Raw genomic sequence first — 364,657 nt, forward strand, 5'->3', positions numbered from 1 at the left:
TCTTCCATCAATTCTTTCGTAATTTCTTCCGCTTCCAACAACTCTTGATCATCTGTCGAATTCGGATACGTGTTGTCTTTAGATATGTTCAGCACATGATTCGGAATCGCACTTTCTTTTTCTGCTTTCTTATTTTCAGCTGATATCGATCCAGCACTGATGAACATGAAGATCCCAATAAATATGATCAGTCCTAACCATTTTCTTTTCACATCATGGGCCACCTTTCTTTTTTTATATTTTGTGAAAAATGGCCCGGACTATACACAAGGAATCACGAAAGCATCTTGTTCATGGCGTGGTTCGCCTTCCCATCGAAAAACTGAATGAAAGGTCCAATCAAGACAATAATAATGACGGTACCGATTCCAATCGGCCCTCCCAGTGCGACCGCAAGGACAAGCGCAAAAACTTCCGTCAACGTTTTCGCTGTTCGTAAACTAAAACCGAACCTCTTCTGTAAAGCAACCATGAATCCATCGATGGGGTTCAAAGAAAACTTCGGTTGTAAGTATAAAGAAACCCCAAAGGCAATAATGGCAATTCCACCTACCAGCACCGTCAATTGAACCCAGAAAGACGCGAGCCTGAACGTATCAAATACGGATAACATCCAGAAATCAATGAATTGTCCAATGACGAAGATTGTAATAACAGCCAATAAATCCGGTTTTTCTTTTGCAATAATTGCGTTTGTAAAAATCAGCATAGCACCGATCATAATGACCCAGCTACCCACAGTAAAACCGATGGTCTCAGACAGGCCGACATTCACAGCATCCCACGCACCAGCTCCGAGATCTGATTTGATCGTCAATGTAATCCCAAGGGAAATGATGATCAACCCTATAAGATAAAAGAAAGCTTTAATAAAAATATTCCTCATTCCATCTCTCTCCTCTTTCTTTATGTAATGATAATGCCAGACATAGCTGTTGGCATTTCAACATTTATTTCACTATATGGCAGGATTGCGGAAGACTCAGTTTCGAGATTTTTCCGAGGTTCGTTGCCTTGTTAGCGTTGTGGTGGTCGGGAAGCTACTCGCTCTATTCCCCTCCGTCCCCACCTACTCAACAAAAGCCTCGAAACTGAGTCATCCACAAACGGGAGCTTATACGCTAGAGAATCATGCACAAAAAAAGAGCGCTTATCCAAATTTAGGATAAGGCTCTTTCATTTTACTTGCTTAGATGAATGCACTCAAGCGTTTCTTCCACTTCTATACTATTTTGAACCGATTGAACCATAGAACAATTTTTCTGAGAAATATCCAGGTTCTTCAACAACTTATCCTGGTTCAAGTGATACCCTTTAATAACATAATGAAGGTGAATTTTCTCAATACGATTGGCTTCATCAGGATTCCTCTCGACCTCAGCCGTCACTTTAATATCCTCATAGTCCGTCCGTTGTTTATCCAGGATCTTTCTGAAAACCCCGATGCTGCAACCTGCAATAGATGCAACCATAAGCTGATAAGGGCGGAAACCGAACGTCTCATCACCTGAAATGTTCAATTGCCCGTAATCAAATGACGTGCGAACACCATTTTCTTTTAAGTAAAAGTCCATAATTCATTCACTCCTTTGACAATATACTGCGCCTTTAGTTTTATAATAACCGTTTTCAGTAAGGAAATAACCTTCTTATGAGAAAGAAAAACTTGTCCCCTCCTATCGCTTTCTTATACGATAAGGAAGTATGAAAAAAAGGGGGCCGTAAGCTTATGGTATCCAAACAAACAAGATTCTGGATCTTGATAGGTCTCGTAACCATCTCTGGGTTTTCCCAAGGTATGCTCCTTCCATTGATTGCTGTCATCCTTGAACAGAACGGCATTTCTTCTTCTATCAATGGACTGCATGCTACGGGGCTTTACATAGGAATTTTAATTTCCTCCCCTTTCATGGAAAGACCACTGCAGCGAGTTGGTTATAAACCAATGATTATGTTCGGAGGGGCCTTGGTTATTGTATCTCTTGCCTTATTTCCGTTTTGGCAGGCGCTATGGTTCTGGTTCATTTTAAGGGTCACCATTGGGATCGGTGACCAAATTCTTCACTTTGGAACTCAAACGTGGATCACAGCCACAGCTGAAAAACACAACCGTGGTCGAAGTATTGCTTATTACGGCTTATTTTTCAGTGTAGGCTTTACGCTTGGACCGTTAATGACTAACCTGTTGGCTTTCGGTATCTATGTACCTTTCATCATTTCTTCATCGTTAAGTTTAATTGTCTGGTTATTCATGATTTGGGTTAGAAATGAAACACCTGAAAAAGACCTTACCACAGCCTATGGAACAAGTTCAATCAAAAGGTTTGCCAAAGCCATCCGACTTGCCTGGGTTGCTTTTTTACCACCTCTGGCCTATGGATTTCTTGAAGCAACCCTGCATGGAATCTTCCCTGTTTATGGGATGAGGATTGGACATGATGTGAACTTATTATCCTTGATTATTCCGTGCTTTGCTGCAGCAAGTTTATTTTCTCAAATTCCATTAGGTGCGTTAAGTGATCGGATCGGAAGAAAGAAAGTCATTTTGACTGTTGTAGCTGGGGGAATCATTGCCTTCCTTGCCGCAGCTCTGTTCGAAAGCTCTGTAATCGCTCTTTTCGCCACTTTCGCACTAGGCGGTTTATTCGTCGGTTCCTTATTCTCTTTAGGTATTTCATTCATGACAGACTTGCTCCCAAAGGACCTCCTTCCAGCTGGTAACATTTTATGTGGCATGGCATTTAGTGTCGGGAGTATTCTAGGACCTTTCTTGTCCGGTTTTTTCTTGGACCTTTGGCCGAACCTATCGTTTTTCTACGTCATTGTTACCCTCTTAATTATAGTTTTTGCAGCTACCGTGTACAAAAAAGATCCAGATGCTGCAGCATTCCAACACACTTAATACTTGTCTCTTGATCAAGTGTCGTGAAACAGATGCTTCTATATTTTATAATGGTGAATGAAAAAAGCTGCGGACGTTTTGTCCGCAGCTTTTGTTTATTCAGATAAGGCTTGAGTCAATACATCAAGGTTTTGTTCCATCAACGTAAAGTAGTCTTCATCGTTCTCCACATTATCTTCTGTTAGAACAGACAGGTTGTGGAAACGAAGCGCTTCGGCTCCAATTTCATTTTGGATCACTTCTGAAACTTTCGGAGTAATATTCTGTTCGAAGACAACATACTCAAGATGATTTGACTCGGCGACTTGAACGATATTTTCAAGGTCTTTCTGAGAGGGCTCATTTGTCGGGCTTAGTCCGGATACTGCAATCTGTTCAATTCCATAAGCCTCTTCCCAGTAACCATAAGCGGCATGGGAAACAATCACTTTGCTTTTAGCCTGAGATTCTACACCCTCATGAAACTCCTCATCTAAATCCATCAATTTCGCTTGTAGTTCTTTATAATTTTCTTCATAAAGCTCTTCCTGCTCTGGATTCATTTTGATCAACTGACTTTTGATACCTTCTGCCATTTGTGCTGCTCGTACGGGATCTAACCAAACGTGAGGGTCCATTTCACCATGATCGTGCCCTTCATGACTATCTTCTGCATTGGCATGTTCATCTTCTTCATGCGTATCTTCTTCTTTAGCATGCTCATCTTCTTCATGCGCCTGCTCATCTTCTCCATGATTATGAACATGTTCTTTCAGGTCAATATCTGCTGCAGCTTCCAGGATTTCAACACCCTCTGGCTCAATAGATTCAGAAATTTTCTTTGCATAGCCTTCTAAACCAGCGCCATTATAAACAAAAAGATCTGCTCCTGCCATTTTCACCATTTCCTTGGTTGTTGGCTCATAAGTGTGTGCGTCTGAACCCGGAGGCAGAATAGATTGTACGTTTACCGTCTCTCCACCAATTTGTTCAGTGAAAAACTGTATAGGATAAACCGTTGTATAAACACGTAGTGCTCCGTTATCTTCACTTTCTGTTTCGTTATTCTGCTCGGTTGTCGTCTCTTCATTTCCACAAGCAGTAACCACAAGAATGATAAGTATAAAAGATAGTAAGATTGCTAGTTTTTTCATTCGTAGACCTCCTCATCTTCCCAAAAAGATTATATCGTAACCGTTACACTTTGTAAACAGTAACCATTACTTTTTGTAACACACAAAAAAAGATACCCGCGTTCTACACGCAGGTGTCTTTTCATACTCGTGCACAGGTCAATGGCATTGCGGACATTTACCATATATTTCGAACTTGTGGTTTTCCACATCATATCCGTTCAAGTTCTCATTAATACTATCCATCGGGCAGAATTCAATCGATTTTGTTTTTCCGCACGTGGTACAAATGAAATGATGATGATGTCCATGCGTATCACAACCTAAACGAAAATGCTTTTCTCCCCCAAGCTCTGTAGCTTCTAAAATATCAACATCTGTCAGCATATAAAGATTTCGATAAATCGTATCATAACTTACACCAGGGAAATCATTTTGAATTTCTTTTAAGATTTCTTTTGCAGCAATATATTGGTCTTGTTTCACAAAGATTTCTAAGATGCGCTCACGCTGCTTTGTCCTTTTATACCCTTTTTCCTTCAACCTCTTCAAAGCTGTCTCTATGTTCATTATGCTTCACCCTTTATCCATTGTTGAGATCGAACTCGTTTGTAAAGAATCGACATAATTAAAATCAAAATAGCTGTGACTACGATCGTCCCTCCTGGAGGTACACTGAGATGATAGGATGAAACAAGGCCTATCAGTACAGAGGTTTCACCAAAAGCGATGGATAGACCAATTGTCTGCTTGAAGCTTTTGGCAATTCGGATCGCCGATGCCACTGGTAAAGTCATTAAAGCCGATACAAGTAAAATCCCCACTACCTGCATAGAGGATGCGATGACCAGTGCGACCATGACGATAAACAACAAATGAATCCATCTTCCATTTACACCTGACACAGACGCATGCTCCTCGTCAAAGGAAAGGACGAAAAGTTCCTTATAGAACAAAATAACAATGAGAATAACAATAGAGGTAATCACAAGCACTGTCCACATGCTATCACGGCTGACGGCGGTTACACTTCCGAATAAATAACTGAATAAATCCGTATTAAAACCGTCTGCCAGAGAAATGAGAATCACACCGACACCGATTCCGCCAGAAAGAATAATCGGTATAGCAAGTTCTTCATAGTGTTTATACACTTTTCGAAGCCGTTCAATTAAAATCGCTCCGAACACGGAAAAGGCCATTCCCATATAAATCGGATTCCAGTCATTGACAGAGGTCACTCTTTTTTCAAGCAAAAGACTTGCGGCAATCCCTGTTAGCGTGATGTGGGATAAGGCATCCGCAATTAACGACAAGCGTCTGACCACAATGAACACTCCCAATAATGGAGCAACAATTCCGATTAAGATTCCTGTTATAGCGGCGTTTTGTAAAAATTCATATTGAAGAAAGCTATTAATCATTGTGGTTCACCTCATGATGCGTGTGATTATGGGTCAGCTGCTGAACAGAATGACCATAGAGCTGATTAAGGTCCTCTTCACTGAACTCCTTATATTCCTCTGAAGCTCCGTGGAAATGAACCGTTTTATTCATACAAATGACGTGTGACGCATGATCGGTAATCGTCCCGATATCGTGAGTGACCATCAAGAGGGTAATTCCCTGCTCTTTATTCAGTTTACCAAGCAAATCATAGAACTCGGTTACGTGCTTCGCATCTACCCCGACCGTCGGCTCATCAAGAATTAATAAGGAAGGATCACTCACTAAAGCCCTTGCGATAAACACACGCTGCTGCTGTCCTCCGGATAATTCTCCGATATTGGAATAGGCATATTCCTCCATCTCTACGACTCTCAAAGCTTCTAAAGCTTTCTCTTTATGTTTTTTATTGAAAAACTTAAATGCTCCGATACGGGAGACCAGCCCGGTCTTCACAACTTCGATTACAGTCGCAGGGAAACCAGAATTAAAACTATTCGCTTTCTGTGAAACGAATCCAATTTCCTGCCAATCCTGATAGTGCTTTAAGGTTTGACCGAATAAACGAATGGAACCATGGTCCGGCTTAACAAGACCCAGCATCAATTTAATCAATGTGGACTTCCCTGAACCATTCGGGCCGACAAGACCGAGGAACTGGCCGGATTGAATGTCCAAGTTCACGTCTTTGACCACCCATTCTCTATCATATTTAAAAGAAACATTTTTTAACTTTACAATTGTTCGATTTTCCATGGTCAATCCCTCTCGAAATAATAATCATTACGAATTAAATTATAATGGATACGTACGTTAAAGTAAAAAGGTCTGAATTATAGCAATCCCTTTTTGAAACACATGCTAATCAATAATCGTTACGATTTAAATGCACAAGGTCCATCATAAAGGAGGATCCGTTCCGAATCAAGACCATTTTTCATTTCCGTACCAGGTACAAGATTCCTCTTTTACATCTAATAATCAGAATGGTCCCGGGTATGACTTACTAGAGTTCGTTGCTGTTCACGTTGAGCAGTTGCCATATTTGAAATGATACGTAAAGACAAAAAAAAGCCAGAGCTGAATGAAAAGCTCTGGCTTCATCATTTATAGATATCGGTTGTGGCGCTTCTCCAAATAATCTTGAAGAGCCGAAAAAATCATGGTAAGCGGCCAATACACAAGGGCTGCTGTAATATACATCGTCATCGAATCGACTGTTCGCCCTGCTGCGATTTGTGCTTTGTTCAAGATCTCAGGTACAGAGATCATGGCAGCAAGTGATGTGGCTTTCAGCAAATCAAGAAAGACATTCCCAAGCGGCGGGATGGCAATTCTCGTTGCCTGAGGCATGATGATTCTTCTTATTGTCTGCCAATACGTAAAACCGAGCGCGCGGGATGATTCCCATTGACCATTCGGAACACTGTTCAGAGAAGCTCGATTGATTTCTGCAATATACGCTGCACTGTTTGTTCCGAATCCGATGATCGCCGCTACGGTTGCCGGCATTTTTATTCCTACAACAGGAAGTCCGAAATACAAAACGAATAAATACACGAGGATTGGGGTACCTCGCATAAAAGAAATATAAAATCGGGCCGGCCATCTGAGCCAGACAAAATCCGATCCTCTCGCAAGTGCTAAAAAGAACCCAAGAACGAGCCCGAGCAGCATACCACTCAAAGCGACCAGCAAGGTCAGGGGCACACCTTCAAGAATAAAAGGAAGATTCTCCCAGGCACGCTCTGCGTTGAAAAGCTTTTCGAATTGAATCTCGTTTATTTCGATACCTAACATAAGGATCTCCTTACAGGTCTAGACCTTCGATTTCACGGATATCTGCATCTGGCTTTTTCGAAGCATCCTTGCCACCGAAGAACTCTTCAGAAAGCTTCGTAAGGGTTCCATCTTCCCGCATTTCTTGTAGCACAGCATCGATTTCCTCTTTCATTTGAGATGCGTCATTGGGCATAACAATGGCTGAGTTCGTCGGATGGAACTTCAAGTCCGGATGTAACTGAACTTCAATATTAGGCAGTGCTTTTAATGCAAGGGACTGCAAGTAATAATCATTGATAATGAAATCTGTTCTCCCACTTTCAACATCGCGTAAATAAACATCATTTGTTACATTACCGTATGTTTTCGTCTCTGCACCAAAGTGTTCAGCAATTTGGGAGAACACCGTAGTCGCTCCACCACCATGTTTTTTCCCTTCGAGATCTTCCAATTTCTCAATTCCAGATAAGTCAGACTCACGGACAATCATTGTGGAATAAGAATATTTATATGGTTCACTAAACGTAAACTGTTCCTGCCGAGCTTTCGTTACTTCCATGTCGTTGATCACTGCATCAATACGGCCACTGTTGATGGCAGAAAGAAGTCCGTCGACTCCATATTCTTCAAATTTCAATTCAAGACCGAGGCGATCCGCCACCTCTCTCATGATTTCTACATCATAACCAGTCATTTCATCAGAGTCTTCTGGATAATAAGAAGCGGGGAAAAGAGTACCGGAAGTACCAACAACAATCTCCCCTTTTTCTTGAATTTCGCTCCATTTGCTATCGGAAGCTCCTTCGCTTCCATTGCTATCTGAACTGCTTTCTCCTTCATCACTTGAACCACAAGCAGCGAGGAATCCGGCAAGCATAAGCATAAGTATGAATAAAAGACCTTTGCGCATTCGTTTTTCCACCTTCCATATTTTTTTGCACCTGTCTAATATAGCAACTTGACACCTGTAATATCAACTGCCTGGTTTCTTTTTTACATATTCCATTATTTCCACTTGTATTCTCACCTTTTCGTGATATCATAATAATATATATTAAATTAAAATAATTTTAAATAAACACCTTTTTTCTCTGTATTAATTGACTTTCATTCTCAATTAACAAAAGGAGTTGAAAATTGCATGAATCATTCAAGAACCTTATCTTCCATGAAGTGGTGGAAATTACCATCGGTTTCTACCCTTAAGGAACATGCTGAATTAATCGCAGCCATAAGCAGTGGAATGCTTATCTTACTAGCGTGGTATGGCGAGCACCATTGGGCACCTTCTCTCTATATCAGTTTATATTTGACGGCCTTCCTCATTGGTGGTTTTGCTAAAGCCAAAGAAGGGTTAGAAGAAACTGTAAAAGAAAAGTCACTCAATGTAGAATTGCTCATGATTCTAGCCGCTATCGGCTCTGCTTCCATTGGATACTGGACAGAAGGAGCCATCCTCATCTTCATCTTTGCTCTAAGCGGAGCTCTGGAAACATATACGATGAACAAAAGCCATAAAGAGATCTCTTCGTTGATGAGTTTGCAGCCGGAAGAGGCCTTTCTTATTACAAATTCCGGGTATGAATGGGTACCTGTAAAGACGCTTCAGATCGGCGATCAAATATTAATCAAACCCGGGGAGCGTGTCCCTGCAGATGGAAGGATTGTAAAAGGGAGTTCCACCTTAAATGAAAGTGCCATTACCGGTGAATCTCTCCCGGTTAGCAAGAGTGAAACAGGAGAAGTTTTCGCAGGAACAATGAACGTTGACGGCAGTCTTGTCGTCTCTGTCACCAAAGCGTCGAATGAAACCCTTTTTCAAAAAATCATTACCATGGTACAAAATGCTCAAAGTGAAAAATCCCCCTCACAATTGTTTATTGAGAGGTTCGAAAGTACGTATGTAAAAATTGTATTGGCCGTCGTAGGCCTTATGTTATTTCTCCCACACTTTCTATTCGGGTGGTCATGGATGGAAACGATTTACCGGGCCATGATTCTCCTTGTCGTCGCATCTCCATGTGCCCTTGTCGCTTCCATCATGCCTGCAACATTGTCAGCCATATCCAAAGGGGCCCGCCATGGGATTTTGTTCAAGGGGGGCGTACACCTTGAACACCTCTCTCATCTAAAAGCAATCGCTTTTGATAAAACGGGGACGCTTACAAAAGGAGAGCCGGAAGTCACTGACTTTCTTCCGTTAGAATTGGGCATGGAACATTCCATTCTTTCGATCGTTTCTTCCATTGAAAACGAATCCAACCACCCTCTCGCTCAAGCGATAGTAAAGTATGCAAAGGAAAATGACTGTGCTTTTTCTACAGTTGAAAGCGTCAAAGATCATAGCGGTATGGGTGTAAGTGGGCAATATGAGAACGAAGAGTGGAAAGTCGGAAAAGCCGATTTCGTTGGGAAAGAAGCAGCAACAGCGTACAAACATAACTACGCGGAAGTACTGGCCTCGGAAGGAAAGACTGTGATTTTCGTAGCAAAGAGTGAGCAAATCGTCGCCCTCTTCGCCTTGAAAGATACGGTTCGAAAAGAAGCGAAAGAAGCGATTTCAACCTTAAGGGCGCATGAAATTTACACCATGATGTTGACAGGTGACAATGATCGAACAGCAAAAGCCATTGCTGAAGAAGTGGGAATGGATAACTATATTGCGGAGTGTATGCCTGACCAAAAACTCCAGTAAATCAAAACTTTAAAAGAACATTTCTCTCATGTCGCTATGGTCGGTGACGGCATCAATGATGCCCCCGCTCTTGCTGAAGCTGATGTCGGTGTCGCGATGGGAGAAGGTACAGATGTCGCGCTGGAAACGGCCGATGTGGTCTTAATGAAAAATGACCTCCCGAAAATTGGTGAAGCTATTGATGTTTCTAGAAAAATGAACAAAATCATTAAACAGAACATTATTTTCTCCATAACCGTGATCATGCTCTTAATTGTAAGCAATTTCTTACAGGTCCTTGACCTTCCTTTAGGTGTCATCGGTCATGAAGGAAGTACGATTCTCGTGATATTAAATGGACTCCGACTATTAAAATAATGAAGAAAGGCGGAACCTTGGAAGGTTCCGCCTTTTCATATATGTGCTATCCCCATGTCTCTTTCGTCCTACGATGATGGCTCATGGCATTGATCTCCCCTCCCAGAATAATGACGACTCCTGAAAGGTATAACCAAATCATAAGCACAATCACTGTACCTAAACTCCCATATGTCGCAGAGAAATTCCCTAGACTACTCACATAAAAAGAAAACAACAGGGAAACTAACTGCCAGCAGAATGTCGCAAACACTGCACCTGGAACGGTATCACGGTATTTTAACCGTTTATTTGGTGCCATGACATACAAAAAAGACAAGACGATGTAAAAGATGATGGATGAAATGACCCACCTCATCCCATTCCATAACGTCAAAAAGTTTTCAGATAGTCCGAAGACGGAAAACAGTTGGATGCCGATCGTATGACCGAGAACAGGCAGCAGAAAAGCAATCCCGATGACGAAAACCATGGCCACTGTCAGGACTATCGCTATGATGCGCGATACGAAAAACGACCGGTTCTCCCTTACGTTATGAGCACGATTGAATGCGCGCATAATGGCGTTGACACCATTAGACGCGGCCCAAAGGGTCCCTAGTAAACCAATGGATAGTAAACTGCCATTTTCGCTGCTTAATAAGGACGAAACGTTTTCGGTAATCAAATCGAATGTTTCAGGTGGCGCATAGGTACTGACGAAAGCAAGTACTCGTTCTTCGTCAATATGTAAATATCCGAGCAGTGTAAGCAGGAATATCATAAAAGGAAACAAAGATAGTAGAAAAAAATACGACAGTTGAGCTGCCATCCCTCCGACATCATCTTCACCGAAGCGAGTAAACAGCTCTTTGCCAAAATTCTTGATGGTCTTCACAATATTCCCTCACCTCTTGTGATCAAGAAGCTTCTTTTGAATCGTCGACAGCTTTAAGCTGCTCTTTCACTTCTTGATTGATTTCCCCTACTTTATTCAGCATACTCTCCGCCTTGTCTAATAATTCCAGAAGATCTTCCACTCCTTTATTCACCTGGGCAGAAAAAGCCTCATAATTCACTCGAATTCTGTGGATCGCCTCTGAAGGCTGCTTCACAAAACTTTGACACTTCGAACCTGTAGCGCGCGATTTCTCTCCTACATACTGTCGCGTATCTCTGTCCAATAGAGCAGCGATTCCCCCCACCAAAGCTCCGACAAGTACACCTTTCCAAAGTTTACTCTGTCCCATAAACATCCTCCTCAAAGATTATGATCATTTTTTATTTTTTCTAAAAGTTTATAACATCCATCATGGACGAGGTCATACACATATTCAAAATTACCTGTGAAATACGGGTCAGGCACTTCACTTTCCTTCGAATGAGGAACAAAGTCCAGCAGTTTAGCGACCACTACACCATTTTTCTCTCGAATTCCTTTCAAGTCCTGGATGTTTTTATCATCCATCGCAATCAAGTAATCAAAGTCATCCCAGTCAGATTCCTTCACTTGCCTTGCACTCATGCCCTCATAAGAGATGCTTTTCTCATCAAGGATTTCCCGTGTCCCTTCGTGAGGTTCAGCTCCGATATGCCAATGGCCGATCCCTGCAGAATCGACGGTTATTTTCTCATCCAATCCTTCTTTATTCACAAGATCTTTAAAAATAGCTTCTGCCATAGGTGAACGACATATGTTACCAAGGCAGACAAATAATACACGAATCATAACTATGTTCCTCCAATGTAGTATTTCTCATCTGTTTATTTTCTATGAAAGCGTCGAAAATCCTGCCAAACTAAAACAGTTCACCCAAATATCTTCCCTTTTTATGTCGAAATCAACCGTTCTTTTTTAATTTTTGTACGGAAATAACCTTGACATTTGTTTCTAATTTTCGGAATATTTAATATATGGACAAATACTAAATATATGGATAGGGGGAAGATGATGGGTGAAGGTAGTGCACTACACAGTTTTTTAAGTGAATTAAGTGGAATCGTCTGGGGACCGTTTCTCTTAATTTTATTAGTCGGAACAGGGGTTTACTTAACACTTCGTCTCGGGTTTCTTCAATTTAAAACGCTCCCGTACGCTCTAAAACTTGCTTTCAAACCAAGCAAAGAGAAGAAAAAGAATGAAAAGGGGGATATTTCGCATTACCAGGCTCTCACAACAGCTCTTGCGGCAACCATCGGAACAGGAAACATTGCTGGTGTAGCAACGGCCGTTGTCCTAGGGGGACCAGGCGCCGTTTTCTGGATGTGGGTGACAGCTGTTTTTGGTATGGCGACGAAATATGCTGAAGCTGTACTAGCCGTTAAATACAGAATTGAAGGGAAAAACGGTGAAATGTCCGGCGGACCGATGTATTATTTGTCCCGCGGTTTGAAAACAAAGTGGCTAGGACGCCCTCTTGGTTTCTTGTTCGCGATCTTCGGTGCTGTCGCTGCATTCGGAATCGGAAACATGGTACAGTCCAACTCCGTTTCCGATGTAATGGAAGGCACGTTTAATGTTTCTCCATGGGTGACGGGTATTCTGTTGACCCTCTTAGCTGGTTTAGTATTGCTCGGAGGAATTAAAAGTATCGGGAAAGTCACGGCTTTCTTTGTTCCAATCATGGCTATCTTCTATGTCATTGGTGCATTAATCATACTTATTCTCAATTACAATATGGTCATCCCAGCATTCGGAACCATCTTTAACGATGCATTTACAGCGAGCGCTCTTGGTGGCGGTCTACTCGGAACAGTCATTCGTTATGGTGTCGCACGTGGTGTGTTCTCCAATGAAGCAGGTCTCGGTTCTGCGCCGATTGCTGCAGCTGCCGCGCGTACGGACTATGCCGGGCGTCAAGCACTCGTTTCGATGACTCAAGTATTCATTGATACCATTATTGTTTGTACAATGACAGGTCTAACGATTGTCATGGCTGGTCAATATCAAGGCGGCCTGGATGGCGCCGACTTGACTTCTACCTCCTTCCAAATTTTCCTTGGTGATGTAGGAGCATATATTGTTACCATAGGCTTAGTCTTCTTTGCCTTCTCTACCATTGTCGGTTGGTCCTACTATGGAGAAAAGTGCTTCGGCTATTTGACGAAACAGCGATTCATTGGTGTTTACAAAATTGTATTCGTAGCGTTTGTCCTTGTAGGTGCCGTGTCTCAACTTAGCACAGTGTGGGTTTTCGCTGACGTGATGAATGGCTTAATGGCCTTCCCGAACTTGATCGGACTATTACTCCTATCCGGTGTCGTAGCTGCCGAAACGAACAAGTTCCTGAAAGTCGCCAAAAAAGAAAAACAACAAGAACGCGAACAACGGCAAGCCGGTTAACCTTGAATACTAATCTCTCATTCAAAAAGAGCTTACCACACTACGTTGCGGTAAGCTCTTTTTTTAGTGTAAACTCAACTACTGGGAAGCTCCTTATATTAAGTAGGATTAATGAAGGCATCGGAATTACAACTTAACTAATCCACCCACCACCCACAGAATGATCAGAAACGATAACCCTATTCCTATCGGTAAAAGGAAGCTACGATACACAATTCCCCAAGTGAAATGTTTTTTTCTCCTTTTTAAGAACAGATCAACGGCAAAGAAAATAAAAGCCGCCCCCAAGCTGACCCACATAAAAATAAGTCCAAAAAACATATGCAATAAACCTGAAAACAACAATTTTGCTTTGGGCTGTCCAATGATTTTCGCTATATGTCCTCCTGCCCATTCACTCACAAAGGATGCGGCCACTCCGTACGAAAGAATCAATGGAAGACTATACAACAAACCTACGGGTATAAGTAAAGTCACAGTATGTAGGTAAACTACTAAACCACTCTGCCCACTATCGAACGACATGATAAACCCTAGAACAACGGCGTATATAGAACTTGTGATAGAACCGGTTACAAACTTTCTTTTTAACAAATATAATCCTCCTTCTCCGCAAAACACTATTATGGTACTTTACTGGACTTTGCGGAAAAAGAGGTAAATAAATCCATCCAAACTCTACACCTTGCATTTCCATGATTATTTTATTACACACCCTGATTCATCCTTTAGAAATAATCGTTATGCTAGCGGAGCGATGCAGTCAGGGCCTTCGTTTTTAGCTGAGTTGACGTAGTCGCTAACTTCATAGGCACGAAGATCGTCCATTGTCAGTTGTTCAACAAAACCATTGGCATCCGAAGGCGACCATTTCACTGGTTCAATCCACTGATCCTCTTTTCCTTTTGGCAGGATGACAGGCATACGGTTGTGAATCGGAGCCATGAAATCATTCGCATCCTGAGTGAGAATCGTACAGGTGTAAAGGGGGGCTTCATCCCCTTCCCATTGGTCCCACAAACCGGCAAAAGCAAAAAGTGAACGTTTTTCAGGTTGGATCCGCACAGGTTGTTTTCCTGATTCGGTCTTTTGCCACTCATAAAAACTATCCGCTACAATTAAGCAGCGCTTCTGGCTCATCAGCCTTTTGTAGCTGGGCTTTTCATGAGCAGTTTCACTTCTTGCGTTTATCATTTTATAGCCGATTTTAGGATCTTTGGACCACGATGGGACAAGCCCCCACTTCATATAACCTGCGCGCTTTCGCTTTCCATCATGAATGACCGCCAGCACCTTTTGACCTGGTGCGATGTTGTACCGTGGTTGATAACCATCGATCGGTCTTTCGATTCCGTACTCTTTCAATATTTCCGCTTCTTCAGCTAACAACGTGTACCTTCCACACATATCATCGCCTCCTTTTCGTTATCTCATGACCATCTCAACCATTGATGAATATAAAAATTCCGGCGTCATTTAAAATCCGAAACGCCGGTCAATTTTGCTTTGATATTGTTTTAATGCCCCTGATTGGTTCATCTTCCTCTTTTCCATCATCATATCAAAGCGAAGCTTTTTCTCTTTCCATTCCTTTTTATAATGAGCGGATAACATCGGATCTTTAATCTCAGCTAAAAGATCTTCAATTTCTACCATTTCTTTTTTCAGGATCATTTCTTCAGGCAACATGTTAGCATTTTTCAAAATCCGGTAACTGTTTCTAAGTTCTGGAGGCAGATGAGCGAATTCGTCTTTGGGAAGTGGCTTTCCTTTCCCAGGTAAGTTGTCGAAATCCCCTTTTTTCATGGATTGTTTAATCTGCTCCTCAACCAAATGTCCATAATCCATCTTTCTGCCTCCTATCCTTTTTTCGTCGCATAGGCTTTCATTGCATCTAATTCACTATTTCCAATAGGTTCGTGGATCATTGTGATTTCCCTTTGGTTCTTTGGTTTTTCAAGGTCTCGATAAACTTTTTCTGAAAGGGCGAGCCCAACACGACTGGCATCTTCAACGGATTGGGAGTAGATGACTTTTTTTAAATTCGAGAAGTACATAGCGGTGAGACACATCGCGCAAGGTTCTCCGCTCGCATACATCGTACAATCACTTAAATCAATGGACCCCCGTGCTTGTTGAGCTTTCTTAATGGCTACCATTTCAGCATGAGCACTGACATCGGGGTGGAGATGAAGTTCGTTTACTCCTTCGGCAATGATTACTCCGTCACAAACAAGAACAGCTCCGAATGGGTGGCCTCCATCGTTTACATTTTCTAAAGCTAACTGCAAAGCCCGTTCTGAAAAAGGATTCACGCTCTCTTCCTCCTCTCATTTTTGGAGACGTTTGTTCAGCGATTGCTTCAAACCACCGGCCAATGGTTCAACAGCCACAATCCGTCTAATTTCAGTGGCGTTATCTCGATCATGGTAGCGCACCTCATTGACATCATTCACTGTCACTTCATCAGGATGAGGCTCAATTAAGGTCATGTAGTCCCCAGAAGTCACGTTCCCCTCCCGTAACACTCTTAAATAAAAACCCGAGAATCCTTTCTCCATGACACGTGCCGGAAAATCATCAATCCCATGAGTTCGCGCTATAATATAGCACGGCTTTCTGGGCTCAGACACTTGCAGGATGGCTTCTCCTAGCTGAAAAATATCGCCGATGCGGATATCACGTTCGTCAATCCCTTCTACCGTCAAGTTTTCACCGAAAGAAGGAAAAGAAAATTCTTGACCGTAATGATCTTCCCAGTGCCTGTAGTGCTGGGCGGGATAAAGGCATACGGCTTTATCCCGGCCGCCATGATTCTTTTTATCGGCTTGTTCATCCCCTTCAAAGTTCAGACAAGTTAAATGGACAGGACCTTTGACAGGGGTTTTCCGGTAGGCACTGTTCAATTCCCCTTTATCCGTTTCATAGGTTTCCGGACGACCGACATTCAAAGATAAGAGTTTATACTTCACTTAAGGTCCCCTCTTTCCATTGCTTGATCCAAGCTGGGAGATAATCATAACTCCAAGCATCCATCGGATAATCAACAAAAACATCTTCTCCATTTTCATAGAGCGCTTGTATTAACTCATTCATACTTCCGAAATAAAATTGATAGAGAAATTCATAGCTGAACGGTTCCTTTGGCATGTGCTGATCAGCACAAACCTGCGGATCGCTATAGTTCAAATAGGTACGACAAGGAATCGGCCGCACTTCATAAGCCATACACAATTGAGTTTCTGGATCCAACATCGGACAAGGCAGATTCAACCTTTTGTATTCCAGTTTTGTCTCTGGCGCTTCATAATCCATAACCATGGCTTTTTGCAGTTTGTCCTGCTGTTTTTCGTAATAACTTTCCCAATGGTCATAAATCGCTTTTTTTCGATCATCCGAAAAGTTCTCAATGGAACGAAACAGCATTTTCGCTTCCATTTTCGTAATGACAATCGGGAAATAGCAGCAAAAAGCACACCCCATAAAACAATTCGGCTTCATGGAGGTATATTCCTCCATCCGCTCAATTTCGTGGTCAACTTCGGTTAGCAATCGCTGAAAACCACTTAATATCACAGTTTCTGTATCTTGTTCACTGTCCAATAATTCATCAACAATCCCGTCAAAAAATGAAGGGTCGATTTCATACGATTGGTTTATTTTTTCACACCGCTTTATAATTTCTTCATGTTTCAAAAAACTCATAGTAAAACTCCTCTGTCTATCGTTAGTCCCATTATACATGGGGGATGACATATGACACCACTTTCTCCCCGACCACGAATTTCCTGTTGTTCAACCCCCAAAAAAATCCTATGATATGAGAAGACATATAAATAGAATATTTCACCTTTGGAGGTACGTCTACATGTTATCAAACGCAGAAATCGGTATCGATCTTGGTACTGCAAATATACTGATTTATTCAAAATCAAAAGGAATTTTACTTAATGAACCGTCTGTTGTCGCCTACAACACAGAAACGAAAAATGTAGTGGCTGTAGGAAAAGAAGCTAAAGAAATGGTCGGTAAGACACCGAGAAACATCATCCCTGTCCGCCCGTTAAGAGATGGTGTCATCGCTGATTACGATATGACCGCGCAAATGTTGAAGGAGCTTTTGAAAAAAAGTATCCAAAAAATCCGGCATCTCTATGCGTAAACCAACCGTCGTAATTTGTACACCTTCCGGCTCAACTTCTGTTGAACGCCGTGCCATTCATAATGCAGTGAAAAGCTACGGCGCAAAAAATGTGCACTTGATTGAAGAACCAATCGCAGCCGCAATCGGTGCTGACCTTCCAGTCGATGAACCCATTGCAAACGTAGTCGTAGATATCGGTGGTGGAACGAGTGAAGTAGCTATCATCTCCTTCGGTGGTGTTGTATCCTGCAAATCCATCCGTACAGGTGGAGACGTCATGGATGAGGAGATCATCCAGCACGTCCGAAAAGCGTACAACGTATTAATCGGAGAACGCACAGCCGAGCAAATCAAAATGGAAATCGGCTACGCCCTGATTGATCATCCGGAAGTAACGATGGAAGTAAGAGGTCGTGACATGGTCACAGGTCTTCCAAAGACCATCGAACTAAAATCCACGGAAATTCAAGGAGCCCTGAAAGAGTCCCTTGAACAGCTGCTAGAAACGATTCGTGCAACCCTTGAAGATTGCCCACCGGAGCTAAGTGGTGACATCGTAGACCACGGTGTGATCCTTACCGGAGGCGGTTCATTGCTCAACGGTATGCAGGATTGGCTGTCCAAAGAAATATCCGTACCCGTTCACATGGCCCCAAGCCCGCTGGAATCCGTAGCCATCGGAACCGGCCGCAGCCTGAAAATGATTCAGAAACTGCAAAAAGCAAGTAAGTAAGACTGAAGTGTGGAACCACCCCGGGAGACTCGACAAGCATAAGACAAGCGGTGCAGTGGAGCGATCTTCCTCCACGGAAGCGATTGTCTTATGTCTCGAGAGTCTCCCGGGGTGGTGGAACCTATTCAATAAGAAGACAAAACCTCCGGGGTGCCCGGAGGTTTTGTTGTATCATTTCTCACTCTTCCCTCATTAAGAAAATAAACAAATTTAAATCTTTAAATCTCCTTCGAAAGAGAGGATATAGTAGGGAGCGTGTCGAAATAACGCATAAAAGCAGAGATTGATATACACTTTTGAAAGAATGTTTCAAAACAACCCACGGAGTGGAAAAAGAGGGTATAGAGGTCTATTTCCTACTCTCATACTTAAACTAGCAGATCAAACATTAAGGAGCAGATTCTAATGAAACTATCTACGTTACTCAAGTGGTTGACAGGTGGGTGTGAAGCATTCATGGCTATTCCTATAGCAGGAGGAGCATTCATTTTCAGCAATGCCTGGCTGCCGCTTTTGTTCATGTTTGTTTTCCACTTGATTACTCTAGTCGTTTCAGCTAAAGACAAACGCCCCTACCTTGGAAGTGTTCTTGGTATGATTACAAGCGCCATAGGAGCGATTCCTTTTATCGGTTGGGTCATGCACACAGTGACTGCCATCGTTCTTTTGATAAATGCTGGACGGTCCACAAGTCTGGATAATAAATCCTGATCACTTATTTCACCAAGGGGGGATAGCGTTGTTTACAGTCATATGTCTTTTTCGAGTTAAACAAAAAGATTTGGATGAATTCATAGAATTGACCAGAAAATCCGGCAATCTCTTAAAATCCCATGGCGCTCTCGACCATAATATTTATTTTTCAAATAAGTTGACCGGCAGCCAAGGATCCATGGGACTCTTGAATGTGGTAGATGTTGAGGAAGATGAAGAACTCATGCTCGGTCAATCCATATTTAAAAGTGAAGAGCATTACCACGAAATCATGAAAACAGCAGGATTTGACGATATCATCCAGTATTTAGACGACCATATTAAAGATGTTGTAGAGTCGACCAGAATTATTACTTCAAGTTTCACAACAGAACGTAGCAAGGAGTTAGAAGCATAATTTCTTCGGAGGTGTTGGAAATATGAAAATCGTAGTTTTAGGCGCAGGAGCTTTAGGAGCCTATTTTGGAGCACGCTGGCAGGAGGCTGGACACGAGGTCATTAACCTTGTCCGCGAAGGAAGAGCTGAACAGATTGAAAGGAATGGTTTAAAGCTACATAGCGAAATGGGAGATTATGAAGTTTCAGATCCGGTGATTGCTAGGAGTCCAGAGGAGATTGAAAATCCTGACCTGGTTTTTCTTGCCGTCAAGGGCTACCACCTTCATGGCACATTGGAGTGGCTTAAAGCATTGGTAAATAAAGGGGCAAAAGTTTATCCCGTTTTAAATGGCATGGAACACATCAGTATTCTCCAAAAAGAATTGGGAGAGGAAGCTGTCATCGGTGGACTTTCTTACATCATTGCAACCCTTGATGAAGCTGGTCATGTTGTCCATACAAGCCCATTCCATGACCTCGTATTCGGACCGCTTCATACATCTCAGCAGGCCATCTGTGAAGAACTTGCCCTCGCTTGTAACCAGGCGAATTTGAATGGTACGTTAAGTACGAACATTTTAGAGGACATGTGGAAAAAATACATGTTCATTACCGCATTTTCCGGGATTACAACAGCTGTTAATCAACCCATCGGCGTTGTACGAAGTTACCCTCAATCGTTCCGAATCGCAGAACGAATTCTCACCGAAATGAAGGAACTTGCAAACGCTCACCACATTGACCTGACAGATGAACAAGTGCAGCAGGCATTTGAACGCTTACGCGGATTCGATCATGAAATGACATCATCCATGCATCAAGACCGACGAAAAGGACTGCCTTTGGAAGTTGAACACCTTCATGGCGGAGCTTTACGGCTGGGCAGCGAAGTCGGATTGAGTATGCCTTATATAGAAACCATCCATGCAATGATCAAACCTTACGAAGAATATCAACAATGACAAAAAAGGTGCCCTGAACTCAGGGCACCTTTTTTCTATTTATTCTTCATCTGCGTACTCGTCTACTTTCGGTCGTTTCCCTCTTTTTAATTCCCTGATCGATAATCCGAAATCCATTTGCAAATGAGGATAATCTTTGAATTTCCCCCAGTCGCCTCCCCATTCAAACCCAAGACCTTTAGCTGCTTCTGCAATTTCCACCCAATCCGATTTTCCGTTTCCATTTCCATCGTATTCTGTATCCCAAATGATGCGGCCATCTTCGTGCTCAAGCGCAAAATCGATAGCAAGACCATAATTATGATAGGACTCCCCACCCCTCGCATGAGTGACGATTTGCCCACTTGAAGAACGACCTTGTTCATATAGTTTATCCTGTTTCTCAACGGACCGATGACCTTCCGTAATCATGATGTTAATCCCTGCTCTCTTTATCTTTTCGACCAATTGATCTTTGCGCTTTTCTACTGTCGGATGAAGGTTGGTGGGTAACGGGACATCTTTCTTATAAAATACACCTTGAGGAAGTTCCTTTTCTACTTGTGGGACCAACAAGAAAACCAGCAGAGCAAACACGCCAGCGAAAAAGAAAAAGTTCATCAGGTTCTTTAGAATGCGCACTTCTGCTTCCCTTCCATTCATTTATTGATTAATTTGAGAATACCACACGAAGCTGATTAGAGAAATAAATAACTTCCCTTTCATAGTTTCCTATAGTATATTGGCCCATCAAATGCGGCTGGGCAGGCACACAAATCACAGAAGCTGGGGCTAAGTACATCCGCCAAAGTTAATGTACACCAATTAAGAGAATGATATAATGATGTCGAATCGACAAAACCAGGGAGAGAGAAATGACGATGGGACTACAAAACAGAAAATCTAGTAAAACGCTCTACGAATTATTCATGGTCGGTCTTGCAGCCCTATCCGTCGCCACTATTTGGCAGCAAACAGGCTACAATAGCGTAATCGTTTGGACAACATGGTCCATCTTCTTCCTTGACTTCCTTTACCGTTTATATAAAGCCGACAGCAAATGGGGGTTCATAAAAAAACACCCTTTCATTGTCATCGCTGCCATCCCCCTTGATGCGATTTTCCAGTTTGCGAGATTTGCAAGAATTCTTCACCTTTTGAGGTTGAAGTCCATCACAAAGTATTACACGATGCCCTTCATACGTTTTCTTAAAAGGCAGCACCTTTCAACGGTGACTGGAGCTACCTTCATTCTTGTTTTCCTTTTGATCATTCCCTTAAATTTGATTGAAAATGAATTAGACAGCTATGGAGATGCGTGGGTAAGTGCCATCCTATCCCTTACCTTCTTCGGACGATCTGGATTTGAACCAGAAACGATGGCGGGGCATATCATCATCGTGATCTTCACCATCTTAGGTGTCATCATTCACGGGCTGGTGATCAGCACGACGTTTGACTACTTGATGCAAACCCCGCTGTTGCAATCTATTAAAAATAAATTCACCGATAAATAAAGCCGCCATGGATGGACGGCTTTTTTTCATACCTCTATAGCCGGATCAACGTTTAACTCCCTATGCAAAAAGGAATCATAACCGGGACACCCATTTTCTGGAGGTGAAAGAGTTGGCTGATCAAAAACGAAATAAAGTATCTGAAAACGACCAAAGCTTCCAAGAAAAACTAAAAAAAGAACGCTTGATTGACGGTATTCCTGATGAAGAAGTAAAAAAAGAAGAACGTGAACAGGATAAAGGAAGAAAATCCAAGCAGGACTCGGTTACGGAAGATGACTACGATGAGGATCTTCGTCCTTAAAAGCAGAAATGAGGTGAAATGTTGACAAAATTCAAGGCGTATAAAGTCGACCGAACTGATGAAGGTTTACAGGGTTCAGTGCAAGAGCTATCTTTCTCGGACCTCCCTTCCAGTGATGTTTTAATTAAAGTTCATTATTCCAGCATCAACTATAAAGACGGAATGGTTACCCAGCCGGATAACCCCCTCGTCAAAAATTACCCAATCATACCGGGGATTGATTTGGCCGGAGAAGTGGTTCGTTCCTCTGACGAACAATTTAAAGAGGGCGATTCTGTGATCGCTACCAGTTATGAAATTGGCGTCAACCATCATGGTGGATTTAGTGAATATGCAAGCATCCCTTCCGAATGGGTCGTCCCTCTTCCCGAAGGATTGTCGACAGAAGAAGCAATGATTTACGGTACGGCTGGCTTCACCGCCGCTCTTTCCATTCATCGCTTAGAAGAAAACGGTCTGACTACCGAAGATGGCCCTGTCCTTGTGACCGGGGCTTCCGGCGGCGTCGGGAGCATAGCGGTGTCTATGCTTGCTAAAAGAGGCTATAGCGTTGAAGCAAGCACAGGGAGTCCTGAACATGAAGAATACTTAAAAGACTTGGGCGCTTCTAAAATTATTTCCCGTGAAGAGGTTTATGACGGAAAGCTTCGCGCCATAGCAAGCGGTCGTTGGGCTGGAGCCGTCGATCCTGTCGGAGGTGAACAGCTCGCCTCTCTACTTAGTCAATTGAAATATGGAGGCGCCGCAGCCGTAAGTGGGCTGACAGGGGGTACAAAAGTGCCCACACAGGTTTACCCTTTCATTTTACGGGGTATATCCCTTATTGGAGTTGATTCCGTCAATTGCCCAATGAATGTAAGGAAAAAAGTGTGGCATCGAATGGCTAATGATTTAAAAATTAAAGAAGTGTTCGACCGAATCAAATCTGTTCACACTCTCAAAGAAGCCCCCGAAACACTCAAAGATATTCTACAAGGAAAAACACGCGGTCGATCGATCGTCAAACTTATGAATTGATGGTAGTTTCCCAAAACGTACACTATTGACATTTATGAATACAGAGTTTATAATGTTTTGATAGTGCCTTCTAGAGAAGGTAACTCGGAAAAGAAAAGAGTGATTTGTATGAGACTGGCATTCTGCTACGTTTTGATACAACTTAATCACACTGGATCAGCTTCGGAGCTGTAAGGATGCAATAGAGGTAGGGATTGCGTCGTTTAAGTTGCCAAAAACTACCATGTAGAATTTTGAACCGCGGCACTAACATGGACAAAGTTCCACAAGCCTTGCGATAAAAGCAAGTGGAAAACTTGATATTTTCCGAAAGTATACAAAGCGAGAAGGGCGGCCGCCCTTCTCGCTTTTCCAATTTACATAGGTTTAAAGAGAGGCTTTCATGGTAATATAAGCCTTAGACGCATAAAAGGAGGCTTATGAAATGTCCCGGTACTTAGACCGTATCGAACCCGAAGATGTCCGCTTTCTTATGGACTTATCAGAATTCAAAACCATCGTACTCGATATGCTCGGCGATGCTCGTGATTTGGTGAACATACAGATTAACTACGACCTTCTTGATGAGCCTGAAGGAGAGACACTTGTCCGGCCCATGGTGCTTCTCAATGAAATCAGTAATTTCACAGAAGAAGACCGTCATGCATTGTTGCAAACCGGGTTTTCCATTGATGGCGAGCCTTTTGATAACGGAGACTATGCCATGGAACAAATCTTCGGTGCAGAATATACCATCCTTGCAGTTACAGAAGATGAAGACGGTGCGTTTTTTACAATTGAAATACCCTATAGAAACTTTGAAAAACAAAAGAGTCATATATAATCTTAGTTTCTTAGATGTCTATATAATTAAAGAGCCCATGTTTTTGCATGGGCTCTTTGTCATTGCAAGGAAGCTATTCTTAGGAATGTATGTTTTTCACTCGACCGACTTGACCGTCTTCCAGGCGTACTTTTATTCCATGAGGGTGGTTCGGGGACTTGGTGAGGATATCTTTCACTTTCCCACTGGTCAGTGCCCCTGTTCGTTGGTCTTTCTTCAGGACGATTTCTACTTCTGCCCCTATTTTAATGTCACTTCTTTTTTGTCCATTCATTTTGGAACCTCCACATTCAGTCTCCTCCGTATTCTATCACAATTCCCTCCCCGTCACTTATTCAACTAAAGCTCCCTTTTCTTGAAGACTCAGTTTCGAGTATTTTGTTGAGCGGATGGGGGCTGCGAGGAATAGCTCGCTTTCCGCGGGAGCGCGGTGAGCCTCCTCGGACTGCGTCCTGTGGGGTCTCACCAAGCACTTTTTTCCCGCAGGAGTCTCGCCATTCCCCTTCGCCATATAAGTATCTCGAAACCACTTCTGGAATAAGCTGCTTTTGCACGTTGTCATTCGAACGGAATGAACTTCTAAGGACGCCATCCAGCATGCTGAAAGCTTGTGATAGAGCGCTTTATACTAATCACATCAGGATAGTGGGAGACCTTTCAACTTGGTGCAGGGGTTCGTTTCTCTCTTACATCGAAAGGGGTGGTTGGGAAGCTGCGAGACTCCCGCGGGAATGGATTGGCTGGCGAGACCCCGCAGTGCGTAGCACGAGGAGGCTTGCCGTCATCCCCGCAGGAAAGCGAGTAGCTTCCCGACCACCCCTAACGCCCAACAAGGCAACGAACCCCGGACACATCTCGAAACTGAGTCTTCAAGAAACCTGCCATTTAGTTCAATAATACCTCCCCGTTATTAAATCAAACATAAAAAAAAGCACTCGCAGGGAGTGCTTTTTTATGTTTGATTAGCTGCTATAGTTGTATTGATTTTGAATTTTACCTTCTTTGGTATGGATCACCGCTGAAGTTCCTTTGTTTTGTGCGATTTCTTTTGCACGATCAATTGCATCCTGTTTGTTTTCGTACACCTTCGTCGGTTGTTCTGCACCTTCTGCTTTTACAGCCCAACCTTCTTCATGAGAAACTACATGTTCTGCTTGATTTCTACTGTCAGCCACTTTGAATTCCTCCTTGAATAATTATTATATAAGCTATATATCCTGTTACGAAAAGTCTTAAACCTAAGATTCTCCATCTATTGACATTTTTTCCTGAATAGTTCCATCTTTTTTATGAATGATTACTTGTGTTCCTTTGTTTTCAGCAATCTCTTTTGCTCGGTCAATCGCTGTCTGCTTTTGATCAAAAACATCAGACGGTTGTTTCGCATCTTCTGTTTTTACAGCCCATCCATCCTCATGCGCAACGACATGTTGACCTTTTTCCAGGAGCTCAGGGCGGCTCTCTCCCTGCCTTCCTTCCCCGTCCCTTGTCTTCAGGTTTTTATCGCTCATTTGCTTCACACGATTGATTTCTTTCTTATCTGCATTTTCATACCATTCTTTAGCCTGTTCTGTTGCTATAGGTATGGCCTGCCCCTCTTTATACCCTTCGTCAATCATGGCGTTGGCTATATCAATCGCTTTTTTTCTAATAGGTGTTTCCAAGTTTTTGAATGAGCTTGGGTAATCTTCTGTATCCCACGGCATCCCACTCGTCCTCCTCATTTATTAGTTATCTTTTTTATTCCCTTCCACAAAGCGAAACTAAACCAATCGGGGACCTTGGTCGAATTGAAACAACAGGAAAAATAAGATACGATATTAACGTCGTTAAGTTAGAAAAAATGACATACTTTGATATTTTCCTGCCAAATTTAAACGGTTCGTTCACATCATAGCTCATGGATACACATCCACTATAATGGTTTGGCATCCACTACTTTAAAAGTTCATAGGAGGTATTTTATTGAATATAAGCATTCACCCCCTTGGAGATCAGGCTCTCCTTATCGATTTTGGAGAATCTATAAATGAGGAGACCAATCAACAAGTCCGTCAGGCAGCCGCACAACTTGATGAACAAAAGCCCGACTGGATGATTGAATACATTCCAGCTTTTTCTACTCTAACCATTCTATATAACCCCTACTACATAGCTAAACAAACACGTTCACAAGACCTCCTTCCCTTTGAATGGGCAAGAACAAAGGTCTTAGATCTATTATCTCAATCTTCTTCCTATCATTCTGAGAAGAGAACTATAGAAATACCTGTGTGTTACGGGGGGAGAATGGGGACCAGACCTCTCCTTTGTCGCTTCACACAATAGCATAAGCGAAGAAGAAGTCATCGACACCCACATGAAGGGAAATTACTTAGTGTATATGATAGGATTTGCGCCTGGTTTTCCTTATATCGGGGGAATGGATAAAAAAATCGCCGCTCCTCGTCGTGACGATCCAAGGCTGTCGATCCCTTCAGGATCCGTGGGCATTGCAGGAGAGCAAACTGGTGTATATCCCATTGAAACGCCAGGGGGGATGGCAGTTGATAGGCCGAACCCCACTAAAACTTTTCGAAGCTGACAGAGATCATCCTTCTCTCCTTCAGGCAGGAGACCGCATTCGTTTCACACGTATTGATGAAACAGAATATAAACAGTTGAAGGAGGGGGAACAATGATTTCGGTATTGAAATCAGGATTGATGACAACCATTCAAGATACAGGGCGGTACGGTTATCAAAAAGATGGGGTCATTGTAAGTGGAGCCATGGATCAACAGGCCCACCGAATCGCAAACCTCCTTGTCGGAAATTCTACCGATGCAGCGACAATGGAGATAACACTGATGGGACCGGTTCTTGAATTTCAAGAAGATGCTTTCATCGCTATCTGTGGAGGAAACCTTACGCCCATGATTGACGGTGATAGTGTTTCCATGTGGAAACCTTTGTACATAAAAAAAGGAAGCGAGCTTCGCTTTGGGCAACCAAAAAAAGGCTTCAGGTGCTATCTATCCATAGCTGGTGGATTTCAAGTACGGAAGGTTATGGGGAGTTCTTCTACATATCTCCGCGCAAACATGGGAGGTTTTGACGGACGTACATTAGAAAAAGGAGACCAACTTCGATTTGGCCGCCCTGATTCTCCGCTTGAACATTCGAAAGAACAACTTAAAACTGTAGAAAAAACTACATCTTATAATGAAGCTTCATGGTTCGTCGGTCCAGAATTCACCAATTACACGAAGAGCGACCAGCCGATTCGAGTTATGCCCGGCCGTGAATTTGACTTATTTACAGCACAGAGTAAAGAACAATTTTTCAACGATCCTTTTCAAATTGATTCGAAATCAGATCGAATGGGCTATCGTTTAAATGGATCGACCCTGACTCTCGAGAAAAAGAAAGATATCGTTTCAGAAGCCGTTACATTTGGGACCATTCAAGTACCTCCAGATGGAAATCCGATCTTATTATTAGCGGACCATCAGACCACAGGTGGTTATCCAAAAATCGGACAAGTAGCTTCAATCGATTTACCGAGAATTGCACAAATGCGGCCGGGAGAAAGTATAAGTTTCTCCCCTATTACCCATGAAGAAGCTCAACGTCTGCTCTTAGAAAAAGAGAAAAACCTGAAACAGCTACAAAGAGGGATTGAAACGAAACTTCGTTAAGGAGGAGATTCCATGCATATTGTCGACTTGAATTGCGATATGGGAGAAAGTTTTGGCCGCTATACCATCGGTCGCGATGAAGAAATACTGAAATATGTAACATCCGCGAATATCGCCTGCGGTTACCACGCAGGGGATCCAACTATAATGAGAAAAACGGTGCAGAAGGCCTTAGAGCATAACGTTGGAATCGGCGCCCATCCAGGTCTGCCAGATTTAGCCGGGTTCGGACGTCGACCAATGGAGATTTCTGAAGAGGAAGCTTACGATATGGTTGTCTATCAAATAGGAGCCCTCAAAGGGTTTGTGGATACAGAAGGGGGACATTTACAACACGTCAAGCCCCACGGCGCTCTGTTTAACATGGCTGCCAAAGATCCTAAGTTGTCAACCGCCATTGCCAAGGCCGTTTACGATGTGGACCCAGAGATGGTTCTCTTTGGACTTGCAGGAAGTGAACTCGTGAAAGCAGGTCGCGAACATGGACTTAAAACAGCTAGTGAAGTGTTCTCAGATCGCACCTATCAATCAGATGGATCGCTTACTTCACGAAGAGAACCAAACGCGCTTATCACAGACCACGAACAGGCGGTCGAACAAGTGATTCGCATGATTAAAGAAAACAAAGTTCGTACCGTACAGGAGACGGATATCAATATTGATGTTCACACCATTTGTATTCATGGTGATGGACCAAGCGCCATCGATTTCGCCAACTATATTACAAAAGCCTTGAAAGAATCAGAAATCAAGCTTCAATCCATCGGTGAATTTATCACAAAATAAGTAAACAATAGAAATCTTACATCACAATAAACCTAGCAAAGGAGCTACTCCATGAAAGAACAATCGACAAGAAGTCTCTTGTTAGGAGCCGCTTTCCTGATGGCGACGTCCGCCATTGGTCCTGGTTTTCTAACACAAACGACTCACTTCACTCAACAACTTGCAGCCAGTTTCGGATTTGTCATCTTAATCTCCATCATTATAGACATCGGCGCCCAGCTAAATATATGGCGAATCATCGCTGTATCGGAGAAACCGGCTCAGGATATCGCCAACAGCCTACTCCCAGGCCTTGGAGTGTTTTTATCTGTACTTATCGTTGCCGGTGGATTAGCCTTTAATATTGGAAATATCGCAGGTGCCGGTCTTGGTACCAATGTACTATTTGGAATCTCTCCTGAAATGGGGGCATTGTTTAGCGGAATTGTAGCTGTCGCCGTCTTTCTTGTTCGTGAAGCGGGTAAAGTCATGGATCGTTTCGCACAAATTGCAGGATTCATCATGATTGCATTGACTATTTTCGTCATGTTCTCCGCCCAACCACCTGTCGGAGAAGCTGTCACGAAAACATTCGTACCTGATACGATTGATTTTCTCGCCATCATCACACTCGTCGGCGGAACCGTCGGCGGATATATTACCTTCGCTGGTGGCCACCGACTTTTAGACGCAGGCGTGAAAGGAAAAGAAGCACTTCCGCAAGTCACAAAAAGTTCCGTGTCTGCGATTGGAATTGCTTCCGTCATGAGAATCTTCCTTTTCCTTGCTTCCTTAGGTGTTGTAGCCTCAGGTTTCACACTGAACCCTGAAAACCCACCAGCTTCTGTCTTCCAGGCAGCAGCAGGAAATGTCGGATACAAAATCTTCGGTGTCATCATGTGGTCCGCTGCTGTAACGTCTGTAGTCGGGGCCGCATATACATCCGTTTCATTCATTCGTACATTCAATAAAACGATTAACAAGCACCACAAATGGTTCATTGTCGCGTTTATCGTCATTTCAACGACTGTCTTCGTTTTGGTCGGTAAGCCCGTCAAGGTGTTGATCCTTGTCGGATCGTTAAATGGTTTGATTCTACCGATTGCGCTGGGTGTTATGCTGATAGCCGCGTATAAACAAAAAATCGTCGGGGATTACAAACACCCATTATGGTTGACCATCTTCGGAGTCCTAATCGTCATCGCCATGTCCTATATGGGCGGCATGTCACTTATCCAAGGCATTCCAAAACTATTCGGTTAATCCCCTAAGAGCTCAGGCAACCTGAGCTCTTTTTTCATGCACTAAAGCTACCTATACTTGAAGACTCAGTTTCGAGACTTTTGTTGATTGGATGGGGGCTGCGGGGAATAGCTCGCTTTCCGCGGGAGCGCGGTGAGCCTCCTCGGACTTCGTCCTGTGGGGTCTCACCCTGCACTTTTTTCTCTTCGATATCCGATTCCGGCGCCTAGCGGCTAGTGAGACTTCCCTCGCTTCTGTACGATAAGTCAACATCGAATCACTTCGTTCTTCGTGTTTCCTTTATCTCCTCCAGCTCAGTCCAGTCCATACGCCGCTGATCGAGGCGCCTGCACACTTAAGTTAGGAGTCTCGCCATTCCCCTCCGCCCCTTTACCAAATAATATTCTCGAAACCACTTCTGGAATAAACTGCTTTTATTCACATGTTAATTAAAAGGGAATCAACTCCCAATGAAGCTGTTTTGTATGCGGAAGGTGTATTATAGAGCGTTTTATGCTTACAAACACAGAATAGTGAAAGGCATCCTCTCCCACAGTGAAGGGGTTCGTTTCTCTCCTTCTGAAAGGGGTGGTTGGGTAGCTGCGAGACTCCCGTGGGAGAAAGGAGATAGGCGAGATCCCGCAGGACGAAGTCCGAGGAAGCTCGGCACTCCCCCACAGGAAAGCGAGTAGCTTCCCAACCACCCCTGACGCTCAACCCGGTTAACGAATCCCCGAAACATCTTGAAAACTGAGTCTTCAAGAAACCTGCCATATCCTTTAATAAAGAAATGGTGATCTGAAGCACCTTTTTGCTCGAGTTTTTATTGAAGGAGGATTACACTAGAAGAAACTTATACATAAGGAGTGGTTTGATTGAGCAATCTGGAGACTTGGAAGCAAGTGGACCAATACTTCATTGACCAGCTAATTCCCACAGATCCTGTCATGGAGAATGTACTAAAAGCAAACGAAGAAGCAGGACTCCCTTCCATCGACGTGTCTGCCGCCCAGGGAAAAATGCTTCAGCTTTTTGTGAAAATGAAAGCTGCGAAAAATGTATTGGAAATTGGCACTCTCGGCGGATACAGCACCATCTGGATGGCAAGATCCCTCCCTGAAGATGGTCACGTCACTACACTAGAATTCAACCCGAAGCATGCGGAAGTCGCCTCAAGGAATATGGAAATGGCCGGGGTGCAGGACAAGATAGAAGTGATTGTCGGCCCTGCCCTTGATTCTCTGCCTACTTTAGAAGGACGTGAACCCTTTGATTTTATTTTTATCGATGCAGATAAAAATAATAACCCCCACTATATCAAAGAAGCCCTTAAGTTATCTAAGGCCGGAACGACGATCTTAGTAGATAATGTCGTTCGGGATGGAAGACTGCTTGACTCAGAAAGCAAAGACAAGAGTATTATAGGTATACGTGAAATGTTTGACTTATTAAACAACCACCCAAACCTTGAATCCACAGCCTTTCAAACGGTGGGAAGCAAAGGATATGACGGTTTCGTCCTGGCCGTTGTAACATAAAAAACCAAAACTAAGTGTACCTTTTTATAAAAAGGTACACTTAGTTTAATTTTATCCACACCGCTGTTCTGTCATCGATATGGAGAGAATGTTTATTCAGGTGTTCCGTTAATTCATAAACATAGCTTTCCAACCCTACTTCTCCAATTCTCTGATAAGTTTCTTCAAGGGTAAGTTCAGGATGAAATAAACCATCAGAAATAAGCAGGAGACTCCGAATCCCTTTTCTATCGATCACTCCTTGATCAAGGTATTCCATCACTTCAGGCATTCCGTTGGCAACCGTATAGCCACCTTCCACATTCGCAAGCCGGCGGTTATAGCGAAGCCTATTCATGTGTATATCATAGTAACTTTCAGGTGGTATGTTCTCTCCACCCTTTCTTCTTTCGACACGTTTTTGCTTGGCTCTTTCGCTGATCCCTTTGACAGAGTCAGTGGTGACAGTCATAAACTTTCCATCCTCACCCTCTGCAAGAATCATAGAATCCCCCAGCTGCACATAATGAATCTGGTCATCCACGACTTTAACAACAGCTACGCATGTGGACCACCGTTCTTCTCCGAGTTCTGTCTGGACGCCGTACCTTACCATCTCCTCCTTTAAATGTAGGTTGGCTTCTTCTACGGCTTGCACTAGCCTCTCTCCACTCTTTAACCGCTCCATTTTAGTTTTGAAAATTTGCGCGGCAAGATATGCTCCATTATGTCCGGCTTCATCCTCAAAGCAGACAAGAGGAGTAGCCCCATCTAAAACGCCGTAAACACCAGCATGTTCGTTTAGTACCAGCGCATCTTCACATTCCTTTTTTACCGGGCTCTTTTTTTGGATATGTTCCACAACCGTGACGTTCAAGTGATATTCTCCCTTCTCATCCAATCCTCTTTCAGCATTCCATAAACCACATGATCCGTGTATTCATCATAAAGCCGAGCTGCTTGACGGATGACCCCTTCCTGCTTGAAACCCAACCGTTCCGGCACTGCCCGGCTCTTTTCATTCTCAGATGCGGCTCGAATTTCAATCCGGTTCATACCTAGTGTCTCAAACGCATAGTCGAACAGAACGCGACAAGAACGTGTAAGCAGCCCCTTCCCTTTGTAATCAGCTCCCATCCAGTAGCCAATGCTTGTGGCTTTGTTTTTCTCATCAATTTCATGAAAATCGACGACACCTGCAATGTTTCCTTGATATAGAATACAAACGGTCAGCCCGTTGTTTTCTGCATAACGGCGTAAACTCATCTTTATGTAGTTTCTTGTATCTTCCACTTCTTTTGTAAAGTGGATCCACGGCAACCATGTTTTTATATGATCCCTGGAACGATCTGATAGTCGGTATAGCTCCTCCGCATCACGATGGTCGATCATTTTCAGTGATAATTCTTCACCAATTCTTTGTTCAAACATTAGTGTTCTCCCCCTTTTTTTCTGTGGTCATTTGTATTCGACAGAATCCCTTCTTCTTCCTGCAAAAAAAGTACGACAGAACAAGTCTGCCGTACTTTTTGTATGTTATGGCTTTAAGACCAGCTTTCCTTTTGTTTTTCTGGCCTGCATGACCTCATGGACATGAGCCGCTTCCTCTAAATCAAACACACCGCCAACGGTCAACTTCAATTCACCAGCCTTCACCATTTTCAACAAATGGTTCAAACTCTTTTCAAACAGGACAGGCTTCTTCATAATCTGTGGCAAAAAGAATCCAATAACGGATAGATTTCGATTCATAAGCCCGGAAGGATACATTTGCGCCGGCTCTCCACTGGCTACCCCATAGACCACGACTCTTCCGAATGCTCTCATGCATTTGACGGTTTCGTGAAAAATATCGCCTCCAGCCATTTCAAGAGCCACATCGACTCCTCTGCCATCCGTGGCCTCCATTACTTCTTCACGCCACATCGGATTCGTGTAGTTGATGGCATAGTCTGCACCTAAATCACGAGCTAAGTTCAGCTTTTCATCTGTGCTGGCCGTCGCGATTACCTTTCCTGCTCCGAAATGTTTGGCTAGTTGGACAGCAAGGGAACCAACGCCTCCGGCCGCTGCATGAACAAGAACGGTTTCTCCTTTTTCCAGCCTCCCCATCGTTGTGAGAATATGATAGGCGGTTAACCCCTGTAAGGGTAAAGCTACAGCGATTTCATCTGTGACTTCATTTGGGATGGGGATCAAAGTACTCTCATTCGCCTTCACATATTCTGCATAGCCCCCTGAGCCAATGAGCGTCACGACACGATCTCCCTTAGCGACACGGCTCACCCCTTCGCCTACCTCTTCAACGACCCCGGCAACTTCTGCTCCAGGGATAAAGGGAAGTGGTGTGGGTACTACATAAGCCCCCTCACGCCTTGCTGTGTCCGCATAGTTCACTCCGATGGCATGAACTTTGAGAAGAACTTCTCCTTGTTCAAGCTCTGGTCTGTCGACATCCACCTTCTCCAATACAGAAGGCGCTCCATATTCTTTAAACTGAATCGCTTTCATTTTTTCCCTCCTCATTCCCCAACAAAGTTAGGTTTGCGCTTCTCCTTGAATGCCTGCACACCTTCTTTATGATCTTCCGTTGAAACCATCATGGTCTGTGTGATTCTTTCCTGCTCAAGAATCGTAGCTAAATCTGAGCGATCGGCCTGATCCACTATCTTTTTCATCATCCCCATGGCTCTTCCCGGACCTTTGGAAAGTGCAAGGGCATAGTTCATGGCCTCTTCTTCTAAATCCGTCAGTGGAATGACACGATTGACAAGCCCCCACTCGGCAGCTGTCTCGACAGGAATCGGTTCTGCCCGGAATAGCAATTCTTTCGTACGATAAGGGCCCAACAATCTTGATAAAAAGTAATGGCCGCCACCGTCAGACACAAGTCCGACTTGTGCAAAGCTGAGGACAAATTTGCTTTCTTCTCCTGCAAGAATCTGATCACAGGCAAGGGCAAGGTTGAATCCAGCTCCTGCTGCATATCCATGCACCACAGCCACTACAGGCTTAGCTAAATCTTTAATCTTTAAAATCAACCGATTTAGTTCCCCAACGTGGTCATACAATTGTTGAGCATCAGCGGTGCCCATGGACTTCACATCTCCACCAGCTGAAAAAGATCGGCCCGCACCAGAAAGTACTACAACTTTCACTTCATCATTACGTTCAGCTTCAGCCAGAGCTTCCTGCAGACCAATTATCATTTGATCAGAAAAAGCATTTAATGCATCCGGCCTGTTCAGCACACAGGATAAGACCGGGCCCTTTACGTCGACTGTTAAATGATCATTACCTAATTTCATTCTTGTCATCTCCTTTTTCATGATACATACTGACCTGCTGCAATCAATCGATCGGCAAGCTGACGGTTTCTTTCCACCGATCCTTCCCGTTGGTATTCGCTCAATAGCACGGGGATATGACGTAACGTCTGAACACGTTCCGCTCCTTTTAACAACGCGGACAAAAGCCGCGTGATTGAACACTGGACGTTCAATGTGGACTGTTCAATTAACGTGTAGGTCATCATTTCTTTTAATGGAAGACTTGGATCTTTCGCCTGTTCCGCTTTTCTCGTCCTTAAGACTGCGGACTCGACGCGATAAATTTCAATAGCAAGATCGGCAAGCTTCATTAATACTTCCTGTTCTTCCTGTATGGCTTTTCCATACATGCGATAAGCTGCTCCTGCACAAACAAGGTACAAATCCTTCATGAGAGCGATAACTTCCTTACATGGATCAGAATGTTTATATCCACCATTTTTCAGTGAATACTCCGCTTTTTCCATCAGTGATGCCGCATCAAATTCCTCCTTTGCAGCTTTTTGGAAAAAGGCCCCCGGAATCAACAGACGGTTAATTTCATTGGTTCCTTCAAAGATCCGGTTAATTCTTGAGTCTCGATAAGCTTGTTCAATTGGATATTCCTTGATGAACCCCGCTCCTCCATGCAGCTGCAACGCTTCATCTACCACTTCGTCCAGTGTTTCTGATCCGGTAACCTTACAAATCGCAGCCTCAAGCTTATGCTCATTCATCGCTTTAGCCGTTGCTCCTCGATCCTCCGAATCGTAGTGACCGTGAAGAGAAGCTTCAATATGACCAGCTGTTCGATACAGCAGTGATTCTGTTCCATAGATTCGCGCGGCCATTGAAGCGAGTTTTTCCTTCGTAACCGGAAATTCTGCAATGCTTCTTTTAAACTGTTTCCGTTCTTTCACATGGGTAATGGCTAATTGCAAACTATATTTGGCTGCTCCCATAGTGGCAAAACCTAAATTAAAACGCCCTAAATTCAAAACGTTGAGAGCGATCAAATGGCCTTTACCAATATCCCCGAGCAAGTTTTCAACCGGCACCTTACAATCTTCCATCACTACTGAGCAAGTCGAAGAACCTTTAATTCCCATCTTTTTTTCTTCTGGTCCGATTGAAAGTCCAGGGAAATCTTTTTCAACAATAAAAGCGGTAAAAAGCTCTCCGTCTACTTTCGCATAGACAATAAACGTATCGGAAAAAGCAGCATTGGTGATATAAATTTTGGATCCGTTTAATAGATAATGGGTACCTGTATTATTAAGCACAGCAGTCGTTCTTGCGGATAGAGCGTCTGAACCTGCTTCGGGTTCTGTCAGACAATAAGCCCCTATGTACTCTCCTGATGCAAGTTTAGGCAAATACTTTTCTTTTTGCTTCTTTGTACCAAAATAGGTGATCGGTAACGTAGCAATACACGTGTGGTTCGAATGCGCAACGCTATAGCCACTCGCATTTCCTAATGCTTCACCGACAATCCCTTTACTGACCTTATCTAAGCCCAATCCCCCGTAGTTTTCAGGAATGCTGTGACCAAGCAGTCCTAAATCTCCGGCATGACGCATTTTTTCAGCTACAAAATCAAAATCTCCACTTTCGATTCGGTCCCGATTGGGGTGAATTTCCCGGGTAATAAATTGTCGAGCAGTGGCAGCCATCATTTTATGCTCATCGGTCCGGTCTTCGGGTGTAAACACTGAGTCCTCTGAGATCTCCGAAATCAAAAACTCTCCACCTCGAATGTTATGCTGAACTGGTTGCATTTTTACCCTCCTTGATTTGCCCGCTTTCACGGTCATATATGAGTATAGAATCAAATAAACCTTCCTCAGCAACAAAGTCAATTTCTTGAGGGTCAAGCCCGGCATTCACAAGTAATTTTCCAATTTTGCAGGTTCTGAATAATTCCTTTGCAGCGCCACTTCCTTCGTAAAAACCGAGAGCCGCAACCGCTGCATCGGAGAGCCCCCATTTGCTTTTCATTTGCATGTGATAGACTAAACTTCCGACACCATAAAAATCTTCGACGGTAAATTTCCCGCTTGATCCTGCACAGACGAGGACGACATCTTCCCCTTTATGATGCTCTTCCAAATGATCCGCCATCGCTGGATTGTTGAGGAGTGAAGAGGCGTATAGACAAGAGGCCTGCCTTGATTGATGTAAGGCGACCGTTCCGTTTGTCGTCGTCAAAATCAGATGTTTATTCTGAATGATCGACTTCAAATGCGTCCTTAGTGGTGGTTCGAACCCCTCAATCCTTCTCCCCTTATCTTCTCCGGCGATAACGAAAGGATCTTTGAATTGCGCCGCTTTTTTCCGCGCTTCGTCGACGCTGAATACAGGGATGACACTGGATGCACCATCTGCAATCGCTGCTGTAATCGTCGATGTGGCAAATAAGACATCAAAGACGACAACCACTTTCCCTTTTAGCTTTTCCGGGCGTATGTCTTCCTTCTTAAAGATGACTTGGATATCCCCCATCCTAGAGACCTGCTGTTTCTTCCGCATGACGGATTAAATGATTGACGAAAACATGCATCTCCGCGAACCTCGGGTCCTTGGTCTGCCCTTTTTTGTAGCGATAATAGATCTGCTGTACGATTCCTGCCAGCTTAAAATAGGCGAAGGTCAAATAAAAATTAATGCCCTCCACATTACGTCCACTTTTTTCAGCATAGCGGTGAATGAATTCATCTCTTGTATAGAACCCCTCCTGAACAGTGAGAGGCGGCTTCCCTAATCCCGTTTTCAGAAGTTCTGGATCGTCTTTCTGAATCCAATAGCTCATGGCTGCGCCAACATCGGCCATCGGATCACCGACGGTCGTCATTTCCCAATCAAACAAACCTACCATCTGCGAAGGATTATCCTTACTGAACATGGCATTATTCAACTTGTAATCATAATGAATAATGGCAGCTCCTCTGGATGCAGGTATATGGTCGATCAGCCATTTTTTCAAACGCTCCCCGGAAACCACATCATCGGTTCTCGCCTTTTCATAGCGTTTAATCCAACCATGTACTTGTCTTTCCATAAAACCTTCAGGCTTGACCATATCTTTCAAAGAAGTTTCCCGGTAGTCCAGGGAATGAAGTTCTGCCAGCCGGTCGACCATTGTCTCAGACAGCTGCCTCCCTAGTTCCTCTGTCGCGTCCACTCCTTCAGGGTAGGTGGAATCAAAAACGAGTCCCTCTCTCCGTTCCATGAGAAAAAAAGGACGGCCAATCAGATTGCCAGATTCATAGAGATAGGGTTTCGGTGCCAAAGGATAGATCGGATGTAAGGATTGAAGAACTTTGAATTCACGTTCCATGTCGTGCGCCTTTGGAGCGACCGGCCCCATGGGTGGACGACGTAAGACCACTTTCCACTCTTCGCCGACTGACAGTTCATAAGTCAAGTTGGAATGCCCCGCCCCGAACTGCCTGATTTGCATGTCACCCGAAGGAATCTCTAACTTCTCCCTCAAAAAACGCTCAAGCTTGTTTACTTCAAGCTCTTCCCCTTGGCGGACAGGCCTTGTATCTTCTGCGTAAACCATGAAGAACCTCCTTTATTTTGCTACCATTTGATAGGATGACAAAGATTCTTTCATCTCAGGTGTCATAGCAACACTTTGCTGTTGCTCGAAGTCGAATTGAACAATGACAGACAAGCCCTTGGCAACCAGTTCCCCCGTTTCTTTCTCATACATGTCCTGCTCTAAATGAAAGCTTGAGCGTCCAATTTTTACGACATGGCTGTGAATGATCAGCGTCTGATTAAAATACACCTGTTTGATGAAATCACATTTCGTCGAAGCAAGGATGAAGTTCCAATCATCTCCCACAAGCGCCAGATCCTTAAAAAATCGAATACGCGCATCCTCCATATAGACAAAGAAGTTATTATTATTCACATGCCCTAATAAATCAGTTTCACAAAACCTTACATTCACTTCTATTTCATGCATTTGTTTTCCTCCTCAACTTTTCACAGGGCTATCGTAAGTATAAAAACCTTTCCCTGTTTTGCGGCCGAGCTCCCCTGCTTTCATTTTCTCTTCCAAAGTTTTAGATGGTCGGTCTTTTGGATCGCCTGTTTCTTCATACTGTTGCTGCATGACGTAATAGCCGACGTCTATCCCTGATAAATCCATCAATTCAAATGGACCGATTGGATGATTCAGCGCCTTTCTCACTATTTTATCGATATCTTCGTAATCAGCGTATCCACCCTCATACAAGCTCATCGCTTCCTTTTGAATCGCAAATAAAATTCGATTGGCGATAAATCCTGAGATTTCTTTTTGCAAAAGGACCGCTGTACGATTCATCTCTTCACATACCTTCATGGCCACAGCAGCCGTCTCTTCTGACGTATGTTCCCCTTTGACGACTTCCACACAGTCCATAACAAGTGGCGGAAAGAAAAAGTGCATGTTGCACACCTTCTCAGGCCTCGACGTTGCATCAGCAATCAATGAACTGACAATGGTCGAAGAATTGGTCGCAAAAATGGTATGGGATGGAGCACACTCATCCAGTTTTGCAAACACGTCTCTTTTCACATCCAGCTTTTCAACGACAGCTTCAATAACAAGGTCTGTATCTGAGACCGCTTCTTCGAGTTCTGTTGTGAAATGAAGGCGGGAAAAAGCTTCTTCACGCGTGGCCTGAGAAATTTTTTCTTTTTTCACCCACTTATCCATAATCCCTGCAAGCTTCGCCTCTGCCTTTTCCAATGATTCCTGACTGATGTCCTGGAGTTTTGTTTCATAGCCAGCTAATGCACCGAGCATGGCAATCTGATGACCCATGCTGCCTGCTCCGACAACCGCTAGTTTCTCAATAGTCATTGATCTCCTCCTCAATCCCTTTAAAAATCAATCGCATATACAAATCCGTCAAAGTCTTTTCATCCACTTCTCCATCAGGTTCGTACCAAAAATAGCTCCAGTTCGCCATGCCAAGGACAGCATAAGACAACATATCTGCACGCACGTCTTTCTTGAACTCCCCAGCTTCCATCCCTTTTTCCAACACTTTCTGGATGTTTACTTGGATTTGTTGGCGTTTGGGCAGAATGATGGCTGTCTTCTCTTCACTCAGGTGTCTCATTTCTTGAAAAAACACGAGTGCACTGTGCCCGTTTGTCCGAATATTGCTGATCAACAACTCTACGATTCTATACAATTTTTCACAGTTGGAAAGACTCTCATTTGTAATGATTTTCTCTTGTCCATCTAGAAGGTGATCTATAAAAGATTGGTGAATATGAACGAGCACATCCTCTTTATTTTTGAAATAGTAATAGAATGTCCCTTTCGTCACTCCATTCGCTTCAACGATGTCCTGGATCGAAGTGGCCTGGAATCCTTTTTTACCGAATAATTCTATGATTGTGACCATCATTTTTTCTTTCATGTCAACCCGTCCTAACTCAGCAAGATCCATTAACAGGAAGCGTGCATGCCACCGTCGACCACGAGAATGTCCCCGGTGACATAATCCGATGCTCGGCATGCTAAAAATAGAGCGGCTCCTTTCAAGTCCTCCTCGGAACCAAATCGTCCGAGAGGCGTTCGATCAAGTATGAAATCTCCACCGTGCTCAAGCACCCCTTTCGACATTTTTGTCGGGAAGAACCCAGGAGCAAGGGCATTCACCTGAATGTTATGCATGCCCCACTTCACAGCAAGATCCTTTGTAAAAGTGATGACCGCACCTTTACTGGCATTGTAGCCGACCGTCTCCATAAACCTTGGATCCGCTCCACCAAGTCCAGCAACAGAAGCGATATTGATGATCTTTCCTGATTTCTGTTTGACCATTTGTTCGCCGACCTTCTGGGACATCAGAAATGTTCCGGTCACATTAACGTTCATCACCTTTTGGAAGGCTTGCAGTGGCATTTCAAGTGTCGGTGCGCCCCATGTTGCCCCACTGTTGTTGACCAGAATATCAATCGCTCCGAATTTGGCTACCGCTTCATCCACTACACGATCAATATCTTCAGGGTTCGTGACATCACACTCAAGCGCTAGTGTCTCCACACCACATTCATTCTCCAGCCTGAGCGCCGTTTGTTCACACGCCTCTTTTTTTCGGGAACAAACGATAATATTCGCCCCTGCTTCCGCAAGACCTTCAGCAATTTGTTCACCAAGCCCACGTCCGCCTCCCGTAACGAGAGCGGTTTTCCCTTTCAAATCAAAAAGATTTCTGACATGCATGGTCTCACTCCTCATATTTGGATAGTTCAAGTTTAGCGATCTGTCTCCGGTGAACCTCATCCGGCCCATCTGCCAGCCTGAGTGTTCTAGAGTTTGCCCATTGAGCAGCCAGGGTGAAATCATCACTGACTCCGGCACCCCCATGGGCCTGAATCGCCCGGTCAATAACTTTTAATGCCATATTCGGAGCGATCACCTTGATCATGGCGATTTCCGTTTTCGCTTCTTTATTTCCGACAGTGTCCATCATGTACGCAGCTTTCAAAGTGAGCAGGCGCGCTTGTTCAAGTTCAGTCCGGGAATCGGCGATCCACTCCCTCACGACTCCTTGCTCTGATAAAGGACGATGAAAAGCCACCCTGTTTTGAACACGCTTACATAAATCTTCAAGAGCTCGTTCCGCCGCTCCAATCAACCGCATGCAATGATGAATTCTTCCGGGTCCTAGACGACCTTGAGCGATGGCGAACCCTTTCCCCTCTCCCCAAATCATGTTTTCCTTCGGGACACGGACATTATGAAAATCAATTTCCGCATGTCCATGAGGGGCATGATCGTATCCAAACACAGGTAACATACGTTTGATGTGAACCCCCTCTGTATTTAAAGGAACAAGAATCATAGACTGTTGCTCATGACGTTTGGCATCAGGATTCGTTTTCCCCATAAAAATGGCGATTTCACACCTAGGATCTCCTGCTCCTGAAGACCACCATTTCCGACCATTGATTATATAATCATCTCCGTCCCGCGAAATGCTGGATTTAATGTTTGTAGCATCCGAAGAAGCCACATCCGGTTCGGTCATAGAAAAACAGGATCTGATCTCTCCCTTCAAAAGCGGCTCCAACCATTCGTCCTTTTGAGCTTGACTTCCATAACGTGCAAGTACCTCCATATTTCCTGTATCCGGGGCATTACAATTGAAGACTTCGGGACCAATAAGCGAGCGGCCCATCATCTCACAAAGCGGAGCATATTCAAGGTTTGTGAGCCCCGCTCCATATGTATCATCAGGTAAAAATAAATTCCAAAGCCCTTCCTCTTTCGCTTTCGATTTCAGTTCTTCCATGATAGGAGGAACTTCCGAAAAGCGATCCTTTTGTGCATTTAATTGATCTTCGTACACCGATTCATTTGGATAAACGTGTTCATCCATAAACCGCTGCACCTTTTCAAGGTAGCCGTTCACCTTATCGGAATAATCAAAGTTCACCCTATTTCCTCCTTCTTCATAAAACATACCAAACGGTTAGTATGCATTCATTTTATACCTACTATTCTGAAAATTCAACAAAAAGTGAATGATTATTCATATTTTTAAATTATAGTTTTTTTCCATATTAAGAGAAAAGTTCCCGATTGTTGAGGGCTCAGTTCCAAATGGGTTGTGAGTTCGATCAGGGCGTCAGGAGATGACTCGCTTCCTTACGCCCAACACGGCAAATTCAACTACGGAATGCCTCAAAATCGATTCTTCTCCAATCCTGCATTAGGCGTAATAAAGAGAAATAAAAAAGATGCCAGTGTACGCTGGCATCAGACCGTAGGGAAATTTTCCATGGCGTGGTAACCATGAACCTTGAGCTTTCGTGAACACTCAGTACTATAAGGTATGCCTCGATCCTCTTGTTGCCTTGGCATTCACCTAGAATTTTTACAAACTATGAAGATTCTTAGAGTAATAGACACCTATACAAGCACTCTCTACGAGAAGCCATAGAATGTGGAGAATAACAAAGGAGGAAATGTTTTATGAGTTGTAAAGAAAGAGATAACAGCTGCGTGCGCGATCTCCTTTTATTTCTAAAGTGATCTCACGGATATTTTCTCTCTTTAGTGCTTCCTGCTTATTTTATTCCTTTCCAATAAAGAGACTAACGCTCGCAATGATCCCTAATAGTAGGTTGATTAAACGATATCTTTTCATAAAATTAACCTTTCACTACTGGATTTATCCCCCACCATCCGTTTCGTTTTCGGATGGTTACAATCTGTCCGATATGATAAGCGTTATGCATGAATAAATTCGACAACGTTTCCGCCCACATTTCAAGCTTTTCTTGACTGCATGATAAGAGTTCTTGTCTAAACATGGTCAGGACCATTTGGTAGTCAGCCACTCTGGAATGCCATTGCATTTGGCCGTGATTTTGAAACGTATCATAGTGACGCGGGCGTTCCATGACCTCCTCCCCACGGAATCGGCTTAAATACCGTTCGTTGTAAAAATAAAGATGATGCACAATTTCCGCTATAGAATGTGATCGATCATCCAGTTTTTCAACCGCTTGTGGTTCTTCCAATTCTCTTACGGCATAATTGAAACAGACGAACCAGCTATTTTCATCATGAACGGATCTCAACTGCTCTAATAACACTTCTCTTAACGCCATGTTACCACCTCCTCACTTGGATATTCCCTTTTTTATGAACCTTCAGTCAATCCTATTGGAAAAGAGTAGTTCTACCATTTATAATGGGATTAACTGATGATCCTCTCAACCCACTTAAATTGAGGCTCATTTGACAGAGAGGGGCTTGCGAATGGAAATGAACCAAGCTTTACATGACTTTCTTTTGCAAAAAGCTGAAGCTTTAACAGAAGAATGGTACAATTCGTTGAATCAACATGACGTGTCAGGGGTGTATGCAGCTACCGATTCTGCAGTCATTACTCATTTAAAAGCTCAGAACTATGAATTTCACAAATATATGCGCCAGCTTTTCATTTTGGAGCGTGACGAATTTTTCAACCAAATCAACGGGTGGATTATTAATGTCGGCAGAGATCCGCAGCATTTAAACACACCTACCCACGAAATCATCCGGGAGTTCATGCGTGTTCGTGAGCAGTATTTGGATTTCATGGAAGAGTTTATCCTCCAACAGGAAACGCCTGTGTCCCGAGACTTGGAAAATGAATGGAAACGCTTGTTAATTGAAGTCTTTGATGAAATCATGTTTAAAGTGACAGAAGAAAAATCCAATCAATTGAATAAAAAGATTGATCACCAACGTACGGTGATCAATGAATTAAGTTCACCACTTATACAGTTATCCAATGAGCGTGCCCTTCTCCCGCTTGTCGGTAATATTGATACCGAGAGGGCCACAGCTATTCTTGAAAACACCTTGAAAAATTGTACGGAAGAGAATGTCGATGTCCTCTATATCGACCTATCTGGTGTATATCTCGTAGACACAATGGTGGCTCAACAAATCTTTCAATTGATTGATAGTTTACAACTGATCGGTGTGTCATCGACCGTTGTCGGTATACGACCTGAAATTGCTCAGACAGCCGTGCAGCTCGGTGTCGATTTCAGAAATGTCACGACAACTGCGACACTTTCCCAAGCGATGGCCGGCCAATCATTCTAAACGTTAGAACCCCCTTATAAGGGGGTTCTATTTTTCATTACTTCAATCATTCTCTTCAAAAAAGGAATGGTATAAGTTTCATTCCCCCACCATTCTTCAAGCCACTCCAAATGTTTTTCTATCATAACAGCCATGTGGCCCACAGCCTTATCATGCTGCTCCAATGAGATCCAGCCATACACGTTCTCCATCTCCTGAACGTGAGCAGATGGAAGTGCATGCGGGACAGCCTTCAAACCAAGCTGCGCTCGATCCGGTGCGTATTTTTGTAAAAGAACTTTTGCTACATTCAGACCTATATCATTAGCTACCTTTACAGCCCAAAGGTCATTCCCACGATCAGCCGCTTTCTTGTATTGCAGGAAGAAGAAAGCAATGTCATCGACCGCATATAAAAAGTCCTTTTCAGATAAATAGAGATTCTGATGAGATTCATGTTTTTCCATACGTTGTTCCGGATCATAGAGAACACGGAAAAAATCTTTATGTACGAGCGTTTCCTCAGTAACTGTAAAAAGATCGACATGCAGTAAATTTTCATATACAGCAATGATTTGAGGAGCGATAATGAAAATGTCATCGAAAAAAATGATGGGTTGATAGCTTTCGAGATGCTTTTGTCTATTTTTCAAAAAAGCATCCATGTCCACCTCATCGACCAGCACATACAAATCCACATCCGAGTGCTCGTCTTCCTCCCCGCGCCCCATCGAACCCTTTAGAAACACAGCCTTCACGCGTTCATCTTCTTTCAAGCTTTCCTTTATCTTTTCTACTGCATCTCTTTGTCTCATCCAACCCCTCCTATAAATAAAGATTACATCATCATATAATAGAATGAATTTTTTGTAAAAGGAGTCAAAACATGTCTCGAGAAAAATCACTAGAGCTTTTAAAGCTTGAATCTCTTCTTAATAGGATTTCCACCCACCATCCTCTCAGAGAGGAAATAGCAAACCGTCTAGGGCGCTTGTCTGCCGGTCGTTTTGGTGAAGCAACAGCTGATCACTACATGCAGTACTTGCCAGGGAGAAGGATACAGGATGTCAGGATTCACGATGGGATCCAACCTTTTCAGATAGACACTCTGCTTATTTCTAAGAAATGCTTGGTCATTCTGGAAGTGAAAAACTACAAAGGGGAACTCCATTTCGATCTTGACCAACGGAAACTCATAAGAACAATAGAAGGAAAAAGCGAAATATTTCAAGATCCCTTTGTACAAATAGAACTGCAGACATTTCAGTTGCAACGCTGGCTCAAGAGGTCCGGCTTCCCCTCCATCCCCATCTCCTCTTTCATAGTCATCGCTAACTCCAATGCCTCTCTGAAATTCCAAGGAGTAGATCTTAGTAAAAGAAAAAGAGTCATGTTCGTGAAACAACTACCGACTCACCTAACAGGATTCATGGAAAGCTTTGAAGGAAAAAATGTGTGGGCGGACGATCACTTGAATGAATTCTCAACAAGGATTAAATCAGAATATGCCTCCTACGATTCAGATGTCATGAAACAATATGGAATTACTAAAGAACAGCTCATTTGGGGAGTTCCATGTCCTTACTGTCGTATGCTCGGCATGGCGAGACGGCGTGATCATTGGCTTTGTGAACGGTGTGGATCTAAATCAAAAGATGCTCATCTACATTTATTGAAAGATCATCAATTGCTGATTGGAGACACGATTACAAATGCAGAATTCAGTGCTTCAACTGGTATCCGATCCGCAAAGGTGGCTCGTACTCTCCTAAACCAATGTTGCACCCACAACAATCGTCACTCTAAGGCAAGAAAATATACGATAGATTTAGTTAGGTAACTTTCAGCAGTCGTTAAGTCACTTTCCTTACTAGTTAGGTCACTTAAAATTCAGTTAGGGCACTTTGCGATCGCGTTAGGTCACTTTCCCCCACCATTAGGGAACTTTCCTACCCTCTTCAAATACAAAAAAGAAGGGAAACTCCTGAGAGCTTCCCTTCCGCAAAAGAATCTTATCTAATTTGGCCGGTACCCTTCATCAAGAACTTCACTGTCGTCAGTGCAGGGAGTCCCATAGGGCCACGGGCATGCAATTTTTGTGTGGAAATACCGATTTCGGCTCCGAAGCCTAGCGCACCACCGTCAGTGAAACGTGTGGAGGCATTGTGATAAAGAGCGGCAGCATCTACTAGTGCAAAGAATTTCTGTGCTGATTCTGCATCTTCTGTCACAATCGCTTCTGAGTGTTTCGTTCCGTACGTTTCAATGTGTGTGATCGCATCAGTGAAATCGTCCACAGCTTTAACGGCGATGTCTGTGCTCAAGTATTCGCTTGCCCAGTCTTCTTCGCCGGCAAGAACAGAGCCTGGGATGATATCCAGGATATACTCATCACCGTGCACAGCAATGTCGTTTTCTTTCAATGCAGCGATAAGCGCATCTTTATTCTCACTCAACCACTCTTTGTGAACAACAAGTGTTTCTGCAGCGTTACATACCGCCGGGCGGTCTGTCTTCGCGTTCACGAGAATATTGATTGCTTTTTCAACGTCTGCATGCTTATCGACATAAATGTGGCAGTTTCCCACACCTGTTTCAAGTACAGGGACCGTTGCGTTCTCAACAACAGCTTGGATTAACTTCCCGCCACCACGAGGGATGAGTACGTCGATGTGTTCTTTCATTTTGAACAGTTCATTCGTTGCTGCGCGGTCAGTGGATGCGATGAATTGTACTGCTTCTTTCGGAATCTTCGTTTCTTCAAGACCACGGTGCATAACTTCTACGATCGCCTGGTTAGAATTAATCGCAGAAGATCCACCTTTCAATACAATCGCATTACCGGATTTCAACGCTAGACCTGTTGCATCAACAGTTACGTTCGGACGTGCTTCGTAAATCATACCAATAACACCTAAAGGTACGGTTACCTTTTCAACTTGAAGACCATTTTCAAGCGTCCAATCCGTCACTACTTGACCTGTTGGATCTTCAAGTTTAGAAACATCGCGTAACCCTTGGGCAAACTCAGCTACACGCTCTTTTGATAGGGAAAGACGGTCCATAAACGCATCGGTGAAGCCTTTCTCACGACCATTCGCCAAATCTTTCTCATTGGCAGCTAGAATCGTCTCATAATCACGTTCTAGTACATCGGCTAAGTGATTAAGCGCCTGGTTCTTTTCTTGTTCGGAAAGAATCATCAATTTTTTGGAAGCTTTCTTCGCTTCAATTGCTTGTGCTTCAACGTTCACATTAGTTGTTAGTGTCATCAAAGACCTCCTTGATTATTTTAAACACCTACGGGCAGGGCAACGTCTAAGTGGCAGACAAAATCTTTACGTTCGATTGCTGCTTGTTCATATGACTCAAGTTCAGGTTCAGTCAGGCTGATCATTTCTTCCATTTCATCTGAAGAATAATTGACAACGCCTAGACCAATCTCATCTCCATCAAGGTCGTGAATACGCACAACGGCACCTTTTTCAAAACGTCCTTTTACATGGTGAACGTTCATCGGCAGAAGGCTCTTCTTCATTTCAACGATCGATTCTTTTGCACGATGATCGATAATGACTTCACCTTCTGGTCCAGAATTGAAAGCAATCCACTGCTTCTTCTGATCAAGGTTTTCAGAGTCTGTCGTTGTTTCGAAATACGTTCCTGTTGCATTTCCGTACACGGCATCATAAACGATGTTCGGCGTGTTTGCTTTTCCTAAGAAGGAAGAGATGCCGGATGCCATGGAAATCTTGAATGCGTCGATCTTGGACTTCATACCGCCTGTGCCGACTGCACTACCTGGATCACCAGCTGCGGCTTCGATTTCTGGGGTGATTTCGTGGACTTTATCAAGTAGTTTCGCGTCCTCATTTTTTCTAGGGTCTGCATCGTAAAGTCCGTCAATATCGGATAGGATGATTAATTGATCAGCATCCACGAGTCCTGCGACTTTTGCAGAAAGTGTATCGTTATCACCGAATTTCAGTCGATCGATTGTAATCGTGTCATTTTCGTTAACGATTGGGATAATGCCGCGTTCAAGCAGCACATTAATCGTATTACGTGCATTGTTGTAGCGGTCTTCATCAGAGAAGTCGCTGCGAGTAATGAGAATTTGAGAACCCATATAACCGTGGGACAGGAAAAGATCGGAATAAGATTCCATCAACAATCCTTGGCCAATGGATGCGGCTGCCTGTTTTTCAGGTAGAGAGCTTGGGCGCTCGAGGCAACCTAGTTTGCGATAACCTGCGGCTACCGCTCCTGAGGATACGAGTAAAACTTCGTGGCCGTCGTCTTTCAGTTGGACGACTTCATCTACTAATTTTTCTAATTTACGGCGGCTGACTTCACCGTGCATGCTGGTGAGGGAACTACTCCCTATTTTAATAACTACCCTTTTTTTATCTTGACTCAACATATCACTCCTGTTTAACATTTTCGCATCAATTTGCTTCATTTATTTACTGCCTACAAGTAGTCCTTCTAGTTCTTTACTCAATTCTTTTGAACGACTGGCTGCTCCTCTAATCGCTTCAGAAATAGCGTGGCCTCCACCAGCCTCATTTAGAGCGTTAAGCCCTGCAGCTGTTGTACCGTTCGGAGATGTCACATTTTCACGTAGTTCTGTCGGGCTTTCATCACGTTCAAGCATCATTTTCGCTGCTCCAAGCAATGTTTGAGCTCCGATTTCACGTAGAGTTTCACGATCCATGCCTTCTGCACGACCCGTTTCTTCAATGTGTTCCATCAAGTAATAGAAGTAAGCTGGTCCGCTTCCCGCAATCCCTGTAAAGACGTCCATTTTATCTTCTTCAATGACGAAAACTTCGCCAATAGATTTCAATAGTTCTTTGGCAACAAGTACATTGTTCATATCCGCAAAACGTCCTGGCGTGATGGCTGTCGCAGATTCACGAAGCATACTTGAAGTATTCGGCATGACACGGATGACTTGCTGTCCTTCATTTAATCGTTCTTCCATATAAGATGTTGAGATTCCCGCAAGTACAGAAACAAGCACTTGGTTTGCTGTCAGTTTATCTTTCAAATCGGCAAGTACAGCATCAATATCTTTCGGCTTCATCGCCAAAATGAACTGATCGACTTCTGCAAAGTTCAATTCATCTTTTAATACCGTGCGTACGCCGTATTTATGATTGATTTTATTTAAACGTTCTTGATTACTTCTATTGGTCACGATGATGTTCTCAGCTGGAATATTACCGGATTCCACCATGCCTGAAATCATCGCTTCAGCCATTGAGCCTGCACCTAGAAAAGCAATCGTTTGTTTAATCATATTGGGTTAATCTCTCCCGTTCGCATTTTTTGTTCGCTTTATTTAAGACGTTTTTCATCATAACATTGGGCAAATCTTATTCAAGGGGTTTTAGGCAAGTCGGGTCTATATACGCCAATTAGTTAGTGTAAACGGTTTCATGGAGAGGTATTTCCAATTCATCGCTTCTCATCGCAAATAATCTCGTCTCAGACATATATTTGCGGGTTTAATTTTCAAGAAAAGCCGGAGAAAGCAAAATTGAGGGAATTATCAGACTTTATTTTTCGTAAGAACATATAAAAAAACCATCCGTTGAGGATTTCAACAGATGGTCATTTTTCATTAATGAAATGATTCAGTTTTGCCAGTTGCTGGTTTAACTCCCCGATCGGAACAAAGCGGGCTTTGCGGAATAGTTCTTTGCCTTCAGAATAGATCAAAACGGCTGGTACCGTCATGACTGAAAACTCTCCCGCCACTTGTGGGATTTTATCAGCGTCCACATGTCTGGACACAATTTCAGGATAGTCTTTCAACAAGTTTTCGACTTGAGGAAGCAAACCATGACAAACTGAACATCCGGGCCTGGATACATAAACAATCGAAAGCGGATGTTCATGAACAAATCCCTGTAGTTCTTCAATGGTGTTTACGGATTCCACTTTTCTCACCTCTGTTCCATTATATCAAGGAATAGATCAAAATGCCTGCATGGGGACTTAATTCAAACGATCAGGATGAACGTGTTGGTGTTGCTTCGTTTCTACTTCCTTAAATAAATCTTCAGCAGGAGGTTTCGTTGTCGGTATTTGTGTGGCCTGATTTGGGTTTAACATCTGTTTTAACGAAAGAATTTGTTGGTATAAGTCATCGATGTCCTGCTTTGTCGCTGGTCTTTTATGTTCTTTAAACTCATACCCGACCTGCCCGTTTGGTTCCAGGGTCGCCGATTTAAGGTCTGCAATGGAAGTGACGTTGCTCTGCCGTAACTTCATCTCTAACTGATCGACAGTAAAACGCAGTTTCTTTATATTCTTTTCATTTAACTGCCCATTTTCAATTATGGAAACAGACCTGCCTGTGAGGAAACGTTCCATGAAATCGAATTTCACCTGGCTGAATTCCATAACCATCAGAGTAAGGACAAGCACCCCCCCCACGCCGAATGTCACCCATATATTTTCCCCCCGCCACAGGTTGGATGAGTAAGGAACCGATCGCAATCATAATGACCGTTTGTGATAACGTCATCTGTGATATGGATTTCCGACCGGCAATACGAAGAATGATTGTCCCTACAATAATAATGAGAACCGCTTTCCAAATCCAATCCATCATTGATCACCTCTATTTCGTATGTTCACCTAAATAAACCAAGATATTCGCAAGGAAAGGATTGCAAAAGGAAATGCTTTCCGCTATAATCTTTTCAAATATCGAAATTCTAGGAAAAAGAGAGTAGCCACCAGAAACAGACCAGCGACTCAGGGGTGGTGGAAGCCTGAGCAGGATTTCAGTAGTGAAACGGACTTTTGAGAAGCTTTCCTGAATGATGGAGTAGGGAAAAGCCGGGGACGCCCCCGTTAACAACGTCGAGTGGCTGTACGACAGCTATAAGAGTGGTACCGCGAGCACAAACCTCGTCTCTTTTTTAGAGACGAGGTTTTTTTATTTTTATGGAGGTGTCGTTTATGGAAAAACAAATACTAGCCCTGCAAATCGCTCATATCCTTGGGGAGGAATATCCACGGGAGTGGGTGCAGCAACAGATTGAAACCCCTAAACAGTCCAGCCATGGCGACCTGGCTTTTCCTTGTTTCCCGCTGGCAAAGACGTTGAAAAAAAGTCCGCATCTGATTGCTGAGGACGTTTCCAGTCATTTGAAACATCCGATCTTTAAAAAAGTGCAGACAGTAGGCGGCTACGTTAATATTTTTCTTGATCAGGGGTTTGTCGCCGACCATACGTTGAACCAGTTTTACCAAGACCCAGAAGCCTATGGGGCTCACGAATTTGGAAATGGAAAGACTGTCGTCCTTGATATGTCAGCTCCGAATATTGCCAAACCTTTCTCCATGGGCCATTTAAGATCCACGGTCATTGGAAATGCTCTCTCCAACCTTGCTCAAAAATGTGGATATGAAACGGTGAAGATCAATTACATCGGAGACTATGGCACACAGTTCGGAAAGCTATTAGCCGCTTATCTCAAATGGGGGAAAGAAGAAAGTCTCAAGCATAATCCGATTCAAGAATTGACTCGAGTGTATGTAAAGTTCCACCATGCTTCAAAAGAAGACCCCTCCTTCATTGAGGAAGGTAGAGAATGGTTCAAGAAATTGGAGGATAATGATGAGGAGGCGGTTGCCTTATGGAAATGGTTCAAAGCCGTTTCACTGGAAGAGTTTGAGAAGATTTATAATCTCTTAGGCATCACCTTCGACTTGACCCGAGGCGAAGCCTACTATAATGACAAAATGGATACGACCATCGACATGTTGCAGGAAAAAGGGATGTTGGAAAAATCAGAAGGCGCTCAAGTCGTCCGGCTGGATGAGGAAGAATTACCTCCCTGCCTGATTCGAAAAAGTAATGGAACGACGATATATGCCACGAGAGATTTAACGGCTGCGATTGATCGTAAGCAAACGTATGATTTTGATGAAGCACTCTATGTGGTCGGCCATGAGCAAACCCTTCATTTCCAACAGATCAAGCATGTGTTGAAAAAAGCAGGTTTTGCCTGGGCGGATCAATTAAAACATATCTCCTTTGGAATGATGCTTCAAGACGGCAAGAAAATGTCTACACGTCAGGGGAAGACCGTTTTACTTGAACAAGCGCTGCAGGAGGCCATTTCCCAAGCTGCGAATAATATTAAAGAGAAGAACCCTGAATTGAAGGACGCTGAAAAGGTCGCGGAACAAGTCGGGGTAGGTGCTGTCATCTTTCACGACCTTAAACACGATCGTCGCAATGATGTGGAATTTTCTTTGGAAGATATGCTTACCTTCGAAGGCCATACGGCTCCATACCTGCAATACACACATGCGCGTACCGTCTCTTTACTAGAAAAAGGGAACTTTAATCCTAATCATCCTGTAACAGACGTCCACGCAGAATCCGCTTGGCCATTAATAAAAACCATTCGCCTTTTCCCAGAGGTGATTGAGAAAGCCTACAAAGAATATGACCCATCCAAGCTTGCTAGACACCTCTTAGATGTCGCACGTCACTTCAATAGTTTTTACGCCCATACAAAAGTGATTGGAAGTGAAGAGGAACAAGCGCTCCTCACATTGATTTATGCGGTTAATTACCAATTAAAAGAGGGTTTGTCCATTCTCGGGATTCAGGCACCTGAAAATATGTAGCATAGAGAATTTTAGCACTTCCTCCTTTCTTCTATTATAATAATAGTAACAAAAGGGAGAGGAGCGCATCCTATGTACCCGATTTATTACGGACTTGCGATCATTGCCTCGGTAGCTGCCTTGATAGGCACGATCGTTATAGCTAAACATGTAAACAAACCTGAAAACACATCGTCACCCGAAGATGACGCCAAGCAGTTGAAAAACGCCGGGAGTGATACAGGGAGCATTCCGTTACTGACGACCATTTACGCCATCACATTTGTCATAACAGCCATTCTTATGTGGATCTTTATTTTTTAACACAGGTAAGGAGAAGAGGTGCGCCTTTTCTCCTTTTTTTGTTTTCATGATGTAGATTTCACAATAAAATTCGCCTGTCTTTCAGGCTCGACCGTTTCTATGTAGTAATCTTCCGCTTTCCAGTACCGTTCTTTGAATTTATCGATATTCTTTCTCGTTTCCTCCCTTTCTCGTAAGAACCTTTCTTCTCTTGGACACTGGACATAGACCACAAAATCAAAAAAGCTTCGCCACTCTTCCCTTTGTAAAAATACACCCTCCACAATAACCAACCTATTCTCTTTTACCAGCGCTTTAAATAAGTCTTCCTTTAACGCTTTGACATCCCATTGCAGAAAATAATATTCGTACCATTGTTCATACCCAGTATTGTATCTCTTCTCTCTTTCCACAACGTAATCATCGATATGATACGTAACGACTGGAAAAGACGATTTCTGGAGTTCCTTTTCTATTTTCTCTGTAAGCGTCGTTTTCCCTGAACGACTCAAACCATCGATTCCTAATACAAATCTTTTCCCTTCATCTAATGAAGGAATTCTTCGAAGGATCTCTCCCACCACCCTCTCCCCCTCCTTTCGTTATTGTTTTATTAACGTATATGGCAGGATTGTGTAAGACTCAATTTCGAGATGTTTGTGTGCGTGTAGGGGCTCTGGGAAACAGTTCGCTTTCCATGGGGCGGGCGGTGAGCCTCCTCGGACTTCGTCCTGCGGGGTCTCACCTGTCCCACACGTCCCATAGGAGTCTCACCGTTACCCTCCGCCCCTTGGCCGTATGAGTGTCTCGAAATCACTTCTAGAATATGCAGTTATTCAGCTTGATGGGAGTATAAGGATAAAACTCCCATGCCCAGGTATCTGATATCCTGGGAGCTTGATACAGGGCGCTTTATGCTTATAACAGTAGTATAGTGGAAGACAATCCATCTTGGTAAAGGGGTTCGTTTCTCACATTCATCGAATGGGGTGGTCGGGAAGCTGCGAGACTCCCGCGGGAATGGATTGGCTGGCGAGACCCCACAGAGCGGAGCTCGAGGAGGCTTGCCGTCATCCCCGCAGGAAAGCGAGCGGCTTCCCAACCACCCCTAACGCTCATTACGGCAACGAACCACGGAAACATCTCGAAACTGAGTCTTCAACTGAAGGGAGCTTTTATTGAAATCTTAGTTTCGGAACTTCTATGTAATATTCCTTCTCGTTTCACCATGCGGATTCCCTTTTTCAGAAGGGAGGAAAACCCTTTTTCAATGAAAATGCACATAATTTTTTCACCACTGACACATACTCTCGATAAATTCATGTTATCTTTCGAGTAGGTCTATGAATATCTTAATAACAGAATGGTCACTAGCTCATTTGACGTACAAACCCTTTCTTTTGAAAAATTTAAGGAGTTGGCTACTGTGAACCAATCCCATGTGTTTCAAAACCTCACCCATAAAAAGATGAAGTTTGAAGAAGTGTTTTCCCATATACTAACGTTTATGAAAAGTGATCCGATTGGGGATTACAAGCTCATGATGGGAACCGATTCCCAAGTTCATCCCTCCCACACCCTGTTCATTACCGGCATCGTCATCCAACGAGTTGGAAAAGGGGCCTGAGCCTGTTTCCGTAAAGAAGTGGTCCACAGAGAAATGACTACCCTGCATGAACGTATTTCCTACGAGACATCATTAACGGAACAAGTGGCTTCCTTATTTACGGAAGAAAAGAAGAATACCCTCATCGAAGTTGTTCTCCCTTATATCTATAAAGGGGCAACGTTTACAATTGAAGGACACATTGATATCGGGAGTGGAGAGCGAAACAGGACAAGAGTCTATGTAAATGAAATGATGGCCAGAATCGAGTCGCTTGGAATGGAAGCGAAGATTAAACCGGATTCCATTGTCGCAAGTAGTTACGCCAATCGATATACAAAGTAGTGGGCGGTGATTGTTGATGTATCAAAAGGCCGTTACCTCTTGTGTGTTAGGAATGATGTCCACTTTTCTTCCTTTTGTCGGTATCATTCTTGGATGGATCGGTCTCTCTTTGGCAAATAAAGCTCTCGTTGAACTCTCCACAGACGCCCCAGGATACCGGTTCGCCTTAGGGGGGAAGGTATGTAGCATCGTTGGGCTTTGCCTGCAGTCTTGTATCCTTATCTTTATCCTTGCTGCCTATTTCTTTTTCATGAACCTGAATCTTTTTATGTAAAATAAAAAAGCGTCCCCTAAAAACGGAGAGGACGCTTTTTTCTTACGCATTTATTTTTTTCAATTCTCCAAGTACGTCAGATGGCTCGGCTCGATCTTTGTAGTCCGCCTTCGTATAGTCATACACAATCGTACCATCTGTATCAATAATATAAGTTGCGGAGACAGGCAGAGTCCATGTCTCATCGCCATTATGTTTATCCACGTGCAACCCTTTATCTTTGTACACATCTACAAGATAATCTGGTAATTGGTACACCAAATTGTATTGATTGGCCACTTCATTCCCAACGTCGCTCAGTACGTGATAGTTGAGTTCATTTTTTTCATGGGTGGTCAATGACTGATCGGGAGTTTGAGGGCTGATTGCCATTAATTCAGCTCCTTGTCCATGAATCTCATCTAAAATCTGCTGATAGGCTCTCAATTCCATGTTGCAGTAAGGGCACCAGCCTCCGCGGTAAAAAGTAAGGACGACTGGACCACTTTTCAATTGTTCATACAGTTCGACCGTTTTTCCTTTCGCGTCAGGTAAATTAAAGTTTGGCGCTTTCTCACCTGTAGACAAACCATCTCCATCATCCGAAGATTCAAGTTCATCAATCGCCTTCTTCATTTTTTCATGGATTTCATCAGGAGTTGCTTTCTTGAATTTTTCAATGTAATCATGATAATGCTTTCTCATTTCTGTCTTCATGAAAAAACTCCTTTTTCAGTGGATTCACTTTTCATTATATAGAGTTTCGACACTCGAAGAAAATGATTTGCTTTCTCTCGTCATCCATAAAGCCAGCCCAACAGCTAAGAGTCCTGCTGTTAATTTACCCAGCAATACTGGAAAAATCATATCCTTTTCGACACTCGCTACGAAGGCGAAATGACTGCCGATGACGAACGCTCCACTCACGGCAAACGCAGCGTTGACCGTTTTTCCTCGTTCATCCATATCTTTCATCGTCGCTAACATAGGGAGGTGATGCGCCGTGGAAGCAATCAATCCTGTTATAGATGTAGAATTCATGCCTAATCTATCACTCAGTCGTCCTATCCACCTCTCTCCCCGCTGATTAATGAAAGCAACAAGGGGATAAGCGCCTGCTAATGTAACGGTAATCCTTCCAACGATGACCATCCCTTCAGATAAAGGTGCCATCCCCGGGAGGACAACGAACCCTGTTAATGATTCAATGATTATAAGTGCGAGACCAGTGATAATTATGATTTCAATGGTTTTTCCGAAATAAGAAAATAACCGGATGGTTACGTTCGTGAACAACCACAAACCTGCCCCAATACAGACGGAAAGAAGAATAGCTGGTGTTAAATTCCGTAACATCCATACCACTTCATATCCTGCCACAGCCCCACCGACAAAGCATCCGATCGGAACCGTAACCAAACCAGCTAAAATTCCTCTTGAAAAGAAAGGACGATCCTCTTTCTTCACAATCGTAAGCGCAACAGGAATTGTGAAAACAAGCGTCGGTCCCATCATCGTACCGAGGAGGGCCCAGGAAAAGGTGGCCGCTTCCTCTTCTAAGGCTAAGGATTCCGCCAGAGAGTAGGCTCCCATGTCAATAGCAAGCATCATGGATGCAAACATCGACGGATCCGCTCCAAACCATAAAAACACGGGACGGATGGCAGGCGCCAACAACTGGGACAGTACAGGTGCGAGGGAGATGATCCCTACCATCGAAAGAGCCAGTGGGCCCATCATCATAAACGCTTCGTAAAACCGCCATCCAAGGGACAGGCGGTGATTAAGCACGTAGTAATCAAGTGCTCCCAATACCATGAAGAAACACATGACAATCAAGATAGCGTCATTAACCCACAAAAGCCCAGCCCCTTCCTTTTTTGAATCTATGTTTACGGCCACTTCAACATAGGGTAGAAGTTTTTCTATAATGGTTTACTCGCCATTTCCTATTGGACGCTGCCATAGCCTTTCAATATTTTTAAAAAGGGGAATAAGAAATGGTACAAGCTCTGTTCATCGCTGCGGTTATTTTCATTGCAGCAAATCTCGTTTATTTTTTCACAAATAAAACATACAGAAAAAGCTACTTCAGCACAGCCCTATTCTTTCAATTATTTTTTGTTCTCACAGGTGTATTAGTGGGGTTTACGCTCCTTTACTATCTGCTGTCTTTAGATGAAGTCATTCTGGTTACTAGTTTATCATCCCGGGACCCTGTCGACCCAACCTTTTTGGACTTGCTTTACTTCAGTGGGGAAACATTGTTGAGCGTAGGTTATGGGGACATGCTGCCTGTTGGGATGGCCCGATTTTTTGCTTTGCTTGAATCAGGAATCGGCATCCTTCTCCCTACGGCCTATTTCTTAAAAGCGATGGATACGTCCAGGCAAAGCGAAGATTAAATATTAAAAGGACCCTTGTGAAAGGGTCCTTTTAGTTATCCAATGGAGCATGCAGCAGAGCCATGCTTTTGTAAATATTTCTGGTGATGCTCTTCTGCTTCATAAAAAGTTGTTGCTTCTTCTACTTCTGTAACGATTGGGCGTTTAAAAATCCCTTTTTCTTCCCATTCTTTGATTTTTTCTTCAGCAATGTATTTCTGGCTTGCATCCGAATGGAAAATGACAGAACGATATTGGTGACCAACATCGATTCCCTGCTTGTTGCGGGATGTCGGATCGTGGGCTTCAAAGAATATATTCACTAGTTCTGCATAAGTGATGACCGTTGGATCATAGTTCACTTTGACAGATTCCGCGTGTCCACTCTTTCCTGCTTTGACCTGTTCATATGTCGGGTTCTCCAGATGGCCGCCAATGTAACCGACCTTCGTTTCTGTCACCCCTTCGAATTTTTCAAAAAATGCTTCTACTCCCCAAAAACATCCTGCACCGAAAATAGCGGTTGCCATTTAACATCTTTCCTTTCCCTTAACGCAACTTCTATCGAGAGCCTTGACGGTTATGGTGCTTACACGAAAAGACCCCTTTTCTTATCCAGTAAGAAAAGGGGTCGCTAATATCCGCACGATCCTCTCATCTCTTAGAATGTTGATACATTCTACAGGAATTGGCACCGTTCTCGTCAATCCGTAGATTGATTCGATGGTTGCCGGGCATCAAAGGGCCAGTCCCTCCGCCTCTCTGGATAAGAAGTTTCCGTTATTTATTTTTTGTTAGTACCCATAGTACTACGTATTTGTAACGAAGTAAAGGATAACAGATTAAAAAATTCTATTGAATGCACATTGAGTTCTTCTTTGAGTTCATTATATTCAGACCTTAACATGCTCATGCCTGTCTGTAAAAAAATCCGCTCTAGCTCAGCTCTGCCCCGTCGTGTAAACTTCCTCGAAAGGCTGGACAATGACAAATCCATCACCTTCAAACTCCATTTGAATCGATTCGCCGCTTCCCCTGCCGATGAGTGTCTTGAAGCTGATGTCCGTTTTGAAATTCGGCTCTAAGTGCCCGGACCACGCCACAGTAGCATGCGGGTCTGTAATGACAGGTTCACCAGGACGTACGAGCAGCGTCAACGGTTCATAGTGCGAAGTAATCGCGACGCGCCCACTCCCGCTGAGGGTTACGTTGAACAACCCACCTGAAACCATACCGGCTACTTTTTTCATCAGTTTGATATCCCAGTCAATGCTTGGTTCAAAGGCAAGAAGATCGTTGCCATTCACCGTAATCGTTTCATTATCCAGGTCAAAAATAGTAATCTTTTTGCCCTGATCGGCAAGGTAAAGTCGCCCGCGACCAGTGGCCTTCATTAAAGAACTCCCTTCACCGGTCATGGCTTTTTTAAATAAACGACCGACGCCATGCTCGAGGATTCCTTCTCTTTCAAATTTAATGTTCCCATTATAAGAAATCATCGCTCCTGCTTTTGCCCACACTTGATCGAGGAGGTTTACCTCAAGAATTCTCGGGGTCTCCAGCTCAAAATAATCATTCTCTGATTCATCCTGTTTCGTTTTTCTAATAAATTCATCAATAGAGTAGTCGCTCATTGTATGTTCCTCCTAATCATATTCTATAGTTATTTATGCTTCCTCATTGCTTCTATACCACGATGGATCAAAATCGAGTCCTAAAGTTTACGTATCTGTAACTCAGTGGAAATGATTAAAACAGCCTTCGTAATTTTCTATTCAATAAACGCAAATTAATCCCTACTTTAAAATATACATTTTACTGTTCCTCTAGATGCTTTTCAAACCAATCCAGCACCTCAGGAGCATACTCTTTGAAATGCAGCCTCAGGCCGTGATCTCCATTTTCATATTCGACATACCGATGGAGATCATGATTACTTTCCATCAAGTTTGCGAACATTCGCGCTTGTTCAACCGGGACTGTCTGATCCCTTTCCCCGTGAAGCATTAAGGTTGGGACATCAATATCCTCCACCCAATTGATTGGAGCAAGCTCACGATACCAGCTTTGGTCTCCCCCTGGTTCCCCCATTAAATGTTCGATTTGTTTTTGAACAGGTTCTGGTTGTGTTACATACAGCTGCTTCAAGTCGGTAATGCCTCCAATTACAGCGACTGCATTAACCTCTATGTCTTCTTGAACGGCTAGGAAACTCATCCACCCGCCACGGGAATATCCGAGCATAACGGTTCGCTCTTCATCGACATGGTCAAGCTCGGTACCCACCTTCTTTAAATCCAGAACATCCCGGACAAAGTCTTTCCTTTTCGTTGGCTCAAACTTTTCTTCTGCATTTTCCCTGTAGTGAGTCGCTAGTACAACATACCCCTGCTTCGCCCAATAAGATAAGTTTTTAAGTTCTTCCGCATCTGTCAACGCACTTTCTCCCACTCCTCCACGATTGTGAATGAGCAGCGGTAGAGTGCCATCAATATCATCCGGTTCAACCCAAAGCCCCGGAATTTCGATACCACTGCTGTCGTATGTAATGGAATATCCTGTAACACCTGGTACACCAATTTCTACCTCTTCCTGACTAAGGAGAATGTTATCCTCTTTAGCACCAACAAAAAATACAACAGCTCCTATAAAACAAAGGAAAACCAAGAAAGCTCCCAGCAGTTTCTTCACCTAATCCCCCCTGTGAAATTGGAATAATCTGTATGACCTGGTCATGTAATTTTTTTCCTCTTCTTCCCTCTACATACGGAAGGGTGTGTGAAAGGTTTCATTTCTTGAGGTGCTAGGGAAAGAAACTTCTATAGGAGTTGTGATAGACTCGAGATAACTTCACTTGAAAGGGAGAATCTGTATGTATGGCTTAGATGAAAAAAGAAAAGAACTGCTCGATTTTGTAGAAGAAGTTTCAGAGCAAGAAGCATCGGTTAAGCCTGAAGAAGACCGTTGGTCGATCCTTGAAGTTTTAGAACACTTATACTTAATGGAACAACTAATCGTTTATCAAATCAACCAAGCTCTCAAACAGGGAGACACACAACAAGCGACAGAAAAACCGATCCATAAGACCACCAACCGGGATTACAAAGTCGAGGCTCCAGAGGCCGTTCGTCCGAAAGGGGAATTCAAGACCCTGCAGGAAGCAAAAGAAGGTTTGAAGAAGACGCGGGAGGCGACTTTATTCCTTATTCACAATAAGGAGGAAGAGACATTACAAAACCGTGCTTTCCCTCACCCTGCTTTCGGAGATATGAACTTGGAACAGTGGGTAGAGTTTATCGGTTGGCACGAACTACGCCACCTTGATCAAATGAAAGAAGTAAAAGCCCTTATTCATACGTAACACAAAACAACCCCCTGAGTTCATAACTCAGGGGGTTACTCCTACCACTTACTTTTTAAAATCCTCTGGTTTCACTTCCTCACCATTTTTACCGGTGTAGCGAAGTCCCCAGCCTGTCCATGCTGCAATAAACATAACAATCAATAACAACCAACCCTGAAAGACGAACGGAAAGACTTCTCCAGGTCCGACAACAGGTAAGAAGTCGTATTGATCGGCTGCCCCCTGGACTGTAGCCCATGCGAGCAAAACCCCACCACTCCAAGGGAAAATGTACCCAAGTGAAGAGGTGACTGTATCAAGGAAGTTGGCTCTTCGATACGGATGAATATTCATTTCTTTTCCTAATTTACGAACAAACGGTGCTGCAGCAATCTCAGCCGCTGTATTGATCGTAATAAATACATTCAAGAAAGCAACAATTCCGAAAATGGAAAGTTCGGCCCTGCGCACCACATTGTTAATTAACTTTAAGAAAAAGTTCTTGATGACATCCATGGTGCCTGCGACATCCAACAGGTAGGCAGCGGCAAGGATGAATAAAATTAGGATTGCCATATTGAAATAGCCACTAATTCCATCAATTAATGCCCCTTCAATCACTGCTTCACCGGCATCGTTCTTATGGATGTACAGGACATCTTTCAAGGAATGACCGGTAAGGAAAATGAACACGGCAGCGGCAAGGATCCCGTAGGATAGCGAGGTCAATAGATGATGACCGCTTAAGGCTAAGTATAAAACTAAAGCAAAAGGAGCTAACATGAGAAGCCCTTCAGGTGAAACTTCACTTTGAAGCTCACTGACCACTTGCTGACTGCCCATCTCTCCACCACCGCCGAAAATTACAAATAAAATGAGAGCTGGTATGGCTGCTGTGATGGAATATTTAAAGCGTGACCGCACAACTCCTGGTACGTCAGCATCCTGAGTTGTTGCAGATACAATCGTCGTGTCTGATACAGGGGCCAAGTTATCTCCAAAAACAGCTCCACTTAAAATCGCAGCAAGGAGAATAACAGGATCCGCTCCTAGAATGACTCCAGCCGGATACATCAGAACACCAAAAGTCGCTACTGTACCATAACCGGTACCGACAGCTGTTGAAAACAATCCTGCTAGAAGAAAAGTTATGCCAACAAAGGCTCCCCCCTTCCAGTCCGGATTGGAAACCGAACCAAATAAGGCCGTCGACTAATCCACCAGCGGATAACATGTTTGCAAACATCCCTGCCCAAAACCAGGCGATGATGGCAACGACTCCTACAGGTTGGGCCATGCCGGATATTAAGCTCTGTGCATAATCCGACCATTTGGACTTACATAAAAATAAACCGATAGCAATCCCAATGACCATCCCTAGCACTAACGCTTGTTCGGTCACAAGGCCTGTTACACTTAATACAATTGCCCATATGATGAAAAACACCAAAGGAATGGTCGCGGTAAAGACTCCTCCACGAAACTCTAACCTTCCTATTTCTTTTTCACCTACGGCTTCATCAATGACTTGATCTTTTTCATTATCTGCCACTAGATTCCCTCCTCTACCAACGTTAACTGTACAATAGTTTATCATCCCATGTGTATGGATGTAATGTCACGATTTTTTTCATAATTTTTCTAAAGTAGTGTATTATCAAAAAAGTAAGGTTAGGAGAATGACCATGCTTCAATTAATCCCTTTTCAAGAAAAAGATTTTCAAACACTTTTCAATTGGATTGAATCACCGAGATCCCTCATGCAATGGGGAGGGCCGATGTTCAATTTCCCATTAACCCATCAGCAGCTGATGGATTACAAAGATGCAGAAGACCGACGAGCTTTCCAAGTGTATGATCCCTCACTCGATGAAATCGTCGGGCACCTCTCTATAGGACGAATAGATCTTGATAAAAAACAAGGGCGCATTGGAAAAGTCATTGTTTCTCCCAAATATAGAGGGAAAGGGTATGGCCGCCATATGATACAGCTAATATCCATGTACGCCTTTCAACACCTTAAGCTAGAAAAAGTGACATTAGGTGTCTTCGATTTCAATAGAGGGGCCATCCGCTGTTATGAAAATGCTGGTTTCACCATAGACCACTACTTTAAAAAAACATCGCCCATTTGAAGACGAAATTTGGAGCCTTTATGAAATGAGTCTCCATAAATATACATAGCACCTAAGAGGGGAGAACGCGTGACGTTCTCCCCTCTTACTTTTTCATACTCCCCCCATTCCTATTCACCACAACCAATAGGAAAGCTCCAGCATCCTTTTTGCATGTAAATAATTGGGTGACCAGGTCATACATTTTCTTCCAAACAACGCACCTAAGATTTTCATTTTGTGTTTTGTTGGGAAAGAATTTAAAATAATAGAAGTATGTTTATGCATGATTATAAGTTAACGCTTACATGCGTTGTCATTCTTAGACTTGCCATATTTTTCTGATGATTAAAACAGGGTAACTATTGATGGTATCACGGATCTAAGTGTTTGACTATGCAAATTATTCTGATAACATTATGAAACACATAGGCAATTTTATCTTACTTAAATTGATCTGACAGGAAGGTGAAAGTATGACTACTGTAAAAAACACAAACGATCATACAACTCCCTTACGCCGGGACATCCATGCATTAGGGAATATGCTAGGTGATATTCTCGTCCACCACGGCGGAGAGGAACTACTAAACAAAGTAGAAACGATCCGACAATTAACGAAAGACTTGAGGAAGAGTCCAGACCCCTCAACATATAATCAACTGAAAGATGAAATACAAAACCTCGAACCACCGATGCGCTCCCAAGTCATCCGCGCATTCTCAATATATTTCCACCTCGTTAATATCGCTGAACAAAATCATCGCATTCGCCGTCGCCGCGAATACCAATTAGGCGAAGATCATGGTGCTCAACCATTCTCGCTCGAAAGCGCTGTACAGAACTTGAAAAAAAATGACTTTTCTAAAGGTGCGATTCAAGAGGTCTTGAACAAGCTCTCTCTCGAATTAATTATTACCGCCCACCCTACAGAAGCTACAAAGCGGACTGTGCTAGAGATTCAAAAGCGTATTGCAACAATCCTGAAAAAGCTTGACCACCCTCAATTGACGAAGAGCGAACGTGAAAGCTTACAGGACAGCCTGCAAAATGAAGTCACGGTTCTTTGGCAGACAGATGAATTACGTGAACGCAAACCAACCGTTATGGATGAAGTGCGCAACGGCCTTTATTATTTCGACGAAACCTTATTTGACGTGCTTCCAGATATCCACCAGGAGCTCGAGGCTCGTTTGGAAGATCACTATCCAAATGAAGATTGGAACGTCCCGAACTTCCTTCGTTTTGGTTCCTGGATCGGCGGCGACCGAGACGGAAATCCGAACGTAACACCTGAAATCACATGGCAAACGCTTCAAAAACAACGAAAACTTGTTTTGAAAAAATATGATGCGGTACTCGTCGAGCTGATGAAACGATTCAGCCATTCGTCCACACAAGTAACTGTCACCGATGAATTGAAAAACGCAATCGAAAAAGAAGAACCAATGCTTCCAAAAGGTAAGAAATGGCGAGTGGACCGTGAAATTTACCGTCGTAAATTTGCCATTATTCTAGAACGCCTTCGTCAAGTAGGTAAGTCTGATATCGGCTACGGGTATGCGGACGAGCTTCTCAATGACTTGCGCCAAATTCGTGACAGTGCACAAACGCACCAGCCGAACAAACGCGAACTGAAAAAGCTGCGCAAACTAATTCGTCAAGTGGAACTATTCGGCTTCCACCTCGCAACACTCGATATTCGTAATCATAGTGGCGAACATGCATCAGCAGTCTCAGAACTTCTACAAAAAGTAGGAATCGTCGATGACTACTCTTCTCTAGAAGAAACAGAGAAGCTTGAAATCCTACAAGATGTATTGAAGGATCCGCGCCCAATTTCATTATTGAACGAAGACTATTCTGAAGAGACACAAAAAATGTTGAATGTCTTTCAAATGATCCGTAAAGCTCATAAGGAATTCGGTGAGCGTTCGATTGAAGTCTACTTGATTAGTATGACAGAATCTGCAAGTGATCTTCTTGAAGTCCTAGTATTAGCAAAGGAAGCTGGCATCTACCGTCTGCATGCGGATGGCACAGTGGAAAGCAACTTGAACGTAGCACCACTTCTTGAAACTGTCGACGACCTTGTAGCAGGCCCTGATATTTTGAAGACTCTATTCGAAATGGATGTCTACAGCAAACATTTGGACAAGCATGGAAATCATCAGGAAATTATGCTTGGATATTCTGATGGAAGTAAAGATGGCGGAACACTCACAGCTAACTGGAGACTTTACAAAGCCCAACAGGAAATTCACGATATGGCTCACGAATACGATGTTGGATTGAAGTTCTTCCATGGTCGAGGAGGTTCCCTTGGCCGTGGAGGCGGGCCGTTGAACCGAAGCCTGCTTTCCCAGCCAGTGGAGACTCTTGGTGAAGGCGTAAAAATTACCGAACAAGGAGAGGTCCTCTCTTCCCGTTACTTGCTGAGAGATATTGCATACCGAAGCCTTGAGCAAGGAGCATCTACCCTTCTAGAGGGTGCCATGAATATTTCCAAAGAATCCGAACAAGGCCACCATAGGGAAGAACTATGGGAGCAAGCCCTTGAGGACATTTCTGATGTATCCTTGAAAAAATACCAGTCGCTCGTATTCGGTGATTCCGATTTCTTGACTTACTTCAACGAAGCGACACCGTTACAAGAAATCAGTGAACTTAATATTGGTTCGCGTCCTATGAAGCGTAAAGACAGTTCCAAATTTGAGAACTTAAGAGCCATTCCATGGGTTTTCGCTTGGACACAAAACCGACAGCTCATTCCTGCATGGTACGCAGCAGGGACAGGTCTTGCAAGTTATGTTGAAAAGAACGAAGATAACCTAGCCGTTCTCAAGCAAATGTATGAGAACTGGCCGTTCTTCCGCTCTACCATCAACAATTTGCAGATGGCCCTGACAAAAGCCGATATTCAAACAGCGAAAGAATATAAAGCACTTGTTAATGATCAAGAACTTGGGGAACGTATTTTCCAAAACATAGTGGAAGAATACAATCGCACGAAAGATATACTTCTGCAAATCACTGGAGATGCCGAACTTCTTGATCACCAACCGACAATTAAAGAATCCGTACGACTACGTAACCCGTACGTTGATCCATTGAACTTCCTTCAAGTGGAACTCATCAAGGAATTACGTCAAGTCGATGACCATGAGGACATCTTGACAGAAGTTCTTCTCACCATCAGCGGAATTGCAGCCGGCCTTCGTAACACAGGCTGATCAATTAATACCAAAACCGAGTATAACCCTCCGAGGTTATACTCGGTTTTTTTTATTCAACAAAATGGCAGGATTGTGGAAGACTAAGTTTCGAGATGTTTATTAAGTGGTTGGGGCGGAGGGGAAGCTGCGAGACTCCCGTGGGAGAAAGGAGATAGGCGAGATCCCACAGGGCTTTAGCCCGAGGAAGCTCGCCACTCCCCCACAGGAAAGTGTTCAAAAGCGGAATCGCCCTGGTAGACACGACTGGCATAAGCAGAACAGCAACGGAATGTGCTTTTCATTCCTTTGCTGTTCTGCTTATGACGCGAGTGTCTGGGCGATGGAGCTGGACGAGTAGCTTCCCAGCCACCCCTGACGTTCAACCTGGGCAACGAAACCCGAAAACATCTCGAAACTGAGTCTTCAAGTAAAGGGAGCTTTAGCGGAGGAACGAACGCTAGATTTCTTTTAACTATTTGAATCCATATGGAATTCCTCATTTATTTTTCAGTTTTGGACAAAGTAAAACAGATATTAAACAAAGTGAGGGATTCATCATGATCAGTATCCTAATTGGACTCGTTTTACTTATGCTTTTGGCTTATCTTGGATGGTCCATCATCTGGATTGCGCCACTGGTATCAGGTATTGTGGCAATTTTGAGCGGTATGGATATCCTGCCCGCATACACAGATACCTACATGCAAGGTTTTGTCGACTTTGCGAAAGACTATTTTCCGATTTTCCTTTTCGGTGCGATTTTCGGGAAGCTGATGGAAGATACGGGAGCCGCTCAGTCGGTTGCTCATAAGATTTCAAGCGTGATTGGTAAAAAACGCGCGATTCTTGGCATGCTTTTATCGGCAGCGATTCTTACGTATGGCGGAGTTAGTTTGTTTGTTGTGGTCTTTGCAGTGTATCCATTGGCTGTAGCGATGTTCCGTGAGGCGAATGTTTCCAGAAAGTTGATTCCTTCGACGTTCGTACTTGGGGCTTTCACATTTACAATGACGGCACTTCATGGAACACCTCAAATTCAGAATATCATTCCCATCAACACCTTCAAGACAGACACGATGGCTGCTCCAATTTTAGGGATTGTTGCCGCTTTGATCATGGCTGTCGGCGGATATTTTTACTTGAAATTCCGTGAAAAACAACTGAACAACAAAGATGAAAAATTTACAGAGCCTGAAGGTGACAACCAAGTTAAAAGTGTGAACGAAGAAGAACTTCCAAACTGGATTCTTTCCACCATTCCACTAATAGCTGTGGTTTTGACATTGAACGCCTTTGACATTAGCATTTTAGCTGCATTGCTCATCGGGATCATATTAATCATGATCTTTAACTGGAAAGATTATAAAGATTTCATCAAAGCTATTAACGGCGGGGCTTCAGGTTCGGTTATGGCTACCATTAACACAAGTGCTGCCGTAGGATTTGGTACTGTTGTTACGGCTTCACCTGGGTTTGACTCTGTTAAGGAATTGATTTTCAGTATCCCACTAAGCCCGTTTTTCTCCGAAGCTTTTGCCGTCAGTCTGCTTGCGATGATTACCGGTTCGGCGTCTGGCGGAATGGGAATCGCTCTCGAAGCTCTCGGACAGGAGTATTACAATATTGCTGTTGATCAAGGGTTGAGCCTTGAAGCTTTTCACCGTATAACTTCGGTAGCGTCTGGAGCCTCCATACTCCCTCATAACGGTGCTTTATTAACATTGTTCACCGTTACAGGATTGACCCACAAAGATTCCTACAAGGATGTTTTTGTTGTCGGTCTTCTTATTCCGATGATTGCAACCATTGCGATTATCTTCCTTGCTATGATGGGCATCAACTAAGAAAAGCTTCTCTCCTTATGGAGGGAAGCTTTTGTTGTAGATGATACAAATGAAAAACACGTCCCTGATCAAAGGGGACGTGTTTTACTTTTTTATTGAACGGTGTATCCACCATCAATAACCGCTGCTTGTCCTGTAATGCTTTTTGCTTTTTCACTGACAAGAAAAATAGCATAGTCTGCGATTTCCTGCACTTGAAGCAATCGTTTTTGTGGTACGAGTGGGTAAATTACTTCTTCCAACGCTTTTTCTTTTTCGATGTTTCTCGATTTCGCAAGGTCTTCTAACTGGTTTTGGACAAGCGGTGTATCTACATACCCCGGGCAGATCGCGTTTACCGTAACACCGTGGTCCGCGCCTTCTAGAGCAGCTACCTTCGTTAACCCGATGACCCCATGCTTGGCACTGTTGTAACCAGCTTTTCCAGCGAATCCGATAAGTCCATTGATAGAAGCCATATTTAAGATACGACCATAGCCTTGTTCCTTCATGTGTGGAAACGCATACTTCGTGCCGTAGAACGGTCCTTTCAGCATGATATCTAGAATCAATGAAAATTTCTCACTAGGGAATTCTTCAATTGGAGCGACATGCTGGATCCCTGCATTATTAACTAGAATATCAATTTTGCCGAACTTACTGACCGTTTCTTCAATTGCATTTTTCACATCTTCTTCTTTCGCTACGTTGGCAACGACCCCTTCTACTGTATGTCCTTGTGATCGTAGCTGTTCTACTGATTTGTTGAGGGTATCTTCATTGATATCATTAAGCATGACCTTCGCGCCTGCTTTTGCAAATTCTGTGGCGATTTCAAGTCCAATCCCCTGTCCGGAACCAGTAATTAAAGCCGATTTACCTTCAAGCATTCCAACTCCTCCTTTAAATAAGCACTCATTCTTTAATTTTCCCTTTTCTAAGAAAATATGTACAAAAAAACTCAGCCTCGTTAGGCTGAGTTTTTAAACCCTAATAAAGTTTTCCTTGACGGTACATAATTGTAGATAATTTTGTTACGGAGTGGATGTAACAATTTTGCCTCAACGGGAACGGATCTCCGAAAAATTGTGGAAGAATCGTATCCATGGTACCCTTCAGCTTATCGAAGAGTCTTTCGAAAACCTGATCCTCCGTCATGAACTGTGCCTCTCTCCCCTGGACCCATTCGTAGTAAGAAACGATGACACCACCTGCATTGGCTAAGATATCAGGGACAATCAATACACCTTTATCTGCAAGATACCGATCTGCCTCTTCCGTAATCGGTCCATTTGCCCCCTCTACAATGATCTTCGCTTGAATGTCCTTCATATTATCTTTGTGGATTTGATCTTCCAACGCTGCTAAAATCAGAACATCAACATCCATTTCCAGCAAGGCATCCCGCTCTTTAATCTCTGCCACAAGTTCCTGCTCGTTCAATTCTTCTTCCGTTGAAGGCAGATCCCCATCATTCTCTTTTGCAAATTTAACTAGCCCAGGAATGTCCAGACCATCAGAGTTATATAACATGACATTAGCATCGCTCACCGCAACGACACGATTTTGAAGATGGTTGCATTGATAGGCTTCAAGCGCAGCTACAGAACCAAGGTTACCAAAACCCTGGATTGCCATTTTCAACTTTTTATCAGCATGGTCAAGAGCCGTATGGGCAAAAATATTCTCTGTATCGCCTAACCATTTTCTATGTTCATTGACGAAATCATGCATCATATACCGAAACGTATAGTAGACCCCTTTTCCGGTAGCCTCTCTTCTTCCCAGCGATCCGCCATTTACAATGCTTTTACCCGTAAAACTGTTTCGATACGGCTCTCCAGGGTGTATATTTTTGAATTCTCCCATCATCCAATCCATTTCCCGCTCCCCTGTACCGACATCTGGTGCTGGAATGTCTTTGTCAGGCCCGAGGATATCATTGAAATATTGAACATATTTTTTACAGATCAAGTTGAGTTCTTTTACGCTGTATTCCTTCGGGTTGATGACTACTCCCCCTTTACCTCCACCAAAAGGAAGTTCATGCAGGGCATTTTTCAAAGTCATCAGTTTCGCTAAATTCGAAACTTCGTCTTCATCAACCGATTCATGAAAACGAATTCCGCCTTTATACGGACCTACCGTATCACTATGTTGTACACGGAATGACGGAATTCTTACAATCGTTCCATTTTCAGTAGTGATGCGTAGAAAGGATTTGTGGATATGATTCGGAGTCGAAAGCAAGGCGACTAATGAATTGTATGCTTGCTCCCGTGTTTGTGCTTTCAAATCCGGAAGAAAATCTGCATCCTCCATAATGGCTTTTAATGACTCTTCGATAATGGTTTGTTGTCTTTGCATAATCCGATAGCCTCCGTTCTAATGAATTGGTCCTGTGTGGATTTCCTTATCTAAGAGTCCATTCCCCAAACAGAAGCTATAAAACGTTTTCAGCAAAGAAAAAAGCCCCCTGCTCGAGGGGACTTCATCATTAACCTAAAATATTGTAACCCGAATCAACATAGACAATTTCTCCTGTCACTCCGCGTGACAAGTGGCTCATCATGGCAAGCGTCATATCTCCGACTTCTTCCTGCGTCACATTCTTTTTCAGTGGAGCAGTTTCTTCAATTTTGTGTAAAATTTCATTGAAACTTGGGACCCCTTTAGCAGCAAGTGTGCGAACCGCACCAGCCGAAATAGCATTGACTCTGATTTGATTTTTCCCTAAGTCAGAGGCTAAGTAACGGACCGTAGCTTCAAGGGATGCCTTTGCTACCCCCATGACGTTGTAGCCCTCGACCACACGTTCAGCTCCAAGATAACTCATAGCAATCATCGATCCGCCTTCTGTCATATATGGTTGACTTGCTTTTGCTACTGCAATAAGTGAATAAGCACTTGTATCCTGCGCAAAAGCGAATCCATCACGGGAAGTTTCGACGAAATCACCTTTCAAATCCTCCGCATGTGCAAAAGCGATGGAATGACAGACCCCATGAATGACTCCGACTTTCTCGCCGATTTCGGCAAAAGCTTGCTGAATACTTTCATCACTGTTTACATCGCATTGAACGATTGCTTTTGCATCCAATCCACCATCAGCAAGCAGCTTCTCGAGTTTTTTATAACTTCTTTCTTTACGATATGTAAAAATAACGTTGGCTCCAGCCTGATAAAGGGATTTAGCTACTCCCCAAGCAAGGCTTCTCTGGTTCGCCACACCCATGACGACGATGTTTTTATCTTTCATTTGTAAAATATCTTCCATAGTAACCTCCAACATGTGTTTTCTTAGTTATACCTTATTCCAAAGATGCTTGTCTACTCTTCACCAATTTCCACATGAGAAAACCTCCCACCCAGTGTCTCAAATCGCCTTCCTTGCTGAATCACCAAAGGTCTATGAAATAAGGGCCCACCATATACAAATGTGTGAAATTCTCCGTTTTCTCCGCAAGGGTCGATGTCAGGGGACAAGGAATGTAGAAACTTCTGATCATAGAGAGCTCCAGGAATTGTCTCATCCAGCTTTTTCGTATCAACAGTAGTGACCACGGCCTGAAACCCCTTCTCAATGACCTCTTCCGCTACCTTATCTGAACCCATGTTCCATAAAGGATAGACGCCCGCCATTTCATTCTTCCACAGTAATTCGTCACGAAACGCCCGTATATCTGCAAGGAAGAGATCAGCGTAAACCACTTTGCTGATTTTTCTTTCCCTGAATCCTTGTAACATCCTTTTCATTACCTTGTTATAAACGTGATTTGAAGCACTTTCCGGAACGGGGACGATTTCAAGAGGTAGTCCGAGTGCCTCCGCCTGTTTCATCAGCAGATTCTCACTGACTTCATGGACAGGCAGACGGAAAGATTGCTCAGAGATGGTTGAAAAAAGACCCTCGACCTCATAGTTCTCATCATCTATCACCTTTTGCAAGGCAAGGACCGAATCCTTGCCACCGCTCCAAGAGACGATCACTTTTTCAGGCATCTTCCCATCACTTCCTTTTAAGAATGTAAATGCAGCGCCATATGGATCAGGTTATCACTTCTGCCGTTCTTTCGAATGTAATCTTGAAAACATCCTTCCTTTTGAAAGCCGAGGGACTTATAAAGGTGGATGGCTCTTGCATTGGATTCCAATACATTCAACCGGATGATGTCAATTCCATCGGTTTGCCTACATCGTGCCGTCAAGGCCGTCACGAGTTTTCTTCCGACCCCCATGTTCCTTACGTCCCTTTTCACACTAACACCAAAAGTGCCCTGATGTCTTGTGGAAGAAAGAGCTCCCAAATCAAAGTTTAAAAAGCCTACAACATCACCGTCCATTTCGGCGACCAGAAAAAACTCAGGTTCTTCGTATCGGGTGATCCATGCTTTTTCTTTTTCGAGAGAATCATGGAACTCAGAAAGGTGTTTCAATCCATAACCTTCAGATAATATTTCCTTAGCAATCGCCATGGTATGAGCCGCGTCTTCTGGTTTCCCCTTACGAATGACACATCGCGTCGCGGTCATTTCTTCCCACTCCAATAGGCGCCGTCCTCCATGTGAGCAAAAGGGATATCGGTATCTACTTCTCCACTCACCTTTTCTTCTTCAAGGTCCTCTCCATCTAACCATCGGGAGAACTCAAATTCCACCGGTTCTCGATCCCCACCTAAAGCAAACCAGGCTTTGTTTTCTTTTGGTAAGTATCCAGACGTGTGAATGGTTCCAGCCCAATTGCTGTACAACTTAGAAAACACGCCACGATCGGTATCATTCATTAACCGGAAGGCATCATATGCACCTTTGATACTTTCACGATTCGATTGAATGGCATCCAGACGCTTCATAGAATCTACAAGGTGATTACGATTTTCCTTTTTCATAATTTCAAAATGGTTCGTACAAACGTCCGCCTCTCTTACCTCTACGCCCCGTGGAGAAGCCTCCACTACATAGGTCGCATTGCTTTTATCGAATACTGTGTAACTGAATGAATGGCGATGAGGGATCTCGCGCAGCATTTGGACAGCTTCCGTTACGTTTGCGCAAGACTCAAGCACAAGACGTCCAATCATACAGCAGATAAATCCATCCCCAGGACGTTTGCGGTGCATGAAGTTATAGCCCATCACAAGACCTTTTTCATTCATTCCATCCATACGTCCAGTGATCCGCTGCGTTGGTCCTATAATGCTGTATCCCTGGTCAGTCGGTTGAAAAAGACTATACCTTCCCTCATATGTCTTCGGCATGTAATCATAATTCCTAATGAAATAGCCGTCTCCGGTCATAATCGAACATCCACTCCGTTTATAGTCGATGCGATATCCACCGAATTCCATCATCACCTTCTCCATCGGCCATTCCAGCGCATCCCTCAATCCCAAAAGCTCATCCCAGACGCCCGGAGCAAAACGCGAGATCGCTTCCTTCACTTCCTGTTCTTCTACAACAAAACGTGGCTTCCTCACCCGCCATTGTTTTTCTCTATTCTTAACTGTCCACGAATCTTCCAGCAGTTTCCCTTGATAAAATCCAAAATCATAATGCGTGCCTCTAAATTGCAAAAGATCGCTATGTATTTTTTTCATCGTCGTTTCCTTTCTAACCATTTCTGCCTTCAATGTACCAGATTCCACTTCAAAAATGAACTATCCCTTACTGTTATTCAACATAATGGCAGGATTGTTGCAGATTACGTTTCAAGGTGTTTTCAGGATTCGTTTCCCTAGTTAAGCACCAGGGGTGGCTGGGAAGCTACTCGCTTTCCTGCTGGGGAGTGCCGATCTTCCTCAGGCGCTCTGAAGCACTATGGGATCTCACCTGTCTCCTTCTCCCACGGGAGTCTCGCAGCTTCCCAACCACCCCATTCAATGTATGAGAGAAACGAACCTCTTCACTGTGGGAGGGGGATTCCCACTAATCTGGTGTTAAGCATAAAGCGCTCTATACCAAGTTTTCTGCATGCAGAATAGGACCCCTAGGAGTTCATTTCCTTCCAATTACCATTTGCATATAAGCCGCTTATTCCAGAAGTGGTTTCGAGAAACTTCTATGGCAAAGGGGCGGAGGGGGATGGCGAGACTCCTGCGGGAAAAGAGTGCTTGGTGAGACCCCGCAAGGCGTAAGCCTGAGGAGGCTCACCGCGCTCCCGCGGAAAGCGAGTCACCCCCCGCAGCCCCAACCCACCGCACAAAAATCTCGAAACTGAGTCTCCAACAAACGGGACCTTATGTGAAAGAATTTGTTAAGGATGTTTACATTTAGACTTTTAAATATTTACGGATAGGGAATCGAATAATAAGGAAAGATGAGAGAATTTGCTCAATCATTCTAGTTTTTCAGCAGTAATTTTGGTACTCTAAAGGTTGTAGCAATCAGAAAGCGTTTTCGAAAAGGGGATTAAGGAAAAGGTGGTGGAACAAAGATGAAAGAGGTCGTTATTTTAGGGGGCGGCTATGGCGGTATGAACACTTTACACGGGTTGCTCGATCAAATCCCGGAAGATGTACATATCACTGTCGTCGACAGGAATCCTTACCATTCATTAAAAACTGAATTTTACACCATAGCAGCAGGAACGGAGTCCGACCGTCATGCGCGCGTTGATTTTCCAGAACACGAGCAAGTCACTTATGTCTTCGATGAGGTGGAGAAAATTGACACAGAAAATGAGGCCATCATCATCAAAGGCGGGGAAAAAAGCCTTCCCTACGATTATTTATTAATTGGTCTTGGCTGTGAAGATAACTACCACGGAATTGAAGGAGCACGAGAATTCACCGAAAGTGTGCAGACGTTCTCAAAAGCAAGGAGTGCAGGCTTTGCCATCAACAACCTCGGTGCCTACGGAAAGGTGACCGTAGTCGGAGCTGGACTAAGCGGGATCGAAGTCGCTTCAGAAGTCCGGGAAAGCAGACCAGATTTGAACATTCGCTTGTTGGACCGAGGAGACACGGTATTGAAGGCTTTCGATTCCAAAATTCAAGATTATGTAGAGAAGTGGTTTAAGGATAATGAAGTGGAAGTGATCCACGGAGCAAACGTAGAGTACGTCGAGAAAGATGGCGTCTGCAACAATGGTGTCTGTTATTTAAACGACGTGACTGTATGGACCGCAGGTGTCCGACCGAACTTCCTTGTCAGAGAGCTTCCTTTTGAAAAGGATGACCAGGAAAAAGTTATCGTCAATGATTTTTATCAAGTGCCGACACATCAAAATGTCTACGTTGTAGGTGATTGTGCATCCTCTGAACACTCACCGAGTGCACAGCTTGCCGGACAGCAAGGAGAAAAGGTAGCCGATGTACTTAATGCCGTGCTAAGAAACCGTGTACCTGAACGTCCATCTGAGGTTAAACTAAAAGGTGCTCTCGGCTCTCTTGGGAAAAATGACGGATTTGGTAACATGCTTCAAAAACCGATGACAGGTGTTCTTCCTCGTCTCGCTAAATCAGGAGTTCTCTGGTTAAGCAAACGCCACTAAAAAAGATCGATCACATGAATGTGATCGATCTTTTTGTTAAACGAGCGACTTTTGTAAAAGGCTCCCAAGGTACTTTGCCAGCTCAAGCATACCATAAGTTCCAGCTTTAGCTTCAGCATCAGAATTGTAGTTTGTATTCGTGTTAACATCATATGTGTAGAAACGACCTTCTTTATCCTGAATAGCTTCAATTCCAGCTACGTCGATCTTGTTTTCCGCTAAGAACTTTTCATAATCATCAACGATGGATGGACGATAATTTTCAAGAACTTCAAACTTCGCTTTTGGTGTTCGGGGTTCTGCATCCGTCGGGCAATACAAATCTTCAATCGAGCACGCATCTGCAGGGCACAGTTCAAAACCTTCAGAAGTATCGACCTTCACCCCATATACAAATTTTCCGCCTACAAATTCGTGACGAACAATATAGGGCTCTGGAGCTTCAATATATTGTTGAATCAATGTCACCCCATCAACCGGCTCCTCAAAAGATTCACTGTACAAGTATTCACGCAACGCTTCCGTAGAATGGAAAAGCTGAACTCCCTGCCCTTTTCCAGCACGATTGTGTTTCGTTATGAACGATTCCATGTCCAACTGCCGCGCAGCATCGAGGATATTCTCTTTCCCTACAGCCGTAATTGTTTTCGGTGTACGAATGTCCGCTTGGTTTAGTGCCATATATTGATTGACCTTACTAACTTCAAGCCTTAAAGCGCGGCTGCCATTGACAATGGTGCGGTCATGGCGTTCAAGCCAGGCAAGGACAGCTTCAGTAAACTCAGGTGCATAACGGTGATTCCTTGTATGAGAAGATGCACTGATACGGTTGTAAAAAATCCCTTCCGGTGGCTCGCTTGTCAAATCAAGCGTTCCCTGATCTAAATGCCAGAGCTCATATGGAAGATCGAGCTCTTCTAAACGCTCCGTTAAATGATCGGTCCATTCATCGTTCTCATGGAGAATATAAATTTTGCTCATCGAACCGACTCCTTTCCATTACTTCTTGTTACATATCATATCATAAAAAACCGATAAGGTTACTAGGAATAAGCTCATTACAAAGAAATACCAACTTCCACTAACGCTCCCTATTTTTGAAGACTCAGTTTCAAGACTTTTGTTGAGTGGTCCTTACGCCCAACTAGCAACGAACCCCGGAAACATCTCGAAACTGAGTCTCCAACAATCCTGCCATATCTTTAATAAGATGGAAAGGAATAAAAGCCGCTTGGCCTGGGGCTAAGCGGCTTTTAGATTATCCTGCTTTTGAAGTAACGATGGTATCTTCTTTTCTCACTTTCTGTTTAATTACCTGCCATACAAACCATGTAGCAACGACAAGCCAGATGACCGATCCTAAGATCATAGAAGTGGAATACTCCAAACCAAACCCTTCAGGGGCGTAGAAAATATAGGAGCTTACTACAGCTGTCATGAACAGGGCGGGAACACTGCAGATCCAGTGGAACTTGTGATTTTTCAACAAATACATAGCCCCTGTCCAAAGCATCACTGTCGCAACGACCTGGTTGGACCAACCCACATATCTCCAAAGAAAACTGTAATCCATTTGTGTTAATAGAAACGTTGGAATCGCAACCGGAACCGCGAATAGCAACGGTGTCCATTTTCCTTGGAAGTCCTTTTTACTGACCTGACGAGCAAAATCCACAAGCATCATACGTGAAGAACGCAGCGCGGTATCTCCCGTAGTGATTGGCAGGATAATGACACCAAGAACGGCAAGAATCCCCCCTAGCGTACCAAGGGTGGTACTGCTGATTTCGTTAACGACTCCGGCAGGTCCTCCCTCTGCTAGTGCCGTTTGCAGACCTCCTGTATTACCGAAGAAAGTCATACCGGCAGCGGCCCAGATTAAGGCAATAATTCCTTCAGCAATCATGGCACCATAGAACACTTTTCTTCCTTCACTCTCTTTTTTCAGCGTTCGAGCGAGAATTGGACTTTGCGTACTGTGGAAGCCAGATATAGCTCCACATGAAATTGTCACCATCAGCATCGGCCAGATAGGCAGTTCATCCGGATGGAGATTGCTTACCGTCAAATTAGGAATCGGGTGATCAAAGAAGAACATCCCTACCCCTATAGAGACCGCCATGAAAATTAAGATGGCCCCGAAAAACGGGTACACTTTTCCAATGATTTTGTTGATCGGCAGAAGAGTTGCAATAAGAAAATATGAAAAAATGATTACAACAGATGTGAAAAACCCTAGCGGTGTGATTTCTGCCATCAATTGAGCTGGGCCGGCAGTAAAGGCTGCGGCTACTAAGATCATAAGGCCTATAGATAAAAGATTGATCACCGACCTGGCAGGACGGCCTAAGTATTTCCCTACGAGTGTCGGGTATTGAGCTCCGTCATGACGAAGGGAAAGCATCCCTGAAAAGTAATCATGAACAGCTCCAGCAAATATGGAGCCAATTACGATCCAGATAAATGCCACGGGACCGTATAACGCTCCCATCACAGCACCGAATATAGGTCCGAGCCCAGCGATATTTAATAGCTGGATAAGACTCGCTTTCCACCAGCTCATCGGCACATAGTCAAAGCCATCGTTCTTTTCATATGCAGGTGTATTTTTTTGTTCATTGATCCCGAAAATTCGTTCAACCACCTTTGCATAAAAAAGATATCCGACGACAAGTAAAACAATAGATGCGATAAATGTGATCATCGCTGAGCCTCCTTTCAAAATTGAATGTAAGAAGTATTCTAGCGATGATTTTGTCGAATCACAACCCATTTTCTGAATATTTATATTTTTATCTTTTTTTTCTTAAAAATAAAGCGCTCCCAAGAATATTCCCCATAGTTTTCGCCCTCCATCGTTAATATAAAATCTCATACCCTTCCAGAAGATAAGGGAATGTCATTAAAAAAATTGAACATAAAAAACCTCCTGCGAAATTCGCAGGAGGTTCATGTTTGTTATGTAACCTGCCACCCTATAGAAATGGTTAAGTTTCCCGCAGTCGTTACGATTGCTAGGGTGGCATTGATCTTACAATACCATAGCGGCTGTAAGGATTCAATCACTTATCGCCCTATGTACTTTTCATCTAATTTAATTGGAACATTGGTATTGTCTTTGTTCACTAAAACGATTCAATAGATCATCTAATTCTTGTGAAATCCTCAATAATTCATCGTCCGTCGGATTATTGTTATAAATTTCATACATGCGCGTTCTCAATTCTTCTATTTGTTGTTCTAACCGTACTTTATAAGGCATAATTTCATCTCCTTCACTCGTACCTTACCCTAAATAAACTACTTTAAACTATTATTTTGAAATAATTTAAAAAATAATATTCCACCATATTTCTTAACTACTCTACACGTATTATATCGGACAAAAATATATCAAAATAAGTCTTTTTCTCCAATTCCTAGTAGTTTTACGGGGATTTTTTTGATAAGTTGTCGATATTTCCCGGGTAATGAATCTATTTCTCTATCATTAAAATCGTGATAGGATGTATAAAAACCTACATAAAGGAGTGTCAGTCATGTTTGAAGCTGTTTCAACAAAACAAGCACCAAGTGCTATCGGTCCATATTCTCAGGCCACAGACCTCGGACATATCGTTTTTATTTCTGGGCAGATTCCTCTAGATCCCGAGACGATGGAATTTGTTTCTAACGACATTGAAGAACAAACACACCGAGTGATGAAAAACATTCGTGCGATACTTGAGGAAGTGGACCTCTCTTTCAGAAATGTTGTGAAAATGAATATCTACTTAGATTCCATGGATGATTTTTCCTTAGTTAATGAAGTGTATGCCAGCTATTTGATTGAGCCGTATCCTGCTCGCGCAGCTGTAGAAGTTAGTAAACTGCCTAAAGGAGCAAAAGTAGAAATAGAAGCCATTGCTACGCGAAGTTAAACCTTCATTTATAATATTCGAAAATCACAATGTTTTTCTGTCCACTTTTTTCCAAAAGAAGCAGAGCTAAAAAGGCTCTGCTTCTTTTGTTTCTTCTCATTAATCCTCGTCTTTAATATCCGGATCCTCAGGGAGAGGTTCACTCAAATATTCTTGAATCATTTTTCGATAGTTTTCCATCTGTTCCAAATGATTGTGGAATTGATTTTTATTGATCAAATACTGTCGTCCATCATAAATGGCCTTAATTTTATGATTCAAGATCAAATGCCGGAGGTAGTCTTCAGGTAGCTCAAGATATGCTGCGGTTTCTTCAACTGTTAAGTACATGATCCGTCACCTTTCTTTCCCTTGCATTATATCATTTCTTTTTTTACGGAAGTTTCTTTTTTTATCAATGTGGGAAATACATTAAAAACTATACTCACGAAATGAGAGGGATACTATGGCTTCTACGATGACAGCAAACAAAAACAAACGCTCAGAAGCAAGTGAAGAAATCAAACCAGGGGTGCGGAGGTTCGGAAGACTAGGTTTCATGGCCAAGGGGGTTGTTTATGCTCTTGTCGGTGTGTTGACTTTGATGGCTGCTCTTGGAGTCGGTGGGAAAACAACCGGTACGTCAGGAATGCTCCGCTCTCTTGCAGGTGTCGCTTTTGGAGAAATATTACTTTGGATCATTGGTATCGGCTTGATCGGATATATCTCCTGGCTTGCGATTAAAGCCATCATGGACCCTAACAATAAAGGAACGGACGCGAAAGGGTTAATTACTCGAATCGGTTATATTGTAGGTGCAGTTATATATGGTTCCTTGGCATTCAATGCTATTAAAATCGCCCTTCATGCTGGTTCCAGCAGTGGGAATTCAGAACAGACGCTTTCAGCCAAACTTTTGTCCCAGCCTTTCGGTCAATGGCTTGTCGGGATTGTCGGAGCTATTATCATCGGGTATGGTATTTATGAACTTTATCAAGGCAGCACAGGCCGCTTTATGAAAAAGATGAATACGGCAGAGATGGACCGCCATAAAAGGAATGTAGCCGAAAAATCCGGTAAATTCGGATTGTCAGCAAGAGGCATTGTACTCGGACTTATCGGATTCTTTTTCATTCAAACCGCCTTGACCGCAAATCCTGACGAGGCCAAAGGTTTGGATGGAGCACTCTCTGAAATCGCCCAGCAGCCTTACGGGCAGGTATTACTGGGTATTGCGGCCATTGGCTTGATCTTATATGGTGTTTACCAGATGGTCCGTGGACGTTACGCGCGTATGAATTTCGGAAAAAAATAAACCCCATTGAAAAAAGCCTTTCCTCAGTGAGGAAAGGCTTTCGATTTTTGTCGCGAATATACCGACGACCACATTCGTCGTTTAGCTTTATAAAAGCATGTACTTCGTCTTACACAAACAGCTCATCGCTCAATTAATATACCATTGTTCTTCTTCAAATGCAACAAAGCGTTTGATCGTCTCCTTGTGCTATACTAGGGCTACAATAAACACCTCAGGAGGAGCTTATGCTTACATTTGAAGAAAAACTGAACATCATTGAAGAATTTCCTGAACTTGAAAAGAAAGAGATTTCTCTTGGCAGAGTGAATTTTCACTATGAAGAAAGCGTTTATGATAAAAAAATTGTCGTGTACCGACTACACCCGAATGGCAACGGATTTGTATGCAGGTGAAATGGATGATTATGCAACGGACGATAAAGGGATGGTTAATATCAAGGAGATCAGCGCCGGTGAACTCCGCACGTTAATCCGGGAAGCAATCGAATCTTTGTCCCTCTCTCCTGCCGAAAAAAAATCCAGTCATGGAAGAATGGCTGAACGACAACGATCAGTCCCTTGTTCTCATGCGTGAAGAAGATGGTTTCCATGTTTACGCTGAAGAACAGTTGGAAGGTACGTTTAATTCCTACGAAGAAGCCGTCAACTTCCTAGAGCAAGAAGGATTCAGCCGCCTTTAATGAACTCAGAGCCGTTTCATACGGCTCTTTTTTGTATGGTGCATGACTGTCACGCCCCGCCTATTCTGCATAAAGTATTGAAAAAAGGTGGCGTTTTTTATGTACACGTATCCCTATCTATACAGGCAGCAACAGCCCTCAACTACTTCGAATATCCTCTCCTATGCCAATGGGGATGTAAATGGTGACTACATCCAAGACCAAGTTTTTCTTGTCGGCGAGAAAACGCCGGATAGTCCTTATATCACGAACATTACTCTTGTTATTCAGGATGGACAAACGAATCTTTTCTACAGTATTCCTTTAAAAACGAACATGGGATATCAACCACGCCTATTCCTTGGAGACTTCACAGGAGACGGCGTTGATGACATCTTAATTAGCATGGATTCTGGTGGAAGCGGCGGTTACGGATACTACTATTTGTATTCATTTTCAAACAACCAGGCACGAGTCCTCTTTGACTATGAAACGTTCGATGAAGAATATGAATATGACGTCGATTATCAAAACCAGTATAAAGTTGAAGTCCTAAACAAAACGCTCGGCCTTTCTTTTATCATTGATCTCAGTAACAAGGGATCAGAATACCTATCAGACATTTACAATGAGGACGGAACATTAAAAGCACCTCTACAGGGTTCCGTCTCTGGTTTGAACACTCTTTATCCTATCGATTTTGACGGAGATGGTATTTATGAGTTGTTCGCCTTTCAACGGATCATCGGTCAGTATAATGCGGATGGATTAGGATTAGTTCAAACCCCTTTGACATGGAAGGGCAATGGCTTTTTCCCCTTCTTTAATAATCAATATGTGGCTGTCCTGGGTATGAATACAGAAGCTTAAATTTATATATATGAACCTGGCATACTGCTTCTCATAGGGTCCAGGTGCCAGGCATTTTAATCCTTCCCCTGTACCTATAACTACATGCAACCGTTTTGGTACCAGGTATAACGACGTTCCTTGGTACCCCTGTAGCTACAGTAAATTATGATGAAAACTTTCCATAAATCGTTATACTAGGATAAAATGGGGTATAAGAAAAACTAACGAAATGGAAGGAGAACGATATGGAACGATTAAATGAACGTTTAGCCCAATATTTTAATGAAAACCAAACCACTTTAGTAGACGAATTACTCCCCAAAACCTTGGACAAGCTTCAAATCAACTATACTGATCAGGATCTGAATTATCATTTTGAAATGCTTCGTCTACTTCTTGACCGTGTAGCTAAAAGCCTTTTACAGCACCCAGATGAAACAAATGCAGCTGCCATCGGCTATGACACCGAAAATTACCTCTATTCTAAAGGAGTCCTTCTAAAACAGACCGTGGATGTGTTGAGCGTCTTCCGTCTTTCTCTCATGAAGCATATGCGGAATTCAAACTTGATTCAGGAGGCCGAAATCGAAGAAGGTTTCATTGTGGCGGAAGAAGTTGTCACTGCTTTTGACGCAGCGATTCGAGCGACGACAGACAGTTATAACAAAACAAAAGAAAGAGAACATGAAGAAATGGAGAAGCATTTGAACGCTGTTTCTACCCCTGTCGTTCTCATCGACGAATTTCAAGCTGTCCTTCCATTGGTTGGAGAATTTTCAACGGAACGCTTCGATGTAGTCAAAGATCACACGCTACATAAAGTCAAAGAGCACGGTTTGCGGTTATTATTCATCGACTTTTCAGGAATCGCTACATTCAATGAAGTATTCATTAATGACCTGTTCAATTTAACAAAAACCATTAAATTGCTGGGTACAAGAACAGTGCTTACCGGCATTCGTACAGAGATGGCCATTGCAGCGATCCAATCTGAGATGAATTTCGAGGAGCTGGAAACCTTCAATGATCTCAAACAGGCCCTGATTACAATTAATGATAACCAGTAAGGAGCTGAACCGATGATTCGTGTAGCTTTATTAAGCAAGTGGCACGTGCATGCCGTTGATTATGCACGTGAAGCTTCTGAAAATCCCGCTATTCACATTTCAAAAGTCTGGGATGAAGATATAGAGCGAGGAAAAATGTGGGCGGAGGAACTTGGTGTACCTTTCGATGACGACCTCGAGCACGTGGTTTCAGACCCGGAAATCGATGGTGTCATTGTCACCAGCCCAACAAACGTCCACAAGGAAATCATCCTGGCCGCTGCAAATCATGGAAAACATATTTACACAGAGAAAGTCCTCTCTTTTAGTAAAGAGGACGATGAAGAAATTTTCTCTAGCATGGAGAATGCTGGCGTGAATTTTATGATCTCTTTACCTAGATTGACTTCTGACTATTACCTATATGCCCAAAGGATTATAGATGACGGGGTGCTTGGAACTGTAAATATGATTCGCTGCCGTGTGGCGCATAATGGTGCTGTTTCCAATGAAAATCACCCGAATGGTTGGCTCCCTGACCGTTTTTTTGATATGGACCAATGTGGTGGCGGAACATTAATCGATCTCGGCGCCCATCCGATTTATTTGGCGAATCGCCTTGCCGGAAGACCGAAGGCCGTATCGGCTCGTCTTCAATCACTCATGGGCCGGGGTGTAGATGACCACTCTGTTGCCACCGTAGAATATGAATCTGGTATTCTTGCGGTATTGGAATCGAGTTTTGTATCATCCGGAAGCCCGTTTCAGCTTGAGATTTATGGGACAGAGGGAACACTTATGGTTGAAGGAAGCGAAGTGCGGATCAAAAGCAGCACCCATGGGATGAATGAATGGACGTATCCGGACCTCCCAGCATCCATCCACTCCCCTATGCAACAATGGGTCGGAGAAATCCTCAATCAAGAGGAACCGACCATTAAGAAAGATGATGCCCTTCAATTGACTGCCGTCAACGAAGCAGCCGCTCTTTCACACAAACATAACAAAAGAATCACCATGGAATAAAAAAACGCCTGTCCATCATTTTCGTAATGGACAGGCGTCATTTAAGCTCTTTTTTCAATGTTACTAATCGTCTTGATTTACCTCGAAACCATTCTTCTGTAATTTCTCCTGTCGGTACAAATCCGTTCTTTTCAAAAAATCGCAAGCTTCCCTGATTATCCTCATACACTTCCGCAAAAACTTTTTCCATGCCAAAAAGACCAAGGATCTCTGCAAGAAATAAATGAAGAGCCTCTGTTCCAACACCGCAGTTCCTCTTTTCAGCGATCACCATACCGATAAAATTTTTGTCTGGTGTTCGGAACAGTTCCACTTTACCGATTAAACGGCCATCCAAAACCACGGCTTTCATATATAAATTCGGTTTTTCACCATTGAAGTAGGATTCATAAGCTTTAAAAAATTGGTCATATGTACGTGGAACATCCACACCTGTTTGCACTTGTAATTTTTCATCCATTTCCCACTTATGCAACACTTCAATATGACTCCTGTTGATGTCCTTAATGGAAACTTCCATAAATCAATCTCCTCTTTAAATTAAACCTGATTCATAAATTCAGTACCAGACGGAACGCCTGGTACTGTGAATATTCCCTATTCTTTTATTTTGAATCCATTAAATTTCGAATCGTAAATTTGGGAAAGCGAAATACGATAGCTAGAACCCCCGAGAGAGCTAGCAGGATCGGATAAAAACAGAAAGGAACAATACTGACAGGTGAAATGCTTGCTACCCCTGCCACTGACAGAATTTGTGCACCATACGGAAGCAAGCCTTGGACAGAACTGGAGAAGATATCCAATAAGCTCGCTGACCTTTTGGAGTCGATCCCAAACCGTTCTGAAATTTGTTTAGCCAGAGGACCAGCTGTCATGATGGAGATCGTATTATTGGCCGTAGATACGTTCACGGCGCTTACCAATCCTGCAATACTGAACTCTCCACCTCGATTCGATTGAGCACCTCTACTTATTTTTCGAAGAAGAAAATCAATGCCGCCATTTTGACGAATCAATTCAACAAGTCCCCCAAGCAGGATGACCAGCAAGGCCAATTCCTGCATGCCTGCAAATCCATCTCCTAAGAGAGTCACAAATTCCATTCCAGAAAAGTCTCCCATAAAGAGGCCGATGATACCCGCAAAGGCGATACCTCCCATAAGGACGTAGATGACATTGATACCCATGATTGCAAAAATTAGAACACCAAGATAAGGCAACACTTTTACAATGTTAAACGGATGGTCATCTTGAAGCGTGGAAGCTGCATCCGTAGTCAACACACCAAAAATAATAGCCGTAACAATCGCAGCCGGAAGAACAATAAAGAAGTTTGCTTTGAACTTGTCCTTCATTTCTGTTCCTTGTGTACGGACGGCGGCAATCGTCGTATCAGAAATAATGGAAAGATTGTCTCCAAACATCGCTCCACTTACAATCGCTCCCATCGTCAGTGCGACTGCAACATCGGTCTGCTCTGCAATGCCCATTCCCACGGGAGCCAGAGCAACAATTGTTCCTACAGATGTACCCATAGAGATGGAAATGAAACAAGCAATGATAAACAACCCCACGATGAGCAAGTTCCCCGGCAATATACTCAAACCTAAGTTGACGGTTGAATCAACAGCTCCCATCCCTTCTGCGACTGTAGAAAAGGCACCGGCCAATAAGAAGATGATTACCATCAAAATAATATTAGAATGACCTCCGCCTTCCGTCAGCTGTTGTAATTTCACTTGAAAAGCTGTTTTTCTATTCATGAAAAGGGCAACGAGAATAGCGGCAAACACAGCCACCAATACAGGCATTTTATAAAAGTCACCGGTCAGTATTCCAGAGCCGATGAACAACAGAATGAATACCCCGAACGGAATCAATGCCCAACCATTCCCCTTATTCAAATCTTTCGTTTCCATATTAATCCTCCTTAGTCAGGATTCGCTTTAAGCTTTAAATAAAGCAAAATAACCTTGATTAGCTCTTACATACTCTACAACACTCGAAGATGAGATATCAAGTTCTAAGAAGTTTTCTTAGCCTATAGAATGAATAACGAACCAAGCGGATCAAGGAAACTTATCATCATATGCATCCGATCATCCCACCTCGTTACCCGTCCCTGCGTTCTCTATTCCATAAAAAAAGACAACACCTTATCTAAAAGAACCGGCGATGTAAAACCCCCACAAAAATTAAAGGAGGAGCGAAACCTATGCATGTAATGACCTCCCCTATTGTAAATAAATGAGGCGTAGCTGATTATTCAGCTACGCCTTTTTTTCTTCCTTATATAGGAGAAACTCCGATTTCACTTTCATAAGAAACCAAAGCCTCTTCAAACATTTTCAATCCCTCATTAATTTGTTCTTCTGTAACCGTTAATGGCGGGATCATCCGTATGATTTCAGTTTTATTGCCACCAAAATAAAATAGGACTCCACGTTCAAGTGCTTGATCCAAGATTTTAAAAAGCGCTTCACTATCGGGTTTTCCCGTTACAGGATCAACGATTTCAATACCTATCATCAAACCAATTGAACGAATATTCCCAATCACAGGGTGTTTTTCCTGCAACTCTCTTAACTTATGGCTCGCATAAGCGCCCTGCTTTTTAGCATTCTCAAGCAGTCTCTCCTCTTCCATTACATCCAGAACGGCATTAGCCGCAGAACAAGCGATCGGATTCCCACCGAAAGTCGTAGCATGACTACCAAGAGGCCATTGTTGCATCAACTCTTTGGAGGCTACCGTAGCACTCAAAGGCATGCCATTCGCAATCCCTTTAGCAATGGCCATGATATCTGGAACCACTTCGAACGTATGAGCAGCAAACCATTCGCCTGTTCTCCCAAACCCTGTCTGGACTTCATCAAAAATTAGTAAAACACCATACTCATCACATAGTTCTCTAAGCTTTTTCAACCATGCTTTAGGAGGTACAACATAGCCGCCCTCCCCAAGTACTGGTTCTACAATGACCGCAGCGACCTCATCAGAAGTTACTTGATGGTCAAACAGCCGCTGAAAGTCTTTCTCTAATTGACGGACCGTGTACTCTTCCGGATCTTCCCCATTAGGACAATCTTCAATTCTTGCAAAAGGAATGTGATAAGAGCCTTGGGGATGCAGATACTGACGATATTTACTCTTTGAACTTGTTACACTTAAAGCTCCCATTGATCTTCCATGGAAGCCACCAATGAAAGAAACAATGTACGGTCTCTTCGTTACATGTTTCGCTAACTTGATTGCTCCTTCTACTGCTTCTGTTCCGCTATTTCCAAAAAAGAAACAGTCCAGGTTCCCAGGCATAATTTCAGCAAGGCGATCCGCAAGCTTTAGGATAGATTCATAGATAATGACGCCCGAAGGTCCATGTGCAAGACTGTCGGCCCCCTCTTTGATTGCATCCACTACCTTCGGATGACGGTGACCGACATTCGTCGTGGCGATTCCAGACGTAAAATCTAAATACTTCCTCCCGTCTACGTCGTAATAGTAACAACCTTCTTCTTTCACTACTGGCAAATTCGGATGATCTTTAGCCATACTTGGAGCGAGTCTCTCTGACATCCGTTCTAATCGATGTGTCCAATGCTGTGTCATATGTTCCTCCTGATGTTAAATGCAAATTTCATGGTGTTTTTTGTAATTCCTTAATAGGAATGTTTTTTACAAACTTTTGTTTTACGGTTTAAACACTTTCTCCATTCCTGAGAAAATCGTTAAAAGAATAATAGATGAGCCAGCAGAGCGGCAATTGGTAGTGTAATAACCGTACGCTGCAGAAAAATCACAAAAAGCTCGAAGAAGTTGATTGGAATTTTTGATTTAATCAATAGAATCCCGATTTCAGACATGTAAATCAACTGCGTTAGTGACATGACTCCAATAATGAAACGAGTCAGTTCTGATTCAATTCCGCTTCCAACAACAGCGGGTAGGAACATATCTGCAAATCCAACGATCATCGCCGGTGCGGCCTCTGCTGCTTCTGGAATTTGTAACAGTTTCAAAAACGGAATGAACGGGTAGGAAAGCCATGTGAATACTGGTGTAAATTCTGCAATGACAAGGGCGGTGGTCCCAAGAGCCATCACGAGTGGAATCAGGCCGAACCAAATATCCGCTACATTAAAGATCCCTTTTCTCACTATTGATCCAGTACTTTTCACTTGATCAGCTTTAGCTACCGCCTGGTCAAGACCGAATTTGAATGTCGATGTACCTTCTGGGACAATTTCATCAATCTGTTTTCCGACCGGCTCGTGATAGGTTTCTTTTTTCAGGGAAAGCGGCGGAATTCTTGGACAAACGACTGCAGCTACGATTCCACAAATCACTACCGTGAAATAAAAGGGAACAAACATATGGTCAATGGATAAAAATTTAGCAATTACAAGACTGAACGCAATCGATGCAATGGAAAAGTTACTCGCCACGACTGCTGCTTCACGTTTGGAATAGTAACCATTTTCATACTGCTGAGTTGTCAACAACACACCTACCGTCCCACTCCCCATCCATGAAGCCATGGCATCCACAGATGAACGACCGGGCAGCTTGAACAATGGGTGCATCACTTTTCTTACGACCGTTCCAATCAAGTCCATCAGTCCGAACTCCAGCAACAGCGGCATAAATAAACTTGCAAATAGAAACCAAACCATAAGAACGGGAATTAAATCATAGAGGACAACGCCCCCTGTCAGTTCAGAACCGATATAAGAAGGTCCTGCCTCGAGAAGCGTCAGAATAGCAAACGCTGCTCCAAGGAAACGCAAAACGATCCAGAACGGTCCAACATCAAAAACATTCGCTATGAATGGATGATTCCTTATTTTACTACTCACGCCTTTGACCCCGACACTCCCTATCGCTGATAGCGAGATGACGATGGTCATGAACAAAGGTATCCAGGGACCGATGGCCGCTTGGAGCCCATCTGCCATCAAACCAAGTCCGATTGTCACCCGTCCATCAACAGAGATAGGAACGAGGAATAATAAGACCCCGACCAAAGATGGTAGAAGAAATTTCATCCATTGCTTCATTGTATAGGATGTAGATGTTTGCATACTGCTTGCTTTTGATTGTTGAATAGCCATGATTCGTCCTCCTCTGTCATCTTTATGCATAATTAAGTATAAATACACATTTCATGATAGTTAGTAACTATACATTTTCATGCATGAAAATTCAATAGGTTTCAGGAAGTTTTTTAAGACAGTTTATCCAGGTGAAGAAAAAGGAATAAAGAAGATGATGAGATTGCTAGTATAGGAGGCGTTACATAATGACGGTTAAAGTGCCAAAAGACAAGACGATTGATAATACACTCGCTATTTTTAAAGACGGGTACAACTTCATACCGAAACGGGTTCAAAATCATCATTTGGATGTTTATGAAACGAGGGTTTTAGGAGAGAAGGTGGCTCTCCTCAGCGGCATCGAAGGAGCAGAACTGTTTTACGACACCAGTCGTATGAACCGGAAAAATGCCCTCCCTAAGAGAGTCTTGAAAACTTTATTCGGTGAAGATGCCATTCAGACGATGGATGGGGATGCACACACCCATCGCAAATTGCTGTTCATGTCCCTGATGACTCCAGAGGCTCTTCAGGAACTGTATGAAATCACGACGAAAAACTGGGCACGTTTCACAAAAAAATGGAGCAGCATGAAACAGGTCAAACTGTACGACGAGTCACGGGAACTGCTGTGCCGGACAGCATGTGAATGGGCCGGCATCCCATTAGCCGAAAAAGAAGTGAAGAAAAGAACCAGAGACTTGAGTAATATGATCGATGGATTCAGTGCGGTCGGTCCAAAGCACATTGAAAGCCGAAGAGCACGCAAACGGTCAGAAGAGTGGGTGGAAGATTTGATTTTACAAGTTCGGCAGGGGAATATCGAAGCAAAAAAAGGAAAAGCCATTCACGAAATGGCTATGCATGAAGATTTAGAAGGTCGACCGTTAGACGCACGAATGGCAGCCATTGAAGTTCTGAATGTCATCCGTCCACTAGTAGCCATTTCTAAGTTCATCGCATTCGGTGGTGTTGCCCTTCATGAACATCCAGAAACTCAGACACGCGTCGCTTTGGATGATGAATATTTATTCCAGTTTGCACAGGAAGTACGCCGTTACTTCCCTTTCGTTCCTTTTCTCGGAGCAAGAGTCGACCATGATTTCACGTGGCAGCAATACCCGTTCAAAAAAGATCAGCTTGTCTTGATCGACATTTACGGAATCAACCATGACCCTAAAGTGTGGGAGAACCCAGATCAATTTAACCCTGAGAGATTCATAGATTGGGACGGTGGATTGTTCGACTTAGTCCCTCAAGGCGGAGGCGGATATTATAAAGGACACCGCTGTCCGGGAGAATGGCCGACCATTGAAGTATTACAAGCCAGTTTCCGTTACATGACTAAACACTTGGGGTATGATGTACCGAAACAAGATTACAGCTACAGTTTAAAAAAGATCCCAGCGCTTCCGAAAAGCGGCTTTATTATAAGCAACGTCCACTTCAAAAATTGACGATTATATACTTAAAAACGTCCAGGAAAAATCCTGGACGTTTTTTCTATTCAGGGATGATAGAGACGGTAAAAATCATACCCATGCTTCAGCAACACTTTGATTACGGAATACGTAGGAACAGCGATGATCATCCCTACCACTCCATACAACGGAGCTGCCACCACAAGTAACAGAATGACTGTTAATGGATGGATATCCAAGCGTTCTCCAAAGATCAGAGGGGCAACTAAATTCCCCTCTAATTGTTGGACAACAATAAATGTGATGATCACATAAACGGCCATGGATGGTTCCTGCATGAGAGCAACTACAATCGCAGGAATCGCGCCAATAACTGGCCCAACAAAAGGGATCACACAGGTCAACATGACGAATATACCGAGTATTAAGGCATAGTCAAGCCCGATGATGATATAACCGATATAGGTCAAAACACCATCCACAGCAGCGATTGTCGCTTGTCCGATAATATAAGAAGAAACCGTATAATCTAAATCCTTAAGCACCTTTTCCCCGCGGGGTTTATGTTTCTCCGGCAAAGCCCTTTTTAAGAAAGGAACCAGTTTGTGGCCATCTTTCAAAAAGAAAAACAAAACAAACGGAACGATAATTAAGACCGTAGTCGCTCCTGCGATGGTCGAAAAAACACTCATCATGTGTTCCCCGATCTGCTGAGTCAATCCACCGAAATATTCTGTTACTCGCTGCTTAATGGAAACGACGGACACCATCCCCATGTCGTTTTGCTCGAGCTTTTGCCCCGCCTCTTCTGCTGTCTGTTTTATTTTTTCAGGTAACTCCGATATATCCGTAATCTGTTTTTTTATGGTACCTGCTAAAAAACGGATACCTCCATAAATGAGAGCACCGATCACTGCAAAAACAGCCAGGATGGCAACTGGCAGAGGGAAGAATTTTGACCTTGCCATAAAGTGCACGACAGGGCGCAAGATATAAAAAAGAAACCCAGCAATTAGCATCGGATAAAATAACGTTCCGAAGATTGTCTTCACTGGATTCAACAGCTCTAGTTTTTCTAAGAAATAATACAGAATAAGTATAAGTATAGCTGCCGTGGTGTACTTAAAGAATGAGTGTTTCATCCACATGTTCCTTCACCGTCCTTTTACCCCAATAATTCACTAAATGGACGGATTGTAAACTAAAGATCAAACGCCAGCACTAAATTTCCCCATCTTTATTTCAGCCCCTATATGATGAAGACTGAATTTCGAGATCTTTGACGAGTGGTTCTCCTCCTGTCAGGAGTCACCCCCCTACGTTTTCACTTCCTATGTAAAAGAGACCTGAATGGTGTCAAGTCTCCTTAAGAATCATGTTGTATGATGTATCGTAATCCTGCATACGTATTTTTAAATGTTTTCAAACCTTTATCAAAGTATTGGAATGAAAGAGCCAGCTTTGGTGTAATTCCTACCACAAGGCATTCGGTCCCTACTAATTGGAGGGACTGATTCAGTTGCTTCAAGTGTCTGCTGAACTGATCATTGAATTTATGGATTCCACTCAAATCAATCAAGGCATATTGAATGTCACCTTCTGTACATTTTTTCAGTAGAGAAGAGATCAGGTGATCCACTCTTTTTTCATCCAAATCACCAATAAGTGGAACAGCCACTGCATGGTCCCACACTTTTAAGATAGGGATGGAAAGCGATTCAATAAGGTGATCCTTCCGTTCCTCTTCTTCGGCCTTTGTCGTTACATCCATTAACATGATGGTATAGTAACTTGTCTCTCCCTCTGTATTTTTCATCGGGGTAATCACGGTATCTGCGACGAACCTATTCTTTACGTTGATCCTCACTTGATACTTCTTATCCAATCTTCCCTTAAAATCTCGACGTTCTAACGGATTGGCATGAAGCTTGTCCATATTCTCTCCGATTAATTCATCCGAGCTTTTGTAACCGAGTAACGGAGCAATTTCTGTAAAAAGATTTTTGGCCTCATCATTCATCCACACCAGATCATAATTGAGGTCTGCAAGCAAGATGCTTTCTCCTATGCTATTAAGCGCATCTGTCATTGTTAGATCTGAAGTCATTAAAGCCATCCATGCTCCCACCTTATCCAGTATTTTCTTTATTATAATATCTTTTCCTCTCTATAGGTAGAGGTAAAAAAAGTCGAATGCGTTCATGTTATGAAACTTAACAACAAAATTAATTAATGTCAGATTTTCTAACACAATAAGTGACATATCAGATTTTTTCCGCTATTCTATATTCATCAGATAAGAATTGGAGGAGATCATGATTCTTTTTCCACCCCGACGATTCATTGTACCTAAGAAGCAAATATTTAACACTTACGGGAGTGAACCTTAATGAAAAACCAACTGAGGACCGCCGTTGAAAGTATGAAAGAACATTACATTCAAAAACTTATTGATGCAGGGATGTATCAAGCCTCTGATGAAATGCTCCGGTCGTTGACATTAACGGAGCTCGAAGCTCTCGCTTCAAGGGTCGATCGACCATAAGGAGGCGCAACATCAAGGAGGAGAAGTGATGTCATCTTACAAGCACAAAAAAGTCATTTCAATTGGTACGGTCAATGAACTCACAGGACTTTCCCTCAGACAAATACGTTATTATGAGGAGCGTGAATTGATTTATCCAGAACGTACCAAGAGAGGAACACGCAAGTATTCTTTTTCTGATGTTGAAACCCTCTTACAAATCGCTGACAAACGAGAGGAAGGTGTACAAACCTACGAAATCCGTAAAGATTTACAGTCTTCCAACAAAGGGAAGGTGATGGAACGAATGCTTCGCGGGCAACTGAATGCCCATTTTCGAATGAACAAATGAATATACTTACAGGCAGCCCGGACACCCCTAGGTCCAGGGCCTTTTTTTGCACACTTTAAATATCTCGACATAAAATATCTTGACTTCAAAATAAATAGAGCGTATAGTTTTATTTAGAATTCAAACTATTTTATTTCAAAGGAGAATATAAAATGACTCATTTAACATTGGATCAGGTGCACAGCAGCTTGAACTTCCAAATCAAACATATGATGGTTTCAAAAGCCAAAGGTGAATTCAAAACTTTTGACGTGGCATTTTCCGGTGAGCTGAATAATCTACCTTCTGCCCAAGTGACCGTTACCATTCCGGTAACTTCTATTAATACAGGGAACGAACAGCGCGACGGACACCTTCGTTCTGGGGACTTTTTCGAAGCCGATCAATACCCGAATCTTGTATTCCGCAGCACCTCCATCAAGAAGATAACGGATGATGAATTTGAAGTAACCGGTGACTTCACTATTAAAGAGGTGACTCATCAGGAAACCTTCACGGTTGAATATAACGGAACTTCGAAGAGCCCGATGGATGGCAGCACCATTGCAGGTTTCGATGTGAGCGGAAAAATCGATCGTGAAGCTTATGGCTTAACCTATAATGCGGCTCTTGAAACTGGCGGTGTGCTGCTAGGGAAAGAGGTTAAATTCGAAGGAAACTTGGAGTTTGTTGTAGGAGAATGAATTTGCATGACTTAAAAAGAGCCGAGTCTATTTTTATAGACTCGGCTCTTTTAGTAGATTTTCATTCTCTATTTCCAGCCTTGGTTGGCGTTAAGTCACTTTCACATGCCTCTTACCCTCCTTCCAACATAAAAAAATCCGCCCATGAGGATGGACGGTTACATCTCAAAATATAAAGGATAATGCAGGCGGCAGCCTTCATTAAATCCATGCTGGCAAACGGGACATTGAGACGACTTCATATATTCATGAATGGTTAACTCATGGCTGCAGCTTCCACATAGGATCGCACGCTCACCCCATTTGTGCTTTGGCCATTGACTTGGTTCATGGTCTGCTTGTTCTTGATGGCAGGAATAACACGCATAATATTCCCCGCAGCAGTGAAAACGTATGGCGATGACATCGACTTCACTGTGATAGTGCGCACAGCGTGTCTGGTTATCTACCTGATTTCCTTTTACTAGAGTTTTCTTCCCCATTTCACTCTCCCCTTCATATCCATCTTTCTACCAATCATATATACCGATCTTTATGATAGAAAGCATGACCTATATCCCTAGATTATAACACGAGTAATTACCAAAAAAAGTTGTACCAGGTCATCCATAATATGGATGAAAATCACTCATCCATATAAAAAGGGTGGAAGATAAATAGGAGGAGCAGCAGGATGGTTACACTCAATACGCCTGTCCATTGGTAGTTTTCCCACAGGGTACCGACGGCTGTACTTCCGATGGCTACGCCTATGTAATAGCTGATCAAGTAGAATCCTGATGCACCACTTTTATGATGAGTGGCGGATTTACTGACGAGGGCCGCGGCCATGGAATGAGCGACAAAGAATCCCATGCAAATGAGTGAGAGTCCCACGAGTACAAACGTTCCAGATGGTAACGCGGTTAGAGCCGTACCAACAATGAGGACCGCCACACCAGTGAACATCACTTTTTTCAAACCAATCACATCAGAAACTCGGCCGGCAAGTGGAGGCGCGAGGACTCCGAAAACATAAGCAAAATATGTGAAGGCGATCCATTTTAAGGACCAGTTGAATGGGTCCCCTTGTAAATGAAATGGGATATAAGTCCAAATCGCCGTGAAGACGATTTGAAGCAGAACCCCCATCATGAACAAGACGAGCATCGAACGACTCCTCAAATGGACAAGCATCCCCTTCAGATCATCACTGATGGCCTGATCTGTTTTTTCGAAGAAGCGCTCTTTTGGAAAAAGGACTAAAAATAGAAAAGCTGAAAGCAGTCCGAATGCAGCAAATATATATAACGTCGACTCCCAGTCAAACAAATCCGTCACGTACCCACCAACGACCCTTCCTCCCATTCCTCCGAGAGCATTGCTGGATATGTATAAGGTCATAGCCAGACCCAAGTGTTTATGAGCTACCTCTGCCCCTAAATATCCCATCGCCGCCGCAGGGATCCCAGCTAAAAAGAACCCCTGGATAAATCTCACCACAACCATCCATCCAAATGTAGGAGTGAACGGCAAAAGGATGAGGGTTCCTGCTGTGATAAACAAGGAGACTTTCATGACAGTCGCGCGGCCATATCGATCAGCAGAAAAACCGAGAATGAATAGACCAAAGACCATGGCGATGACACAAGCGGACATGAGTAAACTGGATTCCGTTGCCGACACTTGGAATAGGTCTGTAAACACAGGGAGCAATGGCTGAAAAACATATAATGTTGAGAATATGGATAAGGAAGCCAACATTAAGGCAATGGTGACGCGCCAAAATTCACTTTGTCCTGGTGTATAGGGTTGTCTGTTTTTTTGTACGGCTTCCATATCTATCATCCTCTGTTATGAGTTAAAACGGTCCGGAAATGTTGTTAGATCGATTCCCCAAACGAATGGCAGGTAGAAATAAATCGCAATTGTGATCAAAATGACAGCTGCAATATTCAGCCACAGTCCGGCTTTAGCCATGTCTGGAATTCTCAAATAGCCACTACCGAAAACGACGGCATTCGGAGGTGTTGCCACGGGCAACATAAACGCACAGCTTGCCGCTACCCCCGCTGCAATCATCAAGCTGTATGGGTGAACCGAGATAGCGCTGGCCAGTGAGGCCATAATTGGAAACATCATCGTAGCTGTAGCTGTGTTTGATGTAATTTCCGTTAAGAAAATGACTAGTACTGCAACGATAACAACAATCAAAATCAGACTGACGCCCTCTAAAATCGTTAGCTGTGTACCAATCCATTCCGCAAGCCCCGTTTCCTGAAATCCTGCGGCAATGGCAAGACCTGCACCAAACAGAAGCAGGATCCCCCACGGCAGCCCTTTCGCTGTGTCCCAATCCAGGAGGTAATCACCTTTCTTGTTCTTGGAAGGAATAAGAAAAAGGAGGACAGCTGCGCTCATCGCGATCATCGTATCGTTGATATTTTCATTGATGTTTACGAGTAAAAATGACCTGGAAATCCACGCCACTGCTGTCACAGCGAACACGGTCATGACGATTTTTTCTTCTACACTCATGACCCCGAGCGCACGCCTCTCTTCCCCGATGACTTTTCTGCCACCAGGAAGTTCTTTAATCTTCATTGGGAAGGCAATTTTCACTAAATAGAACCATGCGAGCGCTAAAAATAGAATCGTCAACGGAACACCGAACGCCATCCAGCCAGCAAAGCTAATCTCTATTCCGTAGGTTTGTTCAACTACAGCTTTGAAAATCGTGTTGGGAGGTGTTCCAATGAGAGTCGCCAATCCACCAATAGAAGCACTATAGGCGACCCCGAGCATGACAGCTTTTCCGAAATTAAAATTGTCGTGATCGACCGTTTCCCCTTTTTTCTTCAACTGTTCAGAAGCCTGGTAGATGACCGCCATACCGATCGGGACCATCATCATGGCCGTGGCCGTATTGGAAATCCACATTGACAATGTCCCCGTCGCAACCATAAAACCAAGTACGATTTGTTCTGTGCTTGTCCCTACGGATGCGATGATGAACAAGGCCATCCGCTTATGCAGGTTCCACTTTTGCATCGCAAGGGCAATGAGGAAACCACCCATAAACAGGAATATCGTATTATCGCCATAGGAAGAAGCCGTCGTCCCACCGTCTAGTCCTCCGGTGAGAGGAAAAAGAATCAACGGCAGAAGGGAGGTGGCAGGAATCGGAATTGCCTCTGTGATCCACCATGTGGCAATCCAGATGGTACTGGCTAAAACTGCGACAGCACTTTGGGATAATCCATCCGCTTCTAAAAACAACAATGTAAGCGTAAACAAAATTGGTCCTAGAAAAAGTCCTACTTTTTGACGCGTATCAAAGGATGGGCCCGGGTCGTGCCCTTCATCCTTTTGGTTCGTCTGGGTCACCGTCGAAGATCCACCGCCATTTCCTGTTACCGTAAACCTCAATAAATCCTTCGCCTCGTAGTGCATCGTCCAAAGGCGACTCCACACGCCACTTAACATTGATTGTGCACCCATGCTTATTCCCTCACTTTCCATTAGTCAAATATGTATGAATATTTCCAAATTTTATCATAAAATGACCACTCTTGTAATAATTCTGCCTCCACTTAAGACAGAGGACTCAACAACTGACGATAACTGGAAAAAATATACACACCAGGTCATCCATATTATGGATGACCTGGTGTGTCAAATGATCCCATATATCACGTTATTTCTTATAGAGGAGGTAGTGTTTTCTTACTTTGTTGAAGTCTTTGAGCTCGTCTTCCCAACGATCTTTCATGTCTTCGACGGATTCGCCGTTTTCGATCGCATCGCGGATCCATCCATTACCGACTAAAAGATCGAAGAAGGAAACGCCTGCTGAATTTTCCGCACGGAACTCGAAGTCTTCCGGATACATGTCATGAATCGTCTTCACGAGATAGACACCGGTTTCTACAGCATTAAACTCTTCACGATCGATGACATGGATCTGCACACCATGGGTCAATTCCCCTGCATGTTTCGAGAAGGATGGTGTAAAGGATGCCGCTCTAAACCTTACCCCCGGTAAGTTGTAGGCGTTCATTTCTGCAGCTAGATCCGTACTATTAATGAAAGGGGCACCAATCAATTCGAAAGGTCGTGTCGTGCCGCGACCTTCAGAAACATTCGTCCCTTCGATCAAGGCCGCTCCTGGATAAACGAAAGCTGTATCCACAGTCGGCATATTCGGTGAAGGAGCGACAAATTCAAGTCCTGTCTCATCATAGTCCATGCTCCGCTTCCATCCTTGCATTTCCACAACCGTCAAATCCGCACCAATCTCAAATTCGTTGTTGAATAACTTCGCCAGCTCCCCGACTGTCATTCCATGGCGAAGCGGGATCGGATAGTTACCTACGAAGGACTTGAAATCTTCATCCAATACGGGACCTTCCACTTTTTCTCCACCCAGAGGATTCGGACGGTCAAGTACGATGAATGGAATGTTATTTTCCTGAGCTGCTTCCATCGCATAAGCCATCGTGTAGATATAGGTGTAAAAACGTGTGCCTACATCCTGAATATCAAACAGCAGCACATCGACGTCTTCTAACATTTCCGGAGTCGGTTTACGTGTCTTTCCATAAAGACTATAGACAGGAAGCCCTGTTTCTTCATCTGTGTAAAACTCGACATACTCTCCAGCCTGCGCGCTTCCCCTGACCCCGTGTTCAGGGCCATACAACGCCGTCAAGTTGACATCCTCGTCGTTGTGTAACAGATCGACGATGCTGTTTAAGTTTTGATCAACACCGGTCGGGTTTGTAATCAGACCCACATTCTTACCTTCAATCAGATCTTTTTCTTCATCTAAAAGGACTTCTACTCCAAGCTTGAAAGGTTCTGCTTTTTTATCGTGTCCTTTGTGTTTACCAGGATTGCCGTTATGATCCGCGAAAACAACAGAGAATGTCGACCATGTCATGATCAAAACGACTGCAAGCATCAACCACTTTTTCAAAATAACCCTCTCCCTTTTGATTATGATGAAGAAGGGCCCGAAGCCCCTCTTCTTAAAAAAGTTGTATCCTAGTAACTCAGTCCCGTTCCATATTCAAACAATACGCCACCTTCGGCTCCTGGAATCGTTACAGGCAGTTGGCCGGTTGGATTGTTAGTACCGAAAATGGTAGCGGCCGTTGCTTCGAAGCTTGCGTCTCTGAATCCGTACTGTGCGATATAAGCATCCACTTCTGGATAAGCCATAATATCATAAGGGTTTCGAATGCCAACACCGATCACTTCTGCATCAGTGTTCGCCATTACATCCTGCATCAATTGCATTTGTGGATGGGCTGCCGAACGCGTGTACACATTGTACGTGTACGTTCCGAAGATGACTTTGTCCGCTTCTGCTACCATCTGTTCTTGCTCGGCCGTTAATTCACGTTCACCCGTTCTGATCATGGTCGTAGTTGAATGGTGGTCAGATACAGCATCTGCAAGGTCACCAATAAACGAGTTACCTATAACCACAACCTCTTCATCACCTGAGGCTTCTAAAGGAAGGACCCCCTCATTTTTCACAAGTGTAATGGAACGTTCAGCCGCTTCTTTTTCTACAGCTTTATGCGCCTCTGATCCGACGACTTCTTCTGCTTCTGCGATTTTCTCATCCAGCGGTTGTGGAGTTTCTTCTTTAATGATGCCGCGGTTCAATTTCAATGTAAGGATCCGTTCGACAGAGTCTTCAACCGTAGTCATTGGAATTTCCCCAGACTCTACAGCTTCATAGACACCTGAAGCAACTTCTTCGAGACCTACAGGCATGAGCGCAATGTCTGTTCCGGCATTAATTGCACGAATAACGGCATCGACAGGTCCAAAATGGTCGGCGATGGCTTTCATATTCAAAGCGTCCGTAACGACGACTCCTTCATAATTCATCTCCTCGCGCATCAATCCTGTCAGTACTTTTTCAGAAAGAGTGGCTGGAAGTGCAATTTCAGACCCATCCTTCTGAGAAATTACTTTCGTATCATCGATTTTCGGAAACGTAATATGAGCGGTCATAATCGCATCAATCCCTGCATCCATCGCCTTCTGGAACGGATACAGTTCAACTTCCTTTAGACGCTCCAGGTCGTAAGGGACTTCAGGAAGACCAAGGTGGGAGTCTGTCGCCGTATCCCCATGACCCGGGAAGTGTTTGGCCGTTGCCGCTACCCCTTGTTGCTGCAGCCCTTTCGTATACGCCACACCCATGTTTCCGACAAGTTCCGGATCTTCTCCGAAAGAACGAACCCCGATGACAGGATTGTCAGGATTATTGTTAACATCCATGACAGGGGCAAAGTTCATGTTGATGCCGAGAGAGGATAGTTCAGCTCCGATCACGGATCCTACGTCTTCAGCGATTTCTTCCGAACGCGTGGCACCCAGGGCCATGTTTCCAGAGCATGTCCGTCCCCGATTGAAGACGTGTCACAATCCCGCCTTCATGGTCAATGGTCATAAGCAGGCCGTATTTTTCAGAGGCCGCTTGATACTCAGAAACAAGCTTCGCTGTTTGTTCCGTTGTTACAACGTTTTCCCGGAATAAAATGACTCCGCCAAGATGATATTTCTGTACCATCTCTTCAATTTCAGGGAGCATTTCTGTCACGTTTTCGCCTTCCCATTTCCTGAAATCAGGCATGAGCATCTGACCGACTTTTTCCTCCATTGTCATGTTGGCGAGTGCGTGGTGAACGAGGTCATACCGATCCCCTTTCTCCTTCTTAATGGAAGGCTTGAAATCAGGTTTCCCTTTCTTGTCCTTTGAACGATCAGGCTTGTAGTCCAAGGCAATCCTGTCTTCGAAATGGCCATTCGATACCGTTACCCATGCTCGTCCTGGTTTTCCTGTAAATGTGACCGTACCGTCATCCTCGACAGTAGCAACGTTTGAATTCTCCGATTTCCAAACGAGTCCTTCACTCACTTTAGTGAAATGTCCGTCTTCATACACATTCAGTGCGGAAAGAGCAAACTCGTTCCCTTTCATCGCTACATCTGCCTGTGGGACATTCTCAAAGATGATTAAATCTGATAATCCGTCACTTTCAGCTGCCTCCACCTTTGTACCCATCAACCATGACGGCAGCATCATGCCAATGGTCAGTGTGAAGATCAACATCCATTTGCCAGCCAATCTCATTCGCCATTCCTCCTTGATTTATCTATTTGTAAAAGGTGCCTTCCTATCCAAAAAGACCCTTTTGCAAAACATTTTTCGAAAAACAAAGTCCTTCATAATGTCGGTACAGGAGAAATATTGTTGCAAACGTTTACATTTTGTAATAAAAGCGTAACGGAAATAGATATAGTCGTCTATACCACTTAAGGCCCTAATCGTTCTATTTACCTTCATTTTCCAAAGCTTTCCTACTATTCCAATTGACTCATTTTAAAATAATATGTCAGTTTTTTAAAATTTTATTGTAAAAAAAGTACATACAAAAAGGCACCTGAGTCAGGTGCCTTCCCTTCTTAAGAAGCGCTCTTAAATGCTGCTTTTCTTTTTTAACTGTGAATGGACAAGAATTTTGCAGAAAAAGTGTTATCGATCGTAGCGCCCGATCACTTCCATCGCTTCTTCCGAAAGAGAGGTGTCAATCGCATCATTGAAGTCTATATCTCCACTGATGGCGCCGTTCGCGTCATACATCTCGAACTGTTTCTCAATATCGTCGATGAACATTTCCCCGTTCGGATCGAGTCCTGTTACACCAACTTTCTTCCAAACATCAGCGTCTTTCAACGCCGTATGCTTTGTCATGATTTCAATGACTTCACCCAGCCCCTCATCATAAAGGAACGCATCATTGTAATCGCGTACCCCTTTCAAATAAGCAGCCATAAATCGGACGGAAACGTCGGTGTCCTTTTCAATAAAATCAGGAGATCCAAGGACCATCGCAATTTGTGCATCCGGAGCGAAATCTGTGGCGTCACCGAAACGAACGTGCAGGTTCTGCGCTTCCCCTTGAGTGATCAATGGCTCGATTTGAAGAGCGGCATCAATCGACTTGTTGCCCATAGCTGCAAGCATGTTTCCAAAGTCAGACATGAGGACGAATTCTACGTCGTCTTCGGTGAGTCCCGCGTGCTCGAGCATCCGCTGGAAGATATAATCATCCACAGCATTCCTCGATGAAACCGCAATCCGCTTTCCTTTCAAATCACTATACTCTCTGATTTCATCCTGCAGATCTTCACGGATCACAAAGCTGAAATACGAGCTTCCATCAAAATAGTGCCCTTTATCAGCGATGATCTTCACGTCTATGCCCTGGGCGATGGCATTGAAAAAGGAGGCCGTGGAAACGCCGCCGGCAATATCCACTTCACCCGCTGCCAGCGCTGGAAGCATGTCGTCACTATTCGCAAACGTCGTGAACTTAATATCGATGTTGTAATCATCAAAATATCCCTTTTCCTCGGCGATATAAAATCCGGCTCCCGATGCAGCCCCGTCTTCGGCTATGACTACCGTCGCCTTCTTATTTAATGGAGCAAAATCGCCGTCGATGATTTCACCGCCGCCCGTATCCTCCCCATTATCCCCGGAGGCACAGCCGAACAATACGAAGATGATAAACAAAAAAGAAAACAGATGACATACTTTTCTCATCATGGGATTCCAATCCCCTTTCTTCCATTATTTACGCGAACGCTGCACTTCATCCTGAAGATGTTTCCAAATTCCCACAAAATGGTCCGCCATTAAAGGGTCCGCACGTACCTGCTCCATATTCCTCGGCCGCGGAAGGTCAATTTTCTTTTCATCGATAATCTTACCGGGCTGGGAACTCATTAACAGAATCCGGTCGCTAAGTAGGAGCGCTTCATCTATACTATGGGTGATAAATAAAACGGTTTTCTTCGTTTCTGACCATATATTCAGAAGTTCTTCCTGCAAGATGAATTTATTCTGCTCATCGAGCGCGGCAAAAGGTTCATCCATAAGAAGAATTTCCGGATCATTCGCAAATGCCCTCGCAATACTGACACGCTGTTTCATTCCCCCGGACAGCTCTTTCGGGTAGAGCTTGGCGAATTTCTCGAGTCCCACTTTATTCAAGTAATAAGCCGTCCGTTCCTTGATTACGTCTGCAGGCATATGCCTCATCTTCAATCCGAAACTGACATTGCCTTCAACCGTCAACCACGGAATGACCCCGCGTTCCTGAAAAACCATCGACTGCAGTGGACGTTCTTTTTTACTTTTCGCAATCATGAAAGTCCCTCCACTTGGCTTTTCAAGCTCAGCGAGAATCCTCAAAAGAGTCGTTTTCCCGCACCCACTTGGTCCGACGAGACAAACGAATTCCCCATCCTCAATATCAAGCGAGATCCCCTCTAATGCTGTTACGCGGGTCTCTTTTTTGTAAAAAACTTTCGTTAAATCCTTAATCGATATTTTAGCCTCCATCCCTCTCGCTCCTTTCTTCAGTTAGCGCCATGGCAGCAACCTGGCCTGCAGTCCCCGGAGAATGATCGAAAACAAATAGCCGAAAAACGAAATGAGTACAAGTCCAACGAACATTTCTTTTAACAAAAAGGCTTTATACGATGTCCAGATCAAATACCCAATCCCTGAGTTAGCCCCCATCATTTCCGCTGCGACAATTGTCAACAACGCAATTGCCTGCCCCATTTGAATACCTTCAAGCATGACCGGAAGGGAACCCGGCAGAGCAATTTTGAAGAAAAACTGCTTCGAATCCGCTCCATAATTTTTCGCCACATCCAAATAAATGCGGTCAATGTTCACAACACCCGCCACCGTATTAATGACAACAGGGAAAAACACACTCCCAGCAATTGTCACAACTTTGGAAACTTCACCGACGCCGAATAAAATAATGATGATTGGCAAAAGCGCAAGGGTCGGGATCGGCATCAATGCCATGATAAGAGGTGAAAGGAAGTGGCGGATTGGTCCGTAAAGTCCCATCAAAAGACCGATCACCACCGCGGGTATGACCCCGAGCAAAAACCCGGCAAAAATACGAAACAAAGAAATCCCGACATGATGGAACAGTTCTCCGCTCATCCCCATTGCCCAGAACGTGCCGACGATCTCTGTTGGTGGCGGGAAGAAACGCGCATCAATCAGTCCCGTTCGTGATAAAAACTCCCATAGTAATACAATGAAAATTGGCGATGAAATGGTCAGTATCTGCTTGAGGCGATGCTGCATCTGCCGCTTTTTCCACTCTTGTTTTTCCATTTGTAAAGGGTCCGTCATAGATTCCCTTAGGCCATCTTTCATTTTCACCACCTCTACAGCTAATTTATGTGCGAACGCCCAATTGTGTGAAATCGTATCTTTTACATATTATAAAAATGGGTTTTCACAAAAAAAAAAACGCCACTCAGGCGTCTTTTTTACTCTTTATCTTCATTTCTTTCCTCAAGATTCGTCGATAGTTCTTCCAACTTCTGTTCTAAAACTTTCATGAAGGCGACTTTTCCTTCCTGATTGCCAGCAGGCGGAACTTCTTCTCCAAAGATGTACCTCATGTGTTCCTCCATCTGAGAAAAAAACTCCCCTTCTCCGATCTGTTCTAAATAGGGAGGAGATTGAAAAGCAGCCAACTCTCTTTTCAATGCTTCGTTCTCTTTCCTCTGCTTTTCTGATTCGCTACTAAGCTTATTTATTTGTGTGCGCATGCGTTTTGTTTCCACTTGATTAGCAGAAAGAGTTTCTTGTAACCCTTTCACTTCTCCCTTGAAGGTATGACACTCTTTTTTCCATTTATTCACTTCTTTATCGGCGTCTTGTTTCTCTTTCAGCCTTTCCTTTTCAAACTGTTCTTTTTCTTTCCGATAGGTGTTTTCTAATTCTGAATAATCGTCTCTCGCTTTAGTGAGTGAATCGTTCACACCTTTTAATTCTTCCATGAAGGTTTGTGAACGCTGAGTAAGTTCTTCATTCATTCTTTCTAACTCTTCCTTATTCTGCTTCCAAATTTCCGCTGCTTTTGAATGTGTTTGATTGGATTCATCCAATTGTTTTCTTATTGTTATGCATTCCTGTTGAGCTCTTTTTTTCATTTGCTGCTCATTAAGTCTCGCGGTCCGCTCATTATTGAAATGATTTTGTAGAAAAGAAAAATCTCGTTGTACTTGGATGATCATTTGCTTTTTTTGCTCCAATTGCTCGTTTAACTGTCTACATTCAACCTCCACTTTCTCAATTTCACGAGAAAAGCTTTTCTTGCTTTCTGCTATATGTTCTTTTAGTCTATTCACTTCCTCTTCGGCTTCCGATTTAGCTTCCGTAACTATTTGTAGTTTTTGCTGAATTTCTGCATAGCTCCTTTGTAACATGGAAAGATCTTTTTGAGATTGGAAGAGTCTTCTTCTTGTCTCTGCCAGTCCGCCTTCCAGATCCTGAACTTGACCAGATAATTCTTTTTCCTTATTGCTCCACTCGATGGCTGTATTTTGCCAATCCTTTATCTCACTCTTATATTTTCTCTCTTGTTCCTCATAACGGTTTACTTGTTCCTCAAACCCTTGAATTCTTCGCGTTAATTCTCCATTTAAGACAGATTCTTCGTTATTCCATTGCTGAATTGTCTCTTGTAATTCTTCGTTCTCTACTTTTAATTTCTCTAGTTGGGAGTAATGATAATTATCTTGATAATCCTTCACCTTTTTCTTGTATTTGTCCAATTCAGCCCTATAATAAATCAACTTTTGCTGTAACTGGATAGGATCTTTTTTCACACACTCCGCCCCCTTTTAACAGAAAACCGATTGGTCCATTTTATGTTAAGAGTTCACTTTTTATCACTTTCCTTACCATAACCGATTACAGACTTGGATGAGCCGTCTCCATAATGGAAGGACTGCTTATGATATATATAAGAAAGGAGAAGGAAACATGAGAAGGAAAAAGCATCGAGAAGCTTTAAGACAAAAAACACAACAACAAAATAGCGAGATAAACACCACCCAAATATCAAGAAAACGAACTCGTAAAAAATCAGGCGGCTGTGGATGCGGCAAAAAAAAAGAACTAAATCATAAAAAGAGAATGGAAGATAAACTTCCATTCTCTTTTTATGATGGGTCCACTTCTGTATAAGCATTCTGATCAGCAACAACATCCAGTCTTTCAGGTACACGGATATAAAGAGCGGATCCGTTCCAATGGGAAACCATTGTATCCACCCACATCGACCCTTTCTTCCTATCAAACAAGCGGAAAGGAAACTCAGAACCAAACAGTTTGTATCTCAGATCCTTTTTCTCTCCTGGATCTACCGAAAGTGTCCTCATATCCACATTTACTGCTGGCATATATTTCTCTTCCACTTTATACCCATTGATCATCATCGGTGTCTGATAATAGAAAGCCTCCATAGTCTCTGTAAGATCTTCCGTATGCTCCACAAAAATATTGATGCTGTTCACATCATTTTCTATCACTTGAAGAATCAATTGTTCTTCATTAAAAGGAAACGACCATTCATGGATGAGCCACTCTTCCATTTTGTCCATCTTCCCTTGATGAACCGCTTCATAAAATTGCTGAGACTTTTGTTCTTCCTCCTCCTCACTCTCCTGTCCTCGCAATTCAGTGTTTCCAATTGGAAGCGCCAAAAAAATAACCGCTGAAGCCACTAACAGGAAAGTATATCCAATAAGCATCCAGAACCCTGTCTTCCCTCTCCCAAAACCGAATCGGGAACTTTTCTTAATGAGAAGACTTAATGCAATGAAAACCGCAAGCAATATTAGGACTGGCAAGAAAGCTACTATAATCATTGCTTCACCTCCAAACGATTGGAAACGAGGACAGCCAGTGCATAGAAAATGGTCGTAGCAGAGAGGGTCTTAAGTGTAAAAAGCCACGCATTGCTTTCTTCAAAAAAGAATTCAAAGAAGTACACCTGAACTTGTAATCCGCCTCGCGATAATAAAATCATCAAACCCACTACGACAATCGGAAGAATAATGACGAGCATTTTATTCAACTGAACAATCATTCCGGCCAAATAGCCTAGGCTGCTGAACAGAAAAACGATGAGAATGGTCGCAAGAATGCCTTGCAGCCATGCACTCACAGTACCGACTCCCTGGGTAAAAAGCATTTCTTCTCCCGGCAAAACAGCATAGGCAAACAGTTTCAAAGCAAAACTGGACATCAAAGCGGTCAGCGAGCCGATCACACATATCATAAACAGGAAGGCAATCGTTGAAAGTGTACTCGTCTGCCTGTTCGTGACAAATGCGAAATCATCTTCCCGGTAAGCTTTCGTCGTTAATAGAAAAGCCGTCAAAAAGCCCCAGAAAATCGTAAAACCGACGACGATGTCTGCTGTGTAATAGGTGATGTTCACATCGTATCCTGTTCTCCCACTCCCCATCGAACCTGAGCCGTTCAACGAAAACAAAAGTCCGAGAAGCTGAATGACCACGAGAGAAGTGAAGACGCCTGTATATGCCCTCCATTTATATCCGATTTGCCGCTTAACGATTTCAGACGTCTGCACTTCGATCAAAGACATCATCCACACTCCCTTTGCCATTTTGAGATTCAGTCAGGTAGATACATAGATCATTCACTTTAACGGGGGAGACTTGTATCCCTGATTCCTTCAGACGCTGATAGTCATCATCCGTAAGGTCGTTTTTTATCACGGCATAACAAGTATCAAACGTCTGTTCTTTTTTCCATAGAATCATTTTTTCTTTCAGAATAGAATCAACCACATCCTTCTTTCCTGTGATTCCCACTCCATATTCTTTCAAGTCATCCATCGACATGTGCAGCCTCAAGGCTCCCTCATGAATCACGAGTACCTCTTCAAGCAGATCTTCCATTTCTTCCAAGTGATGCGTCGATAATAGAATTGTTCTAGGGTGCACCAAATAATCCTTCAGTAACGCACGGTAAAAGTCTTTTCGGACCGCTGCATCCATTCCTGTCGTTGGTTCATCAAAAATTGTAAGCGGTGATCTTGAAGCAAGACCTATGATCATATTAAACGTGCTTTCTTTCCCTTTGGATAGTTCATTGTGCCGCTGTTTCGAATCAAAACCGAAGTACTCAAACAAACGGAGGGCTAAATCATGATCCCAATGGTGATAAAAACGCTTCCCCTCCTCAAGAATCTCTTTCAAGTTGAGCGCCGCTGGGAAATTCATAGCATCATCGATATAAATCGTATTTGCAGAAACAAACAAATTGTTAAACGGTCTTCTCCCGTAAACTTCGATGACCCCCGATTTCTCCTTTAGTAACCCCGAGAGTATTTTCAGCAGCGTCGTTTTTCCTGCTCCATTTCTGCCGATCACACCGACAATTTTATTCTCATCCACAGAAAAAGAAAGGTCGTTCAGCGCGGTCTTCCGATAAAAACGCTTATTTAAATCCTTACATTTAATTGCCTTCATCCCTTTTCCCCTCTCCAAGCATCCTTGACAAGCTTAATAGTGTCTTCCACTGAAAGCTCCAGTCTTCCGGCTTCTGTGACGAGATCCTCGACTAAGTTTTTCAGTGTCTGATTTTTGCGTTTTTCGACGATGATTGATTTAGCGTTGGTCGAGACAAATTTGCCGAGTCCTCGTTTGTCGTAAAGAATACCTTCTTCAGCAAGCTTCGTCAGACCTTTGGCGGCTGTTGCCGGGTTGATGTTATACAAGTCGGCGAGTTTATATTGTGAATACACTTTCTCATCGGCCTGGAAATTCCCATGCAGGATTTCGCTTTCCAGCCACTCGGCAATTTGAATATAGATTGGCTTTAAGCCGTCGGTATCGAGAATCAATGGATCACCTTCTCTCTGAATGGGTGCATTAGTGTTGTAATGTAGTATATGACTATTTCTAACTTTTGACAAGGAAAAAATTACACTTGGGTCTTGAAATTTCCTCTTCACTGATGGACACTTATTGTGATGGTTGAAAGCGATTACATACTTAGGAGGTTGTTTAGGATGCTTCGAGGAATCACAAATTTTTTCGACCGGATGGTGCAGCGTTTCTTACCAGATGCGTTTTTGTTCGCCATCATTTTGACACTTGTCGTTTTTGGATTAGGGATTTTCTTCACAGGTAGCTCACCAGGACAAATGGTGCAATTTTGGGGAGATGGCTTTTGGAACCTGCTCGCCTTTGCCATGCAAATGTCTTTGATCGTTGTCACGGGATACATACTTGCGAATACCCCTTTAGTTAAATCTGCTTTATCTAAGATTAGTACGCTCGCGAAAACTCCGGGACAAGCCATTTTATTAGTTACTTTCGTAGCTGGAATTGCTTGTGTGATCAACTATGGTTTCGGACTTGTAGCTGGTGCGCTCCTGACCGTCCATGTAGCGAGACGAGTACCAAACGTGGATTATCGTTTATTGATGGCCAGTGCTTATAGTGGATTCATTCTTTGGCACGGAGGGTTTTCAGGATCCATTCCATTGACCATTGCGACAGAAGACCATTTTCTAGTCGATTCGATTGGCTCCATCGCTATTACAGACACCTTATTCAGCAGCATGAATATTTTTATTATCGTGACTTTACTTCTATCTCTTCCTCTACTTAACTTGTGGTTACTGAAATCCAGTGGTGACCTGAGTAAAAACAATCTCGACTTCTTAGAAAACGAAGATAAGGCTGAAAAGCAAATGGCCGCCACAACTGCCGACCTGACCCCGGCCGAACGGATGGAAAACAGCAAAATCATCTCTTACTTAATTGGGGCGCTTGGACTGGCCTTCATCGTCTACCACTTTGTCAGAAACGGTTTTGACCTCAATATTAATATTGTGAACTTTATTTTCTTATTCCTCGGAATCCTTTTTCACCAGACACCAAGAAGATTTTTGAACAGTGTAAACGATGGAGTGAAAAATGCTGGCGGAATCATCATTCAATTCCCTTTCTATGCAGGAATCATGGGCATGATGGTCGCTTCTGGTTTATCTGAGCAAATGTCGAATTGGTTTGTGAGCATTTCAACCGAATTCACGTTTCCTGTGCTCGCCTTCATCAGTGCCGGGATCGTTAACTTTTTCGTCCCTTCCGGGGGCGGACAGTGGGCCGTTCAAGCCCCGATTATGATTCCAGCTGCGATGGACCTTGGCGTAAGCACCGCCAAAACGGCGATGGCTGTCGCCTGGGGGGATGCCTGGACAAACATGATCCAGCCATTTTGGGCATTACCTCTTTTAGCGATTGCCGGATTAAAGGTTAAAGACATTATGGGATTTTGTGTCATCATTCTGCTTTGGAGTTTTATTCCGATTTCGATTGCTTTGCTATTTTTAAACTAAGTTTCTTAAGAAAAAAAATCCCTACCCAACTAAGTTGGATAGGGATTTTTCCTCTTTTCATGCCCACTTTTGTACATCGACACACAATTGCTGATAAGCCTTCGATTCATCCATCATTTGTTTATCTGCATACACTTTTGAAAGCCACCTGAGCGGCTCGGGTGTACTCGGTTTCAGTTCCATTTCCATTTGAAAGCATTCGATGGATTTCTCAAGCTGATGGAATCCATAGTACAGTTCTCCGAGCTCCTGCATACAATCCAGGTCTTCCCTAATTTCGTTCATCCGTTCCACTTTTCTTATAAGCGAACTCTTCTTCGAAAACGACTGCAGGGCGGCATGGACATGTTCAAGCTCCATCGTTTCAAGCAATCTTATAACGAATGCATCCAACAGCTCCCTGGTATGTTCCGGGTTCTGAGCTGTGATCCGTCTCATAAAAGGGAGAAGGTTCTCAGGGTTCTCATGAAAACGATTTTGTTCGAGTAAGGCCTTCACCTGTTTGAATTGTTCCTCATTCAGCATGAGCTCCCGTTCTGTATATAGACGCGCCACTGCACTTATATTTTCATTTACTAGATAGTGCTGGAAAAGATCTTCTGTTACTAATGGAAAGGATGGAATTGTTTGAGACACTTGCTCAAGTAAGAAGGTTCGGCTATCGCAATCAAAATGCCTGGACAGAGAGGCTCGATACAATTGGTAGTTTTCCGGGGTCGGTTGGTTGTAAAAATGAGATAAGAGATGAGAAGACGCTTCAATCCATCGATTTTCTTCTTTTAATAGACGTTGATGGTCTTCAAATGATGCACACGTTTCCTTAAACAGAAGGTCGCGCTCCATAAGCGTGTGCGATTGTTCTAAGTATAGGTCCGCAAAGTCTCGATAAGCGAGGTCGTTGGCCATTTCTTTCACGAATCGATTATTCGGTGCAAAGTCACGCATCACCCGGATTACACGATAAGCTCCGGACATGTTCCCTTCACGACGGTATTGATAAAAGAGAGATTTCATATCTTGGAATAATTGTTTCTTAGGAATGAATGATTCAAAAAAGGTGAGGATTTTCGCCTGTTCCTGTCTGGAATATGGCCGTACGATTTTCTTTTTCAGCTGAGGATAGCTGATTTTATGAAGAGGAGAATTCATTTCAATCAAAGCTTGTAAAAATGGATGCGGGGAGTCATAAACCGTACCTTCCTTGAAAGCACGGGCCACATAAGATTTGAGCTTTAGCCGTGTTGTCCGGACGGCTGTAAGATATTTTTGTTTATAGAAGAAAAGCATGTAACATTCGGATTGATCATTGAACGTTTCAACCAGCTGCATCTGCTCATAAAAGACTATACGGGATGGAACGAGCACTAACTCTTTCTTCTGCTGCTTGACATGAATGGTCATTGGGTTCATCAACATCCGCCTCCCTCTTTTCTTCACTATATCACAACGGACGTTCTGTGGTAAAAATAAGTCTTTTTGTAGAACATTCTAAATAATGCGATTATAATAGTTCTAAAGATCCATAAAAAGGAGTGAGAATACATGGGCGCCCAACTACTGTTTCTAATCGTAAGTACCCTCAGCTGTATCACACTGATGAAATTGATCATGTTTGTGACACGAGGGCAATGGAAACAAAAACTCAATGAAGTAAGTCTCTCGTTCACCCTTGCCCTCCTGTGTGGATTTATCCTGACATGGATTCCCACCCTTGCAATGATGTTTCAAAAATCTATCCCTTTTACCAGCCACTCTTTTTTTCTCTTTGGAAAAAACATTCTAATTTTTACCGTTTTCTTTTTCCTCACTTTCCTGACCATGAGCTTTATCGGAAACAAGAAGTTAAAAGCGGATCCCCTTCAGCAAAAAAATGTGCAAATGCATCTATTCTTAAGCTTGGCTATCAGTCTATTTCTACTTTTCTATACATATATCCTGACGAATGTATATTCCAGCACCCTCATGCTTAGCAAAGAGAATATCGTTTCTTCCTTACTTTTGATGCTCGGCACCATTTATACAGCAACAAGGATTTTTGAACATATTCATATCGAGGAAGTGTTCATAAGAAAAACAAGGTCTTCCTTGACCACGTATTGCAAAAGGAGTCTATCCTCTCCTGAAGGCTTTAATCCCATACTAATCTTTGTAAAACTGCTGTCATACTCGTAAAAAACAGACCTTTCTCAAAAGTCTGTCAACCCAGGTAAACTAGTAAAATATCTATCTGAAGGATTTTTATTCCAAATTAGAGCTTAAAAAGTTTTTTCAAAAATCCCTGAGATTAAAGGGAGAAATGTTCACTTTCGAATCTAACAATCTTCTCTTATTAACTTATGGAAATATCATCCTCCTATGTTACAAAAGTTCAGTGGTACGATGGAGTCGTTCCAAAAAACAAAGGTTTCAAGGAGGAATTTTCAACATGATGAAAAAATCATTGATTGTAACAGGAGCGCTCGCTCTATCCTTACTAGCATCACCAGCCACTTCCCTTGCATCAACAGGTGAAGTACAGCAAAACGTACAAGTAGAAACAAAAACGATTCAAATAGATTCCGGTCAATTGAACAACTGGATCACTGAAAATGAAGAAGCTTTGAAGAATAACAATCTTCAACAGGTAGATTTCCAATCTTTCTTTGATCAGTTCTCGCAAAAATATCAACAAGCACCAGCAGAACAACCGAAACAAGAAGAGCCTAAACAAGAAGAGCCAAAAGCAGAAACACCTGAAAAAGAAGAACCTAAACAAGAAGCACCTGCTCCAAAACCGGAAGCTGAACCAGCTCCTGCACCAGAGCAGCCTGCTGAAGAAGAAGTACAAAAAGAAGAAAACACACAAGAAGAGGCAACATCTGAAGTATCTGCATTTGAAAAACAAGTCGTAGAGTTGACGAACCAAGAACGTGAAAAACAAGGACTAGCTCCACTGAAACTAGACACTGAACTAAGTGCAGTTGCAAAAGACAAGTCTCTTGATATGCAGCAAAACAACTATTTCTCTCACAACAGCCCGAATTACGGTTCTCCATTTGACATGATGAAGTCTTACGGCATTGACTACCGTACAGCTGGTGAGAACATCGCCATGGGACAAACAACTCCAGAAGAAGTTGTCCAAGGCTGGATGAACAGTCAAGGTCACCGTGAAAACATCATGAACCCTGACTTCACTCACATTGGTGTAGGTCATGCCGAAGACGGAAACTACTGGACACAAATGTTTATCGGTAAATAATAGAATGTAAGGCAGTCGCCACCGGGATCATCCCGGTGGCTTTTTTGGTACTCGACCGCTCTTTGGCGCGACTCGACCGCTCTTTGGCGCGACTCGACCGCTCTTTGGCGCGACTCGACCGCTCTTTGGCGCGACTCGACCGCTCTTTGGCGCGACTCGACCGCTCTTTGGCGCGAAAGGTCATCCTCAAATCGGATGACCTTTCGCTTCTCTCATTCCTATGATTCTGGAATATATATTTTCTTAATAACAGTAGGCATTTTTCACAAATCTGTGAACGAATGACTTTTTTTCTTTTTTATTTGTCCAAAACCTATTGCAATTAGTCTGAATATTCCATAAAATCAATCATAATTTAACTATATCAAATCAAAAGGATGTGTTCTTTTTGAATACAAAAACGGTGAGTCATCTTTACAACGTCTGTCCCCTTTGCCATGGAACCGGAGCCTATAAGGAATATGATGACAGCAAAGCGAATATGATCATGGACCACTACAGCCGTGTCAATCATGCGAGTGAAAAGACGGCATGGAAAATGGCAGTTGAAGAAACGAGTTACAGCACGGAATGTGGTCGTTGTCATGGGAATGGTCATGTATTGAATGATGAGGGTGAGGAAATGTACCGCGCTTTGAAGCAATTTGCTTAAACAAAAATCCTGTGTGAGTTTCTGTCACACAGGACTTTTTTCATTTAAAGCAATCCTCCGGTCTTTTCAATTTCCACTACTACAGTCAACTTGATTTCCATCTCTTTATACTCTTTCTCCCAGTCAAGACGTTTCCATTCCTTCGGGTACTTCGACGCTATTTCCATCCCGATTCCTAAAGGGTCACTATGGACTTCCTGAAGGATTTTTATGATTTCCTCCATTCTTTTTGTCAACACTTCGTCTGCTTGTCCTTCCATACCATTGAGGTCTGAATCTCTAAGTGGATTCCCGTTAATCTCTGTTTTGATCTTAAGATCAATAGTGCTCGTAAACGTCCCGTCTTTGGAGAGTTTAGTATTTAGTTCTCTCTCTAGGCCCATGATGGATAACCGATACGTCTTTTGGGGATTTTTCTCATATGGAATAAAAACATCTGCTGTAAAACCTAGATCATCTCGCATAAGCATTAAAAGGGTAGTCTGCTTAGTGTCCAAATCCCTCCCTGTGTATTTGTCTTGATCAAAAAGAGCTAAACCGATGATCTTTGGCATGCCGTCCTCTTTTTCAACGAGGGGGAGGACAGGGTCAATTCTTTCATCACCCATTGTATTCCATAGCGTGAACAAGGTTACTTTTGGAAGGAGTGTGTTCTTTTCTGCTGAACGAACACCGTTCAATACACGAAACGCAATTGGACTCTCGTCATTATTAATACTTAGAACTTCTAATGCTTCCCCTTTCACTACGACCACTTTCGCAGGCAAGTACCCGAGGTTACCGCGATAAAACGTCTCCAGTAATGGACTGATTCCTTCTTTCGAGAGCTCATCGCCTAAAAAAATGATGAATGTTTTCGTAACATCCAGACGTCCAGGCACATAATTCTTAATCTCATGCCCAAGTTCTCCTGTTGTCGGTCCTACCGTCGTTAACAACTCATCTTTCACTTCGATTCTCCCTCCGCCCTGAGATTGAATGTTAAGGGCACGTATGCCTCCCTTAATAAGGTTTGGGTCTTCTTCAGAAAGGTCAAAGCTGATGCCGTTAATGAGGCGCCGGTCGCTTAAATTTTCCTCGTCCCAGCAGCCGGCAAGCAACAATAAAGATAATAAGAGAAGCATCCCTTTTCTCATGTGTTCACCTTCTTCTTTTTCAACAGATAGGATAAGAGAGTGAGCAAGGAAGGAAGAAAGAATACAACAGCATATATGGTGTATTTCAAGATTTGTTCATACAGTTGAAAAGCTTGTTCATCATATGAAGCTGAGACAACCAATAGATAAATGATCCCCCCGCTTATAAAAACGATCCGTTGGAAGGGCTTCCCTTCGTTCGCAAGACTTTTACTGCCCATCAGTAAATAAATAATCACTGATGCCGTCATCGGACTGAGCCACATAAATACAAACAGTAGATCGATACGGTCAACAGTTCGAAATGATAGAGAACGCATCAAATAAAGGACAGGCTCCCTTATCTGCTTCAGGACATCCGCGCTGAAAACCATCACACAAAGAACAATGACAACAAAGTAAATCAGTGTGATCGTAGCGTTGGAGAGTGATACCGTTCGTAATAGTTTTGAATGTTTCATATGTACATACGGCCCGATAAATAACATCAGTTCAAATCCTAATACCGCGAACAAGTCCACTTCAGAACTTTTGATAACCTTAATAAATCCTGATTCTCCAACCGGCATCAAATTACGCATTTCAAGAGGGTTTTGAAATAGAATAAGCAGCAAAAAGATAAAGACTGGTATGAGCACCACAGATAGTACAACTAAATAACGAGCAACGACCGGGTAGTCCTGAACGACTAAATACATACTGAGTGCAATGATCAATAAGGCGATGGCCCATACAGGTGTGAAAGGGAGCAGCCAGTTATTTACCAAATTCACCAGAAGGATCATAGAATACGTCCCAATGATTAAAAAGCCCATATAGTTGATTGTATTGATGGCTTTTCCAATATACGGACCTGTAATAAGCACGGGAATTTCATGATAGGACGTGCCTGGAAACCGTTTGATTAACAGCCAATAGATAATCAATGTAAGTTGAACAAGCACACCAGCAACAAGGACGGGCATCCAGGCATTTTGTTCCACTTCCTTCTCCAATAAATTGGGCAGCGAAAGAAGACCTATTCCCAACTGTGCTTGAATGATCATCAAATAAATCTGAAGTTTTGAGAGCAACCGCCCATTAATCATTGAACTCCCTCCTTGCTTGAAGATGCCCCGTTTTTATTTGATTTACGAAGAATAAAGTCCCCCATTTCATTTGTTCTTAATGGAGCTAAAGGGGCGAAATAAGGTTCTCCAAACGATTCCAGTTTGCACAAGTGAATGAGGATCGCCATTAAAATGATTGCGATTCCAAATAAACCGAACAAAAAGGCCGCAATCATTGAAACAAAACCGAGCAGCCGGGAGATAACAGCCATCTGGTTAAACGGAGCGGCAAAAGAGGCGATGGCTGTAAGGCCGATGATAACGATCATCGTATTCGATACGAGGCCCGCTTCCACTACAGCTGTTCCGATAACAAGACCTCCAACGATCCCGATTGTCTGCGCAATGGGTGAAGGCAGACGAATAGCCGCTTCTTTTAAAACCTCCAAAATAATCTGCATCAGAAATGCTTCCAATATTGGTGGAAAAGGCACATATTCAATAGACGTTCGAATACTGTACAACAGCCCAAGCGGTAAAATTTCCGGATGAAAACTAACGATAGCGATATACATAGCTGGAAGCGTCACGGCAATCAAAAACGAAATTAACCGGAGAATCCTGAAGAACGACCCGACGATCCAATGCATCGTGTAGTCATCAACCGATTGATAGAAAGCAAAGAAGGTCGTCGGCAAAACCAGCACTTCCGGTGTGCCATCGACAATTAGAACGGCTTTTCCCTCAAGCAAATAAGAAGCAGCACGATCCGGCCTTTCTGTGCTTAAGGCCTGAGGAAACGGAGAATGCTTGTTATCCTGAATTACTTCCAACAGACCTGTCGAGGTCTGCAATTCTTGAAGGTCAACGCTGTTTAATTTTTCTTCAATATGATGTAGAACCTTCTGATCAATGACCTCGTCAATGTACATGAGCGCAACATTTGTATCAGTCAAATGGCCAAAGACATACTTTTTCATTTTAAAAGAAGGAGCTTTGATCCTTTTCCTCAAAAGCATCATATTTGTAGTTACCGATTCTCCGAATCCATCGTGCGGGCCGCTAATGATGTGCTCAGAGTCAGGTTCTTTGATCGCACGTTTTTCCTCCACAGGTACAGCAGCTAAAATGGCCTTTTCTTCCCCATCTAATAATAAGGCACAGCTTCCACTTAAAAGTTCAGAAACTAGTGTGTGAACCGTAGTCGTCTGCTTATCCTCAGACACTTGAAGGGATTCAAGGGCATTTTTTTCTTTACTTAATTTGAGCGGGCGGATGATATAATCCATTACCTTATCCTTGGCAACAAGTGAATCAATGTAAAGGAGTTGAGCCTTTTTATGCCCAAAAACAACGGTTTCCACGACTAAGTCTTCTGTGTGATAAAAACCTTGTTGAATAAGCTCGACATTCTGATCCAAATTATCAGTAAGAAAGCGTTCTTTGCTCTCCATCCGCGACATGGGTTCTCCCCTTCCCTTTATAAATTCACTGCTATTAGCTTGTAACGCGAAAGTAAATTTATGCGATAGCCAGGCGGCTAGTATTTTATTTAAAATTCATAGGACGGAGTACCTGAATAGGGTGAAGCTGAGCATTTATTTTGAAGCTGAGATAAAAATCAAGTAACCTTTAAAATAATGATCAGAAGAAAGGTGGATGTTCCTTGTTATTTGATTCCTATAAACTAGACAGCAAAAAATTAGACAACCGATATGTCGTAGCGCCGATGACTAGAATTAGTGCCGAAGCGGACGGCCGGGCGAACGACCGCATGAAAAAATATTACCAGCGTTTTGCCAAAGGTGGATTTGGTGCCATCATTACGGAAGGCATCTATACAGACCAAAGCTTCAGTCAAGGCTATAACAACCAGCCAGGCCTTACGACTGATATTCAAGCAGACGCTTGGAAACCTGTAGTGAAAGCCGTGCAGGACGAAGGTTCGATCATCATCGCCCAGTTGATGCATGCCGGCGGACAAAGCCAGGGCAATGCGTACACGAATGAAACCATCGCTCCTTCTGCAATCGCTCCAAAAGGGGAGCAGCTAGGGTTCTATGGAGGGTCTGGTCCTTTCCAAACTCCTAGAGCGATGGATGACCAGGATTTTGATGAGGTGAAAATGAGTTTTGTCGATAGTGCCCGCCGTGCTAAAGAAGCTGGTTTTGATGGAGTGGAAATTCACGGAGCCAACGGCTATCTTCTGGATCAATTTATAACGGATTACTTGAATAAACGTGAGGATGAGTACGGGGGATCGGTTGAAAACCGCCTGCGTTTTGTGTTGGAAGTCGTTGATGAAATCCTAGCAGAAGTTGGAGAAGACTTCATCATCGGAATCCGTATCTCTCAAGGTAAAGTCGCCGACCAAACTCACAAATGGGCCGGTGGTGAAAAAGAAGCGAAACAGATCTTCGGTGCATTAGGAAAGATGGGACTGGATTACATCCACGTCACAGATGGCGATGCGACAGCCCCTTCCTTCGGTGAAGGATCCAAGACGCTTGCCGGTGCAGCTAAGACTTATGGCGGTATCACAGTCATCGCTAACGGGCAGCTCCAAGAGAAAGAACGTGCCGAAAGCCTTCTAGACTCAGGCCAAGCCGATTTAGTATCCATAGGTACTGGAGCACTTGCTAATCCAGACTTACCGAACAAAGTGAGAGACGATGTTGAACTGAATGCTTTCGATTTTGAAAGGATCCTGCTGCCACAGGCCGAAGTGAAAGACCACGAACTCGATGCACCTATAAGAGAATAAACGTCAAAAGACCCGGTCCTATGCGATATCGACCGGGTCTTTCCTATTTTTCATTCCTAAAATCACTTAATGATCTGTACTTTCCGCACCATACGCCCTTCAATCTCCAACACTTTGAACGTTAGATTCGCTTGTTCCAATACATCCCCTTCGTCAGGGAAATCATTGAATTCTTTGATCAGATAACCCGCAAGGACATCTTCCTCTTCCGGGATTTCTGTATCAAAAATAGAATTCAGACGACGCAAGGTAATTTTCCCATCACAAATCAATTCGGTTTCTGAAATTTTATCTATGATTGAATCTCTCTCTACATCCATTTCATCTTCGATTTCCAAGCCGATCATTGCTTCAATAACATCTTCATGGGTAAGAACACCCTCGGTCCCCCCATACTCATCCAAAACAATGGCCATGTGCTTCTTCTCTTTCGTCATTTTCCTAAACACCCATTCAATCTTATGGAACTCATAGACGACCAGCGGATCTTTATACGTATAATCCATAAATGGTTTTTCCGGTTCCATCGCCCACGAAATCAAATACTTTGAGTGGAAAACACCGATGATATCATCCATATCCTCCCCATAGACAGGATACCGGGTGAATGGATGTTGGACGACCATATCACGGACTTCTTCGAAAGTAGCTTCCTTATCAATGGCAATCATATCAACCCGTGGTGTTTTCAACACATCTTTTACGTTTAAATTATAAAAATCAAGCACACCTTTGATGCGATGGGATTCTGCTTCATTGAACGTCCCCTCGGAGTCCGCAATGTCCACCATGGTACGAAGCTCTTCTTTTGAAATAGAAGATTCACTTGCCTGTCCTTTCGATAATGCATTCGTTATAAATCCTGTTAACCTGTTCAGGACAATAGTAATAGGTTTGAAAAGAATCACAAAAAAACGAATGACTGGGTAAACAGTCAAAGCAATGCGATCCGGAAAAGCAGCGGCCACCGATTTCGGAATGACCTCTGAAAAAATAATAATGATTACCGTCAAGATGGCAGAAGCCACCCCCACACTGAAACCATATTGAATGGCTAGTGTTGTCACAAGTGTCGGCAACAGAATATTAGCGATATTATTCCCAATTAAAATAGTAGTGATGAATTCGCTGGGGTGTGAGAGTAAATCTAGTAACTTACCTGCTTTTTTATCGTCTTTCTTAGCTCTCGATTGGAGCTTCATTTTGTTAGCTGCCGTAAGAGCCGTTTCACTTCCTGAGAAGAAAAGCGACACGAACAGCAAAAAGATGATCGCAATGATCACGGGGCGATTCCTCCTTGAATGATGGACACAAATTTTAAACAAGAGGGTAGAAGATAAGCGTCCCTCTCCTTGTTCAGGTTTTACATTTTTACAAGTTTAAATCGTACAAACGAAATGTCAGTAGCATCTATTGTACACTACATCCTTTTCCCTTAGAAGAAATATGAAAACTCTACCTTCCGTTGCCGGAACAAACGATCTTGAAAAAACCATTGTTTAGAGAAATCACCCTCGCACATAAGCTTTTATTTTATAGAGTCTTCTATGACCAGTTAGAATATTCCGTATTTTACAACATTACACCAATGTCTTGTCACATTCTTTTTCATCTGCTAGACTTTCAAACTATCAACTTCATACGGATTCCTTATATAAATGTGGAAATATGGTCCACAAGTCTCTACCTGGCTACCGTAAATGGCCGGACTATAAGGAAAGATAATTTCAGGCCGTTTTTTATGACCTGTTCTACCTCTTTCCTTTTTACTATGGAAAGAGGTTTTTTATTCACATTAGGTTGTCAGACATCCTACCTCCACAAGAAGGAATCCGTAAACTATTCCAAGGAGGAACACATCATGAACATTCTTACAGGACTACTCTCGTTATTTGTCATCGTTTCTTTAGCTTGGCTGCTCAGCAGCAACCGGAAAATGGTAAAATGGCACACCATTCTTGTCGGTTTAGCTTTGGAGGGTATATTTGTGTACACTATGCTCAATGTTTCGATCGGACAAAAGCTGTTAAAGAAAGCTGCCCTCTTTATTCAAAGCGTGATTGATTACAGCTCTGCAGGGATTGAATTTGTATTTGGTCCGTTATTTGCTCAAACAGATATCAACTTTTTGTTTGCCATCAACGTTTTAGGCGCACTAATTTTTATATCTGCCCTGATTTCTGCTCTTTATCACATCCGCCTGCTCCCTTTGATTGTGAAATTCTTAGGAACAATCATTGGAAAGTTGCTAAAAACATCCAAAGTTGAGTCCTTCAGTGCTGTCGGAAATACATTTCTCGGTGTGGCAGAGGCACCTTTACTCGTTAAGCCATACTTAGCACGAATGACTCGTTCTGAAACCTTTGCGATTATGGTCGGAGGAACTGCCTCAGCAAGTGGAGCCATCCTGGTCGGTTATGTAGGAATGGGTATAGATTTGAAGTATCTATTAATCTCTATTTTCAGCGTACCATTCGTGTCCCTGGTGGTAGCCAAGCTGCTTGAGCCTGAAGTGGAAACATCTGAACTGAATGAGGAAATACAGATGGCTGAATCTGGTCACGCCAATGTATTTGAAGCTATTTCTGATGGTGCCGTAAGCGGAGTGAAGCTTGCGTTAAATATCGGTGGACTATTGATTGCTTTCATCAGTATGATCGCCCTGGTCAACGGGCTGTTAGGTTTCGTCAACACGGATCTATCGACTATTTTCGGATTCTTATTTTACCCATTCGCTATTCTCATCGGAATTCCTATATCAGATGCCTTCCAGGCTGCTTCAATAATTGGAACGAAACTTGCAGCGAATGAATTCATCGCTTATGGCAATTTGACAGAGATGGTTGATCAATTATCACCAAAGACAGTCGCCATCATGTCTGTCGCCCTATGTAACTTTGCTAACCTCTCATCCATCGGTCAATTAATTGTCGGTCTAGGTTCTCTAGCCCCAAACAAACAATCCCAAGTCGCCAAACTGGGACTAAAAGCTATCGTCGGAGGAACACTAGCAAGTTTCATCACAGCCATCTTCGTATCCATGTTTATATAACGAACGTGATATGTAAGAATATGTAAGAATATGTAAGAATATGTAAGAATATGTAAGAATATGTAAGACCTGGTCACCCATTTTATGGGTGACCAGGTCTTACAATTTCATCCAGTATCCAAATTAAATTCATCAAAAAAACCAGACCCTGCAGGGTCTGGTTTTTTTGTTTAGTTTTATAGATTAACTGTAACGTCTGCTTCTTCGCGAAGATTATCGACAAGTTTTTGAGTAGCTTGTCCTTCTTTTTGACGAGTCAGCTGCTGTTCGATCGTTGGTTTTGCTTCTTCATAAGATGGTACTTCTTGTTCCGTATCCATGCTCTCTTGCTGTTCTTTCATTTTGTCATAAGCTTCTTTGATTTCTTCCTCTGAAGGTTTTACATCTCCAGCTTCCTCAGCAATAAGCTTATCAATTTTAACTTGAGTCTGAATTTGAGACCTTACTTCCTTCTCACTCATTCCCTGTTCTTCAAGCGCAGCAAGGAATTCGTCAGCGGAACCAACTTGCTGTTGCTTAGCCAACTCCTCAAGTGTCTGGTTTACTTCTTTTTCAGAAGCTGTGAATTCACGATTGTTCGCTTCCTGCATCAACAGCTCTTGTCCTACCAAGCTTTCTGCTACTTGTTTCTTCAGTTGATCCTGATCAAGTTCCTGCCCTGTCATTTGAGACTGCATCGCTGCTTGTTGGAACTGTCCTTTATAAGTCGTTTCAAATTCTTCTTTTTTAATTTCAGTACCATTTACACTAGCGACTACTTCCGGAACACCTTCAAGATCCGGCTCAGGTGCTTCAGGTTGTTCACCGGATTCTGCTTGTTCGGTTTTCTCTTCTTTTTCTTTCTCTTTTTCCTTATCATCAGAAGCGCCTTCATCGTTACCGCAGGCAGCAAGTAAAGAAACGAACGCTACAAATAGTAAACTTAATAACCATTTCTTATTCAATGTCATTACTCCTTTATTCATCGTTGTGTTAGCCATTGTAACACGGAACCACCGTCTGTAAACACACCCATATCGGTGGTCACACCTTCCCACCTACACTAAACATCTACAGAACACTGTCATGCCAAGGCTTTTTCAAGGAATATTTTGTCTTTCTTACAAATGTGGAAAATTTGTGGAAAGAAAGAAAAGGATTTCATCAGCGAATCACCGGGGGACTTGTACCTTTCATCCAATCGCGAATAAACGGCGCCTGATGAGGGTTGAGAAGACTTTCATGTATCTCCTCTGCATGAAAGAAAGCCTGCCTCTTACTCTCGTGATTCGTCGTTAATGTTCCTTCATAAAAGATGCTGCGAAAGACGATCTGCACACTGAATACTCTGTCTCCGTTCGCATAGGTAGCAAAACCATTTTCACCTGAATAAATGCCGTATAACTCCATTGCCTTCAAGTCTAGCCCGGTTTCTTCCTTCACTTCCCGTTTGACCGCCGAGTCGAAGGTCTCTCCAATTTCAAGAAGCCCTCCCGGAATGCCCCACATTCCATGATCAGAACGCTTTTGCAGGAGAATACGGCCATTGGCATCTTCAATCATTGCACCACAGCCGACAGTCAGCAATGTTTCGTTGCCGATCATTTGGCGCATGGTTTGAATGTAGTCATTCATTAGATGCCCTCCTTTCCTTCTTTTGAGCATAGAGCAGGTGGAGAATCGGATTGAACTGATAGGCTTTCACATCATATCCGTGATTTTCCCACCATCTGATCAAGCGTGAACGATCCGCATAGTACTCATCTTTAATCGCCTCCACCGCTTCTTCGTTTCCTGATTCTTGATAGGTGCGGAGAACGTCCTCTCGATTTGAAGCATCTTTGAACATTAAGTCTGCGATCACCACTCGCCCACTATTCCCTATAACTCTATCGATTTCTGCAAGGGCAAGCTCCTTATCCTCATCCGTTAAATGATGAAGCGCATAGCTGGAGACAACGAAATCCGCCGCTTTATCGTGTAAGGGCAGAGAAAGGAAATGCCCGAGGCGTGTTTGGGTTTGAGGGTGTTTCTCGGTACACACCTTCAACATCTCTTTCGACTGATCAACAGCAATCATAGGAATGCCCTGCCGCAAAAATAGTCCCGTTAAGTTTCCTGTACCTGCTCCGATATCTACACCTCTCTCCCCGTGTGATGCATCCACCCATGCATGGAGCTTCTTAAGAGCCTCATCATAATCTTTATGAACATTGAAATGATAACCCGTTGTTTTAATGTTGTTATCGTAATCTTTCGCTTGATCATCAAAATTCCAACGATCGCGCCAGATGGTTCGCTTTTCTTTCAATCCCTTTAACTCACGTGCCATATCCATCATATGTTCCTCCTCACCTGTTTCCCCACTTTTCTCGATCATACGGTCTACCGTTGTCACCATGTCTCTGATCTGGAGCATTTCCTCATAAAGGAGTGAACGCTGAGTATGTAAATAATCCGTAAAGTCATCATTCTCCGTCATTGCTTTTTTTATCTCGGCCATCGACAGACCGACCTCCCTCAAAGCCAAAATGGTACGCAATCCTCTTACATCTTCGTTTGTATACATACGATACCCATTGCTTGCTTTTTCAGGTGAAATCAATCCTTTTTCTTCATAAAAGCGTATCGTTCTTGGCGTTGTTTCTAATTTCTTCGCTACTTCGGTAATCTTCATAAAGGAATCCCCCTTTTCAAACCCCACTATAAAGGGTAACGTTACGTAAAGGTAAAGTGTATTTTCAAAACTCCCCTCAAAATGATACTCACTCAAAAACGACTAATAATCTAGTTCACATGCTCATAAGCTTTTAGAGGTTAAGGAGAGAGTCATATTTTTGGGATAGTAGTTGAAAATCACTGTGAGCTTTTATAGTATAATGGTAACAAACAGTTTCATAGCTTTGATTTCCTTAGAGGAGTGAGCAAATGTTAAAAGAATCTGACTTTCCAACAGAAGAATTAAGAGACCAATGGATCAAGGTACGGAATAAGAAACTGGAGGAAATGGCCCAGTTCATCCAAAGATACTTCCATCTCACAAAAGTCAGAGAAAACCCGGGCAGTTACGAAGTTCAGGGATATTTCTATCAACCTGGATTTGGTGAAGTCCGTATGGCGTTCGAATTCAGTTACGAGAACGTCGCCAAGTTTACAGATTTATTTGATGAGCCTATTGAGAAATAAGAAATAGAAAAAGACCCATGCCCTGGGTCTTTTTTTCTATCCTAAAACTTACACAAACGCTCCCTTTACTTGAAGACTCAGTTCCGAGATGTTTGCGTGAGTTTCGGGGCTACGGGAAACAGTTCGCTTTCCATGGGGCGGGCGGTGAGCCTCCTCAGGCTACGCCTTCCGGGGTCTCACCTGTCCCACACGTCCCATAGGAGTCTCACCGTTTCCCTCCGCCCCTTATTTTTATAAGTGTCCCGAAACCACTTCTGGAATAAGAAGCTTTCAAGCTTAATGGAAGTGTGGAAGGCAGTCTCTTTGAGCAAAGGGGTTCGTTTTACTCATACATCGAAAGGGGTGGTTGGGAAGCTGCTAGACTCCCGTGGGAGAAGAAGATAGGCGAGATCCCGCAGGACGCAGTCCGAGGAAGCTCGGCGCTCCCCCACAGGAAAGCGAGTAGCTGCCCAGCCACCCCTGACACTCAACCCTGCAACGAACCCCGGACACATCTCGAAACTGAGCCTTCAATAATCCTGCCATATTCTTTTTAACACACCTATGTGTTTACTACATAGCCATCGAACGAGTTAAAAGAGCACTTGCTTCTGTTTTGTTTAACGGCTTGCTGAATACATAGCCTTGATATTCTGCACACCCACGGCTGCGGAGATACTCCAGCTGGACTTCTGTTTCGACCCCTTCTGCGATGACACTTAACCCGAGACGCTCTGCTAATTGAATGACAGTGTCCACAACAGCCCGGTCCTTTTCATTCTCATGAATGGTCTGAATAAATGACCGATCCACTTTCAACGTATCTAACGGAAAGTCTTTCAAGTAACTGAGTGATGAAAACCCTGTTCCGAAATCATCCAAGGCGAGTTGAATCCCCATGTTTTTCATACGGTTCATAACGGGCAGTGCCTGTACGGAATCCTGTACAATACTTTCAGTAAGTTCAATCTCCAAATGTTCAGGTCGGATCTCCGTTTCTTTAACTACACGTTCAACCGTAGATACAATCGTTGGGTCCATGAACTGGATCGCTGATAAATTGACACTGATTCTTTCCAGGTCATGCCCTTCATCCATCCATTGGCGATATTGGTGACAAGCTTCGAACAAGATTCGCTCTCCAAGAGGGACGATTAACTTCGTCTCTTCTGCCAGAGGGATGAATTCGTCCGGGCCTATGAAACCAAGCTCCGGGTGGCTCCAGCGAGCCAGGGCTTCGAAGCCAATAATTTTCCCGGAATAAACGTCTACTTGCGGTTGGTAATACACATCAATACCTTCTTTTTCAACGGCTTTCCTCAGCCCGTTTTCCAGTTGGAGTTTCCGAGTGATGTGCTGATCCATTTCTTCCGTATAAAAACAATACTGTCCTCCGCCCATTTGTTTTGCCTGATACATCGATGTATCTGCGCGCTTGATAAAGAAGATCGGGAGTGGTGCCATCCTCTGGATAGAGACTGATACCTATCGAACCTGAAATATAAAGGTCTCTATCTTCTATTGTAAAGGGAGTGGCAATTTCCTCTATGATCAACTCCGCCACTTCTTTTGCCCCTTCCGCACCTGTGTCGGGGAGAACAATGATAAACTCGTCCCCACTCTGCCTGGCCAGGAGATCTCTTTGGGTCAGGAGGGATTTCACCCGTACAGCCCCTTCATTTAGCAACAAGTCCCCCATCCGGTGGCCATACACGTCATTGACCTGCTTAAACCGGTCAAAATCCAAAAACATGACAGCCAGGTTTTCTTGGACGTCCTGAATATACCCAGCCAATTGTTCATAAAGAGCTCGCCGGTTAGGTAAATGGGTCAGGTCATCTTTGTACACCAATTCACGGATCCGTTTTTCATTTTCGAAACGCTCAGTAATATCCCGGATGATGCCTGTGAAATACGTGCTTTCTTCATCTTCCACTGTTGATAATGAAAGCTCCATTGGAAAGGTCGATCCATCTTTATTTAAACCCTCAAGTTCCACGGTTTTTCCGATCACACGAGCGTTTTTGGTTTGAGTATACCTCTCAATGGCTTGTTGATGCGCCCCTCTAAAATGTGCGGGCATCACTTTTGTTAAAAGCTCACCAATCATTTCATCAGCCTTATAGCCAAACGTTTGCTCAGCTGATTTGTTCCAGGCAAGAACAATCCCATTTTCATCTGAAGTTACAACGGCATCGTTGGCGGATTCCAAAATAGAACGATACATCTCGTTCGCCACTTCAAGACGTGTGTTTGTCGTTTCCATCTCTGTATCAAATTTGATCAACGCAATTAGAAATCCGATGGTTAAGAGAACTCCACCAGCGATCAACCAGGCGAGCATTGTCGGGTCAACAACAGGACCACTTATCGGCGATTGGTTTGATTCCATATAAAAGGTAGCCGATTCCATCCCCGTATAGTGCATGCCACAGATAGCCATCCCCATGAAAGTAGAACTTCCCCACCCTTTTATGTGGTCCCTTTTGTTATCGCCCTTCTCTTTGTGTGCATACAAGGAAAAGAGTCGTAACCCTACAAAAGAAACAGCTAACGCTATAGCTCCGGATGCAGCCACCAGCCATGGATTGTACTCGATCCAAGCATTCATCTTCATGGCATCCATCCCAATGTAATGCATGGACACGATGCTCAAAGCAATCAACAGCGCTCCCGTAAACCGCCAGACCTTCTTATCCAACCCTTTACTAATAATAAAAAAGGCGGTGAAGCTGGAAGCAACAGCAGCTAATATGCTTAAAACAACCAGAGCAACGTCATATACAACAGGCATGCCCATGTCATAAGCAAGCATGGCAATAAAATGCATCGACCAAATGCCACCACCGAAAGTCAGACTTCCTAGTATCAGCCATTTATACCTCGTACGCTGAACGGAGGCCATTCGGTTAACAATTTGTAAAGCTGTATAAGAAGACAAGATAGATACGACTACTGACAAAAGCACCAACCATTCGTTGTATTCACCAACCACTTCCATTGCTTCCACCTCCATCCTTTTTTCGACATCTATATATTTTCCTATTATACAACAACCCGTATGAATGGAATAGAAAAAAGCCTGTACCAATCGTCCCATTGGTCAGACTTCTTCCCTAGTCATGGATCGTCTTATTCGCGTACACAGTTGGAGTTGTCTCGGCCTGAGCAACGAGGACCGGCCACCAGAATGGCGCCCCACGCCAACCATGTTCTTTTTTCCCTTCCTGACGAAGCATGATCAAAGCCGGATATTGTTGAGCGACTTTTCTTGCCACCTTCAGTTCCCCTGTTCCTTTACCTGGGGTATCAGGGGAATTTTCGAACTTTCCATCCTGTTTGAAGCGACGAATCTGCCTGTTCGTTTTTGTAAGTAGCCAGACAAAGGCATCTTCCTGCGCTTCCGAACTCAAGTAATCCAGAACCCCTTCATATTCATCGAGATGAAAATCATAGCCTGTTTCCATTTCCAGCGTGTCATGAACGAGACGGAGTATTTCCTTAGCACTCGTTACTGGAATAAGATAGGCACCATCTTTGGTCGCACGGGCATGATTCACAGTTTTTTTGACTAGCTGATCGATCCTGCGTATCGTTTTTTCGATATGCGTTTTATACCCCGTTTGGAAACCGACTGGCAGCATTCGCTTGTGTGGTTTAATCATCGTAAGGCTTGATAACAATATCTTGTTAGGATTGCATGGCATAATGGTGTCGTTTAGGTCTCTTTGAATAAAAACAACACCTTTATGGTGCCCGCCACGTTCAAAAGCGTTCCTCAGTTCCCGGTCAAACTCATGAATTCGTTTCATAACAGCGTAGATCTTTTGTGTCGTGTAAAAACGAGTGACGGCAAGGTCTGCAGCAGGTCTCGCTCCATACATCCGGGAGTGCTGCAAAACTGTATCCTGTTGAAAAGATTTCGGGTTCCTTCCATAGAAAAAGCCGATCAGGTTGTGAATCGTCACTCCACGGTCGAGGATTTGCCCGCCGATAAAAATGTTCATCGGAGCTCTAAGCTTCAGCTCGCCTTTGTGATCGAGGAGTTCGGTCACATCTTTTTCCGAATTGACGACACTGCTTACCAAATATTCTTCATCCAAAGAATGACGGACCTCTTCATAAACATCGTCAAAAGTAGGAGCCGGTGTCTTTTTCAGTGTGTTCACTGAACGGATAAGGTCGTCATAAGACTCACGGACGAGCCTTTGAAACTCTTCCGATTCCGATCGGGCGGCCTCAATGAGCAACGTTTCGAAACCTTGGATCAATTCGGCCTGCCAGGCGTGTGCATTTTTCCCGCGTTCGGTGTGGATGATAAAGGAATACTTTTGTTCTCTTCGGCCTTTCATCCGTTGCTGAAAACGACGGATGCTCGTTCCAACAATGAAGTTCACAACCGCCCTCCGAATGTTCGTAATATTTTTCTGACTCAACAAACGATCCATCTTCACACGACGACCATCCATTTTTTTCATAACCTCAAGCTCTTTTTCCTCGACTTCATGATAAAGGTAAGAAGCAAGGTGACCGTCTTTCTCACTTTTGTCAAAATAGACACTCCCACCAATATAACGGTCATGTACAGGTACAAGTTCTGTAAACGCCGGGCGGATTGGTTCGAACACTTTCCCTTCATGGACCTTCATTTCTTCCGGCTGCAAATAAAGAGAATAAGGAGTCGCGGTTACTTGTAAAAATGCTGGGCGGTCGAGTGCTTTTCTAAGCTTATTGATTTTTGATGCAATCACCCGCATATGTTTCACATTTTGCTCCCGCTTGTATTCGTAAGCAACACTTGCGAAGTCAGCTTCGTCATCAATGAAAAGCACGCGTTTATTTTGAAGAGATGGGTATTTTCCCATCACTGCCTGCTGCAGGCGATCGAGATTGTGGGTCTCCTTTTTTACGATCAGGGCCAGCTTTTGAGACAATTCGTATTTTCGTAGATTATCAGGCATGTTCATAATATCAAAAACCTGCAGAGCATCCTGCCCGATGGCCCCTTCAAACTCTTCGTGAAGACGGGCATACGTCTGTCTGACCAGCGCATTCGTCCCTTTAGTCAAAAGGATGACCAAATCAAAGCCATGATCATACGCGAGACCCATCACACCGATGAAGGTACGTGTCTTCCCTGATTGGATCTTTCCTAGCAGCATCCCTGGGCGGTGCTCGGTCGTGTTTGTATCTTGGAGCTTCGCCATCGTCCGCATCATACACTCTCGAACAGGCTGCTTATATTGATTCTTTTTATTTAAATACTTGAAAAAGGCTCCATCCGTTTTCAAGTGTTGAAATGTAGCTGTCATTCTATCTTCTCCCTTTTACAAAACACGCTTATTATACATGATTGTGGAACATGAAAAAAGCAAGGAAACCTGGGAACGGTCTCCTTGCTTAGTCTTCTTTCTGTACAGGATCTTCTAAATCTTCAACATCCACTTGGCCGTTAAAGATCTTTAAGAGCCTTGCTTTCGCCTGTTCTTTCACCTGTTCATCAATATGAGAGAGCACTTGATAGACAGCATAAATGATAACAGCACTATCATCTGTAAAACCAACCACTGGAATGAAGTCTGGAATGACATCGACAGGTAAGATCAAATATCCTAATGCGCCGGCAATCGTCAACTTCGCTTTCTTTGGTGTATCAGGGCTTTTGAAAGCATAATACAGAAGCAGGCTATAGTAGACGATTTTAGTACCGATTCGACTGCTGTACGTACGAAGCTTTTCTCCATATTCCTTTTCAGAGAAATAGGCCCGCCCACGCTCCACTGCTTTACGAGGGTCCAGGTTCTTCAAACGATCCTGATAGGTCTTTTGTTTATTCATAGGCACCTTCCTTTTTTCAGTATTATCCTTTTTACGTAAATCCCTTCTTTTAAACTTCCTAAACTATCATTCGTTTTATTTCCCGGGAAATCGACTCTCCGCATGACATCTTTATGGACCAATACATTGTAGAAGAAACACTAGTTTTGTCGAATGGGCGGTTAAAGCTTACAGTTTTTGGCCTATTCTGATACTTTAAGAGTAACAGTGTCAAAGTTTCCTATACTTATATTTCACTGACAAAGGAGAGGTTCGAAATGGATTTAGATCAACTTGAATTGAATGCGACTGTAGATGAGACGGTTAAAACAAAACCCTATTACACGGCTCTAGTCGGCTGGAGTGTGCAGGCCATTGAGGCTGCAGCTCGCATGAATCGTCCATTCGTCGTTGTCGGACCTGCAGAATTCGAAGGATATGCAGAAAAGCACGAGATTCCGTTTGTAGGATGGGACTTTAACAAGCTCAATGAAAGCTCTGATCACTTGTATAAACAATTGAAGGACATGGGTGTCGAGCTTGCTGTTCCTTTATATGAAGAATGTGTGGAATGGGCGGGGGCTCTCAACGCTCGTTTCCGTGAAGATCCTCGTGTATTCAACCGTTCTTTATTGCTTCGTGACAAAGGAATGATGAAACGGAAAGCACAAATATCCGGTATTAAAGTCGGCGTATTTGAAGAAGCCCGTGACAAAGATGATGTCCAGCGTTTCTTGAAACGCGTCAATGAAGCTTTGTTGAAGCTGGAAGGTGATCACCTTGATCCGATACATGTCAAACCATTGGACAAGGCTGGTTCTGTCGGTCACTTAGCGATTTATAACAATGAGGATATTGAACGAATTCAAGATGTTGACTTCCCATTATTGATGGAAAGTCACCTTGACGGACAAGAATTCTCCTGTGAAGCGTTCATCCATAAAGGTAAGGTGCGCTTCCTCAATATTACGGAGTATGTGAAGCTTGGCTATTCCAACTTTGTTCCGGCCTCCCCGAGCTTAGAGGAAAAAAGGCCACTGATTGAACGCGCAGTCCAACAACTGGTCGATGCTTTTGAGATCGAGTACGGCGTCATCCATCCCGAATACTTCATTACCCAGGACGGAACGCTTCACTTTGGAGAAGTAGCAGCCCGCGTACCAGGGGGTCACATTTTCGAATTGATTGAGCGCGCTTATGGATTCAGCGCATACGAAGCTCAAATCCTTTGCAGTGATCCGAATACAACAGAAGAAGAAATCCGCGAATTCTTCCCAGACCCTTACGATTACCAAAGCTATGCCGGGTGCCTAATGGTACATCCGAATGTGGATTATGTTGAAGACTTGAAGATTCCTGAAGAGCTTGAGGATCACCCTTACTTTGAGAAGCATGATATGTTCACACCTCCTCAAGGAAAAGTTGCCGAACGCGTCGGATTCGGAAACCATTATGGAACCATCTTTTTCTATGGCCGTGACAGTGAAGAAATGACCGATTTGCTGAAGACATACGAGCAATACAATTTCTACGTATAAGCGCAAGCAATAGAGAAAGGAGAGGTTTTATGCCTCAAACGACGAGTGCCCTTGTCGAACGTTTCATCTATGCTTTAGATCAATTAGATAAAGCTCCATCCTTCGCCAAATCCAAGTACCAGACAGATGTCTACCAAGAAGCGAACCGCCTGATAGAAGCAGAGGAAGGCTTTGAAAATTTATTTCAACATGCGGGTCGATTGGAAGAAGCCGGGGTGTTTCAAGATGGTCCATGGGAATCAGCAGAGAAACTGCAGCCCCCTCTAGTTGCAGGTTCTTTGAAAGCGAAGGGGCTGCCTATGATCATCGAAGTCCTCAGCGAACTTCGCATGCTTGCCTTGGCAAAAGGACAAGCGACAAACCCGAATGTTTCGCCTGAAATGGCGGAGGAATTTTTGAATGAAGTGATGGTCCTGAACCTTAACCTTCTCTTCCCGGATGCCAGTGAAAGTTCCAGAATCGAGAAGCATGAGAATGATGAAAAAGCAGGGAATTTGTTTCAATTCCTATCCAATCACCTTTCATCAAACGCACTGATCCAAACCCTTATCAATGAAATCAAACGTCTTACTGCCCAACGGCCGATTATGGTGAAGCGAATTGTATCCATGATCAAGATGGCGAAGGAAATGCTCGACCACGATTCGGATGAGCAAGGGAAGAACGAACTGAAACAATTCATCGCAGCCATTGAGGGGCCTTCTAAACTGAGTGCTCAATTTAATGATGTCCATGCGTATCGGTCCCAGTTGAAAACCCTCACGCGTACGGACCTTATTTCTGAAAGTGTCTCACTCGCTCAGTCCATGCGGGAAACAGGACTTGTAGCTCCACATCACGCGACGTTGATTCGCTTTTTGAGCAAAAGAAACCCTGCGCTTCTCGCCTATGCACTGAACTTGAACAGCAAAGGCAGCGCAAACCTTGAAGAGCATCGTGAACTCGTCATCCAGTTGATTCGGGCTTCCATTTTCCCCTGGCACCCGTCAAGCCATTTATGGCCTTTCGATGTTACTTGAGCGTGGGGTATTGTCACACTCCCCTGTCGCACCAGGTCTAAGACGATTGGTCGAGCTTGATATCCGCCCGGATGTACGGAACGCTCTTTATTCAACGACGAATACGGGCGAAGGTGTCACAGCGAACAGCATTCTTGTCGCTGGCACCATCCAAGTGCTCGGTCAACCGCTCGGCGTCGGTCAAGGATTCAATCCGACCTGCCAGGCCGCCCGCGGCATCAGCTTATGGGCACAGCACGCGCCAGGATTTTTACTCGAAATCATCCCGCGTGCGGCACGTGATGGCGACCTTGATTTCACTTTCGAAGGAACACCTATTCATTCCAAAGAGCTAAAAGGCGGACTTGCTCCGGACCTTGATAAAGAGCTCGATCCTGTCTCCCTTGTCCTTGTCCCACATTTGGATAAGATCTACAGTGAAATGATGACGAGGGTTGCTTTGCGAGGAGAAGACGGCCACCGCTGGGTCAACCCGGCTTTTTATGGAAACTGGGTCCAGAAAGGATTCAGTTCCGTGTTCGATCCAATTACCGGATATGTGCTGGATTACAATGGATTCGTTAAACTTTTCTATGCCACACATCATACAGAATACAATGATGACTATGAGTTGATCTATCCAAACCCTGTAGGCATTTTCATCACTAACGTTCACGGCAAGCTGCTCGGGCTCCACGCTGTTTCGATTACGAGAATCGCGAAAGACCCGAGTGGTGAAGAAAGAATCTACTTCTATAACCCGAATAATGATGGCTCCCAAAACTGGGGTCAGAACATTGAACCAAGCGTCATCGGGAATGGCGAAATGGAAGGCGAAAGCTCCCTTCCTTTCCACGAATTCGTTTCTCGTCTATACGCTTTCCACTACAATCCTTACGAACAAGGGGATGCGTATGCAGTGGAAAATTCCATCGTTGATGGCATACGACAGCTTGCTCAGGAAAGCTGGGGAAAAGATTATACGTGGGTGTAAATGGTCAAAAGCCAGACTCTTTATGGGAGTCTGGCTTTTTTTGTTGGGGCTATAGGGGGTGTAGGTTTTATTATCATTTTGCGCAATATATTAGTAGCTTTTGCCCTTTTATTAGCAACTTCTTATTCTATCAGTGACTTTTGTCCGTTTATCGGTGGGTTCTCGCCATTTATCAGTTGGTTTGGCGTATTTATCGGTGGGTTTTGCGCTTTTATCAGTGGCTTTCACAAATTTATCAGTATTTTGCCATAAAAAAAGACTTCCGAACGAGTCGGAAGTCTTTTTAACTTACTTATTTTTGAACGTTAGCCGCTTGTGGGCCACGGTCGCCTTCAACGATTTCGAAAGAAACTTGTTCGTTCTCTTCTAGAGTTTTGAATCCTTCGCCTTGAATAGCAGAGAAGTGTACGAATACGTCGTCTTGACCTTCTACTTCAATAAATCCGAAACCTTTTTCTGCGTTGAACCATTTAACTGTACCTTGTAACATGTTGTTACCTCCTGCGTGGATGAAGATCCACATTGTATTACTATAATTGCTCTGCCTATTCATTCAAGACGAAAGTCACTTTCAAGTTCCTTTAGCTTTCATTCCTAACCGAACAAGAATAATTAACCTTATTATATACCCATATCCACTCCTCGTCAACCTTCGGGGAATCTTATTTACGATCCGAAAGCGGAACGGTTTCCTTACCAAAATACATGCTCAGCAACTGTTGAAGCTTCACCCCGGGGTATTTTGCCTTCAATTTTTCTTCAAAATTCTTTAAAGAAAGTTTCCGTTGTAAATCCAAAGTGTACACACTCACATCCATAAAGTCAGCCAGTGCAGCAAGCTCTTCATATGAAAGCGGGGTCGTGTAAATGGTTCCTGCTGTCTCCCCTATACTTTCATACCGTATTCGGATAGCCTTAAGCACTTTTTCAAAAGGGCCCCTTCCTAAATACTCCACAGCTCCTACTACATTTTTCTTTCTCATCGATCCCTCTCCTCATACTTTTCACATGTTATATAGGTATGGTTTCAGTTAGAAAAATGTCCAGCTTTTCGGCTGATCCGGATGCTGAAAAAGGGCAACCGTACGTCCATCGCTGACAGCCGCTCCACTTCTCAACAGACTTTCGAGCGATACGCAGCCCATGATTAAAGAAGAAAAATGGCCGATATCCATCTCGATCGTCACCTCAGCCTCTCCATTAGTAGCCTCCGGTTTTCCGTTCGTAAACTGCCAGACCGCATCGTACGTTTCATCCAAAAAAAGAATCCTTCACTTTCCAGCCGATCTTGACTGTATCCGTTCCGAAGCTGACCTCACCTATTTTTTCAAGAAAAGCAGGAATATCCAAGATGCGATACATCAACCCCCGGCCTTCTTCACTGACTTTATGGTAGATGGAAAAGATGAGCTGCTCATCCACATGAACAGGGTCATTCAATGAATAAGCAAATTCCTGATCAAATGTCGGGAAATACATGGAGCGCACCTGGTCTTTTTGATTATGTAGATAGTGAATAAGCGCGCGGTAAGCTTTTGTCGACGTGTAAAAAAAAGTTTTTGACAAGGACATCGTTTTGTAAAAAGTGATCGCCTTCCTTGAATTCAAGCGTCACATATCCTGTAAGCCTACCTTGTTCCCTCACTCCAAATGTGTGAAGCTCTTCTTTCTCGAGGAAAGCAAATCCATACGGAGGAATCGCCGTTGCCCCATGATTTTCTTTTGCCCATGTGTCATAACATGCCTGTACTTCATCCTGATGATCCATATTCAAAACTTCGACCTTCTCTACTTCACTGTAGGAAGGAAGCTGTGAGGGATGAAAGTGATAGGTCGACAACCGTGGCCCCACCCCAAACCCCATCCGCTTATAAAAAGACGGCTGAAACGGGTATAGATGGGCGATGATTTGCCCTTTATCTCTAGCTTCTGAGATAAAATGCTGAATGATCCGCTTCGCATGTCCTTGTTTTTTGTAAGGAAGATCGACCGCTACGGTTCCAATTCCACCAGCTTGTACTTGCTCATCATATACATTCATGACGTGGTCATAAGCGATGTATCCACCTACGAGTTGTTCTTTTTCATAAAGACCGAGCGTGTGAATGTCATTCTTCTGAGCCATTTTCCTCCGGTGTTCTGCGTATCTTTCCTGCTCTTCTCGAGTATTCAATTTCATTCCGGGGTAACAGCGTCGCGATAAATTTGTGAATGCTGTGAAATCTTCTACTTTTTGAAACCCCATTCTATTTCCTCCTTTGTGAACCATTCTGTACATCAAACCTAGCATTTTCCAAATATTTCATCTATTCTATTATAAAGAACATTATATAGAACTTGTGCTTAAGTCTGAAGACCTTAGCAGTAAAATCCCTTTCAGGCAGGTGAAGAAAATGGAAAGTTCCATCCCCTGGGCCATGTTAAGCCACACATACGCTCATGCTTTGCACGCGAACATCCCGAAGGCTGTTGAAGGTCATCTACTGGATATGAGCCATTTCAATGAATTTACGGCTTATGTGGAACATTATCCTGAGTACTCTAATCACTTGACTCAGACCTTACATAGATCCTGCAATGCCTTGTTCCTACCAGAAAAAGAGTATGACATGTATATAGAGAAAGATTACGAGGAAGGCGTCAGCGTAGGGGTTGCTTTCGCTGAACGCGATTATTTTACCATAGATTTGATGCTCCACCTGACACACAGCACCCGAATGTGCAGCATCCAAAACGTATTGAAAGCTCTCAAAGATGTGGACTCAGAAATCGATCCCTCTCCATTAATTGAGCGTTTTTTTGATATTACGAATAAGAGGCAGAATTCTTTTTTTCAAGGGTACATAGGAGAGCAAAACAAAAAGCTGAAACAACAAAGCATGAAAGATCCGCTAACCTCGTTGTATAACCGCAGGTATTTTTATCCCTATGTAAAAGAAGAACTGGTAAGAGCTCAGAAAGAAGACTTCCCTGTCACCCTGGTCCTTGTAGACTTTAATAACTTTAAAGAGATCAATGATCGCCGCGGTCATCAGGAAGGGGATCGTGTGTTGAAAAAGTTTGCCGGATGCCTTTCAAACATTCACGAAGATTTTGAGGGCGCTTTCCGGTTCGGCGGCGATGAATTTGTCCTTGTCCTGTCCGGATGCAGAGAAAATGGGGCAGAAAAATTAGCCCCAGGACCTAAATGAAACGATTAAACAGATGGAAAAAGGTGCCTCCATTTCCTATGGCTTGATTCAACTTCCCACGGACACTTTTATTGAAGAGTTAAATTTGGATCTGTATCTCAATCTGGCTGATAAGCGTATGTATGAAAATAAACAATACGCCCAAAAAATAAAGACTCCTGAATAAACAGGAGTCTTTATTTATCATACAGCAGGAGGTCCGAATTTTCCTCTGCGGAAATCGTCATAAGCTTGTTTGATTTCTTCCATTGTATTCATGACAAACGGTCCGTGCGGGACAATTTCTTCCCGAATCGGTGCGCCGGAATAGACGAGCACTTTCGTCCGGCGTTTTTTTGAGACGAGCTTTAGATTGCTCTTTCCTTCTCCTTCTTCATTGAAAGAAAGGGTACCGACGCCGTGCTTTTTCAAGCCCACTTCATTTTCCCCTGCCACAACATCACCTGCAAGGACGTACATAAAGGCATTGTGGTTCTCTGGTAGGTCAAGGGTGAATGCTGCGCCTTCAGATAGGGTGATTTCGCTGAGCGTAATGGGAACAATGGAGTTCAGTGGACCTTCTACACCGCCAACATTCCCAGAGAACACTTTCACGGACCCTCCATCAAAAGGAACGACAGGAGCGTCTTCGCCATAAACATTTTGATAGACGGTTTCGGAGTTCTTCTTATCTTTCGGAAGGTTCAACCATAATTGCAACGTATGCGCGACATCATCTTCCACTCCGTCTTCTGCGTGTCTTGCCGCCCAGCCGGCATTCATATATTGCACGTCACCGGGCTCTAGAATATCACGGCCGCCTGCATTATCAATGTGTTCCAAACGTCCATCGACGACATAGGTGACAGTCTGAAATCCACGGTGTGGGTGATCTGGGAATGTTCCTTTTTTGAACCAATCCTCAGCCATCAGGATAAACGGGTCGAAGTCGCGCCACCTGTCCGCGGGCAGGACCCATCCTTTTTGAATCGCCGGAAATCCCATCTCTTGATACTGGACGTACCAATGATCTTTCACTTCTCTTTGAAAGTGTGCCATTTCAACCATCCTTTCAATTAGTTGCTATATCTACTATTCGGTTAAAAAAAGGGCTCCTCACCCTTCAATGTTGTTTTGCATTTTCGTAAGGAGCCGGTCCAGTTCTTGTAGTTCTTCTTTTGAAATCCCTTCAGTCACAGCGTCATTGAAAGCTTCAGCGACAGGCAAGACTTGCTCTTTCAACTCCCGTCCTTCTTTCGTCAAATAAAGTTCCAAAGAACGTCTGTCTTCTGTGCAGAAATTCCGTTTGATGAACCCCTTTTTTTCAAGGTTCGAAGCCATCCGGGCAATATTCGTCTTATCCTTTTTCAAATGATAAGCCAGCTGATTCTGCGTCATCCCGTCTTTTTCCCAAAGCAGCATCATGATCAAGTTCTGCTCGGGTGCAAGATTGTAAGGCTGCAACTGTGCTTTTACATAGCTCGTAAGCTTCAAATCCGTCTGATGCAGCTTGATACTGATATAATCTTGAAAACTTAAATTCATATGCGATCTCCCTAAATAGTTGCTATACATACTATTATAATCAGACCAAAGTCCTCTGTCAAAAGCTCTGACCATAGATTACCAGAACATGAACCCTGTAGCTATGCTTAACTTTTAGAGAATAGCCGAAAGGAAGTCATAGTTATGGAAATCATCCCTTATCTATCTGCAGGATCACTAGTACTTAACATGAAGAAAGAAGCAGTTAGAAAAGTCATGAACGAACCACCTCAAGAGTTCGTTCGTAATGCCGATCATCCCACTGCTGACCATTACGTAAAGTCAGGAGTTTTCGCGTATTACAAAGAAGATGAAGAAACAATCAACGCCTATGAATTCACAGCTCCCGCTGAGGTTACCTACAAAGGAATTTCTTTTCTCATTATGAAGGAGAGGAAAGCAAGGAAACTCTTCACAAAACTCGATCCAGACTTTATCGACCTTGATGAAACCATTATCTCTCTTCAACATGGGATCAGCTTGTTCTTCATGGGTAATAGGGTCGAGACGGTCCTCATCTTTGAACGAAACTATTATGATGAGCTGTTTGAAGAACTGAAAAAGTTGGATGAGATATAATCGGCCTGGGCTGGACCCTGACCGAATCTCGTTAGGGCGTTGTTACATTCAATCCGTTTAAGTCGCTTTTACCCTGAGTTAGGGCGCTTCGACCTTGAGGTATGTCACTTTCGCCTTGAATTAGGTCACTTTCACCTTTTCAGCACCCCATTCGATCAAGTCCCGCAAAAGGTCCGGTAAGGTTGATCAGATGGTTCAGGTAATTCCGCGTAAGCTTCCTGCTCTTCGGAGTATGCATAAGGATCCGCCAAAACAGAAAGCAGTTGTTTCACACTACTGAAATCTCCCTCTTCCACCGCGGCTTCAAGCGCTTCTTCCACCCGGTGGTTACGCGGAATAACGGAAGGGTTCGATTTTTTCATCAAGGCGTGGACATCCGCTTTCGTGCTTTCCTGACGGTCCAAACGCGCCTGCCACTGTTTGTACCAGTTGGTGAACGCCGGCTTTCCATACAGATCTGTATCATTAGGCCGATCGAGCGTCAGTGCCCGGAAGGTGTTCGTATAATCCGCTTCGTTCTTTTCCATCATCTCTAATAAATCGTCAATTAATGGCTGATCCTGAGCTTCCTCTGTCATCATCCCCAATTTTGCACGCATCCCGTTCAGCCAGTATGTGTGATAGAGCTTTTCATAGTTGGCATGCGCTTCCTGCGCCATTTCTACAGCCGTCTCCTGATTTTCATGGAAAAGCGGTAAAAGGGTTTCTGCAAAACGAGCCAGATTCCAAGCTCCAATTGGGGGTTGGTTCATATAGGCGTAGCGACCCTGCCGATCAATGGAACTGAAGACGGTTTTCGGATTGTAGGTGTCCATAAACGCACACGGGCCGTAATCGATCGTCTCTCCACTTATGGTCATATTATCTGTATTCATTACACCGTGAATGAACCCGATTAACTGCCACTGAGCGATCAGGGACGCCTGCCGCTCGATCACTTTCTCGAAAAAGGCCAAATAAGGATTTTCAGCATGAAGGAAGTCAGGGTCATGACGTTCGATTGCATAATCGGCAAGGGCCTTTAGTTGGGCGTGGTCCTGAAGACCGGCTGCATATTGGAATGTTCCAATACGCAAATGACTGGAAGCGACTCGAGTCAATACAGCACCAGGAAGTAGGTCCTCCCTCTGGACGTATTCTCCTGTTGCCACAACAGCGAGACTTCGATTTGTAGGGATACCTAATCCGTGCATCGCTTCACTGATGATATATTCCCTGAGCATCGGACCAAGCGTCGCCCTTCCATCACCCCCACGGGAAAAAGGCGTACGTCCGGAACCTTTCAACTGGATATCGAAGCGCTCATCTTCGGGGCTGACTTGTTCACCAAACAATACAGCTCTGCCGTCGCCAAGCATCGTAAATTGACCAAACTGGTGGCCGGCATAAGCTTGTGCGATTGGCTCCGCTCCTTCAGGTATTCTATTCCCTCCGAAAATAGCAGGGTCCGGTTCAGTACTTAAGCCCAGCTTCTCTGCGAGCGACTCATTATAAAGAACGAGTTCAGGCTTCTCGACTTCTGAGGGTGTTGTTTTTGTATAAAAAGAATCCGGGAGCTCCTTATAACTCTGCTGCAAATTCCATCCTTTGTGTGTATCCATAAAAATCTCCTTTATCGCTTCATTCGTTGCCTCTACCATATCATAAGTGTTCCCTCGTTTTCTTTCTCTTAGGCACAAGCCGTTGTCTATTCACGAAGACTCTGATTCGAGACCAAAGCGTTTCAAAACCGCAGCAAAGAAAGCCCGCCCCTGACCAGGGACGGGTTTTCTTATATCAGCTTTTCAATTTTAGGAAAAACGCGGCAGGCATTGTTATAAAAAACATCTTCCACATGCTTCGAAGGGATAAAAGCAGCAATAAAATCTGCGTAATCCTTGATCGGAACAAGCGGCCAATCAGATCCGAAGAGCAGCTTGTCGTAATGATCACAATAGGTCAACGCGTGGCGGACATGATCGAAATGATTGTCCACTAGACGAGCATCCAATTCTTTTTTCGTCCCGACGAGCCAGCCGGATAGATCGGCAAACATGTTTCTGTTTTTATAAACGACTTCCGCTCCAGTCAGCACCCAGGGATCTCCAAGGTGAGCCATAACGAAGTTGACGTCTCTCCTAGAGACTGCGACTTCATCTAATGTGAGCGGATGAGAGTACTTTAATAACCCTCGTTCCGAATACGTATCTCCCGTATGAAAAACAACAGGTAGCTCGTAAGCAGCAGCAAGATCATAGACAGGCTGATAGATGTCATCATAGGCGTAGAAGGGATAGTAACCGAGATAGATTTTCACACCAACAGTCTCAGGCTTTTGGAGCTCGGTTTCTAATCGATCCAGTGCATCCTGACCCAAGCAGAAAGGGTTGATTCCTGGACACGCCCCCAATCCCGACGGCAAAACTTCTTCCAAATCAAGTCCCATCGGCGTCGCAACATGGCGGTCCGGAAAGCCTTCTCTACCTTCGGTCACACCCATCCCGATGGCAAAAGCAATGTCCCCACGTTCCATCTCTTCGCGAAGACCTTGTTTTGTATAGTCGACACGGGATAAGTCCTGTCCCGTGTCTCTGAAACTTTGGATACTGGAAAAATGAATATGGGCATCAATGATTTTCATTTACTTCCCCTTGAAAGAAATCCGGTGAAACGGATGCTGCTTCCACGGTTCCTTATGTTCGCCGATGATGAAGAATGTAGGCTCAACAGCCACTACCTTTTGTGAGGGAGCGGACCATTCATGAACAGATGCGGCGAGGAAAACGTCCTGATTCATATACAGTTCGGAAAGCTTCCGCGTCTCGGGGTGAACCATCATCAGGTGGTCACTTTTCCCATCCGAACCAATGACAACAGAAGGACCAGATTCGAGCTCATATTCTTCCACACCAGCATAATACGTATGGAAAACCCCTTCTGTCGGGACTCGAGCAAAGCAAGAGGATAAGCTTTCATCCGGTTTTAAAAAAGCTTCCAGCGTTATGTTCTCAGCTGCAAAGGTACGAGGTGCCCACTGATCGATCTCTGCAAAGACCGCTACGACAGGCACTTCAGGTAATGTCAGGGCGTATTGTTTCAAGGTCAATCCTTTCATCTTTTCATGCTCATGGAAGGTTGTAGAAAGACAAATTCCCGTCCAGTGATTGCCATCCTGATCTTCCTTCGTGATGGATTCCACTTTTGTTTCTTCTTTCATCATCGAAAAAAGGACTCACACCATCCAGGACATAACGCAGCCCTCCGCCCCATGGATTCCACCAGCTTCTCGGACCTGCTTCTGGATATTGGTGATGAAGGAATTCGTGCCCTTGATGACTTAGAGAATAGAACCCAGGAAAATAAGAAGGCGAGGCTGTAAACGTCAGTATTCCGTTATCAACCGTCCATCGGTCTTCTTTTTGGCTGACATTCACCTTTCGATCTCCCCTGGACAAGCTGATAAGTTAAGAAATCAGCGTTTCTTCCTTCCGAACTGAAGGTGCCTGACAAAGCAGCGAAGCCCGGCCGCTCGTGGACGATTGGTACATCAATCGCAGTCAAACCGTCCTCCCGTTTCGCTTCTTTCCTATAGGAATTCCCGTCATTTTCAACTGTCAACGCCCCATACACATGCGGAGTCAGTAAGGAACGGAACGAATGTGTCACTTCTTGTCCTGCTTTTGAAACAAAGCCTTCTTTCGGTACCATCTCAAACACAGGTTTTTCTGGAAGTGGCTCCGCTTCCCCTATGACCATTTCACGCCACTCGGACCAATGAGCGGCAGCATTTACACCGATTTGAATGGGGCCATAACAGCTTTTTTTCCCTGTAGAAAGCTGCTCAATTTGGTACTCAAAAGCGAATCGCCAGTCATCTTTTCTACCCGTCGCTTCTTCCGGCCACGCCATTCCGAACGTATCTCCAGCACGGTTCGTCGTGTAAAGCCATCGTTCTGAAAGATCCTTGTCACGTAGGTATTCTGTAAATGGGATCAACGCTTCCGTACCAATGACCACGCCGTCTTTCTCCGGCAGAGCCAGAGCTTTATACTTCGGAAAAACAGGCTGAAGCAAATGAAGGTTTCCGTAATCCTTCTCCCCGTTATTGATTAGCTCGTGATGAATTTCTACAAGTCCGTCCCCATAAATCTTGTAATAACTGTTCAACAAAATGCCTGCAAAAGCCTCAGACTCAAGCGAGGTTTTCACTACAAAAGCTTCGGCTAGCTCAATATACTCGACCGCCGTCGCCATTTTTTTTGAAAACTCTTCACTGAACGGATGACCAATCTTTGGAGTCATGAGGAGCAGCGGCTCTTCTTTTGACCTGACCGATCCTACAGACACCATATGATTTCTTTTTTCAATTTTTACAAAATAGGGACCGTTGTATCCGTACCAATCCGTATCGGTATCTCCACCAAATTTCCCGCCGAATCCTGGAAAAGCAAGCGCGACCTTTGTACGGAAAGAAAGAGCCTGGCCATCCTCTGTACGTCCCTCCACTTCTACTTCCTCATTCAAAAAGCCATTCCTCAACAATTCCACAGACACAGGAATGGTAGTGCGCCCCTTGCCTTCCACCTCGAATTCCACCGACGGCTCGGACCACTCGACAACTTTTTGTTGAGGCCACTTGACTGACAATACAGCCTTCTCTTCCATACGGCTTTCCACATCCAAATAGAGCGTTCCTTTTTGCTTCGGACGCCAATGTTTCTGAACCGTACGGACATCCAACTTCCCGGCCTGGAGAGGAAAAACACCCGTTCTCAATGGAATGCATTCGCCATTGATCATGAGATCAGCTCCGATGACGGGGTGGGTTTTCCAGGGACTTGGTTCCTGATCAGGTACTTGAACCTGGACACTGGATGATGTACTCCATGTAGACTTCACACTTGCTTCTTCATCGACATTTTCTCTTACAAGGGTGGAAGACTTCCCAGCCAAAGATATTTCCAGTGGTTCACTCGTAAAGTTCTCCACACGATAGGCCACAGGGTAATCTTTATTTTCCAATAGTTTGAAATCAGGCACTTCCATTTCTACCCGCCAGCCATTCGTTTCAATGAGCGTGACACCACGACCCGTACGCTCGAACTGGACACGCACAAACTCGTCACCTGCTTCCCAGCGATATTCATAAAAGGTGAACCCTCTATCCTTCTTTCCATCAGGCTTGATTTCCATAGGTCTTACGCTCGTCGAGTACCAGTCATGCTTCTCGAAAAATGGTTTCAATGCTTCGATTCGAAGGACTTGCGGCATGAAGTTCATTAGATGGGTCGCATCATCCCGGTCCTCCCAGAAGAATCCGCACTTTTTATAAAGTGGCACTGCTTTCGTATTTCCCGGCCATGTAAAAAGATCAAGCCGCGGCCACCCGTATTCGACCGTTTTATCTATGGCTTGAAGAAGCAATTTCTTGCCGATTTTCAATCCTTGATACCCTGGATGGACATTCAAAAGCGGGATGTAAAGGGCTCCTGTATCTTCCTTATATTCCGAAAGCCCGCAGTACCCAACCACATCGTCTTCTACAACAGCAAGAAACAAATGAAGATTCGTAGATTTCGATTCTTTTTCCACGACGTCCTCTGCCGTTGTGACAACTGCATCACCACCCCAGTTATCACGGCTCTCATTCCACATTTTCGCAACAGATGCTGCATACTTGTCTGCATATTCTACAATGCTTACGCGCTCTAGTGTCTTCATAGCATTTCCTCCAACGTATGTAATGGAAAATACTTGCTCATTCACAGTTTATGAGTTTATGACCAGGAAGTAAAGAATATTCAAACAAATCCATATCCTGTAACAACTTAAAAGTAATGACGCCCTGACTCTAGTGAATAGCGACTTAATGCCCCAACTCAACACATGTGATTCAACCAAAAAAAAGCCAGGCATAAGCGCCTGACTTTACTTTCGTATCCGGTTTAAAAACTGCTGGGTACGCGGTTCTTTCGTTTGTTGGAAAATCTGCTCCGGGGTGCCCTGCTCGACAATTTTCCCTTGATCCATGAAAATGACCCGGTCGGCCACTTCTTCTGCAAAGCTCATTTCATGGGTGACCACGACCATCGTCATACCTTCTTCCGCAAGCTCTTTCATGACATCAAGAACATCGCCGACAAGCTCAGGATCGAGAGCCGATGTCGGTTCATCAAACAAGATGACTTCCACTCCCGTCGCAAGGGCACGAGCAATGCCGACGCGTTGTTGCTGTCCACCGGAGAGTTGATGCGGATAGGCATCCAGCTTCTCACCAAGACCGACCTTCGTTAAGATATCCGTCGCTCGTTCGCGTGCTTTCGCTTTGGATACCTTTTGAACAGTCACAGGTCCTTCCATCACATTTTCCAGTGCGGTGAAATGTGGAAAAAGGTTATGGTTCTGGAACACCATGCCGGTCTGTTTTCTAAATTCGACGATTTGTTTTTTCCTCGATGGTTTGGAAAAATCCATCGACTGGTTTCCAATCGTGATTTCTCCCTCTTCCGGCGTCTCCAGAATGTTCAAAGACCGGAGCAGCGTCGTTTTCCCCGAACCAGAGGGACCGATGACAACAACCACTTCCCCGCGGTCGACATCCATATTAATATTCTTCAGTACGTGCAAATCTCCAAACGATTTGTTGAGGTCTTTGACGGTAATCATGGCAGCCTCCTATTTTGCGACATATTGATCCAACCTGTTCTCTACACGATCCTGTACGATGGAAAGCCCGATACAAATGATCCAGTAAATCACGGCTGCTTCAGTATAGACGAGCAGAAAATGATAGTTTGTTGCCGCGATTTCCTGTGCTTTTCGGAACATTTCTGTGTACGTAATCGTCGATGCTAACGATGTATCCTTGATCAAGCCAATGAAAGAGTTGGACAATGGCGGGATCGAAACTCTCGTAGCTTGAGGAAGTACAACTCGGCGCAGCGCCTGGAAATTTGTCATTCCTATTGAGTGAGAGGCTTCCCACTGCCCTTTTGGTATGGATAAAATGGCCGCACGAATAATTTCAGAATTGTAAGCTCCCATATTCAAGGAAAAACCGATGATGGCAGAATACAACGGGTTAATCGTCACTCCGACAGACGGGAGCCCGAAAAAGATGATGAACAACTGCACAAGCAAAGGTGTCCCGCGAATAATCGACACATAGGCACGCGCGATCCACTGGAGCACTTTCATGTTTGAAAGCCTCATAAGAGCGGTAATCACAGCCAACACCAAACCAATAGCAAATGTGATCAACGTCAATGGAATCGTATAATAGAAAGCCCCTTTCACCAAAGGGAGAAAAGAGCTCACGATAATATCAATATATTTTTCCATTTCAGGGTCTGTAAAGATATTACTTAGATACATCTTCACCAAACCACTTCTCAGAAATCTCAAGATATGTGCCATCGTCTTTCATTTCCTGAAGTGCTTCATTGACTGCTTTTACAAGGTCTTCATTGCCTTGACGGAAAAGCAGACCACTTTGAGAAGCATCATCCTGACGGGCAGCAATCTTCACAGGTGAATCCTCTCGGTTGTTTAAATAATCAAGTACGGACAAACGATCGTTGACAGTCGCTTCCACTCGTTTCGTCGCAAGTAGCTGCATAGATTCGTTGAATCCTTCCACACTTGTAATTTCTGCTCCATTTTCACGGGCAATGTCCGCATAATTACTCGTCATTGATTGGGCAGCATTGACCCCTTCCAGATCCTCAAAGCTCTGAATGGATTCATTGTCTTTATGAGTGACAATCACTGCTGAAGATTGAATATAAGGATCAGAAAAAGAATACTCCTCCTGACGTTCTTCTGTAATACCGACTTGGTTTGCAACCATATCGAAACGTTCCGCGTTCAGACCCGCGAACATGGAGTCCCATTTCGTTTCGTTGAATACAGGTTTGACACCAAGACGATCCGCTACTTCGCGGGCAATCTCTACGTCAAAACCAGTCAATTTATCATTTTCATCGTGGAAAGTATATGGACGATACGTGCCTTCTGTACCAATCACCAATTCTCCACTTTCTTGAATCTGTTCAAGCAAGGTCTGCTCAGAAGCATCGGACTCACTTTCTCCCTCGGAAGAAGAAGCCTGATCGTTTTCTTCACTGCTTCCACAAGCCACGAGTACCATCGCTAAAAAACCTATAGATAAAAGCAAAACAAACTTTTTCACTTTAAAATCCCCCTTAATTCCAAGTAAGTTGATATGTTTTAATGACTTTTATGATGTTAAAGGATAAAGGAGAGGATGTCAATATATAAATCTTGTCATAAGAAAACCTGACGAAAGATATCGTCAGGTTCTCATTTCATTCAATGTTTAATGGTTTGAGGGGGTTCCTCCATCCATCCATGTTCAATCATGAGTTTAGCGCCTTTATGAGCATATTCGAAGATATCCTTCATAAATACAGTTAATTTCGCAGGCAGATCATTCCGCAAACTGAACGCCGTTCCTAACGAATTTCCACCTAATGAAAAACTGCAGAATAAGCTCACACAGTACATCATGATTTTATCCGAAAACGGAGGAATCTTAGAAGTCGTAACATTCCCGCCAGCTGTTGCAGGGGTTTGAATATCGTTCTGCAATAAGATCTCACTCATTTCTTTAACCAGGCCTTTCGCTAATTCTCCACCTCTGTAAAAATAATCGCTGGCATCTTTATGAGTGGCCGATTGAGCGAATCCAAAAATCATATGCATCCCTGTAACATTCGATTCGATGGAGTGGTGGATATGTGCGATTTCGACCGTGTTCAACGCCCGCTTCCCTTTTATAGGGTTGATCATCCCTAAGTAATTCGGCCCTTTCGCATGCTCGACCTGCTTTTGTACGGACACATAAGGAGATTTTGGCAGATAACCTTTGGTTAGTAAAAATTGCGTACAATCGTCATAACACTTTTGAGTGATCTGGGTCAGTTCCTGATACAGCAATGTGACATCCGGACGATAAGTCATCGTTAAATTCAATGTGTGCATTCCCATGCTTATTTCTTTCACCAAACGCAAAAACATAATATCAAAACCGTTATCATAAAGCTTCGGTACTCCTTTGTTTACATCGTCATGTGTAAATCCGATGGGAACAGGGACGTCTTCCGCTCGAAACATAGATTCAATTTTTCCAACATACGGCTGAATGGTTGATCTCAAATTCGTCATGATTTGTTTGGCTTCTGCATCATCCGCTTGTTCTATAAAATACTCAAGCATTGTAAGAATCATCGTCTTCTGCTGATAAGTCATCCATAAAGTTCCGATTTCGGATGAGGATAAACGAGGGCTTTCTGGCATTTTGAACTCCTCCAATTTGGATTGCATTCAGTCATTCACTGCAATATCCGTGCTTTTTCCTTAGTCTTTTCAAACTGATCTAATTCATTCATCAATAAGGATGAAAAGTGAGACATAGGGAAAGGATTCTTGGAGAAATTAATAAAGAACCATCAGGAGGAGGATAATGATGAGTAAAAATAGTGAAAGCAGAAAGAAAAACAACCCAAAAGGCAGAGACCGCGGATCAGCTAATCAGAAGCTGCAAGCAGCTCTCGAGGGACGCAACAAAGAAAACGATCATTTATCCGCTGCCTATATGAATAACAATACAGCAGCTGTAGATGTGAATGAAGAACAATAAGAATTAAACGAAAGAAGAGGCCTGTCCCTATATCGGGCAGGCCTTTGTTTATCATCATTTTTAATCTTGTTTACGAGCAAGCATTTCTCTTACCTGATTGTAAGAAAGTCCTGATTGTTCATTTCGACGTTTCACTTCACTCACATTCGTTCCAGAGCGTGCAAATACATCTTTCCCAGGATTGTTCGATCGGTTCATTCGAATCACCTCCTAGCCTTACTTTTCGCTCAACCGGTTTTTCTTATCCTTCGAGCTTTGCAGAAAAATACCCAAGAGCGACTCCTAAAATCGCTCCGCCCAGTACTTCAATCGGTTGATGACCGAGCAGCTCCTTCAGTTCCTTATCACGCTCTACGAAATCAGAGCTCGGAAAATCAACAGAAATCGCGGCAAAGTTATCTTCGAGATCGTTGACCAGTTGAGCGATTTCACCTGTATGACGCCTGATTCCTTGAGCATCATACATGACGATGACACCAAAAATCGTAGCGAGGGCTGTCTCCGTATGACGCGAGCCTTTATTGGCGGCGATATAAGTCGCAAGCGCTGACACTCCAGCCGAGTGGGAACTCGGTTGGCCACCTGTCGTCGCTATCTGCGTCACATCCCATTCCCCGGTCACCTTTTTATGAGTGAAAATTTTCAAGGCTTGTGCAATTCCAATGGCTGATAAGGCTGTAATAATTCCTCGATTCATCTTCTCCATTCTTGACCCTCCAGTTCATGAACATCTATATATGTTCATACCCTCTGTGTATGGTTTTATTCAGAAGGATATAAGAATTATAAAAGCTTCTCTTCCCTTATCAGTTTTAAATGGTTACAATAATTAAAATAAAAAAGCTGACAGGCTCCTCTCACGCCTATCAGCCTTACTCATAATTTAGAATGTATTATAAATCTCATCACATTCGCCCGCGACAGGTTCATAAAAACAGTGGGATTTATACCTTCCGACCTGACTTTGACCATACCATGTCGGAGGACAGTTCCCATCCGGCCTGAAGTACCACAGACTGTACTTCGCCGGCCAGCTTCTATAACCCTTCACATTTTTCCTTGCCAGACGCCTTTCACTTTCCCGGGCTCTTCGGTAGTACATCCCATGCTGCAAGGCTTCAAATGCTTTTGGTTGATTGATCACCGCTGGCAGGGTACTGACACCTTTGAAATCAGAACAGTTCACTCTTGCGCGATTTACGGTTACAGCCCCTACATGCAGCATGCCCTGTTTCCCTTCCCCCACAGCCTCCGCCCGGAGTAATCGTGCCAACATGTCGATATGTTTACTTGGAGCTTTAATTACACCCATGAGATCGCCCCCTTTTTGCTCGCTCCTTTATATCTATTCAAAAAAAGAGTAAGCATGAAAAAAAGAAGGGATTATGACAACCGTTGTCTCCTTCGCTGATGCCATAGTGTCACTTCAAGGGCAGTAAGACAAATGAGAAGCCAGGCTAAACCAAACAAATAACCTGCCACAACATCTGTAAAGAAATGAACACCTAAATATACACGGCTGACACCAATCAAGATTGCGATGAGGGCCAAAACTACATTGATGGTCCACTTCCACTTAGGTTCAAGTTTACTGATCGCGAAAAGATAAATGATGAAACCATAAAAAACGAGAGCGCCCGATGCATGGCCACTCGGAAAACTGGAAGTCGCGCCATGATAATCGCCTTTGAACGTTGGTCGGTCGCGGCTGGAGAATGATTTCAAACCTGCTGTGAGCCCACTGACTCCTCCCATGGCGAGAATGAAATAAACACCTACCCAGCGACTGAATGGCGAAAAGAACAACAAATAGACAGCGAGAATAAGTGAAACAATCACCATAAAAATAACGGAACCAGCCTTTGATATCCCTTTAGCAAGCAGCTCCGCTCCTCCAAAGGAACTCGCCCGCACTAGATCAAAAGCCTGCTGGTCAACGGCAAACTTCTCTTTCTGTAGTATACTGGTGGTCAAATCAATGAAGTAATAAATACTGACCCCGAGTGAAATAAACCCAATTAGAATAAGTAATACAGATGTGATGGATAAATCCGATAATTTCGTTCCAGAAAATAGCATACCTTCTTCACCTTCTTTTTCTTTCGTGATAAACCATTCCCTTGCCTGCTGAAAATAAACGGCCCACCACTGAATTTCTCTTGTTTTCTTCTTATTTAAAAGAGATAAGGGTGAGGATTCCAGATAGGATGCTTTGACTCGTGAACCGCACGTGCATGACCTCCGATAGCGTTGGACACCCGATACGCGCGCGAGATAACCTGGTTCGCGCATTGGATGGTCTAAACGCGCGTGAGATACACACATTCGCACATTGGACGGTAAAACACGCGCTTTTGGAAACAAAAAAAAGGAACTCCCCGCTAAGGAAGTTCCTTTCCTATTATTCACCATCGTAGTTGCTTTCCGGCAGTGTATCCCAAAAGGAAGGATCTGCAGATTCAAGAGAACCATCCGCTAAAGCGTTCAGTGTGGCTTTCATAGCTGTGACCGCTTGCTGGATCAAATACCCATTACTCTTCTGTCCAAGGACATAATCTTCACGGTAATGATCGGCCATGCCACGCATTTCAAATAGCAGGGTAGAGATGCCATATTCGACAGCCAGACCATTACGGCTGATCGTCTGCGCGGTTCCACCAGGATATTTGGAAAGAAGGCCATAGCCTTTGGATTCTACGGCGTCATAAACGACAGCACCCAATTTCTTCGATTGTTCACGGACCTCTGCATCCACTTCTTCATTAGTCGGATACAAAATAGAGCCAGAAACGAGTTCACCTGTATCTCCAAGCGTCGTTTGTGTTCCCTGATGGTGTAAATCGATCATATAGTCAGGGCTGTATTTTTGCAGCACTTCCTCATGCAACGCCTTCGTTTCAGGCTGCTCACGGTCGACGTGGTCACGATTCAAGTCTACACCATTCGCATTGTAGCGCGTGTGTGTGCCTGATACATAATCATCCAAAGAGAAGTTCACATCCCCTTCCGCTCCATCTACATTCAACCGTGGGGCAATGAGGACATTCACATTTTCAAGGATGTTTTCTACGCTCTTGCCATTAGAGGTCAAATACTTGATGACTTGTAAAGCGCCTTCTGTGGTCAGTGTTTCATTCCCATGCTGCTGGGTGAGAAAAAGAACGGTCGGTTTGTCTTCATCCATGGTGCCGAACTTCGCTAAATACAAATCTCTTCCCTTTACGGACTGACCATAGACTTCAAGCTCAAGCGCTTCTGACCGCTGATCCAGCTTATGTAAGAAATCAGCCATTTCTTCATATGAATGCAAACGCTCATTTTTAATGGTTTCATTTCCGTTATAATTCGGTCCATTCGGTCCATTTTCTCCTGCCAGGACCGTGCCGCTTCCTGGAATTAACCCGCCTGTTGTCAAAAGGGCTCCTGTGACAGCTACTGTTAAAAGTTTCTTTTTCATCAAATACCTCCCATTTTATATCTTATTTACCAAATACTTCATCCTTTCAGCAAAAACCTGCTTAAGCAGACAAAATGAACAAAAGTGACTAACTGTTTTTACGATGAAGTCCCATATGTATACATTCCGAACTAGGACCTCCCACCTCTTTCCAATGAAAAAAAGAGTCAGACTCATCCGGTAAGCCGCCTGATCCTTTCTTTACTTATTCTTCATAGGGAATGCCATTCACTTGCTATAGACGTTACAAGGAATAACGACGCTGTTTCCAATGTTTTCTCATACTTTTTTTCACAACATTCCGTTTGCTATATGTTATCCTTGTATGCACTACGAATGATAGTAAGAGCGGTCCATTGTTATAGATTTGGAAATCTTTCATCTATTATGAACACAGGTTTTATATAGACTGATGAATGAGACATCGGAGGAACTAACATGAACATTTTAATCACAGGAGCGACAGGTTTTTTGGGAAAACAACTAGCATTGAAACTGCTGAAAGAGGAACATAACGTCTATGCCTTAGTAAGAAGTCCGCGGAAAGCGGAAAACCTTAGGCAGGAAGTTCCGTCAGACGCCAAGGGAAACCTTCACATCATCGAAGGCGATCTATCTCTTAAAAATGCGGGAGTCAGTGAAGAACAACTCCAGGATTTGAGAGAGAAAATTGACACGGTTTACCATAGCGCAGCCTTCCTATCCTTTGATGAAAATGAACGAGAGAAAACTTTCAAAGTCAATGTAGACGGAACAAAGAATGTTCTTCATCTGGCGAAGGAAATAGATACCGCAAACTTTTATTATGTAAGCACTGCGTACACGCTTGGAATGAAACGATATGCCTCTGAGCAGTTACACGAAAAAGAGCAGACGTTTGTAAATGCTTATGAAGAAAGCAAATGTCACGCCGAACACCTTGTACTAAGCTATAATCATGCGTTAAATATAAAAATCTTCCGCCCATCCATCATTATTGGAGATTCGAAAACCGGAGAAGCGGAAACAAGTTTCGCCTTGTATGGGGTCATTCGCGGCCTTGAAATTCTTAAGAAACGGACGGAACGGAAAAAGGAACTTCAAAAACAAACGTTTAAGTTTCTATGCACAGGAGAGACGAGTCAAAACTTCGTCCCTGTCGACTATGTGGTGGATGTACTTACCGCAGCTCTAAGAACGGATCACTCAAAAGCCATCTATCACATTACCAATCCTCATCCACCGACGAATCGTTTGTTATTTGAAATGATCAAGGAGAAACTTGACTTTCCGAACATCGAGATGGTCCCTTCCGATTACGATGGGGAATTAACGAAGGAAGAGCAGGTATTCAATGCTCCGATGAGCGTATTCCGTCCTTATTGGAATAAAAACATTCGTTTCGATGATACAAACACCCGGGAACTTCTTCATAAGAATGGCATGAATCATTTGAATATGGACAAGGCGATGATCGAAAGGATCCTTTACGGAAACAGGACGCCAGTCAAGCCATAAAACCAAAAAAGACCGAAGAGGCAGTTGCTTTTCTTCGGTCTTTTTCACTGAGAAAAAAGGGATATTCAGGAAATGATCGAATGGTATGAAAGGTACATTACAAAAGACCAGGAGGAATCAATCATGTTAAACTTCCCACAACCCGATGTGGAACAATTTTTTCAAACCTATGGAATAGAGACGTTCGCCATAAGTCCGGATGAATCCCAGCTTGTCTTCAGTACAAACCTGAATGGCAAATACAATCTATGGGCGATGGACCTGCCAAATACATTTCCCTATCCACTAACGTTCCATAATCAAAGCTGTGAGCACATCACCTACGATCCTAAAGGTGAATTCGTCATTGCCGTTGTAGATGAAGATGGTGATGAAAATGGCCAGATTTATGCCCTCCCGCCTCAAGGTGGAACTCTTCAACCTGTTAGAAAAAAAGAAGGCGCACGCCACATCCTCCCTTTTTTATCGAAAAACGAAAAACACCTGTACTATACGTCAACAAAAGACGATGAAACGTTCATGAAGGGCTACCGCTATAACATGGAGACCGATGAGGAAGAAGTCATCATCCACGGAGAAGAAGGACTGACGATTCTCATCGACAAAAGCCCTGAGGAAAAAAACCTCCTCTATATGAAAAGTTTTTCGAATACATACCAGTTGATTTATGTAAAAACAGAAGAGGAAGACCTTCTTCTGACCCCTTCACCTGAGCCACAACACACGGTGTCCGAAGCGGTTTTCGTTTCCGAACAGGAAATCTACCTGCTCACCAATTATGAAAGTGACTTTTCCTACCTTGCCCGCTTCAACCTTGAAACGAAGGATTTTGAAAAAGTCGTTCATATGGAAACAGAGGATTTCAAGCAAATGAAGTACGATCAGACGACGGATTCGCTGTATATCATCAGTAAAAAAGGTGTACGCGACAACCTCTATCGCTTTAAGCGCGGTGAGGAGCAAATTGAACAGCTCGAGTCTCCGGTCGGGGTCATCGAACAATTAGTCATTGCTGAGTCTGGAACGGTCTACCTTCGTGGTGATTCTGAGACCATACCTGCCAATCTATATAAACAGACGGAAAAGGGCTGGGAACCGCTAACGAAATACGGAGTCCCGGGCGTGAAAGATGAGTATTTGATAACGCCTGATTATGTCTCCTATCAATCTTTTGACGGCTTAGAAATTGAAGCTCTCCTCTACCGTCCAAAGCCTGAAAAAGATAACGGTCATATGATTCTCTGGCCGCATGGGGGACCACAAGCGGCGGAGCGTGCTTCCTTCCGCTCTCTCTTCCTGTTTCTCGTCCATGAAGGATACAGCCTGTTTGCCCCTAACTTCCGGGGATCGACAGGATATGGTCAGGAATTCGCAAAAATGATTGAAGGCGACTGGGGACATGCTCCCAGGCTCGATAATGTGGCCGGCCTCGACTGGTTGATTGAGGAGGGATACGCAGCAAAAAATCGCATTCTGTTGATGGGCGGAAGCTACGGCGGTTACATGTCGCTCCTGCTTCATGGCAGGCATCCGGAGTATTTCAAAGCGGTCGTCGATATCTTCGGTCCCTGCAACCTGTTCAGCTTTATCGACTCCGTTCCTGAACACTGGAAGCCGGCCATCGTCAAGTTTGTCGGTGACCCTGAAAAGGATAAGGAAAAGCTACAAGAAGACTCTCCAATCAACTACCTTGATTCGATGACAAAACCGATGCTCGTCATCCAGGGCGCAAAGGACCCACGTGTAGTCAAAGCGGAATCCGACCAAGTGGTTGAAGCTTTGAAACAGAAAGGTAGAGATGTGGAATATATTGTCCTTGAGGATGAAGGACATGGTTTTTCCAAGAAAGAGAATGAAATTTATGTGTACAGGAAAGTCCTCGACTTCCTGCAACGACACACTCAATAGAAGCGAAAAAAGAAGGGCTGACTCTATCGTCACCCTTCTTTTTTATCCTTTCATTTCCACTTCAACACCAACCCACGAATATGCTCAGGCGTCGTCCGGCAGCACCCACCAATGATTGATGCCCCTTGATCAATCCAACGTTCCGAAGCATCATCAAAGCCTACCACGCCCCCCTCTCCGTGCCACGTATTGGAATCTGGATTATACGTTTCGCCGGAGTTCGGATACATAAGCACTGGCTTATCTGTATGTTCTTTCAGGACAGCCACGGCATCTGCAGCTATCTCCATTGGGGCACAGTTCACCCCGATTGCAGCGATTTGTCTGTTGTCATTCAGCTCTTCAGCACAAGATCGAAGAGCCGTCCCGTCGCTGATTTTCTCTCCATCTTTTAATGTAAAAGACATCCAGGCATACGACTCAGGAAATTCTCTTAATAATGCGGCCAAGACTCTCGCCTCTTGGTAAGAGGGGAGAGTTTCCATCGCGAGAAGGTCTGCCCCGGCTTCTACCAATGCTTTCATTCTCGGACGATGGAAATCCATCAACTGTTGATCCGTTACACCATATTTTCCAATGTATTCTGAGCCGTCTGCAAGATAAGCTCCATAAGGACCGATCGAAGCGGCCACTAACGGCTTCACTTTGTTCACAGAAGACGCTTCTTCCCAATATTCGTCTCTTGCGCTCCTTGCAAGCTCCACCGTTTTCTTGATCAACGATAACGATTGCTCTTCAGAAAAGCCTCGTTCCTCAAATCCTGCGATCGTCGCCTGGTAACTGGATGTAATGGCACAATCCGCTCCCGCTTTGAAATATTCTTTATGTACATCCTTAATAGCCACAGGATTTTCCAATAGAACTTTGGCCGACCATAAAGGATCGTCCAAGTCGCAGCCATAAGCTTCAAGCTCTGTCGCTAAAGCGCCATCCAGGATCATGACAGAGTTCTGTTCAAGGATTTGTCTAACAGGATCCATATTCATCATTCATCCTCCCTTTTATCCCGCATACCTTACCTATGCTTTCAGGACCTTTCGACACCGAAACCTTTCATTCCTGCAAAACAAATAGACTGCCCTCCATAAAAAAAGAAAGGCAGTCTCATCGTCATATTTTATGCTTTCACCATTTTCTGTAATTGTTCCTCCGCCATTTTCCCCGTCACCGGTAAATGATACCTTTCCCCCTGGTACGCTTTTACCATCAATACAATCCATAACACCAAGGTAACTGGGGCCATCAATAAGCTTACAAAAAGGCCGATGATCGGAATGAAATTGACGACAAATCCAAAAATGAAAAAGAAACCAAATAGAATCACGGACTGCATCGCATGAAAACGGATGAAGTCGTTTTCCTTTTCAATAAGAAGAAAGACGATGCCACTGATAAAACCGAGCAAATAGGTAAGCAGACCTCCGACGTTTTCCTCTAAACCTGTCGAAGATTTTTTCTCTTCCTCACGGCTTGAATTTTTCGTTTTTGATTCTTGATCCACCTTCCACCCTCCTTTTCAAAGAGATTTAAACCCGTTACATTTGCCCCCTTCCTTTTTACTAATACATATCAGATTGAATAAAGAGTATGACCAGAATGGGGTTAAAACTTTTTTTGATTTCCATGGCAAATCTCTATCTAAAGGTCAATAGTTCTAGTTCCCCTCGATGATCATTCACTTAAGTGAAAACGAATCAAAACACCCCCTCCTTTCATCACAGAAGGAGGGGGCAGACTTTATTCTATTTCTTGTTGTTTCACAAAAACCGCTTCTACGATCAAACGCTCAGGAGCAGAACCGATAAAGTCAAACGGATAACAGGTGGTCAACGTCAAAGTTGGAGAGGATGTTGGCACAAGGAACGAAGTGTCCTCCGAGTCCGCCACCCCTATTTTATGAATTTGGTATTCATACTCGATGTTGTTCTCCGTGAGATAGATGAAATCCCCTTCCACTAAACCATCAAGAGCGGCAAACGCCGTCTCTTTATGACCGGCAAGAGCGGTGTGACCACCTTCAGAAGGGGATGATGTAAACGATGTATCATACATCCCGATTCCTTTCTTTAAGGTGTCTGGATCAGAATCGTAATACACAGGGTACTTTTTTCCAAGCTTAGGAATTGTCAGCTCTTCAACCCCTTCATACGCTTCGAACGTTTCAGCAAAAACATAGTCCATTGTATAGGAAGACTCACTCCCCTGTTCAGAAACCGAAGAAGCTTCGCGCATATCTGTCTGCAATCCGTGATCATAGGAAACGACCTCACCTTGTAACCACCATTGATAACCGTTCCACAAAACCACCAAGAGTCCCATCGTTATGAAGATGATGCTAAGTTTTCGGATCATCAGACTTCATCTCCTTTGCGATCAAGTAGTTTAAATTTCACCGTTCCTTCTTCCGGGCACTGGAATCGAGCCTGCTCCTGTTACGATACATATCTACGAAAACACCGGCCGGGTAAGTGGTATGCTTTCCCACGTTCTCTATCACTTCGCGAAAAGGACTTCCCTTCTAGGACCTATGTTAAATGCTTTTTATTAAGTGAACGATAAGAAAAGGTGAAAGGGTTGTAAAAGAATGTAAATGTGACTGGTATTGAAGCACATATTCGTTAATTTTCCAATTAGATTCCTTATTGTTGATAATAAAAAAGATGCCAAGATCCTAAAGACCTGGCACCTTCCTAGTGGTTTTATTTAATGTTCCATTTCTTTTTAACCTTTACTCAATAACCCGTTGTCCAAACAAACCTCTAACAACAGTTCCTTGTAACCTGCTTCTTCGAATTGGATGCCGATCTGATCACTACCGAATTCCTTAATCATACCAGGACCGAACTTCCGATGATTGATGCGTTTGCCAATCTCCACATCATCCATTCGGAGCAGGTTTTCGTCCGATAAATCAGGAGCTGGCCGCTTCCGTTTTTTCAGCGGCTTCTTCTCCCCTTCCGGCTGAAGGATCCTTCTCACGTTCATTAAGAAGATCGACTCAGTTACGCGTTCGCTGCCTTTGTAGTTGTACGTCAGCAACTCAAGGTTTGTTCTTGCGCGTGTCATCCCGACATAGAAAAGACGGACGGCTTCTTCCATCGGTCCTGCTTCCTTATTGCGGTACGTTTCCATATCGTCCTTCGATGGAATGACGCCATTCACGAGGTCGATCATGTACACTTTGTCATATTCAAGACCTTTGGCACTGTGGAGTGTCGTCAGCGTCAAGGTGCTTTGATTTTTATTGTACTTCGAAGTTTGAAGGAGCTTCTCCAACTCCTTCAAGCGGTCAGCAAATCCTTTCAGAGAGCCTAACCCCTCAGCGATCTTTTCCGGGGTGTTCAAGATATTCATCAAGTGTTCAGCATTGAACCCAAATTTCTCGGACATCTTCTGCAGAGCATGATCGTAACCGAGCTTTTCCCTGATCGTGCGGATCGCCTGGGCGGGCTCCATTTCGTTGATATCTTTAAACAGCTTCTTCGCCTTCTTGATATTCTTTGATTGATAGTCAGGTATGTCCCTCTCCAAAAGCCGATCAAAAACGGAGGCTTGGCTGTTTTTCTTTTTCAAAAAGAAGATCTGTTTTTTCGAAATGTAAGCATTGAACTTCGTATGAATACGCTCGAGAACATCAACACGCCGGTCATTATAGGAAAACCGCATAAAGTTCAGGATATCTTCTACGACCCAGTGTTTAAAGAACTTCGGATCGATGTCTTTCATGTAAAAATTGATGCCTGCCTTATCGAGCTGATCAGCAATCGGTACAGCCGAGGCGTTGTTGCGGTAAAGGACAGCCACCTCTTCGCCCGGGCCTCTATTTTTCAGCTGCTCTGTGAGATACTTCAACTGCTTTTCATAGTTGCTCAAGTTTTTGATCTCGATTGGAGTGTGCGCCTCATTTTCTGTGAACATTTCTTTCGCATACCGCTTCTTATTGCGTTTAATGAACTGATTGGATACCTTCACAATATCCTGGGATGAGCGGTAGTTCTGGGACATCGTCAGCACCGTTCCGTTCGGATACGTCTCTTCAAAATCCAGAAGTTTATCGACATCCGAACCCCGCCACATGAAGATCGACTGATCATCATCCGCTACGACACAAAGGTTGTTCTGCGGTTTGGCCAGCAATTCAACGATTTCATGCTGGACCAACGAGTTATCCTGACTTTCATCCGTCAACATGTACTCAAACTGCTGCTGATATTTGGATAGGATTTCTGCATCGTCCAATAAGATTTGATGACAATACGTAAGCATGTCATCAAAATCAAGCAGCAACTTAAACGGATCTTTCTTTTTGAATGCTTCATACGAATGATAAATAGCTGAGGCCTGTTTCACCTGACAAGAGACACGCTCAAGCTCTTTCCCTTCAATCATCCGGTTCTTCACAAAACTGATATACCTCATCAGCTCGTCCATCTCATCATCCGTCATCTGCACACCATTTGTATCTTCATACAACTTCTTCAAAATGAACTTCTTATGAAGCGGAACTTCCGGGCCGTCCCAGCCTTTTTTCAATTCTTCATCACTGATGTTTCCTTCAATCAGCTGGAAATCCTGACCATTCTTTCGTAACGACTCGCGGACCACTTTGTATGCGAAACTGTGGATGGTGGAAAAGTGGACTTTTTCATTCGTCAGACCGGAAAAGAAACGATCGAAACGTTCCGACATATCCCGGGCTGACGCTTTACTGAATGTGACCGCCATAATCCGGTCCGGGTCCACTTTTTTCTCAAGGAGCAAATAACCGATCTTCATATTCAGTGTCGTTGTTTTCCCTGACCCGGGCGACGCAAGCAAAAGCAGCGGCCCATCCGTATGCACCACTGCCTGCTGTTGGACCTCGTTTAAAAGGACACCCGTCTCTTGCTCCATTCGCTCAAAAAAATCCATACCTGCTCCTCCTTTCTCATTGACGTACAACGAAAAAATAGATGGAAGAAGGCACACACGCTTCTTCCATCTATTTTTTTCAACTTCACTTATTATACATTGGATTTCGTATCGTTTCTAGATGAATTTCTTCCCTGGCATACATGAGAAATTCACTTCCGATTCATAATAAGAAGGAGACGGAGGTGAACAATCATGGCGAAAAGAACAAAGAAACACGACGCTGAACAAAAGAACAAAAAGGGATTTGACCCTAAACAAGCCGACACTGAATTCTCTCAGGAATTCGGCAGCGAAGCAGCTAACGAAGCTCACAAACAAGAAGCTAAAAAAGCACGCAAATCTAAAAAAGCAAAACAAGACAACTAATACAAAAAGGATTCCCTCACGCGGGAATCCTTTTCCTTTTGAAGGCCGTCCCAGTACTCCCGTTAGGTTATACAAGTCAAAGATGACCTTCCATTCTATACCGCCTGCCTTTGGCCTAACTCTTGATCCAACAATAAAATAGCTGATGGATTATCTTGTGCAAGTTTCAACCGGTCCACAATCGTTTGACTCTGAGCTTCTTCATCAATTTGCTCCCTCAAGAAATCTTGGATGATGACGGCCGCTTGGGGATCGGTCTGGTTCGCATAATTGAAAGCTTGGCGGTAAGAATTGGTGACAAATTGTTCATGTTCCAACACCTTCTGGAACGTTTCGAGCGGTGAACCATATTCTGTCGGCTGGGCAGGGATTTGAGACAACTGAACCGTTCCATCTTTATCCACGACATAATCGATCAACTTCAGCATGTGTGTTCGTTCTTCCTCTGATTGAAGACGCAGCCATTTGGCCATCCCTGTATAATTCTTCTTCCCCATATAGGCAGACATCGCTAAGTATAAGGTCGTTGATACGTGTTCAATTTCAATCAGGCGGTTGAATAGTTGCTCCATTTCTTTATTCAAAAACTCCACCTCCCTCGTAAGAATGTTCACCCTAAAAATGTATGACCACGTGTTCAAAGATATACGACGAAGCTCAGCCGGACTTCCTTGTTTTTCTTATCCTCCTCCCTGTACCTGTGTTAAAATAAGAGAACTATAGAACGAGCGAAAGATGAGGAGTGAACGATGGATGGACAAAAAAGACATCGCCGGCATCCGCAGGCAGCTTAAAGTCGAGAACGACCTACTGAAGATCAAGAACATCTTCAACGTCTATATCATGAAAGAAACGACAGAGATTTTTCATCACCAGAGCCAGCCATTTGAAATGCTCGATAAAGACCAGCAAGAGCTCTATATGAACAACTTCAAAAAGCTTCTCACCGGACAGCTTGACGAAAAGTTATTCGAGCTGAAATTTCAGCGTGAAGCCGAAGACAGCAGCCAGCTGATTTTACATAAAGGCCTACTAAGTAATCATGTCGATGACTGGAAGGAACAAATGCTTCAGATGACGGAAAAAATCATCCGTGATCACCCTTATGAGAAGGATGTCGTCATTTCCTTCATACGTGCAGAATATATGAAGCCGACAAGACGCCGCAGTGAAGAATCAGAGGAAAGCAGCCGCGACGCTGTGTATTCAAACCCATTCATCCTCTGCAGCATCAATAAAACCGAAGATCCGAAAAAAAGAAATCCAGTTCGACTATATCGAGAAAGAGTTCAAATATAAAATTGAAGTCGATCCTGTCATTGACTTGAAGAACCCGATGACCGGCTTCCTTTTCCCAGGCATTACGGACGGCGCTTCCGATGTGAACCATATCCTCTACTCTGCCGGAAAAGCCAACGAACCGGACTATCGCTTCATTGAAGACGTATTGAACGGGGAAGAAATCATGACGGCGAAAGAGGATAAAGCCATTTTCGAGGAAGTCATCCGTGATGTTGTCGGGGACCAATTGAGCCCTTCCACCCTTGCCAATGTGTATGGTGAGATCAATCGTACCGTAGAAGAAAACGAAGACGATACCCCGCCGAAGCTCGACTACAGAGATGTCGAGCGCGTTTTGAAATCAAGTGGTGAAGAAGTGGATTCTGAAAAAGTGAAGCACGCGTTCGCACAGATTACCGATAATGAAGGCTATGAGCTGAAAGCAAGCAGTATCGTACCGAAATACAACTCCAAATCGATTAAAATCAATACAAAGATCGCCAATATTTCAATCAGTCCCCAGGACCTGCAGTTTGTCAGACAGGTCAACTACAAAGGGAAACGCTGCATTATGATTGAAGTGGAAGAAGATGCAGAAGTGGATGGATTTAAAATGCTGCCGGAGGCTTTTGGAGAGTAAGGATGACAGCATCTTGGTTGATATTCTCCATTTTCAATTGATATATTTGGATTTTAATTGATATATTCTAAATTCAATTGATATCTCACAACTTCAATTGATATCCTGTACTCTATCTCTATCCTCAGTGATGAAGGCCCGTGCATTCTTTGTTCGGGCTTTTCTCATACGCAAATCAATCCTGAATCACATGACCGACACCTGTGTGCCTTTCCCCTTCGGTCCGGTCGGCTTCGCCGTATTATCCAGCCATGTAGAATGAGGTTTAATTATTTTACCCAGAGGATAATGGCAAACCATACATAGAAAAAGGAGGCTCGACCATGTCCATCATTCAAGGAATCCTACTCTTGTTCATAGGCTTTTTCATCTTCACCCTCGATAAAAAGCAAGAAAACATACCTGTACCTACTGTTCTTGTTTTTATTGGCATCGGTTTATCCTTCGTTCCTTACTTTTCTTCCATCGAAGTAACAGAACATATGATTTACCATGCATTTCTTCCCGCTCTCTTATTTGTTTCCGCCTACCGGTTTCCGGCGGAGCAGTTTAAAAAACATATGGGTTTCATCCTTTTTCTAGCTACTGCCGGACTCTTGTTGACGCTCGGAATCTTAGGGGGGGTTGTTTATGCCGTCAGCGGAACTTTTTTCTCTCTCTCTTTCATCGGTGCTTTACTTCTCGCTTCCATCCTAACGCCCACCGATCCTGTATCCGTTGTATCCATCCTAAAGAACTCTACGGGGAATGAAAAAATAGCGGATGTCGTAGAAGGAGAATCACTTCTTAATGATGGGACGAGTATCGTAATGTTTTCTGTGCTTCTCGGCATCTACACAAGCCGTGAGGAGTTCTCTCTCCTTTCATTTACGGGCGAGTTTCTAGTCGTTTCCTTAGGAGGCGCAGGTTTAGGCATTGTATTCGGATGGTTGATGAGCAAGGGTATCCATTACACCCATAACAAAGAATATCAGGTGATGCTGAGTATCGTTCTGGCCTATGGCATCTTTAACCGGCAGAACACCTTGGAGTATCTGGTGTGATCGCCACCGTATCTGCTGGTCTTATGCTCTCTTTTGAATACGGTCGAACCATAAAAGAAGAACATTTTAAGGATACCTTGGATGGCTTTTGGGGAATCGTTGAAATTTCGCTGCTGTCTCTACTATTCCTACTGATAGGAATCAACTCCGCTCCCTATCTAAGCTCACCTGTCTGGGGGTTCGCTTTCCTGGTCTTTATCCTGTCGATGGTCGTGCGGTTCCTCATTATCGCAGGCACTACAACCCTTTTCCCCCATTGGCGCAAGGAACTTTCCTGGCGTGAATCAGCTGTAATCTCATGGTCCGGCCTTAAAGGGACGATGTCCGTATTTCTCATTTTAAGTTTTCAGGTTCAGCACACGGGTGATCATGAAATGTTTCTATCGTTAGCTTTTGCTACAGTGTTGATCTCCCTCGTCATTCAAAGCCTGGGAGTTTATCCGTTGTCCAAAAAGTTGCTGTAGCAAACTATTTCGAGAGGATATAGGAGAAGTATTGTATGCAAAATAAAAACAGATCAGCTGAGAAGCTGATCTGTTAATTAGGTTACGCAATCTTTCTGCAAGCATCTGCACATTCCTGGCAGGCTTTCGCACACGCTTGGCAATGGTCATATGATCATGCTTGGCACATTCTTTCCCGCAATCATCACAAATCTTCGCACAAACAGATGCGAGTTCCGCTACATAAGGAGTACCTCTTGTAATCGCCGCTTCTAAGTATCCACAAATATCTGCACACTCACGATCGAGACGAATACACTCAGCCATCATTTTCACGTCTTCTTCTTTAAGACAAGCATCATAACAATGATTGCATGCCTCCATACATTCATGTAAAACCTTCAGCGTTTCCTGATACTGCTGGTGAGCCATAATTTTATTCCTCCTTATAATTTTAAGCTTACATATTTATAATACCCAGTACCCGTATAAGTAAACGTGTTTTTTACTTATTTATCCATTTGTATCCGACACCCCAGACCGTCTTCAAGTGGTCATTAATCGGAAATCCTGAGCGCCGGATTTTCTCACGGATGTGACGGACATGGGAATCAATCGTTCTTCCTCCTGTGTCTGATTGAATGCCCCATACGAGATCGAGCAGATCATTTCTATCATAGACATGATTCGGGTGTTTGAGCAGTAGGCCTAAGAGTTGAAACTCTTTCGGTGTCAAAGCGATTTCCTCGTTCCCGAAGCGCAATTCGTAAGTATCACTATTCCACTCCAAGCCATTCACATCGATCGAGGTCTTTGGATTTTCTCTCCTCAATAAGGCTTCTATTCGAGCAATAAGGATTTCTTCATCGAATGGCTTAGTTATGTAGTCATCCGCTCCTGTTTTCAAACCACGAATGACGTCTTCTTTCTGATCTTTTGCAGTCAACATAATGATGGGAACCTTACTGAAAGTACGTATCCGCCGGCATGTTTCCATTCCATCCATATCCTTCATCATAATATCCAGAAGAACAAGGTCATAAGCATAGGTGCGCAGTTCTTCCAACCCTTCCGCCCCGGTTGTTACTTTGTGAGCTTCATATCCGTGAGGGTTCAAATATAGTTCTAATAAGTCTAACATTCGCTTTTCATCATCGACTAAAAGAATTCTTTTCATTATTATCTTCCTTTGGCCAAGTGATCAAGATGGTCAACCCTTCATCATTAAAAGCTTTGACGGTTGCCCCATGCATTTCAATGATTTCCCGTACAATAGAAAGGCCTAGTCCTGTTCCTCCGATTTCTCTGGATCTCGCCTTATCCACCCGATATAACCGTTCGAACAAGTAAGGCAAAGCGCTTTCGGGGACTCCGGGCCCATCATCAGATATTCTGATGACCACGTGCTGTTTTTCTATTCCTGCTGCAATTTTTATCTTTGTTTCTTCTCCACCATAACGGAGAGCATTATCCACGATGTTAAAAAAGACCTGTTTCAATCTCATAGGGTCCGCATATATCCTCGTATTTGATGGAACATCTACGAACAACTGGGCTTTCCTTTCCTCTAAGAGGGGATGCAGGTGATCCTTTACCTCTTTGAGAACCATGGACATGTCAACAGATCGAGGATCAATAGCAAACGCATTTTCATCCATTTTTGCAAGTTGAAAAAGTTGCTGAACCATGTCCGTCAAGTGAGTGGCTTCTTCTTTGATGATGTTCAAGTATTTATCTTTATCTTCGAAGGATGTCTCCTTTTTTGCCGCCACATCGGCATAGCCTTTGACATAAGTCAGAGGCGTCCGCAGTTCATGAGCGATTGCAGATAAAAAATCGTGACGCTCTCTTTTTATTCGTTCGAGATCTTCAGATAATCGGTTGATCGACGAAGCGAGAACCCCCAGCTCATCATTCGGATGTTCATCAAGATACTCTTCCACTTTGCCGGTACTTAAGTTCTCTGTCACTTCTTTCATCCGAATAAGAGGACGCGTAATAAATTTGGACAGAGCGGCAACAATCAGGATCGTAACCAAAATCAGGACGATCATAACAAGAACAAACTGGCGTGTTAAATGACCAATGATGCTGCGAATCACTTCAGAGGGAGAAAACATGATCACATTTCCGATCTGTTCATTCTCCACGATAATCGTGGAGACCGTAGCCACATAGGGCTCCGTTCTCCATTCATCCTCAATGATCCTCTCCTTCTCTTCTGCCTTTCCGTCAATCGCTTCATAGAATACCTCAGGATAGGCTTCTTCATTAAACGATTCCGATAAGATGTTTCCATCCCCATCGGTAATGATCACTTCTGTGACCGCCTCCGATTCCATCAAGGCTACGTGAGCGAGAGTGGATTCATTAAAGTTATTCTCTAACACATCTCGATGACCTGCCCCCCGCGTCAATAACCCCTCCATCACTTCATTGATTCGATGGGAAGAAACGGTTGTATATAATACCGCAAAAAGCAAAAGTTCAATCAAAACCATCGAAATTAAGAAAAGTAACCCTAATTTAATTGATATTTTATGTTTCATATAACCTCTCATTTTCAAGGGGGAAAACTATTTGTTTTTATCCTACCCTCTATTTGTGCAGAAACTGTGCAGGAAATGGAAATCAGGATGCTTTGAGAAGTTTTGCGTTAATCGCTACAATCACTGTGCTCAAACTCATGAGGACAGCTCCAACAGCCGGGCTTAACACGATGCCGACAGGAGCAAGAACGCCTGCGGCCAGCGGAATGGAAAAGATGTTATACCCTGCTGCCCACCATAAGTTCTGAACCATTTTCTTATACGTGTTTTTGGATAAGGTTACGATGGATACGATATCTCTTGGATTGCTTTTCACAAGTACAATATCTGCCGTTTCCACTGCAACATCGGTTCCACTTCCAATAGCGATTCCTACATCGGCAGTCGCGAGAGCAGGCGCATCATTGATTCCGTCCCCGGTCATCGCCACTTTCCTGCCTTCTGCCTGTACTTTTTTCACTTGATCCGCTTTGTGATCCGGCATGACTTCTGCATACACTTCATCAATCCCGATTTGTTCAGCCACCCAGTCCGCCACTCGTTGATGATCCCCAGTGAGCATGATGGAACGGATGCCTCTTTCTTTCAATTCAGAAACCGCTTGCTTCGCAGAATCCCGGACCATATCAGCTAAGGCAATCATACCAATATAGGTGTCATCCCGGAGGACAAAGACGACCGTTTTGCCTTCTTCCGATAAGCGGCTGAACGTGTCCTGATCATAGTCGTGTTCGTTCTCTTTCATATATCCCGGGCTCATGACTTTTACTTCTTTTCCGTCCACCGTTCCTTTCAATCCTTTTCCAGTGACAGAATCGAAGTCTTCCACCTTACCAAGGGAGACCTCCCGATCTTCTGCTTCCTTCAGAATACCTTGAGCCAATGGGTGTTCAGAGTTCTGCTCCGCACTCGCCGCCCAATAGAGAAGGTCCTTTTCATCGTCTTCTTCTGGAATAAGGTCGGTCACACCGAACTCCCCTTTTGTGAGCGTCCCTGTTTTATCAAAAATAACGGCGTCAACGTTCCGTGCATTTTCAAACTGTGTCCGGTTCCTGATGAGAAGCCCCTGTTTTGCAGAAAGGGAAGTAGAGACCGCGACAACTAGAGGGGCTGCTAACCCTAAAGCATGAGGACATGTGATGACCATGACAGTGACCATACGTTCTAACGCTACATCCAAGGAAAAGCCTAAGACAAGCCACACCACAAACGTTGTGATCCCTGCGCCAAGAGCCAGGTAGAACAACCATTTAGCTGCGCGATTCGCGAAATCCTGTGCTTTGGATTTGGAATTCTGCGCTTCTTCCACAAGTGTAATCACTTGCGATAAATAAGTGTCGTCTCCTAACTTTTCTACCTCCAGTGTGAGACTTCCTTCTTTATTAATAGAACCTCCGATCACTTCTTCGCCCGTTTCTTTCTCTACCGGTACTGACTCACCAGTAAGCATGGATTCATCAATCGCTGACTTTCCATCTATAATTTTCCCATCCACCGGAATTTTCTCTCCCGGCTTTACGAGGACTCGATCATTTTCTTTCAGTTCATGGACGGGCACATCTTCGACCTGATCGTCTTCTGTCAGGCGATGAGCCTCACTTGGCATCAGCTTCACCAATTCCTGTAAGGCATTGGAAGCTCCCATCACGGATTTCATTTCAATCCAATGACCCAGGAGCATAATATCGATCAAAGTCGCAAGCTCCCAGAAGAAGTTTCTCCCCGACCATCCGAATACCACGAGGGAACTGTAGGCGTAGGCCACGAATATGGCAAGCCCGATCAAAGTCATCATCCCGGGGTTTTTATTTTTCAGTTCATCGATAGCCCCCGTCAAGAACGGCCATCCTCCGTAGAAAAATACGAATGTAGCTAAAGCGAATAACACGTATTGATCAAACGGAAACGTGAAGCTGAATCCCAAAAGCTCCTGAATCATAGGAGATAGGATGAGAATAGGGATGGTTATGATTAAAGATATATAAAACCTTCGCTTAAAATCATCAATCATCGCCCCGTGATCATGACCTTCGTGAGAATGATCGTGGCCTTCATGAGACTCTTCATGATGATGCTCTTCATGTTTTTCATGAGAATGTTCTTCACTCATCTTTTAAACCTCCATTTCTGTAAATTAAGGCTGATTCGTCTGATTCAGTTCGAAGGGTGAAAAAACACTTTTGTAATCTACTATGGTGACCATGCCACGATCCGCATGGTTATTATCATGACAATGGAATAACCATTCCCCTTTATTGTCCGCTTCGAAATAAATCGTATACGATTCTCCAGGTTTTACGTTAATCAGATCTTTCACTACCGCTCCCCCATCTTCTGCTTCTACTTGAAAACGATGGCCATGCAAATGCATGGGATGATTCAAGCGGCCTTCATTGGCGATATCCACTCTTACGATGTCTCCTTTTTCCACTTGAATCGGCGGTGTATCAGGGAAAACACGATCGTTGATCTGCCACGTCATTCCTTCTCCCATATTCATCCCCATACTGAGATTCATATCGTACGATACGTCCACATCCGGTATAGTCTCAAAGAGCAGATCCTCACTCGCATGGGAGGTCCCTTTGCTGGTTGCCGCATCTTTGGCATTCACTTGTAGATTCTCTCCACCGGAATCTGAAGAGAGGACAGTGATCCGCATATCCTGAGAGTTTTCAATCGAGGGCGTTTCCCCGATGATTTCATCTCCTTCCCCCTTCGTATATAAGACATCGATCCGTTCACCCGGAGCAATTTCCAACACATTGTTTTCACCAGAGCTTTGCACAGGTTCCGCATCGACAGCGATCGTTTTCATCGATCCTTCAGGAAAAACGAGTCGGTGCAGCTGGTATCCGGCATTAACAAAACGAAGTCTCGCCGATTCTCCTTCTTCCATTCTCAAAGGTTCGATTGCTTCCCCAGCTTTACCGTTCACTGTGAAAGTATCGTACATTTCTTTCGTATCTGCTTCACCATCTCCCCTGCATAGAGCCCATCATCATGCCACCCATGTTCGTCCAGTTCTCACGGTCCTGGTGAACCGCCCATTCATCTAAAATGAACACCTCATCATGTTCCGGTTTCTCCCCTTTTTCTTCAACAACAAGTGGCCCATATAACCCTTTGTCTACCTGGAGAGAACTATGTTGGTGTGAATGATACCAATACGTTCCAGGATCATCTGCTATAAACTCATAAGTAAAGGACTCTCCCGGTTCTACGGCATCCTGGGTCACCCCCTGGAACTCCATCCATCCGATTCGGAAGAATAACGCCGTGCCAATGAATGGTGACAGGAACATCTAATTCATTGTGCAGTTCGACCTGGACTAAATCACCCTCTTCAACGCGTAAGGACTCTCCAGGGACCTTTCCATTATAGGTCCAGGCCTGGACAGACTCCCCCTTTTGTATTTCCCACTCGGTTTCTTCCGCCGTTAGTTCAAACTGTTTGGTCGGCCGGCTGCCGGCTTCTATCGGTTGAATTTCGAGAATACTTGTTCCTTCTTCACTAGTGTTTAACTCCCTTGAGCTCTTCTGATCCATAAATGGAGATTGGAAAAACACCCATACTCCTATGGCAATGAGCGCGAGAATCATAAATGAACCGAACCACATCCTGTTCATCTTTTGCACCTCCAACTTCAGTCATCTAATTTCTTTTTCAAGCGGTCGTATTCTTCTTCTGTGATTTCCCCGCTTGCCAGACGTTTCTTCAATACCTCTTTTGACCCTGACTCCCCACGCACTCGATTACTTGAATTCTGCTCTTTTGCATGAGGTTTCATCATCCACCTGACAATGAAAAAAATAGCGATGATCAGAATCAAGAGAATCAATCCAAAGCCGAAAAAGCCCCCGAAGAAGCTGTTTCCCATTCCACTACCGTCCATCATTCCACCCATTGTCATTCCTCCTCCTTTACAATACCTATACCCTGTACTGTATATAAATTAACTTACAGTGTCTATACGTCTATCCCCAGCAATTGTGCAGATTTTATGGATTTTTTATAGACTTTTTCTTCATCCTGTCTTCACCGCTTTATATCCTTAGATTCAATTTATTATTTTTAAGACATTTGTCATTTCTCTACATAAGAAAAATTTGGTATATTGTTTTCCATCATAAAGAAAAGGGAGAAATGCGTAATGAAAAATGGTTATGTCATCACCATCTTGTTCAGCCTGCTTCTGGTTATAAGCGCGTGTGGGAATAGTGAAAATCAGGATCTTGAGAAAAATAGTGAAGAACCTCCGACAGTAGAAGAAACGAGTCAGGATGAAATGAGCAATGGTGAAATGAAAGATGATCATTCTATAAAAGAAGGACATGGTCACAACATGTCCAGTGATGGAAAAGTTCCAGATGGATTGCAGCCTGCCGAAAGCCCTGTCTATAAAGAAGGCGATCAGGTAATTATTGAAGCAGAGCATGCGGAGGGTCATGACCCAATGATGAAGGGTGCAGTGGCTACCGTGACAGGTGCTTTCGATACCACTGCTTATGCCGTATCTTTCACCCCGACCACCGGTGGAGATCCGGTAACGAATCACAAATGGATCATACATGAAGAGCTTAAAAATGCAGAAAATGCTCCTTTCTCAGAAGGAACAGCAGTGACGCTAGCGGCTGATCATATGGAAGGAATGGATGGTGCAAAGGCGACCATCGACACAGCTGAACAAACCACTGTCTACATGGTAGACTTTACAACCGTTGACGGTGAGCAGGATGTGACTAATCACAAGTGGGTGACAGAAAACGAATTACGTGCCCCTGAATAATATAAATACAAAAACGGGGCGGTAGAAGATGACCTTCTACCGCCCCGTTCTTATTCAAACATGGTTACGATTGTTCTTGGGTCTTCTCTTCTAAATAGAAAAGAAGATAGTTAATAAACGAGTAGTGTAAGGAGCGAGATTCCTATCCCTAAGAAGCCTAGCAAAATGCTATATGGCAGATTTCTAAGCACAATCTGATAGGGATTCATCCGTAAAGCTACAGAAGTAATCGTAACAATCAGGCCATAAGGGGCGGATGGTACGGTCGCGATCGCACAGGCAGACAGTAGAATGGTCAGCGTCACCTCCGGGAACGTTCCGATCAACAATTCACTGACACCACCAAAGATCCCCATCGTTGCAAGCGGATGAACACCTAACAGCGTCATCACAAGGAAAGCGGCTTGTATGAAGAGCATGATGAGAAGCGGACTTCCCTCAAGCGCAATCAGAGGATCCTGTAAATACTTCAAGTATGGCGAAGCATTCAACGTCTCTGTTAAAAAGGAAAGCGACAGCAGGAGAACGATGAAGTTGCTCAAGTGGTTCGTCTTCCATTTCCATGTCGGCCAGCCGATCTGAAGGAAACTTCTCTTCCGCTTCACGAGCACCGCCCATGTGAAAGCGAATGGGAAGATCGATACGGTCACAGCAAAAAGAAAGTCCAGCTGGATGACGTTGCCTAAAAATACGACAACCGCTAAAAACAGGACGAGCGCAACAATGAACTGGACCAGTTTCTTCCCGCTTTTCCCTGTCCCTTTTTCTATGGAAGATGTTGCTTCAATCTCGTATTTACGAAACATCATCTTCCCAATGAATGAATCCATAAAGATACCAAGAACGGCAATCAGCAGCATCCAAGGAAGCACCTCTAAATAATTCGCTCCTGTAATGAAAATCGAAGTCGCCAGCAGGATTTCAAGTGGGCTCCATAACAAAGCAAGCGAATACCCACGCAGTGTCGCCATTAAAATGAAGCTGTTCTTCACCTTCGTTTTCACATCTTTCAACTGTTCCTTCAACAAGTCCTGGGAAATGGTTGCGGAAGACAAGTTCAGGAAAGCAGCCAGAGAGACCATGGTGACTTCACTTCGGACATATAAGGAACCTAGTCCTTTGGCGTTACTCCCTAATAAGGATTGCAGGAGTTTGTTATACCTTCCCGCTTTCACGACACTATTCATCCATGGAAGCATGGATAATAGGAAGAGAAGTCCAATGTTCCCTGCAAAGAACGAGGGAATCTCCTGAAAGGTCGTCTCACTCGAGAAAAAGAAAAACGCACCGGCGACTAAAAGCACCATTCCCAGGATCTTGAACACGCGGTCCGAACGAGGAAAACTGATCGCCAGCATGACGATCCCAAGGATTCCTATGATGGTGTACAAAGTAGGATGGTTCCAAAACACGTGAACGACATTCAAGGCGAACACGAAAGAATAGAATATGTATAAGTAGTTTGATAGATGACGCACATTCATTCCCCTATCTCATCGACTGGATTTCTATGTTTGTTTGGGTGCATCGTTTACTAGAATCAATGCTTTCATGCTATACACAATGGGAATATTTTTCAATGAATTTGTATTAGGAAAAAGAAGACTTTTCCTCGAATCTATGCGTACCCATATGCAGGCCTCTTAATAATAGCCCCCGCCTCTCCCCCTCACTGATTCATCAACATTATAGATCTATTAAAATATGATTCACTTACATACCACTTTCAATGAAATAAAATTTTCCAAGCAAATCAGAGGGTTCTTCCTTTCAAAATTCGTCCTTTTTTATTATAATTATAATCTGAGATCGATTATAATTTTTTCACAAATATAGGAGGGTATCATTCATGGACAAAAATGAAATGCATGACAGCCAAGCTGGAAAATGTCCCGTAACCCACGAAAAAACGAAAGAAGAAAGCGCCGTAACGACAACGAAAGTCGGCACAACGAACAAAGACTGGTGGCCCAACCAGCTGAACCTGCATATTTTACGTCAGCATGATAAAAAGTCGAACCCGATGGGAGAAGACTTCGATTATGAAGAAGAATTCAACAAACTCGATTATTACGCCCTGAAGCAGGACTTGCATGAGCTTATGACAGATAATCAAGACTGGTGGCCGGCAGACTATGGACATTATGGTCCCCTTTTCATTCGTATGTCCTAGCACGCAGCCGGTACGTATCGTACAGGAGATGGACGCGGTGGTGGTGCTACAGGAAACCAGCGTTTCGCTCCTCTGAACAGCTGGCCGGATAACGCGAACCTCGATAAAGCCCGCCGCCTGCTTTGGCCGATCAAACAGAAATATGGCAATAAAATTTCATGGGCAGACCTGCTCGTACTTACTGGAAACGTCGCGCTTGAATCCATGGGCTTGAAAACCTTTGGCTTTGGTGCAGGACGCGAGGACATCTGGCATCCAGAAGAAGATGTCTATTGGGGCAATGAAAAAGAATGGCTCGGCGACAATCGTTACTCCGGCGATCGCGAACTTGAAAGCCCACTCGCTGCCGTTCAGATGGGACTCATCTATGTAAACCCAGAAGGTCCAAATGGCAACCCCGACCCGCTTGCAAGTGCACGCGACATCCGTGATACCTTCGGCCGCATGGGAATGAACGATGAAGAAACCGTCGCCTTAGTCGCCGGTGGTCACACCTTCGGTAAAGCGCACGGGGCTGGCGATCCTGACAAAGTCGGTGCTTCCCCAGAAGCGGCTGACATTGAAGATCAAGGCTTAGGCTGGGCGAGCTCTCACGGAAGCGGAAAAGGCCGCGACACGATCACAAGTGGTGTCGATGGTGCATGGACAGCGAACCCGACCGTTTGGGACAACGGCTACTATGACCTTTTATTCGGCTACGAATGGGAATTGACGAAGAGTGCAGCAGGGGCCAACCAATGGGCGCCTGTCAATCCTAAAAAAGAGGACCTGGCTCCAGATGCGGAAGATCCATCAGTAAAAGTTCCTACATTTATGACGACCGCCGATATGGCTCTTCGTATGGATCCTGATTATGAGAAGATTTCCCGTCGTTTCCACCAGAACCCGGATGAATTCGCCGATGCCTTTGCACGTGCATGGTTCAAGCTGCTTCACCGTGACATGGGACCAAAAGCAAGATATCTAGGACCAGAAGTTCCGGATGAAGACTTGATCTGGCAGGATCCAATCCCTACGGTGAATTATGAATTGACGGACGCTGAAGTAGCAGAGTTGAAAGAAAAAATTCTCGACTCCAGCCTTTCTGTCAGTGAACTTGTTAAGACAGCCTGGGCTGCAGCAAGCACATACCGTGGATCTGACATGCGTGGCGGTGCGAACGGCGCACGCATCCGACTCACTCCACAAAAAGACTGGGAAGTGAACGAACCCCAACAGCTTTCCAAAGTGCTTGCTGTCTATGAAGGCATTCAAAAACAGTTCGACAAAGAAGTCAGCCTTGCTGATTTAATTGTCCTGGGCGGAAGCGCAGCTGTAGAAAAAGCGGCCAAAGATGCAGGTGTCGAAGTCACGGTTCCATTCGTCTCCGGACGCGGCGATGCCACACAAGAACAAACGGACGAAGAAAGCTTCGAAGTCCTTGAGCCGATGGCAGATGGATTCCGTAACTATGAGAAGAAGAGATATACGTTGAGCCCTGAGGAACTGCTTGTCGATAAAGCACAGCTCCTTGGTCTTTCTGCACCGGAAATGACAGTACTCGTCGGTGGTATGCGCGTACTTGGTGCCAACTACAAAGACACTGACTACGGCGTATTCACAGACAAAGTCGGCACACTGACGAACGACTTTTTCGTGAACCTTCTTGATATGGGCATCGAGTGGAAGCCGAGTGATTACAATGAATACGAAGGCCGCGATCGTCAAACAGGCGAACTGGTCAGAAAAGCGACACGCGTCGACCTCGTCTTCGGATCCAACTCTGTCCTGCGTTCGCTCGGTGAAGTGTATGCACAGGAAGATAACAAAGAGAAGTTTGTACACGACTTTGTGGCTGCCTGGGTAAAAGTGATGAACGCGGATCGTTTTGATTTGAAGAAAAAGAAAGATTTAGCTTACCATAACGCGTAAGTAAGAAGCAGGAGGCCTCTCGCCTCCTGCTTTTTTCGTTATACGCATCTTAGAAAAAGAAACATGGATGGAGGCCAAAGACCATGCTTTCATAAATATCTGATATCATGGGAGGAAGAAACTGTTTCAAGTATAGAAAACCGTCCCCGCTTACGAAGGAGGCATGCCGTGTGGATCGGAACAATGAAGAAGAAGTGATTCGTAATTATCAAAAAGGCGAAAAAATGATGATTCTGCTTTTTGCCCAGTGGTGCATCAACCATGACTTAGATCCTGTAGCCATTTATCAAGAGGCCTATCCTTATCAAGATAAAAATAAAGAATTGATCGATGCCATGGAGCTGACCGTACCGAAGCAGGAGTCCGATCACATCGACCCTGAGACTCTGCTTGAAGTGTTGTCTCTCTATGGAAATGACGACCTCGCTTTTGTTGTAGCTGAGTTAATAAACCGTCAAAATTTGAAATAATTAAGCAGAAGCAGGAGGCTGATTCAGCCCCTGCTTTTCTTCATTTCCCCTCCTACTCCGCTTCCATGTTTTTCATTTTCGTTTTTATAATGATGATATTTAAAAGGCTTCCGGTTAGTCCTGAAGAATATAGAAAGAGAAGGTTTGATCATGATATAAGACTTAAAGGAGATGACGACATGCTAGAATCTGTAGATCTTTCCTTGAGCATAGACAAAAAGGAATATAAGAAGGAAATGAAACAGTCACAGTTGAAGTTACTCCAGTTGCAGCGATCCATCTACGATCATCAATTAGGCGTCATTGTTGTTTTTGAAGGCTGGGATGCTTCAGGAAAAGGAGGCGCGATCAAGAGGTTAACCAGTGGACTCGATCCGCGCGGTTTTGAGGTACATGCCATTGCCGCTCCTTCCACGAACGAAAAAAGACACCATTATCTCAAACGCTTCTGGAACAAGATTCCCCCGTACGGGAAAATAGCAATCTTTGATCGTTCATGGTATGGCCGCGTCCTTGTGGAAAGAGTCGAGAATTTCGCTTCTGTTTCCGAATGGAATCGAGCCTACAACGAAATTGTTCAATTTGAACATCTCCTTGCTCAAGATCGATATGTCGTCATCAAAGTATGGCTGCACATTTCTAAAGAAGAACAACTGAAACGATTTCAAGAAAGAGAAAAAGACCCTTTAAAAATATGGAAAATCACGGATGAGGACTGGAGAAATCGTTCCAAGTGGGAGATGTATGAAGAAGCTGTAGAGGATATGTTCCAGCACACATCGCATCCAGAAAGTAAGTGGCACATTGTAGAAGGAGAAAACAAACATTATGCCAGAGTGAAAACCAATCACATCGTTATACAGGAGATTGAAAACAAATTAAGGCAACTAAACCCTTCTATCTAACCATGACTGCTTAAAAAGCCCTGGCACTCAAGGAAGTGCCAGGGCTTGATTAAACAACTTAGGTGACCCAACCATGTAAGAATCATCCTTGATCCTACACATTTTTTTTGGATTCCAGACTTTCTCGAAGGACAATTCTACGGGGAATTCGTTTCCTTATCCAGTTAAGTCCAATTTTTCTTCCCATCTTCTTTTTTAACTTCAAAAGAAGAGAGAAAGCACCAACTAAGGGAATGCTCTTTGTTTCCTTACTCAACCCTCAATCTAACTTCAAATGGGAATCGCCTTACAAAGCCTTACCCCACTCCCTACCATCTGTAGATAGCTGTATCACCTGCCCCAATCAAGACTGTTTTTTTCATCCTCATACATCAGATGAACATTCTTTCATCGGCTGTGATTTTCGTTCGTTCGGAAACGAACTCGCGATGGTTGAGCCACCTAAGTTGTTTATTTGTTTTTGTTATCTTCTTTACACTCTTATTATAACACCATTTACCGATTGTATCGAAGTTGGTTGTGTCAACTTTGTAAACGTTTACAAATACCATGATGAATTATCTTGATACATCCATTTTATGATCTTAAGACAACCTCCTCCTCTCCATAATCTTTCTCACACCCTTATTACCAAAGTTTTTGAATTTATCAGTGATCATAATCCTCATATTATGATCAATAATAAAAAACAAATCAATGTAGGTTCCTACCCGCTTCGTACATAGGTGCGCTTTTTGAATGAACCAACTCCTTAATGGACCGTCACCTCCATCTGGGCAATAACGTAAAATTTCATAACCCTTTGCTCTATATCAATACAACACCATTTGGAGAACAGTCTTCTTTTAATACCAAATCATTGAGCAACGTTTTATAATTAAGTTATAACTTAATTAACTTGACACTTAATTAAATGGGTGCTAAATTAAATGCATGATGATCATTCAAACTATACAATCGTTATCGGTACCGACACGTCTAGAAATCTTGGAGCTTTTGAGAGATGAGGAACTAACATCTACTGAAATTGCTTCGCATTTCAGTATTTCAGCCCCTGCGGTCTCTCAACATTTAAAAGTATTAGAAAAATCCGGTTTAGTGAAAATGAGAAAAGAAGGAGTAAGACGATATTATCAAGTAAGAAGAGAAGGCTTTGTAGATCTAAAAAATTTCATTGATCAATTTTGGGAGGACAGTCTTATCCGTTTAAAAGAAGCAGCAGAAGAGGAGGAACGACAACATCATGAAAAAGGAAACGATTAACAAAGAAATATTCATTGAATGTCGTCCTCAGACACTGTTTTCGTTTTTTATTGACCCTGGGAAGATGCAGAAGTGGATGGGCAGACAAATTCTAATGGAGCCCAGGATTCAAGGCAGATTCCGCATTGATATTGATGGAGACAACATCGCTTTAGGAGAGTACAAAGAAATTGTCCAAAATGAAAAAATTGTGATGACCTGGGGATGGGAAGGTTCTGATATCATGCCTCCCGGAACGAGCACCGTAGAATTCCTGTTAGAAGAGCAGGATAACGGAACTTTATTAAAATTAACTCATTATGACATCCCAATCGAAAAAATCCACTCCAACAACGATGGCTGGACCCATTATATGGAACGCTGTAAAGGAATTGCAGAGGGGGTAGACATCGGTGTGGATCCGTGGTCTATTAAAAAATCCTAACTAGAAGGAAGGCAAAAATAATCATGAATAATCAAATTAATGAAGAAGTGCTATTTAAAACAACTCCAGATAAGTTATATGGTGTACTAACAGATGCTGATCAATTTTCTGAGATGTCAGGAGGCGCACCCACAGAGATACAACCAGCTGAAGGAGGTTCGTTCTCCCTATTCGGTGGTATGATAACGGGAAGAACAATAGAGCTTGCTCAAAATCAAAGAATTGTCCAAGCCTGGAGGGCTGGAAATTGGGAGGAAGGGAAATATTCGCTCGTCTCCTTCGTGTTTGAAGTTGTAGAAGAAGGAACACTCTTACAGTTTGAACATATCGGATTTCCAGAAGGTCAAGGAGAACACTTGACTAAAGGGTGGACGGAAAACTACTGGAATCCACTAAAGAACTATCTGGCTAAGTAAAAATACTACATGCTATGGTATCTGGCCCCCACGCTTACCCACACTAAAAAAAAGAGCAACACACTTGATAAGTGTGTTGCTCTTTTTTATATTACTATTGTTGAACTTACACGTCGCGACGTTTTTTAATACTGTAGTTTGTATGAGCAACAACGGTTTTTTCGAAATCTAAATTGCGCTCGTGGAAATCATCCATAATAGTCATGTCGCAAACAACAGAATTTTGTAAATTAGCAGAAGTTACGACAGCTTCAAACTGTTGGCCGTCTTTTTGGAAAGTTATAATATCGCCTACGGTCGCTTTTTCCTCTTCTTTTACTTCCTCTTGTTCTTCTGATTCTTTCTTTTTAAACGCAGCATCAACTAAACCTTTGCTTATATTTTCATCAGCCATGAGAAATTCCCCTTCCTAGTGAGTGAATGTAATGTAGTTTTTGTAGTTTCGCTTTCGTTGGTGTCAAGATTCTGGCCAAGGGTTTCCTTATCTATACCCTTAATCAAGTGCCCTCATTCACCTTAGAGTATTACTCTAACAAGATTCTTTTTTAGAAAAATAGGGACAACGCTTCCTAGTTAACGTACCCTCCACTTCAAAGAATATAACTTATTCTCCTTTAACTTTCCTTTTAAAATAATCGGTTTTTTCCTTAGTAAAAAGTCAAACTGAATGATCAAAGTGCAGATAAAATGCCTGACACCCACCACATTAACACTCTAAAGCAACTAGGTTCAGGCACCGACATTGCTGTTGTTAGTGATTTTTCGCAGCCTGAAAGTTGGGCAGCTAACTTACAGCATATAGATAAGGAGTGGATTTCCATGTAAAACAATAGGGAGATACTAGTGTTTGGTTGCCTCTTCAAACACTAGTACCTCCCCTGCTTTTCTCTTATTCATCCAAACAAATGACTCTTCAAAATACTATAGGGATTTACTTTCTTTCTTCTCTAACCACGTCACACACTCCACATGACTCGTCTGCGGGAACATATCGACAGGCTGAACTTCCTTCGTCTCATACCCGCCATCTTCAAGAATACGTAAATCACGAGCAAGCGTCGAAGGGTTACAGGATACATAAACAATCCGGTCCGGTTCCATATCCAACATCGCTTTCAACAGCTCCTCATCACAACCTTTACGTGGAGGATCCACGACGATCACATCTGGACGGAGTCCCTGGTTTCGCCACCATGGCATAAGCTCTTCCGCTTGTCCAACATAGAACTCTGCGTTATCCATCTTGTTCAGGCGGGCATTCTTCTTCGCATCAGTAACGGCTTCAGGTACAATTTCAACGCCATAAACTTTCTTCGCTTTTTGAGCGAGGAACAAGGAAATGGTTCCAATACCGCAGTAGGCATCAATGACGGTTTCTCCGCCTCTCAGATCGGCATAGTCGAGAGCCTGATCATAGAGTTTCTTCGTCTGGGTCGGATTGACCTGGTAGAACGATTTCGGTGAGATCATGAATCGGATATCGCCGATCGTGTCATAAATGTACTCATCGCCCCAGATGATGTTCGTCTCTTTACCGAGGATGACATTTGTTTTCGCATTGTTGACGTTATGGACGATCGATTTCACGTTTGGAAAGGCATCACGAATCTCATCGATCATTTTTTCTTTGTGCGGAAGTTTTTTCGTCTTCGTGACGAGGACAATCATGATGTCTTTCGTATTCTGACCGGTACGGACCATGATGTGTCTCAGAACGCCGCGGTGAGTCTGTTCGTCGTAGGCATCAATTCCGTGCTTGGATGCGATGCGGCGGACGGTTTCGACCATGCGATCGTTCATTTCGTCCTGGATCAGGCATGTATCCATGTCGATGATGTTGTGACTCCGTTTCTGGTAGAATCCGGTCATCAGTTCACCGTCTTTTTTCTGCCCGACAGGGATCTGGACTTTGTTGCGGTAACGCCATGGATCCTCCATGCCAACGGTCGGGTGGACAGGGACATGCTCGAGATGTCCGATTTTCTTCATGTTGTCTTTCACTTGCTTCTGTTTCATATCGAGCTGCATTTGGTAGCTCATATGCTGAAGCTGACAGCCGCCGCACTGGTAAAACACATCACATGGGGGCTCCACGCGGTCTTCACTTGCTTCTGTCACGTTCACCAGCTTGCCAAAGCCAAAGTTCTTTTTCACTTTGACGACTTTCACTTCGGCCTTTTCACCTGGAAGGCCATACGGTACGAAAAGTGGATAGCCATCGACTTTCCCTACCCCATTGCCTTCGTGGGTCAAATCTTCAAAGCTCAGTTCAATCGTCTCGTTTTTCTGTACCGGCGGTTTCGGTTTCGCCATTGATCATCCGTCCTTTATCTGTATACTCTAACCGTAGTTTATCATATCTCTAAGTGCGGAGTCGCCCCTGTAGGCTATGTACTCCCCCCTAAACAAAACAAAAGAACGCCACTGTCTCATACAGCAGCGCTCCCCATTATTCTTCTTCGTCAGCTTCTTCTTCTTTAAATATGTCTTCCGGAACAAAAAAGTCCAGATGTCTGTATAAATTGACAAATTCCCCGGGCAATAATCCACCGAATTCCCCGTCGATATTCAACTGCATCTTTTCATCTGTCTTCACTTTCACACGGCTCGCGGTCGTGTGGATGAATTTCGGATGATTCAAGTGGTTGCCCTGGATGGCAAGTGTCGCTAAACGGACGAATTCTGCGATGTTCATTTTTTCAATGATCATCAGATCAAAAAGTCCGTCATCCATACGGGCGGAAGGCGCCAGTTTTTCAAGACCGCCGACAGAGTTGGTGTTACTGACGAGGAAAAGCATAATCTCGCCTTCATACCATTTGCCGTCATACTCCATCTCGACGTGTGTCGGACGGATGGATGGCAGCATCTCGATGCCTTTTAAGTAGTAGGCAAGCTGACCGATCATCGTCTTCAGCTTACTTGGTACTTCATAAGAAATTTCGGTTATTTTACCGCCACCGGCGATATTCATGAAATATTGGTCGTTGACACGGCCGATATCGAGCGGATGGCTGTAGCCTTCCAGGATGATATCCACCGCTTTATGAATGTTTCTAGGCACGTGTAAGGCACGGGCGAAATCGTTCGTTGTCCCGACTGGAATGATGCCGACTTTCGGTTTGTGTGGTTTTTCGGCAAGTCCGTTGATGACTTCATTGATGGTTCCGTCTCCCCCTGCAGCGACAACGAGATCGAATTCACGATCGACGGCGTACTCTGCTGCTTTGACGGCGTCACCAGCACATGTTGTGGCATGAGTGGAGGTCTCGTAACCGGACTGTTCGAACCGTTGCAAAATGTCCGGGAGAACCTTGCGTATGACTTCTCTTCCAGAGGTCGGGTTATATATAATTCGGGCACGTTTCATCGTGTATGACCCCCTTTTCTATCCAAGCATGTTCCATTCTACATCATAGCGCTTTTTCCTGGATTTGCAAACCATTTCTATAGTATATGATGACAAGTCCTAAACCATACGAAAGCACGCACCAGCAAGTGCGTGCTTTCTTGAAATTCATGCGGTTAGCGCTTTTCCATTTCTGCAAGGATGATCTTGTTGACCATCGGCGGGTTCGCTTGTCCTTTGGTTTCTTTCATCACCTGACCGACAAGGAATCCAAGGGCTTTGTCTTTTCCGTTTTTGAAGTCTTCGATGGACTGCGGGTTGTTGTCCATGATGCCGACAACGATTTCAGTCAGCTGACCTTCGTCGGAAATTTGGACAAGTCCTTTATCCTTAACGATCTTCTCAGGATCGCCGCCTTTTTCTACAAGCTCCGTGAAGACTTTCTTCGCGATCTTGGAACTGATGGTTCCGTCTTCGATCAACTGAATCATCTTCGCAAGAGATGCTGGTGTCAGCTCAAGCTCATGAAGCTCTTTGTAGTGCTTGTTCATGTAAGCTGAAACTTCACCCATCAACCAGTTGGATGCCTGCTTGATGTCCGCTCCTTCGGCAATTGTTTCTTCGAAGAAATCGGAAAGCTCTTTGTTGTTGGTAAGAACCATCGCATCGTATTCTGGAAGTTTCAGTTCTTCGATGTAACGCTTCTTACGAGCATCTGGAAGCTCAGGAATTTCGGCACGGATGCGTTCTTTCCAAGCTTCATCGATGTGTAATGGTACAAGATCCGGCTCTGGGAAGTAACGGTAGTCATCAGAACCTTCTTTGACACGCATCAGAATCGTTTCTTTCGTCTGCTCATCGTAACGACGAGTCTCCTGAAGGATTTCTCCTCCGGAAAGCAATTCTTTCTGCTGACGCTTCTCTTCGAATTCCAGTCCTTTTTGTACAAAGGAGAAGGAGTTCAAGTTCTTAAGCTCTGTCTTCGTTCCGAACTCTTCCTGACCGATCGGGCGGATGGAAAGGTTAGCGTCACAACGTAGGGAACCTTCTTCCATTTTACAGTCGGAAACGCCTGTGTACTGGATGATGTTTTTCAATGCTTCCAAGTACGCGTACGCTTCTTTCGGTGAACGGATGTCCGGCTCAGAAACGATTTCAACGAGCGGAGTACCTTGACGGTTGTAGTCGACAAGAGAGTAGCCGTCATCACTGTGTGTCAGCTTACCTGCATCTTCTTCCATGTGAAGACGCGTAATGCCGATACGCTTCTTCTTGCCATCGACTTCGATATCGATGTAGCCATTTTCACCGATCGGCTTGTCAAACTGGGAGATTTGATAAGCTTTCGGGTTATCCGGATAGAAGTAGTTTTTACGGTCGAACTTCGTGTCTGTCGCAATGTCACAGTTCAAAGCCATGGAAGCTTTCATCGCGAAGTTGACAGCTTCTTCGTTCAATACCGGCAGCACACCTCGGTACCCAAGGTCGATCGGGTTCACGTTCGTATTCGGATCATCTCCGAACATGTTCGGAGACGGGCTGAAAATTTTTGAGTCTGTTTTCAATTCTACGTGGACTTCAAGTCCGATAATCGTTTCAAAGTTCATTAGCGCGCACCTCCAAGGGACGGGCGTTGTTTATGATAATCAGTCGCCTGTTCGAAGGCATGAGCGGCACGGTAAACGGTACCTTCATCAAAGTGTTTTCCGATGATCTGAAGGCCGATCGGAAGACCGTCCCCAGAGAAACCGCATGGAATCGAGATTCATGGTACACCTGCAAGGTTAACCGGAATCGTCAAAATATCGTTCGCATACATCGTCATTGGATCGTCGACTTTGTCCCCTACTTTGAAGGCAGGTGTCGGTGTTGTCGGCCCGATGATCACATCGTAGTCTTCGAACACTTTTTCAAAATCGTTCTTGATCAACGTACGAACCTGCTGGGCTTTCTTGTAGTACGCATCGTAGTACCCAGAGCTCAACGCGAAGGTTCCAAGCATGATTCGGCGCTTCACTTCGTCACCAAAACCTTCGGCGCGGGAACGCATGAACATGTCGAGCATGTTTTTCGCATCTTCGGCACGCTTTCCATAACGGACACCGTCAAAACGGGCCAGGTTCGCTGATGCTTCAGAAGACGAAATCAGGTAGTACGTAGATAGTGCGTACTTGGAGTGAGGAAGAGAAACTTCTTCCCATGTTGCCCCCATTTTTTCGTATTCTTTAAGTGCAGCTTTGACCGCTTCTTTTACTTCTTCAGAAACCCCTTCAGAAAGGTATTCTTTCGGTACACCGATCTTCATACCTTTCACATCACCAGTCAGAGACTCGGTGTACTTCGGCACTTCAACGTTGGCAGAAGTAGAGTCCATCTTGTCATGACCAGCAATCGTCTCAAGTAAGAACGCGTTGTCTTCGACGCTGCGCGTGATCGGTCCGATTTGGTCAAGAGAAGAGGCGAACGCGATTAGTCCGAAACGGGACACACGGCCGTAAGTAGGCTTTAATCCGACCACACCACAATAAGCGGCTGGCTGGCGGATGGAACCACCTGTATCGGAACCGAGAGAGTAAGGAACTTCTCCTGCGGCTACAGCTGCTGCAGAACCACCACTGGATCCACCTGGAACGTAATCGGTATTCCAAGGGTTACGAGCCGCTGCGTAGCTGGAGTTTTCGTTGGAAGAACCCATCGCGAATTCGTCCATGTTCAATTTTCCGATCGTAACAGACTTGGCGTCATTCAGTTTGTTGACAACGGTCGCATCATACAAAGGATCATCAAGGTTAGACAGGATTTGGCTTCCTGCTGTTGTACGCAGTCCTTTTGTTACGATGTTATCTTTCACACCGATTGGAAGACCAAAAAGCTTCGCATCGTCGTTGCCGCGCTCCTGGTCAAGCTCTGCCGCCTGCTTCTTCGCTGCTTCTTTGTTCAGCGTGATGAAGGCCTGGACTTCTTCATCCACTTCTTCGATACGCTTGTAAGACTCCTCCACTAAGTCCGTGACGGAAATCTCTTTGTTATGTAGCTTCTCTTGAAGCTCACGTAATGTATAGTCAAATAAAGACATCGTCGAACCTCCTTATTCCAATACGGATGGCACTTTGAACTGTCCATCCTGCTTGTCCGGTGCATTTTTCAGTGCATCATCCTGAGAAATCCATTTCTTCGGCTCGTCCTTACGCATGACGTTCTTCAAGTCAAGAACGTGGGTCGTAGGCTCGACGCCTGTTGTATCTAATTCATTCAACTGTTCAGCATACGTGATGATGTCATCAAGCTGCTTCGTGAATGTCGTTGCTTCTTCTTCCGTGATCGCAAGGCGCGCGAGATTCGCGACGTGCTTCACTTCCTCTTTGCTAATTCTGGACATAATGCGACCTCCATTTCGATCTCACATAATATATGATCATACCAAATATCAGAATCCATTTTCAACGTACGGATACACCTTTCTTAGTTTAACACATCAGAAGGACGCTGTCTTATCGTGAAAACTCCCTTATTTGGAAGGGTTAGTTTCGAGACTTTTGTCGGTGGTTATGGTGGTTGGGAAAAAGGTTCGCTTTCCGTGGGCGAGTGATGAGCCTCCTCGAGCTGACGCTCTCCGGGGTCTCATCTACCACGCACTTCCCACAGGAGTCTCACCGTTTTCCCAACCACCATATGTAGTAGCAAATCTCAAAACTCCGACTTCGATTGCCATGTAATGAACCAGTAGAACTCGTCTAGAAAAGATAGCTATAGAAGGACACCCCAGGAAAGATATCCTTTCTCCGACGACCTAGGTCCAACAACAAATAGAAATTAGATATTCCTCATTAACTTTTAAGAAAACAAAAAATTCCCGGCCATAAGACCGGGAATTTTGTAGTGAAGAATTTCTTACATTTTCGTAACTTTATCAAATTCTTCAGCAATATCTTTCGGTGGTTGACCAGTAAGACTGACAAGAATGGAAACAAGACCACCAAGGATGAAACCAGGTACGATTTCATAAAGGTCAAAGATTCCGCCACTCAAGAAGTCTCCCCAAACAACAACGGTAACGGCACCGACGATGATACCAGCAAGGGCACCATTACGTGTGATGCCTTTCCAGAATAGGGACAAGATGATAACCGGACCGAATGCGGCACCGAAACCTGCCCAAGCGTAAGATACAAGACCAAGAACGGTACTGTCCGGGTTACCTGCTAGAAGCACGGCGATCAAGGCGATGCCGGCAACAGCAGCACGACCAACCCATACCAATTCTTTTTCAGAAGCGTTCTTACGGAAAATCGCTTTGTAGAAGTCCTCTGCTAGTGCAGAAGAAGATACAAGCAATTGAGAGTCAATGGTACTCATGATGGCAGAAAGGATCGCTGCTAGTAAGATACCTGCAATAACCGGGTGGAACAGGATCTGAGAGAACGTGATGAAAATCTTCTCAGAGTCGACGAGCATTTGAATGCCGCCTTCTGTCATCACTTCTGCATTGAATGTAGAAAGATCCGCTACATCTGCAGTGTTGATGTAAGCAAGTCCGAATAGACCTGTGAAGATGGCACCGTAAAGACCTAGAACCATCCAGCCGATACCGATCAAGCGTGCTTTTGGAACGTCCTTAGGAGAACGTAGGGCCATGAAACGTACAAGGATGTGCGGTTGACCGAAGTAACCAAGTCCCCATGCAAGGGAGGATAGAATAGCCATGGCACCGACACCTTGAACCATGTTCAAGTGAGATGGATCGATTTGTGCTACTGCGTCTGTTGCAGCATTCCAACCACCAAGTTCAGAAATCGCAACGATTGGTACAGCAATCAATGCAAAGAACATCAGGATACCTTGAACAAAGTCTGTCCAACTTACGGCTAGGAATCCACCTAAGAAAGTGTAAGAAATAGTAACAATTGCGCCTAACCATAGAGCTTGTGTATAACTTAATGCAAAGGAAGCTTCAAACAGTTTCGCACCGGCAACCATACCGGAAGATGTATAGAAGGTGAAGAATAAAAGAATGACAAATGCAGAAATGACACGTAACACGTGGGAGTGATCACGGAAGCGGTTCTCAAGATAGTCTGGAACAGTAATCGAGTCATTTGCAATCTCCGTAAATACACGAAGTCGGCGTGCGACGAACTGCCAGTTTAAGTATGCACCAATAGCTAGACCGACACCGATCCAAGCTGAGGACAACCCTCCAGCATAAATCGCACCAGGCAGACCTAGTAGCAACCAACCACTCATGTCGGATGCACCGGCAGATAGTGCGGCAACTCCTGGACCTAAACGACGACCACCTAAGACATAGTCAGATAAATCACTTGTTAGACGGTACGCGGCAAAACCGATTCCAAGCATACCGATTAAATAGACAATAAACGTTATTAACGTAGCAGTACTCATGTTTTATTATTCGCTCCTCTCAGTGAATAGTGTAATGATGGATAAAATGATTAAAATTGGCATTGGTACAAATAACCAGAACCATGTTGCTCCAGCGATGGTTGTTGATGTTGCAGTAGCGAGTTCAAACACATTTCCACCTCCCAAATGTTGGTTTATACAATCCTATGCAAATCGTACCGACGCATGGTCCTTAAGTCACGAAGACTTAAAAAAACCAAACACAGGTACAACTATATCATAATACTTTTGTAAGAACATTGCAAAAATTGCGTAAATAGGTCATAATTGAATTTTTATTCGTTAATTTAGTATAAAAATACACATATGTGACATTTTTATGATAATCATTCACAAAATTTATTTTAAAAATTTTTCGAGATCATAAAAAAATGGGGAAATGTTCCCTTTTCCCGACAGCATTAGTATGTTCCATATTTCAGAAAAAAATCCCTTTCCACAAACATGTGAATAAGGGATTTTTTGGTCGTTCTATTACAGCATTTCAGACGTTGTTTTTCCTTGCATATGATGAATAAGGTAATCAGGCCCTCCAGCTTTTGAATCGGTTCCTGACATATTGAAGCCACCGAACGGATGATAGCCTACGATCGCTGCTGTACATCCACGGTTGAAGTACAAGTTACCAACATGGAAATCTTCGCGTGCTTTTTCAATATGCTCGCGATTGTTGGAAATGACAGCTCCCGTTAAGCCATATTCAGTATTATTTGCGAACTTGATCGCTTCATCAAAAGATTTCGCCTTCGTGAAGCCTACCACAGGACCGAAGATTTCCTCCTGCATGAGACGTGCTTCTGGATCAAGGTCGGCAAAAACAGTCGGTGCGACGAACCAGCCTTTGCTGTCATCTCCTTTTCCGCCTGTCATCAACCTTCCTTCTTCCTTACCGATTCCGATATAACTCATTATTTTATCGTAAGCGCCCTGGTCGATCACCGGTCCCATGTAGTTGCTGTTATCGGTTGGATCCCCATAGTTCACTTGTTCCTTCGTCTTCTGAACGACTCGATCCAGCAGCTCATCATACACATCTTCATGAGCAATGACACGCGAACATGCGGAGCACTTCTGTCCGGAAAAGCCGAAAGCCGAGTACGTAATTGCATCAGCCGCGAGTTCAAGGTCAGAATCGCTGTCGACGACAATCGTATCTTTTCCGCCCATTTCAATGATGGTACGCTTCAACCACTTTTGACCTTCGTGAACTTTTGCAGCACGTTCGAATAAACGAGTACCGACTTCACGTGAACCCGTAAAGCTGATAAAACGAGTGCGAGGATGATCGACAAGATAGTCGCCGACTTCCTTTCCGCTTCATGGGATATAGTTGATGACCCCTTTCGGCAAGCCCGCTTCTTCCAGCACTTCCATCATCTTATATGCGATGATCGGAGTCGAACTCGCTGGTTTAAGAAGAACCGTGTTCCCGGATACCATAGCGGCAACCGTCGTTCCACACATGATGGCAAAGAGGAAGTTCCATGGGGAAATGACAACCCCTACTCCAAGCGGAATGTAATGGAAACGGTTGTTTTCAATCGGACGGGAATTGATTTCCACGCCTTTATCAATTTCAAGCATTTGTCGCCCATAAAACTCCATGAAGTCGATCGCTTCTGCAGTATCCGCATCGGCTTCTTTCCATGGCTTCCCGCCTTCTTTGACGAGGTGTGCCGTAAACTCATGCTTACGACGACGAACGATCGCTGCAGCACGGAAAAGGATGTCCGCACGGAACTTCGCTTTCGTTTTTCTCCACCAGTCAAATGTCTCATCTGCCACCTGGTGAGCTTTCTCAGCAAGATCCTGATTCGCCTTCGACACATAGCCGATGACTTCTTTCTTGTTAGCCGGATTGACAACTTCGATCTTATCATCCGTCATGATCCGCTCCCCGCCGATGATCAGAGGATACTCTTTTCCAAGGTCCGCTTCTACCTGCTTGATTGCCGCCTGCAGAGCTTTCCGATTTTCTTCCACTGTGAAATCAGTAAATGGTTCGTGTTTGTAAGGGACTACCATAAAAAAACCGCCTCCTTGAAAAGTAAAATGGGAGACGCTATGTAATATTTTGAAAATTACCACATTAAGCGTTTCCACAACTATTCTATCGTAACTATGATTCTAGTTCAAACGATTGAGATGGATTTGAAGTTAAATAATTATATGTAGGCTACTGAATGGCATCCACTGGATTCATACTTGGAAATGCTCGTTTTTAATCATTTTTTGTCGAATTTCGTTTCCTTACTAAACCATATTTTCGCATTCATTATGAAAACCAATCTTCTATTCACCTCTACCTTTGGATATTTGACGAATTTGATACACGCCTATAAAATGGTCATGTCAATATTTTTTGCCTTCATGCAAAAATCAAACTTTCATTCCGAGGTGTGTGTAACTATGATTGAACTTATAAAAGAGTTAAATCCCGTACTACAGGCCCTTATTGGTACCTTATTTACATGGGGCATGACCGCTCTTGGTGCCTCTCTTGTCTTTTTTGTGAAAGGATCGAATCAAAAATTTCTTGATAGTATGCTCGCCTTTGCTGGCGGGGTCATGATTGCGGCAAGCTATTGGTCGCTTCTAGCTCCAGCCATAGAAATGTCTTCAGAAGGACCTGTTCCTTCATGGGTCCCTGCTGCTGTAGGCTTTTTATTAGGTGGAGCATTATTGCTGGTCATCGATCGCATGCTGCCTGCATTAGATACGGATCGTTATTTATATGATATTAAAGATGAGAAGGCTAAAAACCGAACCGCCCTCCTTGTCTTTTCCATGACTCTTCATAATATTCCAGAGGGACTGGCCGTGGGCGTTGCGTTTGGAGCATTAGCTTCTAATGGAACCGAAGCCACGCTAGCCGGAGCAGTGGCACTTGCCATTGGAATTGGTATACAGAATTTCCCTGAAGGAACAGCCGTATCCATGCCCCTTCATCGTGATGGAATGGGGAAAAAGAAGAGCTTTCTGTTCGGACAATTTTCCGGCATGGTGGAACCCATAGCAGCTGTCATCGGTGCCCTCGCTGTAATTGCCATTGAGCCGATTTTGCCTTACGCTTTGAGTTTTGCAGCAGGAGCAATGATTTTCGTTGTAGCTAAAGAAATCATTCATGGTTCACATGAGAAAGGGAACGTCAATTTGGCTTCCATCAGTCTTATGCTTGGTTTCGCTGTCATGATGACGCTGGATGTCGCTCTTGGATAATAGAAGGTTCACATAACAAAGACCGCACAGGATATTCCTGCGCGGTCTTTCTATTATTCATACACATGAACGAATGGTTCCTGCTCACCGGCTTTTTTGACGATCAGACTTTCCGGTTCATCCATGCTGTGGATATTCACTTGGACATTATAATGATCTGCAAACATTTCGTTTACAAGACTGTACACATATTGCGTGAAACCGACAACTTCCGATTCGGATTGGAACTGGATCGGTATTTCAACCGATACTTCGCGAAGTTCGTTATTGACGTAAAAACCATTGGCGATCATGCCTACGAAGTTCGGAAAATAGTCAGAAACTTCTTTTCTGAAGTCCGAGAAGATCTGTGAATCATCGAAGTGATCCTCTTCTGCTTCTTTGGAAGGAAACAGCACGTGTTTTTCTTCGATACGATCCCAACCATTGATGGTCATGTCAGACCCTTTGACGTACGTTTTACTTAAAAACTTACCTGGAACTTTCGAGCTCGCTTCCTCTTCTTCATATAAGGCAAAGACGACAGGAACATCATTGAGCTCTTCTCTTTTCCGAATTCTTTCTAATATTTCATCCGCATATTCTTTCCCTTTTTTGAGGAGCTCCTCCGTCGAATGATCTTCGGATAAGCTTTTTCCTTCTACCGTAAAATTATATACGGTTCGTAAGGAAATTCCGATAGTTAACCCACTCAGTTCCACCTTATTTTCGTCTTTTCGAACTAAGTAATTCTGTTCTATGATGTTGGAAATATAGCGGGGGCTCTCACGGAAATCTTCCTCAGTTGCTTCGTCCTCATTCAATTCAGGATTCAATCCATCTTCTACTTCTTCCGGATCCTGATCTTCATCTACCTGCACGTTTCCATCACGCCCCAACCATGTAAGAAGCGTATCTCCATCTAAGTATTGGCCGGGCTGGAAGAAGTATTTGTCCGGACCGAAGTATTCTTTAGAATGACGGCGCAGGCCGCTTTCGAATTCATCGATGTCCATCCGGTTCCCCATCTGGTTCGTCGTCACAGCACGGGCGGTTGAAACCTTCGGGCTGCTCTCTGTCAGGATCATCCGGTAATCCTGTTCCGACATGTTGTAGTTCGGGATGATGGCGGATTGATTATTTTTTTCATCTTTTGTTTCTTGTATGACTTCTTCTCTGTTGTCAAAAACGGGCGTACACGCGCTTACGACGAGCAATGAACTAAGCAACAGTGCGTGCATCTTCCTCATGCTTTCCACTCCCTTAATGAGACCAGCCGGAGCGTGTATGGTTTCTCACGCTCCGGCTCCTCTTGTATAACCATAAAACGTTTGGTCGATCAGGATAGAGCGTTTTTGAACTGCTCTTCATCCCAGATTTCAATCCCCAAGTCTGATGCTTTCGTGTATTTGGAACCGGCGTCTTCACCAGCGATAAGAAGGTCGGTTTTTTTTACTGACACTTCCTGTCACTTTACCGCCAAGTTCCTCAATCATTTTCTTCATTTCCGAACGACTGTACTCTTCCATTTTCCCTGTAAGGACCACAGTCTTATCGTTGAAAGGAGAATCGATCGGCTGATCACTCTTCTTCGCACCCTTATATTCCATGTTCAGGCCGAGCTGCTTCAATTCTTCTAATAACTGGATGACCTGGTCTTCATCAAAGTAGCTGGCGATCGATTCGGCCATCTTACTGCCGATTTCAGGAATGGTTTCAAGTGCAGCGGCATCCGCCTCTACGAGGGCGTCCATATGTTCAAAATACTGGGCAAGCGTGCTTGCGGCTTTCGAACCGACATAACGCACCCCAAGACCGAACAGCAGTCGCTCAAGGGAATTTTCTTTTGAAGCTTCAATCGCATTCAAAAGGTTCTCCACTGATTTTTCACCCATACGATCGAGCTGCAGCAGCTCTTCACGGTCGAGCTTATACAAGTCTGCGATCGTATGAATCAAGTTTTCCTGAAACAGTTGGGCGATCACTTTTTCCCCAAGACCTTCAATATCCATCGCATTTCTTGAAACGAAGTGGATCAAGCCTTCCCGCAATTGGGCCGGGCAGTTCGGATTCACACATCGTAAAGCGACTTCTTCATCAAGACGGACAAGCTGACTGCCACATTCCGGGCATTCTTCCGGCATACGGTACGGCTCTTCCTCGCCAGTCCGCTGATCTTCAACAACACGAACGACTTCAGGGATGATGTCCCCGGCTTTCTTGATGACGACCGTATCTCCGATACGGATGTCTTTTTCGATGATCAAATCTTCATTATGCAGGGACGCACGTTGTACCGTTGTTCCTGCAACTTTGACCGGATCAAGAATCGCTGTCGGTGTCACGGCACCTGTACGACCGACACTGAGTTCAATGTCTTTGAGTTTCGTAATCGCTTCTTCTGCCGGAAACTTATAGGCCGTTGCCCAGCGCGGGCTTTTCGCAGTAAAGCCCAAGTCTTCCTGTTGGTCGAGGCTGTCCACTTTGATGACGATGCCGTCAATCTCGTAATCAAGGTCAGCACGGTGTTCGACCCAGCTATTGACATAGTCGATGACCTCTTCGATATCGTTACACTTTTTCCACTCCGGATTGGTTTTCAGTCCGAGCTCTTTCATTTTCTCCAGGCGCTCACTGTGCGCTTCGGTCGGATCGTTTTCCCACACACCGATGCCATAAAGGAAAATATCGAGGTTACGCTTGGCCGCGATTTTCGGGTCCAGCTGCCTTAAGGAACCCGCAGCTGCGTTTCGCGGGTTGGCAAAAGGCTCTTCCCCATTCGACTCCTTGGCTTCATTCAGAGCCATGAACGATTTCTTCGGCATATACGCTTCACCACGGACTTCGACGGTCATCGGCTCTTTCAAGCGAAGAGGGATGTTCCGGATGGTCCGCAGGTTTTTCGTAATGTCTTCTCCGGTCGTCCCATCTCCACGAGTCGCTCCCCGTACGAAGATCCCATCTTCATATTTCAAAGAAACCGCAAGGCCGTCGATTTTCAATTCACATACGTAATTGACCTCTGCATCGGTGCCATTTTTGACACGACGGTCGAAGTCGCGCAGTTCTTCATCATTAAAAGCGTTGCCGAGGCTGAGCATCGGGATGTCGTGCTGCACTTTCACAAAAGCGTCGAGAGGCTTGCCGCCGACCCGCTGGGAAGGCGAGTCCGGTGTCTGCAAGTCAGGATACTCTTCTTCAAGCTTGATCAGTTCCTGCATTTTTTTATCATATTCATAGTCGGAAACACTCGGATCATCGAGCGTGTGGTATTCATAGCTGTACTGCTCAAGGTCCTGTCTGAGTGTTTCGATCTTTTGCTTAGCTTCCGTTGCGTTCATATCCATCCACTTCCTTACGCTTTCGTAATCGGAGCAAAACGGGCAAGCAGGCGCTTGATGCCTGTCGGTGCCGGGAAGGCGATATCGAGTTCCATCGCATCTCCTTCACCCTGCACTTTGACGACCGTACCTTCGCCCCACTTCTTGTGCTGCGCTTTGTCCCCAGGCTGCCAGCCAATTTTCTCGCCGCCTGAAGATTTTTTCTCAGGCTTCTTCGCGGCCCGTTTCTTCGGAGCGGCTTGAGGCTTCGTGCCGAACGGCGTGCTTTCCCGGTTTTTATTGAAGAATGGCAGCTCTTCTTTCTGTTCTTTTCCTTCAATCAGTTCTTCCGGAATTTCATGGATAAAGCGACTGATTGGATTCATGTTCGTACGGCCGTAGAGGGTACGCATTTTCGCGTGAGAAATGAACAGCTCTTTCTCTGCACGAGTGATCCCGACATAAGCAAGACGTCGCTCTTCTTCCATTTCCTCTTCATCCATAAGCGCACGGCTGTGCGGGAAGACGTTCTCCTCCATACCGATCAGGAAAACAACCGGGAACTCAAGTCCCTTCGCTGAGTGCAGCGTCATCAACGTCACTGTGTCGACACTACTAGGGTCTTCATTCATAGAATCAATATCCGCAATCAAAGCGAGATCGGTCAAGAAAGCGACCAGTGTCTTATCTTCCGCGTTTTCTTCAAAGTTCTTCGTAACGGATTTGAATTCTTCGATGTTTTCAAGACGGCTTTGCGCTTCGATGCTCTTCTCATTCATGAGCATCTCTTCATAGCCGGTTTTATCAATGACTTCCTGTACCATATCCGTTGCAGAAAGGAATTCCTGCTGCTCAGCCCAAGTCTGAATCATTTTACGGAAGCTCATGATCGCTTTCGCTGCTTTTGCGCTTACGCCGACGAAATCGACTTCAGCAGCGGCTTCGTATAAGGAAATATCATGATCTGCCGCATAGGCAAGCATCTTATCCATACTCGTTTTCCCGACACCGCGCTTCGGTTCGTTGACAACACGCTGGAAGCTTAAGTCGTCGTTCGGGTTCGCGATGAGACGGAGGTAGGCAAGCATGTCCTTGATCTCTTTACGATCATAGAACTTCGTCCCACCGATCATCTGATACGGGACCCCTGCTTTGACAAACGTTTCCTCAATCGTACGGGACTGAGCGTTCGTACGGTACAAAATCGCAACATCCTGATAGCGGAACTTTCCTTGGCGGACGAGGTCTTCAATTTTATCTGTAACAAAAAGACCTTCCTCACGTTCGGTGCCTGCCTGGTGGTAATGGATCTTCTCTCCACCTTTATTGTCCGTCCAAAGACGCTTCGGTTTACGGCCGCTGTTTTTATCAATGACGTTGTTGGCAGCATCCAGGATTAATTCCGTCGAGCGGTAGTTCTGCTCAAGCAGAATCGTACGTGCTTTCGGGTAGTCACTTTCAAAGTTCAGGATGTTTTGAATATCCGCCCCGCGCCATGCATAAATCGACTGGTCGGAATCACCCACCACACAGAGGTTCTGATAACGGCTCGCCAAATGTTTGACGAGTTGATACTGGGCATGGTTCGTATCCTGATACTCATCGACGTGGATGTACTGGAAACGGCGCTGGTAGGATTCCAACACTTCCGGCACTTCGTCGAAAAGTCTTAAGGTCTGCATGATCAAGTCGTCGAAATCAAGCGACTGGTTTTTGCGGAGTTTCTTTTGATAGCCTTTGTAAATTTGGGCGATTTGTTCTTCATGCATATTGCCCGCTTGTTTTTCATAATCTTCTGCGGTCATCAGTTCGTTCTTCGAATTACTGATGGCTCCGAGCATCGCACGAGGGTCCCATTTTTTCGGATCGAGGTTGATCTCTTTCAGCACTTGTTTAATGACAGAAAGCTGATCGCTCGAATCGAGAATCGAAAAGTTGCGGTCATAACCGATCCGGTCGATGTCACGTCTCAGAATCCGTACACACATGGAGTGGAACGTGGACATCCAGATTTTTTCTCCGTCTTTGCCGACAAGAGATTCGACACGCTCTTTCATTTCGCGTGCCGCTTTATTTGTAAACGTAATCGCTAATATATTCCGTGGCGCTACATCTTTTTCACTAAGGAGATAGGCGATGCGGTGTGTCAGTACACGTGTTTTACCACTTCCGGCACCTGCCATGATGAGCAGCGGGCCTTCTGTGTGGGTCACCGCTTCTCGTTGTTCTGTATTCAAGCCTTGAATCAATGCGTTCAATGCCTGTGTCATGAGGGTCCACCATCCTTCATCTTCATTGATTTAACGGCTTCGACCGTTTTAAGAGCAACCTCTAGGTTATCATAAATCACATCGCCGACAACGATGACATCTGCATAGGCCGCCATTTCTGCTGCCTGTTCTTCCGAACGGATGCCTCCGCCGTAGACGAGAGATGTATTTTTCAATTCACGGGCCACGTCTCTGACCAAGCCGGGATTCCCGTATGTACCACTGTATTCCATGTAAAAGACAGGGAGACGGAAGATATGTTCAGCCATCCGGGCATAGGCGAGGACATCGGCATGATCCGGAAGCGAGCAATCGGTTCGTTTGAACACCTTCGCTTCAGGGTTCAGTACACAATATCCTTCTGTGAGCATGTCCTGCCACTCGATCACATCTGCATACTCTTTGATCGCCTGGTGCTGCACATCAATCAACCACTTTTTATGTCCACTGTTCAGGACAAGAGGGATGAAATAAGCATCAAAGCCGGGCGCAATGGCTTCAATGTCCGACACTTCCAGCACAAAGCTGGTGTCGTATGCCTCGATGCGTTCCTGCAAATCCGTGACGTTTTCGAACGTGACGCCGTCTGTGCCGCCGACGATGATCGCATCTGTCCCTGATGTGCATATCTTCTCTAAGTCTGCGTCTGTGATCGTCTTATTCGGATCAAGCTTGAACACATGATCCCACTCGCTTATATTGTACATTTCCGTCCTCCAAAACAACAGTTATCCATCTACCCATTATAGCAAATTTTCACCCCCGGGTTGAGGGGCACACCCAAACAATTCTACGACCATGATAAGAAGAGGGTGTGAAGAGTGGTGGAAATATATGTATGACCCGGTACATCATAAATTGTAAACACACAAAAGCCCGTCCTCTCTCACTCAAAAGAGAGGCGGGCTTTTGGTTCTGGTGCTGTAAAATTATAGATGACCAGGTCATCCATATATTTCCAGGTCACGAGGGTTGTTCGGGGAGGAGGCGGCTGGATGTGAAGGTCATGGTGACGAGTCCGACGCTTAGGATAGTGATAGCGGAGAGCATGAGGGTTTCGAGTGAGAACAGGTAGCCACTGGCACCGATGACAACAGCGTCGATCGCGAGGATAACGAAGCCGACATTGACTTTGCACCAATCGGCGATCATTTGGGCGAGGAGGTCGGTTCCGCCCGTGCTTGTATGGACCCGTAGCATCAATCCAATCCCACCACCCACAAGGGCCCCTCCAATAATAGAGCTGATCGCTGGATCGAGCGGCAGGTGATGGACACGCAACCCTTGTAGTACATCAATAGAGAAAGAAGAAATCAACAAGCCGTGCAGACTGTTGTAGAAATAGGAACGGTAAAAGAACCAGGCGAGCGTAAAAATCGGAATGCTGAAGCAGATGATTGTAAGTCCTACTTCAAGCCCCCATATGTAATTGGCAATCATACCTATCCCAATTATGCCTCCATCTAACACATGATCTGGAATCAGGAAAAAGTTGATGCCGAGTGAAAGTATCATACTGCCGAGAATGATCATGGCGCCTTTTTTCAACATCGTTTTCATCGGACAGGTCCCCTTCCATAGTACTAGCCTATGCCTGTCCGTATTCTCTTAGAATCATGGAAGTCTTTTACCCTCGCCAACAAAAAAAGACTGCCCACAGTGGCAGCCTCTCATCATCTATTCCGTTTGCTTCGCTTGTACACGGTCAAGCGCTTGTGTATAAGCGTCATTACCATAGTTCAAGCAGCGTTTCACACGGGAAATCGTCGCTGTCGAAGCACCTGTTTCGGTTTCAATTTTATGATAAGTGAAGCCTTCACGCAGCATGCGCGCTACTTCCAGTCGCTGAGCGAGTGACTGGACTTCATTCATCGTTGCGAGATCATCAAAGAATTCATAGCATTCTTCTATACTTTGCAAAGATAAAACCGCTTCAAACAGTTGATCGAGCGTCTTTCCTCTCAATTTATCGATCTGCATGCCTTTTCCCTCCTTACTCCGTTTCTACTGCAGCGTTTCATGGAATGATGTTCACCCAGGTCTTCCCTGGTGTAAAGGCCATCGGGCTGCCGTCTTTATAGGGAAGCAAACGTCCATCGACGTTCTTCCACTCTACTTCTTTCATTTGTCCTTTTTGTAAAAGATACCCGTTCCCGCCTGATATGAGATCAATCGCACGACGACCGGCGTTATCGATGATCCGGTGGTCCGTTTCTATGATCCAGACATTCTCTACAGCTACACGTTCTTCATTCAAACGGTCGATGGTCGGCTCTCCATCACTGGAACGCAAAAACTGATCCTTCTCAGCATCATACGTAAAGCTCACATTCGTTCGACTGCCGTAAGTGATCTGGACTTCATCCACCGGCGTTCCATCGAAGGAACCTTCTTCTGCAAAAGGCAGAGCTTCAGGTTCTCCTTCAGCCTTATAGCCTTTACTTGCCACTGCCTGCTCCACTCCTTTTGTTAAAAGATAGGAATTGTGAGGAGCTGAACGATCGGAGGACCGTTCAAATAACCAGCCGTTGTTATCATACATCGCCCCATCCAAATAATCGACACCGCTGCTGGCTACTTTTTGATTAATGGCTGTCGACGCACCGTGATACGTATAAAACGCATCAAATCCATCAGCGATTTCAAAATAGTATGGACGTGCACTTCTTACCGGACCTATTGTATCAGGAATCTCACTATGGAACAAAGCGAGGAAGCGTGTGATCTGCCCCTCTGCCAAAACTTCATAGACGATGTCGGCCTGGCTCAACCCTGATTGAGGCCTCGCTTTCGGGTGGTTGTTCACCATGACGGACAAGGCACGATGGTCTGCTTTATCAGCCGTCGGTTCGCCCGTCAGTGGAAACGTTTCTGTATAGGCTTGTTCGGTTTCTTCCTTTTCATCAACGGTCACGTTCTCTTCTATCTCTATTTGTTCTTCGACCGCTGTTTCTTTCTCTTTCGTTTCTTCAGGTTGTGCAGCCCCTGCTTTCTCATTACAAGCAGTGAGTAAAAGGACGATAAGCAAGCTGAAGAATGTAAGCTTTCTCAATAACAGCACTTCCCTTAATCTGTATTCCCTCTTTTATTTTAACGCATTATTGAAGGAAAGAGTACCTCTTTCTTTTTCACGTCCATAATTCCAAGCGGAGTAATCCGGATGAATGGCAGATGCATGGACGATAAGAAAAGAAGCGTATAGACGGGATCATTGAACGTAAACCCTTGCTCGAGCAGGCATTCTTTTAGTTTCGCTTCTTCCTCCATGAGCTCTCTCATCGGCAGATCGGCCATCACACCGCCAAGGGATAATGGCAGTTCATAAAGGACTTCCCCTTCATTTACCAGCACAATCCCGCCACCGATTTCCTTCATGCGCTGAAAGGCCTTCTTCATATCTTTACGTGATTTTCCTGTCAATATGATATCCCCTGTATTGCTGTAAGAGCTGACGAGGCCGCCTAAGGTCTGTGTGAATCCTTTCAGCATCGTATTGACCATCCATTCCCCTTCCCGGTCCATCAGCATGAGGTAGGATTCTTTATTGTCCTCACTCAACCGGTCGGTGGAAACGTCCGTGTCGATGGCATATGGTTTCATGATGACATCATTCACCATCTCTAGACCGATCGGCATGGAGAACTGCATATCCGCATCCGTCACTTCCCAATCGAGTTCGAGCGGCTTCACACCATTTTTCTCCCATTGGATCGGTGTTTCTTTCTTCAAAACTTCGCCATCACGCTTCATCCATTCGCCTTTAGCGATGATGGAGTGCGGCATCGGATCTTTCGGGTCAGATAAAAAGTTCAGATGAGCGACGCGCCCGGCGTTCAAGCTTCCTACACGATTCTCGATTCCGAAATGACGAGCGGCGTGATACGTAGCCATCATGTACGCATCTATTTCCGGCACGCCGGCGTTCAATGCGGTTTGGATGCAGGGATTGATCAGTCCTTCACGATAAAAGCCAGGCGTCGATCCATCCGTTGTGTACATCATGTGGTCGAAGTGGGTGTGCCCTTTTTCAACAAGACCCTGTAAAATATCCGGAAGATCCGGGCGGATGGATGAATAGCGCAACCCTGTATGATAACCGATTTCCAAACGTTTCAGTACATCATCAGCGGTCATCGATTCATGCTCTGAATCCATGCCGAGCAGGCGCATTTTCACAAGCGTCTGTTCCGAAGCACCCGGAAGGTGAGCTTCCAAAGGCTTTCTAGAGCGTTTAGTCTCCTGCATAAAATGTAGAATTTGCTCGTCTCCATGATGAAGGACATCCGGCCAGGCGGTCAGCTCCCCGCCCTGAATCACCGCATCATGACTGATCCAGTCTGGAATCTGTGAATCGAAAGCATGACGATCTTCATCCCGGAGTACGGACTGCGGGTCAAAACGGGCCCACCAGTACATCGTCGCCGGCAAATCCATGAATTCTTCCAACAAAGAAAACGCTTTCTCTTTTTCCGTTAAAAAAAGCCACATCAAGTTATCGTTGACGAGCGTTGTCGTCCCCGTCTCTGCCGCATATTCTGCGAAGCTCTGGGGATTATATAACTGAAATGGGTGAGCATGCGGTTCAACGTAGCCAGGCACAATATAACTGTCTGAGCCATCAATGATTTCCGTGCCTTCTGTATGAGAAGGAAGCTCTTGGCCGGTGTAAATGATGCGATCATCATACAACCAAATGTGGCCATGCATCCATTTCTTCAAGTAAACATTCAAGTAAGTTGTATTTTTTATTAATTTCGTCGGCGCCGCTTTACCATCAATGATGGCTGCATGTTCACGCAGCTGACGGTTCCGCCAACGAAAACGTGTTTCGTTCATGGAGCGTACCTCCCTGAGATCATTATGTTCTATGGTAACACAGGAACTTCCATTCTGGTAAGGAGGAAGCACAATGAAACCGAATATCGGAATCATCAACAGTATGGTCCGCATCACCGCAGGTCTTAGTATGCTGACCTATTTGACGATCCGCGGTGCACGCAGAGAGTGCGATTCTTCCCATCCGCTTCTGATCATGATGTCTGCATTGAAGGTTGCGGAAGGGATTGTACGCTTCTGCCCATTGACAGCCGTCTATGAAGAAATGTCTACAGAAAAAGACGGCATCGAGCAAAGCTGGCAGCAGAATATTCCGCAGGACCAATAAACGCGGAGGTGTACGGCATGTTTCTTCCGATGATTTTCTTGTTCCGTCGATATTTTAAGAATTTGGCCGATAAAAATAAAGTTTAGCCGATATATCTAGACTTTAATTGATATAGCCAAATTTTAATTGATAAATTTCAATAACCAAAAAAGAGCGGGCGGCCCCGCTCTTTCTTTAAAAGGATGAATCATATGGATTTTATGGAGTACTTCACAGACGTCGGTTTCGTCATCGTCACCATCATCGGTTCGATTGCCGCTCTATTCTATGTCGGCATGCGAAGCCGACGAAGAGACTGATGATCGTCCGATATCTCTTCGATAGAAAAAGTCGCCCTGGTTCTCAAATGGGCGGAGCGATTGATACGTACGGTCCAGCGCTTGCGCCAAGTCTTTTCCTTTATTCCCAATTAAGAGGACGCGCCCGCCGCTGGATACATATTTCCCATCTTCCCAAGCTGTCCCCGCATGGACGACAAAACCGTCTTCATCCACTTCCACCTCAGGTAATGGACGGCCTTTTTCATAGGCTCCTGGATAGCCTTCGGAAGCGACGACAACTCCCGCACAAACTTCTTCCGACCATGTCAGGTCAGGATTTTTTCCATCCAGCACATCCATCATTACTTGTACGAGATCATTTTTCAGTAGAGGTAAAACCACTTGCGTTTCAGGGTCTCCAAATCGCGCGTTGAACTCGATCACCTTCGGACCATCGGATGTTTCGATCAGTCCCGCATACAAGATCCCTGTAAACGGACGCCCTTCCTCCACCATTGCTTCGGCTACCGGCTTGACGATCGATTCGACAGCAAACACGTACGACCAATTATTCAATGCTTGCACAGGAGCGAAGGCGCCCATCCCGCCTGTATTCGGACCTTGATCTCCATCATAGGCCCGCTTATGGTCTTTCGCAGGGATCATTGGATAGACATTCGTACCATTCACAAATGCCATTAACGAAAACTCCTCCCCTGCCAAAAACTCTTCTACGACGATTTCCCGGCTCGCATCGCCGAATTGCCCATTTTCAAGCATGTCTTCTGCTGCTGATAACGCCTCGTCCACAGTTTCAGCTACAACGACACCTTTTCCTGCCGCCAGTCCGTCCGCCTTCACAACAATCGGTGCGCCTTTTTTTCTAATAAAAGCTTGAGCAGCTTCCACACCTGAAAAGGCTTCATATCCAGCCGTCGCAATCTCATATTTGTGCATGAGCTGCTTTGCAAAATGCTTGCTTCCTTCGATAAGAGCAGCCGCCTTGGTCGGACCAAACACCGGCAGGTCCGCTTCCCGGAAAGCGTCCACTAAGCCATCGAGCAAAGGGTTTTCCGGCCCTACCACGGTCAGTCCCACCTTGTTCTCCCGGGCAAAAGCAACCAGCCCGTCAAAATCCTGCTCACTCATATCGATGCATTCAGCTATCTGACTCATCCCTGCGTTTCATGGGGCAGCGAAAATGCGTTCCACCTGATCACTTTCTGCGAATTTTTGCACAAGGCTGTGTTCCCGGCCACCTCGACCGACGACCAATACGTTCATAAGACTCCACCCTTTCGATTAGTGTTTGAAGTGACGCATTTTTGTAAAGACCATCGCAATGCCATGTTTGTTGCAGGCATCAATGGAATCTTGATCACGCTTAGAACCACCAGGTTGGATGATCGCCGTCACACCCGCTTCCGCTGCAGCTTCAACGGTATCCGGCATCGGGAAAAAGGCGTCGGAAGCCATGATGCTGCCTTCCGCTTTCTCACCTGCCTGCTCAAAAGCGATTTTCGCTGCACCGACACGGTTCATCTGTCCCGCGCCGACTCCGAGCGTACGGTCACCTTTCGCTACGACGATTGCGTTTGACTTCACATGTTTCACGACTTTCCAGCCGAGCTTCAAATCTTCAAGCTCCTGCTCGGACGGCTCACGTTCTGTCGCCACTTCAAGCTCCACGTCCTCAAGCGAACCTTCATCGGCATCCTGGACAAGCAGTCCGCCATTGACGGTCACAAGCTTATGAGCCGGACGATCCGCCTTTTTCATATCCACTTTCAAAAGGCGCAAGTTTTTCTTTGTTGTTAGGATATCAAGCGCTTCTTGACTGAAGGACGGAGCGATGATGATCTCAAGGAAAATCTCTTTCAACTTCGCCGCCGTATCCGCATCGACTTCCCTGTTCAAGGCAACAATTCCACCGAAAATCGACACAGGATCGCCTTCGTACGCTTTTACATAAGCGTCATGCAAGTTCTCACCGACTCCGACGCCGCAAGGGTTCATGTGTTTGACTGCGACGGCCGCCGGCTGGTTGAACTCAAGTACAACTTCAAGGGCCGCGTTGGCATCCTGGATGTTGTTGTAGGAAAGTTCTTTTCCGTTGAGCTGTTCCGCTTCGGCGAGAGACGTGCCTTCGAAGTTCGCTTTCTTATAAAAAGCAGCGCTCTGGTGCGGGTTTTCTCCGTAACGTAGGGATTGAACTTTTTCATAAGTGACGGAATACGTCTCTGGAAATGGCTCTTCTGTCAAACCGGAAAAGTATTCCGCAATCATTGCATCGTAATTGGCGGTATGACGGAACACTTTGGCTGCAAGCTTACGGCGGGACTCATAAGAAAGGGCATCGTTCTCGAGACCTTCAATGACCTCCTCGTAATCGGCCGGGTCCACCACGACTGCGACGTCTTCAAAACTCTTCGCTGCAGAGCGAAGCATCGTCGGGCCACCAATATCGATGTTTTCGATTGCATCCGATTCCGTGACATCATCTTTCGCAATTGTTTCTTTGAATGGGTACAAGTTGACGGCAACGAGATCGATGGTCTCGATATTCAGTTCCTCGAGCTGCTTCATATGCTCTTCATTGGAACGCTTAGCGAGTAGCCCACCATGGACCGAAGGGTGAAGCGTCTTCACACGTCCGTCCATGATTTCCGGAAATTCAGTCACCTCGGAAATGGATTGCACCGGGACCCCCGCTTCTTCAATGGCCCGTTTCGTGCCACCAGTAGAAATGAGTTCAAAGTCTAATTCATGAAGTTTCTTTGCAAATTCAGTCAATCCTTGTTTGTTGGATACGCTCAGTAGGGCACGTTTTTTCATTGAGATTCCTCCTTGATGAATAATGATTGAATCACTTGTGGGTAGAGGCGGTGTTCAACCGCTTGGATTTTGTCTTTAACATCATCCGCTGTATCGTTTTCTTCGATATCGATGGCTTCCTGAGCAATGATCGGTCCTGTATCCATGCCAGCATCGACATAATGGACCGTCACACCGGTCACTTTCACTTTTGTCTCCAGCGCTTGACCGATGGCATCCTTCCCTGGGAAAGCCGGAAGCAGAGACGGATGGATATTGACGATACGCCGTTCGTACGGCTCCAATAACGTCGGTCCGATGAGTCTCATATATCCAGCGAGTACGATGAATTCAATTCCCCGCTGCCGGCAGTCATTGAGCACGGCCTGCTCATAGGCAGCTTTGTCCGCAAAACTTTTCGCCCGGTAAACGACGGTATCGATTTCATGCTTTTGTGCCTTTTCGATGACCTGGGCACCGATACGGTCACAGACGAGCAGGGCGATGTTCGCTTCAAGCTCCCCGGATTCCACTTTGCTGACGATCGCATCGAAATTCGAACCCGTACCGGAGGCGAAGACAGCGATGTTGGTCATATCCCCTGCACTCCTTCCTCGTTGGTCACTTTTCCGATGACAACCGCATCGTCACACGCACCGAAAGCGGCGTTCACATCAGAAGGATCAAGCACGACGACCATGCCGATACCCATGTTGAACACACCGAACATTTCCTCATCGCTGATTGTCCCTTTTTCCTGTAAAAAGCGGAATACCTCAGGTACCTGCCAGCTGTCGGTGTCGATTTCACACCCCAGTCCTTTGGGCAGGGTTCGTGGAAGGTTTTCGTAAAAACCGCCTCCGGTAATGTGCGCGATGCCTTTGATGGTGGTGTTTTTCTTCAGCGATTGAATCTCAGGAACATAAATACGCGTCGGTGTCAGCAGGACCTCTCCAAGCGTCCGGGTCCAGCCTGCAGGGACCGTAGCAAGATCCAGGTCTGCGATGAGTTTCCGGACAAGAGAAAAGCCATTCGAATGGACACCCGAGGAAGGTAGACCGACTAAAACGTCTCCTTCTCTGATCTCATCACCTGTAATGATCTGCTCCTTATCGGCCATTCCGACGACAAAGCCGGCGAGGTCGTATTCATCTTCGTCATACATACCGGGCATTTCTGCCGTCTCACCACCGACTAAAGCAGCACCGGACTGTTCACAGCCATCCGATATTCCTTTGACGATCTGCTCAATCCGGGCAGGGTCATTTTTTCCACAGGCAATGTAATCCAGAAACAGAAGCGGATCTGCGCCCTGTGCCACGATATCGTTGACACACATCGCGACGACATCTACGCCGATTGTATCATGCTGATCCATCTCAAACGCGAGTTTCAGCTTCGTTCCGACTCCGTCTGTTCCTGTCACAAGGACGGGTTGTTCATAGCTCATGCCACTGAGGTCAAACAATCCAGCGAAAGAACCGAGTCCTCCCATCACTTCCGGCCGCATCGTGCGGGCAACATGTTTTTTCATCCGTTCGACCGCTTCGTAACCAGCTTCGACATCGACTCCCGCCTGTTTATACGATTGACTCATCTCACTTCCCTCCTATGCTTTTTCATATGGATGCATCGTGTTCGGATAAATTTCTGTCGGGTATTTGCCAGTAAAACACGCCATACAACCGCCGTGTTTCAACGACTCTTCTCCCTGATAAATGCTATCGTTCAACCCCTGTACTGATAAAAAAGCAAGACTGTCGGCGCCGATCTGCTCTTCAATTTCCTCGACGGAGTTATTTGCTGCAATCAGCTCGCCGCTGTTTGAGGTATCAATACCGTAGTAGCAAGGGTTTTTAATTGGAGGAGACGCAATCCTCACGTGGACTTCCTTTGCCCCCGCTTCCTTCAACATCTTGACGATTCGGCGGCTCGTCGTTCCCCTAACGATTGAATCATCGACCATGACGACTTTTTTCCCTTCTACAATCCCCCGGACAGCAGAAAGCTTCATTTTCACCCCTTGTTCACGAAGCTCCTGAGATGGCTGAATGAACGTACGGCCTACATAGCGGTTTTTAATCAACCCAAGCTCATAAGGGATACCGGAAGCCTCCGCATATCCGATGGCTGCAGAAATGCTTGAATCCGGAACGCCTGTCACCACGTCCGCATCGATCGGAGCTTCTTCCGCGAGCGATTTACCCATCCGTTTACGGGAGGCGTGGACATTTTTACCGTCAAGGTTGCTGTCAGGTCTTGAAAAGTAGACATATTCCATTGAACAGAGCGTGCGCTGAATCGGAGCGGAGAACCGTTTTGATTCTATCCCCTCGTCCGATATGATCAGCAGCTCTCCAGGATCGATTTCCCTGTCATACTCGGCACCGACTACATCGAAGGCACACGTTTCTGAAGAGACGACCCATGATTCACCGAGATGGCCAAGACTGAGCGGGCGCAATCCACGCGGGTCATTAGCGACGAACATGCGATCTTCGGTCATAACAAGAAACGCATAAGCACCTTTGATCATCGATAGTGCTTCCATGATCGCCTGCTCGAGAGGCAGATGGCGCGCGCGTTTGATTAAGTGGGCGACAACTTCGGTATCCGAAGTCGTCTGCAAAATGCTTCCCTGTGCCTCCAGCTGGTTCTTCAACGCCTGTGCGTTCACAAGGTTTCCATTATGAGCGAGGGCCAACCCGCCCGTCTGGGAGCGGAAAAGCAGCGGCTGAATATTTTCATAGCCGCCATCCCCTGCCGTAGCGTAGCGCACGTGACCAATCGAAGCATGGCCACTCAAGTCTTCGAGTTGATTTTCAGAGAAAACTTCATTGATCAGGCCGTGCCCTTTAGCAAGTTTCAACTGTTCCCCGTCCGTTGTGACAATTCCTGCACCCTCCTGACCGCGGTGTTGGAGGGCATGTAACCCGTAATACGTCAGCTGGGCCGAATCCTGATGACCCCAGACACCAAAAATGCCGCATTCTTCATTTAAACCTTTGATTTCAGCAAGCATCCGATCGCTCCTTTCCACGCTTCTTTCAGCACTGATGTCTTTTCTTCCAGAACGACGCCTTCCTGCTTGATTCTGTACACCCCGTTTTCCGTCACGGTTCCGATCAGACGAGCGTCTGTGACACTCTGTTCGAACGCTCCCTTTTGTTCCGGCGCGACGGTGACGATAAAGCGTGACTGCGATTCTGCAAACAACGCTGTGGCCGGTTCACCAGCGAGAGTCACTTCACAACCGAACTCGTTTTCAAACAGCATTTCTGCAAGGGCAACCGATAAGCCGCCTTCGGATACGTCATGGGCAGAGACGACATGTCCTGCGCGAATCGCTGTCAGCAGCTGCTTTTGACGGTTATACTCTGTCTTTAAATCGATGGAAGGAGCTTTTCCGAAATGCTTTCCTTCAAGTAATCCCTGTAGTTCACTGCCGCCGAATTCCGCCTGCGTTTCCCCAATGACGTAAATCAAGTCACCCGCGTTCTGAGCATGGGAACGCGTAATGTGTTGGACATCATCAATCAAACCGACCATACCGACGATTGGTGTCGGATAAATCGCCTGGCCTCCGAATGATTCGTTGTATAAGCTGACGTTTCCACCGATGACAGGCGTTTCAAGCAGTCGGCACGCCTCACTCATGCCGTCGACGCTTTTTTCCATCTGCCAAAAAATTTCCGGGTTTTCCGGTGACCCGAAGTTAAGACCGTCCGTAATCCCCAGCGGACGACCACCGGAGCAGACGATGTTTCTCGCCGCTTCAGCGACTGCAATTTTCCCACCGACTTCAGGATCCACATAGAGGTAGCGGGAGTTGCAGTCGGTCGTCATCGCAAGTGCTTTGTTCGTTCCTCGTACACGAAGAACGGCCGCATCGGACCCTGGAGTGACGACAGTATTCGTCTGGACCATAGAATCATACTGATCGTAAACCCATTCTTTGCTGGCGATTGTCGCCTGTTTCAATAGATTCACCAATGTCTCCCGGTAGTCTGTAATTTCCGGAACGTAATCTTCCATCCTTTGAAACTCTTCATAATACGCAGGAACGCTGGACGGTTGATGGTAGACCGGCGCATCCTCAGCTAGAGAATCAACAGGAACATCAGCAACCGTTTCCCCGTGGTGCTCGAGACGGAAGCGTTTCGTATCCGTCACTTCACCGACCGCTACCGCTTCAAGGTTATACTTACGGAAAACTTTCGCAATCTCTTCTTCGCGTCCTTTTTCTACGACAAGAAGCATTCGTTCCTGAGATTCCGAGAGCATCATTTCATAGGCTGACATATTTTCTTCACGCTGCGGGATGTGATCGAGATTCATCGTCATCCCTGTACCTGCTTTACTTGCCATCTCACTTGCTGATGATGTTAGACCTGCCGCTCCCATATCCTGAATTCCAACAAGAGCGTCATGCTGGATGACATCAAGACAAGCTTCGATGAGTAATTTTTCCATGAACGGATCCCCAACTTGTACGGATGGACGCTTTTCTTCGGACTCTTCCGACAACTCTTCCGATGCGAAGGTAGCACCATGTATGCCATCACGTCCGGTTTTGGCTCCCACGTACATGACCGTGTTGCCAACGCCTGCAGCGATTCCTTTTTGAATATCCTTATGATCGATCAATCCCACACACATCGCATTGACGAGTGGATTTCCGTTGTACGCATCGTCAAACTGGACTTCACCACCGACGGTCGGCACGCCGACACAGTTGCCGTATCCGGCAATGCCGCGGACGACTTCTTCAAAGAGATACTTCACACGTGGCTGCTGCAATGAACCGAACCTAAGCGAATTCAGAAGCGCAATCGGGCGGGCACCCATTGAGAAGACGTCGCGCAGGATTCCACCTACTCCTGTCGCTGCCCCTTGATAGGGTTCAACGGCGGACGGGTGGTTGTGGCTTTCAATTTTGAAAACGACGGCCTGCTCGTCACCAATGTCGATGATCCCCGCGCCTTCCCCCGGACCTTGGAGCACGTGTGCACCTTCTGTCGGAAACTTTTTCAAAAGCGGTTTGGAGTTTTTGTAGCTGCAATGTTCCGACCACATAACCGAAAACAACCCGGTTTCCGTGTAATTCGGACGGCGGCCTAGAATCGAGCGGACGGAAGCATACTCGTCATCCTTCAGTCCCATCTCTCTATAGATGTGCTGTTCTTCGATTTGTTCTGGACTAATCTCAAGCATTGATGGCATGGTGTTCCCTCCAGTGTGTCAAAATCGATTCAAATAGACGAAGACCGTCATCATGACCAAGAAGCGCTTCGACCGCCCGCTCCGGGTGTGGCATCATGCCGAGCACATTCCCTTGTTCATTCGTAATACCGGCAATATCTCCGACGGACCCGTTCGGGTTCTGGTCATACGTAAATACGATCTGCTTGTTGTTTTGAAGCTTCTGAAGCGTTTCTTCGTCACAAAAATAATTGCCGTCTCCGTGCGCGATCGGAATTGGGATTTTTTTCCTTTTCCTCGTATTGACGGGTGAACATCGTATCCGCATTCTCGACAGTCAATGTTTCGAAATGGCACATGAATTTAAGTTTTTCATTCGGAAGCATCGCACCTGGCAGAAGGCCCATTTCGAGAAGGATTTGGAATCCGTTGCAAACACCAAGGACTGGCTTTCCTGCCTCAGCCGCTTCCCGGATTTGTGTGATGACATCAGACGTAGAAGCAATGGCACCTGAACGCAGGTAGTCACCATAGGAGAAGCCGCCCGGCAGTAGAATCCCATCATAGTTTGCTAGATTCGCTTCCTTATACCAGACAAGATCGGCTTCTGCTCCAAGCTGATCTTTCACAGCGAAGTACATGTCACGGTCACAATTCGATCCTGGAAAAACGATGACAGCGAATTTCACGTTAACTCGCCTCCTCAATCGTGTAGCTGTAATTTTCAATGACAGGGTTGGCAAGAAGCTGGTCGCACATGCGATCGATTTCCGCTTCGAGGTTGTCACTGTCTTCAACCATCACTTCCATGTATTTTCCTACACGTACGTCCTGGACGTTGTTGTACTCCAAGGATTGAAGTGAATTGTGGACGGCTTTTCCCTGTGGATCTAGGACTCCTTCTTTCAATGTGATGTGGATCTTTACTTTGCGCATATGCTCTCCTCCAGTCGATGTAGTATGTTTGTGTACGTATCGATCAAGTCACCGGTACTTTCCCGGAAGACGTCTTTATCCATTTTCTCGCCTGTTTCATGGTCCCAGAGTCTGCACGTATCCGGGGAAATTTCATCAGAAAGGACGATTGTGCCGTCATTGAGGCGGCCGAATTCCAATTTAAAGTCGACAAGCGTCAATCCTGCCGAGCGGAAAAGCTTTTGAAGTTCCATGTTGATGTCTAACGCTTGCTGTTTAATAAACGTGAGTTCTTGTTCCGTGATGTCCGTCAGGTGATAAGCATGGACATCGTTGATGAGCGGGTCATTCAATTGGTCTTTCTTGTAAAACAATTCAATGATCGGTGGAGTAAAGCTCGTTTTTTCCTCGATCCCGAGCCGGCGTGTAATGCTGCCAGCCGCCTGGTTGCGAACAACGACTTCAAGAGGAATGATGTTCGTTCGTCTGACCAGTTGTTCAGTATCGTTCAGAGCTTTAATAAAGTGGGACGTAATGTTGTGCTGGTGTAAGTATTGAAATACTTTCGAGGTAATCAAGTTATTGAGGCGTCCTTTGCCTGCGAACTCGTCTTTTTTTCTTGCCGTTGAATGCAGTAGCGTCATCTTTATAGGATAAAACGAGCTGATCCGACTCATCCGTCGTATGATACACCCGTTTTGCCTTCCCTTCGTACAATAAAGAACCCTTCATACAGAAACACCTCGCTAAGGAATTGGGATTTTTTGTATGACCTGGTACACCAGTTTCTGGTGTACCAGGTCATACAGTATTTTCCATAATCTTACCGTTATCTTTCCGCTACCTTGTTACAGGCCGATGCGGTCGAAGATGCGGTCGACTTGTTTCAGGTGGTGCTTGTAGTCAAAGCAGGCATCCAGCTGTTCTTTAGACAGGGTGGATGTGATCTTATCATCTGCTTCAATCAGTTCACGGAACGGGATGCCTCGCTCCCCAGGCTTCCATTGCTTTCGGCTGGACGAGGTCGTAAGCTTCTTCGCGCACGAGACCTTCATCGATAAGCGTCAGCAATACACGTTGGGAGAAGATGAGTCCGTATGTTTTCTCCATATTTTCCTGCATCCGCTCAGGGAACACAGTCAAGTTCTTCACGATGTTGCCAAAACGGTTCAACATGTAATTCAAAGCGATCGTTGCATCAGGCAGGATAATGCGCTCGGCAGAAGAGTGAGAAATATCACGTTCATGCCAAAGCGGTACATTCTCATAGGCTGTCAGCATGTTGCCACGCAGGACGCGGGCCATTCCGGTCATATTTTCAGAGCCGATCGGATTGCGTTTGTGCGGCATCGCCGAGGATCCTTTTTGCCCTTTAGCGAAAAACTCTTCAACTTCACGCGTTTCCGTTTTTTGCAGCCCACGGATTTCCACAGCAATTTTTTCAATGGAAGTAGCAACCAAAGCCAATGTGGATACATAATGAGCATGACGATCGCGTTGCAGCGTCTGTGTTGAAACAGGCGCCGGCTTCAGGCCAAGCTTTTCACATACATACTCCTCCACAAATGGATCGATGTTTGCATACGTTCCGACCGCTCCAGAAAGCTTACCGAATTGGATATGCTCCATCGCAAGGTCCAAACGCTCCAAGTTACGCTTCATTTCTTCATAATATAAAGCAAGCTTCAGTCCAAACGTCGTCGGCTCAGCATGAACGCCGTGGGTACGTCCCATCATAACCGTGTGTTTGTGTTCCTTCGCCTTCTCACCAAGGATTTCGATGAAGTTGACGAGGTCTTTGCGGATGATTTCATTCGCCTGCTTCAATTGATAGGAGAGCGCCGTGTCCACAACGTCTGTCGAAGTCAGTCCGTAGTGCACCCACTTGCGTTCTTCTCCAACCGTTTCAGAAACGGCACGAGTGAAGGCTACCACGTCGTGACGGGTTTCTGCTTCAATTTCGTGAATACGGTCGATGGAGAAGGAAGCGCCCTCGCGCAGCTTCTTCACATCATCTTTCGGGATGACCCCAAGTTCACTCCAGGCTTCACACGCTAAAAGTTCAACCTCAAGCCATGCCTGGTATCTATTTTCTTCTGTCCAAATCGCACCCATTTCCGGGCGTGTATAACGTTCTATCATTGTCTTCCTCCTACCGTAAATGGATCTGATTTTCTGTGATGAGTTGGTCGATTTCTTCTAGGTTGTCGCCAACAAAGGTGATGTGCCCCATTTTTCGGGTTTGACGCGCTTCTTTTTTTTCCATAGTCATGAAAATGAAAGCCGTGGTAATATTCAAGACGATCCACCAAAATGCCCCGGTGTTTGCCGAGCACGTTCACCATCACCGCTGCGCCGAACGAATGGACCGGTAACAGCGGGAGACCGCAGATCGCACGGACGTGCTGTTCGAATTGCGATACGCTGCACGCTTCAATCGTATAATGGCCGGAGTTGTGGGGACGTGGAGCCATCTCGTTGATGAATATGTCATCACCCTTCACGAACATTTCAACTGCGAATGTACCGACGACTCCGATCCGCTCAGCCAATACCTCAACAGCTTCACGGGCACGCTCTTCCACTTTTCCAGGAACGGTTGCCGGAACTCTTGACTCATGCAAAATGTGGTTCTTATGGATATTTTCCGCAATCGGGAACGGAATGATACGCCCATCCATTCCTCTTGTGAACACTTGAGAAATTTCAAGGTCGAATTCAAGCCACTGCTCTACAATGTAGGTGCCGCCTTCTTTCATAAAAGAGCGGACCTCTTCGAGATGCGTCTCGTCTTCGATTTTCTGCTGTCCCTTGCCATCATAGCCTCCGCTGACCGTCTTGATAACAGCAGGATAGCCCGTGACTTCCACCGCTTCTTCCACCTCTTCAAAAGTGTTCACGATGCGATACTCAGGAACCGACAGTCCAGCATCGACGGCGATTTCCTTCTCCTTCGCCCTGTTTTGGGTTACCTCAAGCGCAAAGGCTCCTTGCGGCAGCTTCCCTTTTTCTTCAAAAAGCCGGGCCACATGGAGATCGACGTTTTCAAATTCGTAGGTGATCACGTCACTGACTGTACTCAATCGCTCCGCCGCTTCCAAGTCATCGTATGCAGCGACGATGTGTTCCTCGGCAATCGAGGCACAAGGACAGTTTTCTGCAGGATCAAGCACGGCAATTCGATAGCCCATATGTCTTGCAGCGACAGCCATCATCCGGCCGAGCTGTCCGCCTCCTAAAATTCCGATCGTTCTTCATGGTCGAATCACTTCAGCTTTCACGAAGATCCCTCCTCATTCCGTCCACTTTATCTACCATCTGACGGCGATAGTCTGATAGTTTTGATGCTACTTCCTGATCGAAAGCTCCAATTATTTCAGCTGCCAGAAGTCCCGCATTCTTCGCGCCTGCTTTCCCGATTGCAACGGTAGCAACGGGAACGCCCCCCGGCATCTGAACGATGGATAAAAGAGAATCCAGTCCTTGCAAAGCTTTCGATTCTACCGGAACCCCGATAACCGGCAGTGTCGTTTTGGATGCTACCATTCATGGTAAGTGAGCCGCGCCTCCTGCTCCTGCAATAATCACTTTCAACCCTTTTTCCCTGGCTGTATCTGCGTATGTGAACATATCTTCCGGTGTACGATGTGCCGAGATGATTTCTTTTTCATAATTGATCGAAAGCTCATCCAAAACGCTGCACGCTTCTTTCATCGTTTCCCAATCTGAAATGCTGCCCATGATGATGCCTACACTTGCCATCGAATCCCTCTTTTCTTTCGTAGCATTAAAAATGCCTGCTCGACGCCCCTCAAAAAGATGAGAGGAGTCGAACAGGCACACGTGTGTCCGGTCTGAGAAAGCGCTAAAGCTTAAGCTCCCCTCATAGTCCGGAAATTTACGGTTCCCAGGTAGAGACGTACGGGCCATATCCCCGTCATATATGAGGTCGTCTATGCAATTCTGCCTTCATCATATCAATTTCCGTTTGCGGATGTCAACGCAAATATCGAACATTAATAAAAACCTTACAATTGATCGTTCGGTTTTATTCCTTTACTGCATGAAATACGATCGTTTTCCCTACAGGTTCCATCACTTTTTCCCCATTACGAGTTTCTTCACGGAAAACAGGTTCTTCCGCGCGACGGATCGGAGTGTATCCTTCTTTCTTCATGCGGTCGAGACATTGACCGATCGTTTCATTCTCACCGACTTCAAAGCGCTTCTTGTTGTTCTTTTTGGGCATCGCGAATTTTTCCTCTCTTTACGGATTTCACCCAGAATCCACCATGGATCTGCTTCGGTTCATACGCCACGATAAAAGCTTTCGGATCAATATCCCGAATCGTTTCGTACAAGGATAGTTCATACTTCCGAGGCGTCAGAATCTGCATCGCTAAACGGTCACCTTCCATGCCATACGCATACCAGCTTGTAACCCCGTATCCTTTTTCACGAAGTCTGCGGGTGAATTCGATGTCTGGGTCTGAAGATATCACATTAACTGTAATATACCCGAGAGCGAGTTTCTCTTCAATCTTCATCCCGACGATGACACCAAGACCATACCCGACGGCATAAGCAATAACGTTTTCAATTTGATCCAGGCGGTCGAGGACAAGCCCAAGCCCGAAAATGTACGTTACGATTTCGAACATGCTGATGAACGCAGCAAAATACCGCTGCCCCTTCAGTGTAAAAATCATTCGGAGGGTGAAAAACGAAACATAGACAATGTTGACAGCTAAAATGATTCCAATCAGCAATAATGGATTTTCAAGCATATTAGAGAGCCTCCTACGCTAGTGTTTGGCAAAAAACGTGACATTCACCTAGTCGATGTTCTTTGCATACACTATAAACCATGAGAAGAGACGTGCACAACAGATTTATAACGCAATCTATGACATTTTTTGGAGGCCGATGATATGAATCAATTCAAAGATTGGAAAACCAACCTCGACCGCTTCTTCGGGCAGGACTTCTGGGGAGACTTCGACGGCATGATGAAACCCTCTGTTCCGGCCATCAACATGTATCAATACGACAATGAACTGCTTTGCTTCGTCAACATCCCAGGAATGAACCACCCGAAAAATGTTGACGTCCTCGTCGACCATTCAACATTGACTCTGAGTGGAAAGATTGAAATCAACAACCGCGGTGGACATCAGATCAAATCAGAGATCGCCGACGGCTCGTTTGAAAGAAGCATCGACCTTCCTTTTCCGGTAAGGCATGACAAAGTGGAAGCGACGTATAAGCATGGGCTGCTTGTGATCCAGCTTCACCGCTATATTTCGGACTCCACGAAACAACGTCCGATTACGATCCGCCATTTAGAGGATGAATAAAACCGGCAGCCGATTACGGCATGCCGGTTTCTTTTTGCCGATCGTGGCGGGTCGCTCTAGCTTCCGCTGACATATTAGCAGCTTTGGTGCTTTTATTAGCAGGTTCATCGAATATATTAGCGAGTTTTCCTATTCTATTAGCAACTCCACCTTATCGGTGGCTTTGCACCATTTATCGATCAGTTTCACCAGTTTATCAGTGACTTCAGCCCATTTATCAGCGAGTTTCGCTATTCTATCAGTATTTTTACGCGAGGAAGATAAAGTACAGCACAAAAATCACAAACAGGAAGTACATAATCGGATGAATCTCTTTTCCGCGCCCCTTCAACAGCATCGTAATCGGATAGAAAATGAATCCGATGGCAATACCCGTTGCAATGCTGTAGGTCATCGGCATTGCAGCAATCGTAAAGAAGGCAGGAACCGCGATTTCAAACTGATCCCAATCGATATTTTTCAGCGTAGAAGCCATGAGCACACCAACGATGATCAATGCTGGAGCCGTCACTTCCGCGGTAACCACAGAAAGTAGTGGCGAGAAGAAAAGCGCCAAAATAAAGAATCCAGCTGTGACCACAGAGGTGAACCCTGTACGTCCACCAGCTCCAACACCAGCTGTGGACTCAATGTAAGAGGTCGTCGTCGAAGTACCGACAACGGCACCAACGACTGTCGCTGCTGAATCGGCAAATAATGCACGGTTGGCACGCGGCAGTTTATTATCTTTCATAAAACCAGCTTGCGTCGCTACAGCTACAAGCGTTCCGGCTGTATCGAAAAAGTCGACGAATAAGAAAGTTAAAATGACGACAAGCATTTCAATCGTAAAAATTTCACCGAAATGTGTGAAGGCCGCACCGAAAGTCGGCGCAACGCTAGGAGCTGTGCTTACAATTTCTCCAAAGCCAGCCGGTGGAGCAATCAAGCCTGTCACCATTCCTGCGATGGATGTCAGGACCATTCCGTAAAAAATACCGCCTTTCAAGCCCATCGCCATCAGCATGATACTGACAATGATTCCAAAGATGGAAAGCAACGTTGGCCCTGCCGTCAAGTCTCCAAGTTGAACTAGTGTCGCATCACTGTTCTGCACGATCCCGGAGTTCTGAAAACCGATGAAGGCGATAAACAAGCCGATTCCGGCCCCGACCGCTAGCTTTAGGTTTGGAGGGATCGCATCAATGATCATTGTCCGCAGGCCTGTTACAGTTAACACAATAAAAATAAGTCCAGAAGCCAAAACGCCTGCGAGCGCTGTTTCCCACGGAATTCCGAAACCTAAAACGACCGTGTACGCGAAAAATGCATTCAAGCCCATTCCCGGAGCAAGGGCGATCGGATATTTCGCAAACAATCCCATAATCAGTGTACCGACAGCTGCTGCAATCGCCGTTGCTGTGAATACGGCTCCTTTATCAATCCTTGTTACACCTTCCGGAAGCTGCTCAATTCCATCAAGTGCCAGGGTAGATGGGTTGACGAACAAAATGTACGCCATCGCGAGGAAGGTCGTTAAACCTGCCATAAACTCTCTGCGATATGTCGTCCCAAACTTTTCAAACTTAAAAAACTTACTCATAACCATTTCCTCCCCTTTTCCCTCTATTTATCTCACGCCGTCACTCTATTTGTGCCCAGTACGAAATATTGAATTCCCATACACGACAATTCGATCGGCACCGGGTCCGCTTTCTCTTTTTTTCGAACCAGGTACCAAAAAAAAAAGACACTCTTGGAAGCTCCAAGAGTGTCTATATCTATACGAAGGAAACGGACGAAAGGCGCAACCTATAGAGGTCTCCCTTATCGTCTATTCACCAACGTAGTCAGACCGATTTACGGTAGTCTGGTAGAAACTCATGGGCCTTATTCCCAAAATTATACGACGGTGTTGCTTTATTCATTTGTCTCTATCTTACAAGCTTCGACATCGTTCGTCAACCCTAAATCCGAACGTTAATATCTAAATTAAAATTAACGTTCGATTATTCCCACTCGATTGTTGCAGGTGGCTTACTCGTCACATCGTACACGACGCGGTTGATGTGATCGACTTCGTTGACGATTCGTGTAGAGATTTTCTCAAGGACGTCCCAAGGAATACGCGCCCAATCTGACGTCATTCCATCAATGGATGTAACGGCACGGATCCCGATGGTGTAATCATACGTACGCTCATCGCCCATGACTCCAACAGAACGGATATCCGGAAGCACGGTGAAGTACTGCCAAATGTCACGATCAAGACCTGCTTTTTTAATTTCATCACGAAGGACATAGTCTGATTCGCGAACGATTTCAAGCTTCTCTTCTGTCACTTCACCAAGCACACGGATGGCAAGACCCGGTCCTAGGAAAGGCTGGCGCCACACAATATGCTCAGGTACACCCAGCTCTGTTCCAAGCGCACGTACTTCATCTTTGAACAATGTGTTAAGAGGCTCAATCAATTCGAATTGCATATCCTCAGGAAGTCCACCGACATTGTGGTGAGACTTGATCGTCTGTGCTGTCTCTGTACCACTTTCGATAATATCCGTGTACAAGGTTCCTTGTGCCAGGAAGTCGATTTCCTTCAATTTTTCTGCTTCATCATCAAAAACATAAATGAATTCATTGCCGATGATCTTACGCTTCTTCTCAGGATCGGATACACCCGCAAGCTTGCTCATGAAACGGTCTTTGGCGTCAATTTTAATAATGTTCATATTAAATCCGTCTCCAAGGGTACGCATAACATCATCCGCTTCATTTTTACGTAGCAGCCCATGATCGACAAAAATACATGTGAGCTGATCACCAATAGCACGGTGGATCAAAGCAGCGACAACAGAAGAATCCACGCCACCACTCAAGGCACACAACACTTTACGGTCGCCCACTTGTTCACGGATTTTCTCCACTTCCATTTCCACGACATGTTCCATCGTCCAATCATCGGTCGCGTCACAAACATCGAAAACGAAACTGCGGAGAATGTCATTTCCATATTCAGAATGACGGACTTCCGGGTGGAACTGAACACCGTACATGCGCTCTTCATCGTTACTGATAGCGGCTACCGGGCAGGACGCGCTTGTCGCATCGACTTGGAAACCTTCCGGCGCTTCGATGACTTTATCACTGTGGCTCATCCAAACGGTTTGTTCTCTCGGTGTTTTAGCAAAAATCACCGGCTCTTTCGCCACGTTAATATCTGCTTTTCCATATTCACGCTCTTTGGCACGTTCGACTTTTCCACCAAAATGATGGGTCATCAATTGCATGCCATAGCAAATCCCAAGGACTGGAATACCAAGTTCGAAAATCTGCTCGTCACAACGGAAGCTGTCCTCCCCATAGACGCTGTTCGGTCCACCGGATAAGATGATTCCAGTCGGGTTCATTTCTTTAATCTCTTCGATGCTCATTTTGTGAGAGTGAAGCTCACTATACACACCGAATTCACGGATTCTTCGTGTGATCAATTGGTTATACTGGCTCCCGAAGTCCAGCACGAGAATCATGCCTTGTACTTGTTCCATTTGTTCCACTCCTTGATCTATAGACTTTGATTTTCATAAAAAAATGGATGGATCCCCTGCCTCAAACAACGACGACGAAGGCAGAAATCCATCCATGTACATACATGTCACGTGATTCCCACCTTCATAGTCAGGGCGTTTACGGTGCCCCGGTAGAGACTCTCAGGCCATATTCCCGAGGATATACGAAGGAAGAATGCATCTGATAATTTTCATTCATTCTATCAACCGCATGAAAAGGAATCAAGACAATGTCTTTTTGATTAAATTTTCCCATAATTCAGTGACTTTGGGCCACTGTGTACTTTGAGCCTCATTCCTGTAGATGACACGCTCATAATGATTGGTCAACCGCCGCATGTCATTCGACTGATAATGCTGATCGACTGATATCGCAAAATCCCGCAACGTTTGTTCAGGCTTACGCTTGAATCCTTTATGATCAAGCACTTTCAGTAGATAATGGTAAGCTTTTTCGTACGTTTCTTCATCTTTGTTTTTCCGGTACTTACGAATGAGCAACGCTGTCATCCAACGGTACCTTGTAAAATAAAGAAAAATCGCTGCTACAAGGATTGCGCTTAAAAGCCCCCATAACCATGTGTAACTTTGATTGGAAGACCCTGCCGCTCCTGCAGCATCAGAACTTTCTTCCTCTTCCATTTGCTGCGGATTCCCCATTTGATCTTCCGGTGTTTCGCTGTCCTGGGCCGCTGCTGGATCTTCCCCTTCTTCCGTATCCACATCTGTATAGAAGTCTGTGTTGTTCGTGAATCCTTTCGTCGGCTCAAAAGGCACCCAGCCGATCTCAGGGAAATAAACCTCTACCCAGGAGTGGGCGTTCCCGCTTGTGACTTGATATACATTTTGCAAATCATCACTAAGCTCGGTATCCCTTGTGTCTATGCGCTCTCCTCCGGTAAACCCTTTTACCCAGCGGGCTGGAATCCCTTCAGAACGAAGCATGACGACCATGGATGTAGAAAAGTTATCACAGTAACCGAGCTGGGACTCGAATAAGAACTGATCGACATAGTCTTCATTTTCGTCTGGAACGGGAACGTCAGTCGTCGAGTATTCAAAGCCATTGGAAGAAAAGTAAGACTCGATCGCTTTGGCACGATCATATCGATTGTCTTCTGCCTCTACAATTTGATCGGCTAGGTTTCTCACACGGTTTGGTAAACCATCTGGAAGTTGAAGGTACTGGTCACGAATTTCTTGAGGGTCGTTATCTCCCGCTTCACGTAATTGGTTGTATGCAAAGGAAGGATACTCATAATTGGCGATGAACTCATTCACCTTCGCAGGAGAATCTCCTTTCACAGTATCCATCTCCCCCGTGTTCTCGTGGACACGAAGTTCATAATCATTCGGGAACCTGACGAGGGAAGATAACCCATAGGGATAGACCAACTTCCGGAAAGAAGCCTGCCGTGACATTTCAATCATGACCGTCTGTTCTTCCACTTCTACATTGTCCGTAAACAAATCGTAGGTAAGGTTTTGTGGGTCCATATTGGTCACTGGCTCTTCCAGCGTATCTTCCCACCCTTTTCCTGTGTACGTATCCTTCGACTCGATCCGCCAATAACGCTCTCCATCAGCGGTCGCACGGAACACAGGGGTATCATCTTGAATGAAAGATCCGCCCAGCCGGCTGTCATCTTCTCCATAACCGACTTTTTGAACGGTGCCGCTGCCACTTCCACCTGGTCCAGCTCCGCCTGCCGCACTTTCAATATAAGGGACAGGGTCCGGCCATTGCGGATCAAGTTTCGGTGAGGCGTAAGCAGCCGCAGAGGAAAACAGGATGATCGCAAGAAGTGGGAGAGCCCATACTTGCGCTTTTTGCAATCCTTTAAAGGAAATCGATTCTTGATCCATGACTTTTGCGAAACTCGATAAGCCGAGGGCAACCATGCCAAGGATGAACGTTCTAACAATCGCCCATTTCCCATCAAAAATCGTAAACGTATCAACGACTGTGACGTAAATGAGTGTCAATACCACGAAAAAGAACATCCGACGGGCTACGACGAACCAATAATAAAGCAGATAGCTCATCAGCCATAGAAGAATCAAAAACAATAAACTTCGGAAGAGCGGCGTCATCTGCCACCATTCCTGCGACTGGATCATCTGGATGTTGAATAGAACCTGCTCATATAAGACCGAAAACCAGTCACGTGAAAAAATCCGTTCTGCGATATAGAGTCCATCCATGATGAACGCAAGTCCCAGCCCTTTTAAAGGAATGGATAGGTACCACGGCACTTGTAAAAAAGATACGAAAAAGCAGAACGTCGCGTAGATGAAAAACACGCGGACATCATCCGTTTCGGAAATCTGCTCCATCGGACGCATCCATTCACAGAACAATAGAAAACCAGTAATGTAGAGTATCAGTTTATAGATGAACGATTGTCGCTCTTCCATCATGTGTTCACCTCAAATTGTTGTTGCGTCAGCTGTTCCTCATTCAATACGTTGACAACGACGCCCTGAGTTTTCATCTGTTTCACAGCTTGATGATCCTGGAACGACATTTGTCCATGAGGACGCACATAGAAAAAGACGACACGCTTGCTTCTTTTTGCCAGTTTACTAATCGCAACCTGGATTTCCTTGTCCAAATGGTGACTGACAATCATGAGCATCACACCACTTGGAATCAAAGATTTCTCCCGCTCCATCTGTTGCGCGAAAGGAATGCGACCGACAGGACGAATTCTTGCCAAATGCCCTTGCATTTGCTGCTGGTGAGCGTGGTCCTGGTGAAAAGGAAAGTATTTACGTCCGTCACCGAGGGACATAAAGGATAGCGGAGAAGATGTTTTATGGAACTCCTTCATCAAAGAAGCCGTGAACTCCACCGCTCCTTCAAAACTCAATTCACTCATCTCCGGATGATAGACGCCATTCAGGATGAGCATCATGTCGACACTTTTTTCCTGTTCAAATTCTTTTGTCATCATCTCATTCTTCTTCGCCGTCGTTTTCCAGTCCACCCAGGCAAAGCGGTCACCAGGCATATATTCACGGACACCTGTTACCATATTCGTGTTCTTTTCATTCAGTTTGAAAGATGGGCTCGCCCCCTGTTCAAAGCTGTACACCCGGTCTTTCATTTTCACAGGTCTGATATAAGGAAAGACCAGCAATTTGCTTTCGTGATGATAGACGTGCTCTTTTTTTACAAAACCGAAGAAATCACCGGTCTTGATTCGGAGTGCCTTCAATTTATGGTCACCACGAGGGACTTTATCAAGTTGGTACCGGTAAGTAATTGTCTTACTGAACCATGGAAAAACAACCTTTTTCACTTTACGAGATTCATAAAATTGATCCGTTTTATCCATATCCTTGTATTTGTCCAGGTGCTCGTCCACTTTCTTCAGAGATTCCGGTAAGTGTTCTTCGATAATACAGTAATAGATGGGAAAAGGAACTTTCCTCTTCAACTTCACTTCGACATCGATGGTTTCACTCCCCATCGCCATCCGTTTAGAAAGATTCCGTTCGATTTTCCAATTATGGACCGGATAGATGAGGACAGCAGCCATATATAGGAGAAACGGCAGAAATGCATAAAAAAGAAACCAGCTGACAAAACCACCCTGGAACATGGCATAGGAAAAGAGGATGACGAAGAGGATCGCTACGACAAGACTTCTAGCGATGATTCCAAGTTTCCGCCTCATTCACTAATGTTCCTCTTCACTGGAATGGACGTGGAGGATAGCAGGCTGTCAATGATCGACTCAGCCGTCTGTCCTTCAAACCTTGCTTCCGATGTGAGAATCATTCGGTGAGAAAGGACATAAGGAGCCATGAATTGCACATCATCAGGTACGACATAATCACGGTCGTGAATGAACGCATAGGCCTTAGCCGCTTTCATCAATGCCATCGATCCACGCGGGCTGACCCCAAGGTAAACGCCATCATGAGTCCGCGTCCCTGTCACAAGATCGATGATATAACGATTGACCGTTCGATCAACATAAACCTCCAACACTTCTTTTTGTAAACCAACGAGCTCTTCTCTTGTCAGCACAGCGGAAATTTCTTCAATCGGGTGGCCGTTCGAAGTTCTTGAAAGCATTTCCATTTCCTGCTTAGCTGTCGGATACCCCATCTTCATTTTTATTAGAAAACGGTCGAGCTGCGCTTCAGGCAATGGATAAGTCCCTTCATACTCAATCGGGTTTTGCGTCGCCATGACGAAAAACGGATCACTGAGGGGCACTGTATTCCCATCGACCGTAATACTCGTCTCTTCCATCCCTTCCAAAAGAGAGGACTGCGTCTTCGGTGATGTCCGGTTGATCTCATCAGCTAGAACAATATTGCCGAGAATCGGGCCAGGTCTGAATTCGAATTCCATACTTTTTGGATTATATATCGATACACCCGTCACATCAGAAGGAAGCAAGTCTGGCGTGAATTGGATGCGTTTAAAGTCACAATCCAGAGATTTAGCCAGCGTCTTCACAAGCATCGTCTTTCCGACACCCGGAACATCCTCTAAAAGGACATGCCCTTTCGCAAGTAATGCGACAAGGCTCAACATCGCTGCTTCTTCCTTCCCGATCATGACCTTCCTCATATTTTTAAGTACATCCGATATTTTCGGTTGATACAAAAATGTCTGCTGAGTCATTTGGTGTACCCCTTTCTCCCTAAAATACTATTTTTTCTGAAAAATCAAGCTCATTTTAACTATACTATAACGCACAGACATGAACAAAGGTTGTGAACCATTGGATATTATAGGAAATAGCGTCATTTCAGGGTTTATACTTCATAAAAAAATTTGTCGATAGAAGAGGAATAAGATCCTACATGGACTTTTTTCTTTTTTCAAAAAATGGTTAACTTCCATGACTATTTATGGTATCTTGAATTTGAGCCATCTTAATTAAAGATATATAAAGATGATAAGAGACGAAAGTTTGTATAGGTATAGGTGGCGGGGGCCTCAGCGTTGAGCTGAGGCTTTAAATATAGGTGTGATTGTGAATGTATGAGCAGCAAGCACCGCACCGTTGAGGCTATTATGGTGCATGGCACGCATTAGGAATCACCCCCAACTCCGCGCAGAAAAAAAGCGCAAACCATTCGTTTACGCTTGCATTGGCAATGTTATAGAAAAACAGTGCTTCCGGCCGTCTGTTTCCAATTGAATTTGACCGTCATGGCGTTCAACGATCTGTTTACTGATCGAAAGCCCGAGCCCTGAGCGTCCGTCTGAACGGGAGGGATCGACACGATAGAAGCGATCAAAAACCCGATCCTTTTCATCTACAGGGATCGCCCTTCCTTCTCCTTTTACCTCGATCACGTAGGATTTTCCTTCTGTTCTCCCTACGACCTTTACCCCATCTGTACCCTCATGGTAATCCAGAGCATTTCTCAACAGATTGGTGAGAACCTGTTGGAAGCCTTGTCTATTTATAGGGACTTCCGCAGCTTCAATCTCACTCTTCAATCCAATCCCTTTTTTCTCAAATTCCAAATTGAACATCTGTCTTACTTGTGAGATGACCTGTGTCATTTCCTCCTGACTGACCTCCAGTGGCTTGGTGGGTGCCACCATTCTCCAAGATTCCATGTCATCCAGCCGGGATAACAGTTGAGACACTCGATCCGTTTCTTCTGCCAGGGAACAGTATATCGCCTGATCCCCTTCAATTACCCCTTTTTCAAGGGCCTCTAAATACCCCTGCAAATTAGATAAAGGTGTACGCAGTTCATGTGATAGGTCGCGAAGCATTTGGTGACGAGAACGCTCCTGCTGCTGCAAACGTCGGTTCATTCGATTGAAGTGATCGACAAGCTCTCCTATTTCATCATGCGTATGGACATTTAAATTTTCTGGATAAGTCCCTGTTTTCATTGTTTCCATGGCCGAGGTCAACTCTTTGACAGGTACAAGCACTTTCCTTGTCACGGTTGAATATAAAAAAGCACCCATCACGATAACCACTCCTCCGATCACCCAGGCGTAAATGAGCAAGGAGTTGTTGAAGGTCAGCTGGGCTTCACGCTCGACACCTGTAAGATCAGCGGCAAGAAAACACGCCGTCTGATAGAGTGTCATGCCTGTAACGATGACGACTCCAATGAGAAGTGCAATGTTTACGATGGTCATTTTCACCCAAAGTTTTGGTGGCAGGAGCCGTTCAATGAGACGCATATTTATACCCCACCCCTCTCACCGTCACAATCCTCTTCGGAACAGAAGCATCCGCTTCTATCTTCCGACGAAGCTTTTTGATGTGCGCATCGATGGTACGGTCCATAATATCTGCTTCGCCGTACGGATGAATTTGTTCGAGGAGCTCCTCTCTCGTAAACACTTGATCTTTGTGGTCCATCATAAAATAAAGCAGGTTGAACTCATAGTGCGTTAACTCCAGACGTTCACCATCCAACCATACTTCTCCTTTCCGAGGCTTCACTTCAAGCCCTTCGTGAGAGAGCTTTTGACACACATGACCGGTCCTCCGCAAAACGGCTTCCACATGCGCCATCAATTCTTCCGGGCTGAACGGTTTCGTCATATAATTATCAGCACCAAGGCGCAGTCCTGAAATGCGGTCTTCCGTCGTTCCTTTCGCAGACAGCATAATCACTCCAGGCGAATCTTTGCTTTCTTCCTTTACAAAGCGGCATAATTCTTCCCCGCTCCATTTAGGCAGCATCAAATCAAGGATCAGCAGGCAGGGGCGGTGCAGAAGAAAGAGCTCTTTCCCTTCAACCCCGTCATAAGCCTGTTTCACGCTGTACCCTTCATTCGTTAAGTAAATGCTTATTAAATTTGATATCTTCCGGTCATCTTCAACGATCAGTACTTCCGGTTTCATGTAATCACCCTTACATTTCTGCCATCCTTTGCACCATCATATCGTAATTCATCGCCCCGAGCATAACAGAACTGATCTTCCCTTCTTCATCAACAAAAACAGAAGTAGGGACGGGGTTGACCTCATATTGGTTGGCAACGGACACATCTTTATCAAGCAAAATAGGGAACGTCAAGCCGAATTCATCTACGAAGTCCCGGACACCTTGTACACTCGCTTCCGTCTCTGTTAAATTGACGGCCAATACTTGGATGTCTTCGTTTTGAGAGAACTCCTGCATGTCCGGCATTTCAGCCCGGCATGGCGGGCACCAGGTGGCCCAGAAATTGATCATGACTTTTTCTCCACGATAATCGGATAAAGAAACCTCTTCCCCGCTTAGCGTCTTCAGGGTGAAATCCGGCGCTTGCTGCCCTTTCTCCAATCCAATGTCGACTTCCTCCGTGGCCGCGCCCTCAGCGATCATCTTCTCACCTTCGGCAACTGGATCCTGAGTCTCTCCTTCATATACAAAATCATAAACAGCCCAGACAAATAAGGCGGTTACAATGACAATGAGGCCCCATTTCTTCATTCAATCCCCTTCCTTTCTATAAAATAACCATCCCTAGATTGGCAAGCCATGTATCCTGGACCAAATTCAACAGCAACGTCGAAATCCTCGTCATATACCCGGTATAGAGAAACGCACCAGCTAAAATCATCGCAACCCCACCGATTTTCAAAATCCGCTCACTATATTTCAAGATCACTCGAGTTGATCCTATGAAAAAGGAGAATAGGAGAAACGGCAAAGCAAACCCGATGACGTAAACGACGGTGTACAAGATCCCCTGTGTCGGGTTGCTTGCTGACAGCAGAAGAATGGAAGCAAAAATCGGACCGATGCAAGGCGTCCACCCTGCTGCAAAACCCATGCCTGCAAAAAAAAGTTCCCGCCAGGCTCAGTGACGTATTCGGTTTCGTCTGCACCCTTTTCGTTTTCATGAACCAGCCGATCTTCAACCAACCGGCGACGAAAAGTCCCATCAAAATGATGAAAACCCCAGCCAGCCGCTGTAGGAGAAGACCTGAGCTCCCGGTTAAAACATTTTGTACTGCACCACCTACGTATGATGCGCCTATTCCTAAACTGATGAAAATTGAGGAAACACCTAGAAGAAAGAGTATAGAATGCGTGAGTAACCTCTTTTTCACCTCAAGACTACGATTCTCCTTTATCTCTTTCACACTCATCCCGGTAATATAAGATAAATAGGCCGGGAATAAAGGCAGCGTACACGGCGACAGAAAAGAAATGATCCCTGCGCCGAGTGCAAGCCAAAGCGTTACATCAGCCCCCATGGTTCTTACCTCCTTTTTTCAATAAAATCAATGTTAAACTCATCAAAGCGACCACAAGATAAAATACAGGGTCCATTCGATACCCCATCAGATCAGGAGCCCGATAAAGCCCCCCTGCGAGCAACGCCCCACTGAATGCAAAAAACACACTCCATAGACGCTGCTTATGTAAAACAACCATGACAAAGAAGCTGAAAGCGAAAATGACATCAACGAGATGCCCATCATCCAACACGAGCCTCTCTAATAGGGAAAAGCTTACCATACTACTTGCCAGCATAAGGAAATATGCCTGCACGTAGGGCTTATGTACATGACGTTTCCGCCACTCCCACAATACTGTAGCTATAGAAGCGATGTAGAATTCAGCCGTGCCACTCGGATAAGCGAGTACCGAAAGTGGATAGTCCAATAAAAGCTCCCATTGTGTCAATCCTTTCGCTCCTATAAAAAACAGAAGCCATGTGGTGAGGATCGATGCATAGTGATCCATCGGTTTCTTTTTTTCCTTTTGTGAAGAAAGAATCCAAAATACAGCCGGCCCCATGAGCAATGCGATGACCCTGATGACCAGCAGTGGTTGCAAAATCATATGAAACCCTCTTTTCCTTCTGTCTATCCTAAATCACTTGTGTGAAAATATCATGAAAGTCCAGTCTTTCATGATGATTTTTCCATAATAAAAGAAGCCTCTGGACTTCAAAAGCCCCGGCCTCCATAATCTTACACTATTATCCTCTCCGTTGGTTCTCTCAAGATTTTCAGCCGTTTTCAATAAAAGAGAGGACATCTGCCATAGAAAAGGCAGGGTTATGGGGGTGAAGGTGTTCATAAACCGCCTTCATAAACGTAAAATCTTCTATATGATCCAAGGACCAATCATGATGACTGAGGTCTTGATTTTGGACAATCTCCCCAACCGCTGACTCCCCTATTCTCTTCACGATAAACGGGGTGACCTGTTCAAAATCATGAGACGAGCTTGCATTCATGTAGGCATCTTTCAACGCTTCATAAGTAAACACTTCGATATCCATTCCTTTGGGGTAGGTCCTGCGAAGAGTATTGGAAGCGTACAAGGCATTCGGATAATGCTGAAGAAACATTCCAATCGCTTGATCGACGATGGCAGGATCTATAAGAGGGCAAGTTGCAGACAACCGAACAATCACATCCGCTTTATATTTTCGACCCGTTTCATAAAATCGGCCAAGCACATCTCTTTCTGAACCACGGAACGTCTCGACATGTAACTGCTGACACAACTGAACAATTGGATCATCGGTTTCCTTCGTAGATGTGCTGACTACGAGTTGATCAATCCTCTTAGAACACCTCACTCTTTCTATCAAATAGGCCAGAAGTGGTTTTCCACCCACCTTCTTCATGGTCAGTCCCGGACAATCTGTTTCATTCATCCCCGCCTGTAGAACCGCTAAAACGTTCATTTTCTCCCCCCTACCATAATCATCTTATGATAAAAAGGGAAGAATCATTAATTACAGAAAAGCCAAGGTGTCATTCTGCAACACCTTGGCTTTCTTTCATTCGTATTCTTTTTCTATATTCTTCGTACTTCGAACCGTATCAATCGGTCGAACATAATTTTCAATCTCTTCACGCTTCGGCTCAAGCTTCGGCGGCAGAGACAGCTTCTCACCTAAGGTTTCATATGGTTCATCACCCATGAAACCAGGTCCATCCGTTGCCCACTCAAATAAAATCTGCGGGGCAACTTTAGCATATAAAGAACCAAAATAATGACGATTGACGAATCCTGAGTTCCTCAATCCAAACTTCGATAAACGTTCGATCCAGGACTCCAGTGCTTCCTTGTCTTCTACACGAAATGCCGCATGGTGGACGGTTCCATACCCTTGACGGGCCGGCGGGAGAATCGCGTTGTATTCCACAATCACAGAAGCACCATTTCCACCTTCCCCCACTTCGAACAAGGTGAACGCGCCTTCTTCATTCACTTCCTTGAAATTCATGACTTTCTCAAGCATTTCCTTGAAGTATTCCCTATTATCGACTCTCACGTACAAGGGACCAAGACCGGTAATGGCGTACGCCAATGGAATGGGCCCGTTCTGCCATGGTGTACCTGGGGCTACTCCCTCATCGGTTTCATCGGATACAAGTTCATAAGCTTGATCATCGAAATCGACGAACGGAAGCACTTTTTTGCCGAACCGTTCCTGAATTCCTTTGTGTTTCACTTCCAAACGGTTGAACCGTTTTACCCAGTAATCCAAAGCCTCGTCACTCGGTACACGGAAAGACGTTTTCGCAATCTCATTCGTTCCATGGGATCCTTTTGGAATACCAGGAAAGTCAAAGAAAGTCATATCCGTACCGGGATTCCCCTCATCATCAGCGAAAAATAAATGATACGTTTCAATATCATCCTGGTTGACTGTTTTTTTCACAAGACGCATGCCAAGGACATAAGTGAAAAATTCATAATTCTTCTCTGCACTGCTTGTTATGGCGGTGACATGGTGAATGCCTTTTAATTCATTCATTCGATCGCCTCCCATTTATCTATAGCTTCCACGCAATTATCTCAGTTTCAAGATAAATATAATACATCTCCTTTTCCTTGTCAATTTATTGAGTTCATACAATAACCGTTCCACTCATACCTTCTCTAAAGGGAGGCTCCCTTTTTTCACCGTTATTGACTTTTGGATAATGTTCTGCGTTTCAACAAATGAAAAGGAGGTCGTATGAACATGGAAACATTCTTCGTGATCGTCAACATCGCTCTTATTTTTGCTCTTATTTTTGTCCTCATCCGTATGCAGCAAAAACACGTTTCTTTCAGTAAGAGAGTCTTTTCGGGTCTTGGGCTTGGGGTACTTTTAGGTGTGTACTTGCAGTTTGCCTTTGGTACCGATTCCAACATCACCGCGCAGACAACAGATTGGTACAACATTGCCGGTCGTGGCTATGTACGCTTGCTTATGATGATTGTCATCCCATTAATCATGGTGTCCATTATTCAATCGATCATCAATCTCGAAAAAACATCCCAATTAGGAAAAATATCCCTTTGGATCATCGGTGTCCTCGTAGGAACCACGGCTATTGCAGCACTTGTGGGGATCGGAAGCTCTTTTTTGTTTGATTTGGATGCAAGTGAAATTGAAGCCGGTCAAGCAGAAGAAAGCCGAGGATTATATTTAGAAGAACGCCTGACAGAGGTTCAGGATATGTCCACACCACAAAAGATTCTTGAATTCATCCCAGCGAACCCTTTCCTTGACATGACTGGAGATCGCGCGACTTCTACCATCGCCGTCGTCATCTTCTCTGCCATTATCGGAATTGCTGTTCTCGGCGTGCGTCGCAAAAAGCCGGAACAAGCAGAAATGTTTGTCAAAATCGTCAACTCCTTTTACGCGGTCGTGATGCGGATCGTCACCCTAGTCCTCCGCCTCACTCCAATTGGAATTCTAGGACTGATGGCTGTCACCGTAGCGAAAACGGATATAGCCGGAATCCTTGAGTTAGGGAAATTTGTACTCGCTTCTTATGTCGCATTAGGTGTGATGTTCATCATCCACCTTGTTTTGATCGGTATCTTCGGATTAAACCCTTTCACTTACTTGCGAAAAGTACTGCCCGTTCTCAGCTTTGCCTTCACATCAAGATCCAGTGCAGGGACGATTCCGCTTAATATTTCTGCGCAGAAAAACAGCCTCGGGGTTGAAGAAGGTGTCGCAAACATGTCTGCTTCCTTCGGTGCGACTATCGGGCAAAATGGCTGTGCCGGTATCTACCCAGCCATGCTTGCTGTCATGATTGCCCCATCTGTGGGAATCGATCCGTTGAGTCCTGGATTCCTAGTTCAGCTTGTGTTGATCGTGGCTATCAGCTCATTCGGTGTTGCCGGTGTAGGGGGCGGAGCAACATTTGCCGCATTAATTGTGCTCTCTTCTATGAACCTTCCTGTAGCGCTTGCCGGTTTACTTATTTCGGTTGAACCTTTGATCGACATGGGGCGGACAGCATTGAACGTTAATGGTGCGATGACTTCAGGAACGTTGACCTCACGTGTTATGAAGACCTTGAATCTCGAGCGCTTCAACGACAAAAAAGCGATTGAAAAAGATATGACGGTTTAACCCAAAAAAAGGCCTCTCCTATTAAGGAGAGGCCTTTTTCATCTATTCCGCTGTATTCACATCATCCATGCCATTCTGGTTTCCAATTTGCCATGTTCCTAAACGTCGAGGATCTCCGCCTCCGTACATTTGGAGGACATCCCCGTTTGTGCGAATTCCGAGTCCCTGAATTCCACCATAGAAAACAGGGGAATCATGTTCAATAACAGAGTAGCCTTTCAGATCCCTTAAGCGGGCGATTGGCTGCTGCTCGATTAAGTTTTCAACATGGACGACGTTATCTTCTGTGTAAAAACGAGTGCGGCTGATCGCTTCCTGCAAGGTCAGCTGCTCACCAGTGTCTTCATTCCGTCCATATTCGTACTGGATCAAGGTTTGGATCAGCATCGCCGGGATCCTTTTTCCACCTGGAGAACCAATGCCGAGGACCGCTTTTCCATCTTTTTCGAAAATCATCGGTGAGACGAACGAACGGGGGCGTTTGCCTGGTTCATAAGCGTTCATGGAATCCTCCGCTGTATCGAAATTGTTCATTTGGTGATTTAAAAAGAAACCATCGATGTACAAGCCTGAGCCGAAGAATTTCCCCAGCGAGTTGGTCGCAGAAACCATCATCCCGTCCTTATCGACCACAACAAAATGCGTCGTATTGCGGTGATCGGCTTTCTCACCTGGGGCGGTGTACAGATCCGCGGAACTTGTCAGTGCCCCACTACCGACAGAAAATTCCTCCTCAAACAACTGCTCTGTATAATCCGTAGAGGTCAATTTTTCCTGCTCCACTTCTTCAAATGCTGGATCACCCAGTGTGTACACTCGATCGGTATAAACCTTGTCGACGATTTTGTTCACAAGGTGGATATAAATATCTTCATATTGTTGATCATTGACGATTTGCTCCATATTTTCAGGAAGATTTCCATCTAGAAAGGCAGGCCACCCGCCACCAGGCAGGGCATATTCCTCTTCCAGCACTTCATCCAGATTCGCTTCCAACAGTTCCAGCATTTTCAATGCCTGGATGACGATGATTCCTGATGTCGGAGAAGAGCCGGCATACAAGGTCTGGCCTTTGAATTCACCTTTTGGAGCAGGACGTTTACCAACTTCGTAAGCTTCAAGGTCTCCCGGTTGAAAACCTAGTTGACTGGTAAGTGAGTCAGCGATCTCTCCTTCATAGAAAGATTCCGCCCCCCTCTGTTGCAACTTTTTCAAAGTCTCCGCAAGCTCTGCTTGAACAAGGGTGTCATTAATCTGCAACGGACGATCTTCAGGATAAAACATGTTGTAAATGGCCGGGTCTTCATTTCCTGATTGAATGAAACGTCTTGAGTTTTGAAGCTGCTCATTAAAAATCCGCCCGACTTTGATGCCTTCTTCACTGTGAGTGACGGCATCTTCAAGCAGCTCATTCCATTCCATTTCATCCCCGTAATCTTCATAGACGTCGCCCATCCCCTTCACAAAGCCAGGCACAGCAATTCCGCGTTGTGGATGCGCCCCACTGACAGGAGCTGCTTCGCGGTAATCGTACGTGATGGCTCCTTCATCCGGTTCGTGGACAATCATTTGTCCACCCCCGCCAATCCCGGAGCCATAAGGTTCAACGACATTCAGCACAAAGGAAACAGCAATGGCTGCTTCAGCAGCATTACCTCCCTCGTTAAGCACCTTCATCCCTGCTTCTACAGCAAGGGGATGTACAGCACTGACGCCATACACAAAAGCTTCTTCCTCTGAAGAAGTATCCACTTCAACCGTCTCCTCACGACCTTGGACTTCATAAGGTTCACGGAACTGGTCAAACTCTTCTTCAAAATATACATTCCATCCAACTAAGCCGACGAAAATGATGCCGGCTAGTATATAGGTCACTTTCAAATCATTCAAACCTGTGGACCTCCTATCCTTCAATGACGCCAGCTTTTTTCAAATCGATCACAAGTCTGCCGTCTTCCATCCGCCATAGTTCATCATCCAGCTTTTTCCTAAGCGTGCGGAAAATACGGTAATCTCGGAATGGTTTCAAAATTCCATCTGTTTCTCTCGGTCTCGTATCAGATATTTGCATAGGTATGAAGGAAAGTTCCGCTCCCCCATTTTGTAAAAAGTCAAGTTGAGCAAGTGTCGAGTCTTTCGTACGCGACCAGCCCTGGTCGAAGACGAAATTCCCGAGACTGTTCATGACGATCGACGTCTTATCTTCACTTTGTGGGTCATCCGGGTCTCTCTCGATATGTACACGAGTGATGGGCTCAAGTACGTGAGAATGGTGGCCGATGATGACATCCGCCCCCATATCGGTCATCAAATACGCAAGCGTTTCCTGTGTATCATTTGAACCGACTTGGTATTCATCACCCCAGTGTGTATGGACCATAACAATGTCTGCTTGCTCTTTCGCTTCACGAATACGACTTTGCAAAACGCCTAGACCAGCATTCGTCAAAACCCCGCCGACGTATTCACTGGCACTGTAACCTTGTACGAATACATCCGTGAACCCTAGAATCGCGACACTTCTTCCGTTCGCATCGAAGTAATGAATCTTACCTGCATCGGTCAATGTTTCCTCTTCCTCAAACATTCCTTCAGCAGGATCTAGAGCCCGGCCGATTCCCAGCAGATCAAGATCGAGGTCTTCCATATGTTTCAGGGTTTCTTCTAATGAAAGATTCCCATAATCCATCATATGGTTGTTTGCTAGATTGACAGAATCGAAGCCAGCATCCACCAGCGCCTCTTCAGCACCTTTTTCTGCATACAGATGGATGTCTTTATTTCGAAGTTCAAAATCTTCCATGACGGCCTCAACTTCAGGATTCTCTGCATCAATAACCGGGTTTTCGAAATTCCCTGTGACATAATCAGACTCTTCAAAGTATGGAGTCACATAATCAAACACACGGCCAATCGGCTCTCCACTTCTCACAGCGGCATCACGGACGTGACGTCCAAGCATCATATCCCCGACCATCGAAATTCTGAACTCCACATCATCCGGGCGTGTATCTTGCGGCATCTCCGGCTTATCGATCCATTGATGACCGAAGAAAGGCACAGCCAATAGAGCTGCGAGCACCATGGAATGGAAAGGCGCTTTCTTTTTATGCTTCTTTGTCCATACTTTCATCTTATATTTAAGATCTTTTTCTTCCATTGAAAAATCTCCTCTAAATCAAATGGTACGCCGTAATCAATACAAAAGTTGCGAACGCAATAAGGAAAGTGGCACTAAATGTAGGCAGCACGCCCTGCTTTTGTATCGAGTTTGCGATCAATCCGGGCACAATGACTCCGATTCCCCTTAATTCCATGACAGGAAATGGGGTAAGGGGGTATAAATAATCCATCGACATTTTCATCAAAACCCCGACGGTCAACATCGCAGCAAATTTACGACGGCCGTAAAGAACCGTAAATCTTGAGAGAACTTGAGAAACGAGTAAGTATGTAACCAAGCTGATCAATCCAACAGCTAATACGTACATCACTTGATCGAATATCAAAGCTATGTAGCCCGGGACAACCAGACCCGCGGGCACGATTCCTGTTTTCTCTGCATACAACAAACTTAATAAAACACCAATGACAATCGCGATATATAAATCAGTACCGAACACGTGGACTCCAACTCCCTACCATTATTTGTTCGTCTGCAGAACCTTTCGAGAAAAAGATCGGCTCGCTTCCGACTCTTCTATGACATCCCAGCCTGTTTCTTCTCGGGAAGAAGGACGGAATTCAAGCTCCTCGACAGCCGCCGCCACTTTCTCACCAGCTCCGACGATGTTTCCGATTCCGTAAATGACACTATCATCCGGAAGCTCTTTCAGATGATCGACAATAACCTCCGTCGATGCTTTTTCCAAGTTTATAAGATTGAGAGGCCTGATTTTCCCTTCCTCATAAGCTTTGGTAATCGGCCACACACTTTCTCCCATGACAATTAACCGCTCCATTTCGATATGAGGCAGGACATTTTCTGCAAAATCAATCGTCCGCTCTACTCGGTCACTGCGGCAGCTCATGACGACCGTACGCTCCTGATCCGGGTAATCCAACTGTTGAATTCTTTCCCAAATATTCAACGTTGAAGTGGTATCATTCGCTGCGAAGCCGTTAAAGAAGTACTTAGGCGCTTCCTCCTTACCGAAACGGTGGACACGCATCGCCCCTGGATCGACAGGTGCCTGCAGCATCCCTTCGAGCGCCACTTCACGATCGATATCCAAAATTTCCGCAACAGCCATCGCAAGCGCCGCATTTTGAGGGAAAATCATGAACGGGAACTTTTGTAAGTACGCTTCATCAATCCAGCTTTCATCCGCAACGACGACTTTCGAATTCTTCCGACGCGCGACCTTCTCAAAATACTTCTGATATGGCGTTTCCGGTATGATGACATAGCCGTTTTCCGGAATGGTCGAACTGAAAGCTTCCGCAATATCATCCAGAGTCGGGCCCATCACATCCATATGGTCTTCAATGACATTGGCGATAATGGTAATATTCGCCTTCACCAACCGCTCCTGGAAGACCTTCTGATATTCAGGGTTTACAGCCATACATTCACTGACAAAAGCATCCGCACGCCGCTTTACCACTTGTTCCGTAATCTTCAATTGTTCATTAATATTCGGGCCTTGCAGACCACGGACAATCGGTTCTTCCTCATCCTTATCCCAATAAAACATCCGTGCTGACGTCCCTGTCGTTTTTCCAACCACTTTCCGCCCGTCTTGTTTCAGAATTCCCATAACAAGACGAGTGACCGTCGACTTACCCCGAATTCCGTTCACAAGAATCCTGGTAGGAATTTTTTTCAGTCGGCGATCAAGCTTATATTTCTCCCAAAGACCTACAACAAGCACAATAACAAAGAAGATCATCAGGTACGCTAACTCATCCACTAACTTTCACATCCTTATCTAGTTCCAAAGATACCATGAACTCACTCTCTCTAAAACTAACAGATTATTACAACATACGCCACCGCTCGGCATAAGTCCTAGTATTCTACCATACCCTAATGACGAGATTATAATTAGAATTTTCAAAAGATTTTCCGGAAAATTCTACCCACATAGAGTTTCGTCCCCGTGTCTTCTTTTATGACGTAAAAAAGAAGTCCCGCTTCTATTCAATAAAAACGGGACTTCTTTTATTCACTCAACCGTTCTTTCACCCATCGACTACTTACCTGTCCGTTTACTTCATGTCCGCCATCAAAGAAATGAGTTTCCACATTGTCTTCTGCATGGTATACACGGTACACACTTCTTATAGTTTCAAGCGCATCATTAGCGTGAGTTACAGGAAAACAATGATCTTTTCTACCATGCTCAATGAATAAAGGTCTAGGGGCAATGCCACCCAGTAAACTTGGAAGCTCCCCTACTTCTAAAATTCCAGGCAAGTAATTGTCTAGGCAATGATCCGTATGATAGATGCTCCCCTTGAACGTACTCGTGAATCCGGATAAAACGGTGGCAGAGACCCTTTCATCTACAAGAGCAGTAAGAGCAGCGATCCACCCACCCCCAGAGAAACCCATCACACCGAGATTCTCACCATTAAAATGTGCTTGGATGATATCCAGAGTTCTTATCACCTCAAAAACACGCAAACCGGGAAGCGACTTTCCAGTCATCAACATTCTAGCCGCAAGAGCATAACAGGAATTTTCCTTCCCTCTATCTATATCCTCTTTAAGCCGGCGTTCACCGAACCCAATCATTTCTGGGGCAAAGACTTTAATTCCCGTTCTCACAAGTTGAACAGCAAAATGGTGGTGGGAAGAAACATTGGATTCACTTCCTATAACATCTAAGCTCCCATTCCCGTGACCATGTATGGCTACCACACAAGGGATTTCTTTCCCATGCGCCTTCGGTGTCAAAATAAACATGGGGACATGAAGACCTTCAGTAGAAAGAAACTGAACCCTTTCTCTGATATAGTCCCCACAATCTACAGGGTCTTCAATCCACTCGATTCTTTCCTCTTCTGGAAGCGGAAAGGTCCCTAGAATTTCTTTAACTTTACCTTTCCCCTCCTGATTCATTAACATATTTTTTTGAGTGATTTCATCATAAATATTCTGAAGATAATGATCGACTTCCATTAAAATCGCCTCCTACGCTCATGACCGGACTTAAAACCACATACAATGGCTAGGTAGTGGAAAAGCCGTCACATCCAACGGCTTGTCGAATGTGACGGCTTTTTAGTTATTTCAATTCATCCATTTTCACATGATCCATATCTGTAAATGTGTAATTTTCTCCTGCCATAGCCCAAATGAATGTATAGTTATTTGTTCCAACTCCGGAGTGGATTGACCATGGAGGAGAAAGAACAACCTGTTCATTCTTAACGACCAGATGACGAGTATCATCCGGTTTCCCCATAAAATGAAAAACTCGTGAATCTTCGTCCATGTCGAAATACAAGTATGCTTCCATCCGGCGGTCGTGAACATGAGGAGGCATCGTATTCCACATGTTATTCGGGGCAAGTAAAGTCATGCCCATCATGAGCTGACAGCTTTGCAGACCGTCTTCGTGGATATACTTATAAATGGTCCGATTGTTCGATTCCGCATCAGATCCCAGCTTCGTCGGTGTCGCTTCCTCAATTGGCAATTTTTTTGTTGGATATTCTTTGTGAGCGGTTGCAGAAGCAAGATAAAAACGAGCCGGTTGAGATGCATCTACACTATCAAGTTGTATATCTTCATTTCCACGACCGACATAAAGACAATCCCGTTTATTCAACTCGTACGTTTCTCCGTCAACCGTCACTTTTCCTTTTCCATCTGAAATATTGATGATACCCACTTCTCTTCGTTCAAGGAAGAATTCCGTTTTCAAAGTTTCCGCGTCTTCAAGTTTCAGTGGCCTAACCGTAGGCACAGCTCCACCTGTAATGACACGATCGTAATGGGAATAAACCATATTAACTTCCCCTTCAACGAATAAAGACTCTACTAGAAAGTCACTTCTCAAACGTTCACCATCATAACTTTTAAAATCTGTCGGGTTTGTCGCATATCGTACTTCCATTTTCATTCTCCTCCCTATTCGGTATGATTTTAGTTAAGTAGAGTAATAAAACTATGAACTCATCCATCCTCCATCTACGTTTAAAATATGTCCATTCACATAATTCGAAGCATCTGAAGCTAGAAAAACAGCGGCACCTTGGAGATCTTCTGGGCTTCCCCATCTTCCTTGAGGTATCCGTGAAGTGATGTAGGCATTTCTTTCTTCATTTTCCCTGATTGGCGCCGTATTGTCTGTGGCCATGTATCCCGGCGCAATGGCATTTACATTGACGCCTTGACTTCCCCACTCATTCGCAAATGATTTGGTCAGACCTGCCACGGCATGCTTACTGGCTGTATAGGCTGGGACTTTAAGACCTCCTTGGTAAGAAAGCATCGATGCAATATTGATGATTTTTCCAGATTTATTTTCAAGCATGTGATTTCCAATCTCCCTGCATAATTGAAATACTGCATGCTGATTCACGTCAATGACATCAAACCAATCCTCATTCGAAAAGTCTTTTGCCTCAGACCTTCTGATAATGCCTGCGTTGTTTACGAGTATATCCACTCGACCTGTAATCGCAAGGGCATCAGCAGCCAGTTTTTCAGCTGCCCCATTTTCACCGAGGTCTGAAATCAAGGCATGGAAGGTGCCTCCAACACCCTCCACTGCTTCTTTCGTCGATTGCAGAGTTTTCGTTCCAACACCGATCACTTCAGCTCCAGCTTTGGCGAGGCCAACCGATATGCCTTGTCCTAATCCCCGGCTTGCCCCAGTAACGAGAGCGACTTTACCGTCCAAAGAAAATAATGAATTCATAAGAATGAAAAACCTCCTTAAGGTTCAATTTCCTACTCACTTGCGCTTTAATAACAACGTTGTTATTATTGTAAATGTAAAGGCTTTCTTTGTCAACGAAGATCCTCATAAAGAGGAATGCCCTGGAAAAATCAATGGTTTCTCATTGTTTATCGTGTAATAATTTTTTATAATCATGACAGTCATTCAGAAATGGAGGTCCATCCATGGGAGTTACCATCAAGGATATTGCCAAAGCTGCTGATGTCAGCTATTCGACGGTTTCTAAAGCGCTCAGGGACAGTCCGCTTGTCAAAGAACCGACGAAACAAAAAATCATAAGAATCGCGGAACAACTCGGCTACCAGCCGAACGTTGCTGCAAGAAGTCTCGTGTCAAAGAAATCCCACACCATCGGGGTCGTTTGGCCGACCATCGAACGTGTCACACATTCAGCTTTAATTACGGGTTTGAACAAACGATTGGAAGAGCTATCCTACACGACTCTGATTTCCATAAACGATATGAATCATGCCATCAATACATTCAACCGTTATCAGGTCGATGCTATTATTGCTTTTGATGAAAGAAATTCACCAGATCCAGCAAACTCCACCGTCCCAATCATCACGTACGGAATTGCTCATGAAGGATCGCCTTTCCCTACGGTAGACGTCAACCGGAAACAAGCGGTGCGATCAGCGGTTAAATATTTATCCGATCATGATCATGAAGAAATCACCTATATCGGCGGGGTGACAAAAGTTGATCACCTTCAAGAAGAAAAAGTGAACGGTTTTCTTGAAGCCGTACAGGAGAACGGAATCGCAGCTACCTCATCTGTTATTTCTGTCGAAGATTTGGAATCTTACGATGGCTATGAAGCTGCGAAAAAGGTATTTGCAGAACAAACTTTCCCTACAGCCATTATTAGCGGAAGCCATGATTTGTCTAAAGGAATTTTGAGGGCGATCCACGAAAAGGGGCTGTACATCCCCGGGGATGTATCCATCATCAGTTACGACAACATCCCAGCGACAGAAAGCTTCGAAATTCCTTTATCCACTGTAGGTGTCCCTCTTCACACCATTACAGAAAAATTAGCCGATGTTGTCATGCGTTTAATTAATGAAGAAAGTGTAGAACAGAGCATTTACCTTGAACCCGAATTAAGAATCACCGAATCTTGTCAAACTCGGAGGAAGTCATAGATGAAAAAACCAACCATTTTTTTAGCAGGCGATTCAACCATGGCGGATTATCCCTCTTCTTCCCATCCACAAATGGGGTGGGGACAGAAACTTTTCTCTTACTTCACAGATGAAGTGTGCATTATAAAGCTACAAATGGAAGAAGCTCGAAAAGTTTCCTGTCTGAAGGTCGTCTGCAGAAAATAAACTCCTCCTTAACAGAAGGGGACTATCTTTTCATCCAATTCGGACACAATGACAGTAAGCCGGACGAACACCGGCGGACGGATCCATACACGACGTATCAGGAAAACTTATGCACATTTATTGAAGCCGCGCGTTCTAAGGGGGCAACCCCCCGTCCTTCTGACTCCGATCCAGCGAAGAAAGTACCTGGACGAACATACGTTGGAACAAACCCACAGCCATTTCCCTAGTGCGATGAGAGAAGTGGCTGATGCTCACTCTGTCATGCTGATCGACATGACAGTAAAAACCAACTCTCTTCTTCTGGAGATCGGTCCCGAACGTTCCAAAGAACACTTCATGTGGTTAAAACCAGGAGATTCCGTAAACTTCCCTGAAGGTGCTCGTGATGATACTCACTTGAATGAAGGCGGTGCTCAAAAAGTCGCTGGCCTCGTGGCCGAGTCACTGGTTGAGCAAAATTCGCCGCTCAAGCATTGGATAAGGTTCTGATTCAAAACAACACTTGGGAGAAATAAATCGTAAGGGTCACCGTAATCATACTGAATACAGTGGAAGCTAAAACAATTTGAGCGGCTAGCTCTGGTTCATTGCGATATTCCTGAGCGATGATCGCACTGTTCACAGAGCTTGGCATGCCTGAGGAAATCAATAAGGCTTGAGCAAGTAGGCCTTCAAAACCCAGTCCCCAAATAATTAGAAAAGCGAGCGCCGGTCCCAAGATTAAGCGGATGGTCAAGCTTATGTACACGACAAGCAGTTTGAACTTGAAAGTTAGCTGAGCTACTTGGGCACCGAGCGTTATTAAAGCAATTCCTACCATGGCATCAGCCACATATTCTCCCGGCTTAATCAGGAATTCAGGTACATTCACATCTCCAATATTCAGCAGCACCCCAAGCGTCATGGCGTAAATTGCAGGCATTTTCAACAATCCAACCAAAGCCCGCAGTTGTCCTTCCTCTACAGCCCTCAATGAAAAGATTCCGAATGTATAAGAAAAAACATTTTGCAACGTCATGACGATCACCTGAATTGTTGCAGCAAATGGATCTTGCTTGAATGCCAGGTCATTCACTGGAATCCCATAGTTTCCAGAATTATAGAGAACAACGCTATTTGTAAATACACCTCGTACTCCCTTGTTGAAGTTCAATACTCTTGATATGAGTTGAACGATGATATAAAGCGCGCATATGAATAGGGAAAAGAAGAGAACGACTTCCCCCTAACAAATCGATCGAAAAAGAAGATTCATAAAGATTGATAAGAACGAAGCCAGGGCTCAGAAAATAGATATTCAGCTTTGCCAACGTAAACAAGTCAAGCTTGAAGGCTTTATGCATCCCCGCACCAACGCCTATTAAAATGAAGACTGGGACAATGATATTCAAAAATATAAATATGATTTCCATGCGTCACCCCCACCTACTCTTCCAAATAAATAGGCCCCCATAAACTACAGGGACCAAAAGAATGTTTTTCTATTAAGCAGCCTGACTTTCCACTTTGATTTCTTCAATATTTTCAAAGCATTTCAGTCCGATCCACATATTCAAATGAGCAAAAACCGTGAATCCAAAAATTGGAATGAAACCAGGAAAACTAATGAAAAAGTAGTAAGTAGACAACCCGGTAACAATCATCAACATCAAATTTCTAGGTTTTAAGAATCCGATGAGCAACGCTTGTTTAATCGACGCCAGGATCTTTAAATCGTAATGAACGAATACAGGAAGAATGTACATAAGAAGAATGATAAACGTCAGGCAGGAAATGAGCGCGATTGTCGCAAGCACCTCATAGATCACTCCATCGAATTGACGGAAAAAGTGTAAATCATAAAAACAGACGACACCTATGATAGTGAGAAGAAAACCCAGACTGTTCGCACGAAAGAATTCTTTCTTAAACGTGTTCCAGAAAGTGTTTGTGATTTTTATATCGGTCTCTCCATGAGCCGCTTTTCGTGTAACGGTATATAGTGCGATTGTACTTGGAGCGATCCCGAAAACGAAACCACCAAGCAGTGTACATCCGACCCATAATAGGTTCAGTAAGGCGAAGTGTGTCACCCAGTTACATAAAGCAAGAACTCCTGTAAGTAAACGTCCTCCATTCATCATCAAAACCTCCCCTGGTATTAATCTTCTCCTAGACCTTTTCATAGGTGCACAATTCATCCACTATAAGTGGGCTGATGGAATAAATCCTCAATCTGGATCGCCTGCTTTGCTTTCACAGATTTCCATACCGCTTCCCCTGTGGTTACGGCATAAGCTCCGTCTTCACTTCCAGAAAGAACGCTGTAAGGACGAGCGGGGTCTTCTCCCATGAAAATGTCTTCTTGGATAATAGGATCCCCCCCTCCATGCCCCCCTTCCTGCTTCAAGACATGAATTGTTTCTTTTGATCCAAAAAGAGGAAAATACTCGATGGTCTGCTCCGGGACAGGGAACGGCACCCGGGAAGGCGCGTGCCATTCTGTCGTTTCTATCCGTCCCTCGGTCCCGTTGATGGCAAGTCTGTACCCTTCATAAGGAAGGGAAAAGTTAATGGAATAACTCAACAAGGCTCCCCTGGTCATAACGGACCGTCGCAGTGTACGTATCTTCAATTTCAATATCTGAATCAAAGACGCATTGGTCAGGGCGGTAATTGGTATATCCGTCTTTTCTCGCTTCGTCAGAATCAATATGGTCATCTTTCACGACCGCACTGTTACTCCTTGAATTCCACCTGGTATAGTACGGGCACTCAAGTTTAACCTGACAGGTTTTACAATGGCGTCCATCTTCCTTCACTGGATTATGAACACTTTCATCCCCATAGTAATTGAGAGCGCCAAAAGCAAAAACTTCGACAGGCTTCTGATCAAGCCACCAGTTGACCAGATCAAAATGGTGGGAAGATTTATGGATCGATAATCCACCGGAGTATTCTCTCTTTCGGTTCCAACGTTGGAAATAGCTCGATCCATGATAGGTATCAATGTACCAGTTCAGATCCACAGAGGTTACTCGGCCGACCTTTCCTGATAATATCAATTCTTTGATTTTCATATGATAGGGGCTGTAACGATAATTGAATGTAACTGTCACTTTTCCTTTACTTTTCTTCTCAGCTTCCATGACACGGTGACTGTCACGGGCTGTCGTAGTCATCGGTTTTTCTGTAATCACATCAATGTTTTTTTCTAATGCCTTTATAATATACTCCACATGCGTATCGTCCCGGCTTGCAACAATAATCGTATCAGGATTTGTTTCTGATACCATCCGATTGAATTCCTTTTCATCATACTCCGGAACATGTGCGATATTAGGAAAAGTAGATTTACAGACGGCGAAGCGCTTCGGGTCGTTATCCAGAAGCCCGACGAGTTCACTTGTAGAGGCGAACGTGTCAATCATCGGACGAATGAACATATCATTCGCCCGTTTGCTCACTCCGCAAACAGCAAATTTCCTCATGGTTTCAACTCCATTTTTATGAAAATTTATTTTACAACTCAGGGATTAGGTGCTGCATTTCGATACTACAGAGGACAAAGGATCCAACCCCGTGAAGATCGTTCGCTGTTTTCGGTCGATTAATGTAGTGCTCATAGTCTCCAACACCTGTCCCGATACAAATTTCCGGCATGACGAACTGTCCTTCCTCGTTGAATTCCATTCTTTCCAAAAGACCCCGATAGCCTTTAATTGCTTTTTCTTTAAAGCTCTCATCTAAATGCCCGTTTCGAATCGCTCGGGCAATGGTATAAATAAACAAAGCAGAGCAAGAAGTTTCAATCCAGTTATCACTTCGTTCAGGTTTATCAACCACTTGGTACCAAAGACCGTTCTCTTCATCCTGATACTGAACAAGGCTTTCTGCAAGATTTTTAAGGGCTGTCTCAAGCTCAACTCTCGATTCATGGGTTGCTGGTAAAAAGTCTAATATTTCGTTATATGTGATGCCATACCAACCTATGGCTCTTCCCCAGAATTCAGGAGATTTCCCTGTTTCAGAATCTGCCCAGGATTGGACTTTACTTTCATCCCAAGCGTGATGATATAGTCCGGTTTCATGATCCAGCGTATGCTTTCTCATCAACCGCTCCTGCTCAAGCACCATATCCAGAAGCTCAGGCTCGTTATATGCCTTCGCATAGTTCATTGCGAAGACGCCTCCCATATACAATCCATCCAGCCACATTTGGTAAGGATAGTGGTCTTTATGCCAAAAACCACCATCAGATGTGCGGTTCAATGTCGGGAACATGCTGCGTAATTTCTTGGCAGCAACTCTGTATCTTGTGTCTTTTTCTTTATATCTTTCATCCAGTTCAAATAGTAAAAGTCCTGCTTGAATGGCATCCAACTCTTTACGGTTCCAGAGGAAGTTTCCTGTTTTATCGATATTGTGATCGACATACCCTTTAATATAATTCAGGTATTCATCCCCGCCGACGATTTCTTTCAGCTGTCGCATACTTTCAAGAAAAACACCCTGGTGGTAGTGCCATCTACCATCCGGAGGAAGCTCCGATGGGCCGAACGTCGCCATAAGAGAATCACATGCAGCTTTCCCCCACTCGAGGGGGGTTGTCAATTTTTTTACGTGCAGCGGTTTGTTGATTTGATACCATAGGAAATCTCTCCTTTAATATGATTTAAGCTTTCATACCCGTAGAACTGATTCCATCTACTATATAACGTTGGAAGACAAAGAAAATGATGAAAATCGGTAAAATACTTAATGTTGACATCGCGAACATCGCTCCCCAGTTGGTCACCGAGTTCGGGTCTGAGAAAAGTTTCAATGCAAGGGAAACCGGGTACTTTTCTGGTGTGGACAAATAGATGAGCGGTCCCATAAAATCATCCCATCGCCAATAAAACGAGAAGATTGCTGAAGTCATCATAGCCGGTACAATCAGCGGAACGATGATCCTGAAAAAGATATCGAACGTATTACAGCCGTCGATTTTCGCTGCTTCATCCAGCTCCATAGGAATGGTCCGGATGAACTGCATGATCAGGAATATGAAAAACGGGATTCCGAAAAAGGTCGGCAAAATGAGCGGCAGGTAGGTATCGATCCATCCGAATTTGTTGAACATGATATATTGAGGAATCATGACCATTTCGAATGGAAGCATCATCGTAAGCATCATCGCAACGAACCATATTTTCTTCCCGGCGAATTTAATCCGTGCAAAACCATAAGCGATAAATGTCGAGGAAATGATACTCCCTACAGTCGCTATGACGGTTATAATCGTTGAGTTCCAAAAAAATGTCCCGAACGTAATGCCTGCAAATCCGTTCCAGCCGTCAATATAGTTGGCAAAATGCCATTCACTCGGAATCAACGAGTGAGAGTTTACGAATACATTTTCACTTTTTTTCAATGAACTGCTGACCATCCACACGAGCGGATAGATCATCATTAACGCAAAGCTACCCATCAGCACATGCTGTATAGTCTTTTTTGTTATTCTCTTTTTCTTCATTACGCCTGCTCCTTTCTTTACTTCGCATCCGATTCGTAGTGAACCCAATGTTCAGAACTCTTGAAGATCAAAGCTGTGAAAATAGCAATGATGACCAGCATCACCCATGCCATCGCTGATGCGTAACCCATATCGAAGTATTCAAAAGCCCGCTGGTACATATAAAGGACATACAATAATGTACTGTTCACTGGACCACCGTTCGTTACGACAAAACTAGGCGTAAAGGCCATGAAACCTTGAATGACCTGCATGATTGTGTTGAACAGAATGACCGGGGTCAACAATGGAATGGTAATGATGAAGAACTGGCGGATCGGTCCTGCCCCATCAACACTCGAAGCTTCATAGAATGTTTTCGGAATGTTTCGTAGTCCTGCAAGGAAAATCAACATGGATGACCCGAACTGCCAACCATATAATACGATTAATGTCCAAATGGCTGTGTCAGGATCCCCAAGCCACGAGTGAGTCGGTAACCCAATAGAAGCAAGGATAGAGTTAAAAGCCCCATCGTTTCCGAACAACTGACGCCACATAATCGAAACAGCAATACTCCCACCGACTACCGATGGAAGATAAAGAAGGGTTCGGTATAATCCGACCATTTCCACCACTTTATTCAAAGCCAAAGCAACAAGAAGGGCGAATACTAACCGGATAGGAACGGCTACCCCTGCATAAAAAAAGGTGACTTTCATAGACTTCCAGAACGTCGGATCCTCTGTGAACATTCTTTGGTAGTTGTCGAGACCGATCCAATTGGGTGTCCCCATTAAATCAAAGTCTGTAAAAGATAAATACAAAGAATAGAGAATTGGGAATAGAGTCAATGAAAAGAGCCCAATTAGAAACGGAGAAATAAACGCGTATCCTGTGACGTTTTGATTGCCTGTATTGAGCTTTTTGTTTGGTGGTACGGGTTTCATTTTCTTCCTTTTAGGCTTTTTCGCCGGGTGCTGAGGTTCTATCGTTTCATGGATTTCTTCTTTTTTCTTAGGAATCAACGCACTCACCTCTTTTACTTTCATAGAATGGTTTAGTAGAGATCCATCGTTTACATGGCGGATAACGACCTGACAAGACCCCACCAAATTGAACAGAAGAATCTTGGCCGGTCGCCCGCTCTTGTGATTTATTTTTATAAAGAAGAAGATGGCCCTATTCGGAGAGGATCAGGACCATCTTCCCTAGTTATTACCTGCTCATGATCCTTTCAACAGTAGATCTGAACTGTTCGGCTCCTTCTTCAGCAGAAAGTTCACCATACATAACGAGTTCATCAATCTTCGTCAGTTCTGCCAAGATTTCAGATGACTCTGGTGGGAAGTTAGAGTCGATTGGAGAACTGTTTTCCGTCACCATCTCAATGTAGTCAAACACTTTCTGATCCGTCTCACTCAAGTCAGCAGAAAGTTCGCTGCGGATCTCTTCTTTTATTGGTACACCACGGTCAGAACCACCGATTTCATACACTTTTATATTGTTTACAAAGAAGTCTATAAAACGAGCTGCTTCTTCTTTATGCTCAGAATTTTCACTGATCGACCAAAGCATGGCAGGCTTCAAGTACATGCCCTGGCTGTTGTTTTCACCTGGAAGAAGTGTCATTCCGATCGGCTTGTCGCCCGCTGCGCTATCAAGCGCTGTCGCCTGATTGGACCATCGGAAATCAAAAGCAGCTTCCCCACGTACAATCAACTCATCTTCGACCCCTTTGATTTGCTGAATCGTATCGTAATTAGGGATAGCACCTTTTTCTTCAAGCTCCAAATTTCTTTCAAAGTAATCCACAAGTAGTTGGTCATCTTCATACCCTAGACCTGTACCGTCTTCATTGAATAACGTTTTCCCTTTTTCTCTGAGGTAATATTCAAACAAGTTCTTCGGTTCCATTAATCGAGCACCATACTCTCCAGTTGCTTCACTAATGGATGTTGTATATTGTTCATAATCTTCCCAAGTCCATTGACCGTCAGAAACATCCACTCCGGCAGCATCCAACATGTCCTTATTATAGAAAGCTGTAAGAGCATTGGTACCTGTTGGAATACCTAGAAGCTTGCCATTCTTTTTACCTGATTCCATGATCGTGTCGCTTACACCTTCCACATCGATCGATCCATCTTCAACAAATGGAGTGAGGTCAGCTAACAATTCCTTATCGGCATATTGGTTCAAGTATTCACCGAAGTTTTGCTGCATAATATCAGGAAGGTTGTTTCCCGATGCTTGGGCTGCCATCTTTTCAAAATAGCCGTCGAATCCGGTGAATTCTGCTTCGATCTTAATATCTGGATTTTCTTCTTCAAATGCCTTGATAATTTCTTGTGTTTGGTCATGTCGGCTTTGTGACCCCCACCATGTCATCCTTAATGTCGTTACATCACTACCACTGCTGTCTTCCCCGGATGCCTCATCCGAGTTCGAACAGGCGGCCAGAACACTTGCTAACATCAATGCCATTAAACTGAAAACCAGAAATTTTTTCATCAACTTCAAAAGACCTCCCCCTTAAAATTTGAAAGCGCTTTCTATTGCATGTTCCTATCATAAGACGAATAATATTTCTATTAAATAAAATTTTCAGATATCTATGTAGAAAAAACAGACTTGTACAAAAAGCAGGAGTAATCCTGTCACCTCTTCTCCTATTCCATCTCATTTTCAATTAAACATAAGCTCCCTATTCTTGAAGACTCAGTAGATCCCAAAGAACGCATTCCGAGGCAGCTCGCCATTCCCCACAGGATAGCGAGTAGCTCCCCGATCCATCCCTGACGCTCAACATAGCAAACGAACCCCGGTTATCTCGAAATCAAGGCTTACACAATCTTGTCATTTGCTTTTATAACTATTAATCAAAGGCTTCGTGACTAAAATCAGATCATATAAAAAAACTTATAGAACGATGGTCTATAAGTTTTTCACTCTTGTTTTTCATGAATATAGTTTGTGGGAGTCATTCCTGTATGCTTTTTGAAAACCTGTCCGAAATATCTTGGATTGTTTCCAAACCCTACGGCCTCTGCTATATTCGATATTTTCACCTGCTCCTCCTGCTGCATAAGTTCGACAGCTTTTTCCATGCGTCTATGAACGAGAAAACTTGAGAACCGTTCCCCTTTTTCTTTCTTGAAAAGCTTCCCTAAATAGTCTGAGTTCATATAAAGAACATCCGAGGCGATGGATGATAAAGTAAGTTCCTCATCAGATAAGTTTTTTTCCACGTATTTAATGACGCGATTGATAATGTTGCTTTGCGTCTGCTTCGTTCGATTATAATGGTGTTGAGCAATCTCAAAAGCCACCTTCTCTAAGAAGTGCTTCAATTCATGGAACTTATCATACTCTTGGAACATGAGAACCTGCTTAAAATATTCGTTCATGCTTTCACGATCCGCCTGACGAATGATGGACATGAACAATTCCAAGCAATGAGATTTTAATAGACTTACTTCATATTTTTCCTGCCATACTTCCATAAAGAACTCTTCGAGATTTTGTTGGACAAGCGATTCATTTCCACTCCGGATAGCAAAGATAAGGTTTTCATGATCGTATTGTAATTCCTCCATACCTGTATGATCTTTCTTAATATCCTGCATCGTAATGATGCTTCCACCCGATACGTAAAAACGCTGAGTCAAACAGTAAAGTGTGTCATTATACAACTGCCTCAATTGGCTGATGCTGCCTAAATCACTGATAGCGACTGTATATTCTTTCGGATAAAAATCAGAAAATGACTGCTTTGCTGCTTTTATTCTTTCAATAATCTTGTCCCGGGACTTCCATTCGACCAAAATGACAATCTTATCTCCGACCGTGGTCTCCAGTGGAATGTGTTCCTCTCCAACCTCTTCGACCATCACTTTTTTCAAGGCAAGGACATGTTCGTACTCATAGGGAGGGTCCATCTCTATCACAACAAGGTAAAACTCTTTCGAATTCGTATCTATTTCAAAAATACGGCTATAATACTCCCAATCTTGAACTCCGTACTTTTTGTTCGTAATAAACTCTTTCAAGAACTGTTCCTTTGCTTTCGGCATGACTTTTTTCAAATGATCCTGCATACTCTCGAGAAAGGCTTCTTTCTCTTCTTTTTCATTCAGGTCCGCCACTACTTCTTTTAAAGCTTTTTCAATTTTTTGTTCGTTGCTCGGCTTTAAAAGGTAATGTTTGACGTTACACTCCATAGCCGTTTTGGCAAATTCAAACTCATCATGACCTGACAACACAATAAACCGAATATCAGGATATGTTTCGTGGACTTTCCTGATTAACTGTACTCCATTGAGTCCTGGCATTTTAATATCCGTAATGACGATATCCGGCTTTTGCTCCATGATGATATCGAAAGCCATTTGACCATGGCGGGCTTTTGATGCCAACTTTGTGCCACAGCCCTCCCAATCAACAATCATGGCGATCCCTTCCAGTATATTGATTTCATCATCGACCAGTAGAACTTTGTACACTTTCCCTCACCCCGTTATATAAGGTAATCGAATGCTGACTGTTGTTCCTCTCCCAACTTCACTCTCAATCGTAATCCCATATTCTTCACCAAACATCATTTTGATCCGTTCATTAATATTATTCAGACCGATACCTGAGCTCTTCGATCGTATTTCTCCTTGATATATATCATTGAGGAGACTCTTATCAATTCCAGGACCATTGTCACTCACATTAATTACTAAGTCCCCCCTCGTTTTCAGATATGTCCAAATGAATGCGGCACTCATCAATCATTTCTTCCAACCCGTGTTGGATAGCGTTTTCGACGATGGGCTGTATAGAAAGTTTAGGGATTTTACCCATTTCATAGTTCTCTAAAATTGAAAGAGTGAAATTCAACCTGTGATCATACCTGTATTTTTGGATGGTGATGTAGTTTCTTACAATTTCCAACTCTTCTTTGATTGTAATCGTCGGATCCTTCTTGCTAATGATATTGCGCATCATATTGCCAAGAGCATCCGCCATGACCGATATTTTCTCCTGCTTATGCATTTTCGCCAGCCAGTTAATGGAGTCTAGCGTATTGTATAAAAAGTGAGGGTTGATTTGCGCCTGCAGCGCTTTGTACTCTGTTTCTTGAATCATTAGCTGCTTCGTATAATTTTCTTTGATTAGTTCATTAATTCGATTGAGCATCAACTGGAAATTGTCATGAAGTTCTCCTACTTCATCATTGTGATATTTGTTTGTAAGAGATTCACTAAAATCTCCCTCCTCTACTCTTTTCATTTGCGAAGACAATGCTTCGAGGGGCTTCGAGATATTTTTGGCCGCACGTTGGCTTAATAAGATGGTCAGCGACAGCATAAGAACAAAGCAGATAATCATAATAATTTTTATGGCTGTCGTTTGTTTTTTTACGTCATCATAGGGAAGGAGATGATGATAAGTCAGTTGAGAAAATCCGGAGTGTGCGTAAGTCAAGAGGTATTCCTTCCCGTTTATCGGAGTAGTCATGTAACCGCTACCATTTCCTTCAACCGCAAAGTCATTCATTTCCCAATTACTCTCATCACTTTGATAAAAGATTTCATGATTACTTGTGATAATCATTTCCTTATTTTCAGGAGAAAAATTGAGTGTTTCCTCGACAAACTTATCCATATCAATCGAAATGATCAGGGTACCAATATTATTGAGGCTGAGGTTCTCTTTGCTTCGGATTGTTCTTGCAGCAGAGATTCCGTTTTCCCCATCTATCTTCGTCCAAACGTTCGACCCATTCGTTTCGGACAACACTCTTCTGATTTTCCCTTCATCATTTTCAAGCGACGTATCAAACCCTGTCGTATGTTTATCCCCATGAGAATCAATGATCTGCATCGAGGCTATGTATTTCCTAGTGGATGCATAGTGTAGCAATCGTTCCAGCAATCTTGTTTTCGTATCATAAGACTCGAAAGTAAAACGATTTTCATTGATTTTTTTCAAGTAATTTTGAACGAACGTGTCCGTACTAACTTGAAATGAAAGTTCTTCAATCAAGTTCAGTTCCTTATCAACAATAGACGAAGATAATTGAAGCATATCTGCGGATTCTTTATAAATTCTTTTTTCATACAACGAAGTGAAATATTGAAAGGTGACAAGGCCTAACAATCCGAAAATCATCAATAACAAAAGGGAGACGGAAAATATTTTGTTTTTAATTCTATAGTTGCTGTAAAATGGTTTCACATTCGTCCCCCTCTCGTTTTTTAACTCGAATTATATCACAATTCAGAAAAATATAAATGTAAAATCCTTACATCAATTGGATTGTCGCACACGCCTTTCCCCTTTTCCCATCATCCGGAGAACAACTGTCAAAACAATGACAAGAGCGACCAACTCCCCAAGCGAAGTAGCTATTGAACCGTTCACCCCGTTCCAGGAAGGAAAGAAGGTTACAAGTAAAGAGACGGTCACGATGACTGTGATGAGATTAAGGATTTGGGCAATGGCCATCCGCTTTGTCTTTCTATAAAGCATCAGATAACCATTCAAAAAATCCACCCAAGGAAAGACCAGTGTTTTTATAATAAAAAACTTCAATACGACAATCGTGGTTTGAGCCAATTCTTCATTTGCCCCCATAACTTCTCCCATAAACCACGTGCCCGCAGGTGTATAACACAAAAGGACCAGCGCAAGCGTAGGAAGAAGGCTAATATAGATGATGAAGCGGATGACTTTTTGCCTGTTCACTTCATAAAGTTGCAGAACAAGCTGATGGGTGTACATAAAAAAGCTCAGAAGCATTTGTGTAATACTGAAGGCGAGTGCAAAAGAAGCAATTCCCATTTCAATATTGTTCGTTTTCGCTAGAAAAACATAGATGACTGGCACTAAAACCGTTTGAATCACAAAATAAAAGACAAGAGGTACATAAAACTTTGCAATCTCTCCATTTCGTAAATCCTTACTTTTTTTCCGGTATGAAAGTTTTAGAATTCCATGCCCCTTCCAAACACTGATGGCACATTCAATAGACATTCCGACAAGAAATAAAATCGCCCCACTCAAACTCGTTATATAGTCAAAGTAGACAAACGAATAGGCGACTAAAAGCATGATAATCAAGCGGATGACAACCATGATCGTCAACCACTTCGTCTCCAGATGGTTGATGATCACACCCTGATAGAGTCCTCGAACACCAGAAAAAATGATCACAAATAAAATGATCGCAAACGTATCAGAAATCGTATTAACCATATTGGCATCGGCATTGAAGAGATTCATATACACCCAATCTCCAAAGGATGTAAAAGCCATCGTCATACTGAAACCGATAATCAAGACCATAGGAATGACCATGAACAGAGAGAGAACTTTGAACGAATGTACATCCTTTACTAGTGCAGAGCATGTCTGTCTGAACACGATGATGGGACGTTCGATAATTCCGAACAAGGCGAATGCAACGGCATAACATGCAATAATGAAGGCTGCATTTTCTCCTCGGCTGAGCGTCCCATTGATAATTACATGGGTAATAGACGTCAAACTTGCGGAAAAACCTAAAGGGATAAAAAAACTACTGAGCTGTCTATACGACAAATGCCCTTCTGATGCCTTCAATGTCATACCTTCTTTCTTCTTATTAAAAAAATCCTCTAATCATAGAAAAAGAAGAAGAGGGATTCCCCTCTTCTTTCTCTTATTTCACAAGGATTTTACTTTTTGCAGAGAATAGCAATCCAGATGTTAATGTACCGCTCAACACAACTTCCTGCTCACCTTTCTTAAGAATGGAAGCAAGCTCATTTCTTGAAAAATCAATGCGGTATTCCTTTTCACCGTCCTTATCAAAATCTGCGATCACCTTTTTCTTCTGCTTGTCCAATGGCTGCAATACACCGTTCACTTCGATCGAGTCCAGGTCGATGTTTTCTACAGCAAACCCTTCCTGAATGCTGATATAGACCGTTGCTTTCGGTCCCTTCCCATTCTTTGTACCTTTGCCTTTATGTTTTTTAATAACAGGAGGCGTCCAATCTGCTGATGCCGTCAACTCGAACTCCAGTAAATCTCCTCTGACCAAAGTACCATCTTCATTCCTTTCAAAAGGAAGAGTAGGTGTCAAACTCTTGAAGTTGCTCTCATCAAGCACTACACCTGATTTATTTTTACTGACTTCACCATCGAAGAAGAAATTGTTGTCTGCTTCATTTTCTTCAGGGTATTGATCCGCTGAAGCCGCCCCTTGGTGATAAGAAATCAGCCCATCAACGATGAAGTCTTCTTCGATGTTCGCGTATGTGGTTAAAGATACATTACGCCCGCTGTTGCTGAATGATGTAGAGTTCTCTACAATCACACCAGGGTTGCTGTTACTTGTGATTCCATCCGCACCATTATCGAAAGCAAGGCTCCCTCTTAATACATGAGGAACATGGATTCCTTCTCCACCAAGCTTGAATCCATTTTTGTCTCCGTCACCGACCGTGCCGTCAGTGAGTATTCCATTTTCATAAGCAATACTATCTTCTATAAGCACAGCACCAATTGCTCCTGTGCCTGCTTTCGTGTAAAGATCCCATCCATCATCGATGTTGTGATGAGCGACACACCCCCTGAATATGTTGCCTTCTCCAGACGTAAGTTTCGCTGCAAAACCATCAGCATTGTTATCAGACGGGTCACGGTTATCGAACGATTCACTGTTTAAAATTAAGTTATCTGAAGGCCATTCCTCTTTAGCTGCTTCACTGTCCGTCCGGCTGATTTGAAGGCCTGTATCCCCGTTCCCATAAAAACGACTGGCTTCGACAATGTTATGACTACCACCAACGACAAAGCCTTTCGTATTTCCAGCTGATCTAGCTACATCAATTCCTTTCACATACCAGTAGTTGCCACTAAGCACGACACCTTCCGATTTTTTATCAAAATCGATGACCGGTCGGGCTCCATCCGCTGCTAGCAAATATTTCATTTGAGCCTCTGTACCATCATTGTATTTGGAAATTTCAAGTTTGGAATCCCTGACGTAATTTCCGTCTGCCAGGATAATCTTCTGCCCAGGTTGTACGTATTCTACGGCAGTATCGAGATCAAGGGGTTTTTCCACTGTTCCATCCCCAACATTCGTTCCGTCCGCAGTGACATGAATGGTTTCTCCATCTCTGAACGTCCGATTCATAACTGTAAAGTTCTGAACCTGTCGCTCATAATCAGTCAGGAATTGTGTGTCGTCTGGTAAAAACGTCAGGCTGAAGTTCGTAGCCGCATTCGTTTCTATGTCCGTTTCAATAGATAACCTTTCACCAGCTGTGATGGTTTCATTTTTGGAAATGACTTCATTCCCTTGTTTTACACTTACTTCTCCATCTACATTGGACTCGAGAAGCAACTCATACGTTTCTTCAGAAGTTTTGTCTCTTGATTCTACTGTAAACTCCGGCTCGACAGGTTCTTCCGGTGCTTCCACCTTAGGAGGATCTGTTTCCGCTGCTGTCACCGAATAATCGATGTTGCTTACTTCAATATCTGCTAAACGCGCGGTATAAAACCCAACATAAACCTTTGAATCTTGGACATTCAATAGATCAGGATCAAAGAAAATGGCTTCTTCCCCATCATTCAACTGTCCTGTATAGCCACTGTTCGTTTTAGAAAGTGTCAGGCGGTATTCCTGTTCAGGGTGTGTATTGACCGGACCAGGCTTTTCATTTTCGAGCATCACTTTTTGGATACCTTGACTGCCGGCACCATCCGGGGAATTCACCCCTGTACGAATGAAAAGTTGAGTGGCGTTGTCTTCACGTGTTCCACCACTAAAACCTCCAATGGCAGCGATGTTTGAGGCAAAAACACTGGAATTGTCATTTTCCCCAATCGCGTCTCGTGCCATGATGCCAAAAGACTCCTTGCCATCATGATTCGGTGTTTTCGCGTATTCATTCACTTTGATATCCGCTGAAAGGGTGAAGTTATCTTCTACTGCATCAATTTCTGTATAGTAAAAGGTAATCCCGTCATGGTCACCGGTGATCTTCCCGGCTCCCGGCTCTGCGACGATTCGTACTGTATCATCCATTTTTTCTATATAGTTTGTATCCTCACCCGTGGATTGGCCGAATTGAATCTCCTTCCAATCCACCTCTTCTGCATTTCTGACCGTTACTGGGAAGTCTATTGAATCGATACTGTTATCAGTCGGAATGATTTGTATTGTATATACACCGAGTTGATCAGCATTGTATGAAGAATCATCCACTTTGTACATATTTGGATCAAGGAGCTCTTGATCGCCGTTGTCATACACTTTAGATATCGACAATCCTGAACCATCAAACGCTTGTCCAGTCTCATAGGTTGTCTTCGGATATTCGGTCACCTCAATGCCCTGAAGCTCCCTTTTTTTGACATTCACAGTGAAAGAAGTTTCTGATTCCTTATAACTCAGCTCGACTTCTTTATCACCCGCTTCACTCGTATCGAGATCAGACACTTTCAGGTGTTCTTTCATGACTCGAACAGTTTCACCATCTGTATAGGTGGCTTCTACAGACAAACCATCTAAGTCCAATACTTCTCCTAAGAAATACTGCGTTTTAGATGGTGGCTGTACAACGTTCAACGCAGTGACGTCTTCATCTTTCACCTCAATCTCAAATTCGCTGGCCACATCATCATTTTGATTCGACCGAATGGTCACTGTCTGAGTCCCGCTTTTGGTAAGTTGTGTACCATCCTCAATTTCCACTCCTTCTATAAGAAGAGTGTACTGATCTTCAGTTAATGTCTCCTCTAGATATCCATCTTCGTAAACCCCTGTTACTTCCAACCCTTCTGGATCGAAAAAATCATCGACGTAATATTCCGTTTGAGCAGGGTAGTAAAGGATAGACATGTCGGTCAGTTGAAGTTCCCTGATTTGTAAGGGGATCGTCTTTTGGATTCCATTGTAACTGACGATCAAATCGACTTGTCCAGCCTCTGTGCTGTCAAAACCGGTGACAATATAATCCCCCTCCTCAAGGGCGATTGCGCTTCCGTCCTCATGGATACCTTTTACTTCCAGCCCCTCCAACTGCATATGTTCGCCGGTTAAGTACTCTTTCTTCATAGCATCTGCGTTTATTTCAAGATCTTTTACATCTGCCGCTTGTTCTATGTCCGTATCCTGGAATGTAATCGTACCGTTCCTTGCTACAAACACCCCGAGATACAATTCTTCTTCGAATAAATCATCAATGGAAAGTGTCTTTGATTGACCGTTAGATGTCACTTTGAATGTATCCCCTGACTTTTGAATCGACAGTTCATACGCTTCCCCCGGGCCTGGGGCAACATTATCTGAAAATACATCCAGTTTTTCCAATCCACCTTCACTGTAGAAACCTCTCATCGCATCATCCAATGCACCTACGGCAACATAATTAGCAGCTTGTTTCCCGCTATCTCCATCCTCACCGACACCATCTCTCAACATTAATCCGAATGCCCGTTGGCTCTCAGGACTGTATGCATCTGCATAAACCGTTGTTGTCAGTTTAAAATTCGAATTTGCGGATAGTTTCCTATAATAATAGGAAAGACCCTCTTCACTGCTGGCAATTTTCCCACCTGCTGCCTCGATCGTAACTGATCCATCCTCATTGAATTGTGGATCAGGGTTTTTATCCTCCCCTGTATTTGAACCGAATGCACGAAAACTCCACTCTTCCTCACCTGCTCCAGCATCTGCAAAAACATGTGGTGGAAAAGCGGAGAATAAAAGGACCAAAACCGTCATGACTACCCAACTTCTTCTATAAAAGTGCTGCATGTCATTCCTCCTTATTTTTCGGTGAAACTCAATGGGACAAAGCAGAGTGGATGGATGCTTTCATTCGCGCTTCTTCTCTTACCTTCTCAATGTAACTTTTCGCTTCTGTCATTTGATGCTCCTTAGCTTTTTCCATAATGATCTTCACCTGTGGTTTGTATTGCTCCAGCAAAGTCATATACAACTCGTAATTCAACCCCCCTTTTCCAGGAACAACGGTTTTTATTTCTCCATCATTGTTGAGTATCCTGTCTTTGGCGTGGGCGGCAATAATCCGAGAACCCAACAAATGAAAAGCTTCTTGGATGACTTCATCCTGATTAGCGAAATTATCTTCGTGCACGAGGTTTCATGGATCTAAAACGACACCGATATGAGGTGATGGAACTTCATCCAGCATTCTCTTCAACGATGCTGCCGTTCCGATCAAGTGGTCGTTTGCCGGTTCGATCCCAATGTAGACCCCCCATTTCTCCGCCTCTTCCACAAGCTCTTCAAGCGCTGTTTTCAGAATCAGCCATTCATCACCTGTCAGTTCCTTCGTATTCATCTTGCCGACTTCAGCTGCCACCATCGGAGCTCCAAAAAAACGCGCGTGGCGAATAAGTTCTTTGAATCGTTCAATGTTCTCCCGGCGGACGTCCACATCTTCATGGAAAAAATGGAGGTAGCAGGCAAGCACAGAAATCGATACATTATGCTTACCGAATTCTTCTCTGATATCTTCTGCTAACCCAGGACTGAGCAGCCCAGGTTTACTAAAATCATAGTTGTCGAACGCTTTCCATAATGCAAGCTGCACATGGGAGAAACCTTTGCTTCCTACTTTAGATGCTAATTCCTGATACGACATTTTGCCGAATAAATGAGCCAATACACCGACACTCATCAAAAGTACCTCCTATCTTGTGACCATTTTTCCATTGTTCATGTACTGACGAACTTCCTCCTTGGTCGGTGCTCCTTCCCAATCGCCTGAGAATTGTGTTGCTAGTGCACCTGTAATATTGGCTTGTTCCAACGCCTGAGGAAGTGTCCTCACAATGGTTTCTTTATCGAAAAGAGACTTCTCCTCCAACAAAGAATCAAGCAATCCTGCGGCAAAAGCGTCACCTGCTCCAACAGTATCAACCACCTGTTTAACGGTGTGGCCCGGAGCTTCGAAAACATGTCCATTGGTAAATCCGATCGAACCCTCTTCTCCTAACTTCATTGCTACAACGGATGGTCCCATGTTTAAAAATTCTTCTCCGTAAGCGGCTGACGACTTCTCTCCAAGTAAAAATTCCGCCTCTTCTATGCCTGGTAAAAACACATCACAATATGGTATCAAATCAAGCAAGACCTTCCTCGCTGTATGATCATCCCACAGCTTCCTTCTTAAATTAGGGTCGAATGAAACGGTGAGTCCTTGTTCCCGTGCTTGTATCATTGCTTCCTTCGTAAATGCCGCAGTCTCTTCCCCTAACGCGGGTGTAATTCCTGTCACATGCAGGTGACGGGCATCTTTAAACCATTCCGAGCGGATGTGGTCAGAGGAAAAGCGGCTTGCCGCTGATTGCTGACGATAGTAATAGACACTTGGATCACTAGGGACTTTTGCTTCTTTGAAATAAAGAGCGGTCGGATGATCGGGGTCTTTGACTGCATGCGTGACATCCACGCCTTCCCCAGCCAACGTGGCTAGAATCAATTCACCGAAAGGGTCGTTTCCTACACGGCTGACCCACCTCACCTTTCTTCCAAGCTTTGTAAGACCGAACGCAAGATTGGATTCAGCTCCGCCTACTGATTTAGTGAGAAGAGGTGTATATTTAATTCCTCCGCCTGTGTAAGGTTGAAAAAGAACCATGCTCTCCCCAATCGTGACAATATCAGCCATGAACGACACCCCCTTCAATTTTTGACACGTACGATTTTGCTCTCTTCGTAATTTCTTCATACTTCCCTTCAGATACAGATGCCTTATCGACAAGATTCCCTCCAAGTCCAACCGCTTTGACACCGTATTGAAGGACTTCTTCGATATTCTCAAGGTTCACTCCACCTGTAGCGATCATCGAGATATGGCCGAGTGGTCCACGGACATCTTTGATATACTTCACACCGAGCGCACCGGCAGGAAATACTTTGACAGCCGGTGCTCCGAGGTTGGTAGCTCTGACCATTTCCGTCGGAGTCATCGTCCCAGGTAAAACAGTTACACCTTTGGATAAACAATAAGTCACGATTTCTTCATCAAAATGAGGAGAAACGATGTATTCAGCTCCCGCCTCAAGAGCCGTTTCTGCATCCTTTACATTTAGTACCGTTCCTGCTCCAATTTTCAAGTTTTCATCATAAATTCCTCTCAGGCTTCTAATCATTTCCAAAGCCCCCTCTGTATCAAGGGTGACTTCAAGGAAACGAATGCCGCCATCGTACAAAGCTTTGGCTACTTTTTCACCTGTACCAGCAGGGATACCCCGTATGATGGCTATGATTTTATCTTCTTCTAACTGTTCCAGTATGCTTGGACTCATCTCTTTTCCTCCTCATTCAAAGAGTTACTCCTGATTTAAAAATGGCGATTTCCCTGAAATCATTTTTTTCGTTGTTGACGAGTTTACCGCTAGCAACCTTGATGATGTAGTCACGGAAGTCCTCCAGTACTTGTTCTGGAGGTGCCCCTTCCAGTAAGCTTCCTGCATTGAAATCGATCCAGTGTTTTTTCTTTTCATATAATGGGGTGTTCGTTGAAATTTTCATGGTAGGTACGAAAGATCCGAAAGGCGTTCCTCTTCCTGTTGTAAACAAGACGACCTGACAACCGGCAGCAGCAAGTGCTGTCGATGCTACTAGATCATTGCCTGGAGAAGACAGCAGATTAAGCCCTTTCGTTTTTAGTGGCTCCCCATACTTCAACACGTCCATGACAGCAGAAGTTCCCGCTTTTTGAGTACAGCCCAGTGATTTATCCTCAAGTGTCGTTATGCCCCCGTCTTTGTTTCCCGGGGATGGATTTTCATAGATTGGTTGGTCATGCGTAATGAAATATTGTTTAAAATCATTGATTAAATCTACCGTTTTATGAAAGACTTCTTCTTTGACTGCTCGTTCCATGAGTATTTTTTCTGCCCCGAACATCTCAGGCACTTCCGTCAAGACCGTCGTCCCGCCTTGCGCAGCAATATAATCCGATATCCTACCAAGAAGGGGGTTTGCGGTAATTCCTGAGAACCCATCAGAACCCCCACACTTCAAGCCGATTTTCAATTCGGAGAGAGGAACTTCTTCTCTCACATCATCCTTAGCTGCCTGATAGATTTTGTGCAGGTAATTGACCCCTTCTTCAATTTCATCGGAAACATCCTGAGAAGTCAGAAACTTGATTCTGTCCTCATCGTAATCCCCGAGCGACTCTCTGAATTCATCCACATTATTATTCTCACAACCCAGTCCTAACACGAGCACTCCTCCGGAATTAGGGTGTTTGACCGCATTCCCGAGAATCGTCCTTGTATTCACGTGATCATCTCCAAGTTGGGAGCATCCATAGTTATGTTTAAGGACTTGAATGTTGTCAAAAGGCGCGATATCTCCTACTTCGGATTGGAAGATTTTAATGATCTGTTCAGCGATTCCATTCACACATCCGACCGTCGGAACGATCCATAGTTCATTCCGTATTCCTACACGTCCATCCGCACGCTTGAACCCTTTGAATGTCAGGTTTTCTTTTGGATAAGGATTTTCTGCAAACTTCGGTTCGTATTGGTATTCCTGGACACCGTCGAGGTTGGTTTTCGTGTTTTCCGTATGAATCCAGTCTCCTTCCCTCACTGCGGTCTTCAAATGGCCGATCGGAAATCCATACTTCATGACATCGGTTCCTTCACTCATGGACAACAAGGCGATCTTGTGTCCTCTTGGGATATCAGAACTCAAGGTGATCTTCTTCCCATCCACCTCAACTTCTGTTCCAGCTGTTAAATCTTTTAGTGCGACTGCGACGTTGTCCTGTTCATTGATCTTTAAGATACTTTCCAAAGTTGATTCTTTCACTCTTACACCTCCAGGCTTTGGGTTGGGGTCTTGATGCCAATATAATTCGCTGCGTTCCGGTAAGAAATATCCTTGATGATCGGCTCAAGTAACTCATCATCATTCGGGACTTCACCGTTTTCCACCCATGTGGCCAGCAAGTCACAAAGGATACGTCGGAAATATTCATGACGTGTGTAGGAAAGGAAGCTTCTTGAATCTGTCAGCATTCCGATAAACTGACTGAGCATCCCCATATCTGCAAGCGTTTTCATTTGTGAGAGCATTCCTTCCTTTGTATCGTTGAACCACCAGGCCGTGCCAAATTGCATTTTCCCCTGGCACTCCGCCTTCTTGGAAACTTCCGGCAATCGTAGCGAGGACAGGGTTATCTTTCGGGTTCAGAGAATACAAAACGGTCTTAGGTAAGGAGGACTGCTTCTCCAATGAGTCCAATAGCTTGCAGAGTGGCTTTGCAATCTGTCCATCATTCATGCTGTCAAAACCTGTGTCCGCACCTAAACGTTTGAACATTCTCGAATTATTGTTCCGCTGCGCACTGATATGGTATTGCATCACCCATCCATGTTTACAATAAAGTTTGCCTAAATAATTAAGCGTATAGGATTTGTATTTCGCTTCCTCTGCATGACTGACGTTTTCACCGTTCTTCGCTTTTATAAAAATATCTGAGGCCTCTTCCACCGTTGCATCTTCATACACGACTTCATCGAGGGCATGATCGGAAACCCTTCCGCCAACCTCATGAAAGTACCTGACCCTATCATCTAGGGCAGCAAGGAAATCTTCATACGTATCAATGGAAACCTGGGTGGCCTCTTCTAACTGACTCAGCCATCCTTGGTAGCCGTCACGGTTCAATTCCAGTCCTTTATCCGGCCGGAAACTTGGCAGTACCACCGTTTCAAAATCCGAATCCTTCAGCTTCTTGTGATATCGCAAGTCATCAACCGGATCGTCCGTCGTACAAATGACTTCGACATTGGAAGCTTTAATCAAATCCTGTACGCCAAAATCCTTCTGATTCAACTGTTCATTGACCCTCTCCCAAATTTCAGGTGCAGAGTCTTCATCCAATGCGTTATACACATTAAAGTACCTTTGTAACTCTAAATGCGTCCACGTATAGACTGGGTTTCCGATCGATTTCGGTACTGTTTTAGCCCAGGCCAGAAACTTATCGTAAGGATCTGCATCTCCCGTAATCAGCTCTTCATCAATGCCGTTTGCCCGCATTAAGCGCCATTTATAATGATCCCCATCGAGCCAAATATCTGTAATTGTCTTATAAGATTTGTTTTCAAAAATCTCTTTTGGACTAAGGTGGCAGTGGTAATCAATGATTGGCATATCTTTGGCATAATTGTTATACAAACGTTCTGCCGTTTCACTGTTCAATAGAAATGTCTCATCCATAAAGTTTTTCAATATCATCCCATCCTTTTTAGTTTTATGTTTTGGAAGCTTTTCCTTCAGACAAGCTTTCCGTCGTCGTTTTTGCTCCATGTTGGTTTATATCTTCAAAATAGTTAAAAATCATATCCGTATAGAGAGCCAAATCTCTTCCCCATAACTTTTCCTCCCTCAATAATGAGCGCACCTCTTCCTTCCCTTGCTTATCCTTGCTCCAAAAATCAATGAATGCTTCCAGAACGACTTGATCGTCCCGGACCTTGTATTTTTCACCATTATGGACTCCCGTGAAATGACCCTCATGGATCGTGTGAGGTTTGTAATAATGTAGAAGGGACGCAAGCGACAAAGCAATGGATTCCGGCAGTTTCTCATCTTCCGAGATTAATGGAAACACCCGGCTTTTCAGTTTTTGTACGGCATTTTGACCTAAGTCAGAGAGTCTGTGTTTCACAAAAGGATTTTGAAAGCGCTCGATGACAGAGTCTGCGAATTGACTTTTTTCTGTATCATCGAAAGATAGTCGTGGCAGTAGATCTTTATAAAGAACGTGGCGTACATAAGTGGAAACAACGTTATCCGCCATCACTTCTTTCACAGTTCGAAGTCCGGACATAAACCCTACAGAGAAAAGCAACGTATGAGGCGCATTCAACAGGCCGACCTTCAAATCACGATAGGGCTTTACCTCTGCCCATTTCACTTGAAGTCCTGCCTTTTGAAACGGAAGCTTATGCTCTAAAGGTAATTCTGACTCGATGACAAAAAGATGAAACGGTTCTCCTACCGTCATCAGCACATCCTCATACCCGAGCTTCTTCTGCCACTGTTCTACGCTTTCTCCTGGGTACCCAGGGACAATCCGGTCCACTAGTGTGTCGCAGAAAACATTGTGATCATCCACCCATTTCAAAAAGGATGTTGGTAAACTCCATTCCTTAGCTAGCCGAACAACGATGGATTTCAAAAGTTTTCCATTGTCTTCTACTAGCTCACATGGGATAATCTTAAAACCTGATTGAGGATCCCCTTTTGTATGAATGAAACGGCGGTACATGAGAGCGGCCAACTTCCCCGGAAAGGAAAGCGGGGATTCTTTCTCCGGATACTCCTCCTGCATGTACACAAGTCCAGCTTCCGTTGTATTGGAAAAAATAAATTCAATGGAATCTTGTTCTGCAAGCGCAAGAAGAGACTCCCAAGCGTCATAGGGATTGATACTCCGGGCAATTGTTGAGTTCACTTCTACGTGCTGGACTTCTTCCCCGTCTTCCATCCCCTGAATAATCGTTGTGTACAGGTGATCTTGCTTTTCAAGCTTTGGTACAACTTTTCCATGAGGTGTCGGCTGAATGGCCACCGTCCTTCCTTTAAATAATTGCTGTCGGTTCATCCGCTCAAGCATCCAATTCAAATAACCACGAAGAAAATTCCCCTCGCCGAACTGAATAGCGCGAATCGGAAGTTCTTTATTAATCATTGATTTGTTAGAGTCATCTATCGTCGGTAAATGGGCTGCTGTCTCTCGATTCAACCGTTCCATGAGTCAGACCACACTCCTTATATCACAAAATAACAACGTTGTTATTTTGGGGTAAAAAAATATTCCATAGGGGGGGAATAAGGGAATGTTAACAACGTTGTTACTTACTAGTTTATGGATGGTCCTTAACTTTGTCAATGGTTAACCCGTATTATATTCTGAAAATTATGTCGTTTCGGTCTATAAAGATAACCGGGTGAAAATATAGTTCAAGATTTCACCCGGTATCTGCTTTATCTTAAGGTTTGAAAAACATTCTTCACTTTCGGTACAACATAATGACTTCCACCTTCAGCATCTTCAATCATCATCGAAACCATAAGATCCTGACTTTCCGTATCCCAGGCAATGAACCATCCATTTTCCTGACCATCCTCATCCTGGGATTGTTTTAATTCAGCTGTTCCCGTTTTACCAGCAAGACTCAATCCTTTCACAACCGGCTCATGACCTGTCCCTGCTGGATCCTCGACAACAGCTTTCAAATCTTCCCGTATGATTGAAGCCGTATCCTCACTCATCACGTTCTCATGCCAGACCTGACTCTCTTCTCCAGAAGAGACCAACTTTGGTTTCATAATGTCCCCATCGGTCACGAAAGGCGTATAAGTAAGCGCTAAGTGAAGACTGCTCATTTGAATTTCTCCTTGTCCAAAACCCGTGTCTCCAAGTAACGCGTCCCGTTCGAATGCTTCTCCATTCAACAACTGAGAATTTTCAATTGGAAAAGTCAACGGAAGATCTTCACCAAAGCCGAATTCTCGGGCTTCCTGAAGGAAGGTTTCCCCACCAATTTCGAGGATCTTGCGGGCAAAATAAATATTATCTGAACGCACAAGCGCGTCTCTTAAATTCACTTGTTCATCTTCGGCTGCCCCTGGCACTCTTGTCACTGTGTATCCGTTCTGCTCAAACGTCGTTCCTTTAATGGAGAGTTCTTCCTCTGGTGTAATGACCCCTTGTTCCAGACCTATAGATGCTGTGATCGGCTTGAATGTCGATCCGGGAGAATAGGTGCGGTTGAATTTGTTCAAGGTCGACTTTTCGTCGCGACCTAGCACAATCGCATTTGGATCATAAGCAGGAGCACTGACAAGAGCAAGGACATCACCTGTCATCGGGTTTACAGCAGAAGCTGCCCCTGATTCTCCTGACAATTGTGCATGAAGGGATTCCTGCACTTCCGATGATATCGTCAGGTTAAAATCTTCTCCATCCTTCGCCGCTGTTTCAGCTAAGACCTCTTTCGTTTCTTCCGCGTCTGTCTGTATGACGACTTTTCCACCTTCCTCGCCTCTCAATTGATCTTCAAGAACACTCTCAAGTCCTGTCTTTCCAAGTTGATCTGCAGCTGTATAGCCTTCACTTTCCAACTCTTCAAGTTCGTCTGCTTGAATCGGCCCTATATATCCAATTAAGTGAGCAGCAGCTTCTCCCAAAGGATAGCTCCTTGCTTCTTGATCAGCTTGGAATGTGACTCCACGGGGCAGGTCATCATCCTTAAGTGCCTCGATCGTCTCTTCATCATTTTCAGCTACAGCTCCCACAGGTACGAATGTATCTGCCGTAACCCAGGATTGATTCAACTGCTGATCGATGTCCTCTACGGTTGTATCCATAATCTCAGCGACCGCTTTTTTCAGCGTCTCTGTTTCCTCTTCCGTGTGCTCTTCCATCCAACCCGGTACGAGACCAACCTCAAGAACACCTCCATTTACAGCCAGCGGACTTCCATTTGCATCAAAAATCTCACCACGTTCCGGATCCAATGTCCATGCTCTTACCTCGTCTCCGTCTTCCATTTGAGGAAAGATCATCGAAGAATTCCACTGCACTGCCCATCGGTCACTCTCCTCTCCTTCTTCATAGACGAGCGTGGCCGCGTGAGAAAATTCAATCGATCCTCCCAACGAATCCAACGCCCCTTCAAATTCAAAGGAAGGTGTATCTCCTGTTTCATACTCCTGTTCTTCATCTGGAAGTTCGTATGTAAGCGAGAGGTTTGCCATGTCAATTCCTTCATAAATCGTTGTATATCGACTGACAAATTCCTCTTTATTCAAGAGTTGCTTGGAATTCTCACTGAGAGCTTCATACATGTTCCCATATTCTCCATTCTCCCAACTCTCCATATAGGATTGGAAAGCCTCTCCCGGCTTCGGCTGTTCCGAGCAGGATACTAGTAAAATTAACCCAATTCCAACAATTATGAACCGCCACCACTTCATATTTACCTCTCCCCTTTACATATATAGACAAAAATAACCTATTTTCATCATAGTACACTCCGGACTAAATGAACAGAAAGCCACATCCCATATAAAAACCCCTCTTCATAGAATTATGAAGAGAGGTACGGTTTATCTTATATTATTGCTCCATGCACAATCTTCATCAATCATCCGCTTCGCAGCGTAAATGAGGATGAATTGAATAATGATGACAGGTAGACCCATTAACCCTGAAATGACTTCCAGCGGTGCCAATCCACCGATCCTCATCAGAACAAGGGCAAACCCAGTAATAATGGCAGCGATGATAATTCTTAATAGCTTCGGTGGTTCAAACTTACTCATGTCCCTTGTACTTGTGTAGGCGGCTACGGTATACGTGGTCGAATCTAGTGTTGTCGTCAGGAAAATGAGAGCGACAATCATAAAAATAATGATAGCCACTTCACCGAATGGAAGAGTAGAAAGAATATCCGGAATCGCAGCCATTCGGTCATTTTCTTTAACTAGATTCAAAACGGAAAGATCCCCAGAAAGGTAGCGATGGACACCAAGTCCACCGAGCACCCCTGTCGCTATCCAGGAAATCAGTGTTGGCGCGAGCAAGTATGTCAAAATCATTTCCTTGATTGTACGCCCTCTGGAGATCTTTGCAGCAAACACACTGTGCAGCATCGCCCAAGTCGCACTGTACGCGTACCAGAAAACGGTATTACTCTGAATATGCGATGCTTCTCCCTGGTGAACAGAGTCTGTATTCAGCGACATATTCAAATAATTGGATAATAAGAACGATACGCTGTCCGAGAAATAATTGAGAATGAACACACCAGGTCCGCCAATTAAAATAAACACAGCAAAGAAACCTGCAATATACATGTTCCACGTACTCAATCTCTTGATTCCCCTCTCGATGCCGAGATAGGCACTTAACGAGAATAAAAGCACCCAAATAATTGTAACGGTAATCGTCAGGGTGAAGTTCACTTCAATTCCGAACAAGTGAGATAAATTCTGTGTAATAATCGGTGCTCCAAGACCTAACGTTACAGATGCACCTGCAAGAATACTGATTAAAAACAAAACATCCAGCATTCGGCCTCCGATGCCATCTGTAAACTTATCTCCGAACAGCACCCGGCACGCTTCTGAAATTCTCATTAACGGTCGCTTGCGGACATGAAGAATGTACCCCATGGCAGGTGCGATCATGACAAAAATGGCGAATACTTGGAAGCCCCATAAAAACATACTGTAAGCATTTCCCCACAGCAATGCTTCGGCGGAACCTGCTTCAACCCCGGCAGGTGGATCGTTAGCTACAGAAGTCCATTGCAGCATCCCTGTCCGCATGATGGTCGAACCGACGCCCATCGCAATTAAAATGGAGGCATATTCAAATAGTGTAAAACGGGGCTTTTCTTTGGGATCACCTAGAACCACCTGTCCATATTTAGAAAAAGATAAATACAACCCGGCTGCCACTAAAATGACACCATACCAAAGATAACCCCAACTGAAGTTATTCACGATAGAATCAAAAATGGCATTCAGCAGTTCCAGTGATTCTGCCTCATACAAGGCAAATGGAATGCTGATGCCAATCATTATGATTAATGATGGAACAAAAATTTTATAGTCGATCAACTTCTTTCTCATCCAATCCTCCTAAGTTATGTAAGATTCTCCTCCCTTTCTACCCGCTGGAGCCTTATCCATAACTTAAAAGAAACAATTTTCATATCATCATTTGGATGATGATTTTCTTCTATTTCACTCTCTTCAATTCTTGAGCGTTCTCCACACCTTGACCATCTTCTTGTTCCTCATCTTCCTCCTTCTTTATCTGCTCATAACGCTGGCGCTGACGGTATCCATAAGTGGAAGAAAGAACCACCTCTTCTTTTTCAAGTACAGAACCGAGTGCTCCAATAATCGTAGAAACACTCGTTGCGGTCCAGGCGATATAAAAGTAATTGACGTACCCTGCGTCACCCGTTAACTGTGACTTCAACATACCCATTGGAATGAAGGCAACCACCGCAAGAGAAAAGATAAAGAACAGAAGCATATAATACAAACTGACAGAAACCAAAAGTGTCAATACTGTAACCCCGTTATACAGCTTTCGTAAATAGGGTGCTCTCTTGTCGTTCGGTTTTTCCCATAGTTTATGAGCAATGATGATCCACCCGACCATCGCCACTATGGATACAACCGAAAGCATGAACATGCGCCATATGCCGTAATTGTTGCTCAGATTCCATAATGTCGGGAACACCAGGGCATAAGCACCTGTCGTAAAAGCAAAAACGATAACTTTCAGGAAAGCCGGAAACATGGCCCATGGACGATTGGCACGAACCATACCAGTCAACAGCCGCAAAGCGCCACTGATCCGAGACTTCACAGTGAACCGGACATCGATGTTTGAATCCTCTTCGTGAGGGGTTTCTCTCTGGATCGGTGAGAGCCATTCTAACCCCCTTTTCCCCATCAGTCTTGTTGAGCTTTTATTTCTCAATTCTTCATGCTGGTCATCATCTTTCGACTGAATTCTATGTTCTGCCTGCTCGCGTTCTTTGTCAGAACTGCCATAATAGATTTCATTCACAAGTTGTAAAATAGACTCTCTGACTCTTTTAATCATAGGAGTTGATCCAAGACCCGGCAGACTAATCAAAGCAACATGTCCATCTTCATACGCTTCCGCTACAACCGGAAATTTCCCTTTGAATAATGGTAGGTCAGTCAGACATACAGCAAAGTCCCAGTTTTTCTTTTTACTTCTGTCCATCGTCGCTTCCAGAACATCCTCTGAGTTTTCCGTAACTCCTGTAAGCGCATCGACCGTATATTCCACTTCCCAGTTGTAATTGTCTTCCACATAATAGCTGAGGAGCTCAGGAAGTTCTTTTACCAAAGCCTCTCCTAATTCTTTAGGATATCCTGGCGCTGTAATTAACCCCAGTCGTTTTTCTTCTCGTCCCATAGCCTTCCCTCCAAATCCCTACAAAAACGATTTTTTAAAAATATATAACCGTAATAAAAGATTTTAAACGGAAAAACATGACACGATCCATGAAAACATAAATAACCTACAGCCCTTATCAATTGGGGCTGTAGGTTATTTGTGTTCCTACATAGTAAAAAAGATCTCTATTACTCGCCGAATTGTTGTATTTGTTCGAGGAGGCTTGTAAGCTTGTTGGATTCATGTACTTCTTATATGAAGCCATCCACTATTTGTTAAACTCAATAATATTTCCATCTGGGTCACTGATGTAAACCTGGTGCCATTCGGTTTTGTTCTCAGGCTTGTTCAGCATTTCCACACCATGTTCATCCAAGCGGTGAATGAAAGCCTCCATATCCTTCACCCTTACTGCAAAATGTCCATCCCGGGAATCAATTTCTGTTGTTCCACGGAAAGTTCGTCCTTCCTTATGTACAATAAGATGAATCTGTGTGGATCCAACCTGATACCATGCACCAGGAAAACCAAAATCAGGGCGATCCGGACTCTCTTCAAACCCTAATACATTTCCATAAAAGTGCTTCGCTTTTTCGATATCCGATACTAATAAGGACACGTGGTGAATACCTTCGTACATCTCTCTTCCACTCCTTTTTCCTTTTCTATCAGTGTAATCGAAATGAAGACGAGTAGCTACCTGAACCACTCCACCACACCGATCATACTGAGAAGCCCCAGCAAGAAGGAAAAAGTAGCGAGCCTTTCATATCCATGACCATGTGTTTCCGGTATCAATTCTTTATATACAATGAATAACATCGCTCCAGCAGCAAATGCGAGACCGTATGGAACGAGAAACAAAGCGATATGAACCATAAAAAAACCAAAAACACTAGCTAAACATTCAATGGCTCCTGTTAAAAAGGCCATCGCCACCCCTAACCATTTGCGCACGCCCTGATTTAACAAAAACAAGGCGACAAGAAAGCCTTCCGGAGCATTCTGCAAGCCCATTGATAAGGCGACGACCAGGCCAAGATTTTCAACTTCACTCGCCAAACTTGCTCCAACAGACAGACCTTCCGGAATATTATGCAAAGTCATAGCCGCAACGAACATAAGCCCCTGCTGAGGCAGTTTCACATCACTTCGTTCATGATCAAGGTCGATGTGAGGAATAATGTATTCCAATACGTTCAATAACAAGGCACCCACAAGAACTCCAAGACAGAGCACATACAAATTGGTTAACTTGAGCGAAGCAGGAATCAATCCGTAAGTCGAAGCTGCAACCATAATCCCCGCTGTATAAGCAAGGATGCTATCCATGCGCCTGTGTGAAATGCCACGTATGAATAGTACAGGGAGAGCTCCGACACTTGTGGCAAACGCCGACATCACCATTACCCATAAACTCCACTCCATAGCATCCCCCCCCTGTTATGGACAAAGCTTTTTTTCTACCCTATGACCAAGCCCCCCGAATTAGACTCCCCCTAAGCGTGCAGTTCGAAATTTTCACAACGTTCATCTCATAGTTTTAGAGAGAAAGCACCTATTTTTACAGCCTATCGTCACTCGTCCATTCACCTTCGTTAATAGAGACATATAGTATTAATGAGTCAAAAGGAACTTGTCTGAAAGAAAGATAGACTTTTGACAAAAAAATAGAAGGAGTGAACAATATGAGAAAAAACACAGGATGCGGAAATGGTTATGGACAAGGTAAAAAATGTCCATCTCTATCTAGTGATGTAGCTAAATCAAGAAGTTTATCTACAGAAACAGAAGAGTTCTCTACTGATGATAATGAAAAAACAAGAATTCTTGGTGATGTGTTGATCCAGTCTCTTACTGAGGCGGACTTCAAACTACCATCTTATGCTAGAGCCATTAAAAACATCGAGAAGAACGTTTCCTTGACACAGTGTAAAGCGATTCCCGTTGTCGGAAACCCTAGGTACGTGAAATTGTTTGTTGAAGGGGTCGTACACAAAAACATCCAGTATGTGGAAGATGGGTATGGATATGTCAAAGACTACAGCATCGATATCCCGTTTAAAGCGTACGATCAGGTTGAACTTGCAAACGACGTCCAGTATCCATTCGATTTCCCATACAGCGTGAAAGACAACGTCCTCGAACGCCGTGAGCTTGCCAAAGACGGCATGGGCGCCAACCGTTGCGAATTCGGTTCTTTGACATTCGAAATCAACAACGAACCAATCAAATGTAAACTTCTCGCTTCTGCTGTAAACCAGTGGGACATTGTGCATCATTTTGATAACTGGGGACGTTTCAACAAAGTAACGGAAAAAATGGACATTAACCTTGTCATTAAATTGACCCAAAAACAACAAGATCTCGATTTCCCACCAATTCCGCCAAATGGCGATAATGGTGGAGGAGGAGAAGCTCAGGCTTCTACAACTCAACAACAAGAAACGGTTTACAGCCGCTTCCGAAAAATCATCGGTCAATAATAAAGAAGAGAAGCTCCTTGTCGGGGCCTCTCTTTTTTTATAGTAAACAAAACTATATACGTACATATTGTTTTTGCAAAAGGTCATAGAGAATTTGAGCGGATCCTTGAATGTAGAGTTTCCCATCTGTCACAGAGGCATCACTATGACTGACGAAGCGTACACTTTGCGCTTCTACTTCCACCTGTTCAACGAAGGTTTCAACAAACTCATAGTGCACGTTTCCTGTCCCGTCACACTCAAAAGTATATTCCTTCCGATCTGAATACGGAATCTGCGGATCGCTCTTCCAATCTACACCCACTGTCTTCTCCCAAGGTACCGTCTGTCTGAGCTGCTGCAATGATTCACCATTGTCATAAATGACCTCCACCATGAGTACACCGCTAAGAAAAACATAAGAAGATGGCAGAACAACCGTTTCTTTTTGAGAGTGAATAGATAAGTGTATTTCTATGATTTCGCAAAGATCATCAGGAATATTCAACGTTTCCATAAGGTCCACTTCGACCATCTTAGTAGACAATAAGACGGGCACTTTCACGGTCATGTTCCATGAGGAGTTTGACGATTCTTCCACTTCTTCACAAAGGAATTCCAAAGAAGAAGAACTCTCCATTACTTCCTGCTCGTGCACACATAGAGATTCTTCGTCCCCTTCCAGCGTACAAGATGAGCTTTCATCCAGAGGGAGGATTAATGAAGATTCTTCCTCCTCGTAAGACCATTCGATTTTTTCTGACCAGGAACTGGATTCATCCAGCATGGAGCAGACCTCATGACGGAAGTTGTCGGATGGGTGTTCATTCCTTGGCTTTTCTACTGACATGTCTTCCTTTGGATAACCGAAGTCTTTCTCTTCCAAAATGATATTTTTCTGAGCATGGTAGTGATCCTTAAAATCTTGCCGATGGTCCGAGGACTCTTCCATGGAAGACACGATATCCGTCAAGATGGAGTAGTCTTGGCGATCATTTTCTACCATCTCTTGAGGATCGTTCATAGAACTCCAGTCTGGACTAGGATCCTCTTTTAGTAATGCTAGTATTTCCGGAAGGAACGGGTTGTTTTTCTTCCTTTCCCTATCAGACTTCGTGGGAAGATGGTCCAATGATTCATCAAAAAAATCAACCCTGTTACTGGTACCTTCGACTATGGACTTCTGATCTTCCCGGAAGGAGGACATCCGTTTTCGGTTCTCCGCTAATCCATGTTCTTCCGTTTCTTCATCCAAAATTTTGGAAGGTGGGGAAATGACGGGTCGAGGCATTTCTCCACCTGAGTTGTAAGGAGAATAGATTTCATGGTAATTAATGGAAGAAGAGAGGTCTTCTTCGAATTGAAAATGACGGGGAGGGATATCTTTCCCACGCTCTTCCTTTGTTTTCAATGGTTTGGGATGGGATCGTTTCGTCCAACGTGTTTGATTGAACTTGATTTCATCTCTTTTCATATTACTCAGAAAGGTGCTTGCCTTTCAGCATCCTTTCTCCCCTCCTTTCTATCATAGACTTCACTCATCAATCATCATTGGAAGCTGAAGCTACGCGTATTTGCTGGTCCTGGAGAACTTTCAAGTAAATATCAAGCACCATTTTTTCTTCGACTTGAGTAAAGTACCCTTCATTGAATGGTGAAGAACCCGGAAGAGGTTGACGATCGATGGCCTCATCCCATTCGATGATCTTACTGGAAAGAAGCTCACAATAAGGAAGCTCATTATAATATTGGCTGCTCTCCTGGTGATATTGAGAAAGATCACTGCTCAACAGTTCATCCTTTTCAGGGAATCCAGAAGGTAAGGGTTGAGATACGGCAAAATCAAATTCTTCACGCTTATTATTTTTCGGCATGACCGGCATGGATAAGAAGTCTTTGACTTCAATCACCGTATCGAATGGAATATCAACGGTAAACGAATGGAGATCCGAAGCGACCGTCGTATCCGTGCTCATTTCAATTTCGTTCGATGGACTTGCATATTGGATATTTTTACGGACAAATCCTTTAATGAATAGTTTTTTTGTCGGGAGTAGCAAACGACATTGAGTCAAGGCGACTCTTTTCTTAATGTCTTTAATTTCAAGAACAGGTTCTGGAAAAGTGATGGTTTCATTTATGTTCAGCTGGACATTGAGTTCGGCGAGAACGACCGGCACCTTTGTGACGATTTTGCCTATGCTCACATGAGGCTTGCATGGCTTACAATACCCTTTTTCACACTCATAGGAATCGTTATGTTTATCAGACATTCGATGGCCTCCTAAACGAAAGATATCCCCATGGTATGTAGAAGAACTGACAATGTCTGGGCTCTTATCTCGACTTTGAGATACGTTCAAGCCAACAAGCTGAAGGAGGATGAACCATCAATCGCCTATGAAATAAAATAAGAAAACACGATCCCTTATAGGGGACCGTGTTTTGATGTTCAGGAGATTATCCGTTTCCGTTTCCATTTCTGTCTAGTTCGACTTGTTGCTTTTGCAAAACTTTGATGCGGAATCGGACCATCATTTTCTCAACGATGTGGTGGAAGTAGCCTTCATCAACCGGACCGTATGAATGGCGGTCTGTTGCTTCATCCCACTCGATGATGTCACTTGCGACAAGCTCACAGAATGGAAGCTCGTTGTACGCTTGTGTGCTCTCCTGGTGGTACTGAGAAAGATCGCTGGATAGATATTGATCTTTTTCAGGGAATCCTTCACCAAGGTCCTGAGCACGGAAGAAGTCAAATTCTCTTCTTGTATTCGCTACAGGAAGTTGAACCAATCCTTGAAGATCTACAGTCGTCATGCAGTCAAAATGGATTTTAGTCGTCAATGACTTCATATCAGATGATACACATTCGCCTGAAGCACCGTACACCGGGCTAGCATATTGAATGTTTTTACGGACATACCCTTTGATGAACAATGGGAATTCTCCGTCGGTGAAAAGATCGTCGCTGCCTGTTGACGTACGAGTCATCAAACGACATTGAGTGATTACCACTCTTTTCTTAATGTCTTTGATTTCCAGTACAGGGTGCGGGAACTTAATGTTCGCTACAAGATGAGTCGTAACATCATAGGCTCCAAGTTCTACAGGAACTTTGATTGTCAGTTCATCTGCAGGGTTTACCGGAGTATCCGCTTCTGAGTTTGTGCAATTGTCAACTGAGGCTGAAGCATTAAGGTTTACACATTTATCGTGACAATTATCTTTTTTCATCACTATTTTCCTCCTTTATATTAACCTCACTGTATTCTATGCAATCTACTCTATTAAGCATGGTCATTTGAAGGAGTATAAACGTGGAACTTTGACCAAGTCATCTCATTTTAATAGATATCACCTGTAGTCTTTATCTACTTTCATTAAAAGTTTCTTATGTTGTAATCTCTATCTTCTCTCATTAGCATGGTTTACACTCTCTTCGGAACAGTTAACACATCCTTTGGCGCGGTTCGCACTAACTTTGGTGCGATTCGCACTCCCTTTGGCGCGGTCCGCACTCCCTTTGGCGCGATTCACACTCTCTTTGGCGCGGTCCGCACTCCCTCACAGTCTGATTTTTGCAGAGTTCGAGACAGGAAATTGGGTATTCGCACAGGGACTGCCTCTTCTACATAGGTTGTAGAATGAGGAGGTTGAAAATGAACAGAAATAATTTTCTTGCCGTAGATGTCGGAAACAGCTGGTACAAAGCGTTGGTATCCGATCAAGGGGAAACGTTTGATTATCAGATGCCGAACGCAATCGCCTTGTTTGATGAGGAATTTTACGAAAAACCGTACGATGAAGAAGATGTGGATCTTGAGGAAAATTTGATCGTTGAAATCAAAAGCCCTTCCATTCAGGATCGACGCGAGATCTTTTATATCGGTAAGTCAGCGATGCAGCAGAAAAACGTCAGCTTAACATCATTCAACAATCAAAAAGTTGACGAAGAACGCACGTACATCTTACTTTTTGCAACCGCTGCGTATCATGCATTATTGACGAATCCTGCTGAGGGGGACCTGCAATTTACGATTGATCAGCTGGCGGTATCGTTACCTACAACCCAATACAAAGAGAAAAAGAATCAATTCAAACAGCGCTTGATTGGAAATCATACGGTCATTTTTCATAAAGTTCCTGGTATAAGAGAACCGAAGGAAGTCGCGGTCAAAATACAAATTGAAGATGTCATCGTAGGTGCTGAAGGAGCCCTTGCCTACTTAGCTTTGACAAGGGATCAGGAGACGCTCATGATCTCGGACGACTCACTCGTAAAGGATTCTTTCAAAGGCATCCTCATCGGTGACCTCGGTGGAGATTCTGTGGACTTTGTAGGGATCAAGAAAAATAAACCGGTGGCATCTGTCGAAGGTGAGCCATTCGGCATCAACCAATTCCTCGACCATATCATACAAAAAGTAAGTAAAAATGAAATGTACAGCTTCAATTCACGGTCGGAGCTTGAAGAAAAACTCGTGGCCGGACAGTCCGAATGGTATGTTGAACCATTCGCGGGAGTACGAAAAGATATAAGTAAATACATCACCCCACAGATGCGTTTGATGGCTATCAAGTATCTTGAACATTTCGACCGGGTGAGAAGCCGTTCCATCGAAATTAAGGGTGCCTCCCGTTATATTGCGGTTGGTGGCGCCGCTGAAATCGCTGAAAAACATATCAAAGAAGCAGCCGTGAAATGGAATGAACGCGGCCGTCCGATTGAATTACTTTTCCCTGAAAACATGTCGCAATTGAATGTCCAGGGATTGATGATTCTTGCTAAGATGCAGTGGATCAGCAAAAACAAAGAATATGCGGACGATTACGCTTATATCAAAAGTTAGAGGGTGAAGGAATGTCAAACGTATATCACGATTATTTTAAAGAAACCGTGCTTACGATCCCTGATTCCTTCATTGACATAAAGTCAGGAGACCAGCACCCGGTCTCCGCTGAAATTAAAGAGGAAATAGCCTATCATGCAGAAAATAACACCTTGAATCATTTGATTTTCTCTGCCTTGAACCACTACTTTCATAAAGCGGCTGTTTCTCAGCCAGAGGGTACCAATGGGGTCTTGTCTGAATTGCTGGAAATAAAAAGGTTGCTTGCGGGAGGTTCTTATCAAAGACGGAATGGACCACTATCCATCAAGAAACCCACTGGTTCTCAGGAGATGGACCTTCAGGAAATCGAGGATCTGTTAGAAGCTTTCGGAGGGTAAGCATATATGTACAGAAGGTAGGCTGCTGAAGCTACCTTCTTTTCTTTTACCGGTGAACGCATAGGAAAGGTAAGTTAATGTTTCGTCATTTAAAAGAAGACGTGTTTTACAAATGAACCGCTGGCAGGCAGGTAATCGCACAGAAACATGATAAATCCACAGTGATGCAGATGCCGGTTCCGATGAGGTCATTCAAGCTCTTATGGTCTAGTTGATGACAGGCAGACCCGTGCTTGCTGTGACAATTCTTCGGATGCTTTTCTTTCAAGTCTGACTTAAAGTCAAGAAGCTCAAGAACCGCACAATCTTTATTCAATTCTTTGATCTTAAAAATGTGGGTATGGATACACTTGATTTTTTCTTTCTTAGAATGACAGGAATAAGTAGCTACCCCCGTGCCTTTGAAAGGTTCACAACCGCAATATAAAAGGAAAGGAATCGTGTTTTTCTTCACACGCTTCTCTCCTAGAAGCTCATTGATTGATTGCTGGCAAGATGTGTAGCAATCATCTTTTTTCACTTTCTTTTGCGCATAGAGAATCGCCTCTAATACTTCTTCTACACAGTTTTTATAATGTTTCATTTTATGTTGTTTATCTTTTTTTCCACAGCACCCACCTTTAGGGTGGTGATCATAGTCATAGTCATACGCTCGGTAACTCATTTTTTCACTCCTTAATGATTCAGTTACCGTATTATACGTGTGGAGATGATTTTCGTTTGATATGTGCGCCCACAGCAAGGAAATTTCTTCACCTTCAGAAGATGAGGGTTCCTCCTGGTTACACCACCCTACAAAAGTCCCGTTGTAGGACTTTTTCATTATGAGCGTATCGTACCTTGGTTCACTTCTTTCCTTCACTTATACTAAGAATAATAGAAAGGAAAGGTCAGTGATTTTCATGCTTTACATACGGCAGGTTGAAGATATTATTAAGGAGACACTGCTTGAACATCAACTGGACATCAATTATGAAATCAATAATAAACTTCCAGCCCCTATGAGTTATAATGTATCTACAAATACAGTGAATTTTAACTATCTACAAATCAATGGATATATGAGTAAAATAAAAGTAAATGAACCTGAAGAAAACATTGTGAGAATCATCCTCTATCATGAAATCGGCTACTACCTGACATTTAAAAAACATAGACATGATCTGCGCACACTTATGTACGGTGAAGATCAGGAGATTGAAGAGCTGAAGTCAGTCATTGAAACGAATGCATGGAACTATGGCCGTGCATTGGTTCCCGAACATCTGGTTGAAACTTACGACCTTGTTCGGGAAAAGGACGAGAGCCTTCTGCAAGGGTTGAAATAAAAAATTCCTTTATTCTACAAATTATCCTTGAAAATGGAAGGTCATCGGATAGACCTTGTAGAAATAGTTATACAGTCACTACATGATTAGGCTTAATAAAAAAGGAAGGTGAATGGCATGTTCAAGAATCGTTTATTCAAGAATGTCCTATTCCGATGGATGCCACATAAAGAGCAAAGCATTTGTGAAAAGAGATTGGTCAAAGTGGTCAAACGCCTGAAGGTTGAGAATTTCAATTTTAATTGGGACCGTAACAGTTGTTTTGTGGAGTTTACATATCAAGGGGAGAGCTATCGTCTCGAGCATTCCGTTGATAAAGCCAAAGAAAAAGGCATTATTTTAAGGAATGGTCTGGACTGCTTGAACGAATTGACACAGTCACTCGAAGATTTGGGTTTGATTATCGATCGTGGCATGTATGACTTCGACACTTGGATTGCCGGCATGAGACAGTCACCTTCCGTTGAGGAACCGCCTGAAGTGCAGGATGAGTTTCAACTTAAGTATAAATCTCTGGGAAAACAAGCGGGAGAAGAAACAATTGCGCTTAAACCAGAAACTTCTTTTAAGAAATTCGAAGACAGCCATCCAGCATCGAAACGAACGCAAATCAAATAAAAGAATGACCTGACTCTTCTTCCTAAAGAGCAGGTCATTTTTTATTGATCTTTTTCTTGCCGATGTACATCCACATCGCTATATAACTTACAAAAAGCAGGATCAAAAACATGGGTACAGATAAAACATCACGGATCATCACTGCTGCATAACACCCTTTCTATTTTAAACTGTCCAAGGGAAACGGAAAGAATACATAGAAAAGGACAACAATCGGCACGGATACGAGAAGACCCCGGACTGGGTTCTTGTAATGAAGATAAAGGACGACGAATAGTACGGCATTCAACGGAATGTTGAGCCAGTTGTTCCACCCATGATCATAAACGTACATCCCCTTTAGTGAAAACAACCATTCCAATACCGTGTAAAACACGACCCAGACCGTGATATAAATGAACTGGTTGCTTCGCGTTTTTGGAAAACGCTGCAAATAGATAATTAAGCCGACAGGGCAGATGAAAAAAGTGAACGCCATGTTGATGATGGAATGGTTCAGCCACTCCATTGTCACTCCCCGGAATGCCCACAGCGTGTGATTGTAATAAAGGAAATTGTAGGTCATGTTGACAGCAATAAAAAACAGGATCGTCGGATATTGCTTCCCTATCTGCTTCCAATCAACAAATCGATAAGCAAAAAGAATCCACACCACGATGACTAATAATAAATACATCTCCCACCACTCCAAGCAATCGATTTCGATTATCTCCATTCTGGACCCACCTAATATCCTTTATACATAAGCGGTCCATTCCCAGAAATAGCCACACCAGGTCATCCAATATCTGGATGACCTGGTGTGGTAAATAATGTAAGTGAAACACAAAAAAACGCCAGCTTCGTTTCCACTGGGAAGCGGTTGGAAGCAGGCGTTCGTTAAGGTGGTTTACCTTAAATTATTTTTTTATCTTAATAGGCAAGTGCGAATAGTCCCTTGATGTGGGAAAGATAGCGCACGTTACTTGCTTCTTTCATGACAGAAGCTGGAAGACCTTTCAATGGTGTCTGGTTAGCACCGATGAAAGCGACCGCGTCTTTACGGCCAAGGCTTGCAAGTGTACCTGAGTTGACAGGTTCGAACTCTTCAAAGCTCTTGTCTTCAAGGAAGGCATATAGGTTATAACCGACGGTCTCACCCATCTGCCAAGCAATTTGTGCTGTCGGTGGCTGCGGGCGTTCTTCACCTGGTTTGAAGTAAACTGCACTATCACCAACAACAAAGACGTCTTTGTGGGATACGGACTGAAGGTAGTTGTTCACAGACGCACGTCCGCGATTCACTTCAATGCCGGATTCCCCGACAAGTGGGTTTCCTGCAACTCCACCCGTCCAAACGAACGTATTCGCTGTCAGTTTACGGCCGTCTTTCAACTCGATGACGTTTCCTTCTACATTTGTGACAGGAAGTTCTGTCAGGAATTCTACGCCGCGTTTTTCAAGGCTCTTCGTTGCTCTTTCGATCAAGTGATCAGGAAGCATCGGCAAAATTTTCGGCATGGCTTCTACAAGTGTCAGCTTGATTTCATCAGGGTTAACCCCATATTTTTTAGCCATTGCTGGTGTTTCATCAGCCAATTCACCGACAAGCTCGACACCAGTCAAGCCACCGCCACCGATAACGATGTGTGCATCTGCTTCGTTATTCGTCGCTGCATAATCACGAATACGAGCTTCCACATGTTCGCGGATTTTATTTGCATCTTCTGCGGACTTAAGAACCATGCTGTGTTCTTGTAGTCCTGGGATGCCGAAGTAGTTCGTTACACTACCCAGTGCCACGACCAAAGCATCATAGAACAGTTCAGAACCATCTTCCAGTGAAATCTTTTTGTCATTGACAGAAAAGGACTCGACTGTTGCAACCTTAAGGTTGATGTCTTTTCCTTTCAATAACTTTTCAAGAGGAAGCGCGGCCGCCTGCTCAGAAATGTTTCCTGCTGCCAAACGGTGCAATTCTGTAATAATTTGGTGTGTCGGGGTTTTGTTAATGATTGTGACGTTCGCTTCAGAAGCGTCCATGTATTGGCGCACAGACAAAGCGGCAAGAAGCCCGCCATAACCGCCGCCTAGAATGACGATTTCTTTTGACATGTTGATTCCTCCATTTCCTACTCTTTGTGATTGCGTTCAGCAGATACTTTTAAGTATGCGTTGACGAAACGGAACATTTTTTGAGCTTGAGGATCTTTCAACATCTTCATCAAGCCGAAAAGTCCGATGACTTCTGAGCTGCTTTCCGCATGATCTTTCGCTTCGATTGCGTTTTGAGCTACTTCCTTCACGGAATGCTTGAGAGGCTCAGCCACTTCTGACATGAACTCAACGGTGTCCTTTTTCAGAACTTCATCCGTCGCAAGCGCTTGAACGGTGTCGTAGGAGCTTGAAAGAATCTTTACCAATTCGGTAAGCTTCGGAAGCTCTTTCACAAGAACAGTCAAAGATTCCTGTACTTCAGGTTCCAGTAGTTGGTCGAGCAGTTCACGCTCGTCACGAGCAACGTTTGTCTGCCCGTCTTTTTCTGTTGTGAATGAATCTGCCATATCCACTTCTCCTTTTTTGAGCCCTAGGCTCATTTTTTTATAAGTAAATAACTAGTACAAGCAACGAAAGCTCTACCTGTTATAAAACAGTAAGAGTGCTATTTTATAGCTAACGTTACTAGAGTAAAATATAATCTTGTGAAGCACAACACATTCTTTCAAAATAAACGCTTACAATCAAGATTTTTTTCATAATCCCCGTTCTTTTTACAGCATTTTCAATCAAAAAGACGGATTTATCGCTCTTCTTATCATTCGCTAAAGATATTTTCTCATTCTGAATTCTCCCTGTTTTATATGAAGAAAGGTTCTCCATATGAGAAAGAGGCTAACCATGACCCGATTAGCCTCCTCCTCCAACAGATGTTACGGTAAGTCGTTACCAGCAGCTCGATAAAGCTCGTACCATTCTTCTCTGGACAAGACAATATGAGAAGCTTTGGCAATATCCTGCATTCGCTGCGTGTTCATTGTCCCTACGACAGGTTGAATGTTTGCAGGGTGACGCAGAATCCAGGCAATCGCGATGGCAGAATCCGTCACGTCATACTTTTCAGCCAGTTCCTGAAGCTTGGCATTCACTTCTGGAAAAGCGTCATTGCCTACAAAAGGACCCTCAATCATTCCGTGCTGGAATGGCGACCATGCTTGAATGGTGATATCATTCAGTCGGCAGTACTCCAAGACGTTGCTGTCCCTGACGACGGCCGGATCGTTTTGCATGTTCACATTGAATCCGGCATCAATCATCGGCGTATGGACGATACTGAGTTGCAGTTGGTTGACGATCAAGCTTTCTCCCATATATTTCTTCAGTAGTTCCATCTGCATCGGGTTTTGGTTACTGACACCGAAGTAACGCACCTTTCCGCTTTCTTTCAGTGTAGTAAACGCTTCAGCTACTTCTTCCGGCTCCATTAATGCATCTGGACGGTGGAGCAGAAAACTGTCCACATAATCTGTATTCAACCGCTTCAGACTTCCGTCTACAGACTCCAAGATATGTTCTTTAGAAAAATCGAAGAAACCATTGCGAATGCCGCACTTCGTTTGAAGTTTGATGTCATCACGTGACAGGCCGGTCGTTTTCAAAGCTTCAGCAAAGACTGACTCCGATTCGCCTTTCCCATAAATATCAGCATGATCAAATAAGTCGACTCCATTTTCGACTGCATTTGTAATGACTTTAGATGCATCCTTCGTACTCAGTTCACTCATTCTCATACAGCCGAGCGAAATCTCCCCGACCTCTAAATCACTTTTCCCTAATTGAATTTTCTTCACTTTGTTTCCACCTTTCCCCAAACCTATCCTTATCTTATCACTTTCCCTCAAAACCTTAAGAAATAACGCTTACCAGTAAAAGGAGTACCAGGTCATCCAGAATATGGATGACCTGGTACTCCTTTTATTTCCAATTATCTTCATTCCCTTATATAATCCAAGGTAGACAGATCATTTCAGAGGAGGAACTTTGAATGGGGAACATGGAAACACTTCACCAGTCTAATTTTAAAGTAGGTGCCTTTTCGTTTTACGAAGAACTTCGCAGAGATCAACCAATTTTTCCGATGAACAGTGACGCAATGAATCACTCCTGGATGATTACAAAATACGATCACGTAAAAGAGCTGTTGAAATCACCCAGTTTCATTAAGGACCAAAGCAAGTTATTTTCTTCTTCACCTCAAGACACGGACCAAAACGACTTCAATATCTTCCAAAACATGATGCTCGACGTAGATCCACCTGACCATACACGCCTGCGCAAACTTGTCCAACCTTACTTCAATCCTAAGACCATTAAGCAGCTGGAACCGAGAATCCGTGAAATTGCGGATGATCTATTGAACAACATGAATCAAAAACACAAAACGATCAATTTAATTGATGATTATGCATTTCCACTGCCCATCATCGTCATCAGTGAGATGCTCGGTGTCCCCGCAGAGGATCGGGACAAATTCAGAAAATGGTCCAACACCATAGTCTCTGCCTCCAACGAGATGGACCCTGATTTTATGGGTGATGTAGAAGCTTTCACTACATACCTGACAGAGCTTTTTGAACAACGAAAATCAGAACCTCAAGATGATTTGGTTTCCCACCTCATTCAAACCGAAGAAGACGGCGAGCAGCTGACACGGAACGAACTCTATTCGATGATTGTCCTTTTGATCATCGCCGGCCACGAGACAACGGTCAATTTGATCGGGAATACCATGTATGCCTTGTTTGAGCATCCTGAACAGCTGAAAAAAAGTAAAGGCTGACCCTGCTCTCATTCCTGGTGCAATCGAAGAAGGGCTTCGCTATTACAGCCCTGTCGATTTTTCGACCGCTCGCTGGGCAGATGAAGACATCGATTTCCACGGCCAACTCATCAGACGTGGAGATTTCATTATCGCTTCAATCAGTTCAGCTAACCGCGATGAGGAAAAGTTTGATCGGGCCTCCCAGTTTGATATTACGAGAGAAAGGAATGCCCACGTCGCGTTTGGATTTGGCATTCACTTTTGTCTGGGCGCCCCACTCGCCCGACTGGAAGGAAAGATTGCCTTGGAAAAACTGCTATCGACGTTTCCGGATATCGGCCTAAACCGTGATGTACGCTCGCCCGAATGGCGTTCCGTCTTCCTTTTAAGAGGACTTGATTCCCTCCCCGTTTCTTGGTGAATAAAAAAAGCCACTTGATGAACGCATCAAGTGGCTCTTATTTTTTCCTCCATCCATATAAAATGGTGATCACAAGAAGCAGTCCCGCAAGAATAAAAGCAGAGTTCACAACGAGAGGTACATCGTTGCCTTGATTTTTCACGCCGATGCCGATAAACGCCCAGACAAAAACGAGCGGATACACCCAATCATCCTGACTTTTCATAAAGAAGACAGCAAGCAATGTACCCACAATCATCAACAGTATCGTCCATACAGAGGCGGAAATTCCGAATCCGTCCCAACCGATGTAGGTTAAATAATAGCTGATGTTTGCGATGGTTGCGACACTGATCCAACCGAGATAAAAAGAGAACGGAAGCCGGTCGAAAAAAGATGCCTCATTTTTCTGTAAGGTTTGATATAAGCGGATCAAAGTCAACAGCAATCCTATCATTACCAAAACCGAAAGGCCGAAAAATTCATAATGCCACATAAAAATCCAGAGACTGTTCAGCACGCTGCTTAAAACGAAGAGTCCGCTTGTTTCCTGATAGATGGGCAAGTCCCTTCTACTTTTCGGGAACTGCCGGATCACCCAGATTCCTAGTAAAATATAAATGAGACCCCATATACTGAATACATAACCTGCAGGAGTAAATAACACGTTTAAACGGTTGGATATTTCACCTGTCGTCTGACCATTCAAGGGCAACGCATTAGCAAGTCCATTCACAGTGACTACAAGAATGAACGCCAGGACGTTCATGATCCATTTCCCCATGAAAACTCCTCCTCTATACTCCGATTGATACATAGTATTCCTTTTCATGTCCTAATAAAACACGATCTCCTACATCCATAGTAAAAACTCTTCTTCCATTTCAGGTTATGCATGTCCAATTTAAGGGAACAGTAAAAAGGGAAATTTTTCACACTACGAAAAAGGAGTGGAAAACATGAATAACAAGCAATTTGAAAAAATGAAGAACGGTAATGGATTTATCGCTGCGCTTGACCAAAGTGGTGGGAGTACACCGAAGGCGCTGGCAGCTTATGGCGTCCCAGAAGATTCTTATTCTGGCGAGGATGAGATGTTCGACCTTGTTCATCAAATGCGGACAAGAATCATCACCTCCCCGTCTTTCAATGCCGACCATATCCTGGGAGCCATCCTGTTCGAGCAAACGATGGACCGGGAAATCGAAGGTCAATTCACCGCTAATTATTTGGCCAGCAAAGGCATCGTTCCTTTCCTTAAAGTCGACAAAGGGCTTGCGGAAAAGGAAAACGGCGTACAGCTCATGAAACCGATTGATGATCTTGATGAAACATTGCGCCGTGCCAATGAACGTAACATTTTCGGCACAAAGATGCGTTCCGTCATCCATGAGCCAAACCCTAGCGGAATCAAAGAAGTCGTTCAACAGCAGTTCGACATAGGAAAGAGAATTATCGCTTCTGACCTTGTGCCGATCATCGAACCAGAAGTCGACATTCACAGCAGCGATAAAGAAAAATGCGAGGAACTCCTCAAAGATGAGATTTTGAAACACTTGAACGAGTTATCTGAAGAGGAGAACGTGATGCTGAAGCTTACGATTCCAACTCAACCGAATGCATACAAAGAACTCGTCGATCATCCTCGAGTCGTCCGTGTCGTTGCACTTTCCGGTGGTTATTCCCGTGAAGAAGCGAACGAAAAGCTGAAAGAAAACAATGGCGTCATCGCAAGTTTCTCCCGTGCCCTGGCCGCAGACTTGAATGCCAATCAGTCTGATGAGGAATTCGATGCAGAACTTAAGAAAGCTGTCGATTCCATCTATGACGCCTCCGTCAATAAAAAATAGCAGCAAAAAAGGTGCGATCTATAGATCGCACCTTTTTTTATAATTTACTTCTTAATAACCTCATACTATTGAGAATGACAAGTAAAGCTGCCCCTGTATCACTCAACACAGCCATCCATAAAGTCAGGACACCCGGGAAAATAAGCATCAGTGCCGCGAGCTTTGTAACTAAGGAAAACCACACATTCTGTTTGATGATTTTCAACGCTTTCCTACTCAAGCGAATCGTGTGAGGAAGCTGTTCCAGGTTATCGGCCATCAAAACAATATCCGCCGTTTCCATAGCGGTATCCGTCCCTGCTCCCCCCATAGCGATGCCAAGATCAGAGGTCGCTAGAGCCGGGGCATCGTTGATTCCATCCCCAACCATGGCTACACTCTTTCCTTCTGCTTGAAGCTTCTTCACAGCTGAAACTTTATCCTCAGGTAAGAGCTCAGCGAAATAACGATCGACGCCTGTTTCCCTGGAAATCTTATCCGCTGTTCCATTGTTGTCCCCTGTGAGCATCACCATTTCCTGCATTCCAACCTGCTTCAACTTTTGAATCGATTGAACGGTGATCTCCCGAATAGTATCGGCAACAGCGATAAGGCCTAGAACTTTCTCAGAGGTCCCTACAACGACAATGGTGTTGCCCTTTTTTTGCAACTGATCAATCCGTTCTTTTATATCAGAAAGCGGTACCTGCATGTCTTCATACAGCTTCGGACTTCCAGCGAAATATTCTACGCTATCCAACTTCGCCTTCGCCCCTTTTCCTGCAATGGCTTGAAAGTCTTCCCCTTCTATCGCTGCGATGTTTCGTTCGGTGGCATACGTCGTAATCGCCTGAGCAATCGGATGAGTGGAGTGTTCTTCAATGGTTCTTGTCACACGAATCAGTTCATCTTCTCTTATGCCTAGTGCGTAAATTTGAGATACCTTTGGACGTCCTTCTGTTAGCGTCCCAGTCTTATCGAAAGCGATGGCTTTAATGGTTCCGGCTTTCTCAAGAAAAGTACCGCCCTTGATGAGGACACCATTTTTAGCTGCATTTCCAATGGCCGAAACAATCGCGACCGGTGTGGAAATGACAAGCGCACAAGGACAGGCAACCACGAGTAAAGCGAGCCCTTTATACAACCACTCTCCCCATGTACCAAAGCCAACGAGAGGTGGAAGCACCATGACCAACAAAGCAAGTGTGAAAACAATTGGCGTATAGACACGTGCAAATCGGTCGACGAAAGCCTAGGTGGGAGCTCTTTTCTCTTGAGCCTCTTCCACAAGATGGATGATTTTAGCGATGGTTGTATCTTCCACGAGCTTCGTAACTTCAATTTCTAACGATCCACTTTCATTTACTGTACCTGCATAAACAACATCTCCCGTTTGTTTGTCTACAGGCAGGGACTCTCCCGTAATTGGAGCCTGATTGACACTGGATGTGCCTGATATCACACCACCATCCAAAGGAATCTTCTCCCCAGGTTTAACGATGATGAGCTCACCAATTCCAACCTCTTCTACCGCTTTGCGGACGAGTTGGTTCCCTGATTTGACCGTAGCTTCTTTTGGCGTGAGATTGATCAAACTCCTGATCGACTCTCTCGTCCGTTCAATCGATCGGTTCTGAAGGGTATTACCCAATGCGAAAAGCCAGACGACCATGGCCCCCTCAAACCACTCGCCGATCAGGGCTGCACCGATAGCGGCCGATGCCATGAGGACGTTCATATCCAAAGAACCGCTCTTGACTGCATAAAAAGCACTTCTCGCAGGCTTGAAACCACCAATAAGAATGGCTGCCGCATAAAAGGCCACGATGAAATCAGAAGGAACACTTGTGAACGATCCAATAAAGCCGAGACCAAGGAACAGACCAGAGAAAGTCGTCGTTGATATGCCTTTAAGTTTGTTATCCTTCTGATTATGGACGCCTTCCTTGCCTTCCAAGGAAGCTTGAAAACCGGCCCTTCCTACTTCTTTTATGATCTCTTTCGGAGAGGTCGTATGGTGAATCTGCATCTTCCCTGTTGAAAATTGGACTTGAACGTCTTGAACAGCAGGATTTTTACTCAAATGCTTTTCAATTGTCTTGGCACAAGAGCCACAATCCATCCCGTCTATTTTATAGGTTTGCTGATTCTTATGACGATCCACCCGTTCCGCTTCAAAGCCCAAGCGGCGTATGTGCTTCGGAATCTGGTCATAGAGAGATTCATTCTCGGCACCTACTGTCATCTTCCCCGTCCCGTACTGAACACTAATCGATTGGACACCGCTGATTTTCTGCAGGCCTTTTTCAATCGTAGCTGCACACGAAGGACAGTCCATGCCTTTCACATCGAACTTCACAACGTTTGAACCTTCAGGACTGTCTGAGGTACAGCATGAAACATTTTCTTGTTCATTTCCACAACAATCGTCTTGGGAAGCTTCACCACCCTTGGTATCACTAGAACAACACGTTGTGGTTGACTCCGCCTCTTCTGGAGCAGTGGAGCAACAAGATGTCTCCATTTTGTCTCCATCCTTAGCGCTGGAACTGGAACAACAAGTGACTTGCGGCTCCTGTTCTTCTTTAGCACTCGAGCAACAGGACACCGCTTCATCTTTCAAAACCTTTTCCGAACTTGAACAACAGCTCGATTTCTTCTCCTCATTCATTCCTCTCACCTCTGTTTCTCTCTAAATTTCTTTCGAATGTTGAATCGCAATAGAGACCAACTGGTGTACATGTTCGTCAGCTAAAGAATAAAAAACGAGCTTCCCTTCCTTACGGTATTTAGCTAATTTCATATTGCGCAGTAACCGGAGGTGATGCGAAGCAGTTGCTGTCGTTGAACCAATAATGTTCGCTACATCACACACACAGAGCTCGTTTTCGAGTGTCAAAGCATAGGCAATTTTCAAGCGCGTGGCGTCAGACAGGGCTTTGAAAATCAACTCCACTCCAAGAACTTCTTCCACCTTCGGCTGGACTCTTTGGACAAGTTCTTCGTCGTAACAAAAAGTATCGCACGTATCTTTGGGCGTTTTCTTCACAACATTTTCACTCAATATATTCACCTTCATTCAAATAATCGTTTTAATGTTTAAATATAGTGTATGCCCTTTCTTTCAACCTCGTCAATGGTAATAATCAAAGATTCATTTGAATATAAGAATAACTCGATATACCATGAGGCACTGAACAGGATTTCTAACCTTAAATCATCAGCGCGACTCGCACTTTGATCCAAAATAAAAAGCCTTCCCTCAACTGAAGTTGAGGGAAGGCTCCTCTTTACCTGAACAAATCTAACAAGCGATCCCAGAAGCTCTTTTCCTCTTTTTTCTCAGGAGCCTCTTCTTGTTCTTCGTCCTTTTTGATGCTTTCGGTTTTAATGACGAACTGCACCGATCCAACCTTTTCATTCTTCTCGGAAACGAAGGATGTTGGTTCGAAGTCGGATTTATCGTATTCTTCGACCATTTGTTCAATTTCTGAATTCATTTGACCAGGTAAATCACTGGTGTTGGAGGCTAATTCGGATGTACCCTCGTGGAGTTCTGCAGCTCCATTTTCGAGCTCGGCGGTTCCGTTCGTCAGACTTCCAATGCCGCTGTGGATGTCTGCATAAGATCCTGCCAACTGGTCAACTCCACCTGTATAATCTTTGAGTCCTGCGTGGAACTCAGCATATTTTGATGAAAGTGACTGTAATCCTTCCTGCAATTGTTTGACCGATTCACCAATATCCATACTTTCCATACTACTACCGATCTGGCCAGCCATCGTGTTCAGGTTTGTACTCATTTCATTCAATGAACCCGCACTCTGTTCCAAAGCTGGGCCGACGGCTTGATACGCTTCTTTTACATTAGCGTACGTTCCTTTTGCGGTTTGAGCAGCCTGGTATGTTTCTACCAACTTGTTGACGACTTCCGGGTCGGCCCCACTTTCACGCAAGGCTTGAATTTCCTGTTCTGAAATCTGATATCCGGGAATGGCTTCAATGGACTGACTCAATGCCTGATGGGCTTGACTGTACTGATCCTTTAGATTCGTCAATCTTTTTTCAGCCTCACTCAAACCTGCAGCAAGCTGACGCAACCCATCTTCCATTTTGGCAAAGTCACTCACGTTCACTTCACCAGATCCGGAAGCGACAGACTCGTTCATCTGTTGCAGTGCATTCTTGATTGAAGCTGAGCCTTCCACAAGCTCTGATGAACCATCGCTTACCCCTTGGATGCCGCTGTTAAATTGTTCTGATCCGTCATAAAGACTTGCTGCGCCATCATTCAGTTCAGCAATTCCATTTTTGAGCTCACCGACACCTTTGTTGATTTCAGCAGTGGCATTCGATAAAGAGCCCATGTCGTTCTTCATTCCACCAATGTCCGGAGCGTCAATGGACATGGAGGATGGAATCGCTGCAAATTCAATGCTTTCCATCTCCAAATCGGTAACATCCGCGGTCAGAGTGAAACTTCCTTCTTTTTCAGGCATGACGGTGAAGGTCACTTGCCGGTCTTTCCCTGCGTTCGCAACCGTTCCTTCAGGAGCTTGAATGTTTTCATAAACCATGGAATCAAGCTTCATCGTGATCTGCATCAAGTAATTGTTGAAAAAGCTCTCATCCGCCTTTTCATTTTTCCTTGTATCAATGCTTACTTTGAGCTTGCCGTCTTTTCCGACCAGCTCTTCAGGATTCATGGCTTCTCCATCTAATTGATAGGATACATCGATATTCCATGGCAGTGGTTTGCCTTCTAAATTGCCTTGATAGTAATACTCTTCTTCTTTCGCGTGCAATTCGACTTTTTCATTCTGCTGCTCAATTTCAGTGACATCCGTCAAGTTCTGAACACTTGTATAAGGGCCATAATCGACGATTTCCCCAGGCTCTTCGATTGTAAAATTGTTGACGACGTACATTTCTTCTTGATCGCCGGAAGCATCAAGTGTGGTGTACACTACTTCATGCTTTTTCGAGTAGGAGCCTTTCCCTTCCGGCTCTGTTTTTTCGTTGTCTTCTGCCGACACAGGAACGGCCGGCATGACGAGAAGAAATGCTGTGAACATCGCAGTCGCACGTTTGAATCTCATCCTCACTTCTCCTCCTTATAAAAGTTAGCTTTCCAAGTCGTTCTTTTAATCACACCGTCAAAAATGACGAGCAGGGCCGGAAGCACGAACACAACCATAAGGAAAGCAAGTAAAGCTCCCCGCCCTAACAACAACCCAATAGAAGATACAATCGGATTGGAGGATGTGATCCATAAAATAAATCCGACACTCGACAAAATGGCCGCTGATACGAAAATCGCGAAAATCTTATCATCGATCGTTTTCTTAATTGCTTTCAAGGCTGGCATTTCTTTTCTCAAATGATTATAGTTTTCCGTAAATAAAATCGCGTAGTCCACCGTCGCCGCGAGCTGGATGGTACTGATTAAAAGATAACCCACGTAAACAAGAGACGTATCCATAAAGTATGGGAATGATAAGTTGATCCATACGGAAGCCTGGATCGTCACCAGCAGAACGACAGGGATCGAAATCGAACGGAACGTGAGCAGCAGCACGAGCGCTACGGTCACGACCGTCAAAATATTGACGAGCCGGTTATCGTCCTGGACGATATTTTTCATATCATACAAAGTGACACTTTCACCGAGCATGTACGTTTCATCATAATAGCTCCCCGTGGTCTCCTTGATTTCATCTATAAGAGAAAAGGCTTTTTCCCCCTCGGCGTCCGTTTCGGTGTACAGAGTGATCCGTGCATAGTTCTCGGAATAAAAAGACTCCGTGATCGACTCCTCTAAATAAGCAGGCGGTATAGCAGGGCTGACCATGTTGACGTAAGAGATGACACTTGAAACAAGCGGAAGGCTTTCCAACTCCCGTACAAGCTCTTCCTCCTTGGCCCGGTCGCCTTCAGGTACGAGCAGGACCATTGGCATATTCTTTCCGAACTCCTCCTGAATCGCTCTTGCATCCTGGCCTGCCCGTGTGTTTTCAGGGTGTTCTCCTGTTCCATAAATGAAAGAAGTTTCGCTTTGCGCCAGGAAGGCAGGAACGATGATCAAAATGACAAAGATCAAACTCGGAATACGGAATTTCATGACACGTTTGCCGATTCCTTTGAAATCTGGAACAAACGGACGGTGCTGGGTACGATCAATCCAGTGGTAGAACATTAGCGTAAGCGCTGGAAGGAAAATCATCACACTGAGGAAACTCAGTAAAATTCCCTTCAGCAAGTTGAGACCTAAGTCTGCACCGATGCCGAAGTCCATGAAGGTGAGAGCCGTGAACCCGAAGAAGGTTGTCGACGCACTGGCGATAATTGCCGGAAACGACCGTTTCATCGCAAGCAGCATCGCTTCTTTCGGATCGGACACTTCTTTTCGATAATCAGAAAAGCTGTGCAGTAGGAAGATCGCATAATCGAGCGACACCGCGAGCTGTAAAATCGGTGCGACCGATTGCGTGACAAACGACACTTCTCCAATGAAGATATTCGTCCCCTAGGTTGATCAGGACAGAAACTCCGATCGCTGTTAAAAAGAAGACGGGTTCCATCCAAGATGTTGTAGACAAAATCAATATGAGGATAATGATCGGAACAAGCAGTGCTGCCGCATACATCGACTCACTGCCCGCCATCTTCTGAGAGACCGCTGTGTTGACCGCTTCACCTGCGACCGCATTTTCTTCACCAACCAAATCATAAATGGCATCGATCGCTTCCACTTCAAAACCTTCTTCAATCGTCACAGAAAAAAGGGCCGAACGTTTCTGATAATACGTTTCGACTGTATCAGGGTCGGCCATTTCCAGAGGGACTTTCAAGTCGATGACATCATCGAGCCACATCACATTTGTGACACCTTCGATTGAATCGAGGTCTTCTTTATAACTCAAGGCTTCGGTGACGGAGATGTCCTGGATCATGACCCTGGTATTTTCCACCGGCTCATCAAACTCTTCCTCCATCAACTCCATCGCTTCCATTGATGGAGAGTTTTCCGGCAGATAATCGACCATGTTGTAATTGACCGATACCCCGAACTGCGCCACTGTACTGAGAATGGTTAAAATCATAAAAATGATGACAATGCTTTTCTTATGCTTAATTATTCTTGATGCCCAGCCAATAAGGCCTCACCTCTCTTGCAAATGACATTCATACATTCTATCATTTTATTAACACCGTGTTGGATATTCAACAAACAGTTTTTTAACTACCGTCAGTTTCCCAACATAACTTTATTTTGTGTTGGATTGTCACAGAAATGTAACAAAAGGGGCCAGAACGATGAACGAAAAACTCGACCGCAGAAAAAAATATACAAGGAAAGTACTAAAGGAAAGTTTGATCAGTCTGCTTGCGGAAAAGCCGATTTCGGATATTACGGTAAAGGAATTATGTGAGCTTGCTGATATCAACCGTTCGACCTTCTACACCCATTACTCTGACCATTACGACCTGCTCAGCAAAATCGAAGAGGAAATCACAGAAGATATGAACCGTTACCTGCACAGCTATAACTACGAACATGAAGAAGAATCCATTCAGATGACCGAGAAGATATTGGAATACATCATTGAAAACAAACTCATGTTCCGGACCTTGCTTAACAAAGAGGCTGCTCCGACTTTTGAAAAACGAATGATGGACCTGACGCGGGGGTTCATGAGGAACAATTGGATGGACGAGCATGTGACAAATAAGCATGAATCGGAGTATTTAAGCTCCTTCGTCATCAGTGGAGCCATTCATGTGATCAAAGATTGGATTGAAAAAGATATGGATCAATCACCGCGCGAGATGGCCGTCATGATCAATCATTTTATTAATTACGGATTTTCTTATCTTGAATGATGTCCTCTTTAGTGGGATAGCGGGGCAATCATCGTTGTGATTCAAAGATTTCATGAGTGCCCCTTCCTCCTCATGGACTTAAATGTTTCAGCAGCTCTTTTTATATAGATAAATTGAGAAAATGAAAACAGGATAAGGAACAAACTCACTACGAAGGTTTCCAAAAAAGTCCCCCCTGCCATTTTTCCAATGGTGATTCCCAAACCCGACCCCTGAACAGTCGCTGGGTAGAGAATCGCTCTTTTTGTAAATCCTTTCTTCTCATATCTTTTTGAAACAGCTATAGAAAGGATAATCAAGACAATTGTTGCACTGAGGAAAATCCACACATCCAATGCAATTCCTCCTTACAGTAAAATACTCGTCCAGTGATAAATAGCTATAGAAACCAAAGCAACTCCGATTGCTGCAAAAACCATTCTCAATACCCACCAAGGTGCTTCTGGAAGGATCCATTGAGATAAAACCCCTGCCCATTCTTGGTTTTCCCAATCCATTTTTTCGTGTTGTTCCTCGTCATATTTATAAGCTGCGTAAAGCATAAACCACCCTGAATCTATTAATAAAATGGGGCCTGCGATGTTCCAGAACTTCTCTTGAGTCATGATCCTCCCCCTCTCATTCTATCTATCTTTTTTTCTGAACTTAGCTTTTAATAAATCAAAACCACATTAACATTATGAAAGAAAGCAATAAATGAAAGATCACAGGGAATGGATGGAAATGCCTCTGCACTTCCCTCTTCCCGCACTCACCTCAAGTCACCAACAGAAACTTTTTAAACGTTTTTTTCATAAAGGTTGACTTTTATTGGTTTCACCTATATATTTTGCACTAAGGAAACTTTTTAAACGATCATCAATTATTGTCAACTTTCTTTGAGATCCCCCATATAGTAAAAGGACTATTTTTTTACCCAAAAAGTTGCACTAAGGAAAATTAAATGAACAGAACAAATTTTTGTGATAATACGACAAAACCATGAGTATATCTAAACCTTATAAGTCATGGGGATATTCATGATAAAGGAGGAGAAAAGATGGCGAATGCTGCTCTATCCATCAAAAATCTGCACGTTTCGTACTATGGGAATGAAGCGGTAAAAGAAGTCAGCTTAACTGTGAACCCAGGAAATCTCGTTGGAATTATTGGTCCAAATGGTGCTGGGAAATCCACTTTTTTAAAAGCCATGTTGAACTTGATTCCACGGGATAAAGGAGAAATTAGAATTCTTGGAAAAACGGTGAAAGAAGTGAGGAAAAAAATCGCTTATGTCCCTCAGCGGAATGATATTGATTGGGATTTTCCGATCACCGTCCTTGATGCGGTGCTGATCGGTACCTATCCTAATTTGAAAATATTCAAGCGACCAAAAAAGAAAGACAAAGAATGGGCGATGGAATGTCTACGTCGAGTCGGTATGGAAGACTTCAGCAAAAGACAAATTGGAGAATTGTCCGGCGGTCAGCAGCAACGCGTCTTTTTGGCCAGAGCGCTTGCACAGAAAGCCGAGTTGTTCTTCCTTGATGAGCCGTTTGTCGGTGTGGATGCATCGAGTGAAGAGACGATTGTCCGCATTTTGAAAGAATTATGCTCTCAGGGAAAGACGGTCATCGTTGTGCATCACGATTTGAGCAAAGCCAACGATTATTTCAATCAACTCATTCTATTAAACAAAGAATTGATTGGGTTCGGCTCCGTCCAAGAAGTCTTCCAAACAGAAATCATTGAAAAAGCCTACCAAGGACAGTTTGCTTTTATGAAAGAGATAGGAGTGTAAGCCATGGCTTTTATTGAAGCAATTATGCAATATGGATTTTTACAAAAAGCGTTATTGACATCGGTTATGGTCGGAATCATTTGTGGAGTGGTCGGTTGTTTCATCATTCTCAGAGGAATGGCCCTTATGGGAGACGCCATCTCTCATGCCGTCCTGCCCGGAGTCGCGATTTCTTATATGTTCGGAATCAATTTCTTCTTCGGTGCTGTTTTCAGTGGTGTCATTACGGCGGTTGCCATCGGATTCGTCACTCAGAACAGCAGGATCAAACACGACACATCGATCGGCATCATGTTCACCGCGGCCTTTGCTGCAGGGATCATCATCATTACCATGTTAAAAAGCAGCACGGATCTCTATCATATACTGTTTGGAAATGTTCTCGCGGTCAGAGCCTCTGATATGTGGATCACGCTCGGAATCGGCGTTGTTATCCTAGCAGCGGTGTACCTTTTTTACAAAGAACTCCTGGTCACCTCCTTCGATGAAACGATGGGAGCGGCTTACGGTTTACCCGTACGACTGATTCACTATTTCCTGATGACTCTGCTAACGATGGGAACCGTAGCATCTTTACAAACGGTAGGAATCGTTCTCGTTGTTGCGATGCTGATCACACCTGCAGCGGCTGCCTACCTTTTGACGGACCGTTTATGGGTGATGATCTTCCTTGCTTCTGGTATTGGAATCCTTTCGTCTGTCATCGGGCTTTACTTTAGTTTCACCTATAACCTGGCTTCAGGAGCGACCATCGTCATAGCAGCAACGGCTATCTTTGTGCTTGTCTTCCTGTTCTCCCCCTAAACACGGTTGGTTATGGAGAATGTTGAAAGTCAGAAAGAAAAAAGCATCTCTTGTTTAATTTCAAAATTTCCATAGAAAAAAAGAGGAGGAATTTTCATGATTAAGAAAAAGTTTTTATTGTTAGCATCCACTCTATTCACCCTGCTTCTGCTGGCAGCATGCGGTGGAGAGGAAGCGAACGGAAACACGGAGCAGGAGGACGGAAAAGTCCAAATCGTAACTACGTACTCCATTGTCTATGACATTGTAAAAAACATCGGTGGTGATCAAGTCGATATTCACAGTTTAGCGCCTATTGGTTCCAATCCTCACGAGTATGACCCTTTACCAGAAGACGTGAAGAAAGCGACCGATGCGGATGCGGTGTTCTACAACGGCTTAAACCTTGAAGCAGGAAACGCCTGGTTCGACAAATTGATGGAAACGGCAGGAAAAGATGGTGAAGATGCACCTGTTTTCCTAATGAGTGATGGTGTTGAAGCGATGTATTTAACGTCAGAAGGGAACGAAGGTGAAGAAGATCCTCACGCATGGCTGGATGTTCGCAATGGAATCAAATATGCGGAAAATGCCAGAGATGGGCTGATCAAAGTCGATCCTGCGAACAAAGAGGTTTATGAAAAGAATGCCGAAGAATACATTGCTGAACTGAAAGCTTTACACGACAAAGCTGTGGAGCAATTCAATGAAATTCCAAAAGAAGAGCGTGTACTGGTGACAAGTGAAGGTGCGTTCAAATACTTCAGTGACGCCTACGGGTTCCAAGCGGAATACATTTGGGAGATCAACCAGGAAAATCAAGGGACCCCGGAGCAAATCACAAGAATCGTAGATATCATCAATGATAAGGAAATCACCGGTTTATTTTTAGAAACAAGTATCGACCCGCGCAGCATGGAAGCCGTCTCGAATGAAACCAATGTTCCGATCATGGGCGATGTTTTCACCGACTCTTTAGCTGAACCAGGTGAAGAAGGCGATACGTACATTTCCATGATGGAGTCCAATATCAATACAATTAAAGAAGGATTGAGCAAGTAAACATCTTCACTATAAAAGCTCCACACCCTAGGGTGTGGAGCTTTTTAGGTCTTTTTACTTTTGTCCGGCAATCTCCGATGGTGAAGATTCTTGCCCATCTTGATTAACGGTCGTCACGTAATACTGATGTTTGGAAGCTTCTGCATCCACAAAGGTTTTTCGTTCATGTTTGGATATGCTCGCCACCTTTTGAAAATCCTCTCCGTCTTTACTTTTATACACCCTGTATCCCGCTACATAATCCTCCCGAACAGCATGCCAGGTTACGAAAGTACCTTGTACCTGGACTTTGGCCGGAGGAGCGATATCCTTTTGGTCCATTTCCGGTTCCTTCAACTTAGAATAGACGACCAGTCGATCTTGATGCCCGCCGCGTTCACGAACAAATTCCCCCCGTGCAAGTAATGAGGTTCAACCGTTTCTCATTCGTGCTTCCGAAAATCATTTCAATCGGTGACTCTTCCATCGGATAACTTTCCAGCTTTTCCACGATATAGACTTTTTCATCGCCCTCTTCATTCTGGATTTTGATTTCATCACCTTTTTGAAGTTTCTTCAAATCATAAAAAACAGCAGGTCCTGTGCGACTATCGACGTGCCCTGCGATGACAGCGTTCCCTCGGTTCCCTGGCTGTGTACCCGGTTCAAACCAGCCGGATGCCTGCGGATCTTCAGGTACCCCCATTTGTCCATTGTCCAGGATTCCTACATCCTCAACGGATGCATCAACCCCAATGGAAGGGATATGAATGTGAGTAGGTATAATTCCAGGGTCTGATTGTTCTTGGTTTTTAACTACCTTTTCATCATTGAGGTCCTTTTCTTTATTCAATACCGTAAATTCGCCATCTAATATTTCTTTTTTATCATCTGAAGAAGCTTCTTGTACCTGTAAACTTTGAGAGGCATTCTCCACCCTTACAATATCAGGGTTCGTCTCTGTTTCAGATCCCAATGTCCACATATCCATTTCATATGAAACCATCACCATAGCGACCAATCCTACAACTGTAAAATACAGCCTCCATCCGATTTTCATAGTAAGCTCACCTCTATATGATTAAAGGAAGGGAAAAATTTTCTCCCCTCCCTGCCTAATTATTGTTGATTTACTCTTCTCACATAAATAAAGCTTGCCGAAGCAGCAGCCAAGAGACCGAACGCTACCCACAACCAAGTAGAAAGGCCTTGATCACTTGTACCACCAAATCCAGTATCAGGCATCTCTTCAGGCATCATTTCATGATTAAACTGATCCGGCATCTGTTTAACGATGGCATCTCCAAGCGTCTCACCAATTCCGAACATGAATCCATATCCTTCACGGAAAGAAGTGTAAGCTGCCTCATAATCTCCCTCTACATATGCGTCAAACGTTTTCAGCACTTGCTCTTCATGCATCCACACCGCTTCAGTAGCCGCTTCTTCAGGTAGATTGCCTTCAGTTGCAGAACCTAGGAATGCACCAAAATCTTCAGCGAACATCTGCAAACTTTCTTCTGCCATTTTTCTAGCTTCTTCATCTTCTTCAAGTGCAGCGGTAACAATATCAGATTGTGCATTGATGTGGTCTTGCTGCCAGACTTGTTCAAACTGCTCGGCACCTTCTTGTCCGTAAATAGACGCAATCGCTGCTTTGAAATCTTGTGTATGCTGGTTTTCTGCCCATGTAACAAAATCATAGTCCTCGGATTGATTATAACCCTTCTGCATTTCCAATACAGCTAAAGCAAAATGTTCTGAAGCAAGAGCATTCAAATTGGAACGAAGGTCAGCTGCAGGTGCATCTGCTTTCGTATTTTCAAATTGATCAGGCATTTGTGTGACGATCGCTGAGGAAAGAGCCTTACTGATATCAAACATACGCTGGAACCCTTCGCGATAAGTGGCATAGGCTTGCTCATACTCTTCATTCACATAGTGATCGAAGACTTTCACTACATCTTCTTCGTGAGCGGCAAGCACTTCTTTAGCTGCTTCCTCTGAAAGGTTACCTTCCGTTGCCGTTGCTAGAAAGCTTCCGAATTCATTCACGAACTCATCCACTTCCGCTTCTGCCATCTCACGTGCTTCTTGATCATCGTTTTTTGCAGCTTCTACAAAGCCATCCGAATAGTCATTATGCCCACGAAAAATCTCTTCAAATTTATTCGCTGCTTCTTCTCCATATACAGAAGCAATCGCAGGGGTCATGTCTTTTGCATTCTGATCGAGCTTTTCCCAAACCTGGTCCGCGTCTTCTGCATCCTCATAAGATTTCATCATGTATGTCGTTGCTAATACAAAGTGCTCAGATAGTAATTGATCCAAACTTGCTCTTAATTCAGAGGCTGGCGTTTTTACCGTTGCGCTGTTGTTTGCCATACTAACCGAAGGAACAATAAGAACAAGAGCTATCATTAGAACCAGTACTTTTTTCAAGTGTTTCATTTGGTCCTCTCCTTTTTTTACTTTTTATTTGTTATCAACAAGCTAACGAGAGGAAAATGAAATTGGATCACTATTTTCTACATTTTTTTATTATTTTTTCTATAGACCATATAGAAGCTAAAAAACACCATTCAAAAACATTGAACTAAAACCTCCTCCAAACTTCTTTAAAAGGAGTATCTTCCAGCAATAAAAGCTTAACCACTACCCTCATTTAATGAATGGAACTTTTCCTAATTCTTAACCGTATGGAAAAGTATCAATTATAAAGGAGAAATTCAAATGACGACTTTACGCAGGATGTCTGAAGAAGAATTTGTGCAATACATTGATTTTTCAATCGCTGCCTATGCAAAGGAAAAGGTGGCGGCAGGAAATTGGACAGAAGAGGAAGCGCTTGAAAAAGCAAAAACCACCCATGCAGAGCTGCTCCCTGAGGGAAAGGATACGGACGATCATTTTCTTTATACGATCCTGAATGAAAAAGGTGAAAACGTAGGCTGTTTGTGGATTTGTAAACAATCCCCTGACAAAGCCTTTATCTATGACATTCGAGTTTGGAATGATCGTCAGGGGCAGGGACATGGAAAAAATGCGATGAGACTGGCAGAAGAAGAAGCCAGTAAAATCGGGGTTCAGAAAATCGGCCTGCACGTATTCGGCCATAACACGGTTGCAAGGAAATTGTATGAAAACCTATCTTATAAAACGACCAACGTTGTGATGGAAAAAGACATCCAACCCAGACATAATGAAGAATAAACAGAAAAGAACCCTTGATGAAAGGGTTCTTTTAAGTCTATTTTGCATTTTCATCAGGTTGGTGAACACCGAAGATATTTCCTTCCGTATCCAAGTAATATCCCTGCCACGCCATTCCGGGAAGGGCGTATTTAGGAAGAGCGACCTTGCCTCCGTGTTCCATGATTTTAGCTTCACTCGCATCGTAGTCTTCCACTCCGATTGTACAGGCAAAACCATTCACCGCCTGGTTCAATTCTGGCGGTGCACTTTTGCGCTGCATTAAAGCTCCATTGATCCCAAGCTGATCTTCTGCCCCTGTTACCACTCCGAAATAAGGCATCCCTGCGTATTCACTCCAGTCTTCGAATTTCCAATCAAAGACCTCTCCATAAAATTTCTTCGCTCGTTCCATGTCATCGACATGAACTTCAAAATGCACAACTCTTCCCATCATCTCCACCCACTTTTTCAAAGATTTTGATCAAACGTAAAATGCTACTCGCTTACATATTCGCCTAACAATCATCTACTCCTGCTTCTTTATATGATTAAACTATATGGCAGGATTGTGGAAGACTCAGTTTCGAGATGTTCCTGGGTTCGTTTGCCTTGGTATGAGTCAGGGGTGGCTGGGAAGCTACTCGCTTTCCTGTGGGGGGAGTGCCGAGCTTCCTCGGGCTAACGCCCTGCGGGATCTCGCCTATCTCCTTCCTCCCACGGGAGTCTCGCAGCTTCCCATCCACCCCATTCGATGAAGGGGATAACGATCCCCTGTACCAAGTTGTGAGGTTTCCCACTATCCCGATTGTTGTAAGCATAAAACGCTCTGTATCAAGCTTTCAGAGTTCAAGTATCTCAGCGTGGGAGTATTATTCTTATACTCCCATCAAACTGAATAGCTGATTATTAAGTAAGTGGTTTCGAGACACTGATATAGCAAAGGGGCGGAGGGGAATGGCGAGACTCCTGCGGGAAAAAAGTGCAGGGTGAGACCCCACAGGACGAAGTCCGAGGAGGCTCACCGCGCTCCCGCGGAAAGCGAGCCATTCCCCGCAGCCCCCATCCACTCAACAAACGTCTCGAAACTGAGTCTTCAACAAACGGGAGCTTATATGTAAGATGAAAAAGTGTGATTTATAATAAAAAGCTTGCAGGGAAACTAGGGTTCCCTGCAAGCTCATGGTCTATTTCTTATCCTTTGAAGAATCTTTTTGTTCAATCATTTCAATTTCATCAAGGTAACGTAGCAAGTCTCCGTACACGACGGAATCAGATAAGGCTAGTTCTTCTTCTGCCTGCTTGAAGCCAGGCGCGCAAGCCTCTCCTTCTTCGACGGGTTCACCTGTTTCTCTGTCATAACAGTTTCCATTCACACCAACATATTTTTCATTGGCGAAGTTTCCATCTCGTGTGACCATCATTTCGCGACGATCTTCACTGAAGAGGTCCTGTCCAAATTGAACAGGGTTCTCATCTTCGACACCTAAAAGATTCATAAGCGTTGGACGTAAGTCAATCTGTCCTCCAACGGTGTCGTTTTCCTGCGGTTCAATGCCTTCTCCTAAAATAAGCAGAGGCACACGCTGCAATTGGAACTGTTCGTAATCATTGATGTCTTTATCAAGATACTCTCCCATCGCTTCCTTATGGTTTTCGGAGATTCCGAAGTGGTCCCCATAGATCACAAGGATCGTATCATCATAAAGATCGGATTTCTTGAATTCCTCGACGAACTGTTTCAAAGCTTCGTCCTGATAGCGGATTGTCTGGAAATAGCGGTTCAAGGTTTCACTCGACGTATTTCCTTTTTCAACGAATTTCTTATCTTCAGGCAATGTGAACGGATGGTGGTTTGTCAGCGAGATCATTTTGTTGTAGAACGGCTGCTCCAACTGTTCCATCTTATCTAAGGAGTCACTGAAGAAATACTCGTCCAGGTAACCCCAGCCGTAGGACTTCTCTTCGGTCACGTTGAAATCCTTTTTAGAGAAGTACTCGTCATACCCAAGAGAATCGTACATGACATTACGGTTCCAGAATGTTTCATCATTGGCGTGCATCGATGAAGTGAAGTATCCTTGTTCCCCCCAGTACTTCAGGAGTTGCTTGATATTCGTTTCCTGAGTGAGTGAAGAACGCTGCTCCACGGTTCAGTCCATACAATGAGTTATCAAGTAAGAACTCAGAGTCGGAGGTACGTCCTTGTTTGACCTGGTGATAGAAGTTGCTGAAGTAAGCCCCTTCCTCTTTCAGGTCGTTGAAATATGGAGTCAATTCTTCCCCGTTCACCGTATTATCCACAACAAAGGTCTGCGTACTTTCAAGGGACAACGCAATGACGTTTTTCCCCTTCCGCTACGCCTGTCATCTTACTGTTCGGCTCTGTTTTCTGTTCATTGATATAGTTCAAGACAGGTGAAAGTTCGTTACTATCAGCAAATGTCTTCTTCGCTTCTGTCTGACCTTGCAGGACGATATCATACGCGTGGAAGTTCAGGACACCGATATACTTCACGAGCATGTTACGATCAAAAGCTCGCTCCAGTAGTTGTGTACGTTCGGTTGTCGCCCAGCCTAAGTTCACCAGGAACAGAGGAATCGCAATGACAGCCAAGATCAAGCCTTCTCTTCGCTTCGGCATGAAACTTTGGAAGCGTTCCGGTTTCAAATAGAATAGTAGAAACGCAGCAACCAATACATCGACGAATAAGAAAATGTCTGTCACAGATAGAATTTTAGTGATACTGCCCCCCATACCAGCCAGGTTCGCAGCTTGCCCTAACATCGGAATCGTGAGGAAGTCACTGTATTCCCTGTAGAACAGGACGTTTACATATAATAAGAGGGAACCAAATATATACGTCGCCAGCATCCCTCTTCGGCCTGCCAACATAATCCCCACTCCAAATAAGAGGAAAATACTACTCAATGGGTTAAAAGCTAAAATAGCCGCTTCATTGGCGTTTTCAATATCAAGCGTAAAAATACCACCTTGTATGAAGTACATCTTCGCCCAGAAAATCGCCATCACTGCAGCATAAATCATACTTTTCTTCTTAAATGCGGGGTCTTTCATTTTCGTTTTTAATTTTGAAAACATGATCAAACCTCCGTTGATTTAACCTTTATCTATTTTCATCAGTCTTTCCATCATTAAGTCTCGTATACTAGCATTTTTTCATGACGTTGTAAATGAAGACGAAACTTATCATAACACATGTTCCATAGAAATATACCATTATAATTAAACTGTTAAACTCATTTAAAGAGATGACATATCCGTTACATAGAAGATAAAAAACAGACAAAAAATCCCACCAACAATGATAAGGGTTGATAGGATTTCCTAATAAGTTCTTATAAACCTATTCTTTTACGCGTTTCTCTTTAATCATTCCAACCACTTTTCGTCACTCGGATCTGTTTGCTTAAACTCCCTACTCTCGACGAGGAAAAGGAGTGGCCCCCATCCGCCACGGCATGTTCGTCATGATCGTGGCGGAGTACAGCTATAAATGAAAAAAACGCCTGTTCAGACGTTTTTTTCTTCACTTAACTAAAGAAACTGCTTACTTTTTTTAGTGTCTGTTCAACGTCTGAGGATGTTTCGTGAAAAGCCACATGGCCATCAGGTCGTATAAGTAGCGTATGGCCCTTCTTTATACCAAGCTTATTACCCAAATGCCGATGCACGTCGTAAATGATCGGAAGATCGCCACCATTTGTTCTTACCGTCCCACCTTTAGCAACGAGAAAAACCTTGATGAGTCCTCCATATGTTCCGTCGACTTTTTTTGAAAAAATGTGCGCTTCATCAATAAGTGACTGTTCCTGTGCGTCTATATAGATAAAGCAGACGTATCCATACCTCCGTATCAACGGGTACACACTTTTATCATTGGAACCATCAAAGAATAAAAGGTGATCAGGCACCCGTTCGCCTGCTCGTATCGCTTCTTTAGAAAGAGACGAGTCTTGCAACTCCTTGTTTTTGGAGGTCTCGTCATATTCGTTATATATATTGGAAAGGTGGTTAGCAATCTTTTTTTGAACCCAGTCCTGCGTTAGAGCTGCTTTCCCCGTCCAATTCCGTATTTTCCCTTGCGTGCCTTGAAGGTCGATAATTTTAAGCATGCGTGACGTTTCTTTCAATACATCCAATCCAATCGGAGCCCGTTCGTGATGATAGCTGTCGAGGAAAGAATCATCCGCGTAGCCGTTAAGCACGACATCCAGCTTCCAAACGATGTTCGCTGCATCCTGCAAACCAAGGTTCATCCCCTGACCACCAATCGGATTATGGATATGTGCTGCATCCCCAACGAAAAACACTTTCCCCTTCCTGTAGTTGGGCACTTGCCGATGAGCGGTCCCAAAGTAAGAAAGCCATTTAGGGTTCTCTACTTGGTAAGACTCCGACAATACCGTATTCAAACTTTCCTGCAAATCTTCCAAAGTCAACTCTTCATGGTGAGGAAGCCCTTGTCTGGATCGATTCATTCCAACCACCCGGTAACTGCCGTCCTTATATGGAAAGAAAGCGACAGCCCCCCGATCATTCAAGTGCATATTAATATAAATTTCATTCAGGGTAGGAACATCAACGTCCCCAAGGAAAAACGTGTACCCTTCATCCTCCCCTTCAAAAGGCACATTCAAATCCTCGCGAACTTTACTATGAGCACCATCACAAGCGAGAAGGTATTTAGCGACATATCTCTTCATTTCTCCATTATGCTTCGCAGTAACATACACACTCTCGTCGGATTCCATCACTTCCACCACTTCGTGTTCTCTGTTGATCCTCCCCCCTAATGATGAAAGGTGATCTTCTAATATATTCTCGGTTTCACTTTGAGGAATAATAAGTAGATATGGATATTGACTCTCGATATGATAGAGTTCCACCACAGAAGGTTTTTCCCCTCCGAGATGGAGCTTGGATCCTGGCTGGACCTGGATATCCTTTCTTCAAGAATTCCTGATGAACGCCTAACAGTTCAAACATTTCAAGCGTTCGCGCCTGAATGCCGAGAGCTTTGGAGAGTTCTGAATGACTAGATCTCTGCTCTAAACAGATAAAATCCATGTCCCGCTTTTGCAGTTCATTAGCCGCCATAAGACCGGCTGGCCCTGCTCCAATAATAAGCACATCGGTTTCAATTACAGAAGTCATCATTCGTGCTCCTTTCCCCAGTCTTTTATTCACTATTTTATAAAGAAACGTGGATCATTCTTTTTTCGTTCGTCTATGAAATAGAAAGCCTATCATCATACGATACCCGTATTTGGACCTATGATGCACCTATGAGCATGTTCACTGCATTTCTTTTTTTGAAAATTCAACCAAATATCTAATTCAGTAGCTTTGTACATAATTTCTAGACTTTTTTAATCTTAAAAACAAAGTAGAATTTGTCTGTTTTTATCTAAATATTGTAATTTTTAAGAATAAATTGAAAATTTATGGAGTGGTGGGTATACTTGGATGTGTCAGAAGTCCTTAAGCCTAAAAATATTAAGGAGGAGAAACATGTTAGAACAATCCAAAGTGGAATCTTTCTCTGAAAAGATGCGAGGTCATTTGGTGATGCCAGACGATTCAAATTATGATGAAGTTCGGACGATCTGGAATGGAATCATTGATCGCAAGCCAGCTTTGATTGCTCAATGTGTAGGAACAGCCGATGTAGTCAGCGCGGTGAATTTCGCACGTGAAGAAGGATTAGAAGTTTCCGTCAAAGGTGGGGGCCACGGGGTTGCCGGAAAAGCCATCTGTGACAATGGACTGATGATCGACCTTTCCCTGATGAACACTGTCCGTGTCGATTCAAAAGCCAAACGTGTACGTGTAGAAGGCGGAGCAAAGCTTGGCGACATGGACCATGAAACCCAGGCATTCGGCCTAGCCACCACCGCAGGAATGGTGTCTGTCACTGGTGTTGGCGGATTGACTCTAGGTGGAGGTATCGGTTATTTAGGGCGAACTTATGGACTTAGTGCGGATAACTTAATGAGCGCGGATGTCGTTACGGCTGAAGGAAAAGTCATCCACGCAAGCGAAACAGAGAACTCTGACTTATTATGGGCTCTCCGCGGCGGTGGCGGAAATTTCGGGATCGTCACCTCATTCGAATTCAAACTGTATGAAGTCGGTCCCGAAGTGATGACAGGTCAATTATTTTTCCCGATCGAACAAGGAAAAGAAGTGCTCCAGATGTACCGCAAAGTGATGGATGAAGCACCAGACCAACTCACGCTGAACGCCATGGTAATTAAAACTCCTCCTGCAGAACCCTTTCCACAACAGTACCATGGAAAACCTGCGCTTGCGATCGTAGGCTGTTATGCTGGAGATCTTGAAAAGGGCAGACGGTTGATGGAGCCATTAGAAGACTTTGGCCAACCCATGCTGAAAATGGTCCAACCGATGCCTTACAAACACTTACAGTCCAGTTTCGATGCGGCTAACCCGGATGGAGGCCGCTATTACTGGAAATCTCAATTTTTAAAATCAATTCCTGATGATGCCCTTGATACGATTTTAGACTACTCTTTCAAAGCTCCCGGTGCATTTACGGCCACTTTCCTCGAGCCTATGGGTGGCGCCATTAACCGTATAGGAAAATCAGACACCGCCTACCCGCACCGTGATGCCATGTATAATTTAGGGGTTTGTGCCGGATGGATGGAAGAAGAGGATGATGACGCGTGCATCTCCTGGACAAGGGAATTCCATAATAAAATGTCCACTTACTCTACGGGCGGCGTTTACTCCAATTACCTTTCCGAAGGAGAAGAAGAACGCATCAAAGCAGCCTTCGGGGAAAACTTTTATCGTCTGCAGAAAATTAAGAGCAAGTACGACCCTGGCAACTTCTTCAGCAAAAACATGAACATCAAGCCTGTGAGCACGACATAATGAAAGTTAAAGCGGCAGCCTTGAGGCTGTCGCTTTTTCTACATAACAAACACCTTCTCATAAACAAAAAGACAATCCGCCATAACGGCCGATTGTCTTTCATCCAAAACCCTTATGTCAGCGAAGCAATCGCATCTTTCACCGATTGTTCTCCACCTACGACCTGAAACTCTTTGCCAATCGTTGAATCATCCTCCAACGTAGCCAAGATCACCCGAGCCACATCTTCGCGAGAGATTTCGCCTCTTTCGACAGTTTCAGAAGCCTTGACATTCCCGCTTCCCTCATCATTGGTAAGCATACCAGGATGGATGATTGTATAATCCAAATCCGTTCTTCTCAGCCAATCATCTGCATAGTGTTTCGCTACGACATAAGGAGCGAATGACGAAGGAGCGCCCTGAATCGCTTCACGCGTTGTATCAAACGAACTGATCATAACGTAGCGGTCTATGCCTTTTTGTTTCGCTGCTTCTATCGTTTTTACTGCGCCATCAAGGTCAATCATAACCGTCTTATCAGGTCCCGTGTTCGGCCCCGAACCAGCCGTGAATACGACGGCATCCACACCCTTATAAGCTTCGGCAATCGTGTTTGTATCATCTTCAAGGTCGACTAAGACCGTTTCTGCACCGAGTTCCTTGAAATAAGATGCTTGTTCTTCTTTGCGGATCATTGCTTTTGCTTCCATTCCATCCGTTTCTTGAATAAACTTGACGAGATGTTTGCCTACTTGACCATTTGCACCTACAACAAGTACCTTCATTTTTTCATCCTTTCTATGCCTCTTCACTAAATTTTATTCCTACATTAAATGTTACCCAAATCAAAAGAAAGAAAACCGACTTTACGCTTAAAAGGACCTTACAAGAAGGAATCCCCTTTTTCAGAAGCACAACTAAGAGACTATTTTATCCAATGAGAGGTTACAGGTAGATAGAAAGGGTATGAACCTACTAACGGAATCTTAAAGGAGGAAACTTATCATGGATAAAAGAATCATAGGCGGTGTTTTTTCAAAAGTCGGCCATGCAGAAAAAGCGATTACGGATTTACAGCATCACGGATATGGATCGAACGACATCTCTGTTTTTGCAAGAGACAAAAGCAAAATCAATGTGCTGGAGGAAGAAATGGATACCACGGTCACATCTAATCACAGCGGCCGAGGCAAGAAAGCAGGAAAAGGTGCAGGGCTCGGGGCCCTGTCTGGAGGGGCCTTAGGTGGTATTGGTGGACTCATTGCAGGGTTAGGTCTCCTTGCCATCCCTGGAATCGGACAAATTGCTGCCGCAGGCCCCATTGCTGCCGCTCTTACGGGAGCAGGCATAGGCGCTGGTGGCGGTGGAATTGTCGGGGCTCTTGTCGGAGCAGGTATGTCAGAGAAGGATGCCCATCAGTACGAGAACCATTTGAAGGATGGAAAGATCATTGTCATCGTGGAAGCGACGGAAAAATTACAGGACAAAGTCTACCGCACGTTCCTTTCGAATAAAACGGAAAACTCATCCATGTACCCGAACCATTACCAAAACCATGACCACTCCACTCGTCATGATTCTGATATGAGAGACCCTGATCATTCTACACATCATGATTCCGTTTCAAAGGACCATGATTACACTACTCAGCATGATACCGTTTCAAGAGAGCATGATCATCAAAATAAAACAGATGTAGTGAAGGAAAAATTGTATGCCGGCCATTCATCTAAGGATTCAACACCTACTTCAAATACTTCAAATGAAACACGTTCTCGAACGGCCGAAAGACACCGCTCCAACAAACACGACTGATTCAAAAGAGGTTTCTCATCAAAATTTTTGAACCTTTTCCTTCTAATCGTTCGTATAATCAAGTGAAGGAGGAGATCCGCATGTTCAAAAAATTATTAGCAAGTGTTGGCATAGGCGCTGCCAAAGTGGATACACAACTAGAAAAAGACCAATTCATCCCAGGTGAAACCGTCCACGGTAAGGTGGTCATCCAGGGAGGAGACGTCGAACAATCCATCGACTCCATCCATATCTTCCTCATGACCGAGGCCATCCGTGAAGTGGATGATAAGAAAGTAAAAGAAAAAGTGGCTTTGCAAAAGTACCCGATTGCCGGTCAGGAGATGATCAAGGAAGGGGAAACGAAAGAGGTCCCATTCTCCATTCAGCTTCCTTATCATGTCCCTGCTTCGCACGGCAGACTTCCGATCTGGTTCGAAACCGGCCTCGACATTCCGATGGCTCTGGACCCTGAGGACCGCGATCCGATTAAAATCGCCCCACATCCATACATCGATCAGGTATTGCAGGCTTTAGAAAGCCATTTAGGTTTCCATTTAAGAAAAGTCGAAATGGAATACTCGAAGCGCTACGGATATGTACAGGAATTCGAATTCGCCCCTGGTGGAGAATACCGTTCCTATTTAGATGAACTGGAAACCATTTTCTTCCTACATGAAGACCGTATCGATGTCATGCTTGAAGTCGACCGCCGGGCGCGAGGACTCGGAGGGTTATTTGCCGAAGCTTTGGAAATGGATGAAAGCCGCGCGAAAGTGACGTTCACTGACCACGAGCTGAACGGTTCGTTGGAGACAGTAGCTCGTAAGTTGAAGCAGACAATTGATCAATATAAAAAATAAAGAAAGCGGACCCTCTCCAATCTTGGTGAGGATCCGCTTTTTATCATTTCATCCATTAACAATTAGGACTGTTCCCTTTCAGGGTGGTATGTTTTCGTCCAAAGAATGAGGACTGTAAAGAAGACTCCACCAAAGATGAAACCAGCTCTCAACAACGGATGAGATGTGATAAAGAAAGCTGAAAATAAGAAGGAAAACCAAATCATGATGAGCAGCGATACCTTTGCACGAACAGGAATTCCACGGCCAGCCTTATAATTTTTAATATAAGACCCGAACCATTTATTCGAAATTAGCCAGTTATACAGACGATCTGAACTCCGCACATAACAAGCTCCCGTCAACAGTAAAAAAGGGGTCGTTGGAACAAGGGGAAGCACAATCCCCAACACACCCAGGACAAGGGATATACTTCCGATCACGATTAATAACACTCTAACCATTTGTTTCATAGGCGATCTCCTCAACACATCGTTACGCCTTTGTTCTTCCTTGTACATTAAGTAGTTTCAGACAACAAAAGCTCTCTCTTCTTCCAAGCTTACTCCACATACTGTTCATTGTTCAACCAATGGCATTTCATTGAGCCTAATAAGAATGTTTTATAGAAAATTCTGAGGGGTAAACACCCTTTGTTTGTTCACTTTCTACGTAAAAGTAATCCACTCAAACGGTAAATACATAAGGAGGATGTACACATGGTCGTATCTGGAAGAGTCCATTATAAGCATCATCAGATTGATTTTGAAGTCAGAATGAACCATGAAGACATAAAAGAAGGCGAAATTGCCTCTGAAGAAGCAAAGCACGAGTTGATCCATGCTATAAACCGCAAATTCCGAGTGAAATATCCTCTCTCAAGTACCATCGATCCCGTTCATGTCCGTGAATTCTAAACTATTCTTCTATTCTTACTGAAAAAGAGGTCTAACCAATGAATGGTTTGACCTCTTTTTTTAACCTCTATATTTGATCGTTAATCCTTTTAAGAAGTTCCTGGCATACTGATCGCCGAACTGTCTATAATTCTTATGCCCTTCTTTCCTTAGTAAACCACTTAGTTCCCCTTTAGTGATTTTCACGTCCGCTGCATCCATGATATCCATGACATCCTCGTTCGTCAGTTTCAGGGCAATTTTTACTTTTTTCAGCATGACATTATTCACACTGGAGTAATTCTTAATCGAACGATCGGGTTTATTCGATTGACCAGGCTTAGACGGTTGTGGCCCCCGCTTGAATGTGATGAATCCATTCAAAAAGGACTCCAGCATGCTGTTGGTGCATTTGATGTGATCTTCATCTTCATAAACTTCATCATCTTCCGCATCATAACTATCCTCTGACTTTGTGAGGACCTTTTGAACTTCTTCTTTCGTAAGGTCTACTCCGCCAAGCTTGAATATTTCAATCATATCTTGATCTTTAATGTCGAGGGCGTATCGTAGTCGAATCAGTATATCGTTATTATCCATATATAAACCTCCAAACTATAGCTTTCTCACTACAGTAATTTTAAAAACGTTCAAGTTCACATCATAACATGTTCCATTACAAGTTAGTGTAACCGAACGGAATTATTCCTAAGCGGATTATAGAAGAGCAAAAGAGACACTTGAGGAATCTCTTTTATTTTCTAGAATAGGGGCTTGAACAAAAACAATTGGGGTCAACAACGGATGATCTTTCTTTAGTCTCTATTGAAATTTCATAATAGGGTTTGGACTTGACCAGCAAAAGCCACTCCATCTATCAGTCTCTTTCCTCCACCTTGAACAAAGTTAGGTTTACCTCCGCCTTTTCCTTCGATAAGGGGCATCGCTTGTTTGGCTACGTGGTTCATATTACGATCGATGTGATCTCCGCGAGCAAGCACGAACTGCAGTTGTTCTTCCTGTTCACTGATGAGAATCACATACGCTTCAGGAGCTTCTTCGATGATGGCTTTCCCTAGAGACTGAAGCGTCTTGATTGGACGATTGTTGAAAACGCGCTGAATCACTGACTGTTCTTTGGACGCTGAAAGGATCTCCTTCGCTTCATAGTGAAGAAGCTGTTCCTCCAGCTCAGCAATTTTCTTGTCTTTCTCCTTACTTGCCTTGATCAGTTCTCCAACTTCCCCGACAAGCTGTTGTTCCGGCTTCGGAACAATCCGCTTCATTTCGGTCAGCACCAGATGCTTCTGACCGAGCTTTTGCAAGACCCGATTACCGCAAACGAACTCTAAGCGCACCTGCTTCTTGTTTTTGGTCCACCCTAAAAACTTGGCAGCCATGACTTCCCCAGTTGAGTGAGGATGCGTGCCACCGCAGCCGTTGTAATCAACCTCTGGTATGACGACAAGGCGCACATCACCTTGAACAGCGAGTGGTTTGCGAAGCGGATACTTTCCTGCGTCCTCCACCGACATCCACGTCGTTTCAACCGGATAGTTGGAACGGATGATTCGATTCACCTGCTCTTCTACTTTCTCCAGCGTTTCGCCGGACAGGGTTTCCGTATCCAAATCAATGGTCACCGTATCTTTTCCTAAATGAAAGCTCGTGGTCTGCATATCGAATTGATCGTCGAAGACAGCGGAAATGATATGCTGACCACAGTGCTGCTGCATGTGGTCCATCCGTCGATCATGGTCGACCCTACCATGTACGATTTCTGTACCAGTGGGAAGGCTGTCTGCTATGTAATGGCGCACCTCTCCTGCGACTTCTTCAACATCGAACACCACAATTCCATTCAAGGTCCCTTCGTCGTGCGGCTGTCCGCCCCCTGTTGGGTAAAAGGCCGTTTCTTCAAGCACAACAAACAAGCCATGTTCATCTTCATCTATTTTAATTACATTTGAATCAAATTCCATCTTGTAAGCATCTTCATAGTACAGCTTTCTTGTCATTGTACGTTCCTCCTCTAAATTCCTAAGGATATCGTAACATGATTGGGATTGACCATGCTCCTTTGCTTTAGTATGAAAAAACCACCCAATATTTGGATGACCAGGTCTTACATATTATACCATTTCCATCCATGACCCCTCATCTCTGGAATAAACCTCTTCAAAAAAAGAAGGATCAACGTCTTTCACGCTGTCCTTCCTTCTCCTTCTATATAGACATTCTCCCTAATAACTCATACATACCTTCATCAATTTGAGACGTTTGTGAAAAGACATGGTCGAATGCATAGCTCTCAAGGGTATTGTTTTTCAGACCGACGACCTTGCCGGATTCCTTTGAGAGCAGCAGATCAATAGCGTGTGCCCCTAATCGACTGGCCAGCACTCGATCTCTCGCCGTTGGAGCTCCCCCGCGCTGTGTGTGGCCTAGAACAGTGACACGGGATTCAATCCCTGCTTCTTCTTTCAACTTGGCATTGAGATCGATTCCATTCATACCACTACCTTCAGCTACTATGATGATACTATATCTTTTGTCCCTGGAAGGTCCACTTTTGATCTGATCTATAATGGTGTTCATGTCCTCTTTTTTCTCAGGGATCAAAATATTCTCGGCTCCACCAGCAAGCCCTGACCATAACGCCAGATTCCCTGTATCTCTTCCCATCACTTCAATAATTGAGGATTTTTCATGAGAAGACGCCGTATCACGAAGGCGATCAATATAATCAATGATTGTATTTAACCCTGTATCAAAGCCGATGGCCTCAGCTACACCCGGGATATCGTTATCAATCGTAGCCGGGATGCCGACACATGGAAAGTTCTTTTTTTGTAACGAAGCAGCGACTGCTAAGTCTTCTCTTCCACCAATCACAACTAAGGAATCGATTCCTTGTTTGTGCAGATTTTCAATGGCTTTCTCCTGACCTGCATCCGTGTGAATCTCATCACATGTGTAGGATTGCAGGATTGTCCCTCCACGTTGAATAATAGAGCCTACAGATGATGCCTCCATTTTCTCCAACGTTTCATTCAACAGACCTTGAAAACCATACTTGATTCCAACCATTTCAACGCCGTAATAGATTCCTGATCTCACGACTGATCGTATGGCTGCGTTCATTCCGGGAGCATCTGCTCCACTCGTCAACACACCGATTCTATCCATCGTCATCACTCACTTTCCTACGAATCAACACTATATATTCTATACCCTTCCAGTGCTTGCCACAAGTCGACCCTGTCACTCCTAAAGCAATGGCAATAGTTTTGGGAGAGGACCAACACGCCCAGCTATAGAATAACCTTTTCCCAAACCGTTCATAATGAAACTAATGACAGGCAAAGGAGGGATTAGGAATGAAATCGAAAGCCCAAATTTCCAAAGAAAAAAGAAGTACATTAACGAAAGCACAAGAAGTAAAGTTCCAGCAAGCATTTAAAAGAGCGAATAAAATCGTAGAAAACACAAGAATGAAGTAATGGTGCTTACAGCGACTTATCCTTTCTGTCATAAAAAAACACCCAGCATTGCCACACTGAGGGCACTACTGGGTGTTTCATTATGTTATAAATCGCCATTTCTCTACGGCGCTGTCTTTATCTATACTGTTTTCTTCTCACCCACATCGTAGCTGCCCATTTTTCCCCGATTGTGACCGGCGATCCTCCATGCAGGGTTCGTTCATTGATCACAGGATCGGAATAAAAATATTCGAAATAGACGCCCATGCCTTTTTGCGGGGAGACAGATAAATTCATCTGTGGAAAGTACGTTTCTCCACCCTCTTCAACATCGTTTAAATAAAGAACAAGCGTACTGATTCTCGGATTGTTCTTTGCATGGACCTTCGATTTAAAGTAATCATAATGTGCTTTATATTCATGGCCTTGCTTATAATTCAAGATGTGAAGTCCTTCTCCATGTTCAACGGGTACATTCATGATATGCGCCAACCGCCTTTCAATGCGTGTTGTGATATCATCCTCAGGTAAAAATGTGCTGCTGCTTGTCCGAATGTCATTCACTTCATGACGTGACCCGATTTTTGAACGGTTCATCCGGTTTTGAGAAAGACGGATAAGCTCATTGCATTCTGCATCACTGACGACATTTCCCAATATAGCAATCTTAGGATCTTCCATTTTTGCAATGATGGAAATCTCACGGTCTTCCGTCATAATCCTGTTGCCCTTGTGGTCAAAAATGGAAGCTTCTTTCACTGTTAATGTCAACTTTTCATCAACCTCTTCTTGTTTTAATAGAACGCTTTCAAAAACGTATATCCTTGAGGAAGATCGGATATGAGAAATATCTTACCACCTTTTTATGATTTATTCCTGAGTTTTTATAAAAATTACAAAATTGTTCACAAATGGTAAATAGATTACTATTTTTATTCGTCTGACCCCCAAAGAATGGTTGATCTTATTAAAAAAACACTATCTCCCCACGTTTACCACATTGTAAGGAGATAGTGTTTTCACCTAACCAAGATAACTAGGAAAGATGGATGACCTAGTGAACGGCCCCGGCTGGATTCACGAACTTGGTACACTGAATAGCGAAAGAACAACCAAGATAAGTTTCCCTTCCGCTACTACATGTTTTTACTTTGTTGTAGAAGTTTTGACTTTCCTGTCCTTTCCCACTCTTCTACTGTTTCATATGCTTTTTCAGGAGTATATCCCTTCCCTACAAGCAATCCCATTAAGATGAATTCTTGAAGGATGTGCGTAGCATTGATCCCTCTTTTAACATCTTCTAACCCTTCATCCACCAAGTATTCCGTGTACTTCACCCATTCGTCTGGAGTCTTCCCATATACAACGGGATTTCCATTCTCCTGCCCGTTTCCTTCTTCCGCAGCCATGGCATCTGCTTTGGTCACATGAACCGTACCAAATGGATGATTGGGAGGAGCATAGATTGAATAGAGCTTAAGTGGCGTATTCCCTGTATTGGTTACATTGTGCCATGTTCCAGCAGGAATGAAAATGGCGTCATCATCATAGACATTTCTTTCAAAACTTAAATTGTTTTGACTCTCGCCCATTTGAGCAATCCCCTGCCCCTGTTCAATACGCAGGAACTGATCGACACTTGGATGCACTTCTAACCCAATATCTCCGCCTGGAGGAATACTCATTAAGGTTACTTGTAAATTTGATCCCGTCCATAAAGCCGTACGATAGTTTTGATTTTGCGTCGTCGCTTCATTGATATTGATGACGAATGGATTGGATCCATAATCTTTCAGCGTCACCCTGTTATAGAAGCCATATTGTTGGTTAGGTGCAGACCAGTACCCTGCAGGATTTCTGTAACCATACACTGGCTGGTTCACATAATATGGATGCGTATAGGGTCCAACATACATTTTCTCAAATCCCTTCCCATTTGCTGATTTATCCTATGCAGGGAAAGTGAAGAGTGTCCTTGATGTATAGTTTTGTAGGGAGATGAGGTCAAACCAAGTGTTCTCAACGGAAAAAGCCTGCCTCCTTGCGCGAATAGGTTCACACATAGAGAGGCAGGCACCGAATGACATATTTAACTTTTTTCTTCTGCTTTCTTTTTAAAATCGAATTTAATTTTGAAATCTTCATCCAGTGTTAGAGCCGTACTGAACGTCTTCTTTCCCTTAAACCCTTTTAATACCTTCGTACGTTTTTTCTCGCAAAGCGTTTTAATCATATTTGCACTCAGCGACTTCCCTGCCAACCTTTTCGGAAAACTTACCTTACACCCTTTTTTGTATTCGGAACACGCATAAAACTTGTAACGGTCCATAATGGAACCCGTCTGGCAGGCCGGGCATTTGGCAATGGGGGTATTCCACTTTTTCTTTTCACCTGTATTCCGGATTTGAACCTGTTGAATGGAATCAGGGGTCTCCTGGATCAGTTTTTCAATAAACTGGCTCGTCTGCTTGATGAACATTTGTTTCGAGCCTTCGCCACTTCCGATTTTCTTCAAATACGACTCCCACTTGGCGGTCATGGAAGGGCTCGATAACAGCGTCCCTTCGATAGCTTCACAAAGTGTGATGCCTTTAGCCGTGACGTAGACGTTGTTCTTTTTCACTTCAATGTATTTTTGCGCCTTGATCGTTTCAATGATGCTTGAGCGGGTCGCTTCAGTCCCGAGGCCTTCCACCTCTTTCAGGATCTCCACGTCTCCCTCGTCATCCATGAGCTTTCCACACGTTTTCATCATGTTGATCAGCTGGCCTTCGGTATAGGGCTTCGGCGGCTGCGTCATACTTTCTTTAATATGAAGGCGCGCGCCTACCTCTTCCCCTTTTTGAACATTCGGAAGCAGCGCATCTTTTTCCTGTTTCGCTTTCGACGGCTTAGGGAAAAGCTCTTTCCAACCTTGGTGGACTTCTCTCCGTCCTGTCGATTTGAAAGGAAGGTCATGGACATGGGTGAAGATCGTTGTCTCTTCATAGACGTAATCACTATGGAACATCGCGAGCGTCGTCGCTAAGACTTCTGTATATATGTTGCGTTCCTCGCGGCTCAGCCCATTCAGTTTCTTTTCCGTCGGAATGGACTTCGTCGGGATGATGGCATAGTGCTCCTGAACTTTCGTGCTGTCGACATATCGCTTCCTTGGTTTTAAAGAGATAGGGGTGAAAGAAGCGTTAAGTGGATCTTGGTAGGACTTCAGGTTGTTCACTAAATAAGAGAACTCGCTTTCCGTGATGTAATTACAGTCGGTTCGCGGATAGGAGACTAGTTTTTTCTCATAGAGCTTCTGCATCGTCTTCAACACTTGTGACGGTGTGTACTTCCAACGTCTGTTCGCAACACTTTGCAACGTGGAAAGCGAATGCAGCTTCGGGGATTTTTGATGCTTCGTCTTTTTGTCTACACGCTGGACCATCCCCTGGTGGTCTACCTTTTCCTTCAGCCCATGCTTGTCCATAAGCTCCTGGACCTTAGCTTTATCCTTTTCCTTAATTTCAGCCAGTCCCTTGTAGGAACCTTCCTCTGATTGAAAAAGCCCCTCGATTTGGTAAAAAGGCTCGGACACAAAGTTCTCAATTTCCTTGTGCCTCTGGTAAATCAAGTACACCGTCGGCGATTGCACACGGCCGATCGTTAAGTAACTTCCGAAGCCTTTCTTCTGCAAATGCAGTGTGAACAGACGACTCGCGTTGATCCCTACCATCCAATCACTGATTTGACGGGCTTTCGCTTCATCAAACATACGTAAGTCTTTTTCATTGTTTCGTAGATTGTTAAATCCCTTACGCACTTCGTCCTTCTCAAGGGAATTGATCCACAGCCGGCGAACAGGTTTCCCCTTCACGCCTGTTAAACGGAGAATGCTGTAAAAAATGTTCGACCCTTCCCGGTCGACATCGGCCGCATTCACAAGCACGTCCGCTTGTTGGAACAGCCGCTTGACCTCTTTAAACTGCTCCCACTTCCCTTTTGATACTTTTTCAAGAAATCGATCCGGAACAATCGGCAACTGATCAAGCTTCCAGCGCTTCCATTCCGGTTTATAGTCATGCGGTTCTTTCAATTCCACTAGATGACCGACGCCCCACGTGATCGTCGCCCCGTTCGGGAAGGTATCATCCGGTTTAAGTACAATATACGTTTTCGTTTTTTCCTGTATTGTAAAAGCCTCTGCATATGCTTTTGCCTGAGAGGGTTTTTCCGCTAAGATGACCACTCGTGTCATGGTCTCTCCACTCCCTTCATTGAACCCCAAGAGTACTATGGGATGAAGCGTAAAGCAAGGGATTGACGACGTTCTTTTTACTTTGGCGAGGTGCGCTGGACCTTTGGGGCGAGCTACTCTCCGTTTGGCGCGACTCGCTACACCTTTGGCGCGACTCGCCTTGGGGGACAGCGGGGTGATGAGGCTTGAGGCGGTGCTTTAATATTTCCAGATGGACAATGTCAGGTGGGATGGTACGGGGTTTTATGATCATAAGTGAACTCCTTTCCCCTCTATTAAAGTCGATCGCCGTTTTTTTGTCCAGAAAAAAGAGACCAGTCCAGTGGTGGACTGATCTCTATAAGTCTTCTCTTTAAAAATCTACATCCTGCCCATAATAAGCGGCGACAAAAAGCTTTTTCATTTCTTCTACGGATGTTTCACGCGGATTCGTTCCTGTACACGGATCTTCTACCGCATTTTCAGCCATCGTATCCACATGTTCTTTGAATAACTCTTCGGACACACCAAATTCCTGCAGTGTATTTGGTACGTCCATTTCACGATTCAAACTCCCGGACCCATTCAATAAGAGCATCGACGAGTTCCTGATCATTCTGCCCTTTCAAACCGATTCTTTTCGCTAAAGCGGCAAAACGATCTTCTACAACACTTCTGTTGAATTGGATAACATAAGGAAGATAAATCGCATTGGCACAGCCATGCGGTACTCCGAACGTTGGTCCACTCTTATGGGCTAAGCTGTGTACGTTGCCTAATACCGCATTAGAGAAGGCCATACCTGCCATTGCCTGGGCATAGTGGACTTTTTCACGGCTTTCTTTATCTCCTTTATAGGAGGAAAGAAGATGTTCTTTCAAAATTTCGGCCGCTTCTTTTGCAAGCGCATCTGTAAAAGTTGTTCTTGGTTTCGCTACATAGGCTTCAATGCTGTGGGTGACAGCATCCATACCGCTGTATGCCGTTACACGTTTGGGCATAGATTCAACCATTACAGGGTCGATGATGGCTAAATCAGGCGTCAGTTCAAAGCTGGCTAACGGATATTTCACCCCTGTTTCTGAATCGGTAATGACGGAAAGGTTGGAGATCTCCGATGCTGTTCCACTTGTCGTTGGAATACCGATGAATTTCGCTTTGGAACGAAGTTCGGGCAGCTCAAACGGTTTGGTCGCGTCTTCGAAACTTAGATTCGGATGTTCATAGAACAACCAAAAGGCTTTAGCCGCATCCATCGGTGAGCCACCGCCTATACCTATGATCCAATCAGGTTCAAAACTCATCACTGTGTCCAGATGTTCTTGTACAAGCTTCGTGGAAGGTTCTTCTTTTATCCCTTCAATAAGCTTGGTCTCTATATTCGCTTCTGCTAGATTGTTTTCAATCGTTTCGAGGTTCCCGTTTTCTTTAACGGAACCTCCACCAATCACAAGTAAGGCTTTCTTTCCTTCTACAGATTTCAATATATCAAGAGCGTTCTCACTAAAATAAATGTCGCGCGGAATTGTAAAACGGTTCATGATATCTCCTCCCACTTTTTGGTTACACTCGGGAATATTGCCGCTTTCCTTTTTCATCAAACCATTCAGTAGGTATAATCCATAAATTCAGTTCATTTGTAACCCTTATTTAGTGAGAAAGCACTAAACCAACGTGAGCCTCTCGTACTCCAGAAATCCGGCTGTTTTCTCATACCACATCCCTGCAGTCGATCACCCGTGCACGATTCAAGCTAATGAATATGGCTTATGATAAGATATGTAAGGTTAACACTTTGATCTAAGAATGGAGCATCCATCATGGTACAAATCGCAAAACGAGGGTACACCTTATTTATCAGCTTGTATGTCCTCATGCATTTTGTCGTTTATTTTATAGGTGGAGAATCGCTTTCCACCACTCTTTCCTTATTCGGTTTGGCGGCTTTTGTACTGGGTTACTTTTTCCTTCCGGTGAAACAGGCAGCGATCTCCCTTTTGCTGCTCATTATCGCATTGATTGTTCACATTTCTGCAGGGACCTCCCTCATTGAAGGGACCGTATCCGGGTTTACGGTGATGAGCGAACTGATCGCTCTCTTACTGATCGTTCCTACGATCAGTTGGGTACTGGAGGAAAAGCCCTACATCGAATCGGTCATTAACTTCGCTCAAAACTTGCTGAATACAAGTCGTAAGTTCTATTTCGGGATGATGGTCATCACCCAGATCATTTCGTACTTTTTATTATTCGGATCGATTCCGATGGTCTACAGCATGATCAACGACTTTTTGAGCAATCAAAAGGGCGAGGCGTGGGAGAATTATAAAGGAACGGCCCTCTTACGTGCCTTCTCCTTAACCACGATGTGGGTCGTCAGTATTCCAAGCTTTATTTTTGCCGTCGATGCCCTTGGCGCATCCTTAGGCTTATCAATCTTGCAAGGTTTCTTCATCTCATTCGCCGGGATCTTATTATCTGTCTTATTCTCTTATTATCAAGAACGTCATTACGGCGTGGATCTCACGGCAGGCATCCAGGAGCAGCTTCAGAAGATTGCCGAACAAAAGAAACAGGATACGAAAGGGAACCGTGATGCTCTGGAATTCGGCTTTCTTTTCGTAACGTTATTCGGGTCGATTTTTCTTCTTAACGCCCTTTGGGACGTTCAGCTTCTGCTCATTATCCCTATCGTAATTGTGGCCTGGGTCATCCTCTACTTCATCATTCGTAAGAGAAGCAGCGCGATTACCGAGAACGGAAAAACCTATGTAGCCAAAAGCATCCCAAACAAAGCGCAGCAGTTCTCCATCCTGCTGGCCGCTGGATTTTTAATTAACGCGGTGAATCAGTCAGGATATGGCGAGTACATTATCGATGGCCTGTTTTATGTGACGGACGCCGTACCGTTCTTGAACTTCTTATGGGTTCTTCCATTTGTCGTGATTATTCTTGGATTTATCGGACTCGGTCCGTTAACGGTCATCGTCCTCGTCTCTGGAATTTTGCAGGGCGTCGACCTTCCTTACCCACCAGAAATCGTGGTTCTTGGGATTACATCAGGGAGCGTCATTTCGATTATGTTATCTCCGTTGATTCTGCCATCCATCATTTTGAGTTCTGTGAACAAATTGAGCATCATTAAAAACGGACTGATGTTCAATTATAAATACGCCCTGTCCTTTTATGTCATGGTGCAGATTTACCTGCAGCTGTTCGTGCTGTTTTTCTTATAAGAAAATAAAACTTTCGGCGGGCCTGTTCAAGGTCCGCCTTTTCTTTTTTCAAAATCTACAGCGCTCCCCTCCCCCTTCATCTCCAAACAGGGTCGGTTCCGTCTTTTCCCAGAAAGAGAAATGACCATCAGCATTTTTGAATAAGATTTAAAAGAATGTGCTTAGAATTCTGCAGAAACAGGAGGGACACCATGAACACGAATGAAAGTTATATTGAAGTGGCCCCGGGGGTTGAGTTATTCATTCAAGAAACCGGAACTGGAGACCCCCTTGTATTCATTCCGGGTTTTACATTCACAACGGAAGTCTTCTCCGAACAGGTGAAACACTTCTCAAAAACACACCGCACGATCGTCATTGATCCCCGGAGCCATGGCCGTTCAACCATGACCGTCCACGGAAATGATTACGTCACCCATGGGACGGACTTACAAAAAGTGTTAAAGGAATTAAAAGTAGAGAATCCAACGCTCGTGGGCTGGTCTTTTGGTTGCCTAACGGTGTGGGAGTACATCCGCCAGTTCGGAAGCGATGAAATCAAGTCCCTCATTCTGATTGATATGCCGCCAAAATCTTTATCACTGAAAGAAGACGAGGATTGGGTGGAAGGTCCACTTGATGACTTGGCTGCAGCGTATACGAACTACCTCCGTCATCCAAAAGGACAGAGAGAATTCATCTCGGCCTATGCCACCGGGGTCATGGTACAACGGGAACTGAAAAAAGAAGAATTGACTTGGATGGTAGAGCAATCCCTAAAAACCCCTTACTATATTGCGTCCAACTTATTCTCTTCCGGTCTCTTTTCGGATTATCGAAAAGAGGCAGCGCAAAGCAGTGGATCTGTTCCAACGCTTTTCGTTGTTGCCGAACATTGGGGAGAGACAGCGACCGCTTACCTTAACAAGCTGACCCCTTCCGCTTCAGTGAAGACTCTCGGAGGACATCTTATGTTTTGGGAGCATTGTGAGAAGTTCAATCAGATCGTTGAAAGATTTTTAGGAGAATCTGCGAGTAACTGACAACTCCATCAGTAATGAATTTATACCTTCATGAAAAGGAGGCCCCCTTTGAAAAGGCTTGATCCAGACAAACTTTTCGTTGAGTTTAGACCATGTGTTACAAAAACAGAACCTCTGTTAGGTCGGAGGTACACATTAACCCATTCTGACGTGACTGCCGAACTTTTTCTCACTATAGGATGGACGTATGCCTATGACAAGATCACCCCCATGAGAGATGAAGTGCTTGCCGAATGGAGGATAGATCATGGTTCTCCTTATCTCTTTGTCTATGTTTATGTGGATGGACAATATGGATCCAATCAATCAACCATTCGCGATACTATTTTCAGACGCGAATTGCCATTAGCACTTGAAGCGATCAGATATGGAGACCAGTCCCTCTTTAAAGCCTATCCCGAATTGGATCTTGCACCAATTTTCATACGTTTTGACTCTATAAATCCCCGTTACAATCGATATGAGTATTGGGGTACCCCAAAGGATTATCAGTAGATGTATTTTACAAAAGAAAGATTGGGCCCCCTGTCCAAGGTTCATACAATACAGAAAAAGGTTCATCCACTTCACTGGATGAACCTTTTTCTAGTTAAAACAGCCAGTACCTTGGTTTCAGGTATTGGTTATCCTTTCAGCACTAACTTCGCCACGGATTCCACGTGATATGTCTGCGGAAACATATCCACCGGCTGGATTCCTTCCACCTCATATCCGTTCTTCACTAAATACTTCATATCCCGCGCCTGTGTCTCCGGATTACAGGACACATACACAACCTTTTGCGGCTTGAGCTTCACAACACTTGATAAGAACGCTTCGTCGCTTCCGCTTCTCGGCGGGTCCATAATGACGACATCCGCTTTCTGCCCGCGCGCGGCCATGTCGACCATGAATTCGCCGGCATCACCTTGATAAAAACGCGCATTATTCACGCCGTTGCGCTTCGAATTACGGATGGCATCCCGTACGGCATCCTTATTCACCTCTACGCCGATGACTTTACCAGCTTTGCGACTGGCTACAAGACCAATTGTCCCGATCCCGCAGTATGCATCGATCACGGTTTCGTTTCCAGTCAGCTCGGCCATTTCAATCGCTTTTCCATAAAGCTTCTCTGTCTGAACCGGATTGATTTGATAAAAGGACTTTGCGGAAATTTCGAATTCCAGTCCGCACAACGTATCGGTAATCGTCCCCTTGCCGAACAGCACTTTTTCCTGTTCTCCCAGAACAACACTCGTATCGCGCTTATTTACATTCAATAGCATGGTCGTAATCTCTGGATGGGCTTTTCTCATAGCTTTCACAAAATTGTTTTTTCCTTTGAACTCCGAGGAGGCTGCGACGAGCACAACCATGATCTCTCCACTGACCTTGCCGACTTTAATCAGCACGTGCCGCAAGAAGCCTCGTCCGGTATCCTCATTATACGGCTGCATTTTTGAATTTCTCATGTAGTCCTTGATCGTATCTATGATTTCGTCCGCTTTTGGATCATGTATGAGACAACGATCCATCGGGATGATTTCGTGCGTGTGCTGCGCATACAACCCGCCAATGACCTGACGCTTGTGATTCAGCCCGAATGTCGTATGACTCTTATTCCGATAATCATACGGATGATCCATCGTGAAAATAGGCTCCGGCTTTCCGAACGGCTTCATCAGGTGATCGATCGTTTCCTGCTTGAAACGCGCTTGCGCATCGTTACTCATGTGCTGAAGTTGGCATCCCCCGCACTCGTAATAATAAGGACAAGGCGGATCGACGCGCTCTTCTGCTGAAGTGATGACACGCTTTACTTCTGCGTCCAAAGACCGACCCTTTTGAATGATGTTTACCTCAGCCTTTTCCCCTGGCAGCAGCAAAGGGACTTCCAGACGATTGCCCTTCCACTCGGCGATCCCCTTTCCTTCATCGGTCAGACCTGAGCACGTGACCTCTGCCGTTACGGGTTTCTGACCACGGACAGTTTTACCTTTGGATGGTGTATGAGGAGAGGGTTTCTGTTTCCCATATGGCTTTCCAGACCTGTTCGGTTTCTTATTCGTCTTTTTATATCCTTGATTCTTTCGTTTACTCATAGGCACTTCCTGTCTTTGCTTATTTGCCCCTCATTATAAACTACCGGAAGCCGGCGGTAAAACAGAGGGAAGAAAAAAGAGCTTCCCTTTGAGTGGGAAGCTCCTTGTATCAACTCTGTCTAAGTTTTTGAATGAGAAGGAATCCGGCAGCCACCGCGAAAAAGATCAGCAGCAAGCCCGCAAAACCGTTGGTAAAACCCGTACGCTCGATCGCAAATCCGAACAACGGAAAGCTGATCATAATGATAAAACTTTCCATTAAACCGATTAATGAAAAGAAGGTGGATCGGACATTACTTTTTAATAAGTTTTGCACAAACGAGCTGAAGATGGGTTCGAAGAGACTCAACAGCTGCGCAAGGAATAAGAAGGATAGTAGAATGGCCCAGTCCATGGCAAAGATAAATAGCATGAAAAATAACAGGAACAGCCCTAAGCCGTAATATAAGATATTGAAAAACTCAAACCGTTTTTCGACCCTGTAAGCGATTTTCGCCATGAGGACTCCTAAGAGCCCCTCCACTGTAAATACAGCACCTACCACAGCAGAGGAGTAGCCTAACTGGATGAAGTACTCCTGACCGTAAAACACGAGGATCACCATCACTGCACTCGCCAAAATAAACAACACCACAGGCCGGTGGATGACCGAATTCTCCCTCCATACAACCAAACCTAATTTAAATTGATGGACCCACTGGTTATACCAGCGACCGCCGATGTCTTCCGTTTTTTCACGTTCCGGCTCCTTCAATAAAAACAATGGAATGAGAGCAAGAATATGGGTGAAGATCGTTGTTCCATACACCCATCCCCAGCTGATATCCGCCATAAAACCGCCGAGGAATTTGGCAAGGCTTAATGACAATAGAGCAAGAGCCGTCATGCTTCCGATCACCTTCGTATAATCTTTCTCCCGCTTTTCATTTTTTAACGTGTCATAGGCAAACGCCTGCTCAGCACCGGAATGGAAAGTCACCATCATCCCCATCGATAAAAAGGCGAGCGTGAACATTGAAAAAGTATCGCTGATCATCATAAACACACCATAAAGAATGCTGAACACATTGCCGATAACTAAACTCACTTTCCGGCCATACAAATCCGCAATCATCCCTGTAGGAACCTCAAAAAGAACAATCGCCAAGTGAAGAAAAGCTTCCAGCAAACCGATTTGACCAAACGTCATTCCTCTGTCACCAAGGTAGATGACCCACAAGGCCCGGTCAAAAAACAACTGAGCAAAAAAGATATAGAAATAAAGCATATAGATATTGCGTTTTGTTTTAAACATTGTCATTCGTCCTCTCTTATACATAAAAAAATCCACACGTGATCTTTCCCGTGTGGCAGCTTCCGCTATTTGAAGGAAATCATACGTACGTTCACACTATGGAATTCAGCTAAAAAAGGACAGACTTGTCCCTTGGACCGCTGGAATTCCAAAAATAGACATCATGAAAAGCAGATGTTTGTCCTCACTTTTGACGTCTAAGGTGAATGTAGGCATGATTTTCCCTCCTTTATGTACAAGATTCGTTTCCATTATAGTACGCTTTCAAACTTTAGACAACTTGCTCTGGATCAACAGACAACCAGTCTTTTAATAATGAGCATGAATCATAAACGATTTTTTTGTTGTATCCATCCGCAAACAATGATACTATACTATTCAGTAATAGTATGACACATTAACTTAATAACACCACATTAGTGTGACACATTAATCAGGAAGGGATGAAAGGTTGGAAAACTGTACATAAGCCAACGTTTTCATACACTTCCGCTAATGACTAAACGTAAGGGAGATGGATTGTGACGAATCAAGAAATGGTTTATATCGTGTCCGATTCCGTCGGGGAAACAGCTGAATTAATGGTAAAAGCTGTGGCAAGTCAATTTTTTGGTCAGGAAGTTGAGATCCAGCACTTTTCCTATGTAGAGGACGAGCAGGATATAAATAATGTCATCACGGTTGCAAAGTATCGCCCTTCCATCATTGCTTACACCATCGTCCTCCCTGATTTGAAGGATTATCTTGACAAGAGAGCGGATGAAGAACAAATCATTGCGGTTGATTTGATGTATCCTCTCATGAATGCGTTCTCTCAAAAATTCAATCTGCAGCCCAATCGTCAGCCTGGGCAGATGAGAAAGTTGGATGAGAACTATTTCAAACGGGTGGAAGCCATTGAGTTTGCTGTGAAATATGATGACGGACAGGAAGTCAGAGGATTGAAACAGGCAGATATTGTGCTCGTCGGGGTATCGAGGACCTCCAAGACTCCTCTTTCTATGTATCTAGCAAATAAACAATTCAAGGTAGCCAATGTGCCTCTGATCCCTGAGGTTCCGCCTCCTGAAGAACTTTTTGAGATTCCAAGGAAAAAATGCATTGGATTAATCATTTCACCGGAAAAATTAAATGATATTCGCAGAGAACGATTAAAAAGACTGGGACTAACAAACTCAGCCAGTTATGCCTCATTGAATCGAATCTTCGAAGAATTAACGTGTGCGGAAGACATTATGAAAAAAATTGGATGTCCAGTGATTGATGTTTCCAATAAGGCGATTGAAGAGACAGCCGATATCATCCTGGCCATGTTTAATAAAAGGGGGAGCTTTGCCTAATGGAAAACCATTTTGTATTCATGTTTGATCACTCTGAAAAAAACGAGAAAGAACTCCTAGGTGGAAAAGGCGCGAATTTAGCTGAAATGACCCGGATCGGTTTACCCGTTCCTTATGGTTTTACGATTACCACAGACGCCTGCAACGCCTATTATGATGCAGAAAAATCCATATCTCCAGAAGTCGAATCCCAAGTATTACAATCCCTCCAAGTCCTTGAAGAGAAAACAGACAAAAAATTAGGGGATCCAACCAATCCACTTCTCGTTTCTGTGCGCTCAGGTGCCGTCCATTCCATGCCTGGGATGATGGATACCGTTTTGAACCTTGGAATGAATGATGACACGGTTAAAGGAATGGCCGAACTTACGAATAACGCTCGCTTTGCCTATGATTCCTATCGCCGGTTTATTCAAATGTTTGGGAATGTTGTCCTGAATATAGAAAACTACTTTTTCGAACATCGCTTGGAAGAAATCCGCGAAGAAAAAGGGTACCAGTCCGATACAGAACTCACAGCCGAAGATTGGAAAGAAGTAATCGAAGCATTCAAATCGATTGTGCTCAAAAATACGAAGCGAAGCTTTCCTCAGGATCCAAAGGAACAGCTTTTCCTTACAATTAAGGCCGTGTTTGACTCATGGAATAACAAACGGGCCATCCTGTACCGCCGCCTTCATCAAATTCCCGGCCACCTTGGTACAGCGGTCAACATTCAAAGCATGGTTTTCGGAAATATGGGAGAGGATTCCGGCACGGGGGTTGCCTTTACGCGCAACCCATCCACCGGGGAGTCTAAGCTTTATGGAGAATATTTGATCAATGCACAGGGAGAAGACGTCGTCGCAGGGATCCGTACACCTCAGCCGATTGCGACGCTTAAAGATGAAATGCCGGATGTCTATCAACAATTGGTGGAGACCTGTCAGTTATTAGAAGACCATTACAAAGATATGCAGGACATTGAATTTACAGTAGAACGTGGAAAGCTGTTCATCCTACAAACACGGACAGGGAAGCGAACGGCCCAGGCAGCCATTCGAATTGCTGTTGAAATGGTAAAAGAGAAAATCATGGACCAGCGGGAAGCTTTATTACGCGTGGATCCCGATCAGCTCAATCAGCTCCTCCATCACCGTATCGATCCTGAATACAAGAGGGAACATTTAGCTACAGGCTTACCCGCTTCCCCTGGAGCTGCTACAGGACAGGTCGTCTTTGATGCGGATGAAGCAGATATGCTGGCCAAGGATGGAAAGAAGGTCATTCTCGTCCGCCCTGAAACGACACCTGATGACATCCATGGAATCATCGCCTCTCAAGCTACAGTGACAAGCCGAGGCGGGATGACCAGTCATGCCGCCGTTGTTGCCAGAGGAATGGGGAAAGCTTGTATATGCGGCTGTGACTCTATGAAAATCCATTTGGAATCCAAACAGTTTACCGTAGGCGAGACGACTGTAAACCACGGGGATACCATTACAATTGACGGATCGACAGGGGAAATCTTCCTCGGTGAAATTCCAATGATTGAACCAGAACTTTCGGAAGAATTCCAACTGCTGCTTCGCTGGGCAGATGAAGAAAGAAAGATCGGAGTCCGGGCGAATGCGGATAATCCAACAGACGCTGCGAAAGCCCTGGAGTTTGGAGCCGGTGGCATTGGTCTTTGCCGTACCGAGCATATGTTTATGGACAGTTCCCGTATTCCTACCGTTCAAAGCATGATCCTATCTGAAACGATCATGGAACGTAAGGAGGCTCTTGATCAACTCCTGCCTATGCAGCAACAGGATTTTGAGCAGATTTTTGAAACGATGCAAGGACATCCCATCACTGTAAGGTTACTAGATCCCCCGCTTCATGAATTTATGCCGGACAAAGAAGAATTGCTCGTTAATGTGACGAGGTTGCAAATCACTAGTCCCGACTCAAAAGAGTTGCAGGAAAAACAAAACCTTTTACGCAAAGTACGATTATTAGAAGAAGCAAATCCTATGTTAGGCCTTCGTGGCTGCCGCTTAGGCATGATTCATCCCGAAATTTACGAAATGCAAATCATGGCTATTTTCCAGGCGATGTCTACCGTCATGAAAAAAGGAATCACAGTGAAACCGGAAATCATGATTCCGTTAGTCAGCCATGTGAATGAACTGAAAGAAATGCGCCAATTGGTGATTCGAATCAGCCAGCAAGTCCAGACAGAAACTGGCCTGGAATTTAATTATTTAATTGGAACCATGATTGAAACACCGCGTGCAGCACTCACAGCCGATCAGATTGCTGAAGAGGCAGACTTCTTCTCCTTTGGAACCAATGATTTAACTCAAACGACGTTTGGGTTCAGTCGAGACGATGCAGAAGGTAAGTTTCTTCAACAGTATGTAGATAGCGATGTGCTACACAGAAATCCATTCGTTTCCTTGGACCAGGATGGTGTTGGAAAACTTGTAGAGAGTGGTGTCAAACTGGGTAAAGCAACAAATCCTGCCCTGAAAACAGGGATTTGTGGAGAACACGGAGGAGAAAAAGAGTCCATTCAGTTCTGCTATGATTTAGGACTGGAGTATGTAAGCTGCTCTCCTTTCCGCGTTCCATCAGCACGACTGGCAGCCGCTCAGTCAACCATTCGCAGCGAACGGAAAAAGTCGCGAAAAGAACCTCAGTACAATTAATTGAGCTTGGGTCCGTCTCTTATCGTGATATTTTTGTACAAAAAGCGTTCCATCCATTATTTGGATGGAACGCTTTTCATGTTAAAAACAATAAAAAGGAGAAGGCTCCCCTTCATCCATGTACGCTTCACGAGTCATACATTTTAAAGGGTCCTTCTCCTTTTACGTTTTATTTTGTTACAGCTTTGGCATTAGATTTAGGAACGGTTCCTGCATCCGCTGGGTGGACACCGTGCTGGTAGTAATCGGCGTCGATTGGATCGAGCGGTTTACGTCCAAGGATAAGGTCTGCAGCCTTTTCTGCCAGCATCAATACAGGTGCGTGAATATTTCCGTTTGTCACGTAAGGCATAGCAGATGCATCGACTACGCGTACGTTATCAAGTCCGTGAACCTTCATCGATTCAGGGTCTACGACAGACATAGGATCTGTTTCAGGTCCCATTTTCGCCGTACAAGACGGGTGAAGAGCTGTCTCCGCATCTTCTCTTACCCATTCAAGGATTTCTTCCTCGGTTTGTACCGTAGGACCAGGTGAAATTTCACCAGCATTATATGGCTTCATAGAAGGCTGGGACATAATTTCACGGGTGATATTGATGGCTTCGATCCACTCTCGTTTGTCCTGTTCTGTAGAAAGGTAGTTGTAAACCATGCTTGGATGCTCTTTTGGATCTTTTGATTTAATCTTCAAAGATCCACGGGCATCGGAGTACATTGGTCCGATGTGAACTTGGAAACCGTGATCTGTCGGTGCTTTTTGTCCATCGTAACGGACGGCTACCGGAAGGAAGTGGAACATCAAGTTCGGGTAGTCGACCTCATCGTTGGAACGGACGAAACCTCCGCCTTCGAAGTGGTTCGTCGCAGCTGGACCTGTACGTCCAAGCATCCACTGAAGACCGATCCAAGGCATACGGCGCTTCTGGAGGTTCGGCTGTTCGGAAACAGGAACAGGGCAAGCGTGCTGGACATAAACTTCAAGGTGATCCTGAAGGTTTTCCCCTACACCTGGAAGGTCAACAACTGGATCAATGCCAAGAGAGCGAAGGTGTTTCGCATCGCCTACACCAGATAGTTGAAGCAGCTGTGGCGTGTTGATCGCTCCACCGGCAAGGATGACTTCTCCTGCTTCCACTTGATGCATTTTTCCGTTTCGCTTATAGGTCAATCCTTTTGCTTTCGTGCCATCAAAGTCAATGCTCGTAACGAAAGCACGAGTCTTGACTGTCAGATTCTCACGGTCCATGATCGGGTGCAAGTAAGCACGTGAGGCTGACAAGCGCTGCCCTTTGTACACATGCTTATCAAATGGGCCGAACCCTTCCTGACGAAATCCGTTCACATCAGGTGTACGGTTATAACCGGCTTCTACTGCTGAATCAAAAAAGGCCTGGAATAGAGGGTTTTTCGCTGGACCGCGCTCCAATTTAATGGGACCATCGTGGCCGCGCATGTCATCTTCCGGTGACGCCAGCGCATTTTCCAGACGCTTGAAGTATGGAAGGCAGTGAGCCCAATCCCAGTTTGTCATTCCTTCATCGGCACCCCAGCGTTCATAGTCTTTCGGGTTTCCACGTTGGTAGATCATCCCGTTAATGGAACTGGAACCTCCCAGAACTTTTCCTCGGGCATGAGGGATACGGCGTCCATTCATATATGGTTCTGGGTCTGATTCGTACTGCCAGTCATAAAGGTTTTTACCTGAAGGGAATGGCAGAGCCGCAGGCATTTGGATCAATAAGTCCCAAGAATAGTCACTGCGTCCTGCTTCTAGTACAAGGACGCTTTTTTTACCATCCTCACTTAGGCGGTTTCCCATTACTGAACCTGCACTACCGCCTCCAACGATTACGTAATCATATGATTCAATCATAGCCATACACTGTTCCTCCTTGATGTTTAATACGGAAAGAAGGAGCTCGGAATACCCCTTCTCCCTTTATCTGTTTTTGTTCATGAATGTTAAAAATAAATAATTAGCTTAGAACCAGTTGATTTGTTCTGGTTTAAGGTTTTGGAAAATATGCTTCGTTTCTGTATATTCTTCAATTCCTAACTTACCTAGTTCTCGTCCGATTCCGGATTGCTTGTATCCACCCCAAGGCGCGTGTGGGAAGTACAGGTTGAATTCATTGATCCATACTGTACCCATACGCATCTTCGCTGCACAGCGCTCTGCTTTTGCGATATCGTTTGTGAAGACACCGCCGGCAAGTCCGTAGATGGAATCATTCGCAAGTTTTACCGCTTCTTCTTCTTTCGTGAACTTCTCAACTGTGATGACTGGACCGAAGCCTTCTTCATGGACAACCGTCATGTCGGTTGTGCAATCGGTGAAAATGGTCGGCAGGAAGAAGAAGCCATTCTGTAATTCAGGGTCTTCCGGACGTTTACCGCCCACGGCTACCGTAGCCCCTTCTTCAATCCCTGCTTCTACATACTTTTCAACTTTTGCAAGGTGGTCGGCGGAAATCAGTGGTCCCATTTGGGTATCTTCGTCAAATCCGCTTCCCAGTTTGAATTTCTTCACTCGCTCGACAAGTGCGTTGACGAACTCATCGTGAATGCTTTCTTCTACAATCAGTCTTGTCCCAGCAGAACAGATCTGCCCTGCGTGGAAGAATACTCCGTTCAATGCCTGATCAACAGCAAGGTCAAAATCAGCATCTGCGAAAATGACATTCGGATTTTTCCCGCCAAGCTCAAGAGCGAGCTTCTTCACGTTCGAGCTTGCTGCCTGCATGATTTTCTTCCCGGTCACAATACCACCGGTGAAGGAAATAAGATCGACGTCTTCGTTACTGGACAACTCGGCACCTACGGTTGCGCCTGCGCCAAGAACGAGGTTCGCCACACCCGCAGGTACGCCCGCTTCTTCCATCAACTCAAATACTTTGATATGCGTAAGCGGCGTGATTTCACTTGGCTTCATAACTAATGTGTTACCAGTTGCAAGCGCTGGAGCCAGTTTCCAGGACGCTTGAAGTAGAGGATAATTCCAAGGGGTAATCTGCCCACAAACACCAACCGGTTCGTGAACGACTTTACTGATGGAGTTCGGCACTGGAGAATCGATGATCTCGCCACCATTCTTATCCGCAATCTCTGCATAGTAACGGAAGACTCCAGCGATATCATCCATGTCTCCGCGGCTTTCTTCTACTGTTTTACCAGTATCCAAGGATTCTAGATTCGCTAGTTCTTCTTTATCTCTCTCTATCAATTCAGCAATCTTCCGTACAATTGCTCCACGCTCCGTTGCCGGAGTCGTTGGCCATTCGCCGTAATCGAAAGCTTCTCTTGCTGCCGCAATGGCTGCTTGTGCATCTGTTTCGTCGCCTTCTGGAACGACAGCGATCGTTTCTTGATTGAATGGATTGATAATCGTACGCGTATTCTCTGAATTTGCGTCTACCCATTTCCCATTCATGTATTGTTTCAATTTTATATTTACGTTCATTTGATCAACTCCAATTCTGAAGTGAATTAAGTTTGTTAAGAATTTATTTAACGTTTTTAACACTAACACGTCTATTAGAGGCTGTCAAAGAAATACGAACAAAAAATGAGCGGCCTCCTTATCGCAAGAATACTGATTTAAAGCGCAGATAAACGCTTCATCAAAAATAAAAAAAATCAGTCGAAGAAAATTTACTTTCTTCGGCTGATTAACTAACGAATACTGCCCATGTGCCCCATCTCGTCGATAGGCAAAGTGATTTCCATCATCTCATTCGTTCCTTTTCTAAGAATGTATGAATTTATAGCAAGAATACAGAAGGGTAGAGAGAGACAACCATACGAAACTCTCATTTCTACATATAATAATCTATCGACGTATAAGGAGGTGAATGTTATGGACAGTAATAATAACTATGATTGTAGCTGTTGGAAAGAGTATCCTCCTAAAAAAGATGAAAATAGTGTAAATGTATGCAGCTGTTGCGTAACCGGATTGGAAAAAATGATCAAAAAACATTTTCGATGCGGCGATACAATTGGGATCACTTTTTTTGGAGAAAAAGTGGCAGCTATTTATATTGGAAGATTCAGAGGTCTGGAAAACAGTGTAATTGAAGTTGAAGATTTACTTGTACCGGGTACAACTAGTTTTGTACCTTTGTGTGATGTAGATAGTATTGAAAGAGGAATTGCGTTCCAGGAAGCACCAATGCAAATAGGAAGACCATAAGTGCCTATGAAAACTCAGGGATCCTCCTGAGTTTTTTCTTTGGATTCCCTAAGGTTAAACTTACCTTTTCTATTTATGAATGGTATTCATTCAAAAAATGAGGCCCCTACTGCATGATTACTTTTCAATGAAAAACTAGAGATCAAATCCACAAATTTTTTTAGATGAGTACGACATACAAAAAAAGATGACAAGCTAATGCTTGTCATCTTTTTTCAACATCATCATATGCATACCTAGCTAAGAAAATATTATATTCTCACTTAGCAAAGGGAAGACCCGGCACTTTCACAAGAATTATCGTCTCATTCAAAACGGTTCCAATTGACGACACTATCTAAAGGAAGGCGTGTTTTCTGGAAGCCAGCTTTGACTCCTTTACCCAGAGAAATCAACATAACAGACGTATATTCCTCAGGTACATGGAAAGCTTTCAAGAACTGCTCTTCATCGTATCCACCCATCGGTACGGTATCATATCCTTTCGCTTTCGCCGCAAGCATGAACTGCATCGCCACGATTCCACCGTCAATGTGAGCAATTTTCGCAAGACGCTCTTCAGGGAAGTTTCCATAGTTGTCGAAGATGCTGTTGACGTACATGTCTTTCACATCTTCAGGCATATTGCCTTTTTCAGCAATTTGAGAATAGATTTGATCGGCATTCTTATAGGCTTTTTTATCTCCAAGAACCGCGATTACAGCGGAAGCATCCACAATTTGCTGCTGGTTATTCGCAATGGGAAGCAGTCTTTCTTTCTCTTCCTGCTCGTCTATGACAAGGAAACGCCACGATTGCAGATTGGATGAAGAAGGTGCCAGCGTCGCAGTCTCCAACAGTTCTTCAATTTCTTTACGATCAATCTTATAATCCGGGTCATACTGACGTACGGAACGGCGTTCTTTCGCTATGGTCAGAAAATCGGTATCTTCAAGGACTTTCGGAGCTTCCTTCGTCGTATCGATTTCTTTCACTTTATTGAGATATTCTTCTTTGGTCATCGTTTTGTTGGACATGGATCTGCACTCCTTCAACTGTATCTTTAACAATTACAGTATAGGCTGTTAACTGTTGTTTTGTCAAATACAGTTACTTATAAAAAGAAAACGAAACCGTTATCGTTTCGTTTTACTGTTCAATAAGATCAGATAGGGATTTCGTTTGTAACCCTTCCAAAATCCAAGTCTCCATTTCCTTTTGCAGATCACATAGAGACTGTTGGGAAGTCCCTGAAAAACAGTGTTTCCCTTCTGTCTCAAAGTAGTCTTTCACCACGGTTTCAGCACGAATGGCTTCATATACTTCAGAAAGCTTAATGTCTTCCGGCTTTTTACTAAGGGTGTATCCCCCATCACGGCCTTCTTTCGCACTTATGATGCCCGCCTTGACCAAGTGAGTCAAAATCTTACGAAGATAAACAGACTGAGACTCGAGCTTTTCTGCAAGCTTTCCACTCGGACAGCGGCTTTCGTTTTCAGCTAAGACAATCAATGCTTTCAGTGCCATACTGAACCAACGCGCATGATTCATTTTATCTGACATCGTTTCACCTCTTCTATCCAAATTATATTTTGATGCATGTGAAATCAAAAGTCAAAACCATGGAGTAAACATTCTTTGTTTTTCTTCATGTCGTCAAAAAGTGCGGAATCTGCAAAAATGAACCTTTAGTAACAGCTTCTATGAAAACCCCTCAAAATTCATCACGGATCTACCTATGACGAACTATAGATTCGACATCCTCCCTCAATATTCTCCTTTTGCTCATAGGTAAGAAGGATATGGAAAGCCACTATCTCCTCGTTTTATATTAAAAACCAAATAATTACAATTCTGATAAACTACCAATAGTACGGTTCTATTACGATTTAAGAGGAGGAAATTGATTTGTCTAAGAAAGCCATTCCTTTCATGTTAGCCGCTGGATTAGTTTTAGGCTCTGCACCTGCTGTCACTTTTGCTGACCCCCCTGCTCCAAATGAACAAGCCGATCATGCTTTTGATAATAAGGTGATTAAAAAAATCAGTGCCGATCGTCTCTACGAACGGGTAGACCTGTTGTCAAAACAGCCTAGGGAAGCAGGAACACAGGGCGAGTATGAAGCCGTTCAGTACATTAAAAGCGAATTTGAAAGCTACGGTTATGAAACAGAATTGCAACCTTTCACCATCCAAGCGTGGGACGAAGGAACTTCCTCCATTTCAATCAATAGCTCAGACTTTGCTGGTGATGTCCATACCTTTAATGGGTCTGTAAACGGTACAGTCGAAGCCTCCCTGGAGTATGTAGGTCTGGCTTACTCTGAGGATGTCCCGGATACCGTTTCCGGTAAAATCGCGTTGATTGAAAGAGGCGAAATCAGTTTTTATGAAAAAGTCCAAAACGTGATCGATAAAGGCGCTGTAGGCGTCATTATGTTTAACCGTGAAGGAGCAGAAGGCAGCGATTTCGGTTATACATATGAAGGGCAGAACATTCCGGCTGTAGCGATCGACCGGGAAGCTGGACTGTCCCTCGTGAATCAACTTCAGTCAGAAGAAGTCACGGCAGCAGTATCCGTACAAGATGCAGGACCCATCGATCAAACATCTTATAACGTGATTGCCACTATGAAACCACACAAAAATAAAGATACAGGCCAAATTGTGACAGTGGGTGCCCACCACGACTCCGTAGCAGGTGGACCAGGAGCCAACGATGATGCTTCCGGTGTGTCCGGGGTACTGGAATTAGCTAAGATTATGGCGAAAACTCCGACGGACACAGAGTTACGTTTTATGACCTTTGGAGCGGAAGAAAAAGGTCTGCTCGGTTCCTATCACTACGTCAGCACACTGAGCGATGATGAAATCAAACGAATCTCTGCTCATTTCCAAATGGATATGATCGGAAGCCGCGACTCTGGTGACTTGATTATGTTCACTCCGGATGGAGAGAAAAACCTAGTGACAGATTTAGGCGCATCTGCAGGCGCAAGAGTGGCAGAAGTGGTCGAATATGGGCAGCTTGGCCGCAGCGACCATGTTCCGTTTTATGTGGAGGGGATTCCTGCCGCACTATTTATTCATGCTCCCCTTGAGCCGTGGTACCACTCCCCTGAAGATACGTTAGATAAAATTAGTAAAGAAAAACTGAAAGAGACAACGGAGATTGTCGGAGCAGCCGTCTATCAAATCGCAAGACCAGATACACCCGCTCTGGAAAATGCGAGAGTAGCCCCCGGTCCTGTTCATTATGAATTTGATGATCGTCCCCTATAATTTTTATTTTTTCGGTGAGCAGCCAGTCTATTTCAGACTGGCTGCTTTAGATATTTCATAGACTTTGTATCTCCGTAGAATGATAGAAAGAGTGAAACAGGCGTAATCCCCCTCCCCTGCAAATACAATAAAATAAGTCCTAACGATCAAGAGGAGAGATAGGTATGCTGAAGAAGTTCGTGGACCCCCTTCCCATTATGGAGAGCATCCGCCCAACAGGTCATATTCAGAATGTGCCCTTTTATGAAGTGACGATGCAGGAAACCTTTCAGAAACTGCACCGAGACCTCCCTCCGACGAAGGTTTGGGGCTATAATGGGCTGTATCCCGGTCCTACTTTTCACGTGCAGAGACATCAGCCGGTCCACGTGTTATGGAAAAATAAACTTCCTGAATGGCATTTTCTTCCCATTGATACGACTGTACACGGGGCTGAGAAAAGCCAACCGGAAGTTCGGACTGTCGTGCACCTCCATGGAGGGGTGACGCCGGATACAAGTGATGGTTATCCAGAAGCGTGGTTCACCCGTGACTTTCAAAAAGTAGGCCCCCATTTTACCAATAGGCTGTACACGTATCCCAATCACCAGCCCGCGACCAACTTGTGGTACCACGACCATGCCATGGGCCTCACGCGCCTTAATATTTATGCCGGACTTGCCGGCATGTACATCATCCATGACCGGGAAGAAGCCCGTTTGAATCTACCATGTGGGCCCTTCGACATTCCGTTGATTATCCAAGACCGGTCGTTCCATGAAGATGGTCGCCTCTTCTACCCTGATGAACCAGTCCCACCGTTAATGACTCCCCGCCCTTCCGTCATACCAGATTTCTACGGAGATACGATTTTGGTGAATGGCAAAGTATGGCCGCATGTAAACGTAGAGCCCAGACGCTATCGTTTCCGCATCCTGAACGGATCGAATGCCCGCTTCTATCGCTTTTCACTTTCCAACGGGGAACCTTTCATCCAAATCGGTACAGATCAAGGTTTACTCGAAACGCCGATATGTGTCCCTTCGCTTGTACTTGCACCTGCAGAACGAGCGGATGTAATTGTAGATTTTTCTACGTGTTACGGTGTATCGGTCATACTGCAAAACGATTACGAAACGCAAGGGAAGAAACCAGACCCTGAGACGACGGGGAGTGTGATGCAATTCCGCGTGGTCCACCCCCTTACTTCTAGGGATAAGAGTTCCATACCCGCTCACTTGGCACCTGTTCCAAAGCTTACACATCATCAGCATGCACGAACTTTACGTCTGAACATGCGAAAAGATTCCTACGGACGCAACATTCACTTGCTAGACGACCGTTTGTGGTCGGACCCCATTTCTGAGACTCCGAAACTAGGTCAAACGGAAATCTGGAACCTGATCAATGACACAGAAGCGGTCCACCCGATCCACCTTCATCTAGTCCGCTTCCAAATTCTCGACCGCCAACCCTTCGACCGTGATGTCTTCGAAAAGGAAGGACGCATCGTTCCTACAGGTCCACGTGTTCCTCCAGCTTTGAATGAAAGAGGATGGAAGGATACTGTACGGGCACGACCTGGAGAAATAACACGAATCATCATTCCCTTCGGCCCTTACCCTGGACTGTTCGTGTGGCACTGCCATATTTTAGAGCATGAAGACTATGAGATGATGCGTCCTTATATTGTTACTAGATAAAAAAAGGGGGTTCCTGCCTCCTACTTAGAATGCAAAAAAAGTGACAAGCCATTGCTTGTCACTTTTTGATTAGATAGGGAATCTTGTATAACTTCTGAACTGCCACCACCCAAACATTATAGATGATCAAAGGTTCACCTCTCACAGATCAATGTGCCCGTTCTTTTGCAAATTCTGTTTGATTAGGTTATTCCCCTTTGCCTTCTAAGTCTATAAGCCATTTCTTTCTTGCGATACCTCCACCATATCCACCTAATGTGCCGTCACTACGAATCACCCGATGACAAGGAACCACAAGCGCAATCTGATTGGCTCCGTTAGCTCCAGCAACCGCACGTGTAGAAGTTGGCTTACCAATTTCACAAGCCATTTCAGAATATGTACGGGTTTCTCCAAAAGGAATTTCTCTCAATTTTGCCCACACCATTTTTTGAAAAGGTGTCCCCAGCCATTTAATTGGCGTTTTAAATTCAGTTAATTCTCCTTTAAAATACAAATCCAACTCCCTTTCGATTGATTGGATGGCCTCGGTCTTCCCTGGTATGATCGCTGCCTTCGTTTTATTCCTGAGAATTTCGACCTCTCTTTCTAAACCACGACGATCCACAAATTCGAGAAGATAAAGGTCAGTCTCATCTGCTATTGCAATCATTGGTCCCATCCTTGTATCTAACCAAGATACTGTGAGTATGCGATTTTCTTGAACTGACGTAGGGGTTTCTCCCATGATCCGAGAAAAAGCATCTCTAAAACCGCTGCCGGATTCATAACCTGTGTGTAGCTGTGCATCAATAACAGCCTTTCCTGATCGAATTTCTTTCATAGCAAGGCCCATTCTTCTTGCCCGGGCGTATAGCACAAATGTCATCCCAAAACGTTTTTTAAATTGACGGCGGGCTGTTGATTCATCCACAGAGAATTCTCGGAAGTCTTTCTCCCGCCATTTTTTCTCTGGGTTTTCCTCAACCGCCTGCACAAGTTTTTGAACAAGTTCAGAGACTTGATTGGGGTGAGAAAGAGGAGAACATCTCTTGCAAGGACGAAACGAGGCTAGAAGCGCTTCTTGAGGAGTAAAGAAAAATTCGCAGTTCTCAAATTTAGGTTTCCTTGCAGGGCATGTTGGTCGACAAAACACCCCTGTGCTCTTAACTCCTACAAAGAAAGAACCTTCATATTCGGTGTTTCTTTCAAGTAATGCCTGATAGAATTCCTTTTTCTTAAGATCAGTTATCATCTGAACACCTCTTTAAATTTTTTAAAGGTCGTCTACTTCTTTATTATAGAAAGAATATAAATTTTTGCAGCCGATAATCAGGCATTGATTTTTTTCATACCTTTCTTCTCCTTCTATTCGTTAAAATTTTTGCATTCGACTTTCCACCTCAAGTGAAACATCATAAAGGTAACCGCCCCTCGTATTAACACTTTAGCGAATTAGGAAGTCGTTGAGATGGACAGGAACAAATATAAAAAAGTTCCGCTCACAAGAATATCGAGAGCAGAACTTTTTTCATGATGCCGATACATTGATTTTTAAAATTCATTCCGCAACACCGGCAAAGCAAACAATTTCACCAAGCCGATGATCCCTAACAACAGAAAAATCAAACTGTACGTGGAATAAGCCAAAATCCAACCAAACACCGCCGGCCCGAGGATTGCCCCGATATTCAATACGATGATACAGATGCTGAACCCCTGGGCTGGGAACTTCGGAAAGACTTTCGCACTCCAAATTGGCAGATACGCGGCGTATAACATGAAGGAGATCCCAAACGTCAATCCTGAGAAGCATACAAGCAGCCATCCTTGAGATAAGAACAGGACGGACATGCTGAGGGAATAAAGAACAATCGTCATTGTAAAACTCCATCTCATCCCCCATCTGCTAATAAGTTCTCCCCCTAACAATCCGGCAAGACCTCCAACACCTGTGATCAAGAAAAAAATCGCATTGGAATTAGCGATAGAGAAATTATCCTGAACAAAGTCCGCCGAATACGTCCAATACGTAGACTCCGTGAAACCGAACAAGAACGACGCGGCATAGAACGGCTTCGTATATTTCGTGAACAACGGTTGAAGATCCGTGATTCTGATTCGCTTCACACTTGAATTCTCTTTCTTATACGGGACCTCCTTATACGCCCACCAATAAATAAGGTATCCCACAATAGCTCCACCGCCCCAGACCAGTCTCCAATTTCCGTCCAGGAACAAATAAATGGTAGAGATTATAATTAAACCTACCGTCGATCCCGTACTGATAACGGCAAGTGTCCGCTTATGAATGTTCTCAGGCAGGTGCTCATGAACACTTTGGGAGAAAGAAGACCATGTTAGGCCTGGACTGAACCCTGCAAGCAAACAGGCGGCTGCAAAAACGATCCAGCTCCCCGTAAGAGAGGCAATTAACAATCCCGTCGAAGCGGTCATGATCCCGGCCATTATGACATGCCGTGACCCGAACCTTGATACAAAAAGGACAACCGTCAACGCCCCCACTAAAAAGGTGACAAACGTTAGGCTGGAAATCACCCCTAACATGGAAGTAGAAAGATCGAATGCACTCTTAAATTCACTGAACAATAACCCGTATCCGTACCGAAACCACCCAAATATGATCATTAAAGCAAGCAGACCAATCATGGATATGGGTGGTATCCCCTCTCTTTTTGTCATAAAGTCACCCCATTATCTATTAATTGTTTTTCTGAAATAACTTTTCCCCTTCTTTTTTTCGATTAAAACTTAAAAATAAGGAATTTATTTTAACAGCTGGGGATGACTTGTCATTGACTGAAATTTAGAGTGGGTGTAAGTAAACGTGGTGTAGAGAAATCGTTCGAGATTTGATCGATGAATGGATGAAATAAAAAAAGTTGGCCTCTCTTTTCTTGAGAGTCCAACTTTGATTTCAAGAATAAACTTTATTTTAGGAATGGAATACGCGAAAGTGCCTCCCCCGCTCCATCATTGCGGGGCACCATATACTGAACGATCGTTATTACATTTGGTTATTTCTGAATAACTCATCCATTTCCACCGGATAATCAATAAATGGGTTCCGATTCCCCTGAAGCTCAAAAATCGCGTGATTCCGGTGAAATTCATAAACTTCAGGCGGTTCATTACTATGCCACTCAAGCATAAGGTCCACATCGATTTTTTCTCTATGATTTGATTCCAATTCATCCGGATATCTCAGCAAGAAATAAAGCATCGCTCGAGCCACCGTGCCTTTTGCGTATTCCGGTTCAAATAATTCATCCTCTGCTTTCCCGCATTGATCCTCAATTCGAAGAACCCCCACCTCTTGTCCAGCCGGATAATCATGAAAATCATGATAAGGAAAATTACTTCTGATTGAATTACATAGAGGTTCACAAGTGAATAGATGATGCAGGTCCCCCCGCATGGGCTCCTGCGCGTCATACCAGGATTGAGGAACGGCATGTTCACAATTGTATTTAAAGGCGGTAACGGCCTCTGCCATCACGTGCAGCAGATTCTCCTCCTCTTTGTTCGCTCTTATCTTTTGTTCCCGTTTTTGGGAAGCAGCATAATCTTCATGGATGACGTCCTCCGGTTCTCTTACCTCTCCTGAATAGATGCTCTGCAGCTTGCCATCAGGTCGAAGGTCCACCCAAGGATAAACGTATGAGCTCGGGTCGTAGCGCAAATAGTTTTTATGTGTCGACTGGATTAATTCCGTAACCTTTTCTATTGCCGTGCTGTTGGCAGGATCCGAAAAATCAACAGACGCATAATATTCTTGCTTCGTTTTTTTGTTTTTACTTTCATCAAAGTACACCTGTTCATTCTTAACAATTTCTTCTTTATTTTTCTTCGCTTGTTTGATGATAACATCTATTCGTTCCGGGTCCGTAGATACGGAAATTGCCTCGCTGATCATTTTATCCATCCAGAGATCCCTCCTTTAATATATCCCTAAAAAATGTAAGTGTTACTCTACTTTCTATTACACTGTGCATTCTACTAAATCGTTTAATTCCCCTTCTATAGAGGAAACAAAGGCGACTTTAGAGCATGGATCAATACGTTAGAAGGATATATTCATCTTCTATCATTTGATAGCTGACTCCCTCAATACTAACAATGTGAAAACGATATACATTAGTCAATGGCGAAACAGTACGATTGATTATATCCTAAAGAATTACCCAAACGCTGGGCACGTCATTTTCATTTCATATTTGTGTACTAAGCTTCTTATGGATGTATCTAAAACTCCATTAGCTCTTTGAATTTTCCTGTACCCCTTATTTGATTTTTTTGAGCCAGTACATAAGAGAAGTTGGATCCATCAAATACATGAGCAGAATATCCTCAAAGGTATGCTCTCCGGCTTCCAGATAGCCATACTGATACTAATCAACATACAGTATTCGGTAAACACGTTTTTGAGGCCGCCCTTTGACCATCTAACTCAATAATCGCCTCGTTGTCTGGCGGCTCGTACTCTTCTTGGTTCTGCTCTGTTTTAATAAGCACAAATGAGTATTCCCCATTAGTCTTTCGCTTGGTCGCAAGGTCCTTGTATCCATTGAGAGATGAGATTCTACCTCAACAGTAAGAGAATTCATCGTTAGCCTACTCTCTCCTTCCACATAAAAAGCACCCCCGGAGGGATGCTTATAACACAAGATAATTAAGTATAAATAGAACTGGTCCGTAATGAGTTTTTTAACAAACCTAATGACATTTTAAAAATCTATTCTCCATCTTCATTTTGTTTTTTGGAAAAAATATCAGGCAAAGCAAAAGCACCACAAAGCAAAAAAGTCATACCAGTCCCTATCCAAAAGGCAACTCGTATATCCCCATCTGTAAGAGGTACAGACTCATTCATTTGTGGAACAAATGAATAGCTTGAGATAAACATCAATAACAACGAGTATACTACCACTACAAACCATTGTGACTTTTTCATGACAGCTCTTTTGGCGAGAGTGGTAGTAAACTTGTTTAGTGGATCAGGCGGTCCACCCGTAGCGAAAAGGAGCGTATTAAGCATCTGCTGCCTCCCTCTCGTTCCAATCAATTTTAGCAGATATTATCCCTACAATTGACATCACAAGTCCAACAGTTGAGGAGAACGGTCCTAATAAGCCAGTAATGCCAGCTGTAGCAAAAAAACCAACCAACAAAGAACAAAGAGACCAAATTAAAGTATAGTACTTATAAGTATTGAACTTCATTTGCATTACCTCCTCAATCCTTCTCTCGTTATCCTCATTAATTCCATTGTATGAAGGAGCCACTTCCAAGTTGCCAATTAATTCTGTAGAAAAAAGCTCACCTTCTTCTAGAGGGATAAAACTGTCAGTTCCATCTGCTTCGTTATTGGTTATTCTTGGCGAAGTTTGCTCTACTTCTTTATAGTCTCTTAGCCATAAACTGTTATACTTGTCTATACCCTCATTTTCTACCCATTCTCCACTAAAATCAATATTTTTATACTCCAGCTGTTCATCTTCATAATCTTCACTTTTCTCTTCTAGATGATAATTGAGCAAGATCAATTCACCAGAAGGCTTACGATGATAAAGAAATCGCTTCATGGATGAAGAGTCAGAGAAGGTGGTATCAAGATAGGCACTCTTCTTCTTTTCTTTTTCAACCGTTGCCAAACTCATGAGTTACTCATCCTCTCAATTTACTATCAAATCGACCTAGTAAGTCGATGGCATAACCGTGTGCTTCTTGATAAAACTCAGCACTTTCACCCGATTTGACCGTTCTCTGGCTATATACATCAATGTCAAACAGAATCATATCCTTACTTTCTCCCTTCTGGGACCCGGTGGGCATCTCAAAGGTGATTGAAGTTACAGACTCTACTCTTACACTAACATTTAATCGTACATCTCCTCGCACAAAAACGAACTGAATGTTAGGGTGTTCAACTGTTTCTCCCTCGAAAACGTCTTCCATATCCAAAAGCTTGCTCTTGATACATTCCCAAGCTGCTTCAGTAGAAGGAAACTGCTTACCTACAAAGAAACGAACTCCTATCCGGCCAAATTCATCTATTTCTAATTTATTTGAAATTTCATTAATCGTTTGACTGGAAATCTCGACAAATTCCTCATAAGATTCCGGATTATCAATATCAACTGATGCCCTATCTGAAAATACATGACCAAAGTATTCTTTGTTAGGGTTTAGAAGACGCAATGCTCCGTTTCTCTCATCTCTTCCAAACTTGGTAAAGATATGTTTTGATTGTTTTGCAATCTCATTCAGCTGCCTAATCTCATCGAACAGTAAAGATTTATCGTACCTTACTTCAATTAGTACTTTTTCTAAAGTCATATCCAATCGTCTGATGTCTTCACTCATCTAAATAACCCCTTTTATCACTGACACTCTATTAAGAGATTCTATATTATCCCTCAATATCCTTCTAGTTTCCTATATTACATTAAATTGGATATTACATTCAAATTATTACGAATGTTATTCGTTAAGTAGTAGATTTTGTTTACGTGGCAGGAAGTGTTCCTCCTGTGATTTCTACTGCGTTTCGGTGATTTTGTTGGAATTTACATATTGTGGAATACGATTTGTGTCTGAGTAGATTTCGTAGTCCTGTTGGGCCACCTTGAACCAATCCATCTTATAGCACCACTTTCATAATAAGGTCGAACGATAGGTCGGTGAAGGCTCGTATCATCTGCCTGTTGCGTCTTACTACAACAAAAGGTTTGTTATTGCAAAAATGGCCCGGCAACATGGCTACCCGATTGGCATTAAAACCATTCAGAATAGAGTGGGAGGTTGTTAAAATTTGCAGATCTAAACTCAGAGCTAACACCTCAATCATTAAGGCATACGCGCACATCACTATTAGCCGAAGCGGGTGTCTCACTTGAACAAATCATGGATAGGCGTGGCCATTCAGATGATCAGATTACAAAAGATGTGTATCTCCATGTCACGCAAGAAATAAAAAAAGAAGCTTCCCAAAAGTTCAGCGAACTAATGAGAAGCCTCCGTTAAAAAAAACAATGTTAGCAAAATATTAGCATTTCACTCTTATCTTACATAAATCCCCTCTGTATTAAGGGTTGGGCAGGCAAACTTACATCATGCCGCCCATTCACTCAGCTATTTAATAGGACAATAATAAGACCTACAAAACCTAATTATACTATGGTTTCCATCGCAAAGTTAATTTATAAAATACAATAACTTTTAATACTTTATGAACTGTATCCAGTCATAATCCAGTCTCACTAACATCACCTAGATAATTTTTTCATGTCTCTGGAATCAATCTAACACTGCTTTGAGATGAGTACTGTTTGAGTTGTAGGGCGAACTTCCATGACAGTAGAAGTCCTTACACAAGGCCATACAGCCCTTTATAGCACGGCAAATGACTTTATAGCTGAATGCCAAAACAAGGATTAATCCAGTGGATTATAAAGACAAACAAAAGCGCAAGTGAGAGTCACCCATTACCTCACTTGCGCTTTTGTCTGTTTCACCTTTTTTATAATCTGGTTAAGCACTTCCGAGAACACGAGCCCAAATGCAATGGCACCGGATATCATAAAAGCTTTCGCTGCAATAGAGATAGCGGCGCTGTAGTCATTTTGTACAAAGTTCCGCATCGCGTCATAAGCGAGACTTCCTGGTACGAGAGGAATAATCCCTGGTACGCTAAATATAATCATAGGCGTTTTGAATCTCCTTGCCAGCGTCTGGCTGACCAGGGCAATAACAAAGGAGGCGATGAGTGTAGCCGGGACAGTGTCGACTTCTTTCCATACTAAGAATGCGTAAATCATCCAACCAACCATGCCGACGAGACCACATTTGACGAGCGTATTTCTTGGCGCCTGATAGATGATTCCAAAGGCAGCTGATGCAAAAAAGCTTGCTATGGCATATTCAATCCACATAGTCATTCCTCACGATCTCTAAAATAGTGCAAACATAACAGCAATACCTGCCCCAATTGCAAAAGCCGTTAAAAAGGCCTCCGCCCCCCTTGGCGAGTCCTGAGATAAGATGACCTGCCATCAAATCTCTTACAGCGTTGGTGATGAGCAAGACCAGGGACCAACGGCATGATTGAACCGACAACGATCTTATCAACTTCCTTCCCAATACCGAATGAAAAAAGGGAGAAGGCTGTAAAACCGATCAACAACGAAGCAACGAATTCAGCAACGAATTTAATTTCAAATAATCGAATAAAGTTAATCAATGCAATAAACCCCAGTCCTCCTGCTAAGCAGGCTGGCAGGAAATCGTACCAGCTCCCCTGAAACATGATAGTAAAGAAACCACTCGCTAACGTGGCAGAGATGATTTGCATGAGCATGGAATAGTCTGTAGGACTGGTTTCAATCTTTCTGAGCTCTTTATACGCTACGTGAGTAGACATTTCCCCACTTGCAATCTTTCTGGAGACATTATTCGCAAGGTTCACTTTCTCGAGATTTGTCTCTCGTGCCGAAACTCTTACTAATTTTGCATGGGCACCAGGGCTAATCGTAAACATAATCCCAGTAGGTGTTACATAACTTTGGGATTCATCCCGTCCGAAAGATTGGGCAATCCGCGTCATCGTATCTTCCACACGATAGGTTTCCGCTCCATTTTGTTGCATGATCTTCCCCATTAATAAACATAACTCAATCAAGTCCTCTGTACGCTCCACTCGGTCACCTCAATTCGTATTACAGTATGTTTAGTGTATCTATTCCTATACTAAAAGCTTAAAACCCTTTTTAAAATTTCCATAATCTCGAAACTTCTCCACTTTCTTTTGCACGACTGGCCGGATCTTAGCTCCATATTTGTTCTTAAAGGCTTCCCAATGTTGATGTTCATCAAAGAAAATTCATCGTAAAATATTCGTCTCCGTACAAGTACAATACCACATCATCAAGGGCTGTAGTATTGTCAAAAGTTATACATTCTTTACTTTGAACAAAAACTAATAAAAGAACTATAGGAAAAGAGGTGTGCATTCGTCCCTTTCCACACCTAGGTTTCTTGAATGTATAAACCATTCGGCTATGGGACTTTAGATATTAATAATATCTGCTATTTTTTCTGTTGGCGTTCGGAACAGTGGCAGGTGCCATCGTTCACTCGGTTTACGATGGCCAGATGCCCGAAATAAAGTAGAGGGAATTAAAAAACAAATCCTTTTGGAAAAAGTTATTTGGATTGTAACGAAGTTAAATACAGCTCCTACGAAAAGGACTTGTTACTTAGATAGTTTTATCAATCCCCACGAAATATTAGCTCTCATATGGGGCCTCTATGCCTCTGAAATCTATACCAAGCAATTGAGAAACTACATTTTCCTTAATGACACCTTCTTCAACCAAATAATTTAAAAATGCCCTGATTCGTTGTAATTTTGTATTTATCGCTCCACCATTATTACCATAGTTTTGCCACTCTCTTAGAAATGTTTTTACAAGGCTAGAATTTACGGTCTTCTAAAAAACCTGAAATGCAAATTTTAAAAGCAAAAAAGGACTACCTCCTTTATTTAGGAAGTAGTCCTTTAATTACTAACTATTTATACATTACTTGAAGAGTTTCCAGCCAGACTTTTTTGTGTGTTTCAAACTTTTTCTAGAAAAATCCAGTCAAAACTTATTTGTAATGCAGAAAGAAAACCTATTACATAAGTGGTTTGAGCGTTATTACATCATGCCGCCCATTCCGCCCATGCCACCCATGTCAGGCATGCCGCCGCCATTATCCTCTTCTGGATGATCAGCGACTACCGCTTCTGTTGTCAAGAACATAGCGGCTACGGATGCTGCGTTTTGAAGCGCAGAACGTGTAACTTTTGTAGGGTCAACGATACCTTGTTCAACCATGTTCACCCATTCGCCTGTGGCAGCGTTGAAGCCTACGCCGACTTCTTCAGCTTTCAGACGCTCAACGATGATGGATCCTTCAAGACCTGCGTTGTGAACGATTTGGCGAACCGGCTCTTCAAGCGCACGTAGAACGATGCTTGCACCTGTTGCTTCGTCGTCTACTAGGCCAAGGCCTTCCACAGAGTTGATGATGTTTACAAGCGCTGTACCACCACCGGCAACGATTCCTTCTTCTACTGCTGCTCGCGTAGAGTTCAGGGCGTCTTCGATACGTAGTTTACGCTCTTTCAATTCTGTTTCTGTTGCCGCGCCTACTTTGATGACAGCTACGCCGCCGGAAAGTTTTGCAAGGCGCTCTTGTAGTTTTTCTTTATCGAATTCAGAAGTTGTTTCTTCTGACTGTGCACGGATTTGAGCAACACGGGAAGAGATCTGCTCAGGGTTTCCTGCACCTTCAACGATTGTTGTGTTTTCTTTTGTAATGACTGCTTTAGACGCACGTCCAAGCTGGTCGATTGTTGTATTCTTCAATTCTAGCCCAAGATCTTCTGTGATTACCTGGCCGCCAGTAAGTGTTGCGATATCTTCAAGCATCGATTTACGACGGTCACCGAATCCAGGAGCCTTAACAGCTACCGCGTTGAATGTACCGCGAAGTTTGTTCACAACAAGCGTTGCAAGTGCTTCGCCTTCAACGTCTTCAGAGATCAATAGAAGTGGCTTGGATTGTTGGACCACTTGCTCAAGTACAGGAAGGACTTCCTGGATGTTGTTGATCTTCTTATCTGTAATTAGAATGTAAGGATCTTCAAGAACCGCTTCCATCTTATCTTGGTCAGTGACCATGTATGGAGAAGCATAGCCGCGGTCGAACTGCATACCTTCAACCACTTCTAGTTCTGTGTTGAAACCTTTAGATTCTTCGATTGTGATAACACCGTCGTTACCTACGCGCTCCATCGCTTCAGCGATCAACTGGCCGACTTCATTGTCAGCAGCAGAGATGCTTGCTACTTGTGCAATTGAATCGCGGCCTTCGATAGGTTTAGAGATTTTGCGAAGCTCTTCTGTCGCTACAGCTGTCGCTTTCTCGATACCTTTACGAATACCGACTGGGTTCGCACCGGATGTTACGTTTTTAAGACCTTCACGGATCATTGCCTGTGCAAGAACCGTTGCTGTCGTTGTACCGTCACCAGCAACATCGTTTGTTTTAGAAGCTACTTCAGAAACGAGTTGTGCACCCATGTTTTCGAAGTGGTCTTCCAATTCGATTTCTTTAGCGATGGTCACACCATCGTTTGTGATGAGTGGAGAACCGAACTTCTTATCCAATACGACGTTACGTCCTTTTGGTCCAAGTGTAACTTTAACAGCATTTGCTAATGTATCTACACCACGCAGCATAGAGCGGCGTGCGTCTTCACTAAATTTGATTTCTTTAGCCATTTAAAATGCCCTCCTCATTAAAATCGTATCTCTTAAGTATTTTTATAGGAAAGTGACTACTGGATCACAGCTAGTACATCTGATTCGCGCAGAATCAAGTATTCGCTGCCTTCATACTTCACTTCTGTACCTGCGAATTTAGAATAGATCACGCGGTCGCCTTGTGCGACTTCCAGTGCTACTTTTTCACCGTTGTCTGTGATGCGGCCTGTGCCGACAGCAACAACTTTACCTTCTAGTGGCTTTTCTTTCGCAGAGTCCGGAAGTACAATTCCGCTCGCAGTAGTTTGCTCTTCTTCAACTAGTTCAATAACAATACGATCACCAAGTGGCTTTAACAATTAGGACACCCTCCTTGATATGGTTGTTTCAAATTTTTGTCGTTTATTAGCACTCGTTGATGATGAGTGCTAACACAATTATTATAATAAGCAATTCCCTATCGTTTTTCAAGTAGAAACTATAGAAATTTTGCACTTCTTTTTCGACAAAATTCTTACACTGACCCTTATTCCTTACGTCTGGTTTTGAAACTGTGATAGAATACATAAAGTATGTATATTGAAGCTATTAAAAGGTATTTATAAAAGGAGTCGTGCCTTTATGCCGAAACATTATTGGTACATCATTGTGACCTATCTCATCACACAGATTTCTGCCATTGCGGCTGTCCCGGTTCTCGTCAAGGCTGCGGGGATGTCCCGCTTCGATGCGATTGCCGTCTGGTCTGTGTTCAGTTTTACGATTGCCACCATCATCATCCTTCTCCTGCTCCGCCGCGATCCACAGGATGCTCTAGCCCGGAGTGAGGATAAAGCAGGTCCGGGGAAAGTCGTTCTCTGGTCGATTGCCGGTGTCTTTTTAGCCTTGTTCGCCCAAGCCATTGCTGCGACCATTGAACGTGAATTGTTCGGTGTATCGCCGGGATCTGAGAATACGATGGGATTGATGGAAATCGCCCGTGAATCGCCGTTGTTCATCCTCCTTCCTGTCGTGTTTGCACCGATTACGGAAGAGATCATTTTCCGTAAGATCATCTTCGGTTCGATTTATAAGCGGACGAATTTCTGGCTGGCTGTTCTCGTATCCGCTCTCGTCTTCGGAGCGTTCCATTTCGATTTCAGCCACATGTTAGTTTACTTCTCCATGGGAGTCGTTTTCGCCTTCCTTTATGTCAAAACTAAACGAATTATTACACCAATCGTGGCTCATATGGCAATGAACTCGTTTGTTGTCGTTTCGCAGTACTTCCTCACTGAAGAGGATATCCGCCGCATGCAGGAACAGCTGGAGACCATCTTTATTGGAGGCTTTTTATAATATGAGAACATCACCCTTATTCATGGCTTTTCTTTACATGATGATGGGGGTAGCATTCACGTACATCGCCGCACAGTCGGCAGAAGAGACGGTGTGGAATGCGATGACCATCATCCTGGCCATTGTCGCGACATTCAACATTGCCGTAGCGATCCGGCTTATCAATCTACACAACAAGATTAAAAATTCAAAAAAGAAGTAATGTCGCAAAAAAAGCAGGTCCACACTCGTGGACCTGCTTTTTTCTACGCTTCCTACTCCTCTTCATCCTGCACACCTTTTAATATGAAAGAAAACGGAATCGCGATGATCAGCACAATCGCAGATACAAGAAACGCTTCATTGAGCGTCTGCAGGGTGGCGGCCTGCATATCGATATCCGGATTCGCAGATACTTGCGCACGTCTTACTTCATAATAAATGGAGAAAAACACGATACCCAGCGAAGAGGAAATCTGCCGAATGATGTTGTTCATGGCAGATCCTTGAGCAACAAGATGTTCCGGAATGCTGTTCATACCGGATGTGGTCGCCGGCATATTTCCCATTCCCATCCCGAGACCTCTCACTGTGTTCAACAAAAGAATCAGCCAGTACGGGGTGGACAGCTGTAAAAAGCTCAAACCGAGGGTCGCGAGCGCCATAATCGTAAGTCCTGGTGGCACGACGTATTTCGGGCCTTTCTTATCAAGAATACGTCCTCCGATCGACATGAACACCCCGCTCGCGGCTGCGGCCGGTAGAAACAACAGGCCAGTCATCACTTCGTTCAGACCGTACACATTTTGGATCAGTAATGGCAGTAGGAAGATTCCTGAGAACAAGCCAATGGATGCAGCTGAAGTGACGACGATGGAAACGGAATAGGTCGGCACTTTAAAGACGGACAAGTTCAACAGTGGGTCCTCCTGGCGGTTTTCGTAAAAAACGAAAAGGACGATCGCAATCAGTCCACCCACAATCAATGCAATGTTCAAGGGATCGAACAACGTCTCAAGCGTCCTTCCCCTTCCTAAGGCAAACAGCACCGAGCCAATGCCTGCCGCAATAATGATGAAACCGACAAGGTCAAACCGCTTCGCCGGATTCGTTTCCGTACGTTCGAGAAATTTCGAAGATAAAATAAGTCCAGTCAGTCCGAACGGAATATTGAAGGCGAATAACCACGGCCAGTCGAGGTACTGGATGAGAAATCCACCAATAGTCGGTCCGATGGCTGGTGCGACCATAGCGGCGACGCCGTACACTCCGACCGCAAGCCCCCGTTCATAACGTGGAAACGAATTAAAGATGAGTGCCATGGCGATCGGCATCATCAATCCTCCGGCCATACCCTGAATCGCCCGGGATAGGATGACCATACCAAGCGTCGATGAAAAGAATCCGAGCGTGGAGCCTGCAAGGAAAATACAGAGTCCGACGAGGTACACTTTCTTTTTCCCGAACCGGTCACCGAAATAGCCGGTGAGCGGCATCGTCATCCCCATCGATACCATGAAGATCGTCAGTATCCACCCGACCGCGACGGCATCCGATTCAAAAATCTCGATGAACCGCGGCAGGATCGGGTTCAGCATACTATTGTTCAAGATAACCGTGAACGTCCCGAACAGGACAGACACGACCACAAGCCATTTATGAGGCAGTTTACTCATTGTCTCACCTGCTTTCTTTCGATACGCGAACTATTCTTTACTATACCACCTCAGCTGTTCGCTAACCATGATTCCGCATGTTTCGACTGTAAGCGCCTTCTGTGCTGTCAAAGGTTTACGACGTTTCTATAAGGGGGTAAAAGTCATACCAACGACAAAAGGAGGTCTTTAATATGGGACGTTTAGATAATAAAATCGCTGTCGTCACCGGCTCTGCAACCGGGATCGGTGCGGCGACCGTAAAACGATTCGCCAGTGAAGGAGCAAAGGTCATCTGCGGGGATATCAATGTAGAAGAAGTACAGAAAACAGTGGATGAAGTGGAGAGCGAAGGTGGAAAAGCAGAAGCCGTAGAGCTTGATGTTTCCGATGTAGGCAGTGTCCAGCAGTTTGCCAATTACGTAGAAGAGCATTACGGGAAGGTCGACATCCTGTTCAACAATGCAGGCGTCGATCAAGAAGGCGGAAAGGTCCACGAATATCCGGTCGAGCTGTTTGATCAAATCATCGCTGTAGACTTGAGAGGAACTTTTTTGACGAGCAAATACATCCTCCCGCTTATGCTTGAAAATGGTGGCTCTGTCATCAATACATCGTCCATGTCCGGCCAGGCTGCGGATCTCGATCGCTCCGGATACAACGCAGCGAAAGGCGGGATTACGAACTTCACGAGAGCGATGGCGATCGACTATGCGCGTGAAGGGATCCGTGTCAATTCAATTTCCCCAGGTACCATCGAAACGCCACTCGTTCAAGAGCTTGCCGGAACGAAACAGGAAGAAGAAGGCCGAGAATTCCGTGAAGCAAATAAATGGGTCACACCGATGGGAAGGCTGGGGCGTCCGGAAGAAATGGCCAATGTCGCCCTTTTCCTTGCCTCGGATGAAAGTTCCTATGTGACAGGAGAAGATATTACTGCGGATGGTGGCATTATGGCCTACACATGGCCTGGCAAGATGCTGATGGACAAAAGCTGGAAAGAGAATACAGAATAATATAAAAGAAGCTCAGCGTTAGGCTGAGCTTCTTTTATTCTGCGTTCTTATAGTAGATCAAGTTGTCCGTCCACTCCCCAAACTCATGAATGAACCCTTTTCTAGTGCACTCATACTCTAACCCGATACTTTCCGCCAGTTTGATGGAGGGCGAGTTATCCAAGTTGATATGGGCCTCGATTCGGTGGTAATTCAATTGATGAAAAGCGATCTGTAATGCTTCTGCTATTGCTTCTTTTCCAAAGCCCTTCTGCCAATGTTGGTTATGTAAGGCATACCCGATTCTTCCCCACTGAAAGTCATATCTTACTAAGGTAGAGAAATCAATCATCCCCACGTGTGTATGATCTTCCTTCTGAAAAATGCCTAAGACGTACGCGGTATCCTCTACAGCCAGCTGCTGGTGTTTCTCCACCAGTTCACCAAACCATTCTTTCGTACATTCACTCATATCTATCTGTCCTTCATCATGCCGGTGCTTGGACGGGAGCCGACTCTCGAATCCATGCAGCCAGCTTTCATAATCCCTTTTTTCAAGTTTGATAACCAATCTATCTGTTTCTGATCCAACCGTGAACGTTTCCAAATTCCTACCCCCCTAAAAAAACGAGTGAGAAACCAGATGATTTCACACTCGTTTATCTTTCTTATTGGTCTTCTTCCACTTCCCCTTCGTTCAGTGGATAGTGCTTCAGGAAATAGACGAGGGCCTGCAGCTCGATGGCAAGGTCGATATGATGGACCCTTACATTCGATGGCACGCTGATCCTCGCTGGTGTAAAGTTGAGGATTCCTGAGATCCCCGCTTTCACAAGCCTGTCCGCAATCCCTTGAGCGGCAGATGAAGGGACCGTGAGGATGGCAACGGAAATGTCGCCGAGCTTTTCCTCTAAGTCGTCAATGTGCTCGACACCGACGCCCCCGACCTCAGAACCGATTCGCTCCTCATTCGCATCAAAAGCGATTTCGATTTTCGTATTGTTGTTTTTCGTGAAGTTATAGTTTAAAAATGCCGTCCCCAGATTTCCGACACCGATCAAAGCGACACGTGTCGTTTCATCCTGGTCGAGCGTCTTTCTGAAAAAGGAGAGCAAGTACTCGACGTTGTAGCCGTACCCTTTTTTCCCGAGTGCTCCGAAATAGGAAAAATCGCGGCGGATCGTCGCTGAATCGACTTTGACCGCATCGCTCAGTTCTTTCGAAGACACACGCAGTTTGCCCTAGGTATGAAGGTTGTTCAAAAAGCGATAGTAGAGCGGCAGCCGCTTCGCTGTCGCCTGTGGAATCTTCGTTTGTTCGATATCCATTAGCACCGGACTCCTTTATCTGTTTCTCGTGTAGTCGCCGTTCTTCCCGCCCGTCTTTTCTTTCAAGTAGGTCGGGCCGATGACCATTCCTTTATCTAATGCTTTACACATATCGTAAACCGTGAGGGCTGTGGCTGAAGCGGCCGTTAGCGCTTCCATTTCCACCCCTGTACTTCCCTTCGTCTTGACAGAAACCTCGATGTTTAATGTCGGCTGGTCTTCTGTTTCCCAATCGAAGGACACATCGATGCCTTTCAACGACAACGGATGGCACATCGGAATCCAGTCGGACGTGTTTTTCGCTGCCATGATCCCTGCGACCTGAGCCACGGAAAGCACGTCCCCTTTTCCTATCTCATGGTTGGTGATTTTATGATAAATCTCTTCATTCACTTGTACACTCGTTGCTGCCACAGCCGTCCGTACGGAATCTTTTTTGTCTGAAATATCCACCATACGGGCGCGGCCCTGATCATTAAAATGACTGAACTCCGCCATTTTCTTCTACCCCTTTTTGTTAACTGTACTGATTGAAACACTACTCTTATTCTACCAAAAAATCAATCGGAAGTCGTTAAAGATTTCACATACTTCAAGAGCATTGTGTTGCTAGGTGGCGCGCCGATGAGATACACTGATTTTATTGAGGTGAAACGACATGATTCTCATGCAATTGAACCAATTGACGAAGCGTTTCGGCGCCGAGTTGATTTTATCGAATATCAAATTGGAAGTGCAGATGAACGACCGGATCGCCATCGTCGGTCGGAACGGAGCAGGAAAATCGACCCTGCTCAAAATGATGGCAGGTGAAATGAGTCACGATGAGGGCAATATTTTCAAACCAAAAGAAACGACGATCGGATACCTCGCCCAAAATACGGGGCTGCAGTCTGAGGAAACCATTTGGAACGAAATGGAGAAGGTGTTCACCCACCTGAAGGACTTGGAAAAAGAGCTCCGCTCCATGGAAGTGCAAATGGCGGATCCGGACTTGCTTGACGATCAAAAACGCTACCAGCAGCTGTTAGCGGATTATGACCGCAAGCAGGAATACTTCAAGACCGCAGGCGGGTACCAATATGAAGCGGATATCCGCGGTGTATTGAACGGGTTGAACTTCAAAAACTTCAACTGGGATACACCGATCAACTCCTTAAGTGGCGGGCAAAAAACACGCCTGGCACTCGGAAAGCTTTTGCTGACAAGTCCGGATGTCCTGATCCTCGATGAGCCGACGAACCACTTGGACATCGATACGCTGAGCTGGCTTGAAGGTTACCTGCAGGGCTATCAAGGAGCCGTGGTCATTGTCTCGCACGACCGCTACTTCCTGGACAAGATCGTCAATACCGTGTACGAAATCGCGTTTCAATCATCCAAGCGTTACCACGGCAACTACAGCGATTATTTAAAAAAGAAAGAAGCGGATTACGAGCAGGAACTCAAACGCTTTGAGAAACAGCAAGAAGAAATCAAGCGCATGGAAGATTTCATTCAGAAAAACATCGTCCGTGCCACAACAAGTAAACGGGCACAAAGCCGTCGCAAGCAATTGGAGAAAATGGACAAGCTTGAAAAACCGAAGGACGACAACCAATCGGCGAAGTTCAGCTTCCAGACAGCGAAACGAAGCGGTAACGATGTGTTGAAGCTGCGTAACTATGCGTTTCGATATGATGACAGCGACGACTACCTTTTCGATCATGTGTCCCTTGACTTGAACCGCGGAGATTCTGTTGCGCTCGTCGGACCGAACGGTGTCGGAAAGACGACGTTATTGAAGACACTCATCGGCGACTTGGAACAGTCGAAAGGTGAAAAGCTGATCGGTACGAACGTGCAGATCGGTTACTACGATCAGGAACAGACAAAGCTGAACTCAACGAAAACCGTCCTGAACGAGCTTTGGGACGAGTACCCGATGAAGAACGAAAAAGATATCCGCACCATCCTTGGCAATTTCCTTTTCTCAGGTGAGGATGTCCTGAAGCCTGTCTCTGCACTCAGTGGTGGAGAGAAAGCGAGACTGTCCTTAGCGAAACTGATGATGCAGGAAGCAAACTTCTTAATCTTGGACGAGCCGACCAACCACCTGGACCTCGACAGTAAAGAAGTATTAGAAGCAGCGCTTGTGGATTATCCAGGTACGCTCTTGTTCGTTTCTCATGACCGTTACTTTATCAACAAGATTGCGACACAGGTTGTGGAAATGAATCCTGAAGAGACTCGTCTGTTCCTTGGTGATTATGACTACTATGTAGATAAGAAGCAGGAAGAATACGAGTTGCAGCAAATCGAAGAAGCCGAACGACTTCAGAACGAACCGAAGAAGCAGGAAGCTCAGCAGAAGAACAGCTTTGAAGAAGACAAAGCGGCAAAGCGTGAAGAACGGAAGAAAAACCGGCGCATCGCTGAGATCGAAGAAGAAATCGAACAGCTGGAAGCGAGACTCGAAGGAAACGAAGCGCTCCTCTGTGACCCGGACATCTACCAGGACCACGAAAGATCACTGGAAATCACAGAAGACAACAACCAGCTCCAAACCAAACTCGAAGCCCTCTTGGAAGAATGGGAAACCCTCCATGAGTGATCACTGACAGAAAGAGGTGTACCAGGTCATCCATATTATGGATGACCTGGTACACCATTTTTTTCCATATGAAAAGTGTTTGAACGAGTTTTCTCTTCCTTAGAGTGAATCCAAACAAAGGATGATGGATATTCACTTTTTAATAATGCATGCAGGTCCTATGCATAAGCGTGTATGAATGATGATTCAGTATCCACATAGTTTTCAACAGTTGAATAGCGTTATTAACAGTTTTCAACAGGGTTATGCACATTATCCACAAAAAACATTAAATTTATCCACAATTTTGGTACCGTTTTCTTTCCTATTCCTACTTATCCACTGATGAATTATCCACTGTATGTTTATACACATGTGGATAATTATATTTCCTCTAATGAGGCTCTCACTTATACACAACACCCTTTAAAAAGGGAAAAGCCCTCCTTATTTATAAAGGAGAGCTTTGATCGTTCACGTTCACGACCTTATTTTTTTCTTGCACCAAAGAGCTCTAGGTCCAGCCCTGGATTGGCATTCAAATCCCATCCTGCCCGGTGTCCCTGATTGTACGCAACCGCTCCAGCAGCAGCGATCATTGCGGCATTATCTGTACACAAATGAAGCGGTGGAATGAGCAATTCTGTTTCGCTTCCTTCGAACTTCTCCTGAAGCGCAGCTCTCAGTCCTTTATTAGCAGCGACACCACCTGCGACAATCATTTGTTTCACACCATACTCCTCAGCAGCAAGGAAAGCTTTTGTGGATAACACGTCCACCACGCTCGCCTGAAAGCTTGCGGCAACATCCTCAGGTTTCAAGTGTTCATCCCTCTGCTTCGCTTTGTGAAGACGGTTAATCACTGCTGATTTCAATCCGCTGAAACTGAAATCATAGGACCCATCTTCAAGCCAGGCACGAGGGAAATCGATGCTCTCTTCCCCTTCTTGCGCGAGACGGTCGATTTGAGGTCCGCCTGGGTATGGAAGCTTCAGGGTTCGTGCCACTTTGTCATACGCTTCCCCTGCCGCATCATCTCGCGTTTCACCGATAATTTCAAAGGATCCATGCTCATGCATCAATACAAGCTCCGTATGCCCACCAGAAACGACGAGGGAAAGGAGTGGAAATTCAAATTCCTTTTCCAGGCGGTTCGCATAAATGTGACCCGCAATATGATGCACGCCAACAAGAGGCTTCTGTTTAGCAAAAGCGATCGATTTCGCTGCATTGACACCGACAAGGAGAGCGCCGACCAGTCCAGGTCCCTCCGTCACGGCAATGGCATCCATATCGTCGAGTGTCATCCCCGCGTCATCCAGTGCTTCTTCAAGTGTGATCGTCATCTGTTCGATATGGTGTCTCGAGGCAATCTCCGGGACCACCCCACCGAAACGCTTATGACTTTCAATTTGAGAAGCAACAATGTTTGTAATCAGTTCGGTTTCATTTTTAACAATCGCTACGGCCGTTTCATCACAACTCGTCTCAATCGCTAAAATATATTGATCTTTCTTCATTTTAATCCCACCCACATCACTAACGCATCTTCACCGTTGTCCGAGTAGTACCTTTTTCTGATTCCTCCAGGTACCATGCCAAACTTCCGGTACATATGCTGCGCGGCTGTATTTGAAACTCTCACTTCAAGCGACAGCTGGATCGCTCCATGCTCAATTGCTTCGTTACACGTATAACGAAACAAGCGTTCTCCATACTTGTTTCCTCTATGGTCCGGATGAATGGCGATGTTCGTGACATGCGCTTCATCAATGATCAACCACAAACCACAGTATCCAATGATATCGTCCTCTTTTTGTACGACATAATAATACGCATAAGGATTGTCTTCCATCTCTTTCTCAAAAGTTTCCCCAGACCATGGTACGGCAAAAGAAGCCTTTTCGACTTCCATAACAGCTCCTACATCATCCTTCGTCATTCTCCTTATTATCGCCATCTTACTTCTTCCCCTGCTGCTCCAACCATTTTGCTTCCGCCTCAGGAATTCGCAAGTAGTTCGGCACAAGGTCATGCAACGGTCCTGGTTCCTTGTCTTCTGCTACAGAGGCAATGATGGCCGGCCGTGCATAGTGGTAAGGAGCTTTCGGGAGAACCGCCTGATCGCCAAGAATCTCGACAATTTTTTCTTCATGCACCGCTATATCTTGACTGAGGAAAAGTACCGGTTCATTCATTTCCTTCAATTGATAAAGCCAGTCCTCCATTAAGACGTTCGTCTCGTCCATTTCAAGCGTCATATCAGAACGATAGAGACCTGTATAGACGAGTCCCCGTCGTGCATCAAAGAACGGACAGACATATCCTTGGAAAAAGGCTCCCTGCCTCGCTACAGCTTCTAAGCTCGATACACCCACAACGGGAATCCCGAGCGACCATGCCATCGTTTTTGCCGTCGTCAATCCGATCCGCACACCCGTGTAGGAACCGGGCCCATGAGCGACCGCAATTCTGTCCAAGTCGTCCGGCTGCATCCCCGTCTCCTTCATCACCTGATCAATCGCAGGCATTAAACGGATGGAGTGATTCTTTTTGATATTCGTCACATACTC

Annotated in this window: 330 protein-coding genes, 29 pseudogenes, 5 riboswitches and 1 other annotated feature (2 of these 365 cut by a window edge); of the genes and pseudogenes, 103 read left to right on the forward strand and 256 right to left on the reverse strand. The window is 44.2% G+C overall.

The features are described from left to right. From LC065_RS00710 to LC065_RS00720, 3 genes are all read right to left on the reverse strand, one after another. A protein-coding gene (locus tag LC065_RS00710; RefSeq protein WP_226587777.1) for a YfkD famly protein crosses the window boundary here: on the reverse strand, positions 1-212 show its start. The gene continues 583 nt to the left of window position 1, outside the view; the window shows 212 of its 795 coding nt (coding positions 1-212); the start codon lies at positions 210-212; the stop codon falls past the left edge of the window. 62 nt (positions 213-274) lie between these two features. After that, complete coding sequence (locus LC065_RS00715; RefSeq protein ID WP_226587779.1) at positions 275-886, reverse strand: YczE/YyaS/YitT family protein; 612 nt, start codon at positions 884-886, stop codon at positions 275-277. Positions 887-1,181: 295 nt separating this feature from the next. After that, positions 1,182-1,574: an OsmC family protein gene (locus LC065_RS00720; protein ID WP_226587781.1), complete on the reverse strand. Its 393-nt coding sequence runs from the start codon at positions 1,572-1,574 to the stop codon at positions 1,182-1,184. A gap of 155 nt (positions 1,575-1,729) precedes the next feature. Between LC065_RS00720 and LC065_RS00725 the strand changes: the two genes are divergently transcribed. After that, on the forward strand, positions 1,730-2,902 hold the full coding sequence (locus LC065_RS00725) for an MFS transporter (protein ID WP_226587783.1): 1,173 nt from the start codon (positions 1,730-1,732) through the stop codon (positions 2,900-2,902). Positions 2,903-2,997: 95 nt separating this feature from the next. Here LC065_RS00725 and LC065_RS00730 read toward each other — a convergent pair whose 3' ends face one another. The 6 genes from LC065_RS00730 to LC065_RS00755 form a co-directional block, all read right to left on the reverse strand. Next, entirely contained in the window at positions 2,998-4,035 is a 1,038-nt protein-coding gene (locus LC065_RS00730; protein WP_226587785.1) for a metal ABC transporter solute-binding protein, Zn/Mn family, read from the reverse strand. A gap of 138 nt (positions 4,036-4,173) precedes the next feature. Then, positions 4,174-4,584: a Fur family transcriptional regulator gene (locus LC065_RS00735; RefSeq protein WP_226587787.1), complete on the reverse strand. Its 411-nt coding sequence runs from the start codon at positions 4,582-4,584 to the stop codon at positions 4,174-4,176. Further along, entirely contained in the window at positions 4,584-5,438 is an 855-nt protein-coding gene (locus tag LC065_RS00740) for a metal ABC transporter permease (protein ID WP_226587789.1), read from the reverse strand. Before LC065_RS00740 ends, LC065_RS00735 begins: the two co-directional genes overlap by 1 nt. Then, entirely contained in the window at positions 5,431-6,216 is a 786-nt protein-coding gene (locus tag LC065_RS00745) for a metal ABC transporter ATP-binding protein (protein ID WP_226587791.1), read from the reverse strand. The genes LC065_RS00740 and LC065_RS00745 overlap by 8 nt, the downstream gene beginning before the upstream one ends. Before the next feature lie 351 nt (positions 6,217-6,567). Beyond that, positions 6,568-7,260 (reverse strand): amino acid ABC transporter permease, encoded by a 693-nt coding sequence (locus tag LC065_RS00750; RefSeq protein WP_226587793.1) that lies wholly within the window; start codon positions 7,258-7,260, stop codon positions 6,568-6,570. A gap of 10 nt (positions 7,261-7,270) precedes the next feature. Beyond that, on the reverse strand, positions 7,271-8,152 hold the full coding sequence (locus tag LC065_RS00755) for a transporter substrate-binding domain-containing protein (protein WP_226587795.1): 882 nt from the start codon (positions 8,150-8,152) through the stop codon (positions 7,271-7,273). A 231-nt stretch (positions 8,153-8,383) separates the two neighbouring features. Here LC065_RS00755 and LC065_RS00760 point away from each other — a divergent pair. Further along, positions 8,384-10,294: pseudogene (locus LC065_RS00760) on the forward strand (heavy metal translocating P-type ATPase). Between the two features lie 46 nt (positions 10,295-10,340). Here the strand turns inward: LC065_RS00760 and LC065_RS00765 are convergent. Genes LC065_RS00765 through LC065_RS00775 form a run of 3 tightly spaced genes read right to left on the reverse strand, consistent with a single transcriptional unit; the run spans position 10,341 to position 12,002 of the window. Further along, positions 10,341-11,171: a YihY/virulence factor BrkB family protein gene (locus tag LC065_RS00765; protein WP_226587797.1), complete on the reverse strand. Its 831-nt coding sequence runs from the start codon at positions 11,169-11,171 to the stop codon at positions 10,341-10,343. A gap of 22 nt (positions 11,172-11,193) precedes the next feature. After that, positions 11,194-11,523, reverse strand: coding sequence for a YtxH domain-containing protein (locus LC065_RS00770; protein ID WP_226587799.1), 330 nt, complete (start codon positions 11,521-11,523; stop codon positions 11,194-11,196). An 11-nt stretch (positions 11,524-11,534) separates the two neighbouring features. Next, a complete protein-coding gene (locus LC065_RS00775; protein ID WP_226587801.1) occupies positions 11,535-12,002 on the reverse strand; it encodes a low molecular weight protein-tyrosine-phosphatase in 468 nt (155 codons plus the stop codon). Between the two features lie 222 nt (positions 12,003-12,224). Between LC065_RS00775 and LC065_RS00780 the strand changes: the two genes are divergently transcribed. Next, entirely contained in the window at positions 12,225-13,616 is a 1,392-nt protein-coding gene (locus LC065_RS00780; protein WP_226587803.1) for an alanine/glycine:cation symporter family protein, read from the forward strand. A gap of 126 nt (positions 13,617-13,742) precedes the next feature. Here LC065_RS00780 and LC065_RS00785 read toward each other — a convergent pair whose 3' ends face one another. From LC065_RS00785 to LC065_RS00810, 6 genes are all read right to left on the reverse strand, one after another. Next, positions 13,743-14,210, reverse strand: coding sequence for a hypothetical protein (locus tag LC065_RS00785; protein ID WP_226587805.1), 468 nt, complete (start codon positions 14,208-14,210; stop codon positions 13,743-13,745). 147 nt (positions 14,211-14,357) lie between these two features. After that, complete coding sequence (locus tag LC065_RS00790; RefSeq protein WP_226587807.1) at positions 14,358-15,023, reverse strand: SOS response-associated peptidase; 666 nt, start codon at positions 15,021-15,023, stop codon at positions 14,358-14,360. 69 nt (positions 15,024-15,092) lie between these two features. Then, positions 15,093-15,464, reverse strand: coding sequence for a DnaJ family domain-containing protein (locus LC065_RS00795; RefSeq protein WP_226587808.1), 372 nt, complete (start codon positions 15,462-15,464; stop codon positions 15,093-15,095). 11 nt (positions 15,465-15,475) lie between these two features. Then, positions 15,476-15,931 (reverse strand): nucleoside deaminase, encoded by a 456-nt coding sequence (locus tag LC065_RS00800; RefSeq protein WP_226587810.1) that lies wholly within the window; start codon positions 15,929-15,931, stop codon positions 15,476-15,478. A gap of 15 nt (positions 15,932-15,946) precedes the next feature. Beyond that, positions 15,947-16,588, reverse strand: a complete 642-nt coding sequence (locus LC065_RS00805; protein ID WP_226587812.1) for an MOSC domain-containing protein — start codon at positions 16,586-16,588, stop codon at positions 15,947-15,949. Further along, a complete protein-coding gene (locus LC065_RS00810; protein ID WP_226587814.1) occupies positions 16,578-17,321 on the reverse strand; it encodes a YkgJ family cysteine cluster protein in 744 nt (247 codons plus the stop codon). The genes LC065_RS00805 and LC065_RS00810 overlap by 11 nt, the downstream gene beginning before the upstream one ends. A gap of 163 nt (positions 17,322-17,484) precedes the next feature. Here LC065_RS00810 and mreBH point away from each other — a divergent pair. From mreBH to LC065_RS00830, 4 genes and pseudogenes are all read left to right on the forward strand, one after another. Beyond that, a pseudogene (gene mreBH / locus LC065_RS00815) lies at positions 17,485-18,493 on the forward strand (rod-share determining protein MreBH). Positions 18,494-18,898: 405 nt separating this feature from the next. Further along, positions 18,899-19,204 carry a hypothetical protein gene (locus LC065_RS00820; RefSeq protein ID WP_306163682.1) on the forward strand — a complete coding sequence of 102 codons (306 nt, stop codon included), beginning with the start codon at positions 18,899-18,901 and terminating at the stop codon, positions 19,202-19,204. A gap of 28 nt (positions 19,205-19,232) precedes the next feature. Beyond that, complete coding sequence (locus tag LC065_RS00825; RefSeq protein WP_226587819.1) at positions 19,233-19,604, forward strand: DUF1428 family protein; 372 nt, start codon at positions 19,233-19,235, stop codon at positions 19,602-19,604. A gap of 22 nt (positions 19,605-19,626) precedes the next feature. Continuing rightward, positions 19,627-20,547 carry a ketopantoate reductase family protein gene (locus tag LC065_RS00830; protein ID WP_226587821.1) on the forward strand — a complete coding sequence of 307 codons (921 nt, stop codon included), beginning with the start codon at positions 19,627-19,629 and terminating at the stop codon, positions 20,545-20,547. A 39-nt stretch (positions 20,548-20,586) separates the two neighbouring features. On the opposite strand, the gene LC065_RS00835 is transcribed toward LC065_RS00830, so the two are convergent. Next, positions 20,587-21,168, reverse strand: a complete 582-nt coding sequence (locus LC065_RS00835) for a M15 family metallopeptidase (protein WP_226587823.1) — start codon at positions 21,166-21,168, stop codon at positions 20,587-20,589. Between the two features lie 233 nt (positions 21,169-21,401). Here LC065_RS00835 and LC065_RS00840 point away from each other — a divergent pair, with 233 nt between their 5' ends. The 4 genes from LC065_RS00840 to LC065_RS00855 all read left to right on the forward strand — a co-directional run bounded on the left by LC065_RS00840 (position 21,402) and on the right by LC065_RS00855 (position 24,187). Further along, positions 21,402-22,043 (forward strand): hypothetical protein, encoded by a 642-nt coding sequence (locus LC065_RS00840; RefSeq protein WP_226587825.1) that lies wholly within the window; start codon positions 21,402-21,404, stop codon positions 22,041-22,043. A gap of 112 nt (positions 22,044-22,155) precedes the next feature. After that, positions 22,156-22,347, forward strand: a complete 192-nt coding sequence (locus tag LC065_RS00845) for a hypothetical protein (protein ID WP_264187642.1) — start codon at positions 22,156-22,158, stop codon at positions 22,345-22,347. 18 nt (positions 22,348-22,365) lie between these two features. Next, a complete protein-coding gene (locus LC065_RS00850; RefSeq protein ID WP_226587829.1) occupies positions 22,366-23,364 on the forward strand; it encodes an acrylyl-CoA reductase family protein in 999 nt (332 codons plus the stop codon). Between the two features lie 424 nt (positions 23,365-23,788). Next, positions 23,789-24,187 carry a hypothetical protein gene (locus tag LC065_RS00855; protein WP_226587831.1) on the forward strand — a complete coding sequence of 133 codons (399 nt, stop codon included), beginning with the start codon at positions 23,789-23,791 and terminating at the stop codon, positions 24,185-24,187. Between the two features lie 79 nt (positions 24,188-24,266). Here LC065_RS00855 and LC065_RS00860 read toward each other — a convergent pair whose 3' ends face one another. The 3 genes from LC065_RS00860 to LC065_RS00870 all read right to left on the reverse strand — a co-directional run bounded on the left by LC065_RS00860 (position 24,267) and on the right by LC065_RS00870 (position 25,893). Continuing rightward, on the reverse strand, positions 24,267-24,461 hold the full coding sequence (locus tag LC065_RS00860; RefSeq protein ID WP_146815384.1) for a YwbE family protein: 195 nt from the start codon (positions 24,459-24,461) through the stop codon (positions 24,267-24,269). A gap of 688 nt (positions 24,462-25,149) precedes the next feature. Further along, the gene (locus tag LC065_RS00865; protein WP_206948621.1) at positions 25,150-25,362 is read right to left on the reverse strand and encodes a DUF2188 domain-containing protein; all 213 of its coding nucleotides are present in this window, start codon (positions 25,360-25,362) and stop codon (positions 25,150-25,152) included. 63 nt (positions 25,363-25,425) lie between these two features. Next, on the reverse strand, positions 25,426-25,893 hold the full coding sequence (locus LC065_RS00870; protein ID WP_226594096.1) for a DUF2188 domain-containing protein: 468 nt from the start codon (positions 25,891-25,893) through the stop codon (positions 25,426-25,428). A gap of 253 nt (positions 25,894-26,146) precedes the next feature. On the opposite strand from LC065_RS00870, the pseudogene pxpB reads away from it, so the two are divergent. The 5 genes and pseudogenes from pxpB (at position 26,147) to LC065_RS00895 (ending at position 31,411) form a co-directional block, all read left to right on the forward strand. Then, positions 26,147-26,868: pseudogene (pxpB, locus tag LC065_RS00875) on the forward strand (5-oxoprolinase subunit PxpB). Next, positions 26,865-27,866 (forward strand): 5-oxoprolinase subunit C family protein, encoded by a 1,002-nt coding sequence (locus LC065_RS00880; RefSeq protein ID WP_226594090.1) that lies wholly within the window; start codon positions 26,865-26,867, stop codon positions 27,864-27,866. The pseudogene pxpB and the gene LC065_RS00880 overlap by 4 nt, the downstream one beginning before the upstream one ends. 12 nt (positions 27,867-27,878) lie before the next feature. After that, positions 27,879-28,652 (forward strand): LamB/YcsF family protein, encoded by a 774-nt coding sequence (locus tag LC065_RS00885; protein WP_226594088.1) that lies wholly within the window; start codon positions 27,879-27,881, stop codon positions 28,650-28,652. 51 nt (positions 28,653-28,703) lie between these two features. After that, positions 28,704-29,894, forward strand: a complete 1,191-nt coding sequence (locus LC065_RS00890; protein WP_226594086.1) for an NRAMP family divalent metal transporter — start codon at positions 28,704-28,706, stop codon at positions 29,892-29,894. Positions 29,895-30,748: 854 nt separating this feature from the next. Further along, entirely contained in the window at positions 30,749-31,411 is a 663-nt protein-coding gene (locus LC065_RS00895) for an O-methyltransferase (RefSeq protein ID WP_226594084.1), read from the forward strand. A gap of 40 nt (positions 31,412-31,451) precedes the next feature. Here LC065_RS00895 and LC065_RS00900 read toward each other — a convergent pair whose 3' ends face one another. The 13 genes from LC065_RS00900 to LC065_RS00960 form a co-directional block, all read right to left on the reverse strand. After that, a complete protein-coding gene (locus LC065_RS00900; protein ID WP_226594082.1) occupies positions 31,452-32,267 on the reverse strand; it encodes a protein phosphatase 2C domain-containing protein in 816 nt (271 codons plus the stop codon). Continuing rightward, complete coding sequence (locus LC065_RS00905) at positions 32,264-32,821, reverse strand: GNAT family N-acetyltransferase (protein ID WP_226594080.1); 558 nt, start codon at positions 32,819-32,821, stop codon at positions 32,264-32,266. Before LC065_RS00905 ends, LC065_RS00900 begins: the two co-directional genes overlap by 4 nt. Before the next feature lie 105 nt (positions 32,822-32,926). Then, positions 32,927-33,901, reverse strand: coding sequence for a quinone oxidoreductase family protein (locus tag LC065_RS00910; RefSeq protein WP_226594078.1), 975 nt, complete (start codon positions 33,899-33,901; stop codon positions 32,927-32,929). A gap of 11 nt (positions 33,902-33,912) precedes the next feature. Next, on the reverse strand, positions 33,913-34,698 hold the full coding sequence (locus LC065_RS00915; RefSeq protein ID WP_226594074.1) for an enoyl-CoA hydratase/isomerase family protein: 786 nt from the start codon (positions 34,696-34,698) through the stop codon (positions 33,913-33,915). 17 nt (positions 34,699-34,715) lie between these two features. Next, a complete protein-coding gene (locus LC065_RS00920; RefSeq protein ID WP_226594071.1) occupies positions 34,716-36,476 on the reverse strand; it encodes an acyl-CoA dehydrogenase family protein in 1,761 nt (586 codons plus the stop codon). After that, a complete protein-coding gene (locus tag LC065_RS00925) occupies positions 36,457-37,200 on the reverse strand; it encodes a 2-phosphosulfolactate phosphatase (RefSeq protein WP_226594068.1) in 744 nt (247 codons plus the stop codon). Before LC065_RS00925 ends, LC065_RS00920 begins: the two co-directional genes overlap by 20 nt. Before the next feature lies 1 nt (position 37,201). Next, complete coding sequence (locus LC065_RS00930) at positions 37,202-38,263, reverse strand: phosphotransferase family protein (protein WP_226594066.1); 1,062 nt, start codon at positions 38,261-38,263, stop codon at positions 37,202-37,204. Positions 38,264-38,275: 12 nt separating this feature from the next. Then, entirely contained in the window at positions 38,276-38,674 is a 399-nt protein-coding gene (locus tag LC065_RS00935) for an acyl-CoA thioesterase (RefSeq protein ID WP_226594063.1), read from the reverse strand. Between the two features lie 12 nt (positions 38,675-38,686). Next, entirely contained in the window at positions 38,687-39,559 is an 873-nt protein-coding gene (locus LC065_RS00940; RefSeq protein ID WP_226594061.1) for a 3-hydroxyacyl-CoA dehydrogenase family protein, read from the reverse strand. Further along, positions 39,549-40,127 carry a TetR/AcrR family transcriptional regulator gene (locus tag LC065_RS00945; RefSeq protein WP_226594058.1) on the reverse strand — a complete coding sequence of 193 codons (579 nt, stop codon included), beginning with the start codon at positions 40,125-40,127 and terminating at the stop codon, positions 39,549-39,551. Before LC065_RS00945 ends, LC065_RS00940 begins: the two co-directional genes overlap by 11 nt. A 29-nt stretch (positions 40,128-40,156) precedes the next feature. Beyond that, on the reverse strand, positions 40,157-40,936 hold the full coding sequence (locus LC065_RS00950) for an SDR family oxidoreductase (protein ID WP_226594056.1): 780 nt from the start codon (positions 40,934-40,936) through the stop codon (positions 40,157-40,159). A gap of 4 nt (positions 40,937-40,940) precedes the next feature. After that, complete coding sequence (locus LC065_RS00955; protein ID WP_226594054.1) at positions 40,941-42,152, reverse strand: acyl-CoA dehydrogenase; 1,212 nt, start codon at positions 42,150-42,152, stop codon at positions 40,941-40,943. Between the two features lie 718 nt (positions 42,153-42,870). Then, positions 42,871-43,332, reverse strand: a complete 462-nt coding sequence (locus tag LC065_RS00960; protein WP_226594051.1) for a DinB family protein — start codon at positions 43,330-43,332, stop codon at positions 42,871-42,873. Between the two features lie 151 nt (positions 43,333-43,483). Here LC065_RS00960 and LC065_RS00965 point away from each other — a divergent pair, with 151 nt between their 5' ends. Continuing rightward, on the forward strand, positions 43,484-44,320 hold the full coding sequence (locus tag LC065_RS00965; RefSeq protein WP_306163683.1) for an STAS domain-containing protein: 837 nt from the start codon (positions 43,484-43,486) through the stop codon (positions 44,318-44,320). A gap of 14 nt (positions 44,321-44,334) precedes the next feature. On the opposite strand, the gene LC065_RS00970 is transcribed toward LC065_RS00965, so the two are convergent. Continuing rightward, on the reverse strand, positions 44,335-45,114 hold the full coding sequence (locus tag LC065_RS00970) for a nucleotidyltransferase domain-containing protein (RefSeq protein ID WP_226594047.1): 780 nt from the start codon (positions 45,112-45,114) through the stop codon (positions 44,335-44,337). A 71-nt stretch (positions 45,115-45,185) separates the two neighbouring features. On the opposite strand from LC065_RS00970, the gene LC065_RS00975 reads away from it, so the two are divergent. Continuing rightward, positions 45,186-46,139 carry a nuclease-related domain-containing protein gene (locus LC065_RS00975; RefSeq protein WP_226594045.1) on the forward strand — a complete coding sequence of 318 codons (954 nt, stop codon included), beginning with the start codon at positions 45,186-45,188 and terminating at the stop codon, positions 46,137-46,139. 172 nt (positions 46,140-46,311) lie between these two features. Here LC065_RS00975 and LC065_RS00980 read toward each other — a convergent pair whose 3' ends face one another. The 5 genes and pseudogenes from LC065_RS00980 to LC065_RS01000 form a co-directional block, all read right to left on the reverse strand. Then, entirely contained in the window at positions 46,312-47,571 is a 1,260-nt protein-coding gene (locus tag LC065_RS00980; RefSeq protein WP_226594043.1) for a glutamate-5-semialdehyde dehydrogenase, read from the reverse strand. 20 nt (positions 47,572-47,591) lie between these two features. Further along, on the reverse strand, positions 47,592-48,722 hold the full coding sequence (proB, locus tag LC065_RS00985; RefSeq protein ID WP_146815438.1) for a glutamate 5-kinase: 1,131 nt from the start codon (positions 48,720-48,722) through the stop codon (positions 47,592-47,594). A gap of 39 nt (positions 48,723-48,761) precedes the next feature. Beyond that, positions 48,762-49,604: a pyrroline-5-carboxylate reductase gene (gene proC, locus LC065_RS00990; protein WP_226594039.1), complete on the reverse strand. Its 843-nt coding sequence runs from the start codon at positions 49,602-49,604 to the stop codon at positions 48,762-48,764. A gap of 314 nt (positions 49,605-49,918) precedes the next feature. Beyond that, the gene (locus tag LC065_RS00995) at positions 49,919-50,248 is read right to left on the reverse strand and encodes a thioredoxin family protein (protein ID WP_226594037.1); all 330 of its coding nucleotides are present in this window, start codon (positions 50,246-50,248) and stop codon (positions 49,919-49,921) included. 57 nt (positions 50,249-50,305) lie between these two features. Beyond that, positions 50,306-50,921 (reverse strand): annotated as a pseudogene (locus LC065_RS01000) (DUF421 domain-containing protein). 102 nt (positions 50,922-51,023) lie between these two features. Further along, positions 51,024-51,237: a binding site (T-box leader), on the forward strand. A 40-nt stretch (positions 51,238-51,277) separates the two neighbouring features. Between LC065_RS01000 and argS the strand changes: the two are divergent. Continuing rightward, positions 51,278-52,960, forward strand: a complete 1,683-nt coding sequence (argS, locus tag LC065_RS01005; protein ID WP_226594033.1) for an arginine--tRNA ligase — start codon at positions 51,278-51,280, stop codon at positions 52,958-52,960. Positions 52,961-53,032: 72 nt separating this feature from the next. Further along, on the forward strand, positions 53,033-53,263 hold the full coding sequence (locus LC065_RS01010; RefSeq protein WP_220585740.1) for a hypothetical protein: 231 nt from the start codon (positions 53,033-53,035) through the stop codon (positions 53,261-53,263). A 44-nt stretch (positions 53,264-53,307) separates the two neighbouring features. On the opposite strand, the gene LC065_RS01015 is transcribed toward LC065_RS01010, so the two are convergent. Beyond that, the gene (locus LC065_RS01015) at positions 53,308-53,823 is read right to left on the reverse strand and encodes an AAA family ATPase (protein ID WP_226594141.1); all 516 of its coding nucleotides are present in this window, start codon (positions 53,821-53,823) and stop codon (positions 53,308-53,310) included. An 887-nt stretch (positions 53,824-54,710) separates the two neighbouring features. Here LC065_RS01015 and LC065_RS01020 point away from each other — a divergent pair. Beyond that, positions 54,711-55,193 (forward strand): annotated as a pseudogene (locus LC065_RS01020) (ribonuclease H-like YkuK family protein). 316 nt (positions 55,194-55,509) lie between these two features. Here LC065_RS01020 and LC065_RS01025 read toward each other — a convergent pair. Further along, positions 55,510-56,163, reverse strand: a complete 654-nt coding sequence (locus LC065_RS01025) for a peroxiredoxin-like family protein (protein WP_306163684.1) — start codon at positions 56,161-56,163, stop codon at positions 55,510-55,512. A gap of 24 nt (positions 56,164-56,187) precedes the next feature. Next, on the reverse strand, positions 56,188-57,306 hold the full coding sequence (eutH, locus tag LC065_RS01030; protein ID WP_226594029.1) for an ethanolamine utilization protein EutH: 1,119 nt from the start codon (positions 57,304-57,306) through the stop codon (positions 56,188-56,190). 140 nt (positions 57,307-57,446) lie between these two features. Here eutH and LC065_RS01035 point away from each other — a divergent pair, with 140 nt between their 5' ends. Beyond that, entirely contained in the window at positions 57,447-57,851 is a 405-nt protein-coding gene (locus LC065_RS01035; RefSeq protein WP_226594027.1) for an ion channel, read from the forward strand. A gap of 35 nt (positions 57,852-57,886) precedes the next feature. On the opposite strand, the gene msrA is transcribed toward LC065_RS01035, so the two are convergent. The 3 genes from msrA to LC065_RS01050 form a co-directional block, all read right to left on the reverse strand. Then, positions 57,887-58,360 carry a peptide-methionine (S)-S-oxide reductase MsrA gene (gene msrA, locus LC065_RS01040; RefSeq protein ID WP_226594025.1) on the reverse strand — a complete coding sequence of 158 codons (474 nt, stop codon included), beginning with the start codon at positions 58,358-58,360 and terminating at the stop codon, positions 57,887-57,889. Positions 58,361-58,481: 121 nt separating this feature from the next. After that, positions 58,482-58,603, reverse strand: a riboswitch (SAM riboswitch). 168 nt (positions 58,604-58,771) lie between these two features. Next, the gene (locus tag LC065_RS01045) at positions 58,772-59,464 is read right to left on the reverse strand and encodes an AIM24 family protein (protein WP_226594024.1); all 693 of its coding nucleotides are present in this window, start codon (positions 59,462-59,464) and stop codon (positions 58,772-58,774) included. 181 nt (positions 59,465-59,645) lie between these two features. Then, positions 59,646-60,521 carry an alpha/beta hydrolase family protein gene (locus LC065_RS01050; protein ID WP_226594022.1) on the reverse strand — a complete coding sequence of 292 codons (876 nt, stop codon included), beginning with the start codon at positions 60,519-60,521 and terminating at the stop codon, positions 59,646-59,648. A gap of 181 nt (positions 60,522-60,702) precedes the next feature. Between LC065_RS01050 and LC065_RS01055 the strand changes: the two genes are divergently transcribed. After that, positions 60,703-61,191 (forward strand): DinB family protein, encoded by a 489-nt coding sequence (locus LC065_RS01055; RefSeq protein ID WP_226594020.1) that lies wholly within the window; start codon positions 60,703-60,705, stop codon positions 61,189-61,191. A 48-nt stretch (positions 61,192-61,239) separates the two neighbouring features. Here the strand turns inward: LC065_RS01055 and LC065_RS01060 are convergent. Next, positions 61,240-62,725: pseudogene (locus LC065_RS01060) on the reverse strand (Na+/H+ antiporter NhaC family protein). A 133-nt stretch (positions 62,726-62,858) separates the two neighbouring features. Between LC065_RS01060 and LC065_RS01065 the strand changes: the two are divergent. From LC065_RS01065 to LC065_RS01075, 3 genes are all read left to right on the forward strand, one after another. Then, on the forward strand, positions 62,859-63,308 hold the full coding sequence (locus LC065_RS01065; RefSeq protein ID WP_306163685.1) for a GNAT family N-acetyltransferase: 450 nt from the start codon (positions 62,859-62,861) through the stop codon (positions 63,306-63,308). 455 nt (positions 63,309-63,763) lie between these two features. Then, positions 63,764-66,520 (forward strand): phosphoenolpyruvate carboxylase, encoded by a 2,757-nt coding sequence (ppc, locus tag LC065_RS01070; protein WP_226594014.1) that lies wholly within the window; start codon positions 63,764-63,766, stop codon positions 66,518-66,520. 539 nt (positions 66,521-67,059) lie between these two features. Beyond that, positions 67,060-68,346: a GntP family permease gene (locus tag LC065_RS01075; protein ID WP_306163686.1), complete on the forward strand. Its 1,287-nt coding sequence runs from the start codon at positions 67,060-67,062 to the stop codon at positions 68,344-68,346. A 92-nt stretch (positions 68,347-68,438) separates the two neighbouring features. Here the strand turns inward: LC065_RS01075 and LC065_RS01080 are convergent, their stop codons facing one another. From LC065_RS01080 to LC065_RS01105, 6 genes are all read right to left on the reverse strand, one after another. Continuing rightward, positions 68,439-69,215, reverse strand: a complete 777-nt coding sequence (locus LC065_RS01080; protein ID WP_226594012.1) for a 3-hydroxybutyrate dehydrogenase — start codon at positions 69,213-69,215, stop codon at positions 68,439-68,441. Positions 69,216-69,315: 100 nt separating this feature from the next. After that, entirely contained in the window at positions 69,316-70,692 is a 1,377-nt protein-coding gene (locus tag LC065_RS01085) for a Glu/Leu/Phe/Val family dehydrogenase (RefSeq protein ID WP_226594010.1), read from the reverse strand. Between the two features lie 130 nt (positions 70,693-70,822). Then, a complete protein-coding gene (gene fabI / locus LC065_RS01090; protein WP_089653389.1) occupies positions 70,823-71,602 on the reverse strand; it encodes an enoyl-ACP reductase FabI in 780 nt (259 codons plus the stop codon). Positions 71,603-71,655: 53 nt separating this feature from the next. Further along, complete coding sequence (locus LC065_RS01095) at positions 71,656-72,327, reverse strand: Dph6-related ATP pyrophosphatase (protein WP_226594008.1); 672 nt, start codon at positions 72,325-72,327, stop codon at positions 71,656-71,658. Between the two features lie 17 nt (positions 72,328-72,344). Next, complete coding sequence (locus LC065_RS01100) at positions 72,345-72,857, reverse strand: GNAT family N-acetyltransferase (protein WP_226594006.1); 513 nt, start codon at positions 72,855-72,857, stop codon at positions 72,345-72,347. Further along, positions 72,854-73,921, reverse strand: coding sequence for a C45 family autoproteolytic acyltransferase/hydrolase (locus LC065_RS01105; RefSeq protein WP_226594004.1), 1,068 nt, complete (start codon positions 73,919-73,921; stop codon positions 72,854-72,856). The genes LC065_RS01100 and LC065_RS01105 overlap by 4 nt, the downstream gene beginning before the upstream one ends. An 836-nt stretch (positions 73,922-74,757) precedes the next feature. Here LC065_RS01105 and LC065_RS01110 point away from each other — a divergent pair. After that, entirely contained in the window at positions 74,758-75,816 is a 1,059-nt protein-coding gene (locus tag LC065_RS01110) for an NAD(P)/FAD-dependent oxidoreductase (protein ID WP_226594001.1), read from the forward strand. Positions 75,817-75,852: 36 nt separating this feature from the next. On the opposite strand, the gene LC065_RS01115 is transcribed toward LC065_RS01110, so the two are convergent. From LC065_RS01115 to LC065_RS01125, 3 genes are all read right to left on the reverse strand, one after another. Further along, entirely contained in the window at positions 75,853-76,797 is a 945-nt protein-coding gene (locus LC065_RS01115) for an ATP-grasp domain-containing protein (RefSeq protein ID WP_226593999.1), read from the reverse strand. Positions 76,798-77,074: 277 nt separating this feature from the next. Further along, entirely contained in the window at positions 77,075-78,520 is a 1,446-nt protein-coding gene (locus LC065_RS01120; protein ID WP_226593997.1) for a carbon starvation CstA family protein, read from the reverse strand. 390 nt (positions 78,521-78,910) lie between these two features. Further along, positions 78,911-79,078, reverse strand: coding sequence for an aspartyl-phosphate phosphatase Spo0E family protein (locus LC065_RS01125; protein WP_226593995.1), 168 nt, complete (start codon positions 79,076-79,078; stop codon positions 78,911-78,913). A gap of 277 nt (positions 79,079-79,355) precedes the next feature. Between LC065_RS01125 and LC065_RS01130 the strand changes: the two genes are divergently transcribed. Then, a complete protein-coding gene (locus LC065_RS01130; RefSeq protein WP_226593993.1) occupies positions 79,356-79,736 on the forward strand; it encodes a RidA family protein in 381 nt (126 codons plus the stop codon). A gap of 99 nt (positions 79,737-79,835) precedes the next feature. Here LC065_RS01130 and LC065_RS01135 read toward each other — a convergent pair whose 3' ends face one another. Beyond that, positions 79,836-80,066, reverse strand: coding sequence for an excisionase family DNA-binding protein (locus LC065_RS01135; protein WP_226593991.1), 231 nt, complete (start codon positions 80,064-80,066; stop codon positions 79,836-79,838). A gap of 115 nt (positions 80,067-80,181) precedes the next feature. On the opposite strand from LC065_RS01135, the gene LC065_RS01140 reads away from it, so the two are divergent. The 5 genes and pseudogenes from LC065_RS01140 to LC065_RS01160 all read left to right on the forward strand — a co-directional run bounded on the left by LC065_RS01140 (position 80,182) and on the right by LC065_RS01160 (position 84,615). Continuing rightward, positions 80,182-81,030: a DUF1206 domain-containing protein gene (locus LC065_RS01140; RefSeq protein WP_226593989.1), complete on the forward strand. Its 849-nt coding sequence runs from the start codon at positions 80,182-80,184 to the stop codon at positions 81,028-81,030. 227 nt (positions 81,031-81,257) lie between these two features. Next, positions 81,258-81,712: pseudogene (locus LC065_RS01145) on the forward strand (hypothetical protein). Positions 81,713-81,811: 99 nt separating this feature from the next. After that, a complete protein-coding gene (locus LC065_RS01150; RefSeq protein ID WP_226593986.1) occupies positions 81,812-82,561 on the forward strand; it encodes a VCBS repeat-containing protein in 750 nt (249 codons plus the stop codon). 227 nt (positions 82,562-82,788) lie between these two features. Further along, positions 82,789-83,610 (forward strand): STAS domain-containing protein, encoded by an 822-nt coding sequence (locus LC065_RS01155; protein WP_226593984.1) that lies wholly within the window; start codon positions 82,789-82,791, stop codon positions 83,608-83,610. A 12-nt stretch (positions 83,611-83,622) separates the two neighbouring features. Beyond that, positions 83,623-84,615 (forward strand): Gfo/Idh/MocA family protein, encoded by a 993-nt coding sequence (locus LC065_RS01160; RefSeq protein WP_226593982.1) that lies wholly within the window; start codon positions 83,623-83,625, stop codon positions 84,613-84,615. A gap of 37 nt (positions 84,616-84,652) precedes the next feature. On the opposite strand, the gene LC065_RS01165 is transcribed toward LC065_RS01160, so the two are convergent. The 4 genes from LC065_RS01165 to LC065_RS01180 all read right to left on the reverse strand — a co-directional run bounded on the left by LC065_RS01165 (position 84,653) and on the right by LC065_RS01180 (position 89,729). Then, entirely contained in the window at positions 84,653-85,135 is a 483-nt protein-coding gene (locus LC065_RS01165; RefSeq protein WP_226593980.1) for a GNAT family N-acetyltransferase, read from the reverse strand. An 85-nt stretch (positions 85,136-85,220) separates the two neighbouring features. Then, positions 85,221-86,537 carry a Na+/H+ antiporter NhaC family protein gene (locus tag LC065_RS01170; protein WP_226593978.1) on the reverse strand — a complete coding sequence of 439 codons (1,317 nt, stop codon included), beginning with the start codon at positions 86,535-86,537 and terminating at the stop codon, positions 85,221-85,223. Positions 86,538-86,907: 370 nt separating this feature from the next. Beyond that, complete coding sequence (locus LC065_RS01175; protein WP_226593976.1) at positions 86,908-88,227, reverse strand: aspartate aminotransferase family protein; 1,320 nt, start codon at positions 88,225-88,227, stop codon at positions 86,908-86,910. 119 nt (positions 88,228-88,346) lie between these two features. After that, positions 88,347-89,729: a YjiH family protein gene (locus tag LC065_RS01180; protein WP_226593974.1), complete on the reverse strand. Its 1,383-nt coding sequence runs from the start codon at positions 89,727-89,729 to the stop codon at positions 88,347-88,349. Between the two features lie 188 nt (positions 89,730-89,917). Here LC065_RS01180 and LC065_RS01185 point away from each other — a divergent pair, with 188 nt between their 5' ends. Continuing rightward, the gene (locus LC065_RS01185; RefSeq protein WP_226593972.1) at positions 89,918-91,168 is read left to right on the forward strand and encodes a CYP152 family fatty-acid peroxygenase CypC; all 1,251 of its coding nucleotides are present in this window, start codon (positions 89,918-89,920) and stop codon (positions 91,166-91,168) included. Positions 91,169-91,218: 50 nt separating this feature from the next. On the opposite strand, the gene LC065_RS01190 is transcribed toward LC065_RS01185, so the two are convergent. Next, a complete protein-coding gene (locus LC065_RS01190) occupies positions 91,219-92,280 on the reverse strand; it encodes an AI-2E family transporter (protein WP_226593970.1) in 1,062 nt (353 codons plus the stop codon). 218 nt (positions 92,281-92,498) lie between these two features. After that, a complete protein-coding gene (locus tag LC065_RS01195) occupies positions 92,499-93,248 on the reverse strand; it encodes an STAS domain-containing protein (RefSeq protein ID WP_226593968.1) in 750 nt (249 codons plus the stop codon). Between the two features lie 273 nt (positions 93,249-93,521). Between LC065_RS01195 and LC065_RS01200 the strand changes: the two genes are divergently transcribed. From LC065_RS01200 to LC065_RS01210, 3 genes are all read left to right on the forward strand, one after another. Beyond that, positions 93,522-93,677: a Fur-regulated basic protein FbpA gene (locus tag LC065_RS01200; protein WP_226593965.1), complete on the forward strand. Its 156-nt coding sequence runs from the start codon at positions 93,522-93,524 to the stop codon at positions 93,675-93,677. Positions 93,678-93,705: 28 nt separating this feature from the next. Further along, the gene (locus LC065_RS01205; RefSeq protein ID WP_146815517.1) at positions 93,706-94,008 is read left to right on the forward strand and encodes a MerR family transcriptional regulator; all 303 of its coding nucleotides are present in this window, start codon (positions 93,706-93,708) and stop codon (positions 94,006-94,008) included. A gap of 152 nt (positions 94,009-94,160) precedes the next feature. Then, positions 94,161-94,691, forward strand: coding sequence for a YceI family protein (locus tag LC065_RS01210; RefSeq protein WP_226593963.1), 531 nt, complete (start codon positions 94,161-94,163; stop codon positions 94,689-94,691). A 158-nt stretch (positions 94,692-94,849) separates the two neighbouring features. Here LC065_RS01210 and LC065_RS01215 read toward each other — a convergent pair whose 3' ends face one another. The 9 genes and pseudogenes from LC065_RS01215 to LC065_RS01255 form a co-directional block, all read right to left on the reverse strand. Beyond that, on the reverse strand, positions 94,850-95,173 hold the full coding sequence (locus LC065_RS01215; protein WP_226593961.1) for a CHY zinc finger protein: 324 nt from the start codon (positions 95,171-95,173) through the stop codon (positions 94,850-94,852). Between the two features lie 142 nt (positions 95,174-95,315). Continuing rightward, positions 95,316-96,509 (reverse strand): MFS transporter, encoded by a 1,194-nt coding sequence (locus LC065_RS01220; RefSeq protein WP_226593959.1) that lies wholly within the window; start codon positions 96,507-96,509, stop codon positions 95,316-95,318. A gap of 15 nt (positions 96,510-96,524) precedes the next feature. Beyond that, positions 96,525-98,156, reverse strand: coding sequence for an SLC13 family permease (locus LC065_RS01225; protein ID WP_226594136.1), 1,632 nt, complete (start codon positions 98,154-98,156; stop codon positions 96,525-96,527). A gap of 211 nt (positions 98,157-98,367) precedes the next feature. Then, positions 98,368-99,648, reverse strand: coding sequence for an exo-beta-N-acetylmuramidase NamZ family protein (locus LC065_RS01230; RefSeq protein WP_226593957.1), 1,281 nt, complete (start codon positions 99,646-99,648; stop codon positions 98,368-98,370). 68 nt (positions 99,649-99,716) lie between these two features. Further along, positions 99,717-101,826: pseudogene (locus tag LC065_RS01235) on the reverse strand (glycoside hydrolase family 3 N-terminal domain-containing protein). A 402-nt stretch (positions 101,827-102,228) separates the two neighbouring features. After that, on the reverse strand, positions 102,229-103,302 hold the full coding sequence (locus LC065_RS01240) for an ABC transporter substrate-binding protein (RefSeq protein ID WP_226594132.1): 1,074 nt from the start codon (positions 103,300-103,302) through the stop codon (positions 102,229-102,231). 27 nt (positions 103,303-103,329) lie between these two features. Continuing rightward, positions 103,330-104,103: an ABC transporter ATP-binding protein gene (locus LC065_RS01245; protein WP_226593955.1), complete on the reverse strand. Its 774-nt coding sequence runs from the start codon at positions 104,101-104,103 to the stop codon at positions 103,330-103,332. 21 nt (positions 104,104-104,124) lie between these two features. Then, entirely contained in the window at positions 104,125-104,946 is an 822-nt protein-coding gene (locus LC065_RS01250) for an ABC transporter permease (protein ID WP_226593953.1), read from the reverse strand. Between the two features lie 116 nt (positions 104,947-105,062). Further along, complete coding sequence (locus LC065_RS01255) at positions 105,063-106,409, reverse strand: coiled-coil domain-containing protein (RefSeq protein WP_226593951.1); 1,347 nt, start codon at positions 106,407-106,409, stop codon at positions 105,063-105,065. A gap of 157 nt (positions 106,410-106,566) precedes the next feature. On the opposite strand from LC065_RS01255, the gene LC065_RS01260 reads away from it, so the two are divergent. Then, entirely contained in the window at positions 106,567-106,770 is a 204-nt protein-coding gene (locus tag LC065_RS01260) for a hypothetical protein (protein WP_306163687.1), read from the forward strand. Here the strand turns inward: LC065_RS01260 and LC065_RS01265 are convergent. From LC065_RS01265 to LC065_RS01280, 4 genes are read right to left on the reverse strand one after another with little or no spacing between them, the layout of a single operon-like run. Then, entirely contained in the window at positions 106,746-107,453 is a 708-nt protein-coding gene (locus LC065_RS01265) for a hypothetical protein (protein ID WP_226593948.1), read from the reverse strand. The two genes, LC065_RS01260 and LC065_RS01265, sit on opposite strands and share 25 nt — an antisense overlap. Continuing rightward, complete coding sequence (locus LC065_RS01270) at positions 107,450-108,196, reverse strand: hypothetical protein (RefSeq protein ID WP_226593946.1); 747 nt, start codon at positions 108,194-108,196, stop codon at positions 107,450-107,452. Before LC065_RS01270 ends, LC065_RS01265 begins: the two co-directional genes overlap by 4 nt. After that, entirely contained in the window at positions 108,168-109,085 is a 918-nt protein-coding gene (locus LC065_RS01275; protein WP_226593944.1) for an ATP-binding cassette domain-containing protein, read from the reverse strand. The genes LC065_RS01270 and LC065_RS01275 overlap by 29 nt, the downstream gene beginning before the upstream one ends. Further along, positions 109,082-109,459, reverse strand: a complete 378-nt coding sequence (locus LC065_RS01280) for a GntR family transcriptional regulator (RefSeq protein ID WP_226593942.1) — start codon at positions 109,457-109,459, stop codon at positions 109,082-109,084. Before LC065_RS01280 ends, LC065_RS01275 begins: the two co-directional genes overlap by 4 nt. Before the next feature lie 168 nt (positions 109,460-109,627). Here LC065_RS01280 and LC065_RS01285 point away from each other — a divergent pair, with 168 nt between their 5' ends. Beyond that, complete coding sequence (locus LC065_RS01285; protein WP_306163688.1) at positions 109,628-110,962, forward strand: short-chain fatty acid transporter; 1,335 nt, start codon at positions 109,628-109,630, stop codon at positions 110,960-110,962. 57 nt (positions 110,963-111,019) lie between these two features. On the opposite strand, the gene LC065_RS01290 is transcribed toward LC065_RS01285, so the two are convergent. Beyond that, the gene (locus LC065_RS01290; protein WP_226593939.1) at positions 111,020-112,378 is read right to left on the reverse strand and encodes a hypothetical protein; all 1,359 of its coding nucleotides are present in this window, start codon (positions 112,376-112,378) and stop codon (positions 111,020-111,022) included. 1,009 nt (positions 112,379-113,387) lie between these two features. On the opposite strand from LC065_RS01290, the gene LC065_RS01295 reads away from it, so the two are divergent. Beyond that, positions 113,388-114,203, forward strand: a complete 816-nt coding sequence (locus LC065_RS01295) for a CAP domain-containing protein (protein ID WP_226593938.1) — start codon at positions 113,388-113,390, stop codon at positions 114,201-114,203. A gap of 379 nt (positions 114,204-114,582) precedes the next feature. Next, the gene (locus LC065_RS01300; RefSeq protein WP_226593937.1) at positions 114,583-114,855 is read left to right on the forward strand and encodes a hypothetical protein; all 273 of its coding nucleotides are present in this window, start codon (positions 114,583-114,585) and stop codon (positions 114,853-114,855) included. Between the two features lie 44 nt (positions 114,856-114,899). Here the strand turns inward: LC065_RS01300 and LC065_RS01305 are convergent, their stop codons facing one another. From LC065_RS01305 to LC065_RS01315, 3 genes are read right to left on the reverse strand one after another with little or no spacing between them, the layout of a single operon-like run. Beyond that, positions 114,900-115,991: a Ger(x)C family spore germination protein gene (locus tag LC065_RS01305; RefSeq protein ID WP_306163689.1), complete on the reverse strand. Its 1,092-nt coding sequence runs from the start codon at positions 115,989-115,991 to the stop codon at positions 114,900-114,902. Further along, on the reverse strand, positions 115,988-117,079 hold the full coding sequence (locus LC065_RS01310; protein WP_226593935.1) for a GerAB/ArcD/ProY family transporter: 1,092 nt from the start codon (positions 117,077-117,079) through the stop codon (positions 115,988-115,990). Before LC065_RS01310 ends, LC065_RS01305 begins: the two co-directional genes overlap by 4 nt. Beyond that, complete coding sequence (locus LC065_RS01315) at positions 117,076-118,503, reverse strand: spore germination protein (RefSeq protein ID WP_226593934.1); 1,428 nt, start codon at positions 118,501-118,503, stop codon at positions 117,076-117,078. The genes LC065_RS01310 and LC065_RS01315 overlap by 4 nt, the downstream gene beginning before the upstream one ends. Before the next feature lie 203 nt (positions 118,504-118,706). Here LC065_RS01315 and LC065_RS01320 point away from each other — a divergent pair, with 203 nt between their 5' ends. Further along, the gene (locus LC065_RS01320) at positions 118,707-119,804 is read left to right on the forward strand and encodes an NADH:flavin oxidoreductase (RefSeq protein ID WP_226593933.1); all 1,098 of its coding nucleotides are present in this window, start codon (positions 118,707-118,709) and stop codon (positions 119,802-119,804) included. Between the two features lie 62 nt (positions 119,805-119,866). Here the strand turns inward: LC065_RS01320 and LC065_RS01325 are convergent, their stop codons facing one another. Beyond that, the gene (locus LC065_RS01325; protein WP_226593932.1) at positions 119,867-121,087 is read right to left on the reverse strand and encodes a hemolysin family protein; all 1,221 of its coding nucleotides are present in this window, start codon (positions 121,085-121,087) and stop codon (positions 119,867-119,869) included. 347 nt (positions 121,088-121,434) lie between these two features. Then, a riboswitch (purine riboswitch) is annotated at positions 121,435-121,536 on the forward strand. Positions 121,537-121,665: 129 nt separating this feature from the next. Between LC065_RS01325 and LC065_RS01330 the strand changes: the two genes are divergently transcribed. Beyond that, a complete protein-coding gene (locus LC065_RS01330) occupies positions 121,666-122,856 on the forward strand; it encodes a NupC/NupG family nucleoside CNT transporter (RefSeq protein ID WP_226593930.1) in 1,191 nt (396 codons plus the stop codon). A gap of 176 nt (positions 122,857-123,032) precedes the next feature. On the opposite strand, the gene LC065_RS01335 is transcribed toward LC065_RS01330, so the two are convergent. From LC065_RS01335 to LC065_RS01345, 3 genes are all read right to left on the reverse strand, one after another. Next, a complete protein-coding gene (locus tag LC065_RS01335; RefSeq protein WP_226594130.1) occupies positions 123,033-123,806 on the reverse strand; it encodes a SurA N-terminal domain-containing protein in 774 nt (257 codons plus the stop codon). Positions 123,807-123,999: 193 nt separating this feature from the next. Beyond that, the gene (locus LC065_RS01340; RefSeq protein WP_226593928.1) at positions 124,000-124,470 is read right to left on the reverse strand and encodes an NUDIX hydrolase; all 471 of its coding nucleotides are present in this window, start codon (positions 124,468-124,470) and stop codon (positions 124,000-124,002) included. After that, the gene (locus LC065_RS01345; protein WP_226593926.1) at positions 124,463-125,512 is read right to left on the reverse strand and encodes a MerR family transcriptional regulator; all 1,050 of its coding nucleotides are present in this window, start codon (positions 125,510-125,512) and stop codon (positions 124,463-124,465) included. Before LC065_RS01345 ends, LC065_RS01340 begins: the two co-directional genes overlap by 8 nt. A 251-nt stretch (positions 125,513-125,763) precedes the next feature. Here LC065_RS01345 and LC065_RS01350 point away from each other — a divergent pair, with 251 nt between their 5' ends. After that, complete coding sequence (locus LC065_RS01350; protein ID WP_160914068.1) at positions 125,764-126,021, forward strand: hypothetical protein; 258 nt, start codon at positions 125,764-125,766, stop codon at positions 126,019-126,021. A 552-nt stretch (positions 126,022-126,573) separates the two neighbouring features. On the opposite strand, the gene LC065_RS01355 is transcribed toward LC065_RS01350, so the two are convergent. The 4 genes from LC065_RS01355 to LC065_RS01370 form a co-directional block, all read right to left on the reverse strand. Continuing rightward, positions 126,574-127,419 carry a putative bifunctional diguanylate cyclase/phosphodiesterase gene (locus tag LC065_RS01355; protein ID WP_306163690.1) on the reverse strand — a complete coding sequence of 282 codons (846 nt, stop codon included), beginning with the start codon at positions 127,417-127,419 and terminating at the stop codon, positions 126,574-126,576. Next, the gene (locus tag LC065_RS01360) at positions 127,307-129,001 is read right to left on the reverse strand and encodes an MHYT domain-containing protein (protein ID WP_306163691.1); all 1,695 of its coding nucleotides are present in this window, start codon (positions 128,999-129,001) and stop codon (positions 127,307-127,309) included. Before LC065_RS01360 ends, LC065_RS01355 begins: the two co-directional genes overlap by 113 nt. 115 nt (positions 129,002-129,116) lie before the next feature. Beyond that, positions 129,117-131,312 (reverse strand): Z1 domain-containing protein, encoded by a 2,196-nt coding sequence (locus tag LC065_RS01365; protein ID WP_226593922.1) that lies wholly within the window; start codon positions 131,310-131,312, stop codon positions 129,117-129,119. Between the two features lie 88 nt (positions 131,313-131,400). Then, positions 131,401-131,838, reverse strand: coding sequence for a YkvA family protein (locus tag LC065_RS01370; protein ID WP_226593919.1), 438 nt, complete (start codon positions 131,836-131,838; stop codon positions 131,401-131,403). Between the two features lie 257 nt (positions 131,839-132,095). Between LC065_RS01370 and LC065_RS01375 the strand changes: the two genes are divergently transcribed. The 4 genes from LC065_RS01375 to LC065_RS01390 are packed head-to-tail and all read left to right on the forward strand — an operon-like array spanning position 132,096 to position 135,599. Further along, positions 132,096-133,355, forward strand: coding sequence for an ATP-grasp domain-containing protein (locus tag LC065_RS01375; RefSeq protein ID WP_226593917.1), 1,260 nt, complete (start codon positions 132,096-132,098; stop codon positions 133,353-133,355). 29 nt (positions 133,356-133,384) lie between these two features. Beyond that, positions 133,385-134,374 (forward strand): hypothetical protein, encoded by a 990-nt coding sequence (locus LC065_RS01380; protein ID WP_306163692.1) that lies wholly within the window; start codon positions 133,385-133,387, stop codon positions 134,372-134,374. Positions 134,375-134,384: 10 nt separating this feature from the next. Next, positions 134,385-135,347, forward strand: a complete 963-nt coding sequence (locus LC065_RS01385) for a hypothetical protein (protein WP_306163693.1) — start codon at positions 134,385-134,387, stop codon at positions 135,345-135,347. Then, on the forward strand, positions 135,348-135,599 hold the full coding sequence (locus LC065_RS01390) for a hypothetical protein (RefSeq protein ID WP_226593913.1): 252 nt from the start codon (positions 135,348-135,350) through the stop codon (positions 135,597-135,599). Positions 135,600-135,639: 40 nt separating this feature from the next. On the opposite strand, the gene LC065_RS01395 is transcribed toward LC065_RS01390, so the two are convergent. The 5 genes from LC065_RS01395 to LC065_RS01415 form a co-directional block, all read right to left on the reverse strand. Next, on the reverse strand, positions 135,640-135,837 hold the full coding sequence (locus LC065_RS01395) for a cold-shock protein (RefSeq protein WP_089651440.1): 198 nt from the start codon (positions 135,835-135,837) through the stop codon (positions 135,640-135,642). 172 nt (positions 135,838-136,009) lie between these two features. Continuing rightward, positions 136,010-136,330 (reverse strand): hypothetical protein, encoded by a 321-nt coding sequence (locus tag LC065_RS01400; RefSeq protein ID WP_226593911.1) that lies wholly within the window; start codon positions 136,328-136,330, stop codon positions 136,010-136,012. 48 nt (positions 136,331-136,378) lie between these two features. Then, positions 136,379-136,606 carry a sterol carrier protein domain-containing protein gene (locus tag LC065_RS01405; protein WP_306163694.1) on the reverse strand — a complete coding sequence of 76 codons (228 nt, stop codon included), beginning with the start codon at positions 136,604-136,606 and terminating at the stop codon, positions 136,379-136,381. Next, the gene (locus LC065_RS01410) at positions 136,599-136,826 is read right to left on the reverse strand and encodes a hypothetical protein (protein WP_306163695.1); all 228 of its coding nucleotides are present in this window, start codon (positions 136,824-136,826) and stop codon (positions 136,599-136,601) included. Before LC065_RS01410 ends, LC065_RS01405 begins: the two co-directional genes overlap by 8 nt. Positions 136,827-136,848: 22 nt before the next feature. Further along, on the reverse strand, positions 136,849-137,592 hold the full coding sequence (locus LC065_RS01415) for a GNAT family N-acetyltransferase (protein WP_306163696.1): 744 nt from the start codon (positions 137,590-137,592) through the stop codon (positions 136,849-136,851). 148 nt (positions 137,593-137,740) lie between these two features. On the opposite strand from LC065_RS01415, the gene LC065_RS01420 reads away from it, so the two are divergent. Beyond that, the gene (locus LC065_RS01420) at positions 137,741-138,538 is read left to right on the forward strand and encodes a GGDEF domain-containing protein (RefSeq protein WP_306163697.1); all 798 of its coding nucleotides are present in this window, start codon (positions 137,741-137,743) and stop codon (positions 138,536-138,538) included. Between the two features lie 183 nt (positions 138,539-138,721). Here the strand turns inward: LC065_RS01420 and LC065_RS01425 are convergent, their stop codons facing one another. Together LC065_RS01425 and LC065_RS01430 are read right to left on the reverse strand one after the other, a co-directional pair. After that, positions 138,722-139,585: a pirin family protein gene (locus tag LC065_RS01425; RefSeq protein ID WP_371933382.1), complete on the reverse strand. Its 864-nt coding sequence runs from the start codon at positions 139,583-139,585 to the stop codon at positions 138,722-138,724. Positions 139,586-139,633: 48 nt separating this feature from the next. Further along, positions 139,634-140,062 (reverse strand): MarR family winged helix-turn-helix transcriptional regulator, encoded by a 429-nt coding sequence (locus LC065_RS01430; protein ID WP_226593904.1) that lies wholly within the window; start codon positions 140,060-140,062, stop codon positions 139,634-139,636. 144 nt (positions 140,063-140,206) lie between these two features. Between LC065_RS01430 and LC065_RS01435 the strand changes: the two genes are divergently transcribed. Then, positions 140,207-140,641, forward strand: coding sequence for a hypothetical protein (locus LC065_RS01435; protein ID WP_226593902.1), 435 nt, complete (start codon positions 140,207-140,209; stop codon positions 140,639-140,641). A 155-nt stretch (positions 140,642-140,796) separates the two neighbouring features. Here the strand turns inward: LC065_RS01435 and LC065_RS01440 are convergent, their stop codons facing one another. The 9 genes from LC065_RS01440 to LC065_RS01480 form a co-directional block, all read right to left on the reverse strand. Next, positions 140,797-142,242 (reverse strand): protein adenylyltransferase SelO, encoded by a 1,446-nt coding sequence (locus tag LC065_RS01440; RefSeq protein WP_226593900.1) that lies wholly within the window; start codon positions 142,240-142,242, stop codon positions 140,797-140,799. 170 nt (positions 142,243-142,412) lie between these two features. Continuing rightward, entirely contained in the window at positions 142,413-143,261 is an 849-nt protein-coding gene (locus LC065_RS01445; RefSeq protein ID WP_226593898.1) for an amidohydrolase family protein, read from the reverse strand. Beyond that, the gene (locus tag LC065_RS01450; RefSeq protein ID WP_306163698.1) at positions 143,262-143,840 is read right to left on the reverse strand and encodes a hypothetical protein; all 579 of its coding nucleotides are present in this window, start codon (positions 143,838-143,840) and stop codon (positions 143,262-143,264) included. Next, positions 143,746-144,054 carry a hypothetical protein gene (locus tag LC065_RS01455; RefSeq protein WP_306163699.1) on the reverse strand — a complete coding sequence of 103 codons (309 nt, stop codon included), beginning with the start codon at positions 144,052-144,054 and terminating at the stop codon, positions 143,746-143,748. The genes LC065_RS01450 and LC065_RS01455 overlap by 95 nt, the downstream gene beginning before the upstream one ends. Continuing rightward, positions 144,017-146,341, reverse strand: a complete 2,325-nt coding sequence (locus tag LC065_RS01460; protein ID WP_306163700.1) for a GNAT family N-acetyltransferase — start codon at positions 146,339-146,341, stop codon at positions 144,017-144,019. The genes LC065_RS01455 and LC065_RS01460 overlap by 38 nt, the downstream gene beginning before the upstream one ends. A 207-nt stretch (positions 146,342-146,548) precedes the next feature. Then, positions 146,549-147,286 (reverse strand): amino acid ABC transporter ATP-binding protein, encoded by a 738-nt coding sequence (locus tag LC065_RS01465; RefSeq protein WP_226593894.1) that lies wholly within the window; start codon positions 147,284-147,286, stop codon positions 146,549-146,551. Between the two features lie 9 nt (positions 147,287-147,295). Next, entirely contained in the window at positions 147,296-147,994 is a 699-nt protein-coding gene (locus LC065_RS01470; protein WP_226593892.1) for an amino acid ABC transporter permease, read from the reverse strand. After that, the gene (locus tag LC065_RS01475) at positions 147,981-148,811 is read right to left on the reverse strand and encodes an amino acid ABC transporter substrate-binding protein (RefSeq protein ID WP_371933383.1); all 831 of its coding nucleotides are present in this window, start codon (positions 148,809-148,811) and stop codon (positions 147,981-147,983) included. Before LC065_RS01475 ends, LC065_RS01470 begins: the two co-directional genes overlap by 14 nt. 140 nt (positions 148,812-148,951) lie before the next feature. Continuing rightward, positions 148,952-149,938 (reverse strand): DUF3231 family protein, encoded by a 987-nt coding sequence (locus tag LC065_RS01480; RefSeq protein ID WP_226593890.1) that lies wholly within the window; start codon positions 149,936-149,938, stop codon positions 148,952-148,954. A gap of 169 nt (positions 149,939-150,107) precedes the next feature. Between LC065_RS01480 and LC065_RS01485 the strand changes: the two genes are divergently transcribed. Continuing rightward, positions 150,108-150,281 carry a hypothetical protein gene (locus LC065_RS01485; RefSeq protein WP_226593888.1) on the forward strand — a complete coding sequence of 58 codons (174 nt, stop codon included), beginning with the start codon at positions 150,108-150,110 and terminating at the stop codon, positions 150,279-150,281. A 60-nt stretch (positions 150,282-150,341) separates the two neighbouring features. Here the strand turns inward: LC065_RS01485 and LC065_RS01490 are convergent, their stop codons facing one another. From LC065_RS01490 to LC065_RS01510, 5 genes are all read right to left on the reverse strand, one after another. Then, positions 150,342-150,479, reverse strand: coding sequence for a hypothetical protein (locus LC065_RS01490; RefSeq protein WP_226593886.1), 138 nt, complete (start codon positions 150,477-150,479; stop codon positions 150,342-150,344). A gap of 43 nt (positions 150,480-150,522) precedes the next feature. Further along, positions 150,523-150,987, reverse strand: a complete 465-nt coding sequence (locus LC065_RS01495) for a divergent PAP2 family protein (RefSeq protein ID WP_226593884.1) — start codon at positions 150,985-150,987, stop codon at positions 150,523-150,525. A 177-nt stretch (positions 150,988-151,164) separates the two neighbouring features. After that, entirely contained in the window at positions 151,165-151,593 is a 429-nt protein-coding gene (locus tag LC065_RS01500; protein WP_226593882.1) for a cell wall hydrolase, read from the reverse strand. A 71-nt stretch (positions 151,594-151,664) separates the two neighbouring features. Then, positions 151,665-152,645: a phosphatase PAP2 family protein gene (locus tag LC065_RS01505; protein ID WP_226593880.1), complete on the reverse strand. Its 981-nt coding sequence runs from the start codon at positions 152,643-152,645 to the stop codon at positions 151,665-151,667. A 37-nt stretch (positions 152,646-152,682) separates the two neighbouring features. Further along, on the reverse strand, positions 152,683-153,738 hold the full coding sequence (locus LC065_RS01510) for a M14 family metallopeptidase (RefSeq protein WP_226593878.1): 1,056 nt from the start codon (positions 153,736-153,738) through the stop codon (positions 152,683-152,685). Positions 153,739-154,176: 438 nt separating this feature from the next. Here LC065_RS01510 and LC065_RS01515 point away from each other — a divergent pair, with 438 nt between their 5' ends. Both LC065_RS01515 and LC065_RS01520 read left to right on the forward strand, forming a co-directional pair. Continuing rightward, on the forward strand, positions 154,177-155,235 hold the full coding sequence (locus LC065_RS01515) for an SDR family oxidoreductase (RefSeq protein ID WP_226593875.1): 1,059 nt from the start codon (positions 154,177-154,179) through the stop codon (positions 155,233-155,235). A gap of 123 nt (positions 155,236-155,358) precedes the next feature. Then, on the forward strand, positions 155,359-157,143 hold the full coding sequence (locus LC065_RS01520) for a S9 family peptidase (RefSeq protein ID WP_226593873.1): 1,785 nt from the start codon (positions 155,359-155,361) through the stop codon (positions 157,141-157,143). A 50-nt stretch (positions 157,144-157,193) separates the two neighbouring features. Here the strand turns inward: LC065_RS01520 and mmuM are convergent, their stop codons facing one another. The 4 genes from mmuM to LC065_RS01540 form a co-directional block, all read right to left on the reverse strand. Continuing rightward, positions 157,194-158,123: a homocysteine S-methyltransferase gene (gene mmuM / locus LC065_RS01525; protein WP_226594124.1), complete on the reverse strand. Its 930-nt coding sequence runs from the start codon at positions 158,121-158,123 to the stop codon at positions 157,194-157,196. Between the two features lie 137 nt (positions 158,124-158,260). Then, complete coding sequence (locus tag LC065_RS01530; RefSeq protein ID WP_226593871.1) at positions 158,261-158,644, reverse strand: DUF4870 domain-containing protein; 384 nt, start codon at positions 158,642-158,644, stop codon at positions 158,261-158,263. Between the two features lie 236 nt (positions 158,645-158,880). Further along, positions 158,881-159,495: a sortase gene (locus LC065_RS01535; RefSeq protein WP_226593870.1), complete on the reverse strand. Its 615-nt coding sequence runs from the start codon at positions 159,493-159,495 to the stop codon at positions 158,881-158,883. A gap of 369 nt (positions 159,496-159,864) precedes the next feature. After that, positions 159,865-162,054 (reverse strand): ATP-dependent helicase, encoded by a 2,190-nt coding sequence (locus LC065_RS01540; protein WP_306163701.1) that lies wholly within the window; start codon positions 162,052-162,054, stop codon positions 159,865-159,867. Between the two features lie 195 nt (positions 162,055-162,249). On the opposite strand from LC065_RS01540, the gene LC065_RS01545 reads away from it, so the two are divergent. Next, positions 162,250-162,423 carry a hypothetical protein gene (locus LC065_RS01545; protein ID WP_226593866.1) on the forward strand — a complete coding sequence of 58 codons (174 nt, stop codon included), beginning with the start codon at positions 162,250-162,252 and terminating at the stop codon, positions 162,421-162,423. Between the two features lie 95 nt (positions 162,424-162,518). Here LC065_RS01545 and LC065_RS01550 read toward each other — a convergent pair whose 3' ends face one another. Beyond that, positions 162,519-162,995, reverse strand: a complete 477-nt coding sequence (locus LC065_RS01550; protein ID WP_371933433.1) for a ferritin — start codon at positions 162,993-162,995, stop codon at positions 162,519-162,521. Positions 162,996-163,176: 181 nt separating this feature from the next. Here LC065_RS01550 and LC065_RS01555 point away from each other — a divergent pair. The 3 genes and pseudogenes from LC065_RS01555 (at position 163,177) to LC065_RS20310 (ending at position 165,851) form a co-directional block, all read left to right on the forward strand. Next, positions 163,177-164,344, forward strand: a pseudogene (locus LC065_RS01555) (DUF4317 domain-containing protein). A 323-nt stretch (positions 164,345-164,667) separates the two neighbouring features. Next, the gene (locus LC065_RS20305; protein ID WP_371933384.1) at positions 164,668-165,387 is read left to right on the forward strand and encodes a cation:proton antiporter domain-containing protein; all 720 of its coding nucleotides are present in this window, start codon (positions 164,668-164,670) and stop codon (positions 165,385-165,387) included. A gap of 23 nt (positions 165,388-165,410) precedes the next feature. Beyond that, positions 165,411-165,851 (forward strand): cation:proton antiporter domain-containing protein, encoded by a 441-nt coding sequence (locus LC065_RS20310; protein WP_371933434.1) that lies wholly within the window; start codon positions 165,411-165,413, stop codon positions 165,849-165,851. A gap of 82 nt (positions 165,852-165,933) precedes the next feature. On the opposite strand, the pseudogene LC065_RS01565 reads toward LC065_RS20310, so the two are convergent. The 9 genes and pseudogenes from LC065_RS01565 to LC065_RS01605 all read right to left on the reverse strand — a co-directional run bounded on the left by LC065_RS01565 (position 165,934) and on the right by LC065_RS01605 (position 172,287). Next, positions 165,934-166,262: pseudogene (locus LC065_RS01565) on the reverse strand (four-helix bundle copper-binding protein). A gap of 73 nt (positions 166,263-166,335) precedes the next feature. Beyond that, entirely contained in the window at positions 166,336-167,007 is a 672-nt protein-coding gene (locus tag LC065_RS01570; protein ID WP_226593860.1) for a response regulator transcription factor, read from the reverse strand. Beyond that, the gene (locus tag LC065_RS01575; protein ID WP_226593859.1) at positions 166,982-168,379 is read right to left on the reverse strand and encodes a sensor histidine kinase; all 1,398 of its coding nucleotides are present in this window, start codon (positions 168,377-168,379) and stop codon (positions 166,982-166,984) included. The genes LC065_RS01570 and LC065_RS01575 overlap by 26 nt, the downstream gene beginning before the upstream one ends. An 82-nt stretch (positions 168,380-168,461) precedes the next feature. After that, positions 168,462-170,489 carry a heavy metal translocating P-type ATPase gene (locus LC065_RS01580; protein ID WP_226593858.1) on the reverse strand — a complete coding sequence of 676 codons (2,028 nt, stop codon included), beginning with the start codon at positions 170,487-170,489 and terminating at the stop codon, positions 168,462-168,464. 24 nt (positions 170,490-170,513) lie between these two features. Beyond that, a complete protein-coding gene (locus tag LC065_RS01585; protein WP_371933435.1) occupies positions 170,514-171,041 on the reverse strand; it encodes a multicopper oxidase domain-containing protein in 528 nt (175 codons plus the stop codon). A gap of 69 nt (positions 171,042-171,110) precedes the next feature. Then, positions 171,111-171,338 (reverse strand): annotated as a pseudogene (locus LC065_RS01590) (multicopper oxidase family protein); the annotation flags it as partial. Between the two features lie 13 nt (positions 171,339-171,351). Next, positions 171,352-171,618: a multicopper oxidase domain-containing protein gene (locus tag LC065_RS01595; RefSeq protein WP_306163702.1), complete on the reverse strand. Its 267-nt coding sequence runs from the start codon at positions 171,616-171,618 to the stop codon at positions 171,352-171,354. Next, on the reverse strand, positions 171,575-172,009 hold the full coding sequence (locus LC065_RS01600) for a multicopper oxidase domain-containing protein (protein ID WP_306163703.1): 435 nt from the start codon (positions 172,007-172,009) through the stop codon (positions 171,575-171,577). Before LC065_RS01600 ends, LC065_RS01595 begins: the two co-directional genes overlap by 44 nt. Before the next feature lie 17 nt (positions 172,010-172,026). Then, on the reverse strand, positions 172,027-172,287 hold the full coding sequence (locus LC065_RS01605; RefSeq protein WP_226593855.1) for an SHOCT domain-containing protein: 261 nt from the start codon (positions 172,285-172,287) through the stop codon (positions 172,027-172,029). A gap of 246 nt (positions 172,288-172,533) precedes the next feature. On the opposite strand from LC065_RS01605, the gene LC065_RS01610 reads away from it, so the two are divergent. Then, positions 172,534-173,169, forward strand: a complete 636-nt coding sequence (locus LC065_RS01610; RefSeq protein WP_226593854.1) for a YdhK family protein — start codon at positions 172,534-172,536, stop codon at positions 173,167-173,169. Between the two features lie 110 nt (positions 173,170-173,279). Here the strand turns inward: LC065_RS01610 and LC065_RS01615 are convergent, their stop codons facing one another. Further along, entirely contained in the window at positions 173,280-174,653 is a 1,374-nt protein-coding gene (locus tag LC065_RS01615; RefSeq protein WP_226593853.1) for a hypothetical protein, read from the reverse strand. A 365-nt stretch (positions 174,654-175,018) separates the two neighbouring features. Here LC065_RS01615 and katG point away from each other — a divergent pair. The 6 genes and pseudogenes from katG (at position 175,019) to LC065_RS01645 (ending at position 180,731) form a co-directional block, all read left to right on the forward strand. Continuing rightward, a pseudogene (katG, locus tag LC065_RS01620) lies at positions 175,019-177,253 on the forward strand (catalase/peroxidase HPI). 170 nt (positions 177,254-177,423) lie between these two features. After that, positions 177,424-177,723, forward strand: coding sequence for a hypothetical protein (locus LC065_RS01625; protein WP_226593851.1), 300 nt, complete (start codon positions 177,424-177,426; stop codon positions 177,721-177,723). Positions 177,724-177,902: 179 nt separating this feature from the next. Continuing rightward, on the forward strand, positions 177,903-178,628 hold the full coding sequence (locus tag LC065_RS01630) for a polyphosphate kinase 2 family protein (RefSeq protein WP_226593850.1): 726 nt from the start codon (positions 177,903-177,905) through the stop codon (positions 178,626-178,628). Positions 178,629-179,561: 933 nt separating this feature from the next. Next, positions 179,562-179,891 (forward strand): ArsR/SmtB family transcription factor, encoded by a 330-nt coding sequence (locus LC065_RS01635; protein ID WP_226593849.1) that lies wholly within the window; start codon positions 179,562-179,564, stop codon positions 179,889-179,891. Then, positions 179,872-180,315 carry an SRPBCC family protein gene (locus LC065_RS01640; RefSeq protein WP_226593848.1) on the forward strand — a complete coding sequence of 148 codons (444 nt, stop codon included), beginning with the start codon at positions 179,872-179,874 and terminating at the stop codon, positions 180,313-180,315. Before LC065_RS01635 ends, LC065_RS01640 begins: the two co-directional genes overlap by 20 nt. A 23-nt stretch (positions 180,316-180,338) precedes the next feature. Then, positions 180,339-180,731 carry an SRPBCC domain-containing protein gene (locus tag LC065_RS01645; RefSeq protein ID WP_226593847.1) on the forward strand — a complete coding sequence of 131 codons (393 nt, stop codon included), beginning with the start codon at positions 180,339-180,341 and terminating at the stop codon, positions 180,729-180,731. 106 nt (positions 180,732-180,837) lie between these two features. Here the strand turns inward: LC065_RS01645 and LC065_RS01650 are convergent, their stop codons facing one another. From LC065_RS01650 to pruA, 9 genes and pseudogenes are all read right to left on the reverse strand, one after another. Beyond that, entirely contained in the window at positions 180,838-181,125 is a 288-nt protein-coding gene (locus LC065_RS01650; RefSeq protein WP_160913950.1) for a YkvS family protein, read from the reverse strand. A 527-nt stretch (positions 181,126-181,652) separates the two neighbouring features. After that, positions 181,653-183,044, reverse strand: coding sequence for a 23S rRNA (uracil(1939)-C(5))-methyltransferase RlmD (gene rlmD, locus LC065_RS01655; RefSeq protein ID WP_226593846.1), 1,392 nt, complete (start codon positions 183,042-183,044; stop codon positions 181,653-181,655). Positions 183,045-183,180: 136 nt separating this feature from the next. Next, positions 183,181-184,101 (reverse strand): diacylglycerol kinase, encoded by a 921-nt coding sequence (locus LC065_RS01660; protein WP_226593845.1) that lies wholly within the window; start codon positions 184,099-184,101, stop codon positions 183,181-183,183. 155 nt (positions 184,102-184,256) lie between these two features. Next, on the reverse strand, positions 184,257-185,687 hold the full coding sequence (gene gatB / locus LC065_RS01665) for an Asp-tRNA(Asn)/Glu-tRNA(Gln) amidotransferase subunit GatB (RefSeq protein ID WP_306163704.1): 1,431 nt from the start codon (positions 185,685-185,687) through the stop codon (positions 184,257-184,259). Then, a pseudogene (gatA, locus tag LC065_RS01670) lies at positions 185,687-187,156 on the reverse strand (Asp-tRNA(Asn)/Glu-tRNA(Gln) amidotransferase subunit GatA). The gene gatB and the pseudogene gatA overlap by 1 nt, the downstream one beginning before the upstream one ends. 12 nt (positions 187,157-187,168) lie before the next feature. Beyond that, positions 187,169-187,459, reverse strand: a complete 291-nt coding sequence (gene gatC, locus LC065_RS01675; protein WP_089651494.1) for an Asp-tRNA(Asn)/Glu-tRNA(Gln) amidotransferase subunit GatC — start codon at positions 187,457-187,459, stop codon at positions 187,169-187,171. 512 nt (positions 187,460-187,971) lie between these two features. Further along, complete coding sequence (gene putP / locus LC065_RS01680) at positions 187,972-189,483, reverse strand: sodium/proline symporter PutP (protein WP_226593844.1); 1,512 nt, start codon at positions 189,481-189,483, stop codon at positions 187,972-187,974. A gap of 6 nt (positions 189,484-189,489) precedes the next feature. Then, positions 189,490-189,615, reverse strand: coding sequence for a hypothetical protein (locus LC065_RS01685; RefSeq protein ID WP_264187927.1), 126 nt, complete (start codon positions 189,613-189,615; stop codon positions 189,490-189,492). A 363-nt stretch (positions 189,616-189,978) separates the two neighbouring features. Then, positions 189,979-191,529: pseudogene (gene pruA, locus LC065_RS01690) on the reverse strand (L-glutamate gamma-semialdehyde dehydrogenase). Between the two features lie 384 nt (positions 191,530-191,913). Between pruA and LC065_RS01695 the strand changes: the two are divergent. After that, positions 191,914-192,723, forward strand: coding sequence for a ZIP family metal transporter (locus LC065_RS01695; RefSeq protein WP_306163705.1), 810 nt, complete (start codon positions 191,914-191,916; stop codon positions 192,721-192,723). A 53-nt stretch (positions 192,724-192,776) separates the two neighbouring features. Here the strand turns inward: LC065_RS01695 and LC065_RS01700 are convergent, their stop codons facing one another. The 8 genes and pseudogenes from LC065_RS01700 to LC065_RS01735 all read right to left on the reverse strand — a co-directional run bounded on the left by LC065_RS01700 (position 192,777) and on the right by LC065_RS01735 (position 203,128). Further along, entirely contained in the window at positions 192,777-193,952 is a 1,176-nt protein-coding gene (locus LC065_RS01700; protein ID WP_226593841.1) for a CamS family sex pheromone protein, read from the reverse strand. 89 nt (positions 193,953-194,041) lie between these two features. Next, positions 194,042-196,043: pseudogene (gene ligA, locus LC065_RS01705) on the reverse strand (NAD-dependent DNA ligase LigA). Positions 196,044-196,057: 14 nt separating this feature from the next. Further along, positions 196,058-198,292: a DNA helicase PcrA gene (pcrA, locus tag LC065_RS01710; protein WP_306163706.1), complete on the reverse strand. Its 2,235-nt coding sequence runs from the start codon at positions 198,290-198,292 to the stop codon at positions 196,058-196,060. After that, positions 198,289-198,999 (reverse strand): heptaprenylglyceryl phosphate synthase, encoded by a 711-nt coding sequence (locus tag LC065_RS01715; RefSeq protein WP_226593835.1) that lies wholly within the window; start codon positions 198,997-198,999, stop codon positions 198,289-198,291. The genes pcrA and LC065_RS01715 overlap by 4 nt, the downstream gene beginning before the upstream one ends. Positions 199,000-199,255: 256 nt before the next feature. Further along, entirely contained in the window at positions 199,256-199,843 is a 588-nt protein-coding gene (locus LC065_RS01720; RefSeq protein ID WP_226594122.1) for a YitT family protein, read from the reverse strand. A gap of 126 nt (positions 199,844-199,969) precedes the next feature. After that, the gene (locus LC065_RS01725; protein ID WP_146815674.1) at positions 199,970-200,272 is read right to left on the reverse strand and encodes a YerC/YecD family TrpR-related protein; all 303 of its coding nucleotides are present in this window, start codon (positions 200,270-200,272) and stop codon (positions 199,970-199,972) included. 37 nt (positions 200,273-200,309) lie between these two features. Then, complete coding sequence (locus tag LC065_RS01730; RefSeq protein ID WP_371933385.1) at positions 200,310-201,353, reverse strand: DUF3048 domain-containing protein; 1,044 nt, start codon at positions 201,351-201,353, stop codon at positions 200,310-200,312. A 29-nt stretch (positions 201,354-201,382) separates the two neighbouring features. After that, positions 201,383-203,128, reverse strand: coding sequence for an adenine deaminase C-terminal domain-containing protein (locus LC065_RS01735; protein ID WP_226593831.1), 1,746 nt, complete (start codon positions 203,126-203,128; stop codon positions 201,383-201,385). A gap of 73 nt (positions 203,129-203,201) precedes the next feature. On the opposite strand from LC065_RS01735, the gene LC065_RS01740 reads away from it, so the two are divergent. Beyond that, positions 203,202-203,456, forward strand: a complete 255-nt coding sequence (locus tag LC065_RS01740) for a YgaP family membrane protein (protein WP_226593829.1) — start codon at positions 203,202-203,204, stop codon at positions 203,454-203,456. Positions 203,457-203,647: 191 nt separating this feature from the next. Next, positions 203,648-203,755 (forward strand): EYxxD motif small membrane protein, encoded by a 108-nt coding sequence (locus LC065_RS20315; protein WP_335808466.1) that lies wholly within the window; start codon positions 203,648-203,650, stop codon positions 203,753-203,755. Here LC065_RS20315 and purD read toward each other — a convergent pair. The 14 genes and pseudogenes from purD to LC065_RS01810 form a co-directional block, all read right to left on the reverse strand. Continuing rightward, positions 203,717-205,000 (reverse strand): annotated as a pseudogene (gene purD / locus LC065_RS01745) (phosphoribosylamine--glycine ligase). The gene LC065_RS20315 and the pseudogene purD overlap by 39 nt on opposite strands. Positions 205,001-205,018: 18 nt before the next feature. Next, positions 205,019-206,551 carry a bifunctional phosphoribosylaminoimidazolecarboxamide formyltransferase/IMP cyclohydrolase gene (gene purH, locus LC065_RS01750; protein ID WP_226593825.1) on the reverse strand — a complete coding sequence of 511 codons (1,533 nt, stop codon included), beginning with the start codon at positions 206,549-206,551 and terminating at the stop codon, positions 205,019-205,021. Further along, positions 206,548-207,126: a phosphoribosylglycinamide formyltransferase gene (gene purN, locus LC065_RS01755; RefSeq protein WP_226593823.1), complete on the reverse strand. Its 579-nt coding sequence runs from the start codon at positions 207,124-207,126 to the stop codon at positions 206,548-206,550. Before purN ends, purH begins: the two co-directional genes overlap by 4 nt. After that, positions 207,123-208,127, reverse strand: a complete 1,005-nt coding sequence (gene purM, locus LC065_RS01760; protein WP_226593821.1) for a phosphoribosylformylglycinamidine cyclo-ligase — start codon at positions 208,125-208,127, stop codon at positions 207,123-207,125. The genes purN and purM overlap by 4 nt, the downstream gene beginning before the upstream one ends. 12 nt (positions 208,128-208,139) lie before the next feature. Then, the gene (purF, locus tag LC065_RS01765; protein ID WP_226593819.1) at positions 208,140-209,552 is read right to left on the reverse strand and encodes an amidophosphoribosyltransferase; all 1,413 of its coding nucleotides are present in this window, start codon (positions 209,550-209,552) and stop codon (positions 208,140-208,142) included. Beyond that, complete coding sequence (gene purL, locus LC065_RS01770) at positions 209,528-211,753, reverse strand: phosphoribosylformylglycinamidine synthase subunit PurL (RefSeq protein WP_226593817.1); 2,226 nt, start codon at positions 211,751-211,753, stop codon at positions 209,528-209,530. Before purL ends, purF begins: the two co-directional genes overlap by 25 nt. Beyond that, a pseudogene (purQ, locus tag LC065_RS01775) lies at positions 211,737-212,421 on the reverse strand (phosphoribosylformylglycinamidine synthase subunit PurQ). Before purQ ends, purL begins: the two are co-directional and overlap by 17 nt. A 1-nt stretch (position 212,422) precedes the next feature. Further along, complete coding sequence (gene purS / locus LC065_RS01780) at positions 212,423-212,668, reverse strand: phosphoribosylformylglycinamidine synthase subunit PurS (RefSeq protein ID WP_226593813.1); 246 nt, start codon at positions 212,666-212,668, stop codon at positions 212,423-212,425. Beyond that, a pseudogene (gene purC, locus LC065_RS01785) lies at positions 212,656-213,379 on the reverse strand (phosphoribosylaminoimidazolesuccinocarboxamide synthase). The gene purS and the pseudogene purC overlap by 13 nt, the downstream one beginning before the upstream one ends. Positions 213,380-213,495: 116 nt before the next feature. Then, positions 213,496-214,789: pseudogene (gene purB / locus LC065_RS01790) on the reverse strand (adenylosuccinate lyase). After that, a complete protein-coding gene (gene purK / locus LC065_RS01795) occupies positions 214,786-215,862 on the reverse strand; it encodes a 5-(carboxyamino)imidazole ribonucleotide synthase (RefSeq protein ID WP_443135249.1) in 1,077 nt (358 codons plus the stop codon). The pseudogene purB and the gene purK overlap by 4 nt, the downstream one beginning before the upstream one ends. A 55-nt stretch (positions 215,863-215,917) precedes the next feature. Then, positions 215,918-216,409, reverse strand: a pseudogene (purE, locus tag LC065_RS01800) (5-(carboxyamino)imidazole ribonucleotide mutase). Between the two features lie 104 nt (positions 216,410-216,513). Continuing rightward, positions 216,514-216,614, reverse strand: a riboswitch (purine riboswitch). Between the two features lie 81 nt (positions 216,615-216,695). Then, positions 216,696-216,896: an NETI motif-containing protein gene (locus LC065_RS01805; protein ID WP_220585869.1), complete on the reverse strand. Its 201-nt coding sequence runs from the start codon at positions 216,894-216,896 to the stop codon at positions 216,696-216,698. Further along, positions 216,865-217,434: a DUF2179 domain-containing protein gene (locus LC065_RS01810; RefSeq protein ID WP_146815706.1), complete on the reverse strand. Its 570-nt coding sequence runs from the start codon at positions 217,432-217,434 to the stop codon at positions 216,865-216,867. Before LC065_RS01810 ends, LC065_RS01805 begins: the two co-directional genes overlap by 32 nt. 144 nt (positions 217,435-217,578) lie before the next feature. Here LC065_RS01810 and LC065_RS01815 point away from each other — a divergent pair, with 144 nt between their 5' ends. After that, positions 217,579-218,004 carry an Hsp20/alpha crystallin family protein gene (locus tag LC065_RS01815; protein ID WP_206947011.1) on the forward strand — a complete coding sequence of 142 codons (426 nt, stop codon included), beginning with the start codon at positions 217,579-217,581 and terminating at the stop codon, positions 218,002-218,004. Between the two features lie 247 nt (positions 218,005-218,251). On the opposite strand, the gene LC065_RS01820 is transcribed toward LC065_RS01815, so the two are convergent. The 12 genes and pseudogenes from LC065_RS01820 to LC065_RS01875 form a co-directional block, all read right to left on the reverse strand. Next, positions 218,252-219,586, reverse strand: a complete 1,335-nt coding sequence (locus tag LC065_RS01820; protein ID WP_226593802.1) for an NCS2 family permease — start codon at positions 219,584-219,586, stop codon at positions 218,252-218,254. A 224-nt stretch (positions 219,587-219,810) separates the two neighbouring features. Then, positions 219,811-219,913: riboswitch (purine riboswitch) on the reverse strand. A 79-nt stretch (positions 219,914-219,992) separates the two neighbouring features. Further along, positions 219,993-221,531: a glutamine-hydrolyzing GMP synthase gene (gene guaA / locus LC065_RS01825; protein WP_306163708.1), complete on the reverse strand. Its 1,539-nt coding sequence runs from the start codon at positions 221,529-221,531 to the stop codon at positions 219,993-219,995. Between the two features lie 107 nt (positions 221,532-221,638). Beyond that, positions 221,639-221,740, reverse strand: a riboswitch (purine riboswitch). Between the two features lie 34 nt (positions 221,741-221,774). Next, entirely contained in the window at positions 221,775-223,970 is a 2,196-nt protein-coding gene (locus LC065_RS01830) for a transglutaminase TgpA family protein (RefSeq protein ID WP_226593798.1), read from the reverse strand. Further along, positions 223,970-225,235, reverse strand: coding sequence for a DUF58 domain-containing protein (locus LC065_RS01835; protein ID WP_226593796.1), 1,266 nt, complete (start codon positions 225,233-225,235; stop codon positions 223,970-223,972). The genes LC065_RS01830 and LC065_RS01835 overlap by 1 nt, the downstream gene beginning before the upstream one ends. Beyond that, on the reverse strand, positions 225,232-226,197 hold the full coding sequence (locus LC065_RS01840; RefSeq protein WP_226593794.1) for an AAA family ATPase: 966 nt from the start codon (positions 226,195-226,197) through the stop codon (positions 225,232-225,234). The genes LC065_RS01835 and LC065_RS01840 overlap by 4 nt, the downstream gene beginning before the upstream one ends. A 462-nt stretch (positions 226,198-226,659) precedes the next feature. Then, positions 226,660-227,733: a HAMP domain-containing sensor histidine kinase gene (locus tag LC065_RS01845; RefSeq protein WP_226593792.1), complete on the reverse strand. Its 1,074-nt coding sequence runs from the start codon at positions 227,731-227,733 to the stop codon at positions 226,660-226,662. Next, a complete protein-coding gene (locus tag LC065_RS01850; RefSeq protein WP_226593790.1) occupies positions 227,720-228,403 on the reverse strand; it encodes a response regulator transcription factor in 684 nt (227 codons plus the stop codon). Before LC065_RS01850 ends, LC065_RS01845 begins: the two co-directional genes overlap by 14 nt. A 10-nt stretch (positions 228,404-228,413) precedes the next feature. Then, on the reverse strand, positions 228,414-228,977 hold the full coding sequence (locus LC065_RS01855; RefSeq protein WP_226593788.1) for a redoxin domain-containing protein: 564 nt from the start codon (positions 228,975-228,977) through the stop codon (positions 228,414-228,416). A gap of 16 nt (positions 228,978-228,993) precedes the next feature. Further along, positions 228,994-229,747, reverse strand: a pseudogene (locus LC065_RS01860) (cytochrome c biogenesis CcdA family protein). Then, the gene (locus LC065_RS01865) at positions 229,737-230,339 is read right to left on the reverse strand and encodes a hypothetical protein (protein WP_226593784.1); all 603 of its coding nucleotides are present in this window, start codon (positions 230,337-230,339) and stop codon (positions 229,737-229,739) included. Before LC065_RS01865 ends, LC065_RS01860 begins: the two are co-directional and overlap by 11 nt. Before the next feature lie 169 nt (positions 230,340-230,508). Next, positions 230,509-231,195, reverse strand: coding sequence for a glycosyltransferase family protein (locus tag LC065_RS01870; RefSeq protein WP_226593782.1), 687 nt, complete (start codon positions 231,193-231,195; stop codon positions 230,509-230,511). A 96-nt stretch (positions 231,196-231,291) separates the two neighbouring features. After that, a complete protein-coding gene (locus LC065_RS01875) occupies positions 231,292-232,275 on the reverse strand; it encodes a ring-cleaving dioxygenase (protein WP_226593781.1) in 984 nt (327 codons plus the stop codon). Positions 232,276-232,485: 210 nt separating this feature from the next. Here LC065_RS01875 and LC065_RS01880 point away from each other — a divergent pair, with 210 nt between their 5' ends. Continuing rightward, positions 232,486-233,880: an L-cystine transporter gene (locus tag LC065_RS01880; RefSeq protein ID WP_226593779.1), complete on the forward strand. Its 1,395-nt coding sequence runs from the start codon at positions 232,486-232,488 to the stop codon at positions 233,878-233,880. A 42-nt stretch (positions 233,881-233,922) separates the two neighbouring features. Here LC065_RS01880 and LC065_RS01885 read toward each other — a convergent pair whose 3' ends face one another. The 7 genes from LC065_RS01885 to kduD all read right to left on the reverse strand — a co-directional run bounded on the left by LC065_RS01885 (position 233,923) and on the right by kduD (position 241,754). Beyond that, positions 233,923-235,770, reverse strand: coding sequence for a gamma-glutamyltransferase family protein (locus LC065_RS01885; protein WP_226593777.1), 1,848 nt, complete (start codon positions 235,768-235,770; stop codon positions 233,923-233,925). Positions 235,771-235,783: 13 nt separating this feature from the next. Then, on the reverse strand, positions 235,784-237,040 hold the full coding sequence (locus tag LC065_RS01890) for a CapA family protein (protein WP_226593775.1): 1,257 nt from the start codon (positions 237,038-237,040) through the stop codon (positions 235,784-235,786). A gap of 13 nt (positions 237,041-237,053) precedes the next feature. Continuing rightward, complete coding sequence (gene pgsC, locus LC065_RS01895; RefSeq protein WP_226593773.1) at positions 237,054-237,503, reverse strand: poly-gamma-glutamate biosynthesis protein PgsC; 450 nt, start codon at positions 237,501-237,503, stop codon at positions 237,054-237,056. Between the two features lie 21 nt (positions 237,504-237,524). Further along, positions 237,525-238,772: a poly-gamma-glutamate synthase PgsB gene (gene pgsB / locus LC065_RS01900; protein ID WP_226594119.1), complete on the reverse strand. Its 1,248-nt coding sequence runs from the start codon at positions 238,770-238,772 to the stop codon at positions 237,525-237,527. 272 nt (positions 238,773-239,044) lie between these two features. Further along, positions 239,045-240,007: a dienelactone hydrolase family protein gene (locus LC065_RS01905; protein WP_226593771.1), complete on the reverse strand. Its 963-nt coding sequence runs from the start codon at positions 240,005-240,007 to the stop codon at positions 239,045-239,047. Positions 240,008-240,113: 106 nt separating this feature from the next. Then, positions 240,114-240,947, reverse strand: a complete 834-nt coding sequence (gene kduI, locus LC065_RS01910; protein WP_226593769.1) for a 5-dehydro-4-deoxy-D-glucuronate isomerase — start codon at positions 240,945-240,947, stop codon at positions 240,114-240,116. A 51-nt stretch (positions 240,948-240,998) separates the two neighbouring features. Continuing rightward, positions 240,999-241,754, reverse strand: coding sequence for a 2-dehydro-3-deoxy-D-gluconate 5-dehydrogenase KduD (gene kduD / locus LC065_RS01915; RefSeq protein WP_226593767.1), 756 nt, complete (start codon positions 241,752-241,754; stop codon positions 240,999-241,001). 206 nt (positions 241,755-241,960) lie between these two features. On the opposite strand from kduD, the gene LC065_RS01920 reads away from it, so the two are divergent. The 3 genes from LC065_RS01920 (at position 241,961) to LC065_RS01930 (ending at position 243,622) form a co-directional block, all read left to right on the forward strand. Next, positions 241,961-242,944, forward strand: a complete 984-nt coding sequence (locus LC065_RS01920) for a LacI family DNA-binding transcriptional regulator (protein WP_226593765.1) — start codon at positions 241,961-241,963, stop codon at positions 242,942-242,944. After that, positions 242,945-243,130 (forward strand): hypothetical protein, encoded by a 186-nt coding sequence (locus LC065_RS01925; RefSeq protein WP_306163709.1) that lies wholly within the window; start codon positions 242,945-242,947, stop codon positions 243,128-243,130. A 201-nt stretch (positions 243,131-243,331) separates the two neighbouring features. Next, the gene (locus LC065_RS01930) at positions 243,332-243,622 is read left to right on the forward strand and encodes an SGNH/GDSL hydrolase family protein (RefSeq protein WP_306163710.1); all 291 of its coding nucleotides are present in this window, start codon (positions 243,332-243,334) and stop codon (positions 243,620-243,622) included. Between the two features lies 1 nt (position 243,623). Here the strand turns inward: LC065_RS01930 and LC065_RS20325 are convergent, their stop codons facing one another. From LC065_RS20325 to LC065_RS02050, 24 genes and pseudogenes are all read right to left on the reverse strand, one after another. Beyond that, complete coding sequence (locus LC065_RS20325; RefSeq protein ID WP_371933386.1) at positions 243,624-244,208, reverse strand: AEC family transporter; 585 nt, start codon at positions 244,206-244,208, stop codon at positions 243,624-243,626. 409 nt (positions 244,209-244,617) lie between these two features. Next, positions 244,618-245,253 (reverse strand): YesL family protein, encoded by a 636-nt coding sequence (locus LC065_RS01940; protein ID WP_306163711.1) that lies wholly within the window; start codon positions 245,251-245,253, stop codon positions 244,618-244,620. A 56-nt stretch (positions 245,254-245,309) separates the two neighbouring features. Further along, a pseudogene (locus LC065_RS01945) lies at positions 245,310-246,603 on the reverse strand (Gfo/Idh/MocA family protein). Between the two features lie 31 nt (positions 246,604-246,634). Beyond that, complete coding sequence (locus LC065_RS01950; protein WP_371933437.1) at positions 246,635-247,753, reverse strand: glycoside hydrolase family 88/105 protein; 1,119 nt, start codon at positions 247,751-247,753, stop codon at positions 246,635-246,637. Between the two features lie 34 nt (positions 247,754-247,787). Beyond that, complete coding sequence (locus LC065_RS01955) at positions 247,788-248,630, reverse strand: carbohydrate ABC transporter permease (RefSeq protein WP_226593754.1); 843 nt, start codon at positions 248,628-248,630, stop codon at positions 247,788-247,790. A gap of 17 nt (positions 248,631-248,647) precedes the next feature. Further along, a complete protein-coding gene (locus tag LC065_RS01960; protein ID WP_226594116.1) occupies positions 248,648-249,559 on the reverse strand; it encodes a carbohydrate ABC transporter permease in 912 nt (303 codons plus the stop codon). 268 nt (positions 249,560-249,827) lie between these two features. Next, the gene (locus LC065_RS01965) at positions 249,828-251,123 is read right to left on the reverse strand and encodes an ABC transporter substrate-binding protein (protein WP_226594114.1); all 1,296 of its coding nucleotides are present in this window, start codon (positions 251,121-251,123) and stop codon (positions 249,828-249,830) included. A 434-nt stretch (positions 251,124-251,557) separates the two neighbouring features. Further along, positions 251,558-253,114: a response regulator transcription factor gene (locus LC065_RS01970; RefSeq protein ID WP_226593752.1), complete on the reverse strand. Its 1,557-nt coding sequence runs from the start codon at positions 253,112-253,114 to the stop codon at positions 251,558-251,560. 6 nt (positions 253,115-253,120) lie between these two features. Beyond that, positions 253,121-253,327: a sensor histidine kinase gene (locus LC065_RS01975; RefSeq protein WP_306163713.1), complete on the reverse strand. Its 207-nt coding sequence runs from the start codon at positions 253,325-253,327 to the stop codon at positions 253,121-253,123. Position 253,328: 1 nt separating this feature from the next. Continuing rightward, positions 253,329-254,837 carry a cache domain-containing sensor histidine kinase gene (locus LC065_RS01980; protein WP_306163714.1) on the reverse strand — a complete coding sequence of 503 codons (1,509 nt, stop codon included), beginning with the start codon at positions 254,835-254,837 and terminating at the stop codon, positions 253,329-253,331. 72 nt (positions 254,838-254,909) lie between these two features. After that, the gene (locus tag LC065_RS01985) at positions 254,910-256,229 is read right to left on the reverse strand and encodes a multi antimicrobial extrusion protein MatE (protein ID WP_226593748.1); all 1,320 of its coding nucleotides are present in this window, start codon (positions 256,227-256,229) and stop codon (positions 254,910-254,912) included. A gap of 73 nt (positions 256,230-256,302) precedes the next feature. Further along, on the reverse strand, positions 256,303-260,418 hold the full coding sequence (locus LC065_RS01990) for a bacterial Ig-like domain-containing protein (RefSeq protein WP_306163715.1): 4,116 nt from the start codon (positions 260,416-260,418) through the stop codon (positions 256,303-256,305). Positions 260,419-260,446: 28 nt separating this feature from the next. Then, positions 260,447-260,761 (reverse strand): hypothetical protein, encoded by a 315-nt coding sequence (locus tag LC065_RS01995; RefSeq protein ID WP_306163716.1) that lies wholly within the window; start codon positions 260,759-260,761, stop codon positions 260,447-260,449. 6 nt (positions 260,762-260,767) lie between these two features. Then, complete coding sequence (locus tag LC065_RS02000) at positions 260,768-261,307, reverse strand: sugar phosphate isomerase/epimerase family protein (protein WP_306163717.1); 540 nt, start codon at positions 261,305-261,307, stop codon at positions 260,768-260,770. A gap of 12 nt (positions 261,308-261,319) precedes the next feature. Continuing rightward, positions 261,320-262,300, reverse strand: coding sequence for a sugar kinase (locus LC065_RS02005; RefSeq protein WP_306163718.1), 981 nt, complete (start codon positions 262,298-262,300; stop codon positions 261,320-261,322). Continuing rightward, positions 262,293-262,940 (reverse strand): bifunctional 4-hydroxy-2-oxoglutarate aldolase/2-dehydro-3-deoxy-phosphogluconate aldolase, encoded by a 648-nt coding sequence (locus LC065_RS02010; protein ID WP_226593741.1) that lies wholly within the window; start codon positions 262,938-262,940, stop codon positions 262,293-262,295. The genes LC065_RS02005 and LC065_RS02010 overlap by 8 nt, the downstream gene beginning before the upstream one ends. Positions 262,941-262,956: 16 nt before the next feature. Continuing rightward, positions 262,957-264,447 carry a UxaA family hydrolase gene (locus LC065_RS02015; RefSeq protein WP_226594111.1) on the reverse strand — a complete coding sequence of 497 codons (1,491 nt, stop codon included), beginning with the start codon at positions 264,445-264,447 and terminating at the stop codon, positions 262,957-262,959. 17 nt (positions 264,448-264,464) lie between these two features. Further along, positions 264,465-265,890: pseudogene (gene uxaC, locus LC065_RS02020) on the reverse strand (glucuronate isomerase). A gap of 22 nt (positions 265,891-265,912) precedes the next feature. Beyond that, positions 265,913-267,418: a tagaturonate reductase gene (locus LC065_RS02025; protein ID WP_226593737.1), complete on the reverse strand. Its 1,506-nt coding sequence runs from the start codon at positions 267,416-267,418 to the stop codon at positions 265,913-265,915. 233 nt (positions 267,419-267,651) lie between these two features. Further along, positions 267,652-269,646: a penicillin-binding transpeptidase domain-containing protein gene (locus LC065_RS02030; RefSeq protein WP_226593736.1), complete on the reverse strand. Its 1,995-nt coding sequence runs from the start codon at positions 269,644-269,646 to the stop codon at positions 267,652-267,654. A 132-nt stretch (positions 269,647-269,778) separates the two neighbouring features. Beyond that, a complete protein-coding gene (locus LC065_RS02035) occupies positions 269,779-271,308 on the reverse strand; it encodes a BCCT family transporter (protein ID WP_226593734.1) in 1,530 nt (509 codons plus the stop codon). A gap of 109 nt (positions 271,309-271,417) precedes the next feature. After that, the gene (locus tag LC065_RS02040; protein WP_226593732.1) at positions 271,418-272,641 is read right to left on the reverse strand and encodes an MFS transporter; all 1,224 of its coding nucleotides are present in this window, start codon (positions 272,639-272,641) and stop codon (positions 271,418-271,420) included. A 250-nt stretch (positions 272,642-272,891) separates the two neighbouring features. After that, on the reverse strand, positions 272,892-273,263 hold the full coding sequence (locus tag LC065_RS02045; protein WP_226593730.1) for a VOC family protein: 372 nt from the start codon (positions 273,261-273,263) through the stop codon (positions 272,892-272,894). A 56-nt stretch (positions 273,264-273,319) separates the two neighbouring features. Next, on the reverse strand, positions 273,320-274,051 hold the full coding sequence (locus tag LC065_RS02050) for a ZIP family metal transporter (protein WP_226593728.1): 732 nt from the start codon (positions 274,049-274,051) through the stop codon (positions 273,320-273,322). A 260-nt stretch (positions 274,052-274,311) separates the two neighbouring features. On the opposite strand from LC065_RS02050, the gene LC065_RS02055 reads away from it, so the two are divergent. Beyond that, the gene (locus LC065_RS02055) at positions 274,312-275,109 is read left to right on the forward strand and encodes a CsxC family protein (RefSeq protein WP_306163719.1); all 798 of its coding nucleotides are present in this window, start codon (positions 274,312-274,314) and stop codon (positions 275,107-275,109) included. 52 nt (positions 275,110-275,161) lie between these two features. On the opposite strand, the gene LC065_RS02060 is transcribed toward LC065_RS02055, so the two are convergent. The 3 genes from LC065_RS02060 to LC065_RS02070 all read right to left on the reverse strand — a co-directional run bounded on the left by LC065_RS02060 (position 275,162) and on the right by LC065_RS02070 (position 278,325). Then, complete coding sequence (locus tag LC065_RS02060; RefSeq protein WP_226593723.1) at positions 275,162-276,562, reverse strand: hypothetical protein; 1,401 nt, start codon at positions 276,560-276,562, stop codon at positions 275,162-275,164. A 67-nt stretch (positions 276,563-276,629) separates the two neighbouring features. Further along, the gene (locus LC065_RS02065; protein WP_226593721.1) at positions 276,630-277,361 is read right to left on the reverse strand and encodes a CsxC family protein; all 732 of its coding nucleotides are present in this window, start codon (positions 277,359-277,361) and stop codon (positions 276,630-276,632) included. Positions 277,362-277,548: 187 nt separating this feature from the next. Further along, the gene (locus LC065_RS02070) at positions 277,549-278,325 is read right to left on the reverse strand and encodes a CsxC family protein (RefSeq protein WP_226593719.1); all 777 of its coding nucleotides are present in this window, start codon (positions 278,323-278,325) and stop codon (positions 277,549-277,551) included. Positions 278,326-278,750: 425 nt separating this feature from the next. On the opposite strand from LC065_RS02070, the gene LC065_RS02075 reads away from it, so the two are divergent. Both LC065_RS02075 and LC065_RS02080 read left to right on the forward strand, forming a co-directional pair. Beyond that, entirely contained in the window at positions 278,751-279,941 is a 1,191-nt protein-coding gene (locus LC065_RS02075; protein WP_226593717.1) for a ParM/StbA family protein, read from the forward strand. An 11-nt stretch (positions 279,942-279,952) separates the two neighbouring features. Further along, entirely contained in the window at positions 279,953-280,321 is a 369-nt protein-coding gene (locus tag LC065_RS02080; protein ID WP_226593715.1) for a dehydrogenase, read from the forward strand. Positions 280,322-280,427: 106 nt separating this feature from the next. On the opposite strand, the gene LC065_RS02085 is transcribed toward LC065_RS02080, so the two are convergent. Continuing rightward, positions 280,428-280,985, reverse strand: coding sequence for a CotY/CotZ family spore coat protein (locus LC065_RS02085; protein ID WP_226593713.1), 558 nt, complete (start codon positions 280,983-280,985; stop codon positions 280,428-280,430). A 160-nt stretch (positions 280,986-281,145) separates the two neighbouring features. Between LC065_RS02085 and LC065_RS02090 the strand changes: the two genes are divergently transcribed. Together LC065_RS02090 and LC065_RS02095 are read left to right on the forward strand one after the other, a co-directional pair. Beyond that, positions 281,146-281,649, forward strand: coding sequence for a hypothetical protein (locus LC065_RS02090; RefSeq protein WP_371933387.1), 504 nt, complete (start codon positions 281,146-281,148; stop codon positions 281,647-281,649). Between the two features lie 117 nt (positions 281,650-281,766). Further along, positions 281,767-282,267, forward strand: coding sequence for a hypothetical protein (locus LC065_RS02095; protein ID WP_226593711.1), 501 nt, complete (start codon positions 281,767-281,769; stop codon positions 282,265-282,267). 160 nt (positions 282,268-282,427) lie between these two features. On the opposite strand, the gene LC065_RS02100 is transcribed toward LC065_RS02095, so the two are convergent. The 4 genes from LC065_RS02100 to LC065_RS02115 form a co-directional block, all read right to left on the reverse strand. Continuing rightward, complete coding sequence (locus LC065_RS02100; RefSeq protein WP_226593709.1) at positions 282,428-282,982, reverse strand: CBO0543 family protein; 555 nt, start codon at positions 282,980-282,982, stop codon at positions 282,428-282,430. A 197-nt stretch (positions 282,983-283,179) separates the two neighbouring features. After that, on the reverse strand, positions 283,180-284,361 hold the full coding sequence (locus LC065_RS02105; RefSeq protein WP_226593707.1) for an NAD(P)/FAD-dependent oxidoreductase: 1,182 nt from the start codon (positions 284,359-284,361) through the stop codon (positions 283,180-283,182). Between the two features lie 17 nt (positions 284,362-284,378). Then, the gene (locus tag LC065_RS02110) at positions 284,379-284,810 is read right to left on the reverse strand and encodes a helical membrane plugin domain-containing protein (RefSeq protein ID WP_226593705.1); all 432 of its coding nucleotides are present in this window, start codon (positions 284,808-284,810) and stop codon (positions 284,379-284,381) included. A gap of 366 nt (positions 284,811-285,176) precedes the next feature. Then, entirely contained in the window at positions 285,177-286,094 is a 918-nt protein-coding gene (locus LC065_RS02115) for an aldo/keto reductase (protein WP_226593703.1), read from the reverse strand. Between the two features lie 194 nt (positions 286,095-286,288). Between LC065_RS02115 and LC065_RS02120 the strand changes: the two genes are divergently transcribed. Continuing rightward, positions 286,289-287,083 carry a cytochrome P450 gene (locus LC065_RS02120; RefSeq protein WP_371933388.1) on the forward strand — a complete coding sequence of 265 codons (795 nt, stop codon included), beginning with the start codon at positions 286,289-286,291 and terminating at the stop codon, positions 287,081-287,083. Between the two features lie 22 nt (positions 287,084-287,105). Next, a complete protein-coding gene (locus LC065_RS20330; protein WP_371933438.1) occupies positions 287,106-287,486 on the forward strand; it encodes a cytochrome P450 in 381 nt (126 codons plus the stop codon). 37 nt (positions 287,487-287,523) lie between these two features. Here the strand turns inward: LC065_RS20330 and LC065_RS02125 are convergent, their stop codons facing one another. After that, the gene (locus tag LC065_RS02125; protein WP_226593699.1) at positions 287,524-288,249 is read right to left on the reverse strand and encodes a TspO/MBR family protein; all 726 of its coding nucleotides are present in this window, start codon (positions 288,247-288,249) and stop codon (positions 287,524-287,526) included. Positions 288,250-288,424: 175 nt separating this feature from the next. Between LC065_RS02125 and LC065_RS02130 the strand changes: the two genes are divergently transcribed. Further along, the gene (locus tag LC065_RS02130; RefSeq protein WP_226593697.1) at positions 288,425-289,315 is read left to right on the forward strand and encodes a fructose bisphosphate aldolase; all 891 of its coding nucleotides are present in this window, start codon (positions 288,425-288,427) and stop codon (positions 289,313-289,315) included. Positions 289,316-289,352: 37 nt separating this feature from the next. Here the strand turns inward: LC065_RS02130 and LC065_RS02135 are convergent. From LC065_RS02135 to LC065_RS02150, 4 genes and pseudogenes are all read right to left on the reverse strand, one after another. Beyond that, positions 289,353-291,818, reverse strand: a pseudogene (locus LC065_RS02135) (heavy metal translocating P-type ATPase). A gap of 168 nt (positions 291,819-291,986) precedes the next feature. After that, a complete protein-coding gene (locus LC065_RS02140; RefSeq protein WP_306163721.1) occupies positions 291,987-292,373 on the reverse strand; it encodes an ArsR/SmtB family transcription factor in 387 nt (128 codons plus the stop codon). A gap of 211 nt (positions 292,374-292,584) precedes the next feature. Beyond that, positions 292,585-294,393 (reverse strand): methyl-accepting chemotaxis protein, encoded by a 1,809-nt coding sequence (locus LC065_RS02145; protein ID WP_226593694.1) that lies wholly within the window; start codon positions 294,391-294,393, stop codon positions 292,585-292,587. 2 nt (positions 294,394-294,395) lie between these two features. Beyond that, positions 294,396-296,397 (reverse strand): annotated as a pseudogene (locus LC065_RS02150) (efflux RND transporter permease subunit). 214 nt (positions 296,398-296,611) lie between these two features. Here LC065_RS02150 and LC065_RS02155 point away from each other — a divergent pair. Then, positions 296,612-297,178 carry a TetR/AcrR family transcriptional regulator gene (locus LC065_RS02155; protein WP_226593690.1) on the forward strand — a complete coding sequence of 189 codons (567 nt, stop codon included), beginning with the start codon at positions 296,612-296,614 and terminating at the stop codon, positions 297,176-297,178. A gap of 347 nt (positions 297,179-297,525) precedes the next feature. On the opposite strand, the gene LC065_RS02160 is transcribed toward LC065_RS02155, so the two are convergent. Further along, on the reverse strand, positions 297,526-297,783 hold the full coding sequence (locus LC065_RS02160) for a hypothetical protein (protein ID WP_226593688.1): 258 nt from the start codon (positions 297,781-297,783) through the stop codon (positions 297,526-297,528). Between the two features lie 434 nt (positions 297,784-298,217). Here LC065_RS02160 and LC065_RS02165 point away from each other — a divergent pair, with 434 nt between their 5' ends. From LC065_RS02165 to LC065_RS02175, 3 genes and pseudogenes are all read left to right on the forward strand, one after another. Then, complete coding sequence (locus tag LC065_RS02165) at positions 298,218-298,958, forward strand: metal ABC transporter ATP-binding protein (protein WP_226593686.1); 741 nt, start codon at positions 298,218-298,220, stop codon at positions 298,956-298,958. Positions 298,959-298,961: 3 nt separating this feature from the next. Further along, positions 298,962-299,820: pseudogene (locus LC065_RS02170) on the forward strand (metal ABC transporter permease). 38 nt (positions 299,821-299,858) lie between these two features. Continuing rightward, positions 299,859-300,803 (forward strand): metal ABC transporter solute-binding protein, Zn/Mn family, encoded by a 945-nt coding sequence (locus LC065_RS02175; RefSeq protein WP_226593684.1) that lies wholly within the window; start codon positions 299,859-299,861, stop codon positions 300,801-300,803. Positions 300,804-300,857: 54 nt separating this feature from the next. Here the strand turns inward: LC065_RS02175 and LC065_RS02180 are convergent, their stop codons facing one another. Genes LC065_RS02180 through LC065_RS02190 form a run of 3 tightly spaced genes read right to left on the reverse strand, consistent with a single transcriptional unit; the run spans position 300,858 to position 303,233 of the window. Continuing rightward, the gene (locus LC065_RS02180) at positions 300,858-301,124 is read right to left on the reverse strand and encodes a hypothetical protein (RefSeq protein ID WP_306163723.1); all 267 of its coding nucleotides are present in this window, start codon (positions 301,122-301,124) and stop codon (positions 300,858-300,860) included. Positions 301,125-301,179: 55 nt separating this feature from the next. After that, on the reverse strand, positions 301,180-301,842 hold the full coding sequence (locus tag LC065_RS02185) for a class F sortase (RefSeq protein ID WP_306163724.1): 663 nt from the start codon (positions 301,840-301,842) through the stop codon (positions 301,180-301,182). A gap of 59 nt (positions 301,843-301,901) precedes the next feature. Further along, positions 301,902-303,233, reverse strand: a complete 1,332-nt coding sequence (locus LC065_RS02190) for a copper amine oxidase (protein WP_226593679.1) — start codon at positions 303,231-303,233, stop codon at positions 301,902-301,904. Positions 303,234-303,515: 282 nt separating this feature from the next. Between LC065_RS02190 and LC065_RS02195 the strand changes: the two genes are divergently transcribed. Beyond that, on the forward strand, positions 303,516-303,995 hold the full coding sequence (locus tag LC065_RS02195) for a GNAT family N-acetyltransferase (RefSeq protein ID WP_226593677.1): 480 nt from the start codon (positions 303,516-303,518) through the stop codon (positions 303,993-303,995). 37 nt (positions 303,996-304,032) lie between these two features. On the opposite strand, the gene LC065_RS02200 is transcribed toward LC065_RS02195, so the two are convergent. From LC065_RS02200 to LC065_RS02225, 6 genes are all read right to left on the reverse strand, one after another. Then, entirely contained in the window at positions 304,033-304,428 is a 396-nt protein-coding gene (locus tag LC065_RS02200) for a VOC family protein (RefSeq protein ID WP_226593675.1), read from the reverse strand. 733 nt (positions 304,429-305,161) lie between these two features. After that, entirely contained in the window at positions 305,162-306,037 is an 876-nt protein-coding gene (locus LC065_RS02205) for an LTA synthase family protein (RefSeq protein WP_306163725.1), read from the reverse strand. After that, on the reverse strand, positions 306,024-306,308 hold the full coding sequence (locus tag LC065_RS02210) for a hypothetical protein (RefSeq protein ID WP_306163726.1): 285 nt from the start codon (positions 306,306-306,308) through the stop codon (positions 306,024-306,026). The genes LC065_RS02205 and LC065_RS02210 overlap by 14 nt, the downstream gene beginning before the upstream one ends. Next, entirely contained in the window at positions 306,298-307,077 is a 780-nt protein-coding gene (locus LC065_RS02215) for an LTA synthase family protein (RefSeq protein WP_306163727.1), read from the reverse strand. The genes LC065_RS02210 and LC065_RS02215 overlap by 11 nt, the downstream gene beginning before the upstream one ends. Before the next feature lie 452 nt (positions 307,078-307,529). Then, positions 307,530-308,888, reverse strand: a complete 1,359-nt coding sequence (locus tag LC065_RS02220) for an FAD-dependent monooxygenase (protein ID WP_306163728.1) — start codon at positions 308,886-308,888, stop codon at positions 307,530-307,532. Next, positions 308,827-309,153: an FAD-dependent monooxygenase gene (locus LC065_RS02225; RefSeq protein ID WP_306163729.1), complete on the reverse strand. Its 327-nt coding sequence runs from the start codon at positions 309,151-309,153 to the stop codon at positions 308,827-308,829. The genes LC065_RS02220 and LC065_RS02225 overlap by 62 nt, the downstream gene beginning before the upstream one ends. Before the next feature lie 357 nt (positions 309,154-309,510). On the opposite strand from LC065_RS02225, the gene LC065_RS02230 reads away from it, so the two are divergent. Beyond that, positions 309,511-310,899 (forward strand): FAD-binding oxidoreductase, encoded by a 1,389-nt coding sequence (locus tag LC065_RS02230; RefSeq protein WP_226593669.1) that lies wholly within the window; start codon positions 309,511-309,513, stop codon positions 310,897-310,899. 112 nt (positions 310,900-311,011) lie between these two features. Here LC065_RS02230 and LC065_RS02235 read toward each other — a convergent pair whose 3' ends face one another. Further along, positions 311,012-311,665, reverse strand: a complete 654-nt coding sequence (locus tag LC065_RS02235; protein ID WP_226593667.1) for an SDR family oxidoreductase — start codon at positions 311,663-311,665, stop codon at positions 311,012-311,014. 220 nt (positions 311,666-311,885) lie between these two features. On the opposite strand from LC065_RS02235, the gene LC065_RS02240 reads away from it, so the two are divergent. Next, positions 311,886-312,695 (forward strand): low temperature-induced protein, encoded by an 810-nt coding sequence (locus LC065_RS02240; protein ID WP_226593665.1) that lies wholly within the window; start codon positions 311,886-311,888, stop codon positions 312,693-312,695. 80 nt (positions 312,696-312,775) lie between these two features. Next, positions 312,776-313,537: a sporulation protein gene (locus LC065_RS02245; RefSeq protein ID WP_226593662.1), complete on the forward strand. Its 762-nt coding sequence runs from the start codon at positions 312,776-312,778 to the stop codon at positions 313,535-313,537. A gap of 62 nt (positions 313,538-313,599) precedes the next feature. Here the strand turns inward: LC065_RS02245 and LC065_RS02250 are convergent, their stop codons facing one another. Beyond that, positions 313,600-313,989: a YbaN family protein gene (locus tag LC065_RS02250; protein WP_226593660.1), complete on the reverse strand. Its 390-nt coding sequence runs from the start codon at positions 313,987-313,989 to the stop codon at positions 313,600-313,602. Positions 313,990-314,235: 246 nt separating this feature from the next. On the opposite strand from LC065_RS02250, the gene LC065_RS02255 reads away from it, so the two are divergent. Continuing rightward, positions 314,236-314,433: a hypothetical protein gene (locus tag LC065_RS02255; protein WP_226593658.1), complete on the forward strand. Its 198-nt coding sequence runs from the start codon at positions 314,236-314,238 to the stop codon at positions 314,431-314,433. Positions 314,434-314,493: 60 nt separating this feature from the next. On the opposite strand, the gene LC065_RS02260 is transcribed toward LC065_RS02255, so the two are convergent. From LC065_RS02260 to LC065_RS02270, 3 genes are all read right to left on the reverse strand, one after another. Beyond that, positions 314,494-315,012 carry a YehS family protein gene (locus LC065_RS02260; RefSeq protein ID WP_226593657.1) on the reverse strand — a complete coding sequence of 173 codons (519 nt, stop codon included), beginning with the start codon at positions 315,010-315,012 and terminating at the stop codon, positions 314,494-314,496. A gap of 233 nt (positions 315,013-315,245) precedes the next feature. Next, a complete protein-coding gene (locus tag LC065_RS02265) occupies positions 315,246-316,520 on the reverse strand; it encodes an alanyl-tRNA editing protein (RefSeq protein ID WP_371933439.1) in 1,275 nt (424 codons plus the stop codon). Positions 316,521-316,638: 118 nt separating this feature from the next. Beyond that, on the reverse strand, positions 316,639-317,601 hold the full coding sequence (locus LC065_RS02270) for an ATP-dependent 6-phosphofructokinase (RefSeq protein WP_226594102.1): 963 nt from the start codon (positions 317,599-317,601) through the stop codon (positions 316,639-316,641). A gap of 191 nt (positions 317,602-317,792) precedes the next feature. On the opposite strand from LC065_RS02270, the gene LC065_RS02275 reads away from it, so the two are divergent. Beyond that, positions 317,793-317,915, forward strand: coding sequence for a YfhE family protein (locus LC065_RS02275; protein ID WP_146815834.1), 123 nt, complete (start codon positions 317,793-317,795; stop codon positions 317,913-317,915). Between the two features lie 117 nt (positions 317,916-318,032). Here the strand turns inward: LC065_RS02275 and LC065_RS02280 are convergent, their stop codons facing one another. The 5 genes from LC065_RS02280 to LC065_RS02300 all read right to left on the reverse strand — a co-directional run bounded on the left by LC065_RS02280 (position 318,033) and on the right by LC065_RS02300 (position 323,654). Next, complete coding sequence (locus tag LC065_RS02280) at positions 318,033-318,614, reverse strand: 2OG-Fe(II) oxygenase (RefSeq protein WP_306163935.1); 582 nt, start codon at positions 318,612-318,614, stop codon at positions 318,033-318,035. Positions 318,615-319,033: 419 nt separating this feature from the next. After that, on the reverse strand, positions 319,034-319,813 hold the full coding sequence (locus tag LC065_RS02285; RefSeq protein WP_226593655.1) for a cupin domain-containing protein: 780 nt from the start codon (positions 319,811-319,813) through the stop codon (positions 319,034-319,036). Between the two features lie 173 nt (positions 319,814-319,986). Then, positions 319,987-322,134, reverse strand: coding sequence for a type IA DNA topoisomerase (locus tag LC065_RS02290; protein ID WP_226593653.1), 2,148 nt, complete (start codon positions 322,132-322,134; stop codon positions 319,987-319,989). Positions 322,135-322,486: 352 nt separating this feature from the next. Then, complete coding sequence (locus LC065_RS20645) at positions 322,487-322,672, reverse strand: iron-containing alcohol dehydrogenase (RefSeq protein WP_306163730.1); 186 nt, start codon at positions 322,670-322,672, stop codon at positions 322,487-322,489. A gap of 1 nt (position 322,673) precedes the next feature. Continuing rightward, a complete protein-coding gene (locus tag LC065_RS02300; protein WP_306163731.1) occupies positions 322,674-323,654 on the reverse strand; it encodes an iron-containing alcohol dehydrogenase in 981 nt (326 codons plus the stop codon). A 279-nt stretch (positions 323,655-323,933) separates the two neighbouring features. Here LC065_RS02300 and LC065_RS02305 point away from each other — a divergent pair, with 279 nt between their 5' ends. From LC065_RS02305 to LC065_RS02315, 3 genes are all read left to right on the forward strand, one after another. Continuing rightward, positions 323,934-325,349: a hypothetical protein gene (locus LC065_RS02305; protein WP_306163732.1), complete on the forward strand. Its 1,416-nt coding sequence runs from the start codon at positions 323,934-323,936 to the stop codon at positions 325,347-325,349. A 191-nt stretch (positions 325,350-325,540) separates the two neighbouring features. Continuing rightward, a complete protein-coding gene (locus LC065_RS02310; protein WP_226593646.1) occupies positions 325,541-326,371 on the forward strand; it encodes an alpha/beta fold hydrolase in 831 nt (276 codons plus the stop codon). 48 nt (positions 326,372-326,419) lie between these two features. Then, complete coding sequence (locus LC065_RS02315) at positions 326,420-326,866, forward strand: staygreen family protein (protein ID WP_226593644.1); 447 nt, start codon at positions 326,420-326,422, stop codon at positions 326,864-326,866. A 128-nt stretch (positions 326,867-326,994) separates the two neighbouring features. Here LC065_RS02315 and rlmD (LC065_RS02320) read toward each other — a convergent pair whose 3' ends face one another. Further along, the gene (rlmD, locus tag LC065_RS02320; protein ID WP_226593641.1) at positions 326,995-328,455 is read right to left on the reverse strand and encodes a 23S rRNA (uracil(1939)-C(5))-methyltransferase RlmD; all 1,461 of its coding nucleotides are present in this window, start codon (positions 328,453-328,455) and stop codon (positions 326,995-326,997) included. A gap of 109 nt (positions 328,456-328,564) precedes the next feature. Beyond that, a complete protein-coding gene (locus tag LC065_RS02325) occupies positions 328,565-329,749 on the reverse strand; it encodes an MFS transporter (RefSeq protein ID WP_226593640.1) in 1,185 nt (394 codons plus the stop codon). Between the two features lie 521 nt (positions 329,750-330,270). Here LC065_RS02325 and LC065_RS02330 point away from each other — a divergent pair. Together LC065_RS02330 and ppdK are read left to right on the forward strand one after the other, a co-directional pair. Further along, a complete protein-coding gene (locus tag LC065_RS02330; RefSeq protein ID WP_226593638.1) occupies positions 330,271-331,089 on the forward strand; it encodes a pyruvate, water dikinase regulatory protein in 819 nt (272 codons plus the stop codon). Then, positions 331,089-333,764: a pyruvate, phosphate dikinase gene (ppdK, locus tag LC065_RS02335; RefSeq protein WP_306163733.1), complete on the forward strand. Its 2,676-nt coding sequence runs from the start codon at positions 331,089-331,091 to the stop codon at positions 333,762-333,764. The genes LC065_RS02330 and ppdK overlap by 1 nt, the downstream gene beginning before the upstream one ends. 169 nt (positions 333,765-333,933) lie before the next feature. Here ppdK and betA read toward each other — a convergent pair whose 3' ends face one another. Further along, a complete protein-coding gene (betA, locus tag LC065_RS02340) occupies positions 333,934-335,640 on the reverse strand; it encodes a choline dehydrogenase (RefSeq protein WP_226594098.1) in 1,707 nt (568 codons plus the stop codon). Between the two features lie 108 nt (positions 335,641-335,748). Then, the gene (gene betB / locus LC065_RS02345) at positions 335,749-337,227 is read right to left on the reverse strand and encodes a betaine-aldehyde dehydrogenase (protein ID WP_306163734.1); all 1,479 of its coding nucleotides are present in this window, start codon (positions 337,225-337,227) and stop codon (positions 335,749-335,751) included. 396 nt (positions 337,228-337,623) lie between these two features. Here betB and LC065_RS02350 point away from each other — a divergent pair, with 396 nt between their 5' ends. Continuing rightward, on the forward strand, positions 337,624-337,959 hold the full coding sequence (locus tag LC065_RS02350; protein ID WP_226593632.1) for a hypothetical protein: 336 nt from the start codon (positions 337,624-337,626) through the stop codon (positions 337,957-337,959). Positions 337,960-338,264: 305 nt separating this feature from the next. Here the strand turns inward: LC065_RS02350 and LC065_RS02355 are convergent, their stop codons facing one another. Both LC065_RS02355 and LC065_RS02360 read right to left on the reverse strand, forming a co-directional pair. Beyond that, complete coding sequence (locus tag LC065_RS02355; protein WP_226593630.1) at positions 338,265-338,975, reverse strand: nitroreductase family protein; 711 nt, start codon at positions 338,973-338,975, stop codon at positions 338,265-338,267. Between the two features lie 112 nt (positions 338,976-339,087). Then, positions 339,088-339,501, reverse strand: coding sequence for an RrF2 family transcriptional regulator (locus tag LC065_RS02360; RefSeq protein ID WP_226593629.1), 414 nt, complete (start codon positions 339,499-339,501; stop codon positions 339,088-339,090). 345 nt (positions 339,502-339,846) lie between these two features. Here LC065_RS02360 and LC065_RS02365 point away from each other — a divergent pair, with 345 nt between their 5' ends. After that, entirely contained in the window at positions 339,847-341,220 is a 1,374-nt protein-coding gene (locus tag LC065_RS02365) for a M28 family peptidase (RefSeq protein WP_226593626.1), read from the forward strand. A 164-nt stretch (positions 341,221-341,384) separates the two neighbouring features. Further along, positions 341,385-342,902, forward strand: a complete 1,518-nt coding sequence (locus tag LC065_RS02370) for a multicopper oxidase family protein (RefSeq protein ID WP_226593624.1) — start codon at positions 341,385-341,387, stop codon at positions 342,900-342,902. Positions 342,903-343,089: 187 nt separating this feature from the next. Here LC065_RS02370 and LC065_RS02375 read toward each other — a convergent pair whose 3' ends face one another. From LC065_RS02375 to LC065_RS02400, 6 genes are all read right to left on the reverse strand, one after another. Beyond that, a complete protein-coding gene (locus tag LC065_RS02375; protein WP_226593622.1) occupies positions 343,090-344,136 on the reverse strand; it encodes a bifunctional transcriptional activator/DNA repair enzyme AdaA in 1,047 nt (348 codons plus the stop codon). 299 nt (positions 344,137-344,435) lie between these two features. Continuing rightward, entirely contained in the window at positions 344,436-345,584 is a 1,149-nt protein-coding gene (locus tag LC065_RS02380; protein WP_226593620.1) for an MFS transporter, read from the reverse strand. Positions 345,585-345,909: 325 nt separating this feature from the next. Continuing rightward, the gene (locus LC065_RS02385; RefSeq protein WP_306163735.1) at positions 345,910-346,827 is read right to left on the reverse strand and encodes an endonuclease I family protein; all 918 of its coding nucleotides are present in this window, start codon (positions 346,825-346,827) and stop codon (positions 345,910-345,912) included. 810 nt (positions 346,828-347,637) lie between these two features. After that, on the reverse strand, positions 347,638-347,940 hold the full coding sequence (locus tag LC065_RS02390; RefSeq protein WP_226593617.1) for a hypothetical protein: 303 nt from the start codon (positions 347,938-347,940) through the stop codon (positions 347,638-347,640). Next, positions 347,933-348,562 carry a hypothetical protein gene (locus LC065_RS02395; protein ID WP_226593615.1) on the reverse strand — a complete coding sequence of 210 codons (630 nt, stop codon included), beginning with the start codon at positions 348,560-348,562 and terminating at the stop codon, positions 347,933-347,935. Before LC065_RS02395 ends, LC065_RS02390 begins: the two co-directional genes overlap by 8 nt. A 7-nt stretch (positions 348,563-348,569) precedes the next feature. Beyond that, a complete protein-coding gene (locus tag LC065_RS02400) occupies positions 348,570-349,268 on the reverse strand; it encodes a hypothetical protein (protein ID WP_226593613.1) in 699 nt (232 codons plus the stop codon). Between the two features lie 438 nt (positions 349,269-349,706). On the opposite strand from LC065_RS02400, the gene LC065_RS02405 reads away from it, so the two are divergent. Further along, positions 349,707-349,928, forward strand: coding sequence for a tyrosine-type recombinase/integrase (locus LC065_RS02405; protein WP_226593611.1), 222 nt, complete (start codon positions 349,707-349,709; stop codon positions 349,926-349,928). Between the two features lie 461 nt (positions 349,929-350,389). Here the strand turns inward: LC065_RS02405 and LC065_RS02410 are convergent, their stop codons facing one another. The 5 genes and pseudogenes from LC065_RS02410 to groES form a co-directional block, all read right to left on the reverse strand. Beyond that, positions 350,390-350,836 (reverse strand): threonine/serine exporter family protein, encoded by a 447-nt coding sequence (locus LC065_RS02410; protein ID WP_226593609.1) that lies wholly within the window; start codon positions 350,834-350,836, stop codon positions 350,390-350,392. An 18-nt stretch (positions 350,837-350,854) separates the two neighbouring features. Next, positions 350,855-351,561, reverse strand: a pseudogene (locus LC065_RS02415) (threonine/serine exporter family protein). 87 nt (positions 351,562-351,648) lie between these two features. Then, positions 351,649-351,783, reverse strand: a pseudogene (locus LC065_RS20650) (IS91 family transposase); the annotation flags it as partial. An 820-nt stretch (positions 351,784-352,603) separates the two neighbouring features. Next, entirely contained in the window at positions 352,604-354,235 is a 1,632-nt protein-coding gene (groL, locus tag LC065_RS02420) for a chaperonin GroEL (protein ID WP_226593607.1), read from the reverse strand. A 56-nt stretch (positions 354,236-354,291) separates the two neighbouring features. Continuing rightward, positions 354,292-354,576, reverse strand: a complete 285-nt coding sequence (gene groES, locus LC065_RS02425; RefSeq protein WP_089654972.1) for a co-chaperone GroES — start codon at positions 354,574-354,576, stop codon at positions 354,292-354,294. A 262-nt stretch (positions 354,577-354,838) separates the two neighbouring features. Here groES and LC065_RS02430 point away from each other — a divergent pair, with 262 nt between their 5' ends. After that, positions 354,839-355,555, forward strand: coding sequence for a CPBP family intramembrane glutamic endopeptidase (locus LC065_RS02430; RefSeq protein WP_226593605.1), 717 nt, complete (start codon positions 354,839-354,841; stop codon positions 355,553-355,555). Position 355,556: 1 nt separating this feature from the next. Then, a complete protein-coding gene (locus LC065_RS02435; protein ID WP_226593603.1) occupies positions 355,557-355,757 on the forward strand; it encodes a YdiK family protein in 201 nt (66 codons plus the stop codon). A 52-nt stretch (positions 355,758-355,809) separates the two neighbouring features. Here the strand turns inward: LC065_RS02435 and LC065_RS02440 are convergent, their stop codons facing one another. Beyond that, entirely contained in the window at positions 355,810-357,210 is a 1,401-nt protein-coding gene (locus LC065_RS02440) for an MDR family MFS transporter (RefSeq protein WP_226593601.1), read from the reverse strand. Between the two features lie 173 nt (positions 357,211-357,383). Here LC065_RS02440 and LC065_RS02445 point away from each other — a divergent pair, with 173 nt between their 5' ends. Continuing rightward, the gene (locus LC065_RS02445; RefSeq protein ID WP_226593599.1) at positions 357,384-358,205 is read left to right on the forward strand and encodes an SDR family oxidoreductase; all 822 of its coding nucleotides are present in this window, start codon (positions 357,384-357,386) and stop codon (positions 358,203-358,205) included. Positions 358,206-358,239: 34 nt separating this feature from the next. Here LC065_RS02445 and LC065_RS02450 read toward each other — a convergent pair whose 3' ends face one another. The 3 genes and pseudogenes from LC065_RS02450 to moaC all read right to left on the reverse strand — a co-directional run bounded on the left by LC065_RS02450 (position 358,240) and on the right by moaC (position 360,010). Next, positions 358,240-358,791 (reverse strand): GNAT family N-acetyltransferase, encoded by a 552-nt coding sequence (locus tag LC065_RS02450; protein ID WP_306163736.1) that lies wholly within the window; start codon positions 358,789-358,791, stop codon positions 358,240-358,242. Between the two features lie 61 nt (positions 358,792-358,852). Beyond that, positions 358,853-359,512: pseudogene (locus tag LC065_RS02455) on the reverse strand (redox-sensing transcriptional repressor Rex). A 15-nt stretch (positions 359,513-359,527) separates the two neighbouring features. Then, positions 359,528-360,010, reverse strand: a complete 483-nt coding sequence (moaC, locus tag LC065_RS02460; RefSeq protein WP_226593593.1) for a cyclic pyranopterin monophosphate synthase MoaC — start codon at positions 360,008-360,010, stop codon at positions 359,528-359,530. A gap of 160 nt (positions 360,011-360,170) precedes the next feature. On the opposite strand from moaC, the gene LC065_RS02465 reads away from it, so the two are divergent. Further along, on the forward strand, positions 360,171-362,105 hold the full coding sequence (locus tag LC065_RS02465; RefSeq protein WP_226593591.1) for an ABC-F family ATP-binding cassette domain-containing protein: 1,935 nt from the start codon (positions 360,171-360,173) through the stop codon (positions 362,103-362,105). A 467-nt stretch (positions 362,106-362,572) separates the two neighbouring features. Here LC065_RS02465 and tsaD read toward each other — a convergent pair whose 3' ends face one another. The 3 genes in view from tsaD to tsaB are tightly spaced (at most 1 nt apart) and all read right to left on the reverse strand, a layout consistent with a single transcriptional unit that may run on beyond the window. Beyond that, entirely contained in the window at positions 362,573-363,604 is a 1,032-nt protein-coding gene (gene tsaD, locus LC065_RS02470; RefSeq protein WP_226593589.1) for a tRNA (adenosine(37)-N6)-threonylcarbamoyltransferase complex transferase subunit TsaD, read from the reverse strand. Continuing rightward, positions 363,601-364,044 (reverse strand): ribosomal protein S18-alanine N-acetyltransferase, encoded by a 444-nt coding sequence (gene rimI, locus LC065_RS02475; protein ID WP_226593587.1) that lies wholly within the window; start codon positions 364,042-364,044, stop codon positions 363,601-363,603. Before rimI ends, tsaD begins: the two co-directional genes overlap by 4 nt. Before the next feature lies 1 nt (position 364,045). After that, positions 364,046-364,657 carry the 3' portion of a tRNA (adenosine(37)-N6)-threonylcarbamoyltransferase complex dimerization subunit type 1 TsaB gene (gene tsaB, locus LC065_RS02480; RefSeq protein WP_226593585.1) on the reverse strand. 75 nt of this gene lie beyond the right edge of the window, so 612 of the gene's 687 nt are visible here — the last part of the coding sequence; its start codon lies off the right edge, out of view — the gene reads right to left on this strand; it ends in the stop codon at positions 364,046-364,048.

This window comes from Halobacillus litoralis (assembly GCF_020524085.2).
GTDB classification, from domain to species: Bacteria; Bacillota; Bacilli; order Bacillales; family Halobacillaceae; genus Halobacillus; species Halobacillus litoralis_E.

Excerpts from the sequence above, each read along its gene's own strand:
- LC065_RS01135 (WP_226593991.1), bottom strand. The coding sequence starts at position 80,066 with ATGTACTTAACAGTTGAAGAAACCGCAGCATATCTTGAGCTACCTGAA.
- LC065_RS01500 (WP_226593882.1), bottom strand. The coding sequence starts at position 151,593 with ATGGGTGTAATTAAAGCTCCAAGTAAACATATCGACATGTTGGCACGA.
- proC (WP_226594039.1), bottom strand. The coding sequence starts at position 49,604 with ATGATTAAACAAACGATTGCTTTTCTAGGTGCAGGCTCAATGGCTGAA.
- LC065_RS02255 (WP_226593658.1), top strand. The coding sequence starts at position 314,236 with ATGGTCGTATCTGGAAGAGTCCATTATAAGCATCATCAGATTGATTTT.
- LC065_RS00905 (WP_226594080.1), bottom strand. The coding sequence starts at position 32,821 with ATGTTTGAACAAAGAATTGGTGAAGAATTATCACTGAAAATGATCGAC.
- LC065_RS02225 (WP_306163729.1), bottom strand. The coding sequence starts at position 309,153 with ATGACTTCTGTAATTGAAACCGATGTGCTTATTATTGGAGCAGGGCCA.
- LC065_RS01485 (WP_226593888.1), top strand. The coding sequence starts at position 150,108 with ATGAGTAAAAATAGTGAAAGCAGAAAGAAAAACAACCCAAAAGGCAGA.
- LC065_RS01700 (WP_226593841.1), bottom strand. The coding sequence starts at position 193,952 with ATGAGGAAGATGCACGCACTGTTGCTTAGTTCATTGCTCGTCGTAAGC.
- LC065_RS01065 (WP_306163685.1), top strand. The coding sequence starts at position 62,859 with ATGCTTCAATTAATCCCTTTTCAAGAAAAAGATTTTCAAACACTTTTC.
- LC065_RS01180 (WP_226593974.1), bottom strand. The coding sequence starts at position 89,729 with ATGGCTATTCAACAATCAAAAGCAAGCAGTATGCAAACATCTACATCC.
- rimI (WP_226593587.1), bottom strand. The coding sequence starts at position 364,044 with ATGGCGATAATAAGGAGAATGACGAAGGATGATGTAGGAGCTGTTATG.
- kduD (WP_226593767.1), bottom strand. The coding sequence starts at position 241,754 with ATGAATTCATTATTTTCTTTGGACGGTAAAGTCGCTCTCGTTACTGGG.
- LC065_RS01495 (WP_226593884.1), bottom strand. The coding sequence starts at position 150,987 with ATGGAGAAGATGAATCGAGGAATTATTACAGCCTTATCAGCCATTGGA.
- LC065_RS01425 (WP_371933382.1), bottom strand. The coding sequence starts at position 139,585 with ATGGTTGAAATGGCACACTTTCAAAGAGAAGTGAAAGATCATTGGTAC.
- LC065_RS02080 (WP_226593715.1), top strand. The coding sequence starts at position 279,953 with ATGTCAAACGTATATCACGATTATTTTAAAGAAACCGTGCTTACGATC.
- fabI (WP_089653389.1), bottom strand. The coding sequence starts at position 71,602 with ATGGAAGATATTTTACAAATGAAAGATAAAAACATCGTCGTCATGGGT.
- purK (WP_443135249.1), bottom strand. The coding sequence starts at position 215,862 with ATGATGGCTGTCGCTGCAAGACATATGGGCTATCGAATTGCCGTGCTT.
- LC065_RS02350 (WP_226593632.1), top strand. The coding sequence starts at position 337,624 with ATGGACAGTAATAATAACTATGATTGTAGCTGTTGGAAAGAGTATCCT.
- LC065_RS00935 (WP_226594063.1), bottom strand. The coding sequence starts at position 38,674 with ATGCATGAAATAGAAGTGAATGTAAGGTTTTGTGAAACTGATTTATTA.
- LC065_RS02085 (WP_226593713.1), bottom strand. The coding sequence starts at position 280,985 with ATGAGTTACCGAGCGTATGACTATGACTATGATCACCACCCTAAAGGT.
- LC065_RS01340 (WP_226593928.1), bottom strand. The coding sequence starts at position 124,470 with ATGAATGACTACATTCAAACCATGCGCCAAATGATCGGCAACGAAACA.
- LC065_RS02175 (WP_226593684.1), top strand. The coding sequence starts at position 299,859 with ATGATTAAGAAAAAGTTTTTATTGTTAGCATCCACTCTATTCACCCTG.
- LC065_RS01605 (WP_226593855.1), bottom strand. The coding sequence starts at position 172,287 with ATGGGTGGAATGATGGACGGTAGTGGAATGGGAAACAGCTTCTTCGGG.
- LC065_RS01420 (WP_306163697.1), top strand. The coding sequence starts at position 137,741 with ATGGAAAGTTCCATCCCCTGGGCCATGTTAAGCCACACATACGCTCAT.
- LC065_RS01035 (WP_226594027.1), top strand. The coding sequence starts at position 57,447 with ATGGTACAAGCTCTGTTCATCGCTGCGGTTATTTTCATTGCAGCAAAT.
- LC065_RS01125 (WP_226593995.1), bottom strand. The coding sequence starts at position 79,078 with ATGCCTTATAAAGTACGGTTAGAACAACAAATAGAAGAATTGAGAACG.
- LC065_RS01955 (WP_226593754.1), bottom strand. The coding sequence starts at position 248,630 with ATGAAGAAAAAGAGAATAACAAAAAAGACTATACAGCATGTGCTGATG.
- LC065_RS02430 (WP_226593605.1), top strand. The coding sequence starts at position 354,839 with ATGCCGAAACATTATTGGTACATCATTGTGACCTATCTCATCACACAG.
- LC065_RS01130 (WP_226593993.1), top strand. The coding sequence starts at position 79,356 with ATGTTTGAAGCTGTTTCAACAAAACAAGCACCAAGTGCTATCGGTCCA.
- LC065_RS00775 (WP_226587801.1), bottom strand. The coding sequence starts at position 12,002 with ATGATTCGTGTATTATTTGTCTGCCTTGGTAACATATGTCGTTCACCT.
- LC065_RS01450 (WP_306163698.1), bottom strand. The coding sequence starts at position 143,840 with ATGATGAAAGAAGAAACAAAAGTGGAATCCATCACGAAGGAAGATCAG.
- LC065_RS00745 (WP_226587791.1), bottom strand. The coding sequence starts at position 6,216 with ATGGAAAATCGAACAATTGTAAAGTTAAAAAATGTTTCTTTTAAATAT.
- LC065_RS00940 (WP_226594061.1), bottom strand. The coding sequence starts at position 39,559 with ATGACTATTGAGAAACTAGCGGTTGTCGGAGCAGGCAGCATGGGTCAT.
- LC065_RS01415 (WP_306163696.1), bottom strand. The coding sequence starts at position 137,592 with ATGGGGTTTCAAAAAGTAGAAGATTTCACAGCATTCACAAATTTATCG.
- LC065_RS00810 (WP_226587814.1), bottom strand. The coding sequence starts at position 17,321 with ATGAGTTTTTTGAAACATGAAGAAATTATAAAGCGGTGTGAAAAAATA.
- LC065_RS01715 (WP_226593835.1), bottom strand. The coding sequence starts at position 198,999 with ATGTACAATATAAGCGAGTGGGATCATGTGTTCAAGCTTGATCCGAAT.
- LC065_RS00750 (WP_226587793.1), bottom strand. The coding sequence starts at position 7,260 with ATGTTAGGTATCGAAATAAACGAGATTCAATTCGAAAAGCTTTTCAAC.
- LC065_RS02130 (WP_226593697.1), top strand. The coding sequence starts at position 288,425 with ATGAATAACAAGCAATTTGAAAAAATGAAGAACGGTAATGGATTTATC.
- LC065_RS01100 (WP_226594006.1), bottom strand. The coding sequence starts at position 72,857 with ATGACCGCGACGCGATGTGTCATTCGTAAGGGGAAACCAGAAGACGCG.
- ppdK (WP_306163733.1), top strand. The coding sequence starts at position 331,089 with ATGGAAAACCATTTTGTATTCATGTTTGATCACTCTGAAAAAAACGAG.
- LC065_RS01295 (WP_226593938.1), top strand. The coding sequence starts at position 113,388 with ATGATGAAAAAATCATTGATTGTAACAGGAGCGCTCGCTCTATCCTTA.
- tsaD (WP_226593589.1), bottom strand. The coding sequence starts at position 363,604 with ATGAAGAAAGATCAATATATTTTAGCGATTGAGACGAGTTGTGATGAA.
- LC065_RS02160 (WP_226593688.1), bottom strand. The coding sequence starts at position 297,783 with ATGACTCAAGAGAAGTTCTGGAACATCGCAGGCCCCATTTTATTAATA.
- msrA (WP_226594025.1), bottom strand. The coding sequence starts at position 58,360 with ATGGCAACCGCTATTTTCGGTGCAGGATGTTTTTGGGGAGTAGAAGCA.
- LC065_RS01805 (WP_220585869.1), bottom strand. The coding sequence starts at position 216,896 with ATGCCCAAAAAGAACAACAAGAAGCGCTTTGAAGTCGGTGAGAATGAA.
- LC065_RS01840 (WP_226593794.1), bottom strand. The coding sequence starts at position 226,197 with ATGACTCAGCAGACATTTTTGTATCAACCGAAAATATCGGATGTACTT.
- guaA (WP_306163708.1), bottom strand. The coding sequence starts at position 221,531 with ATGGAACAAGTACAAGGCATGATTCTCGTGCTGGACTTCGGGAGCCAG.
- LC065_RS00880 (WP_226594090.1), top strand. The coding sequence starts at position 26,865 with ATGATTTCGGTATTGAAATCAGGATTGATGACAACCATTCAAGATACA.
- LC065_RS01105 (WP_226594004.1), bottom strand. The coding sequence starts at position 73,921 with ATGAAAAAAATACATAGCGATCTTTTGCAATTTAGAGGCACGCATTAT.
- LC065_RS01115 (WP_226593999.1), bottom strand. The coding sequence starts at position 76,797 with ATGAGCAAAATTTATATTCTCCATGAGAACGATGAATGGACCGATCAT.
- LC065_RS20305 (WP_371933384.1), top strand. The coding sequence starts at position 164,668 with ATGTCCATCATTCAAGGAATCCTACTCTTGTTCATAGGCTTTTTCATC.
- purS (WP_226593813.1), bottom strand. The coding sequence starts at position 212,668 with ATGCGCAAAGTAAAGATCCACATCACATTGAAAGAAGGAGTCCTAGAT.
- LC065_RS01660 (WP_226593845.1), bottom strand. The coding sequence starts at position 184,101 with ATGAAACGTGCCCGAATTATATATAACCCGACCTCTGGAAGAGAAGTC.
- LC065_RS00965 (WP_306163683.1), top strand. The coding sequence starts at position 43,484 with ATGGAAATGAACCAAGCTTTACATGACTTTCTTTTGCAAAAAGCTGAA.
- LC065_RS00735 (WP_226587787.1), bottom strand. The coding sequence starts at position 4,584 with ATGAACATAGAGACAGCTTTGAAGAGGTTGAAGGAAAAAGGGTATAAA.
- LC065_RS01350 (WP_160914068.1), top strand. The coding sequence starts at position 125,764 with ATGTTAAAAGAATCTGACTTTCCAACAGAAGAATTAAGAGACCAATGG.
- LC065_RS20310 (WP_371933434.1), top strand. The coding sequence starts at position 165,411 with ATGCTCTCTTTTGAATACGGTCGAACCATAAAAGAAGAACATTTTAAG.
- LC065_RS02190 (WP_226593679.1), bottom strand. The coding sequence starts at position 303,233 with ATGAAACACTTGAAAAAAGTACTGGTTCTAATGATAGCTCTTGTTCTT.
- LC065_RS02240 (WP_226593665.1), top strand. The coding sequence starts at position 311,886 with ATGGATAAAAGAATCATAGGCGGTGTTTTTTCAAAAGTCGGCCATGCA.
- betB (WP_306163734.1), bottom strand. The coding sequence starts at position 337,227 with ATGAACGTAAATATAAAATTGAAACAATACATGAATGGGAAATGGGTA.
- LC065_RS02445 (WP_226593599.1), top strand. The coding sequence starts at position 357,384 with ATGGGACGTTTAGATAATAAAATCGCTGTCGTCACCGGCTCTGCAACC.
- LC065_RS02285 (WP_226593655.1), bottom strand. The coding sequence starts at position 319,813 with ATGTATGTTGGACCCTATACGCATCCATATTATGTGAACCAGCCAGTG.
- LC065_RS01410 (WP_306163695.1), bottom strand. The coding sequence starts at position 136,826 with ATGTATTTCCCGACATTTGATCAGGAATTTGCTTATTCATTGAATGAC.
- LC065_RS01630 (WP_226593850.1), top strand. The coding sequence starts at position 177,903 with ATGCTAGAATCTGTAGATCTTTCCTTGAGCATAGACAAAAAGGAATAT.
- LC065_RS01905 (WP_226593771.1), bottom strand. The coding sequence starts at position 240,007 with ATGGAAGTCGATCATTATCTTCAGAATATTTATGATGAAATCACTCAA.
- LC065_RS01175 (WP_226593976.1), bottom strand. The coding sequence starts at position 88,227 with ATGACACAGCATTGGACACATCGATTAGAACGGATGTCAGAGAGACTC.
- LC065_RS02250 (WP_226593660.1), bottom strand. The coding sequence starts at position 313,989 with ATGAAACAAATGGTTAGAGTGTTATTAATCGTGATCGGAAGTATATCC.
- LC065_RS02125 (WP_226593699.1), bottom strand. The coding sequence starts at position 288,249 with ATGGGGAAATGGATCATGAACGTCCTGGCGTTCATTCTTGTAGTCACT.
- LC065_RS01335 (WP_226594130.1), bottom strand. The coding sequence starts at position 123,806 with ATGACATTGAATAAGAAATGGTTATTAAGTTTACTATTTGTAGCGTTC.
- LC065_RS01225 (WP_226594136.1), bottom strand. The coding sequence starts at position 98,156 with ATGTTAAGTGGCGTGTGGAGTCGCCTTTGGACGATGCACTACGAGGCG.
- LC065_RS01025 (WP_306163684.1), bottom strand. The coding sequence starts at position 56,163 with ATGAAGACAGAAATGAGAAAGCATTATCATGATTACATTGAAAAATTC.
- LC065_RS02010 (WP_226593741.1), bottom strand. The coding sequence starts at position 262,940 with ATGAGTCCAAGCATACTGGAACAGTTAGAAGAAGATAAAATCATAGCC.
- LC065_RS00920 (WP_226594071.1), bottom strand. The coding sequence starts at position 36,476 with ATGCAACCAGTTCAGCATAACATTCGAGGTGGAGAGTTTTTGATTTCG.
- LC065_RS01185 (WP_226593972.1), top strand. The coding sequence starts at position 89,918 with ATGACGGTTAAAGTGCCAAAAGACAAGACGATTGATAATACACTCGCT.
- LC065_RS02000 (WP_306163717.1), bottom strand. The coding sequence starts at position 261,307 with ATGAGTGTCGGTGTATTGGCTCATTTATTCGGCAAAATGTCGTATCAG.
- LC065_RS00770 (WP_226587799.1), bottom strand. The coding sequence starts at position 11,523 with ATGGGACAGAGTAAACTTTGGAAAGGTGTACTTGTCGGAGCTTTGGTG.
- LC065_RS02400 (WP_226593613.1), bottom strand. The coding sequence starts at position 349,268 with ATGAGTGAAGACATCAGACGATTGGATATGACTTTAGAAAAAGTACTA.
- purH (WP_226593825.1), bottom strand. The coding sequence starts at position 206,551 with ATGAAAAAACGTGCCCTACTGAGCGTATCCAACAAACAAGGATTGACT.
- LC065_RS00930 (WP_226594066.1), bottom strand. The coding sequence starts at position 38,263 with ATGGTTTACGCAGAAGATACAAGGCCTGTCCGCCAAGGGGAAGAGCTT.
- LC065_RS01140 (WP_226593989.1), top strand. The coding sequence starts at position 80,182 with ATGGCTTCTACGATGACAGCAAACAAAAACAAACGCTCAGAAGCAAGT.
- LC065_RS01110 (WP_226594001.1), top strand. The coding sequence starts at position 74,758 with ATGAAAGAGGTCGTTATTTTAGGGGGCGGCTATGGCGGTATGAACACT.
- LC065_RS02270 (WP_226594102.1), bottom strand. The coding sequence starts at position 317,601 with ATGGATAGAATCGGTGTGTTGACGAGTGGAGCAGATGCTCCCGGAATG.
- LC065_RS02290 (WP_226593653.1), bottom strand. The coding sequence starts at position 322,134 with ATGACACGAGTGGTCATCTTAGCGGAAAAACCCTCTCAGGCAAAAGCA.
- LC065_RS01345 (WP_226593926.1), bottom strand. The coding sequence starts at position 125,512 with ATGAAGATTACCGAAGTAGCGAAGAAATTAGAAACAACGCCAAGAACG.
- LC065_RS01445 (WP_226593898.1), bottom strand. The coding sequence starts at position 143,261 with ATGAAAATCATTGATGCCCATATTCATTTTTCCAGTATCCAAAGTTTC.
- LC065_RS02155 (WP_226593690.1), top strand. The coding sequence starts at position 296,612 with ATGAACGAAAAACTCGACCGCAGAAAAAAATATACAAGGAAAGTACTA.
- LC065_RS01535 (WP_226593870.1), bottom strand. The coding sequence starts at position 159,495 with ATGATCCGAAAACTTAGCATCATCTTCATAACGATGGGACTCTTGGTG.
- LC065_RS01155 (WP_226593984.1), top strand. The coding sequence starts at position 82,789 with ATGGAACGATTAAATGAACGTTTAGCCCAATATTTTAATGAAAACCAA.
- LC065_RS02205 (WP_306163725.1), bottom strand. The coding sequence starts at position 306,037 with ATGCACGCCAATGATGAAACATTCTGGAACCGTAATGTCATGTACGAT.
- LC065_RS01650 (WP_160913950.1), bottom strand. The coding sequence starts at position 181,125 with ATGGCTGATGAAAATATAAGCAAAGGTTTAGTTGATGCTGCGTTTAAA.
- LC065_RS01220 (WP_226593959.1), bottom strand. The coding sequence starts at position 96,509 with ATGGAAGCCGTACAAAAAAACAGACAACCCTATACACCAGGACAAAGT.
- LC065_RS00910 (WP_226594078.1), bottom strand. The coding sequence starts at position 33,901 with ATGAAAGCGATTCAGTTTAAAGAATATGGAGCGCCTTCTGTATTGGAG.
- purM (WP_226593821.1), bottom strand. The coding sequence starts at position 208,127 with ATGAGTCAATCGTATAAACAGGCGGGAGTCGATGTCGAAGCTGGTTAC.
- LC065_RS01390 (WP_226593913.1), top strand. The coding sequence starts at position 135,348 with ATGGTCAAAAGCCAGACTCTTTATGGGAGTCTGGCTTTTTTTGTTGGG.
- LC065_RS01575 (WP_226593859.1), bottom strand. The coding sequence starts at position 168,379 with ATGAAACATAAAATATCAATTAAATTAGGGTTACTTTTCTTAATTTCG.
- LC065_RS02410 (WP_226593609.1), bottom strand. The coding sequence starts at position 350,836 with ATGTGGATTGAATATGCCATAGCAAGCTTTTTTGCATCAGCTGCCTTT.
- LC065_RS02030 (WP_226593736.1), bottom strand. The coding sequence starts at position 269,646 with ATGAAGTGGTGGCGGTTCATAATTGTTGGAATTGGGTTAATTTTACTA.
- LC065_RS01580 (WP_226593858.1), bottom strand. The coding sequence starts at position 170,489 with ATGAGTGAAGAACATTCTCATGAAAAACATGAAGAGCATCATCATGAA.
- LC065_RS01430 (WP_226593904.1), bottom strand. The coding sequence starts at position 140,062 with ATGAATTTAAGTTTTCAAGATTATATCAGTATCAAGCTGCATCAGACG.
- LC065_RS01470 (WP_226593892.1), bottom strand. The coding sequence starts at position 147,994 with ATGTATCTAAGTAATATCTTTACAGACCCTGAAATGGAAAAATATATT.
- mmuM (WP_226594124.1), bottom strand. The coding sequence starts at position 158,123 with ATGGATCCTGTTAGACAAATCCTTGAACAGAACTCTGTCATGATCCTG.
- kduI (WP_226593769.1), bottom strand. The coding sequence starts at position 240,947 with ATGGAAGTACGATATGCGACAAACCCGACAGATTTTAAAAGTTATGAT.
- gatC (WP_089651494.1), bottom strand. The coding sequence starts at position 187,459 with ATGTCCAGAATTAGCAAAGAGGAAGTGAAGCACGTCGCGAATCTCGCG.
- LC065_RS01600 (WP_306163703.1), bottom strand. The coding sequence starts at position 172,009 with ATGAACAGGATGTGGTTCGGTTCATTTATGATTCTCGCGCTCATTGCC.
- LC065_RS01010 (WP_220585740.1), top strand. The coding sequence starts at position 53,033 with ATGTACCCGATTTATTACGGACTTGCGATCATTGCCTCGGTAGCTGCC.
- LC065_RS00715 (WP_226587779.1), bottom strand. The coding sequence starts at position 886 with ATGAGGAATATTTTTATTAAAGCTTTCTTTTATCTTATAGGGTTGATC.
- LC065_RS01165 (WP_226593980.1), bottom strand. The coding sequence starts at position 85,135 with ATGGAAGTTTCCATTAAGGACATCAACAGGAGTCATATTGAAGTGTTG.
- LC065_RS01695 (WP_306163705.1), top strand. The coding sequence starts at position 191,914 with ATGATTGAACTTATAAAAGAGTTAAATCCCGTACTACAGGCCCTTATT.
- LC065_RS01920 (WP_226593765.1), top strand. The coding sequence starts at position 241,961 with ATGGGAGTTACCATCAAGGATATTGCCAAAGCTGCTGATGTCAGCTAT.
- LC065_RS00950 (WP_226594056.1), bottom strand. The coding sequence starts at position 40,936 with ATGCATGTCAGAAATCTTTTTGATTTGAAAGGGAAAACCGCTCTCGTT.
- LC065_RS01085 (WP_226594010.1), bottom strand. The coding sequence starts at position 70,692 with ATGCAAAGACAACAAACCATTATCGAAGAGTCATTAAAAGCCATTATG.
- LC065_RS01290 (WP_226593939.1), bottom strand. The coding sequence starts at position 112,378 with ATGTTGATGAACCCAATGACCATTCATGTCAAGCAGCAGAAGAAAGAG.
- LC065_RS01880 (WP_226593779.1), top strand. The coding sequence starts at position 232,486 with ATGGAAACATTCTTCGTGATCGTCAACATCGCTCTTATTTTTGCTCTT.
- LC065_RS01640 (WP_226593848.1), top strand. The coding sequence starts at position 179,872 with ATGAAAAAGGAAACGATTAACAAAGAAATATTCATTGAATGTCGTCCT.
- LC065_RS01845 (WP_226593792.1), bottom strand. The coding sequence starts at position 227,733 with ATGCGTCTCATTGAACGGCTCCTGCCACCAAAACTTTGGGTGAAAATG.
- LC065_RS02370 (WP_226593624.1), top strand. The coding sequence starts at position 341,385 with ATGCTGAAGAAGTTCGTGGACCCCCTTCCCATTATGGAGAGCATCCGC.
- LC065_RS01395 (WP_089651440.1), bottom strand. The coding sequence starts at position 135,837 with ATGTTACAAGGTACAGTTAAATGGTTCAACGCAGAAAAAGGTTTCGGA.
- LC065_RS01285 (WP_306163688.1), top strand. The coding sequence starts at position 109,628 with ATGCTTCGAGGAATCACAAATTTTTTCGACCGGATGGTGCAGCGTTTC.
- LC065_RS01360 (WP_306163691.1), bottom strand. The coding sequence starts at position 129,001 with ATGGAAGTGGTTGGTGAATACAACGAATGGTTGGTGCTTTTGTCAGTA.
- LC065_RS02275 (WP_146815834.1), top strand. The coding sequence starts at position 317,793 with ATGAAATCGAAAGCCCAAATTTCCAAAGAAAAAAGAAGTACATTAACG.
- LC065_RS01725 (WP_146815674.1), bottom strand. The coding sequence starts at position 200,272 with ATGCAGATCGATAAATTGAGAGGAAAGACGCTCGATCAACTGTTTGAA.
- LC065_RS02035 (WP_226593734.1), bottom strand. The coding sequence starts at position 271,308 with ATGAGAAAGAAGTTGATCGACTATAAAATTTTTGTTCCATCATTAATC.
- LC065_RS01645 (WP_226593847.1), top strand. The coding sequence starts at position 180,339 with ATGAATAATCAAATTAATGAAGAAGTGCTATTTAAAACAACTCCAGAT.
- LC065_RS01120 (WP_226593997.1), bottom strand. The coding sequence starts at position 78,520 with ATGATCACATTTATCGCATCTATTGTTTTACTTGTCGTCGGATATCTT.
- LC065_RS01855 (WP_226593788.1), bottom strand. The coding sequence starts at position 228,977 with ATGAAGAAATGGGGCCTCATTGTCATTGTAACCGCCTTATTTGTCTGG.
- LC065_RS01400 (WP_226593911.1), bottom strand. The coding sequence starts at position 136,330 with ATGAGAAAGAAAAATGTAGTAGGAGCTGTGGAGTATTTAGGAAGGGGC.
- LC065_RS01205 (WP_146815517.1), top strand. The coding sequence starts at position 93,706 with ATGTCATCTTACAAGCACAAAAAAGTCATTTCAATTGGTACGGTCAAT.
- moaC (WP_226593593.1), bottom strand. The coding sequence starts at position 360,010 with ATGGCGGAGTTCAGTCATTTTAATGATCAGGGCCGCGCCCGTATGGTG.
- LC065_RS02310 (WP_226593646.1), top strand. The coding sequence starts at position 325,541 with ATGAACACGAATGAAAGTTATATTGAAGTGGCCCCGGGGGTTGAGTTA.
- LC065_RS02260 (WP_226593657.1), bottom strand. The coding sequence starts at position 315,012 with ATGGATAATAACGATATACTGATTCGACTACGATACGCCCTCGACATT.
- LC065_RS00945 (WP_226594058.1), bottom strand. The coding sequence starts at position 40,127 with ATGAAAGAAAAAATGATGGTCACAATCATAGAATTATTCGGTAAAAAA.
- LC065_RS02105 (WP_226593707.1), bottom strand. The coding sequence starts at position 284,361 with ATGTCAAAAGAAATCGTCATTCTAGGCGGCGGTTATGGCGGGCTTCTT.
- LC065_RS02140 (WP_306163721.1), bottom strand. The coding sequence starts at position 292,373 with ATGAAGGTGAATATATTGAGTGAAAATGTTGTGAAGAAAACGCCCAAA.
- LC065_RS01850 (WP_226593790.1), bottom strand. The coding sequence starts at position 228,403 with ATGAAACCGGAAGTACTGATCGTTGAAGATGACCGGAAGATATCAAAT.
- LC065_RS01170 (WP_226593978.1), bottom strand. The coding sequence starts at position 86,537 with ATGGAAACGAAAGATTTGAATAAGGGGAATGGTTGGGCATTGATTCCG.
- LC065_RS02435 (WP_226593603.1), top strand. The coding sequence starts at position 355,557 with ATGAGAACATCACCCTTATTCATGGCTTTTCTTTACATGATGATGGGG.
- LC065_RS01990 (WP_306163715.1), bottom strand. The coding sequence starts at position 260,418 with ATGCAGCACTTTTATAGAAGAAGTTGGGTAGTCATGACGGTTTTGGTC.
- LC065_RS02200 (WP_226593675.1), bottom strand. The coding sequence starts at position 304,428 with ATGGGAAGAGTTGTGCATTTTGAAGTTCATGTCGATGACATGGAACGA.
- LC065_RS01200 (WP_226593965.1), top strand. The coding sequence starts at position 93,522 with ATGAAAAACCAACTGAGGACCGCCGTTGAAAGTATGAAAGAACATTAC.
- LC065_RS01870 (WP_226593782.1), bottom strand. The coding sequence starts at position 231,195 with ATGAACGTTTTAGCGGTTCTACAGGCGGGGATGAATGAAACAGATTGT.
- LC065_RS01215 (WP_226593961.1), bottom strand. The coding sequence starts at position 95,173 with ATGGGGAAGAAAACTCTAGTAAAAGGAAATCAGGTAGATAACCAGACA.
- LC065_RS00980 (WP_226594043.1), bottom strand. The coding sequence starts at position 47,571 with ATGACACTAACAACTAATGTGAACGTTGAAGCACAAGCAATTGAAGCG.
- LC065_RS01835 (WP_226593796.1), bottom strand. The coding sequence starts at position 225,235 with ATGAGGCGGAAACTTGGAATCATCGCTAGAAGTCTTGTCGTAGCGATC.
- LC065_RS20315 (WP_335808466.1), top strand. The coding sequence starts at position 203,648 with ATGGATTTTATGGAGTACTTCACAGACGTCGGTTTCGTCATCGTCACC.
- LC065_RS01160 (WP_226593982.1), top strand. The coding sequence starts at position 83,623 with ATGATTCGTGTAGCTTTATTAAGCAAGTGGCACGTGCATGCCGTTGAT.
- LC065_RS00730 (WP_226587785.1), bottom strand. The coding sequence starts at position 4,035 with ATGAAAAAACTAGCAATCTTACTATCTTTTATACTTATCATTCTTGTG.
- LC065_RS02245 (WP_226593662.1), top strand. The coding sequence starts at position 312,776 with ATGTTCAAAAAATTATTAGCAAGTGTTGGCATAGGCGCTGCCAAAGTG.
- LC065_RS02360 (WP_226593629.1), bottom strand. The coding sequence starts at position 339,501 with ATGTCAGATAAAATGAATCATGCGCGTTGGTTCAGTATGGCACTGAAA.
- LC065_RS01275 (WP_226593944.1), bottom strand. The coding sequence starts at position 109,085 with ATGAAGGCAATTAAATGTAAGGATTTAAATAAGCGTTTTTATCGGAAG.
- LC065_RS01095 (WP_226594008.1), bottom strand. The coding sequence starts at position 72,327 with ATGCCTGAAAAAGTGATCGTCTCTTGGAGCGGTGGCAAGGATTCGGTC.
- LC065_RS02235 (WP_226593667.1), bottom strand. The coding sequence starts at position 311,665 with ATGAAGGTACTTGTTGTAGGTGCAAATGGTCAAGTAGGCAAACATCTC.
- gatB (WP_306163704.1), bottom strand. The coding sequence starts at position 185,687 with ATGAACTTTGAAACGATTATCGGACTTGAAGTCCACGTAGAATTGAAA.
- groL (WP_226593607.1), bottom strand. The coding sequence starts at position 354,235 with ATGGCTAAAGAAATCAAATTTAGTGAAGACGCACGCCGCTCTATGCTG.
- LC065_RS00860 (WP_146815384.1), bottom strand. The coding sequence starts at position 24,461 with ATGAATGGACAAAAAAGAAGTGACATTAAAATAGGGGCAGAAGTAGAA.
- LC065_RS02355 (WP_226593630.1), bottom strand. The coding sequence starts at position 338,975 with ATGTCCAACAAAACGATGACCAAAGAAGAATATCTCAATAAAGTGAAA.
- LC065_RS01490 (WP_226593886.1), bottom strand. The coding sequence starts at position 150,479 with ATGAACCGATCGAACAATCCTGGGAAAGATGTATTTGCACGCTCTGGA.
- LC065_RS01520 (WP_226593873.1), top strand. The coding sequence starts at position 155,359 with ATGTTAAACTTCCCACAACCCGATGTGGAACAATTTTTTCAAACCTAT.
- rlmD (WP_226593846.1), bottom strand. The coding sequence starts at position 183,044 with ATGGCGAAACCGAAACCGCCGGTACAGAAAAACGAGACGATTGAACTG.
- LC065_RS01515 (WP_226593875.1), top strand. The coding sequence starts at position 154,177 with ATGAACATTTTAATCACAGGAGCGACAGGTTTTTTGGGAAAACAACTA.
- LC065_RS02375 (WP_226593622.1), bottom strand. The coding sequence starts at position 344,136 with ATGATAACTGATCTTAAGAAAAAGGAATTCTATCAGGCATTACTTGAA.
- LC065_RS02040 (WP_226593732.1), bottom strand. The coding sequence starts at position 272,641 with ATGGGACGAGAAGAAAAACGACTGGGGTTAATTACAGCGCCAGGATAT.
- LC065_RS02185 (WP_306163724.1), bottom strand. The coding sequence starts at position 301,842 with ATGAAAATCGGATGGAGGCTGTATTTTACAGTTGTAGGATTGGTCGCT.
- LC065_RS01540 (WP_306163701.1), bottom strand. The coding sequence starts at position 162,054 with ATGGATTTTTTTGAGCGAATGGAGCAAGAGACGGGTGTCCTTTTAAAC.
- LC065_RS02180 (WP_306163723.1), bottom strand. The coding sequence starts at position 301,124 with ATGGACCAAAAGGATATCGCTCCTCCGGCCAAAGTCCAGGTACAAGGT.
- LC065_RS01440 (WP_226593900.1), bottom strand. The coding sequence starts at position 142,242 with ATGGATACACACAAAGGATGGAATTTGCAGCAGAGTTATAAGGAGCTC.
- LC065_RS01815 (WP_206947011.1), top strand. The coding sequence starts at position 217,579 with ATGAATCAATTCAAAGATTGGAAAACCAACCTCGACCGCTTCTTCGGG.
- LC065_RS00855 (WP_226587831.1), top strand. The coding sequence starts at position 23,789 with ATGTCCCGGTACTTAGACCGTATCGAACCCGAAGATGTCCGCTTTCTT.
- LC065_RS02025 (WP_226593737.1), bottom strand. The coding sequence starts at position 267,418 with ATGGAACGGTTGAATCGAGAGACAGCAGCCCATTTACCGACGATAGAT.
- argS (WP_226594033.1), top strand. The coding sequence starts at position 51,278 with ATGGAAAAACAAATACTAGCCCTGCAAATCGCTCATATCCTTGGGGAG.
- proB (WP_146815438.1), bottom strand. The coding sequence starts at position 48,722 with ATGTTGAGTCAAGATAAAAAAAGGGTAGTTATTAAAATAGGGAGTAGT.
- ppc (WP_226594014.1), top strand. The coding sequence starts at position 63,764 with ATGACTACTGTAAAAAACACAAACGATCATACAACTCCCTTACGCCGG.
- LC065_RS01245 (WP_226593955.1), bottom strand. The coding sequence starts at position 104,103 with ATGGAGGCTAAAATATCGATTAAGGATTTAACGAAAGTTTTTTACAAA.
- LC065_RS00780 (WP_226587803.1), top strand. The coding sequence starts at position 12,225 with ATGGGTGAAGGTAGTGCACTACACAGTTTTTTAAGTGAATTAAGTGGA.
- LC065_RS01480 (WP_226593890.1), bottom strand. The coding sequence starts at position 149,938 with ATGCCAGAAAGCCCTCGTTTATCCTCATCCGAAATCGGAACTTTATGG.
- LC065_RS00740 (WP_226587789.1), bottom strand. The coding sequence starts at position 5,438 with ATGATTAATAGCTTTCTTCAATATGAATTTTTACAAAACGCCGCTATA.
- LC065_RS01960 (WP_226594116.1), bottom strand. The coding sequence starts at position 249,559 with ATGAAACCCGTACCACCAAACAAAAAGCTCAATACAGGCAATCAAAAC.
- LC065_RS01545 (WP_226593866.1), top strand. The coding sequence starts at position 162,250 with ATGGCGAAAAGAACAAAGAAACACGACGCTGAACAAAAGAACAAAAAG.
- LC065_RS01080 (WP_226594012.1), bottom strand. The coding sequence starts at position 69,215 with ATGCTTGAAGGTAAATCGGCTTTAATTACTGGTTCCGGACAGGGGATT.
- LC065_RS02055 (WP_306163719.1), top strand. The coding sequence starts at position 274,312 with ATGAGAAAAAACACAGGATGCGGAAATGGTTATGGACAAGGTAAAAAA.
- LC065_RS01190 (WP_226593970.1), bottom strand. The coding sequence starts at position 92,280 with ATGTGGATGAAACACTCATTCTTTAAGTACACCACGGCAGCTATACTT.
- LC065_RS01635 (WP_226593849.1), top strand. The coding sequence starts at position 179,562 with ATGATGATCATTCAAACTATACAATCGTTATCGGTACCGACACGTCTA.
- LC065_RS02305 (WP_306163732.1), top strand. The coding sequence starts at position 323,934 with ATGGTACAAATCGCAAAACGAGGGTACACCTTATTTATCAGCTTGTAT.
- LC065_RS01510 (WP_226593878.1), bottom strand. The coding sequence starts at position 153,738 with ATGAAAAAGAAACTTTTAACAGTAGCTGTCACAGGAGCCCTTTTGACA.
- LC065_RS00970 (WP_226594047.1), bottom strand. The coding sequence starts at position 45,114 with ATGAGACAAAGAGATGCAGTAGAAAAGATAAAGGAAAGCTTGAAAGAA.
- LC065_RS00960 (WP_226594051.1), bottom strand. The coding sequence starts at position 43,332 with ATGGCGTTAAGAGAAGTGTTATTAGAGCAGTTGAGATCCGTTCATGAT.
- LC065_RS02070 (WP_226593719.1), bottom strand. The coding sequence starts at position 278,325 with ATGAAAAAAGATAATTGTCACGATAAATGTGTAAACCTTAATGCTTCA.
- LC065_RS02300 (WP_306163731.1), bottom strand. The coding sequence starts at position 323,654 with ATGAACCGTTTTACAATTCCGCGCGACATTTATTTTAGTGAGAACGCT.
- LC065_RS02065 (WP_226593721.1), bottom strand. The coding sequence starts at position 277,361 with ATGTCTGATAAACATAACGATTCCTATGAGTGTGAAAAAGGGTATTGT.
- LC065_RS01075 (WP_306163686.1), top strand. The coding sequence starts at position 67,060 with ATGATCAGTATCCTAATTGGACTCGTTTTACTTATGCTTTTGGCTTAT.
- LC065_RS00850 (WP_226587829.1), top strand. The coding sequence starts at position 22,366 with ATGTTGACAAAATTCAAGGCGTATAAAGTCGACCGAACTGATGAAGGT.
- LC065_RS02045 (WP_226593730.1), bottom strand. The coding sequence starts at position 273,263 with ATGTACGAAGGTATTCACCACGTGTCCTTATTAGTATCGGATATCGAA.
- LC065_RS01585 (WP_371933435.1), bottom strand. The coding sequence starts at position 171,041 with ATGCGGATCACTGTCCTCTCTTCAGATTCCGGTGGAGAGAATCTACAA.
- LC065_RS00725 (WP_226587783.1), top strand. The coding sequence starts at position 1,730 with ATGGTATCCAAACAAACAAGATTCTGGATCTTGATAGGTCTCGTAACC.
- LC065_RS02095 (WP_226593711.1), top strand. The coding sequence starts at position 281,767 with ATGTTCAAGAATCGTTTATTCAAGAATGTCCTATTCCGATGGATGCCA.
- LC065_RS01310 (WP_226593935.1), bottom strand. The coding sequence starts at position 117,079 with ATGATTAATGGGCGGTTGCTCTCAAAACTTCAGATTTATTTGATGATC.
- LC065_RS02380 (WP_226593620.1), bottom strand. The coding sequence starts at position 345,584 with ATGACAAAAAGAGAGGGGATACCACCCATATCCATGATTGGTCTGCTT.
- LC065_RS01150 (WP_226593986.1), top strand. The coding sequence starts at position 81,812 with ATGTACACGTATCCCTATCTATACAGGCAGCAACAGCCCTCAACTACT.
- LC065_RS01380 (WP_306163692.1), top strand. The coding sequence starts at position 133,385 with ATGCCTCAAACGACGAGTGCCCTTGTCGAACGTTTCATCTATGCTTTA.
- LC065_RS01940 (WP_306163711.1), bottom strand. The coding sequence starts at position 245,253 with ATGAATGGAGGACGTTTACTTACAGGAGTTCTTGCTTTATGTAACTGG.
- LC065_RS01720 (WP_226594122.1), bottom strand. The coding sequence starts at position 199,843 with ATGTTGAAAAAAGGCGCCATGATCATTCTCGGCAGTATGATACTTTCA.
- LC065_RS02090 (WP_371933387.1), top strand. The coding sequence starts at position 281,146 with ATGAGCGTATCGTACCTTGGTTCACTTCTTTCCTTCACTTATACTAAG.
- LC065_RS00885 (WP_226594088.1), top strand. The coding sequence starts at position 27,879 with ATGCATATTGTCGACTTGAATTGCGATATGGGAGAAAGTTTTGGCCGC.
- LC065_RS00915 (WP_226594074.1), bottom strand. The coding sequence starts at position 34,698 with ATGAAATTAGGTAATGATCATTTAACAGTCGACGTAAAGGGCCCGGTC.
- LC065_RS02075 (WP_226593717.1), top strand. The coding sequence starts at position 278,751 with ATGAACAGAAATAATTTTCTTGCCGTAGATGTCGGAAACAGCTGGTAC.
- LC065_RS00840 (WP_226587825.1), top strand. The coding sequence starts at position 21,402 with ATGACGATGGGACTACAAAACAGAAAATCTAGTAAAACGCTCTACGAA.
- LC065_RS01435 (WP_226593902.1), top strand. The coding sequence starts at position 140,207 with ATGGAAATCATCCCTTATCTATCTGCAGGATCACTAGTACTTAACATG.
- LC065_RS01250 (WP_226593953.1), bottom strand. The coding sequence starts at position 104,946 with ATGAAAGATGGCCTAAGGGAATCTATGACGGACCCTTTACAAATGGAA.
- LC065_RS00755 (WP_226587795.1), bottom strand. The coding sequence starts at position 8,152 with ATGCGCAAAGGTCTTTTATTCATACTTATGCTTATGCTTGCCGGATTC.
- LC065_RS01355 (WP_306163690.1), bottom strand. The coding sequence starts at position 127,419 with ATGTATCAGGCAAAACAAATGGGCGGAGGACAGTATTGTTTTTATACG.
- LC065_RS01260 (WP_306163687.1), top strand. The coding sequence starts at position 106,567 with ATGAGAAGGAAAAAGCATCGAGAAGCTTTAAGACAAAAAACACAACAA.
- LC065_RS00925 (WP_226594068.1), bottom strand. The coding sequence starts at position 37,200 with ATGGGGGATATCCAAGTCATCTTTAAGAAGGAAGACATACGCCCGGAA.
- LC065_RS01985 (WP_226593748.1), bottom strand. The coding sequence starts at position 256,229 with ATGACATTGAAGGCATCAGAAGGGCATTTGTCGTATAGACAGCTCAGT.
- LC065_RS02390 (WP_226593617.1), bottom strand. The coding sequence starts at position 347,940 with ATGCTTAATACGCTCCTTTTCGCTACGGGTGGACCGCCTGATCCACTA.
- LC065_RS02465 (WP_226593591.1), top strand. The coding sequence starts at position 360,171 with ATGATTCTCATGCAATTGAACCAATTGACGAAGCGTTTCGGCGCCGAG.
- LC065_RS02005 (WP_306163718.1), bottom strand. The coding sequence starts at position 262,300 with ATGGCTGATATTGTCACGATTGGGGAGAGCATGGTTCTTTTTCAACCT.
- LC065_RS01875 (WP_226593781.1), bottom strand. The coding sequence starts at position 232,275 with ATGAATGAATTAAAAGGCATTCACCATGTCACCGCCATAACAAGCAGT.
- LC065_RS01375 (WP_226593917.1), top strand. The coding sequence starts at position 132,096 with ATGGATTTAGATCAACTTGAATTGAATGCGACTGTAGATGAGACGGTT.
- betA (WP_226594098.1), bottom strand. The coding sequence starts at position 335,640 with ATGATTGAATCATATGATTACGTAATCGTTGGAGGCGGTAGTGCAGGT.
- LC065_RS01460 (WP_306163700.1), bottom strand. The coding sequence starts at position 146,341 with ATGAAGACACTAGAGCGCGTAAGCATTGTAGAATATGCAGACAAGTAT.
- LC065_RS02385 (WP_306163735.1), bottom strand. The coding sequence starts at position 346,827 with ATGGATAAAATGATCAGCGAGGCAATTTCCGTATCTACGGACCCGGAA.
- LC065_RS01615 (WP_226593853.1), bottom strand. The coding sequence starts at position 174,653 with ATGAATGTGCGTCATCTATCAAACTACTTATACATATTCTATTCTTTC.
- LC065_RS01810 (WP_146815706.1), bottom strand. The coding sequence starts at position 217,434 with ATGCTTGAAAATCCATTATTGCTGATTGGAATCATTTTAGCTGTCAAC.
- LC065_RS00890 (WP_226594086.1), top strand. The coding sequence starts at position 28,704 with ATGAAAGAACAATCGACAAGAAGTCTCTTGTTAGGAGCCGCTTTCCTG.
- purL (WP_226593817.1), bottom strand. The coding sequence starts at position 211,753 with ATGCCATCAATGCTTGAGATTAGTCCAGAACAAATCGAAGAACAGCAC.
- LC065_RS02325 (WP_226593640.1), bottom strand. The coding sequence starts at position 329,749 with ATGTTTAAAACAAAACGCAATATCTATATGCTTTATTTCTATATCTTT.
- LC065_RS01865 (WP_226593784.1), bottom strand. The coding sequence starts at position 230,339 with ATGATTTTGCAACCACTGCTGGTCATCAGGGTCATCGCATTGCTCATG.
- LC065_RS02215 (WP_306163727.1), bottom strand. The coding sequence starts at position 307,077 with ATGTTTTCAAAATTAAAAACGAAAATGAAAGACCCCGCATTTAAGAAG.
- LC065_RS01055 (WP_226594020.1), top strand. The coding sequence starts at position 60,703 with ATGTATGGCTTAGATGAAAAAAGAAAAGAACTGCTCGATTTTGTAGAA.
- putP (WP_226593844.1), bottom strand. The coding sequence starts at position 189,483 with ATGAGTACTGCTACGTTAATAACGTTTATTGTCTATTTAATCGGTATG.
- LC065_RS02100 (WP_226593709.1), bottom strand. The coding sequence starts at position 282,982 with ATGGAGATAATCGAAATCGATTGCTTGGAGTGGTGGGAGATGTATTTA.
- LC065_RS01370 (WP_226593919.1), bottom strand. The coding sequence starts at position 131,838 with ATGAATAAACAAAAGACCTATCAGGATCGTTTGAAGAACCTGGACCCT.
- LC065_RS01270 (WP_226593946.1), bottom strand. The coding sequence starts at position 108,196 with ATGTCTTTGATCGAAGTGCAGACGTCTGAAATCGTTAAGCGGCAAATC.
- LC065_RS00795 (WP_226587808.1), bottom strand. The coding sequence starts at position 15,464 with ATGGATTATGGACATTTGGTTGAGGAGCAGATTAAACAATCCATGAAA.
- LC065_RS00870 (WP_226594096.1), bottom strand. The coding sequence starts at position 25,893 with ATGCCGTGGGATACAGAAGATTACCCAAGCTCATTCAAAAACTTGGAA.
- LC065_RS01465 (WP_226593894.1), bottom strand. The coding sequence starts at position 147,286 with ATGATTACCGTCAAAGACCTCAACAAATCGTTTGGAGATTTGCACGTA.
- LC065_RS02195 (WP_226593677.1), top strand. The coding sequence starts at position 303,516 with ATGACGACTTTACGCAGGATGTCTGAAGAAGAATTTGTGCAATACATT.
- LC065_RS01330 (WP_226593930.1), top strand. The coding sequence starts at position 121,666 with ATGAACATTCTTACAGGACTACTCTCGTTATTTGTCATCGTTTCTTTA.
- purN (WP_226593823.1), bottom strand. The coding sequence starts at position 207,126 with ATGACCAACATCGCTGTCTTCGCCTCCGGTACGGGTTCGAATTTCGAT.
- LC065_RS02120 (WP_371933388.1), top strand. The coding sequence starts at position 286,289 with ATGGGGAACATGGAAACACTTCACCAGTCTAATTTTAAAGTAGGTGCC.
- LC065_RS02110 (WP_226593705.1), bottom strand. The coding sequence starts at position 284,810 with ATGGCAGATTCATTCACAACAGAAAAAGACGGGCAGACAAACGTTGCT.
- LC065_RS02280 (WP_306163935.1), bottom strand. The coding sequence starts at position 318,614 with ATGACGGAAGACCGTGAGATTTCCATCATTGCAAAAATGGAAGATCCT.
- LC065_RS01210 (WP_226593963.1), top strand. The coding sequence starts at position 94,161 with ATGACTCATTTAACATTGGATCAGGTGCACAGCAGCTTGAACTTCCAA.
- LC065_RS00975 (WP_226594045.1), top strand. The coding sequence starts at position 45,186 with ATGTCTCGAGAAAAATCACTAGAGCTTTTAAAGCTTGAATCTCTTCTT.
- LC065_RS01365 (WP_226593922.1), bottom strand. The coding sequence starts at position 131,312 with ATGACAGCTACATTTCAACACTTGAAAACGGATGGAGCCTTTTTCAAG.
- LC065_RS01045 (WP_226594024.1), bottom strand. The coding sequence starts at position 59,464 with ATGAGCGACTACTCTATTGATGAATTTATTAGAAAAACGAAACAGGAT.
- LC065_RS02165 (WP_226593686.1), top strand. The coding sequence starts at position 298,218 with ATGGCGAATGCTGCTCTATCCATCAAAAATCTGCACGTTTCGTACTAT.
- LC065_RS00830 (WP_226587821.1), top strand. The coding sequence starts at position 19,627 with ATGAAAATCGTAGTTTTAGGCGCAGGAGCTTTAGGAGCCTATTTTGGA.
- purF (WP_226593819.1), bottom strand. The coding sequence starts at position 209,552 with ATGCTTGCTGAAATCAAAGGTTTAAATGAAGAATGCGGCATTTTTGGT.
- LC065_RS02395 (WP_226593615.1), bottom strand. The coding sequence starts at position 348,562 with ATGAGTTTGGCAACGGTTGAAAAAGAAAAGAAGAAGAGTGCCTATCTT.
- LC065_RS02145 (WP_226593694.1), bottom strand. The coding sequence starts at position 294,393 with ATGAGATTCAAACGTGCGACTGCGATGTTCACAGCATTTCTTCTCGTC.
- LC065_RS01735 (WP_226593831.1), bottom strand. The coding sequence starts at position 203,128 with ATGAACGAAACACGTTTTCGTTGGCGGAACCGTCAGCTGCGTGAACAT.
- LC065_RS02230 (WP_226593669.1), top strand. The coding sequence starts at position 309,511 with ATGTTAGAACAATCCAAAGTGGAATCTTTCTCTGAAAAGATGCGAGGT.
- LC065_RS20645 (WP_306163730.1), bottom strand. The coding sequence starts at position 322,672 with ATGGACGTACCAAATACACTGCAGGAATTTGGTGTGTCCGAAGAGTTA.
- LC065_RS01740 (WP_226593829.1), top strand. The coding sequence starts at position 203,202 with ATGAAACCGAATATCGGAATCATCAACAGTATGGTCCGCATCACCGCA.
- LC065_RS01830 (WP_226593798.1), bottom strand. The coding sequence starts at position 223,970 with ATGGAAGAGCGACAATCGTTCATCTATAAACTGATACTCTACATTACT.
- LC065_RS02050 (WP_226593728.1), bottom strand. The coding sequence starts at position 274,051 with ATGGAGTGGAGTTTATGGGTAATGGTGATGTCGGCGTTTGCCACAAGT.
- LC065_RS01890 (WP_226593775.1), bottom strand. The coding sequence starts at position 237,040 with ATGGAAGAAAAAGATCTTAAATATAAGATGAAAGTATGGACAAAGAAG.
- LC065_RS02440 (WP_226593601.1), bottom strand. The coding sequence starts at position 357,210 with ATGAGTAAACTGCCTCATAAATGGCTTGTGGTCGTGTCTGTCCTGTTC.
- pcrA (WP_306163706.1), bottom strand. The coding sequence starts at position 198,292 with ATGACACAGGCATTGAACGCATTGATTCAAGGCTTGAATACAGAACAA.
- LC065_RS01305 (WP_306163689.1), bottom strand. The coding sequence starts at position 115,991 with ATGAGAAAAGGGATGCTTCTCTTATTATCTTTATTGTTGCTTGCCGGC.
- LC065_RS01195 (WP_226593968.1), bottom strand. The coding sequence starts at position 93,248 with ATGGCTTTAATGACTTCAGATCTAACAATGACAGATGCGCTTAATAGC.
- LC065_RS01610 (WP_226593854.1), top strand. The coding sequence starts at position 172,534 with ATGAAAAATGGTTATGTCATCACCATCTTGTTCAGCCTGCTTCTGGTT.
- LC065_RS01965 (WP_226594114.1), bottom strand. The coding sequence starts at position 251,123 with ATGAAAAAATTTCTGGTTTTCAGTTTAATGGCATTGATGTTAGCAAGT.
- rlmD (WP_226593641.1), bottom strand. The coding sequence starts at position 328,455 with ATGAGTAAACGAAAGAATCAAGGATATAAAAAGACGAATAAGAAACCG.
- LC065_RS01240 (WP_226594132.1), bottom strand. The coding sequence starts at position 103,302 with ATGAGAAAAGTATGTCATCTGTTTTCTTTTTTGTTTATCATCTTCGTA.
- LC065_RS00790 (WP_226587807.1), bottom strand. The coding sequence starts at position 15,023 with ATGTGTGGAAGGTACACGTTGTTAGCTGAAGAAGCGGAAATATTGAAA.
- LC065_RS01570 (WP_226593860.1), bottom strand. The coding sequence starts at position 167,007 with ATGAAAAGAATTCTTTTAGTCGATGATGAAAAGCGAATGTTAGACTTA.
- LC065_RS00820 (WP_306163682.1), top strand. The coding sequence starts at position 18,899 with ATGAAACTATCTACGTTACTCAAGTGGTTGACAGGTGGGTGTGAAGCA.
- LC065_RS02060 (WP_226593723.1), bottom strand. The coding sequence starts at position 276,562 with ATGAAAAGAGATGAAATCAAGTTCAATCAAACACGTTGGACGAAACGA.
- LC065_RS01550 (WP_371933433.1), bottom strand. The coding sequence starts at position 162,995 with ATGGAGCAACTATTCAACCGCCTGATTGAAATTGAACACGTATCAACG.
- LC065_RS01925 (WP_306163709.1), top strand. The coding sequence starts at position 242,945 with ATGAAAAAACCAACCATTTTTTTAGCAGGCGATTCAACCATGGCGGAT.
- LC065_RS01265 (WP_226593948.1), bottom strand. The coding sequence starts at position 107,453 with ATGATTATAGTAGCTTTCTTGCCAGTCCTAATATTGCTTGCGGTTTTC.
- LC065_RS00720 (WP_226587781.1), bottom strand. The coding sequence starts at position 1,574 with ATGGACTTTTACTTAAAAGAAAATGGTGTTCGCACGTCATTTGATTAC.
- LC065_RS01820 (WP_226593802.1), bottom strand. The coding sequence starts at position 219,586 with ATGAGTAAGTTTTTTAAGTTTGAAAAGTTTGGGACGACATATCGCAGA.
- LC065_RS01315 (WP_226593934.1), bottom strand. The coding sequence starts at position 118,503 with ATGTCGCGGATGGAGAGCAAAGAACGCTTTCTTACTGATAATTTGGAT.
- pgsB (WP_226594119.1), bottom strand. The coding sequence starts at position 238,772 with ATGATCTTCTTTGTTATTGTGCTTGTTGTAGGTCTTTGGGAGAAATAT.